This is a genomic window from Paractinoplanes atraurantiacus, from assembly GCF_900215205.1.
GTDB classification, from domain to species: Bacteria; Actinomycetota; Actinomycetes; order Mycobacteriales; family Micromonosporaceae; genus Actinoplanes; species Actinoplanes atraurantiacus.
Genome location: NZ_OBDY01000006.1, coordinates 56,819 through 391,941, shown reverse-complemented (window position 1 = coordinate 391,941; position 335,123 = coordinate 56,819). Strand labels below are relative to the sequence as shown.

The 335,123-nt window shown below is 71.1% G+C and carries 316 protein-coding genes and 5 pseudogenes (1 of these 321 cut by a window edge); 142 read left to right on the top strand and 179 right to left on the bottom strand.

The features are described from left to right. Positions 1 to 299, bottom strand: a 299-nt coding sequence (locus tag CRP55_RS17755) for a transposase domain-containing protein (protein ID WP_179855228.1), incomplete at its 3' end; no start/stop codon positions are given. A 1,055-nt stretch (positions 300 to 1,354) separates the two neighbouring features. Beyond that, positions 1,355 to 2,071 (bottom strand): GNAT family N-acetyltransferase, encoded by a 717-nt coding sequence (locus tag CRP55_RS17745; protein ID WP_179855227.1) that lies wholly within the window; start codon positions 2,069 to 2,071, stop codon positions 1,355 to 1,357. Between the two features lie 90 nt (positions 2,072 to 2,161). Between CRP55_RS17745 and CRP55_RS17740 the strand changes: the two genes are divergently transcribed. Next, positions 2,162 to 4,870 (top strand): helix-turn-helix transcriptional regulator, encoded by a 2,709-nt coding sequence (locus CRP55_RS17740; RefSeq protein ID WP_342751548.1) that lies wholly within the window; start codon positions 2,162 to 2,164, stop codon positions 4,868 to 4,870. On the opposite strand, the gene CRP55_RS17735 is transcribed toward CRP55_RS17740, so the two are convergent. Together CRP55_RS17735 and CRP55_RS17730 are read right to left on the bottom strand one after the other, a co-directional pair. Continuing rightward, entirely contained in the window at positions 4,864 to 5,574 is a 711-nt protein-coding gene (locus tag CRP55_RS17735; RefSeq protein ID WP_097321159.1) for an alpha/beta fold hydrolase, read from the bottom strand. The two genes, CRP55_RS17740 and CRP55_RS17735, sit on opposite strands and share 7 nt — an antisense overlap. 13 nt (positions 5,575 to 5,587) lie before the next feature. After that, the gene (locus tag CRP55_RS17730) at positions 5,588 to 6,826 is read right to left on the bottom strand and encodes a cytochrome c biogenesis protein/redoxin (RefSeq protein ID WP_245923098.1); all 1,239 of its coding nucleotides are present in this window, start codon (positions 6,824 to 6,826) and stop codon (positions 5,588 to 5,590) included. A gap of 59 nt (positions 6,827 to 6,885) precedes the next feature. On the opposite strand from CRP55_RS17730, the gene CRP55_RS17725 reads away from it, so the two are divergent. Next, the gene (locus CRP55_RS17725; RefSeq protein WP_097321157.1) at positions 6,886 to 8,265 is read left to right on the top strand and encodes an alpha/beta hydrolase family protein; all 1,380 of its coding nucleotides are present in this window, start codon (positions 6,886 to 6,888) and stop codon (positions 8,263 to 8,265) included. Here the strand turns inward: CRP55_RS17725 and CRP55_RS17720 are convergent. Further along, a complete protein-coding gene (locus CRP55_RS17720) occupies positions 8,255 to 11,308 on the bottom strand; it encodes a glycosyl hydrolase (protein ID WP_179855226.1) in 3,054 nt (1,017 codons plus the stop codon). The two genes, CRP55_RS17725 and CRP55_RS17720, sit on opposite strands and share 11 nt — an antisense overlap. A gap of 51 nt (positions 11,309 to 11,359) precedes the next feature. Between CRP55_RS17720 and CRP55_RS17715 the strand changes: the two genes are divergently transcribed. Next, positions 11,360 to 11,962, top strand: coding sequence for a TetR/AcrR family transcriptional regulator (locus CRP55_RS17715; RefSeq protein ID WP_097321155.1), 603 nt, complete (start codon positions 11,360 to 11,362; stop codon positions 11,960 to 11,962). Between the two features lie 165 nt (positions 11,963 to 12,127). Here the strand turns inward: CRP55_RS17715 and CRP55_RS17710 are convergent, their stop codons facing one another. Next, a complete protein-coding gene (locus tag CRP55_RS17710) occupies positions 12,128 to 13,729 on the bottom strand; it encodes a thiamine pyrophosphate-binding protein (protein WP_218854597.1) in 1,602 nt (533 codons plus the stop codon). A gap of 132 nt (positions 13,730 to 13,861) precedes the next feature. On the opposite strand from CRP55_RS17710, the gene CRP55_RS17705 reads away from it, so the two are divergent. After that, positions 13,862 to 14,629 (top strand): DUF3152 domain-containing protein, encoded by a 768-nt coding sequence (locus CRP55_RS17705; RefSeq protein ID WP_097321153.1) that lies wholly within the window; start codon positions 13,862 to 13,864, stop codon positions 14,627 to 14,629. Here CRP55_RS17705 and CRP55_RS17700 read toward each other — a convergent pair. The 4 genes from CRP55_RS17700 to CRP55_RS17685 form a co-directional block, all read right to left on the bottom strand. Further along, the gene (locus CRP55_RS17700; protein WP_097321152.1) at positions 14,626 to 15,072 is read right to left on the bottom strand and encodes a VOC family protein; all 447 of its coding nucleotides are present in this window, start codon (positions 15,070 to 15,072) and stop codon (positions 14,626 to 14,628) included. The two genes, CRP55_RS17705 and CRP55_RS17700, sit on opposite strands and share 4 nt — an antisense overlap. 91 nt (positions 15,073 to 15,163) lie before the next feature. Next, on the bottom strand, positions 15,164 to 17,869 hold the full coding sequence (locus CRP55_RS17695) for a helix-turn-helix transcriptional regulator (RefSeq protein WP_097321151.1): 2,706 nt from the start codon (positions 17,867 to 17,869) through the stop codon (positions 15,164 to 15,166). 1 nt (position 17,870) lies between these two features. Continuing rightward, entirely contained in the window at positions 17,871 to 19,211 is a 1,341-nt protein-coding gene (locus tag CRP55_RS17690) for a dihydrolipoyl dehydrogenase family protein (RefSeq protein WP_097321150.1), read from the bottom strand. Between the two features lie 71 nt (positions 19,212 to 19,282). Continuing rightward, complete coding sequence (locus tag CRP55_RS17685; protein WP_097321149.1) at positions 19,283 to 19,741, bottom strand: VOC family protein; 459 nt, start codon at positions 19,739 to 19,741, stop codon at positions 19,283 to 19,285. Between the two features lie 90 nt (positions 19,742 to 19,831). Here CRP55_RS17685 and CRP55_RS17680 point away from each other — a divergent pair, with 90 nt between their 5' ends. The 3 genes from CRP55_RS17680 to CRP55_RS17670 are packed head-to-tail and all read left to right on the top strand — an operon-like array spanning position 19,832 to position 22,140. Next, positions 19,832 to 21,064, top strand: a complete 1,233-nt coding sequence (locus tag CRP55_RS17680; protein WP_097321148.1) for an FAD-dependent oxidoreductase — start codon at positions 19,832 to 19,834, stop codon at positions 21,062 to 21,064. Positions 21,065 to 21,097: 33 nt separating this feature from the next. After that, positions 21,098 to 21,475: a PadR family transcriptional regulator gene (locus CRP55_RS17675; RefSeq protein ID WP_143234691.1), complete on the top strand. Its 378-nt coding sequence runs from the start codon at positions 21,098 to 21,100 to the stop codon at positions 21,473 to 21,475. Then, positions 21,472 to 22,140, top strand: coding sequence for a hypothetical protein (locus CRP55_RS17670; RefSeq protein ID WP_097321147.1), 669 nt, complete (start codon positions 21,472 to 21,474; stop codon positions 22,138 to 22,140). Before CRP55_RS17675 ends, CRP55_RS17670 begins: the two co-directional genes overlap by 4 nt. On the opposite strand, the gene CRP55_RS17665 is transcribed toward CRP55_RS17670, so the two are convergent. The 10 genes from CRP55_RS17665 to CRP55_RS17620 are packed head-to-tail and all read right to left on the bottom strand — an operon-like array spanning position 22,101 to position 29,122. Further along, on the bottom strand, positions 22,101 to 23,081 hold the full coding sequence (locus tag CRP55_RS17665; RefSeq protein WP_097321146.1) for a DUF2207 domain-containing protein: 981 nt from the start codon (positions 23,079 to 23,081) through the stop codon (positions 22,101 to 22,103). The genes CRP55_RS17670 and CRP55_RS17665 overlap by 40 nt on opposite strands. 16 nt (positions 23,082 to 23,097) lie before the next feature. After that, positions 23,098 to 23,727, bottom strand: a complete 630-nt coding sequence (locus CRP55_RS17660; protein WP_097321145.1) for a dihydrofolate reductase family protein — start codon at positions 23,725 to 23,727, stop codon at positions 23,098 to 23,100. A 41-nt stretch (positions 23,728 to 23,768) separates the two neighbouring features. After that, positions 23,769 to 24,104, bottom strand: a complete 336-nt coding sequence (locus tag CRP55_RS17655; protein WP_097321144.1) for a DUF7002 family protein — start codon at positions 24,102 to 24,104, stop codon at positions 23,769 to 23,771. A gap of 19 nt (positions 24,105 to 24,123) precedes the next feature. Further along, the gene (locus CRP55_RS17650) at positions 24,124 to 24,567 is read right to left on the bottom strand and encodes an OsmC family protein (protein ID WP_097321143.1); all 444 of its coding nucleotides are present in this window, start codon (positions 24,565 to 24,567) and stop codon (positions 24,124 to 24,126) included. A gap of 48 nt (positions 24,568 to 24,615) precedes the next feature. Further along, on the bottom strand, positions 24,616 to 25,194 hold the full coding sequence (locus CRP55_RS17645; protein ID WP_245923096.1) for a GIY-YIG nuclease family protein: 579 nt from the start codon (positions 25,192 to 25,194) through the stop codon (positions 24,616 to 24,618). A gap of 19 nt (positions 25,195 to 25,213) precedes the next feature. After that, positions 25,214 to 26,047: a PfkB family carbohydrate kinase gene (locus CRP55_RS17640; RefSeq protein WP_245923094.1), complete on the bottom strand. Its 834-nt coding sequence runs from the start codon at positions 26,045 to 26,047 to the stop codon at positions 25,214 to 25,216. A gap of 10 nt (positions 26,048 to 26,057) precedes the next feature. Beyond that, positions 26,058 to 26,990: an NADP-dependent oxidoreductase gene (locus CRP55_RS17635; protein WP_097321140.1), complete on the bottom strand. Its 933-nt coding sequence runs from the start codon at positions 26,988 to 26,990 to the stop codon at positions 26,058 to 26,060. Continuing rightward, the gene (locus CRP55_RS17630) at positions 26,987 to 27,709 is read right to left on the bottom strand and encodes an alpha/beta hydrolase (protein WP_097321139.1); all 723 of its coding nucleotides are present in this window, start codon (positions 27,707 to 27,709) and stop codon (positions 26,987 to 26,989) included. The genes CRP55_RS17635 and CRP55_RS17630 overlap by 4 nt, the downstream gene beginning before the upstream one ends. Positions 27,710 to 27,742: 33 nt before the next feature. After that, positions 27,743 to 28,534, bottom strand: a complete 792-nt coding sequence (locus tag CRP55_RS17625) for an ABC transporter ATP-binding protein (RefSeq protein ID WP_097321138.1) — start codon at positions 28,532 to 28,534, stop codon at positions 27,743 to 27,745. Positions 28,535 to 28,552: 18 nt separating this feature from the next. After that, entirely contained in the window at positions 28,553 to 29,122 is a 570-nt protein-coding gene (locus CRP55_RS17620) for a sigma-70 family RNA polymerase sigma factor (RefSeq protein ID WP_245923092.1), read from the bottom strand. Between the two features lie 177 nt (positions 29,123 to 29,299). Between CRP55_RS17620 and CRP55_RS17615 the strand changes: the two genes are divergently transcribed. After that, a complete protein-coding gene (locus CRP55_RS17615) occupies positions 29,300 to 30,370 on the top strand; it encodes an aldo/keto reductase (RefSeq protein WP_097321137.1) in 1,071 nt (356 codons plus the stop codon). After that, positions 30,367 to 30,963, top strand: coding sequence for a TetR/AcrR family transcriptional regulator (locus tag CRP55_RS17610; RefSeq protein WP_097321136.1), 597 nt, complete (start codon positions 30,367 to 30,369; stop codon positions 30,961 to 30,963). Before CRP55_RS17615 ends, CRP55_RS17610 begins: the two co-directional genes overlap by 4 nt. A gap of 8 nt (positions 30,964 to 30,971) precedes the next feature. Here the strand turns inward: CRP55_RS17610 and def are convergent, their stop codons facing one another. Beyond that, positions 30,972 to 31,508, bottom strand: a complete 537-nt coding sequence (gene def / locus CRP55_RS17605; protein WP_097321135.1) for a peptide deformylase — start codon at positions 31,506 to 31,508, stop codon at positions 30,972 to 30,974. A gap of 83 nt (positions 31,509 to 31,591) precedes the next feature. On the opposite strand from def, the gene CRP55_RS17600 reads away from it, so the two are divergent. From CRP55_RS17600 to CRP55_RS17590, 3 genes and pseudogenes are all read left to right on the top strand, one after another. Beyond that, positions 31,592 to 32,056, top strand: coding sequence for a hypothetical protein (locus CRP55_RS17600; RefSeq protein ID WP_097321134.1), 465 nt, complete (start codon positions 31,592 to 31,594; stop codon positions 32,054 to 32,056). Continuing rightward, entirely contained in the window at positions 32,053 to 32,367 is a 315-nt protein-coding gene (locus CRP55_RS17595; RefSeq protein WP_097321133.1) for a winged helix-turn-helix domain-containing protein, read from the top strand. The genes CRP55_RS17600 and CRP55_RS17595 overlap by 4 nt, the downstream gene beginning before the upstream one ends. Before the next feature lie 51 nt (positions 32,368 to 32,418). Then, positions 32,419 to 33,247: pseudogene (locus tag CRP55_RS17590) on the top strand (IS5 family transposase). Between the two features lie 120 nt (positions 33,248 to 33,367). On the opposite strand, the gene CRP55_RS17585 reads toward CRP55_RS17590, so the two are convergent. Both CRP55_RS17585 and CRP55_RS17580 read right to left on the bottom strand, forming a co-directional pair. Further along, positions 33,368 to 34,219, bottom strand: coding sequence for an alpha/beta hydrolase (locus CRP55_RS17585; RefSeq protein ID WP_097321132.1), 852 nt, complete (start codon positions 34,217 to 34,219; stop codon positions 33,368 to 33,370). 53 nt (positions 34,220 to 34,272) lie between these two features. Further along, positions 34,273 to 35,676: an alpha/beta hydrolase gene (locus tag CRP55_RS17580; RefSeq protein ID WP_245923090.1), complete on the bottom strand. Its 1,404-nt coding sequence runs from the start codon at positions 35,674 to 35,676 to the stop codon at positions 34,273 to 34,275. A gap of 225 nt (positions 35,677 to 35,901) precedes the next feature. Here CRP55_RS17580 and CRP55_RS17575 point away from each other — a divergent pair, with 225 nt between their 5' ends. Continuing rightward, positions 35,902 to 37,941 carry a glycoside hydrolase family 99 protein gene (locus CRP55_RS17575; protein ID WP_097321131.1) on the top strand — a complete coding sequence of 680 codons (2,040 nt, stop codon included), beginning with the start codon at positions 35,902 to 35,904 and terminating at the stop codon, positions 37,939 to 37,941. On the opposite strand, the gene CRP55_RS17570 is transcribed toward CRP55_RS17575, so the two are convergent. Both CRP55_RS17570 and CRP55_RS17565 read right to left on the bottom strand, forming a co-directional pair. Further along, complete coding sequence (locus CRP55_RS17570) at positions 37,929 to 38,246, bottom strand: ArsR/SmtB family transcription factor (RefSeq protein WP_143234687.1); 318 nt, start codon at positions 38,244 to 38,246, stop codon at positions 37,929 to 37,931. The genes CRP55_RS17575 and CRP55_RS17570 overlap by 13 nt on opposite strands. Further along, positions 38,239 to 38,667 (bottom strand): SRPBCC family protein, encoded by a 429-nt coding sequence (locus tag CRP55_RS17565; protein WP_097321129.1) that lies wholly within the window; start codon positions 38,665 to 38,667, stop codon positions 38,239 to 38,241. The genes CRP55_RS17570 and CRP55_RS17565 overlap by 8 nt, the downstream gene beginning before the upstream one ends. Positions 38,668 to 38,752: 85 nt before the next feature. Between CRP55_RS17565 and CRP55_RS17560 the strand changes: the two genes are divergently transcribed. The 4 genes and pseudogenes from CRP55_RS17560 to CRP55_RS54620 all read left to right on the top strand — a co-directional run bounded on the left by CRP55_RS17560 (position 38,753) and on the right by CRP55_RS54620 (position 41,386). Continuing rightward, positions 38,753 to 39,379 carry a class I SAM-dependent methyltransferase gene (locus CRP55_RS17560; RefSeq protein WP_245923088.1) on the top strand — a complete coding sequence of 209 codons (627 nt, stop codon included), beginning with the start codon at positions 38,753 to 38,755 and terminating at the stop codon, positions 39,377 to 39,379. A gap of 131 nt (positions 39,380 to 39,510) precedes the next feature. After that, positions 39,511 to 39,873: pseudogene (locus tag CRP55_RS56620) on the top strand (HelD family protein); the annotation flags it as partial. An 88-nt stretch (positions 39,874 to 39,961) separates the two neighbouring features. Continuing rightward, positions 39,962 to 40,786, top strand: coding sequence for a helicase domain-containing protein (locus CRP55_RS54625; RefSeq protein ID WP_245923085.1), 825 nt, complete (start codon positions 39,962 to 39,964; stop codon positions 40,784 to 40,786). A gap of 15 nt (positions 40,787 to 40,801) precedes the next feature. Next, positions 40,802 to 41,386 carry a helicase domain-containing protein gene (locus tag CRP55_RS54620; protein WP_245923083.1) on the top strand — a complete coding sequence of 195 codons (585 nt, stop codon included), beginning with the start codon at positions 40,802 to 40,804 and terminating at the stop codon, positions 41,384 to 41,386. Here the strand turns inward: CRP55_RS54620 and CRP55_RS17550 are convergent. Next, positions 41,383 to 42,039 carry a GntR family transcriptional regulator gene (locus CRP55_RS17550; protein WP_097321127.1) on the bottom strand — a complete coding sequence of 219 codons (657 nt, stop codon included), beginning with the start codon at positions 42,037 to 42,039 and terminating at the stop codon, positions 41,383 to 41,385. The two genes, CRP55_RS54620 and CRP55_RS17550, sit on opposite strands and share 4 nt — an antisense overlap. Before the next feature lie 47 nt (positions 42,040 to 42,086). Here CRP55_RS17550 and CRP55_RS17545 point away from each other — a divergent pair, with 47 nt between their 5' ends. From CRP55_RS17545 to CRP55_RS17530, 4 genes are read left to right on the top strand one after another with little or no spacing between them, the layout of a single operon-like run. Then, complete coding sequence (locus tag CRP55_RS17545; RefSeq protein ID WP_097321126.1) at positions 42,087 to 43,172, top strand: mandelate racemase/muconate lactonizing enzyme family protein; 1,086 nt, start codon at positions 42,087 to 42,089, stop codon at positions 43,170 to 43,172. After that, positions 43,169 to 44,107 (top strand): aldo/keto reductase, encoded by a 939-nt coding sequence (locus tag CRP55_RS17540; RefSeq protein ID WP_097321125.1) that lies wholly within the window; start codon positions 43,169 to 43,171, stop codon positions 44,105 to 44,107. The genes CRP55_RS17545 and CRP55_RS17540 overlap by 4 nt, the downstream gene beginning before the upstream one ends. Continuing rightward, positions 44,104 to 44,928 (top strand): amidohydrolase family protein, encoded by an 825-nt coding sequence (locus tag CRP55_RS17535; RefSeq protein ID WP_218854594.1) that lies wholly within the window; start codon positions 44,104 to 44,106, stop codon positions 44,926 to 44,928. Before CRP55_RS17540 ends, CRP55_RS17535 begins: the two co-directional genes overlap by 4 nt. Then, positions 44,925 to 46,196, top strand: coding sequence for an enolase C-terminal domain-like protein (locus tag CRP55_RS17530; RefSeq protein WP_245923081.1), 1,272 nt, complete (start codon positions 44,925 to 44,927; stop codon positions 46,194 to 46,196). The genes CRP55_RS17535 and CRP55_RS17530 overlap by 4 nt, the downstream gene beginning before the upstream one ends. Positions 46,197 to 46,283: 87 nt before the next feature. On the opposite strand, the gene CRP55_RS54615 is transcribed toward CRP55_RS17530, so the two are convergent. After that, positions 46,284 to 46,742 carry an NUDIX domain-containing protein gene (locus tag CRP55_RS54615; protein WP_097321124.1) on the bottom strand — a complete coding sequence of 153 codons (459 nt, stop codon included), beginning with the start codon at positions 46,740 to 46,742 and terminating at the stop codon, positions 46,284 to 46,286. A gap of 75 nt (positions 46,743 to 46,817) precedes the next feature. On the opposite strand from CRP55_RS54615, the gene CRP55_RS17520 reads away from it, so the two are divergent. Next, positions 46,818 to 47,546 carry an SDR family NAD(P)-dependent oxidoreductase gene (locus CRP55_RS17520; RefSeq protein WP_097321123.1) on the top strand — a complete coding sequence of 243 codons (729 nt, stop codon included), beginning with the start codon at positions 46,818 to 46,820 and terminating at the stop codon, positions 47,544 to 47,546. Here the strand turns inward: CRP55_RS17520 and CRP55_RS17515 are convergent. After that, entirely contained in the window at positions 47,536 to 47,937 is a 402-nt protein-coding gene (locus tag CRP55_RS17515; protein ID WP_097321122.1) for a VOC family protein, read from the bottom strand. The genes CRP55_RS17520 and CRP55_RS17515 overlap by 11 nt on opposite strands. Next, a complete protein-coding gene (locus tag CRP55_RS17510; RefSeq protein ID WP_097321121.1) occupies positions 47,937 to 48,227 on the bottom strand; it encodes an ArsR/SmtB family transcription factor in 291 nt (96 codons plus the stop codon). Before CRP55_RS17510 ends, CRP55_RS17515 begins: the two co-directional genes overlap by 1 nt. Positions 48,228 to 48,514: 287 nt before the next feature. Between CRP55_RS17510 and CRP55_RS17505 the strand changes: the two genes are divergently transcribed. After that, positions 48,515 to 51,220: a tetratricopeptide repeat protein gene (locus CRP55_RS17505; protein ID WP_097321120.1), complete on the top strand. Its 2,706-nt coding sequence runs from the start codon at positions 48,515 to 48,517 to the stop codon at positions 51,218 to 51,220. Positions 51,221 to 51,245: 25 nt separating this feature from the next. Here the strand turns inward: CRP55_RS17505 and CRP55_RS17500 are convergent, their stop codons facing one another. Both CRP55_RS17500 and CRP55_RS17495 read right to left on the bottom strand, forming a co-directional pair. After that, positions 51,246 to 52,085 carry an alcohol dehydrogenase catalytic domain-containing protein gene (locus CRP55_RS17500; protein ID WP_097321119.1) on the bottom strand — a complete coding sequence of 280 codons (840 nt, stop codon included), beginning with the start codon at positions 52,083 to 52,085 and terminating at the stop codon, positions 51,246 to 51,248. Positions 52,086 to 52,137: 52 nt separating this feature from the next. Next, positions 52,138 to 52,770, bottom strand: coding sequence for an HD domain-containing protein (locus tag CRP55_RS17495; RefSeq protein ID WP_218854592.1), 633 nt, complete (start codon positions 52,768 to 52,770; stop codon positions 52,138 to 52,140). Between the two features lie 70 nt (positions 52,771 to 52,840). Between CRP55_RS17495 and CRP55_RS17490 the strand changes: the two genes are divergently transcribed. The 3 genes from CRP55_RS17490 (at position 52,841) to CRP55_RS17480 (ending at position 55,697) form a co-directional block, all read left to right on the top strand. Then, positions 52,841 to 54,271: a GNAT family N-acetyltransferase gene (locus CRP55_RS17490; RefSeq protein ID WP_097321118.1), complete on the top strand. Its 1,431-nt coding sequence runs from the start codon at positions 52,841 to 52,843 to the stop codon at positions 54,269 to 54,271. A gap of 67 nt (positions 54,272 to 54,338) precedes the next feature. Next, positions 54,339 to 55,337 carry a nitronate monooxygenase gene (locus CRP55_RS17485; RefSeq protein WP_097321117.1) on the top strand — a complete coding sequence of 333 codons (999 nt, stop codon included), beginning with the start codon at positions 54,339 to 54,341 and terminating at the stop codon, positions 55,335 to 55,337. A 42-nt stretch (positions 55,338 to 55,379) separates the two neighbouring features. Beyond that, positions 55,380 to 55,697, top strand: coding sequence for a DUF6401 family natural product biosynthesis protein (locus CRP55_RS17480; protein WP_143234685.1), 318 nt, complete (start codon positions 55,380 to 55,382; stop codon positions 55,695 to 55,697). Here the strand turns inward: CRP55_RS17480 and CRP55_RS17475 are convergent. Continuing rightward, on the bottom strand, positions 55,690 to 56,490 hold the full coding sequence (locus CRP55_RS17475; protein ID WP_097321115.1) for a DUF2382 domain-containing protein: 801 nt from the start codon (positions 56,488 to 56,490) through the stop codon (positions 55,690 to 55,692). The genes CRP55_RS17480 and CRP55_RS17475 overlap by 8 nt on opposite strands. A 110-nt stretch (positions 56,491 to 56,600) precedes the next feature. Between CRP55_RS17475 and CRP55_RS17470 the strand changes: the two genes are divergently transcribed. Continuing rightward, on the top strand, positions 56,601 to 57,245 hold the full coding sequence (locus tag CRP55_RS17470) for a DUF2382 domain-containing protein (RefSeq protein WP_097321114.1): 645 nt from the start codon (positions 56,601 to 56,603) through the stop codon (positions 57,243 to 57,245). Positions 57,246 to 57,611: 366 nt separating this feature from the next. Then, a pseudogene (locus CRP55_RS56230) lies at positions 57,612 to 58,106 on the top strand (MFS transporter); the annotation flags it as partial. Between the two features lie 147 nt (positions 58,107 to 58,253). Here the strand turns inward: CRP55_RS56230 and CRP55_RS56225 are convergent. Beyond that, entirely contained in the window at positions 58,254 to 58,901 is a 648-nt protein-coding gene (locus tag CRP55_RS56225; RefSeq protein ID WP_097321194.1) for an STAS domain-containing protein, read from the bottom strand. 152 nt (positions 58,902 to 59,053) lie between these two features. Between CRP55_RS56225 and CRP55_RS17455 the strand changes: the two genes are divergently transcribed. The 3 genes from CRP55_RS17455 (at position 59,054) to CRP55_RS17445 (ending at position 61,141) form a co-directional block, all read left to right on the top strand. Continuing rightward, positions 59,054 to 59,980, top strand: a complete 927-nt coding sequence (locus CRP55_RS17455) for an SLAC1 family transporter (RefSeq protein WP_179855225.1) — start codon at positions 59,054 to 59,056, stop codon at positions 59,978 to 59,980. 88 nt (positions 59,981 to 60,068) lie between these two features. Beyond that, a complete protein-coding gene (locus tag CRP55_RS17450) occupies positions 60,069 to 60,614 on the top strand; it encodes a winged helix-turn-helix domain-containing protein (RefSeq protein ID WP_097321111.1) in 546 nt (181 codons plus the stop codon). Continuing rightward, a complete protein-coding gene (locus CRP55_RS17445; protein WP_245923109.1) occupies positions 60,539 to 61,141 on the top strand; it encodes a transposase in 603 nt (200 codons plus the stop codon). The genes CRP55_RS17450 and CRP55_RS17445 overlap by 76 nt, the downstream gene beginning before the upstream one ends. Before the next feature lie 19 nt (positions 61,142 to 61,160). Here CRP55_RS17445 and CRP55_RS17440 read toward each other — a convergent pair whose 3' ends face one another. The 6 genes from CRP55_RS17440 to CRP55_RS17420 form a co-directional block, all read right to left on the bottom strand. Further along, positions 61,161 to 62,132 (bottom strand): hypothetical protein, encoded by a 972-nt coding sequence (locus tag CRP55_RS17440; RefSeq protein WP_097321109.1) that lies wholly within the window; start codon positions 62,130 to 62,132, stop codon positions 61,161 to 61,163. A gap of 9 nt (positions 62,133 to 62,141) precedes the next feature. Next, positions 62,142 to 62,855, bottom strand: coding sequence for a VOC family protein (locus CRP55_RS17435; RefSeq protein ID WP_143234683.1), 714 nt, complete (start codon positions 62,853 to 62,855; stop codon positions 62,142 to 62,144). Positions 62,856 to 62,919: 64 nt separating this feature from the next. After that, positions 62,920 to 63,177, bottom strand: a complete 258-nt coding sequence (locus CRP55_RS52155) for a hypothetical protein (RefSeq protein WP_143234681.1) — start codon at positions 63,175 to 63,177, stop codon at positions 62,920 to 62,922. Between the two features lie 42 nt (positions 63,178 to 63,219). Continuing rightward, positions 63,220 to 64,296, bottom strand: coding sequence for an MFS transporter (locus CRP55_RS17430; RefSeq protein ID WP_097321107.1), 1,077 nt, complete (start codon positions 64,294 to 64,296; stop codon positions 63,220 to 63,222). A 16-nt stretch (positions 64,297 to 64,312) separates the two neighbouring features. Continuing rightward, a complete protein-coding gene (locus tag CRP55_RS17425) occupies positions 64,313 to 65,101 on the bottom strand; it encodes an SAM-dependent methyltransferase (protein WP_097321106.1) in 789 nt (262 codons plus the stop codon). Between the two features lie 48 nt (positions 65,102 to 65,149). Beyond that, the gene (locus tag CRP55_RS17420) at positions 65,150 to 67,900 is read right to left on the bottom strand and encodes a DEAD/DEAH box helicase (RefSeq protein WP_097321105.1); all 2,751 of its coding nucleotides are present in this window, start codon (positions 67,898 to 67,900) and stop codon (positions 65,150 to 65,152) included. 64 nt (positions 67,901 to 67,964) lie between these two features. Here CRP55_RS17420 and CRP55_RS17415 point away from each other — a divergent pair, with 64 nt between their 5' ends. After that, positions 67,965 to 68,705 carry an HAD family hydrolase gene (locus tag CRP55_RS17415; RefSeq protein WP_245923080.1) on the top strand — a complete coding sequence of 247 codons (741 nt, stop codon included), beginning with the start codon at positions 67,965 to 67,967 and terminating at the stop codon, positions 68,703 to 68,705. Positions 68,706 to 70,132: 1,427 nt separating this feature from the next. Here CRP55_RS17415 and CRP55_RS17410 read toward each other — a convergent pair. The 7 genes from CRP55_RS17410 to CRP55_RS17375 all read right to left on the bottom strand — a co-directional run bounded on the left by CRP55_RS17410 (position 70,133) and on the right by CRP55_RS17375 (position 75,249). Then, complete coding sequence (locus CRP55_RS17410; protein ID WP_097321103.1) at positions 70,133 to 70,465, bottom strand: hypothetical protein; 333 nt, start codon at positions 70,463 to 70,465, stop codon at positions 70,133 to 70,135. A gap of 41 nt (positions 70,466 to 70,506) precedes the next feature. Then, positions 70,507 to 71,688, bottom strand: coding sequence for a diacylglycerol/lipid kinase family protein (locus CRP55_RS54610; protein ID WP_245923078.1), 1,182 nt, complete (start codon positions 71,686 to 71,688; stop codon positions 70,507 to 70,509). 19 nt (positions 71,689 to 71,707) lie between these two features. Then, a complete protein-coding gene (tatC, locus tag CRP55_RS17395; RefSeq protein ID WP_097321102.1) occupies positions 71,708 to 72,673 on the bottom strand; it encodes a twin-arginine translocase subunit TatC in 966 nt (321 codons plus the stop codon). A 9-nt stretch (positions 72,674 to 72,682) separates the two neighbouring features. Further along, complete coding sequence (tatA, locus tag CRP55_RS17390; protein ID WP_097321101.1) at positions 72,683 to 73,009, bottom strand: Sec-independent protein translocase subunit TatA; 327 nt, start codon at positions 73,007 to 73,009, stop codon at positions 72,683 to 72,685. Positions 73,010 to 73,111: 102 nt separating this feature from the next. Further along, positions 73,112 to 73,309, bottom strand: coding sequence for a hypothetical protein (locus CRP55_RS17385; protein WP_097321193.1), 198 nt, complete (start codon positions 73,307 to 73,309; stop codon positions 73,112 to 73,114). A gap of 15 nt (positions 73,310 to 73,324) precedes the next feature. Beyond that, the gene (locus tag CRP55_RS17380) at positions 73,325 to 74,284 is read right to left on the bottom strand and encodes a helix-turn-helix transcriptional regulator (protein WP_097321100.1); all 960 of its coding nucleotides are present in this window, start codon (positions 74,282 to 74,284) and stop codon (positions 73,325 to 73,327) included. After that, positions 74,281 to 75,249, bottom strand: coding sequence for a helix-turn-helix transcriptional regulator (locus CRP55_RS17375; RefSeq protein ID WP_097321099.1), 969 nt, complete (start codon positions 75,247 to 75,249; stop codon positions 74,281 to 74,283). Before CRP55_RS17375 ends, CRP55_RS17380 begins: the two co-directional genes overlap by 4 nt. Positions 75,250 to 75,410: 161 nt before the next feature. On the opposite strand from CRP55_RS17375, the gene CRP55_RS17370 reads away from it, so the two are divergent. The 4 genes from CRP55_RS17370 to CRP55_RS17355 are packed head-to-tail and all read left to right on the top strand — an operon-like array spanning position 75,411 to position 78,374. After that, positions 75,411 to 76,385, top strand: a complete 975-nt coding sequence (locus CRP55_RS17370) for a cation diffusion facilitator family transporter (RefSeq protein WP_245923107.1) — start codon at positions 75,411 to 75,413, stop codon at positions 76,383 to 76,385. Positions 76,386 to 76,396: 11 nt separating this feature from the next. Next, positions 76,397 to 77,467, top strand: a complete 1,071-nt coding sequence (locus tag CRP55_RS17365) for a DUF3866 family protein (protein ID WP_097321097.1) — start codon at positions 76,397 to 76,399, stop codon at positions 77,465 to 77,467. Continuing rightward, complete coding sequence (locus tag CRP55_RS17360; RefSeq protein ID WP_097321096.1) at positions 77,464 to 77,955, top strand: class I SAM-dependent methyltransferase; 492 nt, start codon at positions 77,464 to 77,466, stop codon at positions 77,953 to 77,955. Before CRP55_RS17365 ends, CRP55_RS17360 begins: the two co-directional genes overlap by 4 nt. Further along, positions 77,952 to 78,374 (top strand): oxidoreductase, encoded by a 423-nt coding sequence (locus CRP55_RS17355; RefSeq protein ID WP_097321095.1) that lies wholly within the window; start codon positions 77,952 to 77,954, stop codon positions 78,372 to 78,374. Before CRP55_RS17360 ends, CRP55_RS17355 begins: the two co-directional genes overlap by 4 nt. Here CRP55_RS17355 and CRP55_RS17350 read toward each other — a convergent pair. After that, positions 78,349 to 78,996 (bottom strand): O-methyltransferase, encoded by a 648-nt coding sequence (locus CRP55_RS17350; protein WP_097321094.1) that lies wholly within the window; start codon positions 78,994 to 78,996, stop codon positions 78,349 to 78,351. The two genes, CRP55_RS17355 and CRP55_RS17350, sit on opposite strands and share 26 nt — an antisense overlap. 136 nt (positions 78,997 to 79,132) lie before the next feature. Between CRP55_RS17350 and CRP55_RS17345 the strand changes: the two genes are divergently transcribed. Further along, on the top strand, positions 79,133 to 79,528 hold the full coding sequence (locus CRP55_RS17345) for a DUF4362 domain-containing protein (RefSeq protein ID WP_097321093.1): 396 nt from the start codon (positions 79,133 to 79,135) through the stop codon (positions 79,526 to 79,528). Here CRP55_RS17345 and CRP55_RS55665 read toward each other — a convergent pair. From CRP55_RS55665 to pafA, 5 genes and pseudogenes are all read right to left on the bottom strand, one after another. Further along, complete coding sequence (locus tag CRP55_RS55665) at positions 79,500 to 79,742, bottom strand: helix-turn-helix domain-containing protein (RefSeq protein WP_281260793.1); 243 nt, start codon at positions 79,740 to 79,742, stop codon at positions 79,500 to 79,502. The genes CRP55_RS17345 and CRP55_RS55665 overlap by 29 nt on opposite strands. A gap of 177 nt (positions 79,743 to 79,919) precedes the next feature. Beyond that, positions 79,920 to 80,099: pseudogene (locus tag CRP55_RS55660) on the bottom strand (AraC-like ligand-binding domain-containing protein); the annotation flags it as partial. 118 nt (positions 80,100 to 80,217) lie between these two features. Then, the gene (locus CRP55_RS52150; protein WP_097321091.1) at positions 80,218 to 80,457 is read right to left on the bottom strand and encodes a flavoprotein; all 240 of its coding nucleotides are present in this window, start codon (positions 80,455 to 80,457) and stop codon (positions 80,218 to 80,220) included. A gap of 72 nt (positions 80,458 to 80,529) precedes the next feature. Further along, positions 80,530 to 80,697 carry a hypothetical protein gene (locus tag CRP55_RS53080; RefSeq protein WP_179855223.1) on the bottom strand — a complete coding sequence of 56 codons (168 nt, stop codon included), beginning with the start codon at positions 80,695 to 80,697 and terminating at the stop codon, positions 80,530 to 80,532. A 23-nt stretch (positions 80,698 to 80,720) separates the two neighbouring features. Beyond that, positions 80,721 to 82,079 carry a Pup--protein ligase gene (gene pafA / locus CRP55_RS17330; protein WP_097321090.1) on the bottom strand — a complete coding sequence of 453 codons (1,359 nt, stop codon included), beginning with the start codon at positions 82,077 to 82,079 and terminating at the stop codon, positions 80,721 to 80,723. 55 nt (positions 82,080 to 82,134) lie between these two features. On the opposite strand from pafA, the gene CRP55_RS17325 reads away from it, so the two are divergent. Beyond that, entirely contained in the window at positions 82,135 to 83,061 is a 927-nt protein-coding gene (locus CRP55_RS17325) for a dTDP-glucose 4,6-dehydratase (protein WP_179855222.1), read from the top strand. Positions 83,062 to 83,144: 83 nt separating this feature from the next. On the opposite strand, the gene prcA is transcribed toward CRP55_RS17325, so the two are convergent. From prcA to arc, 7 genes are all read right to left on the bottom strand, one after another. Further along, on the bottom strand, positions 83,145 to 84,023 hold the full coding sequence (gene prcA / locus CRP55_RS17320; protein WP_097321089.1) for a proteasome subunit alpha: 879 nt from the start codon (positions 84,021 to 84,023) through the stop codon (positions 83,145 to 83,147). Between the two features lie 50 nt (positions 84,024 to 84,073). Next, on the bottom strand, positions 84,074 to 84,913 hold the full coding sequence (prcB, locus tag CRP55_RS17315) for a proteasome subunit beta (protein WP_097321088.1): 840 nt from the start codon (positions 84,911 to 84,913) through the stop codon (positions 84,074 to 84,076). Beyond that, positions 84,832 to 85,503 (bottom strand): endonuclease VII domain-containing protein, encoded by a 672-nt coding sequence (locus CRP55_RS17310; RefSeq protein WP_097321087.1) that lies wholly within the window; start codon positions 85,501 to 85,503, stop codon positions 84,832 to 84,834. Before CRP55_RS17310 ends, prcB begins: the two co-directional genes overlap by 82 nt. A 6-nt stretch (positions 85,504 to 85,509) precedes the next feature. After that, positions 85,510 to 85,725 (bottom strand): ubiquitin-like protein Pup, encoded by a 216-nt coding sequence (locus CRP55_RS17305; protein ID WP_097321086.1) that lies wholly within the window; start codon positions 85,723 to 85,725, stop codon positions 85,510 to 85,512. A 99-nt stretch (positions 85,726 to 85,824) separates the two neighbouring features. Further along, the gene (gene dop, locus CRP55_RS17300) at positions 85,825 to 87,342 is read right to left on the bottom strand and encodes a depupylase/deamidase Dop (protein WP_097321085.1); all 1,518 of its coding nucleotides are present in this window, start codon (positions 87,340 to 87,342) and stop codon (positions 85,825 to 85,827) included. Positions 87,343 to 87,389: 47 nt separating this feature from the next. Continuing rightward, entirely contained in the window at positions 87,390 to 88,616 is a 1,227-nt protein-coding gene (locus CRP55_RS17295; RefSeq protein WP_179855221.1) for an acyltransferase family protein, read from the bottom strand. 69 nt (positions 88,617 to 88,685) lie between these two features. Next, positions 88,686 to 90,467: a proteasome ATPase gene (gene arc / locus CRP55_RS17290; protein ID WP_097321083.1), complete on the bottom strand. Its 1,782-nt coding sequence runs from the start codon at positions 90,465 to 90,467 to the stop codon at positions 88,686 to 88,688. A gap of 174 nt (positions 90,468 to 90,641) precedes the next feature. Between arc and CRP55_RS17285 the strand changes: the two genes are divergently transcribed. Continuing rightward, positions 90,642 to 90,935, top strand: a complete 294-nt coding sequence (locus tag CRP55_RS17285) for a ferredoxin (protein WP_097321082.1) — start codon at positions 90,642 to 90,644, stop codon at positions 90,933 to 90,935. Positions 90,936 to 91,071: 136 nt separating this feature from the next. Here CRP55_RS17285 and CRP55_RS17280 read toward each other — a convergent pair whose 3' ends face one another. The 3 genes from CRP55_RS17280 to CRP55_RS17270 form a co-directional block, all read right to left on the bottom strand. Continuing rightward, positions 91,072 to 91,662: a hypothetical protein gene (locus tag CRP55_RS17280; protein WP_179855220.1), complete on the bottom strand. Its 591-nt coding sequence runs from the start codon at positions 91,660 to 91,662 to the stop codon at positions 91,072 to 91,074. Positions 91,663 to 91,728: 66 nt separating this feature from the next. Further along, positions 91,729 to 92,709 carry a tRNA (adenine-N1)-methyltransferase gene (locus CRP55_RS17275; protein WP_097321080.1) on the bottom strand — a complete coding sequence of 327 codons (981 nt, stop codon included), beginning with the start codon at positions 92,707 to 92,709 and terminating at the stop codon, positions 91,729 to 91,731. A gap of 8 nt (positions 92,710 to 92,717) precedes the next feature. Then, entirely contained in the window at positions 92,718 to 93,872 is a 1,155-nt protein-coding gene (locus CRP55_RS17270; RefSeq protein ID WP_438865796.1) for a site-2 protease family protein, read from the bottom strand. A gap of 76 nt (positions 93,873 to 93,948) precedes the next feature. Here CRP55_RS17270 and CRP55_RS17265 point away from each other — a divergent pair, with 76 nt between their 5' ends. The 4 genes and pseudogenes from CRP55_RS17265 to CRP55_RS17250 form a co-directional block, all read left to right on the top strand. Then, positions 93,949 to 95,127 (top strand): RecB family exonuclease, encoded by a 1,179-nt coding sequence (locus CRP55_RS17265; protein ID WP_097321078.1) that lies wholly within the window; start codon positions 93,949 to 93,951, stop codon positions 95,125 to 95,127. 43 nt (positions 95,128 to 95,170) lie between these two features. Next, complete coding sequence (locus CRP55_RS17260) at positions 95,171 to 95,752, top strand: hypothetical protein (protein WP_097321077.1); 582 nt, start codon at positions 95,171 to 95,173, stop codon at positions 95,750 to 95,752. A gap of 323 nt (positions 95,753 to 96,075) precedes the next feature. Further along, entirely contained in the window at positions 96,076 to 96,768 is a 693-nt protein-coding gene (locus CRP55_RS17255) for a LuxR C-terminal-related transcriptional regulator (RefSeq protein ID WP_438865795.1), read from the top strand. Positions 96,769 to 96,830: 62 nt separating this feature from the next. Next, positions 96,831 to 97,619, top strand: a pseudogene (locus CRP55_RS17250) (universal stress protein); the annotation flags it as partial. Positions 97,620 to 98,023: 404 nt separating this feature from the next. Here the strand turns inward: CRP55_RS17250 and CRP55_RS17245 are convergent. The 4 genes from CRP55_RS17245 to CRP55_RS17230 are packed head-to-tail and all read right to left on the bottom strand — an operon-like array spanning position 98,024 to position 101,404. Then, a complete protein-coding gene (locus CRP55_RS17245; RefSeq protein ID WP_097321074.1) occupies positions 98,024 to 98,962 on the bottom strand; it encodes a hypothetical protein in 939 nt (312 codons plus the stop codon). Further along, positions 98,959 to 99,435: a hypothetical protein gene (locus CRP55_RS17240; protein ID WP_097321073.1), complete on the bottom strand. Its 477-nt coding sequence runs from the start codon at positions 99,433 to 99,435 to the stop codon at positions 98,959 to 98,961. The genes CRP55_RS17245 and CRP55_RS17240 overlap by 4 nt, the downstream gene beginning before the upstream one ends. Then, complete coding sequence (locus tag CRP55_RS17235; RefSeq protein WP_097321072.1) at positions 99,432 to 100,556, bottom strand: macrolide family glycosyltransferase; 1,125 nt, start codon at positions 100,554 to 100,556, stop codon at positions 99,432 to 99,434. Before CRP55_RS17235 ends, CRP55_RS17240 begins: the two co-directional genes overlap by 4 nt. Next, complete coding sequence (locus CRP55_RS17230; RefSeq protein ID WP_097321071.1) at positions 100,553 to 101,404, bottom strand: patatin-like phospholipase family protein; 852 nt, start codon at positions 101,402 to 101,404, stop codon at positions 100,553 to 100,555. The genes CRP55_RS17235 and CRP55_RS17230 overlap by 4 nt, the downstream gene beginning before the upstream one ends. Positions 101,405 to 101,568: 164 nt before the next feature. On the opposite strand from CRP55_RS17230, the gene CRP55_RS55655 reads away from it, so the two are divergent. Beyond that, positions 101,569 to 101,694, top strand: coding sequence for a hypothetical protein (locus CRP55_RS55655; protein WP_281260791.1), 126 nt, complete (start codon positions 101,569 to 101,571; stop codon positions 101,692 to 101,694). On the opposite strand, the gene CRP55_RS17225 is transcribed toward CRP55_RS55655, so the two are convergent. The 3 genes from CRP55_RS17225 to CRP55_RS17215 all read right to left on the bottom strand — a co-directional run bounded on the left by CRP55_RS17225 (position 101,691) and on the right by CRP55_RS17215 (position 107,104). Continuing rightward, positions 101,691 to 104,882 (bottom strand): helix-turn-helix transcriptional regulator, encoded by a 3,192-nt coding sequence (locus CRP55_RS17225; RefSeq protein ID WP_097321070.1) that lies wholly within the window; start codon positions 104,880 to 104,882, stop codon positions 101,691 to 101,693. The genes CRP55_RS55655 and CRP55_RS17225 overlap by 4 nt on opposite strands. A gap of 405 nt (positions 104,883 to 105,287) precedes the next feature. After that, on the bottom strand, positions 105,288 to 106,610 hold the full coding sequence (locus tag CRP55_RS17220; RefSeq protein WP_097321069.1) for a DUF4097 family beta strand repeat-containing protein: 1,323 nt from the start codon (positions 106,608 to 106,610) through the stop codon (positions 105,288 to 105,290). A gap of 11 nt (positions 106,611 to 106,621) precedes the next feature. Continuing rightward, the gene (locus CRP55_RS17215) at positions 106,622 to 107,104 is read right to left on the bottom strand and encodes a hypothetical protein (protein WP_097321068.1); all 483 of its coding nucleotides are present in this window, start codon (positions 107,102 to 107,104) and stop codon (positions 106,622 to 106,624) included. Positions 107,105 to 107,316: 212 nt separating this feature from the next. Here CRP55_RS17215 and CRP55_RS17210 point away from each other — a divergent pair, with 212 nt between their 5' ends. Together CRP55_RS17210 and CRP55_RS17205 are read left to right on the top strand one after the other, a co-directional pair. Further along, positions 107,317 to 108,057, top strand: a complete 741-nt coding sequence (locus CRP55_RS17210) for an ABC transporter ATP-binding protein (RefSeq protein WP_097321067.1) — start codon at positions 107,317 to 107,319, stop codon at positions 108,055 to 108,057. Further along, on the top strand, positions 108,057 to 110,585 hold the full coding sequence (locus tag CRP55_RS17205; protein WP_097321066.1) for an ABC transporter permease: 2,529 nt from the start codon (positions 108,057 to 108,059) through the stop codon (positions 110,583 to 110,585). The genes CRP55_RS17210 and CRP55_RS17205 overlap by 1 nt, the downstream gene beginning before the upstream one ends. On the opposite strand, the gene CRP55_RS17200 is transcribed toward CRP55_RS17205, so the two are convergent. After that, positions 110,554 to 111,216, bottom strand: coding sequence for an HAD family hydrolase (locus tag CRP55_RS17200; RefSeq protein WP_281260790.1), 663 nt, complete (start codon positions 111,214 to 111,216; stop codon positions 110,554 to 110,556). The genes CRP55_RS17205 and CRP55_RS17200 overlap by 32 nt on opposite strands. A 95-nt stretch (positions 111,217 to 111,311) precedes the next feature. Between CRP55_RS17200 and CRP55_RS17195 the strand changes: the two genes are divergently transcribed. Continuing rightward, a complete protein-coding gene (locus CRP55_RS17195; protein WP_097321065.1) occupies positions 111,312 to 112,076 on the top strand; it encodes a YqjF family protein in 765 nt (254 codons plus the stop codon). Here the strand turns inward: CRP55_RS17195 and CRP55_RS17190 are convergent. Then, the gene (locus CRP55_RS17190) at positions 112,045 to 112,821 is read right to left on the bottom strand and encodes a class I SAM-dependent methyltransferase (RefSeq protein ID WP_097321064.1); all 777 of its coding nucleotides are present in this window, start codon (positions 112,819 to 112,821) and stop codon (positions 112,045 to 112,047) included. The genes CRP55_RS17195 and CRP55_RS17190 overlap by 32 nt on opposite strands. Before the next feature lie 118 nt (positions 112,822 to 112,939). Between CRP55_RS17190 and CRP55_RS17185 the strand changes: the two genes are divergently transcribed. After that, positions 112,940 to 113,194, top strand: a complete 255-nt coding sequence (locus tag CRP55_RS17185; protein WP_245923074.1) for a YggT family protein — start codon at positions 112,940 to 112,942, stop codon at positions 113,192 to 113,194. Here the strand turns inward: CRP55_RS17185 and CRP55_RS17180 are convergent. The 4 genes from CRP55_RS17180 to hpt are packed head-to-tail and all read right to left on the bottom strand — an operon-like array spanning position 113,187 to position 116,069. Then, positions 113,187 to 113,927, bottom strand: a complete 741-nt coding sequence (locus CRP55_RS17180; RefSeq protein WP_097321062.1) for a hypothetical protein — start codon at positions 113,925 to 113,927, stop codon at positions 113,187 to 113,189. The two genes, CRP55_RS17185 and CRP55_RS17180, sit on opposite strands and share 8 nt — an antisense overlap. Before the next feature lie 17 nt (positions 113,928 to 113,944). Then, complete coding sequence (locus CRP55_RS17175; protein ID WP_097321061.1) at positions 113,945 to 114,658, bottom strand: SDR family oxidoreductase; 714 nt, start codon at positions 114,656 to 114,658, stop codon at positions 113,945 to 113,947. A 9-nt stretch (positions 114,659 to 114,667) separates the two neighbouring features. Continuing rightward, complete coding sequence (locus CRP55_RS17170) at positions 114,668 to 115,495, bottom strand: helix-turn-helix domain-containing protein (protein WP_143234679.1); 828 nt, start codon at positions 115,493 to 115,495, stop codon at positions 114,668 to 114,670. Positions 115,496 to 115,505: 10 nt separating this feature from the next. Continuing rightward, a complete protein-coding gene (gene hpt / locus CRP55_RS17165; protein ID WP_097321059.1) occupies positions 115,506 to 116,069 on the bottom strand; it encodes a hypoxanthine phosphoribosyltransferase in 564 nt (187 codons plus the stop codon). A gap of 103 nt (positions 116,070 to 116,172) precedes the next feature. Between hpt and CRP55_RS17160 the strand changes: the two genes are divergently transcribed. Continuing rightward, a complete protein-coding gene (locus tag CRP55_RS17160) occupies positions 116,173 to 116,943 on the top strand; it encodes a CDP-alcohol phosphatidyltransferase family protein (protein ID WP_097321058.1) in 771 nt (256 codons plus the stop codon). On the opposite strand, the gene CRP55_RS17155 is transcribed toward CRP55_RS17160, so the two are convergent. Beyond that, the gene (locus CRP55_RS17155) at positions 116,906 to 117,325 is read right to left on the bottom strand and encodes a GNAT family N-acetyltransferase (protein ID WP_218854610.1); all 420 of its coding nucleotides are present in this window, start codon (positions 117,323 to 117,325) and stop codon (positions 116,906 to 116,908) included. The two genes, CRP55_RS17160 and CRP55_RS17155, sit on opposite strands and share 38 nt — an antisense overlap. A gap of 58 nt (positions 117,326 to 117,383) precedes the next feature. Between CRP55_RS17155 and CRP55_RS17150 the strand changes: the two genes are divergently transcribed. The 3 genes from CRP55_RS17150 (at position 117,384) to CRP55_RS17135 (ending at position 120,992) form a co-directional block, all read left to right on the top strand. After that, a complete protein-coding gene (locus CRP55_RS17150; RefSeq protein WP_097321056.1) occupies positions 117,384 to 117,935 on the top strand; it encodes a hypothetical protein in 552 nt (183 codons plus the stop codon). Positions 117,936 to 119,113: 1,178 nt separating this feature from the next. Continuing rightward, on the top strand, positions 119,114 to 119,983 hold the full coding sequence (locus CRP55_RS17140) for a PAC2 family protein (protein ID WP_097321054.1): 870 nt from the start codon (positions 119,114 to 119,116) through the stop codon (positions 119,981 to 119,983). 217 nt (positions 119,984 to 120,200) lie between these two features. After that, the gene (locus CRP55_RS17135) at positions 120,201 to 120,992 is read left to right on the top strand and encodes a GntR family transcriptional regulator (RefSeq protein WP_097321053.1); all 792 of its coding nucleotides are present in this window, start codon (positions 120,201 to 120,203) and stop codon (positions 120,990 to 120,992) included. Positions 120,993 to 120,995: 3 nt separating this feature from the next. Here CRP55_RS17135 and CRP55_RS17130 read toward each other — a convergent pair whose 3' ends face one another. Continuing rightward, positions 120,996 to 121,217: a helix-turn-helix transcriptional regulator gene (locus CRP55_RS17130; protein ID WP_097321052.1), complete on the bottom strand. Its 222-nt coding sequence runs from the start codon at positions 121,215 to 121,217 to the stop codon at positions 120,996 to 120,998. Then, a complete protein-coding gene (locus tag CRP55_RS17125) occupies positions 121,217 to 121,423 on the bottom strand; it encodes a hypothetical protein (RefSeq protein ID WP_143234677.1) in 207 nt (68 codons plus the stop codon). Before CRP55_RS17125 ends, CRP55_RS17130 begins: the two co-directional genes overlap by 1 nt. A 295-nt stretch (positions 121,424 to 121,718) precedes the next feature. Between CRP55_RS17125 and CRP55_RS17120 the strand changes: the two genes are divergently transcribed. Next, complete coding sequence (locus CRP55_RS17120) at positions 121,719 to 123,035, top strand: SMI1/KNR4 family protein (RefSeq protein WP_218854581.1); 1,317 nt, start codon at positions 121,719 to 121,721, stop codon at positions 123,033 to 123,035. A 96-nt stretch (positions 123,036 to 123,131) separates the two neighbouring features. Here CRP55_RS17120 and CRP55_RS17115 read toward each other — a convergent pair whose 3' ends face one another. Next, entirely contained in the window at positions 123,132 to 123,452 is a 321-nt protein-coding gene (locus CRP55_RS17115; protein WP_143234675.1) for a hypothetical protein, read from the bottom strand. A gap of 415 nt (positions 123,453 to 123,867) precedes the next feature. On the opposite strand from CRP55_RS17115, the gene CRP55_RS17110 reads away from it, so the two are divergent. Continuing rightward, on the top strand, positions 123,868 to 124,086 hold the full coding sequence (locus CRP55_RS17110; protein WP_245923072.1) for a hypothetical protein: 219 nt from the start codon (positions 123,868 to 123,870) through the stop codon (positions 124,084 to 124,086). Between the two features lie 98 nt (positions 124,087 to 124,184). Here CRP55_RS17110 and mshC read toward each other — a convergent pair whose 3' ends face one another. The 5 genes from mshC to CRP55_RS17085 all read right to left on the bottom strand — a co-directional run bounded on the left by mshC (position 124,185) and on the right by CRP55_RS17085 (position 128,765). After that, complete coding sequence (gene mshC, locus CRP55_RS17105) at positions 124,185 to 125,426, bottom strand: cysteine--1-D-myo-inosityl 2-amino-2-deoxy-alpha-D-glucopyranoside ligase (protein WP_097321049.1); 1,242 nt, start codon at positions 125,424 to 125,426, stop codon at positions 124,185 to 124,187. Positions 125,427 to 125,487: 61 nt separating this feature from the next. Further along, positions 125,488 to 126,303 (bottom strand): SCO1664 family protein, encoded by an 816-nt coding sequence (locus CRP55_RS17100; protein WP_281260789.1) that lies wholly within the window; start codon positions 126,301 to 126,303, stop codon positions 125,488 to 125,490. Next, positions 126,300 to 126,911, bottom strand: a complete 612-nt coding sequence (locus CRP55_RS17095) for a DUF3090 domain-containing protein (RefSeq protein ID WP_097321048.1) — start codon at positions 126,909 to 126,911, stop codon at positions 126,300 to 126,302. The genes CRP55_RS17100 and CRP55_RS17095 overlap by 4 nt, the downstream gene beginning before the upstream one ends. Before the next feature lie 127 nt (positions 126,912 to 127,038). Then, positions 127,039 to 127,713, bottom strand: a complete 675-nt coding sequence (locus tag CRP55_RS17090) for a histidine phosphatase family protein (RefSeq protein ID WP_097321047.1) — start codon at positions 127,711 to 127,713, stop codon at positions 127,039 to 127,041. After that, entirely contained in the window at positions 127,713 to 128,765 is a 1,053-nt protein-coding gene (locus tag CRP55_RS17085) for an LLM class F420-dependent oxidoreductase (protein ID WP_097321046.1), read from the bottom strand. Before CRP55_RS17085 ends, CRP55_RS17090 begins: the two co-directional genes overlap by 1 nt. Before the next feature lie 129 nt (positions 128,766 to 128,894). Between CRP55_RS17085 and CRP55_RS17080 the strand changes: the two genes are divergently transcribed. Beyond that, positions 128,895 to 129,890 (top strand): aldo/keto reductase, encoded by a 996-nt coding sequence (locus CRP55_RS17080; RefSeq protein ID WP_097321045.1) that lies wholly within the window; start codon positions 128,895 to 128,897, stop codon positions 129,888 to 129,890. A gap of 5 nt (positions 129,891 to 129,895) precedes the next feature. Here CRP55_RS17080 and CRP55_RS17075 read toward each other — a convergent pair whose 3' ends face one another. Next, positions 129,896 to 130,210 carry a hypothetical protein gene (locus CRP55_RS17075; protein WP_097321044.1) on the bottom strand — a complete coding sequence of 105 codons (315 nt, stop codon included), beginning with the start codon at positions 130,208 to 130,210 and terminating at the stop codon, positions 129,896 to 129,898. A 155-nt stretch (positions 130,211 to 130,365) separates the two neighbouring features. On the opposite strand from CRP55_RS17075, the gene CRP55_RS17070 reads away from it, so the two are divergent. Beyond that, positions 130,366 to 130,557 carry a DUF5703 family protein gene (locus CRP55_RS17070; RefSeq protein ID WP_097321043.1) on the top strand — a complete coding sequence of 64 codons (192 nt, stop codon included), beginning with the start codon at positions 130,366 to 130,368 and terminating at the stop codon, positions 130,555 to 130,557. A gap of 50 nt (positions 130,558 to 130,607) precedes the next feature. Here the strand turns inward: CRP55_RS17070 and CRP55_RS17065 are convergent, their stop codons facing one another. Together CRP55_RS17065 and CRP55_RS17060 are read right to left on the bottom strand one after the other, a co-directional pair. Beyond that, positions 130,608 to 131,279, bottom strand: coding sequence for a hypothetical protein (locus CRP55_RS17065; RefSeq protein ID WP_097321042.1), 672 nt, complete (start codon positions 131,277 to 131,279; stop codon positions 130,608 to 130,610). A gap of 23 nt (positions 131,280 to 131,302) precedes the next feature. Continuing rightward, positions 131,303 to 132,610, bottom strand: a complete 1,308-nt coding sequence (locus CRP55_RS17060; protein ID WP_097321041.1) for a M20/M25/M40 family metallo-hydrolase — start codon at positions 132,608 to 132,610, stop codon at positions 131,303 to 131,305. Positions 132,611 to 132,678: 68 nt separating this feature from the next. Here CRP55_RS17060 and CRP55_RS17055 point away from each other — a divergent pair, with 68 nt between their 5' ends. Further along, the gene (locus CRP55_RS17055) at positions 132,679 to 133,260 is read left to right on the top strand and encodes a hemerythrin domain-containing protein (RefSeq protein WP_342751547.1); all 582 of its coding nucleotides are present in this window, start codon (positions 132,679 to 132,681) and stop codon (positions 133,258 to 133,260) included. A 100-nt stretch (positions 133,261 to 133,360) separates the two neighbouring features. Continuing rightward, entirely contained in the window at positions 133,361 to 134,356 is a 996-nt protein-coding gene (locus CRP55_RS17050) for a LysR family transcriptional regulator (protein ID WP_097321040.1), read from the top strand. A 28-nt stretch (positions 134,357 to 134,384) separates the two neighbouring features. On the opposite strand, the gene CRP55_RS17045 is transcribed toward CRP55_RS17050, so the two are convergent. Beyond that, positions 134,385 to 136,907, bottom strand: a complete 2,523-nt coding sequence (locus tag CRP55_RS17045) for an ATP-dependent Clp protease ATP-binding subunit (protein WP_097321039.1) — start codon at positions 136,905 to 136,907, stop codon at positions 134,385 to 134,387. 130 nt (positions 136,908 to 137,037) lie between these two features. Between CRP55_RS17045 and CRP55_RS17040 the strand changes: the two genes are divergently transcribed. The 9 genes from CRP55_RS17040 to CRP55_RS17000 all read left to right on the top strand — a co-directional run bounded on the left by CRP55_RS17040 (position 137,038) and on the right by CRP55_RS17000 (position 146,554). Continuing rightward, positions 137,038 to 137,418 carry an NYN domain-containing protein gene (locus CRP55_RS17040; protein WP_097321038.1) on the top strand — a complete coding sequence of 127 codons (381 nt, stop codon included), beginning with the start codon at positions 137,038 to 137,040 and terminating at the stop codon, positions 137,416 to 137,418. Between the two features lie 160 nt (positions 137,419 to 137,578). Then, complete coding sequence (locus CRP55_RS17035; RefSeq protein ID WP_097321037.1) at positions 137,579 to 138,742, top strand: MFS transporter; 1,164 nt, start codon at positions 137,579 to 137,581, stop codon at positions 138,740 to 138,742. Positions 138,743 to 138,776: 34 nt separating this feature from the next. Next, entirely contained in the window at positions 138,777 to 139,709 is a 933-nt protein-coding gene (locus CRP55_RS17030) for a methyltransferase (RefSeq protein ID WP_097321187.1), read from the top strand. Positions 139,710 to 139,758: 49 nt separating this feature from the next. Further along, the gene (locus tag CRP55_RS17025; RefSeq protein WP_097321036.1) at positions 139,759 to 140,706 is read left to right on the top strand and encodes a methyltransferase; all 948 of its coding nucleotides are present in this window, start codon (positions 139,759 to 139,761) and stop codon (positions 140,704 to 140,706) included. Beyond that, complete coding sequence (locus tag CRP55_RS17020) at positions 140,703 to 141,800, top strand: carboxylate-amine ligase (protein WP_097321035.1); 1,098 nt, start codon at positions 140,703 to 140,705, stop codon at positions 141,798 to 141,800. Before CRP55_RS17025 ends, CRP55_RS17020 begins: the two co-directional genes overlap by 4 nt. A 227-nt stretch (positions 141,801 to 142,027) precedes the next feature. Next, positions 142,028 to 142,288: a hypothetical protein gene (locus CRP55_RS17015; RefSeq protein ID WP_097321034.1), complete on the top strand. Its 261-nt coding sequence runs from the start codon at positions 142,028 to 142,030 to the stop codon at positions 142,286 to 142,288. Between the two features lie 4 nt (positions 142,289 to 142,292). After that, positions 142,293 to 143,177: a hypothetical protein gene (locus CRP55_RS17010; protein ID WP_097321033.1), complete on the top strand. Its 885-nt coding sequence runs from the start codon at positions 142,293 to 142,295 to the stop codon at positions 143,175 to 143,177. A gap of 36 nt (positions 143,178 to 143,213) precedes the next feature. Beyond that, positions 143,214 to 145,847 (top strand): FtsK/SpoIIIE domain-containing protein, encoded by a 2,634-nt coding sequence (locus tag CRP55_RS17005; protein WP_097321032.1) that lies wholly within the window; start codon positions 143,214 to 143,216, stop codon positions 145,845 to 145,847. Then, a complete protein-coding gene (locus CRP55_RS17000) occupies positions 145,844 to 146,554 on the top strand; it encodes a hypothetical protein (RefSeq protein WP_097321031.1) in 711 nt (236 codons plus the stop codon). Before CRP55_RS17005 ends, CRP55_RS17000 begins: the two co-directional genes overlap by 4 nt. Here the strand turns inward: CRP55_RS17000 and CRP55_RS16995 are convergent. Next, positions 146,551 to 147,186, bottom strand: coding sequence for a Fic family protein (locus CRP55_RS16995; protein ID WP_218854579.1), 636 nt, complete (start codon positions 147,184 to 147,186; stop codon positions 146,551 to 146,553). The two genes, CRP55_RS17000 and CRP55_RS16995, sit on opposite strands and share 4 nt — an antisense overlap. 196 nt (positions 147,187 to 147,382) lie before the next feature. Then, on the bottom strand, positions 147,383 to 149,014 hold the full coding sequence (locus tag CRP55_RS16990; protein WP_245923070.1) for a sensor histidine kinase: 1,632 nt from the start codon (positions 149,012 to 149,014) through the stop codon (positions 147,383 to 147,385). 79 nt (positions 149,015 to 149,093) lie between these two features. Here CRP55_RS16990 and CRP55_RS16985 point away from each other — a divergent pair, with 79 nt between their 5' ends. Both CRP55_RS16985 and CRP55_RS16980 read left to right on the top strand, forming a co-directional pair. Beyond that, complete coding sequence (locus tag CRP55_RS16985; protein ID WP_097321029.1) at positions 149,094 to 149,693, top strand: NACHT N-terminal Helical domain 1-containing protein; 600 nt, start codon at positions 149,094 to 149,096, stop codon at positions 149,691 to 149,693. An 88-nt stretch (positions 149,694 to 149,781) separates the two neighbouring features. Next, positions 149,782 to 152,274 carry an NACHT domain-containing protein gene (locus tag CRP55_RS16980; protein WP_179855218.1) on the top strand — a complete coding sequence of 831 codons (2,493 nt, stop codon included), beginning with the start codon at positions 149,782 to 149,784 and terminating at the stop codon, positions 152,272 to 152,274. Here the strand turns inward: CRP55_RS16980 and CRP55_RS16975 are convergent. The 11 genes from CRP55_RS16975 to CRP55_RS16925 all read right to left on the bottom strand — a co-directional run bounded on the left by CRP55_RS16975 (position 152,252) and on the right by CRP55_RS16925 (position 161,425). Further along, positions 152,252 to 153,166 (bottom strand): type II secretion system F family protein, encoded by a 915-nt coding sequence (locus tag CRP55_RS16975; protein ID WP_097321027.1) that lies wholly within the window; start codon positions 153,164 to 153,166, stop codon positions 152,252 to 152,254. The genes CRP55_RS16980 and CRP55_RS16975 overlap by 23 nt on opposite strands. 4 nt (positions 153,167 to 153,170) lie before the next feature. After that, positions 153,171 to 154,136, bottom strand: coding sequence for a type II secretion system F family protein (locus CRP55_RS16970; RefSeq protein WP_097321026.1), 966 nt, complete (start codon positions 154,134 to 154,136; stop codon positions 153,171 to 153,173). Continuing rightward, positions 154,133 to 155,503 (bottom strand): TadA family conjugal transfer-associated ATPase, encoded by a 1,371-nt coding sequence (locus tag CRP55_RS16965; RefSeq protein WP_097321025.1) that lies wholly within the window; start codon positions 155,501 to 155,503, stop codon positions 154,133 to 154,135. The genes CRP55_RS16970 and CRP55_RS16965 overlap by 4 nt, the downstream gene beginning before the upstream one ends. Further along, positions 155,500 to 156,672, bottom strand: coding sequence for a CpaE/TadZ family protein (locus CRP55_RS16960; RefSeq protein WP_097321024.1), 1,173 nt, complete (start codon positions 156,670 to 156,672; stop codon positions 155,500 to 155,502). Before CRP55_RS16960 ends, CRP55_RS16965 begins: the two co-directional genes overlap by 4 nt. Beyond that, positions 156,669 to 157,472 (bottom strand): RcpC/CpaB family pilus assembly protein, encoded by an 804-nt coding sequence (locus tag CRP55_RS16955; RefSeq protein ID WP_097321023.1) that lies wholly within the window; start codon positions 157,470 to 157,472, stop codon positions 156,669 to 156,671. The genes CRP55_RS16960 and CRP55_RS16955 overlap by 4 nt, the downstream gene beginning before the upstream one ends. A 23-nt stretch (positions 157,473 to 157,495) precedes the next feature. Next, the gene (locus tag CRP55_RS16950) at positions 157,496 to 158,716 is read right to left on the bottom strand and encodes a pilus assembly protein TadG-related protein (RefSeq protein WP_097321022.1); all 1,221 of its coding nucleotides are present in this window, start codon (positions 158,714 to 158,716) and stop codon (positions 157,496 to 157,498) included. Beyond that, a complete protein-coding gene (locus CRP55_RS16945) occupies positions 158,704 to 159,075 on the bottom strand; it encodes a TadE/TadG family type IV pilus assembly protein (protein WP_281260792.1) in 372 nt (123 codons plus the stop codon). The genes CRP55_RS16950 and CRP55_RS16945 overlap by 13 nt, the downstream gene beginning before the upstream one ends. A gap of 68 nt (positions 159,076 to 159,143) precedes the next feature. Beyond that, positions 159,144 to 159,323 (bottom strand): Flp family type IVb pilin, encoded by a 180-nt coding sequence (locus tag CRP55_RS16940; protein WP_097321021.1) that lies wholly within the window; start codon positions 159,321 to 159,323, stop codon positions 159,144 to 159,146. 123 nt (positions 159,324 to 159,446) lie between these two features. After that, positions 159,447 to 159,857 carry a response regulator gene (locus CRP55_RS16935; RefSeq protein ID WP_097321020.1) on the bottom strand — a complete coding sequence of 137 codons (411 nt, stop codon included), beginning with the start codon at positions 159,855 to 159,857 and terminating at the stop codon, positions 159,447 to 159,449. A gap of 69 nt (positions 159,858 to 159,926) precedes the next feature. After that, positions 159,927 to 161,165, bottom strand: coding sequence for a cupin domain-containing protein (locus tag CRP55_RS16930; protein ID WP_097321019.1), 1,239 nt, complete (start codon positions 161,163 to 161,165; stop codon positions 159,927 to 159,929). 14 nt (positions 161,166 to 161,179) lie between these two features. After that, a complete protein-coding gene (locus CRP55_RS16925) occupies positions 161,180 to 161,425 on the bottom strand; it encodes a hypothetical protein (RefSeq protein WP_097321018.1) in 246 nt (81 codons plus the stop codon). A 95-nt stretch (positions 161,426 to 161,520) separates the two neighbouring features. On the opposite strand from CRP55_RS16925, the gene CRP55_RS16920 reads away from it, so the two are divergent. Together CRP55_RS16920 and CRP55_RS16915 are read left to right on the top strand one after the other, a co-directional pair. Then, on the top strand, positions 161,521 to 162,273 hold the full coding sequence (locus CRP55_RS16920; protein WP_097321017.1) for a DUF72 domain-containing protein: 753 nt from the start codon (positions 161,521 to 161,523) through the stop codon (positions 162,271 to 162,273). A 10-nt stretch (positions 162,274 to 162,283) separates the two neighbouring features. Then, positions 162,284 to 163,072: an aminotransferase class IV gene (locus tag CRP55_RS16915; RefSeq protein WP_179855217.1), complete on the top strand. Its 789-nt coding sequence runs from the start codon at positions 162,284 to 162,286 to the stop codon at positions 163,070 to 163,072. Here the strand turns inward: CRP55_RS16915 and CRP55_RS16910 are convergent. From CRP55_RS16910 to secA2, 7 genes are all read right to left on the bottom strand, one after another. Next, on the bottom strand, positions 163,057 to 163,653 hold the full coding sequence (locus CRP55_RS16910) for a sugar O-acetyltransferase (RefSeq protein ID WP_097321015.1): 597 nt from the start codon (positions 163,651 to 163,653) through the stop codon (positions 163,057 to 163,059). The genes CRP55_RS16915 and CRP55_RS16910 overlap by 16 nt on opposite strands. Continuing rightward, positions 163,650 to 164,330 carry an aquaporin Z gene (aqpZ, locus tag CRP55_RS16905; RefSeq protein ID WP_097321014.1) on the bottom strand — a complete coding sequence of 227 codons (681 nt, stop codon included), beginning with the start codon at positions 164,328 to 164,330 and terminating at the stop codon, positions 163,650 to 163,652. The genes CRP55_RS16910 and aqpZ overlap by 4 nt, the downstream gene beginning before the upstream one ends. Further along, the gene (locus tag CRP55_RS16900; RefSeq protein ID WP_097321013.1) at positions 164,330 to 165,202 is read right to left on the bottom strand and encodes a DUF72 domain-containing protein; all 873 of its coding nucleotides are present in this window, start codon (positions 165,200 to 165,202) and stop codon (positions 164,330 to 164,332) included. Before CRP55_RS16900 ends, aqpZ begins: the two co-directional genes overlap by 1 nt. A gap of 68 nt (positions 165,203 to 165,270) precedes the next feature. Beyond that, a complete protein-coding gene (locus CRP55_RS16895; RefSeq protein WP_097321012.1) occupies positions 165,271 to 165,690 on the bottom strand; it encodes a TraR/DksA family transcriptional regulator in 420 nt (139 codons plus the stop codon). 167 nt (positions 165,691 to 165,857) lie between these two features. Then, positions 165,858 to 166,490, bottom strand: a complete 633-nt coding sequence (locus tag CRP55_RS16890) for a nucleoside/nucleotide kinase family protein (RefSeq protein WP_097321011.1) — start codon at positions 166,488 to 166,490, stop codon at positions 165,858 to 165,860. 10 nt (positions 166,491 to 166,500) lie between these two features. Continuing rightward, a complete protein-coding gene (locus CRP55_RS16885) occupies positions 166,501 to 166,950 on the bottom strand; it encodes a winged helix-turn-helix domain-containing protein (protein WP_438865799.1) in 450 nt (149 codons plus the stop codon). A 306-nt stretch (positions 166,951 to 167,256) separates the two neighbouring features. Continuing rightward, entirely contained in the window at positions 167,257 to 169,551 is a 2,295-nt protein-coding gene (gene secA2 / locus CRP55_RS16880; RefSeq protein WP_097321009.1) for an accessory Sec system translocase SecA2, read from the bottom strand. A 119-nt stretch (positions 169,552 to 169,670) separates the two neighbouring features. On the opposite strand from secA2, the gene CRP55_RS16875 reads away from it, so the two are divergent. Genes CRP55_RS16875 through CRP55_RS16860 form a run of 4 tightly spaced genes read left to right on the top strand, consistent with a single transcriptional unit; the run spans position 169,671 to position 174,056 of the window. Further along, positions 169,671 to 170,414 carry an ATP-binding protein gene (locus CRP55_RS16875; protein ID WP_245923066.1) on the top strand — a complete coding sequence of 248 codons (744 nt, stop codon included), beginning with the start codon at positions 169,671 to 169,673 and terminating at the stop codon, positions 170,412 to 170,414. Beyond that, a complete protein-coding gene (locus CRP55_RS16870) occupies positions 170,411 to 171,397 on the top strand; it encodes a chemotaxis protein CheB (RefSeq protein ID WP_097321008.1) in 987 nt (328 codons plus the stop codon). Before CRP55_RS16875 ends, CRP55_RS16870 begins: the two co-directional genes overlap by 4 nt. A 20-nt stretch (positions 171,398 to 171,417) precedes the next feature. Beyond that, complete coding sequence (locus CRP55_RS16865) at positions 171,418 to 173,271, top strand: CheR family methyltransferase (protein ID WP_097321183.1); 1,854 nt, start codon at positions 171,418 to 171,420, stop codon at positions 173,269 to 173,271. 59 nt (positions 173,272 to 173,330) lie between these two features. After that, positions 173,331 to 174,056 (top strand): ATP-binding protein, encoded by a 726-nt coding sequence (locus tag CRP55_RS16860; protein ID WP_218854563.1) that lies wholly within the window; start codon positions 173,331 to 173,333, stop codon positions 174,054 to 174,056. Here the strand turns inward: CRP55_RS16860 and CRP55_RS16855 are convergent. Next, a complete protein-coding gene (locus tag CRP55_RS16855) occupies positions 174,053 to 175,207 on the bottom strand; it encodes a SigB/SigF/SigG family RNA polymerase sigma factor (protein ID WP_245923065.1) in 1,155 nt (384 codons plus the stop codon). The two genes, CRP55_RS16860 and CRP55_RS16855, sit on opposite strands and share 4 nt — an antisense overlap. A gap of 3,459 nt (positions 175,208 to 178,666) precedes the next feature. Here CRP55_RS16855 and CRP55_RS16850 point away from each other — a divergent pair. Further along, positions 178,667 to 179,188, top strand: coding sequence for a hypothetical protein (locus tag CRP55_RS16850; protein WP_097321007.1), 522 nt, complete (start codon positions 178,667 to 178,669; stop codon positions 179,186 to 179,188). A gap of 7 nt (positions 179,189 to 179,195) precedes the next feature. Here CRP55_RS16850 and CRP55_RS16845 read toward each other — a convergent pair whose 3' ends face one another. Beyond that, positions 179,196 to 180,503, bottom strand: a complete 1,308-nt coding sequence (locus tag CRP55_RS16845; protein WP_101536198.1) for an SGNH/GDSL hydrolase family protein — start codon at positions 180,501 to 180,503, stop codon at positions 179,196 to 179,198. Between the two features lie 205 nt (positions 180,504 to 180,708). Here CRP55_RS16845 and CRP55_RS16840 point away from each other — a divergent pair, with 205 nt between their 5' ends. Beyond that, a complete protein-coding gene (locus CRP55_RS16840; protein WP_097321005.1) occupies positions 180,709 to 182,187 on the top strand; it encodes a glutamate-cysteine ligase family protein in 1,479 nt (492 codons plus the stop codon). Between the two features lie 30 nt (positions 182,188 to 182,217). Here the strand turns inward: CRP55_RS16840 and CRP55_RS53075 are convergent, their stop codons facing one another. Next, positions 182,218 to 182,382, bottom strand: a complete 165-nt coding sequence (locus CRP55_RS53075; RefSeq protein ID WP_179855216.1) for a hypothetical protein — start codon at positions 182,380 to 182,382, stop codon at positions 182,218 to 182,220. Between the two features lie 120 nt (positions 182,383 to 182,502). On the opposite strand from CRP55_RS53075, the gene CRP55_RS52145 reads away from it, so the two are divergent. From CRP55_RS52145 to CRP55_RS16825, 3 genes are all read left to right on the top strand, one after another. Next, positions 182,503 to 184,449, top strand: coding sequence for a lysylphosphatidylglycerol synthase transmembrane domain-containing protein (locus CRP55_RS52145; protein WP_218854560.1), 1,947 nt, complete (start codon positions 182,503 to 182,505; stop codon positions 184,447 to 184,449). Between the two features lie 50 nt (positions 184,450 to 184,499). Beyond that, positions 184,500 to 185,684: a low temperature requirement protein A gene (locus CRP55_RS16830; protein WP_218854557.1), complete on the top strand. Its 1,185-nt coding sequence runs from the start codon at positions 184,500 to 184,502 to the stop codon at positions 185,682 to 185,684. Positions 185,685 to 185,747: 63 nt separating this feature from the next. Continuing rightward, the gene (locus tag CRP55_RS16825; RefSeq protein WP_097321002.1) at positions 185,748 to 186,137 is read left to right on the top strand and encodes a hypothetical protein; all 390 of its coding nucleotides are present in this window, start codon (positions 185,748 to 185,750) and stop codon (positions 186,135 to 186,137) included. Between the two features lie 22 nt (positions 186,138 to 186,159). Here CRP55_RS16825 and CRP55_RS16820 read toward each other — a convergent pair whose 3' ends face one another. After that, positions 186,160 to 187,542: an aspartate aminotransferase family protein gene (locus CRP55_RS16820; protein WP_097321001.1), complete on the bottom strand. Its 1,383-nt coding sequence runs from the start codon at positions 187,540 to 187,542 to the stop codon at positions 186,160 to 186,162. 10 nt (positions 187,543 to 187,552) lie between these two features. Continuing rightward, positions 187,553 to 188,815, bottom strand: coding sequence for a 4-aminobutyrate--2-oxoglutarate transaminase (gene gabT, locus CRP55_RS16815; protein WP_097321000.1), 1,263 nt, complete (start codon positions 188,813 to 188,815; stop codon positions 187,553 to 187,555). A gap of 105 nt (positions 188,816 to 188,920) precedes the next feature. Between gabT and CRP55_RS16810 the strand changes: the two genes are divergently transcribed. Further along, a complete protein-coding gene (locus CRP55_RS16810) occupies positions 188,921 to 190,378 on the top strand; it encodes an aldehyde dehydrogenase family protein (protein WP_097320999.1) in 1,458 nt (485 codons plus the stop codon). Between the two features lie 1,237 nt (positions 190,379 to 191,615). Here CRP55_RS16810 and CRP55_RS16805 read toward each other — a convergent pair. The 8 genes from CRP55_RS16805 to CRP55_RS16770 form a co-directional block, all read right to left on the bottom strand. Next, the gene (locus tag CRP55_RS16805; protein ID WP_218854554.1) at positions 191,616 to 192,125 is read right to left on the bottom strand and encodes a TetR/AcrR family transcriptional regulator; all 510 of its coding nucleotides are present in this window, start codon (positions 192,123 to 192,125) and stop codon (positions 191,616 to 191,618) included. Positions 192,126 to 192,389: 264 nt separating this feature from the next. Then, a complete protein-coding gene (locus tag CRP55_RS16800; RefSeq protein WP_097320997.1) occupies positions 192,390 to 193,232 on the bottom strand; it encodes an ABC transporter permease in 843 nt (280 codons plus the stop codon). After that, complete coding sequence (locus tag CRP55_RS16795; protein ID WP_097320996.1) at positions 193,229 to 194,095, bottom strand: ABC transporter permease; 867 nt, start codon at positions 194,093 to 194,095, stop codon at positions 193,229 to 193,231. The genes CRP55_RS16800 and CRP55_RS16795 overlap by 4 nt, the downstream gene beginning before the upstream one ends. Position 194,096: 1 nt before the next feature. Beyond that, positions 194,097 to 195,341, bottom strand: coding sequence for a polyamine ABC transporter substrate-binding protein (locus CRP55_RS16790; RefSeq protein ID WP_097320995.1), 1,245 nt, complete (start codon positions 195,339 to 195,341; stop codon positions 194,097 to 194,099). Between the two features lies 1 nt (position 195,342). Continuing rightward, positions 195,343 to 196,500: an ABC transporter ATP-binding protein gene (locus CRP55_RS16785; RefSeq protein WP_097320994.1), complete on the bottom strand. Its 1,158-nt coding sequence runs from the start codon at positions 196,498 to 196,500 to the stop codon at positions 195,343 to 195,345. 48 nt (positions 196,501 to 196,548) lie between these two features. Next, positions 196,549 to 197,985, bottom strand: coding sequence for a gamma-aminobutyraldehyde dehydrogenase (locus CRP55_RS16780; protein WP_245923063.1), 1,437 nt, complete (start codon positions 197,983 to 197,985; stop codon positions 196,549 to 196,551). 161 nt (positions 197,986 to 198,146) lie between these two features. Continuing rightward, complete coding sequence (locus CRP55_RS16775) at positions 198,147 to 199,484, bottom strand: aspartate aminotransferase family protein (RefSeq protein WP_097320992.1); 1,338 nt, start codon at positions 199,482 to 199,484, stop codon at positions 198,147 to 198,149. Next, positions 199,481 to 200,968, bottom strand: coding sequence for a CoA-acylating methylmalonate-semialdehyde dehydrogenase (locus CRP55_RS16770; protein WP_097320991.1), 1,488 nt, complete (start codon positions 200,966 to 200,968; stop codon positions 199,481 to 199,483). Before CRP55_RS16770 ends, CRP55_RS16775 begins: the two co-directional genes overlap by 4 nt. Between CRP55_RS16770 and CRP55_RS55650 the strand changes: the two genes are divergently transcribed. Then, entirely contained in the window at positions 200,967 to 202,340 is a 1,374-nt protein-coding gene (locus CRP55_RS55650; protein WP_342751546.1) for an aminotransferase class I/II-fold pyridoxal phosphate-dependent enzyme, read from the top strand. The two genes, CRP55_RS16770 and CRP55_RS55650, sit on opposite strands and share 2 nt — an antisense overlap. 82 nt (positions 202,341 to 202,422) lie before the next feature. Here the strand turns inward: CRP55_RS55650 and CRP55_RS16760 are convergent, their stop codons facing one another. Continuing rightward, positions 202,423 to 203,319 (bottom strand): SDR family NAD(P)-dependent oxidoreductase, encoded by an 897-nt coding sequence (locus CRP55_RS16760; protein ID WP_097320989.1) that lies wholly within the window; start codon positions 203,317 to 203,319, stop codon positions 202,423 to 202,425. Positions 203,320 to 203,437: 118 nt separating this feature from the next. On the opposite strand from CRP55_RS16760, the gene CRP55_RS16755 reads away from it, so the two are divergent. Beyond that, positions 203,438 to 204,025, top strand: a complete 588-nt coding sequence (locus CRP55_RS16755) for a Uma2 family endonuclease (RefSeq protein WP_097321180.1) — start codon at positions 203,438 to 203,440, stop codon at positions 204,023 to 204,025. Positions 204,026 to 204,031: 6 nt separating this feature from the next. Beyond that, a complete protein-coding gene (locus CRP55_RS16750; RefSeq protein WP_097320988.1) occupies positions 204,032 to 204,568 on the top strand; it encodes a Uma2 family endonuclease in 537 nt (178 codons plus the stop codon). Positions 204,569 to 204,571: 3 nt separating this feature from the next. Here the strand turns inward: CRP55_RS16750 and CRP55_RS16745 are convergent, their stop codons facing one another. After that, on the bottom strand, positions 204,572 to 206,557 hold the full coding sequence (locus CRP55_RS16745; RefSeq protein ID WP_097320987.1) for a serine/threonine-protein kinase: 1,986 nt from the start codon (positions 206,555 to 206,557) through the stop codon (positions 204,572 to 204,574). 133 nt (positions 206,558 to 206,690) lie between these two features. On the opposite strand from CRP55_RS16745, the gene CRP55_RS16740 reads away from it, so the two are divergent. Next, on the top strand, positions 206,691 to 207,716 hold the full coding sequence (locus tag CRP55_RS16740) for a LacI family DNA-binding transcriptional regulator (protein ID WP_097320986.1): 1,026 nt from the start codon (positions 206,691 to 206,693) through the stop codon (positions 207,714 to 207,716). Here CRP55_RS16740 and CRP55_RS16735 read toward each other — a convergent pair. The 3 genes from CRP55_RS16735 to CRP55_RS16725 are packed head-to-tail and all read right to left on the bottom strand — an operon-like array spanning position 207,693 to position 210,842. Beyond that, complete coding sequence (locus CRP55_RS16735) at positions 207,693 to 208,586, bottom strand: carbohydrate ABC transporter permease (protein WP_245923061.1); 894 nt, start codon at positions 208,584 to 208,586, stop codon at positions 207,693 to 207,695. The two genes, CRP55_RS16740 and CRP55_RS16735, sit on opposite strands and share 24 nt — an antisense overlap. Before the next feature lies 1 nt (position 208,587). Continuing rightward, positions 208,588 to 209,517 carry a carbohydrate ABC transporter permease gene (locus CRP55_RS16730; RefSeq protein ID WP_218854552.1) on the bottom strand — a complete coding sequence of 310 codons (930 nt, stop codon included), beginning with the start codon at positions 209,515 to 209,517 and terminating at the stop codon, positions 208,588 to 208,590. After that, a complete protein-coding gene (locus CRP55_RS16725; RefSeq protein WP_245923060.1) occupies positions 209,514 to 210,842 on the bottom strand; it encodes an extracellular solute-binding protein in 1,329 nt (442 codons plus the stop codon). Before CRP55_RS16725 ends, CRP55_RS16730 begins: the two co-directional genes overlap by 4 nt. Before the next feature lie 274 nt (positions 210,843 to 211,116). Here CRP55_RS16725 and CRP55_RS16720 point away from each other — a divergent pair, with 274 nt between their 5' ends. Then, a complete protein-coding gene (locus CRP55_RS16720) occupies positions 211,117 to 213,447 on the top strand; it encodes a glycoside hydrolase family 3 N-terminal domain-containing protein (RefSeq protein ID WP_342751545.1) in 2,331 nt (776 codons plus the stop codon). Between the two features lie 147 nt (positions 213,448 to 213,594). Here CRP55_RS16720 and CRP55_RS16715 read toward each other — a convergent pair whose 3' ends face one another. Then, on the bottom strand, positions 213,595 to 216,450 hold the full coding sequence (locus CRP55_RS16715; RefSeq protein ID WP_179855215.1) for a helix-turn-helix transcriptional regulator: 2,856 nt from the start codon (positions 216,448 to 216,450) through the stop codon (positions 213,595 to 213,597). A gap of 187 nt (positions 216,451 to 216,637) precedes the next feature. Here CRP55_RS16715 and CRP55_RS16710 point away from each other — a divergent pair, with 187 nt between their 5' ends. Further along, complete coding sequence (locus CRP55_RS16710) at positions 216,638 to 217,501, top strand: alpha/beta hydrolase family protein (protein WP_097320983.1); 864 nt, start codon at positions 216,638 to 216,640, stop codon at positions 217,499 to 217,501. A 177-nt stretch (positions 217,502 to 217,678) separates the two neighbouring features. Further along, positions 217,679 to 218,269: a hypothetical protein gene (locus CRP55_RS16705; protein ID WP_245923058.1), complete on the top strand. Its 591-nt coding sequence runs from the start codon at positions 217,679 to 217,681 to the stop codon at positions 218,267 to 218,269. Here CRP55_RS16705 and CRP55_RS16700 read toward each other — a convergent pair. Continuing rightward, positions 218,212 to 218,652 (bottom strand): hypothetical protein, encoded by a 441-nt coding sequence (locus CRP55_RS16700; RefSeq protein ID WP_097320981.1) that lies wholly within the window; start codon positions 218,650 to 218,652, stop codon positions 218,212 to 218,214. The genes CRP55_RS16705 and CRP55_RS16700 overlap by 58 nt on opposite strands. 364 nt (positions 218,653 to 219,016) lie before the next feature. On the opposite strand from CRP55_RS16700, the gene CRP55_RS16695 reads away from it, so the two are divergent. The 9 genes from CRP55_RS16695 (at position 219,017) to CRP55_RS16655 (ending at position 225,997) form a co-directional block, all read left to right on the top strand. Next, positions 219,017 to 220,018 (top strand): LacI family DNA-binding transcriptional regulator, encoded by a 1,002-nt coding sequence (locus CRP55_RS16695; protein ID WP_097321176.1) that lies wholly within the window; start codon positions 219,017 to 219,019, stop codon positions 220,016 to 220,018. After that, a complete protein-coding gene (locus CRP55_RS16690) occupies positions 220,015 to 220,461 on the top strand; it encodes a hypothetical protein (RefSeq protein WP_097320980.1) in 447 nt (148 codons plus the stop codon). Before CRP55_RS16695 ends, CRP55_RS16690 begins: the two co-directional genes overlap by 4 nt. A gap of 51 nt (positions 220,462 to 220,512) precedes the next feature. Further along, the gene (locus CRP55_RS16685) at positions 220,513 to 221,502 is read left to right on the top strand and encodes a LacI family DNA-binding transcriptional regulator (protein ID WP_097320979.1); all 990 of its coding nucleotides are present in this window, start codon (positions 220,513 to 220,515) and stop codon (positions 221,500 to 221,502) included. A 67-nt stretch (positions 221,503 to 221,569) separates the two neighbouring features. Continuing rightward, a complete protein-coding gene (locus CRP55_RS16680; protein ID WP_245923054.1) occupies positions 221,570 to 222,574 on the top strand; it encodes a 5'-3' exonuclease in 1,005 nt (334 codons plus the stop codon). Positions 222,575 to 222,695: 121 nt separating this feature from the next. Then, positions 222,696 to 223,394 (top strand): energy-coupling factor ABC transporter permease, encoded by a 699-nt coding sequence (locus CRP55_RS16675; protein ID WP_097320977.1) that lies wholly within the window; start codon positions 222,696 to 222,698, stop codon positions 223,392 to 223,394. Beyond that, positions 223,391 to 223,759 carry a PDGLE domain-containing protein gene (locus CRP55_RS16670; protein WP_097320976.1) on the top strand — a complete coding sequence of 123 codons (369 nt, stop codon included), beginning with the start codon at positions 223,391 to 223,393 and terminating at the stop codon, positions 223,757 to 223,759. Before CRP55_RS16675 ends, CRP55_RS16670 begins: the two co-directional genes overlap by 4 nt. Continuing rightward, positions 223,759 to 224,520, top strand: a complete 762-nt coding sequence (gene cbiQ / locus CRP55_RS16665) for a cobalt ECF transporter T component CbiQ (protein WP_097320975.1) — start codon at positions 223,759 to 223,761, stop codon at positions 224,518 to 224,520. Before CRP55_RS16670 ends, cbiQ begins: the two co-directional genes overlap by 1 nt. Further along, on the top strand, positions 224,520 to 225,302 hold the full coding sequence (locus tag CRP55_RS16660) for an energy-coupling factor ABC transporter ATP-binding protein (RefSeq protein ID WP_097321175.1): 783 nt from the start codon (positions 224,520 to 224,522) through the stop codon (positions 225,300 to 225,302). The genes cbiQ and CRP55_RS16660 overlap by 1 nt, the downstream gene beginning before the upstream one ends. 62 nt (positions 225,303 to 225,364) lie before the next feature. After that, on the top strand, positions 225,365 to 225,997 hold the full coding sequence (locus CRP55_RS16655; RefSeq protein WP_245923053.1) for a TetR/AcrR family transcriptional regulator C-terminal domain-containing protein: 633 nt from the start codon (positions 225,365 to 225,367) through the stop codon (positions 225,995 to 225,997). 224 nt (positions 225,998 to 226,221) lie between these two features. Here the strand turns inward: CRP55_RS16655 and CRP55_RS16650 are convergent, their stop codons facing one another. From CRP55_RS16650 to CRP55_RS16640, 3 genes are read right to left on the bottom strand one after another with little or no spacing between them, the layout of a single operon-like run. Continuing rightward, on the bottom strand, positions 226,222 to 227,604 hold the full coding sequence (locus CRP55_RS16650; RefSeq protein ID WP_101536197.1) for a WD40 repeat domain-containing protein: 1,383 nt from the start codon (positions 227,602 to 227,604) through the stop codon (positions 226,222 to 226,224). Between the two features lie 48 nt (positions 227,605 to 227,652). Beyond that, positions 227,653 to 232,419, bottom strand: a complete 4,767-nt coding sequence (locus tag CRP55_RS16645) for a PDDEXK-like endonuclease domain-containing protein (RefSeq protein WP_245923051.1) — start codon at positions 232,417 to 232,419, stop codon at positions 227,653 to 227,655. 57 nt (positions 232,420 to 232,476) lie between these two features. Beyond that, positions 232,477 to 233,520: an oxidoreductase gene (locus CRP55_RS16640; protein ID WP_097320971.1), complete on the bottom strand. Its 1,044-nt coding sequence runs from the start codon at positions 233,518 to 233,520 to the stop codon at positions 232,477 to 232,479. A gap of 52 nt (positions 233,521 to 233,572) precedes the next feature. Between CRP55_RS16640 and CRP55_RS16635 the strand changes: the two genes are divergently transcribed. Continuing rightward, the gene (locus tag CRP55_RS16635) at positions 233,573 to 233,917 is read left to right on the top strand and encodes a MerR family transcriptional regulator (RefSeq protein WP_097320970.1); all 345 of its coding nucleotides are present in this window, start codon (positions 233,573 to 233,575) and stop codon (positions 233,915 to 233,917) included. A 20-nt stretch (positions 233,918 to 233,937) separates the two neighbouring features. Further along, the gene (locus CRP55_RS16630) at positions 233,938 to 234,249 is read left to right on the top strand and encodes a DUF1905 domain-containing protein (RefSeq protein ID WP_438865798.1); all 312 of its coding nucleotides are present in this window, start codon (positions 233,938 to 233,940) and stop codon (positions 234,247 to 234,249) included. A gap of 29 nt (positions 234,250 to 234,278) precedes the next feature. On the opposite strand, the gene CRP55_RS16625 is transcribed toward CRP55_RS16630, so the two are convergent. The 7 genes from CRP55_RS16625 to CRP55_RS16595 all read right to left on the bottom strand — a co-directional run bounded on the left by CRP55_RS16625 (position 234,279) and on the right by CRP55_RS16595 (position 242,707). Continuing rightward, positions 234,279 to 234,608: a hypothetical protein gene (locus tag CRP55_RS16625; RefSeq protein ID WP_097320969.1), complete on the bottom strand. Its 330-nt coding sequence runs from the start codon at positions 234,606 to 234,608 to the stop codon at positions 234,279 to 234,281. Between the two features lie 124 nt (positions 234,609 to 234,732). Beyond that, positions 234,733 to 236,217, bottom strand: coding sequence for a serine hydrolase domain-containing protein (locus CRP55_RS16620; protein WP_245923050.1), 1,485 nt, complete (start codon positions 236,215 to 236,217; stop codon positions 234,733 to 234,735). Positions 236,218 to 236,276: 59 nt separating this feature from the next. After that, positions 236,277 to 236,714: an HNH endonuclease gene (locus CRP55_RS16615; RefSeq protein ID WP_097320967.1), complete on the bottom strand. Its 438-nt coding sequence runs from the start codon at positions 236,712 to 236,714 to the stop codon at positions 236,277 to 236,279. A gap of 114 nt (positions 236,715 to 236,828) precedes the next feature. Further along, positions 236,829 to 237,659 (bottom strand): carbohydrate ABC transporter permease, encoded by an 831-nt coding sequence (locus CRP55_RS16610; RefSeq protein WP_245923048.1) that lies wholly within the window; start codon positions 237,657 to 237,659, stop codon positions 236,829 to 236,831. Next, the gene (locus tag CRP55_RS16605) at positions 237,656 to 238,582 is read right to left on the bottom strand and encodes a carbohydrate ABC transporter permease (RefSeq protein WP_245923046.1); all 927 of its coding nucleotides are present in this window, start codon (positions 238,580 to 238,582) and stop codon (positions 237,656 to 237,658) included. The genes CRP55_RS16610 and CRP55_RS16605 overlap by 4 nt, the downstream gene beginning before the upstream one ends. A gap of 6 nt (positions 238,583 to 238,588) precedes the next feature. Further along, positions 238,589 to 239,905, bottom strand: coding sequence for an ABC transporter substrate-binding protein (locus CRP55_RS16600; protein WP_097320965.1), 1,317 nt, complete (start codon positions 239,903 to 239,905; stop codon positions 238,589 to 238,591). Positions 239,906 to 239,914: 9 nt separating this feature from the next. Next, positions 239,915 to 242,707, bottom strand: a complete 2,793-nt coding sequence (locus CRP55_RS16595; RefSeq protein ID WP_097320964.1) for a family 78 glycoside hydrolase catalytic domain — start codon at positions 242,705 to 242,707, stop codon at positions 239,915 to 239,917. Positions 242,708 to 242,889: 182 nt separating this feature from the next. Here CRP55_RS16595 and CRP55_RS16590 point away from each other — a divergent pair, with 182 nt between their 5' ends. Then, positions 242,890 to 243,786, top strand: a complete 897-nt coding sequence (locus CRP55_RS16590; RefSeq protein ID WP_097320963.1) for a helix-turn-helix transcriptional regulator — start codon at positions 242,890 to 242,892, stop codon at positions 243,784 to 243,786. Here the strand turns inward: CRP55_RS16590 and CRP55_RS16585 are convergent. The 3 genes from CRP55_RS16585 to CRP55_RS16575 are packed head-to-tail and all read right to left on the bottom strand — an operon-like array spanning position 243,776 to position 247,372. Then, positions 243,776 to 244,333 (bottom strand): TetR/AcrR family transcriptional regulator, encoded by a 558-nt coding sequence (locus CRP55_RS16585; RefSeq protein WP_097321172.1) that lies wholly within the window; start codon positions 244,331 to 244,333, stop codon positions 243,776 to 243,778. The genes CRP55_RS16590 and CRP55_RS16585 overlap by 11 nt on opposite strands. Positions 244,334 to 244,346: 13 nt before the next feature. Next, the gene (locus CRP55_RS16580; protein ID WP_097320962.1) at positions 244,347 to 244,991 is read right to left on the bottom strand and encodes a hypothetical protein; all 645 of its coding nucleotides are present in this window, start codon (positions 244,989 to 244,991) and stop codon (positions 244,347 to 244,349) included. Next, a complete protein-coding gene (locus CRP55_RS16575; RefSeq protein WP_245923044.1) occupies positions 244,988 to 247,372 on the bottom strand; it encodes a PEP/pyruvate-binding domain-containing protein in 2,385 nt (794 codons plus the stop codon). The genes CRP55_RS16580 and CRP55_RS16575 overlap by 4 nt, the downstream gene beginning before the upstream one ends. 293 nt (positions 247,373 to 247,665) lie before the next feature. Here CRP55_RS16575 and CRP55_RS16570 point away from each other — a divergent pair, with 293 nt between their 5' ends. Beyond that, positions 247,666 to 248,556: a hypothetical protein gene (locus CRP55_RS16570; RefSeq protein ID WP_097320960.1), complete on the top strand. Its 891-nt coding sequence runs from the start codon at positions 247,666 to 247,668 to the stop codon at positions 248,554 to 248,556. A 105-nt stretch (positions 248,557 to 248,661) separates the two neighbouring features. Here CRP55_RS16570 and CRP55_RS16565 read toward each other — a convergent pair whose 3' ends face one another. Next, positions 248,662 to 249,030, bottom strand: a complete 369-nt coding sequence (locus CRP55_RS16565) for an FKBP-type peptidyl-prolyl cis-trans isomerase (RefSeq protein WP_097320959.1) — start codon at positions 249,028 to 249,030, stop codon at positions 248,662 to 248,664. Positions 249,031 to 249,138: 108 nt separating this feature from the next. Here CRP55_RS16565 and CRP55_RS16560 point away from each other — a divergent pair, with 108 nt between their 5' ends. From CRP55_RS16560 to CRP55_RS16545, 4 genes are all read left to right on the top strand, one after another. After that, on the top strand, positions 249,139 to 250,041 hold the full coding sequence (locus tag CRP55_RS16560) for a lytic polysaccharide monooxygenase auxiliary activity family 9 protein (RefSeq protein ID WP_097320958.1): 903 nt from the start codon (positions 249,139 to 249,141) through the stop codon (positions 250,039 to 250,041). Positions 250,042 to 250,120: 79 nt separating this feature from the next. Next, positions 250,121 to 251,350 carry a DUF4331 domain-containing protein gene (locus CRP55_RS16555; RefSeq protein WP_097320957.1) on the top strand — a complete coding sequence of 410 codons (1,230 nt, stop codon included), beginning with the start codon at positions 250,121 to 250,123 and terminating at the stop codon, positions 251,348 to 251,350. A gap of 23 nt (positions 251,351 to 251,373) precedes the next feature. Next, positions 251,374 to 251,661 (top strand): phospholipase, encoded by a 288-nt coding sequence (locus tag CRP55_RS16550; protein ID WP_245923042.1) that lies wholly within the window; start codon positions 251,374 to 251,376, stop codon positions 251,659 to 251,661. Between the two features lie 33 nt (positions 251,662 to 251,694). Further along, on the top strand, positions 251,695 to 252,678 hold the full coding sequence (locus CRP55_RS16545; RefSeq protein WP_245923040.1) for an AraC family transcriptional regulator: 984 nt from the start codon (positions 251,695 to 251,697) through the stop codon (positions 252,676 to 252,678). Between the two features lie 9 nt (positions 252,679 to 252,687). On the opposite strand, the gene glgC is transcribed toward CRP55_RS16545, so the two are convergent. Then, positions 252,688 to 253,920 (bottom strand): glucose-1-phosphate adenylyltransferase, encoded by a 1,233-nt coding sequence (gene glgC / locus CRP55_RS16540; protein ID WP_097320955.1) that lies wholly within the window; start codon positions 253,918 to 253,920, stop codon positions 252,688 to 252,690. Positions 253,921 to 254,047: 127 nt separating this feature from the next. On the opposite strand from glgC, the gene glgA reads away from it, so the two are divergent. Beyond that, on the top strand, positions 254,048 to 255,238 hold the full coding sequence (glgA, locus tag CRP55_RS16535) for a glycogen synthase (RefSeq protein WP_097320954.1): 1,191 nt from the start codon (positions 254,048 to 254,050) through the stop codon (positions 255,236 to 255,238). Here the strand turns inward: glgA and CRP55_RS16530 are convergent. Then, positions 255,213 to 256,121 carry an NAD(P)/FAD-dependent oxidoreductase gene (locus CRP55_RS16530; RefSeq protein WP_097320953.1) on the bottom strand — a complete coding sequence of 303 codons (909 nt, stop codon included), beginning with the start codon at positions 256,119 to 256,121 and terminating at the stop codon, positions 255,213 to 255,215. The genes glgA and CRP55_RS16530 overlap by 26 nt on opposite strands. Here CRP55_RS16530 and CRP55_RS16525 point away from each other — a divergent pair. Next, complete coding sequence (locus CRP55_RS16525) at positions 256,120 to 257,724, top strand: glycoside hydrolase family 10-like protein (protein ID WP_097320952.1); 1,605 nt, start codon at positions 256,120 to 256,122, stop codon at positions 257,722 to 257,724. The two genes, CRP55_RS16530 and CRP55_RS16525, sit on opposite strands and share 2 nt — an antisense overlap. Here CRP55_RS16525 and CRP55_RS16520 read toward each other — a convergent pair. Continuing rightward, a complete protein-coding gene (locus tag CRP55_RS16520; protein ID WP_097320951.1) occupies positions 257,652 to 258,560 on the bottom strand; it encodes an SDR family NAD(P)-dependent oxidoreductase in 909 nt (302 codons plus the stop codon). The two genes, CRP55_RS16525 and CRP55_RS16520, sit on opposite strands and share 73 nt — an antisense overlap. 59 nt (positions 258,561 to 258,619) lie before the next feature. On the opposite strand from CRP55_RS16520, the gene CRP55_RS16515 reads away from it, so the two are divergent. From CRP55_RS16515 to CRP55_RS16495, 5 genes are all read left to right on the top strand, one after another. After that, the gene (locus tag CRP55_RS16515) at positions 258,620 to 259,579 is read left to right on the top strand and encodes an AraC family transcriptional regulator (RefSeq protein ID WP_097320950.1); all 960 of its coding nucleotides are present in this window, start codon (positions 258,620 to 258,622) and stop codon (positions 259,577 to 259,579) included. A gap of 6 nt (positions 259,580 to 259,585) precedes the next feature. Further along, positions 259,586 to 260,128 (top strand): hypothetical protein, encoded by a 543-nt coding sequence (locus tag CRP55_RS52140; protein WP_097320949.1) that lies wholly within the window; start codon positions 259,586 to 259,588, stop codon positions 260,126 to 260,128. A 6-nt stretch (positions 260,129 to 260,134) separates the two neighbouring features. Then, the gene (locus CRP55_RS54600) at positions 260,135 to 260,437 is read left to right on the top strand and encodes an HAD domain-containing protein (RefSeq protein WP_245923037.1); all 303 of its coding nucleotides are present in this window, start codon (positions 260,135 to 260,137) and stop codon (positions 260,435 to 260,437) included. Continuing rightward, positions 260,434 to 260,640 (top strand): hypothetical protein, encoded by a 207-nt coding sequence (locus CRP55_RS54595; protein WP_245923035.1) that lies wholly within the window; start codon positions 260,434 to 260,436, stop codon positions 260,638 to 260,640. The genes CRP55_RS54600 and CRP55_RS54595 overlap by 4 nt, the downstream gene beginning before the upstream one ends. Positions 260,641 to 260,822: 182 nt before the next feature. Beyond that, positions 260,823 to 261,782: an acetylxylan esterase gene (locus CRP55_RS16495; RefSeq protein WP_097320948.1), complete on the top strand. Its 960-nt coding sequence runs from the start codon at positions 260,823 to 260,825 to the stop codon at positions 261,780 to 261,782. Here CRP55_RS16495 and CRP55_RS16490 read toward each other — a convergent pair. Next, a complete protein-coding gene (locus CRP55_RS16490) occupies positions 261,772 to 262,932 on the bottom strand; it encodes a M48 family metalloprotease (protein WP_179855214.1) in 1,161 nt (386 codons plus the stop codon). The two genes, CRP55_RS16495 and CRP55_RS16490, sit on opposite strands and share 11 nt — an antisense overlap. Before the next feature lie 118 nt (positions 262,933 to 263,050). Here CRP55_RS16490 and CRP55_RS16485 point away from each other — a divergent pair, with 118 nt between their 5' ends. Further along, the gene (locus CRP55_RS16485; protein ID WP_143234670.1) at positions 263,051 to 263,398 is read left to right on the top strand and encodes a hypothetical protein; all 348 of its coding nucleotides are present in this window, start codon (positions 263,051 to 263,053) and stop codon (positions 263,396 to 263,398) included. A gap of 153 nt (positions 263,399 to 263,551) precedes the next feature. On the opposite strand, the gene CRP55_RS16480 is transcribed toward CRP55_RS16485, so the two are convergent. Next, positions 263,552 to 264,298, bottom strand: a complete 747-nt coding sequence (locus tag CRP55_RS16480; RefSeq protein WP_097320945.1) for an ATP-binding protein — start codon at positions 264,296 to 264,298, stop codon at positions 263,552 to 263,554. A 124-nt stretch (positions 264,299 to 264,422) separates the two neighbouring features. On the opposite strand from CRP55_RS16480, the gene CRP55_RS16475 reads away from it, so the two are divergent. Together CRP55_RS16475 and CRP55_RS16470 are read left to right on the top strand one after the other, a co-directional pair. Beyond that, positions 264,423 to 264,935 (top strand): O-acetyl-ADP-ribose deacetylase, encoded by a 513-nt coding sequence (locus CRP55_RS16475; protein ID WP_097320944.1) that lies wholly within the window; start codon positions 264,423 to 264,425, stop codon positions 264,933 to 264,935. A 253-nt stretch (positions 264,936 to 265,188) separates the two neighbouring features. After that, on the top strand, positions 265,189 to 265,854 hold the full coding sequence (locus tag CRP55_RS16470; RefSeq protein ID WP_097320943.1) for a histidine phosphatase family protein: 666 nt from the start codon (positions 265,189 to 265,191) through the stop codon (positions 265,852 to 265,854). On the opposite strand, the gene CRP55_RS16465 is transcribed toward CRP55_RS16470, so the two are convergent. Continuing rightward, positions 265,797 to 266,792, bottom strand: a complete 996-nt coding sequence (locus CRP55_RS16465; RefSeq protein ID WP_143234668.1) for a hypothetical protein — start codon at positions 266,790 to 266,792, stop codon at positions 265,797 to 265,799. The two genes, CRP55_RS16470 and CRP55_RS16465, sit on opposite strands and share 58 nt — an antisense overlap. A 370-nt stretch (positions 266,793 to 267,162) precedes the next feature. Between CRP55_RS16465 and CRP55_RS16460 the strand changes: the two genes are divergently transcribed. Both CRP55_RS16460 and CRP55_RS16455 read left to right on the top strand, forming a co-directional pair. Further along, positions 267,163 to 267,615 (top strand): hypothetical protein, encoded by a 453-nt coding sequence (locus tag CRP55_RS16460; RefSeq protein WP_097320941.1) that lies wholly within the window; start codon positions 267,163 to 267,165, stop codon positions 267,613 to 267,615. A gap of 790 nt (positions 267,616 to 268,405) precedes the next feature. Further along, entirely contained in the window at positions 268,406 to 269,158 is a 753-nt protein-coding gene (locus CRP55_RS16455; protein ID WP_143234666.1) for a hypothetical protein, read from the top strand. A 77-nt stretch (positions 269,159 to 269,235) separates the two neighbouring features. On the opposite strand, the gene CRP55_RS16450 is transcribed toward CRP55_RS16455, so the two are convergent. The 4 genes from CRP55_RS16450 to CRP55_RS16435 form a co-directional block, all read right to left on the bottom strand. Continuing rightward, positions 269,236 to 270,084: a carbohydrate ABC transporter permease gene (locus CRP55_RS16450; RefSeq protein ID WP_097320939.1), complete on the bottom strand. Its 849-nt coding sequence runs from the start codon at positions 270,082 to 270,084 to the stop codon at positions 269,236 to 269,238. Next, positions 270,081 to 271,037 carry a carbohydrate ABC transporter permease gene (locus CRP55_RS16445; protein ID WP_097320938.1) on the bottom strand — a complete coding sequence of 319 codons (957 nt, stop codon included), beginning with the start codon at positions 271,035 to 271,037 and terminating at the stop codon, positions 270,081 to 270,083. Before CRP55_RS16445 ends, CRP55_RS16450 begins: the two co-directional genes overlap by 4 nt. 2 nt (positions 271,038 to 271,039) lie before the next feature. Further along, positions 271,040 to 272,401, bottom strand: coding sequence for an ABC transporter substrate-binding protein (locus CRP55_RS16440; protein WP_097320937.1), 1,362 nt, complete (start codon positions 272,399 to 272,401; stop codon positions 271,040 to 271,042). Positions 272,402 to 272,537: 136 nt separating this feature from the next. Next, positions 272,538 to 272,750, bottom strand: coding sequence for an RNA-binding S4 domain-containing protein (locus tag CRP55_RS16435; protein ID WP_097320936.1), 213 nt, complete (start codon positions 272,748 to 272,750; stop codon positions 272,538 to 272,540). A gap of 81 nt (positions 272,751 to 272,831) precedes the next feature. On the opposite strand from CRP55_RS16435, the gene CRP55_RS16430 reads away from it, so the two are divergent. Then, positions 272,832 to 273,665: a DUF1775 domain-containing protein gene (locus CRP55_RS16430; RefSeq protein ID WP_097320935.1), complete on the top strand. Its 834-nt coding sequence runs from the start codon at positions 272,832 to 272,834 to the stop codon at positions 273,663 to 273,665. A gap of 141 nt (positions 273,666 to 273,806) precedes the next feature. On the opposite strand, the gene CRP55_RS16425 is transcribed toward CRP55_RS16430, so the two are convergent. Then, positions 273,807 to 274,730 (bottom strand): exopolyphosphatase, encoded by a 924-nt coding sequence (locus CRP55_RS16425; protein ID WP_245923034.1) that lies wholly within the window; start codon positions 274,728 to 274,730, stop codon positions 273,807 to 273,809. A gap of 164 nt (positions 274,731 to 274,894) precedes the next feature. Here CRP55_RS16425 and zwf point away from each other — a divergent pair, with 164 nt between their 5' ends. Next, on the top strand, positions 274,895 to 276,388 hold the full coding sequence (gene zwf, locus CRP55_RS16420; RefSeq protein WP_097320933.1) for a glucose-6-phosphate dehydrogenase: 1,494 nt from the start codon (positions 274,895 to 274,897) through the stop codon (positions 276,386 to 276,388). An 85-nt stretch (positions 276,389 to 276,473) separates the two neighbouring features. Here the strand turns inward: zwf and CRP55_RS16415 are convergent, their stop codons facing one another. Further along, on the bottom strand, positions 276,474 to 276,989 hold the full coding sequence (locus CRP55_RS16415; protein ID WP_097320932.1) for a peroxiredoxin: 516 nt from the start codon (positions 276,987 to 276,989) through the stop codon (positions 276,474 to 276,476). 97 nt (positions 276,990 to 277,086) lie between these two features. On the opposite strand from CRP55_RS16415, the gene CRP55_RS16410 reads away from it, so the two are divergent. Beyond that, a complete protein-coding gene (locus CRP55_RS16410; protein ID WP_097320931.1) occupies positions 277,087 to 277,419 on the top strand; it encodes an STAS domain-containing protein in 333 nt (110 codons plus the stop codon). A gap of 21 nt (positions 277,420 to 277,440) precedes the next feature. Here CRP55_RS16410 and CRP55_RS16405 read toward each other — a convergent pair whose 3' ends face one another. Both CRP55_RS16405 and CRP55_RS16400 read right to left on the bottom strand, forming a co-directional pair. After that, entirely contained in the window at positions 277,441 to 279,399 is a 1,959-nt protein-coding gene (locus CRP55_RS16405) for a PPC domain-containing protein (RefSeq protein ID WP_097320930.1), read from the bottom strand. 106 nt (positions 279,400 to 279,505) lie between these two features. Continuing rightward, a complete protein-coding gene (locus tag CRP55_RS16400; RefSeq protein ID WP_179855213.1) occupies positions 279,506 to 280,555 on the bottom strand; it encodes an ROK family protein in 1,050 nt (349 codons plus the stop codon). A 115-nt stretch (positions 280,556 to 280,670) separates the two neighbouring features. Between CRP55_RS16400 and CRP55_RS16395 the strand changes: the two genes are divergently transcribed. The 4 genes from CRP55_RS16395 (at position 280,671) to CRP55_RS16380 (ending at position 285,349) form a co-directional block, all read left to right on the top strand. Further along, entirely contained in the window at positions 280,671 to 282,179 is a 1,509-nt protein-coding gene (locus CRP55_RS16395) for a DUF1800 domain-containing protein (RefSeq protein WP_097320926.1), read from the top strand. Positions 282,180 to 282,184: 5 nt separating this feature from the next. Then, complete coding sequence (locus CRP55_RS16390) at positions 282,185 to 283,423, top strand: DUF1501 domain-containing protein (RefSeq protein ID WP_097320923.1); 1,239 nt, start codon at positions 282,185 to 282,187, stop codon at positions 283,421 to 283,423. Positions 283,424 to 283,518: 95 nt separating this feature from the next. Continuing rightward, a complete protein-coding gene (locus CRP55_RS16385; protein ID WP_097320922.1) occupies positions 283,519 to 284,931 on the top strand; it encodes a DUF2252 domain-containing protein in 1,413 nt (470 codons plus the stop codon). 13 nt (positions 284,932 to 284,944) lie between these two features. Next, a complete protein-coding gene (locus tag CRP55_RS16380) occupies positions 284,945 to 285,349 on the top strand; it encodes a pyridoxamine 5'-phosphate oxidase family protein (RefSeq protein ID WP_097320920.1) in 405 nt (134 codons plus the stop codon). On the opposite strand, the gene CRP55_RS16375 is transcribed toward CRP55_RS16380, so the two are convergent. Next, positions 285,339 to 286,022, bottom strand: coding sequence for a hypothetical protein (locus tag CRP55_RS16375; protein ID WP_179855212.1), 684 nt, complete (start codon positions 286,020 to 286,022; stop codon positions 285,339 to 285,341). The genes CRP55_RS16380 and CRP55_RS16375 overlap by 11 nt on opposite strands. Before the next feature lie 58 nt (positions 286,023 to 286,080). Here CRP55_RS16375 and CRP55_RS16370 point away from each other — a divergent pair, with 58 nt between their 5' ends. Continuing rightward, on the top strand, positions 286,081 to 287,007 hold the full coding sequence (locus tag CRP55_RS16370) for an FRG domain-containing protein (RefSeq protein WP_179855211.1): 927 nt from the start codon (positions 286,081 to 286,083) through the stop codon (positions 287,005 to 287,007). Here the strand turns inward: CRP55_RS16370 and CRP55_RS16365 are convergent. Both CRP55_RS16365 and CRP55_RS16360 read right to left on the bottom strand, forming a co-directional pair. After that, on the bottom strand, positions 287,001 to 287,684 hold the full coding sequence (locus CRP55_RS16365) for a hypothetical protein (RefSeq protein ID WP_097320913.1): 684 nt from the start codon (positions 287,682 to 287,684) through the stop codon (positions 287,001 to 287,003). The genes CRP55_RS16370 and CRP55_RS16365 overlap by 7 nt on opposite strands. 4 nt (positions 287,685 to 287,688) lie before the next feature. After that, positions 287,689 to 288,714 carry a pyridoxal phosphate-dependent aminotransferase gene (locus CRP55_RS16360; protein WP_097320911.1) on the bottom strand — a complete coding sequence of 342 codons (1,026 nt, stop codon included), beginning with the start codon at positions 288,712 to 288,714 and terminating at the stop codon, positions 287,689 to 287,691. Between the two features lie 65 nt (positions 288,715 to 288,779). Between CRP55_RS16360 and CRP55_RS16355 the strand changes: the two genes are divergently transcribed. Then, entirely contained in the window at positions 288,780 to 290,174 is a 1,395-nt protein-coding gene (locus CRP55_RS16355; protein WP_097320909.1) for an aminotransferase-like domain-containing protein, read from the top strand. Here CRP55_RS16355 and CRP55_RS53070 read toward each other — a convergent pair. Genes CRP55_RS53070 through CRP55_RS16345 form a run of 4 tightly spaced genes read right to left on the bottom strand, consistent with a single transcriptional unit; the run spans position 290,171 to position 291,802 of the window. Next, positions 290,171 to 290,311, bottom strand: coding sequence for a hypothetical protein (locus CRP55_RS53070; protein ID WP_179855210.1), 141 nt, complete (start codon positions 290,309 to 290,311; stop codon positions 290,171 to 290,173). The two genes, CRP55_RS16355 and CRP55_RS53070, sit on opposite strands and share 4 nt — an antisense overlap. A 7-nt stretch (positions 290,312 to 290,318) precedes the next feature. Next, positions 290,319 to 290,477 carry a hypothetical protein gene (locus CRP55_RS53065; RefSeq protein ID WP_179855209.1) on the bottom strand — a complete coding sequence of 53 codons (159 nt, stop codon included), beginning with the start codon at positions 290,475 to 290,477 and terminating at the stop codon, positions 290,319 to 290,321. 60 nt (positions 290,478 to 290,537) lie between these two features. Then, on the bottom strand, positions 290,538 to 291,317 hold the full coding sequence (locus CRP55_RS16350) for a maleylpyruvate isomerase family mycothiol-dependent enzyme (protein ID WP_097320907.1): 780 nt from the start codon (positions 291,315 to 291,317) through the stop codon (positions 290,538 to 290,540). A 47-nt stretch (positions 291,318 to 291,364) separates the two neighbouring features. After that, on the bottom strand, positions 291,365 to 291,802 hold the full coding sequence (locus CRP55_RS16345) for a hypothetical protein (protein WP_097320905.1): 438 nt from the start codon (positions 291,800 to 291,802) through the stop codon (positions 291,365 to 291,367). Between the two features lie 143 nt (positions 291,803 to 291,945). Here CRP55_RS16345 and CRP55_RS55645 point away from each other — a divergent pair, with 143 nt between their 5' ends. Beyond that, on the top strand, positions 291,946 to 293,043 hold the full coding sequence (locus tag CRP55_RS55645; RefSeq protein WP_097320903.1) for a helix-turn-helix transcriptional regulator: 1,098 nt from the start codon (positions 291,946 to 291,948) through the stop codon (positions 293,041 to 293,043). On the opposite strand, the gene CRP55_RS55640 is transcribed toward CRP55_RS55645, so the two are convergent. The 4 genes from CRP55_RS55640 to CRP55_RS16320 are packed head-to-tail and all read right to left on the bottom strand — an operon-like array spanning position 293,040 to position 297,111. Further along, positions 293,040 to 294,038, bottom strand: coding sequence for an FAD-dependent monooxygenase (locus CRP55_RS55640; protein ID WP_097320901.1), 999 nt, complete (start codon positions 294,036 to 294,038; stop codon positions 293,040 to 293,042). The genes CRP55_RS55645 and CRP55_RS55640 overlap by 4 nt on opposite strands. Then, positions 294,019 to 295,236, bottom strand: a complete 1,218-nt coding sequence (locus CRP55_RS55635; protein WP_097320898.1) for a phenylacetate--CoA ligase family protein — start codon at positions 295,234 to 295,236, stop codon at positions 294,019 to 294,021. Before CRP55_RS55635 ends, CRP55_RS55640 begins: the two co-directional genes overlap by 20 nt. Continuing rightward, positions 295,226 to 296,323 (bottom strand): 3-dehydroquinate synthase II family protein, encoded by a 1,098-nt coding sequence (locus tag CRP55_RS16325; protein ID WP_097320896.1) that lies wholly within the window; start codon positions 296,321 to 296,323, stop codon positions 295,226 to 295,228. Before CRP55_RS16325 ends, CRP55_RS55635 begins: the two co-directional genes overlap by 11 nt. Further along, positions 296,320 to 297,111, bottom strand: a complete 792-nt coding sequence (locus tag CRP55_RS16320; RefSeq protein ID WP_097320894.1) for a 2-amino-3,7-dideoxy-D-threo-hept-6-ulosonate synthase — start codon at positions 297,109 to 297,111, stop codon at positions 296,320 to 296,322. The genes CRP55_RS16325 and CRP55_RS16320 overlap by 4 nt, the downstream gene beginning before the upstream one ends. Positions 297,112 to 297,330: 219 nt before the next feature. Here CRP55_RS16320 and CRP55_RS16315 point away from each other — a divergent pair, with 219 nt between their 5' ends. The 4 genes from CRP55_RS16315 to CRP55_RS16300 all read left to right on the top strand — a co-directional run bounded on the left by CRP55_RS16315 (position 297,331) and on the right by CRP55_RS16300 (position 303,091). Beyond that, the gene (locus tag CRP55_RS16315) at positions 297,331 to 300,087 is read left to right on the top strand and encodes a BREX system ATP-binding domain-containing protein (protein WP_097320893.1); all 2,757 of its coding nucleotides are present in this window, start codon (positions 297,331 to 297,333) and stop codon (positions 300,085 to 300,087) included. 80 nt (positions 300,088 to 300,167) lie between these two features. After that, complete coding sequence (locus tag CRP55_RS16310; protein WP_097320891.1) at positions 300,168 to 301,703, top strand: FAD-dependent monooxygenase; 1,536 nt, start codon at positions 300,168 to 300,170, stop codon at positions 301,701 to 301,703. 68 nt (positions 301,704 to 301,771) lie between these two features. After that, complete coding sequence (locus CRP55_RS16305) at positions 301,772 to 302,377, top strand: hypothetical protein (protein WP_097320889.1); 606 nt, start codon at positions 301,772 to 301,774, stop codon at positions 302,375 to 302,377. Positions 302,378 to 302,392: 15 nt separating this feature from the next. Beyond that, a complete protein-coding gene (locus CRP55_RS16300) occupies positions 302,393 to 303,091 on the top strand; it encodes a Crp/Fnr family transcriptional regulator (RefSeq protein ID WP_097320886.1) in 699 nt (232 codons plus the stop codon). Here the strand turns inward: CRP55_RS16300 and CRP55_RS16295 are convergent. After that, positions 303,057 to 303,956: a pirin family protein gene (locus CRP55_RS16295; protein ID WP_245923032.1), complete on the bottom strand. Its 900-nt coding sequence runs from the start codon at positions 303,954 to 303,956 to the stop codon at positions 303,057 to 303,059. The two genes, CRP55_RS16300 and CRP55_RS16295, sit on opposite strands and share 35 nt — an antisense overlap. 521 nt (positions 303,957 to 304,477) lie before the next feature. Between CRP55_RS16295 and CRP55_RS16290 the strand changes: the two genes are divergently transcribed. Then, positions 304,478 to 311,068: a hypothetical protein gene (locus CRP55_RS16290; RefSeq protein ID WP_097320885.1), complete on the top strand. Its 6,591-nt coding sequence runs from the start codon at positions 304,478 to 304,480 to the stop codon at positions 311,066 to 311,068. On the opposite strand, the gene CRP55_RS16285 is transcribed toward CRP55_RS16290, so the two are convergent. Genes CRP55_RS16285 through CRP55_RS16265 form a run of 5 tightly spaced genes read right to left on the bottom strand, consistent with a single transcriptional unit; the run spans position 311,055 to position 316,526 of the window. Next, positions 311,055 to 312,119 carry a GGDEF domain-containing protein gene (locus tag CRP55_RS16285; protein WP_097320883.1) on the bottom strand — a complete coding sequence of 355 codons (1,065 nt, stop codon included), beginning with the start codon at positions 312,117 to 312,119 and terminating at the stop codon, positions 311,055 to 311,057. The genes CRP55_RS16290 and CRP55_RS16285 overlap by 14 nt on opposite strands. A gap of 1 nt (position 312,120) precedes the next feature. After that, a complete protein-coding gene (locus CRP55_RS16280; protein WP_097320881.1) occupies positions 312,121 to 313,011 on the bottom strand; it encodes an EamA family transporter in 891 nt (296 codons plus the stop codon). A gap of 46 nt (positions 313,012 to 313,057) precedes the next feature. Continuing rightward, complete coding sequence (locus CRP55_RS16275) at positions 313,058 to 314,242, bottom strand: ABC transporter permease (RefSeq protein ID WP_097320879.1); 1,185 nt, start codon at positions 314,240 to 314,242, stop codon at positions 313,058 to 313,060. Then, positions 314,239 to 315,210 (bottom strand): ABC transporter ATP-binding protein, encoded by a 972-nt coding sequence (locus CRP55_RS16270; protein ID WP_438865794.1) that lies wholly within the window; start codon positions 315,208 to 315,210, stop codon positions 314,239 to 314,241. The genes CRP55_RS16275 and CRP55_RS16270 overlap by 4 nt, the downstream gene beginning before the upstream one ends. Next, positions 315,207 to 316,526 carry an efflux RND transporter periplasmic adaptor subunit gene (locus tag CRP55_RS16265; protein ID WP_245923031.1) on the bottom strand — a complete coding sequence of 440 codons (1,320 nt, stop codon included), beginning with the start codon at positions 316,524 to 316,526 and terminating at the stop codon, positions 315,207 to 315,209. The genes CRP55_RS16270 and CRP55_RS16265 overlap by 4 nt, the downstream gene beginning before the upstream one ends. 94 nt (positions 316,527 to 316,620) lie before the next feature. Between CRP55_RS16265 and CRP55_RS53060 the strand changes: the two genes are divergently transcribed. Next, positions 316,621 to 316,797 carry a hypothetical protein gene (locus CRP55_RS53060; protein ID WP_179855207.1) on the top strand — a complete coding sequence of 59 codons (177 nt, stop codon included), beginning with the start codon at positions 316,621 to 316,623 and terminating at the stop codon, positions 316,795 to 316,797. Between the two features lie 22 nt (positions 316,798 to 316,819). Here the strand turns inward: CRP55_RS53060 and CRP55_RS16260 are convergent, their stop codons facing one another. Next, on the bottom strand, positions 316,820 to 317,563 hold the full coding sequence (locus tag CRP55_RS16260) for a L,D-transpeptidase family protein (protein WP_245923029.1): 744 nt from the start codon (positions 317,561 to 317,563) through the stop codon (positions 316,820 to 316,822). 119 nt (positions 317,564 to 317,682) lie between these two features. Beyond that, positions 317,683 to 318,630: a CAP domain-containing protein gene (locus CRP55_RS16255; RefSeq protein WP_179855206.1), complete on the bottom strand. Its 948-nt coding sequence runs from the start codon at positions 318,628 to 318,630 to the stop codon at positions 317,683 to 317,685. Between the two features lie 305 nt (positions 318,631 to 318,935). Here CRP55_RS16255 and CRP55_RS16250 point away from each other — a divergent pair, with 305 nt between their 5' ends. The 8 genes from CRP55_RS16250 (at position 318,936) to CRP55_RS16215 (ending at position 329,936) form a co-directional block, all read left to right on the top strand. Then, positions 318,936 to 320,435 carry an acyltransferase family protein gene (locus tag CRP55_RS16250; RefSeq protein WP_097320876.1) on the top strand — a complete coding sequence of 500 codons (1,500 nt, stop codon included), beginning with the start codon at positions 318,936 to 318,938 and terminating at the stop codon, positions 320,433 to 320,435. A gap of 81 nt (positions 320,436 to 320,516) precedes the next feature. Continuing rightward, positions 320,517 to 321,011 carry a chemotaxis protein CheW gene (locus CRP55_RS16245; RefSeq protein ID WP_097320874.1) on the top strand — a complete coding sequence of 165 codons (495 nt, stop codon included), beginning with the start codon at positions 320,517 to 320,519 and terminating at the stop codon, positions 321,009 to 321,011. Further along, positions 321,008 to 322,372: a CheR family methyltransferase gene (locus tag CRP55_RS16240; protein WP_097320873.1), complete on the top strand. Its 1,365-nt coding sequence runs from the start codon at positions 321,008 to 321,010 to the stop codon at positions 322,370 to 322,372. The genes CRP55_RS16245 and CRP55_RS16240 overlap by 4 nt, the downstream gene beginning before the upstream one ends. Next, a complete protein-coding gene (locus tag CRP55_RS16235; protein WP_097320872.1) occupies positions 322,369 to 322,905 on the top strand; it encodes a chemotaxis protein CheW in 537 nt (178 codons plus the stop codon). Before CRP55_RS16240 ends, CRP55_RS16235 begins: the two co-directional genes overlap by 4 nt. Further along, entirely contained in the window at positions 322,902 to 324,374 is a 1,473-nt protein-coding gene (locus CRP55_RS16230; RefSeq protein ID WP_245923027.1) for a methyl-accepting chemotaxis protein, read from the top strand. The genes CRP55_RS16235 and CRP55_RS16230 overlap by 4 nt, the downstream gene beginning before the upstream one ends. Then, positions 324,374 to 326,872, top strand: coding sequence for a hybrid sensor histidine kinase/response regulator (locus CRP55_RS16225; RefSeq protein ID WP_245923026.1), 2,499 nt, complete (start codon positions 324,374 to 324,376; stop codon positions 326,870 to 326,872). The genes CRP55_RS16230 and CRP55_RS16225 overlap by 1 nt, the downstream gene beginning before the upstream one ends. Next, on the top strand, positions 326,869 to 327,942 hold the full coding sequence (cheB, locus tag CRP55_RS16220; RefSeq protein ID WP_097320870.1) for a chemotaxis-specific protein-glutamate methyltransferase CheB: 1,074 nt from the start codon (positions 326,869 to 326,871) through the stop codon (positions 327,940 to 327,942). Before CRP55_RS16225 ends, cheB begins: the two co-directional genes overlap by 4 nt. Continuing rightward, positions 327,939 to 329,936 (top strand): response regulator, encoded by a 1,998-nt coding sequence (locus CRP55_RS16215; protein ID WP_097320868.1) that lies wholly within the window; start codon positions 327,939 to 327,941, stop codon positions 329,934 to 329,936. The genes cheB and CRP55_RS16215 overlap by 4 nt, the downstream gene beginning before the upstream one ends. Here CRP55_RS16215 and CRP55_RS16210 read toward each other — a convergent pair. Then, a complete protein-coding gene (locus CRP55_RS16210; RefSeq protein WP_097320866.1) occupies positions 329,899 to 330,327 on the bottom strand; it encodes a winged helix-turn-helix transcriptional regulator in 429 nt (142 codons plus the stop codon). The two genes, CRP55_RS16215 and CRP55_RS16210, sit on opposite strands and share 38 nt — an antisense overlap. A gap of 75 nt (positions 330,328 to 330,402) precedes the next feature. Here CRP55_RS16210 and CRP55_RS16205 point away from each other — a divergent pair, with 75 nt between their 5' ends. After that, positions 330,403 to 331,275, top strand: coding sequence for an aldo/keto reductase family oxidoreductase (locus CRP55_RS16205; RefSeq protein WP_097320865.1), 873 nt, complete (start codon positions 330,403 to 330,405; stop codon positions 331,273 to 331,275). Here the strand turns inward: CRP55_RS16205 and CRP55_RS16200 are convergent. The 3 genes from CRP55_RS16200 to CRP55_RS16190 form a co-directional block, all read right to left on the bottom strand. Continuing rightward, a complete protein-coding gene (locus CRP55_RS16200) occupies positions 331,259 to 333,445 on the bottom strand; it encodes an N-acetylmuramoyl-L-alanine amidase (protein WP_143234660.1) in 2,187 nt (728 codons plus the stop codon). The genes CRP55_RS16205 and CRP55_RS16200 overlap by 17 nt on opposite strands. A 64-nt stretch (positions 333,446 to 333,509) precedes the next feature. Then, the gene (locus CRP55_RS16195; protein ID WP_097320862.1) at positions 333,510 to 334,142 is read right to left on the bottom strand and encodes a GNAT family N-acetyltransferase; all 633 of its coding nucleotides are present in this window, start codon (positions 334,140 to 334,142) and stop codon (positions 333,510 to 333,512) included. 10 nt (positions 334,143 to 334,152) lie between these two features. Next, a protein-coding gene (locus tag CRP55_RS16190; protein ID WP_097320859.1) for an FtsX-like permease family protein crosses the window boundary here: on the bottom strand, positions 334,153 to 335,123 show its end. Its footprint extends 1,525 nt past the window's final position; the window shows 971 of its 2,496 coding nt (coding positions 1,526-2,496); its start codon lies beyond the right edge, outside the window; the stop codon is at positions 334,153 to 334,155.

Below are 335,123 nucleotides of genomic sequence, written 5' to 3'. Positions count from 1 at the left end.
GTGATAGACCCGGACCAGGCCACATCCGTCTCGTCCGGGCCGGCCCCGGACCAGCCCAGCCCGTCGATCAACTGCCGCAGCACTTCCTCGTAACCATGCTCACGCCACAACCACATCGCCAGGGTGAAATACACCGTCAACCGGGCCGGCAACGACCGTTTCCGCAGCTCACGAGCCTTCGCCTGGTCGATGACCGCATCCACCAACTCCGGCGGGAACGTCTTAGTCAACACCCCGATAGCCACCCGGTCAGGCAACCTGTCCCGCGCCGCCTTGACCACCCTCGTCGCCCCAGCCACGACCAGAGATCATAGACCACATTGGACTAAAGAAGCGCCATTGGACTCAAATGGCGTCATGCGTTGAAGTTGTGCCGGTTGCATGGCTGCTCGCGGGTGTGCGGTGAGGTCGGTCTGCACGATCCGGTCGAGCGGATACCCCCGCTCATCTGGGATGACGACATCGAGTGGACGCGGCGGCCGGGCCCCGACGGGCTCGTCGACCAGGCGGTCCCTGCTGGTCAGCCGGCCGACGAGCCGCAGGTCGCACCCGTTGGCCCTGCGGACGATCCAGCCGAGGCCGCACGAGTCGAGACAGTGGCGCCGGCTGAGGCGGCACCGGCGGCGGAGCCGACGACCCAGGATGCGACGGCAGCCCGTCCCGAGACGATAGCCCTGTCCGAGGCGGCAGTCCCGCCCGAGCCACCGGTCCAGGCCAAAAGCGCAGCGCCGTCCGAGCCAGCGGTCCGGACCAAGAGGGCAGTGCTGCCCGAGCCGGCGGTTCAGGTCGACAGCGCAATGACTACCGAGCCAGCAGTCCGGACCAAGAGCGCAGTGCCGCCCAAGCCAGCGATTCCTGCCGAGGCGCTGGTGCGGGCCGAGCCAGCGATTCGGTTGAACAGCGCAGCGCCGCCCGAGCCAGCGGCTCGTGCTGAGGCGCTGGTGCGGGCCAAGCCAGCGATTCGGGCCGAGGCGCTGGTGCGGGCCAAGCCAGCGATTCGGGCCGAGGCGCTGGTGCGGGCCAAGCCGACAATTCGGGATGAGGTGGCGGTGGCGGCAAGGGTCGCCGTGCGGGGCTCGTCCAGCGGGCAGTGCACATCCGCGGACTCCGCCGTGACTCTCGGCCGTGGGCGGCGGCCACGCTATTCAGAATCGGACTTCCGCCCCGGTCCCGGCAGACCGCGCACACATGCGACTTCATGGCATCACGCAATCGTCGGCCACATCCGATTCGCGAGCGTGGCGATCTCGCCGCCGCCCTCGGCAATTCGTCGAATGGCCGCATTTGAGGAATCGTTGTTACCATCGTCTTCGGTTTTGAGATACCGGCGCAGTGGCGAATTCGGTAAACGCTCTCAGAAAGTGTAGGTCTCCGTCCAGGCCACTGTTTCGAAGCCGAGGCGCTCGTATAAGGGCTCGCCGTCCGGGGTGGCCTGGAGGGTGGCCAGGCGCAGGCCTCGGCGGCGGGCGTGTTCCAGGGTGGCTGCGGTCAGCGCGGCTCCTATGCCCCGGCCTCGGTGGGTGGTGGCGGTGGTGATCGTGTAGAGGCCGGCCACGCCCTCGTTCTCGTGGAGGGCGGCCGTGGCCACTACGCGGTTGTTCAGGCGGGCCTCGAAGCGGGTCACGCCTGGGATGCGGGTCTCGGCCTCGGCGATCGCCGGCACCTGGTCGGGTGGGGCGCCGAAGCTTGGTGCGTACGCCTCGACCCAGGTCTTCAGGTCTTCGGCTAGGCCGATCTCCAGGCCGGGGACGAGGGGCACCTCGACGGGGGCCCTCAGGTGCAGCGCCATGATGGGTGACTCGGCCACCCGGTGGGCGCCGTGGTGGATCAGCTGCCAGCCGGTGTCCGGGGGCTCGTCGGGGCCCACCCGCCAGGCCCAGGGCACGCCCTCCAGGTGGTGCCGGGCGGCGGCGATGGCCTCCTCGATCGGGATGCCGCCGCGGCGGACCACGCCGTTCAGGGCCGGCTGCGGGACTCCGCTGCGGAACTTTGTCGCGTCCCGGTATTCGTGGCCCCAGCTCAGCAGGTAGGAGCGCCAGTTCGCGAGTATGGCGTCCAGAGCGTTGTTCATATCCCCCACCACGTCGGGGCGGCGCACAAGTTCAGTTGGGTGCGCTCCCATATCTTCGGTGTACGCTCCGGCACGAGCTAGGGGGAAGACGTGCCGGGTGAGTTGATGCTTCGCGGGCGCCGGCGCGAGCAGGAGACGCTCGACCGGCTGGTGCGCGATGTCCGTTCCGGGCAGAGCCGGGTGCTGGTCCTGCGCGGCGAGGCCGGCGCCGGCAAGACGGCCCTGCTCGACCACCTGGCCGAGCACGCCGGCGGCTGCCAGGTGGTGCGCGCGGCCGGGGTCGAGCTGGAAAGCGAGATCGCCTACGCCTCCCTGCAGCAGCTGTGCGCCCCGCTGCTCGGCCACCTCGGCGCCGTTCCCGAGCCGCAGCGGGCCGCCCTGTCCATCGCGTTCGGTCTCAGCACCGGCAACCCGCCCGAGGCGCTCGTGCTCGGCCTGGCCGTCCTGCACCTGCTGGCCGAGGCGGCCGCCGAGCGGCCGCTGGTCTGCGTGGTCGACGACGCGCAGTGGGTCGACCGCATGTCGGCCACCATCCTCGCCTTCGCCGCCCGGCGGCTCGAGGCCGAGTCGGTGGCGCTGGTCTTCGCCGTGCGGACCCCGGCCGACGACCAGACGCTGCGCGGGCTGCCCGAGCTGACCGTCGAAGGGCTGGCCGACGCCGACGCCCGGGCGCTTCTCGACTCGGTGCTGACCAGCCCGGTCGACGACCGGGTCCGCGACCGCATCGTGGCCGAGACCCGCGGCAACCCCCTCGCCCTGCTCGAACTGCCCCGCGGGCTCACCCCGGCCGAGCTGGCGTTCGGCTTCGGCGGGCGCGGCAGCGTCCCGCTGGCCGGCCGGGTCGAGGAGGGCTTCCAGCGGCGCATCGCGGCCCTGCCCGCCGACAGCCGCCGCCTGCTGCTGACCGCCGCCCTCGAACCGGTCGGCAACGTGCCGCTGCTCTGGCAGGCCCTGGAACGCCTCGGCATCGGCCCCGAGGCGGCCACCGCCGCCGAGTCGGCCGACCTGATCGAGGTCGGCGCCCGCATGCGGTTCCGGCACCCGCTGGTCCGCTCGGCCGCCTGGCGCTGCGGGCACGCCTCCGAGCTGCGCGAGGTGCACCGGGTGCTGGCCGAGGTGACCGACCCCGAACGCGACCCGGACCGCCGGGCCTGGCATCGCGCCCACGCCACCCTCGGCTTCGACGACGAGGTGGCGGCCGAGCTGGAACGCTCGGCCGAGCGGGCGCTGTCCCGCGGTGGCCGGTCGGCCGGCGCCGCCTTCCTGGAACGCGCGGCCGAGCTCACCCTCGACCCGAGCCGCCGGGCCGACCTGCTGCTGCGGGCCGCCCGTTCCCGGGCCGACGCCGGCTCGCCCGAGCTGGTGCCGGCCCTGCTGGCCACCGTCGAGCTGGTCCCGCTCACCCCGCTGCAGCAGGCCCGCGTCGAGCGGCTGCGGGCCCGGGTCTCCTTCCTGACCAACCCGGGCGCGTCCAGCGTGCACGCGCTGCTCGCGGCCGCCCGCAAGTTGGAGGGGCTGGACGCGGACGGCGCCCGCGAGACCTATCTGATGGCGATCGGCGCGGCCATGTACGCGGGGCGTCTCGGCGGCGCCGACGACCTGCGCCTCGCCGCCGAGGCGGCACAGGGCCTGCCGCCGAGTCACAGCTTCGCGGGCCGGTTCCTGGCCGCGCTCACCACCTGGGCGGTCTCCGGGCACGCGGCGGCCGCGCCCGAGCTGGTCCGGGCCCTGGAGTCGATGAACGACCGCGAGGACCTCGGCCTGCTGTGGCTGGCCGCGCCGGCCGCGCACGAGGTCTTCCGCATTGATCTGGCCCGGCAGCGGGCCGAGCAGGCGATCGTGTTCGCCCGGCGTATCGGCGCGCTGTCGATGCTGCCCACGGCGCTGACCTTCCGGGCCGGCAACCTGGTCATGATGGGGCGTTTCTCGGACGCCTCGGGCCTGCTCGACGAGTGCGCGGCCGCCGCCGCGGCGACCACCATCCCGACGATTCCGTCGGCCGCGCTCACCTTGGCCGCCTATCGGGGCCGGGAGCGGGAGGCGACCGAGCTGATCGAGCGGACCCGCGCCGATGCCCGGTCGCGCGGTCAGGGCCGGCTGATCGGCCTGACCGCGTACGCCGAAGCCGTCCTTCGCAATGGTCTCGGCCAGTACGAGGCGGCGCTGACGGCGGCCCGTGAGGGTGTGTCCTATCCGGACCCGGCCGTCTATCAGTGGACGCTGAGTGAGCTGGTCGAGGCGGCCGTCCGGGCCGGTGAGCCCGCCGTCGCCGCCGACGCCCGCGATCGGCTGGCCGTGCGGACCTCGGCCGTCGGCAACGATTGGGCCCTCGGCGCTCAGGCCCTGGCCGACGCGCTCCTCGACCCGTCGGACGAGCACTTCCGCGAGGCCGTCGCGCGTTACGGCGCTGCGGCGATGCCGGTGCCGCAGATGAGGGCCCGATTGCTGTACGGCGAGTGGCTGCGCCGCGACAACCGGCGCGCCGAGGCGCGTGCCGAGTTGCGCGCGGCCCACGACGCTTTCACCACCATGGGCGCCGAGGCGTTCGCCGAGCGGGCCGGCCGCGAGCTGACCGCGACCGGCGAGGCCGTGCGCGCCCGCACCCCGGGCGCCGCGGTCGACCTGACCGCCCAGGAGGGCCAGATCGCCCGCCTGGCCGTCGCCGGCCGGACCAACGCCGAGATCGCGGCCGCGCTGTTCCTGAGCCCGCGCACGGTCGAGTGGCACCTGCGCAAGGTTTTCACCAAGCTCGGCATCGGCTCACGCCGCGAGCTGAAAGCGGCTCTCGGCGACTACTGAGCGGGGATCAGAGCCGCGATCGCGGACGGGTCGGCCAGGTGCGGGAAGTGGCTGCCGGGCATCACGGTGACCGCGACCGACGGCAGGGCGGCGGTCAGCCAGCCCAGGTACGGCAGCGGCGGCTCGCCGGCGGTCACCCAGCGGTAGCCGACCTCGCGCTCGCGCAACGTGGCCAGGTCGGCCTGGCGCTCGGCCCGGATCGCGTCGTCGGTGTGGTGGATCAGCTCGTCCCAGTAGCCGAGGAGCAGGTCGGGGCGCGGGTCGGTGTCGTTCTCGACGATCTTGCGGGCTTCGGGCGGCAGCGTGTCGATGGCCATGCCGGCCAGCATGCGGTCCCAGAACTGCCGCCAGTCAGGGCCGCGCAGCAGCGGCTCGGCCTGGCGCACGGCGGCGCCGAACGGGCCGGGCAGCAGCGGCTGGTCCAGGTTGATGACCGCGCGGGCCGGGTGGAGCGCCGCGTACTTGGTCGCGATGACCCCGCCGATCGAGTGACCGATGATCACCGGATCGGTCAGGCCGGCCGCGGTGACCTGGTCGTGGATGATCCCGGCGACCTCGGCCATCCGGTACGAGTCGCGGCGCGGGGCGCTCCCGTGGCCGGGCAGGTCGGGCGCGAGCACCGGCAGATCGGCCGGCAGCACCCGGCGCAGCGGGTCCCAGTGCCGCTTGTCGAAGGTCAGGCCGTGCAGCAGAACGAGCGACATCGCAGGGTTCCTCTCAGGGTGTGGTGAGCAGCTCTCGGATGAGGCTCTCGGTCTCGTCGTAGCCGCCTTCGCCGACCGCGATGTGCCGCACCTGGCCCATCGCGTCGACCAGGAAGAGCGAGGGCCAGGCCTGGACGCCGTACGTCTGCCAGGTCTTGTAGTCGTTGTCGACGGCGACCGGATATGTGATGCCGTACTTGGCGACAGCCTTTTGCACGCCCGTGAACTCGTGTTCGAAGCTGTACTCGGGCGTGTGGACGCCGATCACCTCGAGGCCCTGGGCGTGATATCTCGCGTACCAGTCCTCGATGTGCGGGATGACGTGCCGGCAGTTGATGCAGTCGAAGGTCCAGAAGTCGACCAGCACGACCTTGCCGCGCAGCCGGGCCAGGGTGACCGGGTCGCCGACCCAGTTCGTGATGCCGGTCAGGGCGGGCGCCGGTCCGCAGTCCTCGGCCCGATCCGACGGCGAGGTGTAGAGCGCCTGGCTCACGCAGGCGGCCAGCACCGGCGGTGCGCCCGAGCCGGTCGGCACGCGCGCCGGCAGCAGCCGCTGGATCTCGTGGTTGAGCGCGGTCCCGTAGTTCGGCAGGTTGACGTCGAAGGTCAGCCCCACCGCGAGGAGCACCACGGCGACGCCGGAGGCGACCCGGATCGCCCGCTGCCGGCGGCGGAAGGCGGCCACCCGGGCGGTCACGGCCCGCCCGGCCAGCGCGAAGATCATCAGCGTGACGCCGGTGCCGACCGCGAAGCCGACGGCCAGCGCCACCGTTCCCGCGCCGACCTTCCCGGTGGCCCCGGCCACCGTGATGGCAGCCAGCACCGGCCCCGCGCACGGCACGTAGACGGTGCCCAGCACCAGGCCGAGCACGAAGCCGCCGCGGTCGCGGCCCACCGATCGCTGCGGCAGCCGGGCGAACGGGGCCTCCAGGATCGCCTCGAACCGCGGCACGATCAGCCCGATCCCGAGCAGCACCAGAGCCACCAGCCCGGCCCAGCGGATCGCGCCGGGCGGGATCGGCAGAGCGGCCAGCAGCACCGCCCCGAGCAGGGTGAGCAGGCTGAAGCTGGTCACCAGCCCGGCCACCACGGGGTAGGGCCGGCGGTTCTGGTCCGCGCCGGACAGGAAGATCACCGGAAGCACGGGCAGAATGCAGGGCGACAGCGCGGTGATCACGCCACCGACGAGGCCGATCAGTACCAGGGCGACATCCACATTCCCGTACGACGGGCGCGGCCGTCGCGATCTCACAGTTGTGACCGGCGTTATAGCTCAGCGGCTTCACAGCGGACGCAGAGAACGATCCTGCCGTGTCGTTGTGGGAGTTCGTCGTCGTCGTGGGTTCCGTCGCGCTGATCGCGAGCCGGTGGCTGCCGCCGAGAGGCCGCCGCCCGACCGCCCTCGCCGCCCTGGGTGTGGTGGTCGCCGGCGCCGCCTTGACCCTGCCCGCGCCGCGCTGGCAGCTCTTGACGGTGCTGGCGGCCGATGTGCTGGTGGCGGCGGGATGGTTGCTGCGCCGCCGGGCCAGCCGGCGGCCGGCCCTCCTCGGATCCCTGACGTGTCTCGCGCTGGTCGCCGCCGGCGCGGGCGCGGCCTGGGCGCTGCCGGTGCCGGAGTTCCCGGAGCCGTCCGGGCCGTCCGCGGTCGGCACCACGGTGATGCAGTGGACCGACCCCGCCCGCGCCGAGCCGGCCACGCCGGACCCGGCCGACCGGCGCACCGTCGTAGCGCAGCTCTGGTATCCGGCGCAGTCGGTCACCGCGGACACGCCGCGAGCGCAGTATCTCGGCCGCACCCGCCGCGAGGCGGACACCGTCGCCGGCGCCGAGGCCGCGTATTTGGGAGCACCCGCCTTCCTGCTCGACGGGCCGACCCGGGCCCACAGCCACGCAGCCTTCGACGCGACTCCGGCCGCCGGCCGCTTCCCGGTCGTGCTCTTCTCCCCCGGCCTCGGCGGCGTCCGCACCCAGAACACCGCCTGGGCCGAGGACCTGGCCAGCCGCGGCTACGTCGTAGCGGCCGTCGACCACCCGTACGACTCGGCCGCCGTCGTCCTGGCCGACGGCCGCACCGTCCGAACCAAGGTCGCGGCCACCGCCGATGCCGGCGAGGACGCCCGGAGAAGGACCGGCTGGATCGACGTCCGGGCCGCGGATCTCCGCTTCGTGCTCACCCAACTCGGCCGCCTCGACAAAGGCGACCTCGCCGAACGGTCCGGCACCGATCTCACCGGTCGGCTCGACACCGCACGGGCCGCCGCGACCGGCCACTCCATCGGCGGGGCCGCCGCCATGCGCGCCGCCGAGCGCGACCCGCGCTTCACCGCCGTCATCAACCTCGACGGCGGCCCCGACCCGGACCAGGGCCCCTCACGCCAGCCCGTGCTCGCCCTCACCCACGAGATCAAGGAAGGGGCGGACGCCGACTACCTCGCTCTGCTGTCGAAGATCCTGGACGGCGGCTCCGCGACCAGCTACCGGCTGACCGTCCCCGGCAGCGCCCACCTCACCTTCACCGACGCCCCGCTCTTCCTGCCGCCCCTCCCGGCCCTGACCGGCTCCCTCGGCCGGACCGGGAGCGTCCGGATGACCACCGAGACCTGCGCCGCTTTCCTCGACGCCGTCCTCCGCAGCCGATCCGAGGATCTGCCCGCCGCTCTGTCGAGCCACGGCGACCTGGTCACTTACTGACGACCTCCTGCCGGTACGGGGTGAGGGTGACCGGCCCGATCAGGCCGCAATTCTGGACGACCCCACGGTTGCGGACCGCGCTGTCCAGGGCGTACAGCCGGTTGTTGAGGGTCGTGGTGACACGGACAGCAAGAGTGTTCTTTCCGGGTCGAAGGTACGGCCCGATGTCCACGCTCGCGCCGATCTGGTCCACGGCCACCGGATGCCCGTTGACCGCGAGGGTGAACGTGTCGGTGACCTGGCCCAGGTCGAGCGTCGCCCCGTTGTTCCGCGACCAGGCCGCCGGGAGCGTCACCGTCGTGGTGTAGGTGCCGACGCCGGAGGCCGAGACCAGCTCCGGGATGTCCGGCCACGCTTTCAGGCCGTCGAGCCTCACCGCGACCGGCTTCTTGACGGTCGCGGTTCCGGCTTCGCCGGTGGTGCCGTACGGGTTGGCCGGCTGCCAGTCCTCGGCCGACAGCGACCAGGTGGCCGCGGTCAGGTCGACGCTCGCCGGCACCGACGGCACCTTGGTGACCACGCGGCGGCCGTTGTCCAGCGTCGTGGAGTAAGTGCCCGCCTTGCTCGCTCGCACGAGCAGCGACGATCCGGAGCGGACGGCGGAGTCAGCGTTCGTGGCGACGACGTGGGCCGCGCCGGCCGGCGCCGCGAACCGGCGCGGATCGGAGCTGAGCGCGATGACCGTGGAGGCGTCGCGCGCCAGCTTCACCCGTACGGAAACCGAGTTGCCCTTCCTGGTGTACTGCGCGATCGGCGTGATCTTTCCGCTGAAGGTGTCCAGCGTGTACGGCACGCCGCCGCCTTCGAGCGTGACCGTCGTGTCGAGGGCGCCGCCGGTGGCCATGCACGGGTTGTTGACCGTCGTCGTGGCGCAGGCGGACGGTTCCTCGTACAAGTTGCTGGGGTTCTTGCCGTACGAAGCGGTCGAGCCGGGGTGCGCGTCGACGCCCTGGTTGTAGAGGTAGTAGAAGTCGGTGCCGCGGTCGTTGCGGCGGATGCTCTGCAGAGTGGAGGGGGCGGCCGGCTGGGCCTGCGGGCGCACGCCCAGTTTGGCGAGCGCCGCTGGGACGTCGGCCTCGGAGCCGACCCGGACGACGTTACGCTGCGCGAAGACCTGCTTGACCAGCTTGGCCAGGGTGGCGTCGCTGTTTGCCGGCATCGTGCCGGTGCCGGTGGGGGTGCCGACAAAGACGACAGGCAGACCCGATTCGGCGTACGAGAGGATGTCTGTCGCCGCCTCGACGGTCAGCGTGCCGCGGGCGGTGTTGCTGCTCGGGTAGAGGAACTGATCGAAGATCAGAGCCTTGTACGCGGGTCCGTCCTCGGCCAGCCGCTTGTTGGTGACCTTCGCGTTGGGCAGGTCGAACAGCGCCTCGTCGAGGTAGTCCCAGGTGTAGCCCGCGCGTTGCAGCGAGAGGTCCTGCCAGTGCCGGTTGTTCGGGTCGGTGGTGGAGAAGGCCGACGGCGACGAATAGTTGCGCATGTAGACGGCGACGTCCGTTTTCGCCTGGCCCTGCGTGAGCACCAGGTGGTTGCGCGCGAAGTAGTCGTTCATCGCGGCCGCGTCGAGCCAGAACGGCTGGGTGCGGTTCCAGGCGTTGGAGAAGCCGACCTTCGACGCGCTGAAGCCGAGACCCGGCCAGGTCGTGGTGGGCGAGTCGATGTACGGCCGGATGTGGTAGACGATCCGGTTGACCCCGCCGGCGAACTCGTGGTTCATCCGGATGATCGCGTCCTGGTAGGTCTCCAGGTAGGAGCCGTTGAGCACGGCGCAGCACTCGGTGGAGTACCAGGTGTTGCCGGTCATGTTGGTGGCCGAGGCCATCGGGCGGTAGAGGTCGGTCTGGTCGCTGCCGGTCAGCGATTCGTACTCGGAGCGGTCGAGCACGGCCGAGGTCTCCAGCTGGTCGCCGATCGAGGTGACCGGGCCGTCCTCCTGCTGCAGGCGCAGCTTCATGTTGTAGGTGTGGGCCCAGTTCTGGAACGGCACTATCCGGTTCTGCGTGAACAGGGTGCTGCGGACCCGGTTGAAGTCGGAGCGGACCCGGTCGGCGGTGCCGTCGCTGAACTCGTACGACGTGGCGTTGGCCGGGATGCCACCGAGCGAGGCGCCGGCCATGGCCGGGCTGATCAGCGCGGCCAGGTTGGGGACGAGGTCGTAGCCGGCTCCCTGGCGGAAGTCGGCCCGCATGGTGCTCGACCACAGTTCCTCGGGCGCTCCCCAAGGGTCGCCGGCGTGCGAGTCGACGAAGAAGTCACCACCGTTGCGCTTGACCAGCTTGCCGAGGGCGCCACGGAAGTATGTGTCGTACGCGTCGGTGACCTGCCTGGTGCCGGCCTTGGTGAGCGTCTCGGGCTGGTTGCCGAACGGCACGGCGCGGAACGTCAGCAAAGCCCACTGGTGACCCGCGGGCGCGGTCCAGCTCAGCGTGCCGGTCGTGGTCCCGTCCTGGTAGCCGCCGGTGTTGGTGCCGGTGAGGGTTGCGGTCAGGTCCCTTACCGACGAACGGTCGAGTTCGATCTTGCCGGTCGCCGGGCAGGTCGCCGCGGCGCAGCGGTAGGCGAGCACGGCCACGATCGTGCCGGTTCCCGGCACCGCGCCGGTGAAGCTCGCTCCCCCGCCGACGATCTGAGGTGACATGGCCAGGGTGCGCCGGGCCAGGTCGTCGGTGGGCTGGTAGGTCGCGCCGGGCAGGCCGTTGGCGGCTTTGAGGCTGATCGTGATGCCGAGCGCGTTGGCCTTCTGGTAGATGGCGGTCAGCTGCTCGGTGGTGGGCACGCCGCCCTGGCCGATCTCCAGGCCGCCGATGTTGTGGTCGTAGGCGTCCTGGATGTCGGCCTCGAGCCCGGCGATCGTCGCGGTGTCCGGCGGGAAGTTCCACCGCGCCCACGGCATGTCGTTCTGCGGTGGGTCGGCGAAGGTGGCGGCGGTCAGCCGCGTCACCGGGTTCAGGCTGGTCCAGTGCTTCTCTCCCGCATGGGCCTGGGCCGCGGTCGCGACGACCGCTAGGCAGGCACAAGCTGCGGCAAGCCAGCGTCTCATGTCCGTTCCCTTCCGTGCTTTAAACGTTTCAAGGCAGGTACTGTTATACGGGTGCCACGCCGGAAAACGGGAAGCTACGAGGCGGGGCGGCAGCGCCGCGCCCGGATCATCACCGCGGCCGCCGAGCATTTCGCCGGCCTGGGCTATCACCGCACCTCGCTCACGCAGGTCGCCGAGGCGGCCGACGTCACCGAGGGTGGCCTGCTGCACCACTTCCCCTCGAAGAAGCACCTGCTGCTGGCCGTGGCCGAACACCGCATCGAGGCGACGGCCGCCTGGTGGGGCGAGCTACCGGAGGACGCCGGCCTCACCCAGGTGCTCGACCTGATGGTCCGCACCACGGAACGCTTTCTCGCCGAACCCGGACTGATCCAGCTCAACGTCCTGGCGACGGCCGAAGCCGCGGATCCGTCGAGTCCCGCGCACGAGGCCCTGTCCCGCCGGTACCGCACGGTGATCGAACATCTGGCGGCAACCCTGCAACGCTGCGCCGATCGCGGGGAACTGGCCGGCGGAACGGACTGCGCCGCCCTCGCCCGGGAGTGCATCGCGGTCAGCGACGGCCTGCAACTGCAATGGGTGCTCACCGACGGCGAAACGGATCTGGTGGGCGGCGTACGGGCCCACTGCCGGCGGATTCTGGGCGGCGCCTGACCCTCGGAGCACCCAACGGGCATCACTGACCTGAACGTCCATTTGAAACCTTTCAACGGCGCTGAAGGTTTTGAGCCGATGTTTCCGGCCCGTGACGAGCACGTTAATCGAAAAAACCGAGGATGCAAGGTTTTTATTGGCTCGTGGTCGCCACGGACCCTCCACTCAGGGCATCGGGGTCATGTGCTCGACGTCGAGGCGCAGGTCGATCAGGAGCGGGCCGCGGCGGTCGGCGATCACCTTGGCCACGTGGTCGAGGTCGTCCTCGTCGCGGACGGTGAAGCCCTCGCCGCCCGCGGCCGTGGCGACCGCGGCCAGGTCGGGCCAGGCGAACAGGGACAGCGACGGGTCCAGGCCGCGGCGGGTGAACTGGATGTGCTCGGCGCCGTAGCCGCCGTCGTTGCAGACCACGACGATCATGTCCTGGTGCTCGCGGACGGCGGTGGCGAACTCGGCCACGCCGCCGTGCATGAAGCCGCCGTCGCCGGCCACCATCACGACCGTGCGGGTCGGGTCGGCCGCCGCGGCGCCGATGGCCGCGCCCATCCCCAGGCCGATCGAGCCGAAGTTGGCCGGGAGCACGAAGCGGCCCGGCTCGGTGTGGATGTAGCGCAGCGACTCCATCATGAAGCGGCCGCCGTCGCTGACCACCAGGCGCCGCTGCGGCAGCACCTCGTCGAGCCGGCGCAGCGCGGTCGGCGCGTCGACCGTGCCGGGCGCGACCCGCGGGCGCTCACCGGGTGCTTCCTGGGCCGCGAGGGCGGCCGCCATCTCCCGCGTGCGGAACGACCGTGACGGCGTACCCCTGAGGTCCAAAGCGTCGACCAGAGCCTCCGCCACCGCACCCGCGTCTCCGGAGACGATCGAGCCGGCGAGAGCCGGAACCGCGTCGAGGCGGGTGTCCACCGCGATCACCCTTCCGCCGGCGAACAAAGTTCCACGGCGGGTGGTGTACGAGTTGAGCCCCGCACCCAGCGAGACGATCAGATCCGCGGAGTCGATGATCTCCTGGGTGGCCGGTCCGCCCAGGCCACCGGCGATGCCCAGCGCGAACGGCTCGCCCCGGAACAGGTCGCGGGCCTTGAGCGTGGTCGCCACCGGGGCACCGATCCGCTCGGCCAGGCGCAGCACGGCGTCGCGGGCCTCCATCGCCCCGCGGCCGGCCAGCACCACCGGGCATTTCGCGGCGGCGATGCGGGCGGCCGCCCCGGCCACCGCGATCGGGTCGGGGAACGCCCGCTGCTCCTGCGGCAGGCGCAGCGGCACCTCGCGATAGTCGACGTCGGCCAGCATGAAGTCCGACGGCACGTTGAGCACGACGGGCCGCCTTTCGACGATCGCCCGGCGCAGCGCGACGGCCAGGTCGTCCAGGGTGCTCTGCGGGCTGCGGGCCTGCTCGAAACCGGCCCCGGTGGGCAGGACCACGTCGCGCTGGGCGATGTCCTGGATGTTCCCGCGGCTCCCGGTGGCCGTGTCGCCGGCGATCAGCAGCATCGGGGCCCGGCCCCGGACGCCCTCGACCAGTCCGGTCAGTGTGTTGGTCAGCGCCGGTCCGTGTGTGACCGTGACGACGCCGGGCCGGCCGGTCAGGTCGGCGTATCCGAAGCCCATGACCATGGCGCCCGCTTCGTGGGCGGCGCCGATGTACTTCCCGTCGTACTCGTGCACGAAGCTGTGCACCATGAACAGGTTCGCGTCGCCGATCAGGCCGAACATGGTGCCGACTTGGTGGGCGGCGAGGGCGCGTGCGAGCGCGGCGTGCAACATCATGCCCTCCCCGACGGGCTGACCCCTTTCGTGTTCAAGATCCGTCCTGTGTCGAGTCTCATGCTCTGCAACCTCGGCCACAGGTACCCGCCGTCACATAGGGCAGGCTCGTGCGGCGGAAAGGGGACAAAGATGTACCGATGGGTGATCGCGGGGTTGCTGTGCGCCTCCGTAGCGGCGTGTGGAACCTCGGACGCTCCCGTTGGGGCGACCGTCCACACCCCCGGCGCGCCGGCCCCGGCGACGGCGCCCGCGGAGCTGCCACCGCCGAAACAGAAGCTCGTCACCTATCCGGCGCACGGGGCCGCGAAGTGGTTCGTCGCGGCCGGGCAGACCTCGCCGGCGGCGGGCACAGGCGGGCGGCTGCTGCGCTACCGGGTCGCGGTCGAGACCGACATCCGCAACCTGTCCACGCCGGCCTTCGCGGAGGCGATCACCGGCATCCTGTCCGACCGTCGCAGCTGGATCGGCGGCGGCAGCCTGCGGCTGCAGAGGGTCGGTCCCGGGCAGCCGTACGACTTCACGATCTTCCTGGCGACGCCGGACACCCGCGACCGGCTGTGCGGTGACCTCGCCGACGGCTACACGTCGTGCCGCAACGACGATGCCGTGGTGCTCAACGTCGCCCGCTGGGTCAAGGGCGTGCCCGGCTACGCCGCGGGCCTGGGCGTCTACCGGCAGTACATGGTGAACCACGAGGTCGGCCACCGGCTCGGGCACGGGCACGAGCTCTGCCCGGGCACCGGCAAGCCGGCGCCGGTGATGCAGCAGCAGACCCTCGGCATGCACGGCTGCCGGCCCAACGCGTGGCCCTACCCGTCGGGCGGCAAGTCCTATCACGGGCGCTCCGGTCAGTACGACGACCAGCCGCCCGGCCGCGACGAGGGCCGCCTCTCCTAGCGACCGGGGTAACGCTCGGTGACCTCCTGCAGGAGGAAGCCGTTGCCGTCCGGGTCGGTGAACGAGGCGAACGAGCCGTACGACGCCCGGCCCGGGTAGAGCCCCGGCGCCCGCTTGTCGGTGCCGGCGTGGTGGAACACCCCGTCCTCGTCATGGAAGATCTCGCTGACCTCGACGCCCCGGCCGATCAGGTCGGCCCGCGCCTCCTCGATGTCCTTCACGGTCAGGTGGATGTTCTCCACCGTGCCCGGCGCGGCCGTGCCGATGCCGGTGCCCACCACGATCGAGCACGGCGAGCCGGGCGGCGTGAAGTGCACGACCCGGAAGTCCTCCCCGTCGATGTAGTCGAGGTCCTCGCGGAATCCGATGCGTTTGAAGAACGCCTTGGACCGGTCGACGTCGCTGACCGGCAGAACGATCAGCTCGAGCTGGTAGTCCACCATCGTGCGCTCCCTTGGTGTGGAATCGAGTCCCACGATCCCGCGCGGAGCGCCCCGATCGCCCCAGGGTGACACCCTGGGTGTCCCCCGTAAGTCACCGGTCGGACAGCGCCCTGGCGAGCTCCCGGCGCGAGGTGATGCCGAGCTTGGTGAAGATCTTCCGCAGGTGCCACTCGACCGTGCGCGGGCTCAGGAAGAGCACGGCGCCGATCTCCGGGTTGGTCCGCCCGGACACGGCCAGCCGCGCGATCTGCGACTCCTGGCCGGTCAGCGAGTCCGGGGCGGCGGCCGCCGTACGGGACCGGACGGTCTCGCCGGTGGCGGTCAGCTCCCGGCCGGCGCGCTCGGCGAACGCGACCGCGCCCATGGTGGTGAACGCCTCGTGCGCGGCCCGCAGGTGCGCGCGGGCGTCGGTGCGGCGGTTCTCGCGGCGCAGCCACTCGCCGTACAGCAATCGGACCCTGGCCACTTCGAGCCCGAGCCGCGACGCCGGCAGAAGTCGCAGCGCCTCGCGGAACTGCTCCTCGTCCGGCCCGGTTAGGGCGTTGGCCAGAGCCAGCTCGCCGCGCGCCCACGCCGTGGGATGGGCCGCGGTCAGCTCGGCGATGCGATCGCGGGCCTCGGCCGCTGTCGCCTTGTCACCGGAGCGGGCGGCCGCCTCGACCAGCTCGTTGAGCACCCAGCGGTGGATGCCGAGGTCGGGATGCTCCAGCGCGGCGCGCGCGGCGGCCACCGCGGCCTGGTAGCGGCCGTGCTGGTTGTTCAGCAGGGCCCGGTGGTACGCGACGTGGGCGACCACGCGGCCCTCGCTCCGCTCCGCCGCGGCCTGGCCGATCGCGTCGAGCATCGCCCGCGCCTGATCCTCGGGCTCCCGGTAGACCACCAGGGAGAGCTCGGCGCCGGGCGGCGCGTACATGCCGGTCGCCTGATGGAACGCCTTGGCCTCGTCGACCAGCACGGAGGCGTCGGCGAACCGGCCCGCGTGCAGCAGCGCGCCGGCCCGGAAGGTGAGCGCGGCCGGCCGGCCCGAGAGGGCCAGGGCGCCGTCACGGACCAGCCGGACGGCGCGTTCGGTGAGCCGGTGGAACGCCTCGTCGTCGCGGGCCTCGTTCAGCGCCGGCACGAGCATCCAGAGCGAGGCCAGGTCCTCGTCGTCGACGAAGGCGCCGGCCGCGCCGGCCAGCAGCGGGATCGCGGGCACGGGGCCGTCCAGGGCCCACGCGACGATGCCGGTCAGCAACCGGCCGACCGCGGTCTCGTCGGCGGGCAGCGTCCGGGCCTCGGCCGCGACCCGGCGCAGGTCGTCGCCGCCGAGCCCGCCGGCGTGCACCGCCGCCCCGGCCGCGGCGAAGTAGGTGCGGACGGCCGCGGCCCGGTCGAGGTCGACGAGCCGGCGGGCCGCGCCGAGAAGAGGCTCGACGGCCGAGCGGCCCGGGTTGAGGGCGAACGCCAGCTGCGAGCGCAGCACCTCGACGTCGGCCTGCTGCAGCGGGTCGAGCGGGCCCAGCTCGGCCGCCGCCAGCAGCTCGGGCACCTGGGCCGGGGCGCCCGCCGAGAACTGGGCCCACGCGGCGGCCAGGGCCCGGCCGGCCCGGGGTCCCGGTTCGGGGGTCAGCTGGGCCGCCCGTTCCAGGAAGGCGGCCGCCGCCGAGCGGCCACCCCGGGCCAGCGCCCGGCCGGCCGACTCCTCCAGCTCGGCCGCCACCTCCTCGTCGGGGCCGACCGCGGCGTGCGCGCGGTGCCAGGCCCGCCGGTCGGGCTCGTGGGCCGGGTCGGTCACCTGGGCCAGCGCGGCGTGCACCCGGCGCAGATCGGCCAGGGGCGCCGAGCGCCAGGCGGCCGAGCGGACGAGCGGATGCCGGAAGCGGACCCGGGTGCCGAACTCGACCAAGCCGGCCGTCTCGGCCGGCCCGGCCGCGTCCACGCCGACGCCGAGCCGGTCGAGGGCGCGCCACAGCAGCGGCACGTCGCCGATCGGCTCGACCGCGGCCGCCAGCAGCACCGTGCGGGTCTCGCCGGGCAGGGCCGCGATGCGCCGCTCGAAGCCGGCCTCCACCCGCCCGGCCAGCGGCGCGGCGCTGTGCAGCCCGAAGCCGAACGCCAGCTCGGCCGGGCTGAGCCCGCGGGGCAGTTCCAGCAGCGCGAGGGGGTTGCCGCGGGTCTCGGCCACGATACGGTCGCGGACGCGGGCGTCGACCCGGCTCGGCAGCACCGAGTCGAGCAGGGCCCGCGCGTCGGCGTCGGGCAGGCCCTCGACGCGCAGCTCGGGCAGCCCGCCCAGGAGCTGCTCGTCGCCGGGGCTGCGGGCGCCGAAGACCAGCGCGACCGACTCGGAGTCGAGCCGCCGGGCCACGAAGGTGAGGATCACCTCGGACATCCGGTCGAGCCACTGCACGTCGTCGACGACGCAGAGCAGCGGCTGCTCGGCGCCGGCCTCGGCGAACAGGCCGAGCACGGCCAGCCCGACGATCAGTGCGTCCGGCGGGTCGCCGCCGGCCAGCCCGAAGCCGGTGGCCAGGGCCTGCCGCTGCGGTTCGGGCAGCCGCTCGAGATGGTCCAGCAGCGGCGCGCACAGCTGCTGGAGCCCGGAGTAGGCGATCTCGGTCTCCGGCTCGACCCCGGCCGTGCGGGCGACCCGCTCACCCGAGGCCGTCTCGACCAGATAGTCGAGCAGGGCCGTCTTGCCGGCGCCGGCCTCGCCGCGCAGCACCAGTACCCGGCTCTGGCCGGACCGGATGTCGCGCAGCAGCCGGTCGAGCTCCTCCTGTTCGCGGCGCCGCCCGCGCAGAAGCGTCTCCATCTCAGATGCCCAGGGCGTTGAACAGGTTGAGCCAGATCTCGCTGCGGGTCGGGAAGGCCGGGATCGCGTGCCGCAGCCGCCGGATCGGCACCTCGCCGACGATGGCGATGGTGGCCGCCTGGAGGAAGTCGGCCACGGCGGCGCCGGTGATGGTCACGCCGACCAGCACGTCGCGGTCGGTGTCGATGACGAACCGGCTGGTGCCGCCGGCGCCGCCGGAGAAGCGGCCACCCGCGTTGCCGTCGGTCTCCACGTCGACGACGCGGATGCTCAGGCCGGCCTCCTCCGCCGTCTTCGCCGTGTAGCCGACCGCCGCCACCTGAGGCTCGGTGAAGATGACACGCGGCGAGTTCGGGCCGTCGGCCAGGTGCTCGGTGACGATGCCGCGGCCCAGGATCTCGCCGGCCGCGATGCCGGCCTGATATTTGGCCATGTGCGTGAACAGCGCCTTGCCGTTCAGGTCACCGATCGCGTAGAGCCAGTCGCGCCCCGGCACCCGCATCCGCTCGTCGACGGCGATGTAGCCGTCCGTCTCCAGTCCCAGGTCGCGCGTCTGAGGCGTCCGCCCGGTCGCCACGAGGATCTCGTCGGCCCGCACCGAGCCGCCGTCGCTGAGCCCCACAGTCACGCCGCCGTCGTCACGGCGTACGGAAATCGCCATGGCTTTTTCATGGATCTCCACACCCTGCTTGCGGAGGTACGCACCGACCTGCTCCCCCGCGAAAGGCTCCTCCCGGGGCAGCAGGCCGTGATCGCCGACGATCAGCGTGACCCGCGCCCCCAGCGAGGAGTACGCCTGGCTCAGCTCGGCACCGACCACACCGCCCCCGATGACGATCAGCGAGGCGGGAACCGCCCGCGCCGTCGTCGCCTCCCGGTTGGTCCACGGCTTCGCCTCGGCCAGGCCCTCGATCTCCGGCAGCGCCGCGCGGGTGCCACCGGCCAGGATCACCGCCCGGCGGGCCTCGATGATCTCGTCGCCGACCGCGACCCGCCGCTCACCCGCGAGCCTGCCCCAGCCCCGGATCAGCGTGATGCCCCGATCGGTGAGCCAGGGCACCTGGTAGCCGTCGTCGAGATGGCCGATGAGCTCGTCGCGGTTGGCCAGCACAGCCGGCACGTCGAGCGGCCCGGCGACGACACCGGCGGTCGTGCGCGCCTCGGCCAGCAGCTCGCCCGGCCGCAGCAGCGCCTTGGACGGGATGCAGGCGTAGAAGGAGCACTCCCCGCCGACCTTGTCACCCTCCACGATCGCCACGCTCAGACCCGCCTCGGCCAGCTTCCCGGCGGCCACCTCGCCGCCGGGACCGGCACCGACCACCACCACGTCGAAACTCTGCATACACAGATCTTCGTACACTCAGCTTTCTTCAGAGCCCCGTGGCTGACCCTGGTCCCCCGAACCAGGGTCCCCTACTCGTCCCAGGTCCGGCCGGGATGCCGTGTCGTGACCTCCTGCACGAAGAACAGGTTGCCGTCGGGGTCGGCGAAGGAGAACCAGGAGCTGTACGACTTGCGCTGCGGGTGCGCCCCCGGCAGGCGGTCGGCGGTGCCGGCGTGATGGAAGACACCGCCCTTGTCGTGGAATACGTCGCTCACGTCGACACCTTTGCCGGCCAGCTCGTCGCGGGCCTCGTAGATGTCGGAGGTGACCAGCGTGATGCTCTGCGCGGTGCCCGGCTTCTCCTCGGTGACGGCGTTGCCCAGCATGATCGACGCCGCCGACCGGGGCGGGGTGAAGGCGACCAGCCGCAGGCCGTCGGCGCCGGTGTAGTCGGTGTCCTGGCGCCAGCCGAGGCCGGCGAAGAATTCCTTGGACACCTCGACGTCCGAGACGGGCAGGACCACGACCTCAATCTTGAAATCAGCCATGCCCCCAGCCTCGCCGCCGTCCCCCTGGTCCCGCCCCGGTGGCGGTCCCTGGCTTTGAACACTGGCCCCTTCCCCGCGTAGTGCACAGTTATGGAAGACGTCATCGTTGTCGGCGCCGGGCCCACCGGCCTGTGGTTGTCGGCGGAACTGGCCCTGGCGGGCCTGTCGGTCACGGTGCTGGAGCGGCGCCCCGCACCCGCGGAGTTCTCGAAGGCGATGGGCGTGCACGCGCGCACCCTGGAGGTGCTGGCCATGCGCGGGGTGGCCGAGCCGCTGCTGAAGGCGGGCAAGCCGCTGCCCACCTGGCATTGGGGCTTCCTGCCGAGCCGCCTGGACCTGACGGCGCTCGACACCCCGTACCCGTTCATGCTGGCCGTTCCGCAGACCCGGACGGAGGCCGCGCTGGAGGAGCACGCTCTTCGCTTGGGTGTACGCATCGAGCGCGGCCACCCGGTCGGTGCGGTGCACGCCTACGACGATCACGTGGTCGTCGACGGCGTCGAGGCCCGGTACGTGGTCGGCGCCGACGGCGGCGGCTCGGCCGTCCGCAAGGCGGCCGGCATCGGCTTCCCCGGCACCGGCGGCAGCGTGGTGGCGTTCGTCGCCGACGCGGTGCTGGACGACCCGCCGCCGCCCGGCTTCTCGGTGGTCGGCCCGGCCGGCTCGCTGATCCTGGCGCCCGCACCCGGGGGCCGCTTCCGGGTCGCCGGCTACGACCCGCAGCACCAGGACACGGCGGCGCCGTTCCCCGTCGAGGACCTGCGCGACTTCCTCATCCGGGTCACCGGGGGCGACTTCGGCCTGCGCGAGGCGTACTGGCTGTCCCGCTTCGGCAACGCCACCCGCATGGCCTCGGCGTACCGGGCGGGCCGGGTCCTGCTGGCGGGCGACGCCGCCCACATCCACTTCCCCACCGGCGGCGTAGGCCTCAACACCGGCATCCAGGACGCCATGAACCTGGGCTGGAAACTGGCCGCGGTCATCCGCGGCGAGGCCCCGTCGACCTTCCTGGACACGTACGAGTCCGAGCGCCGCCCGGTGTCCGAGGCGGTGGCCGCCGACACCCAGGCCCAGACCGTCCTGCTCACGGCCATCACCCCCGAGGGCGCCGCGCTGCGCGCCGCCGTGTCCGCGATGGTCGCCCAGCCCGGCATCAACCTCGGCCTGGCCCAGCAGATCAGCGGCCTGTCGGTGGCCTACCCCTCGGGCGGCCGCGCCCCGGCTTCCACGTTCCCGCTCCTGCACGCCGGCCGCCCGATCCCCCTACCGGGCGACGAATCGCTGCTGATCCGCCCCGACGGCTACCTTCGGCCAAGGTACTAGGCTGCACCTGGTACCTCCGCTATTATGTGGCGCATGATAGCGGCAGAGGGCCCGGACGAAGCCGCCGAGCGACAGGCGCAACTCCTGCGCGGCTGCCTGGACATGTGCCTGCTCGCGTTGCTCACCGAGGAACCCGCACACGGGTACGAGCTGGTGCGCCGGCTCGAGTCCTCAGGCTTCGGCGCCGTCAGCTACGGCACCGTTTATCCGCTGGTCACCCGCCTGCGCCGCCTCGGTCTGGTTTCCGACGTGCCACAGCCGAGTCCGACCGGCCCACCCCGGAAGGTCTACCGGGTGACCGACGCCGGTCGCGAGCGGCTGACGATCTGGCGGAAGCAATGGATCCAGTTCGCCGGCGTTGTGAACGCGGCGGTCGACGTCCGCACCAGCGAATCAGGAGACGATCGATGACCATCGACAGCGTCCTCGCCACCGCCGACCGGGAGTGGCGCGCTCTCGGCGTTCACCAGCGCGATCGGGCCACCCTCGGCGCCGACCTGCGGGCCGACCTCGAAGCGGCGGACGCCGACGGGCTGACACCGGCCGAGCTTCTCGGAACCGACCCGGCCGGCTTCGCCCGCAACCTGGCCGAGGAGGCGGGTGTGGAGCGCACCACCCCGCGCTACGGCGCCCTGTTCGGCGTCGCCACTGCCGGGGCTGTGATCGCGCTCGTGGTGGGCTACGTGGTTGTGCTCGGGCTGCACCAGGCATTCGTGGCCGCGTTCGACCTACCGCGAGGAGTGCACGTGCCGGTGTGGCTGGCCGCCGGCGCCTTCTACGGCGGCATAGTGGCGATCGTGGTCGCCGGCGCTGTGGTCGCCGTGCGGGTAGCCCTGCGCGACGTGCCCCGCATCCGGCACACCGCGGCACGGATGACGGTGCTGTTGCCACCGGCATTCGGGGCCGGAATCGCGGCGGCCGTCGCCGTCGGCTGGGCGCTGGACTTCCGTCTCACCCCGGCCGTGATCTCGGCCGAGGCCGCGCTCGTTCTCCTGGCCTTCCTTGGCGCGACGGCACTAGCCCGCCGGTGGTCCGTCTACACGCCGTTGTCGGTCAGGGAGTCGGCGGAGAACTGATAGAAGTTTCGGTTCCGTACAATCTCGTGCAGCTCCGGGTCGGTATCCTCGAGGGCGTCGTCGCCGAACAAGGCGACGGTCACCCCGATCGCGCGCGGGTCGTTCGACGAGCGGTCGTGCCGGCGGCGGGCCTCGACCAGGACCCATTCGCCGTCCGGGGAGACGGCGCCCCTGTGCTCGGGGAGGGTGATCGGGCGGCCCGTCCAGGTGAGCATCCCGGCCACGGTCAGCAGGACCGCGGCCGCGGTCAATCCCCCGTCGGCGAGCAGGACGAGCGGAGCCGCCACCAGGCCCAGGGCGACGACCGCGACCGGCCACGGGGTGTGCCACGGGCGCGGGGTGAACTCGTCGCTGACGTCGATGTCGCGCAGCAGGCCCTGGGCCTTCAGGCGTTCGCGCAGGGCGGCCAGCTCCTTGTCGATCGCGGCGGGCCGCTCCGGTCCGTGATGGCGCAGCGGCGACAGGCCGGGCAGGTACAGGTTGTCCGGCCCGGCCGCGACGCGAACCAGCACCGCGGCCAGCCGGTCGTTCGGCGCGGCGCCGGCGGCGACCTGCTGCTGCGGATGCCGCGGGTGGCTGACGAGCGCGCCGGCCGCCCGCAGCCAGGCGATGACGCCGAGCAGGGCGCCACGGTCACGGTCGGCGAGAAGTCCGAGTTCGGCCGGGCCGAGCTTGCCGGGAAGACCCCATGGGCGCTGGCCGGGACCTTCTCCACGGCGGGCGTGGAGCTCCCGGTAGGCCGCCAGCTGCTGACGCCGCCGGCGGCGGATCTCCACGCCGGTCACCACCGTGGCCAGCACCACGAACCCGGCCACCGCGGCCGCCACCGCCGGGGAGCCGAGCCCCCGCCCGGCGCCGGTGGCCACGCCGAGCCCGATCACGAGTACGGTGTCCGCCAGCAGCAGGATCCAGAGCCAGGACTTGCCGATCCGCGCAGTCATACCGATCATTCTGCGGTCAGCCGGACACCGGCGTCGAGCGTCCTCCGTCCACGATGTACGCGCCCGTGGAGAGTCCATCGGCAGCCGCGGGCGCCAACGTCATCGACACGACGTCGGCGTTCAGGGCGAGGGGCGCCGACCCTTCCGGGAACAGCCGCTTACCGGTTCCGACGACGACCGGGTACTGGAGCAGGCGGTAGAGGTCGACGAGCCCGGCCTCGCGCAGCGCCTGCACGAGCTTCCAGCTGCCGTGAACCTGAAGCTCCCCGCCGGGCAGCTCCTTGAGCCGGCGTACCTCCTCGAGGAAGTCACCCCGCAGGACCGTCGTCGGGTTCCAGCCGGCCTCGTCGTCCGTCAGCGTCCGGCTGACGACATACTTCGGCAGCGTGTTCAGCTTGGCCGCGATCGGGTCGTCCGGCGCGGTGACGTGAGGCCAGTAGCCACCGAGCAGCCCATAGCTCGTACGGCCGAAAAGAAAGGCCCCCGCCTCGCGGAACCAGCTCGCGACGATCTCGTTGGTGCGCGCGGACGCGTAGGGGACGAGCCACCCGCCGCGGTCGAAACCGCCCGAGCGGTCCTCGTCCGGATTACCCGGTCCTTGCATGACGCCGTCGAGGCTGACGAAGACGTTGACGCTGAGCAGCACAGTTCTCCTCCGAATCCAGAACGGACACAGGCTGAGGCTAGCTACCCACCGACGCGGAGGTCTTGTACAGGAACGACATCGAGGCGCCGCAGGGTCAGGCCGGGGCCCCTTCGATCTCGACGGTCAGCTCGAGGATGTCGGAGCTCGATCCGGGAACCGTGCCGCTCGACGAGGGCGCGCGTGTCGACGTGCAGGACCACCTGCTCCTCGGTGCGGTACTCCTTGGCCTGGCGCAGCCGGTCCAGCCGCTCCGGGCTGGCCCAGAAGAACACCCGCGAGTTGATGGCGGCGAGATATTCGGCCAGGGAGGAACCCGGATCGATCTTCTCGGCAATGAACTTCATCGGCTTCTGGTCGCGAATCACCGCCGGCGGCACCCCGGGCGCTCGTCGGCGTTCATTCCGCCGGCGGCGTGACGCGGGTGTCGACCGGGGTGCCGAGCTCGACCGTGCGCGACACGGTGCACAGGCGGTCGTGTGACATGCGGGCCGCGCGCGGCAGCATTTCGCGGGCCGCGTCGCCCGCGGCGCCCTCCGGGAACGCGACGCTCAGCTCGATGACCAGGCTGGCCAGCCGGTTGCCGCCGGCCTCGTCCTTGATCTTCTCGCCGGTGACCTGGACGACGAAGCTGTCCGGCTCGGCCCGCTTGCTGGTGATGTAGTCGACGTCGGCCCCCGTGCAGCCACCGAGCGCGGCCAGCAGCAGCTCGACCGGCGTGAACTCGGCCCCGCCGCTGTCCCCGGCCCCGATCGTGATGGTCCCACCGCGAGCGTTGCGCACTTCGTACTGCCCGAGGCCCGTACGCCGCAGGCTCACCGACCGCAGCTTGTCATCCGCCATGCCGCCAAACCTATCCCACCATGATCGGAGCACCTCGGCCGCGAAGCCTCAGTCCGTGCCGGCCGGCTGAGCGGAGGCGTTGTAGGCGTTCTTGGCCGCGACCACGGCCGCCTGGACATGCTCGGGGTTGACGCCGTGGACATTCAGCGGCGGATGCAGGCGCCGGACGAGCTCGGCCTCGATGGTCGCCGGCTCCGCGTCCTCGGCCCAGGTCAGGCGCAGGTTCGCGTGCATCCACGCGGTGAGCCGTTTCTCGTCCTGAGGCAGCAGGACCACACGATCGGTCCAGGTCGTCCGGTAGCCCTCGGTCACGAGAAGCCCGGCCAGCGTCCGGCGCAGCGTGGAGCTGCCGGAACGCCGCAGATGGTTGCGCAGGATCCGGCCTCGCAGGTTGGTCGCCCGGCCGAGGTACAGCAGTCGCAACGACGGGACGTGCTCGTTCGGCGGCCCGGGCAGTTCGGCAAGCACCGCGGGCGGAGCCCACCAGGCGTAGACACCACTGCCACGGCTGAGTCCCTTGCTCGCGACGTCGAGAGCGTACGGAATGCCGGACAGCAGATGCAGCGCGTCCTCCACCCGCTCCTGGTCGGTGCGGTCGTCGCCGGGCCGGTTCTCGAAATTGGTCATCGAGGCCATGCTAGGCCGGTCAGTTCCGCAGCAACGAGCCGCGCTGTTGGACGGCGCGTGAGCCCACGAGGACCGCGGCGGCGACCGCGTCCGGCAAGGGGCGGCCTCGGCTCAGGTCGAGGGCCAGGGCGGCCAGGAAAGCGTCGCCGGCGCCGCTCGAGTCGACGGACTTCACCTGGGGTGCGGGCACTGCGCCGGTTCCGCTTCTTTGGCCGTACGACGCTCCGCGCGATCCCGCCGTGACGACGACAGCCGGGATGCCGAGGTCGAGCAGGCCGTCGACGGCCGCGGCCGCGTCGGCGTGGGGCGTGCCCAGGACGGCCGCCGCCTCGTGCTCGTTCACCACGTACAGGTCCAGGGCGGCCAGGTCCACGCCCTCGGACGGGATGAGGTTGCCGATCAGCAGCCGCGGGCGGGGTATCGCCTGTACCGCCTCCGCGGCCACGTCGAGCTGGGCCACCACGACGTCGGCGCGCACCCGGGCGGCGTCGGACGGCGTGGGATCGGTCGACGGGGATCGGGCGAACGTCACGTACGACTCGCCGTCCGGGGTCACCTCGATGATGGCGGCGCCGGTCGGCACACCGGGCCGCAACCGGAAGTCCTTACTGTCCACACCGAACTCCGTCAGCGTGCGGGCCAGCATGCGGCCCCACTCGTCGTCGCCCGCGTTAGCCACCAGCGTTGCCCGGCCGCCGAGGCGGGCCACCGCGCACGCCTGGTTGAACGCCTTGCCGCCCGGTGTCACCACCAGCGGGGAGCCGAAGGCGGTGCGGCCCTGCGACGCCCGGTGGGGCACCCGCACGGTCAGGTCGGCGTTGGCCCGGCCGAAGACCGCTATCCGCTCAGTCACCATGCGATTGTCACGCCGCGATCGGCGGGCTCAGGACCACCTTGCCGCGCAGTTCGCCGGCGGCGTAGCGGCGGTGCACCAGCGGCGTCTCGGTCAACGGCAGACGTTCCGCTATGCCGGGGGTCACGCCGGCGCTGTCGACCAGGCGGGCTATCTCGGCGAGTTGCCCGGCGTCCCGGCGTACCGCCATCACCGAGGTGGTGACGCGCCGCCGGCGGTCGGCCGGGGCCGCACCCGTGATCGACACCAGGCGGCCGCCGGGACGGATCTGGGCGACCAGTTCGCTCAGCTCGTCGCCGCCGGCCACGACCGCGTTCAGGGCCGCGTCGACCATCGGGGCGGCGACCGCACCGGGGTCGCGGCCCATCACCACGTCGGCGCCCGCGGTCAGCGCCGCACCGACGCTGCCGGGGCCGGCCCGGCCGATCACCGTGGCGCCGGCCAGCTTCGCGAACTGCACGGCCAGGCGGCCGACCGCGCCGCCGGCGCCGTTGACCAGCAGGCGCTGGCCGGGCTCGACGCGCAGGTGCTCGTGGACGGCCTGCCAGGCGGTCAGCCCGGCCACCGGCAGGGCGGCGGCGTCGGCCAGCGGGATGCTCGACGGGGCCGGGGCGAGCGCCTCGGCCGGCACCACCGCCAGCTGGGCGGTCGCCCCGTCCACCTCCGGCGGCAGGTAGGCGATGACCGGGTCGCCCACCTGATATCCGGTCACGCCGGGACCCAGCGCGGCCACCCATCCGGACAGGTCGAAGCCGGGTATGTGCGGGAGCCGCACCGCGTACGAATAACGCATGGAACCGGACCGGATGGCCGCGTCCGCCGGGTTGAACGACGTGCCGGCCACCTCGACCAGCACCTGGCCGGGGCCGGGGACCGGGCGCGGCGCCACCTCGTACCGCAGCACCTCCGGTCCTCCGTATTTGTAGTAGCGGATCGCCCTCATGGCCTTCCCTCGGAGAGCTCGATGTAGCGCTTGCGCAGGCCGGCCGCCTCCGAGCCGGTCAGCGCCAGGGTGTCGTGGCCGACGCCCAGCGATGACGGCAACGTCCAGGTGAGCAGCCGGATTCCACAGGCCTCGGCGATGCGCCGGGGCACGGTGACGGCCGCCACCGGGTCGACCACGCCGTCGGTCTCGCTGATGGCGACCGCGATCGAGCGCAGCCGGGTCCACCGCGGCGGGTCGGGCAGCCGGTGGACGATCGTCAGGTACCGGGTGACCGCGGCCAGCGAATAGCCGCGCGAGGTGATGCGGTCGGGCAGCAGCCCCCGCCCGTACAGGAAAGTGAGAGGTCGCACCGCCCAGGCCGGCACCTGCGCGGGGCCGAAGAAGGGCGAGAGCAGAAGCAGATGGCGTACGGCGTCACCGCGTGTCTGGGCGAGCCAGGTGGCCAGCACGGCGCCGCCCGAGATGCCGACCACTGTCACCTCGTCGCCCAGGCCGGCCACGGTGTCGAGGGCCTCCGAGGCGTACGCCGTCAAGGAGGAGACCGTCACCTCGTGAGGCGCCCGCGGCACCCAGACGTTGTAGCCGCGCTCGAAGTAGTCGCGCGCGAGGTCGTCGTACTGATCGGGGCCGAGGGTGTAGCCGTGCAGCAGCAGGACGGCCCGCGGCGTGCGCCCGCCGTGGCTCAACAGGCGGCTACATGCGTCGATCAGCTCCACATCCAACCAGCAACGGCCCGCGAGGCGCGCCGTTCATGTCGGCTGCCTCACACGGGCCCGGGCCGCCCACCGGCCGTCCTCATGGGCCACGCTGATCGGATGGCCGAAGGCAGCCGACACGTTCTCCGTCGTGATCGTGGTCACGGCGTCACCGGCGGCGACGACGCTGCCGCCGCGCAGCAGGAGGGCGTGGCTGGTCGTCGTGGGCAGCTCCTCCAGGTGGTGGGTGACCACGACCGAGGCCAGGTCCGGCTGCGCCGCGAAGAGGACGTCGAGGGTCTCCAGGAGCTGCTCGCGGGCGGCCACGTCGAGCCCGGTCGACGGCTCGTCGAGCAGCAGCAGCCGGGGCTGGACGACCAGCGCGCGGGCGATCAGGGCCCGTCCGCGCTCCCCTTGCGACAGGGTGGGCCAGCGCTCCTGCGCGATGGCGGCCAGCCCGAGGTCGGCGATGAGCCCGTCAGCCCGCGCCTCCTCAAGAGAGGTGGGCCGCCACCGGTTCGGCGACTCGACCGAGCCGGTGAGACCGGTCAGCACGACCTCGCGCACGGTCAGCGGCGAGCGCAGCGGGTGGCGCGGGTCGACGTGCCCGATGCTGCGGCGCAGCGTCTGCATGTCGACGCGGCCGAGCCGGTGGCCGAGGATCTCCACCGTGCCCGAGGTCGGGTGCGTCTGCGCGCCGCAGAAGCCGAGGATCGTGCTCTTGCCGGCGCCGTTCGGGCCGAGCAGCGCCCAGTGCTGCCCGGCGCGGACGGTCAGGTCGATCCCGTGCAGGATCTCCTTACCTTGCCGGCGAAACCGCACGTCCTTCAGCTCGACGAAGATCATGCGCTGAACGGTACTCACTCACCGCCTCGGGCGACTGGACGGGCGCCCGCCGCGCGGGCGCTCGTGGTCGGGGCCGGCCATCGAGCGGCGCAGCGACTGCAGCGCGTAGAAGGCGCGCGACTTGACCGTGCCGACCGGCACGCCCAGACGCTGGGCGGTCTCGCGGGTGGAGCGGCCCTCGAAGTAGAGCTCGGTGAGGATGCGCTGGTGCATCAGGCTCAGCGAGCCGATGGCCGAGCGCAGCGACTCCATCGCGACCACCGTCTCGGTGATGTCGTCCATGCCGGCCGACGGGAACGCGTCGACCAGTTCGACGCCGACCGGGCGGACCCGGCTGCGCCGGATGGCGTCGATGCCGACGTTGCGGGCCACGATGAACAGCCAGCGCCGGGCGTGCTCGGCCTCGGCGGGCAGGTCGTCCAGGTGGCGCCAGACCCGGATCATCGTCTCCTGGAGCAGGTCCTCCGCGCTCTGCCGGCTGGCGGCGGTGAAGCCGTTCAGGTAATTGAGCAGGACCTGACCGTATTCGCGGTGCACGTCGCCGAGCCGCTGCGCCGGTGTAGCCGCTTCCAAGATCGTCGGTGCCACGTCAAGCCCCCAATGCGATTGATTGCCTCGGTATCAACCGTCGCCGTCCAGGGGCCCCCGGCGAACCCGTGCGGCACCCTGGTCGGCGTACTGGTGGCCCCTGGGGCCCACCCCCGGTGCCCCGTGACACATCGACTGGACTTGCGGGTCCATTTTTGCGGCGTCACCGTTGCCGCCATGAACCACTACTACCTGCTCGGCCGCTCCGGACTGCGTGTCAGCCGCCTGGCCCTGGGAACCATGAACTTCGGCGTCGACGGCTTCCACGCCGCCTACGGCAAGACCGAGGAGGAGGCGGAGCCGATCTTCCGGGAGTACGTCGACAACGGCGGCAACCTCATCGACACCGCCGACTTCTACACCGCCGGTGAGAGCGAGCGCATCCTCGGCCGGCTCATCGCCCGGGCCGGCAACCGGGAGCGTCTCGTGCTGACCGGCAAGTTCACCAACACCATCGACCCGTCCGACCCGAACGCCAGCGGCAACGGGCGCAAGCACATCGTGCGGGCGCTCGACGCCTCGCTCAAGCGGCTCGGCACCGACTACCTCGACCTCTACCTGCTGCACACGTGGGACCGGATCACCCCGGTCGAGGAGGTCGTGCAGACCTTCGACGACCTGGTCCGGGCCGGCAAGATCCGCTACGCGGGGCTGTCCGACACCCCGGCCTGGTACGCGGCGCGGGCCCAGACGTACGCCGAGGCCCACGCGCTGACCCCGATGGTCAACCTCCAGCTGCCGTACGCCCTGAACAACCGCGGCATCGAGCCCGAGTTCGCGCCGATGGCGCAGACCCTGGGCATCGGCATCACCGCCTGGAGCCCCCTGGCCGGTGGCCTGCTCAGCGGCAAGTACCGGGCCGGCGCCCCGGCCGAGGGCCGCCTGGCCGGCACCGAGATCAGCGCCCGCGATCAGAAGATCATCGACGCCCTGGACGGCGTGGCGACCGAGCTCGGCCGCCCGATGGCCCAGGTCGCGATCAACTGGACCGTCACCCAGCCCGGCATCGCCTCGGCCATCGTCGGCGCCTCGAGCGCGGCCCAGCTCAAGAGCAACATGGCGGCGCTGGACTTCGAGCTTCCGGACGACGCCCGCAAGCGCCTGGACGAGGCCAGCGCCCCGGAGACGCCGGCGCTCTACTCGATGTTCACGCCGGAGTACCAGTCGTGGATCGTCAGCCCCGGGCTGGCCATCGGCGACAAGCCGGCGGGATACGCTCGGCCGGTGCTGAACGCGGCGGCCCGGTGACCCGGACCCTCACCCCGAAAGGGGAACAGACCCGCCGTCGCATCGTTTCCGGTGCGGCGGCGGAGCTGCGTGAGCGCGGCGTCGACCAGGTGCGCCTCGAGGACGTCATGGCCCGCACGGGCACCAGCAAGAGCCAGCTGTTCCACTACTTCCCCGACGGCAAGGAGGGGCTGCTGCTGGCGGTCGTGCAGCAGGAGGCCGACCAGGTGCTGGCCGACCAGGAGCCGTACCTGAGCAACCTGACGTCGTGGGAGGTCTGGGACCGCTGGCGTGATCTGATCGTCGACCGCTACGTCGCCCAGGGCGACCAGTGTCCCCTGCGCGGCCTGCTCGGCGACACCGGCCGGCGCGCCCCGGCCGCCCGGGCCGTGCTGACCGACATGATGGATCGCTGGCAGGCCGCCGTCGCCGCCGGGATCCGCCACATGCAGGCAAGTCACGAGATTTCCGGCAACGTCGACGCGGCGCGCGCCGCCGGCGGGCTGATCGCCGGCATCCAGGGCGGCGTGCTCCTGCTGGGCAACACCGGCCGTACGGAATATCTCGAATCCGCCCTCGACCTCGGGATCGACGGCCTCAAGCGGGCCACCTGAACGCCTCGTCAGTGGGGGCTGACCTTGACCTGAGCGTCGTCGAACCACGCGGCCTCGCGCAGGGTGGCCAGCAGCCGCTCCCGCCCGGCCTCGTCCTGCCGGTCGATGAAGAGCACACCGTCGAGGTGGTCGGTCTCGTGCTGGATGCAGCGCGCCAGCAGCCCGGCTCCGACCACCTGGACGGGGTCGCCGTGCTGGGTGTAGCCCTTGGCCGCCACGTTCAGGCGGCGCTTGGTGTCGAGGTAGATGCCCGGGATCGACAGGCAGCCCTCGGGACCGTCCTGCTCCTCCTCGTCGGGGAACTCCAGCACCGGGTTGATCAGGTGGTCGAGCTTGGCGTCGTTGCCCGGCAGGTCGGGGTTGATGGCGAAGACCCGCAGCCCCACCCCGATCTGCGGCGCGGCCAGCCCGGCGCCGCGCGAGGAGGCCAGGGTCTCGTTGAGGTCACGCACGAGCTTGCGCAGCTCGGCGTCGAAACTGGTGACGGGGTCGGCGACCCGGCGCAGCACCGGATCCCCGACTTTCCGAATGGACACAACGGTCATGCAGAGAACGTACCCCGGCCAGTCCGGCGAGACGCGAGGAAAGTACTTGCCAACAAGGAAAGTACTAGCCGATACTTCAAGTCATGGATCCCATCGACGCCGAGCTCGCCCTCGCCGAGGTTCGCATCCGCCGCGACCAGGTCGTCAGCTCCACCCTGGTCCCCACCTGGTTCTGGCTCGCGATCGGCGCCCTCATGCTGCTGTTCGTGGCCTCCATCGAGAGCCGGATCCCCTGGCTGATCGCCACCGGCTCGGCCCTGTACGGCCTCGGTCTGGCCGCCGCCATCGGCGTGGTCGCCTTCCGCTCACGGGTCCAGGTCCGCAACGCCCTGCTGGGCCTGCGCGGCGCCGTGGCCATCACCGTCTTCGCCCTCACGCTGGTCGCCATCGGCCTGGGCCTCGGCTTCGCCCTGGAGGCGCTGGGCGCCCCACACCCCGCCACCATCGCCATGGCCCCCGTCGCCCTGGGCACGGCCTTCGGCGGCCCGCGCCTCATGGCGTACCTGCGCCGCCTCATGCTCTCCCGCCCGCTGGCCGGCGCCCGGTGACCGTCATCGAGCCGCGCTTCGACGACCTCATCCACGCACCCACCCGCCTGGCCCTGGTCAGCCTGCTGACCGCCGCCGAGTGGGCCGACTTCAAGTTCCTCCGCGACCAGACCGCCCTCTCCGACTCGGCCTTGTCGAAACAACTGACCACCCTCGAAGACGCCGGCTACATAGAGATCCGAAAGTCCTTCGTGGGCAAACGCCCGCGCACCTCGGCCCGCCTCACCCCAGCCGGCCGCAACGCTTTCGCCGCCCACGTCGCGGCCTTGCAACAGATCGTCTCGCGCGCCGGGCTGGAGATAACCCCTTAGACGGCATCTCGTTAGGGATGCTTGTTTTGCAAGGTCATTCGTTAGATCGGTATGGATGACGTGGTCAAGTACTGTCCGGATGCGTTGTGGCAGCTCAGCGAGCCGTTGATTCCCGAGCACCCGAAACGGCATCAGGGCGGTGGCCGACCCCGCATCGATGACCGGACAGCCCTGGCCGCGATCTTGTACGTGTTGCAGAGCGGCTGCTCGTGGGACAAGTTGCCGGCGTCCTTCGGGATTTCCACGCCGTCGGCGCATCGCCGGTTCGCCGAGTGGGTCGAACATGGTGTCTTCGACGCACTGCACCAGGCCGTGCTCGATGTCCTGGGCACGGCCGGACACATCGACTGGGAACGCGCGAGCGTGGACGCGATGCACGTCCGTGCGGTCAAAGGGGGGACCTGACCGGGCCCAGCCCGGTAGACCGGGGCAAGCCCGGCTCCAAGATCCACGCGGTCAGCGACCGTCAGGGCCTGCCCCTGCACGTCGTGGTGTCGGCTGCCAACGTCAACGACAACACGATGCTCGAAGACGTGGTCGACGGCATCCGGCCGGTGAAACAGCCGGTCGGGCGCCCCCGTAAACGGCACGGGAAACTACACGGCGACAAAGGCTACGACTACCAGCCCTGCCGGGCCCTGCTGGCCCGGCGCGGGATCAAGGCCCGGATCGCCCGCAAAGGCATCGAACCCTCCAAGCGTCTCGGCAGGCACCGCTACGTCATCGAACGCTGCCTGCAATGGATCACCCGGTTCCGCGCCTGGCCCGACGCTACGAACGCAAGAGTTCCCACTTCATCGCATTCACCGTCGCCGCATGCGCTGTCATCTGCTACCGCCGTGCCGACACCCTCGGATTGTTCACCAGCAACAACCCCTAACGAGATGCGGTCTTAGAGGTACGCCTTCTCGCCCACCCAACCGCACTGACGCGAGCCCAGGGCGCCGCGCGGCCTCGCCGCCGCGCGAGGCCGCAGGGCGACTTTCGCGCGTATCGGTGGTCAGGCTTTCCCGAACCCCGCGAACGCCCAGCGCAGGGCGTCCGGAAGAAGGACGCCCGCGTGGTTGGGGCTGTGCCCTCCGTCGCCGAGGACGAGCCGGAAGTCGTAGCCGGCTTCGGCCAGCGCCGCCGCGACGCGCAGATTGCCGGCGAGCCAGTTCCGTTCGGGCTCGTTCCAGTGCAGGTCCCGGTGGCCGGCCTGCATGAAGATCCGCAGCGGCTTGCGGGGAACGCTGGGGATCAGGTCCGGGTACGGGTTCCCGGCCGGCATCTGCACGAAGCTGGACAGGAAGCAGATCACCCGCCGGAACTTGTCCGGGCGAAGCCACGCGGCGGTGAACGCGCCGTTCCCGCCGCTGCTGCCACCACAAATGGCCCACCGATCGGGGTCGTCAGTGATCGAGTAACGCCGCGTGACCTGCGGGATGATCTCGGTTAGCAGGAAGGTGACCAGGCGATCGTCGAAGGCGTCGTACTCGACGTTGCGGTTCTTCGGATTCCGCGCGCCCACAAGGACGCCGGGATCGACGAACAGCCCGAAGGTGACCGGGATGTCGCCGCTATGGATCAGGTTGTCCAGCACGATCGCGCCCCGAACCTCACCGGCAGGATCGAGGTACCACTCCCCGTCCAGGAAGACGATCAGCGAGGCGGGCTGCGACCCGTCGTATTGAGCCGGCACGTGCACCCAGAACTTGCGCGACGTACCCGGATAGACGGCGCTGCCGTCCCAGCTGAACTCGACCGTCCGGCCCGCCGGCGCCTCCGCCCGGCGACGAGAGTCGGGCCCGTGGGCGTACCGAACGTCCGTCTGGTCGACGGCGAGCGAGCGGAACGGCACCTCAGCGGTCATCCCGGGCACGCTAGGCGCCGGTCCTCGGCCCGGCAATCGGATTTGCCGGTTGGTCACGCCGTGATCGGTAGCGTGGCGGCGATCGGCCACGCCACCAGCAGGGAGCCGGCCAGCGCGATCGCCCAGGCCGGCGCGGCCAGGCGGTTGAGCAGGGTGCTCCAGCCCGCCTGCAGTACCAGGAGCACTGCCAGCAATGGCACGACCAGCAGGAGGAACCCGTTGGTCAGCCCGAGGACGGCCGCCGCGGTCAGGGCGACGACCGTGGCCGCCGCGACCGCGAGGATGCCGAGCATGCTGCCACGGCTGAGGCGCTCCGCCGCGTACGAGAGAAGCGCGAATCCCGCCCACACCACCGGAAGAATCCACCATCGGGCCCCGGCCGGCCACATGTTCGTGAACCCCAGCTGCAGCGGCACCACGATCGTCACCGCGGCATAGGCGACGAGCGCCACCGCCGCCGGGACCCGACCCCACGGTCCCGGCCGCCCCCGCTGCACGAGCAGCAACAGACCTCCGAAGAGGAACGTGAAGGCGACCGCGTAGTCCCCCGAGTCCAGCGGGAACCACGACGTCGGCAGCACGGCCGCCACCAACGCCGCCACGATCGCGGCGCCCGCGACGGGAACCAGCAGGACCCACCGGAACCGCTCGATCGTCGCCCGGCCCCTGAACAGGAGGCGTGCCAGTGGGTAGAGGCCGACCAGTAGCCCGGCGAAGAGCAGTCCCGCCCCGGCCGGGCGGCGCAGCGGCGACGGGATCGCCTCCTGCGTGACCGGGCCGCCGAAGCGCTGGTCGAGCCAGTCGATCGTCTCCTGGTGCGTCCGTGGCGCGTACAGGATGGAGATGTGTTCCACGCCGGGAATCGTCACGGCCCGGCTGTCCGCGATCCGCGCGGCCGCCTCCGTCGCCGTGGCCTTGAACCCTGGGAACTCGGCCTGCCCGACCAGCATCAGCAGGTTCTTCGGATGTCCCTCGGGCACCGACGGCAGGGAGATCGCCACGGTGGCCACCACTTCCGGATGCGCGGCCGCGTATTCGGTGACCGCTGAGGCCCCCATCGAGTGCCCCACCAACGAGACCCGGGCGTTGTCCACATCCCGCAGTGACCGAAGATGCGCCATCGCCGCGTCGAGCTCGCGCTGGAGGTCCGCGCTACCGGTCCGCGCCTTCGGATTGGCGCCGTGCCCCGCGAAGTCCAGCAGGACCACCACGTAGCCGCGCCCGGCAAGGGTGTCCCCGAACGGCATCATGAGCTTCGCCGACCCCGCGTAGCCGTGCGCGACCACCACGCCGGGCCGCCGCTCCCCCGGTTTCAGCCCCGCCGGATGGACCTCGTAGAGCGGCACCCCGTCGGCCACCACCCGCCGCGGGGTCGCCTCGCCACCGGCCGACGCCACCAGTCCCAGTCCCGCGGCGCCGAGGACCGCCGCGATCAACGCCACCACCAGTACCCGCACGCCGAAAAGCACAAGCGACGGTATCGACCGCGCCCCCACTCCCACACTCCCGCAAACGTGCCGACGTCGAGCTCGCCGCGTCCAAGGTGGTGGGGGCCGAAATTCCACGGTTCGGTGCAGAATATTTCAGGAATGAGTCCAACTATTGCGGTCGCGTGAAGTCAGACGTCATGATGACCGTCGATCCGTTCCCCATCCCCGTCCCCGGATCGCCTGGAGCTCCCCATGCCGCTCACTCGCCGTGCCCTCTTGTCCGCGGCCGCCGCCGGTTCGGCCGCCACTGTCCTCACCGACCTCTCGGCCGGCGGCGAACCGGCCCGCGCCGCCTCGCCGCCCGGTGATGTCGTCGGGAAGATCAGCGTCGGCTATCAGGGCTGGTTCTCCTGCCCGGGTGACGGTGCTCCGATCGGCGGCTGGTGGCACTGGAGCCGGGACCGTTTCCAGCCGCCGTCGCCGAGCAACACCACGATCGTGTCCTGGCCCGATCTGCGGGACTTCACCCACACGTACCCGACCGCTTATCCCCATCTGGGAAACGGCGGCCCGGCCGCGCTGTTCTCCTCGTACGACCAGCAGACCGTCGACACGCATTTCGCCTGGATGCGCACCTACGGCATCGACACCGCCGCCCTGCAACGGTTCAACCCGGTCGGCGACGAAGGGCCGACCCGCGACGCCATGGCCCGCAAGGTGCGCACGGCGGCCGAGGCGACCGGGCGCAAGTTCTACATCATGTACGACGTCACCGGCTGGACGAACATGCAGTCCGAGCTCAAGACGGACTGGACCACCAAGATGGCCGCGCACACCGCCTCCCCCGCGTACGCCCGCCAGAACGGCAAGCCGGTCGTCTGCGTCTGGGGTTTCGGCTTCGACGACGACGGCCGCCCGTTCACCCCGGCCGCCTGCCTCGACGTCGTCAACTGGCTGAAGGCGCAGGGCTGTTATGTCATCGGCGGCGTGCCCACCTACTGGCGTGAGGGCAAGAACGACAGCCGCACCGGCTTCCTCGACGTCTACCACGCGTTCCACATGCTGTCGCCGTGGATGGTCGGCCGCACCGGCACGCTCGACGGGCTCGACTGGTTCCTGGCCAACGTGAACACCGCCGACCAGGCCGACTGCAACGCCCACGGCATCGACTACCAGCCGTGCGTGCTGCCCGGCGATCTGTCCTCCGGCCACCGCCGGCACGGCGACTTCTACTGGCGCAGCCTCTACAACATGGTGCGCCTGGGCGCCCAGGGCCTCTATGTGTCCATGTTCGACGAGTTCAACGAGGGCAACCAGATCGCCAAGACCGCCGAGACGGCCGCCTCCGTGCCCGCCGGCAGCGGCATCCGAGCGCTCGACGAGGACGGCACCTTCTGCTCCTCCGACTACTACCTGCGCATCACCACCGACGGCGGCCGCATGCTGAAGGGACAGCTGGCGCTCACCGCCGTACGGCCGACTCAGCCCACCCTGACCGCAGGTGATCTCGCTGCCGGTAAGCCGGTGTCGGCCAGTAGCGCCAACGGGGCCTTCGCGCCCGGAAACGCCGTCGACGGCAGCGCCACCACATATTGGGAGAGCGGCGGCGGCGCCTTCCCGCAATGGTTCGAGGTCGACCTCGGCGCCGCCTACGCCGTCACGCGCCTGGTGCTGCGCCTGCCCGCCGGCTGGGAACGCCGCACCCAGACCATCGCCGTGCAGGGCGGCGCCGCCACCACGTACACCTTCGATCCGGCTTCGGGCAACACCGTCACCATCACGCTTCCCGGCACGGCGGTCCGCAATCTCCGGCTCACTTTCTCGGGCAACTCCGGCTGGCCGGCGGCTCAGATCTCCCAATTGCAGGTGTACGGCGACAGCACGCCCCCACCCGCGACCGACCTCGCCCGCGGGCGCGCCACCACGGCGAGCGCCGCCGTGCAGAACTACACCTCCGGCAACGCGGTCGACGGCGACGCCGGCACCTACTGGGAGAGCGCCAACAACGCGTTCCCGCAATGGATCCAGGTCGACCTGGGCGCTGCCACCACGGTCTCCCGCCTCGTCCTCAAGCTCCCGCCGTCGTGGGGCGCCCGCACCCAGACCATCGCGATATCGGACGGCACCACGACGCTGTCCGCCGCCGCCCCGCGCGTCTTCGACCCCGCGTCGGGCAACACGGTGACCATCACGTGCCCGCCCACTCAGGCCCGTTACGTCCAGGCGACCTTCACCGGCAACACGGGCTGGCCCGCCGGCCAGCTCTCGGCCCTGGAGGCCTACTCCTCCTGACCCGCCTTCTTCAGGCGGTCGAGCGCACCCGTCCAGTACGCCTCGTACCGGGCGACCCACGGCGCCACGGCCCGCGACATGGCCTCGGCGTCGATGGCGTACAGCTGATGGCGCCCCTGCCGGGTGGCGGTGACCAGACCCGCCGCCCGCAGGGCCATCAGGTGCTTGGAGATGCCCGACGTGACCAGCCCGGGAAAGTGCGCCGACAGCTCGCTCACACTCAGCGTCCCGTGCTCGGCGAGCAGATCGAGGATGCGCCGCCGCGTCGGATCGGCCATCGCCCGGAACAGCTCCTCCTCAGACAACGCCACCCACCGCCGCCGCCAGGCGCTCGAGGACCTGATGCTTGTCGGCCCCCCGCTCGTACGCCTCAAGCGTCTCCTGCCATTCGTCTTTTCCGATCCCGGCGAAACCGTCGTGCACCAGCGAGACCCGTGTCCCACCGGCGATCGGTTCCAGCGTGACGAGCAGCCGCCCCGGGTGCACCCACCCCGACCCCTCTTCGAGCCAGGACAGGACCAGCCGCCCTTCGGGCACCAGCTCGAGCACCACCCCGCTGATCCAGGTCTCGCCGTCCCCGCCGGGCATCCGGTAGGCGCCGCCGACCCGCAGATCGATCTCGACCTCGGGCGAGAGCCACTCCCGTAACCCGTCCGCAGTGGACAGCAACCGCCACACCGCGCTCGGCGGCCGGGAGATCTCGATGGAACGCGCAACCTCAGGCATGCCGGCTCCTTTGTCTTACCGCTTGGTAATGCATTACCGTACGGTAAGACGTTGCACCGGTCAATGCACGTGGGACGATAAGCGGGTGTACGAGCCCTACTGGGACACCATCGGCGCCGGGAAGACCTTCACCCACCCGGTCGACTTCTCGTGGCTGCCCGCCGGGTCCCGGATCGTCGACTACGGCTGCGGCTACGGCCGGGTCACCGCCCTCGCCCGCGAGCACGGCTTCGCCGAGGTCGAGGGGTTCGACCCGTCGGCGGCCCTGATCGAGCGGGCCCGCCGCGACCACCCCGGCCTGCCGTTCCACGTCCTCACCGACCCGCCGCGGCTGCCGCACGCGGACGGCACCGTCGACGCCGTGCTCCTGATCGCGGTCCTCACCTGCGTGCCGTCGGAGACCGATCAGCGCGCCCTGATCGCCGAGCTGGCCCGGGTCCTGCGCCCCGGCGGCCTGCTCTACGTCAGCGACCTGCTGCTCCAGATAGACGACCGCAACATCGCCCGCTACGAACGGGACGCCGGCACCCACGGCCCGTACGGCACGTTCCGCACCGACGACGGCGCCACCCTGCGGCACTACAGCGCCGACTGGCTCGAACGCCTCGTCCTGTCCCGCTTCGCCACCGCGACGACGTGGGAGATCGAAGTCGAGACGATGAACGCCAATCCCGCAACCGCCTTGCAGCTGATCGCCCGAAAGGCCGCGTGAGGCCACACCTCCCGCGAATCCTCAAGGCGTTGAGACGTCTCTCTCGCTTCCCCGAACAGAAGGCCGCGAACCGCCCTTCGCCCCTACTCTTGCCGACGAATTCCCATCGGCCTCGATAAAGGGTTCTGCGGATGCGCCTGAATACCGAAGAGAATGCCATTGCCGAGGAACAAGCGTTTCTCGACGTGGCCACAGCACGCCGTGAACGCCTGGCGGAGCAGTTGCAGGCCGAGCTGGCGGCCGAGGCGCTGGACGAGACGGAACGCGGTCGGCTCCACGCGCTCCGGCGGCAGTGGGAGGAGTTGTCGCGGGCTCGGGACGGCCTCGTCTTCGGCCGGCTGGACGGCATCGACGGCGTGGTGCGGCACGTGGGCCGTGTCGGCCTCCGCGACGACAATGCGAACCCCCTGGTCGTGGACTGGCGCGCTCCCGCCGCCCGGCCGTTCTACACCGCGACCGCCCTCGACCCGCAAGGACAGAGCCGGCGCCGTCACGTGCGCACCACGGGCGACATCGTGGTGGGTGTCGACGACGAACCGCTCGACGGCACCGCGGCGTCCGAACTGGTCGGTGAGGGTCCGGGTGGCGTACCTGCTGTTCACCCATCGCCGGATGGCCGAGCAGGCCGTCCTGGTGCTCGGCCCGTCACCTCGCTTCCTGGAGTACATCTCCCAGGTCCTGCCCGCGCTCGGCGAGACCGCCGTCGTGTCGGCGACGTGCGACACCCTCGTTCCTCAGATCGCCGTGGGCCGCGCCGAGAGCCGGCGGCTCTCCGAGATCAAGGGCCGCGCCCTGTGGCAGCCCGCGCTCGAGCACTACATCGGATCGCTGCTGCCCCGCGCCCGTGAGATGAAGCTGCGCTGGGAGGGCGAGTTCCACCTGATCGGCGCGGAAGCGGTCGGCCAGGCGCTCGCCTCGGCCACGCAGGGCCGCTCATACCACCGAGCCCGTGCCGCTTTCGCCGAGCAGCTGCACCATCTCCTGGCTGGTGCCGTCGCCGAGCAGCGAGCAGCTCTGCTGGAGGAGATGGAGGAGGGCTTCGAGGACATCCTCGCCCGCGTCGACAAGAGCATGGGCCGCGACTGCGCACCGGCGCCCACCAGGACCGACGACGAGGAGCTCGAGGAGCTGCGCGACCGCATCGCCGCCGACGCCGGCATCGCCAAGTTCGTCGAGGCCTGGTGGCCGGCGCGGGACCCCGAAGTCGCGCTGCGGGAGTTCCTGTCCAGCTCCGCGCTACTGGGCCGGTTCGCTCCGGAGCTCTCGGCGGAGGAGGTCGAACTCGTCGTCTCCGAACCGGGGCCGTGGGCCGCGAGCGACATCCCACTGCTCGACGCGATCGCCGAACTGCTCGGCGACACCGGCGACCCGCATCCTCAGGGCGAGTTCCTCGCCGAGCGCGCCTGAGGACAGCGGGGCTGGGTGTACGGGCACGTCGTCGTCGACGAGGCGCAGGAGCTGTCCGAGATGCAGTGGCACATGGTCCTGCGCCGCTGCCCCAGCCGATCCATCACCGCGGTCGGCGACATCGATCAGGTGGAGGCGTCGCACCGGCACACCAGTTGGGCCGGGGCGGTGAACGCGACCCTCGGCGAACGGTGGACCGCGGCCCGTCTCACCATCTGCTACCGCACGCCCCGGGAGGTCATGGACCTGACCGCCGCCGTCCTGGAGAAGGCCGGCAGCCACAACTTTCCCCCACGGGCGGTCCGCTCCTCCGGCATCGCCCCGTGGACCCGCACGGCCACGCCCGCCGAGCTGCGGCGCCGATGGGCGGGCGGAACGGTCGGCGTGATCGCCCCCGCCGGGCGCGTCGCCGAGCTGCGAGCCGTGCTGAGCGAGGTGCCGGTGCTCACCGCGACCGAGGCCAAGGGCCTGGAGTGGGACGCCACCCTGATCGTCGACCCGCGCGGCATCACCGCCGAGCCCCGGGGCTGGAACGGACTCTACGTCGCCCTCACCCGCTGCACCCACGAACTCGGGCAGCTCGACATCAGCGAAGCCTAGTCCTGGAAAGCGACCAGATGCCGTTCCCAGGCATGGGTCAAGTGAAGACGCATGGCCTCGTCCGCGGCATCGGGGTCGGCATTCTCGACAGCCGCGGCTATCTGCTGATGTTCGTCGTTGGTCACCGCGGTTTGGGCGTACGGGAAATAGCGTCTGTGCAAATGCAAGTGGGCGTGCAGCCGCGTGATGCTCTCGCGCAGCAGCGGGCTTCCGGAGGCCTCCGCGACGAGGTCGTGCAGATGGGCGTCCAGGGCGGTGAACGCCGCGTGCCAGGTGCGGTCGTCGCCGCCCTCCACCGTTCGCGCCGCCGCGGCCGTCAGGGCGGAACGCTGCTCCGGTGTGGCCCGGGTGGCGGCCCAGCGGGCGGCCGCGCACTCCAGCAGCAGGCGCATGTCGAACATGTCGTTGAACTCGTCCCGGGTGAGCAGGGGGCTCACCGTGTAGCCGGCCAGGGGGCGCTTGCGGACCAGGCCCTCGGACTCCATCCGGGCCAGGGCCTCGCGCACCGGCGTCGGTGAGACCTCCAGATCGCGGGCCAGGGCGTCGATGTTGAGCCGGTCGCCGGGCTTCATGACGTGCTCGAGGACGGCCGAGCGGAGCGAGTCGTAGACATCGTCGCCCAGCGTCGAGCGTTTGAGCCTTGGCAGCGTCATGGGTACATCCTATAGGATCTACGAAAGCGCGCGATTAGGGAGCACCCGTGCCCGTCATCACCCACGCCGAGGCGTACCTCATCGACATCCCGGTCGAGACGTTGCGCACCGACGCCCTTCAGACGTTCCTGGCCCAGGAGACGGTGTTCGTCGAGATCCGGACGGACGACGGGGGCGAGGGCACCGGCTACACGTACACGATCGGCACCGGCGGCACCGCTGTGCTCGCGCTGCTGCGCGACTATCTGCTGCCGCGGCTGCCCGGGCAGGACCCGCGGCGGGTCGAGGCGGTGTGGCGCGACCTGTTCCTGCACACCAAGGCGACCACGGTCGGCGCCATCACGTCCCTGGCGCTGGCCGCGGTCGACACCGCGCTGTGGGACCTGCGGTGCAAGGAGGCCGGGCAACCGCTGTGGGTGCTGGCCGGCGGGGCCAAGGACCGCATTCCGTTGTACGACACCGAGGGCGGCTGGCTCCAGCTCACCACCGAGGAGCTGGTATCCGGCGCGCTCGCCAGTAGGAAGGCGGGGTGGCCGGGCATCAAGATGAAGGTCGGCCGGTCACCCCGCGAGGACGCCGACCGGGTCGGTGCCGTGCGGGCCGCGGTCGGCGACGACTTCGACGTCATGCTCGACGCCAATCAGGCCCTGACCGCGAGCGACGCCATCCGGCGGGCCAAGCTTCTGGAGCCGTACGACCCGTACTGGTTCGAGGAGCCGCTGCCGGCCGAGGACGTCGCCGGGCACGAGGCCCTGTCCCGCAACACCACGATCCCGGTCGCGGTCGGCGAGTCCATGTACGCGCCGGGCCAGTTCGCCGAGTACGTGCGCCGCGGCGCGGCCGGAGTCGTCCAGGTCGACGTCGCGCGCATCGGCGGCATCACTCCGTGGCTGAAGGTGGCGCACCTGGCCGAGGCGGCCAACATCGTGGTCTGCCCGCACTTCCTGATGGAGCTGCACATCAGCCTGTGCTGCGCCGTGCCGAACAGCCGCTACCTGGAGCACATCCCGCAGCTGCGGGCCATCACCCGCGAGGAGATCGCGGTCGAGGACGGCCAGGCGCTCGCCCCGTCGGCGCCCGGTCTCGGCATCGCCTGGGACCGCGACGCGATCGACGACCGGAGGAAAGCATGAACCCGATCGAACGGGCCCGGGTCGGAAACACCTGGGTGACGAGGCTGGGGCTCGGGCTGGCGCCGATCGGCGGCCTCTACTCGGCGGTGAGCGAGGAGCAGGCGTTCGCGACCGTCGAGCGCGGCTGGGACTTGGGGATCCGCTACTTCGACGTGGCGCCGCTGTACGGCAACGGGCTGACCGAGAAGCGGGCCGGGCACGTGCTTTCGCGCAAGAAGCGGTCCGACTTCGTCCTGTCCACCAAGGTCGGCCGCCTGCTCCGGCCGGGCCACGGCGAGGACCAGGGCATCTGGGCCGAGTCGGCCGACGTGTCCCCCGTCTTCGACTTCAGTGCCCCGGGAGTGCTTTCGTCGTACGCCGAAAGCCTGCACCGCCTCGGCCTGGACCGCGCCGACATCGTGCACCTGCACGACCCGGACGACCACTTCGAGGCGGCGTCGACGCAAGCGCTGCCACAGCTCGTGACGATGCGCGAGGAGGGCCGGATCGGCGCGGTCTCGGCCGGCATGAACCAGGCCGCGATGCTGGCCGACTTCGTGCGCACCGGCCAGCTCGACAGCGTGCTGCTGGCCGGGCGGTACACGCTGCTGGACCGGTCGGGCGCCGATGAGCTGCTGCCGCTCTGCCTTTCCCGTGGTGTGTCGGTCATCGCGGCCGGCGTCTTCAACTCGGGGCTGCTGGCCGACCCCTCACCGAACGCCACCTTCGACTACGCGCCCGTCGACCGGGCGACCCTCGACCGGGCCCTCGGCATGCAGCGGATCTGCGCCGAGTACAGGGTTCCGCTGCGCGCGGCCGCCCTCCAGTTCCCGTTCCGCCATCCGGCCGTCACGTGCGTGCTCGTGGGAGTGCGTTCCCCCGAGGAGGTCGAGGACGCGGTGAAGATGGCGACCCTGCCGATCCCGGAAGAGCTGTGGAAGGAGCTCGACGCGTGATCATCGACGCGCACCACCACCTCTGGACCGCCGACTACGCGTGGTTGCGGGATCCCTCGCTGGCCCGGATCCGCCGGGACTACACAGTGGACGACCTGCGGGCGGCTCTCGCCACCGCCGGTGTCGACCGGACCGTGCTGGTCGAGGCCGGCCGGGGCGACGACGCGGAGACCACCTCGTTCCTGGCCATCGCCGAGGCGACCCCGGAGATCGCGGGCGTCGTCGGCTGGGCCTCGCTGGCCTCGCCGCGGCTGACTTCGACCATCGCCGAACACCGAGCCGGCCCGGGCGGGCACCTCCTGGTGGGAGTCCGCGATCAGGTGCAGGGCAACGGGCCCGGTTTCCTGGACGGGCTGCACGACGGGCTGGCCGCGGTCGCCGCCGCCGGGCTGGTCAACGAGCTGGTCGTCAGCGCCGACCAGCTGCCGTCGGTGGCGCGGGCCGCGGCGGCCTTCCCCGACTCCGTGTTCGTGCTCGACCATCTGGGCAAGCCCGCCATCGCGGCCGGCGGGTTCGCCGAATGGCGCGACCTCATCGCGCCCGTCGCCGCCCGCCCGAACGTCGTGGCCAAGCTGTCCGGTCTCGTCACCGAGGCGGACCACGACCGCTGGACGGCCGGCGACCTCAAGCCGTACGTGGAAACCGCCGTCTCCTTGTTCGGCACGGACCGGCTGATGTTCGGGTCGGACTGGCCGGTCTGCGAGCTGGCCGCCACCTATGCCGAGGTGAAGGACGCCTTGGTGGAGACACTCGGCGCGATGCCGGAGGACATCTTCGGCGGCACCGCCGTTCGCACCTACCGCTTGGAGCAACAGCTGTGAAGATCGCCGCCATCGAGACGTACGACGTACGTTTCCCCACCTCACGCGAGCTGGACGGCTCCGACGCGATGAACCCCGACCCCGACTACTCGGCCGCGTACGTGGTGCTGCGCACCGAGTCCGGCGCCGAGGGCCACGGGTTCACCTTCACCATCGGCCGGGGCAACGAGGTGGTCCGGGCCGCGATCGACGCCCTGGCCCCGTTCGTCGTGGGGCGGGACGCGAGCGACCTCGGCGAGTTCTCGCGCCGGCTCACGCACGACTCGCAGATCCGCTGGCTCGGGCCGGAGAAGGGCGTCACCAGCCTGGCCGCGGCCGCCCTCATCAACGCGGCCTGGGACCTGGCGGCCCGGGAGGCCGGCAAGCCGCTGTGGCGCTATCTTTCCGATCTGTCACCGGCGGAGATCGTCGACCTGATCGACTGGCGCTACCTGAGCGACGCCCTGACCCCGGCTGAGGCGCTGTCCATTCTGGAGGCTGCCGTTTCCGGGCGCTCCTCCCGGATCGAACATCTCGAGCAGCACGGCTATCCGGCGTACACGACCTCGCCCGGCTGGCTCGGCTACGACGACGCCAAGCTTTCGCGACTGGCCCGGGAGGCCGTGGCCGACGGCTACCGCCAGATCAAGCTCAAGGTGGGCGCCTCTCTGGACGACGACGTGCGGCGGATGAGGCTCGCCCGCTCGGTCGTGGGCGACGACATCCGGATCGCGGTCGACGCCAACCAGCGCTGGGACGTGGCCGAGGCGATCGACTGGATGGCCGCGCTCGCCCCGTACAAGCCGTGGTGGATCGAGGAGCCGACCAGCCCCGACGACATCCTCGGGCACGCGGCGATCCGGCGCGGCGCCGGCGTGCCGGTGGCCACCGGCGAGCACGTGCAGAACCGCATCGTCTTCAAGCAGTTGCTCCAGGCCGAGGCGGTCGACTTCGTGCAGATCGACGCCTGCCGCGTGGCCGGCGTCAACGAGAACCTGGCGATCCTGCTGCTGGCGGCCAAGTTCGGCAAGCCGGTCTGCCCGCACGCGGGCGGCGTCGGCCTCTGCGAGGTGGTGCAGCACCTGTCGATGTTCGACTACGTGGCCGTCTCGGGCAGCCTCGACAACCGCGTCATCGAATACGTCGACCACCTCCACGAGCACTTCACCGACCCGGTCGTCATCCGCGACGGCGCGTACCAGGCCCCGGCCGCCCCCGGTTTCTCGTCGGAGATGCTCCCGTCGTCCATCGCCCGGTATTCGTTCCCGGACGGACCAGAGTGGTCCTGATCGTGACGGATGCTTGAGCGATGACGCCGTCGCCTGGCCAGTCCCGGCTCGGCCTGGACCCGCAAGCGCTACGACGCCGGTCCGCCCCTAACCCGCCAGCAGCGCCGTCAGGGGCGCCCTGACGTCGGCCGGGTGCAGGTTCAGCGCCTCGAACTGCTCCGGCGCCGCCCACAACAGCTCGAAGCTGTTGTCCGGACCGTCGTCCAGGGCCTCCTGCCCCGACAAGGCCGGCACCCCGGTGACGCCGGTCATCAGGAAGTAGAACGCGGGCCGCTTGTTGTGCTGCCCGGTCCACACCTGCCGGTCGACGGCCGCCCGCAGGGTGGTCTCCTCGTGCAGCTCGCGCAGGGCCGCCTCGGCCGCGCTCTCCCCCGCCTCGACGTGCCCGCCGGGCAGGACCGCGTAGTCGTGCCCGGGACACACCGGCTCGCCGTCAGCGCACATGGGACAGTCGTCGTCCATCCGCAGGAACCGTTTGATCAGCAGCACGCGTGCTCCGTCGACGACCACCGCGGCCGCGCGGGGGATCCGGTCACCATCCGCCATGAGAGTAAGTGTCTCCGAACGCCGCGTCCGATGCCCGCCAGACGGTGACCCCCACGACCGGCGAGGCTCGTCGCCATGGAACTCGACGGAAAAGTAGCGCTCGTCGTCGGCGGAGGACGCGGCATCGGCGCGGCCGTGGCGCGCAAGCTGGCCGAGGCGGGCGCCGACGTGGCCCTGACCTACCAACGGGATCAGGCCAGCGCCGAGACTGTCGCCAAAGCCGCGGGCAGACGCGCTGTGGCCTTCTCCGCGGACAGCGCCGACCCCGCCGCGGTGGCCGGCGCGATCGACCGCACTGTCAGCGAACTGGGCCGCCTGGACATCCTGGTCAACAACGCCGGGGCGTTCCGCCTCGGCCCGTTGGAGGAGCTGACCACCGACGACCTGGAGCAGACGATCGCGGTCAACATCCGCGCCCCTTTCCTGGCCTGCCAGGCGGCGGCCCGCCACCTGCCAGCGGGCGGCCGCATCATCAGCGTCGGCAGCAACATGGCCGAACGCGCGGCCTTCCCCGGCTTCTCGCTGTACTCGATGAGCAAGACCGCACTGACCGGCCTGACCAAGGCGCTGTCCCGCGAGCTGGGCCCCCGGGCCATCACAGTGAACCTGGTGAACCCCGGCCCCACCGACACCGACCTCAACCCGGCCGACTCACCCGACGCCGCCGGAATCAGCGCCTTGACCGCCCTCGGCCACTACGCCACCCCACCCGACATCGCGGCGGCGGTGGCCTTCCTGGCCGGCCCGGCCGCCCGCTACATCACCGGCGCGACGCTCAACGTGGACGGAGGTTTCACTGCTTGACGAGCCCCGGCTTGTGCAGGATCTGAATCAGGTTGCCGCAGGTGTCGTCGAGGACCGCGGTGGTCACATCACCCATCCGCAACGGCTCCTGCGTGAACCGCACGCCGAGACCGCGCAGCCGCTCGTACTCGGCCTCCACGTCGTCGACGTAGAACGACGTCAGCGGTACGCCGTCGTCCACGAGCGCCGCCTTGAACGGCTTGGCCGCCGGGTGCGCGTCCGGCTCGAGCAGCAGCTCACAGCCGTCCGGGTCGGCCGGCGAGACCACGGTGAGCCAGCGGTGCTCACCGACCGGCACGTCGGCCTTCACCTCGAAGCCGAGCTTGCCGGTGTAGAAGCTCAGCGCCTTGTCCTGATCGTCGACGTACACGCTGGTGACGTAGATGCGCATCAGTTCTCCCTGCGCCACCGGTCGGTCAGCCGATCCAGCGGCGTCGTGTCGATGTGGTGGAACTTGTACCGTCCTTCACGCCGGCCGGTGACCAGCCCCGCCCGCGCTAGCACCTCGAGATGCTGAGAGACCGCCTGCCGCGACAGCCCGAGCCCGTGCCGCATGGTCAGCCGCGAACAGATCTCGAACAGCGTCTGCCCGTCCCGCTCAGCCAGCTCATCCAGGATCACCCGCCGCGTCGGGTCGGCCAGCGCCTTGAAGACCTCACCCTCCGCGGCGCTCTCTCCCATCCTGCCACAATAGGCAAGTCACCACTTGCCTATCAACACCACCGGAGAAGCCAGTCCGCGAGGGCTCGAGCGACGCCGGAGGCGACGCCGGTGAGGACGGCCGCGAGGTACGTCTTCTCGGGGTTCTTCGATTCGGTCATTGTTCGCTCCTTCCGCCGCATGTCAGCCAGCCTGCGGGCCACACGAAGAGATCCACTCAGTTGCGATGAGTGACCGGTACGTGACGTGGTGCGCGATGCTGGACAGCGATGGGCAGCGATGGAGGACGCCGGAGACGGCCACGGCCGATGGACCCTCCCTGTCTGGCCGACGGCCCGTTGAAGGATCTCAAGGACGCGATCTACGACTTGTACCTCGGGGCCGAGACACCCACGCTCGACGAGATACAGGCCGAGGTGAACGCGCTCGGCGACTCCATGTCCGCCCTGCTGCGCCGCGGCGGCCTGGACGAGGCCGGCGCCGAGGAGCAGCTCGACCAGCTGGAAGGCGCCCTGCCACGACGCGACACCATCGGCCGGATCATCGGCACCCCGGCCCTCCCGCCCAGCCAGGCCGACCTGGTCGTGGTGGTGGTCGCGCTGGCACGGATGGCCGGGCGCCTGCCGGCCCACACGATCCGCCGCGACCTTCCAGCACTGGTCACGCAGGCGCGGCGGCTCTGGCGCCGGGCCCGCACCGCGCCTGTTCCGCTTCGCCTGGGCAAACCGATTCGGGACTGCACGGCGCTGGCGCTCGAGGTACACCGAGCCATCGATCTTCCCGATCAGGCCACGGATCTGCCGCGCTACGTGCCACGCGCGCACGACGAGCGGCTCAGAGAAGCCGTCACCGCCTGTGCCGGCGGCACAAGTCTCATGATCACGCTGGTCGGAGGGTCTTCAACCGGGAAGACCCGGGCCTGCTGGGAAGCCGTTCAGGCACTTCCCGCCCAGTGGCGGCTCTGGCATCCGCTCGATCCTTCCAGGCCGGCGGCCGCCGCAAGCGACATCGCGCAGGTCGGTCCCCACACGGTCGTCTGGCTCAATGAGGCGCAGTTCTACCTGCTGGGCGCCGATCTCACGCTCAACGAACGGATCAGCGCCGGCCTCCGCGCCCTGCTCAACGACCCCGGACGCGGACCGGTGCTGGTCCTCGCCACGATGTGGCCCGAGTACTGGACGGCTCTGACGTCGCGGCCACCGCCCGACGTCCCCGACCGGCACGCGCAGGCCCGGGAGTTGCTGGCGGGCACCGATCTCCGCATCCCGGACAGCTTCCACGGCGCTGATCTGCGGTCGGCGCGCTCCGCGGCGCGCTCGGACGCGCGTCTGAGCATGGCCGTGGCACAGTCGGGCAGCGGGCGGCTCACCCAATACCTGGCCGGCGTGCCGGAGCTCGTCCAGCGCTGCCGCAATGCGCCGGCCGCCGCGCGGGCGGTCATCGAGGCCGCCGTCGACGCCCGCCGGTTCGGACATCCGCCCTCGCTTTCGAGCGAACTCCTGCAAGCGGCCGCCAGGGGATATCTGCACGAGGTCGACCTGGGACAGGCCGGACCGCAGTGGGTGGAGCGGGCCTTCGGATATGCGCTGGAGCCCTGTCACGGCGTCGCCGGGATCCTGTCGGTGGTGCGGGCCGGTCCCGACCGGCTGTTCGGCCTGTTCGAGGAGCCCGCCTACCGCCTCGCCGACTATCTCGAGCAGGCCGGGCGTGAGGAAAGGGCGGAGGTGTTCCCACCCGGTGCGTTCTGGGACGCGGTGGCCGCCTCCGTTAGAGACCCGGACGTGCTCCGGAGAATCGGCGAACGGGCCGAGAGCAGGGGCCGCAACGGGCGTGCCGCCCAGCTCTACCGACGATCGGCACGCTTCGGCGACGTCGGCGCGCTGGTGGCGCTCGGGCGGCTGCGCCAACAGGCCGACGATCTGACCGGCGCCGATGCGTTCTACGCCCTGGCCGCCGACCGGGGAAGCCTCGAAGCCTGGGAGCATCGCGCGTCGCTGTGGGAGTTGCGCGGGCACGGCGTGGACGACTCGGTCACGCAACAGCGACTCATGGAGATGACCGAGAGGAACGAGCGCTTCGACGAGCTCTACGGCGACTGGATGGGCGAGGACGAGGTGACCTCGATGCTGCGCCGAGCCCGCCGTCTGAGCGACGCCGGCGAGCTGGCCCAGGCCAGGGAGCTGTACGGGGAGGCGACGAGAACCGGAGACCCGTCGGCCATGGCGGAGCTGGCCACGATCAGCGAACGACTCGGCGACCACGTCGAGGCGACCAGGCAAGCGCTGCGGGCCGCGCGGGCCGGGAAGGCCGACGCCGTCGTCGCCGTGGTGCGATCGCGCGAGTCGCGCGGAAGAGCCGACGACGCGGAGGCCCTGGCTGTGGAGGCGGGCGAACTCGGTCAGCCCGCTGCGCTCTACCTCCTGGCCGAGATGCGCCCAGCCGGGAACGGGGACTCGGTCATTGCCCACGCCCTCCGTCTGGGCTTCCCGCATATCTACTCCGTGGTGGCCGAATACCACTACAAGACCGACCCGGAACGATCCCGGCGGATGCATGAGAAGGCGGCGGATCTCGGCGACGTCGCCGCTCTCACAGCCCTCGCGCTCGCTGACGAAGAGGCCAAGCAGCCGTCGGCCGCCGAGGACCTCGCCGTTCGCGCAGCCGATCGCGGCGACACCAGGGCTCTCGTCCTCCTCGCCGACCGCCGCGAGCAGGAAGGTGACCTGGACGGGGCGGAGCGGCTCTACCTGCGGGCCGCCGAAGCGGGCATGCGCGGTCTGGCCCACGTCCACGAGGACCGGGGTGATTACGAGCGGGCGGAAGAGCTGCTCCTCGCGGTGATCAACCGGGGCAACGACGCGGTGCTGAGTGACCTCGCCTCCCTGCACGAACAGAGAGGCGACCATGCCGGCGCCGACCACGTGCTGCGTTTCGGGCTGGACGACGAGGGACGGCCCCAGGATCCCGACGCCTTCCGGGCCGCCGGAGAGACCGAACCGGGTGGGCCGTGGTGAGCCGGCCGCCCGGGGTGTGGCGCGATCAGATGTCGATGAGCACCTTACCGGTGGGGTGGCGTTCGGCCGTCTCGTAGGCGGCCGCGACCTGGGCCAGCGGGAACCGCGTGATCGGCAGGCCCGCCTCCGCGCCCACCCGCAGGCGGTGGGCGGCTGCGGCCGCGGTCACCGAGGCCACGGCCTCGTCCTGCTGGTCCGGCGTCATGTCCGCGGCGGCGGCCAGGTCGGCGACGATGTCGGGCGGCTCCGGAAAAGGAGCGCTCTCGGCCGATTCCGGAAGGGCAGCGCCGTCCGGTGACCCCGGAAGACCCGCGCGGTCAGCGGCCGGCGGAAGAACCCCGCCGCCGGGCGGCGGGGGAAGGCGGACGTGGTCGGCGCCGGCGGCTCGTGCCGACTCGGCCTCGGCCGGTGAGCTGACTGCGACGACGACGTGCGCGCCGGCCCACGAGGCGAGCTGGATGGTGGCGTTCTCCGCGGGCCCCGCGGCGCCGGCCACGAGCACCACCCGGCCGGTGAGGGCGCCCGGGACCAGCCGGGTGGGTTCGCCGGCGGCCGCGGTGAGTGCCCGGTGCGCGGTCAGCGCCGGTACGCCGAGCGAGGCGCCCACGTCGAACGAGACCCCCGGCGGCAGCGGTACGACGTTGCGGCGCGGCAGGATGAGGTACTCCCGGGCGGTCCCGGAAGCGTTCCAGACCCACACGAAATCGCCTGCCGTGAGCCCGTCGACGTCCGGGCCGACCGCGTCCACCACGCCCGCGCCGTCGTGCCGCGGCGTGCCGGCGGCCCCTCGGCCCGAACCAGCCGCCGCGACATGCATCCGGACCCGGACCTCACCCGGCCCAGGCTGTTCCACCTCTGATCGCATGCTCGGACCTTTCCCCGGCCGCCGGGCGCCGGCAACGGGGCCGAGACGCGGGTCACGACGGCCAGGCGGAGTTCTCGATCACGTCGACGAAGTCGATGTGGCGGTAGCCGGGGATCCGGTGTTCCAGGACGTCGGCGTTGACCGTGCCGAACGTCGTGTCCGGGCGGTGGCGGAACCCCTCGGCGAAGGCGTCGACGATGGCCTTCTTGAAGCCGGGCCGCGGGTGGGCCCGGGTCACCGCCTCCACTGCGGCCGGGTCGAGCTCGCCCAGACCGACGCCCAGCACGTCCGTTTCGACGCCCGCCGTGACCAGCGCGATCTCCGGTTCCAGCCGGTACGGGATCTCGGGTGTGGTGTGCAGGGCCACCGCCTCCCAGACCACCCGCGCCTCGTCCGGCCCGATGCCGTGGGCCAGCAGGAAGCGGCGGGCCTCGTCGGCGCCGTCCATCTCGAAACGCTGGTCGTCGCGCCGGTGGCGCGGGGTCAGGCCGAGGTCGTGGAACAGCGCACCGACGTACAACAACTCGGGTTTGGCCTGGAGCCCGAGCCGGATCCCCTGCAATGACCCGAACAGGAAGACCCGGCGGGAGTGGTGGAAGAGCAGGTCGTCGGTGGCCTCGCGGACCAGCGCGGTGGCCTCGCGGGCCAGTGACGAGTCGGGGATGTCGATGCCGGCGATGTTCATGTGCCCACTCTCACGCGGGAGGGGCTCAGAAAGCCGTGTCCTTCCTGCCATGCTTGCCTCGGATCGGGACATGGGAGGCAGGATCGTGCACCGGGTCACCGCGCTCGTCTTCGACGGCATGAAGATGCTCGACCTGGCCGGCCCGCTGGAGGTCCTGGCGCAGGCGGGCCGCTACGAGCTCGAGGTCAGATCACCCGACGGGCGCGACGTGATCAGCTCGACGGGCGTGCGCGTGCCGGTCGACGGGCCCGCCCACGAGGCGCGGGACGTCGGCACCGCGCTCATCGTCGGCGGCGACCACCTGCCGGTCGCTCCGATCCCCCAGCCGCTGATCGACGCCGCCCGCCTGCTCTCGGAAAAGGCGGAACGAACGGCTTCCATCTGTACGGGGGCCTTCATCCTCGCCGCGGCGGGGCTGCTCGACGGCCGCCGCGCGACCACGCACTGGCGGCACGCCCGGCTGCTCGGCGCCGCCTATCCGGGCATCGCCGTCGAGCCGGACGCCCTGTTCGTGCGGGACGGCGCCGTCTACACGTCCGCCGGTGTCTCGGCCGGCATCGACCTGGCCCTGGCCCTGGTCGAGCGGGACAACGGCGAGCAGGCCGCCCGCACGGTCGCGCAGGAGCTGGTCGTCTTCCTCCAGCGCCCGGGCGGGCAGTCCCAGTTCTCGCCGTCGCTGGCGCTGCCCCGCCCGACCACGCCGAAGCTGCGGGAGCTGACCGACGCGGTCGCCGCCGACCCGGCCGGCGACCACGCGATCCCGGCGCTGGCCGCGAAGATCGCCGTCAGCCCGCGCCACCTGTCCCGGCTGTTCCGCGACGAGCTCGGCACCAGCCCGGCCAAATACGTCGAGTCGGTCCGCGTCGACGCCGCCCTGCGCCTGCTCACCGAGGGCCATTCCGTGACGGCGGCCGCCCAGCGCACCGGCATCGGCAGCACGGAGACCCTGCGGCGGGCCGTCATCGGCCGGATCGGCGTCTCGCCGCGCGCCTACCAGCAGCGGTTCCGGTACGGTCGGCGCATGTCGGCGCACCTGCGGCCAGCCCGCGACGAGGACGTTCCCACCGTCGCGCGGATCTGGGAATCGGCCTGGCGCGACGGGCACCTGGGGCATGTGGCCGAGGAGGTCGTCCTCCTGCGTACACCCGAAAGCTTCGGCGCCCGCACCGCCGCCATGGTCTCCCGCACGACGGTGGCCGTGGTGGACGGCGCCATCGTGGGTTTCGCGACCGTCGACGGCGACGAGGTCGAGCAGGTCTTCGTGGCCGCGGCCAGCCGGGGCAGCGGCGTGGCGGCCGACCTGCTCGACGCGGCCGAGCGGCAGGTCGCGGCGGCCGGGCACGAGACGGCCTGGCTGGCCGTGGTGACCGGCAACGCGCGGGCCCGCCGCTTCTACGAGCGGCGCGGCTGGGCCGACGACGGCGCCTTCGAGTATCAGGCGCGGCATGCGGGCGGCACCATCGGCGTGCCCTGTCACCGTTACGTCAAGCGGGTCGGATGATCGGGCGCGCCACCCTGGACTGGCTGTCCGCCCAGGGCATCACCCGGTGAGGTCGTAGGGTCGGTCCATGTTCGCACTGCCCGGTCCCGTCATCGTCGCCCCGATGGCCGGCGGACCCAGCACAGCCGCCCTCGTCGTCGCGGCCGGGAAGGCCGGGGCGCTCGGCTTCCTCGCCGCCGGCTACAAGACGCCGGCGGCGGTCGAGGAGGAGCTGCGGACGGTGCGGAGCGCCGGGGTCCCGTACGGCCTGAACATCTTTGTCCCGACGCCCTCCCCCGCCGACGCGGAACCGCTTCACCGCTACCGGGAGACGCTGTCGGCCGAGGCCGCCGCCTATGGAGTGGAGCTGCCGCCGCTGCGCCTCGCCGATGACGACCACTTCGAGGCCAAGGTGGCGCTGGCGGTCGAATACGAGGTGCCCTACGTCAGCTTCACCTTCGGCGTCCCGCCCGCGGACGTCGTCTCCGCCCTGCGCGATGTGCTGATCACGGTGACCGACCGTGACGAGGCGACCCGCGCTCTGACGGTCGGGCCGGACGCGCTGATCGCCCAGGCCGGCACGGCCGGCGGTCACGCCTCCACCACCGACCCCGCCGCCTATGCGGGGACCACGACGGCGGCCGAGGTGCTGGCCGACGTGCTCGCCGTGACGTCCCGGCCGGTCGTCGCGGCCGGCGGCACCAGCTCGTCCGCCGACGTGGCGGCCCTGCTGTCCGCCGGCGCGGCCGCGGTCCAGGCCGGAACGTTCTTCCTGTTGGCCGACGAGGCCGGCACCCGCACCGCCCAGCGCGAGGCGATGCTCTCCGGCGCGTACGAGGAAACCGCCGTGACCAGGGCTTTCACCGGCCATCCGGCGCGCGGTCTGCGCAACCGCTTCATCGACGTCCACTCGTCGGCGGCACCGATCGGCTATCCGGCGATCCACCACCTCACGGCGCCGATCCGGGCCGCCGCCGCGGCCGCCGGTGACGCGTCGGCGTTGAACCTGTGGGCCGGGACCGGCTTCGCGGCCGCCCGGCCCGGCCCGGTCGCGGAACTTCTCAGGGCGCTGACCCCGGAGGGATGAGGACCTTGCCCGGGGCCGGGGGAATCCGTACGGTCGCTGGTCATGGAAATGAGGCAGCACGTGACCACGGCGGCCCGGCTGGCGCTGGCGCAGTGGTCACAGCGGCTCGGCGCCGACGGCATGGAGGCCATGCGGTCGCGACCCGGCCTGACGGCGGCGGTCGATCAGCACATCGCGCAGATTCGCGACACCATCGGGCACGCGCGGCCGGAGGCGCTGGCCGCCTACGCCGACGGGGTCGCCGACGCGGTCACGGCCAAGGGGTGGAGAGCCGACGAGACCGCGAGAGGGTGGGAGGGAGCCTCCTGGCCCTCCCTGCACCTGCTCGCGGTCTGCGTCCTGGCGGCACGGCTCAGTTGAAGCGGCGGTTCTCCTCGCCCGGGAGGTCGGCCTCGATGCGCTCCTTGCGCACCTCGCCGATGACGGTCTCCTCGTCGGTGACGGTCTCCTTGCCGAGGCGCACGCGCTCCACCGGCACGGTCTCGGTCTCGACGACCGGGCGCTCGGCGTGCAGCGTGACCTCGTGCTCCGACTCGGTGAGGTCGGGGCCGGCGAAGGCGGCGTCCCGGTTGGCGCCGGTGATCGGCTCGCGCTCGAGGCGGACCTCTTCGCGCGCGACCGGGATGGTGGCCTGCTGCTGCTCGGTCACCACGTACTTGCGCAGGCGGGCCCGGCCGGCTTCCTCGCGCCGGGTGCCGGCCTCGAGACGCTCCTCGGAGCGGGTCATGGCCCCGTCGCCGTAGTTCTCGTCCTGACGACGATCGGCGTCGTACGAGGTGCCGGTGTAGTTGGCGTTTCCGGCGGCGACGCCCGCCTCGTAGGCGCGGGAGCTGTCCTGCCAGCTGAGCCCGTAGTACTCGTACAACCGCTCGACGTCGTCCTGGGTCAGCGGCTCGTCGTGCGACGCGTCCACGTTGGGCGCGTCCTTCACCTTGGCCTTGTCGAACGGCAGCACCAGCCGGTCGCCGTCGAGGTCGGCCCGGTCCAAGGGCACGAGCGACTCATGGAGGCCGAAGAGGCCGGTCTTGACGCTCGCCCACGTGGGCTGCCCGGCGCCGTCCTCCCACACCTGCCCGACACTGCCGATCTTGTCGCCGTCGGGGCCGTACACGTCGTGTCCGCTCAGGGCGCGAACCTGGTCCAGAGTAATCATCAGGGGGTCCTCCTTGGAGCTGGGTACGCCCCAATCCGTACCCGGGGTCTTTGCCGCCATGCATGCGATTTCCAAAGTGTTTTCCGCCGCCTCGTGGGTATCACCCGAAAATGGCGATCTCACAGGAAGATCTTGACAACCTGAGCGGCGCCGAGGTCTACGACAAAGCCGGCCGTCCCCTCGGAACGGTTGGGCAGATCTACCTCGACCCGCACAGCGGCGAACCACTGTGGGTGACGGTCCGCACCGGCGCGATGAGCTTCCAGGAGTCGTTCGTGCCCCTGCGCGGCGCCGGCCTGCAGGGCGGGCGGCTGACCGTCGCGGTCGACGGGACCCTCGTCCGGGCGGCACCGATGATCGATACGGACGGTCCTTTGGAGTACGGCGACGCGGACCGTCTCGAGGCGCATTACGGCTCCGCCGGCGACGACGCCATGACTCGCTCCGAGGAACGCCTGGTCACCGGCGTACGGAAAGAACCCGTGACCAAGGTCCGCCTCCGCAAGCACCTGGTCACCGAGGAGCGCCAGATCACCGTCCCGGTCACCCGCGAGGAGGTCCACCTCGAGCGTGTACCGGTCGACGCCCCGGACGTCCCCGCCCCCGACACGACCCTCTACGCCGAGCGCCCCGTCGTCACCACCGAGAAGGTGCCGGTCGAGCGCGTCCGCCTGCGTAAACAGACCGTAACCGACGAGGAGACGGTTACCGCTCCGGTCCACAAAGAACAGATCGAATTTGAGGGCCCTTCATAGCAATTCCCGAAGCGCTTCTCCATAAAGCCGAGCGAGCACCTCAATATCAAACCGGCGAGCCGCTCGGCCGGCAACGGAAGGTCACCCGAAATCGACACCCGGGCCGGATGATTATCGCGGATCGTCCGCAGCCGTCGACTGACGACCGCGCGGCTCGACTCGTCGCGATTCCGTGCAACCAGAACTCGGCGAACACCTGGATGAACCGCCGGCTCTCGGGCTCGTCGACATTCGCCTCCTAACGCGCGCGCAGCGCCTCCAGCCGGCCCGTCAGCGAGCCGGAGGCCGTCCCCGGGTCGCCGTCCCCGGCGAGCTTGCGCTCGAGGATGGCCCCGACCAGGTCGTTCTTGCTCGCGAAGCTCCCAGATGGACGCCGTCGCCTTCCCGCTTCTGGTCTTGGCCGTCACCGGCTCGGCGAGCCAGGCCGGTCTCGCCGGCTTCGCCCAGACGCTGCCGTACGCCCTGTTCACGCTGGCCGCGGGCGCGCTGGTCGACCGCTGGGACCGCCGCCGGGTGATGATCGCGGCCGACGCCGGGCGGGCGCTGCTGCTGGGCCTGCTCGGTGTCGCGGTCCTCGCCGGCTGGGCCCCGCTGGCGCTGATCCTCGCCGTGGTGTTCGCCGAGGCCGTACTGGCGATCTTCTTCGACCTGGCCAGCATCGGCCTGCTGCGCGCGGTCGTGCCGGTGCCGGACATCGGCCGCGCCGCCGCCGTCATGCAGGCCCGGGACGCCGCGGCGATGCTGGCCGGCGGCCCGATCGGCGGCCTGCTCTTCGGCCTGCACCGGGCGCTTCCCTTCCTCGGGGACGCCCTCTCCTACCTGGTCGGTCTCATCGCCACGATTCTCATCCGGCCCGGTCCACAACAGCGGGCCGCCGCGGCTCCCATCGCCGCGCTCGTCCTGCTCCTGATCCTTCTGACACGACAGGGCGGCGCCTCAGCCGCGAGCATCGGCGTGCTGTCGGCGCTGATCGGCGCCGGAGGGCTCGCCGGGGCCGCGCTCACCCCACTACTGATACGCCGCCTCCCGGCGCGGCGCATCTTCGTGGGCATCGGCTGGTACTGGACGGCGGCGCTTCCGGCGACGGCCTTCACCACCGACCCGTACCTGCTCGGTGCTCTCGGCGCCCTGCTGACCCTGCCGTTCCCGGCTTGGAACGCCGCGGTGCTGACCCGGACCGTCGCGGTGACCCCCGACCACCTCTTCGGCCGCGTCCAGGGCGTGCGGCAGTTCGTCTCCCGGCTCGCCACCCCGTGCGGCCCCCTGTTCACCGGCCTCGCCTACGAGGTGCTCGGCGGCCGCGCCACCGCCTTCGTCCTGCTCGCCGCCGCCCTGCTGATGGCTGCCACCGGGAGCCTCCTGAAGGATGTCCTCCCAGCCGAGCAACCCGATGAGCCGGCGGATCGGCCGCGGGCATCCGGCGAGCCACAGACGCCGCCCGTAGGCGCGCAGAGCCGATGAGGTGAGGGCGAACACGCGCAGACCGCCGACGTCGATGAAGGTCAGCCCGGACATGTCCACCACCACGTCGCCCGGGCAGTGCCGCATCACGTCGGCGATCAGCTCCAGCATGGGCCGGGTGCTCAGGTCGGCCTCGCCGCGCAGGCGCACCCCCGGTGGGTCCGTCGTCGCGGTGACCTCCAATTGCCACTCCATGTCCCCACGGTGGCTCTTCCGGCGGCCGCCCACATCGCGCGGATGTGTGACCCTTCCATCCGCGTGCGCCGTCGCCAGTCAAATGACTGATCCGACGGGCCGGCCGGCGAGCGAGGCTGATGTCGGCAGAAACCACAGATGGAAGGACCACGATGCCGCTCAACCTCTTCGGTATCGCCTTCGGGCTCGCCGGGCTGGCCGGGACCTGGACGGCCTCGTCGGCGGCGGGACTCGTGCCCGGTTTCGTGGGCGATGCCCTCTGGTGGGCGGTGCTGGTCGTGTGGCTCACCCTGCTGGGCCGCTACCTCGTGAAGGCCTCGCCGGCCGACCTCCGTCATCCGGTCCTGGGGCCGTTCGCGGCGCTGGTGCCGACGACCGGCCTGCTGATGGGTGGCCGTCTGGCCGGCACGTGGCTCACCGGCGGCCGCGTCGTCATCGCGGTGATGCTGGTGCTGGCCACGGTTTTCGCCGGCTGGTTCGTGGCGCATCTGCTCAGCGGCGGCCTCGACGTCGACACGCTGCACGCCGGCTATCTGCTGCCGACCGTGGCCGCCTCGCTCGTCGGCGCCCAGTCGGCCGCGCTGGCCGGATGGCACGCGGTCGCGGTCGGCGCGTTCGGCGTCGGCATCCTGTTCTGGTTCCTGATCGGCGCCCTGCTGCTGGGCCGGCTGGCCCTTCGCCCCGCGCTGCCCGGCCCGCTCCTGCCGACGATGGCCATCTTCTCGGCCCCGCCGGCCGTCGCCGGCAACGCCTGGTACGCCATCAACGGCGGCACCCTCGACACCATCGACCTGCTGCTGCTCGGCACGATGGTGCCGCTGCTGCTGGTGCAGCTCTTCCTGACCCCGAACTATCTGCGCCAGCCGTTCGCCCACGGGTTCTGGGCCCTGACCTTCACCATCGCCGCCAGCGGCACCTACACCATCCACTGGCTGACCGGCGAACACGCCACGGCCTGGCGTCCTCTCTCGTGGCTGGTCCTGACCGTCGTGACGGTCCTGATCGGACTGATCGCCGTCAAGTCGTCCCTGCTGGCCCTGCGCAAGCAGTCCCAGCACCGCGCCGCGGTGCCCGTCTAGACATCTTTTGGGTTGGGGGTCTGCGGCTGATCCACTGTGACGCTTGCGGTGATCGTCACGGCCAGCTGGGGTCGGGTCTGCTGATCACATGCGATATGGCGACGGTGTCGGCGTTGACCAGGCGGAACGGATCCGGCGGGAACGAGTGCGGCAGCCAGCGGCGGCGTTGTTCGTCGAGGGTAGATCGGCGGTTGAGGTCGCCGGCATGCTCGAGGTGTCAACGAAGTCGGCGTATCAGTGGCGGCGGGCCTGGAAGGCCGGCGGCGTGCAGGCGTTGGCGTCGCGTGGCCCGGCCGGGCCGGACCCGAAACTGTCCGACGAGCAGGTGGCCCGGCTCGAGGGCCGCCTTGAGCAAGGTCCGGCCGCCGCCGGTTACGGCGAAGACCAGCGGTGGACCCTCGTCCGGATCGTGGCGTTGATCGCGACGATGTTCCATATCCGGGTCTCGGTCACGACCGCGTGGCAGGCGATGCGGCGACTCGGTTATACCGCCCAGTTGCCGATCCACCGGGCGATCGAGCGGGACGAGGCCGCGATCGCCCATTGGCGGCGCTACCAGTGGCCGGCGGTAAAAGACTCGCCGCCCGCACATCCGCCTGGATCGTCTTTGCCGACGAGTGGGGCCAGACGCTGAAAGCCCACAAGGCCACCACCTGGGCGCCGAAAGGCGTGACACCGGTCGTGAAGGTAACCGCGAAGGGCACCGTGCGGGTGTCGGTGGCCGGGTTGTGCTGCTATCGGCCCGGCCACCGGTCCCGGCTGATCTACCGCACCCTGACCTCCCGCGGACGCAAGGGCGAACCGAAAGGGTTCCGGGAACCGGACCTGATCCGGCTGCTCGACGCCGCTCACCAACAGCTGCAAGCCCCGATCGTGCTGATCTGGGACCGGCTGTCGCTGCACAAGACACCTACGATCCGGGCCGCGATCGCCGCCCGGTCCTGGCTGCGCGTCCACGAGTTACCGGCCTACGCGCCGGAACTCAACCCGGTGGAGAACGTCTGGTCGACGATGAAAGGCAGCCTCGCCAACCTCGCCGTTCGCACCGCCACCGAACTCACCGCCGCGGTGAAGAACCGCCTCAACCGCATGCAATACCGCGCGGGGCTGATCGACGGCTACTTCACCGGAACAGGTCTACCTCCACCAACACCACCCTGACCCCCACCCCAGAAGGGCTCTAGCGGTCGGCGCCCAGACCCGGGTGGGCCGGGCCGCCCAGTTGGGCCGAGATGCGATCGACGGCCTTCCAGTACGCGGAGCCGTCGCTCTCGTAGACGTCCGGCTCCTCCTCGCGCAGTTGGTCGTAGATCTGCGCCATGCCGGCCGTCTGAGCGGCGGCTGTGGCCCACTGGTCGCCGGTCAGCGTGACGGTCCGGCTCGGAAGGCCCCGCCGAATGGTGCCGGAGATGGTTCGGAGCCGGTCGTCCTCCTCGGTCTCCATCTCGCCGGGCCCGCCGACGACGGCGACCCCTTCGTCCATCGGGGCCAGCGCGTCGAGGACCAGCCGCCATTGCCGTTCGGTCAGCTTGACCGTGTAGCGGCGCTTCGGCGCCACCCGTAACTCGCGGACGGCGTCGACGTCCGTCGCGTCGCGCAGGTCGACGAGGCCCGCCTCGACCGTGAACTCGCACCACTGCGACCAGCCCGGCACCGCCGCGTCCCACGGTGTGCCGCGGACCCGCCAGCGATAGGACTCCCCCGGCCCGAGACCCCAGTCACCCGCCTCCAGGACGACCGGCTGGCCCGGCATCCCGCTCGTGGTGCTGATGGTGGATTCGGTGTCGCCGAACCGTTGCTGCTCGAAGATGACCTCGGTCGGCTCCTTTCCTTCGACCGCGAAGACCGCCGACAGCGTGGGCGTGGTCGTGCCGACGATCGGCCGCCCTTCGCCGCGCACACACCCCGGCACGCCGTTGGTGGCCAGCCGGGTGGCCCGCGGCACACGCAACGACGGCAGAGCCGGCGCCGGGTGGAACTCGACTTCATCCGTCTCGTAGGCGATCGAGCAGGTGATGATCACACCGCCCTCGGACTCCGGGCACGCGAAGTCCGGCGAAGCCTCATTCGTCTCGTACGGCTGCGCGGGCATCACCGCCACCACGGCCGCCAGCAGCACGGCCACCGCGACCGCGCGCCTGATCTTGATCACCGACCTACCTTAGGCGGTGCCCGGCACCACCACGCAGAACTCGTTGCCTCCCGGGTCGGCGAGGGTCCACCACGGCTCGGACCGGCTGGGCTCGGCCCGCATGACAGCCCCCGCGGCGAGCAGTGTGGTCATGTCGCGGTCGCGGGCTTCGAGGTGCCATCGGGTACGGCTGCGGTAGCGCTCGATCCCCGGCACCGGGTCGAACACCATGAAGTCCCACGGGAACTCGGGCGCGCCGACCACCGCCGCCGCCTCCACTTCGTCGACCGCACGCCCACCCAGCACGCCGGCCCACCATCGGGCCAGCCGGTGCGGCTCCGAGCATTTGACGACGAGCTCGAACATGCCGGCCGGCCGGTCGTCCACCGCCGGGAACGCGCAGAACTGGGTGCCGTCGGGGTCCTCCAGCACATACCAGGGGTCCTCGCCCGGCGGCCGGATCATCCGCGCGCCGGCCGCCGTCAGGTGATCCGGCGCCGCCCCGGCCAGCCGCAGGTCGACGTGCACACGAGCGTCGTCGGGCGGCGGCGTGGCCGTCTCCCGTAGCCGCAGGATCTCGCGGGCCGGCCGCCCCGGGCCGGGCCGTACCGTCAGACCGTCGGCCCGCCCGCCGAGCGCGCCCCGCCAGAAGGCGGCCGCCCGCTCCGGGTCGGCCGTGTCGAGCACCAGGCCGTCGAACTGGGCGAGGGGATGCGTCGCCTGGCGCAGAGTTTCGGAAAGCATGCCGCCGATTACCGTGCCGGCCACCCTTCAAACTCCAACGATCATCCTCGATGGAGTGACGCCCTCACTCGTACACCGCGATGTTGATCGCGATCAGCGTGGCCCCGATCAGCACCGGCCACAGCACGACCCCGGCGAACGCCCCGACCGCGCTGTCGGCCCGGGCCCGCCGCCGATGCCAGACGCCGAGCACCACACAAGCCAACAGCCCGACGAGCACGCCGGTCAAAGCCACTGCGCCATCGGGTACGGACAGAGCAACGATCACGACCGCAGCCCAGATCGCCGCCGTCTGCCCGAGCCCCGCACCCACCGTCCGCACGCGGCCAGCCTAGGGCAGGATGTCACGGTGCCCGATCTCCAACTACCGGCCGCTGACGGCAATCGTGAGTCCGCAGATGATGGTCCCGACGTAGCCGGCCTGGGCGAGCAGTGAATGCACAGTGGCCCGGACCGCCCCCGCGGTCTCCGCGTTGACCCACAGCGTCGCGAAGCTTCGCGTCAACGGGAACGCCCCCGCCGCCAGCACCACCGCCACGCTGCCGCTCACCGCCCCGGGTGCGAGCGCCAGACCGGCGACGCCGGCCGCCGCGACCGCGCACGCCGCCGCGTACCCTCGCCGCACCGTGCGCGCGCCGCCTACCCAGGGCTGAACGAGACGCAGGGCCGCCGCCCCGACGAGGCACATCACCACACTCAGGCCGGTGAACCACACCACCGGATCGGCCGCCGGCGCCAGCCCCAGCAGCCGCAGCGGATACAGGCGCCCGAAAGCGTCGGCCACCCCGTTCACCAGCATCGAAGACACGAAGACGACCAGGAGTACGCGACTCCCCCGGACCCCCTGTCGCAGAATCGCCCACGCCGCCCGCCACCGGCGCGCCGCCGCGGGAACGAAACGATGCTCCTGGAAGCGCACCCCGACGTACAACCCAAGAAGCGTCATCGACGCACCCGCCGTGACCATCGCCGGGCTTCGCCCGATCAGCCAGGCCAGACCGCCGACCCCCATCAGCCCGGCCACCGTGCCGGTGAGCTGCGCGCGCTCGGCCCGGATGAGCACGAGCGGCACCTCGGCCGGATCGCCCAGCTCGTCGCTGATCCACGCCACGTCGGCGCCGCTGGCGAACGTCCACGAGAGCCCCCACAGCGCCTGCGCCGCCAGGAGCGCCGGGAAGCCGTCGACCAGCGCTGTCGTGAGCATCGCGGTGCCCATCACCACGTGCGAGACCACCAGCGACCACCGCCGGCTCAGCGTGTCGGCGACGACCCCGGCCGGCACCTCGAACAGCAGCGCCACCACCGATTGGGCGACGCCGATGAGCACGAGCCGGCCCGCGTCCAGACGCGCGTCGGCGACCAGGTAGATGCTGGTGACCAGCCACCACCCGCGGTGCAGCACGGCCCGGCACCAGACCCACCGCACGTACACCGTGCCCATGGGTGAAGTCTGGCGGCTAGGGCACTCGCGCCACGAATCCGTTGCAGGCCACGTCCTCCACCGCCGGGCGGGGTTGTGGCTCGTCCTGCGCGTGCCAGTGCGCGACCGAGGCCACGCCCGGGTCGACCAGTTCGAGACCGTCGAACAGGCGCGCGAAGTCGGCGCCGTCGCGGGCCTGGAAACGGCCGTCCGGGTTGGCCGCGGTCAGCTTGGCCACCGCCTCGGCCGGCAGGTATTCCCACGTCGCATGGGTCGCCGCCACGTAGCTGCCGGGCGGCAGCGCGTCGAGCAGCGTGCGGACGATGCCCGTCACGTCCTCGTCGTCGCGGATGAAATGCAGCACCGCGATGAGCAGCAGCCCGACCGGCTCGGTCAGGTCGATGGTGGCTTTGAGGTCGGTGTGGTCCAGGATGGATCGAGTGTTGCGCAGGTCGGCGTCCAGGTAGGCCACGCTGCCGGCCGGCGCGCTGGTGAGCAGCGCCCTGGCATGGCTCAGCACGATCGGGTCGTTGTCCACGTACACGATCTTGCTGGCCGGGTCGACGGCCTGGACCACCTCGTGGGTGTTGCCGGGCGCGGGGATGCCCGTGCCGATGTCGAGGAACTGCCGGACCCCGCGCGAGGCGATGAGCCGGGCCGCACGGCCGAGGAAACGGCGATTTTCCAGGGCCATCGTACGGATCGACGGCATGGCCGCCTCGATCGCGTCACCCGAGGCGCGGTCGGCCGCGAAGTGGTCCTTGCCGCCCAGCCAGTAGTTGTAGCGCCTCGCCGGATGAGCGACCGTGGTATCCACCCTGTCCAATGCCGCACCCCGTCTTCCTACATCGACAGTGCACACATCCTAGAGTGATCACAGCCCGGCTTGGTAGGCCAGGACCCCCCGGTTGACCAACTTGATCGCCTCGCGGGCCGTGTCGCGCACGTCGGCCGAGGCCGCCGACGCCTCACGGATCTGCCCGAGCAGGTCGAGCACCTGCCGCGCCCAGCGCACGAAGTCACCGGCCGGCATGTCGGCGTCGAAGTTGTGCCCGCTGGCCAGCACCCGGGCCAGCGGCTCGCCGCGCGCCCACCGGAACATCGGCCACACGAAGCCCGGGTCGGGCTCGCGCGTGAGGCTGAGCCCGTGGCCCGACTCGTCGGCGGCGATCTCGCCCCACAGCTTGGTGCACGCGTCGACGGCCGAGGTGATCGGGCCTTTCGGCACCGACGCCCGGTCGTCGCCCTCGCGCCGCGACTCGTAGAGCACCATGGACACCGCGGCCGCCAGCTCGTCGGGCGCCAGCCCGTCCCACACGCCCTGGCGCAGACACTCGGCCACCAGCAGGTCGGCCTCGGACCAGATGCGGCCCAGCATGCGCCCGGCCTCGGTCACCTCGCCGTCGCCGCTCAGGTAGCCGCGCTCGGTGAGCACCGCGCAGACCTGGTCGAACGTGCGCGCGAGTGACCCCGTACGCCCGGCGACCTTGTCCCTCAGCGCCTCGGTGTCGCGCTGAAGACGGTGCCGGCGCTCGGCCCAGCGGGCGTGATCCTCACGCTCGGGGCAGGCGTGGCACGGATGCTGCCGCAGCCGCACCTTGAGCAGCGCGATCTCGGCGTCCTCACCCGGCTGGGCGCCCTTGTTGCGCCGCCGCCCGCCGCCGTGCCGGTCGTGACCGGTCGCGGCGATCTGCGCGGCCAGGTCACGCCGGGCGCCCGGCGAGCGGTGGTTGAAGTGTTTCGGCACGCGCAGACGGTCGAGCACCTCGGCCGGCCCGCCGAAGTCGGCCGGGCTGACCCGCCCGGCCCAGCGGTCCTGCGTCAGCACCAGCGGCCGGGGCTCACCGAAGCCGCCGGTCGGCGCCTCGAGCACCACGGCCAGCCCCGCGCGGCGCCCCTGCGGCACCCGGATCACGTCGCCCACCCGCAGTTTCTCCAGCGAGGACGTCGCCGCGGCCCGGCGCTGCGAGGCGCCCTCACGGGCCATGGCCCGCTCCCGGTCGGCGATGGCGACACGGATGGCGAAGTATTCGTCGAAGTCACCGTGGTGGCAGGCGGCGTCGTTGCCGTACGCCTGCATGGTGTCGACGTTGCGCTGGACCTGCCGCGCCAGCCCGACCACCGACCGGTCGGCCTGGAACTGCGCGAACGACGACTCGAGCAGCTCCCGCGATTTCTCGGCCCCGACGGTGCCGACGAGATTGACGGCCATGTTGTACGACGGGCGGAACGACGACCGCAGCGGATAGGTCCGGGTGGACGCGAGCCCGGCCACGTGCCGCGGGTCGACCTCGGGGCTCCACAGCACGACCGCGTGGCCCTCGACGTCGATGCCGCGACGGCCGGCCCGGCCGGTGAGCTGCGTGTACTCCCCCGGGGTGAGGTCGACATGCGCCTCGCCGTTGAACTTGACCAGCCGCTCCAGCACCACGCACCGGGCCGGCATGTTGATGCCCAGCGCCAGCGTCTCGGTGGCGAACACGGCCTTGACCAGGCCCTGCACGAAGCACTCCTCGACCGCCTCCTTGAAGGCGGGCAGCATGCCGGCGTGGTGGGCGGCCACGCCCCGCTCGAGCCCGTCGAGCCACTCCCAGTAGCCCAGGACCGAGAGGTCCTCCCGCGGGATGCTGGCCACCTTCGCCTCGGCGATGCGCCGGATCTCGGCCCGCTCGTCGGCGTCGGTCAGCCGCATCCCCGCTCCCAGGATCTGCTGCACGGCGGCGTCGCAGCCGGCCCGGCTGAAGATGAACAGGATCGCCGGAAGCAGCCCGGCCCGCTCCAGCCGGTCGATCACCTCGGCCCGCGGCGGCGGCTGCCAGCGTTTCGACCGGCCGCCCCTGGGCCCGTACGACCGATCGGTCATCTCCAGGCGGCGCTGCATCTCCCGGGCATAACGCAGCAGCTCAGGGTGCACGTCGTGTTTCTTGGCGGCGTCGGCGTCGTGGAACAGGTCGAACATGCGGCGCCCGACCAGCATGTGCTGCCAGAGCGGAACCGGCCGGTGCTCACTGACCACGACCTCGGTCTGCCCGCGCACAGTGACCAGCCAGTCGGCGAACTCCTCGTAGTTGCTGACGGTCGCCGACAACGAGACGAGGGTGACGGACGCCGGAAGGTGGATGATCACCTCTTCCCACACGGCGCCCCGGAACCGGTCGGCCAGGTAGTGCACCTCGTCCATCACCACGTAGGCCAGGTTTTTCAGAGCCGCGGAGCCCGAATAGAGCATGTTGCGCAGCACCTCGGTGGTCATCACGACCACCGGCGCGTCGCCGTTGATGACGTTGTCGCCGGTCAGCAGCCCGACCTTGTCCGGGCCGTACCGCTCGACCAGGTCGTGGTATTTCTGGTTGGACAGCGCCTTGATCGGCGTGGTGTAGAAGCACTTGCGCTCACCGGCCCGCAACGCGAGGTGCACGGCGAACTCGCCCACCACCGTCTTGCCGGCCCCCGTCGGGGCACACACCAGCACGCCGCTGCCACGCTCGAGCGACTCACACGCGGCGCGCTGGAAGTCGTCGAGGTCGAAGCCGACATCGAGCATGAAATCGTCGAGCGCCGGAAACTCGGCCACCCGGGCCGCCCGCCGCTTCGATTCCGCATACCGTTCGGCGGGACTCGTCATGACCACAAGGCTAGTTCGTGGGTGTGACAACTTGCAGCACGGGCGCGATGGGTATGGTGCTCCCGTGCCGGATGTTGAATCGACCGATCACCCTCCCCATCGGCCGCACCGTCAGGTCGACGCCGTGCTGTTCGACTTCCACGGCACGTTGGCGCAGGTGGAAGACCCTGTGACATGGGTCGTGGCGGCCGCCGCGGCTTGCGGCCACGCCCTGGAACGGGCAAAGGCCACGGTCCTGGCCGACCGCCTGGTGACGGCCGGGCGCGCCGGCGGCCCCCTGCCGGCCCGGGTGCCGCTCCACCTGGCCGAGCATTGGTCAGACCGGGATCTGTACGCACATAGCCACCGAGCCGCCTACACAGGCCTGGCCGCAACCGTCGCCACGGACGTGGAGGGTTTGGCGGACGCCCTGTACGACCGGCTCCTGGGCCCCGACGGCTGGCTCCCCTACGCGGACACGGCGTCCACGCTGCGCACCCTGCACGAGGCGGGCATCAAGGTGGCGGTGGTGAGCAACATCGGCTTCGACATCCGCCCCCACTTCGACGCGTGGGGGATGTCGTCGCTGGTCGACGCCTTCGCGCTGAGCTACGAGGTGGGCCGCACAAAGCCCGACCCGGCCATCTTCCTGCGCGCGTGCGGCATGGTCGGCGCAGACCCCGAGCGCACCCTGATGGTCGGCGACACACCGGCAGACGCGGGCGCGGTCAAGGCGGGCTGCGCGGCACTGGTCCTGCCGGCGGCCGAGCCTGGGCGGCCCAACGGTTTGGGGGCCACGCTGGCTTTGGCGGGGTGCGCGGCTTAGCGCCTCGGTCACTCTGGGTGTCTGGTTGCGCTGCTGCTTCCCACGGTACGGGGGTGCGGGGTCGCCCTTCAGCGCCCGGCTCACCCTCGGTGATGAGTCGCGCTTCGCTTTCCACGGTACGGGGTGAGTGGTCACCCTCCGGCGCCCGACTCACCCCTTCGAGCCGGTTGGGCTCCGCTTCCCACGGTGTCGCGATCCCCGGTTGCGCGTCGGCCCGGGTTGCGCTTTGCGATCCTCCCTCTTGCGCCGCTTTTTCTGGCCTTTTTCTATGATTTGATTCATGTAATACCGGCGGCGTTTCGGACAGATATTGGCATGATCCAGAACGATTTGCAGATGGCTTTGCCTGACTGACCGCGGGATAATTGGTCATGCGATACCAGCAGATCGGCCTCTTCTCTCGCGAGCAGATGTCCGCGATGAGTGATCGCACACTTTCCCGCAAGTGGTCGCCCGGCAACGACGCGGACCGACGTGAGCTCGACCGCCGCCGAAAATGGGGCTTAGCGCAACGCCACGGCTTCAAGCTCTTTCGCCTACGGATGGAGGAAGGCTACCGCCGAGCCCAGCAGGCAGCGTCGCCCCAGCCGCAGGTCACGTCACCACCACCGCAGCCGCAGGCACCAGCTTCGGATCCACAAGCAACGACACCCGCCCTGCAGCCGCCGACCAAAACGCCTTCACCTCAGGCACCATCAGCGATTCCTGCATCCCAACCATCAACGGCGATCCCCGCTCCGCGGCCGCCAGTAGCGGAGTCCATCCCACAGCCACCGGTAGCGCAGTCCTGTCCACAGCCGCTAGTAGCGGAGTCCACCCCACAGCCGCCGGCAGTGGAGCCCTCTCCGCAGCCGCCAATAGCGGAGTTCGCCCCACAGCCGCCGGTAGCGGAGCCCTCTCCGCAGCCGCCAATAGCGGAGTTCGCCCCACAGCCGCCGGTAGCGGAGCCCTCTCCGCGGCCGGCAGTAGCGGAGGCCGCTGCACGATCAGCGGTAGCGGAGTCCGCTGCGCAACCGCAGGCCGTGATTGCCACCCCGGAGCCGCAGGGATCAATTGCCGTTCGGCGATCGCGGATGACCATATCCGCTCGAGAGCCGGCGGATCAGAAAAGGTCGCCGAATCAGGCCGAGCCGTCGGCGCGGGTCGTCAAACGCGGTTTCTCTGTCGCCGTTTGCGCGAAGCATTCTGACCACATCAGCGCAACACCAAGAGCGTTTCCGAAGACCAAGATACAGCAGCGCGGCCATTGCTCGCAGAATGCGAGAGGCGAAAGAATTCCCTCCTGGCCGAAGTGCGCCGGACGATCACCCGCCGTTGCCGACGATTACTTGGGCCGCCATGCGGCGCGTTCGGGACCCGGGCCGCCATTTGACTGAGACTGACCACCTCGAGCCGCTCAAGCTCGGAGTCGGCGGCCTTTGCTGTCGTCAGGCGTAGGAGTCCAGGGCGAGACCCTGGCGGACCTTGAAGGGCTTGGGCTCGGTGCCCGCAGCCTTACGGTCGGCCACAGCCTGCTCGATCGCGCCCAGCGCCGGCTTCTCGGCCGCGGCCGCGACGGTGGACTTGGCAGCGTCGCCAGAGGCGGCGCGGTCAGTGGCGGCGCGGTCAGAGGTGGCGCGGTCGGAGGCGGCGGAGGGCTTCGCGCGGTTGGAGATGGTGGTCTGGGACTGGGCGGCAGCGGCCTCGGCCATGTCCTTCAGGGTGCTGCGGGCGCTGTTGAAGGCGGCGGACGCGAGCGAGCTGAGCGAGGTCATCTGCATGCCTTCACATTCGGCCGCGGTGGGGGTTTCTGACCGTGTGGCTAGCGGAGCAACCGGACTGCACCCGGCACACACGTAATGTCGAGCGACAGGGGGCCGACCCGCTCGCCGTCGGCGTAGCCGATGATGTCGGCCGACCGGAGTTTTATCTGTTTTGCGCGGAATGTTCGGACACGCCGGTCATGGACGTGTGTGCCGCGATTGAGGCGGGGCTTGAGGCGGGCCAAGGCCAGGCGGCCGAAGGGCACGGCGACAACAACGTCGAGCAGGCCGTCGTACGGATCGGCGCCCGGCAGGATCCGCATGCCGCCGCCGTAGCTCGCGCAGTTGCCGACCGCCACGAGCATGCCGGTGAAACCATGGTCGGCGCCGTCGATCTCCAGCTCGTAGACGCGCGGGCGCAGCCGCGCCAGCTCCAGCAGGATGGCCAGGTCGTAGCGGCGAGGGCCCCGCGGCCAGCGCATCCGGTTGGCGCGCTCGTTCACCAGAGCGTCGAAACCACCGGCCAACACCGCCCCGAACCACCGTGCCTGCTCAATCGGCACATGCCCACCCTCTCCCGCGGAACCGAACGCCTCAGGGGCGGGGGCCGGGACGACAGCCGGCGCCGGCCCCCGCCCCTCGGCGGCAGAATCGGCAGCCTGTCCGGTGAAGCGCTCCTCGGCAGGACTGCGGGCTGGCCCAGGGAAACGCTCCTCGGCGGGCCCAAGGGGCGGCCCAGAAAAGCGCTCCTCGAGGGCAGGACTAGTGGCTGGCCCAGGACGGCGCTCCTCGGCTGCAGGGCTAAGGGCCGGCCCAGGGCGACGCTCCCCGGCGGACGGGCCTAGTGAGGTCATTCGGGCCAGATCTACGGGGACGGTGTGATTTGCGCGGATTGCGGCGGTGATGGTGGAGGCGGCCTCGAAGACGTCGGCGGGGATGCCTACGCCGGCGGCGAAGTCGTTGCCTGTGCCGGCGGGGATCACGCCGAAAGGCACGGAGGAGCCTGCCACTGCCTGCAAGGCCCGGTGCACGGTTCCGTCGCCGCCGACCGCCACCAGGGCGGCCGCGCCGGACTCGACCGCGGCACGGCATGCCCGTTCGGCGCCGGGGCCGCTGTGCGCTTCCAGGACGCGTACGGCACCCGCCTGGGAAAGGGTTTTCAAGACCCTGGGAAGCAGATCGCGGTGCCGGCCCCGCCCCGCGGAAGGGTTGGCCAGCACCGCGATCTCATTGCTCGTCACAGCCGAGGAGCGTAGACCCCTACGAGATGTCGTCGAATCGTCCGTCCAGCGGGCGGGGTTTCGACACCGGACTCGGCGCCTCGATCGGCGTCGGAGCCTCGATCGGATCGGACGCGCCGACCGGGACACGGTCGTCGGTCAGCGGGGAGATCTCGTCGTCGTCGAGGTCGGCGTAGATCTCCTTGCCGCGGCCCTTGCGCTTGTCGTTCAGATAGGCGACGCCGACCGCGATCCAGTACAGCAGGATCATGCACGCGGCCAGCAGTGTCATGCCGAACGGGCCCGGGTCGGGGGTGGCGATCGCCGCGAAGGCGAACGACAGGAAGACCACGATCCGCCACCAGCCGGCCAGCTTGCGGGCCGAGACCACGCCGGTGAAGTTGAGCATGAGCAGGATCAACGGGAACTCGAAGGCCGCCCCGAAGATCAACAACATGTTGGTCACGAAGCCGACGTACGCCGAGACTTCTAGTTTGGTGCTCTCCCCCAGTACGCCGGCTTCCATGATGAACTGGAGGCTGTGGCCGACCACCAGGTAGGCCAGGAGCGCGCCGGCCACGAACAGCGGCACGGAGATCGCCACGAACACGTACGCCCACTTGCGCTCGTGCCTGTGCAGGCCCGGCGCGATGAACGCCCACAGCTGGTAGAGCCAGACCGGCGCGCCGACGATGAGGCCGACCCACAGGGCGATCTTGAGGCGGAGCAGGAGCTGGTCGCCGACGCCGAGCACGATCCAGTCGCAGTACTGCGTGCCGTCGGCACGGACCGCCTGCGAACTCGGTAGCTGGCAGTACGGCGCCTCGAGCTGATGGAAGACCCACTTCGAGACGATGAAGCCGACGATCAGGCCCACCACGAGCCCGAGCGAGGCGACGAACAGCCTGTTTCGCAACTCCCTGATGTGGTCGATCAGGGTCATCGAGCCGTCGGCCGCCTGCTGGAACTTGCTAGGCCCTTTGTTGCGGCGAAGGGTCAGCTGCATGGCCGAGGGTCAGCGGTCGTTGGTGCGCTGCACCGGGTCGACATAGGGCTGCGCGGGCGGCTGCTGCGGCTGCTGGTACGCCGCCGAGGGCGGCGGCGGAGCCTGCTGGTAGCCACCGGGCTGCTGCACCTCGCCCTGCAGGGGCTGGCGGCCGTACTGCGGCTCGGCCTTCTCGGCGACGTCGTTGTTGTCGTCGACCAGGCCCTTGGTCTCGGCCTTGATGATCCGCAGCGACCGGCCCAGGGAACGAGCCGCGTCCGGAAGACGCTTCGCGCCGAAGAGCAGCACGAGGACCACCACGAAGACGATGATGTGCCATGGCTTGAGGGCGCCCATGGGTTAACTCCAGTCGGTCGGATCAGTTGTGCGGGGTCCATCGTACGTGTCAATTCTGCGGAGTTGACCCCGTGGACCCACTGGTTTTGGCACTATCTCAGACTACTTACGGATCTGCGGGAGCGACTCCACCCGCTGCTGGAGCGCTTCGGCCGCTTTCTGCAACTCCAGCACCTCGGCCTGGCGCCGCTGGAGCTTCACGACGGCACGCCGCAGCCCGCCGAGCGGCCCGAGCAGCCGCCCGCCCGCGACGGCGAGAATGACCAGCGCGACCACCACCACGGCGATCCAGATCCACATCAGCACCGGGCCACCCTACCGGCCCGGCGTGCTGTACTGATCCAGCGCGGCCGTGGCCTGGTCGTGAATCCGGGTGAGCAGCTCGGGCGGCCCGAGCACGGTGACGTCCGGCCCGAGGCCCAGCAACAGCCGCTGGGCCCAGCCCAGGTCGGTGACCCGCATGGTCACGACCCATTCGTCGCCGCTGCGCGTCACCTCCTCCACCGGGTAGTACTCGGTGATCCACCGGCTGCCCCGGCCCACCCGCAGCGTCACCAGCTGCAACTCCGGGCCGGGCCGGAAGACGCCCTCGCTCACGTCGTGCGGCACGGCCTCCTCCGGAGGCAGGGACGGTTCATCGAGTTCCTCGTACGCGTCGACGCGGTCCACCCGGAACAGGCGCGTTCCCTCGGCGCGGCGGCACCAGGCCTCGAGGTAGGCCCGCCCGTCGACCATGACCATCCGCATCGGGTCGACGACCCGCTCGGTGGTCTCGTCGCGTGCGGCCGTGTAGTACGTCATCCGCAGCGCGTGCCCGCGCTCGACCACGGCCCGGAACTCGTCGAGCCGCTTCTCGTTGCCCGGCAGGCGCACCTCCACCGGCGCGTCCGCCTGGTCACCGGCCGCCGTCTCGATCTTGGCGAGGGCGCGCTCGATCACGTCGCGGTTGCCCGTGCCGGGCGTCTCGGCCAGCATCCGCAACGCCACGACCAGGGCCAGCGCCTCGTCCTGGGTCAGGCGCAGCGGCCGGTCGATGCCGGCGTCGTGGCTGATCGTCACGGTCGTGTCGTCGAGCGCCATGTCGATCAGGTCGCCGGGCCCGTAGCCGGGCAGCCCGCACACCCACAGCAGCTCCAGGTCCTCGCGCAGCGTCTTCTCGGTCACGCCGAAGTCGGCCGCGGCCTCCGAGACCAGGATTCCCGGACGGGCCAAGAGGTACGGCACCAGGTTGAGCAGCCGGCCGAGGCGATCCCCGGTGGGGCGGGGACCGGTCATGAGCGAGCCACCACTTCCTTGAGACGTTGGATCACGGCGTCGCGGACCTCCGGCGGTCCCTCGACGCGGACGTCCGGGCCGTAGCCGACGATCTTCGACGCGAGGTACTCGGCATCCCCGTACGAAATGGTCAGTCTGTCGCCCTCGGGTCCTTCAACCGCGTCGGTGGCCCAGCGGCGCAGCATGGCGCCGCGTCCCGGCTTGACGATGACGGTGGCCCGGCCGTTGTGGGCCACCGGGCCCGACCACTTGGCGACGTGGCTGATCAGATCGGGGTTCTCGGGCGGGACGAACGCGTCCGTGCGGCCCACGGCCTTGACCGCGCCGACGATGCGCGAGAGCCGGAAGCAGCGGGTGGCGGCCCGGTCGCGGTCGTGTCCCACCACGTACCACCGGCCCCGCCAGCACACCACGCCCCACGGCTCCAGGCGGCGGGTCGCCGGATCGTCGACCTCGGGCACGCGGTACGAGAACGTGACCGCCCGGCGATCACGCGCGGCGGCCGCCAGCGGACCGAACGCCGGGTCGACCGTGACGACCGGCTCGACACCCAGCGTGGCCTGCGGATCGACCTCGACGCCGGCCGCGCGCAGCTTGGCCAGCCCGGACGACGCGGCGGCGGCGAGACCCGCGTGCTGCCAGAGCCGGGCGGCGATGCCGACCGCGGCCGCCTCGTCCGGCTCGAGCAGGATGTCCGGAAGCGCGTACTCACGATGCGCGATGCGGTAGCCGGGCTCCTGGTCGAAGACGCTGGCCGTGCCGGTCTCCAGTGGGACGCCGAGCTCGCGCAGCTCCGCCTTGTCGCGCTCGAACTTGCGCTGGAAGGCCTCGTGGTCGCGCGGGTCCTCGGGGTCGTGCTCGTAACCGGGCACGGTCAGGGCGATCTGCGCGGCGGTGAGGAACCGTCGCGTGGACAGGAGGCAGATCACCAGGTTCACCAGGCGCTCGGTGCGGGTGCGCGACACGATTGGCAACGCTAGCAGCATGGACGCCGGGGTGACGTACGCGCTACTCCCCGGCGGTTTCCGGCGGCCGTCGCCAGGAAAGGATGGGCCGGGTGAGTCCCGCACAGACCCCAGACGAGCAGTTCCCGGTCGGCCTGGCCGCCGCCGAACCGCTCAATCCGATCGATTCGCCCCAACAGTCCGAACAACCGGAGAATGAGAGCGTCGGCACGGTCGTCGTCGCCGGCGCCGCCAACCTGGGCATCGCCGCCGCGAAGCTGGTCGCCGGCCTCATCTCCGGCTCGGCCGCCATGATCTCCGAGGCCGCGCACTCGCTGGCCGACACGATCACCGAGGTTTTCCTGTTCGTCGCGCTGCGCCGCGGCGCCCAGCCGGCCGACGAGGAACACCCGTTCGGGTACGGCAAGGAGGGCTACGTCTGGGCGTTCATCGCCGCGATCTTCACCTTCGTCGGCGGCGCCGGCTTCTCCATCTACCACGGCGTCATGACGATCATCGACGGCGAGCACAGCGGTGACTTCCTCTGGTCGTACGTCGTGCTGGTCGTCTCGTTCGTGGCCGAGGGCACCTCGTTCCTGCGGGCCCGCCGGCAGGTGGCCGGTGAGTCCATGCGCTGGGGCATCAGCCCGTGGCGGTTCCTGCGGCTCACCCCCGACACCACGGTCAAGGCGGTCTACTTCGAGGACTCGGCCGCCCTGATCGGCCTGATCCTGGCCGGCGCCGGCCTGGGCCTGACCCAGCTCACCGGCGACGAGATGTGGGACGGCATCGCCTCGGTCGCCATCGGCGTCCTGCTTTTCCTGGTCGCGATGATCCTGGCCAAGAGCAACGCGTCGCTGCTGGTCGGCCGGGCCGTGCCGCGCCAGGTGCACAACCTGATCGCGCAGGACCTCAACTCGATCCCGATCGTGGTGGCCGTGCCGACCCTGCTGACCATGCAGCTCGGCCCGGGCGACATCCTGGTCGCGGCCAAGGTCGACTTCGTCGACGAGTGCACCGGGGCCGACATCGAGGCCGCCTCCGACGAGGCCGAACGCCGCTTGCGGGCGCGCTTCCCGGGCATCCGGTACGTCTTCCTCGACCCGACCAGGGGCATGGCCGGACGCAACCACATCGACGGCGGCATCGACGGATAGGGTCTGACGCCATGGTGCGGTGGCGGGCGGGGACGGTTCAAGCGGTACGGCGTCGGTGGCGAGGCGCCGTGGAGCTGGACGTCTCGACCAGCGACGGCCCGGTTCGCGCCCTGGCCTATCCGTCGCTCGTGGGTTCGCCCGAGCAGGGCGATCGCGTGCTGCTCAACGTCGGCGCCCTGGTCATGGGCCTGGGCACGGGCGGATACGCGCTGGTGGTGGCGCTGCCCGACCGGCTGCCGGCCGATCCGGTCGACGACGGGACGACCCGCGACGCCGGGCATCTGGTCAAGGCCCGTTACACGCCGTTGCAGGTGATCGGCCTCGGCGTCGACGAGGAAGCCTCGCCGCACCGCGCGGTCATGGAGGCGGCGACGTCGCTGGAGGGCATGCCGGTGGTCACGGCCGATCTCCACTCGGCCTTGCCGGCCATCCTGGCCGGGGTGCTCGCGTCACGGCCCGGCGCCAAGGTGGCCTACGTGATGACCGACGGAGGAGCTTTACCAGCTTGGTTCTCCCGTACGCTCGACGGCCTCGCGTCGCGGCTGGCGGGCACCGTCACCACAGGTCAGGCGTTCGGCGGCGACCTCGAGGCGAGCACGGTGCACACGGGCCTGCTGGCCGCCCGGCACGTCCTGCGCGCCGACGTCACGATCGTCGCGCAGGGCCCCGGCAACCTGGGCACCGGCACCCCGTGGGGCTTCTCGGGGGTGGCACTGGGCGAGGCGGTGAACGCGATCGGCACCCTCGGCGGCCGCCCGGTCGGCTCACTGCGGCTCTCCACCGGCGACGCCCGCTCCCGGCACCGCGGCGTCTCCCATCACAGCCTCACGGCGTACGGCAAAGTCGCCCTCCTCCCCGCCGACCTGCCGGTCCCCGACGGCCTGGACCCGGCCTTGCTGGCCGCCCTGCAGCCCCTGGCGGCAAGGCACCGCATCGTCACCGTCCCGGTCGACGGCCTGGACGAGGCCTTGCGCGCCTCCCCCGTCCCTTTGTCGACGATGGGCCGCAAACTGGACGAGGACTACACATACTTCCTGGCCGCCGCAGCCGCCGGCCGCCACGCCGCAACCCTGCTGCGGTGAAGCGCCCCGACGAGCTCACCGACCTCCTCTGGTCCTTCTCGCCGGACGGCACCCACCTGCCCGCCGAAAGCCTGGACTACCGGTTCATCGCCGGCGACGCCCTGCGACCCGGTCTGGCCGTCGAGCACGGCGCCGACACGATCGTCATCTCCAGCGGCCTGGTCCACCACCTGTCGCCGGCCGACCTTCCGTCGTTCTTCGCCGCGCAGCAGGCGCTCGGCGTCCACGGGTTCGCCCACTGGGACATCGATCCCAGCGTCTGGTCGACCGTCGGGGCGTGGGTCTTCCACCGCGGGCGGATGCGCTCACCCGTCTCCCGCCACGACGGTGTCCTGTCCGCTCGCCGCGCCCACCCCGTCGGCGTCCTGGCCGCCGCAGCCTGTGTCGGCGCTCCCGCGTACGACGTGACCTGCGTGGACGTCCCACGCTGGCGGCCGCGCGTCGTCAACGTGCTGCGCCCGGTGACCGGGCTGGCGGCGTCCCCGTGACCGCGGCGGCCGTCGCCGCGGGGCTGGCGCTGATCGCCGGGCTCGACGGCGCCCTCGCCGGCTTCCGGTCGTCGTGCGGGCGCAGCGGCCTGGTTCGCCACCGGGCGCAGAACGTGACCGCCCACCTGCGCGGCCTGGCGGTGGTCCTGCTGGCCCCGGTGGCCGTCATCGTCCTGCTCGGCTACACCGCGCGACCCGGGCCCTATCTGGCCGCGGGCCGCGCGATGCTCGCCGTGTATGTGCCGTTCGCGGTGGTGGCTCTGCTGGCCCTCGTCGCCTACCTGGTCCTGGGCTGGCGGCGGCGTTTCTTGACCACCGCGCTCGTCCTGGGGCCGTGCACCGCGGCCCGCCCGCTGATCGCGCTGCTGGCCATCCGTCGCTGGTACGCCGCGCTCACCCCAGTTTCCGCACCAGAGTGACGCCGTCGCGGACCGGGAGCAGGACCGACTCGACGCGCTCGTCGGTGACGATGCGGTTGTTGAGCTCGGCGACCACGACGTCGGACTCGTCGGTGGGGCGCAGCACCCGGCCGTCGCGCAAAGTGTTGTCCAGGACCAGCAGGCCGCCGGGGCGCAGGCGCGGGATCAGCTCGTCGTAGTACTGCGGGTAGCCGGTCTTGTCGGCGTCGACGAACGCGAAGTCGACCTCCGGCTCGGGCGGCAGGGCACGCAGCGTGCCGGTCGCCGGCCCGAGGCGCAGCTCGATCCGGTCGTCCACCGCGGCCCGCTGCCAGAAGCGCCGGGCCACCGCCGTGTACTCCTCCGACACGTCGCAGCAGAGCAGCCGGCCGTCCTTGGGGAGCCCCCGGGCGATGCAGATGCCCGAGTAGCCGGTGAACACGCCGACTTCGACGGCGAAGCGGGCCCCGGTCAGCCGGACGAGCATCGTGAGCAGCTCGCCCTCGTCGTGCGAGATCTGCATGCCGGCCGCCTCGGGGAACAGCCGCCGGGTCTCGGCGGCCAGCTCCCGCAGGACGTCGTCCTGGGGCGTGCAGTGGGCCAGAAGGTAGTCGCTGACAGCGTCGCTGATGATTTCCGCCATGCCCCCACGGTTGACCGCCCGCGCGTGATCGTCAACCTTTTGCGAAGAAGGCACCGTGCCGCGCAGTCAGGACGCGACGGTTTGTGATGCCCTGAGTGGAGGGAGCCGACGGCGCCGGTGGCGCGTCCAAACGGGCGTGAAGATCTATGTGCTGGTGGCCGTGCTCGCCCTGGCCGGGTGCGGCGAGTCGGAGGCGGCACCGCCGGAGGTGCTGGAGAAGGCGGCGGCGGTCGTGGAGTGCGGGACGTTCGAGCTCGACCAAGGCGAGCAGCTGTCCCAAGAGGCGGGACTGTGCCTGCTCGGGGCCGCGCAGAAGGGGCAGATCGCACGGCTCGAGGTGACCGTGCCGACGGTCGAGGGTGATCCGATCACGACCGTGTACGCGACCAGGCCGGACGGCAGTGTCGAGGTCGTCGAGGACAACCGGCAGGATCCGTGGGGGCCGCAGGAGGTCACCCGCGAGGTGTGCACCGGGCCGGTTGTCGCCGAGCACGGCCTGACCTTCAGTCAGTGCGGTAAGACCACGGAGTAGTGCCCATGACCGCGCGGAACGCCCGCCGCAGCTGGGTTTCTCCGCCGAAGCCGCAGGCGGGCGCGATGTCGGCCACCGAACGGTTCGGATGCCGGCGAAGCAGGCGCGCGGCCTCGGCGACACGGAGGTGGCGCAGCTCGTCGGCGAGGGATGGCGGCTCGCCCGCGAAAAGCCGGAACAGGGCACGCCGCGACAGATGGCAGGCGCGGGCCACGGCGTCGGCGTCCAGGCGCGGATCGCGGTAGGCCGTCCGCAGGTGCTCCAGCACCTTCGCGCGGGCGGCGGGCGGCCCGAGACCTGCGCTTTCCTCGGCGAGGGTCAGCGCCTCACCCAGCAGTCCGATGCCGTACGGGATGAAACGGGCGGGGAAGTCGGGGGTCAGCGACCGGAGGAAGGCGACCACCGGGCCGGCCCCGGGCACCGGGACGGCGGTGGCCCGGGCCAGGGGCCGCGACGGCAGCAGGCGGGCGGGAACCTGGACGACGACCTGCTCGAACGGCGACGGGAAGGTGAACCCGAACGGGCGGGTGCTGTCGCAGAAGACCAGATCGCCCGGGTCCAGGCGGGCCTCCTCGTGGGGCGCAGCCGGGCCTCGAACGGGTCCGGGCCGAGCGGCGCGGCGGCCAGCGGAACGAAGGTGCGGGTGATCGCCGCCCGGTAGTCGCTGAACTCCACCCGCCGATCATGGCTCAGCCCAGCGCCTCCTTGGTTGCCGCCGCAACCTCCGCCGGAGACGGCAGCGAAGGCCCCTGCGCGGTCACCACCCGGTCCGCGTGCAGGGCCACGGTCTGCTCGGGCAGGAAAAGCCGGGCCGACCGGGTCATCACGACGGTCACGGTGGCGTCGAGGTCAAGGCGCAGGGCATTGACGTACGCGGGCAGTCCCGCGACAGAAGCAGAGCCCGAGGCCCCGACGAGCAGCTTGGTCATGCCCCAACGGTCGCGCCGGTCGCCCTGACCCCCGCACACCGTGAGTGCCAGGAGCCGATCAACCAGTGCCTCTTACGACGTGAAGATCAAATACGCCCAGCCCAGCAAGATCACGCCCAGAACGACCGCCATCACCCAGGTGGGCAAGCGGCGGCCGCCGGCGCGGTTTCGCTGGATCTCGGCTCGGATGCGCTCGCGCTTGCGGTCGACGCGGGAGGACGGCTGGTCGGGCTCGTTCATGGCCTGACCAGCCTATCTCCGCGTCACATGCTGGCGATCAGCCGCTCTACGCGCTCGTCGTAGGCCCGGAACGGGTCCTTGCAGAGGACCGTGCGCTGAGCCTGGTCGTTGAGCTTGAGGTGGACCCAGTCGACGGTGAAGTCGCGGCGCTTCTCCTGGGCGTGGCGGATGAACTCGCCGCGCAGGCGGGCCCGCGTGGTCTGCGGCGGCGTCTCCTTGGCCTCGAAGATCTCCAGGTCGTTGGAGATGCGGTCGACCTGATGACGCTTCTCCATCAGCGCGTAGAGGCCGCGGCCCCGGCGCACGTCGTGGTAGGCCAGGTCGAGCTGGGCGATGCGCGGGTGCGACATCGGGATCTCGTGCTTGGCCTGGTAGCGCTCGATCAGCTTGTATTTCGACACCCAGTCGATCTCGCGGGCGACCGGGTCGAGGTTTTCGCTCTCGATCGCGTCGAGCACCCGGCCCCACAGCTCGACGACCCGCTTGGCGGTCTGGTCGCCGCCACGGCGCTCGACGAACTCGGTCGCCTTGGCCAGGTATTCCCGCTGGATCTCGAGGGCGCTGACCTCCTTGTTGTTGGCCAGGCGGATCTTGCGGCGGCCGGTGATGTCGTGGCTGACCTCGCGGATGGCCCGGATCGGGTTTTCCAGCGACAGGTCGCGCATCACCACGCCGGCCTCGATCATGCGGAGCACGATGTCGGCGCTGCCCACCTTGAGCAGGGTGGTGACCTCGTTCATGTTCGAGTCGCCGACGATCACGTGCAGACGGCGGTAGCGCTCCGCGTCCGCGTGCGGCTCGTCGCGGGTGTTGATGATCGGCCGGGACCGGGTGGTGGCGCTGGAGACGCCCTCCCAGATGTGCTCGGCGCGCTGCGACAGGCAGAACACGGCCCCGCGCGGCGTCTGCAGCACCTTGCCGGCGCCGCAGATCAGCTGGCGGGTGACGAGGAACGGGATGAGGACATCGGCGAGCCGCCCGAACTCGCCGTGCCGCGACACGAGGTAGTTCTCGTGGCAGCCGTACGAGTTGCCGGCGGAGTCCGTGTTGTTCTTGAACAGGTAGATCTCGCCCGCGATGCCCTCGTCGTGCAGCCGTTTCTCGGCGTCGACGAGAAGGCCTTCGAGGATCCGCTCGCCGGCCCGGTCGTGGGCGACCAGATCGGTGACGGAGTCGCACTCGGGCGTCGCGTACTCGGGGTGGGAACCGACATCCAGGTAGAGGCGGGCGCCGTTACGGAGAAAGACGTTGCTGCTGCGTCCCCAGGACACCACTCGGCGGAACAGGTAGCGAGCCACTTCGTCCGGAGACAGCCGCCGCTGCCCCCGGTAGGTGCACGTGACTCCGTACTCGGTCTCGAGGCCGAAAATTCGCCGTTCCATGACGAAACATTAGCCTCATCGGCCACCCGATGGCAGCCACTAAACTGCTGGCAGGATGAACGTTCTGGTCACCGGTGGCGCGGGGTTCGTCGGGTCGCACTTCGTGCGGGCCGTCATCGGCGATCGGCTGCCGGGCCTCGAGGGCGCGTCGGTCACGGTTCTCGACAAGCTTTTGTACGCCGGTTCCGCGTTCGCCAACCTCAACGAGGTCGCCCACGCGAAGCGGCTCGACTTCCACCCGGGTGACGCGGCCGACGCGGCGCTCGTGGTGCCGGCCCTGCGGGGCTGCGACACGGTCGTGAACTGCGCCTTCTCCCCCGGCCCGGAGCACGTGCTGAGCACCGCGGTGCTGCTGGAGGCGGCCCACCGCCACGGCGTCGCCCGATTTGTACACATGTCGGCAGACTCCGTGTACGGCTCGGTGACCGACGACGTGGTCGCCGAGGACACGCCTTTGTCCCCCACGACCCCCGAGGCGGCGTACATCGCCGGCGCCGATCTGCTCGCGACCGCCTTCCACCGCACGCACGGCCTGCCGGTCGTCATCGTCCGTGCCGCCACCACGTACGGAAGCCATCAACGCCCTTCGGAAACCCTCCCCCGGGCCGTCACGGCGCTCCTGGACGGCCGCACGGCGCCCATCTGCCCGGACCGTACGCGGGACTGGCTGCACGTCGACGACCTCTGCCACGCGATGGCCCTGGCCACCACGTCGGGCACGCCCGGCGAGACCTACCACGTGGGTGGCTCGGTCGAGCTCACCGAGCGCGCCCTGCTCGAGATGATCCTGGCCGAGCTCGGCGCCGGCGGGGACCGGGTGACCACCGAGCCGCCCGCGTCCGACCTCCGGTACGCCCTGGACGACGACAAGATCCGCGAACAGCTGGACTGGCACCCGCGGGTGGAGTTCACGACGGGCCTGGCCGAGACGATCGGCTGGTACCGCGACAATCCCGGCTGGTGGCGCCCTCAGATCGGCTGACTCAGCTCGACGCCGGTCACGAACAGCACCGCCTGGCCGCCCGCACGAAGACCGGGGCGCGGCGAAAGCCGCGCCCCGTGTCGTCAGGAACCGTCGCCGTTGACGCCGTCGGCCGGCTCGGCCGGGTCCTTGGGCTCGGCCGCCTTGCTCGTGGCGGGCTTGTCCTTGGCGTCCTCCTCGGAGGCCGCCGAGACGGTCGGCTTGTCGGTGGCCGGGCTCGGCGGGGCGGCGTCGACGTCGCCCAGCTCCTTCTCCGGCACGTCCTGGCCGCCCTCGAGCAGCGTCGACAGGGCGGCACCGGCGATGCGGCGGAACGCCCGGCCCTTGCGGCGCCGGTCGAGCACCGCCACCTCGAGCTGCTTGGTGGTCAGCTGGCGGGTCGCCCCGTTCTCGCCGCCCACGCTGCCCAGCGCCTCGGCCGCCAGGGCCAGCGCCGCCGGCAGGTCGGCCGCGGTGTCGTGCCGCTCGCGCAGCACGTTCGAGATCGCCTCGGCCTGCCCGCCCATCGCCATGAAGCCCGGCTCGTCCATCACCGAGCCGTCGTACGTGATGCGGTAGAGCTCGTCGGTCTCGGGCGAGGAGCCGACCTGCGCGACGCAGATCTCCACCTCGTACGGCTTCTGGGTCTCGGTGAAGATGGCACCCAGCGTCTGCGTGTACGCGTTGGCGAGGCCGCGCCCGGTCACGTCGCGCCGGTCGTAGCTGTAGCCGTTGAGGTCGGCCATCCGCACGCCGGCCCGGCGCAGGTTCTCGAACTCGTTGTACCGGCCGACCGCCGCGAAGCCGATCTTGTCGTAGATCTCGCTGATCTTGCGGAGGGTGGTGATGTTCTCGGCGACCAGCAGGATGCCGCCCTCGTACGTCAGCACCACGGCGGAGCGGCCGCGGGCGATGCCCTTGCGGGCGTACTCCGAGCGGTCACGCTGGACCTGCTCGGGTGATGCGTAGAACTGCATGGCCACGGGTGGCTACTCCCTCATGAAGTCGACTGCGGGCTCTTGTCGGCGGGCGTCTAGCCGCCCGGGTTCTCCATGCGGCCGGAGACCACCTGCTCGGCCACCGCGGTGATCTCCTGCTCGGACAGACGGTGCGTGCCGTTCGCCGTCGCGCTCATCACCACCGGGAAGATCTTGCGGGTCAGGTCGGGCCCGCCCGTCGCCGTGTCGTCGTCGGCCGCGTCGTACAGCGCCTCGACGGCCAGGCGGACCGCCTCGTCGGTGCTGATGCCGGGCCGGTACTTCTTCTTCAGCGCCGACTTGGCGAACAGCGAGCCGGAGCCGATCGAGTCGTAGCCGGTCTCCTCATAGAGGCCGCCGGCCACGTCGAAGCTGAAGATGCGCCCCACCCGGGCCGGGTCGGACGGCGTCAGGTCGAAGCCCGCGAACAGCGGCACCACCGCGAGGCCCTGCATGGCCGCGCCGAGGTTGCCACGGACCATGCCGGCCAGCCGGTTGGCCTTGCCGTCGAGCGAGAGCATCGTGCCCTCGATCTTCTCGTAGTGCTCCAGCTCCACCTGGAACAGCCGCATCAGCTCGATGCCGATGCCGGCGGTGCCGGCGATGCCGATCAGCGAGTACGAGTCGGCGGGGTGCACCTTCTCGATGTCGCGGCTGGCGATGAGGTTGCCCATGGTCGCCCGCCGGTCGCCGCCCATGACCACGCCCTCGGCGGTGGCGATGGCCACGATCGTCGTACCGTGCGGCGCGATGTCAGCGGCCATCCCCGGCGGCAGGGGCCGGCGCCCCGGCAACATCTCGGGCGCCGCCTGGGTCAGGAACTGCGTGAAGGACGACGTCCCCGAGTTTTGGAAGAACGCTGGTAGACGCCCGGATGGATCAAAGTCCATTGCCACGTGGTTCCTTTCAGATACGTGATCGCCTCGGCGAGGAACACAGGGTTGTCCCGGAACTGCCCGAGCCCGCCGTTGCAGTTGAAGCACAATATCCCGCGCACCCACCCAGTGCGATGATCGTGATCGACGTGTTGAGGGTCAGGAGCGCCACAGATCGCACACACCCCACCCTGCTCCGCCAGAAGCTCGTCGAACTCGGCTTGGCCGATGCCGTATCGATGCCGAAGGTGGTACTCCCGGGTGCCGCCGTAGAGCCGGTTCTTACTCTCCACGCCGCGGGCGGTGTGGCAGGGCAGACAATACGAGTGATACCCGCTTGCCTTGCTCGTCGTACGCGCGAACTCCGTCAGCGGCTTGATCAGGCCGCAGTCCGGGCACCACTTCGACCCCGGAGGAACCGGCTCAGACGATTTCCGCTGCTCCTTGACTCCGCGCTTACGACGACTGGCCTCCGACCGCGACGCAGCGCACCGCTTGCAGTAGAAGGCCAGTCCGTCCGGCCGCCGGACGTTGCTGTGAAACTCCGTTACCGGCAACGTCCGGCCGCACTGAGGGCAGTCCTTAACATCCGATCCCCGTAAATCGGACATTTTGGACTATTCACCCCCTTTTTGCACGTATCCCCTCACGAATTCCTCGGCGTTCTCTTCGAGGACCGAGTCGATTTCGTCGAGGAGGTCGTCGACGTCCTCGGTGATTTCGGCGTGTCGCTCGGCTACCTCCGGGTTGGCCTCAGTGGTGACGTCCTCAACCTCTGAGTCCTGCCGGCCCTTGCCGGACTGCGACTGACCGCCGGTGTCTCGAGTTGCCATGGGGTACCACCTTTCTAGCCACCCGAAGTCCGCGACATCGGGTGGCTAAAACCTACCTCGCCGTTACGACAAAAAACCGCCCGCGGCCGCTCGCGTTTCTCAGCGGCTGGTGATGACTTCCAGGAGGTCCTTCGCGCTCTCGCACTTGTCGAACAGCGCGCCCACGTGCTTCTTGGTGCCGCGCTCGGGCTCCATCATCGGCACCCGCACCAGCGACTCGCGCCCGACGTCGAAGATGACCGAGTCCCAGCTGGCCGCGACCACTTCGGACGCGTACTGGGCCAGGCACCTGCCGCGGAAGTACGCCCGGGTGTCCTCCGGCGGCTCGGACATGGCCAGCTGCACGTCGGCCGGGTCGAGCAGCGTCTTCATCGAGCCGCGCGCGACCAGCCGGTGGTAGAGGCCCTTCTCCGGGCGCACGTCGGAGTACTGCAGGTCGACGAGCTGGAGTTTCGGCGACGACCAGGTGAGGTTCTCGCGCTCGCGATAGCCCTCGAGCAGCCGCAGCTTGGCCACCCAGTCGAGGGTGTCGGCGCACTCGAACGGGTCGCGGCCGAGCTTGTCGAGCACGTCCTCCCAGCGGTCGAGCACGTCGAGGGTCTGCTCGTCGGCGTCGTCGCCCTCGCGCTCCTCGACGAACGCGCGGGCCCGCTCGTAGTAGGCCCACTGCAGGTCGAGGGCCGTGAGGCGGCGGCCGTCGCGCAGCCGCATCAGGTGTTTCAGCGAGGGGTCGTGGCTGACCGACTTGAGCTCGCTGACCGGATCGGCGATGCCGAGGTCGCCGCTGAAGACCTTTTCCTCGATCATGTTGAGGACCAGCGACGTGGTGCCGACCTTGAGGTAGGTGGCGATCTCGGAGAGGTTGGCGTCGCCGATGATGACGTGCAGGCGCCGGTATTTGTCGGCGTCGGCGTGCGGCTCGTCGCGGGTGTTGATGATCGGCCGCTTCAGCGTGGTCTCGAGTCCGACCTCGACCTCGAAGAAGTCGGCCCGCGACGAGATCTGGAAGCCGGAGCCGGAACCGTCCTGGCCGAGGCCGACGCGGCCGACACCGGTGAAGATCTGCCGGGTGACGAAGAACGGCGTCAGGTGGGCGACGATGTCGGCGAACGGCGTCTGCCGGCGCATCAGGTAGTTCTCGTGCGACCCGTACGAGGCGCCCTTGTTGTCGGTGTTGTTCTTGTAGAGCTGGATGCGGTGGGTGCCGGGGATGGTGGCCGCCCGCCGCGACGCCTCGGCCATGACGCGCTCGCCGGCCTTGTCCCACTTGACGACGTCGAGCGGGGTGGTGCACTCGGGGGTGCTGTACTCGGGGTGCGCGTGGTCGACGTAGAGCCGGGCGCCGTTGGTCAGTATCACGTTGGCCAGGCCGAGGTCTTCGTCGGCCAGGGCGTCCGCGGGATCGTAGGCGGCTCCGGAGTAGGTGAATCCTCGTGCGTCGCGCAGCGGCGACTCCTCCTCGTAGTCCCACCGGGCCCGGCCGCCGCGGTTCAACTCGGGTCGTGCGCCGTAGGCATTGACCACCTGTGATGAGGTGACCATGGGGTTGGCACCGGGCTGCCCCGGGACGGAGATGCCGTACTCGACCTCGGTGCCCATAATCCGTCGAACGCTCATGCGACCACCCCGCCCGCCGTGCTGCCCCTGCTGCTCATGTACCGAGCCTAGACGCTCCGGCGCTGGTTCTCGCCCCGGCCCGTGCCCGCCAGCACACGCTGGGTGGCCGTTATCGGCCTCGCGGAGCTGCCCTCAGCGATTGCGCGAGCCAGCTTCTGGGCCGGTAGTTCCACCATTCGGTACGAGAGCCACGCCAGTCCTATCGCCGCGGTGAGGTACGTAAATCCTGCGAGCAGCCGTACGGGGGCGGGTTGCGTCCCGAGTTCCGGGACGAGGCGGAGCATGAGGAAGAGCAGAACGACGTGCAGAAGATACAGCGAGTAGCTGATCCGTCCGAGCCAGGACAAAACGAGAGGCATGGTCCGGTTTCGTATGGCGTATGCGAAAAGGAACGTGGCGGCGAGCGCGGCCGTCGTCGCGTACGTCCTCTGAGAACCGAGAAGTCCGAGAGTGACCATCGTCAGGGCCGTGAGGGCGGCGAAGCGGCCGATGTGACCGCGCTGCCACCGGTGGACGACGGTGCCCGCGAACATCACGGCCAGGAACGTCAGGGCTTGCTGTGAGGAGGTGGCGGTGCTGTTGGCGGTCGGATGCCCATTGAGCGCCGGCACAAACACGACGGCCAGGCCGAGAACGCCGGCTCCCTTCGTGAAACGCTCCTTCAGACAAGCCAGGACAACCAGGGCCAAGACAATGAGGAGTACGCCGGCGAGCACGCGACGCCGCGCGAAGGTGCCTCCCAGCAGGTCGTTCGGCAGGTGGGGCCCGGCCAGCAGCGCGACGAGCGCGAGCCCGCCGGCCCACCAGGCGCTCAGCCGGTGCAGGCGCCAGGCGTGGAGCCCGGTGACGATCAGGTAGAACACCATCTCGTACGACAAGGTCCAGAAGACCCGGACCACACCGCGCAGCCCGGCCAGATCGGGGGTCATGCTCGCGTGGGCGAGGACGCCGGTGACGGTCTCGGCGCGCAGCGAGCCCGGCCAGCGCATCAGCCCGGCCGTGACCAACAGCGCGACCAGGGCGATCGTGGCCAGGTAGGCCGGGTAGATCCGCAGCAGGCGCCCGGTCCAGAACCGGCGCAGCGAGCCGTGCCGTTCCAGCGACATCGGGATCACGTAGCCGCTGACCAGGAAGAACAGCAGCACGCCGTACTTGCCGAAGTCGATCTGCCGCATGATCGCCATATGGCGGTCGATGCCGATCATCTGGGGGCTGAGGTGGAACAGGACGACGGTGAGCGCCGCGTAGCCGCGTAGGGCATCGAGCCACGCCATGCGTTTCATGGTGGGTAGAACGAGAACGCGGGCCGGGGGAAACCCCCGGCCCGCGTCTTACCGCCGTCGTTACAGGTACTGACCGGTGTTGCTGGCCGTCTCGATGGAGCGGCCGGCCTCGGCGCCCTTGCCGCCGGAGACGAGCGTGCGGATGTAGACGATCCGCTCGCCCTTCTTGCCGGAGATGCGGGCCCAGTCGTCCGGGTTGGTCGTGTTGGGCAGGTCCTCGTTCTCGCGGAACTCGTCGACGCAGGAGTCGAGCAGGTGCTGCAGGCGCAGCCCCTTCTTGCCGGAGGTGAGGAACTCCTTGATGGCCATCTTCTTGCCACGGTCCACGATGTTCTGGATCATCGCGCCGGAGTTGAAGTCCTTGAAGTACAGGACCTCCTTGTCACCGTTGGCGTAGGTGACCTCCAGGAAGCGGTTCTCCTCGGACTCCGTGTACATCCGCATGACCACGGCGTCGATCATCGCGGCGACCGTGACGTCGGCGTCGTTGCCGTGCTCGGCGAGGTCTTCCGAGCTCAGCGGCAGACCCGACAGGATGTACTTGCCGAAGATGTCCTTGGCCGCCTCGGCGTCCGGGCGCTCGATCTTGATCTTGACGTCCAGCCGGCCCGGCCGCAGGATGGCCGGGTCGATCATGTCCTCGCGGTTGGAGGCGCCGATCACGATCACGTTCTCCAGGCCCTCGACGCCATCGATCTCGCTGAGGAGCTGGGGCACGATCGTGTTCTCCACGTCGCTGGAGACACCGGAGCCACGGGTCCGGAAGATCGAGTCCATCTCGTCGAAGAACACGATCACCGGGGTGCCCTCGCCGGCCTTCTCACGGGCCCGCTGGAAGACCAGGCGGATGTGCCGCTCGGTCTCACCCACGTACTTGTTCAACAGCTCCGGGCCCTTGATGTTGAGGAAGTAGCTGGTGTGCTTCTCCTCGCCCCGCCGCTCGGCGATCTTCTTGGCCAGTGAGTTGGCCACCGCCTTGGCGATCAGGGTCTTGCCACAGCCGGGCGGGCCGTAGAGCAGGATGCCCTTCGGCGGGCGCAGCTGGTGCTCCCGGAACAGGTCGGCATGCAGGAACGGCAGCTCCACCGCGTCGCGGATCTGCTCGATCTGCGAGTGCAGACCGCCGATGTCGGTGTAGTCGACGTCGGGGACCTCCTCGAGGACGAGCTCCTCGACCTCGCTCTTGGGGATCCGCTCGTAGGCGTAGGCCGAACGCGGCTCGATCATGAGCGAGTCGCCCGCACGGAGCTTCTCGATCTCGAGCGAGTCGGCGAGGGAGACGATGCGCTCCTCGTCGGCGTGCGACACCACCAGCGCCCGGTCGCCGCGCTGCCCGTCGGGGCCCGCGAGGACCTCCTTGAGGGTCACGACCTCACCGGTGCGCTCGAAGCCGAACGCGTCCACCACGTTCAGCGCGTCGTTGAGCAGCACCTCCTGGCCACGCTGGAGGTCCTCCACCGTCAGCGACGGCGAGACCGCCACGCGAAGCTTGCGGCCGCCGGTGAAGACATCGACGGTGCCGTCCTCGTGTGCTGACAGGAATACGCCGTAGCCGCTGGGCGGCTGGGCGAGCCGGTCAATCTCTTCCTTGAGAGTGACGATCTGGGCCCGGGCTTCCTTCAAGGTCGCCACGAGCCGGTCGTTGTTCTCGGTCACTCGGGCCAGCTGCGCCTGCGTCGCCGCAAGCCGTTCCTCGAGCTGCCGGACGTGTCGTGGGCTTTCGGTCAACTTCCGCCTGACAAGGGCGAGTTCCTCCTGCAGGAACGCGACCTGGCTGGAGAGATCGTTGGCCTCTTTTTCCCAACGTGCGGCGCGGTTGTCCGCCTCGTCGCTGCGTGCCACGTCCCACCTCCCCGGGGGCTCGAACGTCTTGGGATAACACTAGCCGCTGCGGGCCGGATTTCGACCCATGCAACACCCTCGTCACCGAGTCTTGATCCATTCGGCTGGTCCTCGCAAGTGTCTTGTCGGACCGTTCCGGTACGGTCGGCGGGGGCTACTTGCGGGAGGTACGGGGTGTCGGCACAGACCGGGAACGAGGACGTGCAGGTCTGGATCGAACAGGACCTGTGCACCGGCGACGGGCTCTGCGTGCAGTACGCGCCGGAGGTCTTCGAGCTCGACATCGACGGACTCGCCTACGTCAAGGACACGGCCGGTGAGCTGCTGCAATCGCCCGGTGAGCGCACCGCGGTGCCGCCCCGGCTGCTGCTCGAGGTGATCGACTCGGCCAAGGAGTGCCCGGGCGACTGCATCCACGTCGTGCGGCGCGCCGACGACGTCGAGATCGCCGGCCCCGACGCGGCCTGAGGTCTTTGCCACGCAACAGCTTTCGCCGTCCGGACGGCCCGGCGAACACCCCCGGAAATTCGCGGAAAAAGTCACACGGCCGAAACCTTCCAACCGCCCCACCCGGCCACCCTGAACCGGACAAAAGCCATTCCCTCTAGAGTGTCGGCCGTCCCACCAACGAAGCAACGACGCGTGAAAACTCCTCAAGACGGGCGATTTGTCCGGGTCCGCCGTCGTCGAGGGTCTTGCCGAAGCGCAGCGCGTCGTGCCGGATCGTCTGCCGGGACTCACCGTCCTCCATGCCGGGCGGCGGCACGGCGTCGTCGACCGAGCTCAGCAGCAGGTAGACGTCGATGCTGTCGACCCGGGCCTGCCCGTTGGACGTGCGGGTGAGCCGGCGGCGGCAGCCGACCTCGGTGACCGTGGACAGCGGCACCACCCGCAGCGACGAGGTCATCGAGCCGACCGGGCCGTCACCGGGCGCCACATCCTCACCGTGCCACAGCACCAGGCGGCTGCCGTCACAGATGACGACCTCCTGCCAGACGCCGTTGACCTCGTTGACGAAGCGCTCGAGGGTGAAGCAGAGCACCGAAGCGCCGCGCAGGACCCCGAAGAGCGCGTCGAGCGCCACCTCGGGGTCACGCAGATAGGCCCGGGCCGCCGAATCGAGGTCCTGGTAGGGCGACCAGTCGGGGAAGACAGCCGGCATCTCGTTGCTGCCGCCGAACGGCGGAGAGCTCATAGCGCCCACCCGATCCTCCCCGGTTAGTTTTGCCGCTTGGAAGCTACCCGACTTCGGTGCGTACCGTCACATCTCCGGGGCTGCTTCGGTGCTCTCCTCATCCGAGCGAGTGTCATCGATCTCGGCCACGGCCGCGGCGGCCAGGGCGGCCTGGGCGGCGCGGCGCAGCGCGTACGCCTCCGCGCCCTTGCTCGGCTTGCGCCGCCGCGGCGGCGCGGTGACACCCGGCGCGAGCTTGCGCGCCGACACCAGGAACGCGGTGTGGGCGATCATCCGGTGGTCGGGGCGCACGGCCAAGCCCTCGGCGTGCCAGTCGCGCACCAGCGACTCCCAGGCCCGTGGCTCGGTCCAGCCGCCGCGCTCGCGCAGCGCCTCCACCAACTCGGACATCTGCGGCGTGGTTGCCACATAGCCGATGAAAACCCCACCCGGGATCAGGGAGCGCTCGACCATGTCGAGCGCCTCCCACGGGGTCAGCATGTCGAGGATGATCCGGTCGAAACCGGTCTCGGTGTTGGTCGCCACGTCGCCGTGGTGCACATGCCAGGCCGGGTGCGGTCCGCCCAGGAAGGCCTCGACATTCTTGCGGGCGATCGCGGCGAAGTCTTCCCGCAGCTCGTACGAGTGAAGCTCGCCGGAGGTGCCGATGGCGCGCAGCAACGACATCGACAGGGCGCCCGAGCCGACGCCCGCCTCGAGCACCTTGGCGCCCGGGAAGATGTCGCCCATGGCCACGATCTGCGCCGCGTCCTTGGGGTAGATGACCTGGGCGCCGCGCGGCATCGACAGCACATAGTCGCTCAGGAGCGGGCGGAGCGCGAGATACGCCGTACCACCGGTCGAAGTGACGACGCTGCCGTCAGGCAGCCCGATGAGAGCGTCGTGGGCCAGCGCGCCCCGGTGGGTGTGGAACTCCTTGCCCGGTTGCAGCACGATCGTGTGCATCCGGTTCTTCGGGTCGGTGAGCTGGACGCGATCGCCCTCCCGGAACGGCCCGCGGTGCGCGGGCAGCGAGTCGGTGTCGACGGCTTCAGGCGTAAGGGTCACAGCTTCTTTCACTTCCGTTGCTTTATGGGACGGCGGGGCTCCAGCACCTGGGCGACGTCGCCGACGCGGAGCACCCCGACGACGTCCTCGCCGGAGATCACCACGTACTGCGCGGCGGGATGCGCCTGGAGCGCGCGCACCACCTGCTCGCCGCTGAGGTCCAGCGGCAGCGCGGGCACCGCGTCACGCGAACGCGACACGCTGTCCACCGCCACCCACGGGCGGCGATCCACGGGAACCCGCTCGGCGGCGACCGGGTCGACCAGTGCGGTGAGATTACCGGCCGAGTCGGAGACGGCCAGCACCACGTTCGGCCTCGGGTCCTCCGAGCGGCGCCGCTGCGCCTCGCCGAGCGGGGTGCCGGCCGGCACGGTGAGCAGCGGACGGGCCAGCTCGCGCAGCTTCACGAGAGGGAAGCGCCGGGTCATCCGGGCCAGCCGGATCGACTGCCCGGCGCCCTGCCAGAGCGTGAAGACGACCAGCAGGACGAAAAGCATGCCGAACAGGGTCAGCGTGCCGAGCTGGTAGAACCACAGGGCGACCATGCCGGTGGCGAAGGCCAGGACACGCCCGGACCAGCCGGCGGCCTCGGTGGCCCGGTTCCGGTCCTTGATCAGCGCCCACAGCCCCGCCCGCAGCGCCCGCCCGCCGTCCAGCGGCAGTCCCGGGAGCACGTTGAAAAGGGCGACCAGGATGTTGCTGGCGGCGAGCTGAAAGGCGATCTGACCGGCGGTCGTACGGTCCGGGAGCGCGAACGTGGCGGCCGTGGCGAGCCCGCCGAGCACGAGGGACACGGCCGGCCCGGCCAGGCTGACCAGCGCGTCGACGCGCGGGGTGGGCGCGTCGCGGTCCATCTCCGTCCAGCCGCCGAGCAGCTCCAGGGTGATCCCGCGCACCCCGATGCCGAAGCGCCGGGCGGTCAGCGCGTGCCCCAGCTCATGCAGCAGCACGGAGCCGAGCAGGCAGATCACGAAGCCGAACCCGACCAGGTAGGCGACCGGGCCGGGCAGGTCGAGCCCGTTGCGCACGTAGTTGCCGTACACATAGGTGACCAGCACCGCGAGCAGCAGCATCGACCCGTTCACGAAGACCGGGATGCCGAGGACGTGCCCCACCGGCCGTGCGCCGCGGCGGTTCCTGGGTGTCGTCCTGCTCTCGTCCACGCCGTCGATGCTACGGAGTCGGTGTCACGGGACGGTCAGCGCGTTTTCGTCATACCCCTGCCCTAGCCTCTTGGACATGACAGCACCCACGGTCTCCCCACCCCCGCCCGGCTCCTCCCGCCGGGACTCCACCGACCGGCCGGCCGGGCCCTCGCTGTCGCCGTCGCGGGCGGCCGACTTCAAGACGTGCCCGCTGCTGTTCCGCTTCCGCACCATCGACAAGCTCCCCGAGCAGCCCTCGGCCGACCAGGTGCGCGGCACGCTGGTCCACGCGGTCCTGGAGTCCCTGTTCGACCTGCCCGCCGCCGAGCGCACTCCCGAGGCCGCGGCCGCCCTGGTCGAGCCGGCCTGGCAGCGGGTCCTGGCCGAGGAGCCCGGAGCCGCCGAGATCCTCAACGCCCCACCCCGCCGCGGCGTCTCCGACCCCGCCGCACTGGCCGCCGAGGCCGACGCCACCGGCTCCCCCACGGCCTCTCCCGCCTCCGACGCCACGGGATCGCCCGCCAGCTCTCTCGCCGCCGACGCCACCGGTTCCCCCGCGGGCCCTCTCACCTCCGGCGCCGCCGCGGGCCCCGCCGCCGGCTCTTCCGCGTCCGGCCCCTCCGGTCCAGCCGGCGCTTCCGCTGCGCCGATCCCCGGTCAAGCCGCGCTGATCGACGTGCCCGAGGCCGACGAGGCCGCCCGGTTGGCCCGTTTTCTCGACAGCGCCCGGGCCCTGCTGCCCGGCTACTTCGCGGTCGAAGACCCGCGCCGCCTCGAGCCCGCCCAGCGCGAGAGCCTGGTCTCCACGCTGATCGACGACGAGCTGCTGATCCGCGGCTACATCGACCGCCTCGACATCTCCCCCGCCGGCGACCTGCGCGTGGTCGACTACAAGACCGGCGGCGCCCCGCGCGAGGCGTTCGAGGGCCGCGCCCTGTTCCAGCTGAAGTTCTACGCCCTGGTCCTGTGGCGCACCCAGGGCGTCGTCCCCCGCGTCCTGCGCCTGCTCTACCTCAAGGACGCCGAGGCCCTCGACTACAGCCCCGACGCCGAGGAGCTGCAACGCTTCGAGCGCACCCTGGTCGCCCTCTCCGCCGCCATCGAACGAGCCAAGCGCGACCAGGACTTCCGCCCCAAACCGAGCCGACTCTGCGGCTGGTGCAACCACCAGGCCCTGTGCCCCGAGTTCGGCGGCACCCCGCCCCCGTTCCCCACCGCCCCCGACGTCCTCCAGATCGACACCACCCCCACCGACGACGACCGCCTGGCCTGACACGAGACCAGCCGCGCAGGAAACCGGGTGCCATCATGACCGCGTGATCGACTCCTCCCCGCCGTCCGGGCCACCGCGCCTGATCCGGTCCGTACCCGCCGCCGCCTGGCTCCCCCCGGGCAGCACGGCCGAGGTGTGGGCCGGCGACGACCTGGAGGTCCCGCCCCCGGCCGTGATCGTCCGGCTGGCCATCTTCCGCGCCCGCGAGCTGTACTGCGTGCGAACACCGAGGGGCTTCGACCTTCCGACCCTGTTCCTGGACGGTTTGTCGCCAATGGAGGGTGTGTCCCGCCTGACCCGGCAACACCTCCCGACCGCCCCGGGCGGCGACGTGCCCACCCGGTGCATCGGCTACGTCCGCAACATCGTTCCGGAGCCGGACGAGAGCTACCGCCTGCCCGCACCGCTCGCCCACGTCCCGGTCTTCACACCGCGCGACCCCACCCTTGACCCCGCCCGAGGGCACCGGCGCTTGGATCAGTGCCGCACCGGCCCCGGATCTGCTGGGCGAACGGCACTGGTGGCCCATCGCCCAAGAGGTCCTCGGCCCGACGGCCGCAACCCAGGGCTCGGGGGTCGCCTCGTGATCGAAACCTCGCCATCGAGTGCGGTCCCCGGCGGATGACCGGCACCGCGTTCGGAGTGAGACCGGCGGCCGGCACCCGCCCGGGCGAGACCGAGACCAGTAGCCGCTCGGGGTAAGACCGGCACCCGGTTGGGGACGCGATGGATTATCGGCGCCGGTTCGAGGGCGGTCGGTGATCGGCGCTGCCGACAGGGGCGGCCGGCGATCAGCGCCGGTTAAAGGGGCGGCCAGCGCTGCGGGTGGCACTGGGGTCTCGGCGTTGTGGGTGATCGAGGACGCCTGAGAGGGTGGGAGGTCGGCCGCCGGTAACAGCGATCGCTTAGGGTGGCCGCCATGTACGCCGCTGTTGGCCGGGAGTGCCGGTGACTGCCCCGCGGCCGCTGAGGGTTCTGGTGGCGGATGCGGCGCCCATGCAGCGGTCGGGGCTGCGGATGGTTCTCACCGCGGCCGGGTGTGACGACGGGTCGGCCGAGATCGTGGTGGCCGGGGAAGCCGGGGACGGTGCCGAGGCGATCGATCTGGCTCGGCGGCTGCTGCCCGATGTGCTTATCACCGATCTGGTGCTGCCTCGGGTCGACGGGCTCGGCGTCACGCGGGCGGTGACCGAGGCCGGGCTGCCCGTGCGGGTGCTGGTGATGACCGCCGGCGACACCGACGAGAATGTGCTCGCCGCCGTCGCGGCGGGGGCGGCCGGCTTTCTGAGCAAGGACGCGCCGCCCGGGGAGCTGATCGCGGCCGTCCGGGCCGTCGCGACCGGTGGGGCGGTCATCACGCCGGCCGTGCTGGCGCGGATCCTGGCCCGGGTCGCGGAGGCGCTGCCCGCGCCGGAAACGACTACCGCCAGCAAGCTCGACGCGCTCACCGAACGCGAGCGCGAGGTGCTCGTGCACGTGGCCCGCGGGCATTCCAACGCCGAGATCGCCGCCGCCCTGCGGGTCAGCGAGACCACGATCAAAACCCACGTCGGTCACGTGCTGACCAAGCTGCGCCTGCGCGACCGCACCCAGGCCGTCGTGCTCGCCTACGAGACCGGCCTGGTCAAACCAGGCGCCTGAAACTCGCGCTGTCACGAAACCGAGGGGCTGCCGTGTCTCCGTAGGGAGATGAGGAGGCCGGCATGGTCGCACCGGTGGTCGTGGGTATCGACGGATCTGAGCAAGCGTTGGGCGCGGTCAGGGCTGCTGCCCTCCAAGCGCGGCATCGAGGGCGTCCGCTTCGGGTGGTGCACGCCTTCATCTGGCCGTCGCTGCATGTGGGGGTCGGGCCGGTCGCCGAGGACATGCCGGGGACGGGGCTTCGGAACCACGCCGAGGACCTGCTCGCCGAGGCGGCGGCGGAGGCGGGCCAGGTGGCGCCCGGGGTCGCGGTCACCACGGCGCTGGTCGACGGGGCGGCCACGCCCGTGCTGCTTCACGAGTCGCGGGAAGCGGCGCTGCTCGTGCTCGGCGACCGAGGGCTGGGTGGGGTCAGCGGGCTGATCATCGGGTCGGTGGCGGTGCACGCCAGCGCCCACGCGCACTGCCCGGTCCTGGTCGTGCGGGGTGACGAACATCCGGGCGGCCCGGTCGTGGTCGGCGTGGACGGGTCGGAGGGGTCACGGCTGGCGGTCGCGGCGGCGTTCGAGCAGAGTGCCCTGCTCGGCGCGGATCTCGTGGCTGTCCTCGCCGGTGATGACGGGCCGGGCGGGCGGCTGCTGCTCAGTGAGGCGCTGGCCGGCTGGGGCGAGCGCTACCCCGAGGTGACGGTGCGGGCGGAGGCCGTACGGGAAAACGCTCGTCATGTGTTGATCGAAAGGTCGGGGACGGCGCGGCTCGTCGTGGTCGGCGCTCGCGGGCGGGACACCTTCAAGGGCCTCGTGCTCGGATCGGTCAGCCAGGCCCTGCTGCACCACGCAGCGTGCCCGGTCGAGGTCGTGCGGGCGGTGGCGGCGGCACCGGAGCCCGGCGAGCCGTCGGACAACGTCGACGTGTTCCTCGACCGGCCGGCCAACGCCGTCTCCGGGCTCGTGCCGGACCGGGAGCTTCTCGCCGAGCTGCTGGACGATCTGCGAGCGTCCCAGGTCGACGTTTCCGGCGTGGTCGTGCTGCACGGGCCGGAAGGGGTGCGCATCCTCGACAGCGACGGCAGCGGGCACGGATGGCATTCACGGTTCGTGCGGTTCTTCCAGAACTGGGGGTACGACGACGCCATCCTCAACCTGTACGACGAGGGGCTACGCAAGGGCGAGGTGGCCTTCATGATCCCGGCCGGGCCGGACGAGAGGCACGAGATCGCGCGCCTGGCCCGGCGGCGGCAGGGTCACGCGGTGCACTATTTCGGCCCGGAGCGGGCGGAGTCGCTGAGCGGCCCGTGACGGACCAGCCTGATCACTTCGGCGGTGGTGCGGTCGAGGTGGCTGCGCCCGTCCGGCAGCAGCGCGGACGGGCTGATGTAGCTGAGCGGGCCGACGTGCGTGGCGGGATCGAGCCGGTGCACCGCGATCTTCCCGTCGCGCCGGGCCCGGTTCCAGCCGCTCCACCGCCATGAGCGCCACCGTTGCGGGAACAGGCGCGTGCTGGTCCGCTCGATCCAGTCGGCGCCGCTGGTGAGCTGGTCGACGTGCTCGGCGTGGGTGAGGTCGTTGGCGCCGTTGTGGAAGCCGCCGAGGGTGATCAGCCACAGCGGCACCCGCAGCCGCGACCAGATCTCCTCCACCGCGCCCAGGGCGAGCTGGGCGCCGCCGCTGTAGCCGAGAAGCACCACCGGGATGCCGCAGTCCGGCTCGTAGCCGGCGTGCCGGAGCTGGGCGGCGATCTGCGAGCCGACGGCCCGGTTGTAGAGCGGCCGGTAGCGGCGGTCGGCCGCGATGAAGATCTGCATCACGTTGTGCAGGAACAGCAGCAGCCCGGCGCGGTGGCGCAGCCACGTCCACACCGGCCGGTCGGCCAGGGGGTCGGCCAGCGGCGAGTACGGCAGCACCTGGCCGAGCACCCGCAGCTCCGGCGCGCCCTCGATCACCGCCCGGACCAGCTTGCCGCCGTCGCGGGTGTCGCGGAAGCGGCGCTTGCCGATGCCGTCGAGATAGACCAGATAGGCGGCGGGTGGGCGGTCCGGTTCCGCTCCCCGGGCGTACGGCATGCCGGGCGGCAGCGCGGTGGCGGGTGTTCGCCAGCGGGCCGCGTAGGTCATCAATTCGAAGCGGGCGAGCAGCGCCTCGGCCAGCAGCAGCGGGCCGAGCCCGGCGAGCAGCACCACCAGCAGCACGCTCATGCCAAGGCCTCCCCCGCCGCGACCCGGGTGATCCGCGCGACCGCCCGGCGGACGGCCTCGACGGCCAGGGCCAGCCCGGCCCCGGACACGGCCACGGAGCCGGCCGCGGTCCACCAGCCGTCCCCGGTCGCCGCCGAGAGCGCACCGGTCAGGCCGGCGCCCACCCCCACCAGCAGCAGGAAGTGCAGCAGCGGCCCGAGCAGCGGGAACGCGAGGACGGCGGCCAGCAGCAGCGGCGCCACCAGCCCCGGCGTCCACAACCGCACGGCGTCGCCCGGGGCCAGTCCGGCCAGGGCGCCGGCGGTCAGCGGCCACAGCGCGAAGACCGTGGCGTCGACCACCGCGCCGAACAGCAGCAGGCCGCCGGCCGCGGACGGCGACGCGCCCGACCGCCGCGCCACGACGGGCAGCACCCGGCCCAGGGCCTCGGACAGCCCGGCGAGCAGCAGCAGGACGGCCACTCCCGTGCTCATCGGGCCGCCCCATAACCCTCGAGCTCGTCGGCCGCCCGGACGGCGCCGCCGGCCTCCCGCTGCGCGGTCCGCAAGGTGCGGGCGGCCTGAGCGAAGCCGGGCTCGTCGAGCAGGCGGCGGGCGAGGGCGCCGACGTCGCCGGTTCCGAGCGTCAGCCCGGCCCCGAGGCTCTCGACGCGGGAGGCCACGAGCGGCTGGTCGGCGCCCTGCGGGACGACCAGCATCGGGACGCCGGCGTACAGGGCCTCGTTGACGCTGTTCATGCCGCCGTGGGTGACGAACAGGGCGGCCCGGTCGAGGATCTCCGGCTGCGGGACTCTGCGATGGGCCAGCACGTTGGCCGGCAGGTCGCCGAGGGCGGCCGGATCGGTCTGCCCGGTGGCGACGACCACGGTGCCGGCCAGCGGGGCGAGCGCGAGGGCGAAGCCGCGCAGCAGCCGGGGGCCGGCGCTGAAGACGGTGCCCAGGGAGGCGTACAAAAGCGGATCTTGAAGTTGGGTCAAGGGGAACGAGGCGACCGCGGGGCGCGCGCCGATGCTGGGGCCGACGAACCGGTACGACTCGTCGCATTCGCCGGCGCCGATCTGGAACGCGCGCGAGGTGAAGACCAGGTTGAGCGGCTGGCGGATGTTGCCCAGATCGACCAGGGGAAGCCCCCGGCCGAGTCGCCGTCGCGAGCGCACATAGTCCGGCGAGAGCAGGAGCCGCCAGGAACCGGCCGTCGGGCTGGGCGCCTGCCGGTTGAAAGCGAACGTGGTGAACGTCGAGGCGGCCGGCACGCCGAGCTCCTTCGCGGCGACGGCACCCCACGGGCAGGCGGAATCATGAACGATCAAATTTGGCCGTACGGATCGGAGATCGCTCAGCACGCTCGGCAGCACCCGCACGGCCATGCCGGCCAGCGCCGCCACCAGCCCGGCCGGCGTCGGCGGATCCGGAATCGCCAGGTCGCCGCCCGGATAGAGGTGAACCTTGGCACCGGCCGCGGCGATCTCGTCACCGAACGCGGCCGAGGTGTGATAGCTGACGGTGTGCCCGCGCCGGACGAGCTCGGCCACGATCGGCAGCGTCGGATTGACCCGCCCGTGCATGCCGATGTTGAGGAACGCGACAGTGCTCATCGCCCGGCCCCCGTCAGCGCGCGGCCCGTCTGCCGGTAGAGGCCGGGCCCGTCGACGTCCAGCCGGTCGAGGAAGTCACCGGCCGCGCCGGCCGCGGTGGTGATCAGCCGCCGGGCGTGCCCGAAGTCCCACGGCGACGGCCACCGCTCGACGCCGGTCGGCAGGACGACGACCGGCAGGCGCCGGGCCACCTCGGCCAGATCGCGTTCGACCTGGTGGCGGAAGAGCAACTCCCCGGCCCGGGCGGCGATCGCGCCGGCCCGGGGAGGCGGCGCGGTGAAGCGCGAAGGCCCGAGCGACAGCACGACCACGCTCGCCGCCCCGGCCGCCAGCGCCGCCCGCACCGGGACGTAGGCGATCACGCCACCGTCGACCAGCATCCGTCCGTCACGGGCGACCGGCGGGAAGATCCCCGGAATGGCCGCGCTGGCCAGCAGCGCCGACTCGAGGTCACCGCGGTCGAGCAGCACCTCGCCGCCGGTGACCAGGTCGGTGGCGACCGCGGTGAACGGGATCGGCAGGTCCTCGATCAGCGGGGGCAGCCCGGCCCGGCCGATCAGCCGGCGGAGGCCGCCATCGCCGCAGAGGGCGGCGCGCGAGGTCCCAGGGCCGATCGGGAACACGTCCCGGCGGCGCAGCCGGGTCCACACCCGGTCGAGCCAGGGCGCGGCCCGGTCGGGATGCGCGGCGGCGACGGCGCCGGTGAGGGCACCCACCGACGTACCGATGATCAGATCGGGGACGAAGCCGCGCCGCTCCAGCGCGTAGCCCACCCCCGCGTGCGCCGCGCCCAGCACCCCGCCGCCGCCGACCACCACGGCCACGGGGCGAGGCAGGGAGTTACCCATGATCCACCCCTCTCTATGAACCGGTCCGCTCAGAAGACCCGGGCGGCCCGCGAATCCGTGACAGCCGTGTCACGGAGCGCGCCGGCGCGTGGTCTGCATCGGAAGGCGGCCAATCCACGGAACGTCACCCGCCGAAGTCACCTGCGGTTGTCCGGACCCCAGCGGTGCTCGCGGCGCTCGGCCCCGGACGGGCGCAGCGCGACAAGGTCATCGAGTACGGGGGCGGGTACCTGGGCCTGTTCTCCGGCGCCCGCACGAACGCCCGGGGCGTCGAGCGGGCGGCTCGTTAGCTCTCCGAACGGCGCAGTTGGCGGCGGGAGGTGATGCCGAGCTTGGTGAAGACCTTGCGCAGATGCCATTCGACGGTGTGCGGGCTGAGGAACAGCTGGGCCCCGATCTCGGGGTTGGTCAGCCCGCGCCCGGCGAGCCGGGCGATGTGCGCCTCCTGCACGGTGAGGGCGTCGCTGGCCCGGGCCGAGACCTCGGTGACCGGCCCGCCGGCGGCGGCCAGCTCGTGGCGGGCCCGCTCGGCGAACGCGCCGGCGCCGGCCGCGGTGAGCATGTCGTACGCGATCCGAAGCTGCCCACGGGCGGCCCGGCGGCGGTTCTCGCGGCGCAGCCATTCGCCGTACAGCAGATGGGCCCGCGCCAGCTCGATCCGGATCCGGGTCCGGCCGAGGCGCTCGATCGCCTGCCGATACAGCGCATCGGCGTCACCGCCGCCGTCGGCCAGCAGGGCGCCGGCCCGGGTCAGCACGCCGAGAGCCCAGTCGGTCCCGCTGGCGCGGGCGGTCGTGGCCAGGCGGTCGTACGCCTCGACGGCCGCTTCCCGGTCACCGCTGCGCACCGCCGCCTCGACGAGCTCGGACAGCGCCCAGTAGACGAGAGCCGAGTGGATCGGGTGCGTGGCCGCGGCCCGGGCCTCGACGATCGCCTCCTGATAGCGGGCAAGGCCGTTGAACAGCACGGACCGCGCCCAATGGATGAGCAGGATGCCGCTCGCCTCGCCCCGCGCGACCACATCGGCCATCCCGGCCTCGATCAGCTGCTCGGCCCCCGCCGCGTCCCCGCGCCAGGCCGCCACGGTGAGAGCGCCGTAGGGCCCCAGGGCAACACCGGTCGCCTCCCCGATCGCCTGGATCTCGGCCACCCGCGACACCGCCGAGGCGAAATCCCCGGCGAAGATCTCCACACAGGCGAGCGAGCTCAGTGTCAGTGGCAGCGCACTGAGATCCCCGACGGCCCGCGCCACCCGCACATGCCGCGCCGTGACAACCGACCAGGTCTCGTCATCCCACACATCAGCCGCCGCCAGCCCAGCCAGCCACAGCCACCCCTGGTCGTCCGCACCGCCGGCCTGCTCCCGCGCCCCCTCCACCGTTCTACCGGCCTGGTCCCCCGCGCCGCCGCCCTCGTGCGGCGCGCCAGCCGCCGCTCTGCCGGCCACACAAGGCGCGCCAGCCGCCGCTCTGCCGGCCACATAAGGCGCGCCAGCCGCCGCTCCGCCAGCCTCATCCCCTGCACCGGTCGCCGCCCTGTCGGCCCCGTCTCGCGTGGCGATCGCCGGTTTGCCGGACTCATCGCTCACGCCACCCGCTGCTCCGGCAGCCTCGTCCCGCGCGCCAACGGCCGATTTATCGGACTTGTCGCCCACGCCACCCGCCGCCCCGACGGTCTCATCCCGCGCGCCAACGGGCAGTTTGCCGGACCTATCACCCCCGCCGCCCACTGCTCCGGCAGCCTCGTCCCGGGCGCCAGTCGCGGATTTGTCGGACTTGTCGCCCGTGGTGTTGGCGTCGCGGAAAGCTTGCAGCGCGCTGAGGACCAGCGGTGCGGCGGTGGCGTAGCCGTCGGTGCGGGCCACTGCCAAGCTGTCCAGCAGATCGTCGCCGGGCCGGGGGCGCGCCGGTCTCGGGGCAGCGCGGATCGCCCGCGCGATCTCGGTGATGCCGGCGGACTCGGCGAAATCCGCGGCGAGGCTGGCCGCTCCCATCGCGTCGCGATAGGTGTCGCGGGCCAGGGCCGCGTCCAGCGGCTCGAAGCGGCGGGCGGCCTCCAGGAGCAGGCGCGGGGCGGCCCTGTCGTGCCCCGACGCGAAGGCGATCTGGGCCCGCATCAGCCCCACGGTGGCCTGATGCCGCTCCGAGGACTCGCCCTGGTCGGCCGCCTCGTCGGCGGTGAGCAGCAGCTTCAGGGCGATCTCGAAGGCCCCGCAGCGCATCTCGGCCTCGGCGGCGGCCAGGGCCCGGGTGGCGCGGGTCGCCGGGTCGGGGGTCAGCTCGGTCGCGCGGCGCAGGAAGTCGGCGGCGGCCGCGACGCCGCCGCGGCGCTGGGCCCGTTCGGCCGAGCCGACCAGTTCGGCGGCTACCGCCTCGTCGGGCTCGTCGGCCGCGTTGGCCCGGTGCCAGGCCCGCCGGTCGGGGTCGGCGCCGGCGTCCGTGGCCCGCGCGAGGGCCTGGTGGACGTCGCGGCGTTCGGCCGGGGAGGCCGCCCGGTAGACCGCCGTCCGTACGAGCGGATGACGGAACCGCACCCGCGAGCCCAGCTCGATCAGCCCGGCCGCCTCGGCCGGCGTTCCGGCTGAGGTCGGCAGACCCAGCAGCCTGGTGGCGCGGCGCAGCAGTCCGGCGTCGCCGAGCGGCTCGGCCGCCGCGGTGAGCAGCACCGTCTGGGCCGGTGCGGGCAGAGCCCGTACGCGCTGGGCGAAGTTTCTCTCGATCTTGGTGGCGAGTGGCCGGGCGTCCGGACGGCCGAACCCGCCGGCCAGCTCGGCCGCCGTCAGTCCGCGGGGCAGCTCCAGCAGGGCGAGGGGGTTGCCGCGGGTCTCGGCGACGATCCGGTCACGCACCTGCTCGTCGAGGCGACCGGGAACGGCCGAGTCGAGCAGTGCCCGGGCGTCCTCGTCGGGCAGTCCACCGACGGGCAGGCCGGGCAGCCCGCGCCACGGCGGCCCGGCCGCCGCCTCACGGATCGCGAAGACCACCCCGGCCCGCTCGGCCAGCAGCCGCCGGGCGGCGAAGGCCAGCGTCTGCGCCGAGGTGCTGTCCAGCCACTGCGCGTCGTCGATCAGGCAGAGCAGCGGCTGATCCTCGGAGACTGCGGCGAGCAGGCTCAACACGGCCACCCCGACCAGGAACTTGTCCGGCGCCGGGCCGGCCGCATCACCGAACGCGACCGCCAGCGCCTCCCGCTGCGGCTCCGGCAGGCGGTCGCGGACGTCCAGCATGGGCGCGCACAGCTGGTGCAGCCCCGCGTACGGAAGCTCCATCTCGGACTCGGCCCCCGCGGCCCGGGCCACCCGGCATCCGGAGGCACGACTCCCGGCGTACTGCAGCAAAGCCGACTTTCCGACCCCGGCTTCCCCGTGCATCACCAGGGCCCGGCCGCGGCCGGAGCCCACATCGGCGACAACTCGATCCAGGACCGCGCACTCCGCCCGCCGCCCACGGAGCCCGCGCGGTGCGGCACCGCTCGTCATGGCTCAATCCCCCGGGACTGAGGCTAAGGCCTGTTCACAGGCGTGCGATAGGCCCTCCCGATCACCGAAAGCGCCACCACTCCGACATCACCGACAATTCACCCTTCAACTAGCCCGCGGACCTCCAGCGCGACGCACACACGCGGACGCACAGAGGCGAGCCAGACGGGTAGCAGGCCCGGGCCGCACGGGGCAGGCCGCACGAGGCGGGCACGCCGAATGCCCCGAGCGGGGCTCGGGGCATTCGGGCGGCTGGTCAGCCGCGGCGCGGGTTCGGGGTCGGGCCCCTGCTCACGGGCCACTCCGGCGGGGCGAAGCGGTCGGCGCGGCCTCGGCGGCCGGAGAGGAGGCGGCGGCGTACGCCGCGGGCGTTGTTCTCTACGCCGAATCGGTTGTCGGGGAGCATCAGGCTGCCTTCCTGTGGGTGGTGGCACGGAAGATGTGGATGTCGCCGCTGGCCGTGCGGACCCGGAGCTCGATCGTGCCGGGGGCGCCGGCCTCGGGCGGGAGCACGTCGTCGGGCACGGCCTCGGGCGCGGGCCCGAACCCGGCTCCCGGGCCAGGCTCAAAACCGGGTCCAGGCTCAAACCCAGGGCCGGGCTCGAATCCAGGGCCAGGCTCGAATCCAGGGCCAGGCTCGGACCCGGGTCCAGGCTCGGATCGAGGGCCAGGCTCGAACCGGGAGCCAGGCGCCGACGGGGCACCGGGCGCGGCCGGAGCACCAGGCGCGGGCGGAGCAGCGGGCGCGGGCGGAGGCGGAGGGCCAGGGACGCCACCCGGGCCGGGCCGGAAGTCGGGACCAGGGCCGGGGCGGAAACCGGGGCCGGGGCCGGGACGGAAGTCGGGACCAGGGCCGGGACGGAAGTCGGGGCCGGGCTCGAAGCCGAAGGTCGGCACGTGGACGGACTGCAGCATGGCCTTGAGGCCGGGCACGGCCGACAGACCCGGCAGGGAGTCGAGGTCGACGAACGCGCCGATGCCCACTCCGGGCGGCGAGGGCGGTGGACCGGCCGCGCCCGCCGCTTCCGGGGTCAGGTCGCTTGTGGTGCGGCCCGAGGCGCTGCTCAAGTCGAGCCAGACGCGCGTGCCGGGGGCGATGCCGACGCTGACGTCACCCGACGCCGCACGGATGTCGCCGGAGCCGTTCACCATGCGGCCGATCTCGATGTCGCCGCTGGCCACGGTCGAGCGGACCGATCCCCCGATGGTGTCGATACGAATATCGCCGCTCGCCGTCTTCGCGCTGACGTCACCGGTGACGTCACCGATGCGGAGGTCGCCGGAGGAGCTTTCCGCTTTCAGCGAGCCGCCCACCCTGCGCACCCGAAGGTCGCCGCTGGCCGCCTGCAATTTGGCGTCACCCATGACGTCGGCCAGGTCGACGTCGGCCGAGGCCAGGTCGAGCTCGACCGCCGACCACACCCCCTCGGCCCGGATGTCGGCCGACGTGCTGCGGCCGGTCAGCGCGCTGCCCAGCGGCACCCGGGCCGTGATCCGCAGTTTCGGTGAGCGGCGCAGCCGCCACCCCGAGTCGGCGCCGGGCGGCTCGATGAGCAGCCGGTCGCCCTCCAGGACGACCCGGGTGCGGTCGGCGTCGTCGCGGCCCTTGTCGTCGAACGGCTCGATGTCGACCAGCACCGAGTCGCGGGACTCGGCGACCAGGTCGACCGTGCCGTTGAGGGCCCGCAGCGCTATGACGACCGGCGCCGGGTGCTCGAACTCGTACATGGAAAGTCTCCTCAGGCCTGGAAATATCCGGTGATGCGCTTCGAGCTGCGCGTCTGGTACGTCGGTGGAGTCGCCGGGCCGTTGACGGCCGCGGTGACCGCCCGCACGAGCCACGCGTTGACCGAGATGCCCTCGGCCGCGGCGGTCTGCTCGACATGGGTCTTGAGCGCCTCGGGCATGCGCAGCGTGAGCCGGGTCAGGTCGCCGCCGTCGACCGGCGGCGGAGGCGGTGCGGCCGGCTCGGTGAAGGGAGCGTGCTGGGTGACGACCAGGTCGGCCTCCCGGCCGCGCAGCCGCACCTCGACGCTGGCGTCCCGCAACCGGGTGGTGATCTCGGCGGCGGCGTCGGACAGCGCCTCGAGCAACGCGAGCCGGGCCGACGGTTCGAGCGAGTGGCCGAGCAGCTCGGCCGCGCGGGTGGTCTCGGGGCCGCCCGGCGCGGCGGCCGCGGCCAGGTCCGCCCGGAGGGTCTCGAGGTACGGCGTCAGGTCCATGTCACCACTATGACGTCACCAGTGACGTCAGTCAAGCGTCATCAGTGACATCTCAGGGTCCACCCTGATGTCACCTACGGATTCCCCGTACCGAAATCTCCGCGTCGCGATACGACCCTGGGCTGACGTTTCCGCCCTCCCGCGCCGAAACACTGAGTCGGCCGGCCGGGGACACGCCCCGGCCGGACCAGCATCGCCAGGGGGCAGGACGCATGAACGGGACATCGGTGGCGGCGCGCGCCGAGGAAGTGTGGAAGGTGTACGGCTCCGAGGAGGCGCGCGTGGTCGCCCTGCGGGGCGTGAGCGCGAGCTTCGGCCGCGGCCGGTTCACGGCCATCATGGGCCCGTCCGGCAGCGGCAAGTCGACGCTGATGCACTGCCTGGCCGGTCTCGACACGGTCACCCGCGGCACCGTGCACATCGGCGACACGGAGGTGACCGGGCTCGGCGACAAGGCGCTGACCCGGCTGCGCCGTGACCGGGTCGGCTTCATCTTTCAGCAGTTCAACCTGCTGCCGACGCTGACCGCGGCCGAGAACATCCGGCTGCCCATGGACATCGCCGGCCGCAAGCCCGACCCGCAGTGGTGGGACACGGTCATCGAGACGGTCGGCCTGAAGGACCGTCTGGGTCACCGCCCGAGCCAGCTCTCCGGCGGCCAGCAGCAGCGCGTCGCGTGCGCGCGGGCGCTGGTCAGCCGCCCCGACGTGATCTTCGCAGACGAGCCGACGGGCAACCTCGACTCGAAATCGGGGGCGGAGATCCTGTCGTTCCTGCGGGCCAGCGTGCGCGAGCACGGCCAGACCATCGTCATGGTCACCCACGACCCGGTGGCCGCCAGCTACACCGACCGGGTGGTCTTCCTGGCCGACGGCGCGATCGTGGCCGAGCTCGACGACCCGACCCCGGAGACGGTGCTCGAGGCGATGAAGTCCGGGGAGGTGCTGGTCTGATGCTGCGCGCGACGCTGAAGAGCCTGCTGGCGCGCAAGCTGCGGCTGGTGCTCTCCGGACTGGCCGTGGTGCTCGGCGTCATGTTCGTCTCCGGCGCCTTCGTCACTACGGACACGCTTGGGCGTACGTTCGACAACCTGTTCACCGAGGGCTATGCGACCACCGACGTGGCCGTGACCGCCAAACCCAAGGTGGCCGTCGCCGAGATGGACGGCGAGGAGGTGCCGACGCCGCTGAAGGCCTCGGTGGTCGATCAGGTGGCCAAGGTCGAGGGCGTCAAGGAAGCGATCGGCATGGTCGGCGCCGACGGCGCCCGGGTGATCGGCTCGGACGGCAAGGTGGTGACCAGCTTCGGCCCGCCGCGCATCGGCGCCAACTGGACCGGCCTCGACGCGATCATGGAGATGCGCCAGGGCCGCGGCCCGGCGGCCGACTCCGAGATCGCCGTCAACGCCGAGGTGGCCAAGGCCGCGAACATCAAGGTCGGCGACAAGGTGGCGGTGCTGACGCAGCTGCCGAAGCAGACCTTCACCCTGGTCGGCGTCTGGGGCTACACCGACGACCGCGACTCGATCGGCGGCGTGCAGGAGGTCGCCTTCACCACCCCGGTCGCGCAGCGTTCCATGCTCGGCCAGACAGGCGTTTTCACCCAGGTCACCGTACGCGTCGATGGCGGTCAGACGCCGGAGGCGGTGCGCGACCGGATCACGGCTCGACTCGGTGACGCGTACGAGGTCAAGACCGGCAAGCAGTTGGCGGAGGAGAGCTCGGCCGGGTTCAAAGACGCGCTGAGCTTCTTCAACAACATCCTGCTCGGCTTCGCCGGGGTGGCGCTGTTCGTCGGCATCTTCCTGATCCTCAACACGTTCTCGATCATCGTGGCCCAGCGGACGAAGGAGCTGGCGCTGATGCGGGCGCTCGGCGCCAGCCGCCGTCAGGTGATCAACTCGGTGCTGACCGAGGCCGTCGCGATCGGCCTGATCGCCGCGGTGCTCGGCCTCGGCGCCGGCATCGGGGTGGGCGCGCTGCTGGTCTGGCTGTTCGGCCGGATGAGCGGCGGCATGGACCCGGCCACGGTCGGCGTGCCGCCGGCGGCGATCCTGAGCGCCCTGATCGTCGGCGTCGTGGTGACCGTGGTGGCGGCGGTGCTTCCGGCGCTGCGGGCCTCGCGGATCGCCCCGGTCGCGGCGATGCAGGACGTCGCCACGCCGGACCGGCCGCTGACGAAGATCACCGTGGCCGGCGCGATCGTCGGCGCGGCCGGGGCCGCTCTGCTCGGCGTCGGACTGTACGGGGCGAGCTCGCTGCTGCTGATCCTGGCCGGCGTGCTGGTCACGTTCATCGGGGTCGCGCTGCTCACCCCGCTGATCTCCAAGCCGGTGGTGGCGCTGCTGGGCCGGTTGTTCTCATGGTCGGTGCCGGGCCGGCTGGGCCGGCTCAACTCGGGGCGCAACCCACGCCGTACGGCCATCACCGCGGCCGCCCTGATGGTCGGCATCGCCCTGGTCACCGGCGTCACCGTGATCATGGATTCGGCCAAGCAGAGCCTGGCCGCCCAGGCCGAGGACACCATCAAGGCGCAGATCATCGTCTCGGGCGAGCAGAGCGGCCCCCGGCCGCCGACGTTCGACGAGGCCGTGCTGACCAAGGCGCAGCAGATATCGGGGGTGCGCTCGGTCGCGGGTGTCTGGAGCGATCAGGCCGTCATCGACGGCGAACGGACGTACGTCAATGCGACAGATGATCTGGCCAAGCTCGCCGACACCTATGGGACGCCGGGGCTGACCACGCTGCGCGGCGACCAGATGGCCGTCAGCGTCGAGGAGGCCAAGGACCGCGGCTGGACCGTGGGCAGTGTCCACGAGGTGCAGCTGCCCCGCGGCGAGATGCACAAATACACGATTGCGGCGACGTACGACGAGGACCGGCTGCCCGGCAGCTACATGCTCCCGGCCGCCGCGACCAAGGAGTTCGGGATCATCCAGCCGGTCATCGGCTTCGTCCGGCTCGACGACGGTGTCGCCGTCGACCAGGTGCTGCCGCAGGTCAAGCAGCTGGTGGCGGACAGCCCGGAGGTCAGCGCGACCGACCGCAGCTCGTTCATCGCGCAGCAGTCGGGCGACTTCGACACGGTGATCACGATGGTGCAGGTGCTGCTCGGGCTGGCGATCCTCATCGCCGTGCTCGGGGTGGTGAACACTTTGGCGCTGAGCGTGCTCGAACGTACGCGGGAACTCGGTCTGCTCCGTGCCGTTGGTCTGGGAAGGGCGCAGACCATGCGCATGGTCACTGTCGAGTCGGTGGTGATCTCGGTGTTCGGCGCCCTGCTCGGCGTGGTGGTCGGCGCCGGGCTGGGCACCGCGGTGGTCCGCGCCCTCGACGGCGAGGGCATCACGGACCTGGTGCTGCCGTGGGAGCGGATGGGCCTCTACCTGGGCCTGGCCGCGCTGGTCGGCGTGCTCGCGGCGGTGCTGCCGTCGATCCGCGCGGCGAGGCTCAACGTTCTGTCGGCAATAGCCCACGATTGACGAGCAGGGCGGCCAGATAGTCGGGGTCCACCCCCACCAGCGAAGTGCGCAGGTGGACCCCGTCGGTCGGCGGCAGCTCCAGCTCGGCCGGCACGGCCAGCACGGCCGCCCCCGAGGCGAGCGCGCTGGCCACGCCGGTCGGCGAGTCCTCGATGGCGACGCAGTCCTCGATCGGCACGCCGAGCAGGGTGGCCGCGGTCCGGTAGGGCTCGGGGTCGGGTTTGGGCATGCTGACCTCGTCGCCCACGACGACGACGTCGAAGTTCTCGGCGCCCAGGGTCTTGAGGGCGACCTCGACGAGGCGGCGGCCGGTCGAGGTGACCAGCGCGGTCGGCAGGCCGGCCAGGCGCACGGCCTGGAGCAGCTCCATCGCGCCGGGACGCCACACCAGGCCCTCGCCGAACAGCTCGAAGACGCGGTCGGTCAGCCACTCGACATCAGGCGCCTCGGGCCGGTCGGGCTGTCCCAGGTCTTCCCGCAGGATCCGCATGCTGTTGGCCATGCTGCTGCCGATCATCGCGTGCCGCGCCTCGGGGGACAGCGTCCCGCCGGCGTGCGCGGCCAGCTCGTGCAGCGCGATCTCCCACACCTTCTCGCTGTCCACCAGCGTGCCGTCCATGTCGAAGAGCACCGCTGCGGGTCGTCGCGCGTTCAGGATGAGCCCCAATCTTCGTGTGCCGTCGCTGCCGTCCCATTGTCTCTGAGCTGCGGCGTAGCGTCTGGCTCATGAGAGACGTCTCACTGGAGCCGGTCACACCGGTCACACCGCGGCCGGTGCGGCGGGCGTTGCTCGGGCAGCGCTGGGCCTCGGTGACGTTCCTGCACTGGCCGCTGGACCCGGCGCTCGCCGCGCCTCTCCTGCCCGCGGGAACGGCGCCCGACACCTTCGACGGGGTCACCTATGTCGGGCTGATCGCCTTCCGCATGGAGGACGTTTTGCAGGCCCCCTACTTTGGTAGGTTCCCCGAGACGAACGTCCGTCTCTACTCTGTGGACTCGCAGGGCCGACGGGGTGTCGTCTTCCTCTCGATGGAGGCGTCGCGCCTCGTGCCGGTCCTGGTCGCGCGGGCCACGCTGGGCCTGCCGTACAGGTGGTCACGCATGCGCCTGATCAGAGAGGGGGACGATGTCTCGTATTCCACGCGCCGCCGCTGGGGTTTGCGGGCGGGCAGCGACATGACGATCCGGGTCGGTTCGCCGGTGACCGATCCGACGCCGTTGGAGCTGTTCCTGACCGCGCGCTGGGGGCTGCACACGCGCGCCCGGTATCTGTCGAACGAGCATCCGCCGTGGCCGCTGCACCGGGCCTCGGTCGTGTCGCTGACGGACGGGCTAGTGGCGGCCACCGGCCTGCCGGCGCCGGCGGGGCCGCCCGTCAGTGTGCTCTACTCCCCCGGCGTCTCCGCCGTCTTCGGTCCTACCGCTTCCGGACGAGGGTCCACCGCTTCCGGACGAGGGCCTACCGCTTCCGGACGATCGCGACGTCGGTGACGACCTGGAACGCGATGCTGCCGCCGTGCTCGCCGATGACGGACGCGGTGTCGGCCAGGGCGGCCTCGGCCGCGTCCGGGTCGAGGATCCGGTACATCGAGATCGTGCTCAGGTAGTCGCGGTAGGTCTGCGCGTCGTAGGTCAGGGTGCGCTCGTAGCGGCGGATCTCCAGGCCGGTGAAACGCTCGTCGGTGAGACCGGCCGCGGGCAGCTCCTGCTCGAACTCGTCGCGCATGGCGCCGTCGGCGGCCAGGAACCGGTGGCTGGTGTCGTCGGTGAGCCCGTGCCGGGCGTCGACCTCGGCCAGCGCCGCGTGCAGGGCCGGGTCGGCGACCAGGAAGAGGTTCCAGAACGGCGCGAAGACGCCGCCCGGCGCCAGCGCGCCCAGGGCCAGATCGGCGCGCCGGGCCGGGTCGACCCAGTGCCAGGCCTGGGCGCTGAAGACCAGCCCGTACTGCTTGTCCGGCTGCCAGTCCTCCAGCGACGACTCGACCACTGTCACGCCGGGCACGTTGCGGCGCAGCAGCCGCGCCATCCGGGCGTCCGGCTCGACGCAGGTCAGGTCGACGCCGGGCCGGGCGAACAGCACTGTCGCCTTGCCCGTGCCCGCACCCACCTCCAGGACCGGGCCGGGGGCCGACGAGGCCAGCAGATCGTCGGCCAGCTGCCGGGGATAGCCGGGCCGGACCCGGTCGTACTCGCCGGCCGCCTCACCGAAAACCGTTCGCCGTTCACGCACGCTCATGGGGCATGAACATATCCGCTCAGAAGGCACACAGCGATCCCACAGTTTTCCGACGCACAGTAGGTGCACCAACCCATCCGGTTACTGGAGGTTCCTCGTGGGTGCTGTCCTCGCCATCGTGAGCCTGGTGCTCCTGCTGGTGCAGCTGCTGCTCGTGGCCCGGGCGGTGCTCGACTGGAGCGTCGTCCTGGCCGGGCCGTCCGCCCCCGGCGGCCTGCGCTCGCGGCTGACCAGCGGCGTCTTCAACCTGACGGAGCCGATCCTGGCCCCCGTGCGCCGCGTCGTCCCGCCCATCCGGGCCGGCGGCATGTCCATCGACCTGGCCTTCATCATCGTGTTCTTCGCGATCGTGCTGATCCGGTCGTTCATCTAGCACCCGAGTGCTGGACCCACAGGTTCTCCTCGACGTAGACGCCACGGTCCCGCTCGACGTCCACGTGCACCAGATTCAGGGCGTCGGGCACCACGTAGTCGTACGTCACGGGAAAGACCATTGCGGTCCAGCTCTCCCATTCCGCCACCGTGCCCACGATCACCATCGACTCGGCGGCGGGCCCGAGGATCCGGGCGCCCATGCGCTGATGCGTCCGGATCCACGGGTCGATCGACAGCCCGTCGGCCCGCTTCCACCCCGCGTACTCGGCCATCGGCACCGTCGGGTAGCGGTGTTTCCAGGTCGGCCGCAAGGGCGCGATCACATTCAAGAGATTTTTGGTGTACGCCCGGCGCGTGAGCTCCTGAAGCACGGTGGTCGCCAGGCCGCGCTTGTCATGGGCGGACCCGACCGCCGCCGCCATGAAGCTCAGCGTCGTCGGCTCCCGCCCGGCCTCGTGGCCCTCGACCGCCCGGACCAGCGCGTCGTCGTAGCCGGTCGGCAGGTCCCCGACGGTGCCGTCCCAGGCCAGCGGCACACCCCAGCCGCCGGCCACCACCGCCCCGTCGTCGTCCAGGGCCATCACGTCGAAGAAGCTGAAGTGCTCCTCGACCCGCCCCAGATATTTCTTGGGCACGTCGTCGTGGAAGATGAACTCCGGCCACCGCTCCCGGAAGACCGTCGCGGCCTCGTCCTGCAACTCCGGGTGATCGACGCGTGTCACGATCTTCACCCAGGAGAGAGTAGACGCTAGAGGCCTCCGGTCGCGCGGATGTTCTGCCCTGTGACCCAGCCGCCGTCGGGCGACGCGAGGAACGCGACCACGGCCGCCACGTCGGCCGGCCGTCCCAGCCGGCGCAGCGCGGTCGTCTCGGCCGCCCGCTCCAGCGCCTCCGGCGGATTCACCCCGCGCAGCAGGTCGGTGTCGGTGGCGCCCGGCGACACGGTGTTCACCGTGATCCCACGCGGCCCGAGCTCCTTGGCCGCGACCGCCGTGATCTGCTCCAGCGCGCCCTTGGTCGAGCAGTACAGGGCCAGCCCTGGCGCCGGAGCCACGGTGTTGAGCGTCGAGATGTTGACGATCCGGCCCCCGTCGCGCAGCAGCGGGACCGCCTCGCGGATCGCCAGCAGCGGAAACTTCACATTCACCAGGTACGCCCGGTCGATGTCCTCCTCTTCGAGCTTCTCGATCGGCATCGCCGACACGAGCGCCGCGTTGTTGACCAGAATGTCCAGCCCGTCCCGCACCGGCGCGAACATCGCCGCGAGATTCCCCAGATCCTCCTGATCGGCCCGCACCGCCACGGTCCCGGGCACCTTCGCGGTCACTTCCCCGGCCGCGGCCGCATTATCCCGGTACGTGAACACCACCCGGGCCCCCGCCGCCGCGAGCCGCTCCACGATCGCCCGCCCGATCCCCCGCGACCCGCCGGTCACCAGTGCCGTCTTCCCCGTCAGCGTCATCCCCGCAACCTAGGTGGCCGGCCGCGCCCCGGTCTTGTACAAATGCGCACCCGCCTGGAGGAACAACACCTGCAACTCGGCCGGCGTGACCCCGGCCAGCGCCCGCACCTCGCGGCTGAGGTGCGGCTGGTCCACGTAGCCGGTGCCGGCCGCCGCCACGGCGAGTTCCACCCCACGCCCGAGCTCACCGGCCGCCCGCTGGAAGCGGGCGATCCGCCGCACCTGCCCCGGCGACACCCCGACGTCGCGCCGAAACTCCCGCTCCAGCCGCCGCCGCGTCACCCCCAGCGCCGCCGCGACCTCACCGGCCCGAGGCGCCCCGTCCTCCTGCAACCGCCGCCACGCCTGCACCACCACCGGATCCACCCTTGACTCCACGCGGCAGGCCAGGGCACCCAGAGTCAGATCGAGCAGGTCGAAGCGTGACTCCCAGTCGGGTTCCGCCGCCAGGCGGCCGGGTAGCTCAGTGGCGTTCGGGCCCAGCAGCTCCGACAAGGGGACGGTCACGCCGGCCAGGTCGCCCATCGGCACGCCGAACAGCGCGACCACCCCGGCTGGGGTCAGGCCTACCGACACGCCTTGGGCCCACGTCGTGTCGCCAGCGGTCGACGCCTGGGCGCGCGGGCCGGTGACGACTCCCGACGGCGAGGCGAAGTCGATGATCAGGGTGGTGGACGGCAGCGCCAGCAGACGGTGGGCGATCGGAGCGCCCGTGCCCGAGCGGAAGCCGGAATAGCCGGTCACCAAGCCACGCAGGGCCGGACGTGCCCTTCCCACCGCGACCTCGCAGGGCGCGGCGGGCACGTCGACCGGGACGGAGTGCACCTGTGCCGACACGGATCCTCCCCTAGCGTGAGAGGGCCTCGTAGATCTGCGGGGCCAGGACCGCGGCGCAGCGGAGGTTCCGGTAACGGCCCTCGTGGTCCAGGCCGTAGCCGACGATCAGCCCCGGGCCCACGTCGAAGCCGATGTAGGTCGGTGTGTCGGCGAAGCGGGCCGTCTCGGGTTTGCGGAGCAGGGCGCAGACCGACAGTGATCGCGGGGCGCGCTGGGCCAGGTTGGCGATCAGCCAGGTCATGGTGAGGCCGGTGTCGATGACGCCGTCGACGATGACCACGTCGCGGTCGCGGATGTCGACGTCGAGGTCCTTGAGCAGGCGTACGGAGCCGGAAGCCCGATTGCGGGTGCTGTACGACTTGATGGCCATCCAGCCGATCTCGGCCTGCGCCGGATAGGCGCGGGCCAGGTCCACCGTGAAAGTGGCGGCGCCGCCGAGGACGCCGACCAGCACGGGGACCTCGCCGTCGTAGCGTTCGTGCAGTTCGGCGGCCAGCGCGGCGACCCGGGCGAGGATCTGCTCCTCGGTCAGGATCACCGTTTCGAGATCGCCGGCGACGTGGTTGGCGTCCACCGTGAGCCCTCCCCGGGTGCTTGAGGATCTTTGTCTTTCCAGGACGATTCAGGTTCTAGTAAGGTCCGCGAAGTCCAAAGTTCACCTTCATGGGGCGGCAGGCATGGCGCGGCACTACACGCTCGACGAGATCAGGTCGCGGACGTACAAGGAGAAGGACGCGTGGTGGACCGTCCTGCTGGTCGATCCGCTCGCGGCGCGGCTGGTCAAGCTGGTGGCCCCCTTCCGCTCGGTCACCCCTAACCGGCTGACCGTCCTGGCGTTCGTGGTCGGGCTCGGCTCGGCGCTGTGCTTCTGGCGTGCAAGCTACCCCTGGCTGCTCGCCGGCGCGCTGCTGTTCCACCTCAGCTTCGTCCTGGACTGCATGGACGGCAAGATCGCCCGGCTGCGGGAGGAGTCGTCGCCGTTCGGGTCCTGGCTCGACTACGTGCTCGACCGGCTGCGGGTGCTGGCATGCGCGGTCGGCCTGTTCGGCGGGCAATACCAGGCGACGCACGACTTCGTGTACATCTGGCTGGCCGGCCTGGTGATCTTCCTGGACATGTTCCGCTACCTGAACGCGCTGCAGATGGGCAAGGTGCGGGCCGAGGTCGGCGCCCCCGACCCGGTGGTGGTCGTCGACGCGCCCGTCGGCATGACCGAGGCGCCGGGCTGGTGGAAATATCGCAACCTGCTGGTCGGCCGCCGCATCCGGCCGCACCTGTTCAGCGGCATCGAGTTCATGATGTTCGTCTTCATCGTCGGGCCGGTGCTGAACCAGATCGTCGCGCTGACCGTGCTGTCGTCGCTGCTGCTGATCGCGTTCGAGCTGCTGCTGATCTACCGGCTGTACACCTTCACCCGAGCACATCGTCCATCACTGTCACCTCTGTGAGCGCCGCGAAGCCGCTCGCCGCGTAGAGGTCGATCGCCCGGACGTTGGCGGTCTCGGTCTGCAGGGAGAGCCGGTGCGCGCCCGCCGCGCGAGCCTCCTGTTCGACCGCGGCCAGCAGCGCCCGGGCCATCCCCTGCCTGCGGGCCGCCGGGCGAACATAAAGATCTCGGATCAGCCATACCGTACGCAGGGTCAGCGCGGCCGGAACCACAGCCACCGTGCAGATCGCGTCGCCGGTGACCCACACCTTCATACGCCCCGACCCGACCTGCTCCCGAAGCCACGCCTCCACCGCCTCCGGCGCCGGATTGGCCCCGTAGTGCTGCCGGTACTCGTCGAGCACCCTCGCCGCCTCGCCGTACGGCGGCCCGGTCAGTCGCATCACACCCACCCACCCATAATCGCCCGCTTTGTACCGAAAGATCGGTCATAATTCGAGCGTGGCGCACATCGACGAAGTGCTCGGACCGGACGACGACACACTGACGTTCTTCCAGCCCCGGGCCAACGTCTTCGTCACCATGCTGTGGGTCGTCGCCGCCGTCTGGGTCACCACTCTCGGCCTGTTCGCGCTGTTGCGCCTGGCCCTGGGCGACACCTTGACCGCCGGCGACCTGGTCGTCTCGCTGGAGCTGGCCCTGATCGTCCCGGTCGTCACCTCAGCCCTGATCATGCTGCTGGTCTGGCGCCGCCTGGGCTGGCTGCACACGTCCATGCGCGGCCTCGACTTCGCCGCCACCGGCCGCCGCCCCGTCCACCTGCCCTGGGCGGGCGTCGACACGGTGGCCCTGCGCTACCGCGGCCCGTTCGCCGAACTCATCGTCACCCCCCGCGACGGCGAGTTCGCCCAGGAGCTGCAGGGCCCGGGCCGCCCACCCCGAACCCGCCGCCGCAACGGCCAGACCGCCTACCTCGTCGACGTGGGCCTCATGTCCCCCGGCCCCGAGGTCCTGCTAGCCGAACTACACCGCCGCATCCCCGCCAAAGTCTGAACCCACCCCCACCCACCGCACCTCACCGCGGCCACCGCACCTCGCCACCGCGGCCACCGCCCCTCACCCCGCGCCACTCCCGCTCCCACCGCCACCACGCACCGCGCCTGCGCCGGGCTGCGCGAAGCGCGGAGGCGCGCCGGCACGCCCACCCCGCTGCGCCGCACCCCGCTGAGCACCCCGTTCAGCGCTCACCGCGCACTGCCTACCGCGCGTAGCGCCCACCGCGGCCACCACCCACCCACGTAGGGCCTACCGCCCATAACCGCCCCAGCCATCGCGCGCCGCGCACGGTGCCCACTTGGCCGCGCACCGCCCACACCGCACCAACCGCGCCGCCGCCGCGCCGCCGCGCCGTCCACCTCACAGCGCCCCGCATCTACCGCGCTGGACCCACCGTGCTCACCGCGCCATCCACCCCACAGCGCGCCATGCCCACCGCGCCGTCCACCCGGCAGCACACCGCACCTACCCTGCCGCGCCCCTCGCGCTCCGCGGCCACCGCGCCGCGCACCACACTCACCGCGCCATCCAACCTGCCACGCACCGCAGCCACCTACCCGCGTACCGCCCCGCCCCCGGCCGCGTACCCGCCTCGCCACGCACTGCTGCTGGTGCGCCCGCCGCGCCTGCCACCCCACAACGCACCGCACCTAGCGAGCCGCACCTACCGAGCCGCGCTCACCGCGCCGCCCACCTCGCCGCGCACCGCCTCCGTCCCGCCGGGCACCGCCTCCGCCCCGCCGCGCACCGCCTCCGCCCCGGCCGCGCACCGCCTCCGCCGCGCCGCGCACCGCCCCGCCGGGCACCGCCGCTGCCCCGCCGCCGCGCCGGCCACCCCACAACGCACCGCACCTGCCCCGCCACACCTGCCGAGCCGCGCCCCCGCGCCGCGCACCGCCCCCGCTGTTACCACGCCGTCCGCTCGTCATTCGTGGCCGCCACCGCGCCTACCGCCGCCACTACCGCGCCACGCACTGCCCCCCAGCGCCGCGCACCGCCCTCATCGCGCTCGGTTCGGGCGGATGCGTTGGCGGTTTGCGCTTGGTCGTCGCGCTTCGCCTGCGTTAAATAGGCGGATTTTGTGGTTTTAGGAGTGAAATGCGCGAGCGCTGAGCGTGACACTGTGGCGGCGCGGCCGACGGGTGGTGTGGTGCGGGCGCAAGTAGGCTTTGGCTATGACTGAGTTCGACGGCCTTCCGCTGCTCCGCTCCCCCGTGGCTATCGCCGCCTTCGAGGGCTGGAATGATGCTGCGGACGCATCGACCGCGGCCGTGGAACACCTCGAGCAGGTGTGGCAGGCCCGCGAGATCACCACCATCGACCCGGAGGACTTCTACGACTTCCAGGTCAGCCGGCCCACCGTCACGATGTCCGACGGCGAGACCCGCAAGATCGAGTGGCCGACGACGCGGTTCACCGTGGCCAGCCCGCCCGGCAGCGACCGCGACGTGGTGCTGATCCGCGGCATCGAGCCGAGCATGCGCTGGCGCACCTTCTGCGAGCAGATCCTCGAAATCTGCCACAGCCTCGAGGTCAACCGCATCGTCCTGCTGGGCGCGCTGCTGGCCGACGTGCCCTACACGAGGCCCCTGCCGATCAGCGGTTCCGCCACCGACAAGGGCGCGGCCGAGAAGTACAAGGTGGCGCCCACCCGCTACGACGGCCCCACCGGCATCGTCGGCGTGCTCCAGGAGGCGGCCGGCCGCGCCGAGCTGGACGCTCTGAGCTTCTGGGTGCACGTGCCGCACTACGCCAACAACCCGCCCTGCCCCAAGGCGACACTGGCCCTGCTCAGCCGCCTCGAGGACGTGCTCGACCTGCCGGTGCCCATGACCGACCTGGCCGAGGAAGCCGACGAGTGGGAGAAGCGGGTCCGCGCCGCCGCCGAGCAGGACGCCGAGCTGGGCGAGTACGTCCGCGAGCTCGAGGAGCGCGTCGGCGACGAGGGCATTCAGCCGCTGACCGGTGACGAGATCGCCAGCGAGTTCGAGAAGTACCTTCGCCGCCGCGGCGGCTCGGCCGGCCCGACCGCCGGTTCCTGGTAGCGCTCGGTTTTCGAGCGCAACCCCTCACGCACGTCGCCGTGGTGGGGTGAGCGTTCTGGGCGCGCAGCGCCCTGCTCGCCCCGCCGCGGCCCTCGGCGGGAGCAGCGATCTGTACGCCCCACCCCGCTACGACATCAAGCTCTTGACCCTTCGGCGTGTCGTCGTGGCGTGTCGCACCGCCTACTGCATCCTAGGAACCTAGGGTCTAGGAGGTCGCATGACGATCAATCCCGGCGCCGCTGAGTTCCCTCACCGGCAGATCGCCACCCAGCTGCGCGAACGCATTCGGCGCGGCGACTGGCAACCCGGCGAGCGGCTGCCCTCCATCCCGGCCATGGCGGAGATGTTCGGCGTGGCCAAACAGACGGTCCAAAGGACCGTCGATCAGCTGCGGGTCGAGGGCATTCTCATTACAAAACCGGGTTCGGGTACGTATGTACGCGGCACCCGGCGCCGCCTCAACCGCCTGTCCCGCGGACGCTACGGCGCACACCGCGGCTACCACGCCGACCTGGCCGCCCGCTACCGCCAGCAGCTGGTCAGCGTCGGCCGCGAACCGGCACCGGCCGAGGTGGCCGACGCCTTCGGCGTGCGCGACGGCACCGAGATGCTGGTCCGCCGCCACATCGTCAAGACCGACGACGCCACTGTGGAGCTCGGCGCCTCCTGGTTCCGCGTCACCGACGCGAGCGGCACCTCGCTGGAGCGCCCCGAGTCGTTCGGCCGGCCCCTCTATCAGGAGGCCGAGGACGTTCTCGACAAGAGGTACGCCTCGGCCACCGACACGATCAGCGCCCGCCAGCCCAGCCGCGACGAGGCCGAGACCCTCCAGATCCGCCCCGACACGCCCGTGCTGCACCTGCTGCACGTCGCCTTCGACGAGTCCCGCAAGCCGATCGAGGTGGCCCAGGCGACGTGGCCGGGTCCGATGACCACGCTCACCGAGGAGTACAAGATCCCCGCGCCGGTCCCGGCGCCCGACCCGGGTCCCGGCTTGGCCTTGACCTGACCTTCAGGCCTCGCGGTGGCCGTTTCCGACCGTCGCTGCCGGGGTGAAGATGTCCTCGATGCGGCAGTCGAAGACCTGCGCCAGTCCAAAGGCGACGAGCAGGCTCGGGTCGTACTTCCCGGTCTCGATCGAGTTGATGGTCTGACGGGAGACACCGAGCTTGCCGGCCAGGGCTTCCTGCGTCCAGCTTCGTTCGGCCCGCAGCACCCGAAGGCGGTTGCGCATCAGCGGTACCGCTCCTGCCGCATCGCTTGGGCCACGCACCAGGCGAACAACGCGAAGAGCAGCACCCAGGGCCCCTTCAGCGCCGGCATGTGGGCGAACGAGTCCACAATGCTGTAAGTCAGCGCCGCGCCGGCGGTAGCCCAGAAGGCCAGAGCAGAAGATTCGACCGCGACCGTACGCTCGACGCCCTCGACTCGACCAGCCATGCCCTGGCTGTCGCGTCCCCTTGTCATAAAGTCAAGCGTCCTTGTCTTTTTGTCGAGGGTCCTTGACAGCACGCTCTCCGCTCTCTCTGGTCTTGGCCGAGCCTTCAGGCGGCCTCACGCTTTCTGCCGTGCTCGGCGCTCGTCCCGCCTTTGCCGAGCACTAACCGAAGACGCTGCTTGGCGCGGGTGCGGGATCTGGCGATGTGCGCGCCTCCGACCATGACAAGATCGCCCCTGATCGATCGTCCGGCCGAAGGGCCTCGTGTCTGCATCGGGGAGCGGGAGGATTTCCGTGGTGCTGCCCATCTATGACGTCGCGACGTGGCGGCCGCTGCTGGAGTTCGTCGAGGTCCAGGTCGGCGGGCATGCGGCCGGCCACATCAGCCCTCGCGCGTGGAGTGTGCCGGTGCCCGGCCGGACCTTCCCGGCCGGAGACGTGCAGCAGGAGTGGGACGCGGTCGGACGGGTGCTCGAGGCGTTGAAGCAGAGCGGCTTGGAGGACATCTGGTTCGTGGTGCAGGCGCCGTCGCCCGGACGGGTCGTGCTTCACCTGCTGGAACCGGGCGCGGTTGCGCAGAACGGTGCCGGGCCGCACCTCGATACGCTGATTCTGGCCGACGGCGCCGTTCCGGAGCCTTGGCGTCGTCTGCCCGACCCTGTCCCGGCCGCGATGCCGGCACGCTCAGCGGATCCGGAGTTGCTGCGGCGTACGCTGCGCGAACGGCTTCCCGGGGCCGAGCCGGCGACCGAGGCGGAGATCGCGGCCGCCGGGGCGCGGCTGGGGGTCGCACTGCCGGACGAGCTCAAGGCACTCTTCCACGTCGTCCACGGCGGTGCGGAGCAGGACTTCGAGGAGACGATCCGCGTAGCAGACGTGCTTGGCGTCTTCCTCTACCCACTCGACCAGGTCTTCATCGCGGATGTCGCGTCCCGACCGGCCGCGTGGGCGTCCGCGGCGTCCGTGGCGGTCGCGACCGGACCTGGCGTCGCCGTCCAGCAACTGGTCGGGTCGCCGGGCTGGATCGTCTTCGGTGACGATGCCGGCAACGGCTGTTTCGCCGTCGACCTGACGCCCGGCCCGGCCGGGCACACCGGCCAGATCATCTTCATTCCCCACGATGAGACCATCGGCGCCTCGCTTTACGCGGACTCGCTCACCGACCTGGTGGTCCACCGGCGGTTGTCGGCGCATGACGACCCGCGGGGAGACCGGCCACCGCTGGTCGCCCACGTCAACGCCCGCAGCCTGCCGAGCATCGAGGCGGCCGCTGACCCCCGACTGGAGGTCTTGCTCCTGGGTGTGCGCGACGGTGCGCCACTGAGCCTGGAACCGGTCATCGGCCTGCCGAGGCTGCGGACGCTTCGGGCGTACCCGGGCACGCTCGCCGATCCCCGGCAAGTCACCGAGCTGACCGCCCTGGAGTACCTCGCCCTGTCACCAGCGGACTGGCGGGTCCTGCTCGACGCCGGCGCCGTCCCGCGCCATCTGCTCGCCGCCGGCATCGAGGTGGGAGCGAGGAACCCGAACCCCCTCGACGTCGCAGCGCTCGCAGTCGAGATCCTCGCCCTGTTCGACCGGCCCCCGATCAAGAAAACCGTCCTGGAGCTTTGATACCGGGAATATCAGAGAAGCAGAAACCCGGGGCGCCCGCTGTGGGTGCCCCGGGTTTTAGTCAACGGCGAAGGTCGCCGGTGAGGTTTCGGCTTGTCAGCCGCCGAAGGTGCCGCCGTTGCCGAGCAGGCCCAGGCCCAGGCCCTGGTTGTGGTGGCCGTTCGGGCTGAGCAGGTTCAGGAGGCTGACCTGGGTGTAGTCGCCGTTGTCCTCGCGGTTCGAGCGGTAGTCGAAGTCGTAGTTCAGCGAACGGTAGTCGTAGTCGAAGTCGACGTCGTTGTCGTCGCCGTACGGGTTGTGGGCGACAACGGCTGCGTGGCTGTCGTGGGAGACAGCGGCGGAGGCGGGACCCGCGAAGGCGAGGCTCGCACCGGCGGCCAGCAGAAGACCCCCAACGTACATGACCGGACGACGCATGGTATTTCCTTTCGGACGATTGTTTGACCACCGAAAGTCTGGCCCTTCTGTCATCGAAATGTGGCTGATTTCGGATAGGTCCGACCGACCGCGTACAAAATCGTCAAACCGCCCAGTAACCCAAGATCACCGTCTAAGGTCGGCGCGGGGCGCTCCACAGCCGATCGCGGAAGCGGTCCGTCAAGCGCTCAACGGGCTGCGAAGAGGGCGTCACGCGGGCGAAAAGCCGCGACACGCCGAGAAAACCGGCCGCGAAAACGATCCCGCCCTCCCCGGGGGCGTCCCCCAGGTCCATTATCCCGCGGGAGGGCGTGATCGAGCGGCCGCGCCGGCTTCGCGGGGCCCGGCCGGGCCGGACCCGAAACTGTCCGACGAGCAGTTGGCCCGGCTCAAGCAACGACTCGAGCTCGGGCGGATGTCGGTGGCCGGGTTGCGCTGCTACCGGCCCGGTGAGTCCAGACGGTTGATCTACCGCACGCTGCTTTACCGCGGGCGTAAAGGTCAGCCGAAAGGGCTCCGCGAGCCGGATCTGATCCGGTTACTCGACGCTGCGCATCAGCAGTTGCAGGCGCCGATCGTGCTGGTCTGGGACGGTCTGTCGGCCCACAAGTCGCCGCCGATGCGCCGGAGTTGAACCCAGTCGAGAAGGTCTGGTCGACGATGAAAGGCAGCCTGGCCAACCTCGCTGTCCGCACCGCCGACGAACTCGCCGCCGCGGTGAGGAGCAAGTGTCTAGAGGCGGATGCCGAGCAGGGCGTCCACGGTGCGGGCCATGAGGGCGGGAGCCTCCTCGTCGTCGCCCACCGAGGACAGGGCCGCCTCGGCCCAGGCGTCCACCACGGCGAGGGCGGCGGGGGCGTCGAGGTCGTCGGACAGGCTCTCGCGTACGGCCGCGAGCAAGCCCTCGCCCGACGGGCCGGAAGGCGCGGCGGCCGCCGAACGCCAGCGGGCCAGGCGGTCCTCCCCGGTCTTCAGGACCTCGTCGGTCCACTCGCGGTCGGCGCGGTAGTGGCCCGACAGCAGGCCCAGGCGCACGGCCATGGGGTCGACGCCGTCGCCGCGGAGGCGGGAGACGAAGACCAGGTTGCCCTTGGACTTCGACATCTTCTCGCCCGCGAGGCCGATCATGCCGGCGTGCACGTAGTGCGCGGCGAACGGCTCGGCGCCGGTCAAGGTCTCGGCGTGGGCGGCCGAGCACTCGTGGTGGGGGTAGATCAGGTCGTTGCCGCCGCCCTGGACGTCGATGGTGTCGCCGAGCAGGTTGAGGGCGATCGTCGTGCACTCGATGTGCCAGCCGGGGCGGCCGGGGCCCAGGTCGCCGCCGTCCCAGGCGGGCTCGCCGTCGCGGGCGCCGCGCCACAGCAGCGGGTCGAGCGGGTCGCGCTTGCCGGCGCGCTCGGGGTCGCCGCCGCGCTCGGCCGACAGGGTGGTCATCTCGGCGCGGTCGAAGCCCGACTCGTAGCCGAAGCGCGGGGCCGCGGCCACGGAGAAGTAGACGTCGCCGGTGCCGTCGTCGAGCTTGTAGGCCGCGCCCTCGTCAAGCAGCGACAGCACGTGGGTGACGATCGACGGGATGGACTCGACGGCGCCCACGTAGTGCGCCGGCGGGATGATCCGCAGGGCTTCCATGTCCTCGCGGAACAGGGCGGTCTCGCGCATGCCCAGGACGATCCAGTCCTCGCCGTCGCGCGCGGCCCGCTCGAGCAGCGGGTCGTCGATGTCGGTCACGTTCTGCACGTACGTCACGTCGTGGCCGTTGTCGCGCCACAGGCGGTTGACCAGGTCGAACGTGATCATCGTGGCGGCGTGGCCGAGGTGCGTGGCGTCGTACGGCGTGATGCCGCAGACGTACATCGTCGCCGCGTCGCCGGTGGGCACTGACGGCTCGACCGAGCGGCGAGCCGAGTCGTACAGGCGGGGCGGCTGCCCCGAGCCGGGCAGTTTCGGCACATCGTGCCCGGTCCAAGCGTCCATGGTTGGTAAGCCTATCCAGCTGGTAGGAGCAAAGGCGCGCGTCCGTGACCTACTACACGGGTTACACGGGCGGCCAGGGAATCGCCGGCCAGTCCTGCGGCGGCTGCGGGAAACGGCCCGCGCGCAGCAGGCGCTTGGCCCGCAGGCGTACGTGCTGCACCTCGGAGATCGTGAGGTGTTCCTCCAGGGCCGCGCCGAGATCGCCGTCGAGCTTGGCGATCAGGCCGGTCAGCACCGGCGTGGCCTCGTCGATCAGCGGCTTGCCGGTCCAGCCCCACAGGACCGTGCGGAGTTTGTTCTCCACGTGGAACGAGACGCCGTGGTCGACGCCGTGCACCGAGCCGGTCGCCGGGTAGAGCACGTGGCCGCCCTTGCGGTCGGCGTTGTTGATCACCGCGTCGAAGACGGCGAGGCGGGCCAGCCGCTGGTCGTCCGCGTGGGCCAGCGCGTACGCGTCGCCGTCGTCGTCGCGGGCGTTGGCCACCGCGATCCAGCCCTCGGGAACGTCGTAGGCCGGGACGAAGCCGATCAGCGACTCGGCGGTCTCAGGTTCGTCGATCCACAGCTGCAGCGCGCCCGTGCCCAGCGGCCCGTCGCGCAGGATGGTCGGCGGCACCACGTCCCAGCCCGTGGCCTGTGACACCAGGTAGGCCGACACCTCGCGCCCGGCCAGCGTGCCGTCGGGGAAGTCCCACAGCGGTTTCTCGCCCCGCACCGGCTTGTAGACACAGCGCCGGGTCACCCCGGACAGGGTGATCTCGGCCCGCAGCGTCGTGTTGGACGCGTCGACGAGCCGTCCCTCGATCTCCATCTCGCCGTGGGCGAGCAGCTCGAGAGCGTCACTCTCGGCGAGCGCCGCCGCGGGCTCAGCCGTCACCGGTGGTAGCCGTTGTGCCGGGGGCAGAGGTGGCCGGCCGGGTCGAGCGGCTGGCCGCAGAGCGGGCAGGGCGGCCGGCCGGCGGCCACCACGCGGCGGGCCCGGTCGATGAACGCGCGGGTCGCCTCGGGGGTCAGCCGGACCCGGAGCCGGTCGAGGTCGTCGTCGGGCTCGTCGTCCTCGTCGTCGTCGACCTCGGCGTCATCGTCGTCCGGATCGTCGTCGTCGGGGTCGCCGCCGAGCTCGATCTCGACCTCGGACTCGCCCGCCTCGATGGCCTCGATCACCACCGTGCTGGTGTCGACGTCGAAGGCGAGCCCGAGCGTGCCGACGCGGAACTCCTCGTCGACCGGAACGTCGAGCGGCTCGTTGTCGTGCCCGGCGAGCAGGGCCGTCTCGGGCAGCGAGACGCCGAACCGTTTGTTCGCCTCGACGAGCAGTTCCTCGAGTTTCTCGGCGAGGAGCGACACCTGGACCTTCTCCAGCGCGACGCTGATCACCCGGCCGCCGCCGCGGGCCTGGAGGAAGAACGTCCGGTCGCCCGGCTCGCCCACCGTCCCGGCCACGAACCGCTCCGGCGGCTCGAAGGAGTGCACCTGGTGGGTCATGACGACAACCCTATCCACCCTCCCCCGGCCCCGCGCATCCCCACAGGGCCGGGTTCGCCCACGGCGCAACGCTCACCAGCCAGGGGTAACACGCCGGTCACACTGTGCTCTTCTAGCTGAGCCCTTTCTATTGGCCAGATCCGGCGCCGCCGCCGACGGCGGCGTCGGAGGCGACAGCTGCTTGCGGTACGAGCGACGACAGATCCGAGGTGTCGTTGACGCGCACGATGAAGGGCCGCGTCGGCGTGTACCGGATCACGCTCACCGACGCCGGGTCGGCCACGATGCGCTGGAACTGGTCGAGGTGCAGGCCGAGCGCGTCCGCGATGATGGCCTTGATCACGTCGCCGTGGCTGCACACCGCCCACAGCGCCTCCGGGCCGTGCTCCGCGGTGACCTTGGCGTCCCATCGCCGTACGGCCGAGACCGCCCGCGCCGACATCGCCGCCATCGCCTCGCCGTTCGGGAAGACCGCGGCGCTGGGATGCTGCTGCACCACCGGCCACAGATCCTCCTTGGCCAGCTCCTTGAGCGGCCGCCCCTCCCAGTCGCCGTAGCCGCACTCGGTGAAACCCTCGTCGACCACCGCGGTGCGGCCGGGCAGGGCCAGCTCGACAGTGGTCCGGCAGCGGATCAGCGGGCTGGTCACCACCTCGGCCAGCGGCAGCGCGCGCAGCCGCTCGCCGGCCCGCTCGGCCTGACGGCGGCCCGTCTCGTCGAGCTCCACCGGGAGCCGGCCGGCCAGCTCGCCGGTGGCGTTGGCCGTCGTACGCCCGTGCCGGAGCAGCAGAACGGTGGCCACTACTCGGCCACGCCGGACTCTTCGTACGCCTCGGCGACGATCCGGAGGGTGTCGAGCCCGCTCTTGAGGTCGCCGACGTAGGGGCTGATGGAGAGCGTGCCCACCCCGGCCGCCGCGTACTGCCGGATCCGCTCCTTGACCTGGATCTTGTTGCCCAGGATCGAGGTGCGCTCGATGAACTCCTGCGGCACGGCCTCGGCCGCCTCCGCCTTCTTGCCGCTGAGGTACAGATCCTGCACCTTGGCCGCCTCGTCGGCGTAGCCCATGCGTACGGCCAACTGGTTGTAGAAGTTCTGCTCCCGGCTGCCCATGCCACCCACGTAGAGCGACGCGTAGGGCCGGATCACATCGGCGCACCAGGCCACGTTGTCGCCGAGCACCACCGGCACGGTCGGCGCCACGTCGAAGCCGGTCAGGCCCAGGCCCTTCTTGGCCCGGCCCCGCTCGATGTGCTGCAGATACTCCCCCGCCGCGTCCGGCGCGAAGAAGATGGCCAGCCAGCCGTCGGCGATCTCACCGGCCAGCTCGAGGTTTTTCGGGCCGACGGCGGCCAGGTAGATCGGGATCGCCTCGCGCGGCGGGTGGAAGCCGAGCCGCAGCGCCTTGCCCGGCCCGTCCGGCAGGGGCAGCGTGTAGTGCTCGCCCTGATACGAGACCGGCTGCCGGGCGATCGCCATTTTGACGATGTCGACATATTCGCGGGTACGCCCGAGCGGCTTGCCGAAACGCACGCCGTGCCATCCCTCGGACACCTGCGGGCCGGAGACGCCCAGCCCGAGCCGGAAACGGCCGCCGGAGAGCGCGTCGATGGTGGCCGCGGTCATCGCGGTCATGGCCGGGGTGCGGGCGGGGATCTGCATGACGGCCGCGCCGAGGTCGATCCGCTCGGTCTGCCCGGCGATCCACGAGAGCATGCTGACCGTGTCCGAGCCGTACGCCTCGGCCGACCAGGCCACGGCGTAGCCGAGCCTGTCCGCCTCCTGGGCCATCGCCAGATGGTCCTGCGGTGTGCTCCACGCCGATTGATAGCCGAGGCTCAGTCCCAGACGCACGTGCGCTCCCCTCCATTTTCGCTGTTCGCAGCCTAGTGGCCCACCCTGCGTGATCTCGGTCAGGTAACCGACCGGTTCTACCAGGGCGTCAGCATTTCCCTATGGAGACTGTCTGAATAAGGTTCACTCATGCAACAGCGACCGCTCGGCCGAAGCGGGCTGGCGGTCTCGCGGCTCGCCCTCGGCACCATGACCTGGGGCCGGGACACCGACCCGGACGACGCGGCCGCGCAACTCAAACTCTTCCTCGAGGCCGGCGGCACGCTGCTCGACACGGCCGACGTCTACGGCGACGGCGACGCCGAGGCCGTGATCGGCTCGCTGCTCGACCACCTGGTCCCCCGCGACGAGGTGGTCATCGCCACCAAGGCCGGGCTCACCCCGCACGGCTTCCGCACACGCGACGGCTCCCGCGGCCACCTGCTGCGCTCGCTCGACGCGTCGCTGCGCCGGCTCGGCACCGACTACGTCGACCTCTGGCAGGTGCACGGGTACGACCCGATGACGCCCCTGGAGGAGACCCTGGGCGCCCTGGACCACGCGGTCAACAGCGGCCGCGTCCGCTACGTGGGCGTCTCCAACTTCGCGGCCTGGCAGACGGCGCGGGCCGCGACCTGGCAGGCGGCCTATCCCGGGCGGGCGCCGATCGTGGCCTCCCAGATGGAATATTCGCTGCTGGAGCGCGGCATCGAGCGCGAGCTGCTGCCGGCCTCGGCCGCGCTCGGCTTCGGCGTGCTGGCCTGGTCACCGCTGGGCCGCGGCGTGCTGACCGGCAAATATCGCAACGGCCGCCCGCTCGACTCCCGCGCCGCCACCGAACACCTGGCCGCCTTCGTCCAGACATACCTCGAGCCGCGCAGTTCCAGCATCGTCCAGGCGGTCGTGACGGCGGCGGCCGGCCTCGGCGTCTCCCCGGTCGAGGTCGCCCTGGCCTGGCTGCGCGACCGCCCCGGCGTGGCCGCCCCGATCCTGGGCGCCCGCACGGCCGGCCAGCTCCAGGGCGCCCTGCTCAGCGAGGAGCTGACCCTCCCGGCCGAGATCTCCAACGCCCTCGACGACGTCTCCGCCATCGATGTCGGCTACCCGGAACGCGAGGGCGTCGGCTACCCCGACGGCGAAGCCTGACCCGCCTATCTGACCCACTCCTCGACCAGCACGAGGACGAGGAGCACCACGGCGGCGGCGACCGCCAGCCGCACGGCCGGCGAGTAGCTCAGGCTGCGCTGAGTCCAATGGCGGCCCCGGTTGGCGATCACCGCTCTCGCCCGGTCCGAAACAGGGCTCGACTTCGCGATCGCCGCGCGCATCGCCTTCAACTCGCCGTCGGCCTCGGCCTCCCGGCGGATTCTCCGCCACCGCCGCAGGCCGATCACGGCGCCCACCAGGACGATCACTCCGCCCACGACGGACGCGACCTTGTCCGCCCCGTCGAGCCAGCCGTCCATAGCCGGAGTGTAGGGGGACCGCACACCCGCGAATGTGATCGCTTTCGCAGCCTCGGGCCACGAACCCGGTTTGACCAGGGTAGATCCCGCGTGGGGCCGGATAACCGCTGGTCAGCGCTTGTCGAGGGGCCGGACGGAGGTGCACTCTAGTCGGCATGGACTACGAATACGCGCCGCTGCGGTTGCCCTCGAATGTCGATCGGTTGACCGCGATGGCGCAGCTCGCCATTCAGGCGGAGTTCTCCGGATGGGAGCTGGCCCGGGTCCAGCTCTACCGGGACGGCACCCGCAAGGTGATGCTCCGCCGCCGTGTGCAGCCGACCCCGCAGCCGGGGTTGAGCTACTGAGAAAGGCCCGTCCGCGCGGACGGGCCTTTCTTGGTCATAACCGAAGAGCCTCAGTGCTGGTGACCGGCGTGGTCCTCTTCCTCGTCGGGCAGGTACGGGTGCTCGTCGAGGCGCCCGACCAGCAGGTCGCCCTGCTTCGGGGCGAACGGGCCGTCGCCGTCGGAGTCCTCGAAGGCCTCCAGGTCGAGCGGCTCGGAGATCTCGCTGACGGTCAGCAGGCCGTCGAGCGGCTCCAGCTCGGGCACGTCCAGCGACGACAGCGAGCCGTCGCCGGCCTGCAGCAGCTCGAGCACGGCCTCGCCGACCGTCTCGACCGCGCCCGGGTCCTCGTCCTCGGGGACGGCGCTGCGGCGCGCGACCTCGGCCCGGCGCAGCAGCGCCGAGATGCTGGGCACGCGGTAGTCGCGGCGCTGGCGCACGGACAGGACCTGCGGGTACGGGTCTGTCGACTCGGCCGGGTCGAAGCCGTCGACGCCGAGACCGAAGCGCTGGTCGGCCTCGTCGGGGTCGATCGACTCGACGTCCCAGGGCGTCACCTCGCCGTACGCGTCGAGCATCTTCTCGTCGTACGCGAAAGAGGCGTTGTTGAGGTTGACGTACGCCTGCCAGACGTCATCGTCGTCCATGCGGCCCTCGGCGGCCTTGACCGCGGTGAGGTGCGCCCGGGCGGCCTCCACGACGCGCTCGAGGGCGGCGTCGAGCTCCGCGTTCTGGTCGGTCATCGAAGTGGGTCCTTCCACACAAGTCAGCTGTTTCGGAGCAGACGGTCGAGCACACGCACGCCGAACTCTAGTCCCTCGACCGGGACGCGCTCGTCAATGCCATGGAACAACGAGGAGAACGCCAGGTCGGCGGGAAGCTTCAGCGGGGCGAACCCGAAGCAGCGGATGCCGAGGGTGGAGAACGCCTTGGCGTCGGTGCCGCCGGACATCATGTACGGGATCGTGCGCGCGGCCGGGTCCTCGGCCTTGAGGGCGTCGCTCATGGCCTCGACCAGCGCCCCGTCGAAGCCGGTCTCGACGGCCGTCTGCTGGGAGATGTGCTCGATGTCGACGCCGGGGCCGATCAGCTCGCGCAGCTCGGCCAGGAACGCGTCGGCGTGCCCGGGCAGCGTGCGGCAGTCGATGGTGGCGCTGGCCCGGCCGGGGATCACGTTGTCCTTGTAGCCGGCCTCGAGGCGGGTCGGGTTGGCCGTGTTGCGGACCGTGGCGCCGATCAGGTTGGCGATCGGGCCCAGCTTGGCGATGACCTCCTCGGGCTTGTCCGGGTCGAGCTCGACCCCCAGCGCCTCGCTGATCTGCTCGAGGAAGGTGCGCACGGTCGGGGTGAGCACGGTCGGGAAGCGGTGCCGGCCGACCCGGGAGACCGCCTCGGCCAGGTTGGTGATCGCGTTGTCGTCGTGCACGAACGAGCCGTGCCCGGGCCGGCCGGTGGCGTTCAGCCGCAGCCAGTCGAGGCCCTTCTCGGCGGTCTGCACCAGGTAGAGGCGCAGGTCGTCGTTGACGGTGAAGGAGTAGCCGCCGACCTCGCCGATGGCCTCGGTCACGCCCTCGAAGGCGTCGCGGTGGTTGCGCACCAGCCACTGCGAGCCGAACTCCATGCCGGCCTCTTCGTCGGCCGTATACATGAGCACGATGTCGCGCGGCGGCACGTAGCCGGTGCGCTTCCAGTCGCGGACGACGGCGAGCATCATCGCGTCGAAGTCCTTCATGTCGATCGCGCCGCGGCCCCAGAGGTAGCCGTCCTTCTCCTCGCCGGAGAACGGGCCCACCGACCACTCGCTCGCGTCGGCCGGGACCACGTCGAGGTGGCCGTGCAGCATGAGCGCGCCCCGGCTGCGGTCGGCGCCCGGGATCCGCGCGAACACGTTGGCCCGGGTCGGCGCCGACTCGTGGATCTCGGACTCGATGCCCACCTCGCCGAGCCTCTCGGCGACGTATTCGGCGGCGGCGCGCTCGCCGACGGTCGTACGCGGGTCGCCGGTGTTCGTGGTGTCGATGCGCAGCAGGTCGCGGCAGATGCCGGTGACCTCCTCGACGGCGGTGGTCTTCATCGCCTATTCCTACCAGCAGATCGTTAAGGAGGTTTGTGGCGGCTGCCACTCGGGGAAACGTTGCGGCCGTGACATCGCTGAATCTTCCCCCGCTTCCGCCGCTCGGTGGCGAGACCACCGGGCGCAATGTCGTCGACGTCATCACCCAACAGCACCGTGAGCTGCTCGAGCTGTGCGACCGCATGCTCGCCGACCCGGACGACAAGCGGGTCACCGACGTCGTGATCGCCACGCTGTCGCGGCATCTCAGCTGCGAGGAGCAGTACCTCTACCCCGCCATCCGCAAGGTGGTGCCCGGCGGCGAGGAGCTCACCGACCGTGAGCTGGCCGAGGATCAGGCGCTGCTGGTCACGTTGCAACAATTGCAACGCGATCCCTCCGCGAAACAAGATGTGGCCGCGGCCGTGCGCCGGCACGTCGACGCGGACGCCGAGGAGCTTCTGCCGGTTCTGGTGCAGATGGTTCCGATCGAGGATCTGATCCGGGTCGGCAACCGGTTCGAGACGGCACAGGAGGCGGCGCCGACGCGCCCGCACCCGGCCACCCCGTCCACTCCCCCGTGGAACAAGGTCGTCGATCCGGCCGTGGCCGTGGTGGACAAATTGCGCGATGCCGTCACTCGCCGGACGACGTACGCCAAGGATTTGTAGGGAAAACAGCGGATTCGTTAACCCATTTGTCACAAGTGGGGGATGTTTCGAAGGCGCGTAGGGCTAGCCATCTATGTATGCGTGGTCCTAACGTCACGCTATGAACCTGGAGCTGCGGCACCTGAAGGTGGTCTGCGCCATCGCGGAGACCGGCAGTGTCACCAAGGCGGCATCGCAGCTGGGGCTCGCACAGCCGGCGCTGACCGCGCAGCTGCAACGCATCGAGCGAACCCTCGGCGGCCCGTTGTTCGAGCGGGACCGCCGGGGCGCGCGCCCCACCGCGCTCGGCGAACTGGTCCTGGCCCGCGCCCGGGTGCTCCTGCCCGCGATGAAAGGCCTTCAGGACGAGGCAGCCCGGCTGGCCGGCGCGACCGGCGAGGGCCGGATGAGCCGCTACCGGTTCGGGGCGATCGGCGGGCCGATCCTGGGCGGCATGGTCCATCGGCTCTCGATGGCCGAGCCGGAGGCCCAGATCACCACGTACGCGTCCTACTACGTCGACGAGCTGGCCAACATGGTCATCGCCGGCAAGCTCGACTACTGCCAGGTCGGCGTGTGCGGCGACGCCATCCCGTCGGCCGACTACGGCCTGGTCTGGCAGACGGTCGCGGTCGACGCGGTGTGCGTGCTCATGCCCGAGGACCACCCGAACGCCAAGGGCACCGACGTCGACCTGGCCGAGCTGGCCACCGAGCAGTGGGTGGCCGGCACCGGCGACGGCTGCTTCGGCGACTGCTTCGCGGCGGCCTGCGCGCGGGCCGGCTTCACCCCGCGGCGGGTGCTCGAGAGCGACATCCGCGGCTGCGTCGACATGGTCGAGGCCGGTTCGGCGCTGGGGTTGTGCCAGCCGACGTTCCGGGCCCCGGCCGGGCTGGCGCACCGTCCGCTGCGCGGGGCCCCGCTGCGCTGGCGCTACGTCATCGGCTGGCATCCCGACTCGCCGGCCGCGCTCAGCGCGCACAAGCTGATCGACATGGCCCAGGACGCGTACATGGAAGTGGCCGCGCGCAACCCGGCATATCTGGACTGGCGCGCCGACTATCCCCACCTGGGCGTCTACGACGGCCTGGTACACAGCGGAAGGGGCCCGGCGTAAGCCGGGCCCCGTCAGAACAGACCTACCCTCAGGAGGCGTCGAAGGTCAGCTTGCCGTCGGCCGCGCCGACCTTGACCTTCTGCCCGGGCGCCAGGTCGGCGCCGAGCAGCATCTTCGACAGCCGGTTGTCCAGCTCGCGCTGGATCACCCGGCGCAGCGGGCGCGCGCCGAACTCGGGCTGGAAGCCCTTCTCGGCCAGCCAGTCGACCGCCTCGGTGGTGACTTCCAGGCTGATCTCCTGCGCGTGCAGGCGCCGCCGCGTCTCGTCGAGCATGAGCTCGGTGATCTGCCGGACCTGCTCCTGCTCGAGCTGCCGGAAGACGATGATCTCGTCGATCCGGTTGATGAACTCGGGCCGCAGCTGCTCCTTGAGCCGCCGGTCGAGCCGGTCGCGCAGCTCCTCCTCGGCCGCGCCACCGCTGCCGGTGCCGAAGCCGACGCTGCGCCGGGTGCCGCTGATGATGTCCGAGCCGAGGTTGCTCGTCATGATCAGCACGGTGTTCTTGAAGCTCACCGTGCGGCCCTGGCTGTCGGTCAGCCGGCCGTCGTCGAGCACCTGGAGCAGGATGTTGAAGACGTCCGGGTGGGCCTTCTCGATCTCGTCGAGCAGCACCACGCTGTACGGGCGGCGGCGCACCGCCTCGGTCAGCTGGCCCGCCTCGTCGTAGCCGACGTAGCCGGGAGGGGCACCGACCAGGCGCGACACGGTGTGCCGCTCCTGGAACTCGCTCATGTCGAGCCGGATCATCCGGTCCGAGTCGCCGAACAGCGCCTCGGCCAGCGTCCGGGCCAGCTCGGTCTTGCCGACACCGGTCGGGCCGAGGAACAGGAAGCTGCCCACCGGGCGGTCCGGGTCACCGAGACCGGCGCGCGAACGGCGAACCGCCTCGGCGACGGCGGCGACGGCGTCCTCCTGGCCGATCACCCGCTCGTGCAGGTGCCCCTCGAGGCGGAGCAGGCGCTCCTTCTCCTCCTCGGTGAGCTGCGAGACCGGGATGCCGGTGGCCCGCGACACGACGTCGGCGATGTCGGCGTCGGTCACCTGGGGCACGCCGTCGGCGGAGACGCCGGCCGTGGCGATCTGCTCCTTGAGAGAGTTGATCTCGTCGCGGAGGGATACCGCCTTCTCGTAGTTCTCGGCCGCCACCGCCTGGTCGCGGTCGCGGGAGAGCTGCTCGAGGCGGCGCTCCTTCTCCCGTACGTCGGCGTCGGGGGTCTTGACCCTCAGCCGCACCCGGGCGCCGGCCTGGTCGATCAGGTCGATCGCCTTGTCCGGCAGGAACCGGTCGGTGATGTAGCGGTCGGACAGCTCGGCCGCCGCCTGCAGGGCCTCGTCGGTGATCCGCACCTGGTGGTGCGCCTCATAGTTGTCCCGCAGACCGCGCAGGATCGACACGGTGTCCTCGACGCTGGGCTCGCCGACCAGCACCGGCTGGAAGCGACGGGCCAGGGCCGCGTCCTTCTCGATGTGCTTGCGGTACTCGTCGAGCGTGGTCGCGCCGACGACGCGCAGCTTGCCGCGGGCCAGGGCCGGCTTGAGCATGTTGGAGGCGTCCATGCCGCCACCCTCGCCGCCGCCACCGGCGCCCACCAGCGTGTGGATCTCGTCCAGGAAGACGATCAGCTGGTCGCCCGAGTCCTGGATCTCGTCGATGACCTTGCGCAGGCGCTCCTCGAAGTCGCCGCGGTAGCGGGTGCCCGCCACCAGGCCGGCCAGGTCGAGCTGGATGACCCGCTTGTTCTCCAGGGTCAGCGGCACGTCGCCGTCCACGATGCGCTGGGCCAGGCCCTCCACGATCGCGGTCTTGCCGACGCCGGCCTCGCCGATGAGCACGGGGTTGTTCTTGGTGCGCCGGGAGAGGATCTCCACGGCCTGCTCGATCTCGCCGGCGCGCCCGATGACCGGGTCGATCTCGCCGCGGCGGGCGAGCTCGGTCAGGTCGACGCCGAACTGCTCGAGGGTGGGGGTGTTCGCGTTGCCGCCGGAGCCACCGCGCTGCGCGGCGGCGCGCGGGGCGCCCTGCTGCGGCTCGGCGGACTGCTGGAGCGCCTGCGGGTCGAGCTTGCCGCCCAGCAGCCGGCCGGCCGCCGAGTCGGGGTTGAGGCCCAGGGCCATCAGGATGTGCTCGGGACCGACGTACGAGGCGCCGACCGCGCGCGAGATCTGGAGGCTGTCGAGCAGCGCCCGCTTCGCGGCGGGGGTGAGCTGGACCTGCGTCGGAAGCTCCTCGCTGACCCCGGCCGGGCGGCCGAGGGCGGTGAGCAGCTGCTCGGGGTCGGCCCCGGCGCGGCGCACGGTCTGCTTCATCGGCTCGAGCTGGAGGGTCGCCCAGAGCAGGTGGTCGGTGTCGAGGTCGGCGATGGTGCGGTCGGGGTCGGCCAGCTCGGCCGCCCGGCGGGCCGACGCGGAGAGCACCTCACGGGCGTCGCCGCTCATGTACTTGGTGATGTCGATGCGCTGCGAACGGCGCGGGTCCGCCGCGCCGAAGAAGCGCGCGAAGAAGTCGTCCCACTGGCCGGGCCCACCCGGTCCGATCGGTCCGATGCTCATACGTCTTCTCTCTTCTCCGTAGCCGTTGTGCCGGGGGCCTTTACCCACCTTGCACGACCCCTATCAGCGCCGGGCCGGATCGATTGATTCCCGGTTCGGAGCAAAAGTTGACTCGGGTAGGCTCAACTTCATGACCGTACCTCTGGTGATCGTCGACGGGGCCAATGTCGTCGGTTCTGTACCTGATGGTTGGTGGCGTGACCGGCGCGGCGCGGCCCTGCGGCTGCGCGACGCATTGACTCCGATCATGGAGAACGGTCTGCCCGATCTGGCCGGCCCGGTCGAGGTCGTGCTGGTCGTGGAGGGTAAGGCGCGGGAGACACCGCAAGCTGAGGGAGGCGTGCGCGTCGAGAGCGCGACCGGCTCGGGCGATGACAAGATCGTCGATTTGGTACGGGGGGAAGCCGCGCCCAGGCGCATCGTAGTTGTGACGGCCGATCGAGGATTGCGCGATCGCGTGACACAACTGGGGGCCGAAGTGAGGGGCCCGTCGAGCGTACCCAGGCGCTAAAGTGTGACGATGCTCCCACGGACTGTAGCCCGCTTCTGGGCTCCCGCTGGGACCTGGGTCACTCCCCCGCTTCCCTTGTACGGCAACGATCACGAGCGCCGCGACCTCGCTCCGAGGTGGACCCCGCCCCGGTCCTGATCGCCGTCCTCGGAGTGCCCTCATGTCCACTACTGTGTCCACCGGGGCCCGCGCCGTGCTGCGCCGGCCCTTCGTTCCCCTCGTTCTCACCGCCAGCCAGATCGGGCGGCTCCCGCTCGGCGCCTCACCGCTGGCCCTGTTGTTGTTCGCCCGCGAGTCGGTCAGCCTGGCCGCCGCCGGAGCCCTGGTGGCCGTCTTCACCGCCGGCATGGCCGCCGGGGCGCCCGCCCTGGCCCGGGCGGTCGACCGATGGCGGCAACCGCCGGTCCTCTACGGCTCCGCCCTCGTCTCCGCGGCCGGCTACGTGCTCGTCGTGCTCGGCGACGGCCACCTCGGCGTGATCGCCGCCGGCGCGGCCCTGGCCGGGCTCGGCACCCCGCCGATGGAGGCCTGCCTGCGGGCCCTCTGGCCCGATCTCGTGCCGCCGTCGGCGGTCCACGCCGCGTACGCCCTCGATGTCGCCCTGCAAGAGGTCATCTTCGTGGCCGGGCCGCTGGTCACTCTCGCCGCCGTCGCGCTCGGCGGCCCGGCCGCGGGCCTGCTCACCGCGGCCGTCCTCCAACTCGCGGGCGTGGTCGCCTTCGTCCGGGCTCCCGCCGTGCGCCGCTGGCGCGGCCGGCCCGCCCGCCGGCACTGGCTGGGGCCGCTGCGCGAGCACCGGCTGGCCGTCATGGTCGCCGGCATCGCCTGCGCGGGCGCCGCCGTCGGCAGCATCCCGGTGGTGCTGACCGGCTACGCCGAGGCGGCGGGCGACCGTTCACTGACCGGCTGGCTGCTCGCGGCCCAGGCCGGCGGCGCGCTCGTGGGTGGCCTTCTCTATACGCGCGCGACTCCGGGCGGCCCGCGGCGGCTGCCGCTGCTGGCCGCCTGGTTCGCGGCCGGCTACCTGCCGCTGCTGATCGCGCCCGGCCCGGTCCCGATGGCGATCCTGCTGGCGGTCAGCGGGCTCATGCTGCCCCCGCTGCTGACCGCGGTCTTCCTCACCGCCGACCGCCTCGCCCCGGAGGGCACTGCCGTCGAGGCCTTCGCCTGGATCATGACCGCGTTCAGCGTCGGCAGCGCCCTCGGCGCGGCCGTCGCCGGTCCGCTGACCGACCTGGGCGCTCGCCACGGCTTCGCCTTCGCGCCGGTGGCCGCGGTTGTCGCGGTGGCCGCGATGATCTTCGTGGCGCGCCGGAACCAGTAGGAATGATTTGCCCGATATGGGGGACTCGGCGGGCATGACCCAGACCGCTCCCGAGCTCGACACGGCCGACGCGGCGCTGGTCAGCCTCGGCCGGAACCTCGAGGAGTCTCGCTACACCTTCGCCACGGTCACTCCGGCCACCCACGAGCGGGTCAACCGGCGGTCGGGCAACGCCCGCGCCTTCGGGTTCCGCGACGTGTTCGGCTGGAGCCGGCCGTTCGGGCCGGGCGTGCTGCCGGACCGGGTCGTCGGCCTGATGGACACCGCCGGGGTGCTCCACCAGGACGGGGACGAGTGGCGCAGCACAGTGCGGTTCTCGATGTGCGACAACGGCCTGTTCGTGCACTCGGCCTCGCCGGACCGGCCCAGCTCGGTCTTCTACGGGGCGTGCACCCGCGTCATGGCCCGGGCCGTGGCCGCCCACATCGACGCCCGCGTGTGGCCGGTACGGCGGGCCGTGGACATCCGGTGCGGCATCGGCGCCCGGGCGATCGCGGTCGCGCGCCGCCGGCCCGGCGCGGCGGTGCTCGCCGCCGACAGCAGCGACGAGGCGCTGCGGTTCGCGCGCGTCAACGCCGCGCTGGCCCGCACACCCGGCGTCCGGCACTGCCCCGGGGACCAGCTCGACGACGTGGGCGGCACCTTCGACCTCATCGTCTCCTGCCCGCCCTTCATGATCGACCCGGCACGGCGCGCACCGCACCACCTTTCGACGGCGATCCTCGACCAGGCCGCCGCTCACCTGGCCCCGCACGGCTCGCTCGTGCTGTTCAGCGGGGCCGGCATCGTCGGTGGCCGCGACCAGTTCCAGCGGGCCGCGGCCGAGCACCTCACCGGCACCGGCCTGGCCTGGACGTACCGCGAACTGGATCCCGACGTGTACGGCGAGGAGCTCGACAGCCCTGGATACTGCGACGCCGAGCGGATCGCGCTGGTCATGCTCGTCGCCACGCGGGGACCGCGATAGTCCGGGATCCGGCAGGAATGGGTGGGGTGATCGTGGGCATGCGGCGGTCATGACGATCACCGCCATGACCGCCGCGCCGGCTTCCGCCGCACTGGCCGGCCTGGGCCGGGCCCTGCGCGAGGCCGGCTACGAGTTCACGACCGTCACGCCGGCCACCCACGAACGGGTCAACCGGCGGCCGCAGAACCAGCGCGCGTGCGGGCTGCGCGACGTGTTCGGCTGGAGCCGGCCGTTCGGGCCGGGCGTGCTGCCGCAGCGCTTCGTGGAGCTGATGGACGCGGCCGGGGTGCTGCGGCGTGACGGCGACGAGTGGCGCAGCACGGTGCGGTTCTCCTCGTACGACGGAGAGCTCTTCGTTCATTCGGCGTTCCCGACCGACGCCGAGGACTCGGTCTTCTTCGGCCCGGACACCTACCGGATGGCCGACGCCGTGGCCGCGCACGTGCAGAGCCGGGAGCGGCCGGTCCGGCGGGCGGTGGACATCGGCTGCGGCACCGGGGCCGGCGCGATCACCGTGGCCAAGCGGGCGCCGGAGGCGGAGGTGCCGGCGGTCGACATCAACCCGGCGGCGCTGAGGCTGGCCGGGATCAACGCGGAGCTGGCCGGGACGCCGGGGGTACGGCCGTGCCGCAGTGACCTGCTCGACGACGTGGACGGGGAGTTCGACCTGATCTTCTCGAACCCGCCGTTCATGATCGACCCGGCCGGTCGGGCCTATCGGCACGGCGGAGCGCACGGGCACGAGCTGTCCATGGCGATCATCGACGCGGCCGTGCAGCGGCTGGCGCCGTACGGCTCCCTGGTCCTCTTCGCCGGAACCGGGATCGTCGGCGGAACCGATCCGTTCCGCGAGGCCGCGGCCGAGCGGCTGGAGGGCACCGGCCTGAGCTGGACCTATCGCGAGTACGACCCGGACGTGTACGACGAGGAGCTCGACGGGCCGGCCTACGCGCACGCCGAGCGGATCGCCCTCGTGCTGCTGACCGCGACCCGATGAACGGGCCGACGGTCGGCGTCGAGGAGGAGTTCCTGCTGCTCGACCCGCGCACGGGCGAGAACGTGCCGGCCGCGCCGGCGGTGGCCGGGAAACTGCCCGAGCGACTGCGGGAGCAGCACCGGCGCGAGTTCCGGCACAGCATGATCGAGATGGTGACGCCGGTCTGCGGGAGCCTCGACGAGGTGCGCGACAGCCTGCTGCGGATGAGGCAGGCGGCCGCCGACGGGGCCGCGGCGGCCGGGGCGAACCTGGTCGCGCTCGGCGCCACACCGGTCGGCGAGCCGGGCCTGACGGTCACCGACGACTCCCGCTACCGGGCCATCGTGGGCCACTACGGCCCGATCGTCGGCGACCCGGCCGTCTGCGGGTGTCACGTGCACGTCGGCGTGCCCGACCGGGAGACCGCGATCAAGGTCAGCAACCACCTGCGGCCGTGGCTGCCGGTCGTGCAGGCCATGTTCGTCAACTCGCCGTTCTTCGCCGGGGCCGACACCGGGCACGCGAGCTGGCGGTCCATGCAGCTCGACCGGTGGCCCGGCCTGGGGCCGACGCCGTACTTCGAGTCGGGCCCGGACCTCGAGCGCACGGTCCGGCTGCTCGTCGGCGCGGGCGTGATGATGGACGACAGCCTGCTGCTCTGGCACGCACGGCCGTCGGCCCGCTACCCGACCGTCGAGGTGCGGGTGGCCGACGTGTGCCCGTCGGCGGCGGACGCCGTGCTGCTCACGGCGCTGATCCGGGCGCTGGTCGGCACGGCCCTGGACGACGTCGCGGCCGGGCGGCGGGCGCTGCCCATCCCGGACTGGGTGCTGAAGGCGGCACACTGGAACGCGGCCCACAACGGGCTCGGCGGCACGCTGCTGGACCCGTCCCGGGAGACCACGCGACCGGCCTGGGAGCTGGTCGACGAGCTCGTCGAGACGGTGACGCCGGCGCTGGACCGGCACGGCGACCTGGACACCACGTACGAGCTGGTGGCGGCGCTGCGTACGGTGGGAACCGGCACCGACCGGCTGCGCCGCGAGCACGAGCGCGCCGGCGGCGACCTGGTGGCCACGCTGGCCGGCGCCGCCCGCCGCACGGTGGCCGGGTGAAAGGTCACCCGTGGGTTCAATCCTGTTCACTCCTCGGCGATCACCCGCCGTACTCCAAATCGCCCGAAGTGGACTGTCCGTGACCGTACGGGAAGAGTCTTTTCGCAGGTCGTGCCACACGCTGAACGCGGGCGAGGCAAAAGGGGCGTGCGGGGATAGGCGGACAGGAAGGGGGCAGTAGGCTTCAGGACAGTAGTCAGGTTTCCGCACAGCAGGAGGCTGCACGGGTGGCCAGTGTCGCCGAGGTCAAAGCGGCTGTCGATGCCGCACTTCAGCAGGTGACCGAAGGGCAGGCGGCGATACAGGCGGCCCGGGAGAAGATCGGCGAGGCCCAGCAGAGCCTCGCCGCCGCCCTCGACGGCAGCGGCAACGACGCGGTCGGCGCGGCTCACGCGTCCCTGTCGCAGGCCGACCAGTCGCTCGAGGAGTGCCTGGGCGCCACACTGCTCGCGGTGGAGCAGGCGCAGACCTACACGGCGATGCTCTGACGCGATGTCGCTGATCCAGGAGCTCGGCGCCCGGCTTCGGGCCACCTCGGACGAGTTGCCCACCGGTCAGGTGACCGTGGCGATGGAGAAGCTGCGCAGCGCGACCGAGATCCTCATGTGGGTGCGCGAGCAGTCGGTCGACCCGATCGGCGTGCCGCAGTTGTCCAACGCCACCGAGGCGGCCGAGCGGGCCGCCGCCGCGCTGCGCCTCGCGCAGGACGCCATCGCGCAGTATCTGGCGTCGATCGGCCTGAGTGGTGACGCGAGCGCTCCGCCCGACCGGGACTGGAAGGCCGGCCTGGAGCAGCGCGGGGAGAGCGCACCGGCCGGCGAGAGCCCGGAGAAGCCCGAGCAGCTCGGGCCGTGGTGGCAGCAGCGGGTGACGCAGTTGACGGGTGAGCCCGCTCCCTCGTCTTCCTCGGACAACTCTGACAAACCGGACACGGCCGAACTTCTGCGGCGGGTGGCCAGCGGCGTCCGGGCCGGCGACCGCGCCCGCCTCGGCCGCGACCTGCACAGCGTGAACGCCTCGACCGGGCTCGCGCTGTCCGCTGTCACCTCGCCCGTGCTGCACCGGCTCGCGGGCGACCTGCTCGGGCACGAACCGCGCCCGGAGGACGTGCCGCGGCTGCGCTCGGCCGCCGAGGGCCGCGTCAAGTCGCTGCTGCCGGGCACCTCCCCGGCCGTGCTCGAGACGCTGATCGCGCGCATCTGCCGGGTGCCGACCGAGCGCGGCCAGCGGCCGCCCGGTCACCCGGCCGACAACGCGGTGACCGCCAGCGTGCTCACCGGCGTCCTGCTGGCCCGGCTGGGCCGCGACGCGGGCACGCTCGACCCGTCGGCGCCGGACCCGGTGCGCCGCCCGGCCGAGGCCGCCGAAGCCGGATGATGTCCACCTCCGACTCCTACGAGAACGCGTTGAGCCATGGCTGAGTCGACCGCACAGCAGGTGATGGAGATCCGGGCCGGGCTGTCGCACGCGCTCGGCGCGGCCGCGATCGCCCTCGACCGGGCGCGGGGCGCGCACGCGGCGGCCGTCGAGCGAAGACGGCGGGTCGAGGCGGCGGCCGAAGCCCGCCTGCGCAAGATCGACAGTGCCCGCGACAACCGGCTGGCCGAGATCGACGAACAACACCGGACCGACCTTGCGGCGTACGCGGGGGCGGCCGCGGCCGCCGCCGACCGGGCCGCGCCCGGCGCCGCGGGCGACCCGTGGGACGACTGGCAGGCGACCCCGCTCGACCGGGCCGCCGAGCTGCGCGTGGGCCGCCTGCTGCTGCCGCATCCGGAAGAGGTGCCGGCGCTGGTGCCGCTGCTCGACCGCGGCCACGTGGTGGTCCGCGGCGACCGGACCCTGGGCGACGAGGTGGTGGCCGGCCTGCTGCTGCGGGCGCTCGGCACCGCGGCGCCCGGCCGGGTGCAGCTGATCGGCTACGACCCCGAGCACCTGGGCGGCGGGCTGGCCCGGTTCGCGCCGCTCGCGCCGGCCGGCGTGCTCACCTTCGTCGGGCCGGGCGGGCTGCCGGCGCTGCTCGACGACCTGACCGCCCACGTCCGGCGGATCAACGAGACCGTGCTGGCCGGCGAGTACACGTCGCTGCGCGAGCTGAACGCGGCCACCCACCGGCGGCCCGAGCCGTGGCGGGTGGCCGTGCTGCTCGGCGCGGGCGAGCTGAGCCGGCCCGAGCAGGCCCAGCTGCAGCGGCTGCTGCGCACCGGGGCGGCCTGTGGCGTCCACCTGGTGATTCAGGGGTTGCCGGTGCAGGCGGCCGACGGGATCGAGTTCATCACCGCGGCGAGCGGCGACCACGCGCGTGTCAGCAGTGCCGGTGCTCTGCCCGTACGGCTCGATGGTGGTCCTCCGCAAGCAGTCGTGGCAGCGACCTGCCGCCGGATCGCCGAGGCCGTGGAAGCCGGCCCCGCGCCCGTGGCACTGGACAGCCTGCTGCCGCAGGAGGAATGGAAGCAGAGCGCGGCGACCGGGTTGAGCGCACCCTTGGGTGACAGCCCGCAGGGCGTGCCGGTGCAGGTGACGCTGGCCGACTATCCGCCGCACGCGCTCATCGCCGGGCCCTCGGGCACCGGCAAGACCAACCTGATCTACGCCTGGATGGGCGCCCTGGCCGCCCGCTACTCCCCCGCCGAGCTCGCCTTCTACCTGCTCGACTTCAAGGAGGGCGTCTCGTTCGCCCGGTTCGCGCCCGGCCGGCGCGACCCGAGCTGGCTGCCGCACGTCCGGCTGGTCGGTCTCAACGTCAACACCGACCGCGAGTTCGGGCTGGCCCTGCTGCGCTTCCTCGGCGAGGAGCTGCGGCGCCGGGCCGACGCGGCCAAGAGGTACGAGGTGACCAACCTGGCCGAGCTGCGCGCCGAGGACCCCGAAGGCAGCTGGCCGCGCATCGTGGCCGTGGTCGACGAGTTCCAGGTGCTGCTCTCCGGCCGCGACGCGGTGGCCGCCGAGGCGGTCGACCTGCTCGAAGACCTGGCCCGGCGCGGCCGTTCCCAGGGCATCCACCTGATCCTGGCCTCGCAGGACGTCAGCGGCATCGAGGCGCTGTGGGGACGCCCGGCCCTGGTCGCCCAGTTCTCGCTGCGCATCGCCCTGCCCCGCGCCCGGCGCATCCTGGCCGAGACGAACACGGCGGCCGAGTCGCTGCCGCGCTACCACGCGGTGGTCAACGCCGACTCGGGCGCGCTCGAAGCCAACAAGGTGGTGCGGGTGCCGGCGGCCGGCGACCGCGAACGGTGGAACGCGCTGCAACACCGCCTGTGGCGCAAGCGGCCGCCCGAGCTGGGGCCGCCCCGCCTGTTCGACGGCGACGTGGTGCCGCGGCTCGCCGACAGCCCCGACTTCCGGAGGCTGGCCCCGGCCGAGCAGGTGGCGGCGCCGATGGTGCTGCTGGGCGAGACGATCGACGTGGCGGCCCGCTCGGCGAGGACCGTGCTGCGCCGCGCGCCCGGCCGCAACCTGGCCGTGCTCGGCACCCGCATGGACGAGGCGTGCGCGATCCTGGCCACGGCGGCCAGGTCGCTGGCGGCACAGTTCCCGCCCGACGGGGCCCGCTTCTCGATCCTGTGCCTCGACCAGGATGCGCGGGCGGCCGCGGCGGCGCTCTGTGCCGAGCTGCCGGAGTGCGGCTCGTTCGACGCGGACAGCGCGGACTGGCTCCTGGAGGACGTGGCGGCCGAGGCTTCCGCGTCCTTCCCCTCCGACCGGCCGCACTTCCTGGTCATCTACGCGGCCGACGCGCTGCCGGGCGGCAAGGAGACGGCCGAGCAGCTCCGCACGATCCTGCGCCAGGGACCGGAACGCCGCCTGCACGTGCTCGGCTGGTGGCGGGGCGCGGCCCTGCTGCGCGACGCGCTCGGCGGGCAGGCGTCCCGAACCGACCCGATCGGCGCGTGGGTGGCCCTGGACGTGCACGGCAGCGAGCTCGCGCCGTTCTACCCGGGTGCGCGCGCGCCGGCCTGGTACCCGCGCCCGTGGCGGGCCCTGCACTTCGACCGCTCGGTGCACCGTGGCGCCGAGGTGATCATCCCCTATGGAGCCGGGTCATGACACAGGGCGGCGGCCTGCAGCCGGCCGACTTCGAGACAGCCGACTACCGCAGCGTGCTGCGCCGGCTGACCACCCTCGACGACGAGGCGGCCACGATGAGGGCCGAGGCGGCGCACTGGCACGAGGAGAGGGTCGCGGCGGCCGAGGAGGCGATCCGGGCGGCCGACGAGGCCGTGCTGTCGACATCTCACGAGGTGGCCCAGGCGCAGCGGGCCTTGGAGGCGGCGGACGCCCGGGCGGCCGGCCTGTGGTCGGAGTACGTCCACAAGGTGGGCCCGGTGGCCGAACGCTACGGCCGCACGGTCCCGACGGCGGCGATACCGAGGCAGCGCTCCGACCGCGACGCCGACGACTACTTCGACGAGGTAGCCAACAAGGTCAAATACACGGCCCCGGCCCGCCCGATCACGAGCGGCGTCAAACTGCTCTTCGGTGTCTTCGGCTTCCTGGGCGGCGTCATCGGCGTGATCCTCCACCAGGTCCTGCGCGACAACGGCGGCTCGGCCACCGGCACATGGAAGGACGCCCTCCCGGTGGTGGCCCTCCTGGTCCTGCTGGCCTGCCCGGTCCTGGCCGTCGTCGCCGCCAAACGCGTGGCCGACCGGCGGGGCGCCGCCCTGGACACCTCAACAGTCGTCACAGTCCTGATCACCGGCTTGGTGACAGCCGGCATCCTCCTGACCGCCGTCCGAGCGGCAGCCGCCTAACCGCTGAAGGGCCGCAGGTTGATGAAATCGGCGAGGTCCTCGGGATTACGGTGCGCGTCATACTCGCGCAGCATGCCGATATAGCCGACTTTATCCACTTTCCAGTCGTACTTCATGAGCTGCCCGTCTGCTGTGCCCTCGGAAAGCTGGGCGGCAACGAACACGAGGTCGGCGAACAGGCGGGTCGAGCGGCCGTCGCCATCGGCGAAGGGGTGAATCCGGACCATCTCGGCGTGCGTCGCGATGCCCAACTGGCGAGGGTTCCAGTCGTCGGTGTGGCCCCACCGGTATTTGACGTTCTCCAACCCGCTGCGCAGTTCGACCGCGATCAGCCAGGGATCGATGCCGATATTGAGCTCGTGCTTGCGGATGATTCCGCCCCACGACCAGATGTCCGCGTAAAGCCACCGGTGCAGCTGACGCAGAAAGTGATCACTAAGCAGGTCCGGCACGGTCAGCTCGCCGCCGAGAATCTCCAGGTGCAGTTCCTCGCCGACCTGGTCCTGAACGGCCTGTTCCAGGTCGTACACGGCCGCCTTGCTGATCGGTTCGTCGAAGAAATGACGGATCTGAGGCAGAAGCGCCCCGACCTCGTCGTCGGGAACCAGCGTTTCGCCGTAACCCGGTGTCACCACTGTCAGGCGGCCTTTGACCTGTTCTTCAGGAATTCCTCGACCCTGGCCGAGCGTACGAATCCCTCCGGAACCTCACGGCCCTCCAGTCGAGCCGACGCCCGCGTCGACTCGGAGACGGCGCGTTTGATGTCTTCCCTGGTGATAGCGCGAGGCTCCATCGGTGCGCCCTCCTAGCTCTTGCTCCACGCCTATATTAGCGGGCCAAGTGGAGGCGCAGGACTGTGCCGCCGCCGGGGGCGTCGTCGATGGTGATGCGGCCGTTGTAGCGTTCGGCTATGCGCAGGCAGGTGGACAGGCCGATGCCGTGGCCCTTGCGGGAGGTGGGGTCCACCTGGGCGAACATGTCGAAGACGCGGTCACGCTGATCGGATGGGATGCCCAGGCCGTTGTCGGTGACGGTGATCTCCCAGCCGGCGGTTTCGAGGTGGCCGGCCACCTGGACGTGAGGGGCGCGGTCGGGGTGGCGGTACTTGATGGCGTTGTCGATCAGGTTCTGGAGGAGCTGGCGCAGCAGGGTGGGGTCGCCGGTGACCGTGGGCAGTTCCTTGTGGACGGTCACTGTGGCGCCGGTGCTCTCGATCAAGGTGCGCAGGTCGGTTCTCACGTGGGCCAGCACGTCCTGCAGGTCGACCGGTTCGGTGGCGGCCGGGGCGTGGCCCGCCCGGGCGTACGAGAGCAGGGCCTGGACCAGCTGTTGCATGCGGTCGGTGGCGGCCACGGCGCCGGACATCCACTTGCGGGCGCGGTCGTCCATCACGTCGCCGTACGTCTCGTTGAGCATCTCCAGGTAGCCCCGGGCGCCGGCCAGCGGGCGTACGAGATCATGGCTGACCGCCGCGGCGAAACCCTCCAGCTCGTCGTTCGAGCGTTGCAGCTCGGTGACCAGATCCTGGATCTGGCGCAGGTGGTCGCGTTCCTTGGTGACGTCGGTGAGGGCGACGACCGCGCCGATGCGCTCCCCGTTGTCGGCGATCATGCTGCGGGCGCTGGCCGTCAGCGTGAGCAGGGCGTCGTCGGCGGTGCGCAGGACCAGCTCCTCGTTGTCGACGTTGATGTCCTCGCGCAGGGCCCGGAACAGCGGGGCGCTCTCCTGCGGCACCTCGGTGACGCCATCCGGCCGGAGCAGTTCGAGACGGCCGGCGATCTCGGCCAGATCGCCGGCGCCGCTCTCCAGGGCGCCGCCCCACCGGCGTACGGACCGGTTGAGAATCGTCAGTTGACCTTGTTCGTCGGCCGCGACGATGCCGACGTCGACGGTGTCGACCAGAGTCTCGGCGAACTTGCGGCTGCGCTCGGCGGTGATCGCCATCTCGGCGGCCAGACGGCCCTGGCGGCGGCGCTCGAACAGGCCGACCAGCACGTCGGCCAGGTCGGTGAGGCGCTCGATCTGGCGTGGGGACAGCTCCTTGACCACGTCGTCGAAGACGCAGAGCGTGCCCAGGGCGTACCCGTTGGGGGCGATCAACGGGGCCGACGCGTAGAAGCGCACGTTGGCCATCCGGCCGTCGACCCACGGGTTGGCGGCGTACAGCGGATGCTCGCGGGCGTCCGGCACGTGCACGAAGTTGCCCTGGCGCAGCTGGATGTCGCACATCGAGTCGGAGCGCGCCGAGTTGCCGCCCTCGAAGCCGACGGTGGTCAGCTGGCACTGCCGGTGCTCGTCGATCAGGTTGAGGGTCGCCGTCGGCACGTCGGCCACCATCGCGGCCACCCGCACCACGGCCGAGAGCTCATCGTCGGCCGGCGCGTCGAGCAGACGGTACTCGTGCAGCGCCGCCAGCCGGCGCCGCTCCAGTTCTCCAGGGTCGAGCACACTGGCCGTCACCTTCTCTCCGATCGGCAGCCGCGCCCGATCGCTTAGCGGCCTCTTGAGACCGAACGGCGCAGCCGGGCAGGATACGGACATGCCGGCGCTGGAAGCCGCCACGTTCGTTCTGGGCACCGCGGTCGCCAAGACCGCGTGCGGGCTCTGGGCCGGCGAGAACAAGCTGCTCAACGAGATCGGCAACAGCGCCGTCGACCGGGTGGCGGCGGCCCTGACCGGGGGCAAGCAGCAGCGGCAGTTCGCCCGCATCTGGGAGGAGGCGGCCGAGGCGGTGTCCGACCGCCTCGAAACGTGGATCACCACCGAGTTCCGGACGGTCGAGCCCGCCGAACGGGAGGCGGCGGTCCTGGCCGTGCGGGACACGTTCGAGCAGGCCGCGCTGTCCGAGGCGGACCTCTTCAAAAGCGATCTCGACGCCGGATATCTGGGCCGGTACCTGCGCTCGCAGTCATCCGACCGGGCGGAGAGGGCCGGGCTCTCCGACGACGGGACCAGGCTGTACGACCTGCTGCTGCGCGAGTCCGCGGCCTACACGATCGAGATCGCCCGGACGTTGCCGGCCGCGAGCGTGAACGCGCTCACCGAGCTTCTCGCCCGCAGCCGCCAGATCATCGGCGATCTGGAGGCGGTGCTCGACCGTCTCCCCCCGGCTGCGGGTCGGCGCCGACTTCGAACGTGACTACCGCCAGCTGGTCGCCAACCTCCTGGACAGAATTGAGTTGTACGGGGCCACGGTCTCCGATTCGAGCCGCGCCTACCCGCTGTCGGTGGCCTATCTGAGCCTGCACGCGAGCCAGGCCACCGGCGACGACCGTCTGGTCAGCGTGGAGGAACTGGCCGGCACCAGTGACCGCATCTTCATCCGGGGCCAGGCCGGCCTGGGCAAGACCACGCTGCTGCAGTGGATCGCCGTCAACAGCGCGCGCCGAACCTTTCCGGACCATCTGAGCAGCTGGAATGCGACGGTGCCGTTTTTCGTCCCGCTGAGGCGCTTCGCCATCGGCCCTCTTCCGGCACCCGAAGACTTCGTCAACGAGGTGGGCCGGCACATCGCCGAGGAGATGCCGGCCGGCTGGGTCCACGAGCAGCTGCGTTCGGGCAGTGGGGTAGTTCTGGTGGACGGGATCGACGAGCTTCCGGACGACCGCCGCCCCCACGCCCGCCGATGGATCTCCCAGCTGATCGCCGCCTTCCCGCGAGCGAGATACGTGGTCACCTCCCGGCCCGGCGCGGTACCGGCGGAGTGGCTCGGCGACGACGACTTCCGCGTCGTGGAGCTGGCCCCGATGGATCGCCAATCCGTGACGGTGTTCGTGGAGCGCTGGCACCGGGCGATGCTCGAACAGGCCCGCACGCTCGAACAGCGCGAGTCGATCCTCGACTACCAGCGGCGGCTCCTCCGGGCGATTGACCGCAACCGCCACCTGCGGCAGATCGTTGCCTATCCCTTGCTGTGCGCGCTGACATGCGCCCTCCACAAAGATCGCCGCGGTCAGCTGCCGAGCAGCCGGATGGAGCTGTATGAGGTAGCGCTGCACATGCTCCTGGAGAGGCGCGACGAGGAGCGGCAGATCAAAGCCCTCAATACGTTGAGCCGCACGGAGAAGATGCTGCTCCTCCAGGATCTCGCCTACTGGCTGATGCGCAACGGGCAGTCCGACGCGGCCACGGAAGAGGCATTGGAGCGAATCGCGCTCAAACTCCGCAAAATGCCGCACGTCGCGCTCGACGAGCACGCGACTTATCAGGTCCTGCTGGAAAGAAGCGGCCTGATCCGCGAGCCCACCCACCACCGCATGGACTTCATTCACCGCACATTCCAGGAGTACCTTGCGGCCAAGGAGGCCGTGGGCGAGGGTGACCTGGGATTTCTCGTGCTGCGCGCCGATCAGGACCAGTGGCACGAGACGATCGTGATGGCGGCCGGGCACACGAAAGCAAAGGGCAGCAAGACCCTGATCGAGGGCTTGCTCGGCAAGGCCGACAAATCGACGAATAATACCCAACGCGCCATCATGCAACTTCTTGCCCTTGCCTGTTTGGAAACGTCGGCGGAGTGCCCGCAAGATACTCAAGCGGCAGTTCTGGAGGTGACGAAAAATCTTCTACCTCCAGAGGACGCGCTCTATGCCGACATGTTGGCGCAGGCCGGCTCGTTGTCCCTCGATCTCCTCATGAAGTCCAATCCGGGAAGCGAGCGTCAAATATCGCTGACGATCTCCGCGATCGGCAAGATCGGCGACCCGGTGGCCATAGACTTCCTGGCACAGTACGCGGGCAGCAAGTCACGAACAGTACGCGAGGCTCTCGTCAGCGCATGGCAGTACTTCGATCCAGCCGTTTATGCGGCGCGAGTTCTGCACGAAGTGCAGTTCGAACCATCCGAATACGTCATCATTCCGGACCTCAACATGCTCGGCTTTCTGCATCTGCTGAAGAATATCCGCCACATCAAGATGCGGTCGGCTCCCGACTCACCACCCGTCGATTTGTCGTTTGCGCGCGACAACTCCGGACTCACGGGGATTCACGTCGGATCTTGCATCGACCTGTCGCCGCTGGCGGGAAGCACCGTCACCCAACTCACCATATCGAGTCAAGCCGACCTCGAATTGGATCTCCGCCCGCTCGCCGATATGCCGGAACTCCACTCGCTGACGATCAGCGGGAAGAATCTGAAGAATGCCAGGAACCTCACCGGGCTGGGTAAGCTTCGAGCGCTCAGCGGACCGATTCGGCTGATCTCACAGTTCGCGCAGGCGCCGTCCGCGCCCCCGATCACCCGTCTGGTCGTCTCGGACCTCAACCAGCGCGACTCCCTCGAGTTTCTGAGCAGATGGACGGATTCGGTCAACCACGTCGACCTGATCGGCGACTGCCCGGACGATCTGACGCTCCTGACCCACATGAAGCACCTTTCCCGCCTGGCCTTCATCGGCAGCAACAAGCCTGTCGACAACACCGCGATCAGCCAATTGGTCACACTCAATCGAATTCAGATCGGATGCCCGCCGGACATCATCAACAGTGCTCTGCCGTCTCTGGCAGGTCTCGAGAACCTTCGCTTCATAGACCTCATTTCGTTCAAGGAGGGCACCATTGACCTGTCTCCCCTAGCAGGTTTGGAAGGGCTGTCGATCACGCTCAGCCTCGGCAACCACAGCGAGCTCAAGGGTGCCGACGGGGTCAGCGGGTTAACAGTCAGCGGCGGCCGCCGGCCGGGCAAAGAGGGCTTTCTCAGAAGGCTTTGGAAAGGGTGATGACCGCGGGGCCGACGACCACGATGAAGATGGCGGGGAACATGCAGAACATGACCGGGAACAGGAGCTTTACGGGGACCTTCTGGGCCATCTCCTCTGCCCGCTGGCGGCGGCGCATGCGCTGGTCGGCGGCGTGTTCGCGGAGGATGCCGGCTACCGAGATGCCCAGTTCGCCGGCCTGGATCAAGGCGGTCATCAAGCGCTTGAGGTCTCGCACGGTCGTGCGGGAAGCCAGCGAGCGCAGCGCCTCCGTGCGGGCCACGCCCAGGCGCATCTCCTGCAATACCCGGTTCAGCTCGTCGGCCATCGGGCCTGTTGTCGCGCTTGCCACCTGGTCCATCGCCGAGTCCAGGCCCAAGCCCGCCTCGACGCCGATGACCATCGCGTCCATCACGTCCGGCAGCGAATACGTGATCTTCTCCTGGCGTTTGATGCCGGCGTTGTAGACCAGCAGCTGGGGCAGGAGGAAGCCGGCGACCAGGCCGGCCGGGATGCCGATCAGCACCGAGTCGGTGTCCTCGGTCCAGCCGTACGCGAAGAAGGCTCCCACCCCCGCACCGACCACCGCCCCGAACGGCCGGGCCCTCATCACCCGGGCCAGCGGCCACGCCGCCGGGTTGCCCGCGTAGTCGAGCAGGCGGCTCAGCCTCTCCCGGTCGGCGGCGGGGGTGAGCAGCTCGGCCAGCCGGTCCAGGCCGGCGATGACCAGCGAGCGCAGCCTGCTCTGCAACGCGCTGCCCGTGTCCCGCCGCATCTCCGGGCCGGTGCCGAACGCCGCCAGGGCCCGCAGAATCCGTTCGAAGCGGGGCGGCGGCAGCAGGACCGCGACCGCGGCCAGCACGAACGCCAGCACGATTCCGGCGACCGCGGCGCCCAGCACGATGGTGGCCATCTTCTTACGCCTTCACCTGGACCACGATGCGCAGCCAGATCGCGCCGATGGTGAGCGCGACGACCCCGACCGCCAGCATCGCCCAGCCGAGCGGCTCCGTGAACAGCGGGTTCAGATAGGCCGGGTTGGTCAGGTAGAGGATCAGGCCGGTGGCGATCGGCATGGCCGTCAGCACGTAGGCCGACATGCGGCCCTCGCCGGAGAGCGCCCGCACGTGCCGGCGCAGGTAGGAGCGTTCGCGCATGGTGTCGGCCGTCGTCTGCATGACGTCGACCAGGCTGCCGCCGACCTCCCGTTGCAGGCGCAGCGCCATGACCAGCCACAGCATCTCGTCGCTGCGGGTGCGCTCGCCGATGCGCTCCAGCGCGTCCTCGAAGCTGCCGCTGATCCGGGTCTCGGACAGGGCCCGGCGCAGTTCGGCCGCGACCGGGCCCTCGTCGTCCTTGACCGCGGCCTCGACCGACTGGTGCATGGTGAAACCCGAGCGCAGCGAGCTGATCATCAGTTGCAGGGCGCCGGGCAGCTCGTCGGCGAACACCTGCTCACGGCGGCGGATCCGGCTGCGCAGCAGCGCGTTCGATCCGAAGAAGCCGGCGGTCAGACCCAGCGGCAGGGCCACCGCAAAGGGCAGGAGGACGGTCAGCACCACCACCGTGAGCAGGCACGCGTAGAGCCGCACGGCCAGCCAGTCGGCGGGGCGGATGCTCGCGCCGAGCCGGTCGAGCAGCGGGGCGCTGCGCTCGGCCAGGGCGCTGAGCAGCTCGGAACGTTCCACCTTCCGGCCGGAGGCCTGGATCAGCCGTCGCCACCAGGCCTCCTTCACGGTTTCGCGCCGCACGGTGAAGTTCTGGAGTGTGGCGAGGCGCCGCTGGATCGGGGTGCGGCCGAAGGCCGCGGCCAGCACGGCGTACGCCAGCAGGAAGGTGGCCGCCGAGGCGGCACCCACCGCGATGACGAACGCCGGGATCACCGCGGGCGGCCCGAGAACATCGCCGGCGGCAGGGTCACGCCGTACCGGGTGATCGCGTCGGCGAACTGGGGGCGGATGCCGGTCGAGCGGAGGCCGCCGGCGGCGCCCGGTGTGTCGGAGCCGGCCGACGGGTCGTACAGGAAAAGGTCCTGAAGGGTGATGACCTCCGATTCCATGCCGACCACCTCGGTGATGTGGCTGATCTTGCGGGTGCCGTCCTTGTAGCGGCCGACCTGCAGGATCAGGTCGACGGCGGAGACGATCTGATCGCGGATGGCGCGGCTGGGCAGGTCGAGCCCGGCCATCAGCACCATCGTCTCGAGGCGGGACAGGGCGTCGCGCGGGGTGTTGGCGTGCAGCGTGGTCAGCGAGCCGTCGTGTCCGGTGTTCATGGCCTGGAGCATGTCGAGGGCGGCGCTGTCGCGGACCTCGCCGACGACGATCCGGTCGGGGCGCATCCGCAGCGCGTTGCGGACCAGGTCGCGGGTGGTGACCACGCCGCGGCCCTCGGAGTTGGCCGGGCGGGTCTCGAGGCGCACCACGTGTTCCTGGTCGAGCTGGAGCTCGGCCGCGTCCTCGATGGTGACGACGCGCTCGCCGACCGGGATGAAGCCGGAGAGGATGTTGAGGATCGTCGTCTTGCCGGAGCCGGTGCCGCCGCTGACCAGGATGTTGCGGCGGCCGCGGACGCAGACGTCGAGGAATTCCGCGGCGGGCCGGGTCAGGGTTCCGTACGACAGAAGGTCGCCGACGGTCAGCGGGACCGCGGAGAACTTGCGGATGGTCAGCGAGGAGCCGTCGATGGCGATCGGCGGGACGATCGCGTTGACCCGGCTGCCGTCGGGCAGGCGGGCGTCGACCATGGGACTGGCCTCGTCGACCCGGCGGCCGACCCGCGAGCAGATCCGGTCGATGATGCGGCGCAGGTGGGCCTCGTCGTCGAACTCGGCGCCGACCCGCTCGATGCGGCCGAACCGTTCCACGTAGACCGACTGCGGGCCGTTGACCATCACCTCGGTGACCGAGTGGTCGCGCAGCAGCGACTCGATGGGCCCGTGCCCGAGCACCTCGTCGACGACCTCGTTGACGATGCGCGCCCGGTCGGCGCCGGACAGCGGGGTCTCCTCGCGGGCCAGCAGGTCGTTCAGGGCCTCGCGGACCCGGGCGTCCAGCTCCTCGTTCCCCTCGCCGCGGCCGGACGCGTACAGGGACGGGCCCAGTTCGTCGGCCAGTTTGCGCTGGATGCGCTGGCGTACCTCGTAGACCTGGTCGTTGACCGGGCGGCCCGGACGGTGGCGCTCCTCGGCCGCGGGGGCCGGCGTCTTGTCGGCCGGGGTGTTGTTGCCGATGCGCGAGGACAGGCTCATGCCCTGGCCTTTCGGGACAGGAACCGGCGGCGGCGCACCGGCGCGGCCTCCACCCCGGCGCAACGGTCGGCCAGGGCGCGGATGGCCCGGCTCACCGGGTGCATGGGGTCGGTCTGGCAGAGCGGCTCGCCCGCGTTGACCGAGACGGTCACGTCGCGGCTGGAGGGCACCTGCACGGTGAACGGCATGCCGACCGCGAGCTCGACCTCGGCCGGGCTGAGACCGACCTGGGTGTTGGCCCGGTTGAAGACCAGCAGCCGTTTGTCCTGGGCGTAGTCGAGCAGGTCGAACATCTCGACGGTCAGCCGCACCGACTTCAGCGTGGGCAGGTCGGGCGTCACGATCGGCACGTACCAGTCGGTCATGTCGAGCGCGGCCAGCACCTGGTCGGTGACCACGGCCGGCGTGTCGACCACGATGAAGTCGTAGACGGGCCGGGCCGCGTCGAGCAGCTCGACGACGAACTCGCGGGTCACCTTCTCGCCCTCGGCCGGGCTGGGCGGCGCCAGCAGCGTGTCCAGGCCGGGTTTGTACGGGGTGACGATCGAGCGCAGGCCCGGCTCGTCGAGCCGGCCGGTCATGGTCACGCCGCCGGCGATGTTCCGCTCGGGCGAGAGCTTGAGCATGATGGCGATGTCGCCGAACTGGAGGTCGAGGTCGATCAGCAGCACCCGGCGGCCGCCGCCGGCGAGCGCCACGGCCAGGTTGGTGGCCAGCGTGCTGCGGCCGTTGCCGCCCTTTCCGGAGAAGAGCGTGATGACCCGGGCGTACGGGGCGACGTCGGCCGACGTGCGCAGCGTGGTGCTCAGCGCCTTCGACAGGTCGATCGAGCGGATGGTGGCGTCCTTGAGCCCCTGCTCGTCGTCCTCGGCCACGATCTCCCGCACGCCCGACTGCAGGCAACGCAGCACCACGCCCGGCTCCACCACCTTGCGAATCAGCACGACCCCGATGAGCGGGCGCTGGAGCCGCTGATACGCGGCGACCATCAGCGACTCCTCGAGGTCGACGGTCGCGCCCAGGATGATCAGGATGGTCTCCGGATAGCGCCGCAGGTGCGCCTCCAGCTCGGCCATGCCGTCGAGCATGGTGCAGCCGACCTCGCGGAAGGCCGGGCCGATCTGCGAGCGCCGCGCGTCGTCGGGTTCGACGTAGACGTAGAGGCTCACGGGAACAACCTGGAGATGTCGACGCCGGGGCCGGGCACGGCGGTCGCCTCGGGGCCGAGCATGGCGAGATAGAGCAGGCCGGTACGGGCGGCGTGCACCAGGCGCTGGGCGTCTTCCGAGTCGACGGCCAGCGTGGCCACGTACCGCACGTAGGTGGCCTGGGAGGAGCCGGCGACGGTCGCCGAGGCGGACGGCGAGACCGAGGCCGACGGCGCCGGTGTCGGTGTCGGCCCGGAGGTGATGGCGGGGGCGAGGGCCTCGCCGATCGAGATGACCACGGCCCGCGGCAGCAGCAGCCGGGTGGTCTGGTCCTCGGCGTTCTGGGCGGTGGCCGGGAAGGTTCCGTAGACGGCCACCCGGTCCCCCGCGATCAGGTTGCCGGCGACCTGGGTCGGGACACTGAGCTCCACGGTGACCGCGAGCATGCCCTTGGGGACCACGAAGCCGCGGCTCGACGCGGAGGCCGAGGGGGCGATCGACTGGAAGAGCGGGCGCATCAGAAGCTGCTTACGCTCGGCGGTGGCGGACAGGGTGAGCCGGTCGAGGTCGCTGGTCCAGCTGGTCAGGGTGCCTTCGGGGACGGTCCGGGCGGGCATCAGGACCCGCTCGGCCCAGCCTTTGGCCCTGATGTCGGCGCCCTTGGTCCCGGCCGGGATGCGCTGCTTGGCGACGAGCACCCACACCCCCTTCATGCCGTTGAGAGCCCGGCGGTCCGCGGAGTGCGCGTACGCCAGGATCGCCACCCCGCTGATACCGGCCAGCAGCAGCGCCGCGAGCAGAATCAGGACACGCCGTCGCATGTCTTCACAATCTCAGGTAAAGCTCACCCCGTACGGCCAATCACCTGGACTCCGTAGTCCGGTGAGGTGCCGAAGGTGGTCGGAAAGCTCTGAGTGATCACTGATTTGGTGAAGTAGCCGTAGATGCACAGTTGCAGGCCGCAGATCGTGGACTCCAGCGAGTTCAGGCCGGTGTCGACCAGCGACGACAGGGTGCCGGCCAGGCCCGAGATCAGCCCCTTGAAGCCGGTGATCACGAAGGGCGCGAAGCCGACGATGTGGAAGGCTGCCGGCAGCAGGTTGAGGGCGCCGATCATCTTGTCGAAGATCGGCACGAGCACGGCCTGGCCGCTCTGCACGAGGGCCTTCATCGCGTTGGTGCATTTGATCGCGCCGGCCAGGTCTAGCAGGCCGGTGTACATCCAGAGGTCGGTCGTGGCGCTCGGGGCGATGGTGGTGCGGCAGTTCGCGTCCGCCGACGGCGTCAGCCAGGCGTAGCCGCTCGGGTTCCCGGCCAGGGTGTCGGCCGGAGTGTTCTTGCAGACGGACAGGATGCCGTTGTTGACCGGGACCGCGTTGTTGCGCGGCGCTTCCAGGCCCAACAAGGGGAACAGGCCGGTGCCACCGAGCAGCGGGTCGAGGATCGGGAGCTGGAAGAACTCGGTGCCCTTCTTGGTGATCCGTTCCCAGTCGCACTTGGAGATGGTCAGCGCCAGCACGGTCGCGGAGGCCGGCACGCCCCAGGCCACCCGGGCGCAGGCGCCCACCTTCTTGCCCGTGTAGGAGCCGCCCACGAGCGTCTGGGCGAGCCGGGGCGGCACCAGCGTGGTGTTGTTCGGGTTGCGGGTCGACGTGCGCACCTCCACCTGGTGGTAGACGCCCGTCGTGGCCGGCTGGGGGCGACAGGTCGTGGTGGTGTTCCAGGTGGCGGGGCAGTTGGCGTTGTCGAGGCAGATCTGGGCGTCCGCGTAGCCGTCCTTGGCGTTCTTGACCGCGTACGCCCCGGCGTTGACGGTCTGCGCGGCGACCGTGCAGTCGTCCTTCTTCAGCACGCAGGCCTGCGCGACCTTCCAGGAGCCGGCGTCGGCGCCGCTCTGCAACTGCTCGCGCTCGGCGTACAGCAGGCCGATGTCGATGACGATGGCGCCCATGCCCAGCAGGATGCCCATGCTGAGGAAGAGGGCGACGACAACCGCGATGGCGCCCTGATCGCCGGGCTCGCCGTCGCGGGAGGCGCGCGGGATGAGTGAGGTCAGCCCATGCACGACATGACCCCGATGGCCTTGATGACCGGGCTGCCCGGGTTCTGGCTCGTGCCGCCGAACGTGACCATCAGCTTGAACAACGGGGTCACCGGCGCGAAGGTCCGCTGCACGGTGACCGACGAGTCGACGGCGCCGGTGCCGCAGACCGCGGGGCCGGCGGGATAGGTGAGCGCGACGCCCGTACCCACGATGCCCTGGATCTTGGCCTTGACCTCGGTGACCGAGCCGTTGAGCGCGCCCAGCCGGGCGCCCTCACGGGCGGCCTCGGTGAGCTGAATGTACTGCTGGAGGAAGCGCCCCATGTCGATGATCCCGAACAGGATCAGCAGGAGCAGCGGCAGGACGATCGCGAACTCGATCGCCGCGACACCGCGATCGCCGCGGGCGGGCCCGGAGGCCTGCCCGCGGCGGGAGGTCCGGCGATCGGTCAGATGGCGTTCATCAGCGTCTTGAACAGGGCGATGATGTCGTCGCGGAGCAGGCCCAGGGTCGCGACGAGGCCACCGGCGATCAGCGCGGCCAGGATCGAGTACTCGACGGCGGTCGCGCCCTCGTCCGACTTGTGGGCGGCGCGGACGTACGTGGCCAGCATCTTGAAGAATTCCACAGGTTCCCCCCGAGGTCAGCGGCCGCCGGTTCCGTCGGCCAGTTGCCATACACATCGGGCGGGCAAAGGTCTGCTTGAGCCGGGTCATGGTTGCCAGGTGGTCGCCGTCGGTTGCTATCGGGATCAGCGCGACGACGACGTCGAGCCCTGTGCCAGGACGGCGCGCAGCGTGCCGGCCAGCAGGTCCGCGGAGAAGGGCTTGGCCAGGAACGGCGAGCCGGCACGGATCATGCCCTTCTTGACGGCGATGTCCTCGGGGATGCCGGAGATGTAGACGATCTTCATCTCGGGCCGTACGGCCGCGGCCGAGCGGGACAGCTCACCGCCGGAGACGCCCGGCAGGCCCAGGTCGGTCAGGAGCACGTCGATCCGGCCGCTGTGCACGCGGCAGGTCATCATCGCGGTCACCGGATCCTTCGCGGCGAGCACGTCGAAGCCGCGCATCTCGAGCATCTGCGTGGTCATCTCACGCAGATCCTCGTCGTCCTCCACGAGAAGGACGACCGGTCCGGTCCGTTCCGTACGGTTCCACATCGAGATCCACGCTAGCGAGGACCCCGGGGGTCACGGGCCGGGTTCCGTGAAGAACCCGGCCGTTAATTCTCAGACATGGGGTACGACGAGGGCCTCGTTCAGCAGGCGCCGGGCCAGCACCAGCCGGTCCGCGCCGTCCTCCAGCGGAAGGTCGCCCACCCGGATCGGCTCGCCGCCGAGCGCCAGCCGCAGCGCGGGCTCGCAATAGGCGGGGAACCGCATCGTGCGGCCGATCAGCCGCAGCACCACGTGCTCGGCCCCGTCGCCGGCCAGCTGCCACCGCAATCCCTCGCGGGCGCGGATCTCGTCGCCCGGCCCGAGCCCGGCCGCGAAGTCGAGCTGGGCCAGCGGGCTGACCGGCTCGGGGCGGGCCGACGGCCAGTCCCGTGAGCGCAGCCGCTCGGCCACCCGTCCCGGCTCGACCGTGCTCAGCCAGTCGCGCAGGGCCTCGATCGTCTCGGTGAGCTCGGGCTCGATCGCCTCCGGGTCGGAGACGTCGACGCCGTACGGCAGGGTGGCCCGCAGGCGCGCGTCGTCCAGGGCGAGGCCGAGCAGTTCCTCCACCATGGCGTACCGGGTCATGGCCCGCACGCCGATGGTCAGATGCAGCGAGCGGGCGCCCTGCGCCTCGGCCGAGTGGAGCCAGCCGCGGGGCAGGTAGAGCGCGTCGCCCGGCTCGAGCAGGATGTCGAAGGCGGGCTCGCCCTCGGCGGTGGCGCCGACCTCGTCGGCCCGGCCGCCCCAGGCCTGCTTCTCCAGCGGATCGGCCAGCACCGGCTCGTGCAGCCGCCAGCGCTTGGTGCCGTCGACCTGCAGGACGAAGACGTCGTGGGTGTCGTAGTGGGTGCTGAAGCCCTGGCTCTGCGGCGGGGTCAGATAGGCGTTGACCTGCAGCGGGCGGCGCAGCTCGGCGCCGAGCCGGCGGCTGTAGTCGATCAGCGGCGGCCAGAGCCGGTGCAGGCCCTGCAGCACCAGGGTGGCGCCCTCGGCGTACAACCGCATGACCTTGTCGTCGATGACCTGGTCACCGATCTCGGCCCCGGCGCCGCCGCCGCCGGTGAACCGGCCGGCCGGGAGCACGGTGCCGCGCTGGGCGACTCGCAGGAAGGGGGTCCGCAGGCCGCGGCGCGAAAGCAGCTCGTCGACCGCGGCCGGGGAGAGCAGGTCGGCGAAGCCGTCGGGGCCGGCCAGTTCGGCCGCCCGGGAGAGCAGCGGCGCGCGGCCCCAGTAGCCGGCGGCGAACTTGCGCGGCTCGACCGCCACGGCGCGGGAGAGCGCCGGGCTTTCGCCCGGCGCGTCGATCGTCATCCCGTTGTTCCTGATCAGGCGGCGGAGCCGTCGGCGCCACCGTCGTGGCCGTCCGGGTTGGCGCCACCGTCGGCCGGGCCCTCGGCCGAGCCGTCCGCGCCGCCGTCGTGGCCGCCCGGGTTGGCGCCACCGTCCGCGGGGCCCTCGGCCGAGCCGTCCGCGCCACCGTCGTGGCCGCCCGGGTTGGCGCCACCGTCGGCCGGGCCCTCGCCCGCGTTCGAGCCCGAGGTGGTGGTGATGTCGTCGTCGCTGAGAGACATGAGAGCTCCTTGGGTTCCGTGTTGCGTGGGACCACGCCATACCCCGTGATCATCCCGTCTAACCCGGCTGAGATCGGGGTATCGCAGGTCACGTGATGCACATCGGGACGTCGGGCTGGCAGTACAAGGACTGGCGGGGCGGTCTCTACCCCACCGGGCTGCCGCAACGCCTGTGGCTGGAGCATTACGCCGCCCGTTTCCAGACCGTGGAGGTCAACAACGCCTTCTACCGACTGCCGGAGAAGACCACCTTCGAGTCGTGGCGGGAGAGGACACCGGACGACTTCTGCGTCGCGGTGAAGATGAGCCGCTATCTCACCCATATCAAGCGGCTCAAGGAGCCCGGGGAGCCGGTTGAGCGATTCATGTCCCGGGCCGGGGCGCTCGGCGACAAGCTCGGGCCGGTGTTGATCCAGTTACCGCCCACCCTGAAAGCCGACCTCCCGGCGCTGGACGAGACCCTTGGGCATTTTCCGGCAAATGTCCGAGTAGTCGTCGAACCGCGACACGACTCCTGGTTCACGTCTGATTTATGCGATTTATTACGAGAAAGGCGTGCGGCTCTGTGCTGGGCCGACCGCGGCAGCCGACCCATCACTCCCCTGTGGAAAACCACCGACTTCGTCTATCTGAGGCTGCACGAGGGCCGGGCCAAACCGTGGCCGCGATACGGCAAGACCTCGCTGCGGACGTGGGTGGAGCGGCTCTCCTCCGTACGGGAAAGCTATGTCTTCTTCAACAACGACCCCGGCGGAGCGGCGGTGATCGACGCGGCCGCCCTCGCCGCCGAGGCCGGCCGGCGTGGCCTTCGCCGCACCCGCACTCCCGAGATCAAGGCTCGCCCGTAGGCTTGCCGAGGTGCGCAATCTCGAGCTGAACGGCCACGTCCCCGACCTTGCCGAGACCCATCGACTGGCCACCGTCAACTACGGCCACTTCACCTCGATGCAGGTCCGGTCGCTCGGCGTGAAGGGCCTGGCGCTGCACATGGCCCGCCTGGCCGACGGCAACGAGGAGTTCTTCGGCTGGAAGATGGGCGTCGACGACGAGGCCCGGCTGGTCTCGCTCATCCACCACGCGCTCGGCGGTCACCGCGACGCCTCGGTCCGGGTCTCCTTCGTTCCCGGCCCCGGGGACAGCAGCCCGCCCGACGTCGTGATCGCGGTCAGCGACCCCAGGCCCTCGGAGCCGACAAGACCTTTGCGGGTACGCACGGACAGCCACCGCCGCGACTGGCCCGAGCAGAAACACTCGGCCACCATGGGCCTTTTCGTCGCCCGCCGCCAGGCCGTGCGGGACGGCTACGACGACGCCCTGTTCGTCGGCGACACCGGCCTGGTCAGCGAGGGCAGCACGTGGAACGTGGCCTTCCACGACGGCGAGCAGGTGATCTGGCCGCAGGCGCCGATGCTGCGCGGCACCACCATGGTCCTGCTCCAGATCGCCATGACCATGAACGGCGTCCCGTGGACGCTGCGCCCGGTCCCGCAGGCCGACCTGCCCGCCTTCACCGGCGCCGCCGCGGTCAACTCCACCTGCCCGGCCCAGCCGATCGCCTGGATCGACAACCAGGCCTACCCGTCGAGCGACCGCCTCACGGCCCTGCTGAGCGACACGTGGAAGTCGGTGCCCTACGACGAGCTGTGAAAGCCCGTCTTGTCGGCGTCGGTGATCTCCCGCAGCACCCGCGCCGGCACTCCCGCGGCGATCACGCCGGCCGGTATCGACCGGGTGACAACGCTGCCCGAGCCGACGATCGCGTCGTCGCCGATGGTCACGCCCTGGTTGATGGTGACCCCGCCGCCGACCCAGACGCGGTTGCCGATGGTGACCGGCTTGGCGTAGCAGCCGCCGGCCACCCGCTCCCCCGCGTCGATGGCGTGGTTGGAGGTGTAGATGCCGACCCGGGGCCCGAAGAGCACGTGATCGCCGATGGTGATGCCGCCGCCGTCGAGCATCACGCAGTCGAAGTTGGCGTAGAAGTGGTCGCCGACGCTGATGTGGAAACCGAACTCGCACCGGAACGTCGGCTCGAAATGGGCGCCCCGGCCGACTTTCTGCAGCAGGCGCCGCAGGATCGCTTCCCGCTCCTCCTGCGGCCGGCCGAAGCTCGCGTTGTACTCGTCGGTCAGCAGCACGGTTCGCTGCCGGGCCTCGACGAGCTCCGGGGTCAGGTCGTTGTACATCCGCCCGGAGAGCATCCGCTCCCGCTGCGCCTCAAGCGTCACCGCATGATCTTCTCACCCTCGGCCACGTCCTGGCCCTCGGCGGCCACCGGCTCGGCCCCGGTCTCGCCGGTGAGGTGCCGGTAGACGACGCCGGCGACCGCCGCGCCCAGCAGCGGCGCCAGCCAGAACAGCCACAGCTGGGCCAGGGCCCAGCCGCCGGCGATCAGGGCGGGCCCGGTCGAGCGGGCCGGGTTCACCGACGTGTTGGTGACCGGGATGCTGACCAGGTGGATGACGGTGAGCGCCAGCCCGATGGCGAGCGGCCCCAGCCCGGCCGGCGCCCGGCGGTCGGTGACACCCAGGATGATCAGCACGAAGACCAGGGTCAGCAGCGCCTCGATCAGAAAGGCGGCGCCGACGGTGTACTTGTCGGGCGAGTGCACGCCGTACCCGTTGGCGGCCAGCCCGTCGACGTCCAGGCGATAGCCGGGGCGGCCCTCGGCCACCGCGAAGAGCACGGCCGCCGCGGCGATGGCCGCCACGACCTGGGTGGCCATGTAAGGCAGGACGTCTCGCGACCTCGTACGGCGGCCGAGCCACAATCCGAGCGTCACGGCCGGATTGAAGTGGCCGCCGGAGAGGTGCCCGACCGCGTACGCCATGGTCACGACCGTCAGCCCGAAGGCCAGGGCCACGCCGACCATCCCGATGCCGGTGGGCGCGGCGGCGAAGGTCATCACCCCTCGCGGATGAGGTCGATCAAGGTGCTGGCGTTGCGCTGGGCGTAGTCGGAGTAGCAGTTGTTCATGAAGACCTGGGTCTGGTCGGCGCCGGCGGCCAGCTCTTTCAGGCGCGGCGCCCACGACTGGAGTTCCTTCTTCGAGTAGTCGTAGCCGAACTTCTCGTGGATGTCGCGGCTGGTCCACTTGTCGCTGTGGCCGTGGAAGCGGACCACCGCCAGGTCGGCCGTGGCCGCCATGATCGGCGGGATCGACGACTTGTGGCCCTGCGGCATGTCGACGCCGACGAAGGGCAGCTTGTGCGCGCGCAGGAAGTCCAGCGTCTCGTTCTGGTTGGCGCCCTCGAACCACGACGCGTTGCGGAACTCGAAGACCGGGCGCAGCGGCTTGCACCGCGACGCCACCTCGAGCAGATATTCCTTGTTGGACTTTTTGATCCCGAACCACGGCGGGAACTGGAAGAGCACCGCGCCCAGCTTCTTCGCCTCGACGAGCGGATCGAGAGCCGAGAGAAAACGGGACCAGATCTCCTCGTACGCCTGAGCGGGGAGATCGCCGGGATAGACGTTCTTCTTGTCCGTCTCCGGTCGCAGATCCTTGTAGATGGCCGACACCTTCGTCGGGTGGCCGGTCAGCATGCTGAAGGCCTTGATGTTGAAGGTGAACCCGTCCGGCGTGCGCTGCGCCCACAGCCGGGTCGTCTGCTCGGCCGGTGGCCCGTAGTAGGTCGAGTCGACCTCGACCACCGGAAACTGCTTCGCGTAGTACGCCAGCCTTTTCTCGGGGGTGTCCGCCGAGGCGGGATACCAGCCCGAGGCGAGCAGCGTCTTGTCCGTCCAGGACGCCGTGCCGACCTCGATCGTGCCCATGGGCTCAAGTTAGTCCCGATAGGCCGGGTCCGCCGCTCGAGAGCGACGGACCCGGGACGTTCGTGTGATCAGCCCGCGCGGCGCTCGCGGTTCTGCTTGCAGTGCACGCACGTGGTGGCCGACGGGAAGACCTCGAGCCGCTCCCAGGGGATCGGGTTCGAGCAGCCTTCACAGTTGCCGTACGTGCCGTCGTCCAGGCGCGCCATGGCGTGCTCGGCCTGGGTGCGCCGGTCGAGGAGGGTCCGCAGCAGGGACGTGGCGGCGTCGCGCTCGGCCGTCTTGGACCCGCTGTCGGCCTGGTCGTCGCCGGCGGCGTCGCCGATCTCGACCAGCCGCAGCTTCTGGTTCTCGGCCACCGCTTCCTCGTACTCGGCGTTGATGTCGTCGAACCGGCCGCGCAGGATGTTCCGGATCTGCTCGATCTCCTCCGGCGTACGCCCCACCTTGGCGGCACCCTTACCCGTGATAACCGCTCCATTGACGAGCATGCGCTCCCCTGCCCTTCCTCTGCCCCTACCGGCGGGTTCCCCCGGGGGACGACCCCATCGCACCGTGGTGCCGCCTGATACCCACCGCCGGAGATCCCAAACGGGGCCTCCGCTGAAAAAGTAACCGGAGCATAACTGTCAGTGGTCGGTCGCGCTACAGACTCGCTTCACCAACGTTCTTCGACGAGCGCGGGACGGCGGAGATCGTCCACCCGGACGACGATGTCGGCGAAGGAGGCGGGCGCGACCTCCTCGGCGTACCGCCGGAAGGCCGGCGCCGTCCAGCGTTCCGCTTCGGGCGTACGGCGCAGCAGCGCGCCCTCGGAGATCTCGAGGTGCACCGTCACGTCGAAGGCCAGGCCCCCGCCGAGCAGCAGCGGGCCACTGACCAGCACCACCGCGTTCTTTTCGAGCGAGACGTACGGGGACCGGGCGGCCCGGTCGGTCGCCGCGTTCCACAGTTTGGTCACCACCCGGCCCGACCCGCCGGGCCCCGCGGGGTCGAGAACCTCACGGGCGAGACCGGCCTCGTCGAACCAGCCGGCGTAGAAAGTGTCCGGATTGTCTCTTCCGAACTCCAGCCGGACCGAGGCGGGCCGCAGAAAGTCCGACGTGTCGATCCTCACCACCGGGCGGCCGCGCTCCCGAAGCGGGTCCACCAGGGAATCCGCCAGCTCGCCGGGCCCGGCCGCCGAGGGACCGTCCACCCCAACCCGGAGGTAACTGTCGGGTTCCCGACTCATCAGGAAATCGGCCAATTCATTCACGAGGTTGCCGGTCGAGACGGGTCGCACACGCACCCCGGGAAGGCTACCCGTGGGGCTGAACCGTCACCCGCGCGTCGTCGGCCAGACGGTAGCCCACCCCGTACACCGTGGTGATGACCGGAGCCGAACCGCCCAGCTTGAGCCGCAGCCGGCGCACGTGGACGTCGACCGTGCGCTCCCCGGTGTGGTCGTAGCCCCAGACGCCGGACAGGAGCTGGCCGCGGGTGAAGACGCGGCGTGGCCGCTCGGCCAGGAAGAGCAGCAGATCGAACTCGAGGCGGGTCAGCGGCAGCACCTCGCCGTCGAACAGCACCTGGCGGCTGCCGGTGAGCAGACGGATCTCCGGGCCCTCACCCTGATCGGCCACCGGCTCCGGCGGCGTCTCGACCGCGATGGTGCCCTGGTTGCCCTCGACCAGCTCGCGAACGGCCTCGATCAATTTGCGGGCCTGAGGGGTGAGCGTGTCGCCGGTGAGCGGGATCGCCAAGGTCAGCGTAAGAGCGGGCGGTCTTTCGATCGCATTGACCGGCATTTCTGTTTCAGCCCCCTGAAAACGCGAATACGACTGATCACACTCCGTAAACCGCGAACGATATTTCCGGTTTCGGGTCCGCCCGGTCAACCCGGCAACCACAGTGTGGGAAATCCGTTCCAGAACCAGCCTGCCGCACCGGAAATGCATTTTCCGAACGGATTCTGTCAGGTTGATTAAGGGTCGCCGAACAGGCGTTTTTTGAGACTTCGGCCACACAAAAAAGCGCCGGGTGCCCGTGACGGGCTCCCGGCGCTTTGCTTTTGTTCAGTCGCCGCTCGAAATGAGGCGGCGGCCCACGGCGGCGATGAGCCGGTCGAGCTCGGAGCCGAACGGGTTGTCGTGCACCAGGTAGGTCCACGTGGCGCTCGGTCGCACGATCTTGGCGCGGTCGGGCTCCCAGCCGTCCTCGAAATCGGTCTCCTCGAACGTCTCGATCGTCCGCTTCTCGACCTCGAGCAGCAGCGTCTGGAACGCCGGCACCGCGGAACGGTGGAACTCGTCGAGCGGGTCGAGCTTGCCCAGCGCCCGCAGGTGCACGCCCTCGCGGACCTCGGAGAGGTAGGCCAGGTGGTCGACCCACAGCCGGTCGAGCTGGAACAGCGCGATCGCCCGGGCCGCCTCGGAGAGCACGTCCTCGTCGAGCTCCTTGGCCTTCTCGGGTGAGCGCTCGAGCAGCATGATCGCCGCGACCTCGGAGGTGAGCAGCCGCTCGCGGCGCTCGGCCAGCGCCACCCGCTGCTGCTCGATCACCACGCTGTAGCGCCAGGTGTTGCGGTGGATCTCGTGGTTGACGCCCTCGGCCACCCGCTGGGCGTGCTCGACCGCGTAGTTGACCTGGTCGTCGTGCACGACGCCGTCCATGTCCATCCGCGGCGAGGCGGGCAGGATGTCGCCCGCGTGGCGGGTGACCAGCTCGTCCTCGAGGCTGACGAAGAAGACCGAGCCACCCGGGTCGCCCTGCCGGCCGGCGCGGCCGCGCAGCTGGTCGTCGACGCGGCGGCTGTCGTGCCGGCCGGCGCCGATCACGTAGAGGCCGCCGAGCTCGACCACCTGGTCGCGGTCGGCCTCGTCGCTGCCGCCGAGCCGGATGTCGACACCACGGCCGGCCATCTGGGTCGAGACGGTGACCGCGCCCAGCGCGCCCGCCTCGGCGATGATGGCCGCCTCCTCGGCGTCGTTCTTGGCGTTCAGCACGCTGCTCGGCACGCCGGCCGCGGCCAGCTGCTTGGCCAGCAGCTCGGACGCCTTCACGTCGAGCGTGCCGACCAGCACCGGGCGGCCCTTGTCGTGCGCGATCTTGATCTCCTCGACCAGCGCCTCGTCGCGGGTGTCGTGGGCCGAGTAGATGCGGTCGGGCTCGTCCTCGCGGATGTTCTCGGTGTTGGACGGGATGACCGCGACCTCGAGCTTGAAATACTCGCGGAGCTGCTCACCGACGTGCACGGCGGTCGCGGTCATGCCGCACACCGTCTTGTAGAGGGCGATGTAAGCCTGCACGGTGATCGTGTCGAGGACCTCGCCCTCGGCGGTGGCGCTCAGGCCCTCCTTGGCCTCGACGGCCGCCTGGAGGCCGTCCGGCCAGCGCCGGCGCTGGGCGACCCGGCCGCGCATCTCGTCGATCAGCTCGACCGAGCCGTTGCGCACGATGTAGTCGACGTCGCGGCGCAGCAGCGTCTCGGCGTGCAGCGCGACGTTGACCGCCGACAGCTGCTGGACCTGGTCGTCGGCGTAGAGGTCGACGCCGCCGAGCTTCTCCTCGACCTTCTTGAGGCCGGCCTCGGTGAAGGCGACGCTGCGGCCGTCCTCGGCCACCTCGTAGTCCTTGCCGTTGATCAGGTCGCGGACCAGGTCGGCCGCCTCGTGCACCGGGTCGCTCTCCGACGAGAGGCTGCCGGCCAGCACCATCGGCACGCGGGCCTCGTCGATCAGGATCGAGTCGGCCTCGTCGACGATCGCGGTGGCCAGCGTCCGCTGCACCCGGTCGTCCACGTCGGTGACGAGCTGGTCGCGCAGATAGTCGAAGCCACCCTCGCTGACCGACACATAAGTGACGTCGGCCTTGTACGCCTCGACGCGCTCATCGTGGGTCGAGGTCTCGGTCACCCAGCCGACCGTGAGGCCGAGCAGCTTGTAGACCGGCGCCATCCACTCCGCGTCGCGACGGGCCAGATAGTCGTTGACGGTGAGGATGTGCACGGGGCCGCGGCCCAGCCGCACGTGACCGAACGCGGCGATGGTGGCGGTCAGCGTCTTGCCCTCACCGGTGGCCATCTCGGCGACCCGGCCGTCGAGCAGCGCCATCGCGCCGAGCAGCTGAACGTCGTACGGCCGCTGCTCCAGAGCCCGCCAGGCGGCCTCGCGGCCGACCGAGCAGATCTCGGCGTAGTCGCTCGCGTCGTTCGCCGCGGCGGTCAGCGCCTCGTCGTCCAGCTCGCTGAGGGCCTCCGCGTGGGCTTCGATCGCCGGCAACCTCTTGCGGAGCGGCCCGAGGTCGACCGTGGTGCCCGGACGCTGCAGAAACTTGCGGAAACGGCCCTTCAGCCGCTGAGACACACCCATGGCGCGCAACGGTACTCGATTTACCTGAGCGCTAGGTCACGACACTGCCGCCGCACGAGGGTTTGTGGCCGCCCCCGGCCGGGCACCATCGTCCGACGGACCACACTTCACCGGGAGACATGTTGCCGAATCAGCTGGTGTGCCGGCCCGAACAGGCGGGCGCGGTCGCCGTGCTGCGGATCAACGGGACGCTCGACCAGCTCACCGGCGACGCCCTGCAGCAGGCGATACGCCTGCGCCTGGCCACCGGGCCGAGCCGGCTGCTGCTCGACGTGACCGAGATGCGTGTGGGCGACCCACTCGGGCTGGCCGCCCTCAGCGCCGCGGTCTGCGAGACGGCGGAATGGCCGAACGTGCCCATCGTGGTGTGCGGCGCCGACGAGCACACCCGGGAGACCGTCGTCGAGGCGCCCGACTGCGAAGGCCTGGAATTCTCCGACGACTGCGACGAGGCCATCGCCGAGGGCGCGGCCGAGCCCGAGCCGCCGCGCGTCCACGTCCGGCTCCGGCCCGTGCCGGACGCCTGCCGCCAGGTGCGCACCCTGGTCACGCAGTCCTGCACGGCGTGGCAGCGCGGCGAGCTGGCCGCGATCGCCGCGCTGATCGCCACCGAGCTGGTGGCCAACGTCGTGCGCCACGCGCACACCACGATGGAGTTCACGGTGACCGCGCTGCGCGACGGGCGGCTGTGCATGAGCGTGCGCGACCACAGCCGCCGCATGCCGAAGCCGACCGAGGCGGCGGTGACCGACGCCGGCGGCCGAGGGCTGCGCCTCGTCCGAGATCTGACCGACGCGTGGGGTGTGCTGCCGGTCAACGACGGTAAGGTGGTCTGGACGCAGCTCAACGCCGGACCCTTATGACCCAGCATCGTGATGTGGTGGCCGTCGGCGCCTCCGCCGGAGGCGTGGAGGCTCTGCGCTCTGTGGTCGGTGGACTGTCGCCCGACTACCCGGGCGCCCTGCTCGTCGTCCTGCACATCGCCCGGTCCGCGCCGAGCGCCCTGCCGGCCATCCTCGACCGCAGCGGGCCGCTGCCGGCGAGCGCGGCCGCCGACGGCGAGCCCTTGCGCCCCGGCCACGTCTACGTCGCGCCCAGCGACCACCATCTGCTGCTGCTCGACGGCCACCTGCGGCTCACCCGCGGGCCGGCCGAGAACGGTCACCGACCGGCCATCGACCCGCTGTTCCGCTCAGTGGCCCGGGCGGCCGGGCCGCGCGCGGCCGGCGTGGTGCTCTCCGGGTCGCGCGACGACGGCGCCTCCGGGCTGGCGGCGATCGCGGCCCAGGGCGGCTCCACGATCGTCCAGGACCCGGACGACGCCCTGTGCCCGTGGATGCCGCGCGCCGCGATCGCGCGGATGACGCCCGACCACGTCCTCCCCGTCGCCAAGATCGGGGCACTGCTCTCCGGGATGGCCGACATGGACCTTCCGCAATCACACCCGCACCGGGATCGCATGCTCGATTTCGAGGTCGCCATCGCCGACCCCGAGAGCACGGTCACCACCGACCAGGTCGCCGAGCCGGCCGGGTACGGATGCCCGTCCTGCGGCGGCAGCCTCTTCCAGATCGAGTCGGATCCGGTGCCCCGCTTCCGGTGCCGGGTCGGGCACGCGTGGTCACCGGAGAGCCTGCTCGACGAGCAGACCATCGCGCTCGAGGGCGCGTTGTGGGTCGCGCTGCGGGCGCTCGAGGAGAAGTCAGCCCTGAGCCGCCGGATGGCCGGATCGTGGCATTCGGGCACGGGCAAGCGGCTGGAGACCGTGGCCGAGGACACCGAAACGGCCGCCGCGACCATTCGCAAGCTGATCGAGCGGCTCGGCGAACCGGGGACTCCGGCGTGACGTACGGTAGCGTCTCTGCCGTGCAGCCGACCGACCCCCACTTCGAGGCACTCCTGGTATACCTGAAAGAGTCTCGCGGCTTCGACTTCACCGGCTACAAGCGTTCGAGCTTGATGCGCCGGGTCAACCGCCGAATGAGCCAGGTCAACGTCGTCGGCTATCTGGAATACCTCGACTTCCTCCAGGTGCACCCGGACGAGTTCACCTCACTCTTCAACACGATCCTGATCAACGTCACGGCCTTCTTCCGTGACGGCGACGCCTGGGACTACTTGAGCAAAGAGGTGCTCGGCCCGATCGTCGAGGCCAAGGCCGGCAACGCCCCGATCCGGGTCTGGTGCGCCGGCTGCGCCTCCGGCGAGGAGGCGTACACGCTGGCGATCGCGCTGGCCGAGGTGCTCGGCATCGACGGCTTCAAGGACCGGGTCAAGATCTACGCCACCGACGTCGACGAGGAGCAGCTCAACGAGGCCCGCCAGGCCACGTACGGCGAACGCCAGATGCAGGGCGTGCCGCAGGAGCTGGTCGAGCGCTACTTCGAGCCGGTCAACGGCGGCCGCTTCGCCTTCCGCAAAGACCTGCGGCGCTCGGTCATCTTCGGCCGCAACGACCTGGTGCAGGACGCCCCGATCTCCCGGATCGACCTGCTCACCTGCCGCAACACGCTGATGTACTTCAACGCCGAGACCCAGGCCAAGATCCTCGGCCGGTTCCACTTCGCGCTGCGCGACGCCGGCGTGCTCTTCCTCGGCAAGGCCGAGATGCTGCTCAGCCACGCCAGCCTGTTCTCGCCGATCGACCTCAAGCGCCGCGTCTTCCGCCGCGTCCCCCGGCTCTACGCGACGCCCGGCGTGGCCTTCGCCGAGCCCACGCCGATCACCAGCCTGCCCGTGACCAGCCTCGACGAGCTGCGCAACGAGGCGTTCGCGGCCAGCCCGCTGGCCCAGCTCTCGCTCACCTCCGACGGCATGGTCGCGCTCTCCAACCGCCAGCTCGAGACGATCTTCGGGGTCTCCTCGCGCGACATCGGCCGCCCGTTCCGCGACCTCGAGCTCTCCTACCGGCCGGTCGAGCTGCGCCGCTTCATCGAGCAGGCCCAGCTCGAGCGCCGCACGCTGCGCATCCCCGACGTCGAGTTCCAGCGCGGGGCCGAGCAGCTCAACCTCGAGGTGCAGATCAGCCCGCTCGCCGGTGCCGACGGCAGCCTCCTCGGCGTCAACATCATCTTCCACGACGTGACCGCCTCCCGGCGTCTCAAGGACGAGCTGGAGCACGCCAACCAGCAGCTCGAGGCGGCGTACGAGGAGCTCCAGTCGACCAATGAGGAGCTGGAGACCACCAACGAGGAGCTCCAGTCCACGGTCGAGGAGCTGGAGACCACCAACGAGGAGCTCCAGTCCACCAACGAGGAGCTGGAGACGATGAACGAGGAGCTGCAGTCCACCAACGACGAGCTCCAGAGCATCAACGACCAGCTGCGGATCAGCAGCACCCAGCTCGACGAGGCCAACGAGTTCCTCGAGACCGTGCTGACCAGCATGCAGGCGGGCGTCGCGGTGGTCGACCCCGACCTGCGGATCCGCATGTGGAACAGCCGCGCCGAGGACCTCTGGGGCCTGCGCTCGAGTGAGGTGATCGGCCAGCACTTCCTCAACCTCGACATCGGCCTTCCCATCGACCATCTGCGCCCGCTGCTGCGCGGGGCCCTCGGCCCCGACGGCGAGAACGCGGAGATGCAGGTCGACGCGGTCAACCGGAGAGGCAAGGCGATTTCCGTACGGGTCGCCTGCACGCCCCTGCGCCGCCGGGAAGGCGGCGCGCGCCCCGAGGGTGCGATCATTGTCATGGAGACCGCGGCCACCGAGTCTTCGTGAACAGTTTGGCCCTGGCCGGCCGGGGTATCCCGCTGGCGGATCGGCCGGGAGGTGGGGACATGGCCATCGGATACGAGGTCACGGGCGCCAGCTCCGAGATGACCGTCCGGCTGAGCGGCACGCTCGGCCTGACCGACGTCTCCGACGTGCACACCCGCCTGCTCAAAGCGCTCGCCGAGCAACCGGAGGCGCTGCTGATCGACGTCTCCGCGATGGCCGTCGACCAGCCGTTGGCGCTGGCCGTCTTCACGGCGGCCAACCGCCAGGCCGCCCGCTGGCCCGGCATTCCCGTTCTGATCTACGGCGCTCAACCGCCGGTGCACGACCTGCTGACCGGGCCGGCCTACCACCGGCTGCCTCTGTTCGCCGACCTCGACGCCGCTCGCCGGCAGATCGGAGGGTCGGTGCCCGCACTCGCCGAGGAGCTGTTGCCGGTGACCGGCGCGCCCCGCCACGCCCGCGACGTCGCCACCGACGCCTGCCTGCGCTGGGACCTGCCCGGCCTGATCGCGCCGGCCAGCCTGATCGCGAACGAGCTGGTCAGCAACGTGGTCGACCACGCGCACACGATGATGACGCTGCGCCTGTCGCTGCGGCCGCGCTACCTCAACATCGCCGTCCGGGACGGTTCGCCGGCCGAGCCGATCAGGCCCGGCCCGGCCGGCGCCGACCTGAAACGCGGCCGCGGTCTGCTGCTGGTCGACGCGTCGGCACACGCGTGGGGCTGGATGCCGTCGGCCGACGGCAAGGTGGTCTGGGCCTCCCTGGCCCGCCCGCGCGACTAGATCATCAAGTTGGACAGGCCGGTCACGGCCAGAATTCCCGAGACGTACGGCTGCGCGCCGCTCAGCCGCAGCTTCACCTCGGCCACCGACGCGGCCGACGCGGCGTCCACCAGCACGGCGATGCCGGCCGCGTCGAGCAACGGCACCCCCGACAGGTCGATCAGCACGGTCTCGTCACCGGCCATGCCGATCGCGTGCCGCAAGCCGAGGCGCAGCCGCTCGGCGGTGTCCCGGTCGACCTCACCCCGCACCCGGGCCAGCACGACGCCGCCCTCGCGGGTGGTGACGACCTCCATGGGGCTGCGCTCGGGCCGCGACTCGGCGCCCTCCCAGCGCGGCGGGACGTCACTGAGCATCGCCTCGCGCAGCCAGGTCAGCGCCCGGGTGAGCAGCCGCGACACGTGCATCTGCGAGATGCCCAGCTCGGCCGCGATCTCGGCCTGGGTGCGGTTGCCGTAGAACCGCAGCGCCAGCATCCGCCGCTCCCGGGCGGGCAGCCGCATGAGCAGGTCGGCCACTGTCACCTTGTCGTCGACCAGCTCCAAGTCGTTGTCGACGTCACCGATCAGATCACCGAACTCGGCCGCGCCCTCACCACCCATGGGCGCGTTCAGCGACGACGGCGCGTATCCGGCGGACGACTCCATCGCCTCGAGCACGGAGCCGACCTCGATGTGCAGCCGTTCGGCGATCTCGGCCGCCGTGGGCGTACGGGAAAGCATGCTCGTCATGACCATCATGGCGTGACCGACCTCGAGGCTCAGGTCCTGAAGCCGGCGGGGAACGTGCACGCCCCAGGTCTTGTCCCGGAAGTGCCGCTTGATCTCACCCGAGATCGTGATGACCGCGTACGCGGTGAACGAGCCCCGCTCCGGGTCATAGCGGTCGACGGCTTTGACCAGCCCGAGCCGGGCCACCTGCTCGATGTCCTCGAGGGTCTCGCCGCGCCCCCGGTACCGCCGGGCCAGCCGCCCCGCGAACGGCAGGCAGAGCCGGGTGAGCTGCTCGCGCAGGGCGGCCCGCTCACTCTCCGGCGCGTCCTGCGCCCTTTCGGCATACGCCAGCGCGGCCGCGTCCAGGTCGTCGAGCCCGTCGCTGGTCTTCTGCCCCGGTAAGTCCTGTTGTCGAGCCCCGATCACGTCTCGCGACACCGGCTCTCCCCTCGACGACCGAACCACTCCTGCCGGCCCTGCCGGACAGCGGCCCCCCGGTCGCACGTCAGTCGGGCAGCCAAGGTCACCGACCCTGCCACCCTCTCGGCGACGTTACTGCCCGATGCCCCGAGTCCTCAAACACTTCAAGGACAGCAACCAACTTTCCCCCGTCAGGCGGACCCGCCCCGCCGGTCGCCACCGTCCCCGTCGTGCCGCTCGTCCCCACCCCCGAGCGGCCGATTGACCTGCCCCATGTTGGGCGCTTCGAGCCGCGGCCGATTGGCCCGCGGCTGAGCGGCCGCGGGCGCCCCGTTGAGCGACCCGGCCCCGTCCACCGGCGCCCGGTTGAGCGCCCCGTCCCCGGGCGCCCGATTGGCCGGCCCTGTTCCGGCCCCTTCCAGCGGCGCCCGGTTGGGGCTGGCCCCCGGCGCCCGCATACCCAGCCCGCTGGGGCCGTCATCGAACCCGCCTCCGAACCGCACGCCCTGCCCTTCCCCGCCAGCACCGCCACCACCAACGGGACCGCCGGCACCCAACGCCCCACCGGCACCCAAGGCCCCACCGGCACTCACGACGCCACCGCCACTCGAGGTCCCACCGCCGCTCAAGCCGCCACCATTTGCTGCACCGGCATCCGCGCCGCGGGCCGCCGGACCAGCAGGCGCCGGGCCTCGCCCGGGAAGACCGCTGGGCGCCTCACCACCCGAACCGACCAGCCCGCTCGGAGCGTTGTCCCCGGCACCACCGGACTGAACCCCACCTTGACCGGCCCCCGCCCCGAAAGACCCGGCACGAGGCAGCCCGCTGGGCTCCTCCCCCGACCCCGGCCCGAACGCACCCGCGGCCTCCGTCCGCCCCACCTCACCAGGTCGAGCCGACTCCGGCCGCCCGAGCCCGCTCGGCTCCAACGCCTGCGGCCCGCCCAAGGATTGCCCCAACCCGCCAGCCTGAGAAGAGTGCAGCTGCCCAAGCTCACCGATCTGAGAACGTTGCTGCTCCCCCAGCCCCCCAACCGGGGACAGCTGCCCATGCCCCACTTCCCCCGCGCCACCCGGCGTCGTGGGCTTCAGCTCACCCGGCCCGTACGGCCGATCGGCCGCCCCCTGAGGTCCATTGCCCGACGGAAGGGAAGAGCCGCCATGAGATTCCGGCGCGGCAAAAGACCGACCCACCGGCCCCGGCCCCGTCCCAGCCGGCGACCCAAAGGCGGCAGGAGCGGCAGCGGCAGACGGCCCGAGGGCAGCCGCGCCAGCAGAGGACCCGAAGGCAGCCGGTGTGGCAGGGGATTCGAAGGGAGCGGGTGTAGCAGGCGGCCCGAACGCAGGTGTAGCAGACGGCCCGAAGGCAGCCGGCGCAGCGGCCGGGTTGAGGGCAGCCGGCGCGGAGGCCGGGTCGAATGCAGCCGGTGGCTTAGTAGCAGCCGGCGCCGCGGACGGATCGAGGGCAGCCGGCGCAGCGGGTGGATTAGCAGCGGACGGATCGAAGGCGGCCGTGTCGGCGGGCGGATCGAAGCGCTGCGCGGCAACCGGAGGTTCGAACGGCGGTGGCGTCAGGGGCTGCGGCGGACGGTCCTCGGCGGTCGGAGCCCGCTCCGGCACCGGACGCCCGGCAGGCGACCCCGGCATGCCACCGCCACCGGCCGGCGCGGGCTGCCCGTAGGTCGCGGCCGGCCGCGGCCGCGCAGAAGGGGTGAAGCGCGGAGCATCCAACGGCCGGTTCTGCCGCCAGTCAGGCGGAAGCGGAGGCGCAGGCACCGCCCGCTCGGCAACGGGCCGAGCGGAACCCGCCGCTCCCCACCCCCGCCCGGCCTCGCCATCGGCTTCGAGCGGAACCGAACTCCCCGCTTGATCGCCTTGCGACTGACTCACACCCACCTGCGGAACAGAATTTTCCATTCCACCTGAAGGAATGCCCGTAAGACCGCCCGACGAATCCGCCAGGCCGGATGGCTCCGCGAGTCCGGCCTGCCCCGACGGCCCTGACCGCTCCGCCGTCCCCGAGGAACTCGAAATTCCCGTGAGGCCCGATGGCCCGGCCACAGCCGACGTTCCCGAGGATTCCGCCAGACCCGAAGGCCCCGCCAAAGCCGACGATCCCGCCAGGCCCGAGGGCCCAGCCTCATTCGACGGCTCCGATCGGTGTTCCAGACCCGACGGCCCCACCCCACCCGGCTGTACCGGCGATCCCGCCGGACCCAGAGATACCGCTGAACCCGAGGTCCCCAACAATTCTGATGGGGACTGAAGCTCCGATGGGGAGGCGAGGCCGTTCGGGAACGGCGGATCCTCGCGTGAGCCCTCAGCGCCTTGAGGCCATTCCGCGGCTGCGGCGGGTTGCGGGTCAGCGGGCCAAGCGTTGCCGGCCGGGCGCTCCTCCTGCGCCGGCGCCTCGCGTTCGGTCGGGGCGCTGCCACCGGCCGCCCACGGGTTCTCCAAGTGGATTCCGGGTTCGGTGGCCCACGAAGTTCCCAGCGAGGGCCCGGACGCGCTCTCCCCATGACGGCTGAGATCCGACGGGTCCGCAGTCCTCTCAGGCACGGTGAGGCCGGAGCTGCCTTGGGACGGCGCTTCGAAGGAAAGGTCCACTGGCTTCGCCGGCGATCCGCTCGCGAAGCCGGATCCGGCCGTCGGCTCGCCCGCCGGATCCGCGGACCAGCTTCGGGCAGTGGCCGGGCGCCCCTCGGAGACCGCGGAAGGCTCCCACACGGCCGGGCCAAGCGCCGCGGGCCCGGGCGCGGCGGGAGAGGCCAGCCGATGGGCGCCTTCGTCGGGCGCAGAGAAAGAGCCGAAGGCGGGCGAGTCGAGGTCCGTAGGCGACCCGAAGGCAGGCGAAAGACTGATGGGCGAGCCGAACGCGGGCCTCTCCAAATCGGTAGGCGCACCAAATGCGGGCCGCTCCACGTCCGAGGGCGTGCCGTAGGTCTGCGGCACCTGCGCGTCGTACGTAGGCGGCTTCGGCGGCGCCGGCGTCTGATCCCTCGCCGAGGCGTGAGCCGCGTAGTAGGGCGGCGAATAGCCGAAGTAGGCCGACGACCCGAGCCCTTGCCGGGACGCCGCCACCAGACCCGACGCCTCGGCCAGGCCCGCCGCCTGCAGGACCTCGGCCGCCGCCTGGGCCGCCGCGCACGGCAACCGCTCGCCGCACGACGGGCACACGATCGCCTCCGAGTCGCCCGAGTGGGCCTTCACCACTTCCTTGGCCGTGCGCGCGAGGACGCTGTCCGGGTTCACGAACGCCTTCGTCGATGCCACTGTCTTCCGCCCCCATCGCGCCTCGGCGAACCTGAGAACAGTTCACCGCCGGAAGGTGGCGATTCGCGCGATTTTCCGCAGATCGGGGACGGGCGGGGCGAACGAGCCGAATTTTCCAGCGGAAAGGCCCGCGAACATATTCACTCACGGTGTGGATCTAGTCGCTCTCCGTACTATGTGAAGACTTCTCAGGAGGTGATCCCCCATGGACGACGTCGAGCTGCACCGCGAGCAGATCCTCCGGCACGTCAGCCCCGTCATCACCGGCCGGTTCGCCGGCTTCCAGGCCTCGTACACCCGTCAGATCAAGATCGGGCGATCCGCCCTGATGGCGATCTTCGTGGCGGCGAGCATCACCCAGATGATCGGCTCTCTGCTGCGGATGCGCGGGCCCCGGCGCAGCTTCAAGGAGCTCAAGAAGGGCCCCGAGTTCCTCGTCACGCCGGTGCGGATCCGCGACGACCTGGGCCAGATCTACGAGGTCGAGATGCACGGGCAGCTACCACAGTCGGCGCTGCACCGCGGCGATCTGGTCCAGCTCACCACGGCGCCTCAGAAGGACCAGACTCTTCCCGTACGCCTGATGCAGGTCATCAACCTCACCACGATGCAACCCCTGACCCCGCGCATCCCCACCATGTGGTCGCATCTGGGCCCGGCCCTGCTCCTTCAGGCCGTCCTCGGCGTGGCCCTGGTCGCCGCCCTCATCGCCCTCGCGGTCGTATAAAACCCCGTCAGAGCTTGTCGAGCGGGATGGCGTTGGCCATCGCCTGCATGCCGGCGTCGTTGGGGTGCAGGTGGTCGCCACCGTCGAAGACCGCCCGCAGCTTGCGCGGATCGGCCGGGTCGCGGACCGCCTGGTCGAAGTCGGCCACCGCGTCGAAGGCGCCACCACCGCCCGCCCGGATCCAGTCGTTGACCTGGTTGCGCACCTGGTCGAGGGCCGGCGACCACGGGCCCCAGCCCTGGAACGGCGTCAGCGTGCCGACGACGACCTTCAGACCCTGCGCCTTCGAGCGCGCCGCCAGATGGGCCAGGCCGGCCCGGATCTGGGCCGGGTCGCCCTGCCGCGGCTGCTGCATGATGTCGTTGATGCCGAACAGGATGATGACCGTGCGCGCGCCGGACTGCTCCAGCACGTCGTCGGCGAATCGGCTCTGCCCCGAGTGCCCGGCCTTCGAATCGATTTTGGTGTACGGATATTCGGCGTCCAGCAGCAGGCGGTTGCCCCCGATGCCCAGGTTGGCCACGCCGTAGTCCGGCTCGGGGCCGGCCGCCAGCCGCGCCGCCAGCAGGTCGGGCCAGCGGTGGTTGCTGCCGCGGGCGGTGGCCGAGCCGTCGGTGATCGAGTCGCCGAAGGCGACGATCGTGCCCGCCGCGCCGGTCACGTCGACCCCGGTGAGGAAGAACCAGGCCGTGGTCCGCGACGTGAACGGCGTGCTCGTCGGGTCGGCCGCCGCGTCGGCCGCGCTCGGGCTCACGAACGACAGCTGGCGCCCGTCGACGTGCCAGGTCGCCATCGGCGCCCGCACCGGGGTCCAGACGCTGACCAGCAGGTCGGTGTCGGCCGGCACCTCGAGCGCGACCGGGTCGCTGAGAACGTCGGCGCCGGCCGGAACCGAAACCCACTTGATGCCGTTGAACAGGACGTCGCGCACGGTGCCGGGGGCGGCGCTGCCGTCGCTCGCGTCGACCGAGCCGTCGCGGCGGCCGCCGGCGTGGGCCGAGATCGCGACCGTGACGTGGCCGAAGACGAGCGGGGCGGTGCCGAAGCGGTTGGTGAGCCGGACCCGGACCTTGGGGCCGCCGACCGTCGCGTGCACCACGTTGCGGACCGTGTGGCCGGCCGGGCCGTTGCGGAAGCCGGACGAGGGCGCGGCCGCCCAGGCCGTGGACCACTCCGGTCCGGCCGGGGCGGCGGCGGCGGGCGCGGCCTGCGGCGCGGGCGGCGTCACGCGCAGAGGGCCGAGGGCTACATAGGTGACGGTGAGAATCGTGGACAGGACAGAAGTCGCCACGACGCCGATCAGCAAGCGCCGCATTCGCACGCTGTAGCCCTCCCCAGGGTCTCGTCCGGATGAAATCCGGTACAGCAGGGTACCGCTGCGGTGTCGTCCCCCGGCGTCAACCTTCATCACATCGACGAAGATGGAAGGGACACCCTGTGCGATCTCATGCTTTGGTGTCGTCTGGCGCGACACGCCGAGCGTGTGGGAGTTTGAAGTTCGTCCAGAAAGGTGGTGTGCCATGGGCGAGGAAGTCGAGCAGACCAACTTCACCCGTGAGGACCGCGCCAAGTACAGGCACAAGATCCGGCGCAGTCTGGACGTGTTCGCCGCGATGTTGCGCGAGTCGCGGTTCGAGTTCGAGCGGCCGCTCACCGGCATGGAGATCGAGCTCAACCTCATCGACGAGCAGGCCGATCCCGCCATGCGCAACTCCGAGGTGCTCGGTGCCATCGCCGATCCGGATTTCCAGACCGAGCTGGGCCAGTTCAACATCGAGATAAACGTCCCGCCCCGCCGGCTGGCCGGCGACGAGAACGTCGATCTCGAGCGCAGCCTGCGGGCCAGTCTCAACAACGCCGAGTCGCACGCCCGCAAGGTCGGCGCGCACACGGTGATGATCGGCATCCTGCCGACGCTGCGGCGCGAGCACATGACGCTCGAGGCGCTGTCGGCCAATCCTCGGTACAAAGTGCTCAATGAGCAGATCTTCGCGGCCCGCGGCGAGGACCTCGACATCCGCATCGACGGCGTCGACCGGCTCGCCGTCACCACCGACACCATCGCGCCCGAGTCCGCCTGCACGAGCACCCAGTTCCACCTTCAGGTCAGCCCGGCGCAGTTCGCCGCGTACTGGAACGCGGCTCAGGTCATCGCCGGCGTGCAGGTCGCGCTGGGCGCCAACGCGCCACTGCTGTTCGGCCGCGAGTTGTGGCGTGAGACACGCATCCCGCTGTTCGAGCAGGCCACCGACACCAGGTCGGAGGAGATAAGAGCACAGGGTGTACGGCCGCGGGTGTGGTTCGGCGAGCGATGGATCACCAGCGTGTTCGACCTGTTCGAGGAGAACGTGCGCTACTTCCCGGCGCTGCTGCCGATCTGCGACGAGGCCGACCCGTCGGAGATCCTCGAGCGCGGCGAGATCCCCGAGCTGTCCGAGCTGCGGCTGCACAACGGCACCATCTACCGGTGGAACCGGCCCATCTACGCCGTGGTGAAGGGCCGCCCGCACCTGCGCGTGGAGAACAGGGTGCTGCCGGCCGGCCCGACCGTTGTCGACACGATGGCCAACGCGGCCTTCTACTACGGCCTGATCCGCACGCTGGCCGAGGCCGAGCGCCCACTGTGGACGCAGATGAGCTTCAGCGCGGCCGAGGAGAACTTCCACACCTGCGCCCGGCACGGCATCGACGCCAGCGTGTTCTGGCCGGGCCTCGGCTACATCCAGGTGACCGAGCTCGTCCTGCGGCGGCTCCTGCCGATGGCTCATCAGGGTCTCGAGAAGTGGGGCGTCTCGGTCTCCGAGCGCGACCGGTTGCTCGGCATCGTCGAGCAGCGCTGCCTCACTCACCGCAACGGCGCCGCCTGGCAGGTGCAGACCTTGCACGCCTTGGAGGCCGACGGCAACGACCGCCAGGAAGCGCTGCACGAAATGCTGCGGCGATACCTTCCGCTGATGCACGAGAACCTCCCGGTCCACGAGTGGCCATACCCGTCCTGAGCCCTTCCGGGCACCACAGACCGATCTTCTTCAGCCGAAGTCGGACATGTCTCTTGTTTCAGCGAACTCTTGACATTTCTTCATGTTCGCTTCGCGCCGGATCTGGACATCGGGCGTCATAGCGGCCACAACCGCCGCGCACGGCGGTTGTGGCCTGCGACGCTGCTCACGTGCGGGCATGCCGGAGTCGATCATCGGCGTTCACCCCTATCGCAGGGGTACGTGATTGGCTTCTCAGTGAGAAAACTTGCGTGACAGGCAATCTTTGGCGGATCCTTGTGCGAGGCATCAGTACGGGTACGCCAGGAGCCAGCGGTGACACAAGCAGTGGAGCGGTCCGCCGAGACCGCGGCGGAGGACGATCCGCCGGTCGCGCGCAGCCGCTGGGGGCGTCGGCTGCGGATCACCGGCGTCGTCGCGGTGCTGGCCCTGTTCACGGTCGAGCTCGTGCTGGGCTGGTCGTCGCTGGCCGGCGCCTTCCGCCAGCTGCGGACACCGCACGTCGGCTGGCTGGTCCTGGCCACCCTGGCCGAGGTGGCGGCGATGGGCGCCTACGCCCGGATGCAGGGCCGTCTCCTCCGGTCGGCCGGTGTGCGCGCCTCCCGGCTCGACAACATCCGGCTCACCTACGCGGCCCACTCCCTCAACGAGACGCTGCCCGGCGGCGCCGCCTTCTCGACGCGGCTCAACTATCAGCAGATGCGCCGCTTCGGCGCCAGCCCCGCGATCGCTTCGTGGACCATCGCCCTCAGCGGCATCCTCTCCTCCGTCGCCTTGGCCGCGGTCACCGTCGGCAGCGCCCTGGCCGCCGGCGGCGGCGCCGACTGGACCCACCTGGCCGCCCTGCTCGTGGCGACGATCGTGCTGATCCTGGGCGCCCGCCGCGTGGCCAAGCGCCCCGAGTCGGCCGAGGCCCTGATCCGCACCCCGCTGGCCGCCGTCAACCGCCTGCGTCACCGCCCCGCCGAGCACGGCCAGGACAGCATCCGCGACTTCCTCCAGCAGTTGCGCGCCGCCCGCCTGCGCCCCGCACACGGCGCGGCCGCCGCCATCCTGGCCGTGGCGAACTGGTTCCTCGACGCCATCTGCCTCTGGCTGTGCTTCCGCGCCGTCGGCGAACAGCCGGCCGGCCTGACCGCGGTCCTGCTGGCCTTCTGCGCCGCCATGGCCGCCGGCACCATCACAATCGTCCCCGGCGGCCTGGGCATCATCGACAGCGCCCTGATCCTCGGCCTGATGGCCGGCGGCGTCACCACCCCCGCCGCGGTAGCCACCGTAGTCCTTTACCGCATCATCAGCTTCGGCTTCATCATCGGCCTGGGCTGGCTCTCCTGGCTCCACATCCGCCACACCACCACCCACCAGCCCTCCCCGCTGGTCCTCACCCCGCCCACAGCAATCCCCGCCCTCACCGCCGCTCCCACCCTCGCGGCAGCGCTCCCCCTCACAGCCGCGCCGGCGCTCACCGTTCCCGCCATCTCCACAGCTCCCGCCGTCGCTGCAGTTCCCACCCTTGCCTCCGCTCCGGCCCTCACGTTCGCTTCGGCCCCAGCGACCGCACGGTCCCCGCTGCTTCCGGCAGCCGTAGACCCGGCACTCACCCCGGCTGCCATAGACCCTGCGCTCACCCCGGCCGCCGCAGACCCTGCGCTCACCCCGGCCGCCACGGAGCCCGCGCTCACCCCGGCCGCCCTCGCGCTCTTTCCCACCGCGGCGGCCATGGCCCTCATCCCGCATGCGCGGAAGCGGGCGAAGAACAGCGACGACTCGGCTAGGCCCCCGGCCGCCAACATGCCGCCCGCCTCCAGCCGGCGACTCGCGGCCTCGCCGAAGGGGAACGCCGCCAAAGCCAACGCCTCGCTGACACCGGAAACCAACGCGGCCAGGGTCACCGCGTCGCTCACAACCGAAACCAACGCGGCCAGGGCCACCGCGTCGCTCACAACCGAGACCAACGCCGCCAAGGCCATAGCGTCGCTGACGACCGAAACCAACGTCGCCAGGGCCACCGCGTCGCTCACGACCGAAACCAACGCCGCCAAGGCCGCCGCGTCGCTCACGGCTGAGGGGGACGCCGCCAAAATCAGCGCGTCGCTTGCCGCCGAGGCGTGGGCCGGCGTGGGAGTCTCGCCCGAAGGGAACGCCCCCACGGCCGGGCTGCCGCGTCCGCGCCGGGCAAATGGCGCGAAGGCCGCACTTCCCCCGAGCATGCGGCCGACCGCGGAAGCGGAACCCGGCGTCTGCCTGCTTCCCTGCCTCTAGGGGCCTGATCCACGCGTAGAATCGCGTCGCTCAGGGAAATGCACCGGTCGATGAGCAACGACCGTCAAGCCCCCCTGATCGAGCCGCCCCGGCTGCGCACCGAGGAGGAGCGGCACGCCACCCGGCTCGAGCTGTTCTTCGACCTCGCCTATGTGCTTGTCGTGGCCGAGCTCGCCCATTCGTTCGCCGGCCACCTCGACTTCGGTGGCGCCGTCACCTTCGCCGGGCTGCTGGTCGTGACCTGGTGGTCGTGGGTGACCACCACGCTGTACGCCAACCGGTTCGACACCAATGACGTGATCTACCGGATCGCCAAGCTGGCCATGACCGGCGCCGTCGTCGGCATGGCCGCCTCGGCGCAGGGTGCCAGCGGCCCCGACGGCGCCCGATTCGCGGCCTGCTATCTCGCGACGCGGGTCATTCTCCTTCTGCTGTACGCCCGTGCCTACCGCCACGTCCCCGACGCGCGGCGCACGATCGGCATCTACCTCACCGGCGGCGGCGTCGCCGCCGTCCTGTGGGCCGCGTCCATCCCGCTCGAGGGCACGCCGCGGTACGTGCTGTGGGCCGCCGGCATCCTGATCGAGGCCGCCGCTCCGCTGGTCGCCACCCGTCTCGGCGACGACGTGCCCCTGCACCTCGATCACATGCCGGAACGGTTCGGCCTGTTCGTGATCCTCGTGCTCGGCGAGTCGATCGCCTCGCTCGCCACCGGCGTGCACGACGCTCACTGGTCGGGTTCGTCGGTGGTGGCCGCCGCTGTCGCCTTCTGCGCGGTGGCCGCCCTGTGGTGGGTCTACTTCGACCTCGGTGGCGCCGCCGGCAAACGGGAGCTGATCGAGGACAGCGACGAGGACGAGGAGAGTGGGGTCGTCGACGCGTACATCTATGGTCATCTGCCTTTGATCGTCGGTCTGGCGATCGCGGCGGTCGGCATCGAGCAGTTCGTCGTGCATCCGGCCGGCGAGCTCGACAGTGCCGGCCGGTGGGCGCTGCACGGCGGCGTGGCTCTTTTCCTGGTCGGCGTCGCCGTCGTGATGATGGGGACCTCGGGCCGGCTGCGCTCGGCGTGGCCGTGGCCGGCGGCGGTCATCCCGGCGGTCGCCGCGCTCGGCTTCTTCGAGTCGCTCAAGCCGGTGCTGGCGGTCGGAGCGGTGACCCTCATCCTGGTCGCGACGGTTCTGGCCGGCATCTACGAGCAGCGGCGGGGCGCCCTGCGCACCACGGAGACATAACCGGGGCCGGCTTCGCTCGTTGATCCGCGCACAGCAGTCTCGGCACAAGTCAAGGCGGGCGGATTGCGCTTCGGATCGTTCATCGGCGTCGTCGGGGTCATCATCGCGTTGCTGGCCCTCGGCCGTGACTATTACGGGATCACTTATCAGCCGGACGACGGCGGTCTACACGTCGACATCGGCCGACGGCCCGACCCGGATCGCAGCGAGGTGAAGCCGGTTCCCCGGCCACGCCGGACCACGCCGGTCGCGCGTGACGGCGTACAACCGAAAACCGTGACCGAAGAACCTCAGATCATCGTGTCGCCGTCGGAGACGGCGGCGCCGCCGTCGGATCCGCCCACCGAAACGCCCACCTCGGCGCCGGCCGAAAACCCGGGACCGACGTTCACGGATCCGAACGGGGAGCCGGGTGGTGAACCGGGCGGAGAGACGGCCACCCCTGCCCCATAGAGGGGTGGCCGTCCGCCGGAGCTCAGAGCTGGTTCGACGCCTCGGTCAGTACGGAGCGCAGAATCTGCTCGATCTCCTGGAACTGCGCCTCGCCGGCGATCAGCGGCGGGGCGAGCTGGATCACCGGGTCGCCCCGGTCGTCGGCGCGGCAGTAGAGGCCCGCGTCGAACAGCGCGTGTGAGAGGAAGCCGCGCAGCAGGCGCTCCGACTCCTCCTCGTTGAAGGTTTCCTTGGTGGCCTTGTCCTTGACCAGCTCGAGGCCGAAGAAGTAGCCGTCGCCGCGGACGTCGCCGACGATCGGGAGATCGGTCAGACGCTCGAGGTACGACCGGAACAGATCGCTGTTCTCCCGGACGTGACCGTTGAGGTCCTCCCGCTCCATGATGTCGAGGTTGGCCAGGGCCACGGCCGAGGCGACCGGGTGACCGCCGTAGGTGATGCCGTGGGCGAACCAGTTGGTGCCCTCGAGGAACGGCTCGGCCAGGCGATCGGACGCGATCATCGCCCCCATCGGGACGTAGCCGCTGGTCAGGCCCTTGGCCACGGTGATGATGTCGGGCGTGTAGCCGTACTTGTTGCCGCCGAAGTACTCGCCGAGGCGGCCGAAGCCGCAGATGACGTCGTCGGAGACGAGCAGCACGTCGTAGCGGTCGCAGATCTCGCGGACCCGCTGGAAGTATCCGGGCGGCGGCGGGAAACAGCCGCCGGCGTTCTGCACCGGCTCGAGGAAGACCGCGGCCACCGTGTCGGGACCCTCGAACTCGATCGCCTCGGCGATGCGGTCGGCGGCCCAGACGCCGAACTGCTCCGGCGTCATGCTCTCGTCGGGACGACGGTAGTAGTTGGTGTTCGGCACCCGGAAGGTCGACGGCACGAGCGGCTCGAAGTCCTGCTTGAGAGCCGGGATGCCGGTGATCGACAGGGCGCCCATCGAGGTGCCGTGGTACGCGATCGAGCGCGACAGGACCTTGGTCTTGGTGGGCTTGCCGGTCCGCTTGAAGTACGAGCGGGCGAGCTTCCACGCCGACTCGACCGCCTCGGAGCCGCCGGTGGTGAAGAAGACCCGGTTGAGGTCGCCCGGGGTGAGGTCGGCGATGCGGTCGGCCAGCTCGACGGCCTTGGGGTGCGCGTACGACCAGATCGGGAAGTAGGCCAGCTCGCCGGCCTGCTTGGCGGCGGCCTCGGCCAGCTCCTGACGGCCGTGGCCGGTCTGCACGACGAACAGGGCGGACAGGCCGTCGAGGTATTTGCGGCCGGTGGAGTCCCAGACGTAGCAGCCGTCGCCGCGCACGATCATCGGGATGTCGGCCTTCTTGTAGCTCGACAGCCGCGTGAAGTGCATCCACAGGTGGTCTTTGGCGTCGCCGGCCAGCTTCTCGTAGTCGGGTGACTGAAGGTCGGTCAAGGGGTGCTCCTTAAAAGCTCTGCTCGAGCAGGGTGAGGCCGCGGTCGAGCTCGTCGTCGGAAATGATCAGGGGCGGCAGAAGCCGGATGACGTTGCCGTACGTGCCGCAGGTCAGGAGCAGGAGGCCCAGCTCGTGGGCCTTCTTCTGCACGGCCGCGGTGGTAACCGGGTCGGGATCTTTATTTTCCTTGATCAACTCCAGCGCGAGCATCGCGCCGCGACCCCGGATCTCGCCGATCACCGGATGCTTGGCCGCGAGCGCTTCGAGGCGGGGCCGGGCGACGGCCTCGATGTGCCGGGCGGCGGCGGCCAGGTCGAGCTCGCGCATGGTCTCGATCGAGGCGAGGGCGGCGGCGCAGGCGATCGGATTTCCGCCGTACGTCCCCCCGAGGCCCCCGGGGTGCACGGCGTCCATGATCTCGGCGCGGCCGGTGACCGCGGCCAGCGGCAGCCCGCCGGCGATGCCCTTGGCCGTGGTGATCAGGTCGGGCACGACACCCTCGTGTTCGCTGGCGAACCACGACCCGGTGCGGCAGAACCCGGTCTGGATCTCGTCGGCGATGAAGACGGCCCCGTTCTGCTTGCTCCAGTCGGCCAGCGCCGGCAGAAACCCTTCGGCCGGTACGACGAAGCCGCCCTCACCCTGGATGGGCTCGATCAGCACGGCGGCGACGTTCACCGCGCCCACGGTCTTCTCGATCTGGCCGATGGCGTACGCGGCGGCCGCGGCACCGTCACGGCCGTCGCGGAACGGGTACGACATCTGGACCCGGTAGATCTCACCGGCGAAAGGACCAAACCCTTGCTTGTACGGCATGACCTTCGCCGTGAGCGCCATCGTCAGGTTCGTCCGCCCGTGGTAGGCGTGATCGAACACGACGACCGCCTGCCGCCCCGTGGCGTGCCGGGCGATCTTCACCGCGTTCTCGACGGCCTCGGCCCCGGAGTTGAACAGCGCCGACCGCTTCTCGAAGGTGCCCGGCGTCAGCGCGTCGAGCTCCTCGCAGACCGCGACGTACTGCTCGTACGGCGCGATCATGAAGCACGTGTGGGTGAAGCGCTCGGCCTGGCGCTTGACCGCCTCGACCACCTTGGGCGCGGAGTTGCCCACATTGGTGACGGCGATGCCCGCGGCGAAGTCGATCCACTCGCGGCCCTCGACGTCGGTCAGGGTGCCGCCCGCGGCGGTGTCGACATACGACGGGATCATGCTGCTGACCCCGCGCGCGACCACCGCGCTCCGGCGCCGGTGCAGGTCGGCCGAGCTAGGCATGACTCAACTCCTTCAGGCTTAAGGCCTGGATCATTTCACTGATTCCGCAGCGAACGGAAGCCCTGACAACTATTTCCGTGTTACATCTCTGGGTACGCTGCGCCCGTGATCCCCTTCTACGTCGCCGGTCGCCCGGCCACCAGCAGCGATGTCCTGACGGTCCGCAATCCCGGCTCCGGCGCGGTGGTCGGCTCGACGTCCTACGCCACTCCGGCCCAGATCGAGGAGGCGGTCGCGGCCGCGGCGGCTTTCGCGGGCTTTCCCTCGGGCGGCTCCTCCTCGGCCGGCTCCTCCTCGGCCGGCTTCCCCTCGCCTCCTTCTCTTTCGGCTGCCGATCGGGCCGCCGCCCTCGACGCGATCAGCCGGCAACTGGCTGCCCGCGCGGACGAGATCGCCGCCCTGATCACCGCCGAGAACGGCAAGCCGGGCAAATGGGCTCGGGGCGAGGTGAACCGGGCGGTCTCGACGTTCCGCTGGGCCGCCGAGGAGGCCAGGCGTTTCTCGGGCGACCTGCAGCGCCTGGACACCGATCCGGCGGCGAAAGGGCGGATTGCGCTCGTACGCCGTGTGCCGCGCGGCCCGGTGCTCGGCATCGCCCCGTTCAACTTCCCGCTGAACCTGGTCGCCCACAAGGTCGCGCCGGCCCTGGCGGTGGGCACCCCGATCATCGTGAAGCCGGCCCCGGCGACCCCGCTGACGGCCCTGCTCCTCGGCGAGATCATGGCCGGCCTGGACTTGCCGCCCGGCATGTTCTCGGTGCTGCCGGTGCCGAACGAGCGGATGCCGGACCTGGTCGCCGACCCGCGCCTGCCGGTGGTGTCGTTCACCGGAAGCGGCCCGGTCGGCGCTGCGATCCAGGCCGCGGTCCCGCACAAGCACGTGACCCTGGAGCTGGGCGGAAACGCGGCCGCCCTGGTCGCCTCGGACTGGGACGACCTGAACTTCGCGGCCCAGCGGATCGCGACCTTCGGCAACTATCAGGCCGGGCAGAGTTGCATCGCGGTGCAGCGGGTGTTCGTACACGCCCGGCACATGTCGGCATTCACGCCGTCGCTGGTGGCTGCGGTGCAGGCCCTGGACGTGACGGCCGACGTCGGCCCGGTGATCGACTCCAGGGCGGCGGACCGCATCGAGGAGTGGATCGCCGAGGCGGTGACGAAGGGCGGCCGCATCCTGACCGGCGGAACCCGCTCGGGCACGACCATCACCCCGACAGTCCTGACGGACGTGCCGCCGGACGCGAGGGTGTGCGCGGAGGAGGTCTTCGGCCCGGTCCTGGTCCTCACGTCTGTCGACTCCGACGAAGAAGGCCTGTCAGCGATCAACGCTTCGGCGTACGGCTTGCAGGCGGGCGTCTTCACCCGCCGCCTGGACCTGGCGTTCGCCGCCCACCGCCGCCTGGAGGTGGGCGGCGTCATCATCGGCGACGTGCCCAGCTTCCGGGCCGACCAGATGCCGTACGGCGGCGTGAAGGGCAGCGGGTCGGGGCGTGAAGGGGTGGCCAGCGCCATGGAGGACTACACCGAGCCGCGGGTCATGGTCCTTACCGGGGTGGACCTCTGAGCCATCGACAGATGGCCGGGGTGTTGCGCTCGCTGGCCGGCGGGCTGGGCCCCGCTTCCCACGGAAGGTGGGCGCGGGGTCATGCCCGGCCGCCCGGGTCACGCTGGCCGGCGGGCTGAGCATCGCTTTCCACGGAAGATGGACGCGGAGTCATGCCCGGCCGCCCGCGTCGCGCTGAGCATCGCTTCCCTCGGGAGGTGGGCGCGGGGTCATGCCCGGGGGCCCGCGTCGCGCTGGCCGGCGGGCTGAACTCGATACGCGCTGAAGTGGCCGTATTCTCACGGCCGCTTCCCCACTCCCTTCTTTTCTTACAGTGCGAACCACCTCGCCGAATCAGCATATCGGGCAGAGAGCTGCAATAGCGGGTGCGGCGATATGCTCATCGAAGTTTGGCACGATCAACAATCGCTTCCCGATAGCCTTCCCAGCTGCCCAGCGGGATAATTGGTCATGCGATACCAACAGCTTGGATTCTTCTCTCGTAAGCAAATGTCCGCGATGACGGATCGCACCCTTTCGCCCAAGTGGTCGCCCGAGCACGATGCGGACCGTCGCGAGCTCGACCGGTGCCGCAAGTGGGGTCTCGCGCAACGTCATGGCTTCAAGCTTTTCCGATTACGCATCGAGGAGCGCGACCGCCAGGCGTCACAGCGGACAGAGTTGCGAACAACAGCGCAACGGGAGCCGCTGCCGGCAGCGCGGGAGGAGACACAGGGCAAGGCTGCACAAGTGACGGCTTCCAGTGAGGTGCAGGGATCTACGCCCAGAGAGGTGCGGGAGCCAGCCACCAGTGCGGTGCAAGGTTCTACGACCAGGAAGCCGGCTTCCAGCGAAGTGCGAGTTTCGGCTCCCATTGCGGTGCGAGGGTTGGCGCCGAGGGTGGCGCGTGCCATCGCCGTCATGGTGTGGGGATTCAAGGCTGCGCGCGGTTACGGCGATTCAGCTGGGCGACTGCGGTTGGGGGCGCATGAGGGGCCTTGTGACGAAGTTGCGGTGCGTCACCTGGTCCTCCAGCCGATCAGCCGAATGGAAAGTGTGAGGACTGGCTGCGGCGCGATGCCGGAAATCCGGCCGCGTGCGCGTGATTTTGGGGAATTTCGGCAATGGAATCCTCCGGCAGAATGCCGGGGCGTGAGAGCTGTTACGCGGGCGTCAGTGAAATTCGGGATTCGTGAAAGAAAGTGGGTCGCGAGAAAAGGCTCGACATATGTCCGGTTGCGCGGAAGTCGGCCGGTGCTTACACGGGCTGGACCCGTAGGCCCTCGACGATCAGTTGCAGGAGTCGCTCCCGCTCTTCCAATTCGGGGGCCGCTTCTGAAGTCCAGGCGACGGCGTTTACCAGAGCGAAAAGCTCCGACGCCGTGAGGTCCGGGCGGATTTTGCCGGACTTCTGGGCGCCGGCCAGCAGCTCTCCCCCGGCGGCGCGCATGGCGTCGCAGGAGGAGTAGAGCGGGGAGTTCTCGTCGGCCAAGGTGGTCATGATCGAGGCGGGGAGGCCCTGATAGGCGCCGGCGCCGTAAGCGAACTCGATCAGCCAGGTCTCCAGTGCCTTGCCCGGGTCGTGCTGTTCGGCCAGGGCGGCGGCGCGCAGCGTCAAGTGGTCGAAGCGGCGGCGCATCAACTGGTCGAGCAAAGCGTCTCGTGACGGGAAATGGCGGTAGAGGGTGCCGAGGCCCACCTCGGCGCGCCGTGCCACGTCGCGCAGGGAGGCCTGGGTGCCCTGCTCGCGTACCACCACACGGGCCACGTCGATGATTCGCTCCCGATTGCGCCGCGCATCCGCTCGAAGCTCGCCCACAACGGGAGCTTAGCCGGGACTTTCGCTGGCCTATATCCGAAGAGTCGGAAATGTGCGCGAGGCGGCTAGGGGTGAGTGCGCTGGAAGATGGCTGGACCGCCGGAGCGAGGCGCAGGCCGAAGGGGGCGGGTGAAGGAGGGCTGGATTGCGGAAGAAGCCAGCACAGGCCGAGAACGGCGGGCTGAGGGGCGGGGCTGAGCCCCGCCCCGAGGGTCAGTCGGTTTTGGTGGTTCGGCGGGAGCGGATGTTTGTCACGACGGCGAAGAGGACGCCGGTGGCGAAGATCAAGGTGCCCATGACGTTGACCTGGGGTGGGATGCCTACCCGGGTGGCGCCCCAGATGAACAAGGGGAACGTCTCCGTGGTGCCGGCGGTGAAGTTGGTGACGATGAAGTCGTCGATCGACAAGGCGAAGGCCAGCAGGACGCCGGAGAAGACGGCGGGCAGGATGATCGGGAAGGTGATCTTCCAGAAGGTCACCCACGGGGTGGCGCCCAGGTCGGCCGCGGCCTCCTCCACCGAGCGGTCCAGGGTCATCACCCGGGCCCTGACCACCGTGGCCACGAAGGAGATGGAGAACATCACGTGGGCGATGGTGATCGTGACGGCGCCCAGGCCCACCTGCAACGAGGCGAAGAGGGTCAGCAGGGAGGCGCCCATGATCAGTTCGGGGCTGGAGATGGTGGCGAACATGATCAGGTTGAGGGAGCCGGCGCCCCGGAACCGGTAGCGGCCCAGGGCGTAGCCGATGCCGGTGCCCAGGGCGCCGGCCAGCAGGCTGCTCACGATCGCGATCAGGATCGACGTGACCAGGGCCTGGGTGAGGTTCGAGAGCTCGAACAGCTTCCCGTACCACTTGAACGTGAAGCCCACCCACTCCTGGTTGTAGCGGCCGGGAGTGTCGTTGAAGCCGAACGCGATCATGACCGCGATGGGGAGGACGAGCCAGGCGATGATCAGCCAGACGTAGCCGTGCATGAAGCCGGCGCCCGTGATGCGCCGCCGCGGTTTCAAAGAAGGAGCCTGGGTGGGCCGGTCGAGAGTCTGGGTCGTCATCGCGCGGCCACCTTCATGACGTCCTCGGTGCCGAGCATGCGGGCGTACAGGAAGACGCCGATCAGCAGCACCGCCATCAGCACGAACGAGAGCGCCGAGGCCGTCGGATAGTCGGAGTTGACCAGGTACTGGGCCTGGATGACCTGGCCGATCATGGTGGTGCCGGCGCTGCCGAGCACCGCCGAGTTGACGTAGTCCGAGCTGGCCGGCACGAACGTCATGAGCACGCCCGCGAAGACGCCGGGCAGGGCCAGCGGGAAGATCACCTTGCGGAACGTGACGGCCGGGTTGGCGTACAGGTCACGCGCCGCCTCGACCACGCGCGGGTCGATGCGCTCGAGCGCCACGTAGATCGGCAGCACCATGAACGGCAGGAAGTTGTAGACCAGGCCGCCGATCACCGCGTACGACGTGCCCAGAATGTGGAACGAGTCGCCGACCAGGCCGATGGAGCGAAGTGGACTGACCACCGGGCCCTCGTCGGCCAGGATCTGCCCCCACGAGATCGTCCGCAGGACGAACGACACGAAGAACGGCAGGAGCAGCAGGAAGAGGTACGTCGACTTGCGCTTGCCGCCGTGGAAGGCGATCCAGTACGCCACCGGGAAGGCCAGCGCGATCAGGATGATCGTCGCGACCGCGCCGTAGATCAGCGAGCGGACGATCTGCGTCTGGTAGGACGAGATCGCGTCCACATAGGTCTGCCAGTGCCCGGTGAAGCGGTAGCCGTTCACGATGTCGCCCTCCTGCAGGGAGAGCGACAACATCGTGATCATCGGTACCGCGAAGAAAATCAACAGCCAGATGCCGCCGGGAAGAACCAGCAGATAGGGCGCGAGCTGCCGTTTTACGCGGTTTTTCATGTCATCCCAGCACGATAGGTTCGAAGGTCTTCTGGAACTTCTGCTGCTCGGAGATCGTCTCGAACGCCACGTAGTAGTGCAGCTTGCTGTACTCGGCAGCGGTCGGGAAGACGAGCTTGCTGTTGGCCACGGCCAGCGCCGCGTCCTTGTCCTCGCCGGTCAGCTTGCCGGCGTCGGTGCGCATCTGGGCCTGGGCGCCCGGCACCGGGCACACGTAGTTGATGTAGTTGGCCAGCGACGCCGCGATCGGGACCTCGTAGAAGAAGTCCATCAGCATGAGGGCGTCGACCGGGTTCTCGGCCGTGACCGGGATGGTCATGTTGTCGGTCCAGATCGTGCCGCCCTCCTCGGGGATCACGAACCGGAAGTCGCTGCCGTCGGAGAGGTTCTTCTGGAAGATGTCGCCCGACCAGGCCTGGGTGATCCAGACGTCGCCGTTGCCGAGGGCCTCGACGTAGCTCTGGTCGTAGTACTTGCGGACGAGCGGCTTCTGCTCCTTCAGTTTGGCCGCCGCCTTCTCCCAGTCGTCGGCCGTGGACTTGCCCGGGTCGGCGCCGACCGCCAGCAGGCCGAAGTTGCCGAGCTCCTGGATGTCGGAGAACATTCCGATCTTGCCCTTGAAGGCCGGGTCCCACAGATCGGACAGCTTGGTGATGTCCCGCTTGGTCTTCGACCGGTCGTAGGCGATGCCGGTCATGCCGGAGGCCCACGGGATGCTGTACTGGTTGCCCGGGTCGAACGCCTCCTTCTTGTACGAGTCGGCGGCGTTCTTCGTGTAGTTCGGCAGTTTCGCCAGGTCGAGCGGCGCCAGGAAGCCCGAGTCGCGGAACTGCGTGAACTGGAAGCTGTTGGTGATGACCATCAGGTCGTAGCCGATGGACTGGCCGGCCGAGAGCTGCGGCTGCACCTTGGCGAACCAGGGGCCCATCTCCTGGATGACTTCCTGGTACTTCACCGTGATGCCGGTCTTCTGGGTGAACTGCTTCAGCTCGGGCTGCTTCGGGTCCATGTAGAGCGGCCAGCCGGCGAAACGCATGTTGCCGTTCTTGACCTTGCCGTTCCAGTACTGCGCGATGGCGTCGGGGGCGGCGCTCGCCGTCGACGTGCCCTTACCCTGCACGCCGCAGGCGGCCAGGGCGGCGCCCGAGGCGGCCAGACCGGAGAGCTTCAGCGCGTCACGACGCCCGAACCGCCGCTGGGTCAGACCGCGGAGCAGGGAGGGGTCGGAAAAGTTCGGCGCGGACATATCAGACTCCGATCATGTATGAATGCTGGGGGGCCCAGGTCAGATAGACGCGGTCGCCGCGGTCGGCAAGATCGTCGGCGTTGGAGGCATTTTGATCGAAGACAGTAAAGTCCGCACCGGCCGCTGTGGCTACGGTGTAATTCGTTGAGGTTCCGTGATAAACAACCTCGGTCACTGTGCCCGACAGCACACTGCCGCCGGTCGCCGTCACGGGCGGGACGCCACGGTGTAGGTCGATCTTCTCGGGCCGGATCGACACCTCGACCTTGTCGCCCGAGCGCACCGCATCCTCCACCGGCACGACCACGCGATCCTGAGCCGTGTACGAGAGCAGCCCCAGCCCGCCCTCCACGCGCTCGACGCGGCCGTCGACGATGTTCGAGGTGCCGATGAAGCCGGCCACGAACCGGCTGGCCGGCTTCTCGTAGATCTCCCGCGGCGAGCCGAGCTGCTCGATCACGCCGGCGTTCATGACCGCGATGCGGTCCGACATGGTCAGTGCCTCGCCCTGGTCGTGGGTGACGTAGACGAAGGTGATGCCGACCTCGCGCTGGATGCGCTTGAGCTCGATCTGCATCTGCTGGCGCAGCTTGAGGTCGAGCGCGCCCAGCGGCTCGTCCAGCAGCAGCGCCCGCGGCCGGTTGACCAGGGCCCGGGCCAGCGCCACGCGCTGCTGCTGGCCGCCGGACATCTCCCGCGGCGAGCGCTTCTCCATGCCGGTCAGCGACACGATCTCGAGGATCTCGCCGACCCGGCGCTTGATCTCGTCCTTGCCGGTCTTCTTCCGTTCCAGACCGAAAGCCACATTCTGGTACGTGTTCAGGTGCGGGAAGAGCGCATAGGACTGGAACACCATGTTGACGTCGCGCTTGTTGGCCGAGACATGGGTGACGTCCTTGCCGTCGAGGAACACCGTGCCGGCCGTCGGCTCCTCGAAGCCGGCGATCATGCGCATCGTCGTGGTCTTGCCGCAGCCCGACGGGCCCAGCAGCGAGAAGAACTCTCCCTGGGCGATGGCGAGGTCGGTCCGCTTGACCGCGGGCACGGTCTCGCCGTGCGACAGATAGTTCTTGAGCACGCCGGCGAACTCGATCGCCGGCGTGCCGGCCGCGGGCGCTGTCGTCCGGGGACGGGCCACGCTGTGCTGGGGGGTGGTCATGGCGTTCCTCTTCGCGGTGGGGTGGGCGGGCGGTGCCGGTGGAAAGTGTCAGCCCAGATAGCTCATGACGTGCTTGATTCGGGTGTACTCCTCGAACCCGTACATCGATAGGTCTTTGCCGTAGCCCGAATGCCCGAAGCCGCCGTGCGGCATCTCGGAGACGAAGGGCAGATGGGTGTTGATCCAGACGGCGCCGAAGTCGAGACGCCGTGAGACCCGCATGGCGCGGCCGTGGTTCTGCGTCCAGACGCTTGCGCTCAGGCCGAACCGAACGTCGTTCGCCCAGCGGACGGCGTTGTCCTCGTCGTCGAACTCCTGAACCGTGATGACCGGGCCGAAAACCTCGTCCTGGATCATCTCATCACGCTGCCTCAGTCCAGACACGACGGTCGGCTCGAGGAAGTAGCCGCGGTCGCCGATCCGCTTGCCGCCGGCCACGATCGCGGCGTGCTCGGGCGTACGGTCGAGGAAGCCCTGGACCCGGGCCAGCTGGCTCGCGTTGTTGACCGGGCCGAAGAAGGCGTCGGTGTCGGACGGGGCGCCGACCTTGGTGTCGCGCGCGGCCTGGGCCAGCGCGGCGGTGAAGTCGCTCGCGATCCGCCCGTGAACGAGCACGCGGGTGGCGGCCGTGCAGTCCTGGCCGGCGTTGAAGTAGCCGGCGCCGGCGATGGCGGCCGCGGTCGACTCGATGTCGGCGTCGTCGAAGACGATGACCGGGGCCTTGCCGCCCAGCTCGAGGTGGGCCCGTTTGAGGTCGGCCGCGGCCGAGACCGCGACCTCCATGCCGGCCCGGGTCGAGCCGGTGATCGAGACCAGCTGCGGGGCCGGGTGGGCGACCACGGCGCGGCCGGTGTCACGGTCGCCGCAGACCACGTTCAGCACGCCCGGCGGCAGGAACTCGGCCGCGATCTCGGCCAGCAGCAACGTGCTGACCGGGGTGGTGTCGGACGGCTTGAGCACCACCGCGTTGCCGGCCGCGATGGCCGGCGCGAACTTCCACACGGCCATGACCATCGGATAGTTCCACGGGGTGATCTGCGCGCACACGCCGATCGGCTCGCGCCGGACGTACGACGTGTGGTCGCGCAGATACTCCCCCGCGGACTTGCCTTCGAGGTTGCGTGCCGCGCCCGCGAAGAAGCGCAGCTCGTCGACCATCGGGCCGACCTCCTCCTGCCGGGTGGCCTCGACCGGCTTGCCGGTGTTGCGGCACTCGGCGGCGATCAGCTCGTCCGCCCGCGCCTCCACGGCGTCGGCGATCTTCAGCAGCGCCCGCTGCCGCTCGGCCGGGGTGGCGTCCCGCCAGACCTCGAACCCCTTGCCGGCCGCGGCCATGGCCGCGTCGACGTCGTGGGACGAGGAGACCGGAGCGAGCGCGTACGCCTCCCCGGTGCTGGGATCGATCACCTGGGAGGTGACCCCGTCAACGTTGCCGGTGTGGGTCCCACCGACGAAGTTGCGCAGAACGGGCAGAGCGGCACTCACTGAATAAGACCTCCGAGGAAGGCGCTGTGACAGCTCCCACACGAATCGACGTGAGGGACCTTGACACATGCGACGGACCGAAGACAAGGGAATCCGAAGTAATTTCCAAACCTGAAACGGAATCCGGCGTTCAGCACCGGCTCCAGATACGCAATCCGGGGTTAGCCTGTGCAATACCTGTCGGCCACCGAGAGCGCCTCATCCAGGATCGCGAGGCCTTCCCGAACCTCGTCAGCGGTCACCGTGCACGGCGGCGCGACGTGCACGCGGTTGAAGTGGGTGAAGGGCCAGAGCCCCCGCTCCTTGCAGGCCGCGGCCAGCTCGTTCATCGGGGCGGCGGCCGCGCCGGTGGCGTTGAACGGCACCAGCGGCTCCCGGGTCTCCCGGTCCCGGACGAGCTCGATCGCCCAGAAGACGCCCAGGCCACGCACCTCGCCGACACTCGGGTGCTTCGCGGCCAGGGCGGCCAGCCCGGGCGCGATCACGTCGTCGCCGATGGCGCGGGCGTGCTCGACGATCCCCTCCTCCTTGAAGATCTCGATCGAGGCGACCGCGGAGGCGCAGGCGAGCGGGTGGCCCGAATAGGTCAGTCCGCCCGGGAACGGGCGCTCGCGGAACGTCTCGGCGATCTCGTCCGAGATGACCACGCCACCCAGCGGCAGATAGCCCGAGTTGACGCCCTTGGCGAAGGTGATCAGGTCGGGCGTGACACCCCAGCGGTCGACGGCGAACCACTCACCGCAGCGGCCGAAGCCGGCCATGACCTCGTCGGCGATGAAGACGATGCCGAACTCGTCGCACAGCGCCCGCACGCCGGCCAGATATCCGGGCGGCGGCACGAGGATGCCGTTGGTGCCGACCACGGTCTCGATGAGCACGGCGGCGATGGTCGACGCGCCCTCGAAGACGATCGTGTCGCGCAGGTGAGCGAGCGCCCTCTCCGTTTCCTGCGCGGCGTCAACCGAATAGAACGGCGAGCGGTAGGGATACGGGCCCCAGAAGTGCACGACCCCGATGGCGGTGGGCTCGTTCGCCCAGCGCCGCGGGTCGCCGGTCGCGGTGATCGCGGTCGACGTGGAACCGTGGTAGCTGCGGTACATCGACAGCACCTTGTGCCGGCCGGTGTGGCCACGGGCCAGGCGCACGGCGTTCTCGTTGGCCTCGGCGCCGCCGTTGGTGAAGAACACCTTGTTGAGCGGTCCCGGCGCGAGCTCGCTGATCAGCCGGGCCGCCTCGCCGCGCTTGTCGTTGGCGAAGGCGGGCTGGATCGTGCAGAGCTTCGCCGCCTGCTCCTGGATCGCCGCCACCAGACGAGGGTGCTGGTGTCCGATGTTGACATTCACCAGCTGCGACGAGAAGTCCAGATATTTGGTGTTTTCGTAGTCCCAGAAATAGGAACCGAGCGCGCCCGCGACGGGCATCGGGTTGATGAGCCCCTGCGCGGACCAGGAGTGGAAGACGTGGGCGCGGTCGTCCGCGCGTACGGAATCGGCGGTCATCGGTTCGTCGGGAAGCCGAGGTCGATGGAGGACGTGCCCGGGTCGGGCCAGCGGGACGTCACCACCTTGGAGCGGGTGAAGAAGTGGATGCCGTCCGGGCCGTACATGTGGGTGTCCCCGAAGAGCGAGGCCTTCCAGCCGCCGAACGAGTAGTAGGCGACCGGCACCGGGATCGGCACGTTGACGCCGACCATGCCCGCGTTCACGTCGAACTGGAACTGCCGCGCCGCGCCACCGTCGCGCGTGAAGATGGCGGTGCCATTGCCGTACTCGTTGTTATTGATCAATTCAACGGCTTCGGCGTACGTCTTCGAGCGCACCACACACAGCACCGGCCCGAAGATCTCGTCGGTGTAGACCTCCATGTCGGGCGTGACGTTGTCGAGCAGCGTGACGCCGAGGAAGTAGCCCTCGCCCGGCACCTCGGCCTCGCGGCCGTCGGCGATCACCTTCGCACCCGCCTCGACGCCGCGGGTCACGTAACCGGCCACCCTGTCCCGGTGCTGGGCGCTGATCAGCGGGCCCATCTGCGACTCGGGGTCGGTGCCGGCGCCGATCTTCAGTTTGGGCAGCCGGGCCGCGATCGCGTCGACCAGCGGGTCGGCCGCGTCGCCGACCGCGACCACCACGGAAACGGCCATGCAGCGCTCGCCGGCCGAGCCGTAGGCGGCATTGACCGCGGCGTCGGCGGCCGCGTCGATCTCGGCGTCCGGCAGCACGATCATGTGGTTCTTGGCGCCGCCCAGGGCCTGCACGCGCTTGCCGTGGCTGGTGCCGGTCTCGTAGATGTACTTGGCGATCGGGGTCGAGCCGACGAAGCTGACGGCGGCGATGTCCGGGTGCGTCAGCAGGGCGTTCACCGCTTCCGCGTCGCCGTTGACGACGGTGAAGACGCCGTCCGGCAGGCCGGCCTCCTTCCACAACTTGGCCAGGAAGAGCGCGGCCGACGGGTCCTTCTCGCTGGGCTTGAGCACGAAGGCGTTGCCGGCCGCGATGGCGGTGGTGCACATCCACAGCGGCACCATGGCCGGGAAGTTGAACGGGGTGATGCCGGCGACCACGCCGAGCGGCTGGCGGATCGAGTAGACGTCGACGCCGGTGGCCGCCTGCTCCGAGAAGGAGCCCTTCAGCAGGTGCGGGATGCCGGTGGCGAACTCGGCGTTCTCCAGGCCGCGGGCGACCTCGCCGGCGGCGTCGGAGAGGACCTTGCCGTGCTCGCTCGTGATGATCGCGGCGAGGTCGCCCGAGTGCGCGGCGAGCAGCTCGCGGAACTTGAACAGCACCGCCGAGCGCTTCGACAGGGAGGCCGAGCGCCAGTCCCGGGCCGCCTGTTTGGCGACCGCGACGGCGTCCGCGACCTCGGCGGCCGAGGCGAGGTCGACCTCGCCGGTCTGCTCGCCGGTGGCGGGGTTGAAGACGGGGCCGACCCGGCCGGACGTGCCGGCCCGTTCGGCGCCACCGATCCAGTGCGCGATACGAATCATGAGCGGAGATTACGTAACACCTCTGGACCGAACAATGGCCGAATCGTACTGTCACAAAGTGCTTGATGAGGTGAAACATCGCTTGGTCGATGTCTCGGCACGGGGCTTGGCCGAAGCGATCGGACGCGCCGTGGGTGACGGGGCTTTGACCCCAGGGGCCAGGCTTCCTCCCGTACGCAAGGTCGCCGTCGCCCTTCAGATGTCGCCGACGACCGTCAGCGCAGCCTGGCAGCTCCTGCGCCGGTCCGGAACCATCCGGACCGACGGACGTCGCGGCACCATCGTCGCCGAAGACCGGCTCAGCGGGCCCGGCCGCTACCGGGCGGCGCTGCGCGGGCGCTCCGGATTCCCGCTGGATCTCTCCACCGGCGTACCCGATGCGTCGCTTCTGCCGTTGTTGCCGCCTCTGGCGGGCCTCTCCCCCGCGCCAACCAGCTACCTCGACGAGCCGGTCCTGCCGGCGCTGGCGGCTCTGCTCCGCCAGAGCTGGCCCTACCCGCCCGAGCGCCTGGCGATCTTCGACGGCGCCATGGACGCGATCGACCACGTGGCGTCGGCCCTGCTGCGCCTCGGCGACCGCGCGGTCGTCGAGAACCCGTGCTTCCCGCCCCTGCTCGACCTGCTCGAGGCCCTGGGGGTCCAGGTCATCGGGGCCGGCACCGATGAGCAGGGCATGCGCCCGGACGAGCTCTCCGCGGCCCTCGCCCACCGGCCCACCGCCGTCTTCCTGCAACCGCGCGCCCACAACCCCACAGGTGCGTCGTGGTCCGGCTCGCGGGCCGCCTCCCTCGCCGCGGTGCTTGCGCAGACCCCTCAGGTGTACGCCGTGGAGGACGACTCCGCCGGAGAGGTGTCCTCGGCGGAGCTCTTCTCGCTCGGATCGCACCTGCCGCGCCAGACGATCCACGTGCGCAGCTTCTCGAAGTCGCACGGCCCCGACCTGCGCCTGGCCGCCGTGGGCGCACCCGCCGCCGTGCTCGACCCGATCCTGGAGCGGCGCCTGCTCGGCCAGGGCTGGACCAGCCGCCTGCTGCAACACCTGCTGCTGGCCCTGCTCACCGACCCGGCCTCGATCGCGGCGGTGGAACACGCCCGCACGACGTACGCGGCCCGCCGCCGCGCCGTCGCCTCGGCCCTGTCCCTGCCGCCGGGCGACGGCCTGAACCTGTGGCTGCCGGTGGCCGACGAGCAGGCCGCCCTGATCTCGCTGGCCAGCGCCGGCATCGCCGCGGCGGCCGGCGCCGCCTTCACGGTCGGCCCCGGCTCACCCCACCTGCGCGTGACCGTCGGCCTGATCGCCGCCGACCACGCTGCCGTCGCCGCCCGCCTGGCCGAGGCCGCCCGCGCCCCGGCCCAGGCGGTGCCGCGTTAGACCACAAGCTCGGCCCGCTCCCCCAGGCGGCCGGGAGCGTCAGAGCGCCTTCTCCGCAAGCTCCTACAGGCGGCCGGCAGCGTCAGAGCGCCTTCTCCGCGAGCTCCCACAAGCGGTCGGCCGCGGCCGGGTCGAGTGACCACGGGGCCACGCCGCCGGGTGCGTCCGGGCCGCCCGGGACGTGCTCGGCCTCCTGGCAGTAGATGAAATACCGCCCGGTGACCTCCTTCGGCAGCGGGTAGGCGGCCAGCAGGACATTGGTGGCCGCCGCCTGCTCGGGGGTGGAGAAATAGTCGGGCAGTACGGCGTTCTCGCCGGCCATCCCGAAAGCGCGCAGCGTGTCCTCGTCGAGGTGGCGCTGGAGGTTCGTCGCCACGTAGCCCGGGTCGGCGGTGTTGGCGAGGACCCCGTCGGCCGCCCAGCGCCGGGCGAGGGCCACCGAGAACAGGCTCCCGGCCACCTTCGAGTTGCGGTAGGCCTTCCACGGGTCGTAGGGCTGCCTCTGGAACTGCGGGTCTTCGAAGTCGAAGGCGCCCTTGACCTGGATGCCCGAGCTCACCACGACGACGCGCGACTCCCCCGCCGCGCGCAGGTTGGCGTGCAGGCCGGTCACCAGCGCGAAGTGCCCGAGGAAGTTGGTGGCGAGCTGAAGCTCCCACCCGTTGCTCGCGGTCTCGCGGGTGGGCAGGGCCATGACGCCGCCGTTGGCGACGATCCCGTGCAGCGGCCCGTCCCAGGCTTCGGTGAACGCCCGCACCGAGTCGAGGTCGCTCAGATCAAGCGCCCGGTCGTCCCCCGAAGGCCGCCGAGTCGCCACGGTGACCTCGGCCCCGGCCTTGATCAGCGCCCGGCTGGTCGCCAGCCCGATCCCCGACGCGCCACCGGTCACGATGTACCGGCGTCCCGTGAGGTCGATCCCCTTCAGCACCTCGCCCGCGGTGGTCTGACCATCGAACGGCGTAACAAACGGTTCAGTCATGCCCACCACTACGCGAGCAATCACCCGAAATTCACCCCTGTGACCGGTGCCGCATCACCCGAAAGGGTGTCAAGAGACCAGTTGCTTCATCACTACTAGTCGTGTGACCATTTCGACCATGAGCGCACCCCACACATTGCCTGTGATCGGCCCCTTCCTGGATCACTCGGAACCCTGGACCGAGGCGGCCTACCTCGCGCTCGGCGAGACCAAGCCGCGCATCGAACTGATCGACGGGGGCCTCCAGGTGAGCCCGGCCGGGGACCTTGCACACCAGGGCATCTCGCACAATCTCGTTCGACTGCTGCACCCTCGGGCGCGAGCAGCGAACCTGCACATCGTCTCGGCCGTCAACGTTCGCCTGTCCCCGGGACGAATCCTGATTCCCGACGTCACAGTGGGCACCATGGGACGGCTGGGCGCCGTCGCCGAGGTGGCGAAGGTCGAACTGGTCGCGGAGATCCTCTCTCCGAGCAGCGCCCTCGTGGACCGGGTGTGGAAGCGTGAGCTCTACGCGGCCGCCGGAATCGAGTGGTACCTGTTGGTCGAGCCGGACATGCCCGATTACGAGAGCGTCACCCTTCGGCTGCTCCACCGCCGGGACGGCTGCTACGAGGAGGCCGCCACGGCCGGGCCGGGCGAGACTCTTCGTTCCGATCGGCCGTTCCCCATCGAGCTCCACACCGACGCGCTGCTCGACATCTGATCAGCCATGAGCCCTCTGACCGAGGTTGAATACCTCGCCATCTATGAGCCGGCGCGGCGGATCGAATTGATGGACGGGCGGCCGCGGCCGAGCCCGGCGCCCAGTTGGCCGCATCAAGAGATGTCCTGGCTACTTGTGGGGGCGCTGCGGGCGGCGGCGGAGGCGGCCGGGTTTCGGGTTGCCGCTTCCATCAATGTGCGGCTTGATATCGACCGCATCGTCATCCCGGACATCGTGGTCACGCGGGATCCGCAGCCGGGGCTGGTCGTCGACAGCACCGATGTCGTGCTCATCGCGGAGATCGCGCCGGAGAACGCGCTGACCGATCGTGGGCTGCAGATCCGGTACGCCGCCGCCTACATCCCCTGGTATCTGCTGGTGGAGCCGCACCGGCCGACGCCCGGCGTGATCCGGATCCAGCTGTTTCGGCTCACGCACGGGCACTACGCGCGGCAGGCCACGGCGATCTCCGGTGATGTGCTGTCGGCGGCGAAACCGTTCGCCATGTCGCTGCGGCCGGAGGACTTCCGCGCCGGCCGGTGACAATCAGCGGCGGGCCGGGCGGAAGCTGTCGAAGATCAGCTGGAGGTCGTCGCGGTAGCGCTGCCAGTCGGCGTCCCGGGTCTGCCAGTAGAAGCCGTAGGCCTGGGTGGTGGCGGTGATGACGCCGCGGTTGTTGACGTGCTGGCGGGTGCCGTTGCGGGTGAAGGTGAACTCCCAGTCGGCGGCCTTGCGGAAGTAGTCGACCTCCTTGATGTGGATCTCGCGATAGGAGGGGAAGTCGCCGACGGAGACCCGGTAGTCGGCCTTGGCCCGCCAGTCGGCCACCGGGTCGGGCTCGGGCTTGCGGGTCTGGTCGATGCCGAGGACGCGGCCGGTGGAGCTGTCGCGGAAGTAGACCATCGTGCCTTCCTTGGAGCGCGTCCAGCCCTGGGGCACGTAGACGGCGAAACCGGTCGCGTCCCTGTAGTCACGCCAGCCGGGCGGAATCGCGGGCAGGCCGGAACCCGAGCCCGAGCTCGATCCGGCGGGCGCGGTGGTGGCGGCCGGCGCGGCGGACGAGGCGGCCGGGCTCGGGGACGTCGACGCGGAGGTGGAGGCAGAAGCGGAGGCACTCGCGGAGACCGAGCCGGCCGGGCCTGCGGAGGCCTGCGCGGGCGCCGACTCGACCGGCGGTGCTCCGGCGGTGGTCGGGTCGCCGTCGGCGCCGGCCCGGACCACCATCCAGACGACGCCCGCCAGCAACAGGACGGTGACCGCCGCCGCCAGCGCCAGCCGCATCCGGCGGGAGCCACGCGCGGCGGCCGGCATCGAATCGGGCGCCGATTCACCAGGCCGCACTTCACCCGGTGCCACCTGACCCCGCGCCACCCCGCCCGGCGCTGCCTCACCCGGCGCAAGATCAGCCGGCGCCACCTGACCCGGCGCCAACCCGCCCGGTGCAAGTTCAGCCGCCGCTTCCTCATCCGGCGCCAACCCGCCCGGTGCAAGTTCAGCCGCCGCTTCCTCATCCGGCGCCACCCCGCCCGGAGCCGGTTCAGACGGCGCCGACTCGTCCCGCGCCAGTTCAGCCGGTGGGTGCTCGGCGGGTGGTTCCGCACCTTGACCCGCCAGGGCCGTGGGTGGCTGGGACGCAAGCGGGGGCGCCGGGGGCGCCTCGGTAGCGCGTGCCCCGGACGGTGAGCCGGTCGGTTGCGCCTTGCTGTCGGGTGGGTCGACCCTGCGTACCACCGAAGCATGTCCGTAGGAACCGGAAGCCGCCGCGCGCAGCAGATGTTCCGCCTCGGTCGCGCCGATCCTCTCGGCCGGATCCTTGCGCAGCAGGCCGGTCAGCACAGGCTCGAGGGGACCCGCGCGACGCGGCGGATCGGGTTCGTCGGCGGCGAGCGCGGTCAGCGTGGCGATGGCCGACGTGCGATGGAACGGGGACTGGCCCTCGACCGCCGCATAAAGAGTGGCGCCGAGCGACCACAGGTCGGAGGCGAGACCGGCCACCCCGGTCCGGGCCCGCTCGGGCGACATGTACTCGGGCGAGCCGATCAGCACGTCGGAGGTGCTGATCAGGGCGTCGCCCTCGATGGTGGCGATGCCGAAATCGGTCAGCAGGACGCGGCCGTCGTCGGCCAGCAGCACGTTGGCCGGCTTGACGTCCCGGTGGGCGACGCCGGCCCGATCGGCGGCCCGCAGCGCGGCCAGCACCTCCAGGCCGATGCGGGCGACACGGCGCGGATCCATCGGGCCCTCGTCGCGCATCGCCTCCTGAAGCGAGCGCGACGGGACGTACTCCATGACGATCCAGGCGTGCTCGTCGACCTCGAGGACGTCGAAAACCTGAACCACGTTCGGATGCCCCAGCCGGGCCGCGGCCCGGGCCTCGCGCAGCAGCCGCCGATGCTCCGCGTCGCCTTCCTGCAGGAGCTCCTTGATGGCCACGTCGCGCTGGAGGACCTCGTCGCGGGCGCGCCAGACGCGGCCCATGCCGCCCTGCCCGAGTGACTCGTCCAGCCGGTAACGACCGGTAATGAGGGGCATGCGGGTCGATATACCCCACTGTTCGCGTGCTCAGACCTGCGCGGATGACTCCAACGCCTGCGGAATGTGCAATACTTCCGGCACTCGGAGTCGAAAGTTTCGAAGCATCGTCCGAGCGAACGAGGAGAGTCGGATGGCCGTGGGCGGGCGACGGGTGACGATCGCGACCATCGCGGAGGCCGCGGGTGTCTCGGTTCCTACGGTGTCGCGAGTGCTCAATGGGCGCACCGACGTGTCGCCGGAGACGCGCGACCGGATCGAGCACCTTCTCCGGGAGCACGACTACCGCCCTCGTAACTCTCGGCAGCCGCTGCGGGCCGGGCTGATCGACCTGGTGTTCCACGATCTGGACAGCCCGTGGGCGGTCGAGCTGATCCGCGGCGTCGAGGAGGTCACCCACGCGGCCGGCGTCGGCACGGTCATCTCGGCCGTGCACCGGCGGACCGCGTCGACCCGGCAGTGGCTGCAGAACCTGCGGTCGCGGCAGTCCGACGGCGTGATCCTGGTGATCTCCGACGGGGCCGGTCCGGTGAGCACGGAGCTGCACCGGCTGAACGTCCCGATGGTCATCATCGATCCGGCCGGCGGCGCGGCGGCCGACGTGCCGACGATAGGCGCCACGAACTGGGCGGGCGGCCGCAGCGCCACCGAGCATCTGATCTCGCTGGGGCACAAGCGGATCGGCCTGATCGAGGGTCCGCGCAACCTGCTGTGCAGCCGCGCCCGGATGGACGGTTACCGGGCCGCGCTGGAGTCGGCCGGGCTGCGCGTCGACCGCAAGATCATCGAGCCGGGCGACTTCAACCACGAGTCGGGCTTCGCGGCGGCCGAGCGGCTGCTGAGCAAAGAGGACCGGCCGACGGCGATCTTCGCGTCGAGCGATCAGATGGCCCTGGGCGTCTACGAGGCGGCGCGCCTGCGCGGGCTGCGGGTGCCGGACGATCTGAGCATCGTCGGCTTCGACGACCTGCCGGAGGCCCGCTGGTCGTCGCCGCCGCTGACAACCGTGCGCCAGCCGTTGGCGGACATGGGTGGGCTCGCCGCGCGTACCGTCCTGCGGTTGTCGCGCGGCGAGCCCATCGAGACTCCCCGGGTGGAGCTGGCCACCGAGCTGGTGGTCCGGGAAAGTACCGCCCTATTTGCCGAAGCCGGCCGTTAGACCACTCAGCAGCTGACGGCGGCCGATCGCGTAGAGGATCACGATCGGGACCGTGGTCAGGGTGACCGAGGCGGCGATGGCGGGCACGTTGATGCCGAACTGGCCCTGGAAGTTGGCCAGCGCCAGCGGGATCGCGCGCTGATCGGGGCTCTGGGTGAGCACCAGCGGAAGCAGGAAGCCGTTCCAGATGTTCAGCGCGCTGTAGATTGTCACCGTGACCAGGGCGGGCCGGGCCAGCGGGAACGCGAGCCGCCACATGGTGCCCCACTCGGAGGCGCCGTCCATCCGCATCGACTCGAAGAGCTCCTTCGGGACGTCCCGGATGAAGTTCGACAGAACGATCACGGACAGCGGGATGGCGAACGCGATCGAGGGCAGGATGATCGCGAGCAGGGTGTCGTACAGCTTGAGCTTGATGATGATCAGGTAGACCGGGATGATCACCGCCTGCAGCGGGATGGCCAGACCGGTCAGGAAGATCCAGTTCATCGCCTTGATCGTGCGGTTGGCGGCGCCCCGCACGATCGCATAGCCGGCCATGAAGCTGACCACCACGGCTGGGACGACCGCGCCGACCGTGATGACCACGCTGTTGAAGAAGTACCGGACGAAGTCCGCCTCGATGACCGCCTTGTAGTTCTCGAACGTCAGGTCGGTCGGCGGGGCCAGGGGGTTGGTGACGAAGTACGTGTCCTGGGTCTTGAAGCTGGTGATGACGATCCAGTAGATCGGCAGCATCACGACGAAGAGCCAGAGCCAGCTGAGCGAGCCGCCGAACCAGTTGTAGCCGCGGAACCGGCTCTTCTTGGCGCGAGGGCCGGGCGTTCCGGTGACGGTCGTGGCCGGAGTCCGCTCGGTGATGGTCGACAACTCAGACTCCTTCCAGCTGGCTCTCGTCGGCACGGCCGCCGAGTCGCCGGAACAGCAGCGACAGGACGAGTCCGACGAGGACCAGGATGACGGCGATGGCGCTGGCCGGGCCCATCAGGTTGGCCTGGAAGCCCTTCTGGTACATCTCCAGCGCGAGGGTCCGGGTCGAGTCGCCGGGGCCGCCGCCGGTGAGCAGGTAGATCAGGTCGAAGAAGAGCAGCGAGCCGACCACCATCAGCGTCGACGACGTGATGATCGTGTACTTCAGCTGGGGCAGCGTGATCGAGAAGAACTGCCGCATCCGGCTGGCGCCGTCGATCTGGGACGCCTCGTACATGCTGGTCGGGATCTGCCGTACCGCGCCTTGGTAGATCAGCGTGTGGAACGGGATGAACTGCCAGGACACGATGAAGATCAGGGTGGCTATGGCGAGTGTCGAGTTGCCCAGCCAGTCCTGGTTGAGCGCGTCGATGCCGAGGCCGGCGCCGAGACCGAAGTTCGGGTCGAGCAGCGCCTTGAAGGTGATGGCGATGGCGGCCGAGCTCAGCAGCAGCGGGATGAAGTACAGCACCGCGAGCAGCTCGCGATACCGCTTGCTGGTGGCCAGGAACGTGCCCAGCAGAATCGACATCGGAGTCTGCACGAGCCACGACAACGCCATGATCACGAAGGTGACCCAGAGGGCGTGCGGCAGGCCCGGGTCCTGGAGCGCGGCCTTCCAGCTGGTCAGGCCGGTGACCTCGATGTCGCCGATGCCGTTCCAGGTGGTGAAGCTCAGGAACAGCACGCCGAACAGCGGGATGATGCCGAAGAGGACGAACCAGACGAACGCCGGCAGCGCCATCCAGGTGACGGAGCCGGAGCCGCTCCGCCCGCCGCTGGAGGAGGAACTGCCTTTCGTCCGTACGACGGGCGGAGCGATGGTGGTCACTTGCCGATGACTCCGTTCATGGCGTCGACCCACTGCTGAGGGGTGACCTGGAGCTGGAACAGCTTCGCGATGTTGTCCAGCAGGGTCTCGGCAGCGGTCGGGCTCAGGGCCTGGTCCCAGGACTGGGCGAAGACCTTCGCACCCCCGGCGATCGCCGACATGTCCTTGAGGAACGCCGCGTCGTCGCCCGTGAACAGGCTGTCGCTGTTCTTCAGAACCGGCACGCCGCCGGACTTGACCCAGCCGGCCTTCTCCTCGTCGTCGACCAGCGTGGTGGAGAAGAACTTCTTCGCGATGTCCTTCGCCTCGGTGCTGGCCTTCGAGGAGATCGAGAGGTACTGACCCGGGTTGCCGACCGTGTTGCTCGGGTCGCCCTTGCCGCCCTCGACCGGCGGGAAGTTCATCCAGCCCAGGCCGCCGTCCTTGACGAAGTTGCCGCCGTCGGCCTTCTGGATGCCGTACGACCACGAGCCGTGCAGCATCATCGCGGCCTTGCCGGTGTAGAGCAGGGCCTGGTCGGCGTTCGAGTCGGCCGTGGTCGACGAGAAGCCCTTCTGGAAGCCGTTCGCCTTCACCAGGTCCTGGATCTTGGTGAGCATGTCCAGAACCGCCGGGTCGGACCAGGCGTCCTTCTCGCCGGCGAAGACCCGGTCGAAGACCTCGGAGCCGGCCGTACGGTCGAGCAGGAACTCGAGCCACATCATGTTCGTCCAGCGCGACTGGCCGCCGAGCGAGAACGGGGCGATCTTCTTCTCGTTGAACTTCGGCACCAGCGCCATGATCTCGCCCCACGACTTCGGGGGCTGCACGCCGACCTTCTCGAAGACCTTCTTGTTGTAGAAGAGGACGATCGGCTGCACGGTCTCGATCGGCAGCGCGTAGATCTTGCCGTTGACCGTGGCCGCGCCGAACGACGACGGGAGGATCTTGTCCTTGACGGCCGCGTTCTGGCCGAGCCAGTCGGTCAGGTCCTCGACCTGGTTGGAGGTCACGTACTCCTTGAGGCCGCCACCGCCCCAGCCCCAGATCATCGTCGGGCCCTGGTCGGCGCCGAGGGCCGTCTTGATCTTCTGCTTGTAGGCGTCGTTCTGGAAGAACGTCGGGGTGATCTTGGTGTCCGGGTTGGCCTTGTTGAACCGGTCGATCGCCGCCGTACGGATCGGCTCGCCGGGCTCGCCGCTCAGCGACCAGTAGCTCGCCGCGCCGCCGCCACCGCCGCTGGAACCGCCGGACTTGTCCTCCGGGCCGGAGCTGCCGCAAGCCGCCAGAGCGGCGGCACCAGCTGTACCCGCGGCCAGGCCGAGGAAGTTACGCCTATTGATCACGCTGATCTCCGTATTAGTTTTTTGCCGCTCGGATTGGGTGGTCGCCCGCGTCACAGAGACTGCAACTTTCGTACGACGACCGCAAGTTAACGTGAGGTTTCGTTAACGTAGGGTTTCAGGGTGATCATGTCAAGGGTCTTGCCGTGGTCGCGCTCCCACGGCAAAAGTGGACGCCGTCTCCCCCTCCCCTGCAAGGGCAACCTAAGATCACCCAGCGCCGAAAGTTCGCGCTGTGAAAACACTGAAAGTTTCGGAACCTCTGAGGAGTTGCGCCGTGACCGTAGAACATCGATGGCAGGATCCGGCGCTTGGAGTCGCTGACCGCGTTGACGCCCTGCTCGCCGCCATGACCATCGAGGAGAAGGTCGGGCAGCTGGGCAGCCGCTGGCTCGGCAACGACATGCCGGACGAGGAGCAGACCGACCCCGAGGAGACCCTCAACGTCGCTCCCATGCAGGACGTCTTCGCCGCATCCGGCACCATCTCCCTCGAGGAGGCCAGCCGGCAGGGCCTCGGGCATCTGACCCGCGTGTACGGCAGCAAGCCGCTCACGCCGGCCGAGGGCGCCGCCGAGCTGGTCCGTCAACAGCAGATCGTCCTCGCCAACTCCCGTCTCGGCATCCCCGCCCTGGTCCACGAGGAGTGCCTGACCGGCTTCACCGCCTTCGGCGCAACGGTCTATCCCGCCGCCATCGCCTGGGGCGCTACCTTCGACGAGTCGCTGGTCGAGCGGATGGCGGCCGCGATCGGCCGCGACATGGCCGCCCTCGGCGTGCACCAGGGCCTGTCCCCGGTGCTCGACGTCGTGCGCGACTACCGGTGGGGCCGGGTCGAGGAGACCATCGGCGAGGACCCGTACCTGGTCGCGCTGCTCGGCGCGGGCTACGTCCGCGGCCTGGAGAGCGCCGGGGTGATCGCCACCCTCAAGCACTTCGCGGGCTATTCGGCCTCGCGCGGGGCCCGCAACCACGGCCCGGTGTCGATGGGCCGGCGCGAGCTGCTCGACATCATCCTGCCGACCTTCGAGACGGCGATCCGCGAGGGCGGCGCCCGGTCGGTCATGAACAGCTACTCCGACATCGACGGGGTGCCCGCCGGGGCCGACCCGTGGCTGCTCACGACGGTGCTGCGCGAGAAGTGGGGCTTCACCGGCACCGTCGTGTCGGACTACTGGGCGGTGCCGTTCCTGGCCTCGACCCACCACGTCGCGGCCGACGAGGCCGAGGCCGGCGCGCTGGCGCTGACCGCGGGCATCGACGTCGAGCTGCCGGACACGCTGGGCTTCTCCTCGTCCCTGATCTCCCGGGTGCCCGAGTCGGTGATCGACCAGGCGGCGCGGCGGCTGCTCACCCAGAAGATCGCGCTCGGCCTGCTCGACCCGGATTGGACGCCGGCCTCCTCGGTGGCGGACGCCGCAAATGTCCAGCTTGACTCGTCTTCAAATAGGGCACTGGCCCGGGAGATGGCCGAGAAGTCGATCATTCTGCTCGACCGGGGGACGGCGCTGCCGCTCGCCTCCTCGAGCAAGGTCGCGGTGGTCGGGCCGGCGGCGGACGACGCCCGCACGTTCATGGGCTGCTACGCCTTCCCCAACCACGTGCTGCCCCGCTACCCCGGTATCGGGCTGGGCCTCGAGGTTCCCACGGCCGTCGAAGCGCTTCGCTCGGAGTTCTCCGAGGTGTCGTACGCCCGGGGCTGCGACGTCAACAGCGAGGACCGCTCCGGCTTCGCCGAGGCGGTGGCCGCCGCCCGTTCCGCCGACGTGGTGGTGGCGATGGTCGGCGACCTGGCCGGCCTGTTCGGGCACGGCACCTCGGGCGAGGGCTGCGACGCCGAGGACCTGCGCCTGCCCGGCGTGCAGGCCGACCTGATCGAGGAACTGCTGTCCACCGGGAAGCCGGTCGTGGTCGTGGTGGTCAGCGGCCGGCCGTACGCCCTGGGTGGCATCGCCGACCGCACGGCCGGCCTGGTGCAGGCGTTCATGCCGGGCGAGGAGGGCGCCTCGGCGATCGCCGGCATCCTCTCCGGCCGGGTGCAGCCCGGGGCCAAGCTGCCGGTGCAGATCCCGCGGCACACGGGCGGGCAGCCCGGCACGTACCTCCAGCCGGCGCTCGGCGCGGAGAACACCGGGGTCAGCAACCTCGACCCGACGCCCCTGTTCCCGTTCGGGCACGGCCGGTCGTACACGACGTTCGAGGTCGACGACCTGCGCATCAGCTCGGACTCGGTGCCGACCGACGGCGAGTTCACGGTGACCGCGCGGGTGCGCAACACGGGCGATCGGCAGGGTGACGAGGTCGTCCAGCTCTACCTGCACGACCCGATCGGGCAGGTCACGCGCCCGGTGAAGCAGCTGACCGGCTTCGCCCGGGTGCCGCTGGAGCCGGGCGAGGCCAAGGACGTCGAGTTCACGGTGCACACCGACCGGACGGCGTACACGGGCCGCGACTACACGACGATCGTCGAGCCGGGCGACGTCGAGGTCATGATGGGCACCTCGGCCGCCGACCTGCCGTGCCGCGGCAAGGTGACGCTGACCGGCCCGGTGCGCGAGGTCGGCCGCGACCGCCGCCTCGTGACGCCGGTCGAGGTCCGCAAGGCCTGACCCTTGTTTAGAAAGGCGTCGATCCGTCCGTTCCGATAATTCGGGCGGGTCGGCGTCGAAACTTATCGCGGTTCTCCCGGGACCTTCCGGTCACTCCCGTCCGGAAGGTCTGCCCCTTCACTCCTTCTCTTTTGCCCCAGCGCTGTTTCATCCCGCGGCCAGCAGGTGGGCGAGTTCGGTGCGCGACCGAACGCCGAGGCGGGCGAACACGTTGCGCAGGTGATGGTCGATGGTGCGCGGGCTCAGGTGCAGTTGCCGGGCGACCTCACGGTTGGTGGCCCCCTCGGCGACCAGGCCGGCGATCCGTTCCTGCTGGGCCGTCAACGGCGTACGGCCGATGGGGTCGACCTTGGCCCCCGCCGCCCTCAGCTCCCGCACGGCCTGCTCGGCCCAGGGCCGGGCGTCGAGCCGGTGGAACGTGTCGACGGCCCGGCGCAGATGGTCGCGCGCCTCGGCCGGCCTCCGCCGGCGGCGCAGGTGACGGCCGTAGAGCAGCTCGGTGTGGGCCCGCGCGAACCCCGGATCGTCGTCGCGCCCGTGCCACCCGAGCGCCTCCCGGAAATGGTCCTCGGCCGCGTCGTAGTCGGCGGTCGTCAACGCCCGGCACCGCGACCGCAGCGCGAGCCAGCCGCTCTGCCGGGTCCGCCCGGCCCATTGGTCGAAGACGGCGGCAGCGTGCTGCCGCCCCTCGGCCCTCTCCGACGCCTCCAGCAGATGGGGTGTGACAGCGACGCGCAGAATCATGGACCCGCCGGAGAAGATGCCCGCCAGCCGTTGCGCGGCGGAGGCCGGCTGCCCGGCGACCAGATCCAGCAGAGCCTCGGCCCAGTCACCGAGCGCACGCACCTCGGCGTCGGCACGCCGGGCGGCCGCGAGGCGCTCGACCGCGGACTCCCGGTCCCCGACGAAAGCCGCCAGCAGCCCGAGCAGCGCCAGATGCGTATCGGCGAGGTCGGGCCGCCCCGCACCGCGCGCGACCGCCGCCCCGTCGAGGGCCGAAGCGGTGGCGAGGTCGTATCGTCCGGCGGCCAGATCGGCGTACGCCGCGACCTCCAACGCCGCCGGCACCAGCGCGTGCGCCCCGGACTCCCGCGCCAGTCCGGCCGCGCGCCCGGCCAACCGGGCCGCACGTTTGTCCTGCCCGAGCAGAATCCCCGTGTTGGCCGCCCGGATCAGGGCCGCCGGCTCGGCGGTCCGCTCGGCCAGCCGCAGCACCTCCCGCAGGTGCCCGAAGGCCGCTTCCTCGGCCCCGGTCATCAGATCGGCCACACCGACGACCTGGTGCAGCCCCATGGCCTCACCCGTGCTTCTGGCGACGGGGGCCGCCGTCGACCGCACGCCGTCGAGCCGGGCGGCCACCTGCCGGGCCAAGACCGGATAACGGCCGGGTTCACCAGTACGGCCACACGCCTCCCCCGCCAGGAGAAGCGCCTCCAGGGCACCGCCCGGATCGGCGTCCATCAGCTCACCCGCGACCTCCAGCAGCACGTCCTGAGCCGCCGCCGGCGCCTGCCGCAGATTGATCTCGGCCAGGACCCCGCGCGCCCGCGCCCGCACGACCGCGCTCCCCCGCAACTTGCCGGCCCGGCGCACCAGAAGCCCCGCCTCGTGCGTGCGCCCGGCCGCCATCAACGACCGCGCCGCCGCCAGCAGGGCCGCCGCCGCTGCACCGCCCGAGCCGCTGAGCTCGGCCGCCCGCTGCTGCGCTCGCGCCGCGGCCATCGGCGGCGCCTCTTCCGCCGCCACCATCAGCTCCCGGGCCAGCTCCTCATCGGGCCGCTCGGCCACCACTGCGAGGTGCAGGAGCGCGGACAGCCTCCGCCCACGCCCACCGAGCACCGCCGCCAGCGCCAGATGCGCCGCATGCCGGCGCCCCAACGGCTCCGCCTCGTAGACCACCGACCGGGCCACCCCCGGCGTGAACCGAACCCCGTTCTCCGCCACGGCGACGAGCCCACCCCGCTCCGCCAGATCCAGATCGGACAGCCCCGCCGCCCCTGCGATTTCCGCCTGGGCGCCTCCTCGCTCGCCACCAGCGATTCGGGCCGCCGCCCCCGCGCCATCTGGCCGAGCCGGCACCGCGAGTTCCGCACCGCCCTCCCCCGCGCTGTCCGCTACGAGCCGCGCTCCGCCCTCCATTCGGGCCGCCGCCGCGAGGAGCTCGGCCGGGCGGGCGCTGGGATCGGTCGCCGCCAGCAGGAGCAGGGTGCGGGCCGGCCGCGGCAGCACGGACAGTCCCGCGCTGACGCGCAGGCGGAGCCCGCTGTCCGGCGGCAGTGTCGTGGGCAGGGCGGCATAACCCCGGCGCTGCTCCGGACTCAACGCGGTCGCGAGATCGACCAGCGCCGCCGCATTCGCACAGGCGATGTCGAGCAACCCGGCGGCGACATCGTCGGTGATGCCCGGCGCCCGCCGGCGAAGCAGCTCACGGCACGCCTCATCGTCGAGCGGCCGAAGCTGCCGCATCGGCAGCCCCGCCGCGGCCGCGTGCCCTACGGCATTCGCGGTGACCGAGGCCAGCAGGACCACCGGCGCCCCGCCGAGCCGGCGGGCGACAAGCCGGATCACCTGCCAGGTCTCCCGATCCAGAAGATCGGCGTCATCGAACAGGCACATCAGAGGCCGCTCGCGGGCCACCCGGCGCAACAGAGCCACCACAGCCAGGCCCAGCGGCAACGGCCCCGCCTCCGGCTCACGCCCGCCCGCCACCGCGAGCAGCGGCTCACGCCATTGCGCCGGCAGTTCCCTCACGAGATCGTCCAGCGGCGCGAGCAGCCGCTCGAGCCCGCCGTAGGCGACATCGGACTCATCCGCATGCCCCGGCACCGAAATCACGCCCGTCGCGGCCGCGGCGGCGGCCGCGGCCCGCAGCATCGTCGTACGGCCCTCGCCCGGCCCCGCGGCGAGCACCAGCACACCACCCCGGCCCTCGGCCGCCGCCTTGATCAGGCCGGCGATCGCTGCCAGGTCGGCGTCGCGGCCGACCGGGGCAACTTCATGCACTACCGGTGCATTAAGCATGCCGCGAGTCTGTCGATCCGCGCGGCGGCGGGGAAGGCCTTTTCGGTTGATGAAATTTCGCGCTCGTTAACGGGCGGTTGCGAACACCGGTGATTTCGCCGATGTGCGACCGGCCCGGAGCGGCAAAAACTGACCGCCATCAATCTCCTACCCCCGAGGAGCGTGTCCGGTGCACCACCTTCGTAAGGTTTTCGCCGCCGCGGTCGCCGCCGTGGCTCTCTCCGTCACGGTCGGCGTCTCGCCGGCTCGGGCCGCCGACAACCCGTACGAGCGCGGCCCGAACCCGACGCTCGCGGCGCTGGACGCCAGCCGCGGCCCGTACTCGGTCTCCACCGAGAACGTCTCTTCGCTCGTCTCCGGTTTCGGCGGCGGCGTCATCTACTACCCGACCACCACCAGCGACGGCACCTTCGGCGCCGTCGCGATCTCGCCCGGCTACACCGCCACCTGGTCCAGCCTGTCCTGGCTCGGCCCGCGCATCGCGTCGCACGGCTTCGTGGTGATCGGCATCGAGACCAACACCCTGCTCGACCAGCCCGGCCAGCGCGGCGACCAGCTCCTGGCCGCCCTCGACTACCTCACCCGGTCGAGTTCGGTGCGCTCCCGCATCGACTCGTCGCGACTCGCCGTCGCCGGCCATTCGATGGGCGGCGGCGGAAGCCTCGAGGCAGCCCGCGACCGGCCGTCGCTTCAGGCGGCCGTCCCGCTCGCCCCATGGAATCTCACCAAGTCGTGGTCGGGCAACCGTGTCCCGACCCTGATCGTCGGCGGCGAGTCCGACTCGATCGCTCCCGTCGCCACGCACTCCGAGCTGTTCTACAGCAGCCTCAACTCCAGCACCGAGAAGGCGTACCTGGAGCTCAACAACGCCAGCCACTTCTTCCCGCAGTCGGTGAACACGCCGACCGCCCGGCTCGCGGTCTCCTGGCTGAAGCGCTTCGTCGACAACGACACCCGCTACGACCAGTTCATCTGCCCCGGCCCGAGCGGCCTGTCGATCGAGGAATACCGCAGCACCTGCCCGCTCTCCTGACCCAACTCCCACACCGCGGACGGCCGGCGGCAACCCCGCCGGCCGTCCGTGCCATTTCCCTGTCCCTGTCCTCCCTACCGGCCGCCATGCGCGCTGGACGCTGGTTCGCTCCCTTAGGGGGTGAGGCCGGGTTACCACCGATTTCGGGTGGCGGCACCTGATTCCTACGCTCCGTCCATGAGATTGATGGCGGTCGTCGCGCCCCTGCTGATGCTCTGCTACGGCCTGCTGCGGTGGGTGGACGGATGGGACGGTGACCGCGGCAACGGGCCCGCCTGGGACGTCGGCCATGTCGCCTTCTTCGCCGCGATGGTTCTGTTCGCTGTCCTGGCCGTCCAGATGCGCGGGCTCGTCGTCGCGCGCCGGCCCGCGCCCGGCCGGGCCGTGTCGACGGTGGCGTCGACCGCCGCCGGGGCGGCGGTCTTCGGGGTGGGCTGCTTCCTCTGGGTGATCATCGGCGACCTGTTCGACAGTTTCCGGGAGAGCGTCCCGCTGCCGGACGCTTTGGAGACGACCGGCCCGGCCCTGTTCGGCCTCGGCGTCGTCGTCCTCATGGGCCTGCTCGCCGGCGCCCGCCGCCTTCCCTGGTGGAGCCCTGCACTGTTCCTGGCCGGATTCCTCGCGATCCCCGTCGACCTGGACCTTCTGCCGTTCGCCGCCGCCACGATCCTGATCGCGTTCCTTCCGCTGGCCCGGCCCGCGCCATCCACTCAGACGACCACCGCGGGCACATCGACCGAATCGATGTCACGAGTGGACAGAGCGTAGGTCGCGATTCCCTCGTAGGGCTCGGCCAGCTTCAGCACCACCATCGGACCGTCGGCCAGCGGCGGGACGTCCTCGACGATCTCGTACCGCAGCTCGATGACGTCACCGCCACCCCCGGCCGGTTCCTCGTGGTCGTCGCCCGATTCGTCGAGAATCAACCGCCGGGTGCCGGGTGCCCACGTGCCGAAGAAGGTCTCCACCTCGACGACTTGGATCACCTGCGGGCCGAGACGGCTCCACCGGAGCATCGTCAGCGCGGCCCCGCCGGCGTTCTCCCAGACGGACCAGCCCGAGCCGTCCGCTCGGAAGCCGACACAGCTGGCCTCCATCGAGCCGTACTCGTAGGGCCCACTCTCCCAGAGACCCACCAGCTCGTCGCTCACAACGCCTTCACCGCCGCGCTTTCGCCGCCGCGCTTTCGCTGCAGCCCTGAGAGCGTTCACACTGCCTTCCCGACAACGTGACACCGCCCGCCAACAACGGCAGTCCAGGTGAAACACCCTCGATACACGAAGGACACGATCCGGCACCGCTACAAGCCCTGTCAAGATCACTGTTTAACCTTGTCATCGCGCATGGTCACCAATGTCACGAACAGGTAACGGGCATGTAATGGACCCTTGACAGCGCGTACACCCACCCCGCATGTTTGCGTTCACATTTCAGCGGCCCGCGGGGTAAAGGACGACCTCTGATGAAGTCACAGCCGGACTCCGGCACGGACGGCGCATGAGCCGCCGCCCCGTGATGTCCGATGTGGCCGCCCGCGCGGGCGTGTCCCATCAGACGGTGTCGCGTGTGCTCAATGGCCACCCACACGTCTCACCCACGACCCGCACGCGGGTGCTCGCCGCCATCGCCGAGCTCGGCTACCGCCGCAACCTGTCGGCCCGGGTGCTGGCCACCGGCCGGTCCAACGTGGTCGGCGTGGTCGCCCAGAATACGACTCTCTACGGCCCGTCGAGCATGGTTCAGGCCATAGGCGAGGCCGCGCTCGGCGCCGACCTGTCCCTCACCGTCGGCCACGTCGCCGGCTACGACGCCACCGCGGCGTCCCGCCGGATCGTGGAGCGGCTCGTCCAGCAGGGCGCGGCCGGCCTGGTCTTCATCGCCCCGGTCGACGCCGCCGCCGAGGCCATGCGCCTCGTCCCGCCCGGCGTCCCGATCGTGACCGTCGACGGCCTGCCCGAGTGGAACGTCACCAACGTCTCCGTCGATCAGTTCGCGGGCGGCCGGCTCGCCACCGAGCACCTGCTGAAGCACGGCCACCGCACCGTCTGGCACGTCGCCGGCCCGGAGCAGTGGCACGGCAGCCGCGCCCGCGAGGCCGGATGGCGGTCCGCGCTGGCCGAGGCCGGCGCCCAGGCTCCCCCGATGCTGCGTGCCGGCTGGTCGGCCGCGTCGGGTTATCAGTGCGGCCGCATGCTGGCCCGCATCCCCGACTGCACCGCCGTCTTCGCGGCCAACGACCACGTGGCGCTCGGCGTGATGCGGGCGCTGGCCGAGCAGGGCCGCCGCGTGCCCCAGGACGTCAGCCTGATCGGCTTCGACGACGTGCCGGAGGCCGCCTATTTCCACCCGGCCCTGACCACGGTCCGGCAGGAGTTCGCCGACGTCGGCCGTCAGGCGCTCCGGCTGCTGCTCGACCAGCTCGTCGCCGGCTCCCGGACGGAGACCTCCGCCCTGGTCGAGCCCGCCCTGGTCGACCGGGACACGGTGGCCCGCCCGCCGGATCGGAGCGGGTCGTGACGGTCGAGCCCGAGGGCACCCGTGAGATCTGGTTCCTCACCGGTAGTCAGGACGAGCACGGCGAGGACGCTCTGGCCCGGGTCGCCGCGCAGTCGCAGCAGGTGGTGGCCGAGCTCGACAGCTCCGGCGACGTGCCCCTGCCGATCGTGTGGCGCCCGGTGCTGACCGACGCCGCCGCCATCACCGCCACGATGGTGGCCGCGAACACCGACGACCGCTGCGCCGGCGTGATCGCCTGGATGCACGACTTCTCCCCGGCCAGGATGTGGGCGGCCGGGCTTCAGACGCTGCGCAAGCCGCTTCTGCGCCTGCGGGCGCCGGCCGATCTGCCCCGCCCGTGGACCACCGCGACCGCCCTGCCGACCCACCGGAAACGATCGACGAGGCCACCGGCGATCGACAAAACCGCGACGGTGTATCAGCTGCTCGCGGGAGGGCTGTGATGAGGCGATATCCTGCCCCGGGTGAGCGTGAAGCGCGGACGACCGCCGGGCATGATGGACGTGGCCCGGCTGGCGGGGGTCTCCCATCAGACAGTCTCACGGGTGCTCAACGAGCACCGGAACGTGAGCGAGCAGACCCGTCTCAAGGTGCAGGCCGCCATCGCCGAACTCGGCTATCGGCCCGACCGGGCGGCGCGCGCCCTGGTCACCGGCACCTCCAAGGTGATCGGCGTGGTCACCCAGAACACGGCCCTGTACGGGCCGGCGATGATGCTCACCGCGTTCGAGGAGGCCGCTCTGGCGACCGGTTTCGCGGTGAACGTGGGTAGCGTCCGCAACCTCGACGAGCGCTCCATCGCCGACGCCGTCGAGCGCCACCTCGATCAGCGGGTGGCCGGGCTCGTGGTGATCGCCCCCGTGGCGAGCGCCGGCCCGGCCCTGGCCCAGCTGCCGGAGGACGTGCCGCTGGTCACCATCGACGGCGACCCGGAGCGCACCAGCACCCTGGTCACGGTCGATCAGGTGGCCGGCGCGCGGGCGGCCACCGAACATCTGCTGGCGGCCGGCCACGAGACGGTCTGGCACATCTCCGGCCCGTCCGACTGGTTCGACGCGGCCGGCCGGGTGCGCGGCTGGGAGTCGGCGCTGCGCGACGCCGGCCGTGAGATCCCGCCGCTGCTGACCGGCGACTGGGGCGCGGCCTCCGGATATCGCAACGGCCAGTTGCTCGCCCGCCTGCCCGAGGCGACCGCGATCTTCACCGCCAACGACCACATCGCGCTCGGCCTGCTGCGCGCGCTCAACGAGCACGGCCGGCGCGTGCCCGAGGACGTGAGCATCGTCGGCTTCGACGACGTCCCCGAGGCCGAGTACTTCACCCCGCCGCTGACCACCGTGCGGCCCGACTTCGACGCCGCGGCGACGGCGACCCTGGAGCTCCTGCTCGCCCAGATCGACGAGGAGGCCACCGCCGACGCCGCGCGGCGCACCATCGCACCGTCCCTGGTCGCCCGGGAGAGCGTGGCTCCCCCGCCGGCCTGACGCCCAGTCCCCCGCCGGGGCCATCAGGGGAGTGATGGTTCCGGCGGGCCCGCGTACCCTCTTTGAGGTGCCGCTGCTTTTGGTCCTCGACGGGAACAGTCTCCTGCACCGGGCCTACCATGCCGGCGCCGGTGACGGCTGGGTCGACGCCGACGGCCGGCCGATCTGGGCCTTGCGCGGGCTTTTCGGATATCTCGCCCGGGCCGCCGCCCACCTGCGCCCCGACGCCCTGATCGTCGGTTTCGACTGCCCTTCCTCGTCGGCGCGGCGCCTCACCTACCCCGCGTACAAAGCTCACCGCCCCGACAAGGCGCCCGACCTGACGGCCCAGCTGCTGGAGGCGCCGTCGCTGCTGCGCGACGCCGGCGTCTGCACGGTGGTGCACGAGTCCTGGGAGGCCGACGACGTGCTGGCCAGCGCCGCCGCCTCGGCCCGCCGCGACGGCTGGCGCTCGGTGCTGATGACCAGCGACCGCGACGCGTTCGCCCTGCTCGACGAGCACACGTCGGTGCTGCGGGTCCGCAACGGCGGTTTCGACGAGGCCGTTCTCGTCGAGGCCTCGGGCCTGCCCGATCTCTACGGCGTGCATCCCTGGCAATACCGCGACTTCGCCGCGCTGCGCGGCGACCCTTCCGACAACCTTCATGGTGTACGCCGCTTCGGCGCGGCGACCGCGGCGAAGTTGCTGGCCGCGTTCGGCAGTGTCGAGGCCGCCTGGGAGGCCGGCGCCGCCCTGGTCCGCGACGCCGTGGGCGACCACGCCGCCAGGCACTTCACCGACCCGGCGGCCCGCGAGATCGTCGACCGCAACCGCGAGCTGATGAGGATGCGCCTCGACCTGCCCATCCCGCCGCTGGCCTCGGCCCGCCTGCCCCTGAGCATGACTGTGATGAGAAAGGCATTGCGGACGCGCGGCATCAATCTCGGCCCCTCGCTGTGGGCCCTGACCGGCGGCTCGCCCCCGGTCGTGGAGGACGGCGCCGACCCGATTCCCGAGGTCAGGCCGTGGGTTTTCCGTGGTGGCCTGACCGCGCGCCGCGATCCGACGCCGGGTCAGCTCTCCCTCTTCTAGCGTCTTCGCACCCCCCGCTTAACTTGATCTTCAGACTGACGTCTAGTTGCCAACTCTTTGCAACAGCATCTCTGCGCCAATATGCTGCGGACTCCGGGGACATTCTGAGAGGAGGCCCGTCATGGACACGACGGCGATGCACATAGCCAACGGCATCGTGAACGGACCGGTGTCAGCGATCTTCGCCGTCTTCGCGGTCGTGGCGCTGGCTTTCTGCGTCCGCAAGGCCCGAGCCGACCTGGACGACCGGCTCGCCCCCATGGCCGGCCTAGTGGCGGCGTTCATCTTCGCCGTGCAGATGCTGAACTTCCAGGTCCTGCCGGGCGTCTCCGGCCACCTGCTGGGCGGCACCCTCGCGGTGATCCTCGTCGGCCCCTGGGTCGGCGCGCTCTGCGTCTCCACCGTCCTGATCGTGCAATGCCTGCTCTTCGCTGACGGCGGCCTCACCGCCATCGGCCTCAACATCACAAACATGGCGCTGCTCGGCACCGCCGCCGGATATCTGCTGGTCGTCGTCCTGCTGCGCTTCCTGCCGAAGACCCCGGCCGGCCTCGCCGCCACCGCCCTGATCGCCTCGATCATCTCCGTGGTGATCGCCTCGCAGGGCTTCGTTCTCGAGTACGCCCTCGGTGGCACCACCGAGCTGTCGCTGCCGTGGGTCTCCGGCACCATGGCCGGCGTCCACCTCCTGATCGGCATCGGTGAGGGCGTCATCGCCGCCACCACCGTCGCCACGGTCGCCCGGGTCCGCCCCGACCTCGTCTACGCCCTGCGGCGCTTCCGCAAGCCGCTCACCGTCGAAGTGGGAGCCCCGGCATGAGCAAGCGACTCGGATGGTTCCTGGCCGGCGGCCTGCTGGTCGCCCTGCTGCTGGCCGGCGTGGCCAGCAGCTTCGCCTCGGGCAGCCCCGACGGCCTCGACTACACCGCCCGCGAGGGCTGCACTTTCAACGCCGAGGGCGAGATCACCGGCGGCACCTGCATGGCCCAGCAGGAGGGCGACCACCAGCTCTCCGGCAGCCCGCTCGCCGACTACGGCATCAAGGGCATCGACAACGAGTTCCTCTCCACGGGCCTCTCGGGCGTCCTCGGCGTCCTGATCACCTTCGGCATCGGCGGCGGCGTCTTCTGGCTGGCCCGCCGTCGCGGCCGGTCCACGGCCGGCACCACCGAAGCCGGCAACTGATGGGCGCCGGGCACGCTCACCCCCTCCACCTGCTGCGCGAGAGCCCGGTCCACCGGCTCGCGCCCGAGGTCAAGATCGCCGCGGTCCTGTTCTTCACCATCATCGTGGTGATCACCCCGCGGACCGAGTTCTGGGCCTTCGGTGGCTACCTCGTGCTTCTCGTGGCGGTGGCGGTGGCGGCGCGCGTGCCCGCGCTGTGGCTGGCCAAGCGGGCCACCATCGAACTTCCCTTCGTCCTGCTCGCCGTGGCCCTGCCCTTCTTCGGCCAGGGCGAGCGGATCACCTGGCTGGGCATGTCGCTGTCGGTCGACGGCCTGCACGGCGCCTGGAACATCTTCGCCAAGGGCACCCTCGGCGTCCTGGCCTCCCTGCTCCTGGCCGCGACCACCACCATGCGCGACTTGATCCTGGGCCTGGACCGCCTGCGCTGCCCTGCGGTCTTCACCCAGATCGCCACCTTCATGCTGCGCTACCTGGACGTCCTCGCCGACGACGCCCGCCGCATGCGGATCGCCCGCCTGGCCCGCGGCTACGACCCCCGCTTCCTCTGGCAGGTCAAGGCCTTCGCCGTCAGCGTCGGCTCCCTGTTCCTGCGCGCCTACGAGCGCGGCGAGCGCGTCTACCTGGCCATGGTCGCCCGCGGCTATCAGGGCCGCCTCCCCCGCCCGGCCGACGACCGCGCCCCCACGAGCCAGTGGCTGGCCGCCGCGGCCCTGCCCGCAGCCACCGCGGGGATCGCCCTCGCCGCCGCCCTGGGATGATGATCGGAATGAGCGAGACGGAAACGGCGCTGCGGGTCGCCGGTGTGCACTTCGCCTACCCGGACGGCCACGTCGCCCTGCGCGGCGTCGACCTCACCATCCCCGCCGGTGAGCGCGTCGCCCTGCTCGGCCCCAACGGCGCCGGCAAGACCACCCTCGTGCTGCATCTCAACGGCATCCTGCACGGCGGCACCGGCACCATCGAGGTCGCCGGCGCCCGCGTCGACCCCGCCGACCGGGCCGGCCTCGCCGAGATCCGCCGCCGGGTCGGCATCGTCTTCCAGGACCCCGACGACCAGCTCTTCATGCCCACGGTCGCCGAGGACGTGGCCTTCGGCCCGCAGAATCTGGGTGTACGCGGCGACGAGCTCACCGCCCGCGTCGACGAGGCCCTCGCCGCGGTCGGCATGTCCGAGCACCGCGACCAGGTCCCTCATCACCTCTCCTTCGGCCAGCGCCGCCGCGTCGCCGTGGCCACCGTGCTGGCCATGCGCCCCGAGATCCTCGTCCTGGACGAGCCCTCCTCCAACCTCGACCCGGCCAGCCGCCGCGAACTGGCCGAGATCCTCGAACCGCTCCCGGTCACGGTCCTGATGGTCACCCACGACCTCCCCTACGCCCTGCAGCTCTGCCCTCGCTCCGTGATCCTCGACGCCGGCCGCATCGTCGCCGACGCACCCACCGCCGGCCTGCTCGCCGACGAGGACCTCCTGCGGGCCCACCGCCTCGAGCTGCCGTTCGGCTTCGACCCGGTTTCCGCCGCGGCCCGGCTGCGCGCCTGACCGCACGCCCGCCACGGCACGCGATGACGGATCCGGGCAAGCGCACTCCAGGGCCGCGCCACGTGCCCTCCGAGGCCGAGATCCTCGACGCGGCCCTGGACCTGCTCGATGCGGGCGGCCCGAAGGCGGTCACCATCCGCGGCGCCGCGGCCGCCATCGGGGCGGCGCCCCACGCGGTCTACACGTACTTCGCTGACAAGGCCGCGCTGGAGCGGGCCCTGCTGGAGCGCCTGCTGGATCTCCCGGAGAAGATCACCGGCGCCGACGACTGGCGCTCCGAGGTGGAACAGCTCGCTCTGGAGCTGCGGCGCCGCCTCGCCGCACATCCGGGCGCCGTCCCGCTGCTGATCGGCGGCCCGCTGGACGGCCCCGGCCCATGGCGCTTCGGCGAGCGCCTGCTCACCCTTCTCACCGAGGGTGGCCTCGATCCGGCGGCCGCGGCGCGCGGCTCGTACGCCGTCATGGTCTTCGTCCTGGGCTCGATCGCCCTCGAGGTGGCCGATGTGCCGGGGGCGGGCGCCTTACCCCCGGAGACCGAGCGCGTCGACGCGCGCCGGGCCGCCCTCAGCGAGGTGCCGGCCGGCACCTATCCCCGCACCGCCGCGGCCGCGGGCGTCATGGCCACCTGGGTCGGCACGGAACAGTTCCGCTGGGGTCTCCAGCGTCTGCTGGACGGGTTGGCGCTACACCCGTAATAGCCCTCTCTTGTCGAGTCAATCCGGTGACCGAACGCTCCGCCAAGCCTCGCCCACCGACACGTGCGGCTCCGACCCTAGACCTCGCCCGCCCAAGATCCTGAGTTATCCACAGTGGAAAAAGTTGTCCACAGGCGGCGCGATTGGCACACCGGGCGATCGCGCCGAGGGCTAACTTCTCGGGCATTCGAGCGAGAGGAGCCGGAGCCGTGATCCGAGAGGTCCTAAGCGGAGAGAGCCCCGTCCGCGCCCAGCGCGAGGATCACAAGTTCGCCCCGGTGGTCGGTGGCGGTCAGGCGCTGGTCGTCGAGTCGCTGCAGGGTGGCGACGCCGCTGCCGAACTCACCGGCCAGGCGCGGCCCGACCGGCGGGCCGGTCCAGTCGACCGTCCAGGCGAAGAGGCGGAAATCGTACGAGGCGGCGACCACCACCGTGGCCTCGGCCGAGCCGAGCAGGGCGACGGTGCGCACCGGCTCCGGCGCGCGCAGCGTGACGCCGAGCTCGACCTCGTAGGCCTTCGGGTCGAGACGGATCAGGCGGATCGCCTGGTGAGCGGCGGTGACGACGATCCGGTCGGCGAGCGCGTCGACCGCCCGGACGGGCAGCTCGTGCTCGACGATGACCGTGCGGTCGCCGAGCGGGCCGGCGGTGACCACGCGGTCGTCGGCCACGATCATGCCGTCGCGGAAGGCTACCGACGGGGACGACGGCTCGCCCGCCTCCTGGCGCGAGTAGCCACCGGAGAAGACGTCGAGCAGATAAGGACGGTCGCCGAACGACGCGACCGCGACCGCGCGGCCGCCGATGGCGAGCGAGCGCGGCCGGATGGCCGGGTCGATGTGCCGCCAGAGCACCCGGTCGGTGGCGTCGACGGAGAGGACGGTGCCGTCGTAGCCGCCGGCGATGACATAGCGGCCGTCCGGGGACCAGGTGACCGCCCGCAGCGGCGCCGTACCCGGTCGAAGCGTCCGGATCGGGTCGAGCTGAGGCGTGCGCAGCTCGATCGCGCCGTCCCGGCGGGCCAGCGCCAGCGTCGCCGCGTCGGGCGACCATGCGCAGGCCTCCGCGGCGGGCGCCTGCCGGGCGGCGAGTGGATTAGGATCGCCGGCCAGGTCACGCACGGAGACCATGCCGCTCGAGCCGACCGAGGCGACCAGACCGCCGGCGCTGATGTCGAGGCGCAGGCAGTCGCCGACCTCACCGAGGTACTTCTCGCCGAAGGCGTGCCAGACGGCGGCCCGGCCGTCACCGAGCTGGCAGAGCAGGTGCTGCCCGTCGGGCATCCAGTGCACGGCGGTGACAGGGGCCGGGTGGCCACCGAGGACCTTCATGACGGCCGGCGGACGGTCGTCGACCACGCGCCAGACCGCGGCGGCGCCGTCGGCCGAGCCGGTCGCGAGCAGGTCGGCGGCAGCCGGGTTGAAGGCGGCCCCGAGGACGGCCGACCGATGGGCTAATTCGGTCAGCCTGGTCGGTCGGGCCGGGTCGCTGGTGTCCTGCACGAGGACCCCGCCACCGTGGGAGCCGCTGGCGAGCCGTCGACCGTCGGCACGGAACGCGACACAGCTGACCGGCGCGGCACCGGCCGCGGCGCTCCCTGATGTCACCCGAACCATGCTGGACATGAACCAGCAACGAGTCAATACGGCAATCGGTCAGGAGACGGGTTGAAGACGTACAAGATCCACCCTTCGGTACGACTGGCCGGACGACGCCGGGAGCGCGCCCACGGCCTCCTCGATGGCAGCACGCAGGCGCGCTTCCTCTCCCGGACGGTCGCGGTGCCACGCGGTTCCCCAGATCCGGTGCAGACGCCAGCCGAGTCCGGCCAGGATCTCGGCGCTGATCCGGTCGCGGTCGCGCGCCGCGGCGATCGAGGCGTATCGGGGGCCGTCACATTGGATGCCGAGCGCGTACACCTCGCCGTCGTGCGCCGGGTGCCGCACGCCGACCTCGACGCGGAATCGGTCGGCGCCGACCGACGACCGCACCCGATATCCCCACGACTCCACCACCGCGGCGATCTCCTCGGCCATCGGGTCGACGGCGGACGGGAGCGGCGACGGCGCCAGGCCGCGCTCCGCGTACTCCAGATAGGCGGACAGATGCCGTACGCCCGCGTTGGCCGACGCCGGGATGTCCCGCGACCGGATCGAGGAGACGATCTCCACGCGCCGCCGGGCCCGGGTGATCGCCACGTTGAGCCGGCGCACGCCGTTGCGCTGGTTGAGCGCGCCGAAGTTCGTGCTGATCTTCCCCTCCTCGTCGTGGGCGTATCCGATCGAGAAGATCATGACGTCGCGTTCGTCGCCCTGCACCGACTCCAGGCTCTTGACGAACAGGCCGTTGAGCCGGTCGCCGTCGAGGAAGCGCTCCAGTCCCGGGTGCTTGGCGACCGCGCGGTCAAGGGCCGCCTCGATCGCCTCGGCCTGGGCGACCGAGAAGGTGACCACGCCGAGCGACTCCTCGGGCCGGGTGGTGAGGCTGTGCACGATCCGCTCGGCGACCCGCTCCGCCTCGACCGGGTTGTCCCTGGTCGTGCCCCGGCGGTAGACGCCACCGGCCAGGATCAGCTCCACGCCGGCCTCCGGGTCGGAGGCGTTCGCGCACGGGAACGTGATGAGCCGCGCCTGGTAGAACGCGTGGTTGGCGAACGCGATCAGCGCCTCGTGCCGGCTGCGGTAGTGCCACGCGAGCGCAAGCGTACGGAAGGCGCCGCAGGCCTTGGCCAGTTCCAGCACCGACTGGAAGTCGTTGACGTCCGTCGCCGCGTCCTCCGACGGCTCGTCCTCGCTCTCGGGGTCAGACGGGTCGGAGGGGTCGGACGGGTCGACGAGGTCGGATTGGGCCGAGGGGTCGGAGGCGGACGAGACCGCGAAGAAGGACGTCGGCGGCAGCTGCTTGTCGTCGCCCGCCACGATCATGGCCGACGCGCGGTAGACGCAGTTCACGGCGTCGCCGGGTGTGATCTGCGAGGCCTCGTCGAAGACGACCACGTCGAAGCTCAGGTCGGACGGGAGGAACTGGCTGACCGCGAGCGGCGACATGAGGAAGCAGGGCTTGACGGCGAGCACGGTGTCCCGCGCCCGCCCGATCAGCTCACGCACGGCCAGGTGCCGGGTCTCCTTCATGCCTTCGCGGCGCAGCAGGGCGACGTCCTCCGGCAGGAGCCCGGCCGCCTTCCGCTCACTGAGGACAGTCGCGATCGCCGCCGGGGCGGCGCCGGCCAGCGCCGCGTCCATCCGGCGGAACTCCTCGACCAGGCGGTCCCGCTCGGCCGAGCCGCCCGGGTGCAGGCGCCGGTCGGAGCGGATCACCGCGTCGGCCCACGCCGCGAGCAGCGCCCGGTCGAGCACTCCCCGGAGGTGCTCGGGCGGAACCCGTTGCTCGGCGCAGGAGCCGACGGCCGCGTCCATCCCGTGCGCGGCGAGCGCCCGCCGGGCCGCGAGGTGGCCGAACCACTCCTCCTGTCCGGCGCGGTCGGCGATCAGGTCGTCCAGGAAGCTGCTGGTGTACGCGTCCAGCGCCGCACTGATCTCCTCGTGCCGACCGGGTGCGAACGCGGCGATGACGCCGTCGCGCGCCTGCTGCCAGGCGCCGGCCCGTTCGGCCAGCGTGCCCGCGGCCTCGCAGGCGCTCAGGGCCGCCGCCTGTTGCTCGGTCAGCGGCCGGTCCGTGCCCGTGGCGAGCCGCCGGGCGGCCGCCGCCCAGCCGATCGCCTCGTCCAGGCCCTCGCCCAGCCCAGCCAGGGTGTCGTCCTCGTCCGCGCGCGACGCGAGCTGTTCCTCCGCCTCCACGACGGCCTTGCGCAGCCGGGCGAGCCGCAGCGCCTCGGCCAGGTCGACGTCCCGCTCGCAGGCCCGGCTGTAGGCACGCAGCGCCGTCGCGGCGGCCTTCAGCGGCTCCACCTGGGCGCGCAGCGCGGTGATCTCCTCGCGGATCGTCTCGGCCTGGGGCTCGCGGACCCGGCGCGCCTGCGCGGCGATCCGCGCCATCCCCGGGACCGACTTGCCCACCTGGTCGGCGACCTGGGGCACGGCCTCCGGCGGCGAGAGCCGCAGCACCTCCCCGGCCACCTGCACCGCCTCGTGGATGGCGTTGAAGTCGGTGGCCTGGCGCCGCCAGTAACGGCCCAGCAGGGGCGCGTACTGCCGCTCGGCGGCGGCCTGCTCACGCAGCGCCACCTTCCAGGCCACGGCCGTGCCGAGATGGGCGACCGCCTCGGCCGGGGCCATCGCCGGCTGGGCGAAGGCGGCCACGGCCTCCCAGTCCCGGCGGTACGCCCGGAACAGCTTCCGCAGGCCGCGGTGCACATTGGTGAGCCGGTCGGAGAGTTGCTCCACCGGTTGCTCGACGATCGACTCGTGGAAATACCGCCGGGCCTGCGCCTCGGCCGCGGCCACCGCCTCGGCGGAGCGGCGCAGCGCGGTGGCGGCGGCCGACACCGTGGCCAGCACGCCGGCGCCGAACCAGAACGGCTCCGGCCGGTTCGGTCGCGACGCGAGGTCGGCGATCGCGGCGAGCCGTGCCAGGTCGGCGAAGGTGACGATCGGCGGCAGGCCGAGCCGCGACGCGATCGGGCCGGCGTCGTGCAGCACCTCGTCGAGCATGTCGGCGTCCTCGAGGTGCCGGTGGGCGGCCTCCTCGGCGGCGTCCGCGGTGAGCGTGCGCGGCTCCAGGGCCGGTGGCGCGACATCGGGCAGCTCGTGCCACTCGACACCGGCCGCGGAGCGGACGGCCACCCGTGCCTGCCGGACGGCGGTCAGGTCACGGCTGCGGCGCTCGGCCGAGCGGCCGACCGGCTCCAAGGTGGCCGTGGTGAGCCACTCGCCGGGCACGCCATCGGGGCGGCGAGCGGCATGGGTGACGAGGGCGGCAAGATTGCCGGCCTGGGAGGGTCGGGTGACGCTGAACGCCTCGGCGGCGGCCCCGTTGCGGCCGGCGACCTCGGCCAGCGCCCGCAGGGCGGCGCGGGCGCGGCGGAGGCGGTCGTCGAGGGGCTCCCGCTCGATCACGTCCCGCCACAGGAAGTCGCCGGCGATCGGCCGCCAGCAGCGGGCGAGCTCGTCGGCGGCCTCGCCCACCCGCTCGAGCGACTCGGGCGTCAGCGAGTTGACCGAGACGTCCGGCAGCGGGACCTCGGCCGGCCCCAGCGAGCCGAGTACCTCGTAAAGGCTCCGGCCCAGCGGCTGACGCACCTCGTTCATGGCGACGGCGTAGGCGCTGAGGCGCTCCCGCCGGTCGCGAAGCTGCTCGCGGTCGACGGAGCGGACGCCGGAGCGGACGCGGACGCCGGAAGGGTCGGCGGAGCGATCGGAGGAACTGCCGGCACCGGGCACCGGCTGGTCGTCGAGTGCCGCGGCGAGCTCGCGGGCCACCTCCTTGCGGGTCGCCTTGTGACTGTGCAGCTCGAGCAGGTATCCGTCCAGGCCGGCGCTCGCCAGCCGGGAGTGCACCACCTCCAGCGCGGCCGCCTTCTCCGAGACGAACAGGACACGCTTGCCCGCGTGCAGAAGGCAGCCGATCATGTTGGCGATCGTCTGCGACTTGCCGGTGCCGGGCGGCCCGTCGAGCACGAAGCTGTGGCCGGCGACCGCGGCGGCGACGCAGGACCGCTGGGAGGCGTCCGCGTCGAGCACCAGCGGCATGTCCTCCGGCGGGGCGAGACGGTCGATGTCGGCGGTGGGGATCGGGTCGAACCCGCCGCCGGGCTCGCCGCCGGCGAGCGCGCGGATCAGCGGGTGGGCGGCGATGCGCTCCTCGTTGTCGAGCAGGTCGCGGTACATCGCCTCCTTGTGGAAGGAGAAGGTGGACAGCAGGACCGTCTCGTCGGCGTGCCAGTCGCGCCCGCCGATCGCCTCGCGGAGCCGGGCCAGATAGGCCGGCACGTCCAGCTCGGCCAGGCTCCCCGCGGCGGGCATGTCGACGCCGAGCCGGCGCAGGCGTACGGAAAGAGCGGGGTTGACCACGGGGTCGTCGCCGGTGGACCGCAGGCGGGGGACGTCGCCGGGGCCCAGCGCGGTCAGCTCGACCGGAAGGAGCAGGACCGGGCTGGTGAAGACGACGTCCTCCTCGTCGCGCCAGCGCAGCATGCCGGCGGCGAGATGCAGCACCGGCACGCCGCGGTCGAGGAAGTCCTGCCGCGACTTGCGCAGCAGGCGGCGCAGCTGGCCGCCGAGCGCGGAGGCGGTGAGCTCCGTCTTGAACAGGCCACCGGCCTCGGGCTTGGCGCCGAAGGCGAGGAAGCCGTACTCCCGGCCGTCGCGGATCGCGCGCACCACGTCGCCGGCCGGCGGGCCCTGGACGTCGACCGTGCCGGTCTCGGACCGCTTGAAGTTCAGCAGCCGGTTTCCGGCGTCGAGATTGACCAGGCCGTCACGCCAGGCACGCAGGGCCGCACGCTCCGCAGAGAACTCGGACATGCAACACATTTCATCAACTGGCGCTCACGTTCGCTGGCGAATCACCAATCCTGTTGCTCACCAATAACGATCCTCGTCCGCCTTCCGGTAATCGTTGATCTCGTCGAGCCGGCCCTCGCCGGCCAGGCGCACCCAGGCCGGGTTGCCCAGCAGCACCCGGCCGAGGGCGATCAGGTCGTACTCGCCCCGGCGGCGGCGGTCGAGCAGCTCGGTCATCCGCGACGAGCCGACGAAGTCCCGCGTCAGGCCGACCGAGCCGACCGTGATCGACGGCAGGCCGGTGAGCCGCTTGGCCCAGCCGGCCAGGTTGAGCGGGCTGCCGTCGAAGGCCGGCTCCCAGAAACGCCGCTGGGAAGCGTGCAGCACGTCGGCCCCGGCGGCCGCGAACGAGACGAGGATCGCGCCGAGCTCCGCCGGCGTCTCCGCGATCCGAGCGGCATAGTCGCGCTCCTTGAACTGCGAGAACCGCACGATCAGCGGCATCGACGCCGGGATCTCGGCGCGGACGGCGCGGATCACCTCGGCCGGGAAGGCGGCCCGGTCGGCGCCGAAGCGGTCGGCCCGGCGGTTCGTGAAAGGCCACAGGAACTCGTCGAGCAGGTAGCCGTGGGCCGCGTGGATCTCGACGGCGTCGAAGCCGGCTCGCACGGCGGCACGAGCGGCTCGGGCGTACGCGTCCAGGAGCACCGGGAAGTCCCGGCCGGACATGGCGTGAGTGCCGGGCCGCCCGGCCTCGGGAACGGCGGAGGGCGTCCAGGCCCGTACGCCGTCGACGGGCTCCCGCTGGCTGCCGAGATGCCAGAGCTGGGCGGCGATCCGGCCGCCGGCCGCGTGCACCTCGTCGGTGACCAGGCGCCAGGCCGCCTCGCGCATGCGGGGGACGTCCGTCTCGTGCCCTGCCGACGGGTGGTCGATCAGCACGCCCTCGGTGATGATGAGGCCGACGCCGTTCTCGGCGCGGCGGCGGTAGTAGGCGGCCGTGCGCGGCGTGGGCGTTCCACCCGGCGACTGCGAGCGCGTCATCGGCGCCATCACGAACTGACTGCTCAACGACATGCCGGCCAGCGCGACCGGCTCGCTCAGGGCGCTTGTGGTCATCATGGAGCCACGGTAAAACTTGACATCCGTGTGAGGGTCAAGAGGAGTTTCTGTGATGCGCATCGGAGATCTGTCGGCCACGACCGGAGCCAGCCCCCGATCCCTGCGCTACTACGAGGAGCAGGGGCTGCTGACCAGTTCGCGGAGCGCGGGCGGGCAGCGGCACTATCCGGAGACGGCGGTCGAACGGGTACGCCTGATCCAGTCGCTGCTGTCGGCCGGTCTGAACAGCGCCACCATCCAGGATGTCCTGCCCTGCATCAACGACGAGGCCATCCGTACGCCATGGCTGGCCGCACGCCTGACGTCCGAGCTCGAACGGGTCGAGTCGCAGATCGAAGACCTGCACCGGACCCGCGCCGTCCTGGCCGGGCTGGTGAAGCAGTACCGCGTCGAGTGAAAGTGTCATACCCCCGTGCCATGCTGCGGGGCGTGAGGGTCGACTTCGAGAACGAGCTGTGGATCTGGGACGCTCGCAAGGGTGAGAGCTGGACCTTTGTGACCCTGCCGATGGAGGCGTCCGAGGACATCCGCCATCTGACCGAGGGCATCCGGCGGGGGTTCGGTTCGCTGCGCGTGCGGGCCTCGGTGGGCAGCAGCACGTGGCAGACCTCGATCTTCCCGGGCAGTGATGGCGCCTTCGTCCTGCCGATCAAGCGCGCCATCCGTAAGGCCCAGCACCTCGAGCCCGGCGACACCGCTGCCGTCACCGTCCAGCTGCTGGACTTGTGAAGGCAGCGGTGACTGAAACCGGCGGCGGGTCAGAACCAGCGGCGACGGCGGTAGTGGCCGTGGTGCCGGTAATGGCCGTGATGACGGTAGTGGCCGTGGTAGCCGGGGGCCTGGCGGTAATGGCCGTGGTGGCCGTAGCCGCCGGGGTAGGCGCCCGGATGTCCGTACGCGCCCGGGTGCCCGTAAGCGCCTGGGTGGCCATACGCGCCGGGGTGCTGCCCATACGGGCCCGGGTGGCCGTAGGCGCCGTGGTGGCCCTGGCTGCGGGCGATTCGGTGGTTCACTTCGCGCAGCATGCCGTCGACAACCGCGTTGTGGCCGCCTCCGTGGCTGCGCTTCTGCAGTTTCGAAGCGACCATCGAAAGCACAAACCTCTTGAATCCACCGCTCATCGGTTCCAGCCTCCCTGCCTGGTGACCATCAACGGTACGTGGTGAAGTCGAGCACCAACTGTGACTCCGCTGGCGGTTTCCTGAGACGGACCTAGGCCACGTCGGGCCGCGTCATCAGCGGCGACCGCAAGTGCAGGGCCAGATCGGGCTTGGTCAGGGGTACGACGCTCCAGATCGCGGTGGCCTTGTCGCCGTCGATCACCAGGCGTACCCAGTGCGGGGTGGTGATGACGAAGAGGTGGGCGACGAACGTGTCGCCCTGCCACGCGCCCGACGCCACGACCGGGCGGCCCAGCGGCGCGCTCTCCCGCCACGCGCCGTGACCGACCTCGACGGCGCCGATCGACTCGAGATGCAGTCGCCATCCCCCGCCGACCGGCTCGACTCGCACAGTGGAGCCCTCGGGCAGCGCCGAGTCCGGGGCGGCGACGACAGCCGGGCTGGGAGCGGCACGGGCCGGGCTCGGAACAGCGCGAGCCGGGCTCGAAGCGGCGCGGGCCGGGGTCGAAGCGGCGCGAGCGGGGCTCGAAGCCGCGCGCGCCGGGCTCGGAACAGCGCGAGCCGGGCTCGGAACAGCGCGAGCCGGGCTCGAAGCGGCGCGCGCCGGGCTCGAAGCGGCACGGGCCGCGCCTTCCACCAGCGGGAAGGACAGTGTTCGGAGGCGGGCGGCCAGGAGCGCGTCGTCCTGTGGGGTGTCCGGGTGGTCGATGCCGGGGGCCAGGCAGTCCCAGATCGCGTTCGGCGTGGTCCACGGCTCGGGGCTGTGGCTGGTCACGACCACCACGAGGTCGAGCGAAGGGAAGACCACACAATGCTGGCCGAAGGCGCCGTCGGCGTAGAAGCCGTGCTCGCCGATCCAGATCTGGTAGCCGTAGCCGCTGGCGGAATCGTCCTCCAGCGGCACGCGGACCGAGTGCGGCCGGGTGGCCCGTTCCACCCACTCCCCCGGGATCAGCTGCCGGTCGCCCCATCGGCCGCCGCGCAGCAGCAACTCGCCGAAGGCGGCCACCGCCTCGGTCGTCAAATGCAGGCCGTGGAAGCCGAACGCCTTCCCGCTGGCCACCCGGTCCCACTCGGCGTGCTCGATGCCCATCGGGCGCAACAGCCGCTCGTCGAGCAGCTCCCGCAGATCACGGCCGCTGACCCGCTCGACCATCCGGGCCAGCACGAATGTCGTCGCGTTGTCATAGGCGAAACCGTCGTGGCCGAACGGCACCCGCAGGAAGCCGGCGACCAGGTCGCCCGGCGACAGCTCCCACGCCTCGGCCAGACTGTCCTCGCCATGGCCGGCCGTCATCGACAGCAGGTCGTGCACGGTGACGCGGCGGGCCCGTTCCGAGATGTCGTCCGGCACGTGGTCGGGCAGCACGTCGACCACCCTGTCGTCGAGGGACAGCAGGCCGTCCGCGATCACGAGTCCCACCGCCATCGAGGTGAACGACTTGGTCACCGAGTAGAGCAGGGTCGGGCGCTCGGCCGAGTACGGCGCCCACCAGCCCTCGGCGACGACGTGGCCGTGGCGGACGACCATGAGGGAGTGCCCCTCGACGGCGCGCTGCTCGAACCAGTCGAGCAACGCGCCGATCGAACGGGACGAGACCCCCTGATCAGCGGGAGCCGAACGCGGGAACGGCATCAGACGAAAGCCGCCCAGGCCGGGGCCGCCGGCGTCACCCGCAGGGGCATGCGGGCCTCGGCCGGAGTACGGTCGCTCTTGCGCTGGTTGCAGCTGCCGCAGGCGGCCACGGTGTTGACCCACGTGTTCAGGCCGCCGCGCGAGCGGGGCAGCACGTGGTCGATCGTCGAGGCGGCGCGGCCGCAGTACGCGCAGCGGCGGCCGTCGCGGGTCAGGACGCCGGCGCGGGACCAGGACGGGCCGCGGCTGTGGCGCCAGCGCGTGACCACGTACGAGACGAGGCGCACCACCGTCGGCATCGGCCAGACGCCGATCACCGCGTCCGGTTCAGACTCGTGAACCTCGGCCACCTGCCGGACCAGCATGCGGACGGCGTGCCGCAGGCTGACCCGGTGCAGAGGGCCCAGATCCGCATTGATGACAAGTACGTCGCTCACGTCGGCTCCCCTCAACACAGGGAACTTTAAAAAGAGCGCCGATGGATGATCAATCGAATAACGCACGGCGCCGGGCCACAAAGGACCCGGCGCGACGTGCGAAGCGATACCGTCTCAGCCCTTGATGGCCCCCGCCGTCATGCCGGCCACGATGCGCTTGTTGAAGAACAGGAACATCAGCAGCGGCGGAATCGTGATCAGCAGGATGTCCATGAACAGCAGGTTGTACTGGGTCGAATATTGACTCGAGAAGTTGTACAACGTGAGCTGCACCGTCGCGTTCTGATCGCCCGGCAGGAAGTACAGCGGATTGACGAAGTCGTTGAAGACCGTCACCGACTGCACCACCACGACCGTGATGATGACCGACCGCAGCAGCGGCAGGATCACCCGGAAGAACAACCGCAGCGGCCCGGCCCCGTCGATGATCGCCGCCTCGTCCAGCTCGCGCGGGATCGTCGCGATGAACGCCCGGAACAGCAGAATGCAGAACGACAGGCCGAACGCCACCTCGACCAGGATCAGCCCGGGCATCGTACGGAAAAGCCCCAGTTTCTGAAGCACCCAGATCGTCGGCACCACGGCCGGCGGAATGATCAGGCCGGACAGCACCAGGAAGTTGATCAGGCCGGTCCAGCGGGTGCGCCGGCGCTGCAGGGCAAAGGCCACCATCGCCGCCAGCACCACCAGGATCGACACGCTGGCCACGGTCAGGATCGTGCTGTTGATGAAGGCGATGATCAGCATGTAGTCGCGGGCCTGCACGACGTCGACGAAGTTCTGCACGAGCTGGAACCGCGTCGGCCATGAGAAGTCCAACAGGGACGCCTGCTGCCGCGACTTCACCGCCGTGAGCAGGATGAACGCGAAGGGCACCAGGAACACCACGACCGAGAGCAGGATGGCCGCGACGCTCATGAAAAGGTGGGGACGGCGAGAGGTCACAGGTCCACCTCCTTGGAGTTCAGGAAGCGTGACAACGGGAAGATGATGGCCGTGACCAGCAGGAACAGCACCACGTTGCCCGCCGTCGACAGGCCGTAGAAGCCCGCCTGGTACTGCTTGTAGATCACCGACGCGATGACGTCGGAGGTGAAGCCCGGCCCGCCCCGGGTCATCGCCCAGATCAGGTCGAACGAGCGCAGGCCGCCGATCAGCGACAGCAGGATCACCGTGAAGGTCGCCGGGCGGGCCAGCGGCAGCACGATGCTGCGGAAGTTCTGCCAGGCCGAGGCGCCGTCGACGCGGGCCGCCTCGAAATACTCCTGCGGGATCGACACGATGCCGGCGATGTAGATCAGCGTGGCCAGGCCGACGCCCTTCCACACGTCGACCAGGGCGACCGACAGCAGCGCGTACGACGGGTCGGTGAGCCAGCCCGGGCCCTGGATCCCGATCAGCGCGAGCGACTGGTTGATCAGGCCGTCCTCGGGGTCCATCAGGATCGTGAAGGTGAGCCCCACACCGATCGTCGAGACCAGCACCGGGAAGAACACCACCGAGCGCAGGTAGCCCCGGCCGATGATCTGCGAGGTCAGCAGGACCGCCAGGCCCAGGCCGAGCACTACCTTCAGGCCGGACGTGACCACCGCGTAGATGATCGTGTGGGTGAGGCCGGAGACGAGCGCCGGCTCCTTGAAGAAGGTCACGTAGTTCTCGAAGCCGATGAACTTCGAGCTGAACATGTTCCAGCGCGTCAGGCTGAAGTAGAACGACGTCACCGTCGGGATGACGAACAGCACGCCGTAGACGATGGCCGCCGGCAGGTAGAACCAGTGCGGGTACGGGCTCTTGGCCCGCTTGCCGCCGGCCGGCCCGGCCGCGCGGGTGCGCGACCGGGCGGACGACTTCTCAACGATCGCGGTCAAAGCGGCCTACCAGCCCTCGAGCCCGAGCTGTTGCGCCTGCTTCTTGACGTCCTCGTCGTAGAGCTTGGCGCCGGGCTCGGCCTTGCGGATGCCGGAGCCGACCTCGACGCAGATCTGCTCCAGGGCCGGGCCCTTGACCGGGGACAGGAACTCCAGGGCCAGGCCGGAGGCCTGCTGGTCGACGTAGGCCTGCAGATCCTTGACGGCCTGGGGCACCGAGTCGGGCAGGGTGCAGCCCTTGACCGCCCAGGCGCCGGACGGCTGGCTGGCGTTGCCGAACGAGGTGCAGCCCTCGGGGCTGGCGATGAAGTCGAGGAACTTCTTGGAGGCGGCCAGCTTGTCGCCGGTGGTGCTGGCCGGGATGTAGACGCCGGAGGGCGCCCACACCGTGATGCCGTTCTTGGCGGCGTCGGTGCCGGGGATGGCGAACAGGCCGATCTTGTTCTCGCTGCCCGGGTTGTCGGTGACGAGCTGGGTGATCATCGAGGAGAGGATCGGGTACTGCGCGCCCTCACCCTTGGCCAGCTTGCGCAGAGCGTCGGTGAGCTTGGTCGAGGCGAAGTCCTTGTTGACGTAGCCCGCGTCGTGCACCTGCTGCAGGTGGTCGAATCCGGCCCGGGCGACCGGGTCCGTCGCGTACTTCACCTGGTTTTTGGTGTATTTCTCGGCCCAGCCGGGCGAGGCCTTCTCGACGTTGTAGTAGTCGCCGAGCACGAACAGCTGCGAGGTCCAGGTCTCGCCGTAGGACTGGATCACCGGGTCGACGCCGCCGGCCTTGATCTTGGCATTGTTGGCCATGAAGGCGTCCCACGTCTTCGGCACTTCGAGGCCGAGCTTGGTGTAGACGTCCTTGTTGTACATGATGCCACCGGCGAAGAAGTTGCCGAACGGCGCGCCGTACACCTTGCTCTCGGCCGTGACCGTGGTCTTGAAGTTGTCGTCGGTGCGGCCCACGAAGGCTTCGCCCGTGAGGTCCACGAGGTTCTTCTGCGGGGCGAGCGCCTGGAAGAGCGAGCCCGAGTTGTACTGGAAGACGTCGGTCATGTCGCTGGTGGAGAGCCGGGTCTTGACGATGTTGTCGCCCTCGGTGCCCTGCGGCCGCGACTCGACCTTCACCGTGATGTCGGGGTTCTTGGCGGTGAAGTCCTTGGCCAGGCCCTCGGCCGCCTTGACGGTCTCCGGCGCGTTGTCGACCAGGAACGACAGGCTGACCTTGCCGCCGCCGCTGTCCTCGTCGCTGCTGCCGAGGCTGCCGGCGCTGCACGCGCCGAGCGCCAATGTCGCCGAGGCGAGGACGGACAGCGCTATCCTGCTGCGTTTCATCGATACTCCTTAGTTTTCCGGGGAGAGGAGGTTCTGCAGGCGGGCGGCGAGCTCGTTCCCGCCCGGGATGAAGCCGTGTGCGGTCGCGGCGTCGACGAACTCGCTCGCCGGGGCGTCGAGGAACGGCGCGAGCCGGTCGGCCAGGACGGCCTCGTCGCCGGCCACGCCCGCTTCGCGCGCGGCGGCCAGGGCCTTGTCCCAGCTGGGTTCGTGGTCCATGAGCTGCCGGAGCGTCAGGTCCGCGGTGCTTGCGCCTGCTTCTTGGGCGTACGGGTCCTCAGCCGTCCAGGAATGCTTCCCGTGACCGACTTCGACGGAGTGGCCCGCACCGGGCACAGTGACGACGGCGCGGGCACCGACCGGGATGACCACGTCGAGGCGAAGCGTCCCGCCGGCGCGCTCCCACGAGACCGACGCTTCCCCGTACGGCGTCACGTGCCTGGCCGAGGCGTGCGTGAGGTGCCGGCTCAGCAGCGGCCGCACCTCGATGCGGCGATATCCCGGCTGGGCCGGGGCCAGGCCCGCGACCCGGCGGTGCAGCCAGTCGGCGACCGCGCCCAGCGCGTAGTGGTTGAACGAGGTCATCTCGCCCGGGTTGATCGAGCCGTCCGGCAGCATGCTGTCCCAGCGCTCCCACACCGTGGTCGCGCCCATGGTCACCGGGTAGAGCCAGGACGGGCACCCGGTCTGCAGCAGCAGCCGATAGGCCAGGTCCACCTCCCCCGCGTCGGCCAGCGCGTCGGTCATCAGCGGCGTCCCGACGAAGCCGGTGCTGATCCGGAATCCGGCCGTGCGCACGAGGTCGGCCAGCCGCTCCGCCGCGTGCCGGCGCTGCTCCTCGGTGGGCAGCAGCGTCCATTGCAGGGCCAGCGCGTACGCGGTCGGGGCGTCGCTGAGCACCCGGCCGCCCGCGGTGACGTACTCCCGGGCGAACGCCTCCCGCACCCGCTCGGCCAGTTCCCCGTACTCCCGGGCCACCTCGCCGTCGCCCACCGCGAGGGCCGCCTTGGCCACCAGCGAGGCCGAGTAGGCCAGGTGGGCCGTCGCCACCACGTCCGGGTCGGCCTTGGCCCGGAACGGGTCGGCCGGCGGCGCCGTCGGGTCGAGCCAGTCGCCGAACTGGAAGCCGCCGCTCCACAGCAGGTCGGCCCCGGCCAGACCGGCGATCCGGTCGACCCAGGCCCGCATGCTCGGCAGCTGCCGTTCGAGCAAGCCGGCGTCGCCGGTGCGCTGGTAGAGCACCCACGGCACCACGGTCGCGGCGTCGCCCCAGGCCGCCGCGGCCGGTCCCGGCTGGCGGATCACGTCCGGCACCACGTGCGGCACCGAGCCGTCCTTCTGCTGCTCGGCCGCGAGGTCGGCCAGCCAGTTGCCGAGGAAGCCGGCGGTGTCGAACAGGAAGGTGGCGGTCGGCGAGAAGACCTGGATGTCGCCGGTCCAGCCGAGCCGCTCGTCGCGCTGCGGGCAGTCGGTCGGCACGTCGACGAAGTTGCCGCGCATGCCCCAGACCACGTTCTCGTGGAAGCGGTCGAGCAGCTCGTGCGACGACGCGAACCAGCCCGTGCGCCGCAGGTCGGAGCCGACCACGACCGCCTCGACGTCCTCCGCGCGCAGCCCGTCGACGCCGCTCACCTCGGCGTAACGAAATCCGTGGAAGGTCAGATTCGGTTCCAGGACGACTTCTTCCGAGCCTTCCCAGAGGTACGAGTCGGTGGCGCGCGCGGTGCGCAGCGGGCGCACGCCCAGCTCGCCGTCCTCGAGCACCTCGGCGTGCCGGACGACGACCTCGCCGCCGGCCGCGCCGCCGCGCACCTTGAGCCGGACCCAGCCGACCAGGTTCTGCCCGAAGTCGACCAGCGTCTTGCCGGACGGCGACGCGCTGATCTCGACGACCGGCACCACCTGGGTGATCCGGACGGGTGGGCCGTCCGGGGCGACCAGCAGCGACAGGTCAGCGTCGACCACGTCGACCGGCGACTCCGGGCCGGGCGCGCGGCGCAGGTCGACGCTCTGACCGTCGTACAGGTCGTCGGCGATCACCGGGCTCTCCCGCGCGGTCCACGAGCCGTCGGTGGCGAGCACGTGCACCGCGCCGTCGGCGGTGACGACCTCCAGTTGCGCCAGGAGAGCGAGCCGGTCCCCGTACACACCATGTTTGCCCTGAAATCCGAGGCGGCCGCGGAACCAGCCGTTGCCCAGGAGCACCTCGAGGCGGTTGGTCCCGGTCGTGAGGAGGCCGGTGACGTCGTGGGTCTGGTAGCGCAGGCGATGCTGGTAGGCGGTCCAGCCCGGGGCGAGCTGCTCGTCGCCGACCCGCTTGCCGTTGATGTTCGCGATGTAGAGGCCGTGCGCGGTGATGTAGAGGCGAGCGCGGACGACGCCGTCCGGGAGGTCGACGACGCCGGTCAGCAGCGGAGCCGGCGATCCCCAGGCGCCGATCTCGGCCGGGCTGACGAAGCGGGCGCTCCAGTCGTCCGGGCTCAGCAGGCCGGTCTCGACCGTGCTCGGCTCACTCCACTCGCTCCACGAGGCGTCGTCGCCGGCCCGGACCCGTACCGCGGCCCGCTCGCGGGCTTTCAGCGGCGCACCCGGCCAGGGCACCAGGATCTGGTCACCGGAGGCGATGGCGAAGGTCTCGGCCGAGCCGTCGCGCTCGATCTCGATCTCGTAGCGGGTCTGCGCGTAACCGTCGGGGGCGTCCGCGACCTGCCAGGAGAGGCGCGGCGAGGCCGAGCCGATGCCGGTCACGGGACCGGGGTGATGGTCGAAGCGGAGGTCGGTGGGTGCGGCGATGTCCGGCATTTCTCTCCATAGCTTGTGCGTGAAACGATTCAAAGGCAGCCGGGACGATCCGGTTATCGATGTTTCGGACTGATGGCGAAACCGTTTCGCTTGGCACCGATCGTGCGTTGTGGCGCAGGCCACGGCATAGCCCGAGATGAACCGGAGGTAGCACGAAATTCACCTGGGGCCTACGGTGAGGCATGACCGACGAGCCCCCCGTCGAGACCACCGGCACGCTGCTGCACTTCATCGAGGGTTCCGCCGTGTGGGCCGGGCACTACCTGCACGAGGACGCCCATCCGGTGCACACGCACAGCTTCGTCGAGATCGCGGTGATGACCGGCGGCAAGGGTACGCACCACAGCCTGGCCGGAGACCGCGATCTGAGCGTGGGCGACGTGGTGCTGCTGCGGCCCGGCGTCTGGCACGGCTACGAGCAGTGCGAGGGCCTCGACCTGTACAACTGCTGCTTCTCGACCGAGCTCATGCAGCGCGAGCTGGCCTGGACCAGGCAGGACCGGCAACTCGGTCACCTGCTGTGGACCGGGCCCTATTCGGGGCAGCGGCGCGGCATCCTCTACGCCCACCTCGAGGCGGACGCGCTCGCCGTGTCGCTCGAACACCTCGACGGCCTGCAGAAACTGCGCTCCCAGCCGCCGGGCCGCTACCGGGGCGACATGGTCGGCCGGCTCGTGCTCTTCCTCAGCACGCTGGCCCGGGTCGTCGCCGAGTCCGACGACCTCGACGGCGACGCGGCCGGCATCCACCCGGCGGTTCTCGACGCGATGCGGATGATGGAGGCCCGGCCCGGACATCAGTGGACGCTGACCGAGCTGGCGGCCGAGCTGCACCTCGCCCCCGGCTATCTGGTGCGCCTGTTCAAGTCGGCCACCGGCCTGCCGCCGATGGCCTATCTGTCACGGCACCGCGTGGAGCTGGCCGCGGCCCGCCTGCTGCACACCGACCAGCCCATCAACAAGATCGGCGAGTCGGTGGGCTGGCCCGACCAGAACTACTTCGCGCGCCGGTTCAAGTCCCATTACGGCTTGAGCGCCTCGACGTACCGGTCGCGCTTCACCCGTACGGTCAAGCGTTGAAAAGCTTCTCCAGCTGGGTGTCCAGGGCGGCCAGCGCCTGCTCGGGGGTGTACTGGCCGCCGAGCACGTAGAGGCCGAGCCCCTCCATCAACGCCAGCAGCCCGGCCGCGTCGGCCTCACCGCCCGGCAGCAGGCTCGCGATGAAGCCGACCATCTGCTCGGTCTCGGCGCGCAGGGCCGGTTGCGGGCGGACGGCCGTGTACGCCAGAAAAGCCAGCGCCACCCGGCCGTCCTCCCGGCTCGGCCCGTCGAGCGGCAGCAACGCGGTGGTCAGAGCGCGCAGCAGATCCCGCGGCCGCGGGTCGTCCCCGAGCCGGGCGATCGCGGCCTCCACCCTCTGCTGGCTGCGCTCCTTCACCACCGACAGCGCGAACGTCATCATCTCGTCCTTGGTGCGGAAGTAGTGCTGCACCATGCCCGCGCTCACGTCGGCCGCGGCCGCCACGTGCCGCAGGCTCACCGCTTCCAGCCCCTGCTCGGCCGCGACCCGCATCAGCGCGTCGGCGATGAGCCGGCGGCGCTCGGCGTGGTCGACCTTCTTCGGCATGCCAGCGATGCTTTCACGCCGGTTCCGGCTGACCGGCACGGGCCGCCGCGACGAAGCCGTCCGGATCATCGGCGTAGATCCTTACTTCGTGGACCTCCGCCATGCTCGCACCCGTCCGGTCGGCGGCCTTGTCGAGCGCCTGAGCCGGCGCGCCCTCGAAGTCCCGGACGTCCGCGCCGGCCCGCAGCCTGACGTCCACGCTGGTCTGCCCGCCCATGACGACGTGCGCCGCCTCGTCCTCCACCTGAACGGACTTGTTCGACGGCAGCGACCGGTACCGCTTGCTCACCGACACGACGTCCGCCCACGGAATCAGGAAGTCGACGCCGTTGCCCAGCCGCACCCGGATCCCGTCGTCGCCGACCAGATGCGGATGCCGCTTGAGGCCGGCCGCGAACCCGATCATCCAGAGCAGCCCCCACACCCCGAGCACGAGCACGATCCACCGCGCCGGCTCCCACGGCACGACCTTGCGCACGATCAGATCGAAGATCGGGATCTCCACCACCGACAGCCCGATGAACACCCCGAGGATCGGCTTGACGACCCCGTTGTAGCTGTACGCCTTCTCGCCCTCCCCGAGAGGTACGGGCCGGCGCAGCGCCCACGCGAACAGGTTGCGCCACATGGCCGCCTCCATGGCCAGGATCCGCCTCATCCCCTCGTCACCGTCCCCGCTCGCCCGTCCACCGTCACGACCTCCCCCGTCCGTATCCTCTCGGTGGCTCCCGGCACGCAGATCACGGCCGGAATCCCGTACTCCCGGGCCACCGTCGGCCCGTGCGCCATGACCGCACCCGTCTCCGTGACCAGCGCCGCCGCCGTCAGGAACAGGGGCGTCCAGCCCGGGTCGGTCGTCGCGGTCACCAGAACCTCACCCGGTTCGACGTACGCATCGGCCGGGTCCCGCACGATCCGCGCCTTCCCGGTCACCCGCCCGGCCGACGCCGCCACCCCGCGCAGATCCGCCCCGTCTGCGGCCGGCAGTGTCGCCTCGACATCGGTGCCGTCCGACAGCAGCGCCACCGGCACCACCCGCCGCCGCGTCTCCCGCCGGTACAGCGCCTTGCGCGCCTCGATCTCCGTCTTGTCCGGCACCGCCCCGCCCAACTCGTCGATCGTCACGAACATGACGTCCGCCGGATCCTCGAACAGCTCGGCCCCGATCAGCAGCAGCTGCCGCCGCATCTGCTGGAGCCGGTAGAGCCCCGCGAACTTGCCCGCCTCCCGCAGCCCCGCCAGCTCCCGCGCCCGCCCCAGCAGGAACCCGGCCGCCCGGTGGCGCCGGCGGACGTCCCGCAGCGCGGCCTCGGCGCTTTCCGCCGCGCTCGCGAACCGCCGGTCCGGCGCCTGCTCCGGATCCTCGACCCGCAGGTAGTTCTGCAGCGCCGCGAATACGGGCGCCGGATCCTCCGCCCAGCGCGGCACCCCGAGGTCGACCTCGGCCGCCCCGCGATGCCCGTACTCGCTCAGAAACGCGCCGAGGCCGAACTCGGGCAGCGTGCCCGCCGTCCAGCGCCCGGCCAGCTCGGCCGGCGACGCGCCGAGCAGCAGGTCGCGCTGCTCCCCCGGCACCTGCCGCGCGAGCCGCCACAAAGCGAGATCCATCTCGATCGTCACGTTGTGCGGCATCCCGGCCAGAACCGTGAAGACCTCGTCCTTGCGGCCCTTCAGCAGGTATTCCGGCACCGTCGCCGCGAGCATGCCGGCCGCGATCGGCCAGACCAGATCCCCCGGCGACTCGGCGTCGTCCCACGCCCGAACGATCCGCAGCCGCTCCGCCACGGTCAGGTCGCGCTCCGTCCCGGCCTGGTCGCGCGCGCCATCAGAAGATGGCAGCCCCACGGGCTCGTTCCCGGACGACGCCTGCCGGAGGCGCTCCACCGCCGCCATCGCACGCCGGCGGGCCGCGGCCGGGCGGGCCAGGGCGCGGGCGATGCCGACGACGGCGCCGGCCGCGGTGCCGAGCGACGGCCCACCCCGGCGCTTCGCACGGCCCGGCACCGGCGCGAACCGCGGGTCGTCGAGAAGGTGCCGGATCGCGTCCTGTGCCCGCGGCCCGAAGTCGACGGCGAGAAGCCTGACGAGCCGTTTACGGGCCTTGGGGTCGCGCACCAGATCGGTCATGTCGCCGTAGAGCCGCCCGCCGATGTCCGTGATCGTGACGTGCAGCCCGAGCGGCCGGAGCATCGCGGTGACGAGAGCCTTCAGCGTGGACATGCCCATCGGCGTGACCGGCTGAAGCATCCCCTGCACGTGCCCGAACTCCAGATAGACCCGCAGATCTTCCGTCGCCGGCGGCAGCGGGAACAGCGTGGTGATCGCCCGCGACTGCACCACCCAGAGCTCCCCGGCCTTGTCGAAGGCCCACTCGATGTCCTGCGGCCCCCCGAAATGCGCCTGAAGCCTTTCGCCCAGGTCGCGCAGGCGGGACAGCGCTTCGTTCGCCAGGCAGCCGCCCTCAGCCGGTTCAGGAGACCGCGCACCGATCACGTAGTGATCCACCGGCCCGGCACCATCGACGACCGCCGGGCCGGCGCCGGGCGCCGCGTCGACAGTCATCTCGGTGCGGCATCCGGTCAGCGGGTTGGCGGTGAACAGCACCCCGGCCACATCCACGTCGACCATCCGCTGCACGATGACGGCGATCGGGCCCGTCCTGCCACCACCACGCGCTTCTCGGTACGCGGCGGCGCGAGCCGGAGCCGAGCGACGGCACGTCTCGACGGCGGCCAGGACAGCGTCGGCACCTTCGACGTCGAGGATCGTGTCGTACTGGCCGGCGTAGCTCGCGTCGGCACCGTCCTCTTCGGGCGCGCTCGACCGCACGGCGACCCGGCCGCCGCCGAGGCCTTCGTACGCCTCGGCGATCTGGGCGCGGGAAAGGTCCCCGGCCGCGGTGGTGACGCAGAAGCCCGGCGGGACCTGTTCGCCCCGCAGGATCAGTGCGCCCAGCGCGGCCGCCTTGCCCCCGACCAGGTGGCGCGGCGCCGCTGAACACTCGGCAAGACCGATGACCGGCATCGTTGCGCTTCCCATCTTTAGCAATGCAGTTGCATTGCATCCACGGTAGCGCGGTTTCAATACGACTGCAATGTCAAAGCTTGGTGTCAACACGCGGTTCACGGGGAGGAAACGTTGACTCCGTGCAGGATGCATTTGTACGTTGTGTGCCTCGCTGGTTGTGGCGCCCGCCACGCCATCGACGCGCGCTCCGGTGGTGGCGGATTCCTTCGCTTCCGCCACCACCGGGAAAGCGGGGCCGGTGAGCCGGTTGGAGTAATTTGCTCCGAAACCGGAACCTCGGCGCCGCCCGGATCGTCTGATCCGGCATGACTCGTCTCCGCAACACCCTCATCGCCGCCGCCACGCCGCTGGCGCTGCTCTGTGCCTGTGCGCAGCCGGACGGGGCGGGTGCGGCGCCCGGTCAATCCGCATCGCAGGCCAGTGCCCCCACGTCCGGGGAGGGGGCGAACTATCTGGTCGCGCGCACGGAGTCGTACGGCGGCTTCGTCCCGCCCGACCGGACCGTCGGGTCGCTGCCCGCCGTCAGCGTCTACGCCGACGGCCGGGTCATCACCGAGGGACCCGTTCCGATGATCTATCCGGGGCCGGCGCTGCCGAACGTGCAGGTCACCCAGATCACCCCGGAGCAGGTGCAGGAGCTCACCCGCCAGGGGGCCGCGGCCGGTGTGCGGAACGGCACCGATTTCGGCCGGCCCAACGTGGCCGACGCGCCCACCACCCGGGTCACGGTCCGCACCGAGCAGGGCACCCAGTCGGTGGCCGTCGAGGCGCTGAGCGAGAGCCAGGCCAACGACCCGATGCTCACCCAGCCGCAGCGTGACGCCCGCAAGAAGCTGTCCGACTTCGTCAAGACGCTGACCGGCCTGCCGGGCGAGGGCAAGAGCCAGAAATATGAGCCCGAGGAGATGGCGGTGCTGGCCCGTCCGTACACCGATCCGGGCGGCACCGACCCCAAGAGCCCCGAGATCGCCTGGGCCGGCCCGGCGCTGCCCGGTCAGTATCTGAACGCGGCCTTCAAGATCGGCTGTGTCACGGTGGCCGGCGCCGAGCTCGACAAGGTGCTCACCGCGGCCGAGAAGGCGAACGCCATGACGCCGTGGACGTCGGGCGGCGCCAAGTACCTGATCACGTTCCGGCCGCTGCTGCCGGACGAGTCGGGCTGTTCCACTTTCACTGTCACAAAGGGCAACCGATGACGCCGATCGGCGACCCGATCGAGCCGGACCCCGACGACGACCGGAACGACAGCGGGCCGGGACAGGCGGCGCCCGTCCCGGCCCGGCCGGCGTGCCGGCCCGTCCTTATTGAACGCCGAGGAGATCCACGACGAAGATGAGGGTCTCGTTCGGCTTGATCACACCGGCCGCGCCGCGCGAGCCGTAGCCCAGGTGCGGCGGGATGGTCAGCTTGCGGCGCCCGCCGACCTTCATGCCGACCACGCCCTGGTCCCAGCCGCCGATGACCTGGCCGCCGCCGAGCGGGAACTCGAACGCCTCACCACGGTTGTACGACGCGTCGAACTCCCGGCCGGTCGAGTGCGCCACGCCCACGTAGTGGACGCTCACGTACTGACCGGGCTTGGCCTCGGGGCCGTCACCAACGGTGATGTCCTCGATCACGAGCTCGGCGGGCGGCTCGCCCTCGATCGGGCCGACGTCGGGCTTGTCCATGAGTTCTCCTTCATTGTTTCGTCGAACCCGACCACTCAATCACAGCGCTCCGGACGCACTGACGGTGACGTGCTGAACGACTCACGCCGATTCTCCGTATAGCCCGGGGTGAGGATCTCCCGTCTCGCGGCGTGCGCTCTCGCCGCGGCACTCGTCTGGCCGGCCGCGCCGGCCTCCGCGCACGGCTCGCCGACCACGCCGATCAGCCGCACGGCCGCGTGCGCCAGGGGCGGTGAGGACACGGGCAGTGCCGCCTGCCAGGCCGCGAAGAAGGCCAACGGCGGCGGTTTCGGCTCGTTCGACAACCTGCGCATCGCCGATGTGGGCGGCCGCGACCGCGAGGTGGTGCCGGACGGCGAGCTGTGCAGCGGCGGCCTGGACGCCTTCAAGGGCCTCGACCTGCCGCGTGACGACTACCCCGCGACCAAGGTCACCGCGGGCGGTTCGCTGAGCGTGCGCTACCGGGCGACGATCCCCCACGCCGGACAGTTCCGGATCTTTCTGACCAAGCCGGCGTACGACCCCTCGAAGCCCCTGGCCTGGGACGACCTCGGCGCCAAGCCGCTCGTCACGGTCACCGATCCTCCGCTGACCGACGGGGCCTACGCCATGAAGGTCAAACTGCCACAAAGGACCGGACGGCAGATTTTGTACGTCGTCTGGGAGACCTCGAGCACCCCGGACACCTACTACTCGTGCTCGGACCTGGTGTTCCCGAAGGCAGCCGTGGCCCCGGCGACGACAAAGGCGACAAGAGCTCCCGCGAAGGCGAAGCCCGCGGCCACCAAGCCGGCCGCCACAAAAGTACCGGAAGCGCCGAAGACGACGGATGCGACTAATCCGACAGAAGCCGCGCCCGCGCCGGCTCGAGCGCAGACCGTCCCGGTGGCGGACACCAGCAAAGTAACTCTCGGTCATCAGATCATCATCGGGGCGTTGGCGCTCGGCTTCGGCGCCGTGGCGTACGCCGTGGTCACCGGCATTCTCCGCAGACGCCGCGAAAACCGTTGAACCCCACCGAGAATCGCTTCGTACTGATGGTCGTCGACAGTAGGTCCCGTGCCCCCAGGGGACAGACGAAAGGCCGAGCATGAGTCGAGTTGGCTACGGAGAGGCGTCACTCGGAGCCGCGGACCCGGACGCGGAGAGCTCCGACCTGTACGCTTTCGTCAGCCCGGACGCGCCGGAGACGACGACGATCATCGCGAACTACGGGTTCCTCAACCTGGAGTTCGGCGACGACGTCCTCTACGAGATCCACATCGACTACAACGGCGACGCCCGGCCCGACCTGACATACCAGTTCCGGTTCCGCACCGAGCTGCGCAACCGCGACACCTTCCTCTACAACACCGGCCCGATCGAGTCGCTGACCAGCGAGAACTGGAACCGGCGCCAGTTCTTCTCGGTGACCAGGGTCGACGCGTACGGGAAAAGCTCCGTCCTGGCCACCCACCTGCCGTGCCCGCCGCGCAACCTCGGTCCCACCTCGACCCCGGACTATGACGCCCTGGCCGCCGCCGCGATCGCCGAGCTCCCCTCGGGAGAGCGCGTCTTCGCCGGTCAGCGGGCCGACGCGTTCTTCGTCGACCCGGCCGCCGTCTTCGAGATCGGCGAGAACGCCCGGGCCCTGGCCACCGGCCCGGCCACCGTCAACAGCATCGCGATCCAGCTGCCGCACCCGGGCCGGATGATCGGCGTGTGGACCACCGCGAGCCGCCGCGAGCTGCACAGCAACGGCGACGACGTGCTGGTCGGCCCGATGGTGCAGGTCGCCCGGCGGGCCAATCCGCTGTTCGCCGAGCTCTTCGTCCCGGCCGCCGACCGGGCCCGCTGGAACGGCATGCCGCCCTCGGACGACAAGCGCTTCGCCGACCTGGTCGAGCACCCCGACCTGGCCGTGCTGCTGCCGGTCGACCACCCCGGGCACTTCCCGCGTCTCGAGGCGCTGACCGCGCGCCGGTCCGACCTGGTGGCGATGCTGCTCACCGGCATCCCGGACGGACTGGTCGACGGCCTGCGCACCTTCACCGGCGACCTGCAGGCCGACATGCTGCGGCTGGACACCACAGTGCCGCCGTCGGCCGAGGAGAACCCGTTCGGCCTGCTCGGCGGCGACTTCGCCGGCTTCCCGAACGGACGGCGGATCGGCGACGACGTCACCTCCGTCCTGCTGCGCGCCATCGCCGGGGCCACCTTCCCCATGGTCGACGAGACGTACGAGCCGGACGCGGCCGCCACTCAGGCCAGCGCCCAGGCCCGGACCCGTACGCACGAAGTGACCTTCCCCTACCTCAGCGCCCCGGAGGTTTTGCCGTGACGCGGTCCGGGCACGGAATAGTCGTGCTCAACATCGGTACCGGTATCGGCGCGCTCGTCATTCGAACGCCGGGCTGCATGCATGGTCATGACATCGAGATCAGCCCGGTCGAGGACCCCGCGCTGCGCACGCAGGCCACCGTCCGGGCCCGCTCCGTGCGCGGCGGCGTCACCTACACGGTGGTCGTCGACTGTCTGCGCGAGGGCCGCTACACCATCTGGCGCGACCCGGTGACGCCACTGGCGGAGATCGATGTCCGGGGCGACCGCGTCGCCGAGTTCACCTGGCCGGCGACCGCGCTCGCGGCGTGACCCCCGGGCGTCATCCGGTCTAGGGTGGACGCCATGATGGGCATGGACAGGCCCGTGCACGTCTCGCTGTCGACCACCGACATGGACGAGGCGCGGTCGTTCTGCCGCAAGCTGTTCTACGGGCCGTTGCAGGTCAACCCGACCGGCGACGTCTCGGGGTTCGCGTTCAGCGGCGACGTGGTGATGCTCGGCCCGATCACGCTCGGCGAGATCAGCTACGGCTCCGACATCCACGTCACCATCGCCGATCTGGAGACGGCCTATCACGTGCTGGCCCCGGTGACCGGCACGCTGCGCTCACGCCACCGGGGCACGGTGGTGATGGCCGACCCGACGCGCGCCGCCGTCTACCGGCCGGTCGGCGACATCGACCTGGAGTGGCCGGGCAGCTGCCGGCTGCTGAGCGTCAAGGTGGAGCGGGCGGCGCTGGAGCGTGAGCTCGACGCGACACTCGACCAGCGGATCGTCTCGCCGCTGCTGCTGGGGGCGAGCTTCGACCTGATCGACGGCCCGGGGCGCACGTGGGCGTCGCTGGTGCGGCTGCTGCTGGCCGAGCTGCGGCACGCCGACGGCCTGGCCGCACAGCCGCGGATGGCCTCCCGCTGGCGTGACCTGCTGGTCAGCGGACTGGCGATGACGGTGGAGCATCCGTACGGCGAGGAGCCGGCCGGCATGCAGGGCCCGAACCGGCCGCGCACGGTCAAGCGGACGCTGGACGCGATGCACGCCGAGCCGTGGCGGCCGTACACGGCGAACGACCTGGCGGCGATCGCCGGCGTCGGGGTGCGCGTGCTCCAGGAGGCCTTCCGGCAGCATGTCGGCATGTCTCCGCTGACCTATCTGCGCCGGCTGCGGCTCGACGGGGTGCACGCCGAACTGTCGCGTTCGGACCCGTGGCAGGTGAGCGTGTCCGAGGTGGCCTACCGCTGGGGTTTCACCCACCTCGGACGGTTCGCCGGCGCCTACAAGTCCCGGTACGGGGTGCCGCCCTCGCAGACTCTGCGAGAGCGGCGCTGAGCCCCGGAGTTACAGTTCGACCTTCTGGCCCTTGCCGATGACGACCACGCCGTTGTCGGAGACCGTGTAGAGCTTGCGGTCGCGGTCGAGGTCGACGCCGATCTGGGCGCCCTCGGGGATCACCACGTTCTTGTCGATGATCGCGTTGCGGATGATCGAGCGGCGGCCGACCGACACGCCCTCCATCAGCACCGCGCCCTCGACGTGGGCCCACGAGTTGACCCGCACGTTGGGCGAGATCACCGACCGTTCCACGAGCGAGCCCGACACGACCACACCGGGCGAGATCATCGACTCGATGGCCCGGCCCTGACGGTCGTCGTAGCCGTGCACGAATTTCGCCGGCGGCCACGACCCGTAGTTGGTGAAGATCGGCCACTCGTGGTTGTACAGGTTGAAGATCGGCAGCGTGGCGATCAGGTCCATGTGGGCGTCGTAGAACGAGTCGAGCGTTCCCACGTCGCGCCAATAGCCGCGGTCGCGGTCGGTGCTGCCGGGCACCTCGTTCTCGCGGAAGTCGTAGACGTTGGCCTCGCCCCGCTCGACCAGCATGGGGATGATGTTGCCGCCCATGTCGTGCTTGCTGTCGGGATCCTTGGCGTCCTTGGTGACCGCCTCGCAGAGGGCCTTGGTGGTGAAGACGTAGTTGCCCATCGACGCGTAGATCTCGTCCGGCGCGTCGGGCAGCCCGTCGACCTGCTTCGGCTTCTCGCGGAAGGCGCGGATGCGCTTGCCGTCCTCGGCCACGTCGATCACGCCGAACTGGTCGGACAGCGACTTGGGCTGGCGGATGCCGGCCACCGTGACCGCGGCGCCCGAGGCGATGTGGTCCTGGACCATCTGCTTCGGGTCCATGCGGTAGATGTGGTCGGCGCCGAAGACGATGACGTAGTCGGGCGACTCGTCGTTGATCAGGTTGAGGCTCTGGTAGATGGCGTCGGCCGAGCCGGCGAACCAGCGCGGGCCGAGGCGCTGCTGGGCGGGCACGGGCGTGACGTAGTTGCCGAGCAGCGTCGACATGCGCCACGTCTTGGAGATGTGCCGGTCGAGCGAGTGCGACTTGTACTGCGTCAGCACCACGATTTTGAGATAGCCGCCGTTGGCGAGGTTCGACAGAACGAAGTCGATCATGCGGTAGATCCCGCCGAACGGGACACCGGGCTTTGCCCTGTCCGCCGTCAGGGGCATCAGGCGCTTGCCCTCACCACCGGCCAGAACGATTGCAAGGACCTTGACAGCCATGAAAGGACGCTAACTTTCCGCCAGCTCGAACGCCAGCCGAAGAGGGCAACTCGCCGTGATCGTCCCGGCGGGCGGCCAGGATACCTGATCTTGAGCAGCGATGGGGAGGGAGTACTAGGCTGCGGGGGTGCTTCGAGTCGATCTGATCACCCGCGAATATCCGCCGGAGGTGTACGGCGGCGCCGGCGTACATCTCGAATATCTGACCCGCGATCTGCGGTCCCTGGCCGACGTGCGGGTGCACTGTTTCGGCGCCCCGCGCACCGAGCCCGGCGTGACCGCCTATCCCGAGCCGGCCGAGCTGGCCGGGGCCAACGCGGCGCTGCGGACGATGGGGGTCGACCTCGAGATCGCCGCCGGCACCGAGGGCACCGACATCGTGCACAGCCACACCTGGTACGCCAACTTCGCCGGCCACACCAGCAAGCTGCTGCACGGGGTCCCGCATGTGGTCACCACGCACAGCCTCGAGCCGCTGCGCCCGTGGAAGGCCGAGCAGCTGGGCGGCGGCTACGCGCTGTCGTCGTTCTGCGAGCGGGTCGGCATCGAGAACGCCGACGCGATCATCGCGGTCTCCGGCGGCATGCGGCGCGACGTCCTCGCGGCCTATCCGTCGGTCGACCCGGCCAAGGTGCAGGTCGTCTACAACGGCATCGACACCGAGATCTACCAGCCCAACCGCGGCACCGATGTGATCGAGCGGCTCGGCATCGACCTGAGCCGGCCCAGCGTGGTCTTCGTCGGCCGCATCACCCGGCAGAAGGGCCTGCCCTACCTGCTGCGGGCCTGCCGCAGCCTGCCCGCCGAGACGCAGATCGTGCTGCTGGCCGGCGCGCCCGACACCAAGGAGATCGCGGCCGAGGTCGAGGGACTGGCCAACGAGCTGCGCGAGGTGCGCGACGCGAAAGGCGTCATCTGGGTCCAGGAGATGCTGCCCAAGCACGAGGTCGTCCAGGTCCTCACGCACGCCACGGTCTTCGTGTGCCCGTCCATCTACGAGCCGATGGGCATCGTCAACCTCGAGGCGATGGCCTGCGAGACGGCGGTGGTGGCGACCGCGACCGGCGGCATCCCCGAGGTGGTCAGCGACGGCGAGACCGGCATCCTGGTGCCGATCGAGCAGGTCGACGACGGCACCGGCACGCCGATCGACCCGGAGCAGTTCGTGGCCGACCTGGCGACCGCGATGACTCAGCTGATCGAGGACCCGCAGCGGGCCGCGCAGATGGGCCTGGCCGGGCGGCGGCGCGCGATCGAGCACTTCAGCTGGTCGCACATCGCGGAGGAGACTCTCAAGGTCTACCGGTCAGTTCTTTGACGATGTCGCGCGCGACCGCCCGGCCACTGAGCCAGGCGGTCTGCACGCGGGGCCGTCCGAAGGCGTCGCCGCAGAGATAGACGTTGCCGCGGCGGGCGAAGCCGTCCCGCCCGGTCCGCGGCTGAGCCAGGGGCCAGCGGAACAGCTCGACGGTGGGCTCGTCGGTGATCCCGAGCAGCTCGCCGGCCGCCCGGGCGAGCGCCGCCTCACCCCCGTACTCAAATTCCTTGAAGTAATTCGCCGTCGAATGCGCGACGAGCACGGGTGCGCGATCGCCGCGACGGTCGCCGTCGTCGCAGAGCGTGGCCAGCACGGGATGGTCGTTCACGAAGGCGCCGGCGAAATCGGGCCAGGACCTTCGTGGGTACGTCAGGACGGCCGTCAACACCGGCGACCAGGACTGTTCCCGGGCCTCGGGCAGATCGGCCAGCCGCAGCGCCGCCGGCCCCGGCATCGCCAGCACCACGGCGTCGGCCTCCGGCAACTCGGTCACCTCGGCCCCGAGCGTGACGTCGAGCCCGTCGGCCAGGTCCTGGGCCAGGCTGCGCAGACCCCGCGGCGCCGACCAGCGCATCGGCGCCGAACCGTGCTGGCCGCGGAACGTGTCCGTCCACGGATGAACGAGCCCGGCGATCCGCCACGACTGGAGCCGGCCTTGGAAGGACGGGTCGTCGGCGGTGACGTAGGCGGCACCGACGTCGACCGGCCGGCCCGCCCGGGTGACACTCGCCAGGCGACCGCCGACCACGTTGGCACGTTCGAGCACGCGCGTGGGCACACCCGCTGCGACCAGCTCACGAGCACACGCCAGCCCGGCGATGCCGGCACCCACCACCACGACCGTCACACCCCGGAACTCTACGTGCGGCACACTGGTCACCATGCTCCACGTCCGCCGCCCACCCGTACGACTGACCTTGACCCTCGCCGCGGTCCTGTTCGCGACCGCTGTGCTAGGCCTCGGGCTGCTGCGAGCGGCGACGTATTCGGCGCCCGCCGCGTACTCGGCGCCGGTGCCGTCGGCACCGTTCACGGCCACCGATTCCTGCGGCGCCTATCCGACGAAGGCCACCCGCGAGCTGCGCGGCATGTGGCTGACCACGGTCACCAACATCGACTTCCCGAGCCGGCGCGGCCTGAGTGAGGCGCAGGTCAAGGCCGAGTATCAGCGGTGGCTCGACTTGGCCGTGGCCCAGCGGCACAACGCGATCTTCGTGCACGTGCGGCCGTCGGGCGACGCCTTCTGGCCCTCGGCCTACGCGCCGTGGTCGGAGTGGCTCACCGGCAGGCGGGACGGCAAGTCGCCCGGGTGGGACCCGATGGCGTACATGGTCGACGAGGCCCACAAGCGCAACCTGGAGTTCCACGCCTGGTTCAACCCTTACCGCGGCACCCAGCCCGGCCCGGTCGGCCCCGGCGCCGATTTCCGCAAGCTCGCCCCGAACCATCCGCTGATCCAGCACAGCCAGTGGGCGATCGCCTTCCCCAAGGGCAAGACCGCGCGGCTCTACTTCGACCCGGGCATCCCCGGGGCCCGCAAGTTCGTCGAGGACTCGATGCTCGAGGCGGTCCGGAAGTACGACGTGGACGGCGTGCACTTCGACGACTTCTTCTACCCCTATCCGGTCGCCGGCCAGGACTTTCCCGACGGCGCCAGCTACGCCAAGTACGGCGCCGGTAAGCCGAAGGCCGACTGGCGGCGCGACAACGTCAACACGCTGGTCCGCGAGATGAACACGCGGATCAAGGAGCTGAAGCCCTGGGTCAAGTTCGGGATCAGCCCGTTCGGCATCTGGCGCAACAAGACGACCGACCCCACGGGATCGGACTCCAAGGGCCTGGAGGCGTACGACGCCATCTACGCCGACACCCGCAAGTGGGTCCAGCAGGGGTGGCTCGACTACATCGTGCCGCAGCTCTACTGGACCATCGGCTTCGACAAGGCCGACTACGCCAAGCTGCTGCCCTGGTGGGCGGCGCTGGTCAAGGACACCAAGGTCCAGCTCTGGATCGGGCAGGCCGACTACCGGGTCGGCGAGGAGGGCGACTGGAGCGACCCGTCCCAGCTCGACCGGCAGCTCGCCATGAACGACGAGTACGGCGTGCAGGGCCAGGTGCACTTCAGCGCCAAGCAGATCCAGGCCGACCGGCTGGGTGCGGTGACCCGCTACCGGGACAAGCACTACGCGGCGCCCGCCCTCGTACCGGTGATGAAGCAGTTGCCGGCTTCACCGCCGCCGGCGCCGGCGCTGACCGGTGCGACCCGGGCCGGCGGAAAGGTGCGCTTCGAGGCGACCGGCACGGGAACGAGCTGGGCCCTCTACCGCGTGAACGGCCAGACGGCCGACCTGGTGGCCACCGGCCGCGGCGGCACCGAGGTCGTCGACCCGGCGCCGCCGGCCGGCCCGGCCACCTACTGCCTGGCCGGGCTGGACAGGTCGGGCAACGAGGGCGGGGTGAGCGCGCCGATCGCCGTCGCGGCGTAGTCCCACAGCCGGTCGGCCGCGGCCGGGTCGACCGACCACTCGGCCACCCCGAACATGGGCTCGGGGCCGCCGGGCACGACGTCGGCGATCCGGTTGTCCTCGTCGAGGTAGACGCCGGAGACGCCCTCGAACAGCGGGGAGGCGGCGAGCAGGACCTCGCCGGCCGCGCCCTGCTCGGGGGTCTTGTAGCCCTCGGCGTGGATCAGGTTGCCGTCCTCGTCCATGGCGCCCATGGCCCGCATCGTGGCCGCGTCCATGTGGCGCTGGAGGTTGGTGTGGATGCGGCCCGGCGCCATCGCGTTGGCGGTGATGCCGCGGCGGCTCAGGGCCACGGCCAGCAGCACCTCGGCCGCCTTGGACTGGCTGTAGGCCACCCAGGGGTCGTACGGGCGGCGCTCGAAGTGCGGGTCGTCGAAGTCCACGCCGGCCCGCAGCTGGGCGCCGGAGCTGACCAGGACGATCCGGGCGTCCTCGGCGAGGTGCTCCCGCAGGCCGGTGATCAGCGCGAAGTGGCCGAGGAAGTTGGTCGCCAGCTGGAGTTCCCAGCCGTTTTTGGTGGTCTTTCTCTCCGGGACGGCCATGATGCCGGCATTGGCGATCACCGCATCGATCGGCTTTGTCCACTTCTTCGCGAAATCTAGTACGTTTTCTCCGTCGCTCAGGTCGAGTTCCCGGCGGGCCGGGGTGATGACCTCCGCGCCCGCGTCGCGCAGCGCCGTGGCCGCGGCCCGGCCGAGGCCGGAGCCGCCGCCGGTGATCAGGATGCGCTTGCCGGTCAGGTCGACGCCGGCCAGCACCTCGGCGGCCGTGCTGGTAGCGGTGATCTTCGTTGTCATGACACGAGTGTGGCGCGATCGCACTGGACTCTGAATGGTTAGGGGTCCAGGATAGTTGCGTGAGCGTCCAATCCGCTGATCCGTTGCAGGACGTCCTGGCCCTCGTCGGCACGACCAGCCGGCTGTCGGTGGGCTTCGCCGCCGGCGGCGACTGGGCGGTCGCCTTCGAGCCGCCTCCGGCGGTCAAGTTCAATGCCGTACGCCGGGGAAGCTGCCTCCTGCTCGTCGACGGCGTCACCTATCCCCTGGCCACGGGCGACTGCTTCCTGCTGACCCGTCCCCAGGCTTTCACCCTGGCCAGCTCGCTCGACGTGCCACCGGTCCCAGCCGCCCCCATCTTCGCCGCCGCCACCGACGGCATAGCCCGAGCCGGCACCGCCGCCCGCGCCACCACCCCCAGCGCCACCACCTCCGATGCCGACGTGTTCGTTCTCGGTGGCCGATTCGGGTTCGGTGAGCGGGCCGAGGAACTGCTTCTCGACGCCCTGCCGGCCGTGGTTCACGTACCGGGATCGTCCCCCGCCGCCGCGACCGTGCGCTGGGCCCTCGACCAGATCGACGCCGAGCTGCGCGACCACCCACCGGCGGCCGGCCTGGTCACCGACCACCTGGCCCAGGTGATGCTCATTCACCTGCTGCGCCTGCACCTGGCGGCCCACCCGCCGGACGGCTGGCTCTCCGGCCTGTCCGATCCGGTGGTCGCCCCCGCCCTGCGGGCCATGCACGCCCGCCCGGCCCACCCGTGGACGGTCGCCGAACTGGCGTCGGTCGCCGCCGTCTCCCGCTCCACATTGGCCGCCCGCTTCAAGCAGATCGTCGGCCAGGGTCCGCTCGACTACCTCACCCGCTGGCGCATCGAGCTCGCCTCGGCCCGGCTGCGCCGCTCCGACGGCACGGTCGCCGCCATCGCCCACCACGTTGGCTACGCCTCCGAGAGCGCCCTGAGCACCGCGTTCAAACGAGTGACAGGCGTGTCCCCCCGCGACTACCGAAGCGATCATGCCGCTCCGGGTAGATGATGAGGCATGAGCAGCGACTCCCAGTCCCGCCGCGACGCCCAGTTCGAGCGCCTCGCACAGATCGCCGACGACATGGCCGCGACGGCTGAGACCAGCGCGAACGTCCACGACCAGCTGGCCGGGAGCATGCCCTCGGCGGCCGAGCACGCCGCCCGCGACCGCCTCTTCGCCGCCGCCGAGCGCCGGGCCGCCGAGACGTTCCGCGCGCACGAGCTGCTGCCGGACGACATCCGGGAGGCCGTCCGCGCGGTCCGCCCGGCCCAGCCCGTCACCGATCCGGACCAACGCCAGGTCGACCTCGACGCCCGCATCGAGGACTTCCACCGGCGCGAACACCAGCTCCGCGAACGCGAGGACTTCCTCGAACGACGCGAGGACTACCGCACCGACCGCCACGACGCCCGCGACCGCGCCGCCGACGACCGCGACCGCACCGCCGACGCCCGCGACCGCACCGCCGACGCCCGCGACCGCACCGCCGACGCCCGCGACCGCGCCGCCGACCAGCGAGAGATCGACTTCGAGACGGAGCAGCCCCGCCTAGAGTGACCCCTGATGCTTCTCTTCCTCGACGTGGACGGCCCGCTGCTCCCCTTCACCCACCGCGAGACTTCCCCACCCGGCCCCGCACACCCGCCGCGCCCCTTCGCCCCTCCCGAGACCTCCGCGCGGGGCCATGCGCATCCGCTGCTGCACCGCCTCGACCCGGCCGACGGTCCCCGCCTGCTCGCCCTCGGCTGCGACCTGATCTGGACCACCACCTGGATGTCCGACGCGAACGACCTGATCGCCCCGCGCCTGGGCCTGCCCGCGCTGCCGGTCCTGGCCCTCCCCGCCGAGACCACTCCCCACCCGTGAGCGGCCTGCACTGGAAGACCCCGCACATCACCGCCCAGGCCGCCGGCCGCCCGTTCATCTGGCTGGACGACGAGATCACCGAAACCGACCGTTGGTGGACCGAGGCCGCCCACCCGGCCCCGGCCCTGCTCCACCGCGTCGACCCACGAACCGGCCTGACCGCGGCCGACTTCGCCACCGTGAACAGCTGGCTCGCCCGCTGAACCTCCATCTGCATCGTGAGGTGGGCGCGTCCACCGGGCTCACCCCGGCCGCGGCGGCGACGGCACCGTGGCTCGGCATCGACGACGTCGCCTGGGCGCCCTGAGTTTCGGGATCAATTGCCGGCGGAGCCCGGCCGAGGTCGCGGACCGGTGGCCGGAGTCATGGACGTAACGTTCCCAGCGTGATCACTGACCTCTCTCCCGAGCAACTGGCCACCTATCGGAGCTCGGTCACCGCACCGCCCGACTTCGGCGCCTTCTGGGATTCGACTCTCTCCGAGCAGGGCGAGATTGACGTACGCGTGCGCGAGCGGCCGACGAATCTGAGGACCATCACGACGTACGACGTGACGTTCCGTGGTTTCGGCGGCCAGGACGTGCACGCGTGGCTGCGCGTGCCGGCCGCGATCGAAGGGCCGCTGCCGGCCGTCGTGCAGTACGTCGGGTACGGCGGTGGGCGCGGGCACGAGCTGGAGAACCTGTTCTGGGCCTCGGCCGGCTTCGCCCACCTTCAGATGGACACGCGCGGGCAGGGCTCGGGGTGGAGCCTCGGCGTGACGCCGGACGAGGCGCCGTCTCAGCCGCAGGTGCCGGGCGTGCTGACCCGCGGCATCCTCGACCCGGCCACCTATTACTACCGGCGCCTGTTCACCGACGCGGTCCGGGCCGTCGACGCCGCGCGATCCCTGCCGATGGTCGACAACGAGCGGATCAACGTCGTCGGCGGCAGCCAGGGCGGCGGCATGTCCCTCGCGGTGGCCGGTCTCCGCCGGGACCTGGCCGGGGTGGTGGCCTTCGTACCGTTCCTCTGCGACTTCCCGCGCGCCGTGCGCGTCACCGATGCCTTTCCGTACCGGGAGATCATCAACTACCTGGCCGTGCACCGCGGTGAGGAGGAGCAGGTGTTCCAGACGCTCGCCTACTTCGACGGCGTCAACTTCGCGGCCCGGGCGACCGCGCCGGCACTCTTCTCGGTGGCCCTGCGCGACGCGATCTGCCCGTCCTCCACTGTGTACGGCGCGTTCCACAACTACGCCGGCCCCAAGGAGATGAAGGTGTGGGAGTACAACGGCCATGAGGGCGGCGGCATCCTCGACGAGGAGAACGCCCTGCGGTTCCTGGGGCCGGCCGTCACTGCGTGAGGGCCAGGCGCACCCTCTTGACGTGCGGGGCCAGCTCGGCGTCGATGCGGGCCGACTCGGCCTCGGTGAGCACGACGGCGGCCGGCAGCTGCGGCCGCTGCTCCACCATGGCGGCCCGCATGCCGGCGGGCGGGTGCGACGCGAACAGCGAGGCCTCGGCGCGACGGGACAGCAGCCGCCTCGCGGGCAGATCAGGCGCCTGGTTGGCGCGGGCCACACGGGCCGCCGCCAGCCAGGCGTCCGGCCCGTTGCCCGCGCGGGCCTCCCGGCGCACCACCGTGTCGATCGGCTCGTGCAGCAGCATGGAGTCGGCCAGGGTGGCCGCCGCCGCCGAGCCACCGGCCCGGGCGCCGAACTCGTCGGCGAGATATTCGGCCCGCTGCCGGTCACGCAAGCTCGTCCACTCGATCAACAGTTGCAGCGCCATCGAGGTGCGCGACACGACCGCGTTGATCACGTTGATGATCACGGAGGTCACCATCGCGATCAGGTCGTCGCACTCGTTGCGCGTGCTGAACAGGGCCGCCACCTTGGCCAGGGTCGTCCGGGCCATCTGGGTCAGCAGCCCGCGCCGCACGTCGCCGTTGACGAAGTGGCCCATCTCGTGGCCCAGCAACGCCACCCGCTCCTGCGGCTCGAGCGTCGCCCACAGCGGCAGCCCGAGGCACAGCGCGCGTTCCCGTTTGAGACCCACAATCGTGGTGTACGCGTTGAAGCCGTACCCCAGCAGCAAAATGCTCGGCGCCGGCGCGCCCACCGCCGTCGCCACCCGCTCGACCAGGGCGACCAGGGCCGGCGTTCGGGCCGGGTCGAGCACGATCACGTCGCCGGGAAGGCCGGGCAGGCGGGGCCGCAGCACGAAGGCGACGGCGAGCAGCACCAGCCCCAGCACCGTGCTGACGCTGAAGAAGTCGTAGAGGACGAGCCAGACGCCGAGTGCGGCCAGCGCCAGCACCGCCGCCAGCAGGACGACCGACACGGCCATCGTGGCCAGCCGGGCCGGGCTCGCGCCCCGGCGTACGAGAGGCCCCTCAGCCAAGCTTTTGAATTGGCTCTCGGTGAGGCGCACGGCCACCCGGTGCAGCCGCCGGTCCAGCCATTTCCCTCCGAAGACGACAGGCGTCCCGGCATCGACATCCACAAGTGTCACGGCGGATGATCATGCACGACGACGTTCTCCGGCGCAACCCCGTTTACGTGTGTGGGAAAGCACTCTCTGTTCATCCGGAATCTTCCGGTTCGGCGCCGGCGGGTCGTAACGTGGCGCGGTGACATCTGTGAAGCAGGAGCGGGTCGACAAGGTCGTCCGACGGGTCAGCGGCGCCGAGCGCACCTTCGCGGCACGGCATCCCGCTTTCAGCGACCCCATCCGGGCCTCGCTGGGCAAGCTGCGCGACAGCCTCGAGCGCGCCCACGACAAGAGCGACCTGGCCACCGAGCGCGAGTGGTCCACATACATGGCCTCCCTCGACCAGGGCCTGGCCGAGCTCGACGTCGAGGTGAGCCGGGCCGCCGAGGGCCGGGCCGCCCGCAGCGTCGAAGACGTCCTGGCCCACCACACCTCAGCCCTCGAAGAGGCCGGCTGGCGCCTGCAGTTCTCCCTCACCAAAAGCTGAATGTGGGCCTACGGCCGGCAGATCCTCTATCGGTACGGCCGCGCCGGTGAGGCCCGCTTCGGCCCGGCGAACTCTCCGCCGGCCGGCGGCGCGCTTGCCCGGGCCGCTGAGCAGTATTCGGAACTCGCCCGCCTGAAGGCACCTCCGCCCGGGTCAGTCCTGTTCGCGGAGCAGGGCCCAGACGACCTTGCCCTCGTGGGTGGGCAGGGCGCCCCAGCCCTGCGACGCCACGCGGATGATGTGCAGGCCCCGGCCGCCGTTGGGTTCGGGCATGTTGTGGTCGCGGTCGTAGACGGCCAGGTGCAGGTACGTGGTGCGGCGGGAGATCGGGCGGCGGACCTGGCCGCGGTGGGAGATGACGACGTCGATCTCGGTACGGGCATGGCGTACGGCGTTGCTGACCAGTTCCGTCGCGACCAGGCGGGCCCGGGGCAGCAGCATCGGCATGCCCCACTCCTCGCAGGCGGCGGTGACCAGCTGGCGGGCGCTCGCCGAAGAGGACGGGCGGGGCTGGAGCTGAAGGCGTACCTGGGAAGTCATGGTCCGATGGCTGGTGATGGCGGTGCGGGCCGAACGGATCGAGGCGAAGCGCGGCATCCGGGCCAGGCCCGAGGTCAGGTTGGGCGCGGCCATGCAGGTCACGACGGGCACGGGTGGCTCCATGCGCTCGCCCTGGGCGGCGGCGGTCAGCCACAACGAGGTGCTGCCGGCCCGCGGATCCTCGAAGGCGGACAGGTCGAGGACCAGACCGGCCGGGTGGCCGGCCAGGCACTTGTTCAGCATCCGGTACGACTCGAGCCAGACCTGCCGGTTCCAGCGCCCGCGCACGCTCAGCTCGATGATGCCGGTGTCGTGGTCCACGACCGCCGTGACGGCCCCGTCGTCCTCGTGTCGACCCACGGACCGGGCATATCACGGCCGCGCAACAGCCGCCAATCCCCTCCGCGACCATTCCGTCACCAGTCGTGACACTGACAGTGCAAATTGCATGGCATCTTCCGGTCTCGATCGCTATAAATCACCCATGCACATCGAACTGGCCACCGGCGACATCACCGCGGCGTCCACCGACGCCATCGTCAACGCGGCCAACTCCTCGCTGCTCGGCGGCGGCGGGGTCGACGGCGCGATCCACCGCAAGGGCGGACCGGCCATCCTCGAGGAGTGCCGGGCCCTGCGCGCCTCCCACTACGGCCGCGGCCTCGCGGCGGGTCAGGCGGTCGCCACCACCGCCGGCCGCCTGCCCTCCCGCTGGGTCATTCACACCGTCGGACCGGTTTACAGTACGGATGAGGACCGCTCCCCCGTGCTGCGCGCCTGCTACACCAACGCGCTGGCCGTCGCGGCCGAGCTGGGCGCCCGCTCGGTGTCGTTCCCGCTGATCTCGTCCGGCATCTACCGCTGGCCCAAGGAGGACGCGGTCGCCCAGGCCCTGACCGCCATCGAGTCCTCCACCGCCGACGTCGACACGGTCCAGCTCGTCCTGTTCGACGACGAGACCCGGCGGCTCGCGGAGAGGGTTCATGGACTTCGCTGAGGCGTACGACAAGCTGAACGCAAACGACCACGACTGTCGCTTCCACGCGGCGCAGTCGGCTGACATCGCGGTCATGTCCGGTCATGTGGCGCAGGTTTTCCTGGACGACGAAGCGTGGGCGCGCGCTCCGCGATCTGCGGCGAGCCCTCGTACACCCGGGAACTCCGGCCTTTGAATCTCGCAACCCGCGGGCCAAGGGCTGGGATCCGCTCACTGCGGATTCGGGCGAGATCATTCTGGTCGGGAGGACCTGGTGCGGAACGTCTATGTCGTGACACATCCGGAAGCTACGCATCACCTGGAGAAGGTGGTCGGTGGGTGGCATGACTCGCGGCTCACGGCGGACGGCCTGTCGGCCGCGTCGGTCATCGCTCAGACGCTGCGCGGGGCCATCCCTGAGGACGTGCAGGTCGCTTTGTCCTCTTCGGATCTGCGGCGGACCCGGGAGACTGCGGACGCTATCGGGCGGGTGTTCGGGGTCGAGGCGCGGCTCGATCGTGGGTTGCGGGAGAAGTCGTACGGCGTGGCCGAAGGACGACCGCAAGAATGGCTTCGCCGTCACTTCGTGCCGCCGCCCGCGGTGGGTGACCGGATGAACCACGACGAGGGGATCGAAGGGGCCGAGACCAGGACGGCGTTCGCCACGCGCGTCTACGCGGCGGTGGACGAATTGCTGCGGCAGCCGGCGGAGCACCACATCGTCGTGACGCACGGGTTCGCGTTCACCTTCGTCGTGGCGGCCTGGATCAAGATGCCGATCGAGTCGCTGGGCTACGTGAACATGCACGTCCCGCCGGGCAGCATCACGACGCTGCGCGAGGACGGCTACTTCCACAACCGGCAGGTGGTCACCCTCGGGTTTCAGCCCAGCATTCGCCGTACGCCGTCCAGCACCACCTCCGGGCCCGAGCTTCGATAGATCGCCTCCATGACCGCTTCGCAGGCGTCGCCGAGACCGCCCGGGGCGACGTTGAACAGCACCTCGGCCGCCAGGTTCTGCGCGGCGTCGAGGTTGTGCTCCTCGATCGGCATGGGCGGCAGCGTCTCCCTGATCTCCCATTCCGCGAGCGGCGATCCGTCCCGCAGGGCGGCGAGCGCGGGCCCGGCCCACGGCTGCCCCATGAGCTGCGCGTCGTCGAGGACCCGCTCGACCGCCCACGCGGTCACGGCCCGCCGTCCCCGGTCGCCGGCCTCGGCCAGCGCCTCGACGATCGCCGGGTCGAGCCGCCACAGCGACGCCGCGTACCAGCCGGCCTCGCGCAGGCGCGGATCGTCCGGGACGTCCCCCTCCCAGATCTCGTCGAGCTCCTCCTCGGCCTCGCCCGCCTCCCGCTCGGCCCGGCGCCGCCGCAGATCCGCCACCCGCCCGGCCAGCTCATCGCGGGTCAGGGTGGGTTCGGGTCCTTCTCGATGCCAGTACGCGGCGTAATCGCTGCCTTGCCGCACGATGCGGTCCACGCCGGTCGCCGGCCAGAACTGCAACAGATAGCGATCTTCTCCCCGCATGTCGGCGGCGCAGTAGCGCGCCCGGTAGACGCCCGGCGGCAGATCGACCGGCCCCACCGACGAGTCGAACCCGCCGAGCGCCAGATCCTCGGCCGTCGTCGTGTACAGAACTTCCACGACATCCCGCCATTCATCACCGAGCGCCGGTTCTGCCGCGTACAACTCGACCCGGACGTGCACCTCACCCGTGTGCAGCTCGGTGTGCAGGTGAAGCACCCCTGGAACCGCCGCCCCGCACAGCCCGTTCACTTGCCCACGCGCGGCATCCTCCGGCCCCGCCTCGTTCGCACCCAGGGTCAGAAACCCGTAGTGCACGTGAACAGGCGCATCCAGCAGTACCTCGACCAGCATGCCTAGATCATGCCGACCCGAGCCCGCCAGGATGATCATCTTTCAGCGGTTCGCCACAGCACACCCGCGCCGGACCGGACTGCTGCGCGCGATAACGGTGAGTGACCGCACGCTACTCCGGCACGCTCATGCCGGCGAGAAAGCATTCGATCAGGCAGGCGCGGAGCGTTTAAGAATTCACTGTTCGCCCGTCGAGGGATTCTTCGCCGGGATTTCGACTGGTGCCATTCGCGGTAGTGGAGTAGGCTGGCTTCAGTCGGCAGTGAAATTGCCTCGCTCGCGAGCCAGGTGTCGACGAAGAATTGTGTGATCCGGTCCGCCCATAACGCCGCATGCCGCGCTCGGATAGTGCCGGAACGTTCGATGCCGAATGGCGAGACCGCCGCCTACGTCCGAGATCCACGGCGGGGCGCGAAAATTTACACAGTCCGGCGGACCCGGTCCACGCGGTGATCTCTGCCGGCGCCGCCACTTCGGCCTGCGCTTCCGCCTCGGACTGCGCTTCCGCCGTCTGCGCCGCCACTTCGGCCTGCGCTTCCGCCTCGGACTGCGCTTCCGCCGTCTGCGCCGCCACTTCGGCCTGCGCTTCCGCCGTCTGCGCCACCCCCTCGGTCTGCGCTACCGGTTGCGCCTGAGCGGTCGGCTCGGCCTGAGCAGTCGGCTCAGCCTCAGCAGCCGGCTCAGCCTGAACGGTCGGCTCGGCCTGAGCAGTCGGCTCAGCCTCAGCAGCCGGCCCAGCCTGAACGGTCGGCTCAGCCTGAACGGTCGGCTCAGCTCGCACTATGGCCTGGGCCTCGGCCGTCGGCTCCTGCACTACCGCTAGCGTCCGGGCCTGGGCCGACGCGACCAGTTCGGCTCGTGCTGACGCTTCGGTCACGGCCGGCTCGGCCGCGCGCTCAACAGGCGCAGCCAACGGCACGCCGTCCAGGCCGTCAGCGGCTCCCGCCTGGTCAACGGGGCCGGCCGGACCCGGGCGCCGCACCCACTCGACATCGTCATCCCAGACCAACGGCGGTATCCGCTCCATCGGATCATGCAAGCCCAGCTCCCCGCACCGTCGCGAACAGCCATGTAACCGGCACAACTTCGTCGCGTGCCGCCGCGCAAGACCCCACCGCCGCCGGTCCGCGTGACCGCGACGGAACTCCACCATCTCCGGTGAATGACTCGGCACTCCAGACCAATCCCGCCAAGCCGCTATGTCCGACCTCGAAAAGAACCCCAGCTGCGCCATGAACCATTATCCCGCACCCCGAAGATCGAGAACAATAAAACGATCACACCAGTCGCGAAAGAATACGACCGACCTCGGCACGGCGGGCGATGCAACACATTTTCCGGCCAGCGAGACGCACATTCTCATGGCACCTTCTGTGTCAATAGGCGGTGAGAAAGGTGGCCTTCGAAGGGTGACTTTTCCGAAGTGTCGGCCTTGGGGTTCGGACGACGTCGGGAGCCTGCGTTTGAGGGCGCGCAAGGCGAGTTTGCGTCGGTAGTAGCGGGCGGCTGACGTCGCCGGAAGGGCCGATGCCGTGAAGTTTCTCCAGCGTGCTGCCGGTGGAAGCGACCAGTTCGGGTTGTGCCGACGTCGCGAGGGCGGACGGTGTTGAACATTGCCCGAGCGGCAGGTGATGCCGCCGGGACACGATCTCGATGCGGGCCCGGCCGAGCTGATCGCGGCGGTCGACCAGCAGCCGCAACGCCATGGTCGTGTCGTGGAGGACGGCCTGCCGCCGGACGGCTGTACCGGCGCATACCCTTGCCGGGTGAGCTACGGAACGTACGCCCGCAAGGTGGCGGATGGGTCGTTGCCCTACGGACAACGGATCAACGCTTTGGGCGGCTGCGTCCAGCTCTACCGGCCGCTGGGCTATCTTGCGACGTTCAGCTATCTGAGCCAGAGCGCAGGTTCCTTCCGTCGCGACGAGGCCGCGTTACTTCGAGCGCTGGGCATGTTGACGGCGAGCCGGGAACTGTGGCTGGTGGAAGTCGACGCGTATGCCGCCCGTCGGAGGGAGGCCAAACGGCTCGGGCGACGCACTCCACGATCGTCCGACACCAACCCGATTTTCCCGGCCTGCTGGTACGGCGATTCGCGCCGGGCTGCGATCTTCACCTTGGGCTATCTGCTGAGGAAGGCGGAGCGGATCAGCCACGTAGATGCCGATGTCGTCCGCCTCGCATCCTCTGTCGTGGGGGCGTCGGGGCACGGCAATCGCGTACCGCTTGAACAGCTGAGCGTCCTTCGGAAACGCCTCGAGCAACTCCGTGAGGCATCCGGCTGGCCTGACGTCGACTGGCCGAACTGGCACAAGGCGAACCGGTCTCTTTGGGTCCTACGTCAAATCTCCAACGCGACGACATAGCGACGAACCGAGCGCCGGGTGGCCGGTCCGCGGAGCGGGCCGGCCACCTTTATTGAGGGGGCGGAGAGGAAAGTCTCTTACTTCACCGAGCCCAGGGAGAGGCCCTGGACGAGCTTGTCCTGGGCGGCGAAGCCGGCCACCAGGACCGGCAGGGAGACGACGAAAGCGGCGGCGCACAACTGGGCCAGGAACAGGCCCTGGCTTGTGACGAAAGCTGTCAGGAAGACCGGGGCCGTCTCGGCGACCGTGGCTGTGAGGACGCGGGCGAACAAGAGCTCGTTCCAGCTGAAGATGAAGCAGATCAGGGCCGTGGCGGCGATGCCGGGGGTGACCACGGGGGCGATCACCGAGCGCAGCGTCTTGATGAGGTTGGCGCCGTCCATCTGGGCCGCCTCCAGCATCTCCACCGGGACCTCGGAGAGGAACGAGCGCATCATCCACACCGCGATCGGCAGGTTCATCGAGGTGTAGAAGATGATCAGCAGCCAGATGTTGTCCAGCAGGCCCGCGTTCTGGGCGAACAGGTACAGCGGCAGCAGGCCGGCCACGACCGGCAGCATCTTGGTCGACAGGAAGAAGAAGAGAACGTCGCTCCACTTCTGGACCGGCTTGATGGACAGGGCGTACGCGGCCGGAATGGCCAGCACGAGCACCAGCGCCGTGGAGAGGACGCTCGCGGTCAGGGAGTTCAGGAGCGGCGGCCACGGGGAGGCGCCGCCGGAGAAGAACTCGCGGTAGCCCTCGAGGGTGAGCGGGGCGAAGACCGACGGCGGGTTGGTGGCGGCGTTGGCCTCGGAATGGAACGAGGTCAGCACCATCCAGACGACCGGGAGGACGAAGAGGAGGCCCACCACCCAGGCCAGCAGGGAGAGCCACGCCCCTCCGCGCTCCTTCTTCTTGACCACAGGTGCAGCAACAGCTGTCATCGGCCCGCCTCCTGCTTGAAGAGCGACGACACCGTGCGCAGGGCGAACGTCGCGATGATGATGGTGCCGATGACGACGATGACCGCGGCGGCGGAGGCGCGGCCGTAGTCGTGGGCCTGATAGAAGATCTGATAGATGGTGTACGGCAGGTTGGCCGTGCCCAGGCCGCCCGACGTGATGGTGAAGACGGCGTCGAAGTTCTGGACGATGTAGATCGAGCCCAACAGCGCGCCCAGCTCCAGATATTGCCGCAGGTGGGGCAGCGTCATGCTGTAGAAGATCTGCCAGTTGTTGGCGCCGTCGATGCGGGCCGCCTCGATCACGTCCAGCGGCCGGCCCTGCAAGCCGGCCAGCAGGATCAGCATCATGAACGGGGTCCACTGCCAGACCAGCGAGAAGATGACCGCCCACAGCGGCATGTTGCTGATCCAGTCGGGCTGCGGCGGGTTGTCCGAGCCGAACAGGCCCCAGATCCAGGTCAGGGCGCCGTTGAACAGGCCGTACTCGGGGTTGTAGAGCGCGTGCTTCCAGATCAGCGCCGCCGCCACCGGCACGACCAGGAACGGGGCGATCATCATCGTGCGGACGGCGCCCCGGCCCCGGAACTTGCGGTCGAGGAGCAGGGCGATTCCCAGACCGAGGACCAGGCTGATGAGGACGACTCCGACGGTCAGCAGAATGGTCGTCCAGACCGCGTCGCGCATGTTGACGTCGGTGAAGACGCGCACGAAATTGTCGAAGCCGGCGAAGCCCACCTCGTCGGGGTAGTAGGCGTTCCAGTTCATGAACGAGATGACCAGGGTGGCCACGAACGGCAGCTGGGTGACCACGATCATGAAGATCAGGGCGGGCATCAGCGGGGCGCGGCGGGCCCAGGCCGACGTGCGCCGGGCGGCGCCGGACGGGGGTGGGCCCTCGGTGCCGACGCGGGACTTCTCGGCGACGGAAGTCATGGCTATCCCTCCCGTGACTGGTAGCGCTCGGAGACGTCCTCGGCCAGCCGCTGGCCGCGTTTCAGCGCGTCGTCGACGCTCATCTGGCCGGCGATGGCCGAGCTCACGTACTGCGACACCTGTGTGCCCAGATCCGTGAACTCGGGGATGTCGATGAACTGGATGCCGATCGCCGGGCGCGGCTGCACGCCGGGGTTGCGCGGGTCGGCGCTCTCGATCGCCGACTTCGTCGGCTCGGCGAAGGCCGAGGCCACCTTAAGGTAGTCCTGGTTCTCATATGTGGACGCGCGCTTGCCCGCCGGAACGCTGGACCACCCGACCTGCTGGCCGACGAGCTCCTCGTACTGCTTGCTGGAGGCCCAGGAGATGAACTTCCAGGCGTTGTCCTTCTTCTCGCTGGCCTGCTGGATGCTCCACGACCAGGCGTAGAGCCAGCCGGACGACTTGGTCTTCTCGACCGGCGCCGCCACATAGCCGATCTTGCCTTTGACCGGTGAGTCGTCGGCCTCGAGCGAGCCGGCGGCGCTCGTCGCGTCGTACCACATGGCGACGTTGCCCTGGACCAGGTTGTTCAGGCACTCGGTGAAGCCGGCCTGCGGGGCGCCGTTCTCGCCGTGAGCCCGGACCAGGTCGACGTAGAACTTGGTGGCCTCGGTGAACTCGGGCGCGTCGACCTTGGCCGTCCAGTCCTTCTCGAACCAGGTGCCGCCGAACGTGTTGACGACCGTGGTGAGCGGGGCGAAGATCTGGCCCCAGCCGGGCTGGCCGCGCAGGCAGATGCCGCGCATGCCGGGCTGCTTGCCGTCGACCCGGGCGGCGATGTCGGCCACCTGCCGCCAGGTCGGGTTGGCCGGCATCTCGATGTTGTTGGCCTCGAGCACGTCCTTGCGGAACATCAGGAACGACGACTCGCCGTAGAAGGGCTCGCCGTAGAGCTTGCCGTCGTCGGCGGTCAGCGAGGTCGTCATCGGCTTGAGGATGTCCGCCTGGTTGAAGGCGGTGTCCGCGGCCACGTAGTCATCGAGCGGGGCGATCCACTTCGACTTCGCGTAGATGGGGATCTCGAAGTTGCTGAGCGAGGCCACGTCGTACTGCCCGGCCTGGCTGGAGAACTCCTGGCTGATCTTGTCGCGGACGTCGTTCTCGGGAAGCACCGTGAAGTTGACGTTGATGCCGGTCTGCTTGGTGAAGTTGTCGGCGGTCAGCCGCTGCAGATCGATCATCTGCGGGTTGTTCACCATCAGGACGTTGATGCTGTTCGGGCCTTCGCCGCCCGGCCCGCCGCCCCAGCCCGCGCACCCGGTCAGGGCGAGCAGGAAAGCGGCGGACGCGGCGAGCAGAGCGCGCGGGTGCCTGCCAAACATAGGGCCTCCTCAGCGAGGCCCGGCGCCCTGTGACGCCGGTTACACCGGCCCTCAGTAGATGCCTGAGATCGACACGATGTCAACCTTTCGTCACGTTCCGTTGGATAAACGGGCATCAACGGATGGGCCGAACGTCCTAACTGGAGGACACGCGCGCCTCACGCCCGAAAACCTCGACGACGTCGCCCGGGTGCAGCTGGCGGCCCCGGCGCGTGTCCACCTCGCCGTTCACCGTCACGTCGCCGGAGGCGATGAGGACCTTGCCCTCTCCCCCGGTGTCGATGAGGTCCGCGAGCTTGAGGAACTGTCCGAGTCTAATCATGTCGCCGTCGATGGGTACGTCACGCATACGTTCATCATCCCCAACCCCGTTCCGAAAACTTTGCCGGACTCGTTGAACCTTTCCGGCGTGTGATCCGAACTACCCCTCGTGAGGCCCTTTCTCCTGACACACCGCCACCTGGCCCGCCGCGCGGGCGTCCCCACCGCCGCCGCGTTGTTCGGCGTACTCATCGCGGCACCCGCCCTGGCCGACGTGTCGGTCTCCCCGAGCACCGCGCCCCAGGGCGAGGGCGAGAACCTGACCTTCCACGTCACCAACACCGGCGATCAGCCGATCCACACGATCAAGCTGCAACTGCCGGACGACACCCCGGTGGCCGAGGTCTACCCGCTCTCGGTCGACAACTGGGGCCCGAAGATCGAGATGCGCGACCTCGCGACGCCGTTGCCGACCATCCACGGCGACACCAAGGCCACCGAGACCGCCGCCTCGATCACCTGGATCGCGATGCCCGGCAAGGACCTCGCTCCCGGCCAGGGCACCGATGTGCGGGTGGCCATCGGGCCGCTGCCGACCCTGTCGTCGATGCGGTTCACGGTCGTGACCACGTACGGAAATGGGAAACCCGGACCCTCGATGCCGCCGGCCGACCTGACGCTGACGCCGGGCACCGGAGGTGCCCCGGCCGGGCACAACGCCCACGGCGGCGGTACGACCACGACCGGCACCACGGACGACGCCGAGGCGCAGCTCTTCGCGCAGACCGTGGCCGACGCCGAGCGCGGCCCGTCCATCTGGTCGATCGGCGGCTGGGTCGTGGCCGGCCTCGTGCTGCTCGGCGGCGCGGTCGTGATGTTCCGCGGCCGGCACCGGGCCGAGCAGGACGACGACGAGCCCGACGAGCCGGAGATGGAAGAGGCGAAAGAGGAGGAGAAGGAGCCGGTCACGGCCGGCTCCAGCAAGTGGGCCTTCAAAGGCTGACAAGAGACTCCCGCGATGGTGGACGCGGGAAACCGTCGTGATGACGCGCGTGGGGCGCGGCGCACGACCGGCGAGTGGGACCGTTGGGCACGGTTCGCGACTCGCGGACGAGGGGTGGGGTCGCTGACCCCACCCCTCGAGTCACACTGAAACGGTTCGGGGACTCCGCAGAGCGTCGATGATCTCCCGCTGGACCCGGTCGGAGTCCTCGTGCGGCACCTGGCAGGTGCCGGCGGCCACGTGCCCGCCCCCGCCGTAGCGGAGCATGACCTCGCCCACGTCGACCGGCGAGGTGCGGTCGAGGATTGACTTTCCGCAGGCGAAGACGGTGTTGAGCTTCTGCCGGCCCCAGATGATGTGCATCGAGACCCGCGACTCCGGGAACAGCGCGTACACCATGAACCGGTTCCCGGCGTGGATCACCTCCTCCTCGCGCAGGTCGACCACGACCACGTCGCCCTCGAGGTGACTGACCCGTTTCAGCTGCTCGACGAACAGGTCGTACTGGGCCTGGAACAGCTCGGCCCGCTCGGCCACGTCGGGCAGCGCGAGGATCTCGTTGACGTCCTGGTGCTCGATGCAGGCGTCGATCAGCTGCATCATCAGCTGGTAGTTGGAGATCCGGAACTCCCGGAAGCGCCCCAGCCCCGTACGGCTGTCCATCAGGAAGTTCAGCAGCGTCCAGCCCTCGGGGTGCAGAATGTCGTCGAGCTCGTAATGGGCCGAGTCGGCCTGGTCGACCGCCTTCATGAGGTCGTCGGAGACCTTGGGGAAGCGCTCGGCCGCCCCGAAGTGCTCGTAGATGACCCGGGCGGCCGACGGCGCGTCGGCGTCGATCACGTGATTCGCCAGGTTGCCCTCGTTGCGCAGGGTCTCGGAGTGGTGGTGGTCGAACACCATGTGCGCGCCCGGGGCGTACGGCAAATTGGTCAAAATGTCGTTGGCGGTGACCTCGACCTCGCCGTCCTGGACGTCCTTGGGATGTACGAACTTGATCTCGTCGATCATGTCGAGGTGGCGCAGCAGGACCGCGCAGACCAAGCCGTCGAAATCGCTTCGGGTCACGAGCCGGTACTTCACGGGATCCCCCTCGGTGGATGCTTCACCCTATTTTGCCACTTTTGTCGCTGTATCCCGCGTCGCATCGAGGGATGGATCTGAACCGCGACGGGTCAACTCTGCGTAGGGTTCTCCCGGAAGGTCCCGACGGTCGAAGGACACGCAGAATCATGGACAACGTCCCTCAGCTCATCCAGGAGCGCAGCGCTCCGCCCGCCACGCTGGTGATCTTCGGAGCGTCGGGCGACCTGACCCGGCGCAAGCTGCTCCCGGCCGTGGAGAGCCTCGCGCGGCACAACCGCCTTCCCGGCGAGTTCGCCCTGGTCGGCGTGGCCCGCACGCCGATGGAGGACGAGCAGTTCGCCGCCAGCTCGCTCGACGGGCGCACGCTCAGCGACAAGGCGCAGCTCTCCGGCGGCATCCGGTACGTGTCGGGCGGCTACGACGACCCCGAGACGTACAAGCGGCTGGCCGAGACCCTCGACGAGCTCGACGCCACCCGCGGCACGGCCGGTAACCGGCTGTTCTACCTCTCGACCCCGGCCGAGGCGTTCAAGCCGGTGATCAACGGGCTGGCCGGGGCCGGGCTCAACCACGCGCCGGAGGGCTCCTTCTCCCGGCTGGTCATCGAGAAGCCGTACGGCCGCGACCTGCCGACCGCCCGCGAGCTCGACGGCGTCGTGCACAGCGCCTTCGACGAGCACCAGGTCTTCCGCATCGACCACTACTTGGGCAAGGACACGGTCCAGAACGTTCTGGCCCTGCGCTTCGCCAACTCCATCTTCCAGCCCATCTGGGACCGCTCGTGGGTCGACCACGTGCAGATCACGGTGGCCGAGACGCTCGGCGTCGGCACCCGCGGCGGCTTCTACGAGCACGCCGGCGCCATGCGCGACATCGTGCAGAACCACGTGCTCCAGGTGCTCGCGCTGGCCCTGATGGAGCCGCCGGCGTCGTTCGAGGCCGAGGGCCTGCGCAACGAGAAGGCGAAACTCCTCCAGGCGATCCGGCTGCCCACCAACCGCGACATCGCCGACCTGGCGGTCCGCGGCCAGTACACGCGGGGCGGCACCCGCGAGGAGCTGATGGCCGGCTATCGCGAGGAGACCGGCGTCGACCCGCTGTCGCGCACGGAGACGTACGCGGCCATGCGGCTCAACGTCGACAACTGGCGCTGGGCCGGCGTCCCGTTCTACGTGCGCACCGGCAAGCGGCTCCCGGCCCGCGTGACCGAGGTGGCCCTGCAGTTCCAGCGCCCGCCGCACCTGCCGATCCCGGCCAACCAGCTCACCGACCTCGAGGCCGACGCGCTGATCCTGCGCATCCAGCCCAACGAGGGCATCTCGCTGCGCTTCGGGGCCAAGGTGCCGGGCCACTCGTTCCGGGTCCGCACGGCCAGCATGGACTTCTCGTACGAGCAGACCTTCGCCGAGGAGTCGCCCGAGGCCTACGAGCGGCTGCTGCTCGACGCTCTGGTCGGCGACTCCACGCTGTTCATCCGCGCCGACGAGGTCGAGCAGTCGTGGCGGGTCGTCGACCCGATCATCGAGCACTGGGCCAACGACCACTCGCCGATCCCCACCTACGAGGCCGCCTCGTGGGGCCCGGCCGACGCCGACCGCCTGATCGGCCGGTCGGGCCGGGCCTGGAAGAACAGCATTTAACAAACAAAACTAACAAATAATAACTTTAGACGCAGAGAACCACGCACCGAACTTCGCCCGTCGATGTCGAGGGCGCCGAAAATGGCTAGGCGGAGCCGAGGCCATTTTCGGTGTCCTCGGCATCGACCTTCCGGGGCGAAGTTCCCGCCGAGCGGAGCGAGGCCAAAGCCAGCAGAGCGTGGTCGTTCATGTTTGTCTCGGAGTGGATGACCTCGAGGATCGTGCGGTCCGTGTCGATCACAAAGGTCATCCGCTTCGTGCTGAGCGGGCCGAGCGGGAGCTTGCGCTTGACACCCAGCTTCGCGGCGACGCTGTTGGCCGGATCGCTGAGCAACGGGTAGTCGAAGTCGTGCTTGTCGGAAAAGGCCTTCTGTTTGGTGACTTCGTCGCGGCTGATGCCGACGCGCTGCGCTCCGGCGGCGCGGAACTCGGCCGCCAGATCGCGGAAGTTGCAGGCCTCGGCGGTGCAGCCGGAGCTGAGAGCGGCGGGGTAGAAGAAAAGGACCACCGGGCCGTCGGCGAGCAGAGCGCTCAGCCGGCGGGGCACGCCGTCCTGGTCGGGCAGCTCGAAGTCGTCGACGACATCACCCTTGTTTGCCATGGCAACAAGCTACTGCCCGGTAGTCGATTCGGCCATTGCGGCCCGCCTCCCCTAGGCTGAGACTTCCATCGAAGCCCCACCGAAAGCGACACCCCCCATGCAGGTCTCGGTCGCGCACCACCCCCCGAACACGGCCGTTGTCGTCCTGCGCGGTTCCCTCGACATCGACACCGCGCCCGCTCTCAAGGCGAACCTCAACCGGCTCGTCGAACGGCCCTCGCCCCGGGTCGTGGTCGACGTGGCCGGCCTCGACTTCTGCGACTCCATGGGCGTCGGCGTGCTGGTCACCGCGCATGCCCGCGCCTCCGAGCGGGACGGCTGGGTGCGCCTGGCCGCGCCGAGCGGTTTCCTGCGGCGCCTGTTCGACACCCTGGGCCTGACTGACTATCTGGCTTTGTACCCCGACGTGGAGGCCGCCCTCAAGGAATAGGGCAGCCTCCACCTGGACGGTCTAGCTGGTCACACCGAAGACGATGCGGCCCAAGGTGTCCTCGGTGCCGGTGAAGCCCTCGGCGGGCAGGAAGGCGTCCTCACCGAAGTCGACGTCGATGTCGTCCGCGGTGCCGCCGACGCCGTCCGGGCCCACGCCGAACAGGGTGGCGAAGCCGGTGCCGCCCGCGTCCTGAAGGTTCGGGATCGCGTCCTGGTTGTCGGTGTGGAAGTCGCCGAAGAAGTGACCGGCCTCGTGCGAGATCACGTTGCTCAGCGCCTGGGCGACGAAGCGGATCCGGTCGCTCTGCGGCGTGAGATAGGTGTTCAGCGAGGCCGCCGAGTCGCCGGCGGGCGCGCTGAGCACGTCGAGCAGCACGAGCGCGGTCTCCTCGGTCTCGAAGTTGCCGGGGTCGATGCTCTGCGCGATGCCGATCGTGTCGACGCCGGACTCCTCGATGGTGCCGCCGACCACGACGCGGCTGACGTTCGCCTTGCCCCAGACGTCGGCGTTGTCCTTGCTGTTGGCGATCTTGATCTTGAAGCGGCTGTTGAGGCCGCTCTGCTCGAGGTCGGTCTTGATGTTCTCGGTGACACCGGCGACCACGGCGTCGATCACCGCGTCCTCGTCGGCGCGGGTCAGGCCCCAGCTGGTCAGGAAGGCCGAGAACGCGGTCAGGTCGCGGTTGCCGGGACCGCCGAAGACGCCGGTGTTGACCCGGGCCCCGTCGAAGTCCAGGTAGAGCGTCTGCACCGGCTTGGCGCCCTGGAGCACCGGCCGGTAGGCCTCGACCGTGATGTCGTACGCGCCGGAACCGCTGGCCACGCCGATGTAGTGCCAGCCGGCCTTGGTCGCCACGTAGTCGGTGACCGCGTTGCCGCCGGCGGGCAGCGGCGAGTCGACCGGGTAGATGTACGACGCGTCCTGGTCGGAGCCGTGCACCTCGCGCGGCACCGTGTCGTACACGGTCAGGTAGGTGGCCGAGCCCTTCACCGAGCCGCCGATGACGTCGCCGGCCTTGAGCTTGACGGCGAAGAAGTCCTGGTCGACGCCGCCCGAGGTGAGGGTCAGGGTGTACGGGCCCTCGGTCGGCGGGGTCGGGTCGCCGATGCCGCCGCCGCTGCCGGAGTCGAACGGGTCGGCCGGCAGGCCGCCGTACGCGGCCACGGCCAGGTAGAAGTCGCCGCCGGTGGTCACCCGGTAGGTGATCCGGCTGTCGAGCCCGGTGAAGTCGTCGTTCACGGCGAGCACGGTGCCGTCCGGCGCGAACAGCTGGAGCACGGTGTCCAGCGGCCCGGTCGGGGTGGCGGTGGAGAGGGTGAGCACCTTGCCGGCCGGCGCGGTGATCTTGTAGAAGTCGAAGTCGTTGCTGCCGTCGCCGGTCTGGCGGCCGTGCGGGCCGTCGCCGATCTGCGAGTCGATGGTCGCGCCGCTGCGGCCCGCGCCGATGCCGGTGGCGCCGGCCAGCGTGATCGAGCCGTTGTCCTCGGGCGGGGCGGCCACGGTCGGCGTGGTCACGGCCTCGTTGTCCAGGCTGCCGAGGATGCGGATGTTCGGGTACTGCCCGGCGCCCGTGCCGTAGCCGTTGACACGCTGGGCGTTGGCCGGGATGTCGTTCCCGCCGGACGTGCCGTCGAGCTCGTCCTCGTCGACCACCACGGCCGGGGTGGCGGCCTTGGCCGAGGAAGCGGCGAGAGACTTGACTCGCTGGGCCTGCTTGGTCTTGGACTGGGTCTTCATGTAGTTGGCCCAGCCCGAGTAGTCGACCTTGGCCGCGTCGGTCACCTCGGCCAGGTACGGGTTCACACCCTTGGGCTTCGAGCCGTACGGCGCCTTGGGCACCACGCCGATGCCGACCGCCAGCGAGGCCTTGTCGGCCGCGGAGAGGTCGTCGGACTTCGGTTCGGCTTGGGCCGCGCCCGGCGTGATGAGCGCCAGGCCGAGCGCGGTCGCGGACAGGGCGGCGATGCTCCGTCGCATTCAGTTCCCCCTTCAGCCTCTCCATGACCCCCGTCACGGATGGCATTCAGGACGTTACTGAAGACGACCGTCAATATCTATGTGTGTCGATAATGCTTAACAGCCTCTACAAACCTTGTGCCCGTACGGACTCGAGCGCGGCCACGGCCGCACCGCGGGCGCCGGCCATGTCGAGGTCGGCCACGAGGGCGAAGGTGGCGGCCGCCTGCTGCTCGGCGCGCAGCTCGGTGCTCTCGCGGACCGCGTTGAGGAACCACTGCCGGAACCGGGGGGCGGCCTCCACGACGCCGCCGCCCAGCAGGTAGGCGTCCGGGTCGGTGAAGTTGGCGGCGATCGTGAACAGCTTGCCGATCGCCTTGGCCTGCTGGCCGAACACCGCAAGGGCCAGCGGATCGTCCTTCTCCCCGTACCCCCGCAGCAGTTTGGCCGCCTTGGGGATCGGCTCGGCGGCGAGCGGGTGGTCGGGGAACTTCGTCAGCCAGTACGGCAACAGGTTCTTCTTGATGCCGGTCAGCGAGGCCAGGCTCTCGACGTCGCCGGAGAAACCGCAGTTGCACTGGGGCACCGGCTGGTCGTCCTCGAGCACGCCGTGCAGCGGGATCTGCACGTGGCCGAGCTCACCGGCCATGCCGGCCGCGCCGCTGACCACCTTGCCGTTCTCGACGACGCCGCCACCCAGCCCGGTGCCGACGATCGCGGCCACCGACGACTTGGTCGCGGCCTCGTCGCCGAACAGCCGGTAATGCGCATACAGAGCGGCGGCGTTGGCGTCGTTCGCGTAGAAGACCGGCAATCCGATGCGGGCCTCGAGAGCGCCCCGGATGTCGAAGCCGTGCCACGACTTCTGATTGAAGTTGGTCGAGCCCTTCGACGAGATGACCCCGGTGGCGCTGGCCGGGCCGGGCGTGTCCAGCCCGACCGCGCGGACCAGGGTCAGCGGGGTGCTGGTCAGCTCGAGGATGTTGTGGAAGGCCTCGGCGAGCGCCTCGATGGCCGACTCGGGGCCCTCGGTCACCAGACTCGGATTTTCCACGAGGTTGTCGACGAGATATTGCCCCGTGGCATCCAGCACGGTGGCGTTGTTGCAGGTACCGCCGTTGTCGAGACCGACGACGACCCAGGAGGACGGGGTGCGTACCGATTCAGCCTGATCCACAGGCCTGAGCGTACGTCCGACTCGTGCCCCGCGGTACGGGTGCGGGCGGATTGCGGGTGCGTTAGTCACGGTTGCAGCCGCGACTTCCCCGGCCGTACGGGCCGAAGGTGCTGGCATGACGACCCGACGCACGATCCTCGCCGCCGGTGCCGCCACCGCAGTCGCCGTTGCCGTTGCCGCTCCCCCGGCCTCGGCCGCGGCCGCCTCCTCGGCCCCGTTGCTCAGCGACGACCAGATCGCGCACCTGCTGCGCCGCGCCACCTTCGGCCCGACCGCCGCCTCGCTGGCCGAGGCCCGCAAGCTCGGCGTGGCGGGCTGGCTCGACCGGCAGCTCAGCCCCTCGAAGATCAACGACGCCGCCTGCGACGCCCTGATCGCCCGGCTGCCGCTGGCCGGCGCCTCGATCGCGACCGTGCGGGCCAAGCTGGCCAAGCACTCGTACGACGCGTTCAAGCAGCTCGGCCGGGCCGCCGTGGCCCGCGCCGCGTGGAGCGAGCGCCAGCTGTTCGAGAGCACGGTCGCCTTCTGGGCCAACCACCTGCACATCACCGCGCCCTCCAGCGGCGTCTGGGACAGCCGCTGCGACTACGACGCCCAGGTGCTGCGCAAGCACGCCTTCGGCCGGTTCGCCGACATGCTCAAGGCGTCGATGCGCCACCCGGCGATGCTCACCTATCTCGACAACCGCAGCTCGACCAAGGCCAACCCGAACGAGAACTACGCCCGCGAGCTGATGGAGCTGCACACGGTCGGCCTGGTCTACTCCGAGGCCGACGTGCAGGCCGGCGCCCGGCTGCTCACCGGCCTGACCGTCACCGCGTCCGGCGGCTACGTCTACGACGGCGCCAAGCACGTCACCGGCCCGGTGAAGATCCTCGGCTTCGAGCACGCCAACGCGACCGCCGGCGGCGGCGAGGCGGCCGCCCTGGCCTTCGCCGACCACCTGGCCCGGCACCCGGCCACCGCGAAGCGCCTCGCGGTCAAGCTGTGCCAGCGCTTCGTGGCCGACGAGGCCCCGGCCACGCTGGTCGCCAAGCTGGTCAAGGTCTACCTCGACAACGACACCGCCATCACGCCGGTGCTGCGCGCCCTGTTCACGTCGCCGGAGTTCGCGGCGTCGATCGGCGCCAAGGTCCGCACGCCGTTCGAGGACCTGATCGCCTCGATCCGCGCGCTCGGCCTCGGCCCGGAGGCGTCCGGCGTCAAGGCGCTCGACGCGCTCTACAACGCGGCCGTCAACGCCGGGAACGCGCCGTTCCGGTGGAGCCCGCCCAACGGCTACCCCGACGTGGCCGTGGCCTGGTCGTCGCCGTCCGGCTTCCTGCTCAGGTGCAACAACCACCTCAACCTGGCCGCCGGCTGGTACCCCAGCCAGCTCACCCGCCCCGCCGACCTGCTCAAGTCACTGGTGCCCACGCTGCCGAACACCTACGGGGCTTTGGTCGACGCGCTGGCCGTACGCCTGATCGGGGCCAAGCTTCCGGCCGCGCACACGGCCGCCGTGCTCAGTGTCGCGGGCAAGCTGCCGACCAGTCCTCTGACCGCGTCCGACAAGTCCCTGGCGGGCCACGCACCGTACCTGATCGCCCTGGTCCTCGACTCGCCGTCCTTCCAGCTGAGGTGAAGCCGATGTTCTCCTTCGACTGCCGCGAGAAGCAGGTCAGCCGCCGCACGGTCCTCGGGGGCGCCCTGGCCGGCGTCGCCGCCACCGGCATCTCGACCACGATGGCGTACGCCGCGCCCGGCTACACCGGGGACACGCTGGTCGTGCTCTCGCTGCGCGGCGGGTTCGACGGTCTGTCGGCCATCGTCCCGATCGGCGACGCCGACTACTACAAGGCCCGGCCGTCCATCGGCGTGCCCAAGGCCCAGGTCATCGCCGGCGACGGCACCTTCGGCCTGCACCCGGCGCTGGCCCCACTCCTGCCGCACTGGCAGAGCGGCAAGCTGGCCGCGGTGCACGCCGTCGGCCAGCCCAACCCGACCCGCTCCCACTTCGCGGCCATGGACGCGATGGAGAACGCCGCACCCGGCACCTCGATCCGCACCGGCTGGCTCGACCGGATGCTCGGCGTCACCGGCGCCTCCGGCCCGCTGGCCGGCGTCTCGATCGGCAACGCCATGCCCCACCGGCTGTACGCGGGTCCCGCCCCCGACGTCTCGATGGCCTCGATCGACGGCTTCACCCTGGCCGGCGACTCGGCCAAGCGGCCGCGGGCGGCCGCGCTGCGGGCCATGTACGCCGACGCGCCCGCCCTCCAGGCCGGCCAGGCCCTCGCCGCCGACCAGGCGCTGACCGCCACGGCATCGCTGCGCGGCGCCACCTACACGCCGGCCAACGGCGCCACCTATCCGGCGACCGAGCTGGGCACCGCGCTGCGCGACGTGGCCCGTCTGATCAAGGCGAAGGTGGGCCTGGCCACGGCCACTGTCGACTGCGGCGACTGGGACATGCACGAAGGCCTCGGCACCGGCGTCAAGGGCCAGCGGATGTACGACAACCTCACCGAGCTGGCCCTGGCCCTGGCCGCGTTCGCCACCGACCTCGGCGCCGAGGGCATGGCGTCGGTGACCCTGCTGACCGTCAGCGAGTTCGGCCGCCGGGTGGCCGAGAACGGCTCGCACGGCGTCGACCACGGGCACGGCAACGCCATGCTGGTGCTGGGTGGCGGCGTACGAGGGGGAAAGATCTTCACGAAGTGGCCCGGTCTTTCGCCGGACGCCCTGGTCGCCGGAGATTTGGCCGCCACCACCGACTATCGCGCGGTCATCGGGGAAGTCCTGCAGAAGCGCTGCGGCGTCGGCTCGCTGTCCCAGGTCTTCCCGGACGTGTCACCGTCATCGTTCGGGCTGGCCGCGGCCCGCTGATTCCTCGGACGTTTAGGTGGACGTCACTTTCCCGTCGCTCGGAGGGGTTGTGCTGGGTGAGTGTGCGATTCCCTCCCCCTCTAGGCTGGCCCGTGATGCAACAAAGTAACGGGCACGTCGTGGTGGACGTGGCACAGGACGACGGCTTCGTCTCGCTGCGGCGCTCGGCCCGCCCGCGCGCCGAGCGGTACGAGCTGGGCCGCTCGCTGCGCGAACGAGCGCACCGCTCGGAGATGGCCTTCTGGACGCCGCCGGCCGGGCGGGCCGACCCGGTCCAGCAGGTGATCGAGGCGAACCGGGGCCGCCAGCCGTGGCTGATTCCGGTCCGGGTGGGGCGGATGATCTCTTCGCCGTACGCCTACCTGCGCGGCTCGGCCAATGTGATGGCCGACGACTTCGCGGGCCTTCCGTCCACCGGCATCACGCCGGTCATCTGCGGCGACGCCCACCTGGGCAACTTCGGCTTCTACGCGTCGCCCGAGCGCGAACTGGTCTTCGACCTCAACGACTTCGACGAGGCCCACCCGGGCGCGTGGGAGTGGGACCTGCGCCGGCTCGCGGTCAGCGTCTACGTGGCCGGCCGGCAGAACGGCTTCCGCGAGGGCGCCTGCGCCGACGCGGTCGAGCACTGCGTCGAGGAATATCAGGTGCAGATCGCCCACCTGGCCGAGCAGCCGCTGCTGGCCCGCTCCTTCGACCAGCTCGACGTCGACCGGCTGCGCTCGGCGGCCAGCCGGGCCAGCTTCCGCGACGAGATCGAACGGGCGGCCCGCCGCGCCCGCCGCCGCACCAGCGACCGCGCGCTGCCCCGCTTCACCGAGCGCCGCGACGGCTCGGCCAAGCTCGTCGAGGAACCGCCGCTGATCACCCGCCCCAGCGACGAGGAACGCGACCAGCTGGCGGAGGCGCTGGACGGCTATCTGAACACGCTGCCGCCGCACTGGGCGCGCATCCTGGCCGGATATCGCATCGTCGACATCGCGCACAAGGTCGTCGGGGTCGGCTCGGTGGGCCTGCGGGCGTACGTGGCCCTGTGCGAAGGCAGCAGCTCCGACGACGTGGTCTTCCTCCAGCTCAAGCAGGCCCGCCGCTCGGTCATCGCCCGCCACCAGCACGGCGACTCGGCCTGGCACCGGCACCAGGGCCAGCGGGTCGTCGAATATCAGCAGGCGCTGCAGACGGTGTCGGACCCGCTGCTGGGCTGGACGACGGTGGGCGACACCCAGTTCTACGTGCGGCAGTTCCGCGACATGAAGGGCGCGATCGTCGTCGAGGGCATCGACGCCGGCGCCCTGGCCGACTACGCCGGCATCTGCGGCTACCTGCTGGCCAAATCACACGCCCGCACGAGTGGCGCCTCGATGATCGCGGGGTACATCGGCGGCAGCGGCAAACTGGCCGAGGCGCTGTGCCGGTTCTCCCGCGCCTACGCCGACCAGGTGGAGAGCGACCATGCGGCGCTGTCCACCGCCGTACGACAGGGCCGGCTCCCGGCCGAGACAGTGTGAAAGGGTTTATTCGTTGAGCGGCCGTGTCTCCCTGGACAACCAGGAACTGCTGGACTTCTGGACCGAGCGCCACCTGTGCACGCTGACCACGTTGCGAGCCGACGGCTCACCGCACGTGGTCGCGGTCGGCGCCACCCTCGACCCGGCGTCCGGCCTGGCTCGGGTCATCTCGTCCTCGACGTCGGCCCACGTGCGCCACGTCCGCAACGGCCAGTCCCGCGTGGCGATCTGCCAGGTCGAAGGCCCCCGCTGGACGACCGTGGAGGGCCTGGCCGTGGTCCGAGACGACCCTTCCTCCGTAACCGAGGCCGAGAAGCGCTACGCGGTCCGCTACCGCACCCCGCGCCCCAACCCCCAGCGCGTCGTGATCGAGGTCGACATCAAGAAGATCCTGGGCTCGAGCCGCTTCACCGAGTGACGTAAAGCGGATCGCAGCCGGGCACCCTGACCCGCCACCGACGCGCGGCCGACATATCCCAAACAGCCTGACTGGCCGAGCCGGGCCGGTCCGCGAACCGCGGGACACCGCCGGGCAGCGGGACGACACGGCTGAGGACCGCACCATGATCACGGATCCCGGCCAGCCCGTATTCCAACGTCCACTCGCCGGGCCACGAACCGTGGTTCGGCGCGGGTGGCTCGGCGGGTGCGCCCTCGAAGTAGGCATCATCCATCAGGTCGACGCGGAACTGGACGCCGAACGAATCGGACGCCTGCCGCACCCCCACGGAGAACGCGAGTTCGGTTCCCGGAACCTGTGCGGGAATCACGACCATGAAGCCCCGGCCGACGTTGGCGCCGGTCACCGCGCCAAGGGCCTTGATCGCGACGTAGGACGCGCCGACGATCAGCCCCGCGCCGGGCGCGACCGCGTCAGCGAAATGCTTGGCGGCGCTCCACGCGGCTTGTTCGGCGACGTTCTCACCGAACGCGCGGATGCCTTCGGCAACTGGGTGGCGGCCCTCGAGCGACTCGACCGACATCCGCACCGGCCGCGGCATGGTGACGGGCGCGAGCGGTGGCAGCTCTCCCGAAGACTCTTGGGGCGGTCGATACTCGCGGTGTCTCGGCTTGCCGAAATCCATGCCCATGGACGCACTGTCGCACCGCCCGGCAAGCTCGACGCTAGCATCGGTCGCGGGAGGGGTCATGGCGATCACGTGGATCGATGCGGGAGTTCTGCGCAAGATCGGCGGGTCGGGGCTTTCGCTGTGCCGGCTTTCCACTCCGGCCGGAGAGATCGACTCGCTGCAGGCCGACTCGCTTCCGGGGCTGATTCAAGCGCTGGGATATCTGAAGTACCGGCTCAGTGGCAGCACCTTTCTGCGCGGGCAGTCCTCCCTGTACGAGGGGAAGCTTCAGCCCTCGCTGATGCGGGGCGCCCGGAAGCGGCAGGGCCGGGACGAGAAGGTCGAGCGCTTCGTCAGCCAGGTGGCCGCGTGGCCGTGTGACGGGTCGAAGCACCGGACGGTGCGGTGCCCGGTCAAGCTCGGCCGGGACGTATCCCGCGACTCCCTGCTCGGCAGCGGGGTGCCCCACTACGCCGCGGAGCCGCTGCTTCAGCACTACGGCATCCGCACCCGCTGGCTCGACGTGGTCGACAACATCTGGATCGCGCTCTGGTTCGCCTGCCACCATTTCACTACTGAGGGCCGCTATCTGCACGTGGTCAAGCGCAACATCCACGACGCCGGCGAGGACTACGTCTACGTCCTGTCGATCACGCTGGAGGGGCTGGGCGCGACCCAGGAGTGCCCGGGCCTGTGGCTCTTCCCCGAGAAAGGGCGCGTGATCGACCTGCGGGTCGCGGCGCCCTCCTACTACGTCCGGCCGCACGCCCAGCACGGTTATCTCATCCGGCCCCACGCTATGGAGGGGACCGGGCTGACGGTGGCCGCGATCCGGGTGCCACTGATGCGGGCCCTGGAATGGCTGGGGTCGAGTGTCATCCTGAGCCCGTTCGGCATCTATCCCCCGGCCACTGTCGACGACGGCTATCGCCGGCTGCTCGACCGGTTCCGGCACGACGAGTTCCAGGAGCTCGGCACCATCAGCGTCGTGGGGCCCGGCTACTGAAGGCCGCGGGTGAAGACGTTCAGCTCGCCCACGGCGGTGAAGCCGCCGTCCAGGGCGGCGGTGAGCGCCTCGCCGCGCTCGTAGCCGACCAGGGGGCGGCCCGGGAAGAACGCGCCGACGGCGTCGGCCAGCTCCTGCCAGTCGACGTGGTGGCCGGGGACGGCGTACACATTCGACACGTCGACGGTGCCGCTGCCGAGGCGGGCGACCGCGCCGGCGACGATGTGGCCGTCGGCGTAGCGGGCCAGGATGCGGAAGTGGGCGCGCCGCAGCAGTGGCGGCAGCAGGACGTCGCGCGTGTCGTGGTGGCTGGTCCACTCGGCCAACTGCTCCACGCCGGTCACCGCGGTCCAGGCGGTGGGCGCGGCACGGCGCCGCGGACCGGCTTCGCGATGGAACCAGGTGGCCGAGAAGAGCAGGTCGAAGCCGTCCGCGGTCAGGTCCATGGTCGCGAAGCTGTCCTTGACCCCGCAGCGCTCCCGCCTTTCGAGGCGCGCGAGGACCTGGTCCGCTGTCACCTCCGGCTCGACCGCCACCGCGTCCGAGTGCAGCGGCGGCGGGGGCTCCAGCGAGCTCCACAAGCCGTCGGCCAGCGCCGATCCGACCCCGTGCAGCGTGCACAGGTCCTCATACCAGCCGACACTCGCGTCGACGGCACTACGAAGACGGAAATCCATGCGTTCAGAGTGCCATTGCCACGTTGGCCAGCGCCTGGGCGAGGTCGGGCAGGCTGAGGTGGCCGAAGCCGACCCGGACGATGTGGTCGTCCTCGCCGAACCAGGCGCCGGGGGCCACCCGGGTGTCGGCCTCGCTCAGGGTGGCGTGGAACTTGTCCATGTCCAGGCCGGCGGGCAGGCGCAGGCAGCAGAGCGGGCCGCCGTCGGGGGTGACGATCTCGACGGGGTGGTCGGCGGCCCAGCGCAGCACCACGTCGAGGGCGGACCGCAGGAACGGGCCGCTGGTGGTGCCGCGGCGCAGGACCCGGGTGGCCAGGTGCTCGTCGATCGTGGAGCAGGCGATGGTGGTCTCGAACTTGGCGGTGCGGGCCTGCTCGTACAGCCCGGGATCGGTGGTGGTCAGCCAGCCCAGGCGCAGGCCGGGGGCGCCGTGGGCCTTGGAGACCGACGAGCACGTGACGATCCTCGGTGACAGGGCGGCGGCGGAGGCCGGAACCGGGGCGTCGCCGTACACGGACTCGCGGTAGGTCTCGTCGACCAGGATCGTTGCGGTGGGGGCGAGGTCGAGCAGAGCTTCCAGGTCGCGAGGCTCCACCCGTACACCGGAAGGGTTTTGGGGTGAGGCAAGCGAGATCAGATCGGTGGCCGGGTCGAGGACGGCCTCGATGCGGTCCAGCGGCAGGCGGTAACCCTCGTCGAAGCGGGCGTCGACGACGTCGACCCTGGCGCCGCGGGACGACGGCAGCGTGCGCGCGGGCGGGAAGCAGGGGCCGACGAGCAGGACGTGCTTCGCCGGCAGCAGCGACATGGCGTGGATGGCGCCCACCGTGATCAGCACGTCGTCACTGGTCACCCCGGCGCCGGCGGCGATGAGCTCGCGCAGCGTGAGGTCGCCGCGGGTGGTGCCGTAGCCGAGTGGGACGCCGGACAGGCCCGCGAGGTCGTCCTCGGTGAGACGCAGCGGCGGGCAGGTGCTCTCGGCCAGGTCGTAGCGGACAGTGCAGTCGATCAGGGCGGTCATCGAGCTCATGCCACCGATCGTCCGCGAGAAGGGTCTCGCCAGGGCAGGGCCAATGCCCCTAGATTGGTCTGTCGATGGAACCAATCGGCATCGTCGAGCGCCTGGGCCGCTGGGCCTCCGGGCGCGGCGCGCTCTACCTGCTGCTGACCGCCCGCATCCGCACGCTGATCGACGAGGGCGAGCTGCCGCCGGGCACGCTGCTGCCACCGGACCGCGCGCTGGCGTCGGCCCTGGCCGTGGGGCGCAGCACGGTCGTCGCCGCGTACGACCTGCTCGTCGCCGAGGGCCGCATCGTCCGCCGGCAGGGCAGCGGCACCCGGGTCGCCGGTCCGCCCTCGGGCACCGCGCGCCCGACCACCGAGGCGCCCGCGTTCCTTCACCTGCTGGAGCCGCGCGACGGCGTACTCATGCTGGCCTGTGCCGCACCCGACGCTCCCCCGCCGGCGCTGCTGACGGCCTACGCCTCGTCGCTGGAGGACCTGGCCGCCATCACCGGCGACATCGGTTATCACCCGACCGGCCATCCGGCGCTGCGCCGGGCCCTGGCCGAGCGCTACCACGAGCGCGGTCTCCCCACCACCCCCGACCAGATCATGGTGACCACCGGCGGCCAGCAGGCGCTGACGTTGCTGGCCAAGGCCCTGATCCGCCCCGGCGATCGCGTGCTCGTGCAGGCGCCCACCTACTTCGGCGCCATCGAGGCCTTCCGCGAAGAGGCCGCCGTCCTCCGAACACTGCCGGTCGATCTCCGTGGCTTCACCAAGGTCAACCCCACTTTGGCGTACGTCATCAGCACGTTCCACAACCCCACGGGCGCCGTCCTGCCGCCGGGAGAACGTCACCGCGTCGCCCAGGCCGGCTTCCCCCTGATCGACGACGAGGCCCTGGCCGACCTGGGCTTCCCCGGCCACACCCCACCGCCGCCGCTGGCCGCCCACAACGACCAGATCATCACCATCGGCTCCCTGAGCAAACTGATCTGGGGTGGCCTGCGCGTCGGCTGGGTCCGCGCCCCCGCCGCCCTGATCGCCCGCCTGGCCCGCATGCGCACGGTCTTCGACCTGGGCGGCAACGTCCCCGCCCAGCTGGCGGCGGCCCGCCTGCTCCCCCACCTGGGCCCCGAACTGGCCCGGTCGGCCCAGCTCAGGAAGACCCGCCACGACCACCTGCGGTCCGAACTGGCCCGGGCGCTGCCGTCCTGGCACGCCCCCGCCGTCCAGGGCGGCCAGACCTTGTGGGTGCGCCTGCCCCACGGCGACGCCCGCTCGTTCGCCCAGCAGGCGCTGCGCCACGGAGTCGCCGTCCTGCCGGGCCCGGGCCTCGACCCGTCGGGCGGCAGCCAGGACCACCTGCGCCTGCATTTCCTGGCCACACCGGAGGACCTGACGGAGGCCGTACGGCGCCTGGCCGCGGCCTGGTCCACGTACGAGCCACGACCGGCCTCCTACCCACCCGCGATGGCCGTTTAGAGGGCTTCGCACAGTCGGCGAACGTGGTCGATCATCTGGCCGACGAATTCGCCGTCGTAGGCCTTTTTCTGCTTGTCGGTGAGATGCGGCCAGTCTTGGTCGTATCGCTCGACCGCCGACTCGATCCGCTTCCTCATGTCGTCGTCAGGAGCGGGAAGGACCTTCGAAGTAGGCCGGCGCGGTCACCATCATCTCCGCGTCTCGCCGGCGTCGCTCGGTGGCCAGGCTGAAGTAGATGTTCACCGCGGCTGCCGCGCCGGCGGCGATAGCGGCGATCCATGCCGCTGTGACTTCAGACGACATGGCCATCACCCTGTCGGCGCCGGTCCTCTTTCCCCTGTGCGGATCTACGATCGGGGCGCGTCAATCGGCGACGTGGGCTGTGTTGTCGAGCCAGTGCTGGGCGAGGGCCGTGTCGCCGTCGAGGTCGACGTCGGTGGCGTGGGTGAGCGGGAGCCGGCGGGTCATGATGAGCAGCAGGGAGCCGGCCGGGCCGGTCACCGTCACGTCGGCCGGGCGGGTGGCGGGGTGCCAGGTGGCGCCGGCCGGGAGACGCTCGATGAACCAGCCGGCCTCGACGTCGGAAGCCTGCCACTGCAAGGTCTGGCCGGTGCCGCGCAGGGCGTGGGCCGACTCGGGGCGCCGCATCTCCCAGGTGGGGGAGGTGAGCATCGCCAGATGGTTGGTGATCAGGGCGGCGGCGATGTCGGACGCTACGTCGAGTCGCCGGCCGGCGGCGTTGGCGGCGTCGGCGCCGTGGACGACTGTCTCGTTGAGGACTGTGGACCGCCAGAACTGCGTGCCGGAGCGCTCGTCGCCGGCGGCGTTGAAGACCGGGACGTCGAGAGCGCAGGCGGTCGCGACCCGCTCGGCGGACCTCGACAGCCAGGCCGGCCACTCGCCGGGGTCGGTGGGGACCCCGGCCATCTCGGTGGGGAGCTCGGCGGGGTCGGTGATGCGCCGCTCGATCATGTCGGCGACCCAGTGATGGGTCTGGCCGACGTGGGCGACCAGGTCGGTGACGGTCCACTCGGGGGCGGTCGGCACCGGGGTGCCGGGTCCGGCCGCGGTGGCCGCGCCGGCCAGGCGGTGAGTGTGGTCGACGATGGCTTGGCGGGCGCGTTCGGGGCTCAGCTCGGTCATGCTCCTACCGACTCGGTGAGCCGCACCGAGTCATCGGTCGAGCCGAGTCAGAAGCGGCCGTCCGAGGTGAAGGGGCCCACCTTCGACGGGAGGGTCAAGCCGGCGATGGAGAGCGCGGTCAGCAGGTCGAGCAGCTCGCGGCGGGTCAGGGCGCCCGGGATGGCCGGCTCGGGGTGGGGCACGTCCAGGGCCCGGGCCGCCTCCACGGCCCGGGTGGCGATGGCGGCCTCGACCGCCCACAGGCGGTGGGCCCGCATGGCCAGATGGGCGGAGGCGGTCAGCTCGCTGTGCAGGCGCAGCAGGCGGCGCAGGTCGGCGGCCAGCTGTTCGATGGGTGGGCCCACCGGCTGGGGCGGGGGTGGGTGCATCAGGCGCCAGCGGTCCGCGACGACGCCGCACCAGCGTGGGGCGTAGATCACGGCGGCGCCGATCAGGGTGGGGGCGGCGACGATGAGCGCCAGCTTTCCCAGGTCGAGGGCGGACACGTTTCGACCATCCGCCCGGGGCGGGGCGAGCGTCAAGGCGATAACAGTCAGCGCGAAATGTGTTGGAAGGCCGACTCGGGATCTGCAGGGAACGCGCTACTTCTAGCGGGTTTTCGGTAGCTCGTGGCCCCACCATCGACGGCATGGATCAGTCGCTTCCCCTGGTGGGGCGGGACGGTGAGAGGGAGCGCTTCGTGGCGCTGCTCCACCGGGCCGCGCCGGGACGTCCTACGGTGCTGATACTCGACGGGCCGCCGGAGATCGGATGTGGCCGTCTGCTGCGGGAGCTCGCGGTGGCCGGACGGCGGCTCGGGGCGGCGGTGGCCACGTCACCGGAGCGGATCGTGGTGGTGCGCGACCGGGAGGCGCTGCGGCCGGGCACGGCCGACCCGCACTTCCCGGAACGGCTGGCCGCGTCGGCGCCGGTGCTGGTGGTCACGGCGCGGCAGCCGGTGCTCGCGCGCACGCCGGCCGAGGTGCACCGGGTGGTGCTGACGCCGCTCGGAAGGGCGGACGTACGCCGGCTGATCGCGGCCCGGCTGGGCGGCCCGCCGAGTGACCGCCTGCTCGACCTGGCCCGGGTGGCGGCGGGCCGTCCGGGCGCGATCCTCGATCTGATCGACGGACTCCAGGAGGAAAGGCTGATGGAGAGCCTGCCCGGCCGGCTGCCGGAGCGGACGCGGGCTCGGCTTGCTCATCGGGTGGCCAATCTGTCGGGGTCGGCGCGGCATCTGGTGCAGGCGGCCACGGCGGTGCGGTCGCCCGTCTCGCCGGCTCGGCTGAGCGAGATGCTCGGTGGCAGCGTGGTGGCACTTCTGCCGGACGTCGAGGAGGCGCTCGACTCGGGGCTGCTCGTGCCGGCGGGTGACGCTCTGGCGTTCAGCCATGAGCTGGTGCGGGCGGTGGTCGAGGCGTCGATGCCGCACGCGGTGGTGGCGGCGCTGCGCCACGAGCAGGGGCATCACCGGCCGCGGGCGCGGGTGGCCGTGGCGCCGCATCCGCGGGCGACGCCGCGTACAGCCGACTGGAGTCTGCTCAGCGAACGGGAGCTGGAGATCGCGGAGCTGGTGGGGCTGGCGCTGACGAACCAGCAGATCGCCAGCCGGCTCGGGCGGTCGCCGCACACCGTGAACTATCACCTGCGGCAGATCTTCCGGAAGTTCGGCCTCGCGTCGCGGGTGGAGCTGGTGTCGCTGCTGCGGTTGAGAGAACACCCGGAGATGCGGGCGGACGCCGGCTAGGAGTTCACCCCATAGAGCCAGTCGAGGGCGTTCGCAGGCGCGGCCGCCAGCTCCCGATCACGGCGCCGCTGTTCACTACCGTCCGGCAGGTGGTACGACTGCAGGCCTGCTCGCGACATCGCGAAGATCCGCTCGACGCGGGGGCGCCGCGCCGCCTCGAAGCGGGCGAAGGCGTCCGGATGACGCAGGAGAGGAGCCAGCGCGGCGGCGTCCTCGATCGCCTGCACGGCGCCCTGCGCCGCGAACGGCAGCATCGGATGCGCCGCATCGCCGATCAGCACCACCTTCCCCTCGTGCCAGCACGGCAACGGCACCCGATCCCGTAAGAGGTGGGAGGGAGACCCGTTCATCAAGGCGATCAGCCGGCGGGGCGCGGGATGCCACTCGGCGAAGCCGTCTTCCAGGGCTACGCCGTCGTCGGGGACCACCGCGACCACGTTGACGCCTCCGCCGATCGGGTAGGCGACCAGGTGGCGGCCGGGGCCCAGCCACACCACCACCCGGTCGAGGCCGGCGGGCACGACCGCCCGGTACGCGACGTAGCCGCTGTCCCGCGGCCGATCCGAGGCGATGGCGCCGTGCAGGGCCGAGTTCAGGCCGTCGGCGCCGATCACGATCTCGGCGTCCAGGTCGGCGGCGGAACGCACCGGAGCATTCAGGACGACGGGCGAAGCCAGCGCGGCGATCAGGTCGCCCCGGCGCATCGTGTAGTACGGGGTTCGGTACCGCTGAAGGTCGATCCTGGAGATCACTGCGTCGTCCCGCCAGCGGCGGATCTCCCGGTACGGCGGCCGCGCCGCCGCCGCGAACACGTGTCCGTCCAGGAGGGCCGCCGCGTTGGGTGAGATCTGAATCCCGTACCCCTCGAAAGGAAGTTCCGCCTGTCGCTCGTACACCGTGACGCGGGAGAAACCCTCCCGTCGCAGGGCGAGGGCGGCCGTGAGGCCACCCACCCCCGCACCGACGACCGCTGTCTCAGTAGTAGCGCAGCGCACGGTCCCAGTCCTCGCCCGCCGCGAACACGCTGCGCGGCTTCATGATCTCCGCGGGCGCGGTCAGCGCCGCCACCGGCACGAGCGTCCCCGGCGGCACCGCCTCGACCAGCGCGTCCTTCTCGATGGCGGCGGTCAGATCGCGGGCCGCCGCGTAGCGATAGCGGTCGGGCACCTCGATCTGCACGTGCAGTCCCCGCGACGATCGACGGGCGCGCCAGAACATCACCCCGTACGCGAGCGGCAGCCGGAACACCGCCTCCTCCAGCTCCGCCGCCTGCTGGGACATCCTTCCCAGCACCCGGACGACCGGCAGCTCCGAACCGCACGGGCAGTCCCCGTACGACACTCGCACCCGGTCCCCGATGTGGTAGCGCAGCAGCGGCATCGCCTCGCGCACCAGCATCGTCACGACCAGCTCCCCGGCGCCGTCCGGCGTGAGACGGCCGGTCGAGGGGTCGTACACCTCGAAGATCGCCCGATCGGCCCAGAGATGAAGCCTCCCGTGCGGGCATTCGCCGGCCAGGCCACCGGTCTCGCTCGAGCCGTACTCCTGCACGACCGGCACCTTCCAGATCTCCGAGATCCGGTCGCGCCGCGCCGGGCTCAGCGGCTCGCCCGCCACCAGCATCGCCCGCAGCGCCGGGAAACCCCGCAGGCCGGCCCGGGACGCCGCCGCCGCCCACAACAGGGTGTCGGTCGGGAGTGACCAGGTCAGGGTCACTTCCAGGTCGTGCATCAACTTCACGACTTTGCTGTACGGCGTGGCGAGCGACCGGTTGTCGGCGGGGACCACGGTCGCCCCGCGGGCCAGCGCCGCCGCGTGCGCGACGTGCCCGGTCAGCATGAGCGCGTAGGGCGTACGGACCATGAAGGTGTCCGCCGGCTCGATGCCGACCCGGACCCGCGCGTACCGCTCGATCAGGTCCGCCCAGTCCCCCTTCGTGTAGTAGGAGGCGGTCGGCGTCCCGGTCGTGCCGCTCGACTCGTGGTAGGTCGCCAGCCGCGACCGGTCCACCGCGAGCATCCCGAACGGGTACGCGTCGCGCAGGTCGGCCTTGGTCGTCAGCGGATACCCGGCCAGCTCGGCCCGGTTCGCCGGCACGCCGTCGCGCCGCGTGCGGTAGAAGGGTGATCTCGCCGCCGCCGCCAGCGCGGCCGGCAGCAGCGAGTCCTGGATCTTGGTCAGGTCAGAGCTCATGGCACAGCTCGTCGATCGGATAGCCCACGTGCCGTTCCCGGCCGGGCAGATAGCCGAGGACCTCGTCGCCCGGTTTCAGCTCGGTGGAGTTGAGCACCGCGCCGCCCGGCCCGAGCACCCGCACGTGCCAGTCGTCCTGCACGATCAGGTTGACGCGCTCGCCGGTGGGTGCCACCGCCTCGATGGACAGCAGCGGCCGCGTCTCGATCTTCACCCGGCCCACCGTCACCGGGCGGGTGCGGCCGTCGGCCCGTACGGCCAGGACCGTCGCCCCCGCCTGAAGCTCGCACAGATAGCGGGTGCGCTCGGGATCGGCCAGCGTGTACGACATGATCGCGCCGGCGTTGACCCGGAACGGCCGCATCGGCATGTACGGCAGGGGGTGCGTCTCGCTGACGCAGAGGATCAGCCCCTGCGAGCGGGAGCCGACCAGGATCCCCTCGTCCTGGTTGAGGTAGGAACACGTGTCCACGCAGGCCCGCTCCCCGGCGCCGCTGTGCTTCACGCCGGTGACCGTCAGCGTGACCAGGTCGATCTCGGGCGAGTGGCGCCGCACCACCTCGGTGAGCTTCGTGGCGTCGCCCGGCCCGCCCGGCCGCAGCAGCACGCCGTCGGGGCCGCGCTCGAGCACGGTCAGGTGGACCGAGGCCTCGTCGATGTCGCCGACCTCGGTGATGATGCGGCCCAGCGAGCCGTCGGCCGCGGCCAGCACGATCTCGAGCGGGATGTGCGTGGGGTCGTGGAAGCGCAGCACGGTGATCTCGTCGGTCCGGACCCGCTCGCAGGCCAGGTCGAGGCTCGCCGCGTCGGTGACGTCGACCCGGCGGCCGAACCGCACCCCCGGGTGGCCGCCGGTGGACACCGACGGATCGACGAGCACGAGGTCCGCGTTACCGAGGTCGTCGGGCAGCTCGGCGCCGGCCACGGCCAGCACCCGGGTGACGGTCGGCGGCAGATCGGCCAGGTCGGCCGGATCGTCCGCGACGATCGCCTCGAACCGCAGGTGGACCGCTTCCTCGGCGGCTTCGCGCCGCCACGGCCCGGCCCCGCGCAGGTCCAGCCAGCATTCACGTCCCGGTGTGGTCATCGGGCCACCGCCGGCGTCCGGTCGTGCACGACGGCGGCCAGCCGGCGCAGCATGGCCGCCGGGTCGGCGGCCGTGAAGACCAGCCGGCCCACCGCCACCCCGGCCGCGCCCGCCCGCATCGCCGCGGCCATCCGGCCCAGCACCGCGTCCGGGTCCGGCTCGGGCGCTCCCCCGGCGGCCAGCACCGGCACGGCAGCGCCCGCGATGATCCGGGCGGACGCCACCGGGTCGTCCGGCAGCGCGGTCTTGACCAGGTCGGCGCCCAACTCGGCGGCGACCGCCACCGCGTGCGCGACCAGCTCCGGCGCGCGGCCGTCACGGACCGCCGGCCCGCGCACGTACATCATCGCCAGCAGCGGCAGCGACCAGCGGTCGCACTCCTCGGCCACGGCGGCCAGGTGGGCGATCTGCGCCGCCTCGGTGCGGGAGGCCGCGTTGACGTGCACACTGACCGCGTCGGCGCCGAGGCGCAGCGCCTCCTCGACGGTGGCCACCGGATATTTCGCGTCCGGGTCGGCCGCCATCCCGGTGCTCGCGTTCAGCTGCACGATCAGGGACAGGTCGTGGAACCGGGCCGGGCGGATCCGGTGGGCGGCGCCCTTGTGGACCACCACGCCGTCGGCGCCGTGCTCGGCCAGCCGGCCGACCAGTGCGTCCAGGTCGCCGCCGGCGCGCAGCGGCCCGGTCCCGACCGCGTGGTCGAGCGGTACCAGCAGCAGGCCGGAGCCGCTGCGGCGGCCGAGGCGCCCCTGCCTCAACCGCCGTCCGAAGGTTGCGTTCGCGTACATCGCGGACCCCCTTTCCTCGGCCGAAAGCTATCCGCGCCCCGCCGTGGGCCGACACTGCTCGTCCGAGTGGCATCCCCGATCGACCAGGGAAATCGCAGCTCGGTTCGCATCGCGGCCATTGACCTAGCCGAATGGGTAGTTGACCCGCGACGGGTACCCGCGCCCGATGCGCCGTGCCCGTCTTCGTGATACGTATGAGTCGCGATGAGGACCCCCGACATGATCCGGCGACTGGTCGGCCGGGAAGCCGAGGTCGAGTCGCTGACCCGCGTCCTGGACGACACCGCGGCCGGGGCCGGCGGCTGCCACGTGGTGACCGGCGCCCCCGGCATCGGCAAGTCCGCGCTGCTGCATGTCGCCGGCCATCTGGCCGCCGAGCGCGGCATCGCGGTCGCCGCCCGCGAGGCGTTCCGGCTCGATCAGGCGGCGCCCCTGGTCACCCTGACCGGCGCGCTGCGCGAGTGCCGTCCCGGCGCGTCCGCGTTCGCCTGGCTGGCCGGGCAGGAACCGGAGCGGGCCGACCCGCTCCGCGCGCTGCAACGACTGCGGGCCTCGCTCGAGGAGGCGGCCGGTGAGCGGCCACTGCTGATCGTCATCGACGACGCGCAGTGGATGGACGAGCTGAGCGCGCTCGCCGTCCGCGAGCTGATCCCGGGCCTCGCCTCCTCGCCGGTGCGGTGGCTGTTCGCGCACCGGCCGCCGTCGCCCGACGAGGGCGACACTCCCGGTCACCAGCTCATGCGCTGGTTGCGGCGGGACGGCGTACAGCGGACGCACCTCGGTCTTCTCGATGAGAAAGCCATCGCCGAGCTCAGCGTGGACGTGGTGGGCGCCGAGGTCGACAACACCGTCGTGGCGCTGGCCGCCTCCTGCCTGGGCAATCCGCTGCGGACCGAGCAGCTGCTCAAGGCCCTGCTCGTGACCGGTCAGCTGGTGGTGGCCGACGGGGTGGGCTCGGTGGTCGGCGACGATCTGCCGTCCAGCTTCGTCGACTCGGTCCGGGAGAACGTCGACACCCTCTCCGAGCAGGCCCGCTGGCTGCTGCGCTCGGTGTCGGTGCTGGCCCGGCCGTTCAGCTTCGACGAGGCGGCCCGGCTCACCGGGCACAAGCCGGCCGAGCTCTTCCCGCTGATCGACGAGGTGATGGCCGACTTCCTGATCGACGACGTGAGCGGCGGGCTGGCCTTCGCCCACGACCTGGTCCGGCAGGCGATCTACAACACCCTGCCCCGGATGCTGCGCGAGCAGCTGCACCGCGAGGCGGCGACGCTCGACCGGCCGGCCCTGGAGGTGGCCGAGCACCAGCTGCGCAGCGGCCGTTCCGGCGCGGCCGACGCGGTCCACATGGTCCGGTCGATGGCGCGCGAGATCGCCCGGGTCGCGCCCGGCGCCGCGGCCGACGTCATGCTGCGCGCGCTGGACGCGGCGAATCCCGGCGACCCCGGCCGTCCCGGGCTGATCGCCGACACCGTCAACCTGCTCGCCGCCGCCGCCCGCCTCGAGGAGGCGCGCGAGCTGGGCGGTGAGGCGCTCGGCGCCGGTCTCGACGCCGAGACCGAGGCGCTGCTGCTGCTCGGCCTGGCCGAGGCCTGCAAGCACGGCGGCCTCAACGAGATGACCGTGCGCTACTGCGATCAGGCGTTGCGGCAGGAGGGCATCTCCCTCGCGGTGCAAGCCCTGCTTCACGCCGTACGGGCCCACGCGCTCTGCTATCTGGGCCGGCTGGCCGAGGCCGACGAGTCGGGGGCCCGCGCAGACGGGCTCGGCCGCCGGGGCGGCGAGTACGGGGCCGCGGTGTTCGGCCTGGCCGGGCGCAGCCTGGTCGCCCACGCCCAGGGCCGGCTCGGCGACTCGCTGGCCCACGCGCGCGCCGCGACCGAGCTGGCCGACGAGGCGGGCGGCGACGCGGCCCAGCGCCATCCGCGCATCTGGCTCGGCGCGGCGCTGATCGTGCTCGACGAGTTCGACGAGGCCGAGCAGGTCATCCGGGCCGGGCGCCGCGAGTCCGACCGCTCCGGCTCCTCCTGGGCCGAGCCTCTCTGGCATCACTTCCAGACCTCTTTGCTGTACGCCCGGGGGCGGCTCGAGGAAGCGGCGGTCGAGGCCGAGTCGGGCCTCACGGTGGCCGAACGGCACAACGCGCACGCGCTGGCCATGCCGCTGCTGGGCATGCTCATGCGGATCGCCGTGCTCCGCGGTGACCTGGCGGCGGCGCAGGAGCATCTCGACCACGTACGCCGGCTGGCCGAGGGCGGCGTGACGGCCGTGCCTGAGGACGTGCTGTGGGCCGAGGCGCTGCTGATGGACGCCCGCGGCGACACCCCGGCCGCGTTCGCCCTGCTCGGCGACTTCTACCGCACGCTGCCCGAGCGCCCGGCCCTGCTCGCCAACGATCCGGCGGCGGCGGCCGAGCTGGTCCGCATCGCCCGCGACACCGGCCATCCGGCCGAGGCCGGGGCCGCCGTGCGGGCGGCCGAGCGGCTGGCCGCGAACAATCCCGGGTCGCGCTCGGCCGCGGCCGCCGCCGCCTACGCCGGCGGCGTGCTGGCCCGGGACCCGGGGAGACTGGCCGCGGCGGCCGAGCGGTTCCGGGAGGTCGGCCGCCCACTCGCCCTGGCCGCGGCGCTCGAGGACGCGGCCGTGCTCGGCCGCGGGCGCGGCCACTACGAGGAGGCCCTGTCCCTGGTGACCGCGGCCGGCGCCGACCGGGCCCGCCGCCGGGTCGAGGACAGGCTCGGCACCGAGGCCGTGCCCGAGCCGGCCGCCACCTGCCTGCCCCAGCTCACCCCGGCCGAGCGCAAGGTGGCGCTCGAGGTCGGCAAGGGCAGCACGAACATCACGATCGCGGAGACCCTCTACATCTCGCGGCACACCGTGGACGCGCACCTGCGCAACATCTTCGCCAAGCTCGGCATCCGGCGGCGGGTCGAGCTCGCCACCCTCGTCGTGCAGGAGTGCGGCGCCCGAACCACGTGAACACGTGATGTACGAACGACCCGCGCGGCCGAGGATGGCGGAGTAACCCGCCCACCACCCCCACCGCCAAGGGGACACCGATGCCGACAGCCGCGTTCCGGACGCCGGTGCTCGTGGCCGGAGCCGGCGTCACCGGCTCGCTCACCGCACTGGAACTGGCGCACCACGGAGTGCCCAGCATGGTCGTCGAACGCTCCGGCGGCCCGCCCCGGATCCTCGAGCCGCTGCTGGTCAACGGGCGCAACATGGAGCTGCTGCGCCGGCTCGGCCTGGCCGGCGACCTGCGCCCGGCCGGTGTCGACCCGGACGGGCCGGTCGACGTGGTCTGGGCCCGCGGCGTCGACCAGGAGCCGCTGCTGGTGTGGCGGCTGCCCTCGGTCACCGAGCTGCGCGGCTCGTACGCGGCGTCGGCCGACGGCAGCGCGCCGATCGAGCCGTACCTGCTGATCGCCGGTTCCCGGCTGGCCGGGCGGCTGCGCCGGGCGCTGGAGCACCCGCTGATCGACCTGCGCTCCCGCTGGACCCTCACCGACCTGCGCACCGAGGCGGAGTGCGTGGTCGCCACGGTGATCGACGCCGAGTCCGGCAAGCGGCACGTGATCGAGGCGGCCTACCTGGCCGGGTGCGACGGCGCGGGCAGCACCGTGCGCCGCTGCGCCGGCCTGGAGATGGAGGACCTGGGCTCGGCCGCCACCTATCTGACCGTCGCCTTCCGCAGCGCCGGGCTGGCCGCGCGGTGGCCGCACCCCTCGGCCGTGATCACCGGCGGCAGCACCGTCCTGACCGGGCACGACGGCGACCTCTGCGTCGCCCACCTGCCCCTGACCGAGGGCGACGAGGCCGCCGTGGCCGACCCGGCCGGCCTGCTCACGCAGCGGCTCGGGCTGCCCGGCGAGCCGCCGGAGATCTGCGCGGTCGCGCAGCGGGCGGGCACGCCGTCGGTCGCGCGGTCCTACCGCCGGGGCCGGGTCTTCCTGGCCGGGCAGGCCGCGCACCGGGCCGAACCGCCCGGCAACGACGTCGACACGTGCATCGGCGACGCCGTCGACCTGGGCTGGCGGCTGGCCGCGGCCGTGCACGGCTGGGCCGGCGAGCACCTGCTGGCCGGATATGAGGCCGAGCGCCGCCGGCAGGCCCTGCTCGACCGGGAGCTGGGCCGCCGGGCCGGTCAGACCCGCAGCCGGTTCCAGCGGCTGGTCGCCTCGGGCGCCGACCGTGAGGTGCTGGTCGAGATCCTCCGGCAGGAGGCCCCGCAGGTCGATCCGGCCGGCACCGGCCCGGCCGGGATGAGCGGCGCTCCCGGGTTCCGCCCGCCCGCCTTCCGGCTGGCCGGCGGCGAGCAGTTCTTCGACCGTCTCGGCCCGCAGCTCACCCTGGTCGACCTCACCGACGACCAGGGCGGGTGGCCGCTGGTGACGGCGGCGCGGGCCCGGGGTGTGCCGATGCGGCACCTGCCGATGGCCGGCGCGCCGATGCCGGCCGCCTGGTGCGGGCGGCTCGTGCTGATCCGGCCCGACCAGCAGGTGGCCTGGCGCGCCGACGGGCCGCCGCCCGACTGCGACGGCGTGCTCGACGAAGTGACGGGCGTACGACACCAGTTATACGAGAACGCGTGATGCGAGGGCCGGAGGACTCCGGCGAAGCTCGACATCTCCCAGCGGAACAGGGATGGGACAGAGGGACGATGTCAACAACGATCATCGACGACCTGGGGCACACCACGATCGCCGGCTGGTACACCCGGCTCGCCGACAACCCCTGCCCCCGGCGCAACCACTGGCAGACGAAGATCATCTACTACGAGGCCGTGGCCGAGCTCCTGGCCGGCCGGCCGGAACGGCCGCTGACCTGGAAGACGATCGTCGGCGCGGCCCGGCCGCGCGGCTGCCGCAGCACGTTCTACGAGGTGACCGGCGTGCGCGCCCGGCACGCCATGGTCGGTGAGCTGATCGCCGAGGGCAGCATGCGCTCGATCGAGATCGCCATGCGCTACCAGCGGCCCGACCCGGTCGAGCAGCTCATCGACGAGACGAAGGTGTGGTCGTTCTGGCCGTACCGGCAGCATTTCGCCGAGCGCGCCCGCGACCCGGGCGACTCGCCGGAGCCGGTGCTGCCGTCGCTGCGCGAGGCGCTGCTGGCCTGGGCCGGGCTCCACCCGGCGCTGGCCGCGGCCAACTCCTACCGCCCGCCGGCCTGCGCGGTCGAGGATCTGGCCCTGCTGCACCGGGGACGGCTGGCCGCCACCCGGGCCGAGAGCCGCCTGACAGAGGTTCTCCGGCACGCGCGCTGAGGCCATTATGGACTCATGAGGCGTACCGGCGCGTGGCCGCCCAGCACCTTTCTGGGCGGCCTCGCGCCGGTCGCCGCCGACGAGCTGCTCGGCCTGAGTGCGCGGCACCGTTACGAGACCGGCCGGCCGATCCTGCGCGAGGGGGCGCTCGGATCACACGTCGTGGTGCTCGAAACCGGCTTCGTCAAGGTGACCACCGCCGACTTCGGGACGCTGCTCGGCATCCGGCTGCCCGGCGAACTGGTCGGCGAGATCGGCGCGCTCACCGGCAGCCCGCGCAACGCGACGGTGACCGCCTGCGGCACGGTGCACGCGGGAGTGGTCACCAAGGCCGTCTTCGAAGACTTCCTGCGCCGCCACCCGGCGGCGTCGACACTGGTCATGGCGATGATCGCGCGGCAGCTGACCTGGGCCAACCGGCGGCGCAGCGACTTCACGGCGTTCCCGGCGCCGGTCCGGCTGGCCCGGCTGCTGGTGGAGATTGCCGAGACGTGCGGGCGCGAGCTGCCGGACGGCGGCGTCGAGATCGCGGTGCCGCTGAGCCGTCCCGAGCTGGCCGCGATGATCGCGGCCTCCCGGGCCACGGTGCAGAACGCGGTTCAAGAGCTGCGGGCGGCCGGGCTGATCGCCACCGCCTACCGCCGGATCGTCGTGCTCGACCCGGCGGCGCTCGGTGCTTTCACCGGGTCCTCCCCCTCGGAACCAGGCGGGTGATCGGCATCGGCGGGGCCGGCAGGGGCGGGCCGTCGTAGCCGTGCACCTCGCCGAAGCGGGGCGTGTGATCGGCCCAGTCGGCGCGCATCTGCACGATCTCGTCGTGGTCGCGGGCGACGAAGTTCCACCACATGACCAGGCGCTCGTCGAAGGGCTCGCCGCCGAGAAGGAGCAGGCGGGAGGGCGACGAGGTGGCCAGGCGGACGGACCGGCGGCCCTCACCGGCGTACAGCAAAGGACCTGGTTTGAGGGTTGTGCCGTCGACCGTGGGAGCGCCGTCGAGGGTGAGGAACGCGTATTCGAAGGTGGGATCGAGGGGCAGGTCGATCTCTCCTGTGATGGCGAGTTCGGCCCCGATCAGCGGGGTGTGCGTCGCGGCCGGGGAGGTCACGCCCTCAAAGGTGCCCATGAGGACCGTCACGGTGCCTTTGTTGAGATCGACGACGGGCAGATCGGCGTGATGGGCGAAGGCCGGGGCCATGTCCCGTACGGCATGAGGCAGCGCGACCCAGAGCTGCACGCCGTGCAGGACCGGCGAGTGCTCGGCCGGCGTCTCCTCGGAGTGGGCGATGCCGCGGCCGGCGGTCATCAGATTGAGCTGGCCGGGGCGGATCTCCTGCACCGAGCCGAGGATGTCGCGGTGGAGCACCTCACCGCTCAGGAGCCAGGTCACGGTCTGCAGGCCGGTGTGCGGGTGCGGGGCGACGCGCATCCCCGGTGTGCCGCTGATGTCGACCGGGCCGTACGCGTCGAGGAAGCACCAGGCGCCGACCATGCGGCGGCCCTTGGCCGGCAGCAGGCGGGTGACGGCGAAGCCGCGGGGGCCGCCGAGCGCCACGGGTGTGCCTTCGAGCAGTTCGCTCACGGCTTCACATTACCGAGAAGATGCGAGACGGCGGTGGGGCGCGCTCCCACCGCCGTCTCTCCCGGCCACGCCGCGCAGAAGTTCCCTCACACCGTCATGGGGGGCAAGTCGGTGTGAGAGCCCTGAGTTAGCGCGGTGGCGGCCGTTGGAAACGGGGGCGTCGGCCGCCGGCCGGGGAGTTGGAGGTCCGTGTGTGTCGCTCATCCACCGTGACATCCACTAGCACCAAGATCCGTGAAAAGCCATCGTGGCCTTCGCCACTTTGTTACCTGTGGGTAGCTCTAAAGGGGTCCTCAATACGTGTTTAAGAATGACTTAAGTTGAGCGATCACCTTTGAACCCGATCCCGAGGTTCTCCGTACTCTCCCTCGACGAACCACGCCCCGAGCCTCGGGGAGCGCTCCCGGGGGCGGTAGCGCTGTTCGCAAATCCGTGGTTAACCTTCCCCATCCACCGCGTGGGAGGGGACGATCCGGGCACGCGTGACAGACGGGGGGCAGCATGCCGCGAAGGGTCGCCTCATGAGTTTCGAGGACGACGAGTACTGGGACGAGGAGTACTCCGAGTACTCCCTCGTGCCGAACGCGGCTGTGGTTCAAGAGCGTCCCTACGTACGCCGTAACGGCCCCGAGCCGGTGATCCCCACCAAGCGCGCCGGCGACGACGGCACACCGGTCGACGAGCTGGCGGCCCGCCGGCAGCGCCGGGCCAACGGCAGCGCCTTCGACACGAAAAGGCCGAGCTGGCTCGACGACCCGGAGTTCTCCCCGGTCGACACGTCACAGCCCAACCTGGCCGGCGACGACTTCGACGACGTCGACTTCAACCGCCCGGAGCTCGGCGCCGACTTCGAAAACCCGGAGTTCCCGATCGCGGACGGCGGCGCCCGGCGCCGCGAGCCCGACCTGCACGACGACATCGACGAGCCGTTCGACCACCGCGACCTGGTGGCGTACGGGCACGGCCCGGAGCCGGGCGCGGTCACGGTCGGCTGGGACGAGGACTACGAGGAGCCGGCCGAGCGCCGCACCGAGAGCCGCTGGCGCCGCCTGGCCGGCAAGGCAGGCAAGGCCACCCCGTCCGAGGGCCGCAAGCGCGGCCGCGCCCGCCCCGCCGAGCCTCCGGCCGCCGACCGGCCTCCCGCGGACCGGCCTTCCGCTGACCGCGCCTCCACCGACCGCCGCGCTGCCTCGCCTGACCGTCGCGCCTCTGCGCCCTCCGCGGACGGCCGAGCCACCGCGCCTCCACCCGACCGCCGAGCCTCCACCCCTTCCGCGGACCGCCGCGCCACCGCGCCCTCGGTGGACGGCCGCGCCACCGCGCCTTCACCTGACCGCCGTGCCTCCACGCCTTCCGCGGACGGCCGCGCGGGCCGCGCCACTGTTCCTTCACCGGAGGGCCGCGCCGTCCCCCTTTCGCCGGATCGCCGCGGCCCTGAGGCGGAAGGCCGGGCCACCGCGCCGCGCCCGGCGCGGCGCCTCGAGGGCGACATGCGGCCCCCGGCCAGCGGGCGTGCCCGCGTGCCGGAGGCACCGAGTGACCCCGAGGACCTCTACCGCCGCCCCGGCCAGGAGCGGCCGCGCCGCGTGAGCGAAGGCGACGGCACCGTCCGCGGCGACCGCCGCCCCCGGCCCGCGGAGTCCTTCGAGGACCCGGCGGCCCTGGACCGTTCCTCCGGCGACCCGCGCCGCGCACCCGACGACGGCCGGCGCCGCTCGTACGACTCCTACGACGACCCTCGCCGAGCTCCCGGCGACCCGCGCCGCTTCGCCGACGATCCCCGCCGCGCTCCTGACGACTCACGCCGCGCTCCCGGCGATCCCCGCCGCCCTTCCGACGATCCCCGCCGCGCTTCCGACGATCCCCGCCGCGTCTCCGACGATTCCCGCCGCGTCTCCGACGATTCCCGCCGCCGGGACGACCGTTACGCCCCCGGCTTCCCCACCGACGACCGTGGGCGCCGCACCGGCGAGCGCACCGCGATGATCTGGGACGAGCCATCCCACGGCGACGGCCGGGGCTACGACGACGCGGACCCGCGCCGTTCCCCTGAGGACGACTACCGCGGCGGTTCCCGCCGCCGCGGCGACCGCGTCAGCTACGACCTCGACGACCGCTTCGAGCTGGACGAGCGCTACCCCGCCGCCGACCAGTACCCGGCCGGCGACCTGCGCGACCGCCCGGACCACCGGCGCCACCCGGCCGACTACAACGACCGGCGCGAGTCCCCTGCTTACGACGACCGCCAGGCTCCTGGTTACGACGAGCGCCGGCCTTCCGGTTATGACGACCGCCGGATTGCCGACTACGACGACCGCCAGGTCCCCGGCTACGACGACCGCCAGGTCCCCGGCTACGACGACCGTCAGGTTTCCGGCTACGACGACCGTCAGGTTTCCGGCTACGACGATCGCCACCAGGTTTCGGGTTACGAGGACCATCGCCGGCCTTCCGGTTACGACGACCGCTACGCGGCTGAGGTTTACGACGAGCGGCACCACCCTGGCGCGTACGACGAGCGGCACCCGGCCGACGCGTACGACGGCCGCCGTCCCGACGCCTACGACGACCGCCGCCCTTGGCCCGCCGACCGCGACCCGCTGGACGAGCGCTGGCCGGTCGACTCCGACGGCGCACAGACTTGGGCCGACGACGAGCCCGCCACCCGCGGCCCGCGCACCATCGACGGCGAGATCCTCGACGAGCGCCCCGCCCGCACAATCGACGGCGAGATCGTCGCCGAACGCCACAGAACCGCCGCGGACGCCCAGCCCGCCCCCGCCGAAGAGACCGGCGAGCCCGACCGCCACCAGGCTCCCCACGCTCCGGCCGCCACCGTCGACGTACCCCCCACCGAGCAGGACGAGGCCGTCCCCGCGCCGGCTTCGCACCACCACGAGTCCGAGGCCGCACAGGCACCGAGCGACGACCCAGCCGACACCCCGCGAGTCATCAGCAAGGCCGCCCCGCCCACACCCCCACGGGTGATCGGCAAGGAGGCACCTCCTCCCACCCCCCGCGTGGTCAAGGCCGACCCACCCGCGGCCCCTCGCGTCGTAGGCACCCACGCCCCCACCCCCGCCGCGCGCGTGGTCAGCCCTCCCCCGGCCGCCCCCGCGGCTTCGCAGCCGGCCCACTCACAGCCCACGGCCGCCCAGCAGCCCGCGGCCGCCCAGACCCCAGCGCACCAGCAGCCCGCAGCCGCCCAGACCTCACCGGCACACCAGCAGCCCGCAGCCGCCCAGACCTCACCGGCACACCAGCAGCCCGGGACCGGTCAGACCCCGGCACAGCAGCCCTCTGCGGCTGCTGCACCTTCGCCGGCTGCCCAGCCGCGCACCGGTCACGCAGCCAATGATGCCAACGGCTTCTCGTCTCTGCCCCGGCCGAACGCGGACAGCACCGCACCCACCACCGGGCCGGAGCCGGCCTCCGCCGCAGCTCCAACGCAGCCCCTCGGCCCAGCGCGCCCCGCCGACCACAGCGCCGACGGTTCGCACGGCCACCGCGACCCGCAACGTCCGCTTCCCCAGGCCCAGGCTCCCGTAGCCTCCGGCCGAGCCCCAGCCACGTCCACTCGCCCTCCGGCCGCCCAGACCCGTCCCACCGACGGCGCTTCCCCCGCCACCACGAACCCCCGCCTGGCATTCCCGTCGCAACAACAGGCCGACGGCGGTTCCCCGGCGACCACCAACTCCCGCCTGGGCATCCCCCCACAGCAGCCGGCCGGCGGCGGATCCCCCGCCACCACCAACTCCCGTCTCGGCCTCCCACCACAGCAGCCAGCCGGCGGTGGGTCCCCCGCCACCACGAACCCACGCCTGGCTTTCCCGTCGCAACAACAGGCCGACGGCGGCTCCCCGGCGACCACCAACTCCCGCCTGGGCGTCCCACCACAGCAGTCGGCCGGCGGCGGATCCCCCGCCACCACCAACTCGCGCCTCGGCCTTCCGCCGCAGCAAGACGGCACGGCTCCGTCTTTCGACGCCGCTCGTGGATACAGCGCTCAGGACCACCGCCCGCGCCGCAGCCCGCGTACCGCTCACGTGACGCTCTCCGAGTCGGACGGCCCGTGGTCGATGGTCGCCGACCAGGCGCCTCCGCCCTCGCTGCCGACGACCGGGCTCACCCCGCCGATCTCCCCCGCGGCCCCGCGCACGTCGGCGGACCACCTTCACCCGGCACCCCCGGTCTCCCCCGGCGCCGCACAGCATTCGCAGGCTCCCGCGCCGCAGGACCGCACTCCACAGTCCTACGCCGCTCCCGGCCCGGTACCGCCGCCGTACCCCCAGCCGCCCACAGCGCCTACCGCCGCGCCGCAGCACCGCCCGCAGCACGGCGCGCCGCAGCAGCCCCACAGTGGCTCCCCGGACCACGTTCGCCCGGCACCGAGCGGTACCCCGCGTCCGGCTCACCCGACACACGGCAGCGCCCAGCAGCCCGCTTCGCAGCCGCCGGCCCCCGCGCCGCAGGCACCGGTCGTGCCCAGCGACCGGCCGGTCCAGCCACCGCAGCCCCAGACACGGCCAGCGGCCGGCCCATCGCAGACTCACCTCCAGTCCAGCCCCGCGACGCAGCCGGGACCCGTGGCCGGCGCACCGCAGACTCACCTCCAGTCCAGCCCCGCGCCGCAGCCGGGACCCGTGGCCGGCGCACCGCAGACTCACCCCCAGCCCAGCCCCGCGACGCAGCCGGGACCCGCGGCCAGCGCAGCGCAGACTCACACCCAGCCCAGCGCCCCGCAGCAGGGACCCGCGCCCCAGCCGCCAGGCTCGAACGGCGCCCACCCGCAGAACTACGCCCAGCCCGCAGCACCACAGCAAAGGCCGGCCCCACTAGAGGCCGCACCACAGCAAAGCCCAACGCCACAACACGGCGCACAGCACCATGGCGCCCCGCAACAAAGTTCAACGCCACAACACGGCGCACCGCAACACGCCGCTCCGTGGCAAAGTCCGGCCTCTCCGCACGGCGCACCGCAGCAGGACCCGGCTTCGCAGCGCGGCGTACGGCACCAGCCGTACCCGACCCAGGACCTGCGGCAGCCCCAACCGGGGCAAAGCCAGGCCCCGGCCTCGAACGCAGTTCCGCCGAGCGTGACCGCGAACCCGGCCGCAGGGCCCCAGGGTCTCGCGGGATCCCCGAGTACGCCGGTGCCCGGTGGCCCGATCGCACCGACGTCCGCGCCGCCCGGTCTCGGCACCGGGCCGGAAGCCATTCGCCCGGTGTCGCCGGGTGCTGTACCGAACGGCACGCCGCCGTCCGGTTCCGCCTCGCCGGTTGCGCCCGCCGCGTGGCCCCCGCCGCCGGCCTCCCACACCCAGCCCGGCCAAGCCGCGCCCGACCAGCCATGGCCCGGTCAGCCAACGCCCGCTCAGGCAACACCCGGTCAGACACGGCCTGGTCAGGCGGCGAGCGGTCACGCGGTTGACGGCCAGGCGTTGCCGCGGCAGCAGGGGGCCATGCCAGCCGCTCGACCGGGGTCGCTCGGTGACGTGCGGCCGGTCTCGGGTGGGCAAACCTCGCCGGGTGACGCGGCGCGGCCCACGTCGCTCGCGTCGGCGCCGGTCAGTGCGCCCGCTGCTGGGCGTTCTGATGGTCCGGTCGAAGCCGGGTCCGCGGTGCGGCCGGTTCCGGCGCCGCGGATGCCTTCGGACGGACCGGCGCCGCGGATGCCTTCCGACGGACCGGCGCCGCGGATGCCTTCCGACGGACCGGCGCCCCGGATGCCTTCCGACGGGCCGGCGCCGCAGTGGCCGAGTGCTGGACGGCGGCCGGAAACCGGGACCGCGGAGCGCGCCGCGCAGCACGCCGGGCCCGCTCAGCCCGAGGACGCGGACGCGCGGCCGGCCGGGACGCCCGGTGAACAGCGCCTGGGTGCGCATGCCGCCCCGTACATGGATCCGGACGGCACGCTGCACAACCTGCGGCCGATCGCCCGGCTTGAGGTGTCGGGGCCGGACACGCAGCCCGTGCGGCCCGCCGACACCGACTTCGGTGGCATGTGGTTCACCTCCAAAGCCGATCCGGAGGATGAGCCGCAGGCCGAGGCCGCTGAAACGCCGTCGACCAGCCTGGCCGACATACCGGCACCGGACGAGCCCCAGCCCGCGCCCGAAAAGTTCCACGAGCCTGAAAAGTCCGAGATCGGCGAGCCCGCGACAAGCGCGGCCGGCGAAAAGGCGAAGCGCTCCAGCGACGGTGTGGTCATCAACCTCGACGTCACCGGCCTGTTCCGGGCCATGGCCATGGCCGGCACGCCGGACACCGAAGCCCCGCCCGCCGTCACCGAGCAGAAACAGGAAGAGCAGCCCAGCACCACCGACGACCCGCCGACGATGGACGCCGAGGCTGTCCGGAAGCGGATCGAGCAGCGGATGCTCGCCGAGGCCGCCGAGCGGCGGCGGGACGCGGAGCCGGACCCCGAGCCCGAGCGCCCCAGCCTGTCCGCGGCCGACCTCGAGGCGATCCGCTGGCGGCTCGACGGCGGCACCCTGCGCGAGGTCGTCGAGGACCGGGAGGCGCTGCGCGAGCTGGGCGAGAAGCTCGACGGGCCGCTCGCCGACGAGGTCGACAACGTCGCCAAGGCCGGCCTGCTCAGTGTGCGGGCCGAGGTCTACCGCCTGCTCGGCGAGCTGGGCATGGCCGCCGCGGCCAGCCGGCTGGCCCTGGCCCACGCCGAGTCGGCCCGGGACGTGCAGTCGATGGTGATCGCGCAGGCCGAGCTGGCGCACATTCTGCGGTTGCGGCGCGACTTCAAGGAGGCGGACCGCCTCTTCGCCAAGGCCACCGCCGACGATGTGCCCGAGCTCCTGCGCAGCGTCGTTCACGAGAACGCCGGCCGCAGCTGCTACGACCAGGGCCGTCACATGGAGGCTTTGGACCATTTCGCCAAGGCCGTACGCCTCGGGAAGCCCGACGACAGCGAACTCGCCGCCCGCATCGGCGTGTGCCTGGAGGCCGTCTACATCCACGTCCTGCGCGACGGCTGGGGCCCGTACCCGCGAAGCCGCGAGGACATTCTGGGCAAGCAGCCGGAGAAACCGGCGGCGCAAGAGAGCGACGCGTTCGACGAGCCGACCGCCGAGCAGCCGGTCGTCAAGCGACGCTAGTACGGGACGGCTGCACCCGGTCCACGTTCTGCCGGGCCGACGCCGGGTGGGCCATGGCCGTGCGGCCACGGCCGCCCGACTTGGCCTCGTACAGCGCCGTGTCCGACGCTTTGACCAGCTCGTCGCCGGTCTCGGCGTGGTCGGGCAGCAGCGCGATGCCGATGCTCAGCCCGGGCGGGCCGCCCGGCAGGCCGTCCTTCTCGGCCAGGGCCGCCCGCACGTCGTCGGCCGCTCTCCGGGCCGCCATCCGGTCCGTGCGGAGCAGCACCACGAACTCGTCGCCGCCGAGACGGGCCACCACATCGTCGGGACCTGTCGCCGTACCACATAAAGCCTTTGCCACCTGCTGAAGCGCACGATCGCCGACCGCGTGCCCCCACGTGTCGTTGATCTTCTTGAAGTAGTCGATGTCGACCGTGAGCAGGGCGAGCGGGCTGTCCGTGCGATGTGACCAGGCCACCGCGCGGCTCAGCTCGCTGTCGAAGGAGCGGCGGTTGGCGACCCCGGTCAGCGGGTCGGCCAGGGCCTGGGTCTCCAGCACCTCGCGCAGCGTGTCGTTGCGCCGGCGCAGGCTGTAGACGACGACCATGGTCAGCGCGAACGCCACGGTCAGCGAGAACCAGTCGGAGATCGCGTGCGCCGTCGTCAGCACCCGGAAGGCCACCGACGCGTGGGCCAGGGAGATCACGGCCAGGGTGATGCCCATGAGGCGGCGACTGAGGAAGTTGGCCGAGTAGAGCACCGGCCACAGGTAGAACAGCTGGGCGCCGGTGCTGGCGTCGTTGGAGAGCTGGTTCAGCGTGGTGATCAGCGCGGTCGCGAAGAACGGCGCGATCAGCCACCAGGCGTGCGGCACCTTCTCCGGGCGGCGCAGGCACATCAGCCCGCCGGTGACCAGGAACGTGCAGACAACGACGGTCGTGACGACCCAGCCGAGCGGGCGCGAGGTGGGCAGGACGATGCAGGTGACGAAGTTGGCGGGCGCGGCCGCGAGCATCAAATACGCGACACTCCGGGCAGCGCCCGGTTTGTCGCGGATCCGAAACGGCAACTCACGTCCTCCTCGTCTCCCCTGACCCTTCGGCGAGGACCACCTGTTCCTGAGCCTTCTCCCGCCTGGCCAGCGTCACCCCGGCACTGGCCAGCGTCACCAGCACCAACGCTACGATCTCGGCGCCACCGAGCCGCTGACCGAGGATGATCAGCCCGGCCACGGCCGCCGCGGCCGGTTCCAGGCTCATCAGGATCCCGAAGACCCGAGTCGGGATCTTGCGGAGGGCGTGAATTTCCAGGCCATATGAGAGTACGGAGGAGAGCAGCGCCACCGCGGCCGCCGCGACCAGCCACGACGGGTGACCGATCGCCTCCGTCGCGGCCCCGCCGCCGAACGGCAGTGCGATCAGGGCGGCGACCGACAATGACACCGTCAGCCCGCCGGCCCCGGGCACGAGACCGCCGAGGCGGGCGCTGCACACGATGTAGCCGGCCCAGAAGAGCCCGGCCAGGAAGGCCAGGAGCAGCCCGGTGACCGGGGCCGAGCCGCCGCTGTCCAGGCCGAGCAGCAGTACGCCACCGGCCGCCATCAGCGCCCACAGCAGGTCGATCAGCCGCCGGGTCTGCACGAGCGCGAGCAGCAGCGGCCCGAGGAACTCGACGGTGACCGCGATGCCCAGCGGCACCGTGCGGATCGACTGGTAGAAGATCAGGTTCATCCCGGCCATGACGACGCCGAGCAGCGCGGCCGCCATCCAGGCCGGCCGGCTCCACGACCGGAGACTGGGCCGGGTCACCACCGCGAAGATCACCGCGGCCAGGGCGAGCCGCAGGAACGTCACCCCGTTGGCGCCGAGGTCGTCGAAGAGCCCGTGCGCGATCGAGCTGCCCACCTGCACCGAGGCGATCGCCGTGATGACGAGCAACGGCGCCGGTGGTTCGCGTCTCATGAGGCTCAGCCTTCCCGACCGCCCCGCCCGGAGCGCAGCCGCCCGGTCACTCTGTGCGCAACGCGACAACGGGGTCGAGCTTGCCCGCCCGCTGCGCCGGCACCACCCCGAAGACGATGCCGACCGCCGCCGACACCCCGAAGGCCAAGGTCAACGACCACCACGTGATCGCGGCCGGCACCGGAGACAGCCGATCCACGAGAAGAGCGGCGGAAATTCCCAAGGCCATTCCCAGTACGCCACCAAGCGTCGTCAGAAGCACGGCCTCCAACAGGAACTGCACGCCGATGTCGCGCGGCCGGGCGCCGACCGCCTTCCGCAGCCCGATCTCCTTGGTCCGCTCCCGCACCGACACCAGCATGATGTTGGAGACCCCGACCCCGCCCACGAGCAGGCTGATCCCCGCGATCGAGGCCAGCACCCCGGTCAGCACGCCCAGGATGTCCCCAAGCACCCCGAGGATCTGCTCCTGGGTGACGGCGCTGAAGTCCGTCTCCGGATGCCGGTCGCTGAGCGCGGCCACCACCGCCGCCCCGAGCGCCCCGATCCGCTCCCGGTCCGGCGCCCGGATGGCCAGCCCGTCGATCCGGTCGGTGCCGAGCAGCCGCTGCGCCGCCGTGACCGGCACGTGCACCTCGCTGTCCCGGTCGACCCCGAGGCTCTGCCCGAGCCGCTCGAAGGTGCCGATCACCCGGAACCGCACCCCGCCGATGGTGACCTGCCGCCCGATCGGATCCCGGTCCCCGAACAGCGACGAGGCCACCCCCGCCCCGAGCACGGCGACCCGCCGCCCGGTCGACACATCCGTACGCGTCAGATAGGACCCCCGCTCGAGCTTGCGCACGAAGACGGTAGGGGTCGTCTCCAGCACCCCTTGCATGCTCGCGAAGGCCGACCGCGATCCGGCCCGGACGGTCTCCCCCGAGCTGATGGTCACCGCCACCCGGTCCCGGTCACCCACCACCCGGGTCACCGCGTCCACGTCATCCATGGTCAGCGTCGAGGCGGTCGGAGCCGCACCCGCTTCGAGCCGCCCGGGAACGACGAGCAGCAGATTGCTCCCCAGCCCCTCCACCTGCTGTTCGATCTGCCGCTTGGTCCCGGTCCCGATGGCCACGAGCGCCACGACAGCCGCCACCCCGATGACGACCCCGAGCATGGTCAACACACTGCGCAGCCGATTGGCCCGCAGCGCGTCGACAGCCACCCGCCACGCCTCGGCCAGCCTCACGAGTCCGCCTCCGGCGACGGGGAAGGCCGATCCAGAACCGAGCGCCCCGACAAATGGGCCGAATCCGATATGTCCGGTGAGACCGGCGTGGAGGGAGACACCGGTGCGGAGGAAGAGGGCGGCGCGGGGGAAGAGGGCGGCGCGGGGGAAGAGGGCGGCGCGGGGGAAGAGGGCGGCGCGGCGTAATCGGTCGGCGGGGAGGAAAGGGGCGGCGCGGAGGAAGGCAGGGCGGAGGAAGGCAGCGCGGGTGAAGGGGGCGGCGCGGACGGGGGCGGTGATGTCGGCGGAGGACTGGTGACGATCAGGCCGTCGCGCATGACTATCTGGCGGTGGGCTCGGGCGGCTACGTCTTTGTCGTGGGTGACGAGGACTACGGCTACGCCGTCGGCGTTCAGGGACTCCAGGAGGGCCAGGACCGACTGGCCGGTGGTCGAGTCGAGGTTGCCGGTGGGCTCGTCGGCCAGCAGGACGGACGGGCCGGTCACCAGGGCCCGGGCGATCGCCACCCGCTGCTGTTCGCCGCCGGACATCTGGTTGGGGCGGTGGTCGAGCCGATGGCCCAGGCCGACCCGTTCCAGCATCTCGGCGGCCCGGGCCCGGCGCTCCCGGCGGCCCACGCCGCGGTAGACCAGCGGCAGGGCCACGTTGTCGCGGGCCGTGGTGCGCGCCAGCAGGTGGAACGACTGGAAGACGAAACCGATCGTCTCGTTGCGCAGGTGGGCCATCTCGGCCGGGTTCAGGGTCGACACGTCCCGCCCGCCGATCAGCAGCGTCCCGCCGCTGGGGCGGTCGAGGCCGCCGAGCAGGTGCATCAGCGTCGACTTGCCCGAGCCGGACGTTCCCACGATCGCCACGTAGTCGGTGGCCGACACGGTCAGCGACACCCCGCGCAGGGCCGGCACCGAGACGCCGTCCAGCTCATAGGTGCGGCTGACGTTCTCGGCCACGATCGCGGCGGGGGTGGTCACGGGGCCTTGTCGCCGGGCTGGATCTCGTCGGCCCCGGAGACGGCGATGCGCTGGCCGGCCTTCAGGCCTTCGGTGATCTCGACCACGTCCTCGCCCTGGACGCCCAGGGTGACCGGGACGCGCTCGTAGCGGTCGCCCTCCACGGCCCAGACCGTGTCCTTGCCGTCGACGCTGATGACGGCCGACGCGGGGACCGTCACGGTGTCGTCGGCCTCGCGGACCTGGAGGCGGACCACGGCGCTCATGCCGGGGCGCGGGGCGGGAGCGTCGGCGCTCGCGGTCAGGTCGAGCCGGACCTTGTAGGAGACGCCGCCGCGGGCCGACGTCGTGGGCAGCAGGTCGATCGAGCGGACCTTCGCGTCGTACGAGGCGCCCGAGGCCGCGTCCAGTTCGACGGTGGCGGGGGTGCCCGCCTTGACCAGCAGGACGTCCGTCTCGTCGACCTCGGCGGTCAGGCCCAGGCGGCTCACGTCGACCACCGTGAGGATCGGCGTGCCGGCGGCCACGAAGGCGCCCTGCGGCACGGCCTCGTCGACGCCCGGCAGGGCCCCGCCGGCGGAGCCGGAGGAGGAAGCGGCACCGGCGCCGCCGGCCGACAGAAGGTCGGTGAGGGAACTTCCGCCGGTGGCCACGCCGCCGAGCTGCACCACCCCGGCCACCGGGGCGCGCAGGGTCAGCGCCGAGACGGCGGCGTCGGCCAGGTCGTACGCCTGCTGGGCCTGGAGCCGCTGGGCCGACGACAGGGAGTTCACCGCCTCCCCCAGCGAGGCCACGCCCTCCTGGACCGAGCGCAGGGCGGCCGCCGCGGCGGCCGAGGCGAGGTTGTACTGGCGGCGGGCGGCGTCGACCTGCTTCAGCAGGGTCTCGCGGAGGGCGGGGTCGGTGATCTGCGCGGCCGCCGCACGAGCTTCCTGGTACGCCTTTTCGGCGTTAGTGTCCGTCTGGTGGCGTACAGCAAGGAAAGCAGTGGAATCACCGACCGTGACCGAGCCGCCGGAACTTTGATCGAGAGCCTTTTCCGCGGAGCGGCGGCGGGCCTCGAGCTCGGGAGAGTCGATCACCGCGACCACCTGGTCCTTGGCGACCCGCTGGCCGGGCTCGGCGCGCAGCTCGGCCAGGGTGCCGGAGGCGGGAGCGCTGACCGTGGCGGCGGCACGGGCCGTCACGGAGCCGGGCGCCTCGACGATCTCGGCCACCGTGCCGCGAGTGGCCTGGCCGAGACCGACCCCACTCTTGTCGTCGCCGCACGAGGCGGCCGTGGAGCTGACCAGGAAGATCATCGCCGCGGCGATCACCAGGGGGCGTGAGCGGGTCACGCACGCCACTCTATGCCGAAGCGGGAAATGAACCGTCCGGGCGGCCGGATCCGTAAAGAACGAAGCACCGCCGACCGATGAGCTAGGGGTGGAAATGATTAGCGCCGACGAGCTGACCGTCGTGCATCACGATGACAGCGTGAGCCGGTTCACCGACGTGCGGTACACGCTGAACCGGGACGGCCTCTGGCTGGTCACGTCCGGCGGCGTCGAGCGTCATTTCGGGTCGAACGAGGTGCTCACCACCCACGTGCGGAGGCGGGCCGCCTAGAGCGACCCGCCCCCGGACGACGTCAGGTGCCGGGGCGGCGGCCGAACGTCTTGACCGTCATCCCGATCTTGCCGACGCTGTAGTACGCCTTGGCGTCGACCGGCAACAGGTTGACGCAGCCGTGCGAGCCGCGCCACTTGTCGTGGATGTACGTGGTGGTCTGGTGGAAGCCCATCCCACCCTTGAAGCGCTGCCAGTAGGGCAGCCAGACCTCGTACGGGTCCGACCACTCCTTGATGGTCCGCTTGTTGATCTTGAAGGTGCCGGCCGGCGTGCGGTAGCCCTTCATGCCGGTGCGGACGACGGTGAACGGCGTGATGCGCTTGCCGTTCTTCATCACCCACGCGGTCTGCCTGGTCAGGTTGACGCAGAACGTGACCCCGGTCTTCGCGGCCTTGCAGTCGGCCACCTTGGTGCCCGCCAGGCGCATGACCACGTCGTACGTGGTCGGGCCGGCGAGACCCTGAGCCGGCTGGATGCCGTACCTCTTCTGGAACTTCTTGATGTTGGCACAGTCGGTCGCCGACTGCTTGCCGTCGACCGACATCTTGCCGAACCCGCCGAGCTTGTTCAGCAGGATCTCGACCGACTTCTGGTACTTACCGGTGGTGCAGCCAGCGGCTGCGGCCTTGGTCACGACGACCGCGGCCACAGGCTTGCTCACCACGGCGCCGGCTACGGCCGGTGACAGCGCCACGGCGCCGAGACCCCCGCCGACCAGGACCGCGATCGCGGTCCCGGTGAGGCGGGCGGCCACCCGTCTCACTCCCAATGTGGTTCCTCCCCAGGAAATGTGTTCGCATATCGAAGCACAGACGTGCGACACATAGATCCCGGGGAAGCGCCGTGGCGCGAATCCGGTATTTAGTTATCGTACAAAAAGGACTAATTCATCGGTGTAGCGAAGTCCTGGACCCAGTACGTCGTGTGCTCGCGGTCGATCGCCAGGCCGATGCCCATTTCGTGCAGATCACAGTCGAGGATGTTCTCCCGGTGCACCCGGCTGTGCATCCAGCCGTCGACGACCTCCCACGCGCTGTCCGCGCCCCGGGCGATGTTCTCGCCGTAGCGCTTCCAGTCGTAGCCGGTGCGGCTCACCCGGTCGCCGGCGCTCTCGCCGTTCGGCGAGTCGTGCTCGAAGTAGTCGCGCCGGGCCATGTCGGCCGCGTGCCGGTTGGCGGCCTCGATGAGACGCCGGTCGAGCTCCAGGGGACGGCAGCCACCCTTGCGCCGGTTCTGATTGACCAACACCAGGACCCTTTGCTGTACGGGGGCGGACGGGCTCCCCGAGATGTCGGCCGCCGTGACATTGCGCCGGGCCGCGTCCATCACGGAGGAGGGCCGCTGCACCTGCTGCCGCTGAACGGCCGCCCGCTGGTTCGCCGCGCGCTGATTCGCCGCCCGCTGGTTGGCCGCTCGCTGGTTCGCCGCCCGCTGAGCGGCCGCCCTCTGCGCCGCGGCTCGCTGCGCGGCCGCGCGCTGGTCGGCCGCGCGCTGAGCCGCGGCACGCTGGGCAGCGGCACGCTGAGCGTCCTGCTGCTGATAGGAGAAGGCCGGCCGCTCCTCGTCCGAATTGTCGTAATCGTCGATCGAGTTGTCGTCGTCGCCTACGGTCGAGCGGTCGTCGAAGCCGGAGTCCGGCTCCTCGTCCACATCTGAATACCGGCCGTCGTCGGAGTGATCCGCTCCGAAGAACGGCCACCCGGGGAAGGCGAACCCACCCCACCCCTGCGTGTCCGGCCTCTCGCCGGCATCCGCGGTGGTTGCCGCGACACCGCCCGCGAGCAACAGTGCCGACGCCGCCGCGCAGACGACCACTACAGGTTTCCGCATGCCCCGTAAACCCCATCGATTCCCGGGCGCCCGGCCTTCTCCGGTGCGCCGCTCGCCGGGGATCAACGTCACGACCCGGCCACGGTCACTGACCCTCCGGCCGGCCGTATCGCCGCACCGATCGGCGAAGATGCCTTCGATCCGCGGCTGGAGCAGGGGAAACACCTCCATGGAGGGCAGCACGGGTGTCGCACAACCGCACAGACAATTCGGACAGTTCATTCGTACGGGGTAAGCCTGCGAGGTCGTCTTGGCAACCGGCCGGACGGTCCCGCCACAGTGGCCGGACTGGCAAGGTCTTCGCGGTGCGTAATCGATACCTGGATCTGCTCCGTGCCGCGGCCATCGTCCGGGTGATCGTCTACCACCTGTACGGCTGGCCGTGGCTGTCCGTCCTGCTGCCCGCCATGGGCGTCATGTTCGCGCTGGCCGGCTCGCTCACCGCCGCCTCCCTGGACAATCGGGCGGGAGCCAAGGTCGTCACCTCCCGGCTGCGGCGCCTGCTCCCCCCGCTGTGGCTGCTGGGGCTGATCGCGGTACCGGTCATGCTGGTGACCGGCTGGGCCGCCGAGACCGACGGCGAGCACCCGTTCAGCGTGCCGAACCTGCTCTTCTGGCTGGTGCCGATCGGCGACCCGCCCGGCAGCGACTTGGCCGTGGACGCGTGGGAGCCGCTCTGGTACATCCGCGCCTACCTGTGGTTCGTGCTGCTCTCGCCGATCCTCTATCTGCTCTACCGCAAGGCCGGCTGGGCCGCGGTCGCGCTACCCCTGGCGATCATGGCGGTGCTGGACGTCACCGGCTTCACGCTGCCCGACACGGCCGACGCCGCCCTGTGGGACTTCGTCACCTACGGCGCCTGCTGGATGGCCGGCTTCGCGCACCACGACGGCCGCCTGGCCCGGCTCAAGCCGTGGATCGCCGGGCCGGTCGCGCTCGTGCTGGCCGCCGGCGCGTACTACTTCATGCGCGACGAGGGCACGTACGACCTGAACGACATCTCCGAGGCGCAGGCGCTCTGGTCCTTCGCCTTCGTGCTGATCGCGCTGCGCTGGCAGCCGTCGATGACCTGGCTGGCGAAGGTGAAGCCGCTGGACCGCACGGTCACCCTGATCAACAACCGGGCCGTGACCATCTATCTGTGGCACAACATCGCGATCGCCGCGGTGTGGCCGGTGCTGACCTTCCTCGCCCTGGACGAGCTGGGCGACAGCATGGGCCACGTCGGCGACCTGCTCACGGCCTTCCTGCTGACCATCCTGGCCGTGCTGGCCTTCGGCTGGGTCGAGGACCTGGCCGCCAAGCGCCACCCCCGCCTCTGGCCGGCCGGCTCGACGGCCCACCCCGCCGTGGGCACTGTCGAAAACCCCGCCAGCCCCACCGCCCCCGTCGACCCGGCGCCTTCCGCCGGCCCCACCGATCCCGGCGGCCACGAGCCGGCGCCCAGCCAGTCCCGCGCCACCCGGGTCAGCGGCACGGCCTCCGCGATGGCCAACCTGGGCGACTCCAAGCGCCGCCAGACCGCAGCCTCGGCGATGCACCGCCTCCCCGCCAACTGGCCACCGATCCCCCGCACCGAGGATCCCGCCCCACCGGCGACCGCCGCCACGGCCGGCCCGGCGAAGGCCACGCCGCAGCCCGAGGATCCCGGATTCCCCGTGGCGGGCCGCCGCGCCGGCCCTCTCAGCGGAGACACCGACACCAAACCCACCCTCCCCGCCGGCTGGGGCACCTCCGAGGAGCCCCGGCAGTCCGGCCCCGAGGACGCCACTGAGTGGTTCCGCGGGCACCACGCCCGGGACTGACCGGAGGCCGATCCGGCGTCACCGGCCGTCTACCCGAGGAAATCTCGTAAATGACGGATGAATCACTACTAATCTGACGGAATGCGGCAGTACGGACAAGCGCCGGTGCTCTCCGAGGACGAGGGCACCGGAGTGCCGGCCCTCGTCTTCCGAGCCGGCCCTCTGCTCTGCGCACTGCGGCTGGACGAGGTCATCGAGACCATGCGGCCGCTCGAGACCCGCCCCTTGGCCGGGACGCCGGCCTTCGTGCGCGGGATCAGCGTGCTCCGCGGCGTACCCACCCCCGTCATCGACGTGTCGCGGCTGCTCGGCGGCGGGTCGGCCGAACCCGAGCGCTACATCGCCGTCAGCACCGACCGGGGTGCCGTCGCCTTCGGCACCGGGCCCGTGCTCGGCGTGCGCAACGTCGAGGCCGTGCCCTCCGGCGGGCACCCGGCCCTGCTCGGCGGGGGCAACAGCCGGCTCGTCGCCGGGGTCGGCACCCTCGGCACCGAGCCCCTGCTGCTTCTGCAGAGCATGCGGGCCGTGCCCGACGACGTCTGGGAAGCCGCGGCCGCCGCGGGCGTGGCGACATGATCGGCGCGGCGGAGCTCATCCGCTTCCGGGAGGTGCTGGCCCGCCGGTTCGGCTGGACCTTCGCCGACAACGACGCCGGGCACCTCACCGGGACGCTGCGGGAGCGGGCCGGCGCGGCCGGGATGAGCGCCACCGCGTACCTCGACCGCCTCGCCGCCCGGCCCTGGCCCGAGGAGCTGACCGTGCTGGTCGAGCGGCTCAGCATCACCGAGACGTACTTCTTCCGGCACGGTGAGCAGTTCCGGGCGCTGCGCGAGGAGGCGCTGCCGGAGCGGGTGGCGGCCCGGCAGGGTCAGCGCGTGCTGCGGATGCTCTCGGTGGCCTGCTCCTCCGGCGAGGAGGCGTATTCGCTGGCCATCACCGGGCTCATGGTGATACCGGGCAGCGACTGGATCGTCGAGGTGACCGGCGTCGACGCCAACCCCGGCGTGCTGAGCCGGGCCGAGACCGCCCTCTATTCGTCCTGGTCGCTGCGGGAGACGCCCGACGACGTACGCCAGAAGTGGTTCCGGCCGGAGGACGGCGGCTACCGCGTCGCCGACGAGGCCCGGCGACTCGTCCGGTTCAAGCGGCACAACGTGGCCGAGCCCGACCCGCAGTTGTGGGCCCCCGGCCGGTACGACGTGATCTTCTGCCGCAACCTGCTGATGTATCTGACCGCGGACGTCGTGTCGTCGCTGATCGAGCGGATGACCACCGCTCTCGCCCCGGGCGGCTTCCTGTTCCTGGGCCACACCGACTCGCTCGGCAGCCGGGCCGATGGCCTTGACCTGCGGCAGAGCCACCAGGCCTTCTATTACTGCAAGGCGGACAGAAAGGCGCCGGAGCCGGCGGCGCCCCCGGCGGTCGACAAGCCCCGGCCGCTGGAAGATACCGAGACCGACACCTCGTACAACCAAGCTCTGGCCCTTCTCCGTGAGGAACGCTTCGCGGAGGCCCTCGAGATGATCGACGGCCAGCGCGGCACCCTCCTGCACGGCATCCTGCTGGCCCAGACCGGCCGCCTGGGCGAGGCGATCATCCTGGCCCGCCGCCTGATCGAGGAGAACGGCCTCGACCCCGACGCCCACCAGCTCCTGGGACTGTGCCTGGAGGGTGGCTCGGCCGTGGCCGAGGCGATCGGCCAGTACCGCCTCGCCGCCTACCTCGATCCCGGCTTCGCCCTGCCCCGCATGCGCCTCGGGCAGCTGGCCCGGCGCCACGGCGACGAACGGACCGCCGCCGGCGAGCTGGAACGCGCCCTCGACCTGCTCACTCACGAGAAGGAGGAGCGGATCACGCTGTTCGGCGGCGGCTTCGGCCGTATCGCGCTGACCGTCCAGTGCCGCTCCGAGCTCGACGCCTGCGGGGTACGGCGATGAGCACCGTGGCCGGCCGCCTCGCCGAGCTGCGGGAGGATTTCGACCGCTCGTTCGCCGACCCGGTCCGCCGCCACGACGACGAGCACGTCGAGCTGCTCACCATCAGGGCCGGCGGCCGCCCGTACGCCCTCCGCCTCTCGCAGACCTCCGGCCTGCACCCGGACCGCCCGGTCACCCCCCTGCCGGGACCGCAACCGGCCCTGCTCGGCCTGGCCGGTTTCGCCGGTCAGGTGGTGCCCGTCTACGACCTGGCCGCCCTGCTCGGCCACCCGGTCGCCGAACGGCCGCGCTGGCTCGTGCTGGCCGGCGGGAACCCGCCGCTGGGCCTGGCCTTCCACGACCTCGACGGGCACGTGCGGGCCGCGAACGCCGACATCGTGCAGGAGGCGAACGACAGCGACGCCGCCGGCAGTGTTCGCGGCATGGTCGGCCTGCCCGGGGGCGTCCGGCCGATCATCGACGTCCCCGCGACGCGCGCCACCGTGCACGCGCTGACCGGACACCAAGTCACCGACCAGGAGGCCGCACGATGATGGCGGGACGCACCTTCGGCACCAAGCTGGCGGCCGGTTTCGGCCTCACCCTGCTCCTGACCCTGCTGATGACCGTCACCTCACTGGCGGGGCTGCGCTACGTGCTGCACACCAAGGACGCCGTGATCGACTCGGCCCGGGTGAACCTGGTCGGCGCCGAGGCGCTGAGCGCGCTGATGGAGTCGCGGATCGCCGACTACCGCGGCTACATGTTGGCCGGCACCGACGAATATCTGAACGCCACCAACACCGACCGCGCCAAGTTCCTGGCCCAGCTCGACTCGTTGCGCGGGTCGATCGAGAACGCGAACTCGAAGGCGCTGCTGCAGAAGGTGGCCGACGCCGAGGCGGTCCACGCCGGCCTGGTGTCGGGCCTGATCGCCCAGCGCGCGAAGATCACCATTCTGAGCAGCGTGGCCCAGTTCAGCGGCAACGAGGAGGTCAAGGCGGCCCGGGTCACCGTGCAGAAGGCCATCGCCGACCTGATCGCGCAGGTGCAGACCACGGTCAACGCCAAGAGCGACGACTCGTCCGAACGCGCGATGTGGGCGATGATCTTCATCATCGTGATCGGGGTGCTGCTCATCGGCGGCGCGGCCGGCGTGGCCTGGAAACTCAGCCGGGACCTGAAACGCGAGGTCGGCGCGGCCGTGGGGCACATTCAGAGTTCGTCGGCCCAGCTCGAGGCGGCCGCCGCCCAGCAGGCCGCGGGCGGGCGCGACCAGGCCAGCGCGATGAGCGAGATCACCACGACCATCAGCGAGCTGCTGATCACCTCGCGGCAGATCGCCGAGAGCGCCCAGCGCGTCTCCAAGGTCGCCGAGGAGACGGCCGAGGCCGCCCGCACCGGCGACGCCACCATCGACCAGACCCGCGCGTCGATCGCCGCCATCCGTACCCAGGTCGACCAGATCGTGCAGCACATGCTGGCTCTGGGCGAGAAGTCGCAGCAGATCGGCGGCGTCGTCGACCTCGTGTCCGAGCTGGCCGAGCAGACCAACATCCTGGCCATCAACGCGACGATCGAGGCGAGCGGGGCCGGCGAGTGGGGCCGCCGGTTCGCGGTGGTGGCCGAGGAGATCCGCAAGCTGGCCGACCGGACCGCGGCCAGTGCCAAGGAGATCCGCGCCCTCATCGAGGACGTGCGGGGCGCGGTCAACACGACCGTCATGGCCACCGAGATCGGCGCCAAGGCGGTCGACTCCGGTTCCCGGCAGTTCGACGACGCCACCAGCTCGTTCCGCCGCATCGTCGGGCTGGTCTCGACCACCAGCGACGCCACCCGCGAGATCGAGCTCTCCACCAAGCAGCAGACCACCGCGGTCGAGCAGGTGAACGTGGCCGCCTCGGACACCGCCCGGGTCACCCGCGAGACCGAGGCCAGCGCGGTGCAGACCAAGCAGACCGCGGCCCACCTCTCCACGCTCTCCGGCGAGCTGCTCGACCTGGTCGGCACCGGACGTCACTGATGACCGACCGCGATCCGCTGCGCTATTTCCGGATCGAGGCCGCCGAGCTGGTCGACCAGATCAGCGCGGGCGTCCTCGATCTGGACCAGCAGCCCAGCACCGAGGTGGTGGCCCGGCTGCTGCGGTACGCGCACACTCTCAAGGGCGCGGCCCGGGTGGTCAAGCAGCCGGAGATCGCCGAGCAGGCCCACGCCTTCGAGGAGGTGCTGGTCCCCCACCGCGACGACGCCTCCCCTTTGCCGGCCGACGAGATGCGCGAGCTCCTGCGCCTGAACGACGCGATCGCCGGGAGGGTGGCCGCTCTTTCCGCGCCTGTTCAAAACCAGACCGCAGATGTACGCAGGGGCGGCGCGGCCCAACCGCAAGGAGCACCCCACCGGGCCAACCGCCCCGCTCCCGCGCCCCCGCCGGCGGGACCGGCCCCGATGGCACCCCCTCTACGCGAAGGGCTGGCCGCGGAGGCCGCCGGGCCGTCGAAACCCGCCGCCCCCGCCGGCAGCAGCCCGCACCCAGCCACAACCGCCGGCCGCAACCCCACGCCGGAAAGCGCCCCGCACGGCGAACCAGCGACAGGCAGCCCCGCTCCCGAGCACACCCCGGCGGCCGGAGAAAGCGCCGCCACCGAGCACACCCCGGCGGCCGGAGAAAGCGCCGCCACCGAGCACACTCCAGCGGCCGACGGAAGCGCCACCCCCGAACAAGCCCCGGCAGCCGAGAGCGGCGCCGCGACCGAGCGCACCCCCGCGGCCGACGGAAGCGCCGCACCCGGGCACGCGCCGGAGAGTGGGGCCGCGGCCGGGCGTGTGGTGCCGGCCGAGGGCGGCGCCGCCCCCGAGCGGGCCGTCACCGCCGATCTGGACGAGCTGCTCGACGCCATCGGTGAGGCCAACTCGCGGATCGCCCCGCTGCGCGAGGGCAGCCGCACCCTGGCCACCATCCACCGCCGGGTGGAGACGCTCGGCGACCGCCTGCGCACCGGCCGGATCGGCGGCGGCGACGCCGTCACCCGCGGCAGCGTGCAGCGCCTCGGCGCCGATCTGGGCGCCCTCGGCCGCCGCCTGATCGACGCCGTCGACCAGGTCGAACGCGAGCTCGACGAGGTCCGCGGCCGCGCCGAGGGCCTGCGCCTGGTGCCCGCCGGCACCATCTTCACCGCCCTGCGCCGGGCCGTGCGCGACGCCGCCGACGCCGAGGGCAAGCGGGTCCGCTTCCACGCCACCGGCGCCGACGTGCGGATGGGTCCGCAGCTGCTCAACCAGGTCAACGGCGCCTTCCTGCACGTCGTGCGCAACGCCGTCGTGCACGGCATCGAGCCCGAGCCGCAGCGCCTGGCCGCCGGCAAGCCGGCCGAGGGCTCGGTCACCGTGCACGTCGAGCGGCGCGGCCGCTGGGCCGAGTTCCGCTGCGCCGACGACGGGCGCGGCTTCGACCTGGACGCCTTACGCCGCACCGCCCTCGAGCGGGGCCTGCTCTCCCCCGGCGCCGAGCCCGACCCGCGCACCCTGATCGACCTGGTGCTGCACGGCGGCATCAGCACCTCGCCCGCGGTCACCGACGTCGCCGGCCGCGGCATCGGCATGGACGTGGCCCGCGACGTGGCCGATCAGCTCGGCGGCAGCGTCTCGATCGACAACCGGCCCGGGCTGGGCGCCACCGTGCTGCTGGTCGTGCCGCTCACCCTGCTCAGCATGAACGGCCTGCTGGTCGAGGCGGGCGAGCACACCGTCACCATGCCGCTGGACTCGGTGCGCCGCTGCGTGCGGCTGTCGGCCGAGGAGATCACCGCCGCCATGGACACCGGCCGGCTCGCCCACGAGGGCCGGGTCGTGCCGTTCCTGCCGTTGTGCCGCGCCCTGCATCAGGAGACCGAGTTGACCGGCACGGGCGTGGCGATCGTGCTCAGCGCCGACGGCGAGACCGCGGCGATCGGCGTCGACCGGCTCGCGGGCACCACCACGCTGGTCGCCCGCCCGCTGCCCGATCTGGCCCCGGCCGCACCGGTGATCGGCAGCGTCTCGATCGACCTCGACGGCAACCCCCGCCTGGTGCTCGACCCGCACGGCCTGGTCGCCGAGGCCCGCCACATCAGTCCCACGGCCGGCGGCCAGTCCACCGAGAGCAACGGCCGCCGGATGCCGATCCTCGTGGTGGACGACTCGCTGACCACCCGCATGCTCGAGCGCAGCATCCTCGAGTCGGCCGGTTACGAGGTCGACCTGGCCGCCTCCGGCGAGGAGGGCCTGGAGAAGGCCCGTGCCCGCGAGTACGGCCTGATCCTCTCCGACATCGACATGCCCGGCATCGACGGCTTCGCCTTCGTGGCCGAGACGCGGGCCGATCCCACCCTGTCGCACGTGCCGGCCATCCTGGTCAGCTCGCGGGCCACCGCCGAGGACCGCCGCCGTGGCACCGAGGCGGGCGCGTCCGCCTACGTGGTCAAGGGCGAGTTCAACCAGGAGGAGCTCTTGTCGCACATCCGGAGGCTGATCCTTCGATGATCCGTGTCCTGCTCGTCGAGGATTCCGCGACCATGCGCCACCACCTGCGCGAGTCGCTCGCCGCCGACCCGGAGTTGCAGGTCGTGGGCGAGGCGACCGACGGCGCCGACGCGGTGGCCGCGGTCGCCCGGCTGCGCCCGGACGTGGTGACCATGGACATGATGCTGCCGACGATGAGCGGCCTGGTCGCCACCGAGCACATCATGGCCGAGCATCCGACGCCGATCCTGGTCGTCTCGTCGGCCGACCGGCAGGAGATGTTCAGCACGTACAACGCGCTGGCGGCGGGCGCGGTCGACGTGATGGAGAAGCCGCGCGGCGACGCCAGCGACGCCGACTGGGGCCGGCGGCTGTGCCAGTCGGTGCGGATCGTCTCCCGCATCCGCGTGATCACCCATCCCCGGGCCCGCCTGGACGGCCGCCCCCGCAGCGGCCCGGCCCCTGAACCCACGCCCACCACGCCGGCGGTCGTGCCGGTCTCCGAGACGTTCCGGGCGGTGGCGCTGGGCGCCTCCACCGGCGGGCCGGGCGCGCTCACCGAGCTGCTGCGGGCGCTGCCGCTCAATTTCCAGCCGCCGGTGCTGTGCGTGCAGCACATCGCGGCCAGCGAGCCGTTCGCGGTGGCGTTCTCCGACTGGCTGGCCGGGCAGACCGGCCGTGACGTCGCCTACGCCCGCGACGGCACGCCGATCGGCGCGGCCACCGGCCGGGTCGTGCTGGCCCCGCCCGACCGCCACCTCTACGTGCGCGACGGGCGGCTGCGGCTCAGCGACGCCCCGCCCCGGCACTCGTGCCGGCCCTCGGTCGACGTGCTGTTCGAGTCGGTCGCGGCCGAGTTCGGCCCGTCGGCGGCCGGCTGCCTGCTGACCGGGATGGGCCGCGACGGCGCCGAGGGCCTGCTGCGCATGCGCTCACGCGGCGCGACCACCTTCGCCCAGGACGAGGCGAGCTGCGTGGTGTACGGGATGCCGCGCGAGGCCGCCCTGCTCGGCGCGGCCGCCCACGTCCTGCCACCGGCCCGGATAGCGGCGCGGCTGGTCGATCTGCAACCCGACGGGGGCCGGCGATGACCCGGCAGGTGCTGATCGTCGACGACAGCCTCACCGTGCGGATGGACCTGCACGACGCGTTCAACGCGGACGGGTTCGCCACCATCCTGTGCGCCACCGGGGCCGAGGCCCGCGCCGCGTTCGTGAGCGCCGAGTTCGACGTGGCCGTGCTCGACGTGATGCTGCCCGACGCCGACGGTCTGGAGCTGCTCACCGAGCTGCGCGGCATGCCGAGCCGGGCGGGCGTGGTGATCGTGCTGCTGTCCAGCGAGGACGAGGTGGCCGACCGGCTGGCCGGCCTGCGGATCGGCGCCGACGAGTACGTCGGCAAGCCGTACGACGCCGGTTATGTGGTGGCCCGCACCCGGCAGCTGCTCGGCGACGGGCCGGCCCGGGCCGACGACCGGACCACGATCCTGGTCATCGACGACAGCATGACCTTCCGCGAGCAGTTGCGGGAGCTGCTGGAGGGCGAGGGGTACGCGGTGCTGACCGCGCCCAGCGGCGAGGACGGCCTGCGCACGGCGGCCGACCGCCGCCCGCAGGCGATCATCGTCGACGGCGTGATGCCCGGCATCGACGGGGCCACGGTGATCCGCCGGGTGCGCCTGGATCCGGCGCTGCGCGACATTCCGTGCATCCTGATGACCGCGGCCGACGACTACGCCACCGAGCTGCAGATGCTCGACGCCGGCGCCGACGCGTTCGTCCGCAAGCAGCAGAACCTGGCGATCGTGCCGGCCAAGCTCAACGCGGTGCTGCGGCAGAGCGCCGAGCAGCTGCCGATCGAGGTCACCGGCAGCCTGCACGGCCCGAGCAAGGTGCTGGCCCTGACCCCGGACAAGGAGCGGCTGTCCGACCTGGCCCACGCCCTGCGCTCCGACGGCTACGACGTGGTGCCGGTGGCGAGCACCGACGACGCCCTCGACCTGCTGGCCGAGCAGCCGGTCGACTGCATCGTGCTGGGCATGGGGCTCTCCGGCGAGCTGGGCCGCGACGCCTGCCGCCGGATCAAGGAGGTGCCGGTGATCGGCGAGACGCCGGTGGTGATGACCGGCGCCAACGACGACGACATGCTCGAGTGCCTGGCCGCCGGGGCCGACGACTACGTGCGGACGGAGTCCGGCGCCGAGGCGTTGCGGGCCCACGTCCGTACGCAGATCCGCCGTAAGCAGTCGCACGACGAGAGCCGCCGCATTCGCGAGGAGCTGATGCGCCGCGAGCTGGACGCGGCCGAGGAGCGCTCCGCGCGGCAGCTCGCCGAGACTCGGGCCGCCCTGGTCGAGGAGCTGGAGTGGCGCAACCGCGAGCTGGAGGCGTTCTCCGGCTCGGTCTCGCACGACCTGCGCGGCCCGCTCCAGGTGATCAGCAGCTTCGCCGAGCACATGCTCGACGACGAGGACGATCCGCTCAGCGAGGAGGCCCGGCGCCGGCTGGGCCGCATCCAGGCGGCCGCGCTGCGGATGGCCGACCTGGTCGAGTCGCTGCTGATCCTGGCCCGGGCCAGCCGCGGCGACCTGCGCCGGGAGAAGTTCGACATGACGGCGACCACCTGGTCGGTGATAGGAGAGGTGGAGGCCCGCGACCCGGGCCGCTCGGTCGGCTTCACCGTGCACGACGCGATGATCGCCGACGCCGACGAGGGCCTGGTCCGGGTCATCCTGGAAAATCTGATCAACAACGCGGTGAAGTTCACCCGCAAGGTCGAGCACCCGGCGATCGAGGTGGGCTACACCTCGCGGGGCTTCTACGTGCGCGACAACGGGGCCGGCTTCCCGGCCGGCAAGGCGGGCGAGCTGTTCCGCCCGTTCGCCCGCCTGCACAAGGCCGAGGAATTCCCCGGCACCGGCATCGGCCTGACCACCGTGCACCGGGCGGTCGAGCGGCACGGCGGCGAGATCTGGGCCGAGGGCGAGGACGGCCGCGGGGCCACGTTCTGGTTCACCCTGCCGCCGGCGCCCGCCGCCGAGCCGCCGGCTACGGAGCGCCGGAGTCAGCCCCGGCGTCACGGTTAGCCGAGACCTCGTCCATGTGGGTCTCGGCCCAGCGCTTGAGCGAGCGCATCGTCTCGTGCAGGGAGAGACCCAGATCGGTCAGCTCGTACGAGACGGTGACCGGCACCGTGGGCACGACGGTGCGGCTGACCAGGCCGTCGCGTTCGAGCGAGCGCAGCGTCTGGGTGAGCATCTTCTGGCTGACGCCGGCCAGCAGCCGGGCCAGCTCCGAGTAGCGCATGGCCCGCGGCTCGCCGCCGCAGTCGGGGCCGCTGCCCAGCGCGCTCAGAATCAGCGTTACCCACTTGCCGGAGATCCGCTCGAGCAGCTTCTGGCTCGGGCACACCGCCAGGAACGCGTTGTACTCGATCTTGGCCGCGGCCCGCTTCTGCGCCGCCGTCGTCGTCGCCATGCCCACCCTCCGGTACCCAACGCACCCTGAGGTGCCTACTTCCCGATAGAGAGTTACCAGCTCAGAGTAGAGCGCATGTCAAACACTTCCCTTCCCGGCGGCACCTGGACGCTCGGGGATCTGACCGTCACCCGCTTCGGCTACGGCGCCATGCAACTCGCCGGCCCGTGGGTGATGGGCCCGCCGGCCGACCGTGACGGCGCCCTGGCCGTCCTGCGCGCGGCGGTCGAGCTCGGCATCACGCACATCGACACCAGCGACGCCTACGGTCCCCAGGTCACCAACCAGCTGATCCGCGAGGCCCTGCACCCCTACCCGGACGGCCTGCACATCGTCACCAAGGTCGGCGCGAACCGGAACGAACAGGGCGGCTGGCCGGTCGCCCGCGATCCGGAGAGCCTGCGCCGGCAGGTCCACGCCAACCGGGAGAACCTCGGCCTGGACACGCTCGACCTGGTCAACCTGCGGCTGGGCGACGCCGAGGGCCCGCAGCCGGGCTCACTGGCCGAGGCCTTCGAGACGCTGGCCGAGCTCCAGCGGCAGGGCCTGATCCGGCATCTCGGCGTGAGCAACGCGACCGCCGAGCAGGTCGCCGAGGCCCAGGCCATCGCGCCCGTCGTGTGCGTGCAGAACATGTACAACCTGGCCCACCGCCACGACGACGAGCTGATCGACACCCTGGCCGCCCAGGGCGTCGCCTACGTGCCGTTCTTCCCGCTCGGCGGCTTCAGCCCGCTCCAGTCGGACGCTCTCTCGGCCGTGGCGGCCCGGCTGGGGGCGACGCCGATGTCGGTCGCCCTGGCCTGGCTGCTGCGGCGCTCGCCGAACATCCTGCTCATCCCGGGCACGTCCTCCGTCGCCCACCTGCGCGAGAACGCCGCCGGCGCCGCCCTCGAGCTTTCCGAGGACGACGCCGCCGAGCTGGAGAAGATCAGTTCGCGTACGTGAGGCCGTCCGCGATGACCTGCGGGCGTCCCGCCGTGCCGGCGACCACGATCGAGACCGTGTGCACCTTGGCCGGCATGTTGCGGACGTACAGCGTCTGACGGTAGGCGGTGGTGGCCGCCTTGGTGTCGAGCGTGGCCACCTTCGCCCCGTCCACGTAGACGTAGACGACGCCGGTCAGCTTGGTGCGGGCGAAGGTCAGGGCGGCCGAGCGCCCGTTGAACGTCCACGACAGCTTCGCGTTCTTGGCGCTCGAGGCGAGCGCCTTGCCGCCCAGATAGGCCGCGCCGGCCCGGGCGCTCCAGGCGCCGGTCTTGCCGGCCGAGGTCTCCGGCACCTGGGTGATCTTGCGGGTGACGGCGGCGGCCCGGCTGTTGCCGCTGAGGTCGCGGGCGGTGATCGTGTACGTCAGCGCGGCGTTCGGCTTGACCGCCGTGTTCCACGCGGTGGCCGTGGCGGCCAGCGTGGCCGAGCCGGGCGAGGTCGTCTTGCCGGCCTGGCCGGTCACCTTGACGTTGTCGGCCGAGCGCCAGACCACCGACACGGGCACCGAGGTCGCCGAGTACGTGCCGGTGCGCAGCATCACCGAGGGCGCACCGGGGAAGGTCGGCGGCGCGACGTCCGAGACGACCTTCACGGCCCCGGTGGTGTCGTAGATGCCGCTGGCGTGCACGGCCCGGACCGCGATGGTGTGTGTGCCCGGGGTGACGGCCACGGTCGCGGTGCGCACGGTGCCGGCCACGGTCGCGACCACGGCGCCGTCGCGCAGGATGTTGAAGCGGTTGACGTTGCCGCCGGCCAGGGTCCAGTTGACGGTCGCGGTGTTCTTCACGTACGTGATGCCGGCCGAGACCGTGCCGGCCACGTTCTTGAGGGCCAGGCCCTGCAGCGCGGCCTTGCCGCGGATGTAGCCGAGCAGCGGGTACATCATGGCGCCGGGGCACTCGGTGAGATAGCCGGAGCTGGCGGTGCTGGTCGGCACCTTCTCGCCGTCCTTGTGGCCGGAGACGCGCGGGAAGGTCACCGTGGAGCCCTTGGGCCAGATGCGGCCGTCCACGCCCTCGGTCATCTCGGCCGTGCTCGCCGGGTCGAAGCCGTACGCGGTGAGCCGGGCCGCCGCGAGCTGCGCGATCTTGTTGAGCGCGTTGTCGTACGGGCGGATCGACGTGTAGTCGCCGAGCAGGGCCACACCGGCCGAGGCGGTGTTGAAGCCGACCGTGTGGGCGCCGATGACAGCCTTGGTCGCGCTGCCCTTGCGGCCCTCGTAGAGCGTGCCGCACTTGTCGACGATGAAGTTGTAGCCGAGGTCGTCGAAGCCCTCGGCGATGTCGGCGGCCATGATGCTGCGGATGATCTTCGGCGAGTTGGCGCAGCTCTCGTTGTTGCCGAAGCCGCTGTGGTGCACCCAGACCATCTTGACGCCCTCGGTGGCGACCTCGGCCGGCGCCTTGACCGTCGTCTCGTCGGCACCCCACTGCGCGCGGGTGACCATCGCCGGCATCGCCGCCTTGGCCACGACCGGGTTCGCGGTGGCCTCCGGCGTGGCCGCGGCCGCCGAGGCCGGGGTGGAGGGCTCGGCCAGCATGCCGCCGCCGGCGCCGGCGGCGGGCGGGGCGTCGGGGTCGATCAGGTTGAGCCGCAGCCCGGCCGGCAGCCCGGCCGCGGTCGCGCCCTGGATGCGGGCGGCCACACCGTCGGACGGCCCGGCCCACAGCGGCTCGGTGCGGCCGCGCACGCGCGCCGCCTCGGACGGCCGGTCGGCCGCGGCCTCGGCCACCTCGAGCGACTCCCAGCCGCTCCAGGCGCCGGTGGCCGAGCTGCGGGTGCGCACCTCGACCGTGCCCTTGGGCGCGGCCTTCGGGTCGGCCCAGCTCACGGTGACCATGCTGAACTTCTTGGTGGCCTGCTCGGGCAGGTCGACCTGACCCGACGAGGACGCGGCGAGCTGCACCTTGTTCACGGCCGTGCGCACCGGCGCGTTGGGCAGCACCGGGGCCTGCTTGGGCTCGGCGGTCGCCACGGCGCGCGCCGCCGCCGCGCCGGCCGCCGCCGTGGCCTGGGCCGCCGGCTCGTCGAAGGCGAGCACCGGCGGCGCCTTGTCCGGCCACGTCAGCGCGGCGATCCCGCCGCCCGCGGCCAGCACCGCCACCGCGGCCCCGATCGAAATTGCCACCTTGCGTTCCACGCGATCCCCCGTCGATCTCTCAGTGAGCCGCGTGAGACTACCGAATCAGCGATCATTCGGTCATCCCGAACCAGGGTCGGCACGGATAGAAACCGGAAACCGTGACCTCGGCGCCTCGCCAGCGCTCGGCCGTGAGGCGGAAGTGCCGCAGCTGGACGACGTCGCCGGTGGTGTCCACTATTCGGCTGACGCCGTTGTCGGCGTACCCCAAATGTCTCGAGACCCCGAGCGACGCCGCGTTGGACGTCGCCGCCGAGCTGATCGCCGCGGCGGCACCGAGGCTTCCGAAGGCGAAGCCGAGGACGGCCGCCCGCATCGCGACGCCGACGCCGCGCCCCCGCACCTCGGGCACCAGCCACGACGCGGTGTCCACAGTGCGCAGCGCCGGGAAGTTCTCGCCCTCGAGGGTCTGCACGCCGGCCAGCCGGCCGCCGTACGAGACGGCGAAATGCAGCACCCAGGAGGCCGGCTCCCAGGTGCCGTAGGCCTTCCAGTAGCCCTGGCGGAACAGTCGCCGCTCGTTCTCGGCGAAGCTCTGCGAGGGCCACATGGCCAGGCGAGGGTCGTGCCCGACGTCGCCGGGCAGCACGGCGGCGAGCTCCGGCAGGTCCTGCTCGCGCATCGGCCGCAGCACGACGTCGCGATGGACCAGCCGGAGCCCGAACAACGGCCAGTGGTTATCCATGCACCGTTTTCTACTCTGTTCCGAGCGCCGCCACGGGACTCACCTTCGCCGCCTTGCGGGCCGGCAGCACCCCGGCCAGCGCGGTCAGCGCGACCAGGATCAGGAAGACCACCACGAGCTGCCCCACCGGCACGGCCAGGGGCGCGTTCACGCCGAGCGCCTTCACGGCCAGCATCGCGTACGGAATTCCCAGGGCCAGCCCGATCGCCGCGCCGATCACCCCGTACAGCGCCGACTCGGCCGTCAGCATGGCCCGCAGGCCACCCCGCGACAGGCCGACCGCGCGCAGCACCCCGGACTCGCGGACCCGCTCGACCACCGACAGAGCGGTCGTGGTGCCGACGCCGACCACCGCGATGGCCACGGTCAGCCCGATCAGCGCGAGCGCGATGACCAGCAGCAGGGTGAGCTGGTCGTCGATCTGATCGCGCTGATCGGCCAGCACCTCGGTGTGGAAGCTCGCGCCGGCCACGCTCTCGTCGATCGCCCGCTTGCCGTCGGTGCGGCCCTTCTCGCCGGTCACGGCCGCGTCGGCCAGGACCCCGCTGTACGTGGTGGGCGCGCCCAGCTTCGTCAGGTCGGCCTGGTCGAGCACGACAGCCGAGCCCAGCGGCCCGGAGTCGGGCAGCCGCGCGGCGATCGTGAACGTCCCGCTGTTCTTCCCGGCCCGCAGCGTGATCTTGTCACCCACGTCGAGGCCGGTCGTCTCGGCCGTGAAGCCCGAGATCACGGCCGAGCCCGCCTTCAGGTCCTTCACCGATCCGGCGCTCACGTCGAGCTTGCCCAGCTCCGGCAGCGCACCCATGGCCAGGTCGACAGCGGTCAGCCCCTCGACGTTGCCGATCTTCGTCTCGATCCGCCGGTACGGCGTGACGTGGCTGAGCTCCTTGCGCTCGCGCAGCTTGTCGACCAGCGCCACCGGCATCGGCGCCTGGTCCTCGCCGGTCACCTCGTAGTCGGCCGGCGCCGAGGCGGCAGCCT

Excerpts from the sequence above, each read along its gene's own strand:
- CRP55_RS17240 (WP_097321073.1), bottom strand. The coding sequence starts at position 99,435 with ATGAGCACGGGAGTGGCCGTCCTGCTGCTGCTCGCCGGGCTGTCCGAG.
- CRP55_RS17500 (WP_097321119.1), bottom strand. The coding sequence starts at position 52,085 with ATGCGATCAGAGGTGGAACAGCCTGGGCCGGGTGAGGTCCGGGTCCGG.
- aqpZ (WP_097321014.1), bottom strand. The coding sequence starts at position 164,330 with ATGACCTTCGCCGCCGCGCCCACCGGCATCGGGATGGTCGGCGTGGCC.
- CRP55_RS16860 (WP_218854563.1), top strand. The coding sequence starts at position 173,331 with ATGGCCATCGGATACGAGGTCACGGGCGCCAGCTCCGAGATGACCGTC.
- CRP55_RS17210 (WP_097321067.1), top strand. The coding sequence starts at position 107,317 with ATGAACGGGACATCGGTGGCGGCGCGCGCCGAGGAAGTGTGGAAGGTG.
- tatA (WP_097321101.1), bottom strand. The coding sequence starts at position 73,009 with ATGGGCGCCCTCAAGCCATGGCACATCATCGTCTTCGTGGTGGTCCTC.
- CRP55_RS17045 (WP_097321039.1), bottom strand. The coding sequence starts at position 136,907 with ATGAGCATCGGACCGATCGGACCGGGTGGGCCCGGCCAGTGGGACGAC.
- CRP55_RS16450 (WP_097320939.1), bottom strand. The coding sequence starts at position 270,084 with ATGACAGCTGTTGCTGCACCTGTGGTCAAGAAGAAGGAGCGCGGAGGG.
- CRP55_RS16350 (WP_097320907.1), bottom strand. The coding sequence starts at position 291,317 with ATGACCGAGCTGAGCCCCGAACGCGCCCGCCAAGCCATCGTCGACCAC.
- CRP55_RS16830 (WP_218854557.1), top strand. The coding sequence starts at position 184,500 with ATGAGCAACGACCGTCAAGCCCCCCTGATCGAGCCGCCCCGGCTGCGC.
- CRP55_RS16660 (WP_097321175.1), top strand. The coding sequence starts at position 224,520 with ATGATCGGAATGAGCGAGACGGAAACGGCGCTGCGGGTCGCCGGTGTG.
- CRP55_RS17220 (WP_097321069.1), bottom strand. The coding sequence starts at position 106,610 with ATGTACGAGTTCGAGCACCCGGCGCCGGTCGTCATAGCGCTGCGGGCC.
- CRP55_RS16460 (WP_097320941.1), top strand. The coding sequence starts at position 267,163 with ATGGCGAGACCGCCGCCTACGTCCGAGATCCACGGCGGGGCGCGAAAA.
- CRP55_RS52150 (WP_097321091.1), bottom strand. The coding sequence starts at position 80,457 with ATGACCAAGCTGCTCGTCGGGGCCTCGGGCTCTGCTTCTGTCGCGGGA.
- CRP55_RS16705 (WP_245923058.1), top strand. The coding sequence starts at position 217,679 with ATGAGATTGATGGCGGTCGTCGCGCCCCTGCTGATGCTCTGCTACGGC.
- CRP55_RS16640 (WP_097320971.1), bottom strand. The coding sequence starts at position 233,520 with ATGATGACCACAAGCGCCCTGAGCGAGCCGGTCGCGCTGGCCGGCATG.
- CRP55_RS17175 (WP_097321061.1), bottom strand. The coding sequence starts at position 114,658 with ATGACGCTGACGGGGAAGACGGCACTGGTGACCGGCGGGTCGCGGGGG.
- CRP55_RS17115 (WP_143234675.1), bottom strand. The coding sequence starts at position 123,452 with ATGCGTCGTCCGGTCATGTACGTTGGGGGTCTTCTGCTGGCCGCCGGT.
- CRP55_RS16590 (WP_097320963.1), top strand. The coding sequence starts at position 242,890 with ATGACCGACGAGCCCCCCGTCGAGACCACCGGCACGCTGCTGCACTTC.
- CRP55_RS17575 (WP_097321131.1), top strand. The coding sequence starts at position 35,902 with ATGCCGCTCACTCGCCGTGCCCTCTTGTCCGCGGCCGCCGCCGGTTCG.
- CRP55_RS17005 (WP_097321032.1), top strand. The coding sequence starts at position 143,214 with ATGGCTGAGTCGACCGCACAGCAGGTGATGGAGATCCGGGCCGGGCTG.
- CRP55_RS17565 (WP_097321129.1), bottom strand. The coding sequence starts at position 38,667 with ATGCCTGAGGTTGCGCGTTCCATCGAGATCTCCCGGCCGCCGAGCGCG.
- CRP55_RS16925 (WP_097321018.1), bottom strand. The coding sequence starts at position 161,425 with ATGTCTCTCAGCGACGACGACATCACCACCACCTCGGGCTCGAACGCG.
- CRP55_RS16225 (WP_245923026.1), top strand. The coding sequence starts at position 324,374 with ATGACCGACCGCGATCCGCTGCGCTATTTCCGGATCGAGGCCGCCGAG.
- CRP55_RS17705 (WP_097321153.1), top strand. The coding sequence starts at position 13,862 with ATGTACCGATGGGTGATCGCGGGGTTGCTGTGCGCCTCCGTAGCGGCG.
- CRP55_RS16405 (WP_097320930.1), bottom strand. The coding sequence starts at position 279,399 with ATGCGACGGAGCATCGCCGCCCTGTCCGCGACCGCGCTCGGCCTGGCG.
- CRP55_RS17025 (WP_097321036.1), top strand. The coding sequence starts at position 139,759 with ATGACGATCACCGCCATGACCGCCGCGCCGGCTTCCGCCGCACTGGCC.
- CRP55_RS16435 (WP_097320936.1), bottom strand. The coding sequence starts at position 272,750 with ATGCGTGACGTACCCATCGACGGCGACATGATTAGACTCGGACAGTTC.
- CRP55_RS17385 (WP_097321193.1), bottom strand. The coding sequence starts at position 73,309 with ATGTGGATCTGGATCGCCGTGGTGGTGGTCGCGCTGGTCATTCTCGCC.
- CRP55_RS54600 (WP_245923037.1), top strand. The coding sequence starts at position 260,135 with ATGCTTCTCTTCCTCGACGTGGACGGCCCGCTGCTCCCCTTCACCCAC.
- CRP55_RS17430 (WP_097321107.1), bottom strand. The coding sequence starts at position 64,296 with ATGGGCACGGTGTACGTGCGGTGGGTCTGGTGCCGGGCCGTGCTGCAC.
- CRP55_RS16740 (WP_097320986.1), top strand. The coding sequence starts at position 206,691 with ATGGCCGTGGGCGGGCGACGGGTGACGATCGCGACCATCGCGGAGGCC.
- zwf (WP_097320933.1), top strand. The coding sequence starts at position 274,895 with ATGGACAACGTCCCTCAGCTCATCCAGGAGCGCAGCGCTCCGCCCGCC.
- CRP55_RS17665 (WP_097321146.1), bottom strand. The coding sequence starts at position 23,081 with ATGACTGCGCGGATCGGCAAGTCCTGGCTCTGGATCCTGCTGCTGGCG.
- CRP55_RS16545 (WP_245923040.1), top strand. The coding sequence starts at position 251,695 with ATGATGGGCATGGACAGGCCCGTGCACGTCTCGCTGTCGACCACCGAC.
- CRP55_RS17700 (WP_097321152.1), bottom strand. The coding sequence starts at position 15,072 with ATGGTGGACTACCAGCTCGAGCTGATCGTTCTGCCGGTCAGCGACGTC.
- CRP55_RS16930 (WP_097321019.1), bottom strand. The coding sequence starts at position 161,165 with ATGACGATCGACGCGCCGGGCGAAAGCCCGGCGCTCTCCCGCGCCGTG.
- CRP55_RS16235 (WP_097320872.1), top strand. The coding sequence starts at position 322,369 with ATGAGCACCGTGGCCGGCCGCCTCGCCGAGCTGCGGGAGGATTTCGAC.
- CRP55_RS16390 (WP_097320923.1), top strand. The coding sequence starts at position 282,185 with ATGTTCTCCTTCGACTGCCGCGAGAAGCAGGTCAGCCGCCGCACGGTC.
- CRP55_RS16630 (WP_438865798.1), top strand. The coding sequence starts at position 233,938 with ATGCTGCGGGGCGTGAGGGTCGACTTCGAGAACGAGCTGTGGATCTGG.
- CRP55_RS16800 (WP_097320997.1), bottom strand. The coding sequence starts at position 193,232 with ATGACGACCCAGACTCTCGACCGGCCCACCCAGGCTCCTTCTTTGAAA.
- def (WP_097321135.1), bottom strand. The coding sequence starts at position 31,508 with ATGACCGTTGTGTCCATTCGGAAAGTCGGGGATCCGGTGCTGCGCCGG.
- CRP55_RS16670 (WP_097320976.1), top strand. The coding sequence starts at position 223,391 with ATGAGCAAGCGACTCGGATGGTTCCTGGCCGGCGGCCTGCTGGTCGCC.
- CRP55_RS16300 (WP_097320886.1), top strand. The coding sequence starts at position 302,393 with ATGAGGCGTACCGGCGCGTGGCCGCCCAGCACCTTTCTGGGCGGCCTC.
- CRP55_RS16360 (WP_097320911.1), bottom strand. The coding sequence starts at position 288,714 with ATGAGCTCGATGACCGCCCTGATCGACTGCACTGTCCGCTACGACCTG.
- CRP55_RS16310 (WP_097320891.1), top strand. The coding sequence starts at position 300,168 with ATGCCGACAGCCGCGTTCCGGACGCCGGTGCTCGTGGCCGGAGCCGGC.
- CRP55_RS16530 (WP_097320953.1), bottom strand. The coding sequence starts at position 256,121 with ATGGTGACCAGTGTGCCGCACGTAGAGTTCCGGGGTGTGACGGTCGTG.
- CRP55_RS52140 (WP_097320949.1), top strand. The coding sequence starts at position 259,586 with ATGAGCAGCGACTCCCAGTCCCGCCGCGACGCCCAGTTCGAGCGCCTC.
- CRP55_RS17160 (WP_097321058.1), top strand. The coding sequence starts at position 116,173 with ATGGCGCGGCACTACACGCTCGACGAGATCAGGTCGCGGACGTACAAG.
- CRP55_RS16255 (WP_179855206.1), bottom strand. The coding sequence starts at position 318,630 with ATGCGGAAACCTGTAGTGGTCGTCTGCGCGGCGGCGTCGGCACTGTTG.
- CRP55_RS17455 (WP_179855225.1), top strand. The coding sequence starts at position 59,054 with ATGCCGCTCAACCTCTTCGGTATCGCCTTCGGGCTCGCCGGGCTGGCC.
- gabT (WP_097321000.1), bottom strand. The coding sequence starts at position 188,815 with ATGCCTAGCTCGGCCGACCTGCACCGGCGCCGGAGCGCGGTGGTCGCG.
- CRP55_RS17245 (WP_097321074.1), bottom strand. The coding sequence starts at position 98,962 with ATGAGCGTGCTGCTGGTGGTGCTGCTCGCCGGGCTCGGCCCGCTGCTG.
- CRP55_RS16935 (WP_097321020.1), bottom strand. The coding sequence starts at position 159,857 with ATGTGGAACCGTACGGAACGGACCGGACCGGTCGTCCTTCTCGTGGAG.
- CRP55_RS17540 (WP_097321125.1), top strand. The coding sequence starts at position 43,169 with ATGAACCCGATCGAACGGGCCCGGGTCGGAAACACCTGGGTGACGAGG.
- CRP55_RS16770 (WP_097320991.1), bottom strand. The coding sequence starts at position 200,968 with ATGATTCGTATCGCGCACTGGATCGGTGGCGCCGAACGGGCCGGCACG.
- CRP55_RS16965 (WP_097321025.1), bottom strand. The coding sequence starts at position 155,503 with ATGAGCCTGTCCTCGCGCATCGGCAACAACACCCCGGCCGACAAGACG.
- CRP55_RS17625 (WP_097321138.1), bottom strand. The coding sequence starts at position 28,534 with ATGATCTTCGTCGAGCTGAAGGACGTGCGGTTTCGCCGGCAAGGTAAG.
- CRP55_RS16385 (WP_097320922.1), top strand. The coding sequence starts at position 283,519 with ATGCAACAAAGTAACGGGCACGTCGTGGTGGACGTGGCACAGGACGAC.
- CRP55_RS16370 (WP_179855211.1), top strand. The coding sequence starts at position 286,081 with ATGGCGATCACGTGGATCGATGCGGGAGTTCTGCGCAAGATCGGCGGG.
- CRP55_RS17410 (WP_097321103.1), bottom strand. The coding sequence starts at position 70,465 with ATGCAGATGACCTCGCTCAGCTCGCTCGCGTCCGCCGCCTTCAACAGC.
- CRP55_RS16195 (WP_097320862.1), bottom strand. The coding sequence starts at position 334,142 with ATGGATAACCACTGGCCGTTGTTCGGGCTCCGGCTGGTCCATCGCGAC.
- CRP55_RS16440 (WP_097320937.1), bottom strand. The coding sequence starts at position 272,401 with ATGTTTGGCAGGCACCCGCGCGCTCTGCTCGCCGCGTCCGCCGCTTTC.
- CRP55_RS56225 (WP_097321194.1), bottom strand. The coding sequence starts at position 58,901 with ATGGAGTGGCAATTGGAGGTCACCGCGACGACGGACCCACCGGGGGTG.
- CRP55_RS53070 (WP_179855210.1), bottom strand. The coding sequence starts at position 290,311 with ATGAGGAAGCGGATCGAGTCGGCGGTCGAGCGATACGACCAAGACTGG.
- CRP55_RS17650 (WP_097321143.1), bottom strand. The coding sequence starts at position 24,567 with ATGGCGGATGACAAGCTGCGGTCGGTGAGCCTGCGGCGTACGGGCCTC.
- CRP55_RS16785 (WP_097320994.1), bottom strand. The coding sequence starts at position 196,500 with ATGACCACCCCCCAGCACAGCGTGGCCCGTCCCCGGACGACAGCGCCC.
- CRP55_RS16375 (WP_179855212.1), bottom strand. The coding sequence starts at position 286,022 with ATGGGCATGGATTTCGGCAAGCCGAGACACCGCGAGTATCGACCGCCC.
- pafA (WP_097321090.1), bottom strand. The coding sequence starts at position 82,079 with ATGGAACGGCGAATTTTCGGCCTCGAGACCGAGTACGGAGTCACGTGC.
- CRP55_RS16975 (WP_097321027.1), bottom strand. The coding sequence starts at position 153,166 with ATGGCCACCATCGTGCTGGGCGCCGCGGTCGCCGGAATCGTGCTGGCG.
- CRP55_RS17310 (WP_097321087.1), bottom strand. The coding sequence starts at position 85,503 with ATGTCCGATTTACGGGGATCGGATGTTAAGGACTGCCCTCAGTGCGGC.
- CRP55_RS17070 (WP_097321043.1), top strand. The coding sequence starts at position 130,366 with ATGGACTACGAATACGCGCCGCTGCGGTTGCCCTCGAATGTCGATCGG.
- tatC (WP_097321102.1), bottom strand. The coding sequence starts at position 72,673 with ATGCAGCTGACCCTTCGCCGCAACAAAGGGCCTAGCAAGTTCCAGCAG.
- CRP55_RS17480 (WP_143234685.1), top strand. The coding sequence starts at position 55,380 with ATGGAAATGAGGCAGCACGTGACCACGGCGGCCCGGCTGGCGCTGGCG.
- CRP55_RS17585 (WP_097321132.1), bottom strand. The coding sequence starts at position 34,219 with ATGACCGCTGAGGTGCCGTTCCGCTCGCTCGCCGTCGACCAGACGGAC.
- CRP55_RS16570 (WP_097320960.1), top strand. The coding sequence starts at position 247,666 with ATGACTCGTCTCCGCAACACCCTCATCGCCGCCGCCACGCCGCTGGCG.
- CRP55_RS17365 (WP_097321097.1), top strand. The coding sequence starts at position 76,397 with ATGGTGCGGTGGCGGGCGGGGACGGTTCAAGCGGTACGGCGTCGGTGG.
- CRP55_RS53060 (WP_179855207.1), top strand. The coding sequence starts at position 316,621 with ATGATTAGCGCCGACGAGCTGACCGTCGTGCATCACGATGACAGCGTG.
- CRP55_RS17135 (WP_097321053.1), top strand. The coding sequence starts at position 120,201 with ATGACGATCAATCCCGGCGCCGCTGAGTTCCCTCACCGGCAGATCGCC.
- CRP55_RS17745 (WP_179855227.1), bottom strand. The coding sequence starts at position 2,071 with ATGAACAACGCTCTGGACGCCATACTCGCGAACTGGCGCTCCTACCTG.
- CRP55_RS16525 (WP_097320952.1), top strand. The coding sequence starts at position 256,120 with ATGCTCCACGTCCGCCGCCCACCCGTACGACTGACCTTGACCCTCGCC.
- CRP55_RS16475 (WP_097320944.1), top strand. The coding sequence starts at position 264,423 with ATGCACATCGAACTGGCCACCGGCGACATCACCGCGGCGTCCACCGAC.
- CRP55_RS16465 (WP_143234668.1), bottom strand. The coding sequence starts at position 266,792 with ATGCTGGTCGAGGTACTGCTGGATGCGCCTGTTCACGTGCACTACGGG.
- CRP55_RS17000 (WP_097321031.1), top strand. The coding sequence starts at position 145,844 with ATGACACAGGGCGGCGGCCTGCAGCCGGCCGACTTCGAGACAGCCGAC.
- CRP55_RS16575 (WP_245923044.1), bottom strand. The coding sequence starts at position 247,372 with ATGGGAAGCGCAACGATGCCGGTCATCGGTCTTGCCGAGTGTTCAGCG.
- CRP55_RS16635 (WP_097320970.1), top strand. The coding sequence starts at position 233,573 with ATGCGCATCGGAGATCTGTCGGCCACGACCGGAGCCAGCCCCCGATCC.
- CRP55_RS16215 (WP_097320868.1), top strand. The coding sequence starts at position 327,939 with ATGACCCGGCAGGTGCTGATCGTCGACGACAGCCTCACCGTGCGGATG.
- cbiQ (WP_097320975.1), top strand. The coding sequence starts at position 223,759 with ATGGGCGCCGGGCACGCTCACCCCCTCCACCTGCTGCGCGAGAGCCCG.
- CRP55_RS17280 (WP_179855220.1), bottom strand. The coding sequence starts at position 91,662 with ATGAGCTCTCCGCCGTTCGGCGGCAGCAACGAGATGCCGGCTGTCTTC.
- CRP55_RS17490 (WP_097321118.1), top strand. The coding sequence starts at position 52,841 with ATGGGAGGCAGGATCGTGCACCGGGTCACCGCGCTCGTCTTCGACGGC.
- CRP55_RS17080 (WP_097321045.1), top strand. The coding sequence starts at position 128,895 with ATGCAACAGCGACCGCTCGGCCGAAGCGGGCTGGCGGTCTCGCGGCTC.
- CRP55_RS17710 (WP_218854597.1), bottom strand. The coding sequence starts at position 13,729 with ATGTTGCACGCCGCGCTCGCACGCGCCCTCGCCGCCCACCAAGTCGGC.
- CRP55_RS17420 (WP_097321105.1), bottom strand. The coding sequence starts at position 67,900 with ATGACGAGTCCCGCCGAACGGTATGCGGAATCGAAGCGGCGGGCGGCC.
- CRP55_RS17065 (WP_097321042.1), bottom strand. The coding sequence starts at position 131,279 with ATGACCGACCAGAACGCGGAGCTCGACGCCGCCCTCGAGCGCGTCGTG.
- CRP55_RS16290 (WP_097320885.1), top strand. The coding sequence starts at position 304,478 with ATGAGTTTCGAGGACGACGAGTACTGGGACGAGGAGTACTCCGAGTAC.
- CRP55_RS17075 (WP_097321044.1), bottom strand. The coding sequence starts at position 130,210 with ATGGACGGCTGGCTCGACGGGGCGGACAAGGTCGCGTCCGTCGTGGGC.
- CRP55_RS16745 (WP_097320987.1), bottom strand. The coding sequence starts at position 206,557 with ATGCCCCTCATTACCGGTCGTTACCGGCTGGACGAGTCACTCGGGCAG.
- CRP55_RS55650 (WP_342751546.1), top strand. The coding sequence starts at position 200,967 with ATGAGCGGAGATTACGTAACACCTCTGGACCGAACAATGGCCGAATCG.
- CRP55_RS16230 (WP_245923027.1), top strand. The coding sequence starts at position 322,902 with ATGATGGCGGGACGCACCTTCGGCACCAAGCTGGCGGCCGGTTTCGGC.
- CRP55_RS16245 (WP_097320874.1), top strand. The coding sequence starts at position 320,517 with ATGCGGCAGTACGGACAAGCGCCGGTGCTCTCCGAGGACGAGGGCACC.
- CRP55_RS16840 (WP_097321005.1), top strand. The coding sequence starts at position 180,709 with ATGGGCGAGGAAGTCGAGCAGACCAACTTCACCCGTGAGGACCGCGCC.
- CRP55_RS16320 (WP_097320894.1), bottom strand. The coding sequence starts at position 297,111 with ATGTACGCGAACGCAACCTTCGGACGGCGGTTGAGGCAGGGGCGCCTC.
- CRP55_RS17450 (WP_097321111.1), top strand. The coding sequence starts at position 60,069 with ATGCGATATGGCGACGGTGTCGGCGTTGACCAGGCGGAACGGATCCGG.
- CRP55_RS16675 (WP_097320977.1), top strand. The coding sequence starts at position 222,696 with ATGGACACGACGGCGATGCACATAGCCAACGGCATCGTGAACGGACCG.
- CRP55_RS17095 (WP_097321048.1), bottom strand. The coding sequence starts at position 126,911 with ATGACCCACCAGGTGCACTCCTTCGAGCCGCCGGAGCGGTTCGTGGCC.
- CRP55_RS16305 (WP_097320889.1), top strand. The coding sequence starts at position 301,772 with ATGTCAACAACGATCATCGACGACCTGGGGCACACCACGATCGCCGGC.
- CRP55_RS17550 (WP_097321127.1), bottom strand. The coding sequence starts at position 42,039 with ATGACGCTGCCAAGGCTCAAACGCTCGACGCTGGGCGACGATGTCTAC.
- CRP55_RS16750 (WP_097320988.1), top strand. The coding sequence starts at position 204,032 with ATGAGCCCTCTGACCGAGGTTGAATACCTCGCCATCTATGAGCCGGCG.
- mshC (WP_097321049.1), bottom strand. The coding sequence starts at position 125,426 with ATGGACGCTTGGACCGGGCACGATGTGCCGAAACTGCCCGGCTCGGGG.
- CRP55_RS17435 (WP_143234683.1), bottom strand. The coding sequence starts at position 62,855 with ATGCTTTCCGAAACTCTGCGCCAGGCGACGCATCCCCTCGCCCAGTTC.
- CRP55_RS17235 (WP_097321072.1), bottom strand. The coding sequence starts at position 100,556 with ATGAGCACTGTCGCGTTCCTCAACATCGGCATGCACGGGCGGGTCAAT.
- glgC (WP_097320955.1), bottom strand. The coding sequence starts at position 253,920 with ATGGCTGTCAAGGTCCTTGCAATCGTTCTGGCCGGTGGTGAGGGCAAG.
- CRP55_RS16325 (WP_097320896.1), bottom strand. The coding sequence starts at position 296,323 with ATGACCACACCGGGACGTGAATGCTGGCTGGACCTGCGCGGGGCCGGG.
- CRP55_RS16845 (WP_101536198.1), bottom strand. The coding sequence starts at position 180,503 with ATGCGGCGCTTGCTGATCGGCGTCGTGGCGACTTCTGTCCTGTCCACG.
- CRP55_RS16565 (WP_097320959.1), bottom strand. The coding sequence starts at position 249,030 with ATGGACAAGCCCGACGTCGGCCCGATCGAGGGCGAGCCGCCCGCCGAG.
- CRP55_RS17720 (WP_179855226.1), bottom strand. The coding sequence starts at position 11,308 with ATGAGACGCTGGCTTGCCGCAGCTTGTGCCTGCCTAGCGGTCGTCGCG.
- CRP55_RS16875 (WP_245923066.1), top strand. The coding sequence starts at position 169,671 with ATGTTGCCGAATCAGCTGGTGTGCCGGCCCGAACAGGCGGGCGCGGTC.
- CRP55_RS16415 (WP_097320932.1), bottom strand. The coding sequence starts at position 276,989 with ATGGCAAACAAGGGTGATGTCGTCGACGACTTCGAGCTGCCCGACCAG.
- CRP55_RS17635 (WP_097321140.1), bottom strand. The coding sequence starts at position 26,990 with ATGAGGGCGATCCGCTACTACAAATACGGAGGACCGGAGGTGCTGCGG.
- CRP55_RS17265 (WP_097321078.1), top strand. The coding sequence starts at position 93,949 with ATGACAGCACCCACGGTCTCCCCACCCCCGCCCGGCTCCTCCCGCCGG.
- CRP55_RS17050 (WP_097321040.1), top strand. The coding sequence starts at position 133,361 with ATGAACCTGGAGCTGCGGCACCTGAAGGTGGTCTGCGCCATCGCGGAG.
- CRP55_RS16595 (WP_097320964.1), bottom strand. The coding sequence starts at position 242,707 with ATGCCGGACATCGCCGCACCCACCGACCTCCGCTTCGACCATCACCCC.
- CRP55_RS17155 (WP_218854610.1), bottom strand. The coding sequence starts at position 117,325 with ATGCGACTGACCGGGCCGCCGTACGGCGAGGCGGCGAGGGTGCTCGAC.
- CRP55_RS16790 (WP_097320995.1), bottom strand. The coding sequence starts at position 195,341 with ATGTCCGCGCCGAACTTTTCCGACCCCTCCCTGCTCCGCGGTCTGACC.
- CRP55_RS16755 (WP_097321180.1), top strand. The coding sequence starts at position 203,438 with ATGAGCGCACCCCACACATTGCCTGTGATCGGCCCCTTCCTGGATCAC.
- CRP55_RS16775 (WP_097320992.1), bottom strand. The coding sequence starts at position 199,484 with ATGACCGCCGATTCCGTACGCGCGGACGACCGCGCCCACGTCTTCCAC.
- CRP55_RS17110 (WP_245923072.1), top strand. The coding sequence starts at position 123,868 with ATGTCGGTGGCCGGGTTGCGCTGCTACCGGCCCGGTGAGTCCAGACGG.
- CRP55_RS16760 (WP_097320989.1), bottom strand. The coding sequence starts at position 203,319 with ATGACTGAACCGTTTGTTACGCCGTTCGATGGTCAGACCACCGCGGGC.
- CRP55_RS17205 (WP_097321066.1), top strand. The coding sequence starts at position 108,057 with ATGCTGCGCGCGACGCTGAAGAGCCTGCTGGCGCGCAAGCTGCGGCTG.
- CRP55_RS55635 (WP_097320898.1), bottom strand. The coding sequence starts at position 295,236 with ATGAGCTCTGACCTGACCAAGATCCAGGACTCGCTGCTGCCGGCCGCG.
- CRP55_RS17515 (WP_097321122.1), bottom strand. The coding sequence starts at position 47,937 with ATGCGCATCTACGTCACCAGCGTGTACGTCGACGATCAGGACAAGGCG.
- CRP55_RS16365 (WP_097320913.1), bottom strand. The coding sequence starts at position 287,684 with ATGGATTTCCGTCTTCGTAGTGCCGTCGACGCGAGTGTCGGCTGGTAT.
- CRP55_RS16315 (WP_097320893.1), top strand. The coding sequence starts at position 297,331 with ATGATCCGGCGACTGGTCGGCCGGGAAGCCGAGGTCGAGTCGCTGACC.
- CRP55_RS17030 (WP_097321187.1), top strand. The coding sequence starts at position 138,777 with ATGACCCAGACCGCTCCCGAGCTCGACACGGCCGACGCGGCGCTGGTC.
- CRP55_RS17495 (WP_218854592.1), bottom strand. The coding sequence starts at position 52,770 with ATGAACATCGCCGGCATCGACATCCCCGACTCGTCACTGGCCCGCGAG.
- CRP55_RS53080 (WP_179855223.1), bottom strand. The coding sequence starts at position 80,697 with ATGAACGAGCCCGACCAGCCGTCCTCCCGCGTCGACCGCAAGCGCGAG.
- CRP55_RS17295 (WP_179855221.1), bottom strand. The coding sequence starts at position 88,616 with ATGGCGTGGCTCGATGCCCTACGCGGCTACGCGGCGCTCACCGTCGTC.
- CRP55_RS16395 (WP_097320926.1), top strand. The coding sequence starts at position 280,671 with ATGACGACCCGACGCACGATCCTCGCCGCCGGTGCCGCCACCGCAGTC.
- CRP55_RS17040 (WP_097321038.1), top strand. The coding sequence starts at position 137,038 with ATGACCGTACCTCTGGTGATCGTCGACGGGGCCAATGTCGTCGGTTCT.
- CRP55_RS17020 (WP_097321035.1), top strand. The coding sequence starts at position 140,703 with ATGAACGGGCCGACGGTCGGCGTCGAGGAGGAGTTCCTGCTGCTCGAC.
- CRP55_RS17690 (WP_097321150.1), bottom strand. The coding sequence starts at position 19,211 with ATGCAGAGTTTCGACGTGGTGGTGGTCGGTGCCGGTCCCGGCGGCGAG.
- CRP55_RS16920 (WP_097321017.1), top strand. The coding sequence starts at position 161,521 with ATGCACATCGGGACGTCGGGCTGGCAGTACAAGGACTGGCGGGGCGGT.
- CRP55_RS17380 (WP_097321100.1), bottom strand. The coding sequence starts at position 74,284 with ATGACCGGTCCCCGCCCCACCGGGGATCGCCTCGGCCGGCTGCTCAAC.
- CRP55_RS17505 (WP_097321120.1), top strand. The coding sequence starts at position 48,515 with ATGGACCCTCCCTGTCTGGCCGACGGCCCGTTGAAGGATCTCAAGGAC.
- CRP55_RS17325 (WP_179855222.1), top strand. The coding sequence starts at position 82,135 with ATGAACGTTCTGGTCACCGGTGGCGCGGGGTTCGTCGGGTCGCACTTC.
- CRP55_RS16625 (WP_097320969.1), bottom strand. The coding sequence starts at position 234,608 with ATGGTCGCTTCGAAACTGCAGAAGCGCAGCCACGGAGGCGGCCACAAC.
- CRP55_RS17035 (WP_097321037.1), top strand. The coding sequence starts at position 137,579 with ATGTCCACTACTGTGTCCACCGGGGCCCGCGCCGTGCTGCGCCGGCCC.
- secA2 (WP_097321009.1), bottom strand. The coding sequence starts at position 169,551 with ATGGGTGTGTCTCAGCGGCTGAAGGGCCGTTTCCGCAAGTTTCTGCAG.
- CRP55_RS17350 (WP_097321094.1), bottom strand. The coding sequence starts at position 78,996 with ATGGCGGAAATCATCAGCGACGCTGTCAGCGACTACCTTCTGGCCCAC.
- CRP55_RS17130 (WP_097321052.1), bottom strand. The coding sequence starts at position 121,217 with ATGCGCAACCGCCTTCGGGTGCTGCGGGCCGAACGAAGCTGGACGCAG.
- CRP55_RS17735 (WP_097321159.1), bottom strand. The coding sequence starts at position 5,574 with ATGTCGCTCGTTCTGCTGCACGGCCTGACCTTCGACAAGCGGCACTGG.
- CRP55_RS17670 (WP_097321147.1), top strand. The coding sequence starts at position 21,472 with ATGACCATCGACAGCGTCCTCGCCACCGCCGACCGGGAGTGGCGCGCT.
- CRP55_RS17470 (WP_097321114.1), top strand. The coding sequence starts at position 56,601 with ATGGCGATCTCACAGGAAGATCTTGACAACCTGAGCGGCGCCGAGGTC.
- CRP55_RS16445 (WP_097320938.1), bottom strand. The coding sequence starts at position 271,037 with ATGACTTCCGTCGCCGAGAAGTCCCGCGTCGGCACCGAGGGCCCACCC.
- CRP55_RS17645 (WP_245923096.1), bottom strand. The coding sequence starts at position 25,194 with ATGACCAATTTCGAGAACCGGCCCGGCGACGACCGCACCGACCAGGAG.
- CRP55_RS17520 (WP_097321123.1), top strand. The coding sequence starts at position 46,818 with ATGGAACTCGACGGAAAAGTAGCGCTCGTCGTCGGCGGAGGACGCGGC.
- dop (WP_097321085.1), bottom strand. The coding sequence starts at position 87,342 with ATGAGCGTTCGACGGATTATGGGCACCGAGGTCGAGTACGGCATCTCC.
- CRP55_RS17225 (WP_097321070.1), bottom strand. The coding sequence starts at position 104,882 with ATGACGAGCGGTGCCGCACCGCGCGGGCTCCGTGGGCGGCGGGCGGAG.
- CRP55_RS55645 (WP_097320903.1), top strand. The coding sequence starts at position 291,946 with ATGGATCAGTCGCTTCCCCTGGTGGGGCGGGACGGTGAGAGGGAGCGC.
- CRP55_RS17675 (WP_143234691.1), top strand. The coding sequence starts at position 21,098 with ATGATAGCGGCAGAGGGCCCGGACGAAGCCGCCGAGCGACAGGCGCAA.
- CRP55_RS17140 (WP_097321054.1), top strand. The coding sequence starts at position 119,114 with ATGACTGAGTTCGACGGCCTTCCGCTGCTCCGCTCCCCCGTGGCTATC.
- CRP55_RS17600 (WP_097321134.1), top strand. The coding sequence starts at position 31,592 with ATGGATCCCATCGACGCCGAGCTCGCCCTCGCCGAGGTTCGCATCCGC.
- CRP55_RS17475 (WP_097321115.1), bottom strand. The coding sequence starts at position 56,490 with ATGATTACTCTGGACCAGGTTCGCGCCCTGAGCGGACACGACGTGTAC.
- CRP55_RS17485 (WP_097321117.1), top strand. The coding sequence starts at position 54,339 with ATGTTCGCACTGCCCGGTCCCGTCATCGTCGCCCCGATGGCCGGCGGA.
- CRP55_RS16580 (WP_097320962.1), bottom strand. The coding sequence starts at position 244,991 with ATGAGGCGGATCCTGGCCATGGAGGCGGCCATGTGGCGCAACCTGTTC.
- CRP55_RS17190 (WP_097321064.1), bottom strand. The coding sequence starts at position 112,821 with ATGAGCGTGCGTGAACGGCGAACGGTTTTCGGTGAGGCGGCCGGCGAG.
- CRP55_RS17230 (WP_097321071.1), bottom strand. The coding sequence starts at position 101,404 with ATGGGTAACTCCCTGCCTCGCCCCGTGGCCGTGGTGGTCGGCGGCGGC.
- CRP55_RS16585 (WP_097321172.1), bottom strand. The coding sequence starts at position 244,333 with ATGCCGAAGAAGGTCGACCACGCCGAGCGCCGCCGGCTCATCGCCGAC.
- CRP55_RS17010 (WP_097321033.1), top strand. The coding sequence starts at position 142,293 with ATGTCGCTGATCCAGGAGCTCGGCGCCCGGCTTCGGGCCACCTCGGAC.
- CRP55_RS17685 (WP_097321149.1), bottom strand. The coding sequence starts at position 19,741 with ATGGCTGATTTCAAGATTGAGGTCGTGGTCCTGCCCGTCTCGGACGTC.
- CRP55_RS16355 (WP_097320909.1), top strand. The coding sequence starts at position 288,780 with ATGGAACCAATCGGCATCGTCGAGCGCCTGGGCCGCTGGGCCTCCGGG.
- CRP55_RS16870 (WP_097321008.1), top strand. The coding sequence starts at position 170,411 with ATGACCCAGCATCGTGATGTGGTGGCCGTCGGCGCCTCCGCCGGAGGC.
- CRP55_RS16280 (WP_097320881.1), bottom strand. The coding sequence starts at position 313,011 with ATGAGACGCGAACCACCGGCGCCGTTGCTCGTCATCACGGCGATCGCC.
- CRP55_RS16520 (WP_097320951.1), bottom strand. The coding sequence starts at position 258,560 with ATGACAACGAAGATCACCGCTACCAGCACGGCCGCCGAGGTGCTGGCC.
- CRP55_RS16205 (WP_097320865.1), top strand. The coding sequence starts at position 330,403 with ATGTCAAACACTTCCCTTCCCGGCGGCACCTGGACGCTCGGGGATCTG.
- CRP55_RS53075 (WP_179855216.1), bottom strand. The coding sequence starts at position 182,382 with ATGATCGACTCCGGCATGCCCGCACGTGAGCAGCGTCGCAGGCCACAA.
- CRP55_RS16795 (WP_097320996.1), bottom strand. The coding sequence starts at position 194,095 with ATGAAAAACCGCGTAAAACGGCAGCTCGCGCCCTATCTGCTGGTTCTT.
- CRP55_RS16210 (WP_097320866.1), bottom strand. The coding sequence starts at position 330,327 with ATGGCGACGACGACGGCGGCGCAGAAGCGGGCCGCGGCCAAGATCGAG.
- CRP55_RS16685 (WP_097320979.1), top strand. The coding sequence starts at position 220,513 with ATGATGGACGTGGCCCGGCTGGCGGGGGTCTCCCATCAGACAGTCTCA.
- cheB (WP_097320870.1), top strand. The coding sequence starts at position 326,869 with ATGATCCGTGTCCTGCTCGTCGAGGATTCCGCGACCATGCGCCACCAC.
- CRP55_RS17215 (WP_097321068.1), bottom strand. The coding sequence starts at position 107,104 with ATGGACCTGACGCCGTACCTCGAGACCCTCCGGGCGGACCTGGCCGCG.
- CRP55_RS17510 (WP_097321121.1), bottom strand. The coding sequence starts at position 48,227 with ATGGGAGAGAGCGCCGCGGAGGGTGAGGTCTTCAAGGCGCTGGCCGAC.
- CRP55_RS16895 (WP_097321012.1), bottom strand. The coding sequence starts at position 165,690 with ATGCTCGTCAATGGAGCGGTTATCACGGGTAAGGGTGCCGCCAAGGTG.
- CRP55_RS17615 (WP_097321137.1), top strand. The coding sequence starts at position 29,300 with ATGAACCACTACTACCTGCTCGGCCGCTCCGGACTGCGTGTCAGCCGC.
- CRP55_RS16695 (WP_097321176.1), top strand. The coding sequence starts at position 219,017 with ATGTCCGATGTGGCCGCCCGCGCGGGCGTGTCCCATCAGACGGTGTCG.
- CRP55_RS16900 (WP_097321013.1), bottom strand. The coding sequence starts at position 165,202 with ATGGGCACGATCGAGGTCGGCACGGCGTCCTGGACGGACAAGACGCTG.
- CRP55_RS16850 (WP_097321007.1), top strand. The coding sequence starts at position 178,667 with ATGGACGACGTCGAGCTGCACCGCGAGCAGATCCTCCGGCACGTCAGC.
- CRP55_RS16410 (WP_097320931.1), top strand. The coding sequence starts at position 277,087 with ATGCAGGTCTCGGTCGCGCACCACCCCCCGAACACGGCCGTTGTCGTC.
- CRP55_RS16600 (WP_097320965.1), bottom strand. The coding sequence starts at position 239,905 with ATGAAACGCAGCAGGATAGCGCTGTCCGTCCTCGCCTCGGCGACATTG.
- CRP55_RS16645 (WP_245923051.1), bottom strand. The coding sequence starts at position 232,419 with ATGTCCGAGTTCTCTGCGGAGCGTGCGGCCCTGCGTGCCTGGCGTGAC.
- CRP55_RS17195 (WP_097321065.1), top strand. The coding sequence starts at position 111,312 with ATGAGAGACGTCTCACTGGAGCCGGTCACACCGGTCACACCGCGGCCG.
- CRP55_RS17695 (WP_097321151.1), bottom strand. The coding sequence starts at position 17,869 with ATGGAGACGCTTCTGCGCGGGCGGCGCCGCGAACAGGAGGAGCTCGAC.
- CRP55_RS53065 (WP_179855209.1), bottom strand. The coding sequence starts at position 290,477 with ATGTCGTCTGAAGTCACAGCGGCATGGATCGCCGCTATCGCCGCCGGC.
- CRP55_RS17305 (WP_097321086.1), bottom strand. The coding sequence starts at position 85,725 with ATGGCAACTCGAGACACCGGCGGTCAGTCGCAGTCCGGCAAGGGCCGG.
- CRP55_RS17680 (WP_097321148.1), top strand. The coding sequence starts at position 19,832 with ATGGAAGACGTCATCGTTGTCGGCGCCGGGCCCACCGGCCTGTGGTTG.
- CRP55_RS16240 (WP_097320873.1), top strand. The coding sequence starts at position 321,008 with ATGATCGGCGCGGCGGAGCTCATCCGCTTCCGGGAGGTGCTGGCCCGC.
- CRP55_RS17060 (WP_097321041.1), bottom strand. The coding sequence starts at position 132,610 with ATGAAGACCACCGCCGTCGAGGAGGTCACCGGCATCTGCCGCGACCTG.
- CRP55_RS16955 (WP_097321023.1), bottom strand. The coding sequence starts at position 157,472 with ATGCGACGGCGTGTCCTGATTCTGCTCGCGGCGCTGCTGCTGGCCGGT.
- CRP55_RS16985 (WP_097321029.1), top strand. The coding sequence starts at position 149,094 with ATGCCGGCGCTGGAAGCCGCCACGTTCGTTCTGGGCACCGCGGTCGCC.
- CRP55_RS54615 (WP_097321124.1), bottom strand. The coding sequence starts at position 46,742 with ATGGCGGATGGTGACCGGATCCCCCGCGCGGCCGCGGTGGTCGTCGAC.
- CRP55_RS16555 (WP_097320957.1), top strand. The coding sequence starts at position 250,121 with ATGAGTCGAGTTGGCTACGGAGAGGCGTCACTCGGAGCCGCGGACCCG.
- CRP55_RS17125 (WP_143234677.1), bottom strand. The coding sequence starts at position 121,423 with ATGGCTGGTCGAGTCGAGGGCGTCGAGCGTACGGTCGCGGTCGAATCT.